This window comes from Streptomyces sp. NPDC048290 (assembly GCF_040652095.1).
Taxonomy (GTDB): domain Bacteria; phylum Actinomycetota; class Actinomycetes; order Streptomycetales; family Streptomycetaceae; genus Streptomyces.
The window spans coordinates 57,672-456,372 of record NZ_JBEZLM010000004.1 but is presented as its reverse complement, the minus strand read 5'-3'; the positions used below and the strand labels follow the sequence as shown (position 1 = coordinate 456,372).

The window sequence follows — 398,701 nt, the reverse complement described above, 5'->3', positions numbered from 1 at the left end:
GCGGCTTCCGCGTCCGCCGGTGTCTGAGCGGCCTCGGCGGCCCTTGCGGCTTCCGCGTCCGCCGGTGTCTGAGCGGCCTCGGCGGCCCTTGCGGCTTCCGCGTCCGCCGGTGTCTGAGCGGCCTCGGCGGCCCTTGCGGCTTCGGCGTCCGCCGGTGTCTGAGCGGCCTCGGCGGCTCTTGCGGAACTGGCAGCGGCAGCCGGCGGCTGGGTATCTCCGGTTGCGCTGGCGACGTGTGGTGCCTGTACGCCCTTCGGTGCCGGAGCGCTCCCGGTAGCCGCCGCAGCCCCGGTACCCCCGGCGGTCTCCTCAGCCCCGGCACCCGCCGACGCCGGGGCAGCACCGTCGGCAACCCCCGTAGCCCCCGCAGCCGCGGCCAGTTTTTCCGCGGTCTTGTGGGCCGTCGTCAGTTCCTTGGGGTCCTCGGCGGCGGGGTCGAGGGCCGGTGGGGCGGGGACGGTCCACATCCACTCGCGGAGTTTGTCGCGCTCGTGGGTGAGTTCGCGGATGTCGGTCTCGGCGTACTCGAACTCCGGGGACCAGAACAGGGCGTCGAACGGGCAGACCTCGATGCAGATACCGCAGTACATGCACAGGGAGAAGTCGATGGCGAAGCGGTCGAGGACGTTGCGGCTGCGTTCCCGGCCGCCGGGGGCCGTCGCCGGGAGGGTCTCCTTGTGGGAGTCGATGTAGATGCACCAGTCCGGGCACTCGCGGGCGCAGAGCATACAGACCGTGCAGTTCTCCTCGAACAGCCCGATCACACCCCGGGTACGGGGCGGGAGGTCGGGCTGGACGTCCGGGTACTGCTCGGTGACGGTCTTCCGCGTCAGCGTGCGCAGGGTGACGGCCAGGCCCTTGGCGAGGCCGCTGCCGGGGAAACGGAGCCGGGAGGGCGGGGAGGACTCGGGCTCGGGCATGGCTACTGGATCACCACCTTGACGACGCCGGTCAGGGCGATCTGGGCGAGGGAGAGGGGGACGAGGAGGGTCCAGGAGAACTTCTGGAGCTGGTCCTCACGCATCCGGGGATAGGTGACACGCAGCCAGATCACGATGAAGGCGAGGACGGCCGTCTTCAGCAGGGTCCACACCCAGCCGAGCCCGTCCTCGCCCCAGGGGCCGTGCCAGCCGCCCAGGAAGAGGACGGTGGTCAGTCCGCACAGGACGACGATCCCGGCGTACTCGGCCAGCAGGAAGAGCGCGAACCGCAAGCCCGTGTACTCGGTGTACGCGCCGAAGATGATCTCGGAGTCGGCCACCGGCATGTCGAACGGCGGGCGTTGCAGTTCGGCAAGGCCCGCCACGAAGAAGACGATCGCGCCGACGATCTGCCAGGGCAGCCACCACCACTCGAACGCGTCCAGGATGCCGGGCAGCGAGACCGTGCCGGCCGCCATGGCGACGGAGGCGGCGGCGAGCAGCATGGGGAGTTCGTAGGCGAGGAGCTGGGCGGCGGTGCGCAGGCCGCCGAGGAGGGAGAACTTGTTGGCGGAGGCCCAGCCGGCCATCAGCGAGCCGAGCACGCCGACGCCCATCACCGCGAGGACGAAGAAGACGCCCGCGTCGATCACCTGGCCGACCGCGCCCTCTCCGGGGCCGATCGGGATCGCGAGCAGCACCAGGAGATAGGGGAGAAGAGCTACGGCCGGGGCCAGCTGGAAGATACGGCGGTCGGCGCCGTTCGGGACGACGTCCTCCTTCTGCGCGAACTTCACCCCGTCGGCGACGAGTTGGGCCCAGCCGTGGAAGCCGCCCGCGTACATGGGTCCCAGGCGGCCCTGCATATGGGCCATCACCTTGTGCTCGGTCTGGCCGACGAGCAGGGGGAGGACGAGGAACGCGACAAAGACGATCAGGAGGCGCAGGGCGACATCCAGCACGTCGTTCACTGACGGCCTCCTTCCGGATCTTCGGGGTCTTCGCGGTCTTCGCGGTCTTCGGGGACTCCGGGGACTCCGGGGACTCCGGGGACTCCGGGGACTCCGGGGACTCCGGGATGTTCCGTGCGGTCGGGGGGCTCGGATGGGGCAGAGGGGGCGGAAGGAGCGGCAGAGGGAGTAGACGGGTCGCGGTGCTCGGCGCCGCCGCCGCTCTTGTCGCCGCCCCCCGTATCCCCGTCTCCGCTGTCGCCACCCCGGGCGTCGTCCCCAGGCCGTTCCTCGAACGCCGGGCGCGCGTGATGCCACGGTGCGTCCGCGCTGCGCGGCGGCGTCGCCGGGCGAGGCGTGTCCGGAGCCTGCTCCGACCCCGACCCCGATCCCGGCCCGAACTCCGACCCCGACCCCGACCCCTCCCCCGGCCCCGACTCCGACCCCGATCCCCCCGCCCCCGGCGGAGCCGCCCGCGGAGCCGCCCGCGGAGCCGCCCGCTGGGAGGCCGAGCCCCCGGACGCGCTCCGGGACCGGCGTGGAGTCGCCGAAGGCCCCGGCGCGGAAGCCGGCGTCCCCGCGGCGGCCGTCTGGCTGGCGGAGCCCTCCGACGCCGTACGGGTCCGCCGTACGGGTCGCTCCCCGGCCGCGCGTCCGGCGCGGCCCGCCGGGCGGGTCGGGGCCGGGGGCAGCTGGCCCTTCAGGGGGCCCCATTCGTTGGGGTCGGGCACGCCCGGGGGCAGCATCTGGCGGCGCTTGGGCCCGCCGTGCTCCGACTCGCCCGGCTCCTTCGCACCGGGCCACGCCTTGGCGACGCGGGCGGCGAGGACGAAGTCCTTGCGCAGGGGGTGGCCCTCGAAGGTGTCGGGCAGGAGCAGGTGGTCGAGGCCGGGGTGGTCGGTGAAGTCCACGCCGAACATCTCGTGGGTCTCGCGCTCGTGCCAGGCGGCGCCCGCGTACACGTCGACGGCGCTGGGGAGAGTGGGGGCCTCGTACGGGACGGTGGTGCGCAGGAGCAGCCGGCGTACCGGGGCGAGGGCGACGACGTGGGCGGCGACGCGGAAGCCGGTGCCGGGCTCGTCGACGGCGCTGAGCCAGTCGAAGTAGTGGCAGCCGAGCCGGTCGCGGGCGGTGCGCAGGGCGTCGGTCCAGGTGTCGGCGGGGACGTCGACGGTGAGCAGGTCGTAGGACTCCTCGGCCGTGGCCTGCGGGCCGAACAGTTCCTCGGCGCCCGCGGGCAGCCAGCCGACGGTGGTCATCGGGTCTCCCCCTCGGCGGCCGGTGGCCGGACCAGGTCGCTCTGGAGGGCGGCGGCGGAGGGACGGCCGCCGCCGGTCGTGGCGGCGTACCGCTCGCCCAGCGACTCGCGGGCGATCTTCTCCTGGAGTTTGAGGATGCCCTGGAGCAGCGCCTCGGGGCGGGGCGGGCAGCCGGGGACATAGACGTCGACGGGGATGATCTGGTCGACGCCCTTGGTGACGGAGTAGGAGTCCCAGTACGGGCCGCCGCAGTTGGAGCAGGCGCCGAAGGAGATGACGTACTTCGGCTCGGGCATCTGCTCGTACAGGCGTTTGATGGCGGGCGCCATCTTGTCGGTGACCGTGCCGGAGACGACCATCAGGTCGGCCTGGCGGGGGCCCGGCGCGAAGGGGATGACACCGAGCCGGATGAAGTCGTGCCGGGCCATGGACGCGGCGATGAACTCGATGGCGCAGCAGGCCAGCCCGAAGTTGAAGACCCAGAGCGAGTAGCGGCGGCCCCAGTTGAGGACGACCTTCATGGGCTCGGGCGCGAGCCGGGCGAGGGTACCGAGACGCCGGGGCTCGGGAAGCGGGACCACGCCAGCACCGGCACCGGCACCAGCACCAGAACCGGCACCCGGAACCGCATCCGCACCGGCCCCCGGAACCGCCGCGGAGTCCTTCTCGTTCGGGGTCACGTCCATGCCAGGACCCCCTTCTTGTAGGCGTAGAGCAGTCCCACGGCGAGGAAGCCGAGGAAGATGAACATCTCGACCAGCGTGGTCGCCCCGTAGCCGGGGTCGGCGAAGACGGTCGCCCAGGGGAACAGGAAGATCGAGTCGACCGCGAAGATGACGTACAGGAACGCGTAGACGTAGTAGCGGACCTGGGTGTGGGCCCAGCCCTCGCCGACCGGGTCGACCCCGCACTCGTACGTCAGCAGCTTCTCGGGGGTCGGTACGACCGGGCGCAGCAGCCGTCCCGCGCCGAAGGCGACGGCGACGAAGAGCACGCCGATCACGGCCAGCAGTCCGACGACCGAGTAGGTCTGGAAGTAGTCCGCCGCGACAACCCCGGTCGCTCCGACGGTCGGTTCGACGGTCGGTTGTCTCACGTCCGCCCCTCGCTCCCTGGCCGCCCCGGCCGTAGCCCGGTCCCGGCCTGTTGTACGAACACCGTGTACGTCACCGTTCGACGATCTGCACGCACGGGAGTCTAGGCCCTGCTAAAGGCGCGGTAAGCAGCCTGTAGGGGGTCGGGGCGCACGGCGCCAGCCGGGGGTGGGGTTTTCCTCAGCCGAAGCGTGCGGTCCACCTCATGGCGCCGCGCCCGCCCGCCAGGCACGCTGGCTGTCATGAGTGAACGCATCCCGTCCACGGGCGGCACGACCAGCGGGGAGACGACCGTGGGTGGCGGCGGCGACAGCGACCGGCTGCCCCCGCCCCGGCTGGGCTACGACCGGCACACCTGGAAGGAGATCGCGTATCTCCTGCTCAACCTGCCGATGTCCCTGATCGGGTTCGTCTACACGATCACCGTGCTGGCCACCGGCGCCCTGCTGACCGTGACCGTGGTCGGTCTGCCGCTGCTCGCCCTCGGGCTGATGGGCGCGCGCCGGCTCGGCCGGCTGGAGCGGGCGCGGGCCAGGGCGCTGCTGGGTGTGCGGGTGGAGGAGCCGAGCCGGCTGCCGTGGCGCGGGCGGCGCGAGGGCGGCTTCCTGACCCAGATGTGGATGATGCTCAAGGACCCGGTGGGCTGGCGGACGTTCCTGTACGACGTCATCCGGCTGCCGTGGGGCGTGCTCACCTTCACCGTGACGCTGGTGTCGCTGTTCGTGCTGTGGCCGGTGCTGCCGTTCATCGCGCGGGGTCTGTCCCAGGTGGACCGGGCGATGGTGCGCGGGCTGCTGTCGCCGTCGGACGAGCTGGAGCGGCGGATCGCGGAGCTGGAGTCGGACCGCGGGATCGTGGTGGACACGGCGGCGGCCGACCTGCGCCGCATCGAACGGGATCTGCACGACGGGGCGCAGGCCCGGCTGGTGAACCTGGCGATGGGCCTGGGGCTGGCGAAGGAGAAGCTGCTGGAGGACCCGGACTCGGCGGCGGAGATGGTCTCGGAGGCGCACGGCGAGGTGAAACTCGCCCTCCAGGAGCTGCGGGACCTGGCCCGGGGCATCCACCCGGCGGTGCTCACCGACCGCGGTCTGGACGCCGCGCTGTCCTCGGTCGCCTCCCGGTGCACGGTCCCGGTGAAGGTGACGGTCGATCTGCCGGCCCGTCCCGCCGAGGCCATCGAGGGCATCGCCTACTTCACGGTCTCCGAGCTGCTCCAGAACGTCAGCAAGCACAGCGCGGCCCGCTCGGCGGGCGTCGAGGTGTGGCGTTCCGGGGAGCGGCTGCTGATCCAGGTCAGCGACGACGGCCGGGGCGGGGCGAGCCTGGACGGCGGTACGGGGATGCGGGGGCTGGCGGAGCGGCTGGGCGCGGTGGACGGCCTGTTCGTCGTCGACTCCCCGCAGGGCGGACCCACGACGATCACGGCGGAGCTGCCGTGGCGGGAACGCACGAGCTGACGGCGGGACGGACGGGCCGGGGACCGGCGTAGGTACGGCCCGGAAGGGCGAGGGACCGGCGTAGGCACGGCCCGGAAGGGCGAGGGACCGGCGTAGGTACGGCCCGGAGCGGCCAGGGAGCGGCGTGAACACGGCCCGCAATACGGTCGGCAATCCCGCCAGACGGCCACCGATACGGCCAAACGGTCGGCCATACGGTCGGCGATACGGCCCGGAAGACGTCCTGGAAGACGGCCCGGAGGACCAGGCCCCCGCCGACGCACCAGGTAGGGAAAACCCCCCTCCCAAGAGGCCGACCCGCTCCATGGTTCCCCCGCCCCCCGCACAGCAAGCTGAGGACACGACAACGGAACGGACAGGGACGCGAGCCCAGGGCCGGCGGCGAGGGAACGGGACGGGACGACACCGATGACCACAACGGAGTACGGGCACGAGCACCACCAGTACGGCGCCGGGTACGGACGCCGGGGCGGCCGGGTGCCCGTCGGGCTGAGGGCGCCGTTCGCGGGGCGGGCCTGGCGGGAGTTCCTCTATGTGCTGCTCAGCCTGCCGATCAGCATCGCGCTGTTCACCTACGCGGTGACGATGTTCGCGCTGGGGGTCGGCCTGCTGGTGACGTTCCTCGGCATTCCGGTGCTGGCGGGGGCGCTGGCCGGGAGCCGGGGTCTGGGCGCGCTGGAGCGGGTGCGGGCGCGCGGGCTGCTCGGTCTCGACGTCGCCGCTCCGGAGCCGCTGCGGGTGCGCAAGGGCGGGGCGATGGCGTGGATGTGGGCCGCGCTGAAGGACGGGGCGTCGTGGCGGGCGCTGCTGTACTCGGTGCTCCATCTGCCGTGGGCGGTCTTCTCGTTCGGTGTGGCGGTCACGGTCTGGGTGACCGGCTGGTCGCTGCTGTCGTATCCGCTGTGGTTCTGGGTGCTGCCGGTGTACGGCGGGCAGGACGGCATCCAGCTGTACGGCGACGCGACCCACCAGATGTATCTGGACAACCCGTTCGAGATCGCGGTGACGGCGGCGGTGGGGCTGCTGTTCGTGCTGGCGGCGCCCTGGATCACCCGGGCGCTGACCACGGTCGACCGGCTGATGGTGCACGGACTGCTCGGCCCGTCGCGGCTGGCGACCCGGGTGGTGGAGCTGGAGTCGGACCGGGGGGTCGTGGTGGACACGGCGGCGGCCGACCTGCGCCGCATCGAACGGGATCTGCACGACGGGGCGCAGGCCCGGCTGGTGAACCTGGCGATGGATCTGGGGCTGGCGAAGGAGAAGCTGGCCGAGGACCCGCAGGCGGCGGCGCGGATGGTGGACGAGGCGCACGGCGAGGTGAAGACCGCGCTCCAGGAGCTGCGGGACCTGGCCCGGGGCATCCACCCGGCGGTGCTGACCGACCGCGGTCTGGACGCCGCGCTGTCCTCGGTCGCCTCGCGCTGCGCGGTCCCGGTGCGGCTGGACGTGGATCTGTCGGAGCGGCCCGCGCCCGCCATCGAGGGGATCGCCTACTTCACCGTCTCCGAGCTGCTCCAGAACATCACCAAGCACTCCCGGGCCAGGTCGGCGTGGGTGGATGTGTGGCGGGTGGAGAACCGGCTGATGCTCCAGGTCACGGACGACGGCGTGGGCGGCGCGGACTCCGGCGCGGGGTCCGGGCTCGCCGGGCTCGCGGGCCGCCTCGACGCGGTGGACGGCATCCTGGTGGTCGACTCCCCCGAGGGCGGACCCACCCGGGTGACGGCGGAGCTGCCCTGGCGCGGCTGACCCCACCCCTCCCCCGGCCCTCACCCCCCTTCCGACCAACTGCTCAACCGGCACCCATACGCATTCAGGTCCGAATACTGGAATGCTGGACTTGTACAAGTCATGGGTCGAAGCCGGTCGCCGGGGAGCGGTGGCGGGGCGGGGTGGGGGCCAAGGATCGTGGAGGACAGGGTGCGGGTGGTCATCGCCGAGGATTCGGTGCTGCTGCGGGAGGGACTGACCCGGCTGCTCACCGACCGGGGGCACGACGTGGTCGCCGGGGTCGGCGACGGCGAGGCGCTGATCAAGACCGTGACCGAGCTGGACGCGGAGGGCGCGCTGCCGGACGTCGTGGTGGCGGACGTCCGGATGCCGCCGACCCACACGGACGAGGGCGTACGGGCCGCGGTGCGGTTGCGCAAGGCGCATCCGGGGCTCGGGGTGCTGGTGCTCTCGCAGTACGTGGAGGAGCGGTACGCGACGGAGCTGCTGGCCGGGTCGAGCCGGGGCGTCGGGTATCTGCTGAAGGACCGGGTGGCGGAGGTCCGGGAGTTCGTGGACGCCGTGGTGCGGGTCGCGCGGGGCGGTACGGCGCTGGATCCCGAGGTGGTCGCCCAGTTGCTCGGCCGGTCCCGGAAGCAGGACGTGCTGGCGGGGCTGACCCCCCGGGAGCGCGAGGTGCTGGGGCTGATGGCGGAGGGCCGTACGAACTCGGCCATCGCACGGCAGCTGGTGGTGAGCGACGGGGCCGTGGAGAAGCACGTCAGCAACATCTTCCTGAAGCTGGGCCTGTCGCCCAGCGACGGGGACCACCGGCGGGTGCTCGCCGTCCTCACCTATCTCAACTCATGAGACACCGGGCGGGGACGGTCAGAAGACACCGGACAGGGCCGGTCATCAAACACCGGACGGGGACGGTCATCGGACACCGGACGGTGACGGCCGGGCGTCCGCCGGTCCGGCCGGTCCGGCGTGTCCGGCGGGTCCGGACGACCCCTGTCACCCGTACGGCCCACACCCCTCGTCCGGGTGGGGAGTGGTCCCTATGGAGTGTTCATCATGCGAATGGCCCCGAGCGGGCGACCCCCGCGGACGTAGGGTTGATCCTGGGTGGGCCTGCGGGAGGGCCCTGTCCCGACAGCAGCCTCGAAGGAGGTCCAGTTCAGTGACCAGCCAGGTCAGTAGCGAGAAGGAACAGGCCGACGGGACCGATGGAACCGACGGGACCGTCGTGGGGGAGCAGCGCAAACCGGCGGGAGGTAAGGACGTCCGCCGGCTGGACCGGGTGATCATCAGGTTCGCGGGGGACTCCGGTGATGGCATGCAGCTCACCGGTGACCGGTTCACCTCCGAGACCGCGTCCTTCGGCAACGACCTGTCGACCCTGCCGAACTTCCCCGCCGAGATCCGCGCCCCCGCCGGGACCCTGCCCGGCGTCTCGTCCTTCCAGCTCCACTTCGCCGACCACGACATCCTCACCCCGGGCGACGCCCCCAACGTCCTGGTCGCCATGAACCCGGCGGCCCTGAAGGCGAATGTGGGCGATCTGCCGCGCGGGGCCGAGATCATCGTCAACACCGACGAATTCACCAAGCGGGCGATGCAGAAGGTGGGCTACGCCGAGAACCCGCTGGAGGACGGCTCGCTGGACGGCTACCACCTGCATCCGGTGCCGCTGACCACGCTGACGGTGGAGGCGCTCAAGGACTTCGAGCTGTCCCGGAAGGAGGCCGAGCGCAGCAAGAACATGTTCGCGCTGGGTCTGCTGTCCTGGATGTACCACCGGCCGACGGAGGGCACCGAGCAGTTCCTGACGTCGAAGTTCGCGAAGAAGCCGCAGATCGCGGCGGCGAACATCGCCGCGTTCCGCGCGGGCTGGAACTTCGGTGAGACCACCGAGGACTTCGCGGTCTCCTACGAGGTCGCCCCGGCGTCCACCGCCTTCCCGGTGGGTACATACCGCAACATCTCGGGCAATCTGGCCCTCGCGTACGGGCTCATCACCGCGTCCCGTCAGGCGGATCTGCCGCTCTACCTGGGCTCGTACCCGATCACCCCGGCCTCGGACGTGCTGCACGAGCTGAGCCGGCACAAGAACTTCGGGGTACGCACCTTCCAGGCCGAGGACGAGATCGCCGGGGTGGGCGCCGCGCTCGGCGCGGCCTTCGGCGGCTCCCTCGCCGTCACCACCACCAGCGGCCCCGGCGTCGCCCTGAAGGCGGAGACCATCGGGCTCGCGGTCTCGATGGAGCTGCCGCTGCTGGTCGTGGACATCCAGCGCGGTGGCCCGTCCACCGGGCTGCCGACCAAGACCGAGCAGGCGGACCTGCTCCAGGCGATGTTCGGGCGCAACGGCGAGGCACCGGTGCCGGTGGTCGCCCCGCGCACCCCGGCCGACTGCTTCGACGCGGCCATCGAGGCCGCCCGGATCGCGCTGACCTACCGCACCCCGGTGCTGCTGCTCAGCGACGGCTACCTGGCCAACGGCTCCGAGCCCTGGCGCATCCCGGAGCTGGAGCAACTGCCCGATCTCACCGTGCAGTTCGCGCAGGGCCCGAACCACACCCTGGACGACGGCACGGACGTCTTCTGGCCGTACAAGCGCGACCCCCAGACACTGGCCCGCCCCTGGGCCGTCCCCGGCACGCCCGGCCTGGAGCACCGCATCGGCGGCATCGAGAAGCAGGACGGCACCGGCAACATCTCGTACGACCCCGCCAACCACGACTTCATGGTCCGCACCCGGCAGGCGAAGATCGACGGGATCGACATCCCGGACGTCGAGGTCGACGACCCGGCCGGAGCCCGCACGCTGGTGCTGGGCTGGGGATCGACGTACGGGCCGATCACCGCGGCGGTCAGACGGCTGCGCGCCGCGGGGCTGCCGATCGCGCAGGCCCATCTGCGCCATCTCAACCCCTTCCCGCGGAATCTGGGCGAGGTCCTTGAGCGGTACGACAAGGTCGTGATCCCCGAGATGAACCTCGGCCAGCTCGCCACCCTGATCCGGGCGAAGTACCTGGTCGACGCGCACAGCTACAACCAGGTGAACGGCATGCCGTTCAAGGCCGAACAGCTCGCCACGGCGCTCAAGGAGGCCATCGATGGCTGAGACGTCCACGGAAGGCACGGGCACGATCGAGGCACTCTCGCTCGTCCCCAAGGCCGAGGCCCGGCAGTCCATGAAGGACTTCAAGTCCGATCAGGAAGTGCGCTGGTGCCCCGGCTGCGGTGACTACGCGATTCTCGCGGCGGTGCAGGGCTTCATGCCCGAACTCGGTCTCGCCAAGGAGAACATCGTCTTCGTCTCCGGCATCGGCTGCTCCTCCCGCTTCCCGTACTACATGAACACCTACGGGATGCACTCCATCCACGGGCGCGCCCCGGCCATCGCCACCGGCCTGGCCACCTCGCGCCGCGATCTGTCGGTCTGGGTGGTCACCGGCGACGGCGACGCCCTGTCCATCGGCGGCAACCACCTCATCCACGCCCTGCGGCGGAACGTCAACCTCAAGATCCTGCTGTTCAACAACCGGATCTATGGGCTGACCAAGGGCCAGTACTCCCCCACCTCCGAGGTCGGGAAGATCACCAAGTCGACGCCGATGGGCTCGCTCGACGCGCCCTTCAACCCGGTGTCGCTGGCCATCGGGGCGGAGGCGTCCTTCGTCGCCCGCACCATCGACTCCGACCGCAAGCACCTCACCCAGGTGCTGCGCGAGGCCGCCGCCCACCCCGGCACGGCCCTCGTGGAGATCTACCAGAACTGCAACATCTTCAACGACGGCGCCTTCGAGGCCCTCAAGGACAAGCAGCGCGCCGAGGAGGCGGTGATCCGGCTGGAGCACGGTATGCCGATCCGGTTCGGCGCCGACGGCGCCCGGGGCGTCGTCCGCGATCCGCGCACCGGCGATCTGGCGATCGTCGACGTCACCGCGGAGAACGAGGCGGACATCCTGGTCCATGACGCGCACGCGGCCTCACCGACCACGGCGTTCGCCCTGTCCCGGCTCGCCGACCCGGACACCCTGCACCACACCCCCATCGGTGTGCTGCGCTCGGTGGACCGGCCGGTGTACGACACCCAGATGGCCGAGCAGCTCGACACCGCGATCGAGCAGCACGGCAAGGGCGATCTCGCGGCGCTGCTGGCGGGCGGGGACACCTGGACCGTCGTGGGGTGACCAGCCCCGGCGACCTACGGGACGTACGGGCGGGGCCCGGATGCGCGATACGGCATCCGGGCCCCGCCCGTAGTGCTTTCCTCCACGCCCCGGCTCACCCAGCGGCGACCCGTGCCGCGTCGTACTTCTCCCGGGCCTGTGTCACCGCGTCCATCCGCTGTTCCGTCCACAGCGCCAGCGTCCGGACCTGTTCGGCGGCCTCGTGGCCCAGCGGGGTCAGGGAGTAGTCGACGCGGGGCGGGATCACCGGCTGGGCGTCCCGGTGGACCAGCCCGTCCCGCTCCAGCGTCTGGAGGGTCTGGGTCAGCATCTTCTCGCTGACCCGGCGCACCCCGTCGATCGCCCGGCGCAGCTCGCTGAACCGGTGCGGGCGCTCCAGCAGCGCGATCAGCACCAGCACGCCCCAGCGGCTGGTGACATGCTCCAGGACCAGCCGGTACGGGCACATCCCCTCGTCGCCCCGTACGGTCCCGTCGCGTCTCGCGTCCTCACTTACCGACATGCCGGTACCTTACTTCAAAGTGGGTACTTTCTCCTGGCTAGTGCCCTACCTAGGGTGAGTGGCACAGACCGTTCGTACGGACCACGGGAGACGCCCCCATGACCATCGTCGTCACCGGAGCCACCGGCCACCTCGGCCGCCATGTCGTCGCACAGCTGCTGGAGAAGGTGCCGGCCGGGCAGATCACCGCCGTGGTGCGCGACCCGGCGAAGGCCGCCGACCTGGCGGAGCGCGGGGTACGGCTGGCGGTCGCCGACTACAACGTGCCCGAGACCTTCGACGGGCTGTTCACCGCCGGTGACAAGGTGCTGCTGATCTCCGGCAACGAGTTCGACAAGGGCCGGGTCGCCCAGCACACGGTGGTCGTGGACGCCGCCCGGGTCGCCGGGGTCGCGCTGCTGGCGTACACCAGCGCCCCCGGGAGCCTGACCGCCGCCCTCGCCGACGACCACCGCGCCACCGAGCGGGTCGTCCGGGCCTCCGGGGTGCCGTACGTGCTGCTGCGCAACGGCTGGTACCACGAGAACTACACCGAGAACCTCGCGCCGGTGCTGGCGCACGGCTCCGTGGTGGCCGCCGCCGGTGACGGCCGGATCACCTCCGCCGCCCGCGCCGACTACGCCGCCGCCGCAGTCGCCGTCCTGACCGGCGAGGGGCATGAGAACACGGTGTACGAGCTCTTCGGGGACACCGCGTGGAGCCTGACCGAGTACGCGGCCGAGGTGGGGCGGCGGAGCGGGCGGGAGATCGGCTACGCGCACGTCTCCCCGGACGCCCTGGTGGCGATGCTGACCGGGGCCGGGGTGCCGGAGCCGTTCGCCGCGATCCTCGCCGGGGTCGACGTGTCCATCGAGAAGGGCGAGCTGGCGGGCGGCGGAACCGACCTCTCCCGGCTCGCGGGGCGTCCGACCACCCCGCTCACCGAGGCGGTCGGGAAGGGCCTCGCGGCGCTCGACGCGCTCAAGGACTGAGCGACGGCACCCAAGGCGCTCAGCCCGCTCAAGGACTGAGCGCCGCCCCGCCGCTACCCCCACCCCGCCTGTCATGACCGTATTCGACTACAGGCATGACAGCGAGCCCCGCGCGGCGCTACCGTCGTCCAGGACCCGGCACCGCCGGGCCGACCGCGGGCCGGACAGACCGGTACGGCACCCGGGGCGAGGTGTGAGGGAGGCGGCCCGTGACCCGGGAGTCGAAGAGCGAGCGGCACATAGGACTGCTGAACGGCTTCGCCGCGTACGGCATGTGGGGGCTGGTCCCCCTCTTCTGGCCGCTCCTCGAACCGTCCGGCGCCCTAGAGATCCTGGCCCATCGGATGGTGTGGTCGCTGGCCGTGGTCGCCGTGGTCCTGCTGGTCGTCCGGCGCTGGGCGTGGGCCGGGCAGCTGATGCGCGACCCGAAGCGGCTCGGTCTTGTCGTGGTCGCCGCCGCCACCATCAGCGTCAACTGGGGCTTCTACATCTGGGCCGTCAACAACGACCGGGTGGTGGAGGCGTCCCTCGGCTACTTCATCAACCCGCTGGTCACCATCGCCATGGGCGTGCTGCTGCTCAAGGAGCGGCTGCGCCCGGTGCAGTGGGCGGCGGTCGGGGTCGGCTTCGCCGCGGTCGTGGTGCTGGCCGTCGGCTACGGCCGACCGCCGTGGATCTCGCTGATCCTCGCCTTCTCCTTCGCCACCTACGGGCTGGTCAAGAAGAAGGTCAATCTCGGCGGCCTGGAGTCGCTGGCCGCCGAGACCGCCGTACAGTTCCTGCCCGCGCTGGCCTTCCTGCTCTGGCTGGGCGCGCGGGGCGAGTCGACGTTCGGTGGGTCGGGCGCCGGGCACGCGGCGCTGCTGGCCGCGACCGGGCTGGTCACCGCCGTACCGCTGATCTGCTTCGGCGCGGCGGCGATCCGGGTGCCCCTGTCGACGCTGGGGCTGCTCCAGTACCTGGCCCCGGTCTTCCAGTTCCTGCTGGGCGTCCTCTACTTCCGTGAGGCGATGCCCGCCGAGCGCTGGGCCGGGTTCACGCTGGTCTGGCTGGCGCTGACCATGCTGACCTGGGACGCGCTGCGCACCTCGCGCCGGGCGGCCCGCACGCTCAGGGCGGCGACCAGCGCGCCGAGCGCCACCATCACCACCGGCACGGCCAGCGCCACCCGGAACGCGGACAGCGTCTCCGCCGGGTCCGCGGGGTCCGCCCCGGCCGACGCCAGGCCGTAGACCGCGGTCACCGCGGAGATGCCGACCGCCGAGCCGAACTGGGTCGCCGTGGTCAGCAGCCCGCCCGCGAGCCCCTGCTCGTGTGCGGCGACCCCGTCCGTCGCCGCGATGGTCAGCGGCCCGTAGGCCAGCGCGAAGGCGACCCCGGCGAGGATCAGCGTCGGGAACATGGCCGCGTACGTCCAGTCCATGCCGACCGGCAGGAACAGCGCGTAGGCGAGCGTGGCCAGCAGGAAGCCGCCGAGGACCACCTTGGCGTTGCCGTAGCGCTCGACCAGGCGCGGGGTCAGGGTCGGGGCGAGGACCGCGTCGACGCCCATCGCGATCAGCGCGACCGCGGTCTGGAGCGAGGACCAGCCGCGCAGTTCCTGGAGGTAGAGCGTGGCCACGAACTGGAAGCCGAAGAACGCCCCGAGGAACAGCAGCGCCCCGAGGTCCGCCCGTACGGTCGCCGCGTTGCGCAGGATGCCGAGCCGCACCAGCGGCGCCCCGGACCGCCGCTCCACGGCGACGAACACCGCCCCGGACAGCAGCGCCCCGAGCGCGGACGCCAGCGTCACCGGCCAGTCCCGCAGCCCGTGCTCCAGCCGTACGACGGTGTAGGCGGCCAGCAGCATGGCGCTCGCGGCGGTGACGGCACCGGCGATGTCGAAGCCTCCCCGGCGGGCCTCGCGCATCGCGGCCGGGTCGCGCGGCACCAGCCGCACCGCCGCCACCAGGATCGCCCCGGCCAGGATGACCGGCGCGAAGAACACCCAGCGCCAGCCGATCTGGGTGAGCAGTCCGCCGATCACCAGACCGAGCGAGAAGCCGCCCGCGCCGGTACCGGCGAAGATCAGCAGCGCCTTGTTGCGCTGCGGGCCCTCCTCGTAGGAGGTGGTGATCAGGGAGAGCGCGGCGGGGGTCATGAAGGCGGCGGCCATCCCGGTCACGAACCGGGAGACGATCAGCATCCAGCCCTCGGTGCCGACGCCGCCGAGTCCGGAGAAGACCAGGAAGACGACCAGCCCGCCGAGGAACATCCGGCGCCGCCCGAGCAGATCGGCGGCCCGGCCGCCGAGCAGGGTGAAACCGGCGTAACCGAGCACATAGGCGCTCATCACCCAGGCCGCGGCACCGGTGGTGAGGCCCAGATCGGCCCGGATCGAGGGGATGGCGATCCCCAGCATGGCGACATCGATGCCCTCCAGAAAGATCGTTCCGCACAGGACGAGCAACAGCGCCCAGGCACGGGTGCCCATGGGGACTCCTTGAGAGTGTGGCGGTTACGGGAGTGAGGGTCGGTTCCCTCTTGTAACCACGGACAGAGTGCGGCATCATCCCCAGACATGGAAGAAGGCACTTCGAAGTCACCGAGTTACTGCCACGGCACCGTGGACTACGGCGATGCCGATCCCTTCCAGTGGGACACCCGCGAGGACTGCGAGGTGCGCCAGATCCTGGACCGGATCGCGGACAAGTGGTCGCTGCTGGTGATCGCCCTGCTGGAGCACCGCAGGCTGCGCTTCACCGAGCTGCGCCGGGAGATCGACGGGGTCAGCCAGCGGATGCTGACCGTCACCCTGCGCCAGTTGGAGCGCGACGGACTGGTCCGGCGGACCGTGCACCCGGTGGTGCCACCGCGCGTCGACTACGAACTGACCTCGCTCGGCCGGACCCTGCACGCCACGATCCAGTCCCTGGTGACCTGGACGGAGGAGCACCGGCCGGAGATCGCGGCGGCACGGGCGGCGTATGACACGCGGGAGGCGGGCGGGGTTTCGGGGGGCGGGATTTCGGGGGGCGCGGCGGCGACGGCTCCGCCTACGGCCGGCGGGGTTTCCGCGGGCGCGGCAGCGACGGCTCCGCCTACGGCCGGCGGGGTTTCCGCGGGCGCGGCGGCGACGGCTCCGCCTACGGCCGGCGGGGTTTCGGCGGGCGCGGCGGCTGCTGCGGACGGCCGTACGGCGGGCGGGATTCCGGCGGCCGGGGCTCCGATGGCGGCCGGGACTCCCATGGCGGCCGGGGCTCCCATGGCCGGGCATAGGGCTGTGGCGGCGCCCGTGCCGGTGGCTACTCCTCGCTGACGGCGTCGTCGTTCCCGCCGACGGCCCGGCGCGCCCGGTGCGCCCGTACCTTCGCCAGATTCCCGCAGTGCTCCATCGCGCACCAGCGGCGGCGCCCCGGCCGTGAGGTGTCGACGAACAGCAGGAAGCAGTCGCCCGCCCCGCATTCGCGGACGCGGTCGGCGTACGGCCCGCTGAACAGCTCGATGGCGTCCCGGGCCACGGTGGAGAGCAGTTGCGTCCCGGTGGCCGGGCCCGGCGCCCAGCTCCGGGAGCCGTCGGCGGTGAGCAGGGGGACGAGGGGCGGCGGGGCGGCGGCGCTGTTGAGCGCGGCGAGCTGCCCGGGGTCCGCCGGACGGCCGTGCGCCCGGTCCACGGCGAGCTGGAAGAGCACGTCCCGCACCGCCCGTACGGTGGTCAACTCGGCCTCGGTGACGGCGAGTTCCAGCCCTTCCGGGAGACGGCTGCGGGCCGCCCAGGCGACCAGGTCGGCGGGTGCGTGCAGCACCTCGAAGCGGGCGAAGACGCCGGGGGCGCCGGTCGTCAGCAGCTCAAGACAGAGCGCGCCCGGATCGAAGCGGTACGGCTTGCCGTCGCGGGAGCGCATGGCGATACCGGGGGGCCGCGCCGCCGGACCCGTCCGCCCTCCGCCTTCCCCCATTCCCTCCCTTTCCGGCATTTCCTTCTTTTCTCGCGCCTCTCTTGCCCGCTCGCTCACGTAACCACTATAGATGGTTACATGAGCGCACCGCAGACCACGAGCCCCGGACCGATCCACTGGAAACTCGTCATCGACTGCGCGGACCCCCAGTCCCAGGCGGACTTCTGGGGCGCGGCCCTGCACTACACCGTGGAGGACAACGACGCCCTGATCCGGCGCCTGCTGGAGCTGGGCGCGCTGCCGCGCGAGGCCACCGTCGCCTTCCACGACCGGCTGGCCTTCCGGGACCTGGTCGCCGTACGGCATCCGGACGATCCGGTGGACGAGGAGTCCGGGACCGGGCTCGGGCGGCGCATCCTGTTCCAGCGGGTACCGGAGGAGAAGTCCGGCAAGAACCGGCTGCACCTCGATCTGCACCCCGGAACCGGGCAGCGGGACGCGGAGGTGGAGCGGCTGACCGGGCTGGGGGCGCGGGCGCTGCACGAGGTGAAGGCGGCGGAGGGGACGTGGGCGGTGATGGCGGACCCGGAGGGGAACGAGTACTGCGTCCACTAGGCCCTGCGGGGCGCGCCCGGTCGCCGCTCCAGCCTTGTTTTCAAACACGTGGCCGAATACGTCCCTTGACGGAGAATCAGCCACAGCTTCACCATCCAGGCACCCCATTCACTGTGGAATCCCTGTGGTCGTCCCACGGGGCTTCCCCACGGAATTCGGAGCCCCCACATGAAGCTCTCCGTTTCCGGGCGGGCGGCCACGGCTGCCGTCGTCGCGGTCGCGACCGTGCTCACCGGTGGATCACTCGCCGGTGCCGCTCCCGCCTCCGGGCCCTCGGTGCTCGCCGCACCGGACATCCCCCTCGCGAACGTCAAGGCCCATCTCAACCAGTTCCAGTCCATAGCGACCGCCAACGGCGGCAACAGAGCCCACGGCCGGACCGGCTACAAGGCGTCCCTGGACTATGTGAAGGCGAAGCTGGACGCGGCCGGCTTCACCACCACGGTCCAGCAGTTCACCGCCTCCAGCCGGATCGGCTACAACCTGATAGCCGACTGGCCCGGCGGCGACCCGGAGCAGGTCGTGATGGCCGGCGCCCATCTGGACAGCGTGACCTCGGGTCCCGGCATCAACGACAACGCCTCCGGCTCGGCCGCCGTCCTGGAGACCGCGCTGGCCGTCTCCCGGGCGAACCTCAAGCCCGTGAAGCATCTGCGTTTCGCCTGGTGGGGCGCCGAGGAACTCGGCCTCATCGGCTCACGCAACTACGTCAACGGGCTGTCCACCGCCGACCGCGGCCGGATCGACGGCTATCTGAACTTCGACATGATCGGCTCCGTGAACCCGGGCTACTTCGTCTACGACGACGACCCCACCATCGAGCAGACCTTCAAGACGTACTTCGCGGGCATCAGTGTCCCGACCGAGATCGAGACCGAGGGCGACGGCCGCTCCGACCACGCCTCGTTCAAGAACGTGGGCATACCGGTCGGCGGTCTGTTCACCGGGGCCAGCCGGGTCAAGTCCGCCGCCCAGGCCGCCAAGTGGGGCGGTACGGCGGGCCGTGCCTTCGACAGCTGCTACCACTCGTCGTGCGACACGACCGCCAGCATCAACGACACGGCACTGGACCGGAACTCCGACGCGGTCGCGTACGCGATCTGGAACCTGTCGGACTGACCCGACCGGTCAGCGCCCCCGCTCGGCGCGGGCGGTGAGCTGTCGCCCCCCGGGGCCTGCCGCCGCCCGCTACCGCGCCCGCGCGGCACGGGCGGTGAGCCGGTCCATCCGGGCCCGCGCCGTGTCCAGCTCCTCCGCGTCCATGGCGGCCGGACCCCCGGGTTCGGCCGCCAGCTCCGTCCATACGGCGATCAGCTCCCGCCCCAGCTCCAGCCCGCGCACGGCGTCCCGCACCGCCCGCCACGCCGTCGCCGCGCTCTGTACGTTGCCGTACGCGGCCTCCGCCTCCCCGGCACCGGCGTAGCCGCGCGCCAGGTCGAGCGAGAGGGTGAACGCCCGCTCGGGCTCCCCGGCGAGATAGGCCACATAGGCGGCGAGTTCGGCGAGCCTGCGGACCTCCGTGTGATCGGCGCCGAGCGTCCGGGACGCCTCGGTCAGCGACCGCGAGGCGAGGATGGCCGCGTCGTTGGTCCGGCCCTCCTTGACCGCCAGCCCGATCAGGGTCATCGGCCCCGCGAGCGGGGTCGGGGCGGGCGGCCGGTCGTCCAGCACCGCTTCCGCGACCGCGTCGAAACCGCGCGGCGGCGTCGGGGTGGGCGCGGGGTCGGGCTCCAGCGCGAGATCGTGCGTGGGGAGGAGGGGGCGGAGGGGTGGGGAGGCGGGGGGTACGGGGGGTGCGGGAGGTGCGGAGGCCGCGGGAGGTGCTTGGGGTGGCTCCGGCGGCGTGGGAGGTGCGGGGGGAGCGGCTGGTGCGGGGGCGTTGTCCGGGTGGTTCTCCGGATGCGTCCGTGCCGTGTCCGGTCCCAGGTCGGTGCCGGGGGCCGCGTCGGGGCCGTCCACGTCCATGACCGGGGGTGGCCCGAACTCGCCGGTCGGCGGTACGACCGTGCCGGGCGCGGCGCGCAGCGGATGGGTCGGGGTGTGCTCGCCGAGGGGCGTCGGCGGCGGGAAGGGCGACGCGGATGCCGGTGCGGCTGGGGGCGGAGGCGTCGTCGGCAGGGGCGTCGGCTCACCGGCGAGGCGGCTGGTGCCGTCGGGGTCGACCCACAGCGGGATGACGTAGCCGGTCCGCTCGTCGTGGACCGTGGCCAGAACCGGGCGTCCGGCGGCGCGGGCGGCACGGTGGAGCTGTTCGAGCACGGCCCGCTTGAGTTCCTGACCGGGCGCCGCGGTGACCGGCACTCCGGCCACGGACGCACCGCCGGTCGCGGAGCCTGACACCCATACCTCGATCGGGGTCGCCGCGAGTGCGGCGGCCGGGTCGTCGGCGGCGCGCTGTGGTTCCTGCTGCTTCTCGCGGCTGAGTCGAGACATCGCTTTCCCTCACTCGGATGTGTCCGCGAGCCTTCCGCGCACACCTGTGTCGAGTGTCCCGCCTGCCCGGAGTACACGCGTCACCGGGGCGTCACAGCCTGGTCCCAACAACCGGCGCGGTGGCGGCGGCAGGTCCGCGCGGTGAGCGGGCGAGCGACGGACTGCGACGGGCTGGACAGACTTCAGGGACCTCGACGGACTTCGACGGACTTCGACGGACTTCGACGGACTTTCAACTGGCTTCATTTGATGCCATGGACGTCATGGATGCCATGAATGCGCTCGCGGGCGGGGGACCGGTACGGGACGTCGAGCCCAGTCCCTGCGCCCACGCCATCGCCGCGGCCGTCCGCTCCGGAGTCACCCGCGCGGTCGACACCGTGACGGCGGCACTGGACCGGATCGAGCGGACCGACCCGGCGCTCGGCGCGTTCTCCGAGGTGTGGGAGGAGGCGGCGCTGCGGCGGGCGGCGGAGGTGGACGCGCGGGTCGCGGCGGGCGGGGCGGGGCCGCTGGCCGGGGTGCCGTTCGCGGTGAAGGGGCGGCGCGGCGGGCTGCGCGCGGCGGACGCGCGGGCGCTGGTGGACGCCGGGTGTGTACCGGTGGGCGCCACGTCCGTGCCCGGACCGGGCACCGCCTGGCAGACCTGGGGGCGCGGACGGCACGGCCGTACGGTCAACCCGTGGCGGGCGGACCGGACGCCGGGCGGTTCCTCGGCGGGGGCCGCGGCGGCGGTGGCGGCGGGGCTGGTACCGCTGGCGACCGGCGCCGACGGGGCGGGTTCGATCCGGCTCCCGGCGGCGTGGTGCGGGGTGCTGGGGCTGAAGATCACCAACGGGCGGCTGCCGGTGGCCGACCGCACGGGGCTGACGGCGCCGGGTGTTCTGGCGCGCTGCGCGGGGGACGCGGCGCTGTACTGGTCGGTGGTGTCCGGGGGCGGGGCGGTGGTGTCCGGGTGGGGGGCGGTGACGCCCGGGTGCGGGTCGGTGACGCCCGGGTGTGGGGCGGTGGTGTCCGGGTGCGGGGCGGTGACGCCCGGGTGCGGGTCGGAGGTGTCCGGCTCCGCCGCGCTGCCGCTCCCTGTCTCGCCGGTTCCTTCGCTCCCTGTTCTCCCCCCGTTGCCCCCGTTGCCCCCGGCGTCCCCGACGCCCCCGCTCCCCCCGTTCACTGCGGTCTGGTCGCCCGACCTGGGGTTCGCCACGCCTGACGCGGAGCCCGTCGCCCTGGCCCTCGCCGCCGTACACCGCCTCACCGACGCGGGTGTCCTACGACCGGCGACACCAGACACCGGGACCACCTCCCTGGCCGCCCCGGTCGCCCGGACAACCCGTACCGCCTCGGCGCCCCCGCCCGCCCCCCTCCGCCTCACCGACCCCGCCCCCGCCTGGCTGGCCCTCCGCGCCCCCGGCACGACCCCCGCATCGGACTCCGGCACGGACCCCGCCCCCGTCCACCCGCTCCGCGCCGCGAACGACCGCCGGCTCGCCGCCCTGTTCGCCGACGCGGAACTGCTCCTCACCCCCGCCGCGCCGACCGGGCCGCATGGCCACGACGGTCCCGGTGACCGCTACTCCACCGAGCTGACCTGGGCGTTCAACCTCAGTGGCCATCCGGCGATCAGTCTCCCCGCCGGGTGGGACAGCGACGGCTGCCCGGCCGGGCTCCAGGTGGTGGCCCCGCACGGCAGGGAGGACCTCCTGCTGGCGGTGGCGGTGGCGGCGGAGGCCGCACTGGACAGGGTTCCATGCATCTGCACATAATGCAGATGCGCTTAATCTCCGTACGCGGGATAAAGCCGCCGTCCGGGCATCACCGTCCGGGCATGACCGCCTCGTACACTCGCCGATCCGGGAGACGCCATGACCCGCCGCTTCCTCTTCGTCCTGGGCAGCAGCCGCAGCGATGGCAACACCGAGCTGCTGGCCCGGGTGGCCGCCGCGCAGTTGCCCGCCGATGTCGAGCAGCAGTGGATCGATCTCGCCGACCTCGATGTGCCCGAATTCCAGGATCTACGGCACGACAGCGACCACCACCGCCCCACCGAGGGCCCGATGGCCACGCTGCTGGACGCCACGCTCGCGGCGACGGACATCGTGATCGCCTCACCGCTGTACTGGTACACCCTGTCCGCGCCCATGAAGCGCTACCTCGACCACTGGTCGGGCTGGCTGCGCACCCCGGGCATCGACTTCCACGACACGATGTCCGGCCGCACCCTGTGGGGCGTGACCGCGCTGGCCCACGAGGAGTCCGAGGTCGCGGACCCGCTGATCGGCGCCCTGCACAACTCGGCCGCGTATATGCGGATGCGCTTCGGCGGGGTCCTGCTGGGCAACGGCAGCAAGCCGGGCGACGTCCGCACCGACACCGAGGCCCTGGCCAGGGCGGAGACCTTCTTCGCGCAGGAGCCCCCGCTCGCCCGCTTCCCCTACGAGCTGGCGCACGCGCCCGCGTAAGGGGCGGCGGGTGCCGTCACCGGGCCCGCCCACCCGCTACGACGTCACGTCCTTCGCCGAGAACCGGGCCCAGGCCGCCGACCCGAACACGGCCGCGTACAGCGCCTGCACCCCGAGGTTCTTGACCAGTTCGTCCCAGTACACCGGCTCCCGCATCAGGTCGGCGAAGGACAGCCAGTAGTGCGAGAAGAAGTACGGCTGGACGGCGCTCAGCTGCGGTATCTGATCGAGGATCTGCACGGTGATCAGCAGCCCGACCGTCGTCGCCATGGCCGCGATCCCGCTCCCGGTGAGCGTGGAGACGAACAGTCCGAGCGCGGCGACGCCGACCAGTGACGCGGCGACCACCAGGGCGATCAGCAGCGCCCGCCCGAGCCCCTCGGTGAAACTGATCCTGGTCCCGGAGATCGTCGTCAGCTCGCCCAGCGGGAACAGCAGCGCCCCGACGGCCAGCGCCGACACCGCGACCGTCAGGGTCGCGGCGACACAGAACACGATCACCGTGGCGTACTTGGTGAGCAGCAGCCGCGTACGCCCCGCCGGGGCGACCAGCAGATAGCGCAGGGTCCCGGCGCTCGCCTCGCCCGCGATGGCATCGCCCGCCACCACCCCCACCGCCATCGGCAGGAAGAACGGCAGGGTGGCGGCGAGGGCGGTGAAGACCAGGAAGAGCCCGTTGTTGGTGATCTGCGCGATGAAGGCGGGCCCTTCGCCGCCTCCTCCCCCGCCGCCGCCCACCGACGACCCGTCCCCGGTCTCGATCTTCACCGCGATCCCGACGAGCACCGGTACGGCGGCCAGGACGCCGAGCAGCGCGAGGGTGCGCCAGCGGCGGAAGGTGACGGCCAGCTCGCTGCGGAGCAGCCCGAACGTCCACAGCGCGCTGGGCTCCCGCCGGGCCACGACAGCGCCCCCGGTCCCCGAGGCGGCTCCCGCTCCGGACCCAGACCCGGACCCGGCGCCAGATCCGGACCCAGGCCCAGACCCGGTGGCCTCCCCCGTCCGCTCCCCGGTCCCGGTCTCAGCCCGCGACATCGAAGCCCTCCCCCGTCAGCGCCACGAACGCGTCCTCCAGCGAGGCCCGCTCCACGGCGAAGCCGCGCACCCGCACCCCGGCCGCGACCAGCGCGGCGTTGAGATCGGCGAGTTCCCCCTCAGAGGGTTCCCCGGAGACCCTGTCGTCCTCCAGGACTACATCCCCTACCCCCTGCTCCTTGAGCACTCGGGCCGCGCTCCCGGTGTCCGGCGTGACCACCACCAGTCGGCCGCGCGCTCCGGCGGCCAGTTCGGCGACCGACCCCTGGGTGATCAGCCGCCCCTGGGCCATCACGGCGGCATGGGTGCAGACCTGCTCGATCTCGTCGAGCAGATGGGAGGAGAGGAAGACCGTGGTGCCGTCGGAGGCCAGCGCGCGGATCAGGGCGCGGATCTCCCGCATACCCTGCGGGTCGAGGCCGTTGGTCGGCTCGTCGAGCACCAGCAGGCGGCGCGGCTGGAGCAGGGCGGCGGCCAGCCCGAGCCGCTGTTTCATACCGAGCGAATACGCCTTGGCCTTCTTCCCGGCCGCCGCCGCGAGCCCGACCCGCTCCAGCGCCGCGCCGACCCGGGTCCGCCGGGTGCGGGGGTCGGCGGTCGGGTCGGCGGCGTCGTAGCGCAGCAGGTTGTCGCGCCCGGAGAGGAAGCCGTAGAGGGCGGGGCCCTCGATCAGCGCGCCGACCTGCGGAAGCACGGCGCGGGACGCCCGGGGCATGGGCTGCCCCAGGACGCGGGCCGTGCCCGAGGTGGGTTCGATCAGCCCCATCAGCATCCGGATGGTGGTGGTCTTGCCGGAGCCGTTGGGGCCGAGGAAGCCGAAGACGCTGCCCGCCGGGACGGTCAGGTCCAGCGCGTCCACGGCGAGCTGACCGCCGCGGTAGCGCTTGGTGAGCGCACGGGTGTGGATGACGGCTCCGTCCGCATGCTCCCGCCGCGACCGCGTGGCGGACGCCTCCTCCATACGGACTTCCCCGATCGTCGTACGGGCCAGGACAGGACATTGAACAGCAGGGCGGAAGGGAACGGGATGGGATGCGACGGGATGGGAGGGCGAGGAAGGGGCCGGGCCCGACTGGGGGGGGTCCGGCCCCGTCCGTCACTGTGCCGAGTCGGCCGCCTTCACCAGCGCGTCCTGTGTGACCGCGCCGACATAGACCGTGCCGTCGTCGGTGATCAGGGCGTTGATCAGCCGGGTCTTGAAGACCGTGCCCTCCCCGAACTTGCCGCTGACCTGGTCGCCGAGGGAGTCCAGGAAGCCGCCGAAGTCGCCGCCGACCTCGGCGCCGGACGGGACGCCCTCGCCGCCGGTCTCCAGGACCGCGATCGCGTTCCAGCCCTCACCCAGCACGGTCGGCTCCCCGGCGCCCTTGGTGAGGTCCTCCTCGGACTTCGGCGGCTGGGCCGCGCCCTCCGGGACGTCGGACTCCTCGGTGACCTTCGCGCCCTTCGGCGGGCTGAAGTCGAAGGTCGAGGCGGCCGGACGGGCGAAGTCGACCTGGGTGAACCCGGCGTCGACCACGGCCGCGCCACCGCTCGCCGGAGTGAGGGTGAACTTCAGCGGGGTGTATGTCTTCGAGTCCACCGCGATGGTGATCTGGCCGACGGTCGAGCCGGACTGCTTCGGCTTGACGACCAGCTTGTAGGCATCGCGCCCGGCGACCTGGGCGGTGCCGTCCACGGTGACCGACGTGGTGTCGTCGACCGCCTTCAGGGCCTGCTCGGCGAAGTCCTTGGGGGTGGCCGGGACGTCCTGCCCGGTGTCCGCGTCCCCGGCGGCGGACGCGTGGTACACCTCGTTGGACTGGCTGTCGTAGCCCCACACGTCGTCGCCGTTGTGGATGAGGTTGTACTCCGCCGCGTTCTGGAGCAGGGAGATCTTCTGCCGGTCGGGGCCGTCCACCGCGACCCGCAGGGTGTGCGTGCCGGTGGCCAGCTCGGTCAGCTTGGTCCCCGGGTCGGCCGAGGAGCCCGAGTCGTCGCCTCCGGCGCCGGCGGCCCCGGAGACCAGACCGCCGCCCAGGCCGCCGAGGTCCGGCAGACCGAGATCGGTGGTGATCTTCACCGTGCCGGACAACTGCTCGGTGTCCGACTCGGCGATGTTCTGGATGAGCTGCTGCGCGCTGATCTCGGGCAGGTCGGGGCTCCCGGAGTCGGCGATCGCGGGCACCAGCCCGATGGTCGCCACCGCCACCCCCGTCACCGCGACCGGGACGACATAGCGCGCTGCCTTCTTGCGCCGGCCCGCACGCGGGTCGTCGCCGCCCGCGCCGCCCGCGCCGGTCGTGCTGCCGTCGGATTCGTACGGTGCCATGTGTGCCTTACCTCCGTGTCGGCGGCGGCCATCCGTCTCTTCGCGTCCGTGCACTGGTCCCACCCTGAGCCGCCATTCTCACCCGAATCGGTGAGCAGTGGTGTGTTTCCGTACGCACCATCTGACCAAATCACCGGCCCGGAAGCGTCAGCCCCCAGAGTCAACTCCGCGTACTGCCCCGGTATGACATCGACCGCCCGCGGCTACCGCCACCCGTAAGGGTCCGGTGCCCTCGGTGGACGCGCGGGCGGGCGAGGGGCGTGGCGACCCGTAGGGGTCCGGTGCCCGCGGCGGCCGTCGTCCCCCGTCCCGTCCGGGGGACCGCCATGCCCGTTCCGCCCCGTGGACCACCGTGTCTGTCCCGCCCGGAGGACCACCACGTCCGTCCCGACTCGTGGACCACCGCGTCTATCGCGACCCGGGGACCACCGTGTCTATCCCGCCCGGTGGACCACCGCGTCGCACAGTTCCTCCAGCGCGGCGCGGGCGTCGCAGTCGCGCAGTGGAACCAGCGCCGCGCGCGCCTCCTCGGCGTAGCGGACGGTGTCCCGCCGGGCCTGCTCCAGGGCCGGGTGGGCGCGCAGGGCGGTGAGCGCCTCGGCGTGCCGGGTGTCGTCGGTGAGGTCGCCGTCGAGCAGCTCGCACAGGGCGAGGTCCTCGGCGAGGCCGAGCCGCTGGGCGCGCTCCCGCAGCCGCAGCACCGGCAGCGTGGCGATGCCCTCGCGCAGATCGGTGCCCGGGGTCTTGCCCGACTCATGGCCGTCGGAGGCGATGTCCAGGACGTCGTCCGCGAGCTGGAAGGCGACACCGAGCCGCTCGCCGTACTGGGTGAGGACGTCGACGACGGACTCGTCGGCGCCGGACATCATCGCGCCGAACCGGCAGGACACCGCGACCAGCGAACCGGTCTTGCCGCCGAGCACATCGAGGTAGTGGTCGACCGGGTCACGGCCGTCGGCGGGTCCCGCGGTCTCCAGGATCTGTCCGGTGACCAGCCGCTCGAACGCCTCGGCCTGCACCCGTACGGCCTCCGGCCCGAGGTCGGCCAGTATGTGCGAGGCGCGGGCGAACAGGAAGTCACCCGTGAGGACGGCGACCGAGTTGCCCCAGCGGGTGTTGGCGCTGGCCACTCCGCGCCGGACGGCGGCCTCGTCCATCACGTCGTCGTGGTAGAGGGTGGCCAGATGGGTCAGCTCGACGACGACGGCGGAGGGCACGACCCCGGGGGCATAGGGGTCGCCGAACTGGGCGGAGAGCATCACCAGCAGTGGCCGGAATCTTTTGCCGCCGGCCCGCACCAGGTGCTGCGCGGCCTCCGTGATGAACGGCACCTCGCTCTTGGTGGCCTCTAGCAGCCCTTCCTCGACAGCCACCAATCCGGCCTGGACATCTGCTTCCAGAACCTGGTCCCGCACGCTCAGCCCGAACGGCCCGACGACGGTCACGAGGGGTCTCCTGTCTGCTGGTGTCTACTGGCGATTACCCGGTATGTCGATAGGTCGCTGCCATCACTCACGTCAGCGTATCCGGTCATGTTTCGATCACGGATGCCGCCCACCGCACAGCACGGGCGGTATCGGATCAGGCCCGGTATGTTTTTGATCACCTGATACGAGCGGGTATTTATTGAATTGCAGCGCAATAGGAAGAAGTGTCGCGGATTGCCTCTCGATACCGAGAGCCGACCGCATCATTTTCAGCCAGTTCGCGGGCGGTGCCTCCCGCGACGCCGTCCACCGGGGGTCAGCCGGAGTCTGGTGACCAGCTCACGTCCGGTGGTCGGTTCCCGTCCCGTGGTCCGTCCTAGCTCGGTGGTCCGTCCGATGCGCATCCGTACCTCCTTCCCCTGTGCGACGACCCACCAGGACGTCCGGGTCCCGCTGAGCGACGGGACGCTGCTCTACGCCCGTGTGTGGCGCCCGGTCACCGATACCCCCGTACCGGCGCTGCTCGAACTCCTTCCGTTCCGGCTGACCGATATGACCGCGTCGCGTGACGCCCAGCGCCACCCCTGGTACGCGGGCCACGGCTATGCGAGCGTCCGGGTCGACGCGCGCGGGCACGGCAACAGCGGGGGCGTGCCCGGAGGCGGTCCGGCGGCGGACGCGGCGGACGCCGCCGAGGTGGTGGAGTGGCTGGCGGCGCGGCCGTGGTGCGACGGCGGGGTCGGCATGATCGGCATCTCGTGGGGAGGCTCCCTCGCACTGCGTACCGCGGCCCTCGCGCCCGGACCGCTCAAGGCGGTCGTCAGTGTCTGCGCCACGGACGACCACTACGACAACGACGGGCAGTACGCGGGAGGTTCCGTCCTCGCGGCGGATCTGCCCGGCTGGTCGGCACGGCTGCTGGCGCTCGCCGCCCGTCCGCCGGACCCCCGCCATGTCGGGGACGGCTGGCGCGACCTGTGGCGGTACCGGCTGGACGCCCTGGAACCGCCCGCGCACGACTGGCTGGACCACCAGGTGCGGGACATGTACTGGAGTTCCGGCGCCGTCCGTGAGGACTATGGCGCGATCCGGGCGGCGGTGCTCACCGTCGGCGGGCTCCACGACCCGTACCGCGACACCGTGCTGCGGCTGGTGGAGCATCTCCCGGCCGGGCGGGTGCGCGGGCTGCTCGGCCCCTGGCCGCACACCTACCCGGACCGGGGCCGTCCGCCGGGACCGGCGATCGGCTTCCTCCAGGAGACCCTGCGCTGGTGGGACCGCTGGCTCAAGGGCCGGGACACGGGCGTGGACACCGATCCGCCGCTGCGCGTCCGTCTGACCACCGCGCACGCCCCGGCGCCCTCCTATGGCAGCCTGCCCGGCCGCTGGACCGGCGAGCCCGGCTGGCCCTCCCCGTACGTCACGCCGGTCGTGTACGCCCTCCAGGGCGCCCCCGTCCTCGTCCGCTCCCCGATGCACACGGGGGTGGACGCGGGCGCCTTCCTGCCGCGCGGGGAGGACGCCGACCTGCCGCCGGACCAGCGGGCGGAGGACGGGCGGTCGGTCTGCTTCGACTTCCCGCTCGGCGCGGGGACGGCGGTGCTGGGGCGGCCCCTGGTGCGGCTGCGGCTGCGCTGCGAGGTGCCGCGCGGGCAGGTGATCGCCCGGCTGTGCGACATCGCCCCGGACGGCTCCTCGACGCTGGTGACCCGGGGCGTGCTGAACCTCTCCGCGCGGACGGGGCGGGAGCGGGCGGTGGGGTGGCCGCCGGGCGCGACCGAAGAGGTCTCCTTCGCGCTGGGCACCCTGGGGCATGTCTTCGCACCGGGCCACCGGGTGCGGCTGGCGGTGTCCTCCGCGTACTGGCCCTGGGTGTGGCCGCAGCCCGGCTCCGAGGCCGGGTTCTTCCTGGACCCGGCGGGCAGCTCCCTGGAGCTGCCGGTACGGCGGGCTCCGGCGGGGACGACGTCTGCGGAGGCGCCGGTGGGGGCGGCGGTGGGGGTGCCTGGGGAGGCGCCGGGCGGGGCACATGTGGAGGCGCCGGGCGACGCGCCGGTGGAGCCGCCGGGCGAGGCACATGGGGACGCCCCCGGCGACACACCGGCCCAGGCACCAGGCGACGCACATGTACAGGCCCCCGGCGACACACCGGCCCAGGCACCGGACGACGTACATGTGGGCGCCCCCGACGACACGCCCGAGCAGGCCGAGCCGCTCGGTGTCGTCTCCGCCGTCACGCTGGACGCGCCGCGTCCCGGGCGGCTGGTGGTGCGGGACGTGGCCAGGGGCGAGTGGCGGCTGGAGATCGCGCCCGGCCCCCGGGGCACCTGGGTGCATCCGGACGGTCTGGAGGTCACCGAGGAGGCCCTGGAGTCGTACACGGTCCGGGACGGTGACGCGCTCTCGGCGCGGAGCCGGTCGGACCGGACGATCCGGCTGCACCGGCCGGACGCGGCCTGGGACACCAGGGTCCGGGTCCGGTCGGAGATGAGCTGCACGGCGACGGAGTTTTTGACCGTTAATGAGGTGATTTGCACCCTCGGTCGCGAGGTCGTCTTCCATCGCACCTGGGAGCATCGGACTCCACGCACCGCTAGTTAATAGGCACTTGGGTGCATTGCCCGATTTGCCACTCTTGCGAACGGGCGTGATGTGGCTCACTCGCCGCCGCCCACAACTCCTCCGCAGCCGCACACCGATTCCCCTTCCCCGTTTCACGAGTTGACCCTTTTCAGCTGCAAAGGATCATGTGCGGCAAAGGGGCGAAGGAAGATCAGAAGCGGTGATCTGTGATTCCGCCACTTGTTTCGGACATCCGCTCTCGCATACGTTCCCGGCCAGTCGGGCGGACGCCGAGTCCTGCCACCGCCCGCACCAACTCACTAGATCCACGGCAGGAGCGGGGGACCCAGGTAAGTCGCCGGGCCGGACACCGCAGAACCGCGTAGTACCGCTTGTACCGCTACGCGACTGCGATCGTCCGGAACGGCTCGGGGTGAAGCCGTGCCGCAAGGCCGGCCGGGCACCTCCCCGCCCGAACCCGACAGCTCACCTCGTAGGCGTAGGAGAGGAACCGTTCCCTATGTCCGTCATGTCTGTCATGTCCGCGCACCGCTCCCCGCGCGTCCGCCGCATCACCCGCAAGCTCGCCGTCGCCGGTACCGGCGCCGCCGTGCTCGCCCTGCCGCTCATCGGCGCCACCAGCGCCACCGCCGCCACCCCGACCGCGGTCTCGGCGGCCACCTCCGCCTACCCGAACAACCTCGACGGCTGGATTCGCCAGGCGCTCGACATCATGTCGCAGAACGGCATCCCCGGCAGCTACGACTCCATCCACCGCAATGTGATGCGCGAGTCGTCCGGCAACCCGGCCGCCGTCAACAACTGGGACTCCAACGCCGCCGCGGGCACCCCGTCCAAGGGCCTGCTCCAGGTGATCGACCCGACCTTCGCCGCGTACCACGTCTCCGGGACGATCTACGACCCGTACGACCCGATCGCGAACATCGTCGCCGCGTGCAACTACGCGGCCGACCGGTACGGCTCGATCGACAACGTGTTCGGCGCGTACTGATCCGTCGCACGGCTCACCGCGCGGGTTGGGGCCCGCCCAGGGAGCGCCGTGCGGTCCGGTGCCGGAGCGCCGTGGGGGCGGCGACTGCCGGAGGGCGGGACTCGCATAGGGCCTGCCTATAGGACCCGCTCATAGGACCCGTTTATCGGGCCTGCCTATGGGGCCGACTCATGGGACCTGCCTATGGGGCCTGCTTATCGGACCTGAGGAAAGAGTCGTTCGAGGACGACGGCGATGCCGTCGTCCTCGTTCGACGTGGTGATCTCGTCGGCCACCGCCTTGAGTTCGGGATGGGCGTTGGCCATCGCCACCCCGTGTCCGGCCCAGTCGAACATCGGGATGTCGTTGGGCATGTCCCCGAACGCGATGGTGTGCTCGGCGCGCACACCGAGCCGCCGGGCCGCGAGCGCGAGCCCGGTCGCCTTGGTCACCCCGCACGGCTGGAGTTCGACCGTCCCCGGCCCCGACATGGTGACCGTCGCCAGCGAGCCGACCACCGCGCGGGCCACCGACGCCAACTCGTCGTCGGTCAGCTCGGGATGGCGCAGCAGCACCTTGCTGATCGGCTCGGTCCACAGCTCGGCCCGGCGTCCGACCCGCACCGCGGGCAGCGTGGGGTGCGGCATCAGATAGCCCGGCTCGATCAGCGTGAGCCCGTCGACCCCGTCCTGGTCGACCGCCGCGTACACCTCTCCGACCTCGGCCTCGATCTTGCCGAGCGCGGTCTCCGCCAGTTCCCGGTCCAGGGTGACCGACCACAGCAGCCGGTCCGCGCCCGCGTCGTAGAGCTGCGCGCCCTGGCCGCACACCGCGAGGCCGGTGCTGCCGAGTTGCTCCAGGAGCGGGCGCACCCGGGGGGCCGGGCGACCGGTCACCACGAGATGCCGGGCACCGGCCTCGGCGGTCCGCGCCAGTGCGGCCAGCGAGCGGTCGGAGAAGGTGTCGTCGCCGCGCAGCAGCGTGCCGTCGAGGTCGGTGGCGACAAGGGCGAACGTGCTGCGCACGGTGCGTGCGGCATATGCGGTGGGTGCGGCCATGATCAGAGAATACGGACATCGCGCGGCCCCGACCCGGCCCTAACCGGACGTCGGACGGGTTCCCTCACGTCCCTCCCGCCCCCATCAACTCCCCTGTACCATGCGGCCTTTCACTTCGGCGGGGATCTGCGCGGCTGCTCGCGCGTGCTGAAAACGGGTCCGCTTTTCACTCAGAGGTGGGTCGCCCGGCGCGCCTCCCGACGGGCCGCCGGGGGGATGGGAGCGGACGGCCGGAGGGAGACCTTCCGGGAGGACCGTGGGCGGTCGCCGGGAGGGCGGCGGGCGGTCGCCGGGAGGGCGGCGGGCGGTCGCCGGGAGGACGGGGAGTGGTCGCCGGGGGCGGCGGAGGGTCGCCGGGAGGCGCGGGCAGCGGTCGCCGGACGGCGGGGAGCGGTCAGGGTCGGGCCGCGGAAGGTCATCGGGAGTACCGCGGGCCGCCACGGACGGGCCTCATGGACGGGCCACCACGGACGAGCCGCCACGAATGGGGCGGCAGGGACGGCCGCCACGGACGAGCCACCAATGGACCAGCCGTCACGGATGGGCCGCCGCGAGATGGCGCGCGAGACGCGGCGAGGCGAACTCCGTACCGCACACGAACCGCATCAGCGGACCGTACGAGGAGGCCGCGGGCAGCCCCGTGAAGTAGAGGCCCGGCAGGGAGGAGCGGAATCCGGCGCCCAGCCGTGGGGTGCCCCGGCTGACCGCGAGCGCGGTGCGCAGCGCCGGGCTCAGGAAGTCCATCGCGGCGAGGTCCACGCGGTAGCCGGTCGCGGCGATGACATGGTCGGCGGTGAGGTGCTCGGCGGCGCCGGTGTGGGTGCGGACGGTCAGCCTCGTACGGTCGCCGTCGGCCGCCGCGCCGAGGACGCGCGCCACCTCCGTGACCCGGACCGTCCCCTCGAAGCGCTCGCGCAGCCACCAGGCGCCGAGCGGGCCGAGCACCCGGCGTACCAACTCGTGGCGCAGAGCCTCCGGAAGGCGGCGGTAGGGGTGCGGGTAGTAGCTGAGCAGATGGAGCGACCAGGCGCGGCCGAACGGGGAGTCCGGACGGAACCGGGGCTGGCGCCAAGGGGGTTCGCCGAAGCCGACGCCGCCCCGGCCACGGGCGACGACCCGGACCGTGGCGCCCGCCTCCGCCGCGAGGACGGCGGTCTCCAGCGCGGACTGGCCCGCGCCGACCACGATCAGCTCCTTGCCCCGGTAGCGACCGAGGTCGTGGTGCTGGGAGCTGTGCGAGACGGGGGCGGCGGGACCGGGACCGCCGGGCACGGCCGCCGCGAGCGCGGGCGGCAGCCGCGCGAGACCGCTGAGGCCGGAGGCGACGACGACCGCGCGGGCGGTGAACACCTCCCCGGAGTCCAGCTTCACCTCGTAGGCGCCCGGCGGACGGGGGTCCACGGAGGAGACCCGGACCCGCTCCAGACCCGGCACCAGATGCTTCTGGAACCAGTCCCCGTACGCGACGAAGGTCTCCACCGGCACGATGTCCTCGTCCGTCACCAGCGGCGGAAGACCGGCCGCCGCGCAGTAGTCGGCGAGGGTGTGGCCCGGCTGCGGGGCGTCGAGGCTGGAGGCGGCCGGGGTGGATTTGAGGAGCATGCCCGCGGGCATCCGGGCCCGCCAGCTCACCATGGGTTCGCCGAAGACCCGGACCGGCAGACCGTAGGCGCGCAGATGCGCGGCGGTGGACAGACCGAAGGGGCCTGCGCCGATCACGGCGACCGGACGGGTGACGGCGGCCGGACGTGTCACGGGGTCCTCCAGGACGGGGCGTCGGAGCGACGGGGGCGGCCGGGGCGGCGGTCTCCGGGCCGGTGGGTGCGCCACAGGTGGTACAGGTGCTTGGCTCCCGGGCGGACGAGACGGGCCAGCATCGTGGCGAACGGCAGCGGGTCGTCCGGTGCCAGCCAGGCGAGTTCCGTACCGGTCGCGCGTGGCGGGGCGTGTGGGGTGGTGTAGCCGCTGCGGCGGTAGGCGAGCAGGGCCGGGAGGTCGATGTTCTCCACCACGTACCGCCGCCCGGCGGGTGGGGCTCCGCCGGGGACCGGGCGGCCGGTCAGGTCGAGATGGAGCGCGCGGACGACATCCACGCCCGGCCCGCTCTCGAAGAGCCGGAACTGCGCGCCCATACGGGGGTTGAAGTCGAGGAGTTTGTACTGTCCGTCACGGCGGTCGAAGCGCAGGTCGAGATCGAAGACACCGGTGAAGCCGATCTGTTGGAGAAAACGCGCGGCGAGGTCGGCAAGTTCCGGATTCGCCACGACATACGCGTGCGCGGTCATTCCTGCGTGCGGTGGCCAGGACCGCACCTTGACACCGGTGAACAGGGCGAGCGGGGTGGCGTCTGCGGCGAGATAGCCGTGCACGATCCAGTCCTCGGCGGACTCGCGGGGCAGGTACTCCTGGAGGACGACGCCGGGGTCGCCACCGAGGGCGCCGCCGGGGCCACCGCCGGGACCGGGGTCCCGGGTGCCGGGGTCGGCCGGGCGGCCGTCGTGCGGGGCGCGGCGGACACCGGGCCGGGACTCGGACGGGTCGGACATATATGACATACCGGGCGGCTGATGATCGGGGGCGCACCAGTCGCGGGCCAGCGCCAGCAGATCCGCGCGGCTCATGATCCTGGTGGTCCCGGGCACCGCGGGCCGCCGGCGCCGGACGAACGCCTCGCGGTTCTTCGCCACCACCGGGAAGACGGCGTGCTCGGCGAACGCGGCGATGTCGTCGTAGCTCGCCGGTACGACGGTGCGCGGGCTGGCCATGCCGTGTTCCCCGCAGAGTTCGTGCAGGGTCTGCTTGCTGGCCAGGCGGCGCGGCAGGTCCGGTGCGACGGGCGGGGCGAGGAAGGGCCCGGCGAGATCGGCGCGGCGCTCGGCGATCAGCACCGCCGCCTCCTCGTCGGTCGGGATCAGCACGGCGGGGCGCCCGATCCGGCGGCCGATCCGCAGCAGCCCCTCGACCAGCCGGTCGGGGTCCTCCGCGCCGGTGGTCGGCCAGACGAACGCCCGGGTGAGATAGCGCGAGGCAGCCGCGGGCGTGTACGGGTCCTCGGTGATCGCGTACATGGGGACGCCCAGCCGTCCCAGACTGCGGATGGCGCCGACGCCCCCGTGGTGCAGCGGGTAGCCGCCGAACTTGACGATCAGGCCCGGGACATCACGGTCGACGTCCACGGGCACACCGAAAGTGCGCTCGGCCACGGGTCCCCCCACGCGTCCCCCGGCGGACCGGATGCGTCCCGTCCGCCCCCGCGAAGGACGCTAAGCCGGAATTCCCCCCTCCGAGCGACGGTTTTCATGACATTGCCGAACTCTTTAGGCGTTCTAGACCATGAGGGACGGGGGCAGAGGGACGTAACGTGACGGGTGGCCGATGAGCGGGCATCACCAGCACCAGCGGCACCGCCGTCATCCGCAGCCCGACCCGCGACCGACCCGCAGACCGACGAGAGTGAGGGAGACCGCATGCCCCCGTTTGACGTCCCCGAGGGCGATCTCTTCGGCGTACACAACCTTCCGTACGGCGTCTTCTCACTGACCGGGGACGGGGGCGCCGGAGACCGGGGTGACGGGACCGGCGATGACGGTCCGGACGGGACCGGTCCGGGCGGGCGGCCCCCCGGAGTCAGGAGCACCGGCGTCAGGACCCCCGGCGCCCGGAGCACCGGCGCCCAAAGCCTCGAGGTCAGGAGCCCCGGCGTCCGGAGCGTCGGAGTCCGGTTCGGTGACCACGTCCTCGACGCGGGTGCCGCCGCCCGCGCCCTGGGCTCCCCCTACGACTCCCTGCTCGACCGCCCCACCCTCGGCCCGCTGCTCGCCGCCGGGCGCACCGCCTGGTCGGACGTGCGACGGGCGCTGACCGCCTGGCTGACCGTGCCCGCGCACCGCGAGGTCGTCGCCCCGCTGCTGTACCCGCTGTCCTCGGTACGGCTGCACCTCCCCTTCGAGGTCGCCGACTACGTCGACTTCTACTCCTCCGAGAACCACGCCCGCACCGTCGGCCGGATCTTCCGCCCCGACGCCCCCGACTCCCTCCCCCCGAACTGGAAGCACCTGCCCATCGGCTACCACGGCCGCGCGGGCACGGTCGTCGTCTCGGACACGGACGTCGTACGCCCCTGCGGGCAGCGCAAGTCCCCCGCCGACCCGGCGCCGGTCTTCGGCCCCACCACCCGGCTCGACATCGAGGCGGAGGTGGGTTTCGTGGTGGGCGTACCGAGCCCGCTGGGCCACCCGGTGCCGCAGAGCGCCTTCCGCGACCACGTCTTCGGACTCTGTCTGCTCAACGATTGGTCGGCACGCGACATCCAGTCCTGGGAGTACGTCCCGCTGGGACCGTTCCTCGGCAAGTCCTTCGCCACCTCCGTATCGGCGTGGATCACTCCGCTGGACGCGCTGGAGGACGCCCGGACCGCCCCGCCGGAACGGACCCACCCACCACTCCCCTATCTCGACGACCGCGACGAGGAGCCCGCCGGGTACGACCTGCGGCTGTCCGTCGCGGTCAACGGCCATGTCGTGTCCGAGCCGCCGTTCGCCACGATGTACTGGACCGCCGCCCAGCAGCTCGCCCACCTCACCGTGAACGGAGCCTCCCTGCGGACCGGCGATCTCTACGCCTCCGGCACGGTCAGCGGACCCGGCGAGCGGGAACGCGGCTCCCTGCTGGAGCTGACCTGGAACGGCCGCGACCCGCTGCCCCTCCCCGACGGCGAACGGACCTTCCTTGAGGACGGCGACGTGGTCACCCTCACCGGCTGGGCACCCGGGCCGGACGGGCTGCGGGTGGGGCTCGGGGACGTGACGGGAACGGTGGTCCACCGGGCCGCCCAGGGGCGGTGATCACGGGGAGGTCATGAGGAGGAGCCGGGTTTCCCTGGTTCCGACGGCTGACTACGGGACCCCGGGGCCGTCATACTGGGCGGCGGCGCGTTTGTGAGCGGCCTGTGCGTGATGCTCCGCACGGACCGTCGCCCGCGCCCGGCCGCCGCCGTGTCCGACCCCGCCGTACCTCTGTCTGTCCAGCCCGATCCGCCCCACGCCACCCGCACCGCCCGCTCTCTCCTTTCCTCCAGCTTTCCCCCCGATTTCTTTCCGAGCCGCCCCTACCGATCAGCATCCGGAGACCCTGGGATGACCGTCACCCTGCTCCTGTTGAGCGTCGTCGGCCTGACGGCCGCCGTGCCGGCACCCCGTGCGCTGACCCGGGCCGAGTGGCCCGAGCGGGAGCCCGTCGTCGGACTCTGGGTGTGGCAGTGCCTGGTCGCCACCGTCCTGCTGTCCTGTCTGACCGCGCTGACCCTGGGCGCGGCGGCCGTCTTCCAGACCGTGCGCCACCATGTCTTCGCCCCGGCGCCCCCGGCCGTGACCGCCGCCTACGACCTGTCGGCCGCTCCGGTCTGGGCCGTGGTCCTCACCGTGCTGCTGGCCTGCGGCGCGGCCTGGACCACCGCCATGCTCGCCCGGGAACTGGTCGAGGTCCGGCGACGCCGCGACACCACCCGCGCCCATCTGCGCGAACGCGCCCCGGAGCTGCCCGCCGGGCTGCCCCGCTCACGCGGCCCGCTGCTGGTGCTGGAGGACGAGTACCCGGACGCCTGGTGGCTGCCGGGCCATCCGCCCCAGCTGGTGGTGACCACCGGCGCCCTGCACAAGCTCACCGACCACCAGCTCGACGCGGTCCTCACCCATGAGCGCGGCCATGCCCGCGCCCACCACGACTGGCTGCTGCATCTGTCCACCGCGCTGGCCACCGGTTTCCCCCGGGTGCCGCTGTTCGCCCACTTCTGTGACCAGACCCGGCGGCTGGTCGAGCTGGCCGCCGACGACACCGCCTCGCGCCGCTGCGGTCATCTGACCACCGCCCTCGCCCTGATCGAGCTGAACCAGCACCGGGGTGTGCTGTCCTGCTCCTCCAGCCACCGGCTGCTGGGCGAACGCGTGGACCGTCTGCTGGAGCCGAAGCCCCGGCTGAACCGGAGACGCCGGGCGCTGACCACCACGGTCGCCGCGCTGGTGCCGCTGCTGCCGCTGATCATCACCTTTCTGCCGGGGCTGAGCGCGCTGGGCTGAGCGCGCCGAGCTCAGCGCGGGCGACCCCGACAGGGACGGGCCCCTGATCACCCCGACAGGGACGCGCCCCTGATCGCCCCGGAGGGACGCGGCCGTGATCACCCCGACAGGGACGGGCCCGTCAGCGCCCCGACCGAGACGCGCCCCTGATCACCCGACAGGGACGGACCCTCGCCCCCCGCCTATCTCCACTCCTCCGGCTCCGGCTCGACGTCCTCCTCGGGCCACAGCTCGTCGCCCCCGAAGCCCCCGGAACCACCCTCGGCCCGTGAGGCGCTCCCCGCACCGGAACCGGTCCCCGACCGCGAAGCCCCGCCGCCGCCCGAACCGCCCCCGACGCCGGACGCCGCCCCGGACCGGGCCTCCGCCCCCGTGGCGGCCCCCGTCGCGGCCCCCGTGGCGGCCCCCGTCGCGGCCCCCGCCGCGGCCACCGCCCCGTCCGCCGCCGCGGGCCGCTCCAGCCCGCCGAGCACCTCCAGCACGCCCTCCCCGTACGTCGTGAGCTTCTTCTCGCCCACGCCGCTGATCCCACCCAGCTCCCGCACGGAGCCGGGCCACACGGTCGCGATCTCTCTCAGCGTGGCGTCATGGAAGATGACATACGCCGGGACGCCCTGCTCCCGGGCCTGCTCGGCGCGCCAGGCGCGCAGCGCCTCGAACGCGGGCACCAGGGACTCCGGCAGCTCGGCCGCCGCCGCCTTCGCCTTGCGCTCGCCGCGGGACCCACCGCTCCCGCCGCTCCCGCCGCCGGACCGGGCCACCACCGGCTTCTTCGGCTCCTTGCGCAGCGGGACGTCCCGCTCCCGCCGCAGTACGGTGCCGCTGGCCTCGGTCAGCACCAACGTGCCGTAGTCGCCCTCGACCGCCAGCAGGCCCTGGGCCAGGAGCTGGCGGACGACCCCGCGCCACTCCCCCTCCTCCAGGTCCTGGCCGATGCCGAACACCGAGAGCTGGTCGTGGTCGAACTGGATCACCTTGGCGGTCCGCTTGCCGAGCAGGATGTCCACGATCTGCACGGCGCCGAACTTCTGTCCGCGCTCCCGCTGCAACCGCACCACCGTGGACAGCGCCTTCTGCGCCGCCACCGTGCCGTCCCAGGTCTCGGGCGGGGTGAGACAGGTGTCGCAGTTGCCGCAGCCGGTCGCGCCCGGCTCCTGGCCGAAGTAGGTGAGGAGCTGTCCGCGGCGGCAGCTCGCGGTCTCGCACAGGGCGAGCATCGCGTCCAGGTGCGCCTGGGCGCGGCGCCGGAACGCCTCGTCGCCCTCACCGGACTGGATCAGCTTGCGCTGCTGGATGACGTCGTTGAGCCCGTACGCCATCCAGGCCGTGGACGGCTGGCCGTCGCGTCCGGCGCGGCCGGTCTCCTGGTAGTAGCCCTCCACGGACTTCGGCAGGTCGAGATGGGCGACGAACCGGACGTCCGGCTTGTCGATGCCCATGCCGAAGGCGATGGTGGCGACCACCACGAGCCCGTCCTCGCGCAGGAAGCGCGACTGGTGGGTCGCGCGTGTCCCCGCGTCCAGCCCCGCGTGGTACGGCACCGCCTCGACGCCGTTGCGGGAGAGGAACTCGGCGGTCTTCTCCACCGAGTTGCGCGACAGGCAGTAGACGATGCCCGCGTCGCCCGCGTGCTCGTCCCGCAGGAAGGCGAGGAGCTGCTTCTTGGGGTCGGCCTTGGACACGATCCGGTACTGGATGTTGGGCCGGTCGAAGCTGGCCTCGAAGTGCCGGGCGTCGGGCATCCCGAGCCGTTGGGTGATCTCCTGGTGCGTGGCGCGGGTCGCCGTGGCCGTGAGCGCGATGCGGGGGACGTCGGGCCAGCGCTCGCCGAGCACCGACAGGGCCAGATAGTCGGGCCGGAAGTCATGGCCCCACTGGGCCACGCAGTGCGCCTCGTCGATGGCGAAGACCGAGATCTTGCCGCGGGAGAGCAGATTCAGCGTGGCGTCCAGCCGCAGCCGCTCCGGGGCCAGATAGAGCAGGTCCAGCTCCCCGGCGAGGAACTCGGCCTCCACCACCCGCCGCTCGTCGAAGTCCTGGGTGGAGTTGATGAATCCGGCGTTCACCCCCAGCGCCCGCAGGGCGTCCACCTGGTCCTGCATGAGCGCGATCAGCGGCGAGACGACAATGCCCGTACCCGCTCTGACCAGGGAGGGGATCTGGTAGCAGAGGGACTTGCCGCCGCCGGTCGGCATCAGCACCACGGCGTCCCCGCCGGACACCACATGCTCGATCACGGCTTCCTGCTCGCCCCGGAACGCTTCGTACCCGAAGACCTTGCGGAGCGTCTCCAACGCCTCGCCGCCGGCTGTCGCCGTCATACCACCGATCCCGCCTGTCCCGCCCATCGCCGTGCCCCCGTACGTCGTGCTTCGACCACTGCCTCCACGATAGGCCCCAGCACTGACACCGCCGGAGTTATCCACAGGCCCTCTCCAGCCATCCGACCACCAGAACAAGACAGAACAAGACAACACAAGAAGGGGGCCCCGGCTCTCCGAGGAGCCGGGGCCCACCACACGCCCGGACGGCCGTCGGACCGGCCACCGGGCACACACTGTCACCGCATCGGCACTGTCACCGCACGAACACCCCGGCCGTTCCCGCCAGATCCAGGAAGTACTGCGGTGCCACACCGAGCACCAGCGTCACCGCGACGCCCACCCCGATCGCCGTCATGGTCAGCGGCGACGGCACGGCGACGGTCGGGCCCTCGGGCCGCGGCTCGCTGAAGAACATCAGCACGATCACCCGGATGTAGAAGAACGCGGCGATGGCCGAGGAGATCACACCGACCACGACCAGCGGGGCGGCCCCGCCCTCCGCCGCCGCCTTGAACACGGCGAACTTCCCCGCGAACCCGGAGGTCAGCGGGATACCGGCGAACGCCAGCAGGAACACCGCGAAGACGGCCGCCACCAGCGGTGATCTCCGGCCCAGGCCCGCCCACTTGGACAGATGGGTGGCCTCGCCGCCCGCGTCCCGCACCAGCGTGACGACCGCGAAGGCGCCGATCGTGACGAAGGAGTACGCGGCCAGATAGAAGAGCACCGAGGAGATGCCGTCGGGGGTGGTCGCGACGACACCGGCGAGGATGAACCCGGCGTGCGCGATCGACGAGTACGCCAGCAGGCGCTTGATGTCGGTCTGGGTGATCGCCACGATGGCGCCGCCCAGCATCGTGATGATCACGACGCCCCACATGACCGGCCGCCAGTCCCAGCGCAGGCCGGGGAGCACGACGTAGAGGACACGCAGCAGGGCGCCGAAGGCGGCGACCTTGGTGGCGGCGGCCATGAAGCCGGTCACGGGGGTCGGTGCGCCCTGGTAGACGTCCGGCGTCCACATGTGGAAGGGCACCGCGCCGACCTTGAAGAGCAGGCCCATGACGAGCAGCGCGGTGCCGACCAGCAGCAGCGCGTCATTGTCCATGGTGTCGGCGAGCGCCGGGGTGACCTCCGGGACCGTGCCGTCGACGACCTGCGCGATCACGGCGTACGACATGGAGCCCGCGTAGCCGTAGAGCAGGGCGATGCCGAACAGGGTGAACGCGGAGGCGAACGCGCCGAGCAGGAAGTACTTCACGGCCGCTTCGAGCGAGATCATCCGCTTGCGGCGGGCGAGCGCGCACATCAGGTACAGCGGCAGCGAGAAGACCTCGAGCGCGACGAACAGCGTCAGCAGGTCGTTGGCCGCCGGGAAGAGCAGCATGCCCGCGACGGCGAACATCAGCAGCGGGTACACCTCGGTGGTGGTGAACCCGGCCTTCACGGCGTCCTTCTCGGCCTCGCTGCCGGGGACCGCCGCCGCCTCCGCGGCGAACGAGTCGACCCGGTTGCCGTGCGCGGCCGGGTCGAGGCGCCGCTCGGCGAAGGTGAACAGGGCGACCAGCGCCGACAGCAGGATGACGCCCTGGAGGAACAGGGCGGGTCCGTCGACGGCGATGGCGCCCATGGCGGCGATGCCGGACTTGGTGGTGGCGTATCCGTCGGCGGCGAGCGCCACCACCCCGGCGAAGGCGGCGGCGAGCGCGACGGCTGCGACGAACGTCTGGACGTGATACCGGGACTTGCGCGGTACGACCGCCTCGATCAGCACCCCGAGGATCGCCGCGCCGACGACGATCAGGATGGGCGAGAGCTGGGCGTACTCGATCTTCGGCGCTTCGATCTTCGAGATCGGGGTCGCCGCGGTTGTCCACAGGCTGTGGACGGCTGCCGCACTCACCTTGCCGCCTCCACCTCGGGCTGGGGGTCCTGCTTCTGCACGTCGGACATGGTCTGCTCGACCGCCGGGTTGACGATGTCGGCGACCGGCTTCGGATAGACGCCCAGCACGATCAGCAACGCGATCAGCGGGGCGACGACGACGAGTTCCCGCACCCTGAGGTCGGGCATCGTGGCGACCTCGGGCTTGACCGGGCCCGTCATCGTCCGCTGGTAGAGCACCAGCGTGTAGAGCGCGGCGAGCACGATGCCGAAGGTGGCGATGATGCCGATCACCGGGTACCGGGAGAACGTGCCGACCAGGACCAGGAACTCACTGACGAACGGGGCGAGTCCGGGCAGCGAGAGCGTCGCCAGACCGCCGATGAGGAACGTCCCGGCGAGCACCGGGGCGACCTTCTGCACCCCGCCGTAGTCCGCGATGAGCCGCGAGCCGCGCCGCGAGATCAGGAACCCGGCCACCAGCATCAGCGCGGCCGTGGAGATCCCGTGGTTGACCATGTAGAGCGTGGCGCCGGACTGGCCCTGGCTGGTCATCGCGAAGATGCCCATGACGATGAAGCCGAAGTGGGAGATCGACGCGTACGCCACCAGCCGCTTCATGTCCCGCTGGCCGACGGCGAGCAGCGCCCCGTAGATGATGCTGATCAGGGCGAGGACCAGGATCACCGGAGTGGCCCACTGGGACGCCTCCGGGAACAGGCCGAGGCAGAAGCGGAGCATCGCGAAGGTGCCGACCTTGTCGACCACCGCGGTGATCAGGACGGCGACCGGCGCGGTGGACTCGCCCATCGCGTTGGGCAGCCAGGTGTGCAGCGGCCACAGCGGCGCCTTCACCGCGAAGGCGAAGAAGAAGCCGAGGAACAGCCACCGTTCGGTGTTGGTCGCCATGGTCAGTTCGCCGCTGGCCCGCGCGGCGGCGATCTCGGTGAGCGAGAAGTTCCCGGCGACCACGTACAGACCGATCACCGCGGCCAGCATGATCAGCCCGCCGACCAGGTTGTAGAGCAGGAACTTCACGGCGGCGTACGACCGCTGGGTGGCGGCCACCTTCTCGCCGTGCTCATGGGCCCGGTCCCCGAAGCCGCCGATGAGGAAGTACATCGGGATCAGCATGGCTTCGAAGAAGATGTAGAACAGGAAGACGTCGGTGGCCTCGAAGGAGATGATCACCATCGCCTCGACCAGCAGGATCAGCGCGAAGAAGCCCTGAGTGGGCCGCCAGCGGCTGCTGCCGGTCTCCAGCGGGTCGGCGTCGTGCCAGCCCGCCACGATGATGAACGGGATCAGCAGCGCGGTCAGCGCGATCAGCACCACCGCGATGCCGTCCACGCCCAGTTCGTAGCGGACCCCGAAGTCGGAGATCCAGGAGCGCGACTCGGTGAGCTGGTAGCGGTCGCCGCCGGGGTCGAAGCGGACCATGATCGTCACGGCGAGCGCGAGGGTGGCGAGCGAGAACACCAGCGCCAGCCATTTGGCGACCGTGCGTTTCGCGGCCGGTACGGCGGCCGTGGCGATGGCCCCGACGGCCGGGAGCACCGCCGTCGCTGTCAGCAGGGGAAAGGACATCGGTATCAGACCGCCCTCATCAGCAGGGTCGCGGCGATCAGGATCGCCACACCGCCGAACATCGAGACCGCGTACGACCGCGCGTAGCCGTTCTGGAGCTTGCGCAGCCGTCCGGAGAGGCCGCCGACCGAGGCCGCCGTGCCGTTGACGACTCCGTCGACCAGGCTGTGGTCGACGTACACCAGGGAGCGTGTGAGGTGTTCGCCGCCGCGGACCAGCACGACATGGTTGAAGTCGTCCTGGAGGAGGTCGCGGCGGGCCGCGCGGGTGAGCAGCGAGCCGCGCGGGGCGACGACCGGGACCGGGCGGCGCCCGTACTGGGCCCAGGCGATGGCCACGCCGATCACCATGACGGCGACGGTGGACAGGGTGACGGTGGTGGCGCTGACCGGCGGGTGTCCGTGGTCATGGCCGGTGATGGGCTCCAGCCAGTGCACGAACCGGTCGCCGATGCTGAAGAAGGCACCGCCCGCGACCGAGCCGACGGCCAGCACGATCATGGGGATCGTCATGGACTTCGGGGACTCGTGGGGATGCGGCTCGTTGCCGTTCGCGTCGGGCTGCCAGCGCTTCTCGCCGAAGAACGTCATCAGCATCACGCGGGTCATGTAGAACGCGGTGATGGCCGCGCCGAGCAGGGCCGCGCCGCCGAGGATCCAGCCCTCGGTGCCGCCCTTGGCGAACGCCGCCTCGATGATCTTGTCCTTGGAAAAGAAGCCGGACAGACCGGGGAACCCGATGATCGCCAGATAGCCGAGCCCGAACGTGACGAACGTGATCGGCATGTACTTCCGCAGGCCGCCGTACTTGCGCATGTCGACCTCGTCGTTCATGCCGTGCATGACCGAACCGGCGCCGAGGAACAGGCCCGCCTTGAAGAAGCCGTGTGTCACCAGGTGCATGATCGCGAAGACATAGCCGATGGGGCCGAGCCCGGCGGCGAGGATCATGTAGCCGATCTGCGACATCGTGGACCCGGCCAGGGCCTTCTTGATGTCGTCCTTGGCGCAACCGACGATCGCACCGAACAGCAGCGTGACCGTGCCGACGATGGTGACCACCAGCTGCGCGTCCGGCGCCGCGTTGAAGATCGCGCCGGAGCGGACGATGAGGTAGACGCCCGCGGTGACCATGGTCGCGGCGTGGATCAGGGCCGAGACCGGGGTCGGGCCCTCCATCGCGTCCCCGAGCCAGGACTGGAGCGGCACCTGGGCCGACTTGCCGCACGCGGCGAGCAGCAGCATCAGACCGATGCCGGTGAGCACCGCCTCGCTGGCCCCGCCGAGCAGGGCGGGCTCCTCGTGGCCGCCGAGCAGCGGGCCGAAGGCGAACGTGCCGAACGTCGTGAACATCAGGAAGATCGCGATCGCCAGGCCCATGTCGCCGACCCGGTTGACCAGGAACGCCTTCTTGGCGGCCGTGGCTGCGCTGGGCTTGTGCTGCCAGAAGCCGATCAGCAGATAGGAGGCGAGACCGACGCCCTCCCAGCCGACGTACAGCAGCAGATAGTTGTCGGCGAGGACCAGGATCAGCATCGCCGCGAGGAAGAGGTTGAGGTAACCGAAGAAGCGGCGGCGGCGCTCGTCGTGCTCCATGTAGCCGATGGAGTACACATGGATGAGGGTGCCGACACCGGTGATCAGCAGGACGAACGTCATCGACAACTGGTCGAGGCGGAAGGCGACGTCCGCCTGGAAGCTCTCGACCGGGATCCAGGTGAACAAGTGCTGGATCAGGGTGCGGTCCTCGGCGCCCCGGCCCAGCAGATCGGCGAAGAGGATCACGCCGAAGACGAACGAGACGAACGACAGCAGCGTGCCGATCCAGTGGCCGACCGCGTCGAGCCGGCGGCCACCGCACAGCAGTACGGCAGCTCCTAGCAAAGGCGCCGCGATCAGCAGCGCAATCAGGTTCTCCACGATTCTTCCGACCCCTTACAGCTTCATCAGGCTGGCGTCGTCGACCGAGGCCGAGTGGCGGGCGCGGAACAGGGACACGATGATCGCGAGTCCGACCACGACCTCGGCGGCGGCGACGACCATCGTGAAGAAGGCGATCACCTGCCCGTCGAGATTGCCGTGCATCCGGGAGAAGGCGACGAACGCGAGGTTGCAGGCGTTGAGCATCAGCTCCACGCACATGAACAGCACGATCGCGTTCCGCCTGATCAGTACGCCGGTGGCGCCGATCGTGAACAGCAGGGCCGCGAGGTAGAGGTAGTTGACCGGGTTCACTTGGACGCCTCCTCGGTCCGCTGGAACTGCGGGGGCTCGATCTCGTCCCGCTCCAGGCGTTCCTCGGAGCGCTGCTCCAGCGCCTTGAGGTCGCTGATGGCCTCGGCCGACACATCGCGGACCTGGCCGCGCTCGCGCAGCGTCCGGTTGACCGTCAGCTCCGAGGGCGTGCCGTCGGGGAGCAGACCGGCGATGTCCACGGCGTTGTGCCGGGCGTACACGCCGGGGGCGGGCAGCGGCGGGAGGTGCTTGCCTTCGCGGACCCGCTGCTCGGCCAGCTCGCGCTGGGTCTTGGCGCGCTCGATGCGCTCCCGGTGGGTGAGCACCATGGCGCCGACGGCGGCCGTGATCAGCAGGGCGCCGGTGATCTCGAAGGCGAAGACGTACTTGGTGAAGATGAGGGCGGCCAGGCCCTGTACGTTGCCGCCCGCGTTGGCCGTCGCCAGACCGTCGAACTGGTTCAGCGAGGCGTTGCCGATCCCGCCGGCCAGCAGCACGCCGAAGCCGAGCCCGCACAGCAGGGCCAGCCAGCGCTGGCCCTTGATGGTCTCCTTCAGCGAGTCCGCGGCCGTGACCCCGACCAGCATCACCACGAACAGGAACAGCATCATGATGGCGCCGGTGTAGACGATGATCTGCACCACGCCGAGGAAGTAGGCCCCGTTGGCGAGGTAGAACACCGCCAGCACGATCATGGTCCCGGCCAGGCACAGCGCGCTGTGCACGGCCCGCTTCATCAGGACGGTGCCCAGGGCGCCGATCACCGCGACCGTGCCGAGGACCCAGAACTGGACGGCCTCGCCGGTGGAGGTGGAGTAGGCGGCGAGCTGCGCGCTCACGCGTCCACCTCCTCGTCCTCGGGCTTCTCGCCCTTCGAGACGGCGGGCTGCTGGACCGTGCCCGGCGCGGCCTCGGTGACCAGGCCGCGGTAGTAGTCCCCTTCGTCCATGCCGGGGTAGATCGCGTGCGGCGAGTCGACCATGCCCTCCTCAAGACCGGCGAGGAGCTGCTCCTTGGTGTAGATGAGGTTGGCGCGGCTGGAGTCGGCCAGCTCGAACTCATTGGTCATGGTCAGCGCGCGGGTGGGGCACGCCTCGATGCACAGACCGCACAGGATGCAGCGGGCGTAGTTGATCTGGTACACCCGCCCGTACCGCTCGCCCGGGGAGTAGCGCTCCTCGTCCGTGTTGTCGGCGCCCTCCACATAGATGGCGTCGGCGGGACAGGCCCAGGCGCACAGCTCGCAGCCGACGCACTTCTCCAGTCCGTCCGGATGGCGGTTGAGCTGGTGCCGTCCGTGGAACCGGGGGGCGGTGGTCTTCTGCTGCTCCGGGTACTGCTCGGTCAGCCGCTTCTTGAACATGGCCTTGAAGGTCACGCCGAAGCCGGCCACGGGGTTCTGGAAACCGGGGTTGGTCTCCTTGGGCTCCTCAGCCATCGGACGCCTCCTTTCCATCCAGCGATCCGTCACTGTGAGTATCGGGCCCGCCACTGACAATCAGCTCCCGCTCGCGGCGCGGGCGGCGCCTGGGCACCGGTGGCAGCTCCTGTCCGGGCAGCGGTGGCACCGGGAATCCACCGGCCGTCGGGTCGAACCCGGGGCTCTGGTCGGACGGTTCGGGGGCCGGTGTGGCCCGGTCGAGGATGAGGCCGGCGATGACGAGGATCAGCTTCAGCACCGCGAGCGCGCCGGCGACGTACAGCACGATGTCGGCGAACTCGTAGTTCTCGTTGCGCAGCGTCCGCACGACCGCGACCAGCATCAGCCAGACCAGCGAGACCGGGATCAGCACCTTCCAGCCGAGCTTCATCAGCTGGTCGTAGCGGACCCGGGGCAGGGTGCCGCGCAGCCAGATGAAGAAGAACAGCAGCAGTTGCACCTTGAGGACGAACCAGAGCATCGGCCACCAGCCGTGGTTCGCGCCCTCCCAGAACGTGGAGATCGGCCAGGGGGCCCGCCAGCCGCCGAGGAACAGCGTCACGGACACCGCGGAGACCGTCACCATGTTCACGTACTCGGCGAGCATGAACATCGCGAACTTGATGGAGGAGTACTCGGTGTTGAAGCCGCCCACGAGGTCGCCCTCGGACTCGGGCATGTCGAACGGCGCCCGGTTGGTCTCACCGACCATGGTGACGATGTAGATCAGGAAGGAGACCGGCAGCAGGATCACGTACCAGCGGTCCGCCTGCGCCTCGACGATGGCCGAGGTGGACATCGAGCCCGAGTACAGGAAGACGGAGGCGAAGGCGGCGCCCATGGCGATCTCGTAGGAGATCATCTGCGCGGCCGAGCGCAACCCGCCCAGCAGCGGATACGTGGAGCCGCTGCTCCAGCCCGCGAGGACGATGCCGTAGATCCCGACCGAGGCGACCGCGAGGATGTAGAGCATCGCGATCGGCAGGTCGGTGAGCTGCATCGTGGTGCGCTGGCCGAAGATCGAGACCTCGTTGCCGGCCGGGCCGAAGGGGATCACCGCGATCGCCATGAACGCCGGGATGGCGGCGACGATCGGCGCGAGGATGTAGACCGCCTTGTCCGCGCGCTTGACGATCAGGTCTTCCTTCAGCATCAGCTTGATGCCGTCGGCCAGCGACTGGAGCATGCCCCAGGGGCCGTGCCGGTTGGGCCCGATGCGCAGCTGCATCCAGGCGACGACCTTGCGCTCCCAGACGATGGAGAACAGCACGGTCACCATCAGGAAGGCGAAGCAGAAGACCGCCTTGATGGCCACCAGCCACCACGGGTCACGGCCGAAGAGCGAGAGGTCCTCGGCGGCGAGGAAGTACGCGCCGCTCATGCCTCCACCTCCTTGGGGGCCTCATCGGCGGGGGCCGCCGGGCCGATACGGACGAGGGAGCCGGGCAGGGCGCCGGTGTCGGAGGCGACCCCGCCGCCGGTGGAGTTCAGCGGGAGCCAGACCACGCGGTCGGGCATCTCGGTGACCTTCAGCGGCAGTTCGACGGTCCCGGCGGGGCCGGTCACCAGCAGCGGATCACCGTCGGCGACGCCCGCCTCCACGGCGGTGGCGGCCGAAACCCGCGCATGTGCGGCGTGTCGCGTGCCCGCCAGCGCGCTGTCGCCCTGCTGGAGGACGCCCTGGTCGAGCAGCAGCCGGTGCCCGGCGAGCACCGCCTCGCCCGCGGCCGGACGGGGCACCTGGGCGCCGCTCTCCTGCGGCTCCCCCGCGCGGGACCCGCTCCAGGGACCGAGCCGGTCGATCTCCGAGCGCGTGGTCCGTACGTCGGGCAGGCCCAGGTGGACGTCCATGGCGTCGGCCAGCATCTGGAGCACCCGCGCGTCGGCCGGGGGCAGCGGACGGGTCATCTGGTCGGGCTTCAGGGCGGCCTCGAAGGACCGCACCCGGCCCTCCCAGTTGAGGAACGTGCCCGCCTTCTCGGCGACCGCGGCGACCGGCAGCACCACATCGGCGTGCCGGGACACCTCACTGGGCCGCAGTTCCAGCGACACCAGGAAGCCGACCGCGTCGAGCGCCTCCCGCGCGCGGGCCGGGTCCGGCAGGTCGGCCACCTCCACGCCCGCGACCAGCAGCGCCTGGAGTTCACCGGAGACGGCGGCCTCCACGATCTGCCCGGTGTCCCGCCCGTAGCGGTGCGGAAGGTCGGCCACGCCCCAGACGGCCGCGACCTCCTCCCGCGCGCGCGGGTCGGTCGCCGGGCGCCCGCCCGGCAGCAGCGACGGCAGCGCACCGGCCTCGACGGCCCCGCGCTCCCCGGCCCGCCGCGGAATCCACACCAGCCGCGCCCCGGTCGCCGCGGCGGCCCGTACGGCGGCCGTCAGCCCACCGGCCACGGCCGCCAGCCGCTCGCCCACGACGATGACCGCGCCCTCGGCGCGCAGCGCCTCGGCGGCCCGCTCACCGGGCGCCTCCAGGCCGACCCCGCCGGCCAGGGCGTCCAGCCACTCGGTCTCGGTGCCGGGCGCGGCGGGCAGCAGGGTGCCGCCCGCCTTCTCCAGTCCGCGGGTGGCATGGGTGGCCAGCGAGAACACCCGCTGCCCATGGGCCCGCCACGCCTTGCGCAGCCGGAGGAAGACGCCGGGCGCCTCCTCCTCGGACTCGAACCCGGCCAGCAGCACCGCCGGGGCCTTCTCCAGCAGGGCGTACGTGACGCCCGTACCGTCGAGGTCCCGGCCGCGGCCCGCGACCCGGGCGGCGAGGAAGTCGGCCTCCTCACCGCTGTGCACGCGGGCGCGGAAGTCGATGTCGTTGGTGTCGAGCGCGACCCGCGTGAACTTGCTGTACGCGTAGGCGTCCTCCACGGTCAGCCGTCCGCCGGTGAGGACACCGGTCCGGCCGCGTGAGGCGAGCAGCCCCTGGGCGGCGATCTGGAGCGCCTCCGGCCAGGACGCCGGTTCGAGGTCGCCCTCGGCGTTGCGCACCAGGGGCGTGTCCAGCCGGTCGCGCTGCTGGGCGTAGCGGAACGCGAAGCGGCCCTTGTCGCAGACCCACTCCTCGTTCACCTGGGGGTCGTTGGCGGCGAGCCGCCGCATGACCTTGCCGCGCCGGTGGTCGGTGCGGGTCGCGCAGCCGCCCGCGCAGTGCTCGCAGACGCTGGGCGAGGAGACCAGGTCGAAGGGGCGGGAGCGGAACCGGTAGGCGGCCGAGGTGAGCGCGCCGACCGGGCAGATCTGGATGGTGTTGCCGGAGAAGTACGACTCGAAGGGGTCGCCCTCGCCGGTGCCGACCTGCTGGAGCGCCCCGCGCTCCAGGAGTTCGATCATGGGGTCGCCGGCGATCTGGTTGGAGAAGCGGGTGCAGCGGGCGCACAGCACACAGCGCTCGCGGTCCAGCAGCACCTGGGTGGAGATCGGCACCGGCTTCTCGAAGGTCCGCTTCTTGCCCTCGAAGCGGGAGTCGGACTGGCCGTGCGAGACGGCCTGGTTCTGGAGCGGGCACTCGCCGCCCTTGTCGCAGACCGGGCAGTCCAGCGGGTGGTTGATGAGCAGCAGCTCCATCACACCCTGCTGGGCCTTCTCCGCGACCGGGGAGGACAGCTGGGTCCTGACGACCATCCCGTCGGTGCAGGTGATGGTGCAGGACGCCATCGGCTTGCGCTGGCCCTCGACCTCCACGATGCACTGGCGGCAGGCGCCGACCGGGGCGAGCAGCGGATGGTCGCAGAACCGGGGGATCTCGATGCCGAGCTGCTCGGCGGCGCGGATGACCAGGGTGCCCTTGGGCACGCTGATCTCGGCGCCGTCGATGGTCAGCGAGACGAGATCCTCCGGCGGGACCGCCGCCTCTCCCCCGCCGGTGGGGGCGCTGGTGGTCACGGTCATGCGTTCACCTCCGGGCGGTCCGCCCAGGCTGTCGACTTGGCCGGGTCGAAGGGGCAGCCCCGGCCGGTGATGTGCTGCTCGTACTCCTCGCGGAAGTACTGCAACGAGGAGAAGATCGGCGCCGCGGCGCCGTCGCCGAGGGCGCAGAAGGACTTGCCGTTGATGTTGTCGGCGATGTCGTTGAGCTTGTCGAGGTCGGCCATGGCGCCCTTGCCCGCCTCGATGTCACGGAGCAACTGGACGAGCCAGTAGGTGCCTTCGCGGCAAGGGGTGCACTTGCCGCAGGACTCATGGGCGTAGAACTCGGTCCAGCGGGTGACGGCCCGCACCACGCAGGTCGTCTCGTCGAAGCACTGGAGCGCCTTGGTGCCGAGCATGGAGCCCGCGGCGCCCACGCCCTCGTAGTCGAGCGGGACGTCGAGGTGGGCGTCGGTGAACATCGGGGTGGAGGAGCCGCCCGGCGTCCAGAACTTCAGCCGGTGGCCGGGGCGCATCCCGCCGCTCATCTCCAGCAGCTGGCGCAGGGTGATGCCGAGGGGGCCCTCGTACTGGCCGGGGGAGGCGACATGGCCGCTGAGCGAGTACAGCGTGAAGCCCGGGGACTTCTCGCTGCCCATCGACCTGAACCATTCCTTGCCCTTGTTCAGGATCGCGGGAACGGAAGCGATGGATTCGACGTTATTCACCACAGTCGGGCAGGCATAGAGGCCCGCGACAGCAGGGAAAGGGGGACGCAGCCGCGGTTGGCCGCGGCGGCCTTCGAGCGAGTCCAGCAGCGCGGTCTCCTCACCGCAGATGTACGCGCCCGCGCCCGCGTGCACGGTGATGTCGAGATCGAGCCCGCTGCCCAGGATGTTCTCGCCGAGCAGGCCGGCCTCGTATGCCTCGGCGACCGCCGAGTGCAGCCGCCGCAGCACAGGGACGACTTCACCGCGGAGATAGATGAAGGCATGCGACGACCTGATGGCGTAACACGCGATGATCATGCCCTCGATGAGGCTGTGCGGGTTCGCGAAGAGGAGCGGGATGTCCTTGCAGGTCCCGGGCTCCGATTCGTCGGCGTTGACAACTAGATAGTGCGGCTTTCCATCGCCCTGCGGGATGAACTGCCACTTCATGCCCGTGGGGAATCCGGCGCCGCCCCGGCCGCGCAGACCGGACTCCTTGACGTAGGCGATCAGATCGTCCGGTGTCATGGCGAGGGCCTTGCGCAGGCCCTCGTAGCCCTCGTGGCGCCGGTACACGTCCAGGGTCCAGGAGCGGTCCTCGTCCCAGAACGCGGACAGTACGGGTGCGAGCAGTTTCTCCGGGCTCGTGCCCTTCAGCTCGGGTGCCAAGGTCATCACTCCCCCTCCTCGGCGACGGGTCCCGCCGGGTGGGCGGGGTCCGACGCCGATGTGTCCTGTGGCGCGTCGTGCGAGCTGAGGTAGCCGGGCGGCACGGCGTCCTGAGGCGCCGCGTCAGGCGCCGCATCGCGCGGGGCGTCCTGGGGGCCGCCCTCGCGGGGGTGGACCACCCGGGCCGGTCCGGTCTCGCCCTTGGCCAGGCGCAGCCCGGTCAGGGAGGCGGGTCCGGCGCTGCCGCCACCGGCGACGGCGCCCTCACGCTCGTCGGGGAAACCGGCCAGGACGCGGGCGGTCTCCTTGAAGGTGCACAGCGGCGCCCCGCGCGTGGGGGTCACCTCACGGCCGGCCCGCAGATCGTCCACCAGCCGCTTGGCGCTCCGCACGGTCTGGTTGTCGAAGAACTCCCAGTTGACCATCACGACCGGCGCGAAGTCGCAGGCCGCGTTGCACTCGATGTGCTCCAGGGTGACCTTGCCGTCGTCGGTGGTCTCGTTGTTGCCGACGGCCAGATGCTCCTGGAGCGCCTCGAAGATGGCGTCGCCGCCCATCACCGCGCACAGCGTGTTGGTGCACACGCCCACCTGGTAGTCGCCGGAGGGGCGGCGCCGGTACATGGTGTAGAAGGTGGCGACGGCGGTGACCTCGGCCGTGGTCAGGTCGAGCACATCCGCGCAGAACTGCATCCCGGTGCGGGTGACATGCCCCTCCTCCGACTGGACGAGGTGCAGCAGCGGCAGCAGGGCGGAGCGGGAGTCGGGGTAGCGGGCGATCACCTCGCGCGCGTCCCGCTCCAGGCGGGTGCGGACGTCGTCCGGGTAGGCGGGCGCGGGCAGTTGGGGCATGCCCAGGCTGACGCCGCGTTCCGAGGAAGAGGTGGTCACCGGTCGACGCCTCCCATCACGGGGTCGATGGACGCGACGGCGACGATGACATCGGCGACCTGGCCGCCCTCGCACATCGCCGCCATGGCCTGAAGGTTGGTGAAGGACGGGTCGCGGAAGTGGACCCGGAAGGGGCGGGTGCCGCCGTCGGAGACGGCATGCACCCCGAGTTCGCCCTTGGGCGACTCGACGGCCGTGTACGCCTGGCCGGGCGGGACCCGGAATCCCTCGGTCACCAGCTTGAAGTGGTGGATCAGGGCCTCCATGGAGGTGCCCATGATGTTCTTGATGTGGTCGAGGGAGTTGCCGAGCCCGTCGGGACCCAGGGCGAGCTGGGCGGGCCAGGCGATCTTCTTGTCGCCGACCATGACCGGGCCGGGCTCCAGCCGGTCCAGGCACTGCTCGACGATCCTGAGCGACTGGCGCATCTCCTCCAGCCGGATCAGGAAGCGGCCGTAGGAGTCGCAGGTGTCGGCGGTCGGGATGTCGAAGTCATAGGTCTCGTAGCCGCAGTAGGGCTGGGTCTTGCGCAGGTCGTGCGGGAGGCCGGTGGAGCGCAGGATCGGGCCGGTGGCACCGAGGGCCATGCAGCCGGCCAGGTCCAGATAGCCGATGTCCTGCATCCGCGCCTTGAAGATGGGGTTCCCGGTGGCGAGCTTGTCGTACTCGGGAAGGTTCTTGCGCATCTTCTTGATGAACTCGCGGATCTGGTCGACCGCGCCGGGCGGCAGGTCCTGGGCGAGTCCGCCGGGGCGGATGTAGGCGTGGTTCATCCGCAGGCCGGTGATCAGCTCGTACAGGTCGAGGATCATCTCGCGGTCGCGGAAGCCGTAGATCATGATCGTGGTCGCGCCCAGCTCCATGCCGCCGGTGGCGATGCACACCAGGTGGGAGGAGAGCCGGTTCAGCTCCATCAGCAGGACGCGGATGATCGTGGCGCGGTCGGGGATCTCGTCCTCGATGCCGAGGAGCTTCTCGACGGCCAGGCAGTAGCCGGTCTCGTTGAAGAACGACGTCAGGTAGTCCATGCGCGTGACGAAGGTGGTGCCCTGCGTCCACGTGCGGTATTCGAGGTTCTTCTCGATGCCGGTGTGGAGGTAGCCGATGCCGCAGCGGGCCTCGGTGACCGTCTCGCCGTCGATCTCCAGGATCAGCCGGAGCACCCCGTGGGTGGAGGGGTGCTGGGGGCCCATGTTGACCACGATGCGCTCGTCGTCGGCGCGGGCCGCGGACTGGACGACCTCGTCCCAGTCGCCGCCGGTGACCGTGTAGACGGTGCCTTCGGTGGTCTCGCGCCCGGTGGCGTGCTGTGTGCTCATGAGTACGACCTCCGCTGGTCCGGAGCCGGGATCTGGGCGCCCTTGTACTCGACGGGGATGCCGCCGAGGGGGTAGTCCTTGCGCTGCGGGTGGCCCTGCCAGTCGTCCGGCATCATGATCCGCGTCAGGGCCGGGTGACCGTCGAAGACGATGCCGAAGAAGTCGTACGTCTCGCGCTCGTGCCAGTCGTTGGTCGGGTAGACCGGGACCAGCGACGGGATGTGCGGGTCGCCGTCGGGGGCGCTGACCTCCAGCCGGATCAGCCGGTTGTGGGTGATCGAGCGCAGGTGGTAGACGGCGTGCAGCTCGCGGCCGGTGTCGTGCGGGTAGTGGACACCGCTGACGCCGGTGCACAGCTCGAAGCGCAGGGCCGGGTCGTCGCGCAGGGTGCGGGCGACGCGGACCAGGTGTTCGCGCTCGATGTGGAAGGTGACTTCGCCGCGGTCGACGACGGTCTTCTCGATCGCGTTCTCGGGCAGCAGGCCCTGTTCCTCCAGGGCGCCTTCCAGTTCGTCGGCGATCTCGTCGAAGAGTCCGTCGGTGTCCGTGCCGCTCGGGCCGCCGTAGGGGCGGCTGGAGGCGCCGGGCAGCCGGACGGAGCGGACGAGTCCGCCGTAGCCGGAGGTGTCGCCGCCGTTGTTGGCGCCGAACATGCCGCGCTGGACGCGGATCTCCTCACCGCCGTCGCCGCGCTGGCCGGGGAGGTTGGAGGCGGCGAGGTCCTTCTCGGGGTTCACCCCGTCCGACGGCTCGCCGGTGCCGTTGGCGTCGCTCATCGCAGCAGCCCCTTCATCTCGATCGTCGGCAGGGCCTTCAGCGCCGCTTCCTCCGCCTCCCGGGCCGCCTCCTGGGCGTTCACCCCGAGCTTGGAGTTCTGGATCTTGTGATGGAGCTTGAGGATCGCGTCCAGCAGCATCTCCGGGCGCGGCGGGCAGCCCGGGAGATAGATGTCGACCGGGACGACATGGTCGACGCCCTGGACGATGGCGTAGTTGTTGAACATGCCGCCCGAGGACGCGCAGACGCCCATGGAGATGACCCACTTGGGGTTCGGCATCTGGTCGTAGACCTGCCGCAGTACCGGCGCCATCTTCTGGCTGACCCGGCCGGCCACGATCATCAGGTCCGCCTGGCGCGGTGAGCCGCGGAAGACCTCCATGCCGAAGCGCGCCAGGTCGTAGCGCCCGGCGCCGGTGGTCATCATCTCGATGGCGCAGCAGGCCAGGCCGAAGGTGGCCGGGAAGACCGACGACTTGCGTACCCAGCCCGCGGCCTGCTCGACGGTGGTCAGCAGGAATCCGCTCGGCAGCTTTTCTTCGAGTCCCATGGCTAAAGGCCCCTCAGTCCCATTCCAGGCCGCCGCGCCGCCATACATACGCGTAGGCGACGAAGACGGTGAGCACGAAGAGCAGCATCTCCACGAGCCCGAACACACCCAGGGCGTCGAAGGTGACGGCCCACGGGTAGAGGAAGACGATCTCGATGTCGAAGACGATGAAGAGCATCGCCGTCAGGTAGTACTTGATGGGGAAGCGCCCGCCGCCGGCCGGCGTGGGGGTCGGCTCGATACCGCACTCGTACGCTTCGAGCTTGGCGCGGTTGTACCGCTTCGGACCGATCAGCGTGGCCATGACCACGGAGAAGATCGCAAAGCCTGCCCCGAGGGCTCCCAGTACGAGGATGGGCGCATACGCGTTCACCGCTCCTCGCTCCTCTCAGTCGGCACTGACTGCTGGCGGTGGTGCATGGGCTCACACCCGCCCCACCAGTCCCACGAGGTCCACTCGTCCCGGCGAAGATCGAGAACATGTGAAGCAGGTCACAAGCCCAACTGCTCCGCATCTTATGCCCGCCGCTCTGTGATCTGCGACACGGGGTATTACACAAGCTTTGTGATCTCCACCACCTGACGAAGGATCATGAAGTCGGATGAGCGGTGATCTTCACACGGGAAGCAGTCGAGCGATCACCAATCGCGACATCCGCGCTCGCCGTCACCGCTCAGCCGCAGCTCAGGGGCTACCCGAAAGGGTCGTCTCCATATCAAGAGAGTTCCGCCGCATGCAAATTGGCGAGGGACGGGACCGCTTGATAGTGGGCCGTATTCACACATCAGGGCGAGACGTCGGGCGGGTGTGGACGTGTGCACGCATTCACGAGCCGAACCGGTCAACCGACCCCTTCAGGACGCAACCGGACCTGGTGACCGTTCCGTGACCTCCGCCACATTGGTCAGGTGCGCGTCAGATCGGGGGTTGGCCATCTTCCGAAACCGATGGTAGGTGCGGGGCAATTCGGACGTAACAATGAAAGCCCGTGATCACAGGTGTATTACAGCCCGTCCACAATGTCCGTTACGGCGTCAATAAGGAGTGACACGGCTGGGATTCATGACGCCGATTGAACAACTGTGGCGCAGCACACGTTTCTTGAAGGTATGGAGGAGCCCCTGATACCGGTTGGTCTCATGTCCCACACCGCTCACATACGCAGCCACCGGAAACCCCGGCCCCGCAGCGCCTCGTCGCTCGCGATGCGGGCCGGCGTGGCCGGTGGCATCCTCAGCACCGTGGCCGTCGGTTCGGCCTCGGCTTCGGCCAACGCCGCCGAGCCGGTGACGCAGACGCTCGAACTGCCCACCCTGACGGCGGACCTGTCCGTCCAGGTGTCCAAGTCGGCCCATGCCACCCAGCTGGCCGCCGCCAACTACGAGCTGAGGGCCGAGCGCGACGCCGCCGCGGCCCAGGCCGCCCAGCAGGCCAAGGCCGACCTCGCGGAGGCGAAGAAGAAGGCCGAGGCCAAGAAGAAGGCCGAGGAGGCCCGCAAGGAGGCCGCGGAGCGCGCGGCGCGCGACGCCGAGCGCACCGCGCTGGCCACCGCGTCCTCGCCCGCCTCGACGTCCTCGTCGTCCTCGTCCGGCAGCGAGTCGCCGTCCACCGCCACCCCGAGCGGCAGCGTCGGCACCGTCATCTCCTTCCTCAAGGCGCAGCTCGGCGACGCCTATGTCATGGGCGCCACCGGTCCCAACGCGTGGGACTGCTCCAGCCTGGTGCAGGCCGCGTTCAAGCAGGTCGGCGTGGACCTCCCGCGCGTCTCGCAGGACCAGTCGATGGTCGGCACCGAGGTCGGCACGTCCAACCTCCAGGTCGGCGACATCCTGTACTGGGGCGGCAAGGGCTCCGCGTACCACGTGGGGGTGTACATCGGCGGCGGCCAGTACCTGGACGCCGCGAACCCCTCCAAGGGCGTCGTCATCCAGGACCTCTCGGGCTACCCGGCGTCGGGCGCGGTCCGCGTGCTCTGACCCTGGGCCTCGACTGCTCCCCGGAGTGACGCCGGGGAGCGCGACGGGGTGCCCTTCCGCTCTACTGAGGGGCGGGAAGCCGGACATCGGCCTCCCGCCCCTCATCGGCGTCCGGCCCGACCGGGCGCCCGCGGCACAAGGAGCGCGCCCATGCCCAGCGTCTTCGTCCAGGGACGTCCCGTCGCCTCGTACCCCCCGCTCGCGCCCGAGGCCCGGCGCGGCACGGTACGGCGGATCACCGAGGTCGGCGAGGAAGTCCTGCACCGGCCGTGCCGGGACGTCACCGAGTTCGGACCCGATCTCGCCGCGCTGATCGACGACATGTTCCGCACCATGTACATCGCCGACGGAGCGGGCCTCGCCGCGAACCAGATCGGCGTCGATCTCCGCCTCTTCGTGTACGACTGCCCCGATGACAACGGTGTCCGGTATGTCGGACACCTCGTCAATCCCGTACTGGACCCGCCCGCTCCGGCCGGGCGTCGGCTGCTGGAGGAGGGCGAGGGCTGTCTGTCGGTGCCGGGGGCGACGATGGACGTACCGCGCCCCGACCGGGCGGTGGTGCGGGGGTACGACCGCGAGGGGCAGCCGCTGGTGATCGAGGGCACCGGCTACTTCGCCCGCTGCCTCGAGCATGAGACGGACCATGTGAACGGGCAGGTGTATCTGGACCGGCTGTCCCGGCGCGACCGCAAGGAGGCCCTGCGGCAGACGGCGGCCCGCCGGGAGGCGGTGTACGCGCGGCGGGCGGAGAAGGCGCGGACGCTGGCGGGTTGACGCCGTAGGGGGCGCCTTCGCCGCCGGGGCGGGGCGACACGGGCGGGGCGGGCCGACGGGGGCGGGGCGAGGTGTCGTACCCGCGCCCCGCGCCGGGGAGCCCCGGGGCGGCCCGCCCCACGGTGCCCGGCGCCGACCCGTCCCAGGGACCGGCACCCGGCACCCGGCACCGGAAGGTGCCCACCCGGGCCGGACAAGGGCGTAACACCCGGGCGGGGTGAGGGCGTCACCCCCTCACCCCGCCCGGAGGCACCTGGGGCACCCGGCGCTCACCGCCCCCTCACGCCTTCGGCGCCACCTTGCTCAGCCCGTTGATGATCCGGTCCATCGCGTCGCCGCCCGTCGGGTCCGTCAGGTTCGCGAGCAGCTTCAGGGTGAACCGCATCAGCATCGGGTGGGTCAGCCCGCGTTCCGCCGCCACCTTCATCACCTTCGGGTTGCCGATCAGCTTCACGAAGGCGCGGCCCATCGTGTAGTAGCCGCCGTAGGTGTCCTTCAGGACCTGCGGATAGCGCTGGAGGGCGATCTCGCGCTGGGCCGGGGTGGCGCGGGCGAACGCCTGGACGGCGATGTCGGCGGCGATCTGCCCGGACTCCATGGCGTAGGCGATGCCCTCACCGTTGAACGGGTTCACCAGCCCGCCCGCGTCACCGACCAGCAGCAGGCCCTTGGTGTAGTGCGGCTGGCGGTTGAAGGCCATCGGGAGGGCGGCGCCGCGGATCGGGCCGGTCATGTTGTCGGGGGTGTAGCCCCAGTCCTCCGGCATGGACGCGCACCACGCCTTGAGGATCTCCCGCCAGTCCAGCTCCTTGAAGGACGACGACGTGTTGAGGACCCCGAGGCCGACATTGGACGTGCCGTCGCCCATGCCGAAGATCCAGCCGTAGCCGGGCAGCAGCCGGTCCTGGGCGCCGCGCCGGTCCCACAGCTCGAGCCAGGACTCCAGATAGTCGTCCTCATGGCGGGGCGAGGTGAAGTACGTGCGTACGGCGACGCCCATCGGGCGGTCCTCGCGGCGGTGCAGGCCCATCGCCAGGGAGAGCCGGGTGGAGTTGCCGTCGGCGGCGACCACCAGCGGGGCGTGGAAGGAGACCTCGCGCTTGTCGGTGGAGTCGGGGTCGCCCAGCTTGGCGCGGACCCCGGTGATCCGGCCGGTGCGGTCGTCCACGATCGGCTCGCCCACGTTGCACCGCTCGTACAGCCGTGCCCCCGCCTTCTGCGCCTGCCGGGCGAGCTGCTCGTCGAAGTCGTCGCGCTTGCGGACGAGTCCGTAGTTCGGGTAGGCCGCCAGGTCGGGCCAGTCCAGCTGGAGGCGGGTGCCGCCGCCGATGATGCGCAGCCCCTTGTTGCGCAGCCAGCCGGCCTCCTCGGAGATGTCGATGCCCATGGCGACCAGTTGCTTCACCGCGCGCGGGGTGAGGCCGTCGCCGCACACCTTCTCGCGCGGGAAGGCGGTCTTCTCCAGCAGCAGGACGTCGAGTCCGGCGCGGGCCAGGTGGTACGCGGTCGTGGAACCGGCCGGTCCCGCGCCCACCACGATCACATCGGCGGTGTTGTCCGACAGAGGCTCGGTCACGACGGGATCTCCCCAAAGCTCGAAATCTGCGTGCCGACGGGCACTGGACATGGGCAGTCTATTCAGCAGAATTGATCAACCGGCCGAAGGGATGCCAAGTGAATCCAGCTCCGCCCGTGGTACGGCTGCGTGTCCCCACCGACGAGGACGCGGTGGCCTGGCACCGGATCTTCGACGACCCGGACGTCATGGAGTTCCACGGCGGTCGCAGCTCCGAGTTGTCCGTCTACGAGGAGCTGACCGCCCGCCAGCGCCGTCATGACGCCGAGCGCGGCTTCTGCCTGTGGACCATGCTGGACGAGCACGAACGGGTGCTCGGCTTCACCGGCGCACAGCCCTGGCCCGCCGACTGGGGTCCCCAGGGGGAGATCGAGATCGGCTGGCGGCTGGGCCGGGAGCACTGGGGCAAGGGGTACGTCACCGCCGCCGCGCGGGAGACCCTGGAACGGCTGCGGGCCGGGCGCACCACGACGGTCGTGGCGATGGTCAACGCCCGCAACACCCGCTCGATCGCGGTGACCCAGCGGCTGGGTATGCGGCTCGCGGAGACCTTCATGACACCGGCGACCCAGCAGCGGGGCCACTGCTATCGGCTGGACCTCTGATCAACAGTCACCCAGCGTAATCATCAGCTACAGAAAGACACTTGGCGCTTCCGATCGGCACCCCCGTGCGGTTACCCTGCCAGTACCGCAGGGGGTGACATCTGTGCGCATACCACCCAACACGCCCGAAGTGCGCGTACCAAAACTTGTCGGACTGATGGCCGTGGACGCCCGCGACACCGCCGAGACACATGGGGTCCTGCTCGCCGCGCCCGACAGACCCGACTTCCACCACACCGTCGTCGACTATGTCGTACGGCAGTACCCGCCGCCGGGGGTCGAGGTGCCGCGCGGCGCGGTGGTCACCGTCTGGTTCGACCTCGGTGAGGGAGAGGGCGGGGGCGGCGCCGGGGTCCGTGAACCACGGGTGCCGAGGCCGCCGAGCGGGGGGATGCAGCGGGAGCTGGGCGCGCCCGGGGACGCGTTCGAGCCGATGCACTGAGCGATGGGCCTCCGGCGGGCACCGGTCCCTCGCGGACGAGCCTCCGGCAGGCACAGGTTCCTCGCACACGGGCCTCCGCCCACGCCGGTCCCCCGCGCACGGGCCTCCGGCAGGCGCAGGTCCCTCACGGACGGTCTCCGGCCGCCACCGGTTCCCCGCGGACGAGCCTCCGGCCGCCACCGGTCCCCCGCGCACGAGCCTCCGGCAAGCACAGGTCCCTCACGCACGGGCCTCCGCCCACGCAGGTCCCCCGCACACGGGCCTCCTGCAAGCACCGGTCCCTCGCACACAAGCCTCCGCCCACGCCGGTCCCTCGCACACGGACCCCGGCCGACACGCCCCCCGAGTCGCACCGACCCACGCCGGAAACCCCCGAGTCGCACCGACCCACGCCGAAGACCCCCAAGTCGCACCGACCGCGCCGAAGACCCCCAGGGTCACCGGCCCGCGTCGGAGACCCCCGGCCTCCGTCAGCTCTCCGCCTTGAAGCCCCGGTGCAGCGCCACCACGCCCCCCGTCAGATTCCGCCACGCCACCTTCGACCAGCCCGCCGCCTGGAGCCGTTCGGCCAGCGCGGGCTGGTCGGGCCAGGCGCGGATGGACTCGGCGAGATAGACGTACGCGTCCGGGTTGGAGCACACCGTCCGGGCCAGCGGCGGCAGCGCCCGCATCAGGTACTCGGAGTAGACGGTCCGGAAGGGCCCCCATGTCGGCTGGGAGAACTCGCAGATCACCACGCGTCCGCCGGGCCGGGTCACCCGGTACATCTCGCGCAGCGCCGCGTCCGTGTCCTGCACATTGCGCAGCCCGAAGGAGATCGTCACCGCGTCGAAGACATCGTCCTTGAACGGCAGCCGGGTCGCGTCCCCCGCCGTGAACGGCATCCAGGAGTGCCGCCCCTTGCCGACCTGGAGCATCCCGAGCGAGAAGTCGCAGGGGACGACGTACGCGCCCGCGCGGGTGAACGGCAGCGAGGAGGTCGCCGTACCGGCGGCCAGGTCCAGCACCTTCTGCGCGGGCCGGGCGTCGACCGCCCTGGCCACCTCCTTGCGCCAGACCCGGTCCTGGCCGAGGGACAGCACGTCGTTGGTGAGGTCGTAGCGTTCGGCCACGTCGTCGAACATCGTGGCGACTTCGTGCGGCTGCTTGTTCAGGGAGGCGCGGGTCACGGACTCATTCTTGCAGCCCGGGTACGCCGGGGAGGCGGCGCCCGGCCCGGGATGCGCCTCGCCGGTCCACCGTCCGGAACCGGGCATTCGACCCCGTCGGCCCCTCCCACCGCCTACCTTGTCCCTCAACTGGCACAACAGGAACAGACGTCGTGGAAACGGGTGGGTGTGCGATGAGGGGTCTGCTGCGGTCTGCGGCCGGACTGGGTGTGGTGCTGGCGTTGGCGGGCTGCTCGGCGGGCGGCGACGACGCCCCGGCGGACACCGCGAAGCCGTCGGTCAGCTCCTCTCCCTCGGCGGGCACCGGCCCGGAGTACGCCCCCTACGTCATCGCCACGACCCCGTCCCTGGTCGACGGGGCGGGGTCGCCGCAGGCGTACAACCTGGCCTTCGTCCTGTCCGACGGCAAGGGGTGCACGCCGATGTGGGACGGGGCGGTGGCGATCGACGACCCGGCGATCCCGACCCGGGTCTCGATGCTCACCTCCTCCGGCGCCGACGTCCGGGTCTCCTTCGGCGGCGCGGACGGGACGGAACTGGCGGCGGTGTGCGACAGCGCGGACGAGCTGGCACAGGCGTACGGGGCCGCGCTGGACGCGGTCGACGCCACCCGGGCCGACTTCGACGTCGAGGGCGACGACCTCGGCGACGCGGCGGCGGTCCAGCGGCGCAACGAGGCCATCGCGCTGCTCCAGAAGGAGCGGACCGGGCTGGAGGTGTCGTACACGCTGCCCGTGCTGCCGTCGGGGCTGGCGGAGGACGGCCTGGAGCTGCTGGGGTCGGCCGCCGACGCGGGCGTCGAGGTGGCCACGGTGAATCTCATGACCATGAACTACGGCGAGTCCTTCGACGGCGACATGGGCGACTACGCGATCGAGGCGGCGGGCGCGGCGCACGGCCAGCTGATGGAGGTGTTCGGCCGCACCGAGGCCGAGGCGTGGGGGTCGCTGGCGCTGACCTCGATGATCGGCGTGAACGATGTGCGGGGCGAGACGTTCACGGTCGAGGACGCGGGGCAGGTGCGGGCGTTCGCCGAGGAGCGGGGCCTCGGGTGGGTGTCGATGTGGGCGGCGTACCGGGACCGGCCGTGCGGGGCGGGGCAGACGACGGAGTGCAGCGGGGTGGAGCAGGAGGAGGGGGCGTTCGGGGAGGCGTTCGGCGGCTGAGCGCGCCGCCGAGCGGCCCGCAGGGCACCGGCTCCCACCCGCCGACGGCGGCACGGCCCACCGGAGTGCACCGGCCACCGCCCCGCACCACCACCGGCCGTCACCACCACCGCCCGCCAGCGGCCCTCACCGGTCACCGGCCCTCACCTCCACCAACCGCCACCGACCGTCACCGCCCCCGCGCCCACCGCCCCGGCCGTCACCGCCCCCTCCCGGGGCTCACCGCCGCCGATACACGATCCGCCCCTCCAGCACCGTCGCCACACACACCCGTGCCCCCCGCTCCCCCAGCTCCGCCTCGTCCCGTACGTCGAAGACGGCGAAGCGGGCCGCCGAGCCCGTCTGGCGCTCCGGCTGGAACTCCGCCGGGACGCCGCAGGCGTAGGGGTCGAGGGCGGCCGGTCCGGTGGGCTCGCCGAGGCGCCCCACCACCCCGATCCCGGACCGCCGTACCGCCGTCACCACCGGCGGGCGCTGCGGAGCGCCCGCCACCGCGACCGTGCCGTGGGCCAGCATCCGCTGGATGCCGCGCCGGGCGCTGGCGCCCCAGCGGGCGTCGTCCGGCCGCAGCCGGTCCAGGGCGGGCCCGGTCAGCGGCTCGGTGCCCAGCTCGTCGGCCTCGCGGGGGTCGGGGTGGTAGGCGTGGTCGAGGAGTTCGGGGCCGTAGAGGTGGAGCAGGCCCGGGGTCAGCAGTCCGGGCCACTCGCGCACCCGCGCGGCGGGGTACGCGGCGGTCAGCGCGGCCAGGTCGCCCACCTCGGCGATCCACGCGCCACGCACCGCGTACGCCCGGCCCCGGGCGTCGGCGTGGAGGGTCAGCACGGCGCTCAGTTGGAGGCGAGGAGCTTCAGCTCGGGGTGCGCGGTGCCGCCCTCGATCGCGGTGGAGGAGATGTGCGACATCACGCGGGCGTCGACGGGGTCGTCGGCCGGGTCGTCGTGCACGACGAGGTGCTCGTAGGTGGTGGAGCGCTGGGCCGGGGTGCGTCCGGCGCCGCGGATCATCTCGATCATCTCCAGCAGGTTGGAGCGGTGCTTGGCACCGGCCGCGGAGACGACGTTCTCCTCCAGCATGATCGAGCCGAGGTCGTCGGCGCCGTAGTGCAGGGTGAGCTGGCCCGCGTCCTTGCCGGTGGTGAGCCAGGAGCCCTGGATGTGCGCCACGTTGTCGAAGAAGAGCCGGGCCACGGCGATCATCCGCAGGTACTCGAAGATGGTGGCCTGCGTCCGGCCCTTCAGGTGGTTGTTCTGGGGCTGGTACAGATACGGGATGAAGGCGCGGAAGCCGCCGGTCCGGTCCTGTACGTCACGGATCATCCGCAGGTGCTCGATGCGCTCGGCGTTGGTCTCGCCGGTCCCCATCAGCATGGTGGAGGTGGACTCGACGCCCATCCGGTGGGCGGTCTCCATGATCTCCAGCCAGCGCTCACCGCTCTCCTTCAGCGGCGCGATGGCCTTGCGGGGCCGCTCGGGCAGCAGCTCGGCACCGGCTCCGGCGAAGGAGTCCAGACCGGCGGTGTGGATACGCCCGATGGCCTCCTCCACCCCGACCTTGCTGATCCGGGCCATGTGCTCGACCTCGCTGGCCCCCAGGCTGTGGATGACGAGCTGCGGGAACTCCTTCTTGATCGCCGCGAAGTGCTCCTCGTAGTACTCCACGCCGTAGTCCGGGTGGTGGCCGCCCTGGAACATGATCTGGGTGCCGCCCAGTTCGACGGTCTCGGCGCAGCGGCGCAGGATGTCGTCCAGATCCCGCGTCCAGCCCTTGTCCTTGGCCTTCGGCGGGGCGTAGAAGGCGCAGAACTTGCAGGCGGTCACACACACATTGGTGTAGTTGATGTTCCGCTCGATGATGTACGTGGCGATGTGCTCGACCCCGGCGTACCGCCGTCGTCGTACGGCGTCGGCGGCGGCGCCCAGCGCGTGCAGCGGGGCGTCGCGGTACAGGACGAGCGCCTCCTCGGGCGTGATCCGCCCCCCTCCGGCGGCACGGTCCAGCACGGACTGAAGGTCGGCCTTCTCGCTCACCGAAGCGCCCCTTTCGTAGAGATGCGCCGGGGGGCCGGGACCACGCCCCGGGTCCTCCCGAACGGACTGAACCAGCCTACGTCAGGCCCTTGGGACGCCGACGTCAGCCTCGTCGGGTGCCGCTGGGCCCGCCCGCCTCCGGTGTGCGTCAGCCGCCCCCCGCCGCCCCCAGCGCCACCCCCGCGAACACCCCCGCCAGCAGGAACGGGCCGAACGGGATCGTCGTGCGGCGGGTGGCGCGGTGACGGGCGAGGAGGGTGAGGCCGTACAGGGCGCCCGTCGCGAAGGCGGTGAACGTGCCGGTGAGGACCGTCGGCCAGCCGTACCAGCCGAGGCAGGCGCCCGCGGTGAGGGAGAGCTTCACATCGCCGAAGCCGAGTCCCGAGGGGTTGAGGAGGTGGAGGAGGAGGTAGGCGGCGGAGAGGGCGAGGGCGGCGAGGAGGGCGGTGGGCCAGTCGCCTTCGTGGGCGGGGTGCAGGGCGGCGACGCCCAGGAGGGCCGGGACCGCGGCGGCGAGGGGCAGGGTGAGGGCGTCCGGGAGGCGCTGGACGCGGAGGTCGACCACGGTGAGCAGGACGGCGGCCGGGGCGGCGAGCAGCCATACGGCCAGCTCCGGGCGGGGGCCGGTCGCCGCGGCGAGGGCCGCGCAGAGCAGGGCCGTCACGGCGGGGAGCAGGAGCGGGCGGGGCGGGCGGGGGGTCCGGCCCAGCCAGGAGCGCAGCGGGCGGCCGTCGGGGTCGGTGTCCCGCCAGGGTTCCTCCGGGGGGACCGCGAGGCGGTACGCGGCCCGGGGCAGCAGCGCGCCCGCCGTCGCGCCCCAGAGCACGCACGGGGCGAGCAGTGCCATGGTCCCCACGGCTACTCGGCCTTCGTCATCCGGGCCGTCGGTTCGCCGGACTCCACGCTGTCGGAGGAATAGGTGAGGTCGTCGCCGGTCGGGGTGAGGGTCACCATGTGCGGGGCCTCAGAGCAGTGGAAGGAGTTGTCGGCCGCGGCCTTGGCCTCCGCCACGACCTCGGTCTCCGAGGCGCTCTTCAGGGTGAGTTCGTCGACGCAGACACCGCCGAGGACATCGTTCTGGCGCACCTCGCCGAGGCTGCCGCCGATCTCCGCCTGCTTCAGGACCACGCGGAACGTGCCGGCCGGGATGCCCTGGGCCGAACCCTGGCCCTCCCAGGTGCCGAGGAAGCTCTCGGGGACGCCGGAACCGTCGCCGGGCGTGGCGGTCGCCGTGTCCGAGGGAGCCGTGTCCGAGGGTGCCGTTTCCGCGGGCGGGGTCACGGACGTGTCGGAGCCTTGGGCCCTGTCCGTGTCCGTGGAGTCCCGCCCCGGGAGGAGGTCGAAGAGGAAGACCGAGCCGACGGTCACCGCGGCCAGCGCCGTGGCCACCCCGAGCACCACCGTGCAGCTCAGCCGCCGCCCCCGGCCGCCGACGGCGGTAGCGGAGCCCGCGGCGACGGAGACCGAGAACCGCCCGGAGCCGGGGGGCTGCTCGGCGTCCCCCTGCACGGCCGTGGCCATCACCGGCGCCGGACCGAACTCCCCGACCGAACCGACCGAACCGACCGAACCGACCGGACCGACCGGACCGACCGACGGGCTGCTGAACCCCACCGGCCCCGAGGGCACCGCGTCCTGCACCGCCTCCGGCGCTGTGTCCTGCGCCGCCTCCGGAGCCGCGTCCAGATTGAGCAGCCGTACGGCCCCCCGGCTGACCTGTTCCACCAGCGGACCCGGCAGCCAGCCGCCCGCGACCAGGCGGGCCGCCCCGTCGGGAGCCAGCCGGGCGGCGATCTCGGCGGGCGTCGGCCGGGCCGCCGGGTCCTTGGTGAGACAGGCGGCGACCAGGTCCCGCAGCGTCCCGTCCAGCCCGGTCAGCTCGGGCTCCTCGTGCACCACCCGGTAGAGCAGCGCCGCCGAGGAGTCGCCGGGGAAGGGGGGCGCGCCGGTCGCCGCGTACGCCAGGACCGCGCCCAGCGAGAAGACGTCCGCGGCGCCCGTGACGCCCTTGCCGAGGATCTGCTCCGGGGACATGTAGCCGGGCGAGCCGACGGAGACGCCGGTGGCGGTGAGGGAGGCGGTGCCGTCGGTGGCGCGGGCGATGCCGAAGTCGATGAGGAGGGGGCCGTCCAGGGTGAGCAGGACGTTGGAGGGCTTCACGTCCCGGTGGACCAGGCCCAGTTCGTGGACGGCGGTCAGCGCCTCGGCGAGGCCCGCGCCGAGCGTGCGTACGGTGTGCGCGGGCAGGGCGCCGCCGTCGGTGACGGCCGCGGTCAGGGAGGGGCCCGCCGCGTAGGCGGTGGCGACCCAGGGGACCGGGGCTTCGGGGTCGGCGTCCAGGACCGGCGCGGTCCACGCCCCGCCGACCCGCCGCGCGGCCTCCACCTCCCGGCGGAAGCGGGCGCGGAACTCCTCGTCCAGCGCGAAGTGCGGATGGACGATCTTCACGGCGACCGTACGGCCGCCCGCGCTGCGGCCGAGATAGACCCGGCCCATGCCGCCCGCCCCCAGCCGGCCGAGCAGCCGGTAGGGACCCATCGCGGTCGGTTCGTCGGCTCCGAGCGGCTGCATGGCGGCCTCTTCCCCCTGGGTGCCCGTACGGACGTGCCGCCCGGAAGCGTATAAGCACCGGACCCGGCACGGCAGGGAGGTCGCTGAGGAGTTACGGGCGCAGCAGTTCCACCTTCACATCGGCCGGGAAGCCGGTGGTGGGGCCGACGCGGCGGGCGAACTCGGCGAGCGCGGCGAGCTGCGGCGGGCCGAAGTGGAAGTCGAGGGTGGTGAAGTAGCGCTCCAGGACCTGCTCGTCGAACGCCTCCCAGCGGGCGGCCTGCTCGGCGACCTTGCCGACCTCCTGCCGGGACAGCTCCAGGGAGGCGAGGAACGCCTCGTGCACCTGGCGGGTCAGCTCCGGCTCGCGCTCCAGATAGTCGCGGCGGGCGGCCCAGATCGCGAAGACGAACGGCAGCCCGGTCCACTCCTTCCACAGCGAACCCAGGTCGTGGACGTCGAGCCCGAAGCGCGGCCCGTCGTGGAGGTTGGCCCGCAGCGCCGCGTCACCGATCAGTACGGCGGCGTCGGCCTCCTGCATCATCAGGCTGAGGTCGGGCGGGCAGGTGTAGTACTCGGGCCGTACGCCGTAGCGCTCCGCCAGCAGGAGCTGGGCGAGCCGGACCGAGGTGCGGGAGGTGGAGCCGAGGGCGACGCGGGCGCCGTCGAGCCGGTCCAGCGGGACCTGGGAGACGATCACGCAGGACATCACGGGGCCGTCGCAGCCGACCGCGATGTCCGGGAAGGCCACCAGGTCGTCGGCGTTCTTGAGGTACTCGACGACGGTGACGGGGCCGATGTCGAGGTCCCCGCGGACCAGCCGCTCGCTGAGCTTCTCCGGCGTGTCCTTGGTCAGCTCGAAGTCCAGGAGGGTGCCGGTTCTCGCGAGCCCCCAGTACAGGGGCAGGCAGTTCAGGAACTGGATGTGGCCGACGCGCGGCCGGGTGCGAGAATTGTCCACATCGGGAGGCTAGACCCTGGGTGGCCGCCCGGCGGGAGCGGGGCGCGCTCGGGCCGGGTGGGGCCGTTCAAACACCCGGGTGGCGTGATCTTGACCTCTATTGCATTCCCGGGCCCGCGTGCTAGGCTCGCCGCAAGTTGCAGTTTGGTTTCCCTTGCAGTACAGAGCCTGCGGAGCATGTGACCGCGGGCTCTCGTCGTTCTTGGACTTATGGCAGTTGTGCAGAAACACATCTTCACACTTGCTGGTTCTGGAGCAGGGCAACCCTTTGGGCCCAAGGAGGGCTTATGGCTACCGGAACCGTGAAGTGGTTCAACGCCGAAAAGGGCTTTGGATTCATCGCCCAGGAAGGCGGCGGCCCCGACGTCTTCGTCCACTACTCCGCGATCAACGCGAGCGGCTTCCGCTCCCTCGAGGAGAACCAGCAGGTGTCCTTCGACGTCACTCAGGGTCCCAAGGGCCCGCAGGCGGAGAACGTCACCCCGGTCTGACCGGTCTGATTCTCTCGGATCTGATCCAGGATCGAATAGCAGTACCCAAGGAGCCCCATGCCGCAAGGCGACGGGGCTCCTGCCCTTTTCCCGGCCATCGCCGTCCCGGGTCGCGGCCCTCTCCCCCGACGTGAATTCTTCGCGAATTCCACCCGGGCAGCCGCTCAAACGTGCTGCATGAGCAGGACGAACTTCGTGCCCGGCTCCAGCGCCCGGTACGAATGGGCGACATCGCCCCGATACGTCATGTAGTCCCCGGCGCCGAGTTCTTCCTCCGCGCCGCGCGGGCCCGCTTTCACCCGGCCGGCCGCCACCACGAGATGTTCCACGGTCCCCGGAATATGGGGCTCCGATTCATGCGCGGCGCCGGGTTCCATCTGGACGTCGTAGAGATCGCGCCGGGCGCCGGGCGGGCTCGCGGAGAGCAGCGCGGCGGAGTAGCCGGTCTGTCCGGAGCGGGTCGCGGGGCCCTGTCCGGCGCGGATCACCCGGACGGCCGGAACGGGCGGTTCGACCAGCGCGCTGAACGGGACGCCGAGGGCGACGGCCAGCGCCCAGATGGTCTCCATGCTGGGGTTGCCGGAGGCCGACTCCAGCTGACTGAGCGTGGACTTGGCGATTCCGGCGCGTTTGGCCAGCTCGGAGAGGGACAGCCCGAGGCGGGTGCGCTCCCGGCGCAGGGCGGCGGCGAGCCAGTCGAGAGGGAGGCGGGGCGGGGGTGCGCTGTCCATGAATGAGACTCCGTTCGCCACATCGGTCCACATGTTCGCCTTGACGAACATGAACGATTCTGTTCATTCTAGAGAACATGCGTTCGCTGCTCCGAACACCCAGGGATCTGGTCCGGGATGCCTCGCTGGTCTGGCTGGCCAGCGGGGTCGTCGGCGTGTCCTTCGGGGCGATCTCGGTGGCGGGCGGACTGCCGCTGTGGGTGCCGGTGGTGCTGTCGCTGCTGGTGTACGCGGGATCGGCGCAGCTCAGCGCGGTCGGGGTGCTGCTGGCGGGCGGGGGCCCGCTGGCGGCGGCGGCCACCGGTCTGCTGCTGAACACCCGCACGGTCGCCTTCGGGCTGGCCGTCGCGGACGTGCTGGGCCGGGGCCGGGTGGCGCGGCTGCTCGGGGCGCATCTGGTGACCGACGAGACGGTCGCCTTCGCGCTGGCCCAGGAGGACCCGGCGCGGCGGCGCGCCGCGTTCTGGATCTCCGGGGTGGGGCTGTTCGCGGTGTGGAACCTCGGGGTCCTGGCCGGGGCGCTGGCGGGCGGCGCGCTGGGCGACACGGCCCGCTACGGCCTCGACGCGGCCTTCCCCGCCGTTCTGGTGGCGCTGGTGCTGCCGACCCTGCGCAAGGACCCGGCGGTGCGGCGGGCCGCGCTGCTCGGGGCGGCGGTGGCGCTGGCGGTGACACCGCTGGTCCCGGCGGGGCTGCCGGTGCTGCTGGCCCTGGCGGGCCTGGCGCTGTACGGACGGCACGGGAAGACGGTGACGGCGTGAACGCGACGGTGGCGATGATCCTGGCGCTGGCGGTGGGTACGTACGCCTTCCGGCTGGTGGGCCCGGTGCTGCACGGCCGGGTGACGGTGCCGGACCGGGTACGGGAGCTGATGGCGGCCGGGGCGGTGGTGCTGCTGGTGGCCCTGCTGACGACGGGCGCGCTGACGGAGGGCGGGGGGTTCGCCGGGTGGGCGCGGCCGACGGGCGTGCTTGTCGGCGGTGTACTGGCGTGGCGCGGGGCGCCGTTCGTGGTGGTGGTGCTGGGGGCGGCGGGGGCGACGGCGCTGCTGCGGCTGGCGGGGGTGGGCTGAGGGCCGTTGTCAGTGCCGGGCGCTACGTTCGACACCATGACCGACGTGCACCGCGAGTCCGAGGCTGAGTCCGAGTCACTGACCCGGGTCTTCTACGACGCCGTGGCCGAGGAGTACACGGAGATGGCCCGGCCCGACCTGCCGGGCAAGCCGCTGGAGCGGGCGCTGCTCGGCGCGTTCGCCGAACTCGTGCGCGGTCAGGGCGAGGTGGCGGACCTGGGCTGCGGGCCGGGGCTGGTGACGGGGTATCTCAGCGGGCTGGGGCTGCCGATGCGGGGGCTGGACCTGTCGGAGTCGATGCTGACGGTGGCCCGGCGGGAGAACCCCGGCCTGCGGTTCGAGCGGGGCTCGATGCTGTCGACGGGGATGGCGGACGGGTCGCTCGCCGGGATCGTGTCGTACTACTCCTCGATCCATACGCCGATGGACCGGCTCCCGGCGCTGTTCGGCGAGTTCCGGCGGATTCTGCGGCCGGGCGGGCATCTCTTCCTCGCCTTCCAGGTCGGCGACCGTCACCGCACCCTGGACCGCCCCTTCGGCCACCCCGTCACCCTCGACTTCCGGCGCCGCCGCCCGGAGCGGATGGCGGCGCTGCTGGAAGAGGCGGGGTTCGTGGGGTGTTCGCGGACGGTCCGGGAGGCGGCACCGGACAGCGACGAGACGACCCCGCACGCGTTCCTCACCGCGCGCCGGGTTCCTTGAGGGAGACCTCGGCCCAGACGGTCTTGCCGACCTGCCGGTCCATGACGCCCCACGCGAGGCTCAGGACCGTGACGATGATCAGGCCGCGCCCGTTCTCGGCGTCCGGGTCGAGGACGTAGCGGAGCTTGCGTTCGCCCCGGGCGTCGCTGACCTCGATCCGGAGGATGTCCTCGGTGGGCAGCAGGAGCCGCAGATGGCATCCTCGGCCCCGAACATGACCGTGAGTGACGGCGTTGGCGGCGAGTTCGGCGACGATCTGCCGGGCGTTCTGGTTGCCCCGACTCCCGCGGGGATGGCCCCAGGCAGCGACCTGACGTTCCGTGATGTCTCGGGCGATGCTTGCGCCGAGCGGGGTGGAGCTGAAGTGCCGGGAAAGTTGGGGGGTGGAGATTTCGGGGTTCATGTGACTGAGCGTGGTCGGTCCTACCTACTCTGAACAGGAGAGGCGGGACGACAGGAAGTTCTGTCGGCTGTCACCACAACGGCGTGAGGACGGTGGGCACATGACCGAGGACAACGATCTGCCCATGGAGGCGGCGGAGTCAACGGCGCTTTTCGGCGCGGTGGGCAAACTGCTCCGGTTGCTCCGTGAGCGAGAGGGGTTAACCCAGAAGGCGTTCGGCGAGCTGGTCGGCTACGGCCCGGACGCGATCGGCGCGATGGAGCGCGGGGTGCGGGTGCCGCGACCGGAGATGCTGGAGAAGGCGGACGAGATCCTGGGCGCGAACGGGATGCTGCTGGAGATGGTGCCGGATGTGAGGCTCGCCATCCAGCAGGCGCAGTTGCGGCATCCGGAGTGGTATCGGAGTTACGCCGCGTTGGAGGCGGAGGCAGTTGAGCTGCACCACTACAGCAATCAGGTGGTGCAAGGGCTGCTCCAGACGGAGGACTATGCACGGGCCGTGTTCACCCAGCGTCGTCCGCTCTACAGCGAGGAGATCATCGAGAAACGCATTACAGACCGGCTCTCCCGCCAGCAGGTGTTCGAGAGCTGGCCCCCGCCGTTCGTCAGTTATGTCCTGGAAGAGGCCATTCTCGACCGGCCGATCGGCGGACGGGCTGTCCTTGCCGGGCAGTTGCGGCGACTCTTGAGTGTCGGCGCCATGCGGAACGTCGAGATTCAGGTGATGCCCTCGCTCGTCGAGGAACACCCCAACCTGGACAGCGCGTTCAACCTGCTGACGCCAAGGGAACACGGGCAAGCGGCATACACCGAGGCACAGGGCTTCCCGCAGTTGATCACTGACCGAAAAGAGGTCCGGAAGATCGCCGACCGCTATGGGATCATGCGGGCGCTAGCTCTGACCCCTCGCGAGTCAAGGGCACTGATCGAGAAAAAGTTGGAGGAGCTGTGAGCACCGAAGGACAGACCTGGTTCAAGTCCAGCTACAGCAGCGGCGAAGGCGGCGACTGCCTCGAAGCGTCGTTCACTTGGCACAAGTCGAGCTACAGCGGCGGCGAAGGCGGCGAGTGCGTAGAGGTCGCCGCCTGCCCCCGCACCATCCACATCCGCGACTCCAAGAACCCCACGGGCCCGCAGCTAGCGCTGACCACAGACGCCTGGGCCCACTTCCTCACGCTCACCGCAAGGCATCACGACCACTGACCACAGAGCAGCCGGAGGAGCCATGAGCACCGAAGGACGGACCTGGTTCAAGTCGAGTTACAGCGGCGGTGAAGGCGGCGATTGCCTCGAAGCCGCTTTCACCTGGCGCAAGTCGAGCTACAGCGATGGCTCGGGGGGCGAATGCGTAGAGATCGCCTATCCCTGGCACAAGTCCAGCTACAGCGAGGGCTCCGGTGGGGATTGCGTAGAGATCGCCTCCTGCCCCCACACCGTCCACATCCGCGACTCCAAGAACCCCACCGGCCCCCAACTCGCTCTCACCGCCACCGCTTGGGACCACTTCCTCAGGCTCTCCGCACAGGAGCGGGAGGAGGCATGAGGGCCGAGGAGCGGGCCTGGTTCAAGTCCAGCTACAGCAGCGGCGAAGGCGGCGACTGCCTTGAAGCCGCCTTCACCTGGCACAAATCCAGCTACAGCGACGGTGAGGGCGGAGACTGCCTGGAGTTCGCCCCCTCCTGGCGCAAGTCGACGCACAGCGACGGTGAAGGTGGCGAATGCCTAGAGGTCGCCACCTGCCCACATGCCGTCCACATCCGCGACTCCAAGATCCCCGCTGGCCCCCAACTCGCCCTCTCTGCCGCCGCCTGGCACGAGTTCCTGGCAACAGCGGCAGAGAACCCGGAGGAGCCATGAGCACGGACGGACGAACCTGGTTCAAGTCCAGCTACAGCAGCGGCGCAGGCGGAGACTGCCTCGAAGCCGCCTTCACCTGGCACAAGTCGTCCTACAGCAGCGGCGAAGGTGGCGAGTGCCTCGAAGTCGGCTACTCCTGGCGTAAGTCCAGCCACAGCAGCGGCGCCGGAGGCGAGTGCGTAGAGATCGCCACCTGCCCCCACACCATCCACATCCGCGACTCCAAGAACCCCACCGGCCCCCAACTCGCCCTCACCGCCACCGCCTGGCAGAACTTCCTGGTGCTAGCGGAGCGCTAACGCGCCACCGTTTCCGCGAACGCTCTTGCCAACGGGGACAGCGACGACCAGCGGCGGACCGCCCAGCCGACCGTCAAGGGGCGGAGTTCTGGGAGGGGGACCAGGCGTAGGGCGCCCGTGGGTGGGGTGGGCGTGCCGTTGAGGTGGAGTCTGGGCAGGGCGGGGACCACCGCTCTGCCCAGGCCCAGCTCCGCCAGCAGCAACGCCGTGTCCCAGTCCGTCACGCTCGTGTCGAACGAGAACCGCACCCCCAGCTCCGCGCAGCACGCGTCCAGGTGCGCGGCCGATGTCGAGTTCGGGGGGAGCCGGATCAGGCGCAGGTCGGCCAGGTCCCGGACGCGGGCGTGCGGGCGGTCGGCCATCGGGTCGTCGGCGCAGACCGCCAGGACCCACGGCAGATCCACCACCGCCCGCTGCTCGATGCCCCGCACTGGTGGGCCCAGCGTCACCCACGCGAGGTCCAGCTCGCTGTCGGTCAGCGCGTCGAAACACGCCCGGCTCGACGGCTCCGTACGGAATTCGAGGCTCGCCTCCGGATAGCGCTGGCGGAAACTCACCATCGCGTCCGCCATGAAGTGCCGCACGGTCGTCGCGCCGGTCGCCACCCGTACCGAACCCGTCTCTCCGTCGGCGAGTTCGCGGAGGTTGCGCAGGGCCAGGTCCAGGCCCGCCAGTCCCTCCGAGGCCGCCGCCTCCAGGATCTGGCCCGCGCGGGTGGGCGCGACCCCGCGCGGCTGGCGTTCCAGAAGGCTGACGCCCGTCTCCCGTTCCAGCCGTTTCACATGCTGGCTCACCGCCGACTGGGTCACCCCGAACTGCCGGGCCACCGCGCTCAGGCTGCCCGCACGGCACACGGCGACGAACACCCGGAGGTCTTCAAGAGTCATAACTCCCAAGCTAGCACTGGGGTGTTGCGAGAAATTTTTAGGATTGACTAAGCGGGAAGTGGCGTAAGACGATCGATCAACGGGGGCCGGGCCGACCGTTCCCTATGAGCCGCGCCGGAAAGGGGACGCCCGTGCCCTCCGTACAGCCGCGCAAAGGGACGGCGACCGCGCCGCCGTCCTCCCACACCCGTGCCATGACGCTGCTGCGCCATCTCGGTGCGGAATCGATTCCGCATCCCGGCGGGAGCCTGCTCGGTCATGTCGACCGGGTGCATCTGAGGCTGGCGCGCTGGCAGGCCCGCCCGGCGCTGCAACTCGCCGGGCTCTGCCACGCGCTGTACGGGACGGACGGGTTCAACAAGGCGCTGCTGCCGCTGGACCGGCGGGGCGCCATCGCCGCGGCGATCGGGGCGGAGGCGGAGGCGCTGGTCTATCTCTACGCGAGCTGCGACCGGGCGGCGACCTACCCGGGGCTGCCGGAGGGGCCGTTCCACGACCGGTTCACGGGCGCGGTGCGGGTGCCGCACGCCGGGCGGCTGCGGGACTTCGCCGAGCTGACGGCCGCGAACGAACTGGATGTCGCGACCCACGACGAGGACTTCCGGGCACGGTACGGGCGGGAGCTGTTCGCGCTGTTCAGCCGGATGCGTCCGCTGCTGGGGGACCCGGCGTGGGCGGACTGCCGGGCGGTGCTGCGGGGGTAGGGGATTCGGGGGTCTCGCTCGGCTGCCGGGGCGCGTTCTCGCGGAACAGGGCGAGGTTGTGGCGGGCGCGGCGGGTGTCCGGGTGGTCGGCGCCGAGAATCCGCTCGTACTCCGACAGCACACGCTCGTTGAGGGCGAGAGCGTCCTCGAACCGGCCGACATCGCCGTAGGACACCGCGAGGTTGCTGCGGGCGTCGAGAGTGCGCGGGTGATCGGCGCCCATGATCCGCTCCACATCGGCCAGCACCCGCTCGCTCAGGGCCAGCGACTCCTCGAACCGTCGCACGGCCGTGTAGAGGACGGCCAGATTGTTGCGGGCGTCCAGCGTGCGCGGATGATCGGCGCCCAGGGTCCGTTCGTACTGGGTCAGCACCGGCTCGACCAGGGCGAGCGCGTCATCGACCCGCCCCACGTCGCTGTAGGAGACGGCGAGATTGTGGCGGGCGACGAGCGTTTCGAGGTGGTCCGGGCCCAGGATTCGTTCCCGGTCGGCGAGCACCCGTCCGCGCAGCTCCAGAGCCTCTTCGACCCGCCCGGCCGCGCGGTAGTGGACGGCCAGGCTGGAACGGGCGTTCAGGGTGCGCGGACTGTCGGGTGCCAGGACCCGCTCGAACGCGGTCAGCACACGCTCATTGAGGGCGAGAGCGTCCTCGACCCGCCCCACATCGCCGTAGGACACCGCGAGGTTATGGCTGACGGTGAGGGTGTGGGGGTGGTCGGGGCCGTGGATGCCGCTGCTGACCTGGACGTTCGCCTCGTCGTTCTCCACCGCCTGGTGATAGAGGCCCGTCGCGGTGAGGCTGCTGCTGACCTCGTAGACACAGGCGTGGGGCTCCGGCAGCCACAGTGCCGGGCGGGTCGTCCGTTCGAGGTGGATCGCGTTGGCCCGCAGCAGGGCGGCCAGCGCGCTTTCCTTGTGTTCCTGGCGGGGCCACAGCCCCATGATCGCGTCGGCCGCGGTGCGCGCGAGGGCGGGCACCGCGTCCGGCGCCACGGACTCCCGGGCGGCCCGCGCGGTCAGGGCGTGCATCCGTACCGACGCCCCGGCCGTGTCCTGGGCTATCAGGGCATAGGTCCGCAGCCGCTCGAGGACGTCGAGCACCTCCGCCCGGGTGACCGCCGGGAGCTGCTTGCGCAGCCAGCGGCGGCGCGGCGGGCGGGCGGTGGTCAGGTAGGCCAGGGCTCCCGGGGTGGTCCACGCGTCGGCGGGATGGCCGAGCGGGTCCATCAGGGAGGCCAGTTGGAGCAGTGGGCGGGCCAGGCCGCTGCGGTCGGCCTCCTCGATCGCCTCCAGGGAGAGCAGCAGGGAGACGGTGACCGGGCGGCCGTAGCCCTCGGTGTCCGCACTCGGCGGCAGCAGGTCGCCGAGGCGGTTCCCGGTGTCGTCCAGAAGGGCCAGGTAGTCCGCCATCGTGGTGCGCTTGTTGATCAGGTAGGCCGCCGCGTGTCCGAGGGCCAGCGGCAGATGGCCGAGCGCCCCCGCCAGCTCCACCGCCCGGCCGGGGTCGTGCAGCGGGGCATGGCCCGCGTCCGCCAGGCGGCGGTGGAAGTACGCCCGTGCCTCCGCCTCCGAGTACAGGCCCAGCCTGATCAACGCGCGGCCCGCCCCGCTGAGTTCCGCGTCGTCCCGCCTGCTCGTCGCCACCGTCCAGCCGCGTCCGCTGCCGCCGTCCGGCCACCACTCCCGTACGTCCGCCGGGTCGTCGATGTCGTCCAGCACCACCAGCCAGCGCCGCTCCGTCGCCGCCAGCCAGCGCAGCAGCAGCCGGGCCGCCGTGTCGTCGTCGTCCGGGGACAGGCCCGGGAGCCGCAGCCGTCCCGCCGCCTCCGCGTACGCGCTGATCACCTGGTCCGTGCTGGTGGCCCGGACCCACACCAGCACATCGAGTCCGGTGCCCTCCGCCCGCTCCTGGTCCCGGGCCTCACGGGCCAGCGAGGCCGCCAACTGGCTCTTGCCCACCCCGCCGGGACCGGACAGCACCACGTCCCCGCCCCTGCCGCGCGCGGCCTCGATCTTCTTGCGGACCGCCGTCCGCGGCTGGAACGCCGCCGCCCGCCGGGGCACGTCCCCCACCCACACCGGCCACTGGACCGAAGGACCCGCCTCCGGTGCCGGATGCACATGGAGGTCCCCGGCCACCTGTGTCACGTCCCGGCCCGCCCGCGCCCCCTGGCGCGCCCGCCGCTCCCCCGAGCCTTCCATCGCCTCAGCCCCGATCCCCGCCGACCTGGTCGATGTCCCCCGGGCCGTCGGAGCGGGCCCGCTGCCGTACGTCCGCCGAGCCGCCCGAACCGGGGCCGGGGACCCCGGCGTTCCCGCCCGTCTGCCGGATACCGCCCCGGCCGCGCGCCGACTGCCGTACCCGCCTCGTTCCGCCGCCCTGGGCCGCCCACCAGCCGAGCGCGGCCAGCGTGCCCGCCGCGACCAGTCCGGCCACCGGGCCGATCACGTCCCAGGGGTCGCTCCCCCCGTCCACCAGCACCGCCCACGGCACCGCCACCACCGCGAACGCCGCCGCCGAGCCCACCACCGCCACCAGCCACCGCACCGCAGCCGTCATCCTCGCCCCCTCCCAGCAACTCCCATGCTGGCACGGCGACTTCACTCCCCGCCGTACATCTCCTCCACCACCGCCTTGAAGTCCCGCAGGATCTGCTCCCGGCGGAGTTTCATCGTGGGGGTGAGATGGCCCGCGTGCTCGGAGAAGTCGACCGGCAGGACGGTGAAGCGGCGGATCGACTCGGGGCGGGAGACCAGCCGGTTGGCCTCGTCGACCGCGCGCTGGAGGACCGCGAGGAGTTCCTCGTCGTCGACCAGGAGTTCCGGGGGGACCGGGTGCTTGCCGTTCATCTGGCGCCAGTGCGTGAGGCCGTCGGCGTCGAGGGTGAGCAGGGCGGTGATGTACGGGCGGCGGTCGCCCAGGACCAGGCACTGGGAGATGAGGGGATGGGTGCGCAGGTAGTGCTCCAGCGGGGCGGGGGCCATGTTCTTGCCGCCCGTCGTGATCAGGATCTCCTTCTTCCGGCCGGTGATGGTCAGATAGCCGTCGTCGTCCAGCCGTCCGAGGTCGCCGGTCGGGAACCAGCCGTCCGGTGAGGCCGGGACCACCCCGCCGGCCGCCGGGTCCCAGTAGCCCCGGAACACCGGGCCGCCGGACAGCAGGATCTCCCCGTCGTCGGCGATCCGGACCCGGACCCCGGGCAGCGGCCAGCCGACCGTGCCCATCCGGGGCCGCAGCGGCGGGGTGCAGGTCGCCGCGCCGGTGGACTCGGTGAGGCCGTAGCCCTCGTAGATCTCCAGGCCGGTGCCCGCGTAGAACGCGGAGATGTCCCGGCCGAGCGGGGAGCCGCCGCAGATCAGCTGGCGGACCCGGCCGCCCAGCGCGGTCCGGATCTTGCGGTAGACCAGCGGGTCGTACACCGCGCGGGCCGCCCTCAGACCGCGCCCGGGGCCGTCCCCGGTGCCGTGCTGGGCGGCCTCCAGGGCTTCGCCGTACCGTCGGGCGACCCGCGCCGCCCGGTCGAACGAGCCGGCCTTGCCCCGGCGTTCGGCGGTGGCACGGGCACTGTGGAAGACCTTCTCCAGCATGTACGGGATGGCCAGCAGGAAGGTCGGGCGGAACGCGGCCAGGTCGGCGAGGAGATCCTCGGACTTCAGGCTCGGCGCGTGGCCGAGGCGGACCCGGGCGCGGACGCACGCCACCGCCACCATCCGCCCGAACACATGCGAGAGGGGGAGGAAGAGCAGCGTCGCCGGTTCGTCGTCGGTGCGGGACTTGAAGACCGGGTAGAGGAGTTCGATCGCGTTGTCGACCTCGGAGAGGAAGTTGCCGTGGGTCAGGGCGCAGCCCTTGGGGCGGCCGGTGGTGCCGGAGGTGTAGACGATGGTGGCGAGCGTGTCGGGGCCGAGCACCCCGCGCCGCACCCCGACCTCCGAGTCCGCCAGCGCCCGCCCGACCTCCGCGAGCCGGTCCACATGTCCCTTGCCGATGGTCCACAGATGCCGCAGATCCGGCAGCAGCCCCAGCTCCGGGCCGAGCGCGGCGGCCTGTTCGGCGGTCTCGGTGAGCAGCGCGACCGCGCCCGAGTCCTGGAGTATCCAGCGGGTCTGGAAGACCGAGGAGGTCGGATAGACCGGCACGGTCACCAGCCCGGCCGCCCACGCGGCGAAGTCCAGCAGCGTCCATTCGTACGACGTCCGGGACATGAACGCGATCCGGTCCCCCGGGTTCAGCCCCTCCGCGATCAGGCCCTTGGCCACCTCCCGGACCTGCGCGGCGAACTCCGCCGCCGTCACATCCGTCCAGCTCCCGTCCTCCGTACGGCGGCTGAGGACCCGGTGCTCCGGCGCGGCGGACGCGTTCTCGAACGGCAGATCGGCCAGCGAGCCGTGCGAGACCGCCGGCATCAGCGGCGGGACGGCGGCCTCCCGCACCTCCCCGTCCAGCCACCGCACCTCCGGCGCCACCAGCACCGGACCGCCGTCGGGGTCGTACTCCAGGGACGCGGCGGCGGGGTCGGGGGGCAGCGGGGAGGCGGACGACGACGAGTACGAGATGGTCATGGCAGCTCCTGGGGCCTACAGCAGCCGTGCACTGCTCTGCGGCATCTGGTACGCGCTGGGCGTACGGAGGCGTTCACCGGCGGAGCCGCGAGTCGGCCGCCGCGCCGGTCGAGTCGTGATCGTACGGCGGGGTCATGGGGAGTACGTGCGGTTTCGGGGACTTTACGGCGGAGGTCTGCGCATATCTTGTTACCCGAAGTAACATTACCCATAAGTAAGTACCCGCAAGTAAGTACCGGAAGCGCCGGGGAGTCGTCAATGCTGTTGCCCATGTCCCGCCGGGCCGGAGCGGATGCCGGTTTCCCCCGGAATCCGATCGTCCGGCCCGTCCCGCCGATCGACCCGGCGCGGCTCGCCCGCTACGAACGGCTCTGCGGCTTCCCGGCGACCGGGACCCTGCCGCTCCCCTACCCCCAGGTCCTCGCCTTCCGGGCGACTCTCCGGCTGATGAGCCGCCGGGACTTCCCCCTGCCGGTCGCGGGACTGGTCCACACCTGGATCGAACTGACCCGGCACGAAAGCCTTCCGGCGGCCGGGACGTACGAACTCTCCGTACGGATCGCCGCGCTGACACCGCACCGGCGGGGGACGGAGGCGACGGTGGTGACCGAACTCCGGGACGGGCGGGGGGCGGTGGTGTGGGAGTCGAGGAGCGGCTATCTGGCCCGACACCGGAGGGGGGCGCCGGGTCCGGCGGAACGGGGGGCTGGGAGGCGGGGGGTGGGCCGGGTGAGGCGGGGGCTCCGGGCGCGGTAGGTGGCTCAGGCTCGGCGGGGGCTCCAGGCGCGGGGGGCCTGGCGGGCGGGCCGGGAACGCCGGGCGCGGTGGGCACGGCGGGCGGTCCAGACACGGCGGGCGGCACGGGCGCGGCACGGGCTCCGGAGGCGGCGGGGACTCCGGGCGCGGCGGATGCTCAGGGGGGCGCGGCGGGCGGTTTGGGAACGCCGGGCGCGGGGGGCGCTCCAGGGGGCGCGGCGGGCGGTTCGGGAATGCCGGGTGCGGGGGGCGCTTCGGGCACGGCGGGCGGGCTGAGCGCGGCGCGGGCTCCGGAGGCTGCGGGTGGGCCGGGCGCGGCGGGGGCTCCTGGGGTGTCGGACGCGTCGGGCGTCGTGGGTGAGCCGGTGGGTGGCGTAGACGCGGGGTCTCTCCCCGTCCGCGCCATGTGGTCGCTCCCCGCCGACCTCGGCCGTCGCTACGGCTCCGTCTCCGGTGATCGCAACCCCATCCACCTCCACCCGCTCACCGCCCGCCTGTTCGGCTTCCCGCGCCCCATCGCGCACGGAATGTGGACGGTCGCCCGCGCGCTCGCCGCCCACGGCGCCCCGGACGCCGTACAGGTCCGGGCGGACTTCCGCCGACCCGTCGCCCTGCCGGGCGTGGTGCGGTACGGGGCCCGGGGCGGGCGGTTCGAGGTGCGGGGCGAGGACGGGGTCGTACGGGTGACGGGGAGCGTCCGGCCGATCGGACCGGGGTGAGGGAGCGGGGCTCAGGGCGCCGGGGCCACCCAGCGTCTGCCCTCCAGCAGATCGCCGAGGCCGGTCCAGGCGAAGTTCATCAACGAGGCGGCGGCCTGCCGGGCGGTGACACCGGGGGTGGTATTGGCCCAGGCCGCGAGGGACTCGGCGGCGCCCACCAGGGCCTCGGCCAGCCCGGCGAGTTCGGGCTCGGACTGGGGCTCGCCCTGTCCCGCCTCGCGCATGGCCGCGGCGATCAGCTCGGCGACCAACGCCACGATCTCCGCGCGCATCGCGTCGGCCACGGCCGCGAACCGGTCCCCATGGGTCCGCGCCCGCAGATGCAGCACCGCCCAGCCGTCGGGGTGCTCGGCGGTGTGGGTGAAGAACGCCAGGAGCCCTTCCCACAGCCGCCGGTCGGCGGGCAGATCGGCGCGGGCCCCGGCGCGCACGGCGTCGGTGAGGGCCTGGGCCTCACGGCGGATGCAGGCGGTGAACAGATCGTCCTTGGAGTTCAGATACAGATACACCAACGGCTTGGAGACCCCCGCGAGTTCCGCGATGTCGTCCATGGAGGCCGCCATGTATCCCCGCCGGCCGAAGATCCGTACGGCGGCGTCCAGCATCTGCTGCTCACGGACCGCGCGCGGCATCCGTTTGCTCTTCACAGCACCCATACGCAGTAGCGTACGGTCCGTTCGACGCGCCGATGACCAGGGGCGGGGCTGCGGAACCTCCGCTACCGCCGCCGCCCGCCGATGCCGTACGACGGCCAGGGGCCGTCCGCGCGGTGTGCGCGCGGACGGCCCCTGGGGAACGGCGGGAACGGCGGGAGCGGGTCAGGCGACGGCCGGGACCGGGGTCTTGTCCGCCACCGGCTCGTCGACCGGCGAACCGCCCGCCTTGTCGTAGGCGTCACGGTCGAGGATGCCCTCGCGGGCCGAGACCAGGACCGGGACCAGCGCCTGACCGGCCACGTTGGTGGCGGTGCGCATCATGTCGAGGATCGGGTCGATGGCGAGCAGCAGACCGACGCCCTCCATGGGCAGGCCCAGCGTGGACAGGGTCAGCGTCAGCATCACCGTGGCACCGGTCAGTCCGGCCGTGGCGGCGGAGCCGACGACGGAGACGAACGCGATCAGCAGGTAGTCGCCGATGCCGAGCTGGATGTCGAAGATCTGGGCGACGAAGATCGCGGCGATGGCCGGGTAGATCGCGGCGCAGCCGTCCATCTTGGTCGTGGCGCCGAACGGCACCGCGAACGACGCGTACTCCTTCGGCACCCCGAGCCGCTCGGTGACCCGCTGGGTGACCGGCATGGTGCCGACCGAGGAGCGGGAGACGAAGGCGAGCTGGATCGCGGGCCAGGCGCCCTTGAAGAACTGGAGCGGGTTGGCCTTGGCGACCGTGGCGAGCAGCACCGGGTAGACGATGAACAGGACGATCGCGCAGCCGACGTAGATGTCGGCGGTGAAGGTGGCGTACTTGCCGAGCAGGTCCCAGCCGTAGGTGGCGATCGCGTTGCCGATCAGACCGACCGTGCCGAGCGGGGCGAGCCGGATGACCCACCACAGGGCCTTCTGGAGCAGTTCGAGGATCGACTCGCTGAGGCTGAGGATCGGCTGCGCCTTCTCGCCGAGCTGAAGGGCGGCGATACCGGCGACGGCGGCCATGAAGACGATCTGGAGGACGTTCAGCTCGGTGAACGGGGTGATGACGTCCGTCGGGATGATGCCGGTCAGGAAGTCCAGCCAGGAGCCGGTGTTCTCAGGTGCGGCGCCGTCGGCCGGGGTGAGGCCGGTGCCCGCGCCGGGGTTGGTGACCAGGCCGATGGTGATGCCGATGGCGACCGCGATCAGCGAGGTGATCATGAACCAGAGCAGGGTGCGGGAGGCCAGCCGGGCGGCGTTGTTGACCTTCCGCAGATTGGTGATGGACACCAGGATCGCGAAGAAGACGAGCGGGGCGACGGCCAGCTTCAGCAGGCCGATGAAGATGTCGCCGATCCTCTCCAGGGTCGTGACCAGCCAGGAGACATCGGCGGACCTGGCGATCCAGCCGAGCGCGACGCCCAGCACGAGACCGATGATGATCTGGGCCCAGAAGGGCACTCTGAGGGCCGACTTGAGAGAGGGCGTGTTCTCGGACACGGGCATGGCTCCGGGGGGATGCGGGGACGCGGGGGACGCGCAGAAGGGGACGGGAAGTGCTGCCGTGGAAACGGGCGTGGGACCTGGCGCTGAACTGGCGGGGCCCGTGGCGGACGGGCCGGGAGAACGTTGTCAGCGGCGACAGCTGGCGGAGGCGCACCGGCAGAGGTCCACATGCAGGCGCTCGACGAGCGGGACGCTCGGAGGCATGACGGACTCGGCTGCGGACTTCATGTCTAGACCGTAACACCAAGGCTTTGAGATCCTCAAAGCCTTTCTTTGAGAGGTACAACACGCCGCATACCCACGCAAAGCAAAGCACCCCGGGCGAACCGGGGTGCTGAGAGGTATGCGAGGGGGGCTGCGGCTACGAGGTCTGCGCCTGCCCCTGTCCCTGTCCCTGGGACTGGGCCTGGGCGCGGGACCTGGCCTGGCCCTTCTGCTTGCCCGGCCCGGGCTCCTGGGCGTCCGTCCGCGCGGCGGCGCGGGCCGCGTCGTCGGCGACGTCCTCCTGGGTGCGGTTGGCCTCCAGGTTGGCCTTCATCCGGTCGACCCGGCCGACGATCCCGATCGAGGCGCGGTCCCGCTCCTTGCGCAGCGCCACGAAACTGATGGGAGCGGAGATCACCAGCGCGAGCAGCACGATCCACATGCCGTTGGACTCGCCGAGTCCGCGCGGGGCGATGCCGGAGTAGACGAGACCCCAGACGGCCAGGAGACAGGCCACGAAGATTCCGAGGCGCATCAGCGTGTAGCGGAGCATCTCACACCACTTCTTCCGTTCCTGTTCCGTTCCTGGGGGACACCGTCCAGTGAAGCACGCCTCCCGGCCCGGCCCGGGAGGGGGGTGCGAGGGGACCTCCTAGGGACCCGGTTCAGCCGAGCGGCAGCAGCATGATGACGTCGTCGCGGTCGTCGCCGGGCGCGACCCGGATCGCGCCGGGTATGCGGCCGACCTCCTGGTAGCCGCAGGAGCCGTAGAACCGCTCCAGGCCGAGGCCGCCGCGGCAGCCGAGCCGGATGGCCTCGACGCCCTCGAACCCGGGCGCGGTACGGGCCGCGTGGGCGGCCTCGGCGAGCAGGGCGCGGCCGTGGCCCCCGCCCTGGTGCCGGGGATGGACCATCACCGTGAACAGCCAGACCCAGTGGGTCATCAGCTGATGGGCGTTGAAGGCGAAGAACGCGGTCGCGGCGACCCGCCCGTCGGTGTCATGGCCGACGAGCAGCCGGGTGCGGCCGTCGGCCATCGCGGCGAGGTGCTTGAGCAGTTCGGGCCGGATGGTCTCCGGGTCCACCGGGGGGACGTAACCGACGGCCCCTCCGGCGTTCGACACCTCGGCCCAGAGGTCGAGGATGCCGTCGCGCAGGGCGGGGTCGACGGAGGGGTCGAGCGTGAAGGTGAGGGTCATGGCGAGCCGGGTTCTCGGATGCCGTACGGGACGCATAGGTGCCGTAGAGGACTCATGGGCGCCGTACGGGACGCATAGGTGCCGTAGGGGACTTGTGGGCGGTCTGGACGTCAGAGTCGCATCGGCTGCGGGGCCTCGCGGCGGGCGGGGTCGGGACCGTCGTGCTCCGCCACCGTCCCGTAGCGGGCGTCCCGTTCCACCGGCCGGAAACCGGCGTCCCGGATGAGCGCGATCAGGTCGTCCCGGGTCAGGTCCTCCGCCGTCAGCGAGCCGTCCAGTTCGTCCGCGCCGTGCTGGAGGGCGAGCTGCGCGGTCTGGAGGCCGTACGCCGTCCACAGGGCCCTGAGGTGCGGGACGTTGTCGAGCAGGAGCCGGGCGACGGCGAAGGTCTTGAGCGCCTCCAGGGGCGTGGCCACCGGCTCCCGGCCGTCCGGCAGCGGCACGAGGACCTGGAAGCCGCCGGTCTCGTCCTGGAGGTCGCGCAGCCGCAGCAGGTGCTCGACGGCGCCGGGACCGTGGCCCACGGTGGCCGCGGTCCGCAGGCCCTTGGCGTGCGCGAGCCGGTGGACGCGGGACCAGTCCGGCCACTCCTCGTCGGTCACGGTGTCGCCGGTGGCGAGGGAGCCGAGGCCCGCCTCGGTCAGCTCGTCCAGGACGGCGGAGGCGTCCCGCGCGGAGAGCGCCTCCAGACGCAGGACATCGGCGGCGGAGAGGACCTGGAGCGAGACCCCGGGGAGGGCGGCGCTCAGCTCGCGCAGACCGGCCGGGACGGACTCCCAGGCGGTGCCTTCCGGGACGGCACCGGTCAGGTGCAGCTCGGTGAGCGGCTCGTCGGCCAGGTCCGCGGCGAGCCGGACCGCGTCCGTGAGGGACGCGTCGGCGTACCGTCCGGCGGTGAAGTACCCCGCCGTGCCTTGGGCACGCGTACGCGCCTCGTGGGCGAGTCCGCCGAGCCAGGCGAGGTCGTCCGCCGCGTACAGCGCGTGGCCGTCCTCGCGCGTCAGCCGCTCACCGGAACGGACCTTCTCCTCCAGCTCGCGCTTGCGCCCGGCGTCCATGCTTGTGCCCCTTCTCCGGCTGCTCTTGACGACTCGCCCCACCGTACGCCTGCGCTCTCAGACCTCTTCGGGCAACTCCCCGACCCGGTTCTCCCACTTGGTGGAGAGCACGACGGTGGTCCGGGTACGGGAGACGCCCTTGGTGCCCGACAGCCGCCGGATGATCTTCTCCAGACCGTCCACGTCGGTGGCGCGCACCTTGAGCATGAACGAGTCGTCCCCGGCGATGAACCAGCAGTCCTCGATCTCCGGCAGGTCCTTCAGCCGGCGGGCCACGTCCTCGTGGTCGGCGGCGTCGGACAGCGAGATGCCGATCAGGGCGATGACGCCGAGCCCGAGCGAGGCGGCGTCCACGGTGGCCCGGTAGCCGGTGATGACCCCGGCCGCCTCCAGCCGGTTGATCCGGTCGGTGACGCTGGGCCCCGACAGTCCGACGAGACGGCCCAGCTCGGCGTACGAGGCCCGGCCGTTCTCCCTCAGGGCCTGGATGAGCTGCCTGTCCACGGCGTCCATGCGATCGAAGCCTTCCACTGATACCGATGAGGTCTGGGGTGAAACGTGCGGGATGGAGAGGTCTGAGGGGGGACGGCGCCGGGTTCGGGTCAGCCGCTGCCGGTGGCGCCGCCGCCGAGTTCGCCGGTCCAGCGGCGGTAGAGGGAGTGGGGGACGCCCGCCGCGTCCAGGACCCGCCCGGCGACGAAGTCCACCAGGTCCTGGATGTGCGTGGCGCCCGCGTAGAAGGCGGGTGAGGTGGGGACGACGGCCGCCCCCGCGTCGTCCAGTGTGACGAGGTGGCGCAGGGTCTGCCCGTTCAGCGGGGTCTCCCGTACGGCGACCACCAGCGGGCGGCGCTCCTTGAGGGTGACGCTCGCGGCACGCTGGAGCAGGTCCTTGGACAGCCCGAGGGCGACCCCGGCGACACAGGCCGTGGAGGCGGGCACGATCACCATGCCCCGCGTGGCGTACGACCCGGAGGACGGTCCGGCGGCCAGGTCACCGGCGTTCCAGTAGCGGACGCCGGCGAGGTCGGTGGTGAAGGTGCCGGGCTTGCCGTCGGCGCCACGGGAGAGCCAGGCACGCAGGTCGTCCTGCCAGTGGGCGTCCCGGAAGGGGAGGCCGGTCTCGTCGAGCAGGGTGAGCCGGGAGGCACGGGACACCACCAGGTCGACCCGCTCCCCCGCGGCGAGCAGCGCGCGCAGCACGGCGGCGGCGTATGGAGTGCCGGAAGCCCCGGAGACCCCCACGATCCAAGGCGGACGGGGCGACTCTCCTGGCTTGACTGGGTTCACGCCTCCGAGCCTATCCGGCCCGCGGGGCTGGGAATGTCCGGCCCGGCGCGACGGGAACCGGCCGAGGGGTCCGGGGCGTTCCCAGAGGGGACGAACCAGTCGGATCAGTCGGGGGGTGCCATGGCGAACTACGGATCAGACCGGGGATCAGGCCGGGGATCAGGCTGGGGACCGGGATACGGGACGGGGTACGGGTCGGGCGGTGCCCGGCAGCGGGCGGCGCGCGGCGGCGGGGCCCGCGCGTGGGCGGCGGCCAAGCTGATGCTGGGCTTCGTGGCGCTGCTGTGGCTGCTGGAAGTGGTCGATGTCCTCACGGGGCATGAGCTGGACGGCTTCGGGATCGTGCCGAGGGTCCCGGCCGAGCTGGTCGATGTGATCCCGGCGTCCTTCATCCACTTCGGCTTCGGCCATCTGGTGGCGAACACGGTCCCGCTGCTGGTCCTCGGCTTCCTCGCGGCGCTCGGTGGGATACGCCGGTTCCTGGCCGTGTGCGCCCTGATCATCGTGGTCGGCGGCCTGGGCGTCTGGCTGGTGGCCCCGTCCGGTACGAACACGGCGGGCGCGTCCGGCCTGATCTTCGGCCTCTTCGGCTATCTGGTGGTGACCGGCTTCGTGGAGCGGCGCCCGCTGGGCATCCTGGTCGGCATCGCCGTCGCCGCGGTCTATGGGGGGACGTTCCTGGCGGGCCTGGCCCCCACCCAGTCCGGCATCAGCTGGCAGGGCCATCTGATCGGGCTGATAGCGGGGGTGGCGGCGGCGTTCGTGGTGCGCGGACGGAGCGGACGGAGCGGACGGAGCGGGCAGAGAGCGGTGCGGGGGCAGGCCGGGGCTCAGGGCGGGTGGCCGGGGCTGGGGCGGGACTGAGACCCCGGCGGCGGTCGCCGGGGCCGCGGGGTCTCGCCCCAGCCCCGGGGCGCGGTGCGCTCAGACCGTCAGTCCGCGCACCAGCAGATCCAGCAGCGCGCACACGAACAGGGCGATCCCGATGAACCCGTTGACGCTGAAGAACGCCCGGTTGAGGCGGGACAGATCGTGGGGGCGCACGATGGAGTGCTCGTACACGAACGCGCCCGCCACGATCAGCAGGCCCAGCCAGAAGAACGCCCCGGCACCGGTGAGCACGGCGTACCAGGCGAACAGCGCCGTGGTGACGGCGTGGCAGCCGCGGGCCGCCCAGATCGCGGCGGGGATGCCGAAGCGGGCGGGGACGGACATCACCCCGACCTCGCGGTCCGTCTCGACGTCCTGACAGGCGTAGATCAGGTCGAAGCCGCCGATCCAGATGCCCACGGCCAGGCCCAGCACGACCGCGTCCCAGGACCAGCTGCCGGTGATCGCCAGCCAGCCGCCGATCGGTCCCATCGTCTGGGCGAGCCCCAGGATGGCCTGCGGGAAGTTCGTGAACCGCTTGCCGTAGGGATAGACCACCATCGGGATCACCGCGATGGGGGCGAGGGCCAGGCACAGCGGGTTGAGCAGCGCCGCCGCGCCCAGGAAGACCACCAGCGCGATCAGCGCGCCGGTCCAGGCGTGGCGGACGGACATCGCGCCGGTGACCAGTTCGCGGTGGGCGGTGCGCGGGTTCCGGGCGTCGATCTCCCGGTCGATGATCCGGTTCACAGCCATCGCGAAGGTGCGCAGGCCCACCATGCAGACGGTGACCAGGAGCAACCGGCCCCAGTGGATGTTCCGGTCCCACTCGTACATCGCGGTCAGCGCGGCGATGTACGCGAAGGGCAGGGCGAAGACCGAGTGCTCGATCATCACCAGCCGGAGGAACGCCTTGGTCCGTCCGGGCTGCGGGATCGCGGCGGAGGCGCTGCTCATCCGGCGTACCCGCGTTCACCCGGGCGGCGGGTCCCCGCAGGGCCGCCGTACACCGCCGGGTCGGCCACGCCGTCCGCGTCCCTCTGTCTGCCGGTCACAGGCCGTACTCCTTCCACCGGCGGTCGACGGTCGCCGCCGTGGCCGGGTCCGACAGCACCATGTCGGGCCAGCCGCCGTCTCGCGTGTAGCCCTCCTCGGGCCACTTCTTCGTCGCGTCGATACCTGCCTTGCCGCCCCAGAACTGCTGGTAGGAGGCATGATCGAGATGATCGACGGGGCCTTCGACGACCGACAGGTCACGGGCGTAGTCGGTGTTGCCGAGGGCCCGCCAGGCGACCTCGTGCAGATCGTGCACATCGCAGTCGCGGTCCACGACCACGATCAGCTTGGTCAGGGACATCATGTGGGCGCCCCAGATCGCGTGCATCACCTTCTGCGCGTGCTTGGGGTACTTCTTGTCGATCGAGACGATCGCGCAGTTGTGGAATCCACCGGCCTCCGGGAGGTGGTAGTCCACGATGTCCGGCACGATGATCTTCAGGAGGGGCAGGAAAAAGCGCTCTGTAGCCCTTCCGAGGGGGCCGTCCTCCGTCGGGGGGCGGCCCACCACGATCGACTGGAGCAGGGGCCGCTTGCGCATCGTCACACAGTCGATGGTCAGCGCGGGGAACGGTTCCTGCGGGGTGTAGAAGCCGGTGTGGTCGCCGAACGGGCCCTCCGGCAGCATCTTCCCCGGCTCCAGCCAGCCCTCCAGTACGACTTCCGCCTGCGCGGGCACCTGGAGCGGCACGGTCTTGCAGTCGACCATCTCGGTCCGCTTGCCCGCGAGGAACCCGGCGAACAGATACTCGTCGATGTCCCCGGGCAGCGGCGCGGTGGACGCGTACGTCACGGCGGGCGGGCAGCCGAAGGCGATGGCGACGGGGAGGCGCTCACCGCGGCGGGCGGCGACCTGGTAGTGGTTGCGGCTGTCCTTGTGGATCTGCCAGTGCATCCCGATCGTGCGCTTGTCGTGCCGCTGGAGGCGGTACAGCCCGAGATTGCGGACGCCGGACTCGGGGTCCTTGGTGTGGGTCAGCCCCAGGTTGAAGAAGGACCCGCCGTCCTGCGGCCAGGTGAACAGCGCGGGCAGCCGCTCCAGGTCCACATCGTCCCCGTGCAGCACGACCTCGTGCACGGGCGCGTCCTTGACCTTCTTCGGCGGTACGTGGGTCATCGCGCCGAGCTTGCCGAACGCCTCGCGGACCCCGACGAAGCCGTGCGGCAGCTCCGGCCGCAGCAGTCCGCCGATCTTCTCGCTGATCTCGCCGTACGACTTCAGGCCCAGCGCCTTCAGCAGCCGCCGGTCGGTCCCGAAGACATTCATGGCGAGGGGCATGGACGAGCCCTTCACGTTCTCGAAGAGCAGCGCCGGACCGCCGGACTTCTGCACCCGGTCGACGATCTCACCGACCTCCAAGTACGGGTCCACCTCGACCTTGACGCGCTTGAGGTCCCCTTCGCGCTCCAGTGCCCTGAGCAGGGAGCGAAGATCGTCGTAAGCCATGGGGTCCAGTATCCCCGAGCGGTTACCCTGGCCCCGTCACGGGGCCGGTCCGAACCGCCCTCCACCGTGTTCAAGGAGGCTGTCGCCCTATGCTCAGGCTGCTGATGTTCCTCGTGCCGCTGGCGCTGAGCATCTACGCGTTCATCGACTGCATCAGCACCAAGGACGAGGACATCCGGCACATGCCGAAGCCGCTGTGGGCGATCCTGGTGCTGCTGTTCCCGCTGGTCGGCTCGTTGTCCTGGCTGATCGCCGGGAAGAAGCGCTCCCCCGCCGCCGACGGCTGGTCCGGCGTACGCCCCGGCTCCGGCCGGGCCCGCTTCGTCGCCCCGGACGACAACCCCGAGTTCCTGAAGTCCCTGTCCGACGACAGCCGTACGCGCGCCGAGGCGGACGAGGAGCCCGGTGACCAGAGTGGTAACCAGGACGACGAGAAGGACGAGGGCCCCAAGGGCGTATGACGCCCCGTACGCGCCTGCGCCCCGTCGATCTCGCCCGGCTCGCGGGCGTCTCCACCCAGCAGATCCGCAACTACGAGGACGCCGGGGTACTGCCTCCGGCCGCCCGTACGGCCAGCGGGTACCGGGCCTTCGAGGACGTCCACCGGCGGGCCCTGCTCACCTTCCGCGCGCTGGCCCGGGGGTACGGCCCGGTCACGGCCGGGGAGGTGATGCGGGCGGTGCACGGGGACGATGTGCCGGGGGCGCTGGCGCTCGTCGACGCCGCGCACGCCGCGCTGCACGGTGAGCGGGTCGCGCTGCGGGCGACGTCCGAGGCGGTCGGGCAACTGGCGGGTCTGCCGTCGCCGACCGGGTCCGGGGGGCGGCTGCGGTTGCGGATCGGTGAGGTGGCGGCGCTGCTGGGGGTGCGTACGTCGGCGCTGCGGGTGTGGGAGGCGGCGGGACTGCTGACCCCGCACCGGGACGCGGTGACCGGGGAGCGGGGGTTCGGGCCTGCGGACGTACGGGACGCCCGGATCGTGCATACGCTGCGCCGGGGTCATCAGCTCTTCGACCAGATCCGCCCGGTGCTGGAGGAGTTGCGGCGGGAGGGCTCCACGGAGGCGCTGCGGGGGGCTCTGCGGGCGCGGGGGGAGGCGTTGACGGCACGGAGCCGGGCGATGCTGGGCGGGGCGGGGGCGTTGAGTGTGTACGTGGACTCCCTTGGCGACCCGGGGTCCGATCGCGCCGGAGGTGAGGGGGCGTAGGGGGCAGTTGGGCGGGTGCGGGTGTGTGGGGGTTGCTCGCGCAGTTCCCCGCGCCCCTAAAAGCCTGCGCGCGACCCGGCGTTTTCAGGGGCAGCGGCTTCCAGCGCGCCTGAAAGCCCCAACGCTGCTTCAAGAACCATCAGCTACCTGCACGTCCAAACCACCTCAGCGCAACCCCCGCTTCTCAGGGCCGCGGGACAACCACCCACTCACCCGCACCATGACCACTACCGTCGCCCCCCCCAGGGGCGCGGGGAACTGCGCGACCAACCCCCACACACCCGCACCATGACCACAACCGTCGCCCCCCCAGGGGCGCGGGGAACTGCGCGGCCAACCCCCACCTACCCGCACCATGACCACAACCGTCACCCCCCAGGGGCGCGGGGAACTGCGCGATCGACCCCCACACACCCGCACCCTGACGACTACCGTCGACCCCCCAGGAGCGCGGGGAACTGCGCGGCCAATCCTCACCCACCCGCGCCTCGACCACTACCGTCGGCGCCGGAGGCTAGCCGGCCGGTTTGATCTCGCCTGCGAAGACCACGATCTGGTCGATCTGACCCCGGCGGAGGTGGACGACGTCCGTCCCGGCCAGCCGGGGCCCGCCCGCCGGGGTCGTGAACACCCACCGGTAGCGCGCCCATTCGCCGGGCAGATCCACCTCCGACGCCCGCACCATCGTGCCGGTCCCCGCCGGATGACTCCGGATGTCCCGCACGAACCGCTCCACGGCCGCGAGGCCCTCGCTGCGGCCGAGCGGCCCGAACAGCACCACGTCGGGGGTCAGCGCCTGGGCGAGCAGAGCGGTCACATAGCTGTCGTCGGAGGCGTTGAAGGCGGAGAGGAACGTGTCGATCGCCGACTCTGCGGTCTCTTCCTGCATTCCCTCAGTATGACCAGCCGCCTCCGGCGACAAGCGGGCCGTCAGAAGCCGACGACCTGGAGCGCGCCGAGGCCGACGTCGGCGTAGGAGTGCTTGCCGGAGACGAAGATGTTGACGCCGTAGTAGTTGAACAGCCAGCAGCCGAAGGCGATCAGGGCGAGGTAGGCGGCCTTGCGGCCCTTCCAGCCGGCCGTGGCGCGGGCGTGCAGATAGCAGGCGTAGGCGACCCAGGTGATGAAGGACCAGGTCTCCTTGGGGTCCCAGCCCCAGTAGCGGCCCCAGGCGTCCCCGGCCCAGATCGCGCCCGCGATGATCGTGAACGTCCACAGCGGGAAGACGGCGGCGTTGACCCGGTAGGCGAACTTGTCGAGGGAGGCGGCGGCGGGCAGCCGGTCCAGGAAGGAGCTGGCGAACCGGCCGGGGGTGCCGCCGGAGGCGAGCTTGGCCTCGTGCGAGTCCCGGAAGAGGTAGAGCAGGGTCGCGACCGCGCCGACGTAGAACACCGCGCCGCACAGGATCGCCGTGGAGACATGGATGTACAGCCAGTACGAGTGCAGGGCGGGAACCAATTGGTCACTGGCGGTGTACAAGACAGTGACGGCGAGTCCGAGATCGAGGAGGACGACGGTGGTCAGGAAGAGACCCAGCCAGCGCACGTTCTGCTTGAGCGCGAGCAGCAGCAGATAGACCCCGACGGCCACGGTGGAGAAGGTGATGTTGAACTCGTACATGTTGCCCCACGGCGCCCGCTGCACCGACAGAGCACGGGTGAGCACACCCCCGGCCTCGACGAGAAACGCGACGACGGTGAGCGAGATGGCGATCCGCCCATACAGATCGCCCTTCTCACTGCCCCCGTGCGCTCCGGGCCCGTCGGGCACGTCCCGCGCTCCGGCCGCCGCCCGTACGACGACCTTGGGCCGCTCCAGCACAGCGGTCCCACCGGCCTTGCGTACGGTCACGGCGGGTGCGGTGGACTTGGCGTCGGCGGTGTCCGTGCCGTCCGCGGTGAGCGCGGAGGCGGTACGGCCCACCTTGCTGCGGCTGCCGAAGATCCACTCGGTGATATAGGCGAAGAAGGCCAGGGTGTAGACGGCCATCGCGGAGTAGATCAGCACATTGCTGATGTTGGCGAGGTTCTCGTTGGTCGCGGCGGCGAGAGTCACTTCTCAGGCCCTTCGGCAGGCACGGCGGGGTCGTGGGATGCGGGATCGTGGGATGCGGTCGCGTCTTTCGGTCCGGCGTCGGGATCGGCGTCGGTGGCACTAGGGGAAACAGGGGAATCCGGGGAGTCAGAGGAATCCGGGGAATCCGGGTCCGCGTCGGCTTCGGGCTTCGGCTCGGGCGCGCCCGGCGCCTTGTCGAACAGCAGTCCCGCCAGCTCGCCCAGTTCCTCCGGCACCTTCGCGGACTCGCTGCGGCCGAGCCCGGCCATCTCGACGACGGTGATCCCGTCGGCGCCCTTGACGGCCCGCACCCACACCCGGCGGCGCTGGACGAACAGGGACGCGGCGAGTCCGAAGATGGCGGCGACGGACCCGGCCAGGGCCCAGCCGCTGGCGGGCTGGGCGGCGATCTGGAAACCGGCCCACTCCTGGACGCCCTCGAAGGTGACCGAACCGGCCCCGTCGGGCAGCGTCATCGTCTCGCCGATCGCCAGCCGCTGCTTGAACAGCTCGCCCTCGGAGTCCTTGAACTCCTTCATGTTGGTCTGGTCGAGCCGGTAGATGCTCTGCGGGATGCCGGAGTTCACGCCGAGGTCGCCGTGGTAGGCGGAGAGCGCGAGCCGCGGGTTCAGCAGCGCGGGGAACTGGGAGACCATCGTGCCCTCCCCCTCCCCGGCGAAGGTGGGCACGAAGAAGGCGTTGAAGCCGAGCTGTTCCCGCTCGCCGTCGGCGTTGCGGTATCCGTCCATGACCTTGATGGCACCGGTGGAGGTGACGAATCCGTCGAGCGGCAGCAGGGCCACGGCCTCCTTGTCCATGACGACCTTGCCCTGTCCGTCGCGGACGGTGACGATCGGGGCGTAGCCATGGCTGACCAGGTAGACCTTGGAGCCGCCGATCTCCAGCGGCTCATTGACCTTGATGGTGGTGGTCCGCTCCTCGCCGTAGGCGCCGACGCTGTAGGTGAGGGTCGCCTCGTAGGTGCGGGGGGTGCCGCGGTTGGGGCCGGTGGGCTCGTAGGTGCCGCGGAAGGCGTCCAGGGTGAAGCTGAAGGGGTCCAGGTCGTCCTGGGAGAAGAGGTTCCCGGACTTGAAGTCGTCGTACTGGGTGAGGGTGTTGGCGAAGCCGTGGCCCTCCAGGATCAGCTTGTTGCCCTCGTACTTGAACAGCTGGCCCCAGGCGAAGGCGACCAGCATCACGACCAGGGCGATATGGAAGGCGAGGTTGCCGACTTCGCGCAGATAGCCCTTCTCGGCGGCGACGGCGTCCCCGGCGGTGTGCGCGCGGAAGCGGTGCCGCTTCAGCAGGGCGAGGGCGGCCTCGCGGACCTGCTCGGGCTCGGCCTCGGTGCGCCAGGTGGTGTAGGCGGGCAGCCGGGTCAGCCGCTTGGGGGCGCCCGGGGGGCGGCTGCGGAGCTGTCCGACGAACTGCCAGGTGCGCGGGACGATACAGCCGATGAGGGAGATGAACAGCAGGATGTAGATCGCGGAGAACCACACCGAGCTGTAGACGTGGAAGAGGCCGAGCTTGTCGTAGATCGGCCCGAGGGTCTCGTGCCGTTGGCGGAAGTCGTCCACCAGGGTGGCGTCGACGCCGCTCTGCGGGATCAGCGAGCCGGGCACGGCGGCGAGCGACAGCAGCAGAAGCAGCAGCAGCGCGATCCGCATGGAGGTCAGATGGCGCCAGAACCAGCGCAGCCAGCCGATGAACCCGAGGGCGGGCAGTTGGGGCGCGTCGTCGCGGGGCGCGGTGGACAGCCGGCTGCCGGCCTCGCCGAGGTCGGTCTCCTCGGCGGTGCGGGACGCCGGGACCGTGGCGGTCGGGTCGGCCGTGGACTCGTCGGCCGTGGGCTCGTCGGGCGCGGACTTGCCCTGGGCGCCGGTGCCGGTCTTGGTGTCGCTCATCGGTCGATCAGATCCCCACAGTGAAGCCGTTGGACCAGGTCTGCATCTGCTGGACGATGGTGTCCCAGATGCCGGTCAGCAGCAGCAGGCCGGTCGCGATCATCATGATGCCGCCGATCCGCATGACCCAGACATAGTGGCGCTTGACCCAGCCGAAGGCGCCGAGGGCCCGGCGGAAGGCGACCGCGGCGAGCACGAAGGGCAGGCCGAGGCCGAGACAGTAGGCGATGGTCAGTATGGCCCCGCGCCCGGCGCTGCCCTGCTCGGAGGAGAGGATCAGGACGGAGGAGAGGGTGGGTCCGATACAGGGCGTCCAGCCGATGCCGAAGAGCGCGCCGAGCAGGGGGGCGCCGACAAGACCGGTCACCGGCCGCCGGTGGAAGCGGAACTCGCGCTGGGTGAGCCAGGGCATCAGCCCCATGAAGAGGACGCCCATCACGATCATGAGGACGCCGAGCACCTTGGTCAGGACGCTCTGGTTCTCCATCAGTGTCTGTCCGAAGTAGCCGAACAGGGCGCCGGTGGAGACGAACACGGCGGTGAAGCCGAGGACGAAGAGGGAGGCTCCGGCGACCATCCGGCCCCGGCGGGCCTCGGCGAGGTCGGTGCCGGTGACTCCGGTGACATAGGAGAGATAGCCCGGGACCAGCGGGAGGACGCAGGGGGAGAAGAAGGAGATGAGCCCGCCGAGCAGCGCGATGGGCAGGGCGACGAGGAGGGCGCCGTTGAGCACGGTGTCGTTGTAGCCGACGGCGGCGAGGTCCAGGGAGCCGCTCGCGGCCAGCGCGGATGCTCCGGACACACCGGAGAGGCCGGTCATCTCACTTCTCCGCGAGCACCGGGTCGAGCATCTTGCGCAGCTTGGCCTCGCTGAGGGCCTGGAGGGTGCGGGCGGCGATCCGGCCGTCCCGGTCGATGATCAGCGTGGAGGGGATCGCCTGCGGGTTGAGCGTGCCCTTCTCGAAGCGGAGCAGCAGCTTGCCGGTCTGGTCGTAGAGGCTCGGGTAGGTGACCCCGAACTCCTCCTCGAAGGCGCGGGCCAGGTCGGTGGAGGCGTCCCGGGTGTTGATGCCGACGAACTGGACGCCCTCGTCCTTGACGTCCTGGTAGACCTTCTCGAAGTTCTTCGCCTCGGCCCGGCAGGGCGGGCACCAGGAGCCCCAGATGTTGAGGACGACGACCTTGCCCCGGTAGTCGGCGACGTCCAGCGACTCGCCGTCGACGGTCGGTCCGGACAGTTCGGGCAGATCGGTCCGCTGGTCGGGGTCGACGGTGGCGATGCCGTCGGCGCCGGTGATGAACCCGGTGCCGCCGCCCCCGCCGGACGTCCCGCCCGAGGTGCACGCGGTGGCGAGCAGCGCGACCACGGCGGCAGCGGCGCCCAGGGCCGCGCGGCGGCGGACGGGGGCGGCGGTGCGGTGGCTGCGGCGGGACGGGTTCGAGCGCAGGGGGGCGCGGCGGGCGGCACTCATGTGAAAAGTTTCGCATGTCCGTTCCGGGGATCTTGGGCACCCCCCTCGGGACCGGAAACGCCCATTTCAGGTGGGGTTCGGGGTCCCCGTGGAGGCGGGCGTGCCGCCGTCGAGGAACTGCTTCCAGCCACCCGTCGGCGCCTGTCCCAGCTCCAGGGTCCGCAGCTGGTCCAGCACCTCGGGCTTCTGGACGTCCAGCCAGTCCACGAACTGCCGGAAGGAGACCATCCGGACGTCTCCGCCCTTCTCCCGCTCCCGTGCGATGTGCTTGATGGTGTCCTCGACGGCGTCCATGTAGATGCCGCCGTTCCACTGCTCGAAGTGGTTGCCGACGAAGAAGGGCGCCCTATTTGTCTCGTATGCCCGCTCGAATCCCTTGATGTAGGCCTTCGTCGCCTGCTCGCGCCAGCCCGGGTAGTTGTGCGCGGGGGCGTTGGTGGAGTTCACGGACTGGTTGGCCAGGATGTTGTAGTCCATGGAGAGCACCTCGAAGCCGTGCCCCGGGAACGGGACGCCCTGCAACGGCAGGTCCCAGATCCCGTTCTGCTTGACCGGCCACACCTGGCGTCCGCCCGGGGAGGAGGCGTCGTAGCGCCAGCCCAGCTCACGGGCGGTGGGCAGCAGCTTGCCCTGGCCGAGCAGACAGGGCGTGCGGGCGCCGACGAGTTCCTTGTCGTAGTCGAAGGGCAGCGACGGCAGATCGGTCCAGCCGGTGTTGGTCCGCCACTCCTTCACGAACCCCTTGGCCTGGTCTATCTCGCTGCGCCACTGCTGGGGCGTCCAGTTGGCGACCGAGCCCGACCCGGCGCAGAAGTGCCCGTTGAAGTGCGTGCCTATCTCATGGCCTTCGAGCCAGGCGCGGCGGACGTTCTTCAGGGTGTCCTTGATGTGCGCGTCGGTGAGGTAGCCGATGTCGGAGGCGCCGCGCTGGTTGTTCGGCGGGTCGTACCTGCGCTTCTTCGACTCGGGGAGCAGATACAGCCCGGAGAGGAAGAAGGTCATGTGCGCCCGGTGCTCCTTGGCGAGATCCAGGAAGCGCGGGAAGAGGCCGTTGCCGACCTCGCCCGCCCCGTCCCAGGAGAACACCACGAACTGCGGCGGTGTCTCGCCGGGCTCCAGCGGCCGGGGCACCTCGGGCTGATGGGGCTGCTTGCCGGTGAAGGACGTGGAACCGTCGCCTATCGGCTTCGCACTCGGAGACGGACGGCCACCGCCGTCACCCCCGGAGCCGTCTCCCCCGCGCCCTCCGGAACCGCCGGACCGCTCCGGCCCGTCGGAACCGGTACCGCACGCCGACAGCCCCACCGCCGCCGCGGCCCCGGCGCCCAGACCTATCGCTCCCCTACGGCTGATGTGAGGCATGGAGTCCCCCGTCCCTGTGTCTCCGCTGTGGTGGTCACCCAGTCAGAGTCGGTCAGGAACGGGGAGGTTCCTTGCAAACGTAAAGGTTTATATACAAATATGACGGCCGTGTCACAGAGGCGGGTTCAGGCCACCCCACCGGACACGTCCCGAGTCACCGCGGACACGGCTGGCACCGCCGCGGGGACGGCCCGCACCGCCGCGGAAAGGGGACCGTGCCGCTACCGGCTCAGGCGCCGAACGCCTTGTCCTTGCCCTTGACCGGTCTGGCCCCCGCCCGCAGATGCGCGGGCACCAGTTCGAGCGCGGGCTCGCTGTACCCCACCGACACGATCTGGTCGCCGTCGTAGGTGAAGGACGTCAGCGAGGCGAGCGTGCACTGTCTGCGGCGCGGATCGTGCCACAGCCGCCGCCGCTCCACGTACGACCGCACGATCCAGATCGGCAGCTGATGGCTGACCAGCACCGCCTCATGCCCGCGCGCCGCGTCCTTGGCGGCGTCCAGCGCCCCCATCATCCGGACGACCTGGTCGACGTACGGCTCCCCCCAGGACGGGCGGAACGGGTTGACGAGATGGCGCCAGTTCTCCGGCCGCTTCAGGGCGCCGTCGCCGACGCCGAAGGTCTTGCCCTGGAAGACATTGCCCGCCTCGACGAGCCGGCCGTCGGTCGCGATGTCCAGCCCGTGCGCCTTGGCGATCGGGGTCGCGGTCTCCTGCGCGCGCTCCAGCGGGGAGGACACGACCCGGGTGATGTCACGGGGGGCGAGGTGCTCGGCGACCCGGTCGGCCATCCGCTGCCCCAGCTCGGAGAGGTGGTAGCCGGGCAGCCGTCCGTACAGGATGCCGTCCGGGTTGGCGACCTCGCCGTGCCGCAGCAGATGGACGACGGTGATGTCCCGCCGACCGCCCCCCGCGGCTCCCTCCCCCTTCTCCGCCTTCTCAGCCTTGTAGGTCATCGCGCCGTGGCCTCCGCCGCCGCTCGGGCCGCCGCCGGGAGGGCGTCGGCGATCCGCTCGACGGCCCGGTCGTCGTGCGCGGTGGACACGAACCAGGACTCGAAGGACGACGGCGGCAGATAGACCCCGCTCGCCAGCATCGAGTGGAAGAAGGCGTTGAAGCGGAACGACTCCTGCCCCCGCGCGTCCTCGTAGTCCCGCACCTCACGGCCGGTGAAGAAGACGGAGAACATGTTGGACGCGGTCTGGATGCGGTGGGCCACGCCCTCCTTGGTCAGCGCCTCGCCGACCAGCGCCTGGATACGGGCGGACACGGCGTCGACGGTGTCGTACGCCGCCTGGTCCAGGAGCCGGAGCTGGGCCAGTCCGGCGGCGGTGGCGACCGGGTTCCCGGAGAGGGTGCCGGCCTGGTAGACCGGCCCGGCGGGGGCGAGGTGGGCCATCACATCGGCCCGCCCGCCGAACGCGGCGGCCGGGAAGCCCCCGCCCATCACCTTCCCGAAGGTCATCAGGTCGGGCACGACCCCGTCGATCCCGAACCATCCGGCGCGGCTGGTGCGGAACCCGGTCATCACCTCGTCGGAGATGTAGAGCGCCCCGTTCTTGGCGCAGGCGTCCTTCAGCCCCTGGTTGAAGCCGGGCAGCGGCGGTACGACGCCCATGTTCCCCGGCGACGCCTCGGTGATCACACAGGCGATCTCGCCGGGGTGCGCGTGGAAGGCGGCCTGGACGGCTTCGAGGTCGTTGTAGGGGAGCACGATGGTGTCCCCGGCCTGGGCACCGGTGACACCCGGGGTGTCGGGCAGCGCGAAGGTGGCGAGGCCGGACCCGGCGGCGGCGAGCAGCGCGTCCACATGCCCGTGGTAACACCCGGCGAACTTGATCACCTTGGTGCGGCCGGTGAAGCCACGGGCGAGCCGGATGGCGGACATGGTGGCCTCGGTGCCGCTGGAGACCAGCCGGACCTGCTCCAGCGGGCCGACCCGCCCGGTCATCTCCTCGGCGAGCGCGACCTCGCCCTCACCGGGCGTACCGAAGGACGTACCACGGGCGACGGCGGCCTGTACGGCGGCGATCACCTCGGGGTGCGCGTGCCCGAGGATCATCGGCCCCCAGGAACAGACGAGGTCGACGTACTCGCGTCCGTCCGCGTCCGTGAGATACGGCCCGGTGCCGGACACCATGAACCGGGGGGTGCCGCCGACCGCGCGGAACGCACGGACCGGCGAGTTCACGCCACCTGGCGTGACGGCCGCGGCACGGTCGAACAGCGCCTGCGAGGCGGGTGCTTCGTATGGATATGGCAGTTCGCTCATGACCTTGCGACTTCTCCGACTTCTCGGACTCCGGGGGCAGTGATGACCTCAGGGTAGGACAGGGGGGTACGGGGACCGGGCCGCCGGGGCGGGCTGAGCACCCGGGAGACGCGCGGGGCGGTGGGGCGGCGGCGGCGAAAGGGGGCGCGGAGACGGACGGGGCACGGGAGAAAGGGATGAGGGGAGGGGTGGGGGGAGGGACGGGAGGGGCGTGGGAAAAGGCGTGAGGAAAGGGGTGGGGAGGGGGGCCGGCGGGGGTATATGGGCGGGCGCGGCACGAACCGGCGGCGCAAACCAGTGATCCTTCCCGGACCATCTGCGAAAATGACCGTTGATACGCACAGCTTCCACGGCCGTATGGGATGGGTGCTGCGAGGAACCTGCGGACAGGTGTTTCACCGCACGTTTCGGCGAGCGGCCGTGGGGGAGGTCACTGACACGATGATCGGGTTGCGCGGCCGGGTCCGCGCGTCCTAGAAAAGCAGTCGGGTGGAGATATGCATCGCGGTGGCGGACTGGGCGAGGGGACTGATGACCTGGGTCCTCGACGTGCCCGGCGGGGAAGGCACCGGCGCGACGCGGAGGAAGCCGCCGAAACACGTCAGGCACAGGGTGCGCCGAACGAGCCCGAGCCGACCGACCGACGGATCGACCGACCGATCGACCGCCGGCTGGACGCGCTGCGGGCCGGAAGCAGGAATGGTGGTCGGGTGGGGGTGACGTACAAGTACTTCGGCGCGCCGGACGGGGCGACCGCGGCCCGGGTCCCGATCTCGATGCGTCCCGAGGAACTCGGCGGCGACGAACTCGGGATGAACGGCATGTTCACCAAGATCAAGCCGGAGACGATGGCCGCGATGGTCCTCACCGGTATCGAGGGCGTCCCCCTGCACAAGGTCCCGCCGCTGGAGCTGGTCGTCCTGCACCCCGACTACGCGGTGGTCAAACTCCCCATGACGGTCGTCGACCCCCTGCGCGGCATCGGCGAGGAGGCGGTCGGCGCGGCGGCGTTCATCTGGTCGACGGTGCCGGATCGGGGGGGACCGCGGGACGCGTTCAATGTCTACCAACTGCTGCACGAGTGGCAGGACTTCTCGCACCGGTTGCATGAGGCGGGGCATCAGCCGTATTGCCTGGTGTGGCCCTGAGGTGGGGGGTCTCTGAGTTCGGGCGGGGTCTTACGACCTCGCCCTTGTCCTGTGCGGACCGGGGTCGTGGGGCCATGAGGGCACAGGGATGAAGTCGCCGGGTCACCGCCCTGTGCCGGGGCACCGGGCCTCCATGGGGTCGGTACCAAAGGGGAACCCGTCGGCCCGGCGGTGATTCGGGGCGGCTTCCCGGCGGCCGTCGCCGCGCGGCAGGATCGTGCCATGCGCATTCTGGTCTTGGGCGGTACGTGGTTCCTGGGAAAATGCATCGCCGAGGGCGCGCTCGCGCGGGGGTGGTCGGTGACCACCTTCAACCGAGGGCGCTCGGGGAGCGACGCCGCGGGCGTCCAGGCGATCCACGGGGATCGCACGGATCGCGATGACCTGGCACGCCTCGCCCGGCAGGGGCCCTGGGACACCGTGATCGACACCTCCAGCTCGGAGTTCGCGCCCCGGACCGTCCTGCTGGCCACGACCGCGCTGCGGGAGGCGGCTCGGCGCTGGGTGCACATCTCCACGGTGTCGGTCTACGCCGACTGGCCCCATCGGCCGCTCACGGACGAGTCACCCCTGCTGGAGGCCCCGGCGGACGCCGACAGCAGTTTCGGCTACACGGGCGCGAACGGGAGTCCGACCGTCTACGGCTTCCAGAAGGCCGGCGGGGAACGAGCGGTCGTCGAGGCGTTCGGGGAGTCGGCGGTGTTCCTCCGGCCCGGGGTCATCCTGGGGCCCGGTGAGTATGTGGGGCGGTTGCCCTGGTGGCTGACCAGGGCCAAGAGGGGCGGTCATGTCCTCGCCCCGGCCCCGAGCGGTCGGATCGTCCAGCCTGTGGATGTACGCGATGTCGCCGAGTTCGCCCTCCGGCAGGCGGCAGGCGGAGCGAGTGGCGGGTACAACGTCACTCACCCTGACGGGATTTCCTTCGCGGACTTCCTCGACGAGTGCCTGGCCGTGACGGGGGGTGTCGGGAAGCCGGTGTGGGTCGAACCCGATGTCCTCACCGCGCACGGTGTCGCCCAGTGGACCGAGCTGCCGTTGTGGCGCACGCACCCGGGTGTGTGGTCCGTCGAATCCGGCCGGGCGGTCACGGACGGGCTGCGGTGCCGTCCGCTGGCGGAGACGATCCGGGACACCTGGGCATGGCTCGCGGCGGACGGGCGACCCGTGGATCATCCGCGGTGGGGCGAGCACGGGCTCGACCGGGAGAAGGAGGCGAGGGTAGTCAAGTCGCGTTAGACACCCCTATGTCTTCCGACGCGTCCATTCAGGTCAGACGGCTAGACAGATGGTCAGGAGTCCGCGTTGCTCGGATACGTCGCCGTATCCGAGTCGGTCGGTGCAGCGACTGTTTCGCGGGTCCGGTCGGCGGGGTGGCCAGCGGGCGGACGGCGCTCAGCGCAACGGCCCCCGACCGCATCAGGGGGCCGACCATGGCGACCGGTCCGGGCGTCCGGGCGAACGAGTACCCGCCCGTGAGCGTGTGCACGGCTACGGCGCGCGGGGGTCGGTCCCGCCCCCTGGAACGACGGAACCCCGTCCGGTATCACGCGACCGGACGGGGCTCTACGGGATCGGTCGGCGCTAGCCGACATCTGCGTTGCGCGCGAACGTCACCAGTCCCGCGAACGCTTTGGGGGAGAGCGTGAAGATCGGGCCGTCAGCCTGCTTGCTGTCCCTCATAGCCACCGTGACGGAGGTGAATCGCACCTCCACACAGTTGCCGTTCCCGTTGCTGTGGCTCGACTTCAACCACTCTGAACTGTGCGGATCTTTCCCATTCATGGCTGTCTATAGCTCCCTGCCACCTCGGAGATCAAACGCTGTGACGCTTGCTCGTCCAGTGCTGCGTCCCATATTCCGGCGAACGCCGCCTCGTACTGCTCTACTTCCCTTGGCTTGTCCAGGTACAAGCCGCCCGTGTACCCGTCGGCGTAGACCGTTGGCGGTTCCGTGTCGACTCCATCGCCGTTCGTCGGAAACCGCAGGATGACGAACGGTCCGCTCAACACACCCGCGTGAGCCCCGGTCGTGAAAGGCACAACCCGGATATCGACGCTCGGTAAGCCGGACACGTACACGAGGTGCGCGAGTTGCGTCGCCATGACGGAGTTCCCGCCGACTGGTCGGCGCAAGACTGTCTCTGCCAGTGCCACGCGAAGCACGGACGGGGCTGTCGCGCGTGTGATGAGTGCCTGTCGCTCGATCCGAAGTTGAACGCGCCCGTCAACCCCTTCGTCATCCATCTTCGGATAGTGGGTTCTGATGATCTCTCGGGCGTATCCGTCAGTCTGGAGCAACCCGGGTACAACGTCGCTCTCGTAAGAGCAGAGACTCGTTGCGGCTTCTTCCAACCCGACGAACACGTCGAATCCCTCTGGGATCACGTCGCCATACGAGTGCCACCACCCGCGCGCTTTCGTCTCCTTCGCAAGACCCATGAGGGCTTGGGTCAGGTCTGACGGAGCACCGTACACGGCACACATCGCCTGAACATCCAGCGCGCGCAGGGGTGTTTGCCCTGTCTCGATGCGCCACATCTTCGCCTCTGACCACTCCAGCGTTGTCGCCGCAGCACGAACGGTCATGCGGGCGCGGTTACGAAGTTCCTTCAGGTGTCGCCCCAACTGTCGGCGCGGAACGGTTGATCCTGTCGGCCCCTCTGCCATCTCCACCCCTTCTTCTCTCTCAGTATGACGGACTTCCACCACTCGAAATGAGAGTGGCCTGACGCTCACCGCGAACCGAAGGGCATCAGTTCGATTCTCTTACAGCGGTACCTCGCTATGAAGTCTTGCACGGCGAGGTACCGGAATGCAGGGTGGAGATCCAGAGACGAGACAACGGCATTGATCAGCTTCATGTCTGACAGTGCATCAGATTGCTTCGGTTGGGGGACCTTGTGGCGCCACGAAGAGGCAACGGCGCACACACCGGGGCGCCCTGGACCCCTGGTCAGAAACCGGTTCCGGTGCCCGGGTGCCGGATCTGTGATGCGGCTGCGAAGGGGCGGGAGCGTTGCCGGGGGAACCCGGGGGCGTTCCGGAACTTCAGCGTGATCATCAGTCAGCATCCGCACCGCCGGGCGACCGACGCGACGGGGGAACCCCCGGAATCGCGGCTCCCAGGTCACCACCCGGCAGCACTCAAATGGCCACCAGTGGACGGGAGTTGAGGACGCAATGAAGCGGTTCGGTCTGTTCTTCGGGTGGCTGTTACGGCTGTAATTGCCCCCTACCGGGCGTCGGCGGGCGGACCGGCCGGTTGCTGCCGGTCGGCACCGCGCGGGAGTGTGCGGGGCGGCTCCGGCGAGCGTTGTCCTGCCGCTCAGGGAGCGTGCGTGGTCGCCCGGGAAAGCGTGTCCCGAGGAGGACGGGATCGTGTTCGACGCTGGTACGGCGGTCCTGGTGCGGCCGTACTACCCGGCGGGTGAGGACGACCGTGCCCGGGAGCGGGAACGGGTCCGTGACTGGCAGGACAGCGAGCGAGAACGGTGGCGTCGGCGCGCCCTCGCGTTCACGCTGCGGCGGGCCGCTGAAGACTCGGTGCGTGCCGTGTGCGCGGACGCGTCCACCCCGCAGACGATGCCAGGGGGTGGCCGGTGGTCTCGCTGATCAAAGAGGGCCGGTCCGTGCCCCCGCCCCGGATGTGCGGCACGGAAACCGTGATGCCCGTCGACCTGATCGCCATCATGTTCGTGTCGGTCAAGGACACCGCCCCGGACACCGTTGCCCGCTCACTGCGCTGCTGTCTCCAGGAGCACTCCGGAGGCCGTCATCACGACCTGGTGTGGGAACTGGACGATCCCAGCGACGGCGAGGTGTGGGCCCAGTGGGCGGACGACTGCCCGCCCGACACGTTCCGGACCGTACCCGACTGCAACACCCCCTCCGAAGTCGCAGCGCAGGACACGGTGTGCACCCTGTTCGACGGTCATCCGGGCTGCCACACCTTCGAATACACCGACCCGTAGCAGAAGCCATCCGCAGCGATCCGGAGTTCCAGCGCGAGGTGCGGCGGTTGCGGAAGCTGATCGACCGGCACATTCCCCGGCAGCCGTCCGGCGACGGCGACGGCGAGGAGGTGACGGCGCGGTGAACGCCGGTACGCCCCCCGCCCCAGGCGCCTCGCACCTGACCATCGAGACCTACCGGGTCCGCCCGGACGGCGAACGCGTCGACCACACCCCGGTGATCGTGTACCGGCCCGGCGAGGTGCCCCCCGGGATCGGCACCCGCCGCTGGCCGCCGTGCCGCTGCCCGCGCTGCCGGACCGGGGACGGTCCACCGGGACCCTGGTAGCGGCACCGCGAACGCCCCTCTGCCCGGTGGACAGGAAGGCCCCTGGCGGATGGTGCACCAACCGGCCGTCCGTCCCATCCCACCGGTCCCCTCGATGGGGCGGCGGACGGCCCCTTATTCAAGCCCGTGAGCGCCCCGTGGACGGCCGTCGAGAGCCGGTGTCCCGCCCGAACCCGGTGCCTCCCGCATGACCATCGAGACGTACCGGGTGCTGGCCGACGGACAGCGCGTCGCTACGGGGCGGGCCAGGGACCGCGCGGGGCCTCGTAGGGCCGCCCACGGTCATTGCCGACCCACAAGAGGCTCCCTCAGCCCGAAACCACAGGGCCCCGCAGAGAACCCACCCCTACCCCTCCCGCCGCAACCCCTCAAACACCAACCGCGCCACCGCCTCCGACACCTCCCGCGCATCCGCCCCCCGCGGAGCGGGCCGGTACCACTCCACGATGGAGTTGACCATGCCGAAGACCAGCCGGGTCGCGAGGCGGACCTCTATGTCGCCCCGTACGTCGCCGTCCGCCGCCGCGGCCTTGAGGAGTTCGGCCACCTGGTGGTCGAACTCCCGGCGCCGCTCCAGCGCCCACCGCTCGGTGTCCGTGTTGCCGCGGACCCGGAGCAGCAAGGTCACGTACGGGAGTTCCGTGATCAGGACCTCCACCATGCGGCGCACCACATGCTCCAGCCGGTCCGCCGCGCGCCCCTCCCGCGCGGGAGGCTCCTCCAGGATGCCGAAGAGCCCGTCCAGAGCGCGGCTCACAGCGCGCCGCAGGAGTTCCTCCTTGCCCGAGACATGGTGGTAGATCGAGGACTTGCTGATCCCCGCCGCGCGGGACAGGTGCTCCATGGACGTGCCGTCGTAGCCGCGTTCGTTGAAGACCTGCACGGCGACCGACAGCAGGGTCTCCGGGGTGTACGTGTCGCGCTTGGCCGTGGTCATGAGGTGCTGCCCTCCCGCTTGTCGGTGGCATAGGCGTGGCGGTACAGCGCGAGCGACGGGGCGTAGCGGCCGGACGGGTCACGCAGATGCAGATCGTCCAGCAGGGCGTACGCCCAGTTCCGGCCCAGTCGGCGGCTCCATTCGAACGGGCCGAGCGGGTAGCTCACGCCCAGCCGCATCGCCGTGTCGATGTCCTCCTCCGTGGCCACGCCCTTGGCGACGGCGTCATGCGCGAGGTCCACGAGCCGGGCGACCGTGCGGGCGACGATCATGCCGGGCACGTCCCCCAGGACGCTGACCTTCTTGCCCAGCGCCTGGAACAGGCCGATCGCCTCGGAGAGGGTCTGCGCGGTGGTGTCCTGGGACGCCGCGAGCGCCACCCGGGTCGCCCTGCGGTAGTCCAGCGCCAGGTCGAAATAGACCACGTCCCGGAACTCCACGGACGTCTGCCCGTCCGCCAGCGCCAGCTGCCCGCCGCCCGGCAGCACCAGCCGCGTCCCGTGGTCCTCGTCCTCCTCCCGCACCGGCACGCCCGACTCGCGGATCATCGCGAGCAGCTCCGAGGCGGGACCGAGATCGCCCTCGGCCACCACATACGCGGGCGGTACGGACGGTTCCGCGGTGTGCGGCTCCGCCGGTTCCGCGTCCGCGCGGTGGTCGTACCAGCCCTGGCCGGTCTTGCGGCCGAGGCGTCCCGACTCGACCAGGCGGCGCTGGGCCAGGGACGGGGTGAAACGGGGGTCCTGGAAGAAGGCCCGCCATACGGAGTGGGTCACCGACTCGTTGACGTCCTGCCCGATCAGGTCGGTCAGTTCGAACGCGCCCATCCGGAACCCGCCGCTCTCCCGCAGCACCGCGTCGATCGTCGCGGGATCGGCGCCTTGTGCCTCGTACACGGCGAACGCCTCCGCGTAGAAGGGGCGCGCGAGGCGGTTGACGATGAAGCCGGGCGTGTCGGCGCAGGCCACCGGCGTCTTGCCCCAGGCGCGGGCCGTTTCGTACGCCCGGGTCGCCGAGGACACGTCGGTGGCGTGTCCGGACACCACCTCGACCAGCGGCAGCACCGGCGCCGGATTGAAGAAGTGCAGGCCGACCAGGCGGCCGGGGGCGCGCAGGGCGGCGCCGATGGCGGTGACGGAGAGCGAGGACGTGTTGGTGGCCAGGAGGCAGTCCTCCGGGACGATGTCCTCCAGCGCCCGCAGCAGCTCCTGCTTGGCCGCCAGGTCCTCCTGGACGGCCTCCACGACCAGCGCGCTGTCCGCCAGCTCCGCGAGGCCCTCGGCGGGCAGCAGACGCGCCCGTGCGGCGTCCCGGTCGGCGCCGCTGAGCCGGTCCTTGGCGACGAGCCGGTCCAGCCGGGCGGTGATCGCGTCGGCCGCGTCCCGCGCCCGTCCCGGTACGGCGTCGTACAGCCGTACGGGATGGCCCGCGACCAGGGCGACCTGGGCGATGCCCTGGCCCATGGTGCCGGTGCCCACGACGGCCACGGGGCCGCTCAGGTCGAGTGCTGTCATGTGCGCGATCCTCCCGCACCGGGTTGTCCACAGATACGCCGGACCCCCTTGTACCGACCGATCGTTCGGTTACTCTAACTCTGTCGTGCTGTTTCTGTCCCTGCTTCGGCCGTCGCATCCCTTCTTGCTCCGGCCCAGGTCATGAACTCGCCGGTGAGTTCTTGAGACGAGGAGTTGGTCCCCCATGGCCGCCGCCGCCCCCTCGGCGAACGAGCTGATCACCCGCCACCGCGCCACCCTCGACCGGGCGCTGGAAGCGATCGGCACCCGCGCGTACTGGTCCCCCCACCCCGAGCACCCGAAGGCGTACGGGGAGAACGGCAGCCTGGACGCCGCCGCCGGGAAGGCCGCGTTCGACGCCCTCCTCGGCACCCGCCTCGACCTCGGCCAGCCCGGCACCGACGACTGGGTCGGCGGCGAGGTCTCCCCGTACGGCATCGAGCTGGGCGTGACGTACCCGCACGCCGACCCGGCCGTCCTGCTGCCCGCCATGAAGGCCGGACAGCGCGCCTGGCGGGACGCGGGCCCCGAGACCCGGGCCCTGGTCTGCCTGGAGATCCTGAAGCGGATCAGCGACCGCACCCATGAGTTCGCCCTCGCGGTCATGCACACCTCCGGGCAGGCGTTCATGATGGCCTTCCAGGCGGGCGGCCCGCACGCCCAGGACCGCGGCCTGGAGGCGGTCGCCTACGCGTACGCCGAGCAGGTCCGCACCCCCGGCACCGCCGACTGGAGCAAGCCCCAGGGCAAGCGCGACCCGCTCGTCCTCACCAAGACCTTCACCGCCGCCCCGCGCGGCATCGCCCTGCTCATCGGCTGCAACACCTTCCCCACCTGGAACGGCTTCCCGGGACTCTTCGCCTCCCTCGCCACCGGCAACGCCGTCCTCGTCAAACCGCACCCCCGCGCGGTGCTGCCGCTCGCCCTGACCGTGGCCGTCGCCCGCGAGGTGCTCACTGAGGCCGGGTTCGACCCCAATCTCGTCGCGCTCGCCGCCGAGCGGCCCGGCGAGGGCATCGCCAAGACGCTCGCCGTCCGCCCCGAGATCCGGATCATCGACTACACCGGCTCCACCGCCTTCGGCGACTGGCTGGAGACCCACGCCCGCCAGGCGCAGGTCTACACCGAGAAGGCCGGCGTCAACACGGTCGTCGTCGAGTCCACCGGCGACTACAAGGGGATGCTCTCCAACCTGGCGTTCTCCCTGTCCCTCTACAGCGGCCAGATGTGCACCACCCCGCAGAACCTGCTCATCCCCCGCGACGGCATCACCACCGACCAGGGCCCCAAGTCCTACGACGAGGTCGTCACCGATCTCGCCGCGGCCGTGTCGGGGCTGCTCGGCGACGACGCCCGCGCGAACGCCCTGCTCGGGGCGATCGTCAACCCCGACGTCCGGACCCGCCTGGAGGCCGCCCCCGGCCTCGGCGAAGTCGCCCTCGCCACCCGCGAGGTAACCAACCCGGACTTCCCCGACGCGGTCGTCCGCACCCCGGTCATCGTCAAGCTGGACGGCGCCAAGCCGGACGACGAGGCCGCCTACCTCAGCGAGTGCTTCGGCCCGGTCTCCTTCGCCGTCGCCGTCGACTCCGCCGCCGACGCCGTGGAACTGCTCCAGCGGACCGTCCGCGACCAAGGCGCGATGACCGTCGGGGCGTACACGGTCGACCCGGAGGTCGAGCGGGCCGTCGAGGAGGTCTGCCTGGAGGAGTCCGCGCAGCTCTCCCTCAACCTCACGGGCGGGGTGTACGTCAACCAGACGGCCGCGTTCTCCGACTTCCACGGCTCCGGCGGCAACCCGGCCGCCAACGCCGCCCTGACGGACGGGGCGTTCGTGGCGGGCCGGTTCCGCATGATCGAGGTACGGCGGGAGGGCTGAGGGAGGGCCATAGGGTCCGTCGATGGCGGCGGGGAGCTGAGGGAGGGCCATAGGACCCGTCGATGGCGGCGGGAGGGCGGTCCAGCTCCGGCCCCAGCCCCCGCCGCCCCACATCAACGGCTCCCGCCGCCCCTCGTCACCAGCCCCCGCCGCCTCCCACCAACGGCCCCCGCCCCGCCCCCAGCGGCGCCCAGCCGCCCCCAAATACCGCCCCACACACACCGCCCCGTCAGCCCCGCCCCGCACTCCAGTGATACAGCGCCATCGCCACACTCGTAGCCAGGTTGTAGCTGCTGACCTGCGGAGCCATCGGCAGCGACAGCAGATGGACCGTCCGCGAGCGCAGCTCAGGCGACAGCCCCGCCCGCTCCGACCCGAACGCGAGCACCGCCTCATCGGGCAGCTTCACGTCCCGCAGATCCTCGCCCTCCGGGTCCAGAGCGAACAGCGGACCCGGCGGCAGCGCGTCGGCCTCCAGACGCTCCACCGCCGTCGCGAAGTGCAGCCCCGCCGCCGCCCGGACCACCGTCGGGTGCCAGGGGTCCAGCGTGCCCGTGGTGACCACGCCGGTCGCGCCGAAGCCCGCCGCCAGCCGGATCACCGCCCCCGCGTTGCCCAGATTGCGCGGGTTGTCCAGCACGACGACCGGCGCCGGACGCGGCAGCCGCGCGAGCGTCTCCCACTGCGTCCCGCGCGCGGGACGGACCGCCAGGGCAGCCACCCCCGTCGGATGCGGACGCGGCACCAAGGTGCCGTACACCGCCGCCGGGACCTCCGTCAGCAGCGCCGCCAGCGACTCCGTCAGATCGGGGGCGAGGTCGGCGGCCAGCGCGAGGGTCGCCGCGCGGTCCGTCGTCACCGCCACCGGGATCTGCGCGCCGAAGCGCAGCGCGTGCTTGACGGCGTGGAAGCCGTCCAGCAGCACCGCGCCGTCGGCCAGCCGGTGCCAGACGCTCAGCGGGTCGTTCATGCCGGAGAGCCTACGGGGGGCGCGGACGGGTCCTGCGCCGCCACAGGACCGCCGGACGCGGCACTCCCGCCACCGTCCCCACCAGCCCCCTCACCCGGCCGCCCCACCGCCCGCCGCACCCCCCGCGACACCAGCGCCCCCACCCGCCGCAGGAACGGCGTAGGCAGGAACACCAGATCCGCCGCGATCATCGCCAGCGAGAAGAACGGCAGCCCCAGCACGACCGCGATCACCGCGTGCTCGGTGATCATCGCGGCCAGCAGCACATTCTTCGCCCGCCGGTTGAGCAGCGCGAACGGGAAGGCGATCTGCACGAAGACCGTCCCATAGGTGATCAGCATCACCAGCGTGCCGCTCGCCGCCAGCGCCGTGCCCAGGGCCGCCCAGGGGGAGAAGTAGTCGAGGTGCAGCGGGTAGTAGACGGCGGTGCCGTCCTGCCAGCGCGAGCCCTGGATCTTGTACCAGCCCGCCGTGGCGTAGATCAGACACGCCTCCGCCATCACGACCAGCAGTCCGCCGTTGTGCAGGATCGTGGCGACGACATCGAGGAGCGTACGCGGCTGTCCGTCCGGCGCCAGCCGCTCGGCGGCCCACCACAGGGCCGTCCCCGCCAGCACCCCCCACAGCAGCAGCGGCACCGTCCACTCGCTGTCCAGCCGCCCCGAGACCGTCACCGCCAGCAGGGCCAGGGCGAACACCGTCCACATGACCGGGCCCGCGCGGTCGACGACCCGCTCGCCGCGCGCCCGCGCCGCCGCCGTACGACACGCCCGGCGGGCGTCCAGCGACCACACCTGGCCGCAGCGTATGAAGACCAGGTAGAGGCACATCAGATGCAGCACGTTGTCGCCGCCGTCCCCGACGAAGACACTGCGGTTCTGGAGCGACAGGACGCCCACCATGAACAGCGCCGACATGGTGCGGGTCCGCCAGCCGAGCAGCAGCAGCAGCGCGGACAGCAGGGCCAGCGCGTAGACCGTCTCGAACCACAGCCCCGCGTCCGACCACAGCAGCGCGGTGAACGCGCCGTTCATGCCGACCAGTTGTTCGGCCAGCTCCCAGCTCCAGGGACCGTCCGGGCCGTACAGCTCCCGGCGGTGCGGGAACTCCCGCAGCAGGAAGACCAGCCAGGTCCCGGCGAAGCCGATCCGGATCACCGCGCTCTGGTACGGGCCGAGCGGCTGCCCGGTGACCTGTCCGATGGCGCGCGAGAGGGCCAGCGAGAAACGGTTCATCCGGTGCCTCCGGCGCGCTCCTCGTCGGGCACCTGCCACCAGGGCAGCACCCGGTACACCGGCTCCAGCGCGATCTTCTCCTCGCTCCAGGCGGGCGGTTCGACATTGGACGTACTGGAGCGCACCTGCACCCGCTCCACGACCCCGCCCTCCCCCGTCACGCCCTCGCGCGTCAGCCGCAGCACCACCAGCCGCCGTACATAGGTCTCGGCGAGGGTGCCGCGCGGGCCGGTGGCGCGGTTGTCGCCGTCGTGGGTGGCCACGTAGTAGTCCCAGGCGCGGCGCAGCGAGTTCTGCTGGGTGTGGCTGGGCACCGGGTTGCCGTCGATGGCCCGGCCGTCGGCGGCGGACAGGTCGTGCCAGCCGGTGGTGCGCTCACCGCCGTCCGGGGTGCGGATCTGGGCGCGGACCTGGACGGCGACGTTCTGCTGGAGCGGGTTGGGGGCGAACAGCTTCCAGTTCTGCTCGAACTCCGGGTAGATCCAGGCGTCGACCGTCGCCGCGTGCCGCTTGCTCACCGTGTTCGCCGGGGCGACGTGCAGGAACACCATCCCGAGGTGGACACAGACGGCGACCGCGACGACGGCCAGCGCGAGCGCGACGCCGACGCGGTAGGGCAGGGACAGCGCGGCTATGCCGGTACGGGGGTCGTCCGGCGGGGGCGGGTCGGTCTCCGGGGGGCGAGGGTCCGTCTCCGGCGGGCGCGGCGGGCCGGTGTCCGGCGGGGGCGGGTCCGTCTCCGACGAGTCCGTCTCCGGTGAGCGCGGAGGGCCGATATCCGGAACGTCCTCGTCCTCCCGGCCCCCGCCAGACACCCGCCCGTCGCTCTCCGTACCGCCCGTACCGCCCGTACTGCCTGTACCGCCCGTACCGCCCGTACCGTCCGTGCGCTCCGTGCCCTGCCCGTCCATCCCGCCCCGATTCCCGCTCGCGTCGTCCGCACCACGCTCCGCCCCGACGGTGCTCGAACGCGAACGGTACTCAGCCCGGCCCCGCCCCGCACACCCCCGCAGGCCAGCCGCCCGGGACCGCCCCGGCCCCGTTCCCTTCTCGTAGAACCTGTTCTATCTTGACGACCCGTCAGAAACGTCGTCACGACAGCCGGCGGCCGAACCCGACACCTGAGACGCCGGACCGGACACCTGGGACGCCGGACCGGACACCGGAAACGGAAGGACGGACACGACCGTGGACTTCACCTTCAGCGAGGAGCAGCAGGCGGCGGCCGAGGCGGCGCGCGGTGTGTTCGCCGACGTGGCCCCGGACGCCGTACCCAGCCCCGCGCTCACCCCCGGCCCGGTGGCCGACGACCTCGACCGCGCGCTCTGGGCGAAACTCGCCGGCGCCGATCTGCTGAGCCTGCTCCTCGCCCCCGAACACGGCGGCGCGGGCCTCGACACGGTCGCCCTCTGTCTCGTCCTGCGCGAGGCGGGCCGCGTCCTGGCCCGCGTCCCGCTCCTGGAGACCAGCGCGGCGGCGGCGACCCTGCACCGCTTCGCAGACGTCCGTACGGCGGACCGCGCGGCGCTGCTCACCGCGGCCGGCCGGGGCGAGCGCGTCCTCACCGTCGCCGCGCACGGCCGCACCGGACACGACCCCGCCGAACGCGCGGTGACCGCCCGCCGGGACGGCGACCACTGGCTGCTGGACGGCACCCAGACCGCGATCCCCTGGGCGTACGAGGCGGACTGGACGCTCGTACCGGCGCACACCGGCGACGACCGGTCCGTGCTCGCGCTGGTACCGCGCGGGCTGGCCGGAAGCACGCTCGCCGAGCAGGTCTCGACGTCCGGGGAGCGGCTCGGGGAGCTGCGGCTGGACGGGGCGCGGGTCCCGGCCGGGGACGTACTGGAGGCCGAGGGGGCGTGGGAGTGGCTGCGGGACGTCCTGGCCACCGGCACCTGCGCGCTGGCGCTCGGGCTGGGGGAGCGGGTGCTGCGGATGACCGGGGAGTACGCGGGGCGGCGGGAGCAGTTCGGGTACCCGATCGCCACGTTCCAGGCGGTCGCCGTCCAGGCCGCCGACCGGTACATCGATCTGCGGGCGATGGAGGCGACCCTCTGGCAGGCCGCCTGGCGACTGGACTCGGGCACGGCGGGCGCGCTGCCCGTCTCCGGCGATGTGGCGGTGGCCAAGATCTGGGCGGCGGACGGGGTACGGCGGGTGGTGCAGACCGCCCAGCATCTGCACGGCGGCTTCGGCGCGGACGTCGAGTACCCGCTGCACCGCTACCACGCCTGGGCCAAGCACCTGGAGCTGTCGCTCGGCCCGGCGGCGGCCCACGAGGAGACCCTCGGCGACCTGCTGGCGTCCCACGCGCTGACGTGAGGGACGTTGAGGTCCCGGTGCCGCTCGGCGCGCCCGGCGTTAGAGCACGAACCCCGGCTCTCCCCCATCCGTCACCACAGGACGCCCCTGCGCCTCCCAGATCTGCATCCCCCCGTGCACGTTCACCGCGTCCAGGCCCTGCTGGGCGAGGTACTGGGTGACCTGGGCGGAGCGGGCGCCGGACCGGCAGATCACATGCACCCGGGCGTCCTGCGGCGCGGCCTCGGTCAGCTCGCCGTACCGGGCGAGGAACTCGCTGATCGGGATGTGCAGCGCCCCGGCGGCGTGCCCGGCCCGCCACTCGTCGTCCTCCCGTACGTCCACCAGGAAGTCGCCGTCCTTGAGGTCCCCGACCTGCACGGTGGGCACACCAGCTCCGAAAGTCATACGCCCGACGCTACCGGACCGGAAATGACAGGCCCTAGGAGCCGGCCTCGGCGGCGAGGTCGGCCTCGCGGCGGGCCACCTCGGCGATCAGCTGGTCGGCGATCTCGTCCAGCAGCCGGTCGGGGTCGTCGGGGGCGAGCTTCAGCATGGAGCCGATGGCGCTCTCCTCCAGCTCCTTGACCACCAGGGTGAGCAGCTCCTTGCGCCGGGCGAGCCATTCGAGCCGGGCGTACAGCTCCTCGCCGCCGATCGGGGCGGACGCCTCGGGGCGCGGCCCGGCGGCCCACTCCTCGGCCAGCTCCTGCAACTCGGCCTCGTCGCCGCGCGCGTACGCCGCGTTCACCCGGGTCAGGAACTCCTCGCGGCGGACGCGCTCGGGCTCGTCCTGGGCCAGATCGGGGTGGGCCTTGCGGACCAGCTCGCGGTAGCGGCGGCGGGCCTCCTCGCTGGGGCGCACCCGCTGCGGCGGCCGGACCGGCTGCTCGGTGAGCATCGCGACGGCCTCGGGGAAGAGTCCCTCGCCGTCCATCCAGCCGTGGAACAGCTCCTCCACGTCCGGCATGGGCATGACCCGGGCACGCAGTTCCCGCGCCTTCGCCAGATCCTCCGGGTCGCCGCTGCGGGCGGCGCGGGCCTCGGCGATCTGGGCGTCCAGCTCCTCCAGGCGGGCGTACATCGGGCCGAGTTTCTGGTGGTGCAGCCGGGAGAAGTTCTCCACCTCGACCCGGAAGGTCTCCACCGCGATCTCGTACTCGATCAGCGCCTGCTCGGCCGCCCGCACGGCCTTCTCCAGCCGCGCCTCGGGCCGCGTGTCCTCAGCTTCCGGGGTCGTCACCCGCCCAGGGTAGGCCACGGGGTCCTGGCCGCGGCGACCACGGGCCGCGAGAACCCCGTGGCCGGACGACGCCCGCCCCCGAGCCCCCCGTCACCTTGACAGGCGCCCGCCCCCGAGCCCCCGTCACACCCCCCGCTCCGCCGCCACCCGCCCCGAGTCCACCGCCTTCACCAGCTCCGCGTGATCCGCCTCCGTACGGTCCGCGTAGGCGACGGCGAACGCGGCCATCGCCTCGTCCAGCTCCTCGTTCTTGCCGCAGTAGCCGGACAGCAGCCGCGGATCGGCGCTGTGGCTGTGGGCGCGGGCCAGCAGCGCGCCGGTCATCCGGGCGTAGTCGTCCAGCTGGTCGGGGGAGAGTTCGTGCGGGTCGACGCTGCCCTTGCGGTTGCGGAACTGCCGGACCTGGAAGGGCCGCCCGTCGACCGTGGTCCAGCCGAGCAGGATGTCGCTGACGACCTGCATCCGCTTCTGCCCGGCCACCACCCGGCGCCCCTCGTGCGCCACCTGGGCCGCGTCGAACCCGGCGGTCAGCAGATGCGGCACCAGCGCCGACGGCCGGGCCTCCTTGACCTGGAGTATCAGCGCCTCCCCACGATGATCGAGAAGCAGCACGACATACGACCGGGTCCCCACGCTGCCGGTGCCGACCACCCGGAACGCCACATCGTGCACCGCGTGCCGGGCCAGCAGCGGATGACGGTCCTCGGCGAGCGAGCCGAGGTAGCCCTCCAGCGACCCGGCGACCGCCGCCGCCTCGGCGTCCGGCACCGGGCGCAGCACCGGCGGCGCCGCCACGAACCGCCGTCCGCCGTCCTCGGTGGGCTCGGTGGAGCGCGCCGCGAACCGTCCGCTGGTGTTCCCCCGCGCCTTCTGCGAGACCCGCTCCAGCGTGCCGAGCAGATCGTGGGCGTCGGTGTGGGAGACGAGTTCCTCGTCGGCGATGGCGTGCCAGGCGTCCAGCACCGGGAGCCGGGCCAGCAGCCGCAGGGTGCGCCGGTACGCGCCGACCGCGTCCCGGGCCGCCGCGTGGCACACGTCCTCGCCCGCGCCCGCCTCCCGCCCGGCCAGCACCAGGGACGCGGCGAGCCGCTTGAGGTCCCACTCCCAGGGGCCGTGCACCGTCTCGTCGAAGTCGTTGAGGTCGATCACCAGCCGGCCGTGCGCGTCCCCGTACAGCCCGAAGTTCGCCGCGTGCGCGTCGCCGCAGATCTGGGCGCGGACCCGGGTCATGGGGGTACGGGCGAGGTCGTACGCCATCAGCCCGGCGGAGCCGCGCAGGAACGCGAACGGCGTGGCCGCCATCCGGCCGACCCGGATCGGCGCCAGCTCCGCGATCCGGCCCCGGTTGGACTCCTCGACCGCCGCCACCGCGTCCGGGCGCCCGGCGTCGATGTCGAGCAGGGCGTGCGCGGCGCGCGGCACCCGCTCGCGCAGCGCCTTGCCCTCGTCCTTGGTCGACCCCGGCCCCCGGGCGGGCCGCTCGGCGAATCCGGCCACCCGTGGAATCCGCGCCTCGGCCTCACCCACGGCCATCGCCTCCCCCGTACGCGTGCGTGGGCGCACACCCGTGCCCACGACGAACATCAACTCGTCCGGAACGGTACAGGCGCCGACGGTTTCCCGTCAGACCCCCACCCCGACCCACCCGGCGTCAGCCTCCGCCCCGCCCGGCGTCAGCCTGTGCCCCACCCGCCCACAGCCCTCGCCACTCCCGCCACTCCCACAGCCCTCGCCACCCTCACTCCCGTACGCCCGCCAGCTCCACCGCCCGCCCGCGCCGCAGCGACCGCCACGCCGGGACCACCGACGACACCACCGCGAGGACCGCGCACACCCCGGTCAGCGCCCCGAGCGTCCCCCAGGGCAGCCGCACCGGCGTCCCCACGGACAGCGCGCCGAGCGCGCCCCACATCCCGAGCAGTTCGACCGCGGCGACCAGCGCGCCCAGCGCCCCGCCCACCGCCACCACCGTCAGCGCCTCCGCGCCGACCAGCCGCAGCACCTGCCCCTCGGTGGCCCCGGCCAGCCGTAGCGCGGCGAGGTCGCGGACCCGGTCGGATCCGGCCATGACCATGGTGTTGGCCAGCGAGAGCCCGGTGTAGAGCAGCGCGATCCCGAGGACGAGCAGAAAGCCGGTGCGGGTGACGCGGTCGGGCCCGGCGGCGACGGAGGCGATCCAGTCGTCCCGGTCCAGCACCCGCGCCCCACCGCCGCCGACCGCGACCCGCAGACCATCGGCCACCGCCCCCGCGTCCGCCCCCGCCACCACCCGTACGTCGACCCGGTCGACCGGCGCCGAACCGGCGTTGCGCGGAGTGACGTACACCCCGTTGTCCCCGGTGCCGGTGGCCATCACCGCGGCGATCCGCAGCGATCTGCGCGTCCCGTCGCCGAGCCAGACGTCGACCCGCTCACCGACGGTGTGCCGCCGCCACTCCTCGTTGACGATGATCGAGCCGTCGTCCAGATCGGCCACCCGCCCGGCGACCAGCGGCAGCGCGGCCGTCGCCGCGAGCGCCCCCGGCGCCACGGCACGGGCGTCCGAGCGGATCAGCGCCACGCCGTCCTCCAGCACGTACACCGCGCCGGACGCCCCGGCGGCGACCTCGGCCCCCGGCACCGCCGCGAGCCGCCGCACGGCCGCCGCGTCGAAGCCGTCGTCGGTGGCCGGGACGACGACGAGGTCGGCGGTGGTCCGCTGACGGACCTCGGTCTCCCTGGCCCCGTCCAGCGTGGCGGTGGCCCCGAGCAGCGAACCCGCCAGCGCGACGGTGATCAGCACCGGCGCCGCCACCGCCGCGGTCCGCCGCGTCCCGGCGGCGGCGTTCTCCCGGACCAGCATCCCGCCCGCGCCGCGCAGCCGGGCCGCGGGCCAGACGACCAGCCGGGTCAGCGGACCCGTCACGACCGGCGCGAGCAGCGCGACCGCCGTGATCAGCAGCATCGGACGGCTCACATACGTCTTGCGCTGCAACAGCCCACCGGGGTCGCCCACCAGCGCCACGGCCAGCGTCACGGCGGCGGTCAGCCCCAGCGCCGCGCCCGCCAGCAGCCGCCCCGGGGTCAGCGCGCGGCTCTCGGCGGACGCCTCCCGCAGTGCCTCCACGGGCCCGGTCCGCCCGGCCCGCCAGGACGCCGCCAGCACCCCGCACACCGCCACACCGAGCCCCGTCCAGAAGCCCAGGTGATACGGCCAGCCGTGGCCGCCGACGCTGAACCAGCCCGGCGCGAGCCCCTCGTCCACCGCCCACCGGGCGAGCACCGGCGCCCCGTACGACCCGAGCACGCACCCGGCGGCCGAGGCGAGCACCCCCACGCCCAGCGCCTCGGCGACGACCATCCGGCGCAGCTGGCCCGGGGTGGCCCCGGCGGTGCGCAGCAGCCCGAACTCCCGGCGCCGCTGGGCGACCGCGAAGGCGAAGGTGGAGGCGACGACGGCGACCGACACGAAGGCGCTGATCCCGCCCGCCGTGCCGAACAGGGCGTTCAGGGCGGTGAGCGCCTCACGGTCGCGGTCCGGATCGGCGTCGGCGAGCCGCCGGTCGTCCCCCGTGAGCACCCGCGCCCCGCTGCCGCCGACCACCGCCCGCACCGCGTCCGGCGCCGCGTCCACGACCAGCTGGACACTGCGGGGCGCCAGCTCGGCGGCCCGCTCGTCGCCGTAGAACACGGCCTGTTCGAACCCGAGCGCCCGTACGGTCCCGACGACCCGCACCTCCCCCCGGTCCGTCCGGACCCGTTCCCCGGGCCGCGCCCAGTCCCCGGCGACCACCACCTCACCGGCGCCCCGGGGCGCCCGCCCCGCGTCCAGCGCGTACGGCGCGAACGCGGCGGTCGACCAGGGGTGGCCCACCAGCTCCGCGGGCCCGCCCTCGGCGCGCACGGCGAAGGACCGGTCCACCACGACCGTGCCCAGCGTCCGCAGCTCCGCGACGACGGCCTCCGGCACGGGCCGCGGCCGGTCGAGATCCTGACGGCGTTCCCCGATCGGCGTGGACACGGTGAGGCTGTGCTGCCCCTGCACCACGACGGGCGCGACGGCGAACCGCTCCGGCCCCCGCGGCGGCGCGTCGGACGTGGCGGCGAGCGCGAGCCCCATGACGGTGATCAGCGCCACACCGAGCACGAGGGCGACAAAGCTGCCCACGAAGGTGACCCGGCGGGCACGCAGGGTACGCAGCGCGGTACTCAACACGAGGCGCCCTCCAGCCGAGTCATCCGAGCGGCGATCGAGTCGGCCCCGACTCCCGCCAGCTCACCGTCGACCCGCCCCAGAGCGACGAAACCGCCCACGAAGAAGACCCGACGGACACGCAGAATGCGCAGCGCGATACTCAACACGAGGCGCCCTCCAGCCGGATCATCCGAGCGGCGACCATCCCGACCCCAACCCCCGCCAACTCACCGTCGACCCACCCCAGGCCGACGAAACCGCCCACGAAGAAGACCCGACGGGCACGCAGAATGCGCAGCGCGGTACTCAACACGAGGCCCCCTCCAGCCGGGCCATCCGAGCGGCGATCATCTCGGCCCCGACCCCCGCCAACTCACCGTCGACCCGCCCGTCGACCAGGAACACCACCCGGTCGGCGACGGCCGCGGCCACCGGATCGTGGGTGACCATGACGACCGTCTGCCCCTCGTCGTCGACCAGGGCGCGCAGCAGCGCGAGCACCACACGGCCGGTGCGGGTGTCGAGCGCGCCGGTCGGCTCGTCGGCGAACAGCACCTCGGGGCGGGTGATCAGGGCGCGGGCCAGCGCGACCCGCTGCTGCTGGCCGCCGGACAGCTCACCGGGCCGGTGCCGGGCCCGGTCGGCGAGCCCGACCCGCGCCAGCGCCTCCCGCACCCGCGCCCGGGGCACCCGCTTCCCGGCCAGCCGCAGCGGCAGCGCGATGTTCTGCTCGGCGGTCAGCGAGGGCAGCAGGTTGAACGCCTGGAACACGAACCCGACCCGCTCCCGGCGCAGCAGCGTCAGCCGCCGCTCGCTCAGCCCGGTCAGCTCGGTGCCGCCCAGCGTCACCGACCCGGAGGTCGGCCGGTCCAGCCCCGCCGCGCACTGCAACAGCGTCGACTTGCCCGACCCCGAGGGCCCCATGACGGCCGTGAACGTCCCTGGGGCGAACCCCAGCGAGACCCCGTCGAGCGCGGCGACCCCGCCGCCCCCGCCCCCGTACCGCCTGCCGACCCCGCACAGCCGCACCGCGTCCTCGCCCACCGTTCCCCGCCCGTCTCCAGCCGATCTCCGCCGTCGGACACGAGCCAACCGCGATCCGGCCCCGCGCACAGTGCGGCGGAACCGACACCCGGGGTAGTGCCTGCCCTACCCCCCGACCTCCCTCCCGCCCCCCTGACCTGCTCCCCCGCACCGCCTACCGTGGCCGCCATGCGCCCTCGTACCGTCTGGCAGGCCCTGTCCGGTCCCGGCTTCGTCGTGTCCGCGTGGCCCTGGCGGGCGGTCGCCTATCTGCTGACCGGCGCGCTGGCCGGACTGCTCACGCTGACCGTGCTCGTGCTCGCGCTGACCCTCGGCGGGCTGCTGGCGCTGGTCCTCGTGGGGCTGCCCCTGCTGGTGCTGACGGCGCTGCTGGGCCTGCCGGTGTCGTGGCTGGAGCGGCACCGGCTGCGCCTGGTCGACCTGGACCCGGCCCCCGCACCGCACCGCCCGCTGCCCGCGCCCGGCCCCTGGCCCTGGCTGCGCTCCCGGCTCCGCGAGCCGTCCACCTGGCGGGAACTGGGCTACGCCCTGCTCCTCGCGGTGCCGCTCTGGCCGCTCGACGCCCTGGTCCTGACCGTCGCGCTGCTCTCCCCGCTCTCCCTGGTCGCCGCGCCGCTCCAGATGGCGGTCATGGGCGGCGGCGAGGAGGCCAAGATCCTCAAGCTGTGGACGGTGACGGGCTGGCCGGCCGCGTCCGCGGTCGCCGTCCTCGGTCTGGCCCTGCTGGCGCTGGGCGCGTACATGCTGGGCGCCGCCGCCGGGGCCCGCGCAGAGCTGACCCGGCTGCTGATCGCCCCGCGCGAGAGCGAGCTGGGCGCCCGGGTGGTCGAACTCTCCCGCTCCCGCCTCCGCTTGGTGGACGCCTTCGAGGCCGAGCGGCGCCGCATCGAGCGCGATCTGCACGACGGCGCCCAGCAGCGCCTGGTGGCCCTGACGATGACGCTGGGCCTGGCCCGGCTCGACGTCCCGCCGGGCCCGCTCGCCGACCGGCTGGCCACGGCGCACGACGAGGCGGGCCGGGCCCTGGCGGAGCTGCGCGAGCTGATCCACGGCATCCACCCGCAGGTGCTGGCCGACTACGGCCTCACGGCCGCGGTCACCGACGCCGCCGACCGCTCGCCGGTCCCGGTGGATATCGATCTCCAACTCCCGCACAGACTCCCCCAGTCGGTCGAGTCGGCCGCGTACTTCGTGGTGTGCGAGGCGCTCGCCAACGTGGCCCGGCACAGCGGCGCCGACCGCGCCACGATCAGCGGCGGCCACCACGACGGCCTGCTGTCCCTCCAGATCCACGACGACGGCCGGGGCGGCGCGCGGCCGGGCGCGGGCAGCGGGCTGACCGGACTGGCCGACCGGGTGTCGGTGCTGGATGGCAGACTCTCGCTGTCCAGCCCACCGGGCGGACCGACCCTGTTGCGTGTGGAGATTCCTTGCGAGCGGACCGAGCGCTGCGCGTAGTACTGGCCGAGGACAGCGTGCTGCTGCGGGACGGGCTGACCGCCCTGCTGGAGCGCTGCGGCCACCAGGTCGTGGCGGCGGTCGGCGACGCCGGGTCCCTGACCGCCGCGGCCGGCGCCCACGACCCGGACATCGTGGTCACGGACGTCCGGATGCCCCCCGGCTTCCAGGACGAGGGCCTGCGCGCGGCGGTCGCCCTGCGCACCGCCCGCCCCGCCCTCCCGGTCCTGGTCCTCAGCCAGTACGTGCAGCGCTCCTACGCCGCCGATCTGCTGGACTCGGGCGACGGCACCGGCGTCGGCTATCTCCTCAAGGACCGGGTCGGCCAGGTCGAGGAGTTCACCGAGGCGCTCGCCGCGGTCGCCGCGGGCGGCACGGTCGTCGACCCGGAGGTGGTCCGCCAACTGCTGCGCCGCCGCCGCGACCCCCTGGAGCGCCTCTCCCCGCGCGAGCGCGAGGTCCTCGCCCTGATCGCCGAGGGCCGGTCCAACAGCGCCATCGCCCGTGAACTGGTGGTCTCCGAGGCCGCCGTCGGCAAACACATCGGCGCCATCCTGACCAAGCTGGACCTGCCCCCGGCCGCGGAGACCCACCGCCGGGTCCTGGCGGTCCTGGCGTTTCTCCGCGCATGACACGGATCACAGCCGACCGGCCCGCCGCTCACCTTGAGAGCTTCCTCACACGCCCCCGGCCTTCCGGGAGCGGTCCGGTGCCGAAAACGACGAAGTGGGCGGCATCGCTGCTGCGATGCCGCCCACTTCATATGGTGGGGCACCGACGAAACTCGCTGGCCAGGCGCTGCATGGGCGCTTGCAGAGATCGTTTCCCACCCATGTGGAGATCGTTTCCCGCCACCCTGGTCAGGGGCCTGTACGCCAAGAACTCGGCGATAACGCAGCCGACCAGCTCACCGAAGCAGGCGACAGCGATGACGGTGGTAACACCGATCATCGAGACAGGGAGAACCGAGAGTAGCCACCAATAAAGGTGCAACCAAGGTCACTATCGGCTATACCGTAGCACAACCACTCTCAGTGCAGATTACACCCATTTGCTGCAACACGCGAATTAGCGACGACGACGGTCGAAATCTCAAGGATGGCCGAAAATGATTCGGTCGACGCTGGTACGACACCGCACTCCCAGCACATGAAGCTGGAACAAGCTTCAATGCATCGCCCCCCATCAGAAGTCACTAGAACGCCTCCGCCTGACTTCGCCTACCAGGGCGTTTATCGCGCGTTTATCGTCGCCCGTGATCCTTTTCTGCTGTACGCACCAAGGGAAGCGCGAGTCACTCGCATCACTCCTGCGCCGCTACGGTCAGGAACCAAATGGGGGCATTCGCGGTCACGAAGGTTGATGATATACAGAAGCGGACCAGGCTGATTCGCACTACATTTTCCGACTGACCGTGATCAACGGCGCTTCCCGAGACATTGACACCTTCGTTCTACGCGTATAGATCATCCCGTTCATCGCCAACCTGCCGACTGCCCCCGGCCGCCTCGCGCGATTGCGGCGGGTGTCAAACAGCGATCCTCTCGCGCTTATGGCGCAAGCTCCGGCCGCATTTCTACCCACTCATAGGAGTGTTATGAAATTTCGGATACTCGGACCCATGGAAGCGAACATCGGCAGCGTGTCGCCAGTTCTGGGGCCGCGCCTGCGCGTTGTCCTGGCTGTGCTGCTCCTCAACCCGAACCGAACTGTTTCGACCGAACGTCTAATAGAAGCCGTTTGGGGTGACACCCCACCCGTGACAGCTAGGTCGCAGATCCAGATAGTCATCTCCATGCTGCGGCGTGAGATATCCAGCCCCGGACAGGAGGGTATAATTCGGACCCAGGATCCGGGGTATTCGATCAGAATCGCTCCCGAAGATCTCGATCTCCATCATTTTGAGCAATGTGTCGCAACAGCCCGATCGCTCAGACGGTCGGGCGAACTGGATCAGGCATCGAACCTGCTGCGCACCGGGCTCAGCCTGTGGCGCGGTGCCCCGCTCGCAGATGTGCAGAGCCTTCGGTTACAGGCCAGCGTGACCCAGTTGACCGAGAGTCGCTTAGCTGCGCTGGAAGACTTATTCGATGTCGATTTGAAGCTCGGACGCCATCACCAGCTGGTCGGTGAGGTGGCTGCGGCGGCGATTGAAAACCCGCATAGGGAACGACTGCTGGCGCAGCAGATGATTGCGCTGTTCCGGACCGGGCGCCAGACAGAGGCTCTCTCGGTATACCGGGACGCACGGCGGACGCTCCTAACCGAGTACGGGCTGACTCCTTCTGATCAGTTGCGCGCTGTGGAGGTAGCCATTCTTCGAAACGATAAGAGTGTGCGTGCCCCAAGCGCCATCGGGCATCCCGTCCCTGCACCCGTTACGCCCACCCTGCTGCCTCAGCCTTTGCCGGCTCCGCCTGTGAAGTTCATCGGCGTCGCAGCGCCGCTGCGACGCCTCCACGACCTACTGCTCAACCCCCCGAACACCGGCTCGGTCGGCTTGGTCGTCGTGTCTGGGCGAGCCGGTACTGGCAAGACGGCGTTGGCCCTCCATGCGGCGCACCAGTTGCGTGACCGGTTCGCGGACGGTCGGCTCTATGCCGATCTTGGTGCGGAGAACGCGTCCGTCTCCCACGTGCTGGGGCAGTTCATCATTGCGCTGGCTGGCCCCGATCACACGCTGCCTGATCGGCAGGCGCATCGTGCCCAGTTGTACCGGACCCTCCTCGCCGGACGTCGTGTCCTCGTGGTGCTGGACGGCGTCGAGGACGAGGCCGACGCTCTGCCGCTCATCCCCGCAGGCAGCGGCTCCGCAGTCATTCTGACCAGCCGTCGCCGACTGCCCGTTCTGGCAGGTGTACACCAGGTCAACCTCAGTATGTGGAACGTCGATGATGGATATGCTCTGCTGGCTTCCATCGTGGGACCACAACGGTTGGCAGCGGAGCGCGAAGAGGCCCACAGACTTGTCAGACTCTGCGACGGACTGCCCCTGGCGCTGAGGGTGGTCGGTGCTCGTCTCGCGGACCGGCCGCACTGGCCAGTCGCCCGTATGGTCGATCGATTGCTGGACGACCGGGACCGCTTGGATGAGCTGACCTACCGCGATATGACCGTACGAGACGGCCTGGCCAGAGAATACGAGGGAGTCAGTCCGACCGCCCAGAGCATGCTCCGTGGTCTTGCGGCCCTGTCGATGGGCGAGTTCCGAAGCAGCGATGCTGGCCAATTGTTCGATATGGCCGAGGGTGAGGCCGAGGACATCCTCGCCTCGCTGGCTGAGGTCAACCTGATTGAGACCGTGAGCAATGAGACTGCACCTGGCCTCTTTCGGATGTGGAAGCTGGTCCGCCTCTTCGTGTGCGAGCGAATGGCCGAAGAGGGCGCCCCGCTGGGTGCACGGATGGCGGAACCGCCACGTCGGTGCGGGACACGCGCTCTGTCCGGCCCCGTCCACGCGGCCATCGCCAAGGGATACGTGGACCGCCGGAGGTCCGCCACGGCGTAGCTCTCTCTGCCCGAGGGGCTGGTTCGCCACAGCTCATGCAGCCGCCCGCCACGTCGGAAGATCCCGGTGCCGGCGCAGCGGGCTCACCAGCACCATCGAGCCAGCGAGAACGAGCAGACCCGTCATGATCCACATCGTCGGACGAAGCCCGATGACTGACCCGAGCAGGCCGCCGAGCAGCGCCCCGAGTGGGATGGTGCCGTGGTTCACGAACATGGATGTCGCCACGACACGACTGAGCAGTTCTGGAGGGGTGTACTTTTGCCGGAAGCTACCGAAGATCACATTGCACACGGTGGCACCGGTGACCAGCACCACGGATCCGAAGACGAACAATGCGAGGCTCGCTCCGTTGGTCGTCATCGGAAGCAGCAGTCCACACGGCGCGGCGATGATCTGGCTGACGAGTGCGCCGCGCGCTGCCCCGAACCGGCGAGCGACCGGCGTTGCCACGACCGCCCCCAGGATGCCGCCAAGCGCTCCGGCAGCAGCCAGCACACCGACAGTGCCTGGCTGCACTCCTACTTCACGAATCAGGAAGGGCACGAGGATCGACTGGTACCCGGCAAGGGCGAAGTTCGCTGTAGCTCCGAAGGAGGTGAGTGCGCGGAGGTAGGGGTCGCGCATGATGAACTTCAGCCCCTCGACCACATCGCCGCGAAGGGACGTAGGCGCCGAAGGGGGCAGTGGGGGCACCTCGCGCCGACCGCGCATCATCAGAAGCATGATCGTGGACACGAGAAAGGTGCCCGCATCGGCGAGCAGTCCGAGAACTGCCCCGAACCACTGGGCTATCAGACCAGCCACTCCAGGGCCGGCCACTTGTGCGGCGGCGGCGCCGCCCTGCAGCTTCGCGTTGCCTTCGACCAGGTCGTCCTGGCCGACCAGTTCGGGTAGATAGACCTGAAAGGCGGTAGTGAAGAAGACCGACGCGGTGCCTGCAACCAGGCCGGTCAGCAGAAGGTGGGTCGTGGTCAGAGCCCCGAGCCAATCGACAAGTGGCACACTGGCGAAGGCCGACAGGGACACGAGGTTGCAGCTGAGCATGACGGCTCGCCGGGGCAGTCGGCCGACCCAGACGCCCACGGGCAGCCCTACAACCACCCAGGGCACCCAGACGGCGGCGGTCAGGAGTCCGACGACGAAGGTGTCAGCGTCAAGCTTGACCACAGCGACCAAGGGGAGCGCCACCGTCGTGATACTGCTGCCCAGTTTACTGACCGTCTCCCCGACCCAGAGAAGGCGGAAATTCCGCTCGGCGAGGAGGCCCCAGCGGGACCGGGGGCGATTCTCCGGACTGGCCGTGGTGGCGTTGGAAGTGGCCGAGGACGAGGGTGTTCCACTCGGCCCGTTCACGGCTTGGCCGGTACTGCGTGCGCAAAGGCGAATACCGGCCTGCGCTGCTGTCCGTCGTCTGGGATCGACCGCGACGCCCATCGATCTAGCAACGTGGTGAGCTCCTCCGCCAGTTGACGAGCCTCGTCGGGAGTAAGGTGCAGCCATGTCTCGGTTGAGACCGAGCACCCGTCGCGCCAGTCGGGTTCCTCCTTCTCCCGTTCCATCAACCAGCTGCGGACGAAGTCCATATGCCGGTCAATTAGAAGTCGTGCCGCAGCATCAGCCACGGCCTCCGCCGCAGGGTCGTACTCGAAGTCGGTGCGCGCCCAGCGCACACTGCTGGATACCAGCCGCCACCACCTCTCGCGCCGGTCGCGGGCCAGTTCCGGGACCTCCTCGACCAGACCGACGTCTGCCAGTACTCGCAGATGGTGGCTCACGTTACCCACGGCCTGGCCCGTCGTCTGGCTAAGCACTGAGGCCGTCGCTGGGCCGTTGAGCTTCATGAGATCCATGAGTTGGCGTCGTAGCGGGTGGGTGAGTGCGGCCAGTGTGCGCGCATCGCGGATCTGCAGCACGTCTACGTCTGTCACGTCACCCATTATACACAAGGACTCTTGTGCAAGAAGTGTTGTGTATAAACTCACGGCTGTTCCCACGACGAGTCACGAGGATCGGGATGACCGCTGAGGGCGGCATCCCGGCTCTTCTGGGGAGGGCCTCCGGGCCGACTTCCGACGGGTCGGCCCGGAGTCTTCGGAAACGCCTTAGCTCGGATCGACGGGGCGGCCGACGACGGCCCACTCCAGTACGGCCATGGCCGAGGTCATCTTGTGGAACGCCTGGCGCCATGCGAGGCTGTCCGGGCTGTCGAGGACCTCGTCGTCCACGTCCTGGCCGCGCATCGCGGGCAGGTCGTGGAGGAAGACGGTGTCGGCGCCGCCGACGGAGCGCATCATCTCCCGAGTGACCTTGAAGCCGTCGAAGGCGGCCAGCCAGTCGTTGCTTCCGTGCTGTACGCCCATGGTCTGCCAGCGAGTAGCGTAGACCGCGTCGACGCCACGGGGCAGATCACCGATGTCGTGGTGTTCCTGGATCAGATCGCTGCCCTGGCTCAACTGTTTCACGGCGTCGGTGACTTCGGGCCGCAACCCGTAGCCGCGCGGGGTGACGAGCGTCAGCCGCAGTCCCGGAACCGCCGCGGCCGCCATGGCAAGCGCGGCGGCGCTGCTGTTGCCCTCGCCGACGTAGAGGATGCTGCGGCCCTTCAGGTCGCCGAAGTGCTCCTGAAGCGTGGCCAGATCGGCAATGGCCTGGGTTGGGTGCTCGTGCTCGCTCAGCGCGTTGATGACGGGCATCCGGCTCGCTTCGGCGATCTCCCGCATCTGTGCCAGCGGGCCGTTGGTCCGCATCACGAGGGCATCGAGATATCCCGACATGACCCGTGCGGTGTCGGCCCAGGTCTCGCCGGTCGTGACCTGGAGGTCACTGGCGCCGTAGGGCATCACATCGGCGCCCAGGCGCAGGGCGGCTGCGGAGAAGGCGGAACGGGTGCGGGTCGACGCCTTGCTGAAGTACACGCCTATGACACAGCCGGCCAGCGGGGTACCGCGCCGGTCTGGGGCAGCCATGTCGACCGCGCGCCCGACGAGTGACCGCACGGTCTGGTGGTCGAGATCCTGAAGAGACAGCACATGCCTCACGGAGTCACCTCGTTAGTCTCGGATTGCCGGATGGTGCGGGGTAGGTCAGGCGGTCAAGTCAGGCGCCACGCGCCGACCCGCCTCCGAGGGCCTCCTGGACCTCGGCGTCAGTCATCGCCGCGATCTCTTCCTCGATCAACGCTTCGATGACAGCCGCCTGTTCGGCCAGAGTCGGCCGCTCGTAGAAGAGGGGCAGAGGTACGTCGAGGCCGAGCTCGGCGCGTATGCGCGCACCGACCCGGGCCAGCGCCAGGGAGTGCCCGCCGACATCGAAGAAGCGGTCGGAAGGTCCGACACTCGTGACAGGCAGCACGCTGAGCCAGATCTCGGCCAGCACCTTTTGCGCGGCAGTCAGTTCCGGTAGCGGTCGCCTGTGGACGGGCTCATCACCAGGTGCTGGCAGCGCCTTCCGGTCGACCTTGCCGCTACGGGTCAGCGGCAGCTCGTTCAGGATCACCACAGCGGCCGGGACGCAGTGCTGGGGCAGCCGCTCCCGCAAAAAGGCCAGGACGGCCGCGGAGTCCGGCTGAAGATCACCAGCGAGGACCAGGTAGCCGACCAGCAGGCGCCCGGACTCCTCATGGGTGTGGACGGCGGCCGCGGCGGAGCACACCCCGGGGAAGGCTGCCAGCGCCCTTTCGACCTCACTCAGTTCGATGCGGAAGCCCCGCACCTTGACCTGGCTGTCGACGCGGCCAAGCAGCTCGAGCAAGCCCCGGGAGTTCAACCGGGCGATATCGCCGGTGCGGTACATGCGGGCGCCCGGCGGGCCCCAGGGATCCGGCAGGAAGCTCTGTGCGGTGAAGGCGGGGGCCTGGAGATAGCCTCGGGCGAGTTGCACTCCTGCCATGTACAGCTCTCCTGCCACTCCGGGCGGAACCGGTCGCAGCGCGTCGTCTAGCACGTAGGCGTGTGTGCCCGGGAGCGGCCGTCCGATCGTCACCTCACGCTCGTCGTCGCGCCGGTCGGCCGGGTCGGTGAGGTCGGCGTGGGTCACGACACTGGTTGCCTCTGTCGGCCCATACGAGTTGATGAGCCGCACACCGCCGCCGACAGCAGCATGCCACTGGGCGAGGTGGCTCGCGTTCGCCTGCTCGCCTCCGATGATGACCAGCCGCAGGTCGCCGGGGATCTTGGCCTCCGGCTCCTCGGCGAGCCAGGCGGACCACTGGTGCCAGAACGCCGTGGGCACGTCGATGACCGTGGTCCGGGTGGTGGCAAGGGCCGTGTGCAGATCGGCCGGCGACAGCACGCGGGTCTTGGAGAGCAGCAGCGTCGCCCCGGCCGCCAGGGTCGTCCAGAGTTCGGAGACGAAAGCGTCGAAGCTGAAGGAGGAGAACTGCAGTACCCGGTCATCAGGGGTCAGCCCGTACTCCCGGGCGGTGACGACCGCGTAGTGGGAGACGCTCCGGTGCTCGACGCCAACGGCCTTGGGGCGCCCGGTCGAACCCGAGGTGTGGATGACATAGGCGAGGTCCCGCTCCTCGCCGTCCGCCACCGGGAGGGCCTGGAGTGGCGGCACGTGTCCGGATTCGGGGTGCAGGCCGATGGCAAGGTGCCGGAAATCCTCGGGCACGCGGTGGACGTCCTGCGTGGTGAGCAGGGCTGCGCACTTCTGGTCGCGAACCATTCCCCAGACGCGCTCGGCCGGGTCGGAGGGTTCCAGTGGCAGGTAGGCGGCGCCCGCTCTGAGGATCGCGAGGATCGCCACGATCGTCTCGGGGCGAGGCTCGGCCCACAGGCCCACCACGCTTCCCCTGCCGACGCCGCGGTCCCTCAGCCTGGCGGCCAGTTCGCCACAGCGGCGGTCCAGGTCCTGGTAGCCGAGGGTCGTCTCCCCGCAGACCACTGCGGGTCCCGTGAGGTTGCGCCGCGCCCAGCGGGCGACTGACTCGTCCAGGCGGACGGGTGCGTCTCCGGGCGGGGTCGGCTCCGTCGAGGACGCATCGGCGAGCGACGCGATCGCCCGGCGGTCCGCGGCGACAAGGACGCCCAGTTCGCCCAGCGGTGAGGTGGGCGCCGCACAGACACGCTCGGCGAGGAGCACGAAACGGTCGGCGAGCAGTCGCACAGTCACCTCGTCGAACAGGTCGGCGTTGCAGAGGATCTGGCCCGCGAGGCCGCCGTCCGGGCGGGGTGTCAGTTCCACTTCGATGTCGAAGTTGCCCGCGAGCACGGCGTGCGGCTCCAGCCGTGTGGAGAGACCTGGGAAGTCCCATGCCGGCGACGCGTCGGCCGAGAGCTGGAACAGCACGTCGAAGAGTGGGGAGCGGTCGGCGTGACGGGCCGGGTTCACGTCCTCCACCACAAGGTCGAAGGGGACGTTCCGATGGGCGTGGGCCTCCAGGGTGGTGTCCTGGACCCTGCCGAGAAGGTCGGCGAAGGTTTCGGCGCCCGCCAGGTCGAGACGCAGCACCACGGTGTTCACCAGGAAGCCGACGAGCCCCTCCAGGTCGGGGTGGTCGCGGAGGTCCATCGGAGAGCCGATGGGAAGGTCGTCCTGCCCGGTATGCCGCCGCATCAGGACGCCGAAGAGGGCGAGGAAGGTCATGAAGGGCGTGGCCCCGTGCTGCCTTCCCAGCTCGGTGAGCGTCTCGTACTGCTCGGCGGTGAAGCCGAAGGCGTGGGAGTGGGAGTGGGAGTGCGACGTACTCGACCGGGTGGCCAGCCTGCGCCGGTCGGCGGGCAGCTCGAGCGTGGGCAGGTCACGCAACTTTTCCCGCCAGTAGGCGAGTCCCGCCGAGTAGTGGCCTTCCACGCGTCGGCGATGTTCCCAGGCGGCGTAGTCGGAGGCGGAGCAGGACGGCGGCGCAACGGCTTCTGCGGCGCCGGAGAGCCCGGCCTGGTACCGCGCGGAGAGATCCGCTGCGATGACCGCCTCCGATGTGACGTCGTAGGCGATGTGATGGAAGGTCAGCAACAGCAGATGCTCATCGGCATTCAGGCGTACCACCGAGCAGCGCAGCAGGGTGTCATGGGCCAGGTCGAATTCGCGGGCCGCCTCAGCGGTCAGCAGCTCCCGCGCGCAGCTCTCCCGCTCAGCCACGGGAAGTCCGGTCAGGTCGTGGACAGTGACCGGTACTTCGGTGGCCGGGGCAGCGAGCTGGACCGGTCCGTCCTCTGTCATCTCGATCCGCATGCGCAGCGCTTCGTGGCGCCGGACGACGTCCGACACAGCGCCGCGCAGCGCGTCGATGTCCAGGGTGCCGTGCTGGCGGAGCCAGACAGGCGAGTTGTAGGAGGCGGTGCCCGGGTTCATCTCCTGGAGCATCCATAGTCGGCGCTGTCCGCTCGACAGCGGAACTGGAACACCGTGCGGCGTCCGCGGGATTGCCTCGTGGACCGGTGCGGTGCCCGCGCAGGCGATCTCGGCGAGCCGGCGCACGGTACGGGCGTCGAACAACTGCCGGACCGTGATCTCGATGCCGAGTTCGCGGGCGAGGGCGACGACGACCCGGACGGCGAGCAGACTGTGTCCGCCGAGATGGAAGAAGTCCTGCGTAACCCCTACCTCGGGCAGACCGAGGAACCGGGCCCAGACGGCGGCGATCGACTGCTCCAACGCAGTCGGTGGGGCGCCGGCTGACTCCGGTCCTGCGTCGGCCAGCTCCGGGGCAGGGAGCCGCGTCCTGTCGACCTTCCCGGTCACCGACAGCGGCAGGCGGTCGAGCGCCACGTAGTGGGTCGGCACCATGTATGCGGGGAGCTGCGCCGCCGCGAACGCCCGCAGTTCCTCCGGGGTTGCCGTGGACACGACGTGAGCAACCAGCAGGGTCCCCCGCTGGGGGTCATGCCGTACGCCAACGACGGCCGCGTCGACATCGCGGTGCTCACGGAGCACGGCCGCGATCTCCCCGGGTTCCACCCGGAAGCCACGGATCTTGACCTGATCGTCGGCTCGTCCCAGGAACTCCAGGCGACCGTCGTGATGCAGCCGTGCCAAATCCCCCGTGCGGTACATCCTTCCGGCGCGGAAGGGGTCGGGCAGGAAGCATTCGGCGGTCCTGGCCGGCTTGCCGTGATAGCCGCGGACCACGCCCTCCCCTCCGATGTAGAGCTCGCCGGGGACTCCGGGAGGCACCGGCCGCAGATCGGCGTCCAGCAGGTACTCGGTTGTCCGGGGCAGGGGCCGCCCCAGGGGCACGAAGTCCTCCGAGTCGTCCCCGACCCGCTGTACGGAGGACCAGACCGTGGTCTCGGTCGGACCGTATACCTGGAGCAAACGCGAGGGGGCGGACAGGGCCTTGACCCGGGCCACGACGAGGGGGTCCGACGCCTGGCCACCGAACAGCAGTACCCGCAAGCCGCGTGCGAAATCCGGTGCGTAGCGCGCCAGTTCCTCGACCAGCGCGGCCGTCAGGTACATCACGTCGACGCGCCAATCGAGCAGGCAATCGCGCAGAGTGGCCGGGTCCAGCAGGACGTCGTGGGGGATGACCCTGAGTGAGGCACCGTGTGCGAGCGCGGTCCAGACCTCGAAGGTGAGCGCGTCGAAGGAGGGCGACGAAGCCATGCCCATGACGTTGCCGGGCGCCAGGTCCAGGTAATCGGCGGTGCTGACGAACCATTCCAGGGCACGGTGCTGAACGCTGACACCCTTCGGCGTCCCTGTGGAGCCCGAGGTGTAGACGATGTAGGCGAGCGACTCCGGGTGAACAGGGGGCAGCTCCACCTCCGGGTGGGGTTCCAAGCGGGTGGAGAGAGTGAGCGGCAATGTGGCGATGCCTTCGTGGCCGCGGAGCCGGGAGAGGTACTCCGGTGCGGCCAGCAGCAGCCGAGTACCGGTATCGGCGAGCATGTCGACGCGTCGCTGACGCGGATGGCCGGGGTCTATCGGCACATACGCGGCGCCCGCACGGAGAACGGCCACCATGGCTACGACCAGTTCGGGGGAGCGGGGGAAACAGATCCCGACCGTGCGGTCCGGTCCGGCACCCCGCGCGACGAGTTCGGTGGCCCAGGCGCTGGCGAGAATGTCCAGCTCCTGGTACGTGAGCTGGTCTTTCTCGCCCCACATGACAGCAGGGGCATGCGGCCGCCATTGGACCTGATCGGCTATCAGGTCGAGGAGCGGACGGGGTTTCGTGTGAGGCGCGGGCGCTCCCAGCGCCTCGTCCAGGAGGGTTTGTTCGGCCCTGGAGATCAGGTTCAGCGCGCCGATGGGTGTACGGGGGTTCTGCCCGGTCTGTTCGAGCAGCCGCGCGAACAGGGTCACCAGGGCCTGCGCGGTGCCCCTGTCGACGGCGTCGGTGCGGCAGACCAGCTCCCCGGTCACGGTGTCCGAGGGCGTGATCACCAGAGCCGTCTGATACCCGGAGTCGACCAGGTTCGCCAGGTGTTCGACCTTTAGGCCGGGCGGGAGTTCGTGGGCCCGGAGCTCCGGGATCGTCTGTACCGTGACGATCGATTCGAACATGAGCTTAGGCCGGGCGATGTCGCTCCAGTCCTGGATGTCGGTCAGTGATGCGTGTTCGTAGGGGCGCTGGTCAAGGAGTTCGCGGTGCAGTGCGGCAAGCCATCCGGCCACGGGTGTTGCAGGATCGACGGCGGCCCGCACGGGCACGGTGTTGACCAGCATACCGACGATCTCGTGCGCCTCTGGCAGGTCGAGCATGCGCCCGCTGCGGACCGCGCCGAACAGCACGTCGTGCTCTCCACTGAACGCCGACAGTGTCAGCGCCCATGCCCCCTCCAGCATGGAGGCGAGGGTGAGTCGGTGGGCGCGGGCGCAGGCACGCAGCTGGTCGGAGGTCTCGCGGTTCAGGTTGAAGGGCACCCGGAGAGGCGCGCCGTCGGCCGATGTCGGCGAGGGGCTCGGCAGGGGGATGGTGGTGGGTGTCTCGCAACCAGCAAGGCGGGCGCGCCAGTACTCCTGCGCCGGTGTGCTGTTGAGGTCGTTCAGCCAGGACAGATAACGGGCCTGGGGAACGGGGGCTGGCAGGGCAGCAAGCGGACCGCCCATCGCCTCGCGGTAGCAGGCCAGGACCTCGCGTAGCACCACGGCCGCGCTCCAGCCGTCGAGGACGATGTGCCGGCTCGTCCACAGCAGTTCCTGCCGGTCGTCGGCCAATGCGATCAGGGTGAGCGCGAAGGGTGCCTCGGCGTCCTCGGGCAGGCCGGCACGGCGTTGCCGTTCGGCCAGCTCAGCCAGGCGTGCCTGCTGCTCCTCCTCGCCGAGGCCGCGCAGGTCGAGTTCTTCCCAGGGCACGGTCACCCGGGCACGGACCACTTGCAGTGGCTCGTCCAGATCCTTCCACACCAGCGTGGTGCGCAGGGCGTCGTGCCGGTCCGTGACGCGCTGCCACGCCGCGCGGAACACGGTGGTGTCCAGCGACCCGGTCAGCCGGTAGTGGTCCTGGTTGAGATACACTGTGTCGCTGCCGTCGAGCAGCCGGTGGAAGAGCATCCCGGCCTGCGCGGGCGACAGCGGTTGCACGCTGGTGATTTCGGTGCGGGAGGAAGAGGACACGCGCGTCACCTGGTCCCGTTGAGTAGCTGGCTGATCGTCTCGTCGTCCCAGGTACGGAGCGACGGGTCCCCTGCGGCGGGTGCCGCAGGGGAAGCTTGCAAGGGGGGCACGGCCTCGGCCAGTTCGGCGAGGGCGGCCAGCGTCTCGCTGCGCAGCACCTGGTGCGCGGTCACCGCGAGTCCCCGCCTGCGGGCGAAGGCGCTGACGCTCATGGCCCGCAGCGAGTCGCCGCCCAGCTCGATGAAGTTGTCCCGGCGTCCCACCGATTCAAGGCCGAGGACCTCGGCGAAGGCGGCAACCAGCACCCTTTCGGCCGTGAGCAGCGGAGGTTCGTGCCCGCCGGTGTCACCCAGCCCGGACGTAGAAGGCATGACGCGGCTCACCGGCCGCCATCAGCGGCCATCGCCGCGCGGAGGCTGGCCGGCCGCATGTCGGTCCACACCTCTTCGATGTACGACAGGCACTCCGCCTTGGTGCCCCTGGAACCGACCGGACGCCAGCCCGGGGGCAGCTCCAGATGGACAGGCCAGACGGAGTACTGCTCCTCGTCGTTGATGACGGCGATGTAGGTCTGTGCTTCGTTCATGGCTGTGGGTTCCTTTACGCGGTGGGAGGGGAGTCAGCCGGAGACCCGGATCAGGCCCATCTGGGTCGCCTTCGCGACCGCCTGCACACGGTCGCCAGCGCCGATGCGCGAGTACAGCCGACGCAGATGGCGCTCGACGGTGCGCGGCGCCTGATAGCGGTGGCGGGCCATGCGCCGGACAGTGGCCCCGGCCGCGAGGTCCTGGAGCAGTTCTCGATCAGCGTCATCGAGGTCGATCCCCGGGTGGGGAGCCGTCGCTGGCGACCGGTGTCCGAGAAGGCCGGGCAGCAGCCGGGCTGGCAATAGAGCGTGCCCCGACCGAGCCAGATGTACCGTCAGCAGCACCTCTCGAGGATCGGTCCGCCGGTCCAGTACGACGGTCGCTCCCTGGCTCAGCACCGCGTGAGCGGTGTCGGCCTCCGCAAGCTCGGTCAGGACCACCACGGTCACACGGCTGTTCACCTTCCGGATCCGCCGTACAGCGTCGGGGCCGTCCACCGCCTCGACGGCCAGCAGCAGAACCCCGTCGTGTTGTGCTGCCCACTGGACCGGATCCCGCGGGTGGACCACGGTGAACCCGGCCCCCGCGCCAGCAGTGGCGAGTCGACGACGGTATGCGGGTTCGGGATCGACAACGGCCAGCGCGGGCCGGTCACCGTCGCGGACGGCGCTGGCCGACAGCGGTGTAGTGGTCACCGTTTCTCCTGAGTGAGTCGGTGTGGTGAGCGAAGAACACGGTTCGCCCTCCAGACTTCGTCGTTTGCCGCAGTCTTTGCGGCCCCGGCATCAGTGCGCCTTCGGCTCGCTATTCACCCGCGAGAGGACCTTTGGTAGCCACTCGATAGCGCCGCCCGGGAGGGTGCCGGTACGGCTCTCCGGTCAATGCCCGGCAGTCGATCTGTCGGAAGTACGACAGATGTCCTGACCCACGCAGACGGTCGGCCAGGGCGGAAGAAGACTGGCCACGTCCCACTCTTGAAGGAACGGAGTGCGCATGCGCCCCATGCCCCTCATATGCCTTCCCTTCGCCGGATCCGGCGCTTCGACCTTCCGGACCTGGACGTCGTTATCGGACGGCGAGCTCGACGTCATCGCCGTCCAATTGCCCGGCCGTGAGCAGTTGATCGACGAAGAGCCCCACCGTGATGCGCGGAAGGCGATTCAGGCTCTGCTTCCAGGCATTCTGGACCGGCTGGGAAAGCGCACCGAGGCCGCCTTGTTCGGCCACAGCATGGGCGCCGTTCTCGCCTGCGAACTGGCGTACCAACTGAGCCTGATTCCGGGCATGACGGTGTCGTTGCTGGTGGCGAGCGGATCGCACAGCCCCTGGAACATGCGCGAGGAGCGAGTCTCCGGACTCTCCGACGCCGAATTCCTCGACAGCGCGCATCACTTCGCTGGCTACAGGCCACCCGCGCTGGAGGACCCGGAGTTCCGTGCGCTGATGCTGCCGGTCCTGCGCGCGGACGCGGAACTCCACGAAAGTTACCGCCCCAGTGCGGACCTGCTGATTCCCGCGCCCGTCCTGACCATCCGCGGCCGCGACGACGCCAAGGTGAGCGCGGAGGAGATTGGCCAGTGGTCCCCCGTGTCCTCTTACCCCCTGCGGTCGGCGGAGCTCCCGGGCGGCCATATGTACCTGGCCGAAGCGGCGGACCAGCTGGTGCGCCTGATCAGTGACGAGCTGTCGCAACTGCGTGGGACCGGCTGACGATGCAGCGGAGGAATCCTGTGACCGTCGACTCCGTGCCACGCCTGGGCCATGACGTGGACCTCACCAACCCTGTCCACCACGCCGAAAGGAACCTGAACGGCCTGTGGCAGTGGCTGCGCAACCATGAACCGGTGGCCTGGCACCCGTACCCCGGCGCACCCGAGGGGTTCTGGGTGGTCACCACCTACCGGGCCGCCACCGAGGTCTACCGTGACAGCGAACGCTTCACCTCCCGGCAGGGCAATGTGCTCGCCACCCTGCTCAACGGGGGCGACTCGGCCGGCGGCCGGATGCTCGCCGTCGCGGACGGGCCCCGGCACCAGACCATCCGGCGCCAGTTGCTGCGCTCCTTCAGCGCTGGTGCGCTCGCCTCCACGCAACAGCGCATCACCACAGCGGCGCGGGAGCTCGTAGGGCGGGTTGCGAACCGGGAGGAGTGTGACTTTGCCAGAGACGTCGCGGCGCGCATCCCGCTCATGGCGATCTGTGACCTGCTCGAGATTCCTGAAGACGACCACGAACTGATGTACCGCCACGGGAGCACATCCCTGGGCGCCTACTCCCCGGACGCGACAGCAGAGGACTCCCGGCTGGCCCGCAACGAGATCCTTCTGTACTTTGCCCAGCTCATCCGCTCCCGCTCCGACCTCCCTGGGGAGAGCATCCTCGGCAGACTGGTCGAGATGATGGACAGCGAAGTCCAGCTGGAGCTGGACGAACTGCTGTTCAACTGCTACAGCCTGCTGCTCGGTGGAGACGAGACCACTCGGCTCGCCATGATCGGCGCGGTCAAGGCTTTCTCGGAGATGCCCGGCGAGTGGGAGCGGCTGCGCCGGGGCGAGGTGCCCGTCTCCCTGGCGGTGGAGGAGATCCTGCGGTGGACGTCCCCGGTCCTGCACGGGGGACGCACCGCCACCGCCGAAACCGTCCTGGAGGGAAAGGAGATCGCAGCCGGCGATGTCGTCGTCGTCTGGAACAAGTCCGCCAACTTCGACGGCGATCAGTTCCCCGACCCCGGCCGGTTCGATCTCTCCCGGACGCCGAACCGGCATCTGTCCTTCGCCTATGGCCCGCACTACTGCCTTGGTGCGGCGCTGGCCAAGATCGAACTCACGGCATTGCTTGAAGCACTCCTTGAGTTTGTGCAGGACATGTCGGTGACGGGCACACCACAACCTGTCTACTCCAACTTCGGGTCCGGGTTCCACAGCCTGCCAGTACGGCTGGAACCCCGGACCGAACCCCTGAGGGGAAACAGCCGATGAACAACTACGACCCGGTAGAGACCGTCTTGGTGCACGAGCGCTTCGACGCGTTCGCCGATCTCGTTCCGGACCGCATCGCGATCGAGGACGCGCAGCGCACGCTCACCTACGGCCAGGCGCGAGCCTGGGCTGAGAGGATCGCCAGCCGACTGAAGGCCGAGGGCGTCGGTCCCGAGCACGTCGTCGGCATCCACCTGCAGCGTTCCGTCGAGGCGGTCGTCGCCATCATCGCCGCCCTGCGCATCGGTGCAGCCTATCTGGCGCTCCCGCCCGATTACCCCATCGAGCGGCTACGCTTCATGGCCGAGGACGCCAACGCGCGGTTTATCGTGACGGATGACGACGGTCTGCCGGCCGGCCTCGACGAGGTCGCCACCGCCCTGCCGGTCGACGGGCTCCCGGAGGCGGGAGAGCGATCCGCCCCAGCACAGGTGGCGCCCACGCATCTCTCCCAACTTGCCTATGTCATCTACACCTCGGGCACCACGGGCCTGCCCAAGGGCGTCGCCGTCACGCACGGCAACATCGCGAACCTGGTGAGCAGAGCCCAGCGGCACATGCGGTTCGCATCCGACGAGACATTTCTCCAGCTCTCCCCTCTCGCCTTCGACCCATCCGCCCCGGAGATCTGGGGGGCGCTCGCCCACGGTGGCCGCCTCGTCATCGCCTCCCCCTCGTACGATGCCATTGACGAACTTCCGTCCGTACTCGCGGGGAAGCACATCACCACGATGGGCCTGACCCCAGCGCTCTTCCACTCCCTGGTCGAGAAACGGCCTGAAGCTCTGGACAGTGTCCGCCGGCTGCTCATCGGCGGCGACATCCTCTCCGCGGCCAAGGCGCGGCTCTTCGTGGAACGTGCCGCGCACCGGGGCTCCGGCAACGTGCTCCTGAACGTCTACGGTCCCACCGAGACAACCACATTCGTCAGCGCCCAGTCGATGGACGAGGTAGCCGGAGACGTCACCCGTGTCCCGGTGGGACCACCTATCGGCGGCGCGCGGCTCTACCTGCTCGACGAGCACCTGAACCAGGTCGCCGCCGGCGAGCACGGCGAGGTGTACATCGGCGGCATCCCTGTCACCCGCGGCTATCTGGGACGGCCCGCCCTGACCGCCGACCGCTTCGTCCCCGATCCCCAAAGCGCCGAGCCGGGGGCCCGCATGTACGCCACCGGTGACGAGGGCGTACTCGACGAGCGGGGTGTCATCGCAGTTCTCGGGCGTCTCGACGATCAGGTAAAGGTCCGCGGACACCGTGTCGAGCTGGGCGAGCTGGAGCACGTGCTGCGACGCCACCCGGACGTGCGGGACGCATGCGTGGTCCTGGTCGATCCTCGCGGTCGGCGTGAACAACTCGTCGCCCACATCGCCACGGACAAGGACGCCGAGGGCCTGCCCGAGCTCCTGGCGAAGCACGTCGCGGAGGTCCTGCCGAGCTACATGTGCCCCGGTGCCTATGCCATCCACGACCGGCTGCCGCTCACTCTCACCGGCAAGATCGACCGTGAGGCGCTCGTACTGAACGGGACGGCGGCCGTCGAGGCCACGCACACCGATGCCCCGGCGGGGCCTGACGGGACCACACGGACCGAGGCTGTACTCGCCGAGATCTGGCGGAAGAACTTCGAGTCCCAGGACATCGGCCTCGACGACGACTTCTCGGCCGTCGGCGGCACATCGATCCTTGCGATCAGCATCGTTGCCGATGCCCAGGACAGAGGGCTGCCGCTCACCCTGACCCTGCACTTCCAGAACCCGACCGTGCGGCGTGCCGCCGCGGCCATGGCGTCGGGAGCATGAGGGAGACGGGACGGGCCGGGGCGGCGCGACGGAAGAAGAAGGACAGCGATGGCGAACCGCACGTCCAGGTGCTGGCACGCATCCTGAGCGAGGTCCGTGCCGGCAGTGACCCTGCCGACCCATTGAACGAAGCACGGATCGCGGCGCTGGAGTCCACCGTGTGTCTGCTTGGTGTCGACGGCCGAGGGCCGGGGGGCACCGGAGCGGAGGCTCCGCCCGACCTTCAACAGGCCCTGGGCTCTGCCCGCGCCTCTGTGGTGGCCATCGGCATCGCGGTCGCCCGCTGGTCCGACTCCCGGCGATGCAGATGAGGCAGGAGAAAGGGATGGAGCAGTCCATGAACGAGTCGGTGCCCGATCTGGTCGCACGGGTGGCGGCCGTCTCCCCCGACCGCCCGGCGGTACGGGACGGCCAAGGGCGGGTCTCCTATCGCGAACTCGTCGAGGGCGCCGCCCGGTGGGAGGCCGCGCTGCGCCGTCGGGGGGTGATGCCCGGCGACACGGTCGCCGTGTGCCTCCCCCGGGCAACCGTGACACTGCAGGCCATCCTCGGAATCTGGCGCATCGGCGCCGTTCTCGTCCCGCTCGACCCCAGCCACCCCATCGTCCGGTGGGAGTTCGTCCTCGCGGACTGCCGGGCACGCGCAATCGTCTGTACCGAGGACCTCGCGCCCAGCCTGCGCAAGGCGTGCGGAGGCACGCCCGAGAGGGGACGGACGGACATCGTGACGGCCGAGAACCTCGGCGTGGACCGTCTTTCTCCCGAGTCGTCGCCAGCGCCCCCGATGGCGCCCGTCGATCCGGACTCGCCCGCCTATGTCCTCTACACCTCCGGCTCGACCGGTGCCCCAAAAGGCGTTCGTGTCCGGCACGGAGCGCTCGCCCACTACGTGAGTTGCGCCGGGCGGCTGTACGAGGGCGCCTCCGGCCCCGCTCCCTGGCACTCACCCCTGGCCTTCGACGCCACAGTGACCTCACTGTGGGTTCCTCTCACCCATGGCGGCGAGGTCTGGCCAGTCCCGGGCTCCGACCCCCTGAGTGGCCTGGAAGGGCTCGCCAAACTGCTGACGGCCCCTGTGGACATCGGCATCTTGAAGATCACCCCGACGCACCTGGAAGCGCTTGCGAACTGGCTCGGCCCCGAAGGGACGCCGACGGCCATCACCTCGCTCGTCATCGGCGGCGAAGCCCTGCGCGCCGACCAGGTTCGTCCGTGGCTGGCCAGGAGCACCCAGATCGTCAACGAGTACGGCCCCACCGAGTCCACCGTTGGCGTGGTCGTGGCCTTCGTGGCACCCGAGCACGTCGCGGACGGTGTCATCCCCATCGGCCGTCCGCTGCCCGGCACCGAGATCCTGCTGTGTGACAGGAACGGCGCTGTCCCCGGCCCCGGAGAACCCGGTGAGTTGTGTGTGGCCGGCCCCCAGCTCGCCGATGGCTACCTCAACCGACCGGAACTTACCGAGGAGCGGTTCCCGCCCCACCCGGTGCGGCTTGGCGAACGCATATACCGCACGGGCGACCTCGCGGTGAGAGGGCGGGACGGTGAACTACACTACGTGGGCCGGATCGACGAGCAGATCAAGTTCCGCGGCCAGCGGATCGAGCCGGGCGAAGTAGAGACGGTGCTGTGCGGCCATCCCGGGATCGCCCAGGCGGCCGTGGTGATCCACGGGGACCGGCTGGTGGCCTATGTCGTCCCGCGCGAGGGCGACACGGCCCTCGAGGTGCAGCAGCTGACTGACCACCTCGCCGACCTGCTGCCGCCCGCTCTGGTGCCGCAGCGGTTCCTGACGGTGCGGGAGCTCCCTGTCACGCCCAACGGCAAGCTGGACCGCAGCGCTCTGCGCGGCAACAAGCCCTGAGCCCGCTCACTGCCGTCTGGTGCCGTCTTCCGGGTTCCGCCGGGCCGGTCCGGAAGGTGGCACCAGGTCCTCCAGCTCGACTTCGAGTACCTCGAGTGCTTTGTCGAGCGCCGCGTCCACCTCAGCGGTGTCGCGACCGTGGGTGATCACTGAGCCCAGCCGGTCGTAGGCATTGCGGGCCAGCCGCACCTCTCGGCCGGGCTGGCCGGTGACCGTCACTCGTGCCACGTGTTCCAGCCGAGCGGCCTCCTGGGCACCGGTGATCCGGCGCAGTACCCCCTCGCGGGGCGGGAGCAGGAAGGCGACGCCCGCGATGCCGTCACGCGTCGGCCGCAGGTCCACGTCGTGACCGAGGGCGGCATGCAGTTGTTGCCGCAGCAGGTCCGCCCCATGGGCCAGCCGGACCAGTTCCGGAATCATGCCGCCCGCGAGCCGGGGGTTGAGCTCGATCAGGGCAGGTCCTTGGGACGTGAGTCTGATTTCCACATGGGTGGGGCCAAGGCGGATGCCAAGGACGTCGAGCGCGTCCACTGCGGCCTTGTGCAGGACCGACTCCGCCGCCTCTTCCAGCGGCGCCGGATAGATGTGCCGGGTCTCCACGAAGTACGGGCTTCCCGTCACGGTCTTACGAGTGATGCCCACACAGCGATGAACGCCGTCGACGCTGAACATCTCGACGCTGAATTCGGGCGCGTCCAGGAACTCCTCCAGCAGGACCGCCCCTGCGGCGCGCTGTCCGCGCACATTGGTGCGCACCGCCATGATCTGCGCGGCGTGTTCCCTCACCTCGTTCCGAGTCCCGCACCACTGGACGAGCTGGGAACCGGAGTCGTCAACGGGCTTGGCCACGCAAGGCAGCCCCACCCGGGTGAGTGCCTCGTCCAGGTCCTCTTCGGCGCGGACCACGGCGAACCGCGGCTGAGGCATTCCGGCCGCCCGCAGAGCGGCGCGGACCTGGCCCTTGTCCCGGCAACGCCGCACCACCTCGGGGGGGTTACCGGGTAGGCCCAGTTCTGCGGCTGCCTCCGCGACAGCCAGCACATAGAACTCGCTGGTCGTGGTAACTCCGGCGAGGCTGCCGGGCAGCGCTCCCAACGTCGCGGTCAGCGTGGCGGGCGCGTTGGTGTCGCAGTCGACGACCTCGGCACCGGTCTCCTCCAGCCCCAGGTAGCGAGTGCGGTCGGAGGTGAGGAACACAGGGACGAAACCGAGGTCGCGAGCGGTTCGCAGAGCGATCATGCCGGTGCCCGTGGTGTTGGCTTCGACGAAGGCCAGATGACGTGTCATGGTGCTCGATTCGATGCGGGGCTGGAGGAGGAGAGGACGGGAAGGATGAAAGTCAAGGAGCATCGAGCCCGAGGAGCTGGTCGACGCGGCGAGCGGCGGCCTCTGGGACCTCCCGGCGCCGGTTCCAGTCCGCTGCCAGCACGCCGATCCGCTTCTTCTGCCGCTGCAGCAGAGCCATGGTGGCGTGCGGCGCCGTGGAGCCGGCCGTGGCCTTGCGCTCCAACTCGGCCTCCGGCCGCAGCAGGCCCTCCAGCGCGGCGGCGGAATGCCCTGCCTCATGACCATGGGCGGCCGCGATACGCAGCAGCAATTCGGGGTTGGGACGACTGGCCGGCCGAGCGTTCCGCTGCGCGGCCAGGACATAGGAACCGGTGATGACCTGTGCCTCGCGCCAGGGGATGCCGTCGGCGAGGGTCAGCTCGTTGGCCAGGGCGAACGCCCCCAGGTAGTCTTCCTCGCAGGCTTCGCGCAGTCGCGTGGTGTCGAAGGAAAGGTGGCCGAAGACCGCGGCCGCTAGGCGCAGCATCGTGCGGAGCACGCTGAGCTGCTGCACCATCTGCGCTCCGCCCTCCTTGGAGACCTCCACGGTGTTACTGAAGGGAGTGGCTCGCTGGGTTGCTGCGGTGTCCACGTACCAGGACAGGGCGTGGCTGCTTTTGCCCCGCAGACGTTCGAGGATGGGGTAGTTCTTCTTCTGGGGCATCGCGGACGAGATCGCCGCCATCTCGTCGGGCAGCGAGACGAAGGCGTGCTGTCCCCCGGCCCAGGTCATGAGGTCCGTCACGAACCGGCTCATGCCGATCCCGAACGTGGCGCATTCCGCGGCCAGTTCGAGCAGCCAGCCCCGTGAGGCGACCGCCGTCAGCGCATGCGGAGCAGGTTTGGCGAAGCCCAGGAGTTCCGCCAGCCGGTCGCGGTCCCAGGGGAGTTGCTGGCCGGCCATGGCCCCGGCGCCAAGGGGCGCGGCGTCCCATCCGTCGTAGCAGACCAGCAGCCGTTCGGCGAAGTGCAGCATGTGCTCGCAGACGGCGCTGAGGAAGAAGGCCGGTGTGATCACCTGGGCTGGCTGCAGGTGGGTGTAGCCGGGCATTGGGTCATACGCGTGGAGAATAGCCAGCTCGTGCACCGCCGTCGCGCAGGCCAGTAGTTCCTCTGCGGTCCTGACAGTCTGTGCACGGCCGAGCTGCAGCTGTCCGCAGGACTGGAAGTCGTTCCTGCTGCGATCTACCCGCCAGGCGGGGACCGGTGCGGGAAGCAGGCGCCCGACGGCAACCTCGATCGCGAAGGATAGATCGGACAGATTGCTCTGCGGATCGGCAGTCAGCGAGGCGGCAGAAACCTTGTGGAGCGCCATGGCGACGGCCCCGGTGTCGTCTGCACTCAGCACGCCGAGCCGCGCGTACTCGAGAAGCAGTGCCTTTTCCATGTGTAGGTAGAATGGCAATAGGTGGGTTACGTCGTAGTCGAACTGCGGTGCGAGTACCTCCTCGTGCAGCAATTCGGTGGGGGCCTGCGAGATCCGGCCCGTAAGTGATCGCATGGCTGGTCGGTTCAATGCTGCCTCCTGGAAGTGACAACGCCGGCGGCCGGTTCCCGGATCTCTTGGTCCTGCCGCTGCGGGTCGTTCTGGGCGCAGAGTCGCTCGCAGAGCGTGGCCAGGTCGGCCGCGTTGCTCGGCGCCACCATGGACATGTGGTCGCCGCCGCTCTCATGAACCTGCAGATCGCCGGCAACCAGTCGCCGCCAGCCCTCGATGTAGCGCCCGGCCGAGTCGTGTAGGACTGTCGAGGGCCGTTCCGGGCTCGCCTCGCGCCCTTCCCGGGACAGCACCAGATGGAGGTCCCCTTCGAACATGCCGGGCCGGAAGGCCTGATAGGCCTCGTGCAGAAGCCCGCACGCACGCAGCGGCAGAGCTGCGGCGAGGCCGGACCGGCCGGGGCCCCAGCCGAAGGAGTCGAAGAAGTCGGCGGATTCGGCCTCCAGACGTGCCCGCTCGGGACTGTTCCCAGGAGCCGACGCGGCCTTCTCCGCCAGGTCCGCCGCGGTCGCGTAGAGCTCGGCTGCGGTCCGGTGGGCCTCTGCCGACGCGGGATCCTGGGGCAGGGTCGGTTCGATCAGGATCAGCGGGTCCACGCGGTGGCCCGCGGCGGTCAGCCTGCGGGCCATCTCGAAGGCGATCAGGCCCCCGTACGACCAGGACATGAGTGCGTAGGGGCCGGTGGGCTGTGTGCGCAGCAGATGAGTGAGGTATTCCTCGGCGAGGGCCTCGATCGTGGCGCGGGGTTCCCCCGTGCCGTAGGCGCTCGGTAGTTCGAAGGCCGTCACGGGCCGGTGGGAGGGCAGGGCGCGGGCCAGGGCCATGTACCAGGAAGCGCTGCCACCGCTGGGGTGGACACAGAACAGGGGGCGGGCGCCGCCGCCGGACAGCCGGACCATGGGGCTGGTACGGGGTTCCCTGCCCTGGTCCGCGCCGCGGTCGACCCGTGCGGCGAGTTCGGCCACCGTCTGGTACTCGTAGTGGTCGCTCACCTCCAGTTCCACGCCCTGCTCGCGCACGAGCGAGGTGGCGTGCACTAGGCGGAGGGAGTCGCCACCCCGCTCGAAGAAGTTGTCGTGGACGCCGAGCTCCCGCAAACCGAGCACCTGCTGCCAGATGTCCACGAGCAGGCTCTCAGTCGGTGTCCGGGGCGGCTGGTGGCGTCTGCCTGACTCGATGCGGGTACGTGGGATCGTGTGCAGCGCGCGGCGGTCGCTCTTGCCGCTGGCTGTGACCGGAATGCGGTTCACCCGGTAGAAGGCGCCGGGGATCAGGTACTCGGGCAGCCGCTCGGCCAGGAACGCGCGCAGGCTGGCGGCGTCGGCCTCGTCGCCCGCCAGGACCACCAAGGCGGCGAACTCGCCTCCCTGGCCCTGCTCGGCCTCCAGCACGGTGACGGCGGCGTCGGCGACGGCCGGGTGCCCGCAGAGGTGGGCCTCGATCTCCCCAGGTTCGATCCTGACCCCGCGCAGCTTGAGCTGGCTGTCGAGGCGGCCGAGCAGCTCGAGCGAGCCGTCGGGCCGGTAGCGGCCTTGGTCGCCGGTGCGGTATAGGACGTCCTGTGGGTCGCCTGTGAACGGGCTCACGAAGAAGCGTCCGTGGTCCTCCTCGGACGCCGTGACATAGCCGAGACTGCGGGCCGGGGTGCGCAGGACGACTTCCCCCGGCTCGCCCACCGAGCACAGTCCGCCCCTGTTGTCGAGTACGAGCGCCTGGCAGCCGGGGAGCGGCTGGCCGACCGCGACGGAGCCATGCACCACTCCCGGCGGGACCCGGTGGGCCAGTTTGGCGAGGGTCGTCTCCGTCGGCCCATACAGATTGACGATCTCCGCGTTTGCGACTCGGCGGCGTACCTCCTCGACCAGGACTCCGGGCAGGGGTTCGCCGGCGAAGAAGACATAGCGCAGCGTGCCGACCGAGCGGTCGGCGTAGGACGCCGACAGCCAGGCTCGGGCCACGGAGGGCACGGCGTGGAGCAAGGTGACACCCTCCGTCCGCAGCCACGCGAAAAGGCGGTCGGGGTCACTGGTGTCCACGTTCGGAATGCACAGTGTTGCCCCGCTGACGAGGGGCGTCAGCACGTCCCGGTAGAGCACATCGAAAGACAGCGCGGTCAGTTGGGCGGCGCGGTCGCCGGGGCCGACCCCGAAGGTCTCACGCTGCCAGCTCACGAACTGGGCCAGTCCCCGTTCCGAACCGGCGACGCACTTGGGGGTCCCAGTGGAACCGGAGGTGAAAGTGAGGTAGGCGATCCGGTCGCCGGGGCGGTACAGCGGCACCGCCGACTCACGGCCGGGGGATCCCAAGGGCCTGGGCACGAGATCGAGGTCTTCTGAGCCGTTCCGCCCACCGCTTCCGCCGATGACGAGTCGGGCTCCGGCCTCGCGCAGTAGCAGTTCCTTTCGCTGTCGCGGCAGCGCGGGGTCGACGACCAGCAGGCGGCGCCTCGCGGCCAGGACGCCCAGCATTCCCACGGCGAGTCCGAAGGAGGAGGGAACAGACAGCGCCACTACGGCGTCCTCGGGCGTCAGACGTGCGACCTCGTTGGCTAGGTCGGCCACGTCGGTGCGAAGTTCGCCGTACGTCCGGGACACCGGCCCGTGGGTGAGGGCCGGGTGTGAACCGTACAGCTGGGCCATCCGCTCGAACTGCTTGATGACCGACGGCTCGCCAGGAGAGGGCAGCGGCTCGTCGGGCTTGGGGAGGGTCCCCTGGAGTTCGGGCGCCCGCAGCGAGTGGGTAGCGACGGGGGCGTCGGGACGCCTGGTGAGCTGCTCAAGCAGATGGGAGAACTGCACCGACATGCTGGTGACTTGACCGGTGCTGAACACATCTGTGCGGAACACCCACTCCAGATGGATCCTGTCGTTCAGCAAGCTGCCGTACAGTGTCAGCCAGAACTTGGGATCGCTGCCCCCCACGTCCCCCTCGACGACGTCGAGACCGCCCAGGCACCGCGTCGGCCTGCCCGCCTGGTTGGCGAAGTTAAACAGAACGTCGACCAGGGGATTCCGGTCGACGTCGCGGGGCGGATTGATTGCTTCCACAAGTCGTTCGAACGGCAGGTCCTGTCTGCTGAGCGCCTCGGTGAGCGACTCGCTCACCCGGCCGAGGAGCGAGCGGAAGGTCGGCCTGCCCCCCAAGTCCGTGCGGACGACCAGAGTATTGAGGAAGAGACCGACGAGTTCGTCGAACTCAGGCCTCCCCCGTCCGGCGAAGGGCACTCCCAGTAGGACGTCCTCCTGTGCTGACAGTCTGCCGAGCAGCAGGTTGAACGCGCTGAAGAGGACGGAGAAGACGGTGGTGCTTTCCGTGTTGGCCAGAGCACGCACCTCTTGTGTCAGTTCCCGGGACAGCACTAGGCTGTGCCGCCCGCCCTGCGCCAGGCCTTCGTCGCCGTAACGGGGAAGCTCGAGGGGCGGCGTGTCGGCGAGCCGCTTCGCCCATTCCTGGAGCTGTTCACGTATCTCGGGGGAGGCGAGCCGGCGCTCCTGGTCCACGACATAGTCCGGATAGCCGACGGCAGGCGGCTGAAGGACACCGGTTCCGCCGCCGACGATGTCCCGGTAGGCCGTGTCCAGATCGGCGAGCAGTACGGCGGTCGACCAGCCGTCGAAGACGATGTGGTGGACCGTCACCAGGAGGGTGTGCTCCTCGGCCGCAGCACGGACGAGGGTCGCCCGCACGAGCGGCGGACGGCCGAGGTCGAACGGCCGCGCCGCCTCCTCGGCGGCCAGCTCGCGCAGGGCGGCCCTCGCCTCCTGAGGGGGGAGACCACCCACGTCGCGGATGCTCCACGGCACAGTGGCTGCCCCGGCGATGTGCTGAACGGGCTGCCCGCCAGCCTCGCCGAAGCTGGCGCGCAGCGCCGCGTGACGGGCCAGGACGCTGTCCAGAGCGCGGTGCAGCGCAGCGCCGTCCAGGGGGCCTTTCAGATGCCAGACGATGGGCATCAGGTAGTCCGTGCGGCCCGGCCGTAGTTTCTCCAGGAACCAGATGCTGCGCTGGCCGGGAGAGAGGGGAAGCCGGTCGGCCGCCGCTGTCACCTGGGTGGAGTGCGCGAGCGGGCTGACGTCCTCGCCGAGCTCGGCGGCGACATCGGCGGCGGTTCGGCTCTTGACCAGTGTGCGCAGTTCGATGTGCCGGCCCAGCCGCTCACGGAGCTGGGCGACGGCTCGGACGGACACCAGCGAGTCGGCGCCCGCGGCACGCAGGTCCTGCGCCGGATCGATGCGGTCGACGCCCAGCAACTCGGCGAAGATCCCTGCCACGAGGAGCTGCAGAGGTGTAGCCTCCCCGGTCGCCTCACCGTCCGGATGAGTGGTGAGAGCCAGGGTCTCGAGATCGACCCGGCCGTCCGCGGTCACCGGAAGGTCGTCCTTCCACAGCCGGAGTTCATACGGGGGGCGCAGGGGAAGGAGCCCATCGAGGTGCTTCCGTATCCGGTCGGATACCGCCTGCGACGGATCGTCGACCACTGCGTGGGCGATCAGCACAGCATCGTCGGCCAGCCCCGCAGCAGCCGCTGCAACGGCCTGGCGTACCGCCGGATGCGCCCCGAGCGCGTGCGCGATCTCCTCGGGATCGAAGAGGCGCCCTCGGTGCCATACCCGGCCGTCGGGACGCCCCCGATGCTGGAGAGTGCCGTCACCCTGTACGCGCGCCCGGTCACCGGTCGCGTAGACGTGGGTCGGCGAGACCGCTTCGCAGGGCGCGGGCAGCAGCTCCGAAGCGGCCCAGTCGGGGCGGGCGCCGGAAGTCGCGACGAGATACAGCTCGCCGATCGCACCCCTGGGGACGGGCCTCAGATGCTCGTCGAGCACGTACGCGCTCGCAGTGGCCGGGGCCGACTGGCCCGGGTCGCTGCCCGCGGCGGCACCAGCAGCGAGCAGAAGGGCGGCGGCCCATGCACCGCAGTCGTCGGTGAGGACAACAGGCTCCGGGCTGGCCGGTGCGTAGGCGTGCAGCGGGCGGTCGGCTCCCGAGGCAATGTCGGCGAGCAGCGCCAGGTAGCTGTCGGCGAAGGCGGTGACGGTGGCCTCGTCGAAGAGCTCTGATGCGTAGTCGAGAACGCAGCGGAGGCCGCCCCCCTCCGCGATCACCGACATGGCGAGATCGCACAACACCGTGCTGTTGGGGACCGGGCACTCGGTCACCTTCAAGCCGGACAGATCGAGTTCATTGCCCGGGGCGGTGTCCAGGCCGAAGACGGACGAGAAGAGCGGGGCGGTGGCCCCCGGGGTCCGGTCGGCGGCGTTGACCGCCTCCGCCACGGCGTCGTAGGAGGCCCCGCTGTGCGCGTAGCCGTCCAGGGCGGTGCTTCGCATCTGATCCAGCAGATCCCCGAAAGTGCCCTCGGCGAGGAGACCGGACAGATCGGAGCGCAGCACGATCACGTTGACGAAGAATCCGATGAGGTCTTCGTGGGCGGGCGTGTCCCGGTTGCCGACCGGGGTTCCCGTGGCCACGTCCGGGCTTCCGGTATAGCGGAAGAGCAGCAGGTGGTAAGCGGCCAGAAGGGCCATGAAGAGGGTGGCGTCATGCTCCGAGGCGAGTGCCTCAAGCCGTTCGACGACCTGCGGGGGGACGCTGATGGCGTGCTCGGCGCAAGCGCCGGTGGGCAGATCCGGACGCTCCCGGTCGGAGGGTATCCCAGCCCTGCTGACACCGGACAGCCTGTCGCGCCAATGATCGACGAGGGCCTTGCTCCGTACGCTGTCCGCGTCTGAGCGCTGCTGCGCGGCGAAGTCTGTGTACTGGGTGACGAGTGCGGGCAGCGGGTCGGGCTCACCGACGGCCAAGACGCTGTAGAGGGCGCCGAGTTCGCGATGCAGGACAGACATCGACCAACCGTCGAAGGCGATGTGATGGACCGCGACGGTCAGGAGCCACCGGTCGGCGTCGGTCCGGTACAGCCGGACGCGCAGGACCGGCCCTGCGGCCAGATCGAAGGGTTCGTTGATCGCCTCAACGGAGAGGTCGAGGGCTCGCCGCTCGGCCTCGCCCGGCTTCGTCCCACGGGTGGAGCCGTCGGTGAGGTCCGCGTGCTCCGTGAGGTCGGTGAGCGTCAGGTCGAGGGACTGGGAGGTAGCGACGATCTGCCGGGCCACATCCTCGCCCTCGTACACGGTCCGCAGGACGTCATGCCGGGCGATGAGAGCTTCGAAGGCCCGCCGGAGGGCACCGACGTCAAGCTGGCCATGGAGCCACCAGCGCAACGGCACGTTGTAGCGGGTCGCAGTCGGATCCAAGAGGTGGTCAAGCCAGAGCCGTTGCTGAGCAAGCGAGAGCAGCGCCTCGGTCCGCCGGGCCCTCGGGACGGAGCGCGGGGCCATGGCTGCCGTGCGGCGGGCGAGCCGACGCCGGAGCAGTTCCTGACGGTCGGACGACGTGACATTCCCGGACTCGGTCATAAGTCCCTTCCGTCGAAGAGTTCCTGGTCCTCTGGGGCGCCTTGACTGTTTACCCCATGGTGCGTGACGGGCAGCCGCCGGAAAGGACGCGCGGCACAGAGTGGCGGGATTCCGCCTCCCTACCGGATAGCCGTTGACTCCGGAGCCGATAGCTCAAGGATAGGACTCCGATAGAAGGGGCCGGGAAGGTGGCGTCAACGAGACGTCAATGCCATTCGTGGAGGGTGCATGACCAGTCCTGTATCCATCGAACGGCCCATTGCGAACGGCAGTTCCTTCGGCACCTTCGGCGAACTGCTGCAGGGGAGGCTGCAGCCGGGAAATCGCGATTTCCTCGTCACTCTCCCAATAGCCCGCTGGTCCACCGCCCGCTTCCACTGGCAACCTGACCAGGAACTCCGGGTCGAGCCGCCGGGCAAACGCAAGTCGCTGGAGCTGGCTGCCCGAATGCTGAGGCATTACGGGTGCCCCGGAGGTGGGACTCTCACATTGAGCGGCGACCTTCCGGAGGGAAAGGGGTTAGCGAGTTCCTCCGCCGATCTGGTGGCCACCGCGCGTGCCGTGGCCCGGGTGCTCGGGGTTGGAATGCCCGCAGCCACGATCGAGGGACTCATCCGGCCGATCGAGCCGACCGACGGGGTGATGCACAACGGCACAACCGCCTTCTACCACCGGGAAGTACGGCTCTGTGCCCGGCTGGGACCCACGCCGCCGATGACGATCGTGGGGGTCGACGAGGGTGGCGAGATCGACACGGTCTCCTTCAACCGTAAAGAGAAATCGTTCACCCGCGAGGAGACGTCCGAATACCGCCGACTGTTGTACAGCCTGAGCGAAGCGGTACGCCACGGCGACGTCACCACGATAGGCCGGGTGGCGACCCAAAGTTCGGAAATGAATCAAAGACTGCAGCACAAGCGGCTCCTGCCGGGACTTCTCGAGATCTGCCGAAAAGCCGGCGCCCTCGGAGTGGCCGTCGCGCACAGCGGCACCAAACTCGGCATCCTGATTTCAGCTGCGGATCCAGACCATGACAAACGACTCGCCCGTGTCGTTGACGAATGTCATGAAATCTCCGAAGAGATCACGATCGATCACACGCTGAATTTCACACCGCCCAGCGAACAGAGCACCCAGCCGGCACCATCTCTTCCTGTGGGGAATTCCCATGCCATATGTTGACGTGGTTGACGCAATCGGACACACTCCGCTGGTCGGTCTCCGGCTCGGCGAATTTACTGGTGTGGAGGTATTCGCCAAACTGGAACTGCAGAATCTCTACGGCATGAAAGACCGGGTCGCACGCCAGGTGGTGCTCCACGCCAGGAAGGTCGGCCAACTCGCCGAGGGCGCGCCCATCGTCGAGAGCTCCTCGGGCACCATGGCCCTCGGGCTCGCCCTGGTCGGCCCACCGCTCGGACACGATGTGCACATCGTCACCGACCCACGGATCGACCCCATCACCCTGGCGAAGCTGAAGACGCTGGGCGCCTCGGTCCACATCGTCGACCGCATGGGAGAAGGGGGCTGGCAGCGCGCCAGGCTGGACCGGCTGGAACAGTTGATGGCTGACCTCCCGGGCGCCTTCTGGCCCCGCCAGTACAGCAACCCGCAGAACCCGCAGGCCTATCAGACCCTCGCTGACGAACTCCTCGAGGACTGCGGGCCGTTCGACATCCTGGTCGGATCCGTCGGCAGTGGCGGATCACTCTGTGGCGCTGCCCGCGCGTTGCGCCGGACACTGCCCGGTCTGCGGGTGGTGGCCGTCGACTGCGCGGGCAGTGTGCTGTTCGGCCAGCCCGACGATCCCACTCGGCTGCAGAGCGGTCTCGGCAACAGCCTGATGCCCTCGAACCTGGACCACTCCCAGATAGACGAGATCCACTGGCTCAACGACCGGGAGGCGTTCGAGGCGACCCGCCGGCTGGTCCGTGAGCAACTGCTCTTCGGAGGCAACACCTCGGGCTCGGTGTACCAGGTCCTGCGTCATCTCAGCGAGAGGGAAAGGGCCGGCACCCGCATCGTCGGCATCCTGCCCGACCGCGGCGACCGCTACTACGACAGCGTCTACAGCGACGATTACTGGGCGGCCCGCGGGCTGGACGAACTCCCGGTCAACGAGCGGCCCGTGACAGTCGCCGAGAGCGACACGGTCGTCGCCTGGTCCCGTCGTGAGCTCTCCGGCCGGAAGTGAACCATGTCCGACGAGTCATGGACAGCGGCGCTGCGCCGCCCGGCCCAGGGCGCGGCCCTGGGCCGGCTGGTCGTCCTGGCGCACAGCGGCGCGGGGCCCAACGCCCTGCTCCCGATGTTGCGGCACCTGCCGGATGCGTACGAGCTGGTGGGGGTCACCTTGCCGGGCCGTGAGCGCAGGCTCTGGGAGGGCGTGTCCGACACACCCCCCGAGTCGGCAGCCGTGGTCAACGCTGTCCTGCGGGAACTGCGCCGACTGCCGCGCCTGCCCACAGTCCACTTCGGGCACAGCATGGGGGCGGCGCTCGCCGCGGCCCTGGCGCTGGCGGCTCCTGAACTGTGCAAGGGAGTGGTGCTCAGTGCCCATCCAGGCAGTCCACGCACCGAGTGGGCGACGGATTGGCCGGAGCGGGATCTGCTCGACATCATCTGGCGCGGGGGTGGCACGCCCGTTGAAATTCTTCAGGAGCCGCTTTTGCGGGAGCACGTTTTCACGGTGCTGCGCCACGACCTAACGTTGGGGCAGCGACTGGCTGAGGACAACGTGGGCCGGAAGATACCCGTCCCAATCTGTGTCCTGGCCGGCGAAGAAGACGAGCTGGTCGACGTGGACCAGTTGACCCGGTGGCAGACCCAAGCCGCTGCCGGGTACCGCCAACGGCTCTTTCCCGGCGGTCATTTCTTCCTTCTGGACGACGAGAACGCGTCTGCGGTCGCCGCCGAGATAGCCGCCGTCCTGCGGCAGCAGAACGGTGAGGCTCCGTCCGTATCCGAGGCCTGCCCGCTCGGCCTGGGCTCCACCGAAACCGAAGCCGTCCGAATCCGCACCGCAGCCTCGGACAACACCCGCTCCGGTGGAGCACCCAACAGGGGTGACGTTGTATGAGGCGGGAGCAGAGCAGACCGAGCGCCACGCTCGCCGGACTCGGCACATGCCTGCCGTCCCGGGTGGTGACCAACGCCGAGCTGGCGCGCTCACTCGACACCAGCGACGAATGGATCGTGGCCCGTACGGGCATCCACGAGCGGCGCGTCGCCTCGCCGGGTACGACCGTGGTCGACCTGGCCGAGGTTGCGGCGCGCAACGCACTGGCCGCCGCAGGAGTCGATGTCCAAGCCCTGGTACTGGCCACCACGACCCCCTACCGGCCGTGCCCGGCCATGGCCCCCGAGCTGGCCACCCGGCTGGGGCTCACGGGGGCGGCGGCGTACGACATCTCCGCGGTCTGCAGCGGTGCCGTTTACGGGATCGCTAACGCCGTGGGGCTGATCACCGCGGGGGTGGCCGACGCGGTACTGGTGGTCTGCGCCGAGACATACTCGAGCATCCTCGACCCGGAGGACCGCTCCACGGCCGTCATCTTCGGCGACGGGGCGGGCGCCTTCGTCCTCCGCCGGGGCGAGGCGGATGAGCCCGGCGCGATCCTCGCGGTCGACCTCGGCAGTGACGGCCGACACGCGGATCTGATCGCCCGGGACGCACCGGACGGGCGGTTCAGGATGGCCGGGACAGCCGTGTATCGCATGGCCGCCCGTACCTTCGCCGACACCGCGCGGCGGGTGCTGAAGGGAACCGGCTGGGCGGTGGAGGACATCGACGCCTATGTTCCCCACCAAGCGAACCGACGCATCACCGAGGCGGTGGTGCGCGAGCTTGGTCTCCCCCCGGCGGCCGCCGTCTCCAACATCGCCCGGGTCGGCAACACCTCCGCCGCCTCCATCCCGCTCGCGCTCGCCGACGGGGTCCGCAGGGGCCGCCCTGCACCTGGCCACCGCACTCTGCTGGCCGCCATGGGGGGCGGGCTCACCTGGGGCGCCACCACTCTCGTCTGGCCTGAAGTCGAGGTGATCTCAAGCGAGTTGTGAAGCGTAGTTCGATAGCACACCGATAGGCCGGCAATGGAGTGAGCACCGATTATCCCTTCAGACCCAGGCTACGACGCGCGCCTCCCAGCAAAGGAATAGAAGTGACTGAAGAGAAGGCAGTAGAGATCCTTTCGTCCCTCATTTGCCGAGGTCGTCCGATTTCCCCTGACAGCATCTCTCCCGACACGAATCTCGTGGACGATCTGGGTTTCGACTCCCTTGACGCGGCCGAATTGCTGGCTGCGGTGCACAAGGAGACGGGCCAGCAGCTCAATGTGAGTTCCGTCAAGGACTTCCATACCGTCGGGAGCCTCGCAAAGAAACTTTCCGATTCGGTCGCGGGAGGTCAGAAGTGATCGCACAGCAGAACATGGCCTACGAAGAGAACGACCCCTTGGCCCTGCTCAATCAATACCGCGCGGCCGAGGTCCATGGGACCGGCGTGATCATGCGGCTCGGCAGGCTCGCGGACAACCTCGAACTGCGAAACAACCTGAGCCGACACATGCGCGACGAGGCCGTGCATGCCTGGCTGTGGACCAAGGCCATCCGCGAGATGGACGGCCACATAGTCGAGGTCGATGAGCCCTACCAAACGCTGCTGGGCCAACACTTCGGCATCCCTCGTACCCTAGACGAGCTACTCGCGCTTACCTGGGTCTCCGAGCGCCGGGGCTGTGAGCAGTACAAGGAGCACCTGGACGTCCAGGACATCCCCGCGGTCATCCGTAGGACACTGCGCGGCATTCTCAAGGACGAAATCTGGCACGTCTCCTACATAAACGAGGAACTGCAGAGCCGGGCCCTGCACGACCCACGGATCCAGGACATCATCGACCGCGCGCTGGTCGCCGACGAGCGCACCATGGCCGAGCTTGCCGAGATCGCGGCCGTCAGGCAGGGAACGGCCTCCGGAGCACAGGCATGACGACGGCGCCGAGTCGCCGAGGTGACACGCAGACAGAGGATGCGGACACCATCCTCCGGGGGCCGAGCAGCCCAAGCGCATATCCGAGCCTGGAGGAGATCGTCCGGCCGTACGACGCCAAGGGATACGGCCTCACGGTCTCCGACGGCTCGTCCACCATCCGGCTGAGTTACCCCGACCTCATGGCCCGCACCGCGGCCACAGCGGTTCGCCTCCGCGAGGCCGGCGTGACCCCGGGCACCTACGTCGCCTGCACCGTCAGTAACGACCTCAGCTCCGTGCTAACGGCCCTCGGAACATGGATGGCCGGCGGCTGCCTGGTCTCCGTACCCCCTATGTCCCGCGACGCCCAAGGGCTCTACGCCGCACGCTTCACGCCGGTACTCGCACGTATGGGCTGCGATCTCTACGTCAGCGACACGGACGCCGGACAGTTGCCGATCCCACCCGGAGCGCGCCTCCTGTCACAGTCGGCGCTCACAGCGCCGACGGAAGACCGGCACGCCGTTCCACAGCTCGCCATACAGGACGCCGCGCTGGTCCAGTTCACCTCCGGCAGCATGGGCACACCCAAGGGCGTGGTCATCAGCCGGGAACAACTCGCCAGCCAGATACAGGCGGGTATCGCGGGGATGGAACTGGAGTACGGACGGGACCGCATTGTCTCCTGGCTGCCGCTGTACCACGACATGGGGCTGATCGCGATGTTTCTGTACGGGCTGGCAGCCCGTATCGACGTCGTGCTCATGCCCCCCGCGTCGTTCGCGACCCAGCCGGCGAGCTGGCTGACCACCCTCTCCCACGAGCGGGCCACCATCAGCGCCGCACCCAACTTCGCGTACCGGCTCGCCGCTGCCGTGCCGTACGAGGAAGGGCTCGACCTGTCCAGGATGCGGGCGTCTCTGAGCGGCGGGGAGCGCATCCACTGGCAGACACTGCTGGACTTCCATAGGACCGCGGGGCCGCTCGGCTTCCCCTGGGAGGCCATCCAGCCGAGCTACGGTCTCGCCGAAGGCGTGGTCGGAACCACCTCCAATCCGCTGGGACGCGGACCTGTGATCGGGCCGGGCGGGCATGTCTCCCTCGGAGTGCCCCTGTCTGGCATCCAGCTGCGCCTGCGCACAGGTCTCGAACCGACGGCGATCCATCTCGCGGGCGAGTCACGGTTCAGCGGCTATCAGACCGCCGACGGCTTCGTCCCCTCCGGCGGGGACTGGCACGACACCAGCGACGCGGGATTCACCCACGACGGAGAGCTGTTCGTGCTGGGGCGCCGCAACGAAGTGATCAGTCTCGCCGGGCACAACGTCTTCGCGGAGGACGCGGAGGCCGTCGCCCAGAACGTCGGCGGCCGTCAGGTCAGGGCCTGCGCGGCTTTCCGGGATCCCGCCGACAAGGACCGCTTCGCCATGTTCGTCGAGGTGGACCGCACCCTGGCCAGGGCACCGGACTCGGCGGCCGATCTGGCCCGGGGCATCCGCTCCTCGGTGAGCCACACAATCGGAACACGACTGACCTCTGTCACGGTGGTCCGCCCCGGAAGCATCCCGAGGACGACGTCCGGCAAAGTGCAGCGCTCCCAGTGCCGCGACGTCGCCGGAAACGAGGGATTCGGACGCCGCATCATCACCGAACTCCGCTAGGGCCCACCTACAAGAGAGGAAGCGCCATGTCCGCGAAGTTCATCTGGCTCGACGGCGAGTTGGTCGAGTGGGGGGACGCGACCGTCCATGTGAGCACCCACGGCCTGCACTACGGCATTGGATTCTTCGAAGGCATTCGCTGCCACGCCACGAACCGCGGGACCGTGGCCTTCCGGCTGTCCAAGCACCTGGACCGCCTCGCATGCTCGGCATCCGTCTACAACTTGGAGCTGCCCTATTCGACCGGACAACTTGCCCAGGCCTGCGTCGACGTTGTACGAGCGAATGGGCTCGGGGACTGCTATCTCCGTCCGATTGCCTTTCTCGGCGAGGGCCCAAATCCGCTCCACGCCCCGCTTCGGACCGCCGTCATACCAAGCGAACACGGCCCCTTGAGCGGTGAGCCGGTGAATCGTGGTGTGACGGCTCAGATATCGAGCTTTCAGCGCATCACCGCAAATTCTCTGCCGCCGGCGGCGAAGGCGACGGGCCAGTATCTCAATGCCTTTCTCGCTCAGTCGGAAGCCATTCGATCGGGCTGCGATGAAGCGATCATGCTCAATGCCGACGGATACGTCGCGGACGGCTGGGTACACAACGTGTTCGTCGTCAGGGGCGGCGTTCTGTCGACCCCGCCGACGATGAGCGGGGCGCTCGGCGGCATCACCAGAGACTCCGTCATGACCCTCGCCGCCGCACGCGGAATCCGGGTGGTGGAGGAGAACCTGGTCCGCAGCGATCTCTATCTGGCTCAGGAGTGCTTCCTCACGGGCACCGCGGCCGGGGTCGTGCCTGTGGTCTCCGTCGATGGACGCCGCATCGGCACGGGCGATCCCGGCGAACTCACCTCGTCGCTGACCGAGGATCTCCACCACGCGATCCACGATGCGGGCTACCCCGACTGGCTGGAGGACATCGCATGACGTGGGCACCGGCGCTGACGCGCCACGAGACCGACCAGGACGTGTACCGGGCCGAGGTCAGCAAGGTGCTGTCCTCCTTCGGAGAGGACACCTTCGCGCTCTGGGAACGGGAGGGCCACACCCCTCGGGAGGCTCCCGCGGCACTCGGCGGAGCCGGTCTGTTCCGGCGCCGGTGGGAGGACGGAGCCGAAGGAGGGCTTCCCCGGCTGGTGGCCATGTGCCAGGAAATCTGCCGCGTCAGTGGCGGACTGGCTCTCGTCGCCATGGGCCACAGCGAGATCTTCATCGGTGCCCTACGCTGGCTCGGCGAGACGCCCTCTCAATTCTCCCTGCTGGAGGACGCGCTCGACGGCCGGGTCATCGGCTGCTTCGGAGCGACCGAGCCTCAGGGCGGGTCGAACCTCCGCGGTGTGCGGACCACCGCTATCGCCGAGGACGGCGGATGGCGACTGAAGGGAACCAAGCGCTACATCTCCAACGTGGGCCGGGCCGACTACGTTCTGGTGCTGGCCAAGCCGGAGAAGCCGGAGCACGTGAGCGACCTAAGCCTCTTCCTTCTGCCGCTGGATCACCCAGGCGTCAGCATCGACGGTTTCTTCGACACAGTCGGCATGCACGGCTGCGACGTGGGACAAATCACCTTCGACGTGATGCTGCCGCACGACGCGTTGTTGGGTCGGCCTGGGATCGGACTGCTGTACGCGACGCATCTGCTGCAGTTCGAGCGGCTGGCGATCTGCGCGCAGCTGACGGCCGCGGCAGACACAGCCCTGCGACTCGCCGTCGCCTATGCGCGACGCAGGACGCTCGGCGACCAACGGATCCTGGACAAACAGGCGATCCGGCATAATCTGGCCAGCTGTCGGGCGGAACTTTGGAACCTGGAGTCCAGGCTCTCGGAACTCGTCTCCCTCGCCCAGCGGAACGGCAAAATGCCCGCCCACGAGATCTCGGCCCTCAAGCTCACAGCTGGCGAGAGTACGGGCCGGATCATCGACACCTGCATGCAGTTCTTCGGCGCCCGCGGCTACTCGAAGAATTTCCCTCTCGAACGCCTCTGGCGGGATACCCGTTTGGCGCGCCTCGGGGGCGGCACGGACGAGGTCCTGTCCGATCTGGTCGCATCTGGCCTTGACCGGCACGATCCGGAGGCCGACGATCTCATTGCACGTCTGGAGGCCCTCGACGCACCTCACAATGGCCCTCTGGTGCGTGACAACTGAGGGGGCCTCGGTCCTTCCGGCATTCAGATCTCACCTGGAGGCTTTCACGGAGGAGGGCGAAGGGGCACCCCCGACACCACCGCGCTTCCAGTCGGTGACCGCCCTGTAATCGGGCGGTCACTGGCCATCGAGTCATCAGACCCTATTGATGCGCTGTGCCGCTTCTGCCGTGACTTCCTCAGGCGTGAACTCGCGGAACAACTCGCGCAGGGCACAAGCCAGTCGCGTACGCCGCGCAGAGCGGTCGCGGGCCAGGGCCTGGGCGATGGCCGTCTGGAGGTACTCCTCCGGGACCTGGCCGGCGTCTGCCGCGAGACCTCGGAGCCGTTGCTCGGTGTCCGGCTCCATCGGGATGCTCATGAGGTACTTGCCGTCGTGGTCGGGGAACACCGCGCAGAGCACATCGACGGGCAGTGCGTATCCCAGCCGCTTCCAGATCTTCCGTACGGCTCTGCGCTCGTCCTTCGCGGACACGAGGACCACCAGGCGCTCACCGTCGTCAGAGGCCGCCAGTGGCAGTCGGCTTTGCTGTTGCGCGGCTCTCAACTCGAGCGCGTCGACCGCGCGGGACAACACGATCTCGATGGCGTGCAGGGGCACTTCGTCTCTCCTCTCTCTCGGCTCATTCAAGGGAGATCACCCCGTCGGGGAGCCATCCCTCCCAGTAGCCGTCGATGAGGTCGAGCAGGGCTTCCGGTTCCACGCGCGCGCCGCCGTCCCGCAGTTCGGCTGTCGTCCACCACCGCGCATCCGGTGCCGGCAGGAGGCATACGTCGCCTGGCCAGGTCCTTGCTGCGGGAGCGACCAGGACGTAGTACTCCTCGTGCCGACGCTGATCGGAGGCGGGGAAGCGTCCGGTGACGGCGGCGATCCGCATTGCGGGCAGCCGCCGTTCGTGCCGCAGGCAGCGTGCCGCGGCGCGGCGGAAGGACTCGCCCGGCCGCATCGGATGCGCGGGAACGCTCCAGGCGACCGGGGCCACGGTGCGGTTGGGCACCAGCAGGAATCGTCGTGCGGCGGGGTCGATGACGACGGGGCGGAGGTGCGCTGCGGGCGTGCAGCCTGGGCTTGTCACATCGGCCACTCTGCCCGCCTGTGATTAGAATAGCATCTCGATGTGTGCCAGACGGGTGGCGCGGGGCAGGATCCGCCGTGGGTCATCCAGTGAACTTGATGCGATGTGCGTGCGGCAGCGCCCGCGCATCAAGTTCACTGGATGACCCAGGCAGGCCTGGCCGGACCCAGCCGTGATGGTCCGGGCTCGTGGGCGGTGTGAACGCGTGCGAGCCCGGCTCGGCACGGTTGGGCCCGGCCAGGTGCGGACGAGCGGGGAGGGGAGGAGCACGGTGTGGCCCGACCGGCTGGTCGTGGGAGACCGGGTCCGGTTCGACGGGCACGAGTGCACGGTGACCGGCGTGTGCGGCGGGCGTGTGGCGCTGCTAGACGGCCTCGGCGCCACCGAACACATCGACGTGCTCACGCTGCTGGCCGCGCAGGACTTTGCATTCGTCGGACGCGGCACCGAACCCGACCGGCAGGAGGCGCCGCCCCTGCCGGAGTCAGTGCTGGCGCAGGCGCGCTGGTGGCGTCGGCACGTTACTGAGGTGCTGGATGGGGTGCCCTATGGTGCACCACCTGGCACGACGCCGCGCTCTGCCTACGATCCGGCCCGCTTCTCCCTGGCCGAGCGGGAGGAGGCCAAAGCCAGGGAGCTGGCCGAGCAGGGGATACGCGGGGCGTCGGCGCGGACGGTGCGGCGTAAACGGCAGCGCTATCAGCAGCAAGGGCTGGCCGGTCTCACCGACGGCCGGGCCGGGCCGCGCACACCCGGCCACGACCCGGTGCACCCCCGAGTGGAGGCGGTCGTGCAGGACCTGCTCGCCAGTCAGCTGCGGGGGCAGCACCTGAGAACCGAGCAGTTGCACGATCAGGTGTTGACTCAGCTTGCCGTGCCCATCGCCGCGGGCGAGGTGCCCCGGCCCTCCCGGGCTGCCGTCCGACTCGTGGCCGCCCGGTTGCTCGCCAATGCGGCAGGGGGCCGGGTCGGTCGGCCGGCCGCCGTGGCTGTGGGCGAGCGCGTTCATCTGGACGTGGTCGAACTGTCCCTGCCCTCCGGGGAGGGCAGGGACGAGCACCTGCGGCTGCTGATCGCTCTCGACGAGGCGACCAGGCTCGTTACGACCGCCGTGGTCCACACCGGGCACCGGCCGCCGCTGCACACGACGCTGCTCGCCCGTATGTGCGCCCCGCCAGGGCGGTGGACCCACGGGGGCGCCCTGGCGTCCGCACCCGCCCGCGGCACACTGTGGCGCGAGGCGCCCTCGCTGACGGTCCGCCCGCACACCCTCGTCGTCGACGGCACGACCGCGGCTGGCCTGCGTGTGCTGCGCGAGGCTTGCGCCCATCTGGGGATCCATCTGGACTTCGCGCGACGCCTGCGGCCGGTGGACCGTCAGGGCGTGGAGCGTACGCTACAGCGCTTCGTATCGCTGTTCACCGACCATCTGCTCTCCGCTGCCGGGCGGGCCGCGCAGGAGGCTGGATGGCCGCCCGAGATGGTGCAGGACCTGCTCGATGCGTGGGTGGCCCACCTCTGGCCGGACACTCCCGTGCCCACCGCGCCCGCGGGCGGAGCGCACACCCCACGGACCCGCCACGAGACACTGACCGCTTCGGCGGGATGGACTCCGATCCCCATCCTTCCCTCACGGCTCACGGCGTTTTTGCCCGCAGCCCGGCGCGCGGTCGGATCCTCGGGACTGCGGCTCGGCGGGCGCCTCTACGACTCCCCGGCCCTGGATCCCCTGCGCCATGCGAAGGCGCCAGGAGGCCGCCGTCGCACGTTCGAGGTGCGGTGGGACCCGTACGACCTCAGGAGGGTGTGGCTGCGTGCCGCTGACGACGAATGGATCGCAGCTCATGCCGAGCCTCCGGTCGACTGGTCCGCTGCTCAACCCACCCTGCATCACGCCCCACTTGAGAGCACCGAGGTCTACGCCCGCACCGGTCGGAGTCAAGGTCAGAGTGGGACAGGGGCAGCCGCTCCCGACCCGGCCGCGCATCACACCGTCACCGTCGGCGGGCAGTCGTTGCAGGACTGGAGGACAGCCTTCTTCCCGCCCCCGCTCCCGCCCCTGGACGACGGCACGCGCACGCTGCCCGAGGATCTCCGCGTGGCCTACCACGCTCAGCTCCCCCTGCGCGTGCCTGGTGTCTCGTCCGCTGTGCGGCGGATCGAGGACGTGCTGGCCGTCAACAGCCGTGCGTCAGGCGCCCGTTACGGGGTGCTGTTGGTAGGGCAGTCCGGTACCGGCAAAACCACGGCCCTGTGGGAAGCGGCCCGCCGTTGCGCCACCCAGGATCCGGACGGCGGGACTGTTCCGATGGTCTACGTCCGGCTGGCTCCGGCCACCTCACCGCGTCTGCTCCTGGCCGAGTTGGTCCGATGCCTCGGCGTCCCGGTGCGCGGCTCGTCCACGACCGCCGACCTGGTGGTCCGGGTCAGCGAGGCGATGGAAACGGCCCGGACCAGACTGGTCCTCATCGACGAGGTCCACAACCTGCGCGGTCCGAGCCGGTTCGGCGCAGCCGTCGCCGACGTCCTGGACTACTTGTGCGATCGCGTTCCGGCGACCTTCGCATTCGCTGGAATCGGTGCCCCCGATGCTCTCTCCGCCGAGGTGACGCATGCTGCGCAGCGCCGACTGGTGTCTGTGCACCTGTCTGCGCTGCCGCTGGGCGCGGACTGGGAGCAGGTTGTCTGCGGAGCCGAGGCTGCACTGCGCCTGTACGCACACGAACCGGGCAGTCTCACCGCACAGGCCGGCCTGCTCCACCGGCGCACCGGCGGCAACGTGGGCCGGCTGGCCTTCCTGCTGCGCACCGCAGCCGTCCGGGCCGTCCGCGAGGGCACGGAACAGCTCACAGCCACGCTGCTGTCCGAGTTGCCCCTCCCCGGCCAGGCAGGCGGAGCCGAGTGCAGCCAGCCAGTGCGGGCTTCCTGAACAACAAAGACCCGGATAAGAGACCCGTTATAGCCCCCGAAATCCCTCACCCAGTCGCACGTAACATCGCAGAGCGAACACGTGGACGAGAAAAAGCCACGATAGAAGGCCCGTCGCCGATAAGACAGCCACCTGGCCACCCAAAAGCCAGACAGCCCCTCTCCGACGGCCCTACCGTGGTGCGCATGACGTACCAGGAGACTTTCCCGAGTCCCCCGGCAGACTTCGGGGACGAAGCGGAGCATGTGGTCCGTCAGTACGACGCACGGATCGAAGTTTCCAAAGCCGCCATCGAAGAACACAAAGCGGCTGCCGAAAAGCACAGAGCAGCCGCGCGTGAGGAAACCGAGAAGTGCGAGCTGCTGATCGCTGACCGTGAGGAGGCTCTGAGCCTGGTGGGGGTGGGGTCGCGGCTGCGAGCCATGCAGGAACGCGCCATGGAGCACGGCATCCTCACCACCGTGCAGACCGCGCCTCCGGTCACACTACGCATTGTCCCGGACCCGCACGAGGGGGAAACCTCCATGCCGGGCGCGGAACCATCCGCTTGCGGCGAGCCCACGCCCCCACCGCCGGCGGATGAGGGACAGCCAGTGCCCGAGATCATCATCCGGAGCCGCAAGCGGCAGCAGGTCCTCAACGTCATTGCCTCCCGCCCCGACCTCCCGTGGGGCAGTGAGGACATCGCCAAAGTCCTCGGCATTCCAAGAAACCCAAGAGACCGTAAGAGCCTGCGCAACTGTCTGCAGGCCCTCACTGTTATCGGCGCCCTGGAACGCGTCACCCGCGAGGACGACCCGCACGTCTACTACCGCCCGCGCATGAACTGGAAATTCGCCTGACCCGTACCACCGACCACACAATGGCCGGGCAGCATCGCTGCCCATAAAAGACCGCCGCCGCTTACGGACCCAGAGGCAACTGTGGTCCGCGGCGGCGGTCATGACCCGCTAAGGCCGCTTCCGACACTACCCGGCTCCGACCGGGCGTGTCCGGCATTCGGCCACATTCTCCTGCCTCTTTCACGAGAGCCAGTTCGAGGGATCCGAATGTCCATGCGAATTCACTCCGGAGGATTGCCCGGCTCCCGGCCGGGCCATAGGTCCACCTCCAGCACCTTCTCCAGGTTCGCGATCGTCAGTAGGTCGCACCACACCACGCCGTCGAGCACCTGCGAGATCGTCATCCGTGACACCCCGGTGCGGCGGGAGACCTCCGCGATCGACCAGCCACGCGCGTCGATCGCCCTGCGCAACCGCGCCGCCACCTCCTGCGCGACCCGCGCCCCGTGGTGGTCATCGAGCACGGCGTGCGGCCACGCGCCATCGATCAGGTACTCGGCAGGGCTCCGGCTTCGCTTGTCTCCTCGTGGCACAGCGAAGAGTGTCGCCCATCCGGACCTCCTGGCATGACAGCGGCCACCTTCTCCACCACATGCTATTCCAAAAACACCCCTCCTGGTGTTCTTTCCTGGTGGAGAATCTCGATGGACGCGATTGACCAGTACCGGCCCAGAATTCCCGGCCCCGTCTGGGAGCACATCGGCCCCGACTGCCGCCGCGCGGTGGCCAAGGCCAAGCCCGCCACGCCGAAGGAAGCACGCGACTGGCTCGGCGCCCTCGCACACGCTGCCGCCCACGCGTACGGCACAGGACGCCCCACTCGGGCTGAGCACCTGGTCACCCCCGAAGCGATCGAGTGGTACCTGGCCACTGGCTGCCTGCACGTGGAGGAGTCCTCCCGCTCCAACCGCCGCTGCCGTCTCAACAAACTGCGCCGCGCCCTGCTCGGCCCCGACCTGGTCACAGGCCAGCCCGCCGCCTACTCCGGCTCGGACTCCTCCCGCCCCTACACACGATCCGAACAGGCCCAGCTGTATGCCCACGCCCGCGCCCAGCCCACCGACGAACTGCGCTACGGCCTGCTCACGCTGCTGGCCCTCGGATTCGGCTGCGGCCTGGACTCACCCGAGGTCATCCCGCTGCGCACGCACGACGTGCGCGAAGCACCCAACGGCGCCGTCGGCGTTGCCGTCCGCGGGACTCGATCCCGGGTGGTGCTGTGCCGCACCGCCTGGGCCCCGGTCCTGACCGAGGCCACCGCCTGGGCCTCCCGCCCCGGTGAAGCCCGCCACCTCTTCCGACCCTCCAGCCACGCCCGCGGCACGAACACCGTCACCAACTTCCTCGCCCGCACCAAGAAACCGCCCGGCAGCCCGCCCCTGGTCATGGGGCGGACCCGAGCCACCTGGCTCGTCGACGCCATTGATGCCCGCATGCACCTGCCCACCCTGATGGCCGCAGCAGGCCTGACCACCCTGCGCTCGATCGACCGAGTACTGCCCTACGTCCGCAACCTCACGCCCGAACAGGCCGCCGCCGCACTGAAGGAGTTCTGACAGGTGAACCGCAGTCTCGCCCGCCACGCCCACATCGCCCGCCTGCGCTCCCAGCGCGTCCCCGTCCCCGACCGCGAGGTCATGAACATCATCAACGAAGTGACCGGCTCCGGTCTGGTCGAGGAGATCGAACCACTCGTTGCCCGCCGGACGGGCAGCCCCTGCACCCTCCCGATCAAGGCCCTCTTCGTCGGCATGTGCCTGACCGCTGCCCGCGATGGCGGCGTCATCCTATTTACCCGTGTCACCAACCTTCTGTACTTCGCGCTCTCCGACGAGATGCGCCAACGGCTCGGCCTGCACCACTACCCCGACCACGACCGCGGCTTCGAGTCCGCCTATGCCGTCGTCCGCCGCCGCATCCACAGCGTCCTCGACGCCATCGACCCCTCACCGCTGCCCAAGAACCACCGCCTGGCACGCCGCCACGCCGAGAAACTCCTCGCCCAGGCCGAGCCGGCCGAGCTCACCCGCAGGCGCACGCTCATGCTCCGTGTGAGCAACATGGTCCTGGACATGTCCCTGCGCGAGGCCCGGCCCCTCCTGGACGGCCACTGGGACGGCTCGGTCTGCGTCGACGCCACCGTCATCGGCACCTACGCCAAGGGTCTCGCCTCCGACAGCCCTGTCACCTCCACCGACCCCGACGCCGCCTGGTACGTCCGCACCGCCAAGCACAAGGACCCCCTCGCGCTCGACGACCTCGCCCCCGCCCAGCAGGACAAGAACGGCGCCAAGCTCCAGAAGAAGACGGACCGCATCAAGAAGCGCCTGTACGGCTACGACGCCTCCCTCGTCATCGCCCGCGACCCCGACCACGACGGCCTCCCCCTGCCCGACGGCTCGGCCAACCCCGACGTCGTCCCCGCCCTGGTCATCGCCTTCTCCGTCGACAAGCCCAGCCACCGCCCCGGCCAGGTGGCCGTCGAAGCCCTCCAGCAGATCGACGACAGCCTGCCGCGTGGTTATCTCGCCGGCGACCGCGCCTACAACGGCCAGAAACCGGAGAACTTCCAGCTGCCCATCCGCGCTATGGGCTACGAGCCCGTCTATGACTACGCCAAGGACCAGCTCGGCGTGCAGGCCGGCTTCGCCGGCGCGCAACTCGTCGAGGGCAACTGGTACTGCCCCTCCATGCCCAACGAACTCAAGAACGCCACCAAGGACCTGGTCGACGAGAAGATCGACAAGCAGACCTGGATCAACCGCATCCGCGCCCGCGCCGCCTACCTCTTCATGCCCAAGCAGCGCCCCGACGCCGAGGGCCACCGCCGCGTGATGTGCCCCGCCGAAGCGAGCCGCACCCAGTGCCCCCTCAAGAAGCACACCCTCGGCCGCGGCATCCACCTGCCTCTCGTCGACCCCGCGCCCAGCCCCGCGGGCTCACCCCCGTGCTGCAAGCAGCGCACCATCACAGTCCCGCCCGAGTCCGGCGCAGACCAGTGGCAGCCCCTCCAATACGGCTCCGAAACCTGGCAGCGCGTCTACTTCCGGCTCCGCAACAGCGTTGAAGGGATCAATGGCTACGCCAAGGACCGCCTCTACGAACGCCTCGAAGACGCTGGCACGCGCCGCATCCGCGGCATCGCCGCACAGACGCTTCTGCTGGCCTTCCAGCTCGCCCATGCCAACCGCCGCAAACTCACCGCCTGGGCGAACGCCATCGCCCTCCACGGCGACCGACCCCACCGTCGGCCCACCCGCCGCCGCAAGACCAAGCCACTGGGCACTTGGACCCCCAAGGGCTACGTCGCCGAGCCAGAAACGACCGAGCCCGATGAGTGAGACTGCCCACACTTCAACAGCCCACTAAAGATCAACAACCACGAAGATCGACTGCCCGGCGGCTCGCCAGCCGCCGGGCAGTCATGCGTGTAAGGACCATCACACCCCGCCCGACCTGCCCAGGCATAGCGAAACGGGCCCATCGTGATCACGATGGGCCCGTTTCGTCGGTGCAACTAGAGCACTTTCGTCGGTGCTCCATGGTGCGCGAGGGGGGAGTTGAACCCCCACGCCCTTGCGGGCACTGGAACCTGAATCCAGCGCGTCTGCCTATTCCGCCACCCGCGCATTGGGTGTGTCTTCCGGTTCCGGCTCTTGCGGGCTGGGGCCTTCCGACATGCTGAACATTAGCACGGGGGGAGGGGTGGCTTCACATCCCTTATCGCCGCCCCGGGGCCCGCCCGAGGCCCGCGTACCGGCCCCGTCCGCCCCACGTATCAACCTCGTACCGGTACCCCCGTCTCCCCCGGAGCCGGGAAGAGCGCACAGCCGGGTGCGGGACACTGGATCGCGTCCGCCTCTACGATCCTTGGGCAGAGCCACGCCCCGGAAGGACCCGGAAGGAGCCGCGAGGACCCTGAAGGAGCCGGAAGGAGCCGCGAGGAGTTCGAAGAGGCGCTCCAGCGGGAACGGTCGCAGGCGTCGAAACCCTTCGACCGGCCCGACAGGGGGAACCAGCCGATTGAGCGGCGCGTGGATACGATCAGTAAGCAGTACCAAGTAAGCAGGAACGGTAAGCGGAGCGCCACACAGCGCAGCGCCCGCGCCACCGGCAGTACCCGCACTACCCGCAGTACCCACAGTGGCAACGACGGAGGAGGTGCCCCATGGGAGTCATGAAGAAGTTCGAGCAGCGGCTCGAAGGTCTGGTCAACGGCACCTTCGCCAAAGTGTTCAAGTCCGAGGTCCAGCCCGTGGAGATCGCCGGCGCGCTCCAGCGCGAGTGCGACAACAACGCCACGATCTGGAACCGGGACCGGACCGTCGTCCCCAACGACTTCATCGTGGAGCTGAGCGCGCCGGACTTCGAGCGGCTCAGCCCCTACTCCGGGCAGCTCGGGGACGAGCTGGCCGGAATGGTGCGCGACTACGCGAAACAGCAGCGTTACACCTTCCTCGGGCCGATCAAGGTCAATCTGGAGAAGGCGGAGGACCTCGACACCGGTCTGTACCGGGTACGCAGCCGTACGCTCGCCTCCTCCACCAGCCAGCCCGGCCCCTCCGGACCGATCACGCCCCCGCCCGGCCCGTCCGCCGCCCGGCCGCGCCCCGGCGGCGCCCCCGGCTACCCGGCCCAGCCCGCGGGCGCGCCCCCCATGCCCGCCGCACCGCCGCCCGGCGGCCCCCGCCCCGCTGGACAAGGCGGACAGGGCGGACAGGGCGGCGGGTACGGCTATCCGCAGCCCGCCGCCGCCGGACAGCGCCCCGGCGCCGGGTCCGGCGCCCGCACCAGACACTGGATCGAGATCAACGGCACCCGCCATCAGATCTCCCGCCCGACGCTCGTGATGGGCCGCAGCACCGAGGCCGACGTGCGGATCGACGACCCCGGCGTCTCCCGCCGGCACTGCGAGATCCGGACCGGAACGCCCTCGACGATCCAGGATCTCGGGTCCACCAACGGCATCGTGGTGGACGGGCAGCACACCACCCGCGCTACGCTCCGCGACGGCTCACGGATCGTCGTGGGCAGTACCACCGTTATCTATAGGCAAGCCGAAGGGTGATCCGGGGGCAATGTCAGAGCTGACCCTCACGGTCATGCGGCTGGGTTTCCTGGCCGTACTGTGGCTGTTCGTCATCGTGGCCGTGCAGGTCATCCGCAGCGATCTGTTCGGTACCCGCGTCACACAGCGCGGGTCCCGGCGGGAGTCGGGGCGGTCGCAGCAGACGGCCCGCCAGACCCCGCCGCCCCAGCGCCAGCAACCGGCCGGCGGCCGGTCCCGGCGCAACGCGCCCACCAAGCTGGTGGTGACGGAGGGCACCCTCACCGGCACCACGGTCGCGCTCCAGGGCCAGACCATCACCCTGGGCCGCGCCCACGACAGCACGATCGTGCTGGACGACGACTACGCCTCCAGCCGCCATGCCAGGATCTACCCGGACCGGGACGGCCAGTGGATCGTGGAGGACCTCGGCTCCACCAACGGCACGTACCTGGACCGCGGGCGGCTGACGACACCCACCCCGGTCCCGCTGGGTGCGCCGATCCGGATCGGCAAGACGGTCATCGAGCTGCGGAAGTAGTACAAGAATGAGCGAGCGGAGCGAGCACGCAGCGGCGGTCCTCACCCGGGACCCTTGCGCGCTCCCGACCGGAGGGTGGGCAGTGTGGCTCGACACGACCGGCTGTACCCGGAGCCGACGGGCGAGGTGGGCATGAGTCTGTCACTGCGCTTCGCCGCCGGATCGCACAAGGGCATGATCCGGGAGGGCAACGAGGACTCCGGTTACGCCGGTCCGCGGCTGCTCGCCATCGCCGACGGCATGGGCGGCGCCGCCGCGGGCGAGGTCGCCTCCTCCGAGGCCATCTCCACCATCGTCGCCCTCGACGAGGACATTCCCGGCTCCGACCTGCTCACCTCGCTCGGCACCGCCGTACAGCGCGCCAACGACCAGCTGCGCGCGATGGTCGAGGTCGATCCCCAGCTCGAGGGCATGGGCACCACGCTCACCGCCCTGCTGTGGACCGGCCAGCGGCTCGGTCTGGTCCATGTCGGCGACTCCCGCGCCTATCTGCTGCGCGACGGCGTCCTCACCCAGATCACCCAGGACCACACCTGGGTGCAGCGGCTGGTGGACGAGGGCCGGATCACCGAGGAGGAGGCCACCACCCATCCGCAGCGCTCCCTGCTGATGCGCGCGCTGGGCAGCGGCGACCATGTGGAGCCGGATCTGTCGATCCGTGAGGTCCGCGCCGGGGACCGGTACCTGATCTGCTCCGACGGTCTGTCCGGGGTGGTCTCGCACCAGACGCTGGAGGACACCCTCGCCAGCTACCAGGGCCCCCAGGAGACCGTGGGCGAGCTGATCCAGCTGGCGCTGCGCGGCGGCGGGCCCGACAACATCACCGTGATCGTCGCGGACGTCCTGGACCTGGACACCACCGACACCCTGGCCGGACAGCTGTCCGACGCCCCGGTCGTGGTCGGCGCGGTGGCCGAGAACCAGAGCCAGCTGAGCGACAACGGGATCATGCAGACCCCGGCCGGGCGCGCCTCCGGGCTCGGCCGCCGCCAGGTGCCGGGCCAGGGCGGCGGCGAGTTCGGCCCGCCCGGCTCCGGCGACACCACCGGCTACATCCCCACCGACGGCTTCGGCTACGGCGACGACGAGTTCGCCAAGCCCCGCAAAGGGCGCCGCTGGCTGAAGCGGTCGGTGTACGGGGTGCTGGCGCTGGCGGTGGTGGGCGGCGGACTGTACGGCGGCTGGCGCTGGACCCAGACGCAGTACTACGTCGGCACCAACGGCGAGCATGTGGCGCTGTACCGGGGCATCAGCCAGGACCTGGCGTGGGTCTCGCTCTCGGAGGTCGAACGCGACCATCCCGAGATCGAACTCAAGTACCTGCCGCCCTACCAGCAGAAGATGGTGGAGGCGACCATCGCCGAGGGCGGGCTGTCGAACGCCCAGTCCAAGATCGACGAGCTGGCCCTCCAGGCGTCCGCCTGCAAGAAGCAGGCGGACCGGCAGGCGGCCGAGAGCGCCAAGAACTCCGCCTCCGGTGAGGGGGAGGCGGGCGGCAGCACGGGAACCACACGCTCCTCCTTCACGTCAAAGGCGACACCGACCCCGACGCCGAACACCTCGACCCCTTCGACCAATCCGTCGGGGCAGGCGTCTCCGAATCCCGACCAGTCCACGTCCCCGACCGCGACCACTCCCAGCCCCGGCCCGAGTCTGTCGGAGGAAGAGCAGAAGGTCGTCTCCAATTGCGGTACGCAGTGAGCACGCCGTGAGAGGCCCTGTCACACGATGAGCAGTACTACCAACCCGTCGACGCAGCACACGTCCACGATCGGCGCCATCGGCGCGCCCAGCCGACGCAACACCGAGCTGGCGCTGCTGGTCTTCGCCGTCGCCATCCCGGTCTTCGCCTACGCCAATGTGGGTCTGGCCATGAACGACCAGGTGCCGGCCGGGCTGCTCGGTTACGGCCTCGGCCTCGGCCTGCTGGCGGGCGTGGCCCATCTCGTCGTCCGCAAGTTCGCGCCCTACGCGGACCCGCTGCTGCTGCCGCTGACCACCCTGCTGAACGGGCTGGGGCTGGTCGCCATCTGGCGCCTTGACCAGTCGCCGCTGCTCCAGGAGATCGGCCAGGCGGGCAGCGCGGCACCGAACCAGCTGATGTACACGGCGCTGGGCATCGCCCTCGCCATCGGCGTGCTGATCCTCCTCAAGGACCACCGGGTCCTCCAGCGCTACACCTATATCTCCATGGTGCTCGCGCTGGTCCTGCTGCTGCTGCCGCTGGTGCCGGGCCTCGGCAAGAACCTCTACGGCGCCAAGATCTGGATCTCGGTCGCCGGGTTCTCCATCCAGCCCGGTGAGTTCGCGAAGATCGTCCTGGCGGTGTTCTTCGCCGGGTATCTGATGGTCAAGCGGGACGCGCTGGCCCTGGCCTCGCGCCGCTTCATGGGCCTGTATCTGCCGCGCGGACGCGACCTCGGCCCGATCCTGGTGGTCTGGGTGGTGTCGATCCTGATCCTGGTCTTCGAGACGGACCTCGGCACCTCGCTGCTGTTCTTCGGAATGTTCGTCATCATGCTGTACGTCGCCACCGAGCGGACCAGCTGGATCGTCTTCGGTCTGCTGATGTCGGCGGTCGGCGCGGTCGGCGTGGCGACCTTCGAGCCCCATATCCAGATGCGGGTGGACGCGTGGCTCGACCCGATGCGTGAGTACACCCTCAGCCAGCAGGGTGTGGACGGCCACTCCGAGCAGGCCATGCAGGCGCTGTGGGCGTTCGGCTCCGGCGGCACGCTGGGCACCGGCTGGGGCCAGGGCCACTCGGACCTGATCCGGTTCGCCTCCAACTCCGACTTCATCCTCGCCACCTTCGGCGAGGAGCTGGGGCTGGCCGGGCTGATGGCCCTTCTGGTGATCTACGCGCTGATCGTGGAGCGGGGGGTGCGCACCGCGCTCGCCGCCCGCGACCCGTTCGGCAAGCTGCTCGCGGTCGGCCTGTCCGGCGCCTTCGCCCTCCAGGTCTTCGTGGTGGCCGGCGGTGTGATGGGCCTGATCCCGCTGACCGGTATGACGATGCCGTTCCTCGCGGCCGGTGGTTCGTCCGTGATCGCCAACTGGGCGCTGATCGCGATCCTCATCCGGATCAGCGACACCGCCCGCCGCCCGGCGCCCGCTCCGGCACCCAACCCCGACGCCGAGATGACCCAGGTGGTCCGCCCGTCATGAACAAGCCCCTGCGCCGTATCGCGATCTTCTGCGGTCTGCTCATCCTGACCCTGCTGCTGCGGGACAACTGGCTCCAGTACGTCAAGGCGGACGAACTGGCGAGCGACCCCAAGAACCGCCGGGTGGCCATCGAGCGGTACGCCACCCCGCGCGGCGACATCATCGTGGACGGCAAGGCGATCACCGGTCACCGCGAGGCCAAGGGCGGCGACTTCCAGTATCTGCGCACCTACACCGACGGCCCGATGTGGGCGCCGGTGACGGGCTACACCTCGCAGGCGTTCGGCGCCAACCAGCTGGAGAGCATCGAGGACGGCATCCTCACCGGCAACGACGACCGGCTGTTCTTCCGCAACACCCTCGGGATGCTGACCGGCAAGGACAAGGAGGGCGGCAACGTCGTCACCACCCTCAGCTCCGCCGCCCAGAAGGCCGCGTACGAGGGGCTGGCCAAGCGGGGCAAGGGCGCGGTGGCCGCGATCGAGCCGTCGACCGGGAAGATCCTGGCGCTGGCCTCGTACCCGTCCTACGACCCGGCCACCATCGCGGGCTACTCGGACGACGACGCCAAGGCGTGGAACGGGCTCCAGAAGAAGCAGAACCCGGACGACCCGATGCTGAACCGGGCGCTGCGCGAGGTCTACCCGCCCGGATCGACGTTCAAGGTGGTCACGGCCGCGGCGGCGCTGGAGCACGGGCTGTACCCGGACGCCGACGAGAAGACGGACTCGCCGGACCCGTGGGTCATGGAGGGCACCACCACGGAGCTGCCCAACGACGGCAACATCCCGTGCAAGAACGCGACCCTGCGGGTGGCGCTCCAGTGGTCCTGCAACACGGTGTTCGGCAAGGCAGGCTCCGACCTCGGCAACGACAAGATGCTGGAGACGGCGAAGGAGTTCGGGTTCACCTCGGAGCAGTTCACCCCGGTGCGCTCCACCGCGTCGGTGTTCTCCGACGACATGAACCCCTCGCAGACCGCGCTGTCCTCGATCGGCCAGTTCAACACCGCGGCCACGCCGCTCCAGATGGCGATGGTGGCCGGCGCGATCGCCAACGACGGCAAGCTGATGAAGCCGTACATGGTCGACAAGCTCCAGGCGCCCAGCCTGGACACCATCGAGCAGACCGACCCGGAGGAGCTGAGCACCCCGCTGTCGGCGGAGAACGCGCAGATCCTCCAGTCGATGATGGAGACCGTCGTCAACGACGGCACCGGCAAGGCGGCCCGGATCGACGGGGTGACGGTCGGCGGCAAGACCGGTACCGCGCAGCACGGTGTGGACAACAGCGAGAAGCCGTACGCCTGGTTCATCTCGTACGCCAAGACCGGTGACGGGTCGCCGGTGGCGGTGGCCGTGGTCGTGGAGGACGAGAACGCCAACCGTGGTGACATCTCCGGTGGCGGTCTGGCCGCGCCGATCGCGAAGAGCGTGATGGAGGCGGTCATCAACGCCAAGCAGTGACGCTGGTCACGATCCCTTCACATCGGTGCACGGTGCGATACCGGTCCGGTATCGGGTCGCGGGCTTGGCCAGGTCACACAATCCCATCCGGGTACGGTAGGGCCCGGACGGCAGCCTCCGGACCGTACACGTGTACGGACCGGGACCGACGGAGAGGGCTGGTAGGAAGCTATGGAAGAGCCGCGTCGCCTCGGCGGCCGGTACGAACTGGGCCAGGTGCTCGGTCGTGGTGGCATGGCGGAGGTCTACCTCGCGCACGACACCCGGCTCGGCCGCACCGTGGCGGTGAAGACGCTGCGCGCGGACCTCGCGCGCGACCCGTCCTTCCAGGCCCGGTTCCGCCGGGAGGCCCAGTCGGCCGCCTCGCTCAACCATCCCGCGATCGTGGCGGTCTACGACACGGGCGAGGACTACATCGACGGGGTCTCGATCCCGTACATCGTGATGGAGTACGTCGACGGCTCCACGCTGCGTGAGCTGCTGCATTCGGGTCGCAAGCTGCTGCCCGAGCGGTCCATGGAGATGACCATCGGCATCCTCCAGGCCCTGGAGTACTCGCACCGCAACCAGATCGTCCACCGGGACATCAAGCCGGCGAACGTCATGCTGACGCGCAACGGCCAGGTCAAGGTCATGGACTTCGGTATCGCCCGTGCGATGGGCGACTCCGGGATGACGATGACCCAGACCTCGGCCGTGATCGGCACCGCCCAGTACCTCTCCCCGGAGCAGGCCAAGGGCGAGCAGGTGGACGCCCGGTCCGACCTCTACTCGACCGGCTGTCTGCTCTATGAGCTGCTGACGGTCCGGCCGCCGTTCGTCGGGGACTCCCCGGTCGCGGTGGCCTACCAGCATGTGCGCGAGGAGCCGCAGGCGCCGAGCGTCTTCGACCCGGAGATCACTCCGGAGATGGACGCGATCGTCCTCAAGGCCCTGGTCAAGGACCCCAACTACCGCTACCAGTCCGCCGACGAGATGCGGCTGGACATCGAGGCGTGTCTCGACGGCCAGCCGGTGGCGGCGACCGCGGCCATGGCCTCGGTCGGCTACGGCGGCTACCCCGACGACCAGCCGACCACGGCGCTGCGCTCGGCGGACGGCGGCGCGACGACGATGCTCCCACCGGTGAACCCGGACGACGGCGGCTACGGCTACGACGAGCGCCCCGACCGCCGCCGCCAGAAGAAGAACAACACCTCCACGATCCTGCTGGCGGTCGCCGCGGTCCTGGTCCTGGTCGGCGCGATCCTGATCGGCCGCTGGGTGTTCGCGGGCGGCGGCGTCGGCAACAACACGGTCCCCGTGCCGAACTTCATCGGCCAGACGGAGGCGGACGCCAGAAAACAGGCGACCAACGCCGAACTGGAGATCTCGGTCAGCAGCAAGCCCTGCGAGAACCAGCCCAAGGGCAATGTCTGCGACCAGGACCCGGCGGGCGGCACGGACGTCGACAAGGGCTCGACGGTCAATCTGGTCGTCTCCACCGGCGCGCCCAAGGTCGTGGTGCCCAGTGTCGTCGGCGACAGCCTGGACGAGGCCAAGTCCAAGCTGGAGGCGGACGAGTTCCAGTTCGAGGTGAAGACCGAGACCCAGGAGTCCACGGAGGAGCCGAACACCGTCCTGGAACAGAACCCGAAGCTCGGGTCCGAGGTGGAGAAGGGGTCCACGGTGACCCTGGTCATCGCCAAGGAGGTCGAGCAGGCGGTCGTGCCGAACGTCGTCGGCCAGTCCTGTGACGACGCGCGGGCCGCGCTGGAGGACAAGAACCTCACCGGCACCTGCACGGAGGTCCCGACCCAGGACCAGAACCAGAACGGCAAGGTCCTCAAGACCACACCCGCGGGCGGTACGCCGGTCGACCCGGGCTCCACGGTGAACATCGAGGTCGGGAAGTTCGAGCAGCAGCAGAAGACACCGGTGCCGCAGGTGACCGGGCTGACGGTCGGCCAGGCCCGGCAGGCGCTCCAGTCGGCGGGCTTCAACAACATCCAGTTCGCCGATGGCAGCGACCAGAGCGACGGGGCGTTCGTGATCAGCCAGGACCCGGGTCCCGGCCAGGAGGTCGACGACCCCGGCGCCACCACCATCACCCTGACGACCGCGGGCTTCGGCCAGAACGGGGGCAACGGGAATGGGAACGGTGGGTTTCTGGGGGGCGGGGACGGGGATTGACCGGGCTGATCCTGATCCAGCCCGGGTCTAGCCCGACTCGACCTGATCTGATCTATCCCGACCTGATCGTCTGAGTGTGAGTGGGCCCCGCCGGGATCGTCCGGCGGGGCCCACTCATGTCCTGGCCGCCGGGGTCCTGGGCGCCGGGGTCCTGGCCGCCGGGGTCCTGGCCGCCGGGGTCCTGGGCGCGGGCCCGGCTCGCGGGACGCGAAGGGCGGCGGGCCGGTGTCGCCGCTCGGCTCTACCGCAGTTCCTCCGGCGGCGTCCGCTTCTCGTCCACCTTCTCCACCCGGTCCAGCTCCCCCCACACGATGTACCGGTACCGGCTGGTGAACACCGGGGTGCAGGTCGTCAGCGTGATGTACTTCCCGGCCTTCTTCCTGCCGGAGTCCTTGGGGACCGGGGCGAGGACGTCCACATTGAACTTCGAGGTCTCCGGGAGCGTCGCGTAGACCTTGTAGACGTACCAGTCGTTCTTCGTCTCGAAGACGATCGCGTCGCCCTTCTCGATCTTGTGGATGTCGTGGAACTTGGCGCCATGGCCGTCGCGGTGCGCGGCGAGCGAGAAGTTGCCGTTCTTGTCGCTGGTCGGGAGGGCGGCCTTGACCGGGTCGGTGTAGTACCCGGCGACCCCGTCGTTGAGCAGCTCGGTGTCGGTGCCCTTCTTGACCAGGATGTCGCCCTCGCCCATCGCGGGGACGTGCAGGAAGCCGACGCCGTCCTTGGTGTCCAGGGCGCCGGGGCCGCCGCTGCCGCCGCCGGAGCCGTCGGCGGCCCAGTTGTCGCGGACCTTGTCGCCCTCCTCGCCGGCCTTGCGGTCGGCCAGGACGTTGGTCCACCACAGGGAGTAGACGACGAAGAGTCCGAGCACCAGCCCGGCCGTGATGAGGAGTTCACCGAAGACACTGACCGCCAGGGCGATCCGGCCCGGTCGGCGCCGCCGCGGGGCTTCCCCATCCCCCGGCCCGTCCCCGGGCGCGCCGGTGTGCTTCTCGGTGTCGTCGGTGGTCGCTGCCACAGTCATCTGCCCTTAACTTCTGCCTTGGCCTCTGCCTAGCCGATGAGCGCGTCCGGCTTCCCCTCGCTGCGCGGCCGTTCCTCGACCATCTTGCCCCACACGATCATCCGGTACTTGCTGGTGAACTCGGGCGTACAGGTCGTCAGCGTGATGTAACGGCCCGGCTCGGTGAAGCCCCCGTCCTTCGGCACCGGGTCGAGGACGCTGGTGTTGCTCGGCGCGGTCACCGGCAGGATCGAGGCCATCTTGTAGACGTAGTAGGTGTCCTGGGTCTCGACCACGATCGGGTCGCCGGGCTGGAGCTTGTTGATGAAGCGGAACGGCTCGCCGTGGGTGTTGCGGTGGCCCGCGAGCCCGAAGTTGCCGCTCTGGTCGCCCGGCATCGCGGTCTTGAGCGGATCCTCGCCGTAGTGGCCGACCATGCCCTTGTCGAGGACCTTCTTGTTGCTGACGCCCTCCGCGATCGGCACCACCACGTCCAGCTTCGGGATGCGCAGGATGGCGAAGCCCTGGCCGGGTTCGAAGGTGCCGGGGTTGCGTTTGCCGCTGGCCCAGTCGTCCTGGAGGTCGTCGGCCTCCTGTCCGGCCTGGGCGTGCGCCCGGACGTTGGTCCACCACAGCTGGTAGGTGACGAACAGCAGCATCAGGACGCCGGTGGTGATGAACACCTCGCCGATGGCCCGGCTGGCGAGCACGGCGGGGCCGGGCTTGCGGGCGCGTGCCTGGCGGCGGGCCTCGACCCGGGAGAGCGGGGCGGCCGGGGCGCTTTCGGCGGGTGCGGGGGGCGGGGCCTGGCCGCCACGGCGCCCGTTACGCCGTTTGGCGGCCTTTCTGCGGGCCGCACGGCCGCCGGGGGCGGGATCGGTGCCGGGTGGGGCGGCTGGGGCGGCAGAGGGGGATATGCGGGGGGCAAGAGGCTCGGGTATCCGCAGCGCGACGGTCTCGTCGTCGAGCGGGAGCGCCGGGGAGGCGGGGGAAACCGGCGATGCGGGGGAAAACGGCGATGCGGGGGCGGGGGAAGCGGGGGAAGCCGGGAAGGCCGGGAGAATCCGTGTGCCGGACGGTGTCTCCTCGTACGGCCGGGTCTCCTCGTACGGCCGCACCGCCTCGGCCTGACCGTGCTGAGCCGGCTGACCCGGATGGCCGGGCCGACCCGGCTGACCTGGCTGTCCCGGTGGCCCCGGCTGACCCGCGTGGCCGTGCTGCACCGGCCCTCCGCCGTAGTCGTACGGCTGCGCCGTCCCGTCGTACGGCTGTGGCGCCCCCTCGTGCGGCTGGGCCGCCCCCTCGTACGTGCCGTACGCGCTCCCGAACGTGCCCTGCTCCCCGTACGGTTGCCGCCCGTACGAGGTGCCCTGGTCGTCGGTGCCGGGACCGGGGGCGTCCCCGGGGCCGGTGCCCGACTCGCGCTCGGGGCGCAGCGCGGTCACGCCGTGGCCCTGCCCACCACCGGGGCCAGCCCCGCCGATCTGGCCACCGCGTCCCGGTCGCCGCACTCCACCAGCCAGTTGGCGAGCATCCGGTGCCCGTGCTCGGTGAGCACCGACTCCGGATGGAACTGCACGCCCTCGACCGGCAGTTCCCGGTGGCGCAGGCCCATGATGATCCCGTCGTGGGTGCGGGCCGTGATCTCCAGCTCGGCCGGGACCGTGGCGGGCTCGGCGGCCAGCGAGTGGTAGCGGGTCGCGGTGAACGGCGACGGCAGCCCGGCGAAGACGCCCTTGCCCTGGTGCTCGACCGGTGAGGTCTTGCCGTGCAGCAGCTCGGGCGCGCGGTCCACGACCCCGCCATAGGCGACCTGCATGGACTGCATCCCGAGGCAGACACCGAAGACGGGGACGCCGGTGGCGGCGCAGTGCCGGACCATGTCGACGCAGATCCCGGCCTGCTCGGGGGTGCCGGGGCCGGGGGAGAGCAGGACGCCGTCGAAACCGTCCTGCGCGTGCGCGGTGGCGACCTCGTCGTTGCGCAGCACCTCGCACTCGGCGCCGAGCTGGTAGAGGTACTGGACCAGGTTGAAGACGAAGCTGTCGTAGTTGTCCACGACGAGAATGCGCGCGCTCACTGGTTGTCCACCGTCACATCGTTGAAGGGAAGCAGCGGTTCCGCCCACGGGAAGACGTACTGGAACAGGACGTAGACCACGGCAACGACCAGCATGAGCGAGACCAGCGTCTTCACCCACGCGTTCCCCGGCAGATGCCGCCAGATCCAGCCGTACATGCCGTCCCTTCCGTCGACCCACGGCACCACCACTCACGCCGTACCCGCACCAGACTAACGGCGTAGGGCCTCCGGTTTCCCGGCCTCCACAGGCTGGGTGGAGTCCAGATGCGCCCAGACGATCAGCCGGTGGCTGTGGCCCCACTCGGGTTCGCAGGTGGTGAGTGTGAGATAGCGCCCTTCCCGGGTGTAGCCGGACTTCCGTGGCACAGGATCGATCACCTGGACATCGCTCGGCAGCGTCTTGTACGGCCCTTTGTCGATCCGGTACGTGAACCAGGTCGTCCCGTCGCTGAGCACCACCGCGTCCCCGGGCCTGAGCCTCGGGAAGTCCTTGAACGGGTCCCCGTACGTCCGCCGGTGCCCCGCCACCGAGAAGTTGCCCTTCTCACCGAGGAGCGCGGTGGAGGCGTAGTGCCCGAGCCCCTTCTTCAGGGTGTCGGTGCCGGTGCCTTCGAGCACCGGCTTGTTCCACGTGAAACCAAGCCGGGGGATATACATGATCGCGAACGGTTCGCCGCTTTTGTACGGTTCCTGCGGTGGCGGGTCGGCCTGGGAGGCGCCGCCCGGTGGTGCCGACTGCGGACGGGCGTCGGCGCGCGCCCACTCCTGCTGGAGCCGGTCGATCTGGTCGCCCATCGCACTGTCGGCCTTCACACCGGTCCAGAACATGACGTACGCCACAAAAAGGACGATCAGGGTGCCGACGGTGATGCACAGCTCACTGAAGGTCCTGACCACGACGCGCACCGGCGGCTCCCGACAGAGACGCTTGCTTCCCGTTCCCGACCCGCGGCTTCCGACCGCCGGCCGCTACTCCACAGGCTGGGCGTGCTGCAGATCCACTGTGCCCGAGTAGCCGGGAAGAGTCACCGTCCCGTTCTCCTCGACTTTCCACCCGAGTCCGTACACATTGACGTAGACCATGTAGTTCTGGATCGCCTCGCTCGCGGTGAGCGCCTCCCGCAGCTTCTCCGGGTCCCCGACAGCCGTGATCTTGTACGGCGGTGAGTAGACCCGGCCCTGGAGGATCAGGGTGTTGCCCACACAGCGCACCGCGCTGGTGGAGATCAGCCGCTGGTCCATCACCTTGATCCCCTCGGCGCCGCCCTGCCAGAGCGCGTTCACCACGGCCTGGAGATCCTGCTGATGGATCACCAGGTAGTCGGGCTGCGGCTCGGGGTAGCCGGGGAGCTTGGCGGTGGCGTCCGGCGGGGCGTCGTTGAGGGTGACCGTGAGGGCGTCGCCGGTCAGCTCCTGGGTTCCGGCGTCGCGCTCCAGGGCGGCGAGGGCGTCGTCCTCCTGGCGGGTGCGGCCGTCGTCCCGCTCGGCCAGCGACTCCACCTGCTCGCGCAGGGCCGCGTTGGACTCGTCCCGCTCGCCGTTCTCCCCGCTGCGCTCATGGATCAGGTCGGAGAGCTTCAGCAAGGAGGCGTCCGTACGGATATCGGTACCTTTGGCAGTATTGAAGCTGGTGAAGAAGATCAGGCCCGCGAGAGCGAAGACGCCCACGGTGAGGACCCGCACCGGCCGGAACCGGCCCCTCGCATCGGCGCCGGAACCGCTCTGGGGGGAGTCGGCGGAATTGCTCAACGTACCCTTATCTCCTTCGGAGCCACGGAAGCACTACGCTAACGGACGCCCGGGGGAGCACTCAGTGTCCCCTTGTACGCTGCCCCGAGCCCGACCCGAGTTCCCTGCGCGGCCACGCAGCGCATCGACAGGAGAGACCCTCGTGCCGAAGTCACGTATCCGCAAGAAGGCCGACTACACGCCGCCGCCGTCCTCGAAGCAGGCGACGTCGATCAAGCTGAACAGCCGGGCCTGGGTCGCGCCGGTCATGCTGGCGATGTTCCTGATCGGATTGGCCTGGATCGTCGTCTTCTATGTCACCGACGGTTCGCTGCCGATCGACCAGCTCGACAACTGGAACATCGTGGTCGGCTTCGGCTTCATCGCGGCGGGGTTCGGCGTCTCCACCCAGTGGAAGTAGCGCCCGCCCGGCTCTGCCACGGCGGCTCCGGCCCAGCTCTGCCCAGGGATATCCACTGAGTTATCCACAGCCCTCGCGGAATTTCCACATCTCCCTTGGGGAAAAGACGAAGATCTGTGGATAACCTCTAGGACGTTGACGCCGGTACGACCGTCACACCGCTTTCCGCAAGCCTGTTCGCCCCCTGCCTGACCTGCGAAGACGCCGGTCGGTGACAGGGGGCACAGCTGTTGCCGCACACTGTGCACAAGATCGGCCACCCGCTGTGGAAAACCGCAGCTCAGCCCAGCTGAACCGTTCTGAGCAGCGTGATCCCGATCACTACGAGCAGCACTGCGGCGCACGTGCCGTACTGCACCAGGGAGCGGCGCTCGCGCGGGGCGTGGACCATCGCGTAGCCGACGATCGCGCCCGCCACCAGGCCGCCGATATGGGCCTGCCAGGCAATGTCCTGCCAGGTGAAGGTGAAGATCAGGTTGATCACGAGCAGGGCCAGGATGGGCCGCATGTCGTAGTTCATCCGGCGCATCAGCACCGCCGTGGCGCCGAAGAGGCCGAAGATCGCGCCGGACGCCCCGAGAGAGGCCGTGCCGGGCGCCTCCAGCAGATACGTCAGGGCGCTGCCCGCGAGGCCGGAGACCAGATAGAGCGTGAGGTAGCGGGCTCTGCCGAGGGCCTGCTCCAGGGGGCCGCCCAGCCACCACAGACTCAGCATGTTGAACGCGATGTGCCAGATCTCCTGGTGGGTGAACATCGCCGTCACCAGGCGGTACCACTGGCCCTCCGCGACGCCCTCCGTGGCCGGCCAGGGGGCCGGGGGCCACTGGCCGATCAGCACCAGGTCGTTCAGCAGCGAGGTGCTGGTCTGCACCGCGATGAAGACGGCGAGGTTGATCCCGATCAGGATCTTGGTGAGCAGCCGGGGGTCGGCCACGATCGTGCCGCCCGCGAGGGTGCGGGGGGTGGAGGCGCCCGGCGTGTGACCCGTACCGGAGCCGTTGCGCACACACTCCGGGCACTGGAAGCCCACCGACGCGCTGACCATGCACTCGGGGCATATCGGCCGCTCGCAGCGGGTGCAGCGCACACCGGTCTCACGGTCCGGGTGCCGGTAGCAGACCGGCGGGCTCTGGGCGGGCTGGGGGGACTGCTCCCCCGGGCCCTGCGGGCTGCCCGGCGCCTGGTCCATGCGATCCCCTCACGTGTGGTCGGCGGGCAATGCGACGCCCCGCTCATCATTACGGATGAGCGGGGCATTTAGTTCCCCGCGGCACGTCCGGCGGCGGGTGCCGCGCGGGCGGTACGAGGGGGCTCGGCCTCATCGCCAGGGGCTCGGCCGCGGCGCTGGAGGGCTCGGCCTCAGCGCTTCTCGATGACGACGGACTCGATGACGACGTCGTTCACCGGACGGTCGGTGCGCGGGTTGGTCTGGGTGGTGGCGATGGCGTCCACGACCTTCTGGCTGGCCGCGTTCGTGACCTCGCCGAAGATGGTGTGCTTGCCGCTCAGCCAGGCCGTCGGCGCGACCGTGATGAAGAACTGCGAGCCGTTGGTGCCCGGACCGGCGTTGGCCATGGCCAGCAGGTAGGGCTTGGTGAACTTCAGCTCCGGGTGGAACTCGTCGGCGAACTGGTATCCGGGACCGCCGGTCCCGTTGCCCAGCGGGTCACCGCCCTGAATCATGAACCCGTCGATCACCCGGTGGAAGACCGTGCCGTCATAGAGCTTGTCCGAGGACTTCTGGCCCGTGGCGGGGTGGGTCCACTCGCGCTCGCCGCTGGCGAGTTCCACGAAGTTCTTGACGGTCTGCGGCGCGTGGTCCGGGAAGAGCCGGATCTCGATGTCGCCGTTGTTCGTCTTCAGGGTGGCGTAAAGCTGCTCGGCCACGATCTGCCTTCCGTTGTCCTCCTGTGACTCACCGATCCTCGCACGGACCGTGCGCCGCGTCGCCCGCCACCCGCGTCCGGAACGGCTCACAGCGCCACGGGAGAGGGCAAAACCCCGGCGAGCCGCCCCCGCACAGGCGCGCTCGACGACGATCCGTGGCATTGTCGACGACAAGCTCCTGTTGCCCCGTATTCATCCGCTATTTCATCCGCTGCTTCATCTGCTGCTTCATCCGCTGCTTGATCTGCGATCGACTTGATCATTCATCCGCTATCGCACCCGATCGGTTGCCGACCGGCCGATCGACCGACGCTCCGGAGCGGTGTACGGCGTCCGACAGCGTCCCACCGGCGTCCGTACGCGTGACCCGGATGCCCGCCCGCACATGCCGCGTGCCCGCCCAGCAGGCATGATCCGTAAAAGGGTGGAAAGTCGAAATACCGTACGCCACCGAGGAGGAGGATTCCCGTGACCCGCATCGACAGCGTGCGCGCCGCGACCGGTTCGGCGAAGGACAGCGTGCTGCACGCCGCGGAAGTGGTGGCGCCCTACGCCGACACGGCCAAGGACCGGGCCGCCCACTACGCGCACGAGGCCCGCGTACGGCTCGCGCCCAAGGTGTCGCAGGCCGCCGACCAGGCCCGCGTCCAGTACGAGGCCCATCTCGCACCGCGCCTGGAGCAGGCCCTCACCCATGTGCCGCCGAAGGTCGACCACGCCGCCCATGAGGCGGCCCTGAAGGCCCGGGTCGCCGCCCGGCAGGCCGCGGAGTACTCCCGGCCGCGGATCGAGCAGGCCGTTGCCGCGGCCGTGCCCGTCAGGGACGAGGCCGCGGTGCGCGGCTCCGCCGCCCTGGCGGCGCTGCGCGGCGGGGTGACCGCCCATGAGATCGAGAAACTGGTCCGCAAGCACGAGCGGCGCTCCAAGGCCGGGCACGCGGTCAAGGTGCTCGCACTGGTGGGCCTGGTGGCGGGCGGCGCCTTCGCCGCCTGGAAGTGGTGGGACAAGCAGGCCAACCCGGACTGGCTGGTCGAGCCCCCGGCCGCCACCGAGGTCCCCGAGTCCGGCCGGCTCACCTCGGTCGACGGCAGCGGCCAGTCCGCCCTCGACCCCGAGGTGCAGGCGAAGGAGGCCGAGGAGGAAGCGGCCAAGCGGGACCGGGACGAGGACCAGTGACCCGATCGACCGCCAACTGACTGCGCGGGCGGGAGACTTGACCGTCTCCCGCCCTTCGTCATCGTTCACCCCGACCGGGCGTTTTGCCTGCACGCTCCTGATGACTTTTGCAACGTCTGACATGTGCAGGTTCCGTACAGACTTATTGACGCACTGCATCACACCGATTACACAAACGCCCCTGGCCTGGTGATATAAGCGCGCCGCCACACCACGACAGGACCGCTCACCCGAGCGCGCCTCCTCGCGCCTTCACCCCCACCCCCACACCTGCAAACATTTGCGCAAAGCATCGCAACGGTTCCGGAGCCTGTCCCTCCAGCCTCGGAAGCATCCCCTGCGCACTCCGGGCACACCCCGGCGGATCCGCGCGCGCCCGGAAAACAGAACCGGCCGGACACCCTCGAAGGGTGTCCGGCCGGTCGGACGATGTGGAGCCTAGGGGAGTCGAACCCCTGACATCTGCCATGCAAAGTCACGTGCACCGTGACTCTGGTTTCGCCGAGTTTCGCCGCGACGCTCCGAGTGCAGGTCAGCGACAGTGCGACCTACCGAGCGCTTGTTTCGCCGAGTCGCGCCGAGGGTCGCCGAGGGGGCTTTGTGGAACGGATGTGGATTCCCTCCCCCGCCCGGCTCATGACACGGCCCGCAGGTGACGGCCACCGGCCAGGACCTCGCGGGCGTTGTCCAGGGCCTGCTCGCCGCGGTGCGTGTACAGCCAGGTGACCTTGCCGCCCCGCTCGTGCCCAAGGATGTACTGCACGTCGATCTCAGACATGCCCCCCTCGTGCAGCCGGGACGCGAAGCGGTCCCGGTAGTCCGAGACACGCGGCCACCACTCCTTGCGGCCTGTTTCCGGGTTCCGCACCTCCCGCGCGATCCCGGCCGCCTGGATAGCCGGAATCCAGTACCGGCGGAAGTTGTTCCTGCTCAGAGCACCCTCCACGGTCACCAGCTTCCCACCGACGCGCCGCTGCTCCCCTCCGAGGGGGGAGCGGAAGATCAGCTCCTCGGCATGCATCCCGTCCCCTACCGCAGTCACGGTCTGGGCGGGGTCCAACCGCAGCACCATGGTGTCCACCGCAGCGCGGGCCTTCGCGGTCAGCGGTACCGTGCGGAAGCCCGCAGTCGTCTTAGGGATGCCCTGGCGACGCAACGTCCCGCGGTCGTCGATGACCACTTCCCTGACCTTGACCGTGTCGGCCTCCAGGTCCAGGAACACCCGGCGGGAGCCAGCCATCTCACCCCACCGCAGACCGGTTTCCTCCAGGAAGTCGGCCAGGGGCTGCCACCATACGGGAAGCTGTGCACGCACCAAGGCGTACTGCTCCGTGGTGGGCGGGGTCAAGTCGTCGGGATGCTTCACGGGCGCGCTCGCCGTCTTGGTGACGTCCTGGGCCGGGTTGAACGGAATCCGCTGGTCTCGTACGGCGTCCCGGAGGAGCATCCTCAGCAGCTCCAGCACTTTCGTCTGCGTCGCGTGCCCCTTCAGCTCCTTGGCCACCCAGGTCTGAAGTTCCAGGTAGGTCAGCGAGTTGAGCTTGCGCTTCCCCCACTTCGGGCGGATGTGGACCGTCCACGCAGACAGCTTCCTGTTGCGAGTGGTCGGCCGCTTCGGCTCGTTGGCCGGCCACCAGACCTCCCACCACGTCTCCATGAGAATGTCGCCACGCTTGGGGTCCAGGTAGGTACCCTGTCGGACGGCGCTGCGGACCTCGTCCAGGAAAGCGGTGGCGTCCTTCGCCTTGGGGAAGTTCTTGGCCTTCTGGTCGCCGTTGGCATCCCGGTAGCGGGCCTGCCAGGAGCCCATGCAGTCGCGTCGACGCCGACGTTCGTCGCCCTCGAAAGCCGGGAAGGCCTCGAAGCACTTGGGGCAGCCGCAGGACTTCGAGCGGAGTTGTCGAGGATTGTTGGCAGCCCTACGAGGCACGGTTCACCTCCCCCGGGCGAACCGTCGCAAGGAAATCGACAGCGTCGCGACGCGCGCTGAAGTTCTTCGTCCGCTGCTTCCCGTCCGCGCGGTAGCGGACCCGCCAGGGCCCCCGACACACGTCCTGAGGGGGACGGTACCCGTACAAGGCGGGTGGGAGATCGATCAGGCAGTCTGGGCAGCCGCACGTGCGGCTGGGGATCTGCTCGGGGTTAGGCGCCAAGGTGGATCACCTCGTCACTGCTCCTTCGCTGCGTTGGGATCGCGGGGCGGAGTTCTATTTCCTCCCCGCACCAGCAGCGTGCACCGAAGTGGTCCTGAGATATGCCGAGTTGGAGAAGAACGGCGCGGACTCCCCGGAGTGTGTAGAGGACGGTGGCGCTCAACTCGTCCGGGATGATGATGATCTGGCGGTGGGCGTCCCACGGATCATGGATCTCGTGGCGCGGCGCGAATCGGATGCGGATGCACATGGGCGCACGTCCCCCCCGGGTTGCACGTGTGGGTGGTGGTGACCGAGGGGGAGAACATCGGTCACACGGACGACCGTACCCCTCCGGGAGTGAATATGCAGCCACTCTGTGCAAGATTGGACGTGTGACATAACAGCGAGTAGTTGAGGCCAGGTGAGGCGGGTGCGGCGGCCTGGGCGCCCGGCCCTCAAGCCAACGGCCGCCCGGCTATTCGTTGCTGTCAGCGACAGCCCTGGCCTGGATCAGCAGCAGCCGTCGCTGTTCAACCGTCAGCCGGTCGAGGATCTTCAGGGTCTCTTGCCGCTCGTCGTCGGTCTGCGGGGCCGGCGGCCTCTTCCCGAGAGCCGCGAAGAGACGGGTCTCGGGGAACTTCGGGTACGCCTCAGCGAGGGCTCGGACGTACTTCGCCCGCGGTTCGGCCTTGGCGTTTGCCCAGTTGTTGACGGTGGAGACGTGCACTCCGATCACGTCGGCGATCTTGGGCTCACTGACGCCGTACTCGTCCTTGAGCGCGGCGAGGGCCTGCGCGAAGGTTTCTTCGGCAGGTTCGGGCCGCTCCGTGTTCTCCACGCTCGCAAGGGTGCCCTTACCTTCTACTTTTCGCAAGTAAAAGTAGAAGCAGTGGCGTGAATCTGACGGCGCGCAATCTCCCCGATACGCGCCGTTGAGCATGTCATATGCCACCACAATAGAACACGCGTTCTAAAAGCGCACCCGCCACGACTGGACTCGGCGAACCTCGGCGAACCTGTTGACTATCTTCGATTTCGAAAGTAGAAATATCGAAGACGCCCCAGTCGGGGCGATCCAGCCAAAGGCACGAGGTCCGTTCATGCCCAAACTCCACCGCAAGAACGACGGCAAGCCGATCAGAGACGCCATGACCCGGGCGGGCCTCTCCATCCCCGCACTCGCTGAGGCGACCAAGTGGGTGGACCCGGCCGGCAAGGGCGTCAGTGCGGCTGCCGTCGGGCGACTCGTAGGCCGCGGCAAGACGGCCCGCGACCGCTGCGAGTGGACTACGGCCTGGTTCGTCGCCGAGGCGCTGCACCGGAAGACGAACGCCCCCCTCCAGGACCTCTTCACCATGCCCACAGGTTCGACTTCGATTATCGAAAGGTCAAGTCTCGATGCCGAGGAAGAGTGACCGGGTCGTCCCCCTCCCGGCCGGTCTCGTCCCGCTCCTGACCCAGGCCCAGTTGGAGACGTACTACGCGGTCTCCGACTGGCAGGTCCTCAGGTGGGTCGACGCCGGCATGCCCGAGGAGCCGTACGAGGGCCGCGGGCGCCGCTTCGACCTGGACAAGGTCCGCGCCTGGCACGCCGAGCAGAACCAGCTCGCCGCGACCGCCTGACCCCATCGCACGCCGAAGGGCCGCTCCGACTTCCCGGCCTGAGCAGCCCCCGACTCGGCGGCCCCAGCAATCGACAGAAAGAGAGGCCACCGTGGCCACATCATTGCAGACCAGCAGCGGGGTTATGCCGCTGCATGAGTCCCGGCTTGCGCGGCCGACGACCGTCCCGGCGGTGTTCCGGGCGGCGGCCCGACTGCTCTCCGCGAACGGGCTGCACCAGGGCGACCTCGTGCCCGACTACCGGACCCGGACGTCGTTCAGCGCGCACTCGACGCGCCCTCTCTCGATCGTGGCCGCGCTGATGTGCGCTGCGACGGGTGATCCGCATCTGTCGTCGCGACTGGCCGGTGAGGCGATTGCGGTGCTGGCGCAGCGTCTGGAGGTGGATGACGAGGCGATGGAGTCGGATCTCGGTCATCCGTGGATGGCGATGCACGTCGACGCGTGGGGTGACGTGGAGGGCCGGACCGTCGAGGCCGCTGTTGCGGTGTTGGCGGCGGCTGCGGACGACAGCGAGGTGTCGCTGTGAGCGCCCCGCTGGTGGTGAACACACGGCGTGGCGTGTGTTGGACGCGTCGGACGGTGACGGAGGGCGGGATCGCTCTGTACGCGCCGGTGGCGGTGCGGACGTGCCCGGAGTTCGTGATGGCGACGCTGGCCGAGTTGGCGGCGCAGGGGATCACGGGGTCGGCGGATGTCCTGCCGGTGCCGGTGGACCCGGTTGCTGCTGGTCGGGGCCTGGATCTGCTGGCGTTGATGGACGAGAGGGCGGCATCGCGGGTGTCGCCGGTGCTGGCTGGGGTGCTGGACAAGGCGGAGAAGCTGCGTGTCGAGAACGGGCGTCTCCGGGACCGGATCGCCGAGTTGGAGGCGTTGACGCCTGCCGAGATCCAGACGTGCCGGGTGTGCGGGGCGGGCTACACGTACGGCCAGCCGTGCGCGACGTGCGTGTTCCGGAAGCGGATGGCTGCCGAGCGCGGGGCGGGTGGTGCGTGATGCATACGCACACGCCCGCCGAGTGGACGGGGTTCCTGCTGCTGGGTGCCGCTGGCAGTGCCGTCTGGTCGGGCTTGTTCCTGCTTGTGGTGGACGCGGAGGTCACGGACTTCGACCCGCGCCCCGCCGTACGCCGCGCCATCGCCGTGGTCGGTCCGCCGGTCCGGCGCGCGGTCGCCGTCACGCACCAGGAGGCGGTCCACGCGGGCCACGCCGTGAACCGTTCCATCGGCGCCTGTGTTCTCGCGGCTCGTCATGCGCGGCGGGATGCAGCGTGGACCGCTGCCGCGCTCCTCATGCTCCTCACCGCCCCCTCCGGAGGCATCCGATGACCGACATGCAGCCGTTCGAGCGGCTCGCCACTCTCACCACCCGGTTCAGCACCGAGGTCAGCCTTGACGCGTGGACATGGTCCTCGCTGTACGAGTACGCCGACACTGCCGCGCCCGAGCCGGGGCAGATCGTCGAGGTCACGGACCTGTGGGCGGTCTCCCCGGAGGGTTATGGGTCCACCGACATCGCGGTCGTCGGCCGACTGCTGGGCGGCCAGTGGTTCACCTGCGTCGCCTGGTCGGACACGTCCGGGTTCGGCTGCCAGCAGGGCGTGGACTGGCGGATCAACGACACCCGCGAACTGGCGATCAGCCAGGGGCTCGACAAGGAGTCCCGTGTGCACCTCGGGCTGGCACTGCCCGGAGAGGACGGCACCCGATGAAGCGCCGCATCGACGGGCCGATCCCCGTCTACTTCACCCAGACCGAGACCGGTCTCCCCGCGATCGACGTGTCCCGCTGGCTCGCCCGTGCGGTGCTCGCCGAGGTGTTCCAGGCGGCCGACGCCGAGCCCGAGGGCCTCGGCGAGGAGTTCGCCGACATGCACGCGCTCGGCGTGTCCGCGCAGCACCAGGGCGACGACTCGCACGCCCGGCACGAGTACGACGCGCGTGTCGAGCGGTACGTGGACGAGTTCGCGGACGGCGGTCTGATCCCTCTGTCTGTGGGCGGGCTCCGGCAACTCCGGGACGCGTGCGACGAGATGCTGCGGCTGCGTTCGGCCGACCGTGAGGCGGGTGCCGCATGAGCACTGTCTGCCTGATCAATCCCCCCGGCCATGACTGGGCGAACGCCCTCGCCTGCCGTTGGTGCGCGTCGACGCGTTCTGCGGGTGAGGCGATCGTGTCGGGGCTGTCGAGCCGCCGCGGCGGCGACGAGAACTCGGCCCGTGCGCTGCTCGACGCCCACCGCGCCGAGGTGCTAGCGGCCGACGGGCAGGCGTACGTCGGGGAGCTGGCCATGCTGTCCGGTCTCGTCGCCACCCTGACCGCGGTAGTCGAGCACGGCGACCTGGACGACGTGCGGAAGCTCCTCGCCGAGCATCGGGCCGACGACGCACAAGCCCGTGCCGAGGCCAGCGGCGCCCCGGCGCCAGTCGCACCGTGGTCCATGGGGCTGACGGCCGCCGACCGGCAGACGGCGCTACTCGACGCGATCCGCCGGGACCCGGACGGCCGGTGGAAGTCGGGGCGGGCGCGGGATGTGCTGCGGGCGCTCGGCTGGCCGGTCGGCAAGGGCGCGGCGGGAAGCGACCTCAGCCGCCTCGCGGATGCCGGGCATCTCGTCCGGCACGAGAAGCCGAACGCCCGCTGGTACAGCCTCGCCCTCCCGGGCGGTGCGTCATGAGGCCCGAGAAACCGGTCGTACCCGCCGTCCGCCTCGGGGGCGAGGTCGCTTACCTCGTCGCCCGCCAGCGGGAACAGCGTCTCGCCGAGGGTGTCGCTGCCGAATCGCGCCACCTGATGAACCCCGACGAGGGGCCGATCGAGGCCGCGTTCGCGCAGATGGCCTGCGACTACCCCGAAGCCTGCACCTGCACCCCTGAGGAGAGCACCCGATGACCGGGCCCGAGCACTACCGCGAGGCCCAGAGCCTCCTCGACAGCTGCAAGACCTCCGACGGCGCGGTCGTCATCGAGGACGGCAACGAACAGCTGCTCGCCGCCGCGCAGGTGCACGCCACTCTCGCGCTCGCCGCCGCGACCGCGCTCATCGACACCACCCGGGCCGCACCACGCTCCGACATGCAGGACCGTGCTGCTTGGCGGCGTGTCGCCGGGGTGCCCGTCCCGGAGGACGACGACTGATGACGACATCTCCCACGGCCGGGTCCACCACCGACCCGGCCGCGGGGCCCCTCGGGCTCCGCAAGCACACCAACGGCCGCGGCCACTGGTACACCCTCGACGGCCGCAAGGTCGACGGCGTCACCACCCTCCTCAAGGACGGCATCCCGAAGCCGGCGCTCGTCGGCTGGGCCGCCAAATCGGTCGCCGAGTACGTCGTCGACAACCGCGGTGCTGTTGCTGACATGTGGGACCAGCTCACCCGAGACGCCATGGTGCACGAGCTGAAGGGCACCCCGTACGCCCAGCGCGACGCCGCAGCCGCCCGCGGCACCGACATCCACACGTACGCCGAGCAGCTCGCCGCCGGCGTCGAGGTGGAGGTCCCCGGAGAGATCGCTCCGTACGTCGAGGCCGCAGCCCGCTGGTTCGACGACTGGCAGCCGACGACGCTGCTTGTCGAGCGGCCGGTCGCGTCCCGCCGCTGGTGGTACGCGGGCACCTTCGACAACGTCTGCGAGACCCCGGACGGGGTGCGGTGGATGGTCGACTGGAAGTCCGGCCGCTCCGGGATCTGGGGCGAGGCCGCGTTGCAGGCCGCCGCGTACACACACGCCGAGTTCTACGTCGACGCCGACGGCGCCGAGCAGCCGATGGCCGACCTGCGGATCACCCGCGGGCTCGGCGTCCACCTCAAGGCCGACGGCACCTACGCCGCGCACGAGATCGACGTGTCCGAGGCGGCGTTCCAGCACTTCAACCGGGCCGCGTGGATGGCCCGCAACAACAAGGACCTCAAGGAGCGGCTCGTGTCCGCCGAGCTGCCCACACCGTCCTGGGGGGACAACGCATGACCGAGATCCAGCAGTACGAAGCACTCGCGGCGCCCGCCGTGATGGAGCAGGCGCCGGACGGGGCGGCCCGGCCACGGACCCGTGACCTGGTGGCGTGGGCGGACGAAGCCCGCGCCGCGAATGCGATCGCGCAGTCGCTGGCGCAGACCTCGTTCGTGCCGCAGCAGTTCCGCGGCAAGCCGGGCGAGGTGACGGCGGCGATCCTCACGGGCAACGAGATGGGCCTGTCGCCGATGGCGTCGCTGCGGGCGTTCGACCTGATCCAGGGCACCCCTGCGATGCGGGCGAACGCGATGCGGGGCGTGGTCCAGTCCCGCGGCCACGAGATCTGGGAGGAGAAGGTCACCCCGACCGAAGCGATCGTGTGCGGCCAACGCCACGGCTCGGACAAGATCCACCGCTCGAAGTGGACGATCGAGCGGGCCCGTGGTCTGAACCTCCTGGGCAAGGACAACTGGAAGAAGCAGCCGCAGGCGATGCTCCTCGCTCGGGCGACCGCCGAAGCCTGCCGGATGACCGCGTCCGACGTGCTGTACGGCGTGCCCTACTCGACCGAGGAACTCACCGACCTCTCACCGGAGAAGGCCACCAGTACCCGGAAGGTGAAACGGCGCGTGCTGGAACCCGTGCCGACGCCGGAGCCGGAGTTCCCCGAGCCGTCCGCAGGAGAGCCTGCGGCCGACGAGCCGCCCGCTGCCGACGCCTCCCAGGACGAGGGCGCGTCCGGTGACGCGGACGCATGGGGCGAGGAGCAGGGCTGGCCCGCCGTCACTCGGCCCGGAACGGCGGCGACCTCATGAGCACCGTGCCCGCCGCCCTCATCTCCTTCGCCTTCGTGGCCGTGGCCCTGTGGCTGGCTGCGCTCTGGATGTCCCGCCGTGAGGCCCGACGCGAGTCGACGCGGGACCGGCTGGTCCGTGAGGCCCACGAGCGAGCCGACAGCGCGGCCCGCACGGACGAGGCGACGCTCGCCGCCGCCAGCTCGGCCGACCCGTGGCAGTCCGGTCGGGACCGCCTCCACCACGCCGTCCACACCACCACTGAGGGGGACTGACATGGGCTACATCACCCGCGTCGACGGCGAGTTCGCCATCACGCCGCCGCTCACCTGGAACGAGATCAAGAGCAGCCCGTTCACCCAGCCGGGCCGTGAAGGACTCTGGGGCGCACTGAAGATCGACCTCGGGCTGCGTGTCGACGAGACCAGCACCGACACGGACGACGGTCCGCTCCTTCGCCGTAGTGCGAGCGCGCTCGTCATGCCGCACATCGACGAGTACCGCGACCGCGGTCTCGTCGAGCAGGTACAGCGCTGCATCGACCTGTTCCCCGGCCACACGTTCACCGGGCGCCTGGACTGCGAGGGCGAGGAGAACACGGACCTGTGGCGGGTCGTGATCCGGGACGGCCGCGCGGTGAGGGTCGAGCCCCGCATCGTCTGGCCCGATGAGGACGGTGCCGAGTGACTGCCCCGACCCTGCCCGAAGCCCCGGCCGCCACCACGGCGGCCGGGCCCCGGCCCCTCGTCGTCGCCCTCGACATCTCCCTCCGCTCCACCGGCATCGCCGGAGACGGCTGGACCGATCACATCCGCACCACCCTGCGCGGAGACGCCCGCCTCGACTACCTCGAATCCACCATCAAGACCTTCATCCGCAGCGCCGACATGATCGCCATGGAGGGCCCCTCGTACGGCCACGGAGCCCTCGCCGGACACGAGGACCTCGCAGGGCTCCGCGTCGCTGTCCGCATGTACTGCCACCGCCACCGCATCCCCTACGCGGTGATCCCGCCCTCCAGCCTGAAGCTGTACGTCGCCGACCGGGGAAACGCCACAAAGGGCGAAGTCCGGTCCGGCGTCGCGGACAAGTTCGGTGTCCACACAGAGGGCACGGCACGCTACGACGAAGCCGACGCGTACGGCGTGCTGGCGGCTGCCTACGACTGGCTCGGACACCCGCTGGCCACGCTCCCGGAACGGAACCGCGAGGCGGTGACTGTCCGATGAAGGTCCGCCAGGACATCGCCGAACTCCTGCGCGCTGGCACTCCCCAGTCCCGCATCTGCCGCCAGCTCCACGTCGCCCCGCGCACCGTCCAGCGCACCCGCGAAGTGCTCGGTATGCCCGCGCCACGGTGCGGACCGCCCGACACCTACGCCTCGGTCGAGGACGCCTACCGCTCGAACAGCCACCCGATCGACGGCGGTCACATGCGGTGGACGGGGCCCGCCGACACGACGGGTCATCCCCGCCTGAACTTCCGTCAGCGGCGTCTCTCCGTCCGCCAGGTCGCCTTCCGGCTGCATCACGGACGCGAGCCGCAGGGGCGCCTTTCCGTGGGTTGCGACATGCCCCACTGCGTCGCAGGCGGGCACCTGGAGGACCAGCAGATCCGTGAGGCGAACCGGCGCGCGGACGCCGCCTTCACATCGATCTTTGGAGGCGTGTCGTGAGCCACTACACCGGCGCTGTCCCCGACACCCGCCGCGCCCCCGACTGGCGGACGCAGGCGCTGTGTGCCGGACCCGAGTACGACGGTCGCCGCGACGTGTGGTTCCCCACCTCCGGCGACCAGCAAACCAAGGCCGACGCGAAAGCAGTCTGCGCCGTCTGCCCGGTCCAGCTGGCATGCCTGGCCGTTGCCCTCCGGGAGGAAGGCGGACGCGGACACCTGCACCGGCACGGGATTCGCGGGGGCCTCACGCCGAAGCAGCGGCGCACGCTGTACGACCGGGCACGCAAGGGCCGCCAGCAGCAGGCGGCGGCGTGATGCCCGGCCCGCAGGCGTACCGGGCCGAGCGGGCCGCCGTCCACCACACCACCTGACCGAGCAACCCCGCCGAGGCGAATTCGGCGGGGTCTCCCACCAGATAGCCACACCAGAAGGGACGCCTCATGTCGACCAGGGGATTCCTCGGCTTCCTCGCCGACGGCCGCGAAACGATCACCTACGTCCACCACGACGCCTACCCGTCCGGGCTCGGCGCCGACGCCCTCGCCTGGGCCCGCGGCGTCACCGACTGGGACACCGTCCGCAAGCAGGCTGCCGAGCTCGTTCACATCGACGCCGACGTCAGGCCCACCCCGGAGCAGTACACGGCCCTCGCCCAGTACGCCGACCCCACGGTCGGCGCGAAGGACAAGCCGGAGCCGGAGGAGGAGTGGTACCGGCTGCTGCGCCGGACGCTCGGGGACCCGGCCGCGTCTCTCGCAGGCGGTCACGCCGCCCACAATCCGGACTGGCCGGGTGACTCGCTGTGGTGCGAGTGGGGCTACCTCATCGACTGCGACGAGCGGCGGTTCGAGGTCTACGCGGGCCTCCAGACGGCCCCGCGCGCGGGCCGCTTCGCCGGGCGGGCGACGAACCCCCGCAGCGGATACCACGCGGTGAAGCTGCTCGTCTCCTGGCCGCTGGACGGCCTGCCGGACGACGACGAGTTCGGCCGCCTCGGCGACGGCGATTTGACCCTCTGACCGGCGGCCGGACCCCCACGGCCGCCACCCGGGCCCCCGCGCACCCTCCCCCCAGTGCGGGGGCCCGGACCCCAGCACCCCGAGAGGAGACCCAGATGACCGCCATACAACCCGCGCTCGACGGCACCCTCCCCACGCCCGACACCGGCCTCAGCTACGCCGAGTGGGCCGACCAGGTGCGCCCCGCATTCGTCGCCGCCGCGCAGTCCGGGCGGCGCTTCACCTCGTACGAGATCGCCGCGGAGAACAACCTCCCCGAGCCAGCCAACGCGAAGGCCGACTGGGGCAACTTCGTGCAGTCCCTGGCCAGGGAGGGGCTGATCGAGGACGCGGGGACCGACCGCAGTGCCCGCCGCACAAGCGAGCGATCCCGAGTCGCTGTCTGGCGCGGCACCCGCGCCGCTCAGGCCGGACGGATCGCGTAGCCGGACACGACAAAGGCCCCGCCGTAGCAGGGCCGGACGAGAGGAGGAGCGGTGTCAGGAGTCGGTGGGCTGCTCGACGGGCACGCGTTGCTCGCCCAGAGCCGCCAGCGCGCGCTCGTAGAAGTCCATGCCCACCAGGACGGCAACCCGCTTCCCTCTGCTGGTGAGCACGGTCGTCTGGTCGAAGTAGCGGGCCCGCTCGATCGCGTCGGCGAGCGAGTTGCGGAAGTCCGCGATCTTCTCCTGATGCTCCTTCTTGGGCGCGGTCATGTGCGGAGTGTACCTCACGAGCATTGCGTACATGAGCGCGTTAAGCGCTATGATGTACATGAACTTCGGTGGGGGAACGCAAGCGCTGCCGGAATGTGCCGCGCAATTCAACGCAGCCCCCGAATTTGGGAATTCGATGGGAAATTCATGGCCGTCTCAAAGCGTCTCCGGTACGAAATCCTCCGGCGCGACAACCACACCTGCCGGTACTGCGGTGCGTCCGCCCCGGATGCGCCACTGCGCGTCGATCACGTCATCCCTGTCGCGCTCGGCGGCACCGACACTCCGGCCAACCTCGTCACCGCCTGCGAACCCTGCAACAGCGGCAAGTCCTCCGCCGCGCCGGACGCTGCACTCGTCGCCGACCTGGAGGCGGACGCCTTCCGCTGGTCCGCCGCCATGAAGCAGGCCGCCGCCGAGTTCGAGCAGCGTGATGCCGGACGCGACGCGTATCACCAAGCGTTCACTGACGCCTGGAACTCGTGGCACTACGAGCACGACGGCGAGCGGCGCACCTATGAGCTGCCGTCGGACTGGCAGCCGACCATGGACCGCTTCCGCGCCGCTGGACTCCCCGCCACCGCGTGGCCCGGAATCGTCGATGCGGCCATGGGCAGCACGGGCGTCAAGTTCTCGAATCTCTTCCGCTACGCGTGCGGCATCGCATGGCGCCACGTCGCCGAACTCCAGCAACGCGCCCGCGAAATCCTCGCGGACCCTGCCGACGGCTGAACCCGGCCCTTCGCACGACCGCAGTTCCCGAACCAAGGAGCACCATCCGTGGCCAGAATCCGCACCATCAAGCCGGAGTTCTTCACCAGCCTCACCGTTGCCGACCTCCCCTTGACGGCGCGGCTGACGTTCATCGGCCTGTGGACTCACGTCGACGATGCCGGGCGCTGCGTCGATGACGCCCGCCTCATCAAGGCGGCGGTCTGGCCGCTCGACGACCGCACCTCGGCCGACGTCGAGAGCGACCTGAAGGCACTCACTGAGTCCTCACTGATTACTCGCTACACGCTCAATCAGAAGCGCTACATCGCCGTCACGGGCTGGGATGAGCACCAAAGGATCAACCGGCCGACTCCGAGCAGGCTTCCGGCCCCTGAACAGGGCGAACCGACGCCTCCTGAGCCTGTGACCAGGGACAACGGCGACTCACTGAGTCCTCACACACAACTCACTGAGGACTCACCACAGGAAAGGAAAGGAAAGGAAAGGAACAGGGAAGGGAAGGGAACCCCCCCTACCCCCCGCGAGTCGTCCGGCAACCCCTCGGTGGGGCAGACGGGCGAGCGGCACATCGCCGACCGCATGACCGACGCCTTCCTCGACCGCTATCGCCTCGGCAACGCCTACGGCCGACGCCAGGTCCGCTCCGTGATCGCGGATGCCCTCACCAACGGCACCGAACCCGGCGACCTGTGGAGCGCCCTCGAACGCCTCGGAGACACCAGCAAGCCCGTCACCGCGAACACCCTTCAGTTCGCGTTCTCCGACATCCGCAGGCACCAGAACACCGGGAACGTCATCGCTCTCCCCTCCGGCCAGCTCCTCACCGGCACCGACGAGCGCGTCGCCGGATGGGCCGCCCTCGCCACCCCACCCCGATCGGAGGACACCGCATGAACGAATACGAGGCCGCCGAACTCCTCGGCCACTGCGCCGCCTTCGACAACCGCAAGCCGTCGATCGCCGCCCGCACCGCCTGGGCCGCCGCCCTCCACGACGTGCCTCTCGACGCCGACACCAAGGCCGCCGTCGCCGCCTACTACACGATCCCGCCGAAGGACCCCGACACGAGGCTGTGGATACTCCCGCACCACGTCCGCACCCTGCGTACGAAGATCCGTTCCGCCCGGCTGGTCAACTTCCAGTACGAGCCCGTCGGCGACGAGACCACCGGCGAGTACCTCGTCCGCTACCGCGGCCAGGTCCAGGCCATCGCCTCCGGCCGCATCCCCCCGCCCGTCGGCCGCCTCGCGCTCGACGGCGGCCCGCCCAAGGCGTTCATGGACGAGCTGACGGCTCGCGGCTGGGAGGGCAACCGGACTGTCCCCGACTCCGACGAGCAGGCCCTCGCCGACACCGTCCGCCGTGCCGGGCCCCTCGGCGTGATCTGCCCCGCCTGCAACGCCCCCATCGGCCGCCCCTGCCACGCCCCCGGCGCCACCACCAAGCAGCCCCTCGGCAAAGCCCGCTCCAAGCCCCACAGCGCCCGCATCCGCACCGCCCGCGGTCAGCCGGACCTCACCCCGCAGCAGCGCGCCGCAGCCGAGCAGTGTATCCGCGACGCCTCCGCCCGCCACCTCGCCGAACAGGAGACCGCCCAGTGACCCGCCCCCGCTACACCGCCCCGATGCCGGACGCCATCCGCCACCAGCTCCGCGCAGGACACCACCCGGCCCGCGCCGTCCCCTGCCCCCACTGCCGCGCCGCCGCCCACAAGCCGTGCGTGCTCCGCAAGTCCGGCCGCCGCCTCCCGCAGCCGCACCCCCACCGCGTCACCGCCTGGGTCCTCGCCACCGCCTGCTGCCCCGCCTGCCAGGTCACCCCCGGCGTGCCCTGCCACCACGACGTCCACCCGCGCCGCCGCCAGGAAGCCGAGGAAACCGCATGACCGCCCCGCTCACCGAGCAGCAACTCGCCGCCGCCGAGACCGCGCTCGCCACCTACCAGCAGCACCCGCCGACCGGTTTCGCCTGCTGCTCCGCACACGCCGTCGCCGACCACGCGCCCGCCCTGCTCGCCGAGGTCCGCCGCCTCCACGCCGAACTTGCCGACGCGACCGAGCAGCGCGACCACGCCCGCGACGACGTCCTGCCCGAGTCCGGTACCCGCCAGTGCGGCCACGACGACTACCACGACGGCCACCCCTGGCACGACAACCCCGACCTGTGGTGCCCCGGCCACGGCTACGACGAGGAGGACGCGTGACCACGACCGACGCCGCCGAAGACATTGCCGCCGTCGTCCACGACCGCCTCCCCGACTGGGGCCTCACTCCCGCCGCCCGCCGCACCGCCACCCGCCAACTCACCACCCGAGGAGTCGGCGCCGAGGAGATCGCCGGACTCCTCGGCGTCACCCCACGCACCGTCTGGCGCTGGCGGGCCGAAGACCGGAAGGCGACCGCGTGAGCCAGGAGACCCCTGTGCGATGCCCCTGCGGCCGTCTCCTGCACGATCCCGCCTCCCGCGCCCGTGGAGTCGGCCCCGTCTGTTTCAGGCGCCTCAGCGGCCACACAGCGCCTCGCATCCACATACCGGCACCGAACATGGCATCACCCCATATACCGGGCCAACTTGCTATCCCCATCCAGCCGCGACTGCCAGACGCCTGACTGCTCATCCGGATACCACCCCACCCACCCGACCGAACGCCCCGGCGCCGACCGGCCGTGCATCCGGATGCAGACCGCACCGCGCAAAAGCACCCCACCCACGGAGGACCCATGGCAGCCCGACAGGCGACCCTCGACCGCCCCCACCGCATCCAGCGCCGCCGCCTCAAGGGCTGGCGCGCGCCGGTCGGCGCCGTCTACATCGGCCGCGGCTCCGCCTGGGGCAACCCCTACCGGCTCACCGTCTGCGGGCCCAACCACGTCGTCATCGACTCCCGCACCGAGGCAGTGATCTTCGGCAGCACGAGTGACCACGACGCCCGCCGGGTCGCCGTCGACTGGTACCGGGCGTGGGCGGTGAGCCAGCCCGATCTGGCGGCTGCGGCGCGGCGGCAGTTGCGGGGGCGGGACCTCATGTGCTGGTGCCCGACCGAACTGCCGTGCCACGGGGATGTGCTGCTGGAGCTGGCGAACGCTGCCTGACTGGCACATCCCATCCCCACACCGGCCCAACAAACCCAAACCAGACACACGACTGGAGTACCGAATGGCCGCCCGCACGCTGCCTCACGACCCGTACATCACCGCCGTCTGTGACGCCCTCACCGAAGACGGCCTAGACCTCACCGACCACTGCTGGACGGACGACAGCGAGACCCGCGGTACCTACTGCTACCTCAACGCCGTCATCAGCCTCGACCCGTCCGGCACGGTCGGCGCGACAGCGGAGGACATCCCTGCGGGCACCGAGTGGCCGCACGGTCTGCTGCTGATCTGGGAGTGGCACACCGGCGTCGAGGCCGAGCAGGGCGAGCCCGACAAGGGGCCGATCTGGCTGTTCGCCGCGCTGAAGGCCGACGGCAGCAACGAGTACCCCACCGCGCTGCCGGTCCACGGGGACGCCGACCCCGCCGCCGTCATCGACGCCACCCGCAAGGTGATCGGCCGCGAGATCGGCGCTGGTGACTTCTTCAACTTCGGCCAGTGCCGCTGGAGCGGCGGGATCATCGGCGGCTCCTGGGAGACCGCCGACGAGCTGCACGCCGCGTGCCAGGCGTGGGGGACGGCCGAGGAGAGCACCGGCCAGTGACCCGCAGACGGCCGCCCGCCGCTGGTATCGGCGGGCGGCCTGCCCCGACCCTACCGACCCGACTTGGAGCCGAGATGACCCAGCCCGACCCGACCGAGACCGCCCGCTACCGTCACCGCACCGCCGAGGTCGAAGCCGTCCAGTGGACCGGTAGCAACGCCGCGGCCCTGCGCGCCTTCTGCGGGCCCGACTTCGACGAGATCGACCTCGACGACCGCGTCGAGGACCCCGACGAGTCCGCCGCCGTCCGCGAGGGGAAACACGGGACGTGGCGCGGCCTGAAGCCCGGAGACTGGGTCGTGAAGCTGGATGAGGGCCTGTACGAGTTCAGCGCCGACGACTTCGCTGGGCAGTACGAGCCTGCCGGGGTGGCGCCCGCCACCGACCGGGCCGCCCTCCGCCAGCGCATCGCCGTGGCGATCGCACGCTACGACTGGAATGCCGGGCTGTCCGGCAGGGTGCCCCCGAGCGAGCACCACTACGGCGAGGCCGAGGCAGTGCTGCCGGTGCTGCCCGCGCCCGCCGACCGGGCCGCCGCGCTCCGGGACGTGGAGCAGCACGTTTGGGAACTCGCCCGCGCCACCTTCCAGCCGTACTACCGCAGCGCCTACGCCACGCTCGCCGAAGGCATCGGCCGGATGGCCGCCGAGGCCCAGCAGCCGGAGCCGGACGACACCGGCCTCACGGAGACAGGCATCGACCGCATGACGGCCACCGGGACCCCGGCACAGATCGTCACCACACCGCCGGACACGCCCGCCGCCGGGGCGCAGCAGCAGCCCGACGCCGAGACGCTGGCCGCCGCCCTCGACGGAATGCACACCCTCATCGCGACAAGCAGCCGCGACTGGGGCACCTACCGGGTCGACGCCTGGCTGTGGGCCGTCCTGTGCGGCTGGGACTGCGAAGAGACCGAGCACGACGACACCTGCACCCACGGCACGCTGGAGGAGATGGCTGCCCGGCACGGCTGGGACACAGCGACCGTGGCGAAGGCCCGCCGGTACAGGTCCGCCGTCCGGGCGCTCACCGCGCCCGGTGCTGCCGCGCCCGCGACTGAAAGGCCGAGCCGCTACGAGGCGCTGAAGAACTGCATCTGCACCCCAACCGCCTGCCCGCCACACTGCCCCTGCCACGCCGATGCTGCGCCCGCGAAGGAGGCGTGACCGTGGCCGCGGCTCTGCCTGCCCCGCTGATCGCCTACCTTGCCGAGCGCGACCGCCAACACGCCGATGCCGTGACCGCGTTCCTCGAACGCCTCACCGACTACGAGCGCGGCCTCGTCCACGACGCCGCCGTCATGGGCTACGTCCAGGGCCTCATGCGCGACCGTTCGGAAGGTTGCCCCAAGGACTCGCAGGTAATCCGGCTGGTGGTCGACGCCTGCCTCGCCCACCCCGATCTCTACCCGACCGTGAACGCGGAGGCCCCGCAGTGATCGACGTCGGCTTGTTCGCGGTCTCGGTGCTCGCGGTCTCCGGACTCGTGTGCGGGCATCAAGGCCAGCCGTGGCCGCTACGCCCTCAACGCGGGGCGCGGCGGCGGCTCCCAGCGCCCCACAGGCGCCCACGCGCCTCCCGCACCACCCGAGGGGCCACTCACTCCACAGGAGGGCGTACAGCCGTTCGCACCCCCGCATGGGCGGCCGCCGACCACCACACCACCCAGGAGCAGCCGTGACCCACCGCATCGAACCCGGACAGACCTACCGCGCCTGCAACGGCAGCGGACTCCGTATCCGCGTGGTGCGCCGCGGCCCCGGCTTCCCCGCGTGGGGATGGTCAAAGACCACCGTGGAAACCGTCCTCCCCACCGGGGAGGGCACACGCCAGCGCGCCATCGAGACGACCCAACTCCACGCCACGCCCACCACCCGCGACGGGCAGCCCCGCCGGACCGGATACGCCCTGGAGCAGCAGTGACCAGCCCGTCGTACGCGCCCCGGGGCGAGCACACGCCTGCCCCGGGTGTCACCTGGGAGCAGTACCTCGTCCGCGGCGAGCAGCTGGTGGACGACGCCGCCCCCGACCCCTGGCCCAACCGCGCCACCCGACGCGCCCTACAGCGCACACCCCAAGGAGCCGCCATGCACTGCCGAGTGGTCGCCGCGGTCATCGCCCGCACCCTCACCGCTCAAGGCCACACCAACGCTCTGACCGGCCCCTCCTGGCAACCCGGCCACCGCGCCACCCAGGCCAGCCCCACCACGGCCCGCGTCTGGCACGACGGCCCCGACGAAACCGACCACCTCGACCAGTACGCCAACGCTCTACGAGCGGCGGGCTACACCGTCACCACCGAACGGGCAGCAGGACGACGGCCGTCGCTCCGGATCAGCCGACAGAAGGAGAAATGACCATGCGGACCGTGTTGGTGCCCCGCTGGTTCCTCGTAGCGAACGCCGCCCTCTGGCTGGTCACGGTCGTCTGCTGGCTGATCGTCCTCGCCGCCTGAGCACGACGACGGGGCGTGCCACAGACCTCCAGGCCCTGCTTGACAGCGGTGGCATCCTGCTCGTAGCCCGCTCGTCTGCCGCGCGAAATCGTGGCCCCCGAGCACCAGCCGGCGAGATAGCCGAGCGGGCAGCCGGCGCCCCGGCTACTTCTTCGCCCCCACTTTCAGGATCTGGTCCACGAGGCTGGTCGTTCCGCCGATCATCTCCGCGACCTGCGCGAGGGTGCGGCCCTGTTTCAGTTCGGCGACTGTGGCGGAGCGGTGCGCTTTGACGGCGCGCTGGAGTTCGGGCAGCAGCGCTTGCGCTTCGGCGGCGAGTGCCTGCCGGGCGACGGGGTCTTCGACGCTGTCGAGTTCGGCGGTGATCGCGGCGGCGGCGTCCGTGATGTGCTGCTGAATGCGGGCGAGTGTGGCTGTGTGGGTGTCTGTCATATCCCCAGGTTAGAGGCTTGCCTGCATGAATTTCTAGAGGGGGGGTTGAAATTTCCAGACCCCCTCTATAAACTGGAGTCACAAGCCAAGGGGGAAACCCCAAGGCAAACAACTCAAGAGAGGGGGGTGAATGACCCCAGGGGAGATCAGCGTGATCCTCGGCTCCATCTCCGCGACCATCTCGGCCACAGCACTACTCGTGACCGTACGACGCGGAGGAAAGCCGAAGCGGAAGAGCCGCAAGGCCCGACACCGCAGGCGCTGAAAAAGGGGCCCGGAGATGCTAACGACAACTCCGGGCCCCGCCCCCCAGAATCGCGCACCCCCCTGCCACAGCACAACCAACGCGAGAGGAGAACGATGACCACCCCGTACCGGATCACACTCACCGGACTCGCCGTGACCGCCGCCCTGCTGGCCTACGCCACCGTCCAGCGCGACGACGCCTCATGGATTCCGGCAGCCCTCTGGGCCTGCTGGCCCCTCTGGGCGGCCACCGCCGCCGGGACCGTCTGGGCGACCCGCACCCGCCGGGCCGGCTGACCCGGACCGCAGCAGCCGGCGCCCGCCCCGCGACCCTGCGGGGCGGGCGCTGCGCGTTCAGCGCCCCCACACGTCCGGACCGCCGCCCCGCCAGGTGATCCACGGCAGATCCGGCACATCATCCGGGTCGACCTTCAGCCCGGCCCGCCGCAGGAACTCCGCCACATCCCGCAGGCTGTGCGCGAGGCCGAGGATCTCGCCGCCCACCCGCACCATCCGGCCACCCGTCGGCGACGGCGGCTGGACGATCACCCGGATCGCGGCCATACCCCCAGGGTCATCCCGACCCCGTTGGCGCGCACGCGGGCGCGTCAGTCCATGATCCCCAGCTCGGTGTCCGGACGGCAGTGCGTACACGCGGGGACGCCTTCAGCGAGCGCCCGGCGGGCCACGTCGACCGGCACCCCCTTCGAGCGGGGCCCGGCCATGTGACACGCGCCAGCGTGCACGGCGACAGGCGCAGCGGCCCGGTTGATGCCGTGCTCCAGGAGCCAGTCCGGCGGCTCCGGCCGGGCCGCGGCACCACGCTGCTCCTCCGCCTCCCGTCGCTCCTCGTCCGCGATCCACCGCCGGGTACGTGCGAGGTCCCTCTCCTGGACGCGCAGCAGGAAGCGCAGCAGGTCCAGCCGGGTCGGTTCGCTCACATGTTCGATCCTATGCCCGGTCAGTCCGGCATGCGTGATCAGGTACTCCGGGAGACGCTGGCCAGGTGGACCCCGGCCGCTACCACCTGCTCCTCACGGTCGACGGCCGCCCGGCGCGGCACGGCTGGTGGGACAGCGAGGCGACCGCCCGGCGGAAGGCCATCGACTGGATCGGCGAGTACGGCGGACGGCCTGGCGTGAAGATCACACTCGTGGACGAGACGACCGGCGCCCTGTTGACGGAGTGGCCGGACGGGGCATGATCCGCACCGGCTCAAGGGTGTACGGGGTCCGGCTCGTCCGGGTGGGATGCCGTGTAGAAGGCGCGGCGCCGGCGGTCCAGGTCCGCGTCCACACGGCGCAGATCCTCCGCCAGCGCGGTCCACACCTCGCTCCGGTCCTGGGCGCCCGGGTCGGCGGACCGCTCCGCGGTCTCGTACTCGGCCTCAGCCCGGCTGCGGGCGACCTCCCGCACCTCGGCCAGGACCTGACGCAGCGCCTTCAGCGTGTCCAGAGCGTCGGTGACGGACCGCTCGCGCTCCTCGGCCGGGCTGTCCTTGTCGAAGGCGAGCGTCATGTCCACCCGCAGCGGGCTCAGCACGTCGGTGAGCGGCAGGCGGATGTCGGCCAGGAGCCCGGCGCGGGGCCGGGTGGCGCCCTCGACCCGCACGGTGTCCGCCAGCCACAGCGGGGTGCGCCCCTCGTGCCGCCAGGGCTTGGGGGCCTGGTCGCGGGCGACGTATCCGTGCCATGTCCTGAGAGCGATGCCCCAGTTGTCGGCGCACTGCTGGGCGGTCCAGTACTCCGTCTGCTCGGTCATCCGATGCTCCTGAGGTTCGCGGCCCGGCGGCGGGCGGATTCGAGGGATGCCATGGCGTGGAGGCGCAGCTCGGCGGCGAGCCACCGGGTGCGCTCGGTGGCGGGCTGCTCGGCGGCCTGGGCGGCGGCGTCCTCGAAGCCCATCGCGGCGCGCCTGGCGGCGCCGCGGGCCCGGTGCTTGCCGCTGGCGCGGTCGCGCTGCCCCCCCTCGCGGTCGGCGGGGTGGCAGCCGGGCGGCGGCGTGAGGCTGGCGGCCAGGGCGCGGGCCTCGGCCGCGAGGGCGGCGTAGTCCGGTGTGTCGTCCACGGTGGTCCTCCTGGCGGCGCGCATGGCGCCGATGGCGATACGGCGGGCGAGGGAAGCGGCGTCGATGACCCGCCGGCGGCCGGCCGTCTTGGTGGCGGCGACGGCGCCCGATCGGCACCAGGTGCGGATGGTCGGGACGGTGACTCCGGCCTGGACGGCGGCTGCGGTGGTGTTCATCGGACCTCCCTCGGTCAACTAAGACTGTACAGTCTCGAACTGTACAGTTCAACCCCTGAGGGCGGTCCGCTACCGCACCCCTGCGGCCCGTGCCACACTGGCCACCTTCGGCCCCGCATACGCGGGGGTGCCCTGGTCCCCGCATCCGCGGGGTGCTCCCCATCCGCGCCCCCAAAGGGCAGTTGCCCAGGAATGCGACATGCCGACCAGAACCCACCCCCTCGCGGACTACGCAGACCGCATCGACCCCGCCCGGCCCTACACCGTCCGGCAACTCGCCGAGCTGATGGAAATGGCCGTCTCCAGCGTGACCGGCATGGCCGACTACGGCTGGCTCCCCGGCAGCCGTGTGACCCCTCACAGCCGGGGTGGCCGCGTCCGCACATGGACCGGCGCGCAGCTGCTGCGCCTCGCCCGACGGCCGATCCGGGTGACGTACGACCACAGCCGTTTCACGCCCGTCACGCTGTACCGGGTCGGCTGCCGGTGCAAGGGCTGCGTCAGCGCGCACACCGCGGACAGCCGGGAGCGGCGAAGGGCGCTCGCCGAGGAGGCGTTCCCGGCGGACAAGCGGATACTGCTCGTGGCCCTGATCAGAGGCGCCACGCCCGTCGCCGAAGCCGCCGCCGAGGTGGGGGTGACGCCGGGCCAGGTCCACGGCCGGGCGGCGTGGGACGCGGCGTTCGCCGACCGGATGGACGAGGCAGGGTGGGCCCTGTGCGTGCTGGGCCAGGGCGACCCGCGGTGCGGCACGGGCGGCGGCTACCGGGGGGACTCCCGCACGGAGGTGCCGAGGCCCGGCTGCCGAGGGACCGGGTGCCGGGAGTGGCGGCGTGATCGCGCTCAGCAGGAACGGGCCGGGGCGCCGGGTTGACGTAGGGGAGGCAGGGGGCGTTGCCGCCGTGGCATCCTGCCGATCATGGCCCACCGCCCCTACCCGAATGCCCGGCGCGCACTCAACCAGCTCGACCGCCACTACCCCGGACCGCCCCTCATGCGCGTCGGCCGCATCGACATCGCCATGCGCCCCGCATCCAGCCGCATCGCCTCGCCCACCGGCGCCTACGTACTGTCGACACGGCGCACTCCTGACTACCCTGCCGGAAGCCGCTGACCGCTCCACCCTGGACCGCTACGATGGGCGACCGGAAAGTCACCCAGCGCCCGGAGGCTCCCATGGGAACACCGGACACCGACACTCCCAACCCGCGCCCCGACTACCCGCCGAAGACCCCCCCGCCGCCGAAGCGCCCGCTATCCCCGCCACGGCCGCAAACCCGGATGGAGTCGGCACTGCCCGCCCATCGGGGGGCAGGTAGGGGCGGGCGGCCGGTCATGAAGAACAGGCGCGGCGCCAACTGGACCCTCGACGCACAGCCCTGGGCCGCCCGCTCGGCCCCCGGCAATGCCGTCGCTACGGTCACCGGTCAGCTGACCGCTTGGGGACTTCCGGCACCGGCCGCCCTGGAGAGCCTCGTCCGCCACCTCGTCACCACGGTCGTAGCCGACGGCGGCCGACGCGTCAGCCTCCACCTCGCCGAGCAGGCCCACCAGCTCCTCGTCCTCGCCCTCAGCCACCAGCCGCACCCGCCCGCCCTGGACGACGGTGCACTGCCGCGCCTGCGCGAGCTGGGGGCGGTCAGCTGCGGCACGGAGTCCACGGTGGAGGGCCGTCAAGTGTGGGCGGTCGTGGATCTCATTCCGCTGCGACAGCCGATTGTCAGTGGCGGACGGTAGCTTCGCGGCATCCGACAACGACTAGACAGTCGGGTTGCTGCTGGTGCCCCGTCCCGGCGTGATGCACCGGGACGGGCCCGCTCCCCGGAACCCCGCCCGCGCCCGGCGCTGACCCGGTAGCGTCCCGGTCGTGCCGTACCGCTACCGCTGCCACGCGTGCGCCGCCGACGGTCGCCGCCACGGCTCCCGCGCCGACGCCAAGACCGACCGCGCCGAGCATCGCGACCGGGCGCACCATGGGCTCACCCCGGACGACGAGATCCTCCATGAGCCGGGACTGCTGGCGGTGGGTGCGCGCTGGATGCTTGCCCGACTGGCCGCCCGGCGCTGAACCTGCGCTACGGCCGCATCAACCGTCCGACGAGCCCTCCTTCTTCGCTGGCCGCTTCGTGCCCCGCAGCCCTTTCGCGATCTGCTGCGCGCGCGTCTGATGCACGCCGAGGGCATCGCCGATCTGCTGCCACGTCATCCCGGAGTCCTTCATCCGCTGGACCCGCGCTTGGCGCAGCTCTCGGAGGCGCGCGTGATGGTCGGGCCAGGTATCGAGTACCTGCGTGACCGCCTTGGCGCACGCCTCGTCGTCCTGCATCTGCTCCAGACGCTCGATCGCCTCCAAGAGTCGACGCACCTCCTCGACCTGCTCGTCCACTGACGCTCCCTCCGTGCCGTGGAGCGCGACAACCCGACTTTAGACCCTAGGGTCTTGCATCGCATAGACCCTAGGGTCTAACGTGCTGAGCCGGAGGGAGCCGCACCCGGTTCCCGCTGATGCACAAAGCCCCCGGTCCGCTGATTTGGCGATCCCGGACCGGGGGCCGGACCCACCCCAAAGCGATCAAAGGAGCAGGCCCGCCATGGAGCGTACCGACCAGCCCAGCCCCCAGCCCAGCCCACCGCCCGAGCCCCGCACCAACGAGATCCTCCGAGAGCCCGCCACCGTCGACGCCTGCCAAGCCGACTACCGAAACGGCGCCGACATCCGCGCCCGCCTCGGCTGGACCAGCCACTGATGGGCCGCCTCCGCGACGTGCTCCGCAGCCTCACCCCCGGGAACGACGCCCAGCTCGCCGCCGACCTCGCCGCGCAGCGCCGCGCCAACCACCGCGCCCGCGTCCACCGCGACGGCGACAAAGCCGGTGCCAAGATGCCGCGCCGCTACCGCCAGCACAACGGCTGACCACCCCAGACCGGCCGCCCCCGTGACAACCCCCGCACGGGGGCGGCCACCGCTCCCGGAGGAGCACGTGAAAACCCTGAGCCGCCCCCACGCGCGCCGCACGCCCCGCGCGGGACGCCCGTCTCACCCACCGTCCCACCCCGCCCCCTGGTGGGTCCGCTGGTTCACCAACGCCGGCCGCCCCATCGTCGCCGTCGTCGTCCTCATCATGTGCGCACCCGGCGAACACCACCTCGCCGTCCTCGCCGGATGGGACGGGCGTCTCGCCTGGGGCATGGCCGCCGTCCTCGCCGCCTACGCAGGCATCGCAGCCTCCGTCGCCTCCAACCGGCCCGCCGGATCGCCCGGAAAGACCTCGGCGGTGGTCGGCGCGTTCGTCTCACTCGGCGCAGCCATGGCCGCCCAGCCCGTCTCACACGCCTTCGTCACCGGGCATCTGTCCAGCTCACCTCGCACACCCCTGTGGCTCGTCGTCATCGTCTCGTGCGTCCCGCCTCTGGTCTTCGGGCACCTGCTGCACCTCGCCGCCACCCCGGTCCCGCGCACTGGCGAGACGCCCGTCCCAGCACCCGCACCCCACGCCGCACCGGCCTTCGCACCCTCCCTGCCCTGGGAGCGCGCCGTACCTCCCGGCGCCCGGCTCCTGCCGATCGTCCCGCACGCCGCCGAGACGGACCGGGACAGCCGTGAGACGCACCGGTTCCTCACCACCCGCGAGGTCGCCGACCGCTACAAGGTCAGCGTCTCAACCGTCCGCACGTGGAAGGACCGCGCCAAGATCCGTCCCGCGTTCGTGGACCCCTCACGCGGAGCCATGTACGACCCCGAGACGCTGCCCAACGCAGCAGCGGTCGGGTGAGACGCATGAACGACAAGCCCGTCACCCCGACCCGGATCATCCCCGCCGGTGCAGCGCTCCCCGCACGGCCGCCCGCACCCCGCGAAGCCCCGCCCTGGCGACCACCGCCACCGGCCGTCCCACCGCCACCCGACCCGCCGCCCGTCGCCCAGGTCCACCACACGCACGAGATCGTGCTGACCTGGACGCCCCCCGAACCCGAACCCTCCCGCTGGGAACGCCTCACCGCCTGGCTCGGCCGCTACATCCGCCCCTGGCACGCCGCCATCGGCCTCACCACCGCAGTCCTCCCGATCCCCGGCACCGGCTACTCGGCCGCCACCACGTGGCACTACACGGTCGGTCTCGCCCGCGACTCCTTCGGCGCGGGCTGGGGATACAGCCTCGGCGCCGTCCCGCTCGCCCTCGCCGTGTCCGTCATCGTCCGCCGCGGCGGCAGCCCCCTGCGCCTCTTCGCCCTCACCGTCACCGGCATCGGCGCGCTCGGCGCCCTGTCCTGGTGGGACCCCATCCAGATGATCACCGGAGTCCAGAAATGAACGTCGCCCTGTCTCTAGGAGGCGTCGCCATCGCCCTCGCCATCCTCTGGCTGAACCTGCGCCCCTGGTGGAAGGGCGGCAAGGACCCCAAAGCGCTCCTGCCGTACGCGTCCGGTGCCGGGCTCGGCTCCCTCGCCACCATCTGCGCAGGCGGCGCCCTCGGCTGGGGAGCCTCCGGCATCGCCGCACTCGCCACCAGCGGCGGCACCACCAGCGTCGAAAAGGTGACCGGCACCTCGGGCGCCGCGACCATGCCCACCGGCAGCATGGGCACCCTCACCCCCGAAGGCGGGGTCGTCGTGTGCCTCCTCCTCGTCGGCGTCGCCCTCCTCCACAAGACCTCCGGCAAACCGGACAAGAGGAGGATCGTCGGCGGGTTCGTCACCTTCGCGATCCTCGGATTCCTCCCCGGCGTAGCCGAACTGCTCAGCTGGTGGCCCGAAGCCGTGAACACCGTCGGCGCACGCGGCTACCAGCTGCTCTCCACCGGAAACCTGTGATGCGGCGGCGCCTCGCCCTCTGGGCCGCCCGCACCACCACCGCCGACCGCCTCGGCCGCGGCAGCAGCATCGTCTGGCAGACCCGCGCCGACGCCGTCACCGCATGGGTACGCGCCGGCCGCCGTACCGACCTCACCGGCTGGCGTGCCGCGCTCGGCCCCCTCGTCCGTCTCGCCTTGCTGGGGGTGCTGGCCTACACGGTGTGGGCGGTGCTGCGGGCGCTGCCGTGGCTGATGTGGCTGGTCGTCGGGTGGTGGCTCCGCGCCGCCTGGCGAGCCGGAAGACCCTCGACCTCGGCCGCCGAAGAACCCGCGGAGGGCGCCCTGCTGCCCGCCTCCGGGGAGACGATCCGGCAACTCCTCGACATCCTCATCGGGGCCGACTCCGCGGTCCACCTCTCCACCGTCCTGGACCACCTCCGCAAGCGGCCCGACACCGCCGCGCTGACCGCCTCCTGGACGGTCACCGATCTGCGCGCCTGCCTGGAGGGTCTGAGCATCCCCGTCCACCTCAAGGTCAAAGCGGGCGGGAAGGGGCCGACGAGGGGCGTCCGGCGCGTCGATCTGGCCCCTGCCCCGGCTGCGGCGCCCAGGCCGGGCGAATCGCCGTCTACCGCCGCGTGACCTGCACGTCTACCACGTCATCTACCACCGTCTGCCGCCGGATCTACCGGCCATCTACCCCTGGAGGACACCGTGAAGCGATACGACCTCATGTCGAGCGCCGATATCAAGGCCGAGATCCAACGGCTGCGTGCCGAGATCGACCGCCCCGAACTGTCTGCTGCAGCGCGGGATGCCGCGCACTGGGGGATCGATACCGGCCTGGACGAACTGCGCAAGCGCGGCGAACTCTGACGCAGCGGCCCCCGGGGCGCCAGTCCCACCCGTCACGCCAGCCTCAACTTTCGACAACAACGCGCAGTAGAAGGCAACTCCGCACCCAGCGGATATAGGTAGAGGCGCCCGCCCCACCACCAACCCCTGACCAGCACACCGCCGAAGGAAGGCCACCTCATGTATGACGACATCGACGACACAGACCCCAACGCCTGCCCCGACTGCGGCGCCGGGGGCGGCGGCGACCCCTACGGCGAATGCGTCTGCGAGGACGACGAGTGACCTCTGACGACCGGTTCGGCCAGGCCGCGGCGCTCATCGCCCGCGGCCTGGCCGTCGTCCCGCTCCCACCGGGCGGGCGGGTGCCCGAGCCCGGATGGCAGCGACTCGCCACCCGCAACCCGGAGGTGCTGCCCGAGCTGCTCGCGGGCGACCGCAACATCGGCGTCGGCTGCCGCGCGTCGGGCGCCGTCGTTCTGGATCTCGACGTCAAGGGCGCCGTCGAAGGCCGCGCCGTGCTCGCCGCTCTGGCCGATCGGCTCGGTGAGCCGTGGCCTGAGACGCTGACCGTGGACACGCCGAGCGGCGGCTGCCACCTGTACTTCCGGGTACCGGCGGACTGCACGATCGGCAGCAGCTCCGGAGGAACGACCGCACTCGGGCACGGCATCGACGTGCGCGGGCCCGGCCGGCGCGGCGGGGGTTACGTCGTTGGGCCCGGCTCGATCGTCGGGGGCATCCCCTACGTGATCAGCCATGACGTCCCGCTGGCCCGGCTGCCCGGATGGATCGCCGACCGGCTCACCACCGCGTAGCTCCCGGCGTCCGTGTGGAGGAAGCCCCGGCCACGCCGATCACCCGCTCAGGTGGCCGGGAGCTGGTACGACAGGACGTAGACAGCCGCCACTCCACCAGGCCCCGGTTGCGCGCGCCGTTACCATCAAGCCAGATCAACCAGTAACGCTCGCGCTGCACGAGGGGACCCTGTGGCCACCAACCACCCAGAACTCGGCGCTGAACCTAGCGACGAGGAAATGCAGAACTGCCGTTCGGAAGAGGGAATTACCGTTGGCCTGGTGGATGCCGTCATCGGCATCGTGCGGGTCCTCGCTCCGCGCGACCTGAGGGCGGTGAATGTGCAGGAGGCGTTGGCGGACCTGTTTGAAGATCGCGATTTCCAAACAATCCAGAACGCGAATGAGCGAACTGGGGTAACGGATCGATGACGCCTGTGGCTACCAACCCCGCCAACCCAGAACCTGCTGAGCCGCCCAACGGCTACCAATGGCCCACCTGCCCATGTGGCCGCCCCCTCCACCACCACGAACTCGGCCGCATCGCCTGCCGCCCCTGCCAGGACCACACAGATAGCGCCCTCAGGCAACTTGCCGGACGCGACGGCCTGTACGCGCGCCTTGCTCACGTCCTCGCGCCCGGCCGCAGCGGAGACGTAGCCCACATCTCCGGCTCCCGCACCGCACCACTCCCCATCCGCCTCGAACCCCTTTCCCTCATGGCTCGCGGCGGCGTCGTCACCGTTCTTCAGAGCTGGCTGACCGACTGGCATGAGCACCTCGGATGGCGGCACCCCCGGTGGCAGGGCGGACTCCAGCAGCAGCTCGACCAGGTCGTCCGTGCTCTGCGAACCAACCTTGAATGGGCCGCCAGCACGCACCCTGCTTTCGGTGAGTTCGCTGACGAAGTTCACGCCCTTGTCCGGCAGTGCGAGCGGCAGATCACCGGGGAGCGCCGAGAGCGCCCCATCTCCGTCAACTGCCCGTGCGGTGCCGTACTCCGCGTCACTGTGTCCACGCCCGGCGCCCGCTGCCGCGGCTGCGACACCCAGTACGCCCGCACCGAAGTCCTCGACCTGCCGCTCGCTGCCAGGGCCGCGTAGAGCCCGCTTGCGAACGAGATCGCACGTATGTCACAGTGCCCTCAACGGAACACTCCTGTGTCCGCAGCTACTTCAGCCCCCAGCTTCCGGCCGGGGGCTCTCTGCATTTTCGGGGGGAGGCTGTCATGGACCCGCGCGAGCTGTACCCCGACGATCTCGTCTTCGAGCACGAAGCGACCGAAGCGACCGGGGTACCGGGACAGGTCATCCGGCAGTGGGCCAGGCGCGGCAAGATCCACCGCTTCCAGGGCGACGGCAGGCTCACCGGCCAGGGCCACGAGTACAAGACCATGTACGCCCTCCCCGAAGTCCGCGAACGGGCCCGTAGCTACCGCCCCGCTCCCCAGCGCGCACCCCGCGCGGCCTGATCTCCCGCCGTCCGTCGACCTCCCCCGTTACGGACGGCGGGACCCCACGCAGCGCCCACGACGAAGGAGGCCGCGTGGCCGACAATCTCACCAACACCGCCGAAAACCTGATGCTGGACTGGATCAACGGCGTCGGAACCCCAACCCGGCCGACCACCCCCCTCAAGGTCGCCCTCGTCACCGTCAATGGCACCGACACCACCGCAGGCACCGAAGCGACCGGCGGCTCCTACGCCCGGCAGAACCTCGCCGTCGCCGCCGCCGTCGGCGGAGCCACGTCCAACTCCGCGGATCTCTCCTTCACCGGGATGCCCGCGGCGACCGTCGTCGGCGTAGAAGTCTGGGACTCCGCAGGCGGTCCCGTCCGCCTCTGGTACGGGCCGCTGTCCGTTCCCCGCACTGTCGATGCCGGGGACGAACTCCGCCTCACCGCCGGATCGCTCACCCTTTCCCTCGCGTAGGGAGGATCGCATGCCGTCTCTCAGTGACCTGGTCGACAACTTCAACGACGGCACGATCGGGCCGGACTGGGGCAACTCCTACGGCGGCGTATCCGAAAGCGGCGGCGTGGCCCACGTCCCCTGCACCACGGGCTTCGCCGGACTCCAGACCGCCTACGCCTGGACATTCGCAGGATCATCCTTCTTCGTGAAGATCACCTCCGTCCCCGACGGGACCGGCGCCACCGAGGCGTACTGCGGCGTCCTCGTCAACGGCGACGGCGCCGGAACCCGAATCGGCTTCACCATCAAAGCCGTCGGCGACCTGCTCCGCATGCAGAGCGATTCCGGATACTTCGACCCCGACGCCGTAGAGATCGCCCACGACCCCGTCGCCCACGCCTTCCTCCGGCTGCACGAAGACGGCACCAACGTCTACTGGGACACCAGCCCCGACGGGTCGACGTGGACCAACCGCCGCACCGCCACAAGCCCCGCCTGGATCGCCGCCGCCGTCGACACCTGCGCCCTCGACCTCTCCGCCCACCGCGACGCAGGCACCCCCGACGACGCCCAGTACGACCTCTTCAACACCCTCAGCAACGGGGACGTCATACCCGCCGCAGCAACCCTGTCGGCACAAACCAGCCTCACCGCCACCCCCTCGGCCGCCGCCCACGCGACAGCCCCCCTCAGCGCGACCAGCACCCTGAGCGCGCCGACCGCACTCTCCGCCCGTGCCGGTGCCCTCCTTACCGGACAGGCGACGCTCACCGCGGACGCCACCGACACGGACCTCCCGGAGGTGGCCTCCTTGACCGCCGGAGACTGGGACCTGTACATCGAGCAAGGCTCGACGTTCGTTCAGACGTACACCGTCGTCGACGATCCCGATTTCACCTGGGTGGGCTGGGGTGCCCGCGCGCAGATCCGGTCCGCGCCAGCGGACAGCGGCGAACTGCTCCTCGACCTCACCCCGCACTTGGCGATCATCGGTGCGGCCATCAGGCTCGCGCTCCCCGCCACGGTGACGCAGACCCTCACCCGCAACGGCGTGTGGGACCTGGAGGTCTACCAAGGCGGCACCGTTGTCCGGCTCCTCAACGGGCGCGCCGTCGTCTCCCCGGAGGTGACCCGGTGAGGATTCAGGTCACCAGAGAACAGGCAGTCGACAAGATCGAAGTCACTGGCGGCCAGCCCTCGCGTGTCGTTGACGTCACTGCCGGATTCGTCACCTCTGTCAATGGGCGCGCCGGAAACGTCACCGGCCTTGCCGAAGCCGACGACGTTCCGGACCTCAACCTGGCCAACGTCCGCGACTACGGGGCCGTCGGCGATGGCACGACCGACGACACCGCCGCGGTCCAGTCAGCCATCGATGCGGGCGGCGTCACGTACTTCCCGCCCGGCATCTACGCGGTCGGTACGCTCCATGCCCGGCTGGGCATGGTGCTGCGAGGGCTCACCCGCTCCGCCTACGCCTACCCGGTGCCCGCCACCCAATCCAGCACGCTGAAGCTGAGGACCGGTACCAACGGGCATCTGATCGTCGGCGCGGACGGCATCAACAATGTCCAGATCAGTGACCTGGCGTTCGACGGGAACAAGGCGAACAACACCAGCGGCGACATCGTCCACATCGATGCCGCCAGTGCGCAGGACACGTCCTGGCACCTGTACGACTGCTACCTCGACAACTCGCCGCACGACGGGATCTTCATCGGTTCCGGCCGCCAGGCGGTCAAGATCACCCGGACCTGGGTGATGCGGTCCGGCAACAACGGAGTCACCCTCTCCGGTGCCGACGGGGGCCTCGATGCTGTCCTCATCGGCTTGTCGGGCAGCAACGGCGTCTACATCGGCGGCTCGGTCGAGCACCTCAGCAACTGCGACATCTGGTCATCCGACGGAAACGGCATCATCTGCGACAACGTCAACCAGGTCTCCCTCGTCAACTGCGGCATCGACCGGCACAAACAGGCCGGTCTCGTAGTGCAGGGCGGCGGAGCCGTGACCGTCGTCGGCTGCATGTTCCACTCGAACTCGCAGCAGACGAACAACACCTATCCGCACATCTCGGCAACGGGCGGAGCCGTGACCGTCCTCGCCACACAGTTCGGCTACGACGGGCTCCCCAACAACCCGGACTGGGCCATCAAACCCGTCGGCTCCGCTGCGGTGCTGGACTGGGGCAACCGGGTACTCGCCAGCTCAACCGTGCAGGGCTACATCTCCAACCCCGCTGCGGTGCAGAATGCGTCGGGCGGCAGCATCTCTCTGCCCACCGGAACACAGGTGAACATCGGCGGGTCCGGCTCTTCAGCCGCAGTAGCCATGCGGGGCTCCGCCACAGGCGATTTCGCTTTCTCCACCCGCGTCGGATCGGACACCAGCTCCAGATTCACCCTCAACGCGGCAGGCACCCACACGTGGGGAAGCGGCACCGCTGCTACCGACATCACACTCGCGCGAGACATCGCCAACCGCCTCACCCTCTCCACCGCCGACCTCCGCATCGCAACCTCAGGCCGCGGCCTCCTCGTCGCCGAAGGAACCAACGCCAAGATGGGCACCGCCACCCTGAACGGCACCACCAGCGTGACCGTCACCACGACGGCCGTCACGGCGACCAGCCGGATCTACCTGACGACACAGGCGCCCGGAGGAACCCCGGGCAGCCCCTACGTGTTCTCGCGTACCGCGGGCACGTCCTTCACCATCAGATCGACCAGCGCGTCCGATACGGGGTCGGTCGCCTGGCTGATCGTCGAGCCCGCCTAAGGAGCCCCGATGCCCCGCACGAACATCGCCGCCGTTCAGGCGTCCCGCGCTGGAACCGTCCTCCCGGCCGCGACTGCAGGTGACGTCGCCAACGGCAACAGCACCGCGAACGACGGTCGCGTCGTGCTCATCGTGAAGAACACCAACGCCTCGTCGACCGCGCGCACCATCAGCTTCCAGACCACAGTGTCCGTCGACGGGCTCACCGCGCCCGTGCGCTCGGAAACCATCCCGGCGGGCGAGACGCAGATCTTCGGTCCGTTCTCCCCGAACGACTACGGCAAGACCCTCGCCTACAACGCCGACAACGCCGAGCTGACGATCAACGCCATCCGCGTCTGATGAGCGCCTTCCACGTCTACCCGGTCGCCGACCTCGTTGAGCACGACGTGGAGAACGGCGAAAACTGCGTATGCGGGCCGACACCGAGGCCCGTGAAGCGCGACGACGGATCGATCGGGTGGGTGATCACTCACCACTCGCTCGACGGACGCGAACTCACCGAGTAGCACCCAACCCGCAGAGGAACCCGCAATGGCCCGCATCCAGATCCTCGAACTCCCCGAAGGCACCGGCGACGACCGGCCACCCTTCGTCCTCGTCGTGGACGAGTACACCCCCGCCCGCTACGTCCTCGGCCCCGACGCCCCAGTGCCGACGCCCCTGCCACTTCTCGAAGGCGTGGCCGAGAAGATCGGCGCCCGCGCTGTCCTCGTCTTCGAGGACACCATCGACATCCCCGCCAACGAGGTGCCGCTCGATGAGGACGGGAAGCCGCTCTTCCTCAAGGTCCACATCGAGGGCGAGTTCGAGAGATTCCGTGAGCAGGTTCAGGACGAGATCCGCAAGGCGCAAGCGGCCCTCGGGAACGAGCGCCTACAGCGGCCCGCCTAGTCCTGGAACGACCCGTCCCTGCGGCGCTGATGGCGGCCCATCATGTGCTTGCACTGCGGACAGCACTTCAGGAACACCGGCTTCACCAGCCACGACAACGTGAACAGATACAGCAAGTGGCGCCCCTGACGAGCGATCCACGACATCGTGCACGTCCGACAATCACGGCAACCACTGGCCATGCCATCCCCCAACTCACGCCCCGATCCGGGAAGCGATCACACCACCGATCGCGCCACCATCGGGGCGATGTGACACAGCCGTGACCGATCAGGAGGAGCACCGTGGCACGCGGCCGAGAACTCCGCATCTGCTCCACACCAGGCTGCCCCGAGTACACAACCGGAGGCCGCTGCCCCGACTGCCGCGCCAAGGCCGACAAGCAACGAGGCACCAGCGCCCAGCGCGGCTACGGCACAGAGCACCGGCGACGCTTCCGCGCCGCAGTCCTCGCCCGCGATCCGGTCTGCGTGGCCTGCCACCAAGCACCCAGCAAGCACGCAGACCACCACCCCCGCAGCAGACGGGAACTCCAGGCTGCGGGGCTCGACCCCAACGATCCCCAGCACGGGCGCGGTCTCTGTGCGGCATGCCACTCGCAGGAGACGGCGAGACACCAGCCGGGCGGCTGGAACGCCCGCGAAGACTGAAAGCACACAAAACCGCAGGTCAGAGACATGTGGCGGGTGAAAGTGCAGGTCAGGGGTGGGGGAGGACCCTCCGGGCTGATCACGGCCTGACCGCCGGGGAGGGCTCTGTCTGGTCGGTCAAGATCAAAATGTCCAAATTGATCTTGAGGTGGCCTCCGCCGGTCGCGCAAGGCGCCGGTGTGCTCGCCGCGCAACGCGGCAGTTGGAGTGATCAATATGGCGAGTGGTGGAGCACGTGCACGGTCCGGTCCTGCCCCCGACCCGAACGCACTGCGCCGGGACAGGGATGTCGGCGAGTGGACGGTGCTGCCTGCGGAGGGCCGCCAGGGCGCGACGCCCGGCTGGCCGCTGACGGAGCAGAGCACCCGCGAGGCGGAGCTGTGGGCGGACCTGTGGCGGAAGCCGCAAGCCCTCATGTGGGAGCGGTACGGCCAGGACGTCGAGGTCGCGCTGTATGTGCGGCGCCTGACAGAGGCGGAGCTGATGGACTCGCGGGTGAACCTGTCGACGCTCGTGCGGCAGATGGGCGACTCGCTCGGACTGACGACGCCGGGGATGCGGGCAAACCGGTGGCGGATCACAGCTGAGGAGGCTGCCCCGGCTGGGCGTTCCGGGCGGGCGCCGGCGGCGAAGCCGTCGTCGAGGTCTCGCCTGAAGGTCGTCCCGGGCGATGGAGAATGAGTTCGTCGTCGACTTCCCGACGCTGTGGGTGGCCTGCGATTGGATCGAGCACCACTGCGTCGTGCCGGACGGGTTCCGCAAGGGCGACCCGTTCGAGATGTACGACTGGCAGCTGTGGTGCACGGCGAACTTCTACCGCATCAAGCCGGATGCCAAGCGGGGCCAACTGGCGCCCGCCTTCCACTATCGGCGTTCGCAGTGCGTGGCGCCGCAGAAGACCGGCAAGGGGCCGTGGACGGCCGCGGTCTGCGCGAATGAAGCTGTCGGTCCTGCCGTGTTCGACGGGTGGGCTCGCGGGGGCGAGGCGTACGACTGCCGGGACTGGGGTTGCGGCTGCGGATGGCTGTACGAGTACGAGCCGGGTGAGCCGATGGCGCGGCCGTGGCCGACGCCGCTGGTGCAGATCACGGCGTTCAGCGAGGAGCAGACGGACAACGTCTACCGCCCGCTCCAGTCGATGATCCGCAACGGTCCGCTTGGTGAGCTGATGAGGGTCGGGGAACAGTTCATCCGGCTGCCGAACGACGGTCGGATCGACGTCGTCACGTCTTCCGCCCAGTCCCGGCTGGGTAACCCAGTGACGTTCGTGCTGCAGGACGAGACGCAGCTGTGGACGGTCACGAACAAGATGGACCGGGTGGCGACGACGCAGCGCCGCGGTGCGGCCGGTATGGGCGGCCGGACGATGGAGACGACGAACGCGTTCAATCCGGCGGAGGACTCGGTGGCGCAGCGGACCGCCGAGTCGAAGGTGGCGGACATCTTCCGCTTCCATCGGGTGCCGCCGGCGTCGCTGTCGTACAAGAACAAGGCGGAGCGCCGGAAGATCCATCGGCACGTCTACGCGGGATCGATGCATGTCGACCTGGACGCGATCGAGGCCGAGGCTGCGGAACTGATGGAGAAGGACCCGGAGCAGGCGGAGCGGTTCTTCGGGAACCGCATCGTGTACGGCTCGGGTTCGTGGATGAACGGCGACGCCTGGGACGCGTTGGTGGAGTTGCGCGAGGTTCCGGACGGTACGGATGTGGTGGCCGGTTTCGACGGCTCGGATATCGACGACCACACGGCGCTGCGGCTGGAGACGCTGGACGGCTACCAGTTCACGCCAGGGTTCGGGCCGGACGGGCTGCCGACGATCTGGAATCCGGCGGACTACGGCGGGCAGGTTCCTCGGCTTGAGGTCGCTGCGGCCATCGACGAGGTGTTCACGCGCTTCAACGTGCTGCGGTTCTACGCGGACCCGCCGTACTGGGAGTCGGAGATCGATGCGGCTGCCGAGAAGTACGGGGAGAAGCGCGTGGTGCGCTGGTACACGTATCGGGTCGTGCAGATGCACGCGGCGGCGGAACGGCTGCTGACGGACGTTACGAAGGCGGACTCGCCGTTCCGGCACGACGGCTGTCCGATCACCGCCGTGCATGTGCGCAACGCGCGTAAGGCGGCGCGGACGGGCGGCCGGTATGTCCTCGCGAAGGCGAGCCCGGCGCAGAAGATCGACGCCGCGATTCCGAGCATCCTCGCCCACGAGGCCGCCGGTGATGCGGTAGCCGCAGGGCTGGCCCGGCCGAAGAAGAAGTCGAAGATGCTGATTCTGCGGTGAAGCGAGGTGAGCTGTGGAGCGCACCGACCTTGAGTGGCTGAAGCATCTGGTCTCCTGCCACGACCAGGAGAAGCGGGAGCTGGAGCTGCTGAATGCCTACTACGAGGGCCGTCAGCCGCTTTCGTACATGGCGCCTGAGCTGGAGCGGGAGCTGCGGGATCAGGTCCGCCAGGTCGTCATCAACTGGCCGCGCTTGGTGGTCGACAGCATTGAGGAGCGCCTGGATGTCGTCGGCTTCCGCCTCCCTGGCGAGGCGGAGGCCGACGAGGAGCTGTGGCGGATCTGGCAGGCCAACGATCTCGACGAGCAGTCGCAGCAGGGGCATCTCGACGCGCTGGTGATGCGCCGCGCGTACGTGCTGGTGGGCGCGAACGCGGACGATCCGAACACCCCGCTGGTGACGGTGGAATCCGCGCTCGACATGTTCGCGGAGTTCGATCCGCGTACCGGCAAGGTGAATGCGGCGGTCAAGCGGTGGCGTGAAGATGGCGAGAACGGCGCCAAGATCGACCACGCCGCGCTGTATCTGCCGGACGTGACGGTCTGGTGGGTGAAGGATGCCGGGGAATGGCAGGAGGACCCGGACCATGAGCGGGACCAGCACGACCTGGGCGAGCCGCCTGTCGAGGTGCTCGCGAACCGTCCTCGCCTGAAGTGCCGCGGCGGCGTGTCGGAACTGCAGGATGTCATCCCGCTATCGGACGCCGCATGCAAGATCGCCACGGACATGATGGTGTCGGCCGAGTACCACGCCACTCCGAGGCGGGTCGCCTTCGGGTTCGGCGAAGAGGATTTCGTCGACGAGCACGGCAGGAAGGTCTCCGCCTTCAGCCGCATCATCGGCCGGATGTGGGCCACCGAGCGAAATCGCAAGGAGGACGGGGCGGACGTCGTCCAGTTCCCTGAGGCGTCGCTGTCGAACTTCCACGAGACGATCAGCCAACTGGCGAGGCTGGTGGCGTCCCTGTCCGGGCTGCCGCCGCATTTCCTGGGCTACGCCACGGAGAATCCGGCGTCGGCGGACGCTATCCGGTCCTCGGAGTCTCGGCTGGTCAAGAGAGCGGAGCGCAAGCAGAGGTCGTGGGGCGGGACGTGGGAGCGGGTCATGCGGCTTGTCATGCGGGTCCGTGACGGTGTCTGGTCCGACGAGGCCCGGTCGCTGGAGACGATGTGGCGGGACGCGTCGACCCCGACCGTGGCGCAGGCCGCCGACGCCGCGGTGAAGAAGTTCCAGGCGAAGATCGTGCCGCTGCGGCAGACCCGTGAGGACCTCGGCTACACCCAGGCGCAGATCGAGCGCATGGAGGAAGAGGACGAGCGGACCGCGCAGGACGCGCTGCGGCGCCTGGCTGCCGGTGACGTGACCCCGCTGTTCGGGCCGAAACCGGGCCAGGAGGAGCCACCGCCGGAGGGCGAGGAGCCGCCGGAGACTGCCAGTGGCGACGCCGCCTGAGCTGGCCCGCTCTCACTACGAGCAGGTCACCTCCACGATCCGGGCGATCATCGCGCAGATTCAGGCGCTATGGCGCACACTGTCGCCGGACCGGATCGAGGATGACCTCCTCGGCGAGGCGGGAGCGACGATCGCCGCCGCCACGATCGCCGGGCAGATCAGCGTCGCGGACGCCGCCGCGGTGTACATCGCTGCCCAGATGATCGCCCAGGGGGCCAGCCCGGCGGCCGATGGGCGTTTGGACGCCCGCGCTTTCAGCGGGCTCGCGCCCGGCGGGGGCCCGCTGGAGTCGCTGCTGTTCCTGCCCGCGATCGGCGTACGGCGCCGTCTGGCGGCCGGGCTGCCGCCCGCCGAGGCCATGATCGGTGGCCTGGCCGACATGAGCATGTACGTGTCGACGGCGATCGCGGACACGGCCCGTGCCGCCGACCAGGCCGCGATGACGGCGACGCCGTCGTGCGTAGCGTATGTGCGGGTCGTGCGGCTGCCTGCGTGCAGCAGGTGCATCGTCCTGTCCGGGCAGATGTACAGCCAGAGCGAGGGGTTCCTGCGGCATCCTCGCTGCGACTGCCAGACCCTGCCGCTGGCCGAGCGCGAGTGGCCCGATGTGCCGACGCCGCAGCAGCTGTTCGACCGGCTCGATGCGAGGCAGCAGCAGCGCGTCTTCACGGTCGCCGGCGCGCGGGCGATCCGCGAGGGCGGTGACGTCGGCCAGGTCGTGAACGCCCGCCGGGGCATGAGCACCGCGAGTGTCCACGGCCGTGAGGTCCAGGCGACGAGCGAGGGTACGACGCGCCGCGGATTGTACGGCCGCCGCCGGGCGCGCGCGGGCGATCAGTTTGCCCGGTTCGCCGGTCAGAGGCACGGGACGGCGACTTCGGCTCGCTACCTCCGTACCGTCACGACACCGCGGCTGATGCCTGAGGAGATCTTCCGCCTGGCAGATGGCGACCGGGCGCACGCAATCCGGCTGCTGGCCCGCAACGGCTACCTCCGCGACGGCCCCAGCGGTACGGCGTCCCCGCCGCCCGCAGGCCGCTCCCGCAATGCGCCCCCGCCCGCAGGCGCGGGCGGTGCGGGCGGGGCGCCGCCGGTACCGCCCGGCTCTGCCCCGGGGCCCGCGGCGGGCGGGGACGAGGTTCCGCTGATGGGCGATCTGCTGCCCGTGGCGGGCGGCAGTACGGACGTCGCCCGGCTGGAGGACGGTCTGCGGGCCCTGTTCGCGGGGGACTTCGCCGGGTTCACCGTGGAGGTCACGCGGGTCCGCCCTGCGGCGAACCGGGTCATGGTGACTGCGAACGTGATGCGGGACGGGGAGCTGGCCGGGGAGATCTGGCGGACGTTCCGCCGCGACGAGCAGGGCAGGCTCTACGCCAAGCACGACCTCTTGGAGCTTGGGGCGCCGTTTCGTCGGCGGGGGTTCTCCAACGCGGTCAACGCCCATCTGGAGGACTGGTACCGCCGTTCCGGCGCCCACCGGATCGAGCTGAACGCGGGCATGGACAACGGCGGCTACGTCTGGGCGGCCAAGGGTTACCTGTTCGCTTCCGCCGAGGAGGCCGAGAACATCGCCGAGCGGCTGGAGCGCCAGCTGGACGCGCTGGAGTCCTGGCTGGAGGAGCACAAGGACGACGACGGCACGCCCGACGACGAGTACGAGTCGGCGGAGGACGCGTACTCTGACGGGGAGGCGCTGCTGCGCCGGATGCACGATGAGCCTTTCGGGTCCCCGGGGTTCCCGGCGCCTGGCGAGATCGCGGATCTGGGGCGCCTGCCGCATCACACGGCCGCCGACTCCTGGCTGGGCAAGCGGGTGCTGATGGGATCGTCATGGAACGGGGTGAAGTACCTGTGAGCGAGCACAGCGAGGAGGTCGTCGCGCTGAACCGCGCGATCGGCGCGTACCGGCGGCAGTGGATCGCTGATCATGACGGGCGCGAACCCGAGGACGACGACACTCCGGCCGACGAGTCGTGGGCCTACGTCCAGGAGGTGCGCCGGATGTCCGGGCTGGACCCGGACCGCGGGCATCCCGTCGGGCAGCCGCCGCCCGTGCGCCGTCGGCGGCGCGAGCGCCGCGACACCTGACCCCACGCCCCGCCACGCCTCAGTTTTCAGGCCCGTACCGGCCCCCCGGTCCGGGCCTTTCTCATGCCCGCGCGCAACGCGCGGATGCCTACCCCCGCAATGGGAGACCGCTGATGCACACGAACCGCACCCGCTGGCCCGCTCGCGCGGACTGGTTCCAGCTCGACCGCCACGACGACCCCGATCCTGCCGACCCCCAGCCGGACCCCGAGCCCACTCCGCCGGACCCCGACCCGGCGCCGGGCCCGGACGCCGCCGATCCGGAGGGCGCCGAGCACCTCGGCGACGCGGGCAAGAAGGCCCTCGACACGATGAAGCGCGAGCGCGCCGACGCCCGCCGTCTGGCCGCAGCGGAAAAGAAGCGCGCCGACGAACTGGCCCGCAAGGTGCAGGACTTCGAGGACGCCCAGAAAACCGAGGTGGAAAGGGCTACGGCGAAGGCCGAAAGGCTCGCCGAGCAGGTGGCGAAGGCCACCAAGCGCGCTGTCCTCGCCGAGGTGAAGGCTGCTGCGGCCGAGTTCGCCGACCCCGAGGACGCCGCCGCGTTCCTGGACCTGTCGGCCTACACCGGCGGCGACGGGGAGATCGACACCGGGGCCATCTCGGCTGACCTCGACGCGCTGCTGGACCGCAAGCCGCACCTGCGCCGGGCTGCTGGGGAGCCCGTGAAGAAGACCCCGAAGCCCGACCCGGGCCAGGGCGCACGGCCGCCCGAGCCGCCCGCCGACTTCCGCACGGCCAGCCGTGAGGACCTGGAGGCCGAGCTGGCCAGGTCGATTCCCGGTTTCCGTCTGCGCCCGTGATCCGAGTCCGCGCCCGGCTGGGCGAGGGCCTCACCTCGATCGAGGTGGACGGTCACGAGGAGCACGCCGAGGACGGCCGGGTCTGTGCCGCGATAACGGCCATCACCCAAACAGCCCTGCTGGGCATGGAGCAGTACGCCCTGCAGTACCCGGACCTCGTGTCCGTCGAGATCACACAGGAGTAGACATGACCACACTGACGGCTGCCAAGCCGTGGTTCCGGCTCGACCGCCACGATGTGCGGTCGACCGTCCCGGCCGCGATCCGCGCGATGATGCAGAACGGCATCCTGGACCGCGTGTTCCAGGAGGCTCTGCGGCCGGAGTTCATCTTCCCGGCCATCGCCGACTCCGAGCCGTGGCAGGGCGGTCTCGGCGACACCAAGACGATGACCCGCAAGGGCCTGCTGACCCCGTCGACGACGCCGATCACCGGCAGCGACACGTCTGCGGCCACCTACGGCATCGAGCAGTGGTCGGTCACGATGGACCAGTACGGTCTCGCGGTCGACACGAACATGCTGACCAGCAGCATGGCGCTGGCGTCCAAGTTCCTCGCGGACGTGCAGACCCTCGGGATCAACGCCGGGCAGTCGCTGAACCAGATCGCCCGCAACAAGCTGTACAGCGCCTACTCCGGCGGTCGGACCTGGGTGACCACCGCGGGCTCCTCCGACACGTCGATGATCGTGAACTCCGTTGCCGGATTCACGCATGTCCTCGTCAACGGCGTCCCCACTGCGGTGTCGGCGTCGAACCCGCTGGGCGTCACGATCGAGGGCGTCGCCAACACCGTGACCGGGGTGAACGCTGGCACGAACACGCTGACCTTGGGCACGGCCCGCGTCGACGCGGCTGGCGACTATGTGGTCGCCGCCAATGCCCCGACCACGATCCGTCCGACCGGTGACACGGCCTACGACCTGACCGTTTCGAACGTCGCGACGTTCGCGATGTTCCGGGCGGCCGTCACCCGGCTGCGGAAGATGAACGTCCCCACGGTCGGCGGCTACTACGTCGCGCACATCGACCCGGACACCGAGGCCCAGCTGTTCTCCGACGCAGACTTCAAGCAGGCCCTGCAGGGACGCGTCGACTCCCCGATCTACCGGGACCTGTCCATCGGCCGGTTCGGCGGTATCGACTGGGTCCGCAACAACGAGTGCCCGACCCTGCTGGGCGGCAGTTCGGGCACGGTGACGGTGCACCGGCCGATCGTCCTGGGCGGGGGCGCGCTGGTGGCGGCTCCCTTCGAGGGCATCGGCGCCCTGCTGAGCGGTACGGGCGTCGAGGACGTCCCTGATATCTCCATGATCGGTGTCGCGCCGGGGGTCGAGGTCGCGCGGATCGTGAGGCCGCCGCAGGACCGCCTGCAGCAGACCCTCTCCACCTCGTGGTCGTGGGTCGGCGACTACGGCGTCCCGTCCGATTCACTCGCCAACAGCGACGCCGCCCTGTTCAAGCGCGCCGTGGTCCTGGAGCACGCCTGATCCTGCCTACCCGGGGAGAAGCCCCCTTCTTCCCGGCGGCACGAAGGAGGAATTCATGCGTGTGAAGGTGCTGGAGACATGCAGCCCCTACTACAACTACGGGCTCGTTGACCTGGCGAAGGACCAGGTGGTGTCTGGTGGGCTCGCGCTCTTCCTGCTGGAGGCCGGGTCGGCCGTAGAGCCAGTAGACGACGCGGCAGCCGTGTGGCTGGCCGCCAGGGAAGCCCCGGACGGGGAGCTCGCTCCCGACGACGAGCTGGACATCGACGGCACCGCTGCCGACGTTCTGGCCTGGGTCGGCGAGAACCAAGAACGAGCCGCACGAGCGCTCACGGAGGAGCAGGCGCGGGACAAGCCCCGCTCGACGCTGGTGAAGCAGCTGGAGAAGCTCGCCGACCAGGCCGATTGAGGGGAGGCCGCCATGGCACTCCCTGCGCTGGCCACGGTGGACGACCTGGAGGCCGCGGGAGTGTCCAGCTCCCCGGCGGCGATGGAGCTGGCCCTTCGACGGGCATCCGCACGCGTCCGGGCTCACACGCGGCAGGACTTCACCTTCGAAGCAGGCGACACCGTCCTGCTGCGGGGAGGCGAGCGGGTGCTCGTCCTTCCACAGCGGCCGGTCGTCGTCGACGATGCCCATCCGCTGGCGGTTGTCGAACTCATCGACATGGCCGGCGTCGAGGTCCCGGCCGTCGAGGGACGGGACTTCACCAGGGTGGGCTGTGAGCTGACCCGCGGCTACCCGTTCGAGGCGCCGGGCCGGAGCATGGGCTGGCCGTGGTCCCGCACGCTCGGCGTGTGGGCTGACCGGGTACGGGTCGTCTACAGCCATGGCTACGCCGAGGTCCCCGACGACATCGCCGACATCGTGCTCGATCTGGCGACGACGAATCTGACCAACCCGAATGGGCTGCGGTCGGAGACTGTCGGCGGTGAATCGGTGACGTACGCGTCGGAGACGATCGGCAACGCCAAGCTGACCCGCCAGCACAAGGAGGACCTGCGCCTCTACCGCCGTGCCGCGTTCTCGGTGGTCGCGTCATGAGCCTGCTCTACACACAGACGATCGTGATCGTCCGGCCGGGCATCCTCGCCGACGAGTACGGCAACAACAAGCCGGACTGGGCTGGCGCGGCACGTACGACCGTGTCGGGAGTGAACGCCCAGCCACACGGCGGCTCGGCCGAGGACACAGAGGACAAGCAAGTCACGGTCACCGGCTGGCGCCTGTTCACCCCTCGCGGCATGGATCTCGATCTGCGGGAGACGGACCGAGTGGAGATGGCCGGGATGACGCTGCAGGTGACGGGCAAGGTGGCCCGCTGGCCCGCGCCCGGCGGTGGAGTCCATCACATCGAAGCCGATCTACAGGAGGTGTCCTGATGCCGCTTGCGAGCGGACGGGTGCGCTACGTGCCGAACCCCCGGATGTTCCAGGAACTGGCAAGCAGCGAGGAGATGCACACCCTGCTGCTGGGAATCGCCCAGCAGGGCGCCGCCGCTGCACGCGCGGTTGCGCCGTCGTACAGCGGTCCCACGTGGAAGCCGTCGGTGTCCCGGCACGGCGAGTACAGGAACAGCATCTACGCCGGGGCCCACGCGGGGCCGAGCGGCTGGCGTGCCGAGTTCGGTGCTGCTGCGCCGTGGGCGCTGCAGGTCGAGTTCGGGACGGGATCGTCGCCGAGCAGGGCCCGTGACAGCCGTGGCCGGTTCGCGTCGCGGCGGCGCAGGCCGCAGCGCGGATTCTCCCCGAAGCACCGTCCGCTCGGGCGTGCCCTGGATGCGTTGAGGAGTACCTGATGCCCCGGATCAAGCTCGCCACCTGGTACGGGGACAAGGCCCCCGGCGAGGAACTCGACGTCGACGGCGCTGCTCTGAAGGCGATGCGCCGGGACGGCCTCGTCGCCGAAGTCCTCGGCTCCACGGTCGGCGGCACCGTGCAAGCCGACAGGGCTGCGGCCGTCGATGACGCGAGCGAGCCGGAGGCCGTTCATCCTGTTCCGTCCGCCCGGCGGAAGCGGTGAGCGGGCTGCAGGCGGTGGCGATGCCCGATGTCGAACTGGCCGCCACCGTCTATCTGCGATCCGTTCTGGCGGCGGGGACGAATGTTGGCACCGAGTGGCCTGAAGCTCTGGAGAGCCATCTTGCGGCGGGTGTCGTGGCGGTGTCGCTCGGTGGCGGCGGCTCACGGCAGAAGCCGGTCACCGCCGACCGCACTCTCGACATCGACGTCCTCGCCGCGACGAAGGTGCAGGCCCGCGATCTGGCGGCTCAGGTCTCCGCGCAGCTGATCGCCGCGCAGGGCACGGTGCAGGGCTCGGCCCGCATCTACGGCGTCGACGAGACATCGCTGATCTGGCTCCCCTACCAGCCGTCGAGCGAGACGGACCCGATTCCCCGCTACGTGCTCGTGATGAACATGGTGGTCCGTCCCGCCTAGCAGCACCCAACCCGCACCCCCGTCAGCTTTCACCCGTCGGCGTCCGGCCGTGCGGGTCCTCGCTATGCCTGGAGGCATCCCGTGGCGAACGACGCCGACAACGTAAGGGTCGGTCTCAACGGATCGATCTACATCGCCCCGAAGGGCACGACCGCCCCCGCCGACCTCGACGCCGCGTGGGCGGCGGGCTGGACGGATCTCGGCTACCTGTCCGACGACGGCGTTGAGATGTCGTACTCGACGGAGACCGAGGACATCAACGCCTGGCAGAGCCTGTCTCCGGTGCGGAAGGTGCTGACGGGGGTCGACATGACCTTGGCCTTCACCGCGATCGAGCTGAAGACCGCCACCGTCACCCTGTACTTCCCCTCCGCGACGATGACCGACGTGTCGGGCACCGTGCACAAGCTCGCCATCCCGGCAGCGCCGGAGCCCGACGAGCGTGCGATCGGCCTGGAGTGGATCGACGGCGACATCAAGAACCGCCTGGTCATCGCCCGGGGTGAGGTCACCGACCGTGAGGCGATCACCCTGGCCCGCTCCAGTGCCGCCGGACTCGGTATGACCGTCTCCGCCTACGCCGACAGCGCCCCGGAGATCGCCGTGTGGCTGTCCAACGACCCTGCCTGGGGCGCGGCGTAACCCACCGTCTCCCGGCAGGCGTGCCATGCGGGTCGCGCCTGCCGGGCCCCAACCCGCTACACCCGCGAGGAGACTCAGGATGCCCAGCAAGACCACGGTTGGCACGGAGGTCGTCGACCTCAACTCGCTCGCCAAGCAGCGCCGCGACGCCCTGCCGAAGGCGACCACCTACAACCTGTTCGACGTCACCTTCACCCTCCCGCCGATCAAAGCCCTACCGTTCGAGCTGCAAGAACGCGTCGGCGACCTCGACAACACTGTCGCCGTCCTCAAGGACCTCCTCGGCGCCGAGAAGGTCAAGGAGATGTACGCCGCCGGGTTTACGTTCGGCGACTTGGAGCTGATCGCGCAGGAGTGGCAGAAGCGCTCCGGAGTCGAGCCGGGGGAATCTCCGGCCTCCGCCGATTCCTAGAGGAGCACGGGGAGGCCGTCGAGTGGGACATCGCCCGGTACTGGCCGGGCCGGTCCCTGCTGGAGCTGTACCGGGGGGAGATGTCCTGGCGCGAGCTGCGGGTCTTCCTCCGCTATCTGCCCACCGATTCGGCGACCGCGCGCGCAGTCCGCGGCTCCACTGCGGAAGAGGACGCCTGGTCGCTGGACCGGCTGCTGCTGGCCAGTGCGGTGGACGCCATCCGTGAGAACACCTTCGTCACGATGAAGGTGGGGGGCGACCCGAAGAAGACGGGCCGCATGAAGCCGCCGAAACCGATTCCCCGGCCGGGGGTCGAGGAGCCGAAGCACGGCAACGTCATCCGCTTCGGCGGTCGCCACGGCTCGGGTGCGAAACAACTGGCGCAGGTCTTCGGGAGGCCCGCCGCGAACCAGTGACGGGGGTGCGCGGTGCCCGGTGCTGGTGTGCTTGTCGGACGCGGATACGTCAGTATCCGGCCGGAGTTCGAGGGCGACTGGACCCAGTCCGTCAACTCCCGAGCCTCCCGGGCGGGGAAGTCGGGCGCGGGCACGTTCGCGAAGGCGTTCGGTGCCGGTGTCAAAGGCGTCGGAGTGCTGGCCGGGGTCGCGATCGGGGCGAACCTGTCGTCGGCAGCGGCGGGCGCAGCGGCCCTCGCGCCCGCGCTGTCGACAGCCGCGGCTGCGGCGGGAGCCCTGAAGCTCGGCCTGTCCGGGGTCGGCGACGCGTTCAAGGCGGCGTTCGCGGACGGCACTGCGCAGGCCGCCTCGGCGGCGTCGGCGACCAGGGCCGTCGAGTCCGCTCAGCGCGGGCTGGCGAACGCCCAGCGCGGGCTGGCCGATGCCCGCGTGCAGGCTGCGGAGCGGGTGCAGGAGGCGCAGCGGGCCGTCGCAGACGCCGAACGGGCGCTGGCGCGGACGGTGGAGGACTCCGCGCAGCGGCAGCGGGATGCGGCTCAGGACGTCCGCGACGCCGAGCGTGATCTGCGGGACGCGCAGGTCGACGCCCGTCAGGCGCAGGAGTCCCTCACGGATGCCCGCGACGACGCGACGCGGGCCCTGAAGGACATGAACCAGCAGCTCGCCGAGTCCCGGCTCGACGAGCGCGAGGCGGTCCTGCGGCTGAAGGAGGCGGAGGACGAACTCCGCGCAGCCCAGCAGAACCCGGGCGTGACCGGTCAGCAGCTGGAGAAGCTGCAGATCGCGCGGGACCGGGCCAAGCTCAACCTGCAGGAGCAGCGGGAGGAGACGAAGCGTCTCGCCGACGAGACGGCGAAGGCGAACAAGGCGGGCGTCGAAGGCTCCGAGCAGATGCAGCGGGCCCGCGAGCAGGTCGCGTCGGCCAACCAGACCGTCGCGGACCGCGAGCGTGCTCTCACCAAGGCACAGGAAGAGGCGCGGCGTACCGGTGTCGACGCCGCGCGTGACATCGCCGACGCGCAGCGGGCGCTCGGCGAGGCGCAGGCGGGCGCCGACAAGGCCCGTGCCGACGGGCAGCGGCAGGTCGAGGACGCCCAGCGCGCCGTGGCCGAGGCCGCAGCGGCGGTGGCCGACGCCCAGGCCGCCGCGGCGGCGCAGACCTCCCAGCTCGACCAGGCCATGGCGAAGCTCGCCCCGAACGCGCAGTCGTTCGTGCGGGCGGTGCAGGGGCTGGCTCCCGCTTGGAAGGACATGCGCCTCGGCGTCCAGGACGCCCTCTTCCAGGGCCTGGACGACACGGTCACCACACTCGGCCGGGCCACCATCCCGGTGCTGCAGCGGCAGCTCACGGCCACGGCCGGAGTCTGGAACTCCATCGCGAAGAACGCGGCCGGCGCCATCACGGAGATGGCCCGTACCGGGCTCCTGGACAAGGTCCTCGCTGGTGCGACGGACAACCTGAAAGCGCTGGAGAAGGTACCCGGCCAGCTGATCACTGTCTGGGGTCAGCTCGCGGTCGCCGCTCAGCCCGCGTTCAACGCCGTGCTCACACAGTTCGCCGGGGCTGTCACCTCGTTCTCCGACGGCATCGCGGCCTCTTTCGAATCTGGCGGCCTGGAAGAAGCCATCAGCTCGGCGTTCGCGGTGTTGTCCCAGTTCGGGACGCTGATCGGGAACATCTTCGGCACCGTCTCCCAGATCTTCAAGGCCGCGTCCGACGCAGGCGCGCAGATCGTGGGCGCACTCGGCGCCGTGTTCGGCGAGCTGGAGAAGATCCTCGCCGCACCGCAGATGCAGGCCCAACTGCGCAGCCTGTTCTCATCAGTCGCACAGATCGTCGGCGCGATCGCCCCCGTCATCGGGGCTGTCGTGCAGGCCGTGGTGCCGCTGCTCGCGGCCATCGCGGAACCGATCGCCCTGCTCTCCACCGCGCTCGGCCCGGTCCTGCAGCAGCTCGCCGCCAGCCTCGGCGCGGCGCTGCTGCCCATCGTCCAGGCCCTCGCGCCGGCCCTGGTCACCATCGGCACGGCGATCGTGCAGCTGGTCCAGGCGGTGATGCCGCTGCTGCAGCCGATCGCCGCACTGATCGGTCAGGTGATCGCGGTGCTCGCCCCCGCGCTGCAGCCGGTCGTCGCGGTCGCAACCCAGCTGATCAACCTGCTGGTGGGGCCGCTGCTGCAGGCGGTGGCGGCGCTGACGCCTGCACTGGTGCAGATCGGCACGCTGGTGGCCGGGGTGTTCCAGGCGCTGCAGCCGATGCTGCAGCCGTTGATCGGCCTGCTCGCGCAGGTCGCGCAGCTCGTCGCGGACGTGTTCGCGACTGCCCTGGCGCAGTTGCTGCCGGTGATCGGGCCGCTCGTCGACATCGGCGTCCAACTCGTCGGCGTCGTGTTCGCGGCGCTGGAGCCGCTGCTGCCGGTGATCAGGCAGGCCCTCGAAGCGGTCGGTGCCGCGCTCCTGCTGATGACGGAGCCACTGATCGGCGTCGCGTACGCCGCCATGCTTCTCGTCGAGGGGCTGCAGCCGCTGATCCCGGTCGGCGTGCAGCTGGTCACCGCAGTGCTGGAGGCGCTCCTTCCGATCCTGCCAGCCGTCGCGGAGTTCTTCGTCGCGATCTCCGAGGCGGTCCTCGGGATCGCAGGGCCGCTGGTCGAGCTGGTGACCGTCCTGGTGCAGTCGCTGGCCCCGACGCTCGCCGATATCGCCCCTGTCCTGAGGGAGTTCGCCGGGCTGCTCGCGGGCACGCTGGCGGAGGTTCTGCCGCCGTTGTCGAGCGCGCTGCTGTCGCTAGTGGAGGCGTTCGGGCCGCTGCTGCCGGTGATCGGCGAGTTGGTGGGAATGGTGCTGGAGATGGCGGGCGGCGTCCTGATGGAGCTGCTGCCGTCGCTCCTGGAGCTGGTGCAGGCCGGGGTGGATCTGGCGCTGGCGCTGCTGCCGATCGTGCCGCCGCTCACGGAGCTGGTCACGCTGGTGGTCGCGCTGGCGGTGAACGTGCTGTCGTGGCTGCTGCCGCCGCTCCTCGGTCTCGTCGGTACCCTTGTCGGCCCGCTGACGGGCGCGATCACCACGGTGATCGGGTGGTTGACGTCGTTCGTCTCCTTCATCACCGACATCGTCGGGCCGGTCGTCGAGGGCTTGGCGTGGGTCGTCGACGGCGCGGTGAAGCTGATCGTCGCCGTGTTCGAGTGGTTCTACGACATCCTGATCGGGCACAGCATCCTGCCGGACATCATCGCCTTCATCAGCGGTCCGTTCGCCGGTGTCTTCACCTGGATCTACGAGAAGGTCATCCAGCCCGTCTGGCGCGGTATCCGAGAGACGATCCGGTTCTCCTGGGAGACCGTGATCAAGCCGCTGTTCCGTCTCCTCATCGATGGTGTGACCGGTGTGGGTGACTATTTCCGCTGGCTCCGAGACAAGATCATCCGGCCGGTGTGGGACTACATCAGCGGCCGGATCTCCAGCGTGTGGACCGACCGGATCAGACCCGTCTTCGAGGCGCTGAAGGAAGCGGTCCGCCGAATCGGGGGCAGCTTCGAGGATGCGCGGAAACTCATCAAGACCGCGTGGGACAAGATCAAGGTCATCGCCCGGGAGCCCGTCCAGTACGTCGTCGACGTGGTGTACAACCGTGGCATCCGAGGCGTCTGGAACGCCGTGGCCAGCGCTTTCGGCGCTCCGAAGCTGGACCGGTTCGTGTTCGCCCAAGGCGGCATCCTGCCCGGCTACACCCCGGGCCGCGACCCGCACCGCTTCTACAGCCCGTCTGGAATGGCGCTCGAAATGAGCGGCGGCGAAGCCATCATGCGCCCCGAGTTCACCCGCGGTGCGGGCGCCGGGTTCGTCGGCACCATGAACCGCATCGCCCGCTCCTCAGGCGCGGCTGGCGTCCGCCGCGCCCTCGCGCCTCTCCTGGGAGGCGACCCCGACACCCCTGTCGACAGGTCACTGCGATACGCCCGCGGCGGCGTCGTGCAGCGGTTCGCCGACGGAGGTATCTTCGGCTGGATCAAGGACACTGCCAAGACCGCAGTCGGCGCCGGGTCGACCGCCTGGAATAGCATCAAAGCGGGCGCGGGCTGGCTCACCGACACCCTGGAGGCCTCGGCGCGGGCGGGCGTCAAGAACGTCGTCGACCCGCTGCTGAGGGTGTTCCCAGGCGCGTCGACGGAGCTGGGGCAGATGCTGCGCCGCATTCCCGATTCGATGATCGACGCTCTGTTCGGGTATTCGAAGGAGGCGGACAAACGCGGTGCGGGCGGCATCGGCGGCCCCCGCATCCAGGCGGCCCTCACCTGGGCGAAATCCCAGAACGGCCTGCCCTATCAGTGGGGAGGCAACGGCAACCCGTCCTGGGACTGCTCGGGGTTCATGTCGGCGATCGAGTCGGTGATCCGCGGTCAGAAGCCGCACCGTCGCTGGTCGACTCACGCCTTCCAGGGCGGGAGCACCCCGCCTGGCTGGGTGCAGAACGGGCAGTCCGCTTTCCGCGTCGGCATCACCCATGCCGGGGTCGGCCACACCGCGGGCACGCTCGGCAAGACCAAGGTCGAGTCTCGCGGCGGAGACGGGGTCATCGTCGGGCCCCGCGCCCGCGGTTACAACGACCGTCTGTTCACCAGCTGGTACGGCTTCCAGCCCGGCACGTACGACTCGGGCGGATTTCTCCAACCCGGCTTCAATCTCGCCTACAACGGCACCGGGCGGCCGGAGCCGGTGCTGACAGGGGCGCAGTTCAACGCGCTCGCCGCCCGCCCGGACGCCCCGATCACGGTAGAGATCCACACCCAGGACCAGGCGCTGGCGGACTTCATCGACGTGCGCGTCCACCGCAACAACGAGGAACTGATCTCCGTCATCAACGCGAGCTGAGGAGGCACCCTTGCCGATCCCCGGGAACCTCCTCAGCTCGACCACCGAATCCATCGACCCGAACACCTCCGGCTGGCTCGCAAGGCTCAACTCCACCCTGGCGAAAGGCGTCGGAGGCCGGAACGGTGACGGCTGCCTCGTCGTCAAGTCCGTCGCAGCGGGCGAGACGCAGGCCATCACTCTCTCGTCCTACACGGTCACACCGGGGACGGTGTACTACGCGTTCGCGGATGCGGCCGGCGTGGTCCCGGAGCGGATCGGAATCCGGTGGAAGAACTGGCGCAACACCGAGATCGCCGTGACCTGGTCGGTCACCACCATGGGCTCCTCGCCAAACTGGCACCGCGTGTCCGTCGCCGGTGCGGCCCCTGCCGGGTCGATGTTCGCGCAGGTGGTCCTCTCGTCCACCGAGGTCGGCGCCGCGGTCAACCACTACTGGGAGAACGTCTACCTCGGCCTGCCGATTCGTACGACCGGCAATTTGTTGCCGTTCGGCACCGAGTCCACAGAGATCGACGCCTCGGGCTGGACTCCCGTCGTGAACGCGACGGTGTCCCGGCAGGTGCCCGTCCTGAACTGGTCCGTGACCAACTACCTTGCGGGTGGCCACACCCTGGCCATGACGGCCATCGCGGCAGGCAATGCGGCCGTCCTGTCCGTCGACAGGCCGACCGTCACCGCAGGCGCCGAGTATCTGGCCTACTGCTATCTCCAGCCACCGGTACTGTCGGCGACAGCGTGGATAGAGCTGCGGTTCTACGACGTCAACGGCAACCAGCTGGCCGCGACGAGGTCGACGCTGGCACCGCCGGACACGGGTATCTACCGGCAGCGGGTATCGGCGACCGCACCGGCGGCGGCAGCCACGTGCGGATTTGCGGCCGGACTGGACGGAGCGGGCGCGGGACAGATCCTGCGCCTGGAAACCGTCGCGATCATCGCCGCACCGGACCTGATCGCCGGGAATGTCCTGCCGTACGCGTCCGCGTCGTTCGAGCAGGGCCTCGCAGGCTGGAGCGTCGTGTCCGGCCCGGCAACGGCTGCCCGAAGCGCGCCCTGGGGGGCGGACGCCTTCGACGGTGCCTACTCCCTCACCCTGTCCTCCTCCACCGCAGCAGCCTCCACCATCCGCAGTGGCCGCTTCCCGGTCGCGGCCGGGGTGAACTGGCGGGCCCAGGCCTACGTCCATCCGGATGCCGGGGCGTGGTCCGGCGTCCGCGTGCGGGTGCGCTGGTACGACGCCGAGAACACCGACCTCGGCGCCTCGACCGGCACCTCGTACACACTTCCCGGCACGGCCTGGTACGCGCTCCCCTCGGACGCGGTCGCGCCGGTTGAGGCTACGCAGGGCGCGGTGGAAGTCGTGGCGACGGCGTCGGCGACGAACAGCGTGCTGAACGTGGACGCGGTGGCCCTGTGGCAGGTGCTGCCGCTGATCGCTGTCGCCGCGGACTCGGACGCCAGCTACGTCACCCTCACCCTGCGCGAGCTGACCCCGGGCCAGCTCGTCAGTGTGTACCGGATTGTCGCCGACGGCTCCAGGACGCTGGTGCGGGGACCCGGCGGACTGCTGGACCGGGTGCCTACCGCCTCTGACCTGATGATCATCGAAGATCATGAGGCGCCGATCGGGGCGCCGTTCAGCTACCGGGTCCAGATCCGTGAAGGCGACGGGACGCTGGTCTCGGACCGTTCGTCCGAGGCGGTCGCGCTCACCCTCGCCGACACGAGCGAGGCGTGGCTGAAGGACCCGGGCAACCCGCAGCGCAACCTGCGCGTGCTGATAGGGAAGGCGCCGGACTGGCAGCGGCCGATCGAACAGGCCGCCTATGTCGTACGGGGGCGGCGCAACAAGGTCGTCTTGTCCGGTGTGCGGCAGGGCCTGGAGGGCGACCTTGCCATCTGGACCCGCAGCGACGACGAGCGTCAGGCGCTGCATCTGCTGCTCGGCTCCGGCAACACGCTGCTGTGGCAGAGCGTCCCCGGTATGGGCGTGAGCGACATGTACGTCAACATCGCCCAGATCACGGAGGCCCGTCTGCCCACGACGGCCCGGGAGTCGTGGCGGGCCTGGACGTTGCCGCTGACCGAAGCGGACATGCCGACCACGACCGGCGTGAACGGGCCTGCGGGCCGTACCTGGCAGGACGTACTGACCGAGTTCGCCATCTGGGACGACGTGCTCTCCACGTATGCCACGTGGGAGGACGTGCTCCTCGACCGCAGGGGGTGACCTGAGGTGTATCCCGTCAGCGACCGGTTCCTGGCGCGCCTTGCCGACAGCCACATCCCGGCCAGCACTGTGCACCTGTTCCTCACGGACGGGACGGTTCTCGACATCGCCCACACGGGCGGTTCGGTGACGGTGGACCGCGCGCAGGCCGTCCGGCGCACCTGCACCGTCACCGCCGACGACCCGGGCCTGATCCCCCGGACGCCGGATGATCAGCTCGCTGTCTACGGGGCTCGGCTGCGGATCGCCTGCGGAGTCGACTACGGCGACGGGACCAGCGAACTGGTACCGCTCGGCGTGTTCCGGCTCGATTCTGTGGGCGGCGATGTCTCCGAGGGTCCCGCGACGCTGCAGGGCAAAGACCTGTCGGCGGTGATCGCGGACGACCGGTTCACGACCCCGTACACCGCCACCGGCACGGTCGTCAGCGCAGTGACCGCGCTCATCCAGCGGAGCCTCCCGGGCACTGCCGTCACCAGTCTGATCACGGACGCCCCCATTGGAGCACGCACCTTCGACGTGGAGGCCGACCCGTGGGCGGGCGTGCAGGAGATCGCGGCGGCAGCCGGAGCCGAGGTCTATCCGAACGCCGACGGCGTGTTCGTGATCAGCACGCTGCCCGATCTCGCCACCGCGACCCCCGTGTGGGCGGTGGAGGCCACCGAGGGCGGCGTCTATGTCTCCGCCAACCGGGCCATGACCAGCGACAACGTGTGCAACGGCGTACTGGCCAGGGGCGAGAACACGTCCGGCAACGTCGCTCCGGTCTCGTTCCTGGCCACCGACAACGACCCGAACTCGCCGACCTACTGGGGCGGGCCCTTCGGTCGGCGCCCCATGTTCTACGGCTCCTCCACCCTGACGACGATCGCGGCCTGCCAGCAGGCGGCCCTGTTGAAGCTGGCTGAGGCCAGGGCGCCGAACGCGACCGGCGACATCAGCTCACTGCCGAACCCTGCCCTCGAACCGGGGGACGTGCTGCGTGTGATGCACGAGGACGGCACACGGGAACTCCACCAGGTCGCCGCGTTCACTGTGCCGCTCGACATCGGCGGCGCCTTCCCGATCTCCACGATCTCCGCGAAGGAGGACGCGTGAGCGTGCACCGCGATCTCGCCTGGGCCCTGAAGCAGCAGGCGCAGCGAGCAGGCGAGCGGGCGCCGTCGGTGCGCGGCGCGGACTGGAGGCTGGCAACGGTTAGCGCCGTCAACGCGGGTGGCACCGTCACCGCGGACGGCATCACGGTGCGCCGCCTCGCCTTCTACACCAGCCCGTCGGTCGGGCAGGTCATCGTCATCAGCCAGTCCAGCAGCGGCAACTGGATCGCCTTCGGCCCGCTCGCCAGCTAAGGAGCCACACCACATGCCCACCACGGACGACTTCGGGCAGGGCGTCAGTATCGCCTCCCTCACGGATGCCCCGGACGCGGCCAAGCTGGCCCGGGACATCGTCAACGGCATCGCGGCCCGCTCGGTCATGAGGTTCGCGTCTGCTTCCGCCCGCAGTGCCGCGCTCACCGCCCCCGCGGAGGGCATGACGACATGGCTGGTGGCGGAGGGCCGACTGGAGATCTACCACATCGGGTCCTGGTTGGCGTGGCCGCCGCCCGCCGTGCAGACGTTCCAGGTGTCGGATGCTCCCTACAACCAGACACAGGTGACCGTCGACTATTCGGTGTCGGCGTGGCCGCGTGCGGTGTTCGTGGCGCCGCCGTCCGGACGCGCGTACGTCACCGTCAGTGCCGGGATCTCGAACACGAACACCGACACGTCGACGATCTGGGCGGCCTGGCGAGCCACCGGCAACCTCGGCTTCGCGTACACCAACCTCACCCGAACCGGCCTGTCCGCCCAGGGACGGCGGGTCGTGGGGTCACGTCGGCTGATGCTGACGGGGATGACCGCCGGAGAGACGATCACGGTCATCCCGCAGTGGAATATCAGCTCCGGCGGAGCGAGCACGTCGGAGACGTTCGGCGGAGCGCTGCTGGTCGAACCTGCCCCCTGACGCCCTCCAACCCTCACGCCCCGAGCCGTCGGCCGGGGCGTTCTTCATGTCCTGGAGACACCCGTGCAGCTCATCACCCGCTCCGCTTTGGGATGGCCCGCCTCGGCCGCCCCCGCCCAGCCCGCCACCAAGGGCGTCAAGGTCCACTACACCGGCACCGCAGTGTCCACCGCACTGGCCTCGGACCACGCCCGATGCATCGCCCTATGGAAGGACATCCGCCGCGCTCACCTGGCGAACAAGGCCGAGGGATACTCGGACGTCGCCTACAACTACGCCGCCTGCCCGCACGGCTTCCTCCTCGAAGGCCGCGGCATCGGCAAGCGGACCGGCGCCAACGGCAACCAGGCCCTCAACCGCACGCACTACGCAATCGTCGGCCTCGTCGGCTCCTCCGGCCTGACGGAACCGACAGACGCCATGCTCGGCGCGATCCGCGACGGGATCGAACTGCTGCGGAAGCACGGAGCAGGCACAGAGATCAAGGGCCACCGGGACGGCTACCCCACCGCCTGCCCCGGCGGCCCCCTCTACGCGTGGGTGCAGGGGGGCGCACCCCGCCCCGGCGGTCCCACCGCGCCACCGAAGCCCGCCACGCCGAAGTACGAGCCGTATCCCGGCGAGTCCTTCTTCATGAAGAGCGGCAAGCCCGCCCTCGGAAAGGTCTCGCCCGTCTTCACCGCGATGGGCAAGCGGCTCGTCGCCGTCGGCTGCGGACGGTACAAGGTCGGCCCCGGCCCCACCCTCGGGCAGGCCGACGTCGACTCCTACGAGGCATGGCAGCGCAAGTGCGGCTACACCGGCACGGCCGCGAAGTGGCCGCCCGGCCCGACTACCTGGACCAAGCTCCAGGTTCCCAACGTCTGAGAAGAGAACTCCATGTCCCAGATCAACCTGCCCAATTCCGGCACCTTCGGGAAGACCGCGGCCACCTATGCCAAGGATCTCGCCGAGCGCGTCATCTGGACGTTCCTCGTCGCCGCCGGGGGCGTCGCGCTCGCCGCCGGGCCCGCCGACATGATCAGCGTATCCTTCTGGGAGACCGTTGGCGCGGCCGGGCTCGCCGCTGTCGGCTCCCTTGTCAAGGGCGTCCTCGCCCAGTTCGTCGGCGCCAGGAACAGCGCGTCCACCGCCTCAGGTGTCTAGTGAAGTGCCGTGCGATGCGGCGCCTGGCCCGCATGCTGGGCCGCCGCGGCGCGATCCTCCTCTCCTACGGCAGCGTGTGGGCCCTGTACGGGTACGGGCAACTCATCTCCCCGCAGCCGGACCAGCGCGGACTGAAGCTGGCCATGCAACTGCTGCCGCTGGAGGTGTGGGGCTGGCTGTGGATGGCCTCCGGGATCATCGCGGTCGTGTCGGCGTGGATGCCGCAGGGTGTGGACGGGCCCGGCTTCCTCGCCCTGCCGTTGATCGTGCTGCCCTGGATGGCCAGCTATCTCGCGTCCTGGCTGCAAGGCGACTTCCTGCGCGGCTGGGTCGCTGCCGCCGTGTGGGCGGCGATCGCGGTACCGGTGCTGGTAGTGGCGGGATGGCGCGAGCCGCCCCGCATGAAGAGAGTGAGCGGCCCATGACGGCTGTGGACACGTGGGTGCAGGCCGGGCTGGCCGCGGTGGGCGCGATCGGCGGTGTCGTGGCGGCCCGTTCCGCCCGCCGTACCAAGCGGCAGGAGCGGCGGGACGACTTCACGACGGTCACCGACCGGATGGACAAGGAGATCAAGCGCCTGGAGACCCGGCAGACGGAGCAGCAGGAGCAGATGACCGGGCAGGGCGCGGCGATCGCCTGGCTCGTCGATGACCGGCGCAGCCTGGTCGGCTACATCCGCAGTGCCGGCCTGGAACCGCCGGCGCCGCGCCCGATCCCGGATCGCGCCCGCCCCTACCTCGACCACATGGACGTGTAGAACTGGAGCGCGACATGCCTGAACCTCCCGTCGCGCGGGAGCCGCGCCGTGACGAGTCCGCGGCGGACATGCGGAGCTTGGAGCGTCTGGGCCACGTCGGCCCGCAGCCGGTTCCGGCTCCGTCGAACCATCCCTTCGTAGAGCCCGACTGGCCTTCGCCCGACGAGGGCGAATGATCTACGCCCCCTCCTTCGGGAGGGGGCGCTTCGTCGTGTGGTCAACCGGTGATCTCGCCGGTGAACTCCGGGTAGTCGAGGGAGAAGTCGTCACTGGTGCGCTGCACGGTGACAACGATCTTCTTGCCGTACATCGTCTCCAGCACGCTGTCGTCGGTCTTGGTCGCCGTCACTCCTGGGGCCAGTCGCCCCTCCAGGGGCTGTGACCCGTTGTGGAAGATGGTGCTGGCCGCCGAGCCGCCGTTCGTCGCCCCGTCGATGATGGTCGATAGCTCCTCGAGGTCCACAGCTGCTTTGCCGGTGTTCTCCAGTTTCAGGAGCAGCCGGAACTCGGTGGCGGCCGGGTCGGCTGACTCGAACATGTCGGCGTTGTAGTCGGTGAAGATCTTCGCTTCGGTGACGGTGACTTTGAGGCCGTCGGGCCATGTGTATGTCTCGCCGAACTTGAACTCGGTGGGCTGGTCCTCGGTGCCATCTCCACCGGTGCCGACCTCGTCGGAGCAGTGTTCGGTCCACTCGGCCTGGTCGATGGTCTGGCTGGTGCAGTCGACGGACTCGGCCGGGTCGGCTGCGGCGGCGTCACTTTCGTCGCCCTTGCCGCCGCCTCCGCAAGCGGTGAGGGTCGCGAGGAGCAGGGCCGCCGTGGCGGCGGCGGTGTGTATGCGCATGGGTCCCCCCAGGGATGAATGTCGGCCCAACGTAGGGGAGTTGTGAAGGAAGTGTGCGGTAGTGATCGAGTCGTGACATACGCGCAGAGGGCGCTACTTCTTTGCCTGTGAGGCGAGGTGGAAGCCGTAGCACTTGTCGCAGCGGTACACGCGCTTCTCGTCCCGCCCGGCCCGCATGGTCGAGGCGAGCGCGAGCTTGGCAGCAATCCGGTCCGGGTACCGGATCTTGCCGGTGGGGCAGGTCGAGGGCGCGCGGCGCTTGGCGGGCACGGCTGCTCCTTTGGGGCTCGGTGCTCCGGTGCGACGATTCCACTGACGCGGGGTGCATGGCCATACCCTCTGGGTAGCCTGACGCCTGTCAGATAGTCAGTTCTGCAAGGAGATCCGTTCATGGCCTCGTCCGACCGTCCCGATGACCGCGAGCAGCTCATCGCGGAGCTGCGTCTCGCCCTTGAGAAGTCCGTGCGGCTGCTGAGTTTCGCGGCTGGGCGGGAGGCTGCGGGCGATCCGGATGAGGCCGCGAAAATGCTGGGTGAGGTGGATCGCCTGAAGGCGGTCCTGGAGCGCACAGCCCCGTAGTTCCGGTATGACGAATGCACTCACACGGGGGGCGCGAGCGGCGATCGCTGAGTGTGCGCCTCCCGTGCGCCGCTATCAACGACCCATGATCAAGAACATACTGCGCGGCCTCGCCGCTGTCGCCATCGCTGCTACGTCCCTCGTCGCTCTCCCCGCACCTGCTCAGGCCGCCGATACTGCCCGTCTCGGGGTGGCGGTCGGCATGCTGCCGGTCGCTGTGGAGGATCGGACCGGTTACGAGCGCCCGATGTTTAAGCACTGGAACGCGGGCGCGAACCCATCCGACGGCTGCAACACCCGGGCGGAGGTGCTGATCTCGGAGGCGGTGGCGGCTCCGGCGGTGGGCGCCAGGTGCAGTCTCACGGGGGGCGAGTGGACGTCGTACTACGACGAGAAGCTTGTGACGGCGGCGGGTTCGCTGGACATCGATCACATGGTGCCGCTGGCGGAGGCGTGGGATTCGGGTGCGGATGAGTGGACGGCGGCGCGTCGGGAGGCGTACGCGAACGACCAGGGCGCGGCGGCGAGTCTGGTGGCGGTGACGGCGGCGTCGAACCGGAGCAAGGCGGATCAGGACCCGGCTGAGTGGCTGCCTCCGGCCGCGAGTGCGCTGTGTCGGTACACGTCGGAGTGGGTCGCGACGAAGCTGCGGTGGAGCTTGGCCGTGGACGAGACCGAGCTGGACCGGCTGTTCCACCTCGCGGCCGGGTGCACTGACTCCGTGGTGACGTGGGAGGTCGCTCGGTAGGGTGGCCGCAGTCCCCGCGCGAGCGGGGTTGCGCTGCCGCGCCCCCTGCCACGGTCACACGGCCGTGACAGGGGGCGCTTTGGCGTGTCTGCGCTCGGGATGCGGCTACCCAGCATTGCCCGTCAGCCTGCCCAGCAACAGCACTACGGCCCCCCTACGAGGGGGGCCGCAAGGCGTACCGTTCTGAGTGTCTAGGTCAGAACGGAGTCCAGTATGCCCGAGCACACCGACACCGCACCCACACACCCCGGAGACCGCCTTCGCGATCTGCGCCTGCGCCGGGGCCTCACACAGGAACGCCTGGCCGAACGAGCAGGGCTCAGTCTGGGAGTCGTGAAGAAACTGGAAGCTGGCGGGACGGCCCGCCTCGACACCTACCACGCACTCGCCCGCGCCCTGGGCGTGCGCACCAGCACGCTGTTCGACTCGTCCGGACCTCACGCGACGACTCGGAGCGACGACGACAACCTCAACCTGATGCCATTGCGGCAAGCCATCGCACCCCCGATCACCTTCTCGGGCCGGATGGCAGCCGATCCGGACGGGGCCGAACCCGACCTCCCCGCGCTCCAGTCCGCAGCCCGGGAGGTCGGCGCCGCCTACCACCGCGACCGATACGACGAGGTAGCGGAACTCCTCCCCGGCCTGGTCCACGCCGCACACGCGGCCGTGAACCACTTCAGTAGCGGCCCCCTCCAGACCACATCGCTGCGCGTCCGATCCGACGTCCTTCAGATGGCAGGCCGGTACCTCACCCAGGTCCGCGCTTACGATCTCGCGCACATCGCACTGCGCGACGCAATCGCGGATGCCGTCCAGGTGGACGACCTGGGCGCCGTGGCCGCCGCCGTGTACCAGCAGGGATGGCTGCTGATGCGGCAGGGCAGGCTGGACGAGGCGGAACGGGTCTCCATCGCCACGGCGGAGGCGATTGAGCCCCGCATCTCGCGTGCGACACGCCTGTCTCTGGGCGCCTGGGGGAAGTTGCTGGTTCATGCGAGCGCCGCAGCCGCGCGGAACAACCGGCCGAGGGAGGCGCGGGAGATCCTGCGGCTCGGCCGTACTGCGGGTGCTGCGTTGGGCGGCGGGCAGGCCCTGGCCGAGTCGTCTTGGGGACGGTTCGATTGGCGAACCGTGGCTTTCCAGGGCATTGAGAACCAGCTCGTGGCGGACCGCCCGGACCGTGTACTGCGCCTGTCGGAACGTCTCCCCGTGCCGAATGAGCGGGCGGGCAAACTGTTCATGCGGCGGCATATGTTGGACGTGGCGCAGGCCAACGCGATGATGCGCCGCCCCAGCGAGGCCACGGACATCTTGTGGTCGCTGATGGACGACACCCCAGAGTGGTTGCGGCACCAGAGGATGGCCGAGGACACGTTCCATAGCACCCTGGCTTCCGGGAAGCGTCGCCGACTGACGGCACGGCAGCGGGACTTGGCGGAGTTCTTCGGAGCAGGCTGACGGGCTCTCAAAGGGACACGTTCCGTGTCTGTTCCGGTGCGGTCGGTATAGGTACGGCCACGGAACGTGTCTGTTCCCTCTCTCTGCGCGCGCCTACGGTCGGTGTTGTTGTGATCGCCGTGACCACGGAGGCGTAGCGATGTCCACCCAGACCGCCATCCCGCCCGAGGTACTCGACCTCCTCGCGCTCCCGCTACTCGGGTCCCTGAGGCCCGACCAGGCGCGCGGCGCGGTCTGCGTCTGGGGCCCCACCGAGAACCCCCTCACCGCCGAAACCGCTGTTGACCTCGGCGAGCAACACGACGACGGCCGCCACTGGTTCCCCCGCGCCTGCCGCAAGCACACCGGCGCCCACGCTTGGCGGGCACTCCAGGACCACGCCCCCCAGTGCCAGCCCTGCGTCCACGACGCGGGCGGCTGCACCACCGGCGCGGCACTCCGCTACCTCATGCGCGGATGGCGGCCATGAACCCCCGCAGATTCCAGGAGCCGCCGATCACACTCGGCCTGCCCCTACCCCCGGTCGACCCGCCCGCCGACTGCCAGGAGTGCGCGCAGCGGGCCGCCGCACGGGACGAGGCGAAGAACGCCGGGGATCTGACCCGCGCGATCGACATGACCGTCCTCATCAAACGCCACCACCCACAGGCGCCGGCATGAGCCCCGCCGTCTGGGAATGGCGCGAAGGCAGCGGGGGCGCCGGCTACCTGCAACGCGTCGGGGCGGACATCGAGTACACCGCCACCCAGCGGGCGTACCTCGCCTACGGCGACCACGTCCGGGACTGCCCCGTCTGCGCCGTGGACGGCGAGGTGTGCGTCACGGCCGACCAGCTGTGGGAGGCGTACCGGGCTGCGAAGGACCCGACCGCCGCCCCATAGACGCCGTCCGCCCCTCAGGTCGGCGAGGGGCGGACGGTACCCGGACACCGCCTAACCAGATCGGTCAGCCCACCAAATCTGCAAGCGGCACGCCGATTGCGGACGCGATGGCCAGCAGGGTATCAAGCGTCGGATTGCCAAGGCCGGCCTCGATGTCCTGGTAGTAACTACGGTTCATCGGAACAGCAAGGAAGACATCCTCCTGGGTGAGGTTGCGTTCCATGCGGGTGTCCCGGATGACGCTGCCGATGCGCTGTCGATGCTCTAGCCAGCGGTCGCCGGTGGGGTCTTGAGGCACTCGACAAACGCTCTGACCTGCGTGAATATAAGTCAGCCTGCTGTCAGCAGGCTTTTTGTGATCTCGGCATTCGAGGTCCGCTTGTGGCCGTCGCGTGATCGTCATGTGCGCTTCACGCAAAGACCGCAGTCGACACCGTCCGGGACACCCCCCTCGAACTGGCTGGATGCACTCCAAAAGAAATGTGCACCAGCGAATGACGGATGACGTGCGGCGTACCTCTGTCCGCCGGAACGCGTCATCCTGCGCTCTGACTCGGTCAGAGCAAGCCGCCCCACCCCGGGCCTGGGGTGGGGCGGTCTACGTTTGTTTCGAACACCCCCCGCCGACGGATGCGGCGGGGGGTGTCGCCTGCGGACCGGGTCTCCCCACCCGGGTTCCGCAGGTAACGACGAGCCTCGTCTGACGCGCGAGAGGGAGCCGCGCCGTCCTCGCTCCGCTCAGTGGCTTATGGGACCGGCCACAGCGATCAAGTCCCCCGATTCGATATAGGGCAAACCATGATCGTTGGGGGTTGTGGATACTATGCGGACTTCGATCATGAAAATGCCCTCCGAGGACACACCTCGGAGGGCATCTGACCTGCGGTGGAGCCTAGGGGAGTCGAACCCCTGACATCTGCCATGCAAAGACAGCGCTCTACCAACTGAGCTAAGGCCCCGGAAGAGAGGCGTCACACCGGTTCGAACCGCACCCGGCAGGCGCCGCTGACCAGAGTACCGGGTCGCCCCCGGATTCTCGCAAAAAGATTGGGGGGTCCCCGCAGGCGACCACTCTCCGTAAGATGCCTGTCGTGGTTCGCGACAGCGAACCGCCGTTTTGGGGAAAGCGATGGGGAGACGCAATGGACGCCGCACAGCAGGAAGCCACCGCAAGAGCGCGGGAACTGCAGCGGAACTGGTACGGGGAGCCGCTGGGGGCGCTCTTCCGTAAGCTCATCGACGACCTGGGACTCAACCAGGCTCGTCTCGCGGGGGTCCTCGGACTCTCCGCGCCGATGCTGTCCCAGCTGATGAGCGGTCAGCGGGCGAAGATCGGAAATCCGGCCGTGGTCCAGCGAGTACAGCTGCTTCAGGAGCTGGCGGGCCAGGTCGCGGACGGCAGCGTGAGTGCCGCCGAGGCCACCGACCGCATGGACGAGATCAAGAAATCCCAAGGGGGCTCCGTGCTGAGCAACACCACACAGACCACGAGTAGTTCAGGTGCTCCGACGGTCAAGCGTGTGGTCCGCGAGATCCAGTCCCTGCTGCGGTCGGTGGCCGCCGCGGGTGACATCATCGACGCCGCGGACACCCTGGCACCCAGCCACCCGGAACTCGCCGAGTTCCTCCGTGTCTACGGTGCCGGCCGCACCTCGGACGCGGTCGCCCACTACCAGTCCCACCAGAGCTGACACCCCTCGCGGGGCGAGCCTCTCGACGGGCTCACATCGCGGACGGCTTCGAGCGCCCTGTGGTGCGCGGTACGCGGACTGTGCGGTACACGGACACGGGCGGTACGCGGACTGTGCGGTACACGGACACGGGCGGTACGCGGACTGTGCGGTACGCGGACACGGGCGGTACGCGGACTGTGCGGTACGCGGACACGGGCGGTACGCGGACACGGGCGGTTTCTGACACGGGGGTCGGGAATCTGGGGGTCCGGGAACGTGGCTTTCGGGAGCGCGGAGTTGGAAGCGTGGGGTTGGAAGCGTGAGGTTTCGCAGCGCGGGGGCGCGGGGTTCAGGAACGCGGGACTCGGGAGCGCAGGGTCCTGGAGCCTGGAACTCGGGAGCGCAGGGTTCGGCGGCACGGAACTCGGGAGCGCGGGGTTCGGAATGGTCTGCGTAGTCCGGGGTGCGGGGGCACTCCGTCGTACGTGGCACGGGGGATGGGCACCAGGGCGAAGTCGTGGGCAAGGTCGCAGAGCAGAGTCACGGACACGGGGGTCCGGGGCAAGGCGGCTGGGCATTGCTGAGCTGGACTGGACTGGACCGGTCGGGATCATACGGCGTGGGATTCCTGGGAAGACGGTCACGGGGGATCGCGGATCAGTCGGCGGGGATCGGTCACGCGGTGAAGGTTCGTTCGGGGTTGGCCACGGGGTGAAGATTCGTACGGGATTGGCCACGGGGGATCGGTCGAGGGGGATCGGTCGAGGGGGGTCGGCCACGGGGGGGATCGGTCGATGGAATCTGTCGCGCAGGCGGGATCGTGTGGACAGGGTCACTGAGACGGATCACGGATACGGGGTCCCGTACACGGGATCGTGGGGCAGGATCGCGGGGTATCGGGCTGCGAGGGCGGCCCACGCGGGGCGGGCGTCGCGGAACAGGGACAGAGGCTTGAGGACAGAGGCTTGGGACACCGGACGTAGAGGCGAGTCGCTGGACGACGGACCCGGGGCGCAATCGTGCGGGCGAGAGATCCTCGCGGGACCCGACCGCCCGACCACGCCCACCCGGCAGGCGCCCCAGCACTGAGGAACAGCTCAAGCACAGAATCCCAGGGGTCATCACACCCCTGATGGGGAAGCAGAGGGAACAAGACGTTCCGCCCGAGGGGAGGAGCAACGCACAGCCATGGGTGAGGTCTTCGCCGCACGGTACGAACTCGTCGACCCGATCGGACGCGGAGGCGTCGGCGCGGTCTGGCGGGCGTGGGACCACCGCCGTCGCCGCTATGTCGCCGCCAAGGTGCTTCAGCAGAGCGACGCCCACTCCTTGCTGCGCTTCGTGCGTGAACAGGCCCTGCGGATCGATCACCCCCATGTGCTCGCCCCAGCCAGCTGGGCCGCCGACGACGACAAGGTCCTGTTCACCATGGACCTGGTGTCCGGCGGATCGCTGGTCCATCTCGTCGGGGACTACGGTCCCCTGCCCCCCGTCTTCGTCTGCACCCTGCTGGACCAACTGCTGTCCGGACTCGCTGCCGTGCACGCCGAGGGTGTGGTGCACCGGGACATCAAGCCGGCCAACATCCTGCTGGAAGCCACCGGCACCGGCCGCCCCCGACTACGGCTCTCCGACTTCGGCATCGCCATGCGCTTCGGCGAGCCCCGGCTCACCGAGACCAACCTCGTCGTCGGCACCCCCGGCTATCTCGCGCCCGAGCAGATGATGGGCGCGGAACCGGACTTCCCGGCCGACCTTTTCGCCGTAGGGCTGGTCGCCCTCTATCTGCTGGAGGGTGCCAAGCCGGATGCCAAGGCGCTCATCCAGTACTTCGCCGCGCACGGCACCCCCAGCGCGCCCCAGGGGATTCCCGAGCCGCTCTGGCAGGTGGTCGCCGGTCTGCTCCAGCCAGATCCCCAGTCCCGTTTCCGGACAGCGACAGGGGCCCGCAAGGCACTGGCCTCTGCGATCGAGCTGCTGCCCGAGCCCGGCCCGGACGACGAGCAGATCGAGATCTTCGACCAACTCGGGCCACTGCCCGGCGGGTTCGCACCGCAGGGGCCGCTGAAACCGGCGTCGGGGATCGAGCCCGGGACCGGAACGGAGAGTCGGACCGGGGCAGGGACAGGGGCGGCAGCCGGAGCCGGCGGAGGGTCAGCGGCCGGAAGCGGGGCGGGGTTCGGCGCTGAGCTGGGCGGAGGCAGTGGGTCTCTCGGGGTATGGCCCGGGACGGGTTCGGTGTCTGTCGATCCTCGGGCGGGTGGCGCGGGCAGGGGCACGGGTGCCGGAAGCGGCGGAAGCGGCGGTCACTTTGCGGGTCCGGGCGGTGCTTCCGGGCCCGATCCTCGCCGGAACACCTCTTCGCCGTCGGCCGAGCCCCACACTCCCGGCCCGCACGACCCCCACACCCCGGACCAGCCCCCCATCGCTCCGCCGGTCAGCATGTCGGACACGGGGAGCTTCCATCTCCCACCACCGCAGCCGACCACGTCCCAGCGGCTCCAGGCTCAGCCGCAACCACAGCCCCAGCCGCAGGCCCCGCCCGAGCGGCCTCCGACGCCCCTGGCTCCCCCGCACTTGCCGCCACAGCCACACCACACGCCAAGCAACCAGTCCCACGACCTGTCGCAGCCCCCGTCGACGCCGCACGCCCAGCCTCAGCACACTCCCGCGCCTCACCCCCTCGAATCCACCCACGCGCTGACCCCCCGCCCTCGTATCGAAGCCTCTACTGCTTCATACACCGCCCAAGACCCGCAGGTTCCCACTCCCGCGCAGGCAATTCCCCGGCACCGTGCCGACCGTCGGCGCAAGAGCCGTACCGGTCCCCCGGCCAAGGTCGCGATCCCGGTGCTGCTCCTGGCGCTGGCCTGCTACGCCGTGGGTTTCTGGGCGCTGACCCAGATCTGAGCGACGCGCCCCTGACGGCCGGACACCACCGCATCGGTCCCGTCGGTCCCGTCGGTCCCGTCGGCTCTCTCGGCTCTGTCAGCCCCGTGAGCCCCGTCAGCACTCTCAGCACCCTCAGCGCCCTCAGCGCCCTCAGCGCCCTCAGCGCCCTCAGCGCCAGGAAACCGGGAGCACCGCCCTCAGCGGACGCGAAGCCAGACACCCGCCCCCTCAGACGGCGGTCCGGCGCCCCGCTCCCCGAGCCCCCGAGCCCCGCGTACCGCCTCCCCGTCCGCCCGTCACCCGCCGTCGCCCGAGCAGCGACCACGCCGCGAGCCATGCCAGCAGAACCGTCCCCGCGCTGATGCCGCCCACGGCGAGCGCGGTCATGGTCCCGGAGTCGCCGCCGCTCCCGGACACCCCGCCCGTCAGCGGTCCGGCGCCCTCCTGGCCGAGCTCCCCGGCCTCGGAGCCGTCGTCCGCGTCCTCCGCCGTGAAGACATCGCCCGGCACCGGCTTCCCCGCGTAGTCGGGCCCAGCCTGGGCGGCTCCCTCGACGCCCACCCGCAGGGTCAGCCCGAAGGGCCCGGCACCGAGTCGTTCGCCCACTTGTTCGGAGAGATGGACGACGAGGTAGTACGAGCCCGCGAACCGCATCCCGTTCACCCGCCCCGCCGTGGCGTGCCGGTTGTCGTAGGTGACCGGCGGCAGCGGCTGGAGCGTGGCGGCCGCCTGGCGTCCGCTGTAACCGGCGCCCGCGTCCTCGACGGGAGCGCGCACCGGGTTGTGCAGGGCCAGGTCGAGCGCCCCGGAGGTGTAGGAGCCCTGCTCGCCCGAGCCGCTCAGTTCGGCAGACGCCGACAGTTGTGTGCCCCAGTCGAGCGGGACCTCGTAGAAGAGGGTCTGACCTGGGACGATCTCGTCCGCCCAGACGCCCTCGCCGACCCGTGCCGCCGATGCGAAGCCCGCGCCGCCCGCCCGGCGGACCGGCTCGCCGGTCGCCGCCTTGGGTGTCGCGGAGTTCCAGCTTCGGGGCGCCTCCGTCGCACCCGGCTCCGTGAGCCCCGGCTCGGTGACGACCTCCAGTTCCAGATCCCACTCGTCAGACTCGGACGTGGCCGTGGCGACCCGCTCCACGACGACGTAGTACGTGCCCGCGCCCGCGCAGCGATTGCTGCCCGCACCCGCCTCGCGCGCGCCCCAGGCCACGACCGGGTGCGGGCTGCGGGTGGCGCCGATGGTCTCCGTGTCGTACGAGCACGAGCCGCCGTCGGTGTCCTCCACGGTGACCTTGACGCCATCGCCGCTGGCCGGCTTGGCGTCGTCGGAGGGTACGGCGGTGGCGGCGACATACGTGGTGGAGTCCGCGTCGAGTTCCAGCCGGAAGTAGATCTTGCCCTCGGACGGCAGCGTGCTGCGGTAGGGAACGCCGGGCTCCAGTCGCTCCGCGCCCGCGGTGGACTCCGCGGGTCGGACGGCCTGGGCGTCCTCGGCGAAGCCGTATCCGTCCTCCGCGCGGAAAGAAGTGACAGCGGACTGCGCCGGATGGGGAGCCAGGAGTACGAGGGCCGTTCCCAGCGCCGCCGTCGCGCCCGTCCACGCCGTACGCCGCCGCCGTATCACGCGCCACCCCTAGTCACCAGTCGGCCGAGTCTCCGTACCCCGGCCATCCTGCCGCGCCACAAGGCCCCGTACACACAAAACCCCGACCGCGTGGGCGGCCGGGGTCTTTCGGGACCGGTCGTCGGTGTGTCGCCACCGAACGCCGATCGCTCAGAACTGAGTGTCGATGCTCACGAACCCGTGGGCACGGAGTCAGTCGCCTCCGTCCACAGATCCTGCTCGGCGCGATCCGCCTGGATCTGGCGGTACACGAGGAGCCCGCCGATAGCGGCCAGTGCGACCAGGAGAAGCTTCTTCACCGCGCGACCTCGTCTTTCCTTGACGTAGGGGACCTCTGGCGCCCGACTATACACACCGGCCGATATCGGTACGTGACCTGCGGTGGCCCTCAACTCCCCCGCCTCGAAGCCCCTATAAGACCTCTATAGGACCTCAATAGGACGTCCGGGGAGGGGACACCGACATTCCGGCCGGAGGGTGATCACACCCCTACGACCAGTCACTCCACGCGCGATTTCGGCGCCGTCCCTCACCTTCCTGGACCTCTCCTCGGCCCCTTGCGCCCATCCGAGTGGTGTTCATCAGACGATCGACGCGCCACGAGCGTCGGTCCACCACTCCACGGCCGCCATACACATCATGAGGAAAGTACGCAAATCGCCCAACCTGAAAGTGAGGGGCCATGACCAGGAACAAGGTCATGACGCTGTGGACCGCCATCGTCACCGCCTTCCTCGCGCTGTGCACGGCGCTCGGACTCGTCACCACCACCGCCACCGCCGCGGCTGCGACCACCCCGCAGACCGAGGCCGCCCACACCAGCGCCGAGGCCGACACCACCGCGCTGCCGGCGGCGACCCCCTGGGCCTGGGCGCACGCCAGATCGCTACCACCCACGATGAAGCAGCGGATCGGAGCGGAGGCCCATGGCAAGACGCCCAGTTGCCGCCACCGCGCCCTCAATGACAGCGCCGCCGACACCACAAGCGGCGGCTCCGGGACACCAGGCGATGCCAACGCCCCCGCGGACCACTGCGACGACGGACCACATTCCTCCTCCGCCTCGCGCACCTCGGGGACGAGTTCCCACGACGGCACCACGACCGGACGACGCGACGGAGACACCCGAACACAGCAGGGCGAACGGCCCCGGCAGACCGACCACGCGCACCAGAGCGGGCGTTCCCACGAAGGCGGCCGGTCGGAGCAGGGCAGTCGGGGACGGCAGGGCAATGGGGCGCGGCAGACCGCTGGTGTCCACCGCGGCGACAGCGCTCACCGGGTCCACGGGACCCACCGGGCGTCCGAAGGCGTCGACGACACCGCGCTCACGACCGCCCACCACCGGTGAACAGCCCAAGCCCTTCGCCTCCCGCGCTTCCTGCCACGTCACCCGCTCCAGTCCCGCTCAGCCCGAATGACCCGCTCAGTCCGAATGACCCGCTCAGTCCGAATGACCCGGATGACCCGGATGACCCGGACGACCTAGACGACCTAGACGGCCCAGAGGGCGTAGGCGGCCCAGACGGCCCGGCCAACCCGAACTGGCTCCACTTGGCCCTTCTCGGACCCAGCAGATCTCCCCTCTGGCTCCCCTTGATCCCTCTCCGCTCCTCCCGATTGCTGATCTTCTGCTCACCTGTTGCTTTGTTCCTTGCCCTCTTCCTTGCCCTCTTCCTTGCCCTCTTCCTTGCCTTCTTCCTTGCCTTCTTCCTTGCCTTCTTCCTTGCCTTCTTCCTTGCCTTCCGTCTGCGCTGGCCCCGCCCGCAGGCGATCTTGGTTACCTCTGAATCCTGAGCATGTGCAGGTCCGGCCGCGTGTGGCGACCGGGCCATAGCCTCGTTGTTTCACGTGAAACAACAGGCATCTGGCATCGGGCATCACACGCGGGACGTTTCACGTGAAACACCGGAGCCGTCCGAGGCGAGGGCCTACCCGCCCCCTGCGCGGCACAGCAGGCAGCCCCGTTCCACGAACCGCACCAGCGACCCGTTCAGCGAAGCGCCCCCAGCCTCCACGCGCGGTACTCCTCGCGCACATACTCACGGCAGTCCGCGCCGGTGGCGATGTCCGCGCCCCTGGTACTGAGACCGAAGTGCACACCGTCGTACGCGACGAGCCGACGCGCCGCGCCCTCGGCCGTCAGCACCGCCACGGGCACCGCCTCACCCACCGTCCACGCCCCGCCCTCCGCCTCCTCGGCGAGCGCCATGCGGTCCAGCAGTGCCGCCCTGCGGAGCCAGAACTCCCGGTCGGACTCGACGGCCCCGAGACGGTCGGCGATCAGCGCCACCCAGGAGGACTCCACAGAGATCGCCGGGGCATCGGCGTAGTCGGAGACGGCACCGGCACCGGCACCGGTGGCGGTGGCGGTGGCGGAACCAGCAGGCAACTTGGTCACGGGGACTCCTCGGCGGTGGTCGTCGTCCGGTAGCTGATGAGCACGTGGTGCAGTGCGGTCTCCGCCAGCTCGCCATACGCGTACGCGCTGTCGGCGAGGCCCGCGGCGAGCGCGGCGGCCTCGGTGGTCTCGGCGCTCTCGTAGTCCGCCAGGTCTGCGAAGAAGGACAGTTCCCTGACCGTCACCGCCGCCCGCTCGCGCTCGGTGAGGCGCTGCCGCAGGGACGCGAGCCGGGCGCTCCTGGCCCAGTGGCCCAGGTGCTCGCGCAGGTCGGGGAGGGAGGCGGCCGGCCGCTCGTACAGGCCGTCCCGGCGTCCTAGCGCGAGATGCGACGGGCGCCCGCCCTGGACGACCGCCAGTACGGCGGACGACGTGCCGTACGCGTACGCCAGCGCGGCATCCTCGTACAGCTTCTCGATGCGGGTCTCCATCTCCTTCGAGAGGTCGCCGAGTCTCAGCAGGGCGTCGTCGTGGGGACGGATGTGATCGCGGCCGAGGACACGCACGGTGCCCTCGGCGGAGAGCACGCGGAGCGGATGGATGTGCCAGGAGGTGACGCGGGCCGCCGCGTGGGCGGCCCGGTACTCGCGGACCGCCGCGCCGAGGGCGGAGACGCTCTCCGCCAGGCTGTGGAACCACGCGCGAGTGGGGATGGACATGGTCGTCCCTTCGTTGCGGGAGACCGTCAGCCCAGACCCGGCTGTACGCCCGTACGCTCGACGGCGCTCAGGAGAAGCCCCCGCAGATCACGCCCGATGAGCGGTGAGAGGCGCTGCTCGATGGCCCGCCAGGAGGTGGCGTCGATGGCCATCAAGGCGGCGACGGCCGCGGGCCCCTTGCCGTGCTCGATGGCGGTGAGGGCGTCGCGCAGTTCGCTGGAGGCCATCAGGGAGATGCGCGGTGGGGTGGTGGGGGTCGGCTCGGACATGGACGTACTCCCTTTCGGTAGAGGTCGAGAAGGCTCAGCCATTTCAGCCACTTCGAATACCTCACGTGCTTCGAGTACCTCGGATACTTCAAGCGCCTCAGACGCCTCCAGCACCTCAGGAACCTCAGTTACGACGGCACGTCCCGGCGCCGTGGCATCGACGACAGCGCTGGCGACCGCGCCCCGGCTGAGGCACAGGGCGGACAGTCGCCCCCCGCAGGGCACGCACCCCACTGGCCAGCCATTCCTCAGGAGGTCTTGTCCTCAAGTCCTCTTAAGGAGTTGCTTTGGACTATGGCGCAGATCTTGCCCACTCGTCAAGACCTCTTAAGGAGTCGTAGGCTGGTGCCGAGGCTGTCGGCTGGCCATATGTCCGCCTTCCGCCAGCGCGACCAGGAACAACGGATCGGTGAGCACCAGTGCCAAAGGCCTACGAAGTGATCGCGGACGACATCCGCCGGTCCATCCGGGAGGGCGACCGCAAGCCGGGTGAACGGCTCCCCTCGGAGGAGGACCTCGCCAGGCTCTACAAGCGCAGCGTGCCGACGGTCCAGAACGCTCTCCGCCTGCTGAACTCAGAGGGCCTGATCGACAAGCAGCACGGACGGGGCACGTTCGTCCGCCGCCCCCGCACCGCCGCCGTTCGCGACAACGCGCGGCACCAGTGGGAGAAGGACCGGGCGTCCGAGCCACTGGAGCAGCGGGCCGAGACGGGCTCCACCGAGCACGACACCGGACTGGAGCTGAACGACCTCGTCTTCTACGCGAAGTACGAGGAGATCGAGGCACCGAAGGAACTGGCGGACGCCCTCGGCGTCCCGGAAGGCGCGCCCCTGGTGCGCCGTACGTACCGGACCCGGTACGCCGCGGAGACCGCGCCCTTCAACCTCGTGACCTCGTACCTCGTCCGCGAGCATGTGGCCGCCAACCCTGATCTCCTCGACGCGGCCAACGAACCGTGGCCGGGCGGCACACAGAACCAGCTCTCCACCGTCGGCATCGAACTGGACCGCATCGAGGAACGCTTCACCGCCCGCCCGCCGACACCGGAAGAGGCCGAGGAACTGGAACTGCCCCCCGGCACCGCCGTGATCCTGCTCCGCAAGATCTCCTACGACACCGACAACCGGATCGTGGACATCTCGGATGTCACACTGCCCGGCGACCGCACCGAACTCGTCTTCACCACCCCCCTGGAAAGGTGGTAAGTACGGCCATGAGCCGACGCGTCACCATCGTCACCGCAGTCCACGCACCGTCGGCCCCCTTCCTGGCGGACGCCCACAGATCGCTGTGCGAGCAGAAACTCCCCGACGGCTGGGAGTGGCACTGGCTCATCCAGGAGGACGGGAGGACGGACGACGTCCGGCCCCACGTCCCCGCCGACGACCGTGTGACCTTCCGGCAAGGGCGCCCCGGCGGCCCCGGAGTGGCACGCACGATCGCGCTGGCGCACGCCGACGGCGAGTACGTGAAGGTGCTGGACGCCGACGACCAGCTCCCCCCGGGGGCGCTCGCCCGGGACGTGGCCGCCCTGGAAGCGGACCCCACCGTCGGCTGGACCACCTCGCGCGTCCTGGACCTTCTGCCGGACGGCTCCACCGCGGGCTTTCCCGGCGACCCGGACCCCGGCCCGATCGAGCGCGGAGCGGTCCTCGACTTCTGGACGGCGAACAGCTTCCGCGCCCAGGTCCACCCGGCCACGCTCTGCGTACGCCGGGACCTCCTGGTCGCGCTGGGGGGATGGATGGCGCTGCCCGCGTCCGAGGACACCGGTCTCCTCCTGGCCCTGAACGCCGTGAGCCGTGGCTGGTTCTCGCCGGAGGTGGGTCTCCTGTACCGGAAGTGGGAGGGACAGGCCACGGGCCAGGCGTCCCACGTCGACCCGGCGGAGCGGGAGGCGCGCATGGCGGTGGTGGCGGCCAGGGCACGCGCCTTGGCGTCCTTCCAGTGGCGCTATCCGGTCACGGACTGACCGGATGGACCGGCTGTCGGACCCATGTTCGACAGCCGGTCCGGCAGCGCCATTCGACGGCTGACCCGGCAGCGCTCTTCACCAGCCCGTCCGGCAGCGCCGTTCGACAGCCGGTCTGGCAGGCAGCCCGGGTCGCCAGCCGGCCCGGCAGCCCTCGTCGCCGACCGACCCGGCAGCCCCCTTCGACCGCCGGTCCAGCGACACCGCCCGCCCCGACCATCACCCACCATCACCACTGACCTGCGCCACACAGCCTCCCCCTGAGGACGGCTCCGCCCCTCCCGTCAAAGAAGCGCCCCGGCATCGACCCTGGAGAAGATCAGGTCCATCTCCCCCTCGACGGGCCCGTCCCAGCGCAGCGGCACCACGGAAGAAGCACCACCCAGAGAACCACCCCCCAGAGCCGCCGGATAACTCTCCGGGGCATAGTCATTGACCAGCCGATACACATGAAATCCCGCGGCGGTCATCGTCCCCAGCAGTTCGTCGACGGACTCCCCGAGCTGCGCCATGCGCTCAGGGGTCACCTCGACGCTGATCTCCGCGTCGGGTCGCAGCCGGTCCAGGACGGGCGCCATGCCACGGACGACACTCCCCTCCGCCCCTTCGACATCGATCTTGATCACCCGCGCCTTGGTGATCTCCGCCGAGGTGAGGATGTCCGGCAACGGCGAGGCGTCGATCTCGAAACTGGATTCCGCCGGACCGTCGTACGGCACGATGCTGTTCGCCCCCATGTTGTGGGAACTGGCGAGCACAAAGGTCAATTTCTCGTGCCGGTCGGAGACCGCTCCATTGACGGCCCGGACGTTCCGGCACTCATTGAGCCGGAATTGCTGCCCGGCACGGCGATGGAATTCCGGGGACGCCTCGATCGCGACGACCTGCCCCGTCTCACCGACGAGCCGCGAGGCCAGCACGCTGAAGACGCCGATGTTGGACCCGACATCGACGAACCCGTCGCCCGGCTTCAACCGGCCCTGAAGCCACCAGGTCATATGGGGTTCCCAGATACCGAAAAGGTACAGATACCGCTGGATGAGATCCTGCGTATCGACCGCGAACCGCGCACCGGAGAGCGTCTCCACGACCCTTCTCCGCGGGTGTTCACGCAGATACGGATTCAGAAATCGACCGGCCAGAGTCGCTTTGCCGAGCGCGCCCGGAGCATCCCGTACATACCGACGGCCGAGTGTGACCAGAACCTCCGACATGCCAGAACCCATCCGACCATCACCCTCCTCGGCGCACCTCCAACCTACGCGCCGCTTCCGGAACGGCGGCGCGCGGAGCCCGACAGCACGGCACACCGTCAGGGGGCTCACCCGATTCCCCGTTCACCTTCTCCGAGCCCCACGCCGCTGCGAAGATAAGCGCAGGATCGGCCGGGGGGAGATTCCATGCTGGAGCAGATCGGCCTGTACTACCCGTATGTCCGTATACGCGATGAGCGGTGGCTCAAAACAGCCGCGCTGTACATGCCCAGACTGGCCCGTCTGGTGCCCGACGGCTACCGCGTCACCGACTCGCCCACCCTGCGCGCCCTCCGCGACGAACTCGACTTCGTGGTACCGGTCGACCCGGCGCTATCCGCCCAGCGACTGGCCCCCGTCTTCCTGGACCTCCTCCACCACCACGGGCCGGCCCTGCGCCGCTGGTACCAGGTGACCGACGACATCCAGAACCCCCCACACCAGTCACGACCCCACCAACCGTGGTCGCTCCGCGCGAACGTGCCCTGGCAGCGGGCCGACGGCGACCGGACGCTGGCCGAACTCCACCGGGGTGAGGTCACCGACAGTCTCCGCGAGGCCCTCCTCGACTCGGGGCTCGCCGTTCAGACCCTCCCCTCGTGGATCACGATGGACGCCGCCCTCGCGTGGGTGTACAAGCGCGCGCTCGTAGAGGAGACCGCCCATGCCGGTCGCTTCAGCCCCGCCACGGACCAGTTGGTGGCCCACCTCGCGTCCGGAGGCCAGGACACGGACGGCATCGCTTCGGTCCTCCTCGACGGTTTCGACACCGCGCCGAGCGACGGCGACACCGACGCCGTAGGTCTCCTGGCGCTCCGCATCGTCGCCCCGGACGACCTCACGGACGTACCCGTCCAGAAGATCATCCGCATCCGGCGCAGAAACCAGGACCTGTTCGACCGCTTCAGCGCCGAGGTCACGCGCACGGTCACCGAACTGACCGAGGAAATCGCCGACGTCACCCTGCCGGAATCCCGGAAGCTGCTCATCGCCACCACCGTCGACCAGCGCTTCGCCCAGCCCCTGGACGAACTCCGCCGCGCCATGAAGGGACTGCGCGTCGACACCGCCTTCAGCGCCGCCAGCCTGAAGTTCGAACTGCCCGCCGCGGCAGGCGCCGGCGCCCTCGGCGTGCTGGGCAACCAACCCGTCCTCGGCGCCGCGGTGGGAGCGGCCTTCGCCCTCGGCACACTCACCCGCCTGGCGAGCGGGCAACGGAGCGCTCTCCTCAGGGAGTCACCGACCGCCTACCTGCTCTCCGTCGAACGCGGCCTCGAACCGGCCACACTCCTCCACCGCCTCACCCACCGCGCCTGACCCACCCGCAGCCCGCCCTCCCTACCGACCAGGCGATGCTCGTAAGATCGTCCCGTCATCCTTGGGACGTGGCTGGAGGACGGGTGGGGACCGGCGAGCAACTCTTGACCATTGGCGCGGTGCTGCTCGGCGCCCTGACCACACACGCGACCAATTACCTGATGGAACGCAGCAAGAACCGCTACCTGCTGCTGACCCGATGGGACGACAAGAAGATCGACGCCTACTCGGAGTACGTGGACGCGTCCAAGGCGCGCATCGCGTCGTCGGTCCGGCTGTACGAGGCCAAGGAGGGCCTCCGGGACGAACACCGACCCGAGGAAGAACTCTGCGAGGACCTGTCGGACGCCACCCGGCGCTGGGGCTCGGCCTTCGAACGCGTGATGCTCCTCGGCGGCGACGACGCCATCGAAGCCGGGCACGATCTGAACCAGCTGCTCTCCCAGATCGACTGGCAGGCCAACGGGAAGATCACGGGAACCCTGAGCGAATGGCGGGAACGCCACCGGGCCGCCTTCCGCGCCATCAACGTCTTCCACGAGGCCGCCCGCGGCGACCTGGGCATCCAGGGCAACGTCACCGGCGAGAAACACCCGGAACGCGACCTTCTGCTTCCGCCCGCGCGACAGAACTCGGACAGCGCCTGAGACCGGACGACCATCCACCTGGTCGGCACCCGACCATCCACCTGATCGGCACCGGTCCGCAACGGAACGCGAAGAGGGCGCCCCCCACCTGGGGAGACGCCCTCTTCGTGATGCTGTGAAATGTGGGGCTAACAGGATTTGAACCTGTGGCCTCATCCTTATCAGGGATGCGCTCTAACCAACTGAGCTATAGCCCCGCCGCGCTCTGCGGTGTATGTCCCGCGCGCTGACCCCTGAAGATTAGCGCACGACCGGGGCAGTCCCAAAATCGATAGTCACAGGGCCCCCGGCACAGGTCCGAGGGGCGGAAGACCCGTCCCTCACCACCGCCGAGAAGTCCCGCGGCCACCGCCAGGCAGATCCCTCACCGCCCGCCGGGCCGCCGGTCAGCCACCGCCAGGCGGGCGACTCGGCCCCGCCCCCACCCCGTCACTCGTCCTCCGCCAGCGTCAGCTCCACGCCGCCCACGAACCCGGCCGACAGGTTGTAGATGAAGGCGCCCAGGGTCGCCAGCGCCGTCGCCAGGACCACGTCGATCACCGCGATGATCGAGGTGAACATCAGCACGTTGGGGAGGGACAGGAAGGACTGGAGGTCGAAGCCGTTCGACTCGTTCGAACCGGTCGCCTCCGAGATCGTGCCGCCGACTGTCGAGAAGACGCCCATCGCGTCCATGACCATCCACAGCACCGCGGAGGCGATGATCGTGCAGATGCCCAGCGCGATGGAGAGCAGGAAGCTGACCTTCATCACGGACCACGGGTCGGCCTTCGCCACCCGCAGCCGGGCCTTGCGCACCCGGGGTGTGGTGCGCGCCCCGGTCCGCGGTCGCCGTACCCCGGCACCGGTCTGCCCCTGCTGCTGCCCGCCCGCGAGCGCCTGCCCCTGACCGCCCTGGGTCTGGTACGCGGCCGGCGGGTGGTACGGCGTCTCCGGCTGCTGGGTCTGCCGCTCGCCCGGCAGCGGCGAGGTGCCCTGCGCGGCGGGCTGGGCACCGGCCTGAGTGGCGGCACCGGCCGCCGCGTACTGCTGGGCCTGTGGGCCCTGGGTGTCCGTCACAGTTCCCCCCTGGGTTCCATGAGTCTGAGATCCATGTGCGGATGATCCTTGTGTGGGAGATCCGTGTGCGGGAGTTCCATGTGCCGACGATCCGTGTGCGGGAGATCCATGGGTGTCCGGAGTGTGTGAGCCGGCCTTGGCCGGTTTGATCGCTTGCAGATTGGTCGTGTGCGGGTCGGTGATCTGCTGATGCGTGGGCTGCGGCTGGGGGGTCTGCGGGTCGGTGATCTGTGGAGGGGGCATCCCTTGGCCGTTCGTCCCCGGGCCGTGCGCTGCTCGCGCGGTTGATCCCTGAGGGGTCGCGCCCTGAGCGTTCAGGTCCTGGCCGTTCGACGCCTGGCCCGCCTGACCCCGTCGGCCGTCGTCGGATGCCTGGCCGCCCGCCTGCTGCTGCGCACCCATCCGCTGACTGCCCGTCTGCATACCGCCGAGCGGCACCTCACCGCCGGACGGGACACCACCGGCCGGTACGCCACCGGTGGGAACGCCACCAGCCGGGACACCGCCGGTCGGCATACCACCCGGCTGCCCACCGCTCACCGGCACACCGCCCACGGGAACGCCGCTCACCGGACCACCGCCCACCGGAACGCCACTCACCGGGCCACCGCCCACCGGCATACCGCCCACCGATGAGCCGCCGCCAGGCACCCCGTTCGTCCGCGCGGCGGAGCCACGACCGCCGCCGCCCTGTATCGCACCGGTGGAGTTACCGGCCGGGAAACCGGCCGACGACCCGGCGCCCGTGGCTCCGCTCACGCTGACTCACTCCTCGTGCTACTCGGCCGAGGGAGTGTCGCCCTCGTCCGTGCCGGTGGTCCCGGCACCCTCGGCGGCTTCGCCGACGGTACCGCTCGGGGCGGCACCCGCCACGGACGCGTCGCCGTCGGTGCCGTGTGCGACGGCACCCTCCGCGGACTCGTCGCCGGCCGCGTCGCCGTCGACCTCCTCCGCCTCGCGTCCCGCCTCGGCGTTGCGTGCGATACCGACCACGGCATCGCGCTTGCCCAGATTGATCAGTTGGACGCCCATGGTGTCACGGCCCGTCTCCCTGACCCCGCTGACTCGCGTACGAATTACACCGCCCGAGAGGGTGATGGCGAGGATCTCGTCGTTCTCCTCGACCACCAGCGCGCCCACGAGCGATCCACGGTCCTCCACGATCTTGGCCGCCTTGATGCCCAGGCCACCGCGGCCCTGGACGCGGTACTCGTCGACGGGGGTCCGCTTGGCGTACCCGCCGTCAGTGGCAGTGAACACGAACGTACCGGGTCGAACAACATTCATCGAGAGCAGCTCGTCGCCCTCGCGGAAGCTCATGCCCTTGACACCCGAGGTCGCCCGGCCCATGGGGCGCAGCGAGTCGTCCGTCGCGGTGAAGCGGATCGACTGGGCCTTCTTGCTGATCAGCAGCAGATCGTCGTCGGACGAGACGAGTTCGGCTCCGATCAGTTCATCGTCGGACCCGTCCTCCCGCTCGCGCAGATTGATCGCGATGACCCCGCCGGAGCGCGGCGAGTCGTAATCCTTCAGAGATGTCTTCTTGACCAGACCCGCCTTGGTCGCGAGGACCAGATAGGGCGCGGCGTCGTAGTCGCGGATGGCGAGGATCTCGGCGATGGCCTCGTCCGGCTGGAAGGCGAGGAGGTTGGCCACGTGCTGGCCGCGGGCGTCGCGGCCGGCGTCGGGCAGTTCGTACGCCTTGGCGCGGTAGACCCGGCCCTTGTTGGTGAAGAAGAGCAGCCAGTGGTGGGTGGTGGAGACGAAGAAGTGGTCGACGATGTCGTCTTCCTTGAGCTTCGTACCCCGTACGCCCTTGCCGCCGCGCTTCTGGGCGCGGTAGTCGTCCGTCTTGGTGCGCTTGACGTAGCCGCCGCGCGAGACGGTGACGACGATGTCCTCCTCGGCGATCAGGTCCTCGATGGACATGTCACCGTCGTAGGGGATCAGCTGGGTCTTGCGGTCGTCGCCGTACTTCTCGACGATCGCGGCCAGCTCCTCGCTGACGATGCCGCGCTGACGGACCGGGGAGGCGAGGATCGCGTTGTACTCGGTGATCTTGGCCTGGAGTTCGTCGTGCTCCTGGACGATCTTCTGGCGTTCCAGCGCGGCCAGTCGGCGGAGCTGCATCTCCAGGATGGCGTTGGCCTGGATGTCGTCGATCTCCAGCAGGTCCATCAGGCCCGTGCGGGCGATCTCGACCGTGTCGCTGGCCCGGATCAGGGCGATGACCTCGTCGATCGCGTCCAGCGCCTTGAGCAGACCGCGCAGGATGTGGGCGCGCTCCTCGGCCTTGCGCAGCCGGAACTTCGTCCGGCGGACGATGACCTCGATCTGATGGGTGACCCAGTGCCGGATGAAGGCGTCCAGCGAGAGGGTGCGCGGGACGCCGTCGACCAGGGCCAGCATGTTGGCGCCGAAGTTGGTCTGGAGGTCCGTGTGCTTGTAGAGGTTGTTGAGGACGACCTTGGCGACCGCGTCCCGCTTCAGGACGATGACCAGCCGCTGGCCGGTACGTGACGATGTCTCGTCACGGACGTCGGCGATGCCGCCGACCTTGCCGTCCTTGACCAGGTCGGCAATCTTCTGTGCGAGGTTGTCCGGGTTGGTCTGGTAGGGCAGCTCGGTGACCACCAGGCACTGGCGGTTCTGGATCTCCTCGACCTCGACGACCGCGCGCATGGTGATGGAGCCGCGGCCGGTGCGGTACGCCTCCTCGATGCCCTTGCGGCCGACGACCAGGGCGCCGGTCGGGAAGTCGGGGCCCTTGATCCGCTCCACGAGGGCGTCCAGCAGCTCCTCATGACCGGCCTCGGGGTTCTCCAGGTACCACTGGGCACCGGCCGCGACCTCGCGCAGATTGTGCGGCGGGATGTTGGTGGCCATACCGACCGCGATGCCCGCCGAGCCGTTGATCAGCAGGTTCGGGAAGCGGGCGGGCAGGACGGTGGGCTCCTGGGAGCGGCCGTCGTAGTTGTCCGTGAAGTCGACGGTCTCCTCGTCGATGTCGCGGACCATCTCCATCGACAGCGGCGCCATCTTGCACTCGGTGTAGCGCATGGCGGCGGCCGGGTCGTTGCCCGGGGAGCCGAAGTTGCCGTTGGAGTCGACCAGCGGCATCCGCATCGCCCAGGGCTGGGCCAGCCGGACGAGGGCGTCGTAGATGGAGGAGTCGCCGTGCGGGTGGTAGTTGCCCATGACGTCGCCGACGACACGGGCGCACTTGTAGAAGCCGCGCTCGGGGCGGTATCCGCCGTCGTACATCGCGTACAGCACCCGGCGGTGGACGGGCTTGAGGCCGTCACGGACGTCCGGGAGGGCGCGGGAGACGATGACGGACATCGCGTAGTCGAGATACGAGCGCTGCATCTCGGTCTCGAGCCCGACAGGTTCGACGCGCAGGGTCGGGCCCTCGGTCTCGGGCGTGACAGGCGGCACAGGTGTCACAGGGGTGTTCTCGTCGGCCATAGCTGGTGAAGATCCTTCCTGGTGCGGTCAGCTGAGACCGACTCAGATGTCGAGGAAGCGGACGTCCTTGGCGTTGCGCTGGATGAACTGGCGGCGGGCCTCCACGTCCTCGCCCATCAGGACCGAGAACAGCTCGTCGGCCTGGGCGGCGTCGTCCAGGGTGACCTGGCCGAGGACGCGGTGCTCCTGGTCCATGGTGGTCACGCGCAGCTCCTCGGCGTTCATCTCGCCGAGGCCCTTGAAGCGCTGGATGGAGTCCTCGCGGATGCGCTTGCCGCGCTGGCGGCCCATCTCCAGGAGCGCGTCGCGCTCACGGTCGGAGTAGGCGTACTCGACGTCCTCCCGGCCCCACTTGATCTTGTAGAGCGGGGGGCGGGAGAGGAACACATGCCCGGCCTCGACCAGCGGGCGCATGAAGCGGAACAGGAAGGTCAGCAGCAGGGTGTTGATGTGCTGGCCGTCGACGTCGGCGTCCGCCATCAGGATGATCTTGTGATACCGGAGCTTCTCGATGTCGAAGTCCTCGTGCACACCGGTGCCGAAGGCGGAGATCAGGGCCTGGATCTCCTGGTTCTGGAGGATCTTGTCGATCCGGGCCTTCTCGACGTTCAGGATCTTGCCGCGGATCGGCAGGATCGCCTGGACCTCCGGGTTGCGGCCGGACTTGGCCGAGCCGCCGGCGGAGTCGCCCTCGACGATGAAGATCTCGCACTTGGTGGGGTCGTTCGACTGGCAGTCGGAGAGCTTGCCCGGCAGCGAGGCGCTCTCCAGGAGCCCCTTGCGCCGGGTCAGGTCACGCGCCTTGCGGGCGGCGACCCGCGCGGTGGCGGCCTGGATGCCCTTGCGGACGATGTCGGCGGCTTCGTTGGGGTTGCGGTCGAGCCAGTCGTTGAGGTGCTCGTAGACCGCCTTCTGGACGAAGGTCTTGGCCTCGGTGTTGCCCAGCTTGGTCTTGGTCTGGCCCTCGAACTGGGGTTCGCTCAGCTTGACGCTGATGATGGCCGTGAGGCCCTCGCGGATGTCGTCGCCCGTGAGGTTGTCGTCCTTCTCGCGGAGCAGCTTCTTGTCGCGCGCGTACTTGTTGATCAGGTTGGTCAGCGCCGCGCGGAAGCCCTCCTCGTGGGTGCCGCCCTCATGGGTGTGGATGATGTTGGCGAAGGAGTAGACCCCCTCGCTGTAGCCGCTGTTCCACTGCATGGCGACTTCGAGGGAGAGGGCCTTGTCCTTGTCCTCGGCCTCCAGGTCGATCACGGTGGGGTGCACCGTCTCGCCCTTGCGGGAGTTGAGGTACTTCACGAAGTCGACGATGCCGCCCTCGTAGTGGTACGTGACCGTCTTGGCCTCGGCCTTGTCGTCGCCGCCCGCCTCGTCCGCCCCGGTGACCGCCTTCGCCGACTCGCGCTCGTCGGTGAGCCGGATCGTCAGGCCCTTGTTGAGGAACGCCATCTCCTGGAAGCGCCGCGAGAGCGTCTCGAAGGAGTACTCGGTGGTCTCGAAGATGTCCGCGTCCGCCCAGAACGTGACCGACGTGCCCGTCTCCTCGATGGCCTCGTGCTGGGCCAGCGGGGCGGTGGGGACGCCCATCTTGTAGTCCTGCGTCCAGCGGTGGCCGTCGGTGCGCACCTCGACGGCGACCTTCGAGGACAGGGCGTTGACCACGGAGACGCCCACGCCGTGCAGACCGCCGGAGACCGCGTAGCCGCCGCCGCCGAACTTGCCGCCCGCGTGCAGCACGGTCAGCACGACCTCCAGGGCCGGCTTGCCCTCGGAGGGGACGATGCCGACCGGGATGCCCCGGCCGTTGTCCACGACCCGCACACCGCCGTCCGGGAGGATCGTGATGTCGATGGTGTCCGCGTGACCGGCCAGCGCCTCGTCGACGGAGTTGTCGACCACCTCGTACACCAGGTGGTGGAGCCCGCGCTCACCGGTCGAGCCGATGTACATGCCGGGGCGCTTGCGGACCGCGTCCAGCCCTTCCAGGACGGTGATCGCACTGGCGTCGTACGAGGCGGTGACCTCGCCGTTCGCGGCGTGGGCCGTGTCGCTCACGCCTGCGTCGGTGGACGGGATGTTCTCGTTGGGGTTGCCGGAATCGGCCACGAAGCGCCCTTTCTGGCACAGCACGAGCCAGGCTCCTCGGCAGGTTGCCGGAGCGGCTGCGGCATGTTGCGTTGGTAAGCCTTGATCAGCGTTGCTCAGCTTTTCCCGGGCGGTCCCCACGGGCGGGGCGGGATTACCTCTCAGTCTACCGGTAGCACTGACACTGATGGGCGTTTGCCGGTACCTGAGTCCGCATGTGCCGCCCTGAACCGTCCTCTCTCGGGTCCCGATATACGGATGGGGGCTCCAAGAGGCTCACGGAGCCACTCAGCGCTTCCAGATGTCAACCCTTCGCTACTCCGGGGTCAGGTCGAGATTCGCAACTGTGTGCGCTCAAAGGAGGGGGTTGTGGGCGATTCGTGCGACATTCGGTCCACAGCCTGTGGACAACCGCCCGCGCACGGGCGGCGCGGGAGCCGTGCAAGGGCCGCCGACGTGACCTGACTCTCAGATCACCTACGCGGCGGAGGGGGCGTCGGCGGACACTGTCGGGACGCTGTGAGGTCGCTCACTCCCGGCCTCGGAGGTCATGATCGGCGGTGCTTCGGCGGGTGTACGGGGTTCATGTGGGGCGTGTCGGGTGATCGGCGGGGGCCGGTCCATGGGGCCCGCTCGGACCGGACGCGGCTGACGCACGCGGTCCCGGTGACGGTCGCCCGCCTGCGGCGTGGGCCCCGCGTATGTGCCCGGTCCGGCGTGGTCCGCTCACCCGGCTCGGTCACCCGGCTCGGTCACCCGTAGGTGTCGCCGGGCCCGGTGCTCCCGGGGGCGCGCAGCGGTCCGTACCGGCGCGCGGGGCCGCCCGGATTGAGCACCTTGATCATCCGGACGGTGCCGTGTCCGAGGTCCTGGTTGAGGCGGGCGACCAGCGCGGGCGCGAGATGGCGCAGCTGGGTCGCCCAGGCCGTGGAGTCGCACTGCACGACCAGCACCCGTTCGTCCTCGTCGTAGCGCTGCGGCACACAGTGCTTGGCGAGGTCCTCCCCGACGATCTCCGGCCAGCGGCCCACCACCCCGCCCACCGCGGCGGGCGTCTCCCAGCCGCGCTCGGTGATCAGCCGGTTGATGGCCGCGCCCAGCGCCATGGGGTCGCGCCCGTCGGCGCGCGCGCCGGAGCGCAGACCACCGCCCCGGCGCGCCTGCTTCTTCTGCTGGGCCGCGTCCCCCCGCGCGCGGGCCGCCTCCTTGGCGGCGCGCAGCGCGACACGCGCGAGATCCACCCCGGACGGGGTCCCTTGTGCCGCCTCCCCCGGGGAGCCGGAGCCGGGCCGCGAAGCCCCGGACAGAGGTCCGTCGCCGCTCATACCCGCTCCACCGCCCCGTCCGACACGCCGTACCGCGCCCCGGCCAGCACATGCGGGACGTCGTCTTCGACCGCGGCCGTGACCAGGACCTGTTCCCCGGGCGCCACCAGCTCGGCGAGCCGCTCCCGGCGCCGGGTGTCCAGCTCGGCGAAGACATCGTCCAGGACCAGGACCGGCTCATTGCCCTCGGCCCGCAGCAGGTCGTACGAGGCGAGTCGCAGCGCCAGCGCGTAGGACCAGGACTCGCCGTGGGAGGCGTACCCCTTGGCGGGCAGTTCGCCCAGCTTGAGCTGGAGGTCGTCGCGGTGCGGTCCGACGAGGGTGACGCCCCGCTCGATCTCCTGCTTGCGCACCTCCGCGAGCGCGCCGAGGACCTGCTCGTACAGCGCCTCGCGCGTATGTGCCTCGCCCGGCGCGGACGGCTTGTACTCCAGGGCCAGCGGACCGCCGCCGGGCGCCAGCTGCTCGTATGCCTTGTCCGCCAGCGGCATGAGCGTGGCGATCAGATCGAGCCGGTGGGCGAGCAGTTCGGCGCCCGCGCGAGCGAGGTGCTGGTCCCAGACGTCGAGCGTGGACAGGTCCATGGACCGTCCTCCGTGCCGCCGCGCCAGCGCGGCCGACTTCAGCAGGGTGTTGCGCTGCTTGAGGACCCGGTCGTAGTCGGAGCGGACGCCCGCCATCCGCGGGGCGCGGGCGGTGATCAGCTCGTCCAGGAACCGCCGCCGCTCCCCGGGATCGCCCTTGACCAGCGCGAGATCCTCCGGCGCGAACAGCACGGTCCGGACGATGCCCAGAATGTCACGGGGTCTGACCTGCGACGATCGATTGATCCTGGCGCGGTTGGCACGACCGGGGTTCAGCTCCAGCTCGATCAGCTGCTGCCGCTCGCCCTGGCGGATCTGGGCCCGGACGACGGCCCGCTCGGCGCCCATCCGGACCAGCGGGGCATCGGAGGAGACCCGGTGGCTGCCGAGGGTGGCGAGATAGCCGACGGCCTCCACCAGATTCGTCTTGCCCTGTCCATTGGGCCCGACGAACGCGGTGACGCCCGGATCGAGCGGGACCTCGACCCGGGCGTACGAGCGGAAGTCGGCGAGCGACAGATGCGTGACGTGCATGGTGGTGCGCCGACCTCCCCCGAGGCTGTGGATCAATGACTGCCGTACTGGTGCTGCCTGTGCTGGTGGCGTGTCCGTTCTGTCGCCGCCGGGGCGGGCTACTGCTTGCCGGGCTTCTTCTCGACCGCGTGGCCGCCGAACTGGTTGCGCAGCGCGGCGATCATCTTCATCTGGGGCGAGTCCTCCTGGCGGGAGGAGAACCGCGCGAACAGCGAGGCGGTGATCGCCGGGAGCGGCACCGCGTGGTCGATGGCGGCCTCCACCGTCCACCGGCCCTCGCCGGAGTCCTGGGCGTAGCCACGCAGCTCGTCCAGGTGCTCGTCCTCGTCGAGGGCGTTGACCGCGAGGTCGAGCAGCCAGGACCGGATCACCGTGCCCTCCTGCCAGGAGCGGAAGATCTCCCGGACGTCGGTCACGGAGTCGGCCTTCTCCAGCAGCTCCCAGCCCTCGGCGTAGGCCTGCATCATGGCGTACTCGATGCCGTTGTGGACCATCTTGGCGAAGTGTCCCGCGCCGACCTTGCCCGCGTGCACCGCGCCGAAGTCGCCCTCCGGCTTCAGCGCCTCGAAGACCGGCCGCACCCGCTCGACATGCTCCGGGGCGCCGCCGTACATCAGCGCGTAGCCGTTCTCCAGGCCCCAGACGCCGCCGGAGACACCGCAGTCGACGAAGCCTATGCCTTCGGCGGCCAGCTCGGCGGCGTGCTTCTCGTCGTCCGTCCAGCGGGAGTTGCCGCCGTCCACGACGATGTCGCCGGGCTCCAGCAGCTTGGCCAGTTCATCGACGGTGGACTGGGTGGCGGCGCCCGCCGGGACCATGACCCAGACGACCCGCGGAGCCTGGAGCGTGTCCACAAGCTCCTTGAGGCTGTGGACATCGGCGAGGTCCGGGTTGCGGTCGTATCCGACGACGGTGTGGCCCGCGCGGCGGATCCGCTCGCGCATGTTGCCGCCCATCTTGCCGAGGCCGACGAGACCGAGCTCCATCAAGTGATCCTTAGGTTGCGATGTGGCAGGAGGCACTTTCGTACCTGCGTCCGAGCCTAAACCCGGACGCTTGTCCACATCTGTGGGCATAGCCGCTCAAACGCGTATGCCCCGACCTGGGCCGCGGTTCCGGCCGGATCAGCCGCTGAGCCGTACCGGCATGATCAGGTACTTGTACGCCTCGTCCGCCTCGGCGTCGAGCGCGGGCTTGCCGCTGAGCAGCGCCGGCTTGGTGGACGTGGTGAACGAGAGCTGGGCCACCGGGGAGTCGATCGCGCTCAGGCCGTCCAGCAGGAAGGTCGGGTTGAAGGCGATCGAGATGTCGTCGCCCTCCAGCTGGGCGTCGACCCTTTCCACAGCCTGTGCGTCGTCGCTGGAACCGGCCTCCAGGATCAGCACCCCCTGCTCGAAGCTGAGCCGCACCGGCGTGTTGCGCTCGGCGACCAGCGCCACACGCTTGACGGCCTCCACGAAGGGGGCCGTCTCGATCACCGCGATGGAGTTGAACTCGGTCGGGAAGAGCGTGCGGTACTTCGGGAGGTCGCCCTCCAGGAGGCGGGTGGTCGTCCGGCGACCGGCGCCCTCGAAGCCGATCAGGCCCTCACCGGCGCCCGAGCCGGACAGCGCCAGGATCACGCTGTCGCCGCTGGTCAGCGCCTTGGCGGTGTCCAGGAGCGTCTTGGCGGGCACCAGGGCGACCGCGGACGCCTCCGGGTTCTCCGGCTTCCACAGGAACTCACGGACCGCGAAGCGGTAGCGGTCGGTGGACGCCAGCGTGACCCGGTCGCCCTCGATCTCGATCCGCACACCGGTGAGCACCGGCAGCGTGTCGTCACGACCGGCGGCGATGGCGACCTGGGCGGCGGCCGAGGCGAAGACCTCGCCAGGGACCGTGCCGGTCGCGGAGGGCATCTGGGGCAGCGACGGGTACTCCTCCACCGGGAGGGTGTGGAGGGTGAAGCGGGAGGAGCCGCAGACCACCGTCGCCCGTACACCGTCTGTGGAGATCTCCACCGGGCGGTTGGGGAGGGCGCGGCAGATGTCGGCGAGGAGGCGGCCGGAGACCAGGACCGTGCCCTCCTCCTCGACCTCGGTGTCGACGGAGACCCGCGCGGAGACCTCGTAGTCGAAGCTGGACAGGCTCAGCTGGCCGTCCTCGGCCTTCAGCAGCAGTCCGGCGAGGACAGGGGCCGGCGGACGGGCCGGGAGGCTGCGCGCCGCCCAGGCCACTGCCTCCGCGAGTACGTCGCGTTCCACCCGGATCTTCACTGTTGCCGCCTCCTGCTGTTGCCGGCCTGCTCGCCCTGCCTGGCCCGTCTGTCTGTCGCGGTGTCGTCGGCCCCTGTGACGGGAAGGACACCGGGGAACAGTCTGACGCACGCCACTGACAGTAGGTGCCCCTCGGGGTCAAGTCGTGACGCGGGGCAGCCGGACGTCCCAGGGCGAGTTGTGCACAGGGCCCCCTTCGAAACGGATTCCCAGCTCTCTCTAGTCGGGAGTAGTAGTAGGGCCTGTGGATACCGTGGATAACCTCGTTTTCCCAGCTCAGAGTGGAAATTTTGTCCACGGGGCCTGTGGGTGGAGGCGGTGGACAACCCGGGTCCGCTGTGGAGAACGGAAAGTTCTGCACACTGCGTGCACAGGGAGAGGCGACTTCTCCCCAGAGCCGTCCCCAGCTTTACCCGGCTTTCCCACAGCCCAACCCGGCACCTTTGTGTGACGCCTTTCACTCGACCTGGTGATCAGGCGCGTCGCGTTGCCGAACAGTGGACAGAGGTGTGGAGAAGCGGCTGATCATTGGGGACAACGGCGCCCAGCCTGTGGGTCGCCGGTGGACAACTTTGTGCACAGGGTGTGGATCGCCGAGTTGTCCACAGTCTGTGGAGATCGTTTGTCCACCAATCCACAGGCGGTTGACCTGGTCTGATGGTCTTTCAACAGACCGCGCTGTGGATGCGATCTGGACAACTTGGCGGTCCCCAGGATGTGGACGGCAAAAAGTCACTGAATCTGTGGAGGGCGGCCGTAACTCGGCCCGGATTCGAACAAGGGGTGGCTTGAGGGCGGCGGGGGCGGCGTGGAGGGGGTGGGGAGGGGGATGGGGTGAGGGGCCGTGGGATATGGCGTTCTGGGCGGGCGGAGGTCGGGTGGGAGGGCGTGGAGAAGGGCCGAGAGGGGCGTGGGAGGAGAGCGAGGAGGCGCCAGAGGGAGCGGCGGGTCTCTGTGCCCGGCGAGGGGCGGCAGGGCCTGTTAGGGGTGCTGAGGGCTTGGTGGAGGGTGATTCCCTGCCGCCGGGAGCGAGGGCGAGGGCGAGGGTGCGCCGGGCGGACTGAGGCCGGGCATGAGCGTGCGAGGTCGGCGAGGTCGGCGGCGACCGGCTCCGAGCCGGGCAGGAGCCGGGCGGGCGGCAGCAAGGCGGGCGCGTGTCAGGCGGGCGGAAGCGCGGCAGGTGGGCCGAAGCCCATCAGAGTCCAGTGGGCCGAAGTGCATCAGCCGGGCAGGAGCCGGGCGACCGGCGATCAGGCGTGAGCCGAAGGCGCCGCTGATCGCGGTGGCGTCGATCAGCGCGGTGGCGTCGATCAGCGCGGTGGCGTCGATCAGCGCGGTGGCGTCGATCAGCGCGGTGGCGTCGATCAGCGCGGCGGCGTCGATCAGCGCGGCGGCGTCGATCAGCGCGGCGGCGTCGATCAGCGCGGCGGCGTCGATCAGCGCGGCGGCTCACCCGCCCCCGCCCCGCCCCGCCCCCCGACGCCGCTCAGCCGTTCTTGATGCGGTTGGTCAGCTCCGTGACCTGGTTGTAGATCGAGCGCCGCTCGGCCATCAGATTGCGGATCTTGCGGTCCGCGTGCATCACGGTCGTATGGTCACGGCCGCCGAACAGCGCGCCGATCTTCGGCAGCGACAGGTCCGTCAGCTCACGGCACAGGTACATGGCGATCTGGCGGGCGGTGACGAGCGCCCGCCCGCGCGAGGTGCCGCACAGGTCCTCCACCGTCAGCCCGAAGTAGTCGGCGGTGGCGCTCATGATGGCCGTGGAGGTGATCTCGGGCGCCGAGTCCTCGCCGCCGGGGATCAGATCCTTGAGGACGATCTCCGTGAGGCCCAGATCCACCGGCTGCCGGTTGAGCGAGGCGAACGCGGTGACCCGGATCAGCGCGCCCTCCAGCTCACGGATGTTGCGCGAGATCCGGGAGGCGATGAACTCCAGCACCTCGGGCGGCGCGCTGAGCTGGTCCTGGACCGCCTTCTTGCGCAGGATCGCGATCCGGGTCTCCAGCTCGGGCGGCTGGACGTCGGTGATCAGACCCCACTCGAAACGGTTCCGCAGCCGGTCCTCCAGGGTGACCAGCTGCCGGGGCGGCCGGTCGGAGGAGAGCACGATCTGCTTGTTGGCGTTGTGCAGGGTGTTGAACGTGTGGAAGAACTCCTCCTGCGTCGACTCCTTGTCCGCGAGGAACTGGATGTCGTCGACGAGCAGGATGTCCATCTCGCGGTAGCGCTTGCGGAAGCTGTCGCCCTTGCCGTCGCGGATGGAGTTGATGAACTCGTTGGTGAACTCCTCCGAGCTGACGTACCGCACCCGGGTGCCCGGGTAGAGGCTGCGCGCGTAGTGCCCGATCGCGTGCAGCAGATGCGTCTTGCCGAGCCCCGACTCCCCATAGATGAACAGGGGGTTGTACGCCTTCGCGGGTGCCTCGGCGACCGCCACCGCGGCGGCGTGCGCGAACCGGTTCGAGGCGCCGATGACGAAGGTGTCGAAGAGGTACTTAGGGTTCAGCCGCGCGGTGGGTTCACCGGGTCCGGCGGCCGGCGCGGGCTGGGCGGCGAGCGGACCGGGGGTGCCGCCGGACGAGGGCAGCCCAGGGCCGCCGGGCCCGCCTCGATGACCACCGGGTCCACCGGACGGTTCCGGCAGCTCGCGGCGGGCGTCGCGCTGGTCGTAGCCGCCCCGGCCGGACTCGTACTCGGAGCGTGACGGGTCGTACTCGCCGCGCTGCTGCTCGTAGGGCGGGCGTTCCCGCTCGTAGCCGCCGCGCTCCGGCTGGCCGTACGCCGGGCGCTCGCGGCCGGGGCCGCGGTAGTCCGGTCCGCCGCCGTAGGAGTCGTGGGAGGCGTACGGGTCGCGGTCGGGGAAGCCGAGGCGCTGCTGCTGCCAGCCGTAGTCGTCCGGGGCGGACGGGCGCGGCCAGGCGCCGGGCTGGGGGCGCTGGTACTCCGACGGGTAGGCGGGACGGGCCGTGGGCAGCTGGTCGCCGGGGGAACCGGGGTGCTGGTCGGGGCGCGGACGGCCGTACCCGTCGTAGTCGGCGTCCCGCGCGGGGCCGTCGTACGAAGGGGGCTCATAGGAGCCGCCTTCGTAGGGAGCGCCCTCATAGGGGGCGGTCTCGCGGGGCGTCTCCTTGTACGCGTCGTTGTACGGCTCCTTGTAGGAGCCGCCCTCGTAGGGGGCGGACGGCAGCTCGGGCTCGTCGTAGCGCTGGGGGGTGGGCGGGGGCTCGCCCGCGGTGTCGTCGACGGTGATCGCGATCCGGATGGGACGGCCGCACTCGCGGCTCAGGGTCTCGCTGACGATCGGCGCGAGACGGCCCTCCAGTACGCCCTTCGCGAATTCGTTCGGTACGGCGAGCAGGGCGGTGTCCGCGACCAGCGCCAGCGGCTGGCAGCGGCGGATCCAGTGCTCGTCCTTGGACTCGACCCCCTGGCCGCGGCCCTCACCGAGGAGCTGATCGAGTACTCGTGGCCACACCGCGGCAAGATCGGCAGGTACGTCAGCCACAGGGCACGCTCTCTCATGGGTCCCACGAACGTGTGGTTCGCGGACGGGTCGGGACCGGGTGGACCGGAGGGGCCGGGCGGGGCGATCCCGCGCGGGCAGGGACAAGGGAACGAATCGGAGTCCAGTCACGGTAGTCAGGGCGACCCGTGCGGTTCAAGTTGTTGTCCCCAGGCTGTGGACAGTGTCTCCCAATGGCCGCTGGTTTGACCGGATGGCGTAGCCGCGCGTACCGTAACCAGGTCGAGTTGTCGATGGCTGCTGCCGCCTGCCTCCGATGGGCACAGGTCACGTCAGGTGATCGGAAAGCGGTGCACTCGGGCGTAACGCGAGCTACTCGTGGGCGCACGGTGACAGCCAGGACGGCACCCGCAAACCCCGATTTTTTTCTGGAGCCCCCGAGTGAGCAAGCGCACCTTCCAGCCGAACAACCGTCGTCGCGCGAAGACCCACGGCTTCCGGCTGCGTATGCGGACCCGCGCCGGCCGCGCGATTCTCGCGTCCCGCCGTAGCAAGGGTCGCGCCCGTCTGTCCGCCTGATCCCGATCAGGTCATGACGTCGTGCTGCCCACCGAGAACCGGCTGAGGCGGCGCGAGGACTTCGCGACCGCGGTACGACGAGGTCGCCGGGCAGGCCGCCCGACGCTCGTCGTCCACTTTCGTAGCGGTGCCACGGACCCGCACGCGCCTGGGGAGAGCGCTCCTCCGCCGCGTGCGGGTTTCGTCGTGAGCAAGGCTGTGGGAGGTGCGGTCGTACGCAACGCTGTCAAGCGCAGACTGCGTCATCTCATGCGCGACAGAGTGGCCCTGTTGCCCCCCGGTAGCCTGGTAGTGGTACGCGCGCTGCCCGGTGCGGGTGACGCCGACCATGCACAGCTGGCCCGAGACCTGGATGCCGCCCTGGAGCGGCTGCTGGGAGGGGGCGCCCGATGAAGTACCCGCTGCTGGCACTGATCAAGCTGTACCAGTGGACCATCAGTCCGTTGCTCGGGCCGGTGTGCAAGTACTACCCGTCGTGTTCCCACTACGGCTACACGGCCATCGACCGGCACGGAGCGATCAAGGGCACGGCACTGACCGCCTGGCGCATCCTCCGATGCAATCCGTGGTCGCTGGGCGGTGTGGACCATGTCCCGCCGCGCAAGCGTCCACGGTGGCACGAGATGCTGCGCGACGCGTGGCGAACACGCAAGGGCGGGTCCTCCGCCGCCGAACCGGCCACCGAAGAGACCTCTGCTTCGAGCCCGGCCGCAGAGACCTCGTCCCATGTCCAAGGAGCATGATTAGTGGACACGATTGCCAGCTTCTTCAGCTTCATCACCACACCCGTCTCATGGGTCATCGTCCAGTTCCACTCGCTGTACGGGGCGATCTTCGGACCCGACACGGGCTGGGCCTGGGGCCTGTCCATCGTGTCCCTGGTGATCCTCATCCGGATCTGTCTGATCCCGCTCTTCGTGAAGCAGATCAAGGCGACCCGGGCGATGCAGACGCTCCAGCCCGAGATGAAGAAGATCCAGGAGCGCTACAAGAACGACAAGCAGCGTCAGTCCGAAGAGATGATGAAGCTGTACAAGGAGACGGGCACCAACCCGCTCTCCTCGTGCCTTCCCATCCTGGCGCAGTCACCGTTCTTCTTCGCCCTGTACCACGTGCTGAACAGCATCGCGAACAACGACACCATCGGTGTGATCAACGAGCGGCTGCTGGCCAGTGCCCAGAAGGCGCACATCTTCGGTGCCCCGCTGGCGTCGAAGTTCACCGACGGTTCCGCCGAGGTGGAGGCGCTCGGCTCCTCGATCACCGATGTGCGGGTCGTCACCGCCATCATGATCATCCTGATGTCGCTGTCGCAGTTCTACACCCAGCGTCAGCTGATGACGAAGAACGTCGACACCACGGTGAAGACGCCGTTCATGCAGCAGCAGAAGATGCTGATGTACGTCTTCCCGGTCATCTTCGCCGTCTTCGGCATCAACTTCCCCGTCGGTGTCCTTGTCTACTGGCTGACCACCAACGTGTGGACCATGGGCCAGCAGATGTATGTGATCCACAACAACCCGACGCCGGGTTCCAAGGCCCAGGCCGCCTACCTGGACCGTCTGTACAAGCACGTCACCCACCACGGCAAGACCCGCAGTCGGCGTGAGCGCGCCATCGTCAAGGCGATCGTGGCCAAGGGCCGTGACCGCAATGACTACGAGCGGAAGTTCGTCACCGGGCTGGGCAAGGCCGGTCTCGCCCCCCAGACGGACGGCACCGTGATCAAGAGTGACAATGCCGTCACCGTGGAGCACGAGGACGGTACGACGACCACCACCGCGGCGACCCCCAAGCGCCAGCAGCCCAAGCGGCAGTCGAAGGCGCAGCGCCAGCACGGCGGTGCCAAGCCCGCGGGCGCCGGTGAGGAGACCTCTTCGCCGTCGCTCAGCAAGTCCGACGAGTCCGGCGACACCAAGCCGGGCGGTTCCGGTTCCGCCGGGAAGCAGTCCGCCAAGTCCGGCAACGGCTCCTCACGCAGCCGGGCCCAGTCCGGGCAGCGCAAGGGCGGCCCTCAGCGGCCCAAGTCCCCGACCAAGAAGTAAGAAGGAGTCCATCCCGTGACGGAAGGCACCACCTCCGCTGCTGCCGAGGGTGCAGACACCCTGACCCGCCTGGAGCAGGAGGGCGAGATCGCGGCGGACTACCTGGAGGGTCTGCTGGACATCGCCGATCTCGACGGCGACATCGACATGGACGTCGAGGGCGACCGAGCCTCTGTCTCGATCATCAGCGACGCGGGCGGCCGTGACCTGAACAAGCTCGTCGGCCGTGACGGTGAGGTGCTGGAGGCGCTCCAGGAGCTGACCCGTCTGGCCGTGCACCGGGAGACCGGGGACCGCAGCCGGCTGATGCTGGACATCGGCGGTTTCCGGGCCAAGAAGCGGGCCGAGCTGGCAGAGCTGGGCGCCAAGGCCGCGGCCGAGGTCAAGAGCAGCGGTTCCCCTGTGAAGCTGGATCCGATGACACCGTTCGAGCGCAAGGTCGTGCACGACGCGGTCAAGGCCGCCGGGCTGCGCAGCGAGTCCGAGGGCGAGGAGCCGCAGCGGTTCGTCGTCGTGCTGCCCGCCTGAGCGGTCCTTGGTTCCACGGCCCCGTCTGTAGCGCAGACGGGGCCGTACTTTGTCAGCCTGGAACCGAGCAGCCCGTTGCTGACGGCTGGCGGTCTCCGGTACATCCCGAGCACTGGTGGTCGGCGCCCGGCGCGCCGAAGCGGTATGGAAGGACGGTCCCCGTGACGGAGACAGCGGAGCTTCCCCCTGCGCCCGAGGAGGCGCGGGCGGTGTTTGGCGATCGCTTCACGGATGCGGTCCGCTATGCGGAGCTGCTCGCCGAGGCGGGTGTGCAGCGTGGTCTGATCGGGCCCCGGGAGGTTCCCCGGCTGTGGGCGCGGCATCTGCTGAACTGCGCGGTGCTCTCGGAGGTCGTCCCGGAGGGGGTCACGGTCTGCGATGTGGGCTCCGGGGCCGGGCTGCCGGGCATTCCGCTGGCGCTGGTCCGGGAGGACCTCAAGATCACCCTGCTGGAGCCGCTGCTGCGCCGCACCAACTTCCTCACCGAGGTCGTGGAGCTGCTCGGCCTGGACCATGTGACCGTGGTGCGTGGCCGGGCCGAGGAGGTCATGGGCACGCTGCCCCCGGTCCATGTGGTGACGGCTCGGGCGGTCGCTCCGCTGGACCGGCTGGCCACCTGGGGCATCCCTCTGCTGCGGCCCTACGGCGAGATGCTCGCCCTCAAGGGAGACACCGCGGAGGAGGAGCTGAAGGCGGCGTCCACCGCTCTGACCAAGCTCGGTGCGGTGGGGACCTCCATCCTCCATGTGGGTGAGGGCGTGGTCGATCCGCAGTCCACGGTGGTGCGGGTCGAGGTCGGGGAGAGCCCTGGGGGTGTCCGGTTCGCGGCCAAGCGGGCCAAGGCGGCCAGGACGGGACGGGCGCGTCGGCGGCGCTGAGACGGCATGGGACGGCATGGGGGCGGCTCTGGGAGGGCTCCGAGCCGGCTGTCCCGCAGGGGGCGGCGGATGAATGCCGCTGAAGAGTGTCGTACTCCACACAAGGTGCCAAAGTCTGGCAAGACGGAGTGTCGCGACAGTTCGACCCTCCGGCGCTGTGCATCGTGTTTCACGTGAAACGTCGCTCACTGCTGCACGGCATCATCAGTCGTGGCCGCGCCGCGGCCGAACCTCGCGACCGTAAGCCCCTCGGAGCCCTGCGCGAGTCGACCAACTCCGCCAAGGAGCGCGGTCAGTCCCTCCGTAGGGGCATGAAGTTGTCCACAGAGGTGGATTTCTCCACAGAAGAACAGGCCTCACTGGTTCACCACCCCGAAGGCATGGGAGGCTCTGTTCATTGCGAGCCTGAAGTCGAGGAGAGTGAATCCTTGCGGTCCGACGCCAACATCGCGGGACCGATGACCGATCCGGTCCCCGGTCCCCGCACCGAATCGACGGGAGCGGATGTTTCACGTGAAACACCGCCCCCGATGGACGACACTCCCATCGGTCGTGCTGCCCAGTTGGCAGTGGAGGCTCTGGGTCGCGCCGGCGAGGGCCTCCCACGTCCCGAGCAGACCCGCATCATCGTCGTCGCCAACCAGAAGGGCGGGGTGGGCAAGACGACGACAACCGTCAACCTCGCCGCTTCACTGGCCCTGCACGGCGGCCGTGTCCTGGTGGTCGACCTCGACCCCCAGGGGAACGCGTCCACCGCGCTCGGTATCGACCACCACGCCGAAGTGCCGTCCATCTACGACGTGTTGGTCGAGAGCAAGCCGCTCGCGGAGGTCGTCCAGCCGGTCCCCGATGTCGAGGGTCTCTTCTGCGCACCTGCCACGATCGATCTCGCCGGTGCGGAGATCGAGCTGGTCTCCCTGGTGGCACGAGAGAGCCGCCTCGAGCGGGCGATCCAGGCCTACGAGCAGCCGCTGGACTATGTCCTGATCGACTGCCCGCCCTCGCTCGGCCTGCTGACGGTCAACGCGCTCGTCGCCGGCCAGGAGGTCCTCATCCCGATCCAGTGCGAGTACTACGCACTGGAGGGACTGGGCCAACTGCTGCGCAATGTCGACCTGGTGCGGGGGCACCTCAACCCCGCCCTGCATGTCTCGACCATCCTGCTCACCATGTACGACGGCCGGACCCGACTGGCGTCCCAGGTCGCGGACGAGGTGCGCACCCACTTCGGCGACGAGGTGCTGCGGACGAGCATTCCCCGCTCCGTCCGTATCTCCGAGGCGCCGAGCTATGGGCAGACGGTGCTGACCTACGATCCGGGATCGAGCGGCGCCCTCTCCTATCTTGAGGCGGCCCGAGAAATCGCGCTGAGGGGTGTGGGCGTCTCCTATGACGCCACCCACGCCCATATCGGCGCCCAGAGTGATCCGAGCATGGTGGAGGGGATGCAGTGAGCGAGCGACGGAGGGGGCTGGGCCGAGGACTGGGTGCGCTGATCCCCGCTGCCCCGACCGAGAGGAACCCGGCACCGACCGGGACGGGAGGCGCCGCATCCGCGTCCCCGACATCCGTGCCGGTGCTGAACGACCGTGGCGTGGCCGCGGCGAAGGTGGCGACACTGCCGCCTGTTTCACGTGAAACAACGGAGCCGTCGGTCTTCGGAGGCCCTCAGCTTCCGGCGCCGCCGGTAGGCGCCCACTTCGCCGAGATCCCGCTGCACGCGATCGCACCGAACCCGCGCCAGCCGCGTGACTACTTCGACGAGGACGCTCTCAACGAGCTGGTCACCTCCATCAAGGAGGTGGGCCTCCTCCAGCCCGTCGTCGTCCGTCAGGTGGGCTCCGGCCGCTATGAGCTGATCATGGGTGAGCGGCGGCTGCGGGCCTGCCGCGAGGCCGAGCTGGAGGCGATCCCGGCGATCGTCCGGGCCACCGACGACGAGAAGCTGCTCCTGGACGCGCTGCTGGAGAACCTGCACCGCGCGCAGCTGAACCCGATCGAAGAGGCGGCGGCCTACGACCAGCTCCTCAAGGACTTCAACTGCACCCACGATCAGCTGGCCGACCGGATCGGCCGGTCCCGGCCGCAGGTCTCCAACACGCTGCGGCTGCTGCGGCTCTCCCCGAAGGTGCAGAGCCGGGTCGCCGCCGGGGTGCTCTCCGCCGGACACGCTCGGGCGCTGCTCTCCGTGGACGACCCGGAGGAGCAGGAGCGGCTCGCGCGCCGGGCGGTGGCGGAGGGGCTGTCGGTCCGGTCCGTCGAGGAGATCGTGAGCCTGATGGGCTCGCGTCCCCAGAAGGCCCAGAAGGGCAAGGGGCCGCGTGCCGGTGCCCGGGTCTCACCGGCCCTCAGCGATCTCGCCACCCGGCTCTCGGACCGCTTCGAGACACGGGTGAAGGTCGAGCTGGGGCAGAAGAAAGGCAAGATCACCGTCGAGTTCGCCTCCCCGGACGATCTGGAGCGCATCCTCAGCACCTTCGCCCCCGGCGAGCGGCTGCTCCTCCAGAAGAGCCTGCTGGAGAGCGACGACGACACTGACGACGAGGCCATGGAGGACTGAGTCGTGCGTCGGCCGGGGCGTGGAACAGCGCGTCCGGCCGACGGTCTGGCCGGGCCGGAAGCGGTCCGGACGGGCGTGGGGCGGGTGGTGTCCGGTGTGTACCGGGACGCGACCCGCTCTTTGCTTTCTGGCGGTATCCGGTGGAATCGCATCGTGGATACCATGCGGTCGGGTATGGCGCGCCCACCTGGTGGAACCGCTGAACGGCAGGCGCTGGCCGTGCGCATGATGAGTCGGGCCGGACTGGTGAGCGCGGGGCTGGCGCTGGCGGCGGTCGGTGCAGTCGTCGGCGTTCTGCTCAGGGAAGCGCTCTGACAGCCGCCCGCGATGACGCGGGCGAAGGAAGCGAGGAACAGCCTTCATGGGGCGCCGGCTCGTACCGCTCACGCTGGACAACCTTCAGGATCTGCCCAGGCGCTGCCGCTCCTGTGTCTTCTGGGAACTGGACCCGGTCAGCGGAGAAGCCGCGGTGAAGGACGGTACGGCCGCGATGGAGAAGGAGTCCTGGATCTCCGCCGTGCTGCTGGACTGGGGGTCCTGCGGACGGGTCGTCTATGTGGACGACACCCCCGTGGGCTTCGTCCTCTACGCGCCGCCCGCCTATGTCCCCCGCTCCGCCGCCTTCCCCACGAGCCCGGTGTCGTCCGACGCCGTCCAACTGATGACGGCCTTCATCATGCCGGGATATCAGGGGCAGGGGCTGGGCCGGGTGATGGTCCAGACGGTCGCCAAGGACCTGCTGCGGCGGGGCTTCAGGGCGATCGAGGCGTTCGGTGACACGCGCTGGAGGGAACCGGCGTGTGTGCTCCCCGCCGATCATCTGCTGGCGGTGGGCTTCAAGACGGTCCGCCCGCACCCCACCTCTCCCCGGCTGCGACTGGAGCTGCGGACCACGCTGTCCTGGCGGGAGGACGTGGAGATGGCCATCGACCGGCTCTTGGGCGGGGCCCGGAAGGAACCGGTGCTCCGGCCCCTGTGAGGGCCGCGCATGGACGAAGGGGCCGACCCTCTCGGATCGGCCCCTTCATGTTTCACGTGAAACATCGCCACGGCGATGTCACGACCGCCTAGGCAATGACATCACTCGGCGATGAAGTCCTCGAGGTCGCGCAGGATCGCGGCCTTCGGCTTGGCACCGACGATGGTCTTGGCGACCTCGCCGCCCACATAGACGTTCAGGGTCGGGATGGACATGACGCCGTACTTGGCGGCCGTCCCCGGGTTCTCGTCGATGTTCAGCTTGACGATCTCGATCTTCTCGCCGTGCTCCTTGGCGATCGCCTCCAGCGACGGCGCGATCTGGCGGCACGGACCGCACCAGGCGGCCCAGAAGTCCACCAGAACAGGCTTGTCGCTCTTGAGGACGTCCTGCTCGAAGGAATCGTCGGTCACATGCTTCAGATCGGCCACAGCGGGCTCCTTACGTGAGGTGGGGGAGGAAGAGGGTCGGGTCAGACCGCGACGGTCTTCTCGGGCTCGGCCTGCTCCTGGTCGGCGAGCGCGGCGAGATGACGCTCGGCGTCCAGGGCGGCGGAACAACCCGTACCGGCCGCCGTGATCGCCTGGCGGTAGGTGTGGTCGACGACGTCGCCCGCGGCGAAGACACCCGTCAGGTTGGTCCGGGTCGAGGGGGACTCGACCTTCAGATAGCCCTCTCCGTCGAGGTCGAGCTGTCCCTTGAACAGCTCGGTACGCGGGTCGTGGCCGATCGCGATGAACAGACCCGTGGCCGGCAGCTCCGACAGCTCACCGGTCTTGACGTTCCGCAGCTTCAGCCCCGTGAGCTTCTGGTCGCCCTGGATCTCCGCGACCTCGCTGTCCCAGATGAACTTGATCTTCGGGTCGGCGAAGGCACGGTCCTGCATCGCCTTGGAGGCACGCAGGCTGTTCCGGCGGTGGACGATCGTGACCGACTTGGCGAACCGCGACAGGAAGGTGGCCTCCTCCATCGCGGTGTCACCGCCGCCGATCACGGCGATGTCGTGGTCCTTGAAGAAGAACCCGTCACAGGTGGCGCACCAGGAGACGCCCCGGCCGGAGAGCGCGTCCTCGTTCGGCAGACCCAGCTTGCGGTGCTGCGAGCCCGTGGCGACGATGACGGCCTTCGCCCGGTGCACGGTACCGGCGGTGTCCGTGACGGTCTTGATCTCACCGGAGAGGTCGACGGACACGATGTCGTCGGGGATCAGCTCGGCCCCGAAACGCTCGGCCTGGGCGCGCATGTTGTCCATCAGCTCGGGACCCATGACGCCGTCCTGGAAGCCGGGGAAGTTCTCCACCTCCGTGGTGGTCATCAGCGCTCCGCCCGCGGTGACCGCACCCTCGAACACCAGGGGCTTCAGCGACGCGCGTGCGGTGTACAGGGCCGCCGTGTATCCGGCGGGCCCGGAGCCGATGATGATCACGTTACGAACGTCGCTCACGGCTGGATTCCTCGTCTCTGGGACTCGTCGGTTGCCCGTGGGGGTCCTTCTCAGGACTCTCTTCCCACCCAACGGATACTAAGGGTCCAGCATTCCCGCTGTGTCCGGGCACACGGAGGACCGCCCCGGACTCTGCTCAGGGATGCGCGTACGAGCTCTGGAAGAGGATCTTCGCGATCTCGGCGGAGGCCCGCTTGATACAGCTGGAATCCATGATGTACGCCGTGACCCGGCTGATGTCATTGGCGTCGGGCAGCACCACGAGCATCGCGTCGGTGCCCTTGTAGACGCCCTCGTCGACGGCCAGTGCGGTGTCCCGGCGGCCGATGCCACTACGGACACAGTCGGGCACCGAGGGTGTCTGGAGGACCCGGGGAGGGTCCAGCTGGCCCTCCGCCTCCAGGCTGCCCTTCGGGGTCCGGGGGTCCCCGCCACCGTCCGTCGTCTGCCCCTCGACGCGATCGGTGGCGAGCAGATCGGACACCTGGCGCTCCAGGTTCTCCGTGGAGAAGGTGTCGGTCGTCGTCGCCGCGGGATCGCCGTTCGCCTGCGGTCCGGAGGCGCCGCCGCTCATGAGTGAGGACAGCAGGACCGAGCCGAGCCCTAGGGCAGCTGCCGCGAAGGCGGCACCGATCACGGTCGTCCGGCGGCGCCTCGTGCGGTCCTGCTGCTTGCGGCCGGGGCCGGTGGTGGCGGGACGGGCGTGTCCGGCGGGGCGGTCGGAGGGCGTCGATGTTTCACGTGAAACATGCGGTGGGCTGCCGTCGGGACGGGAGGGTGCGTCGGCGGAGTGCGATGTTTCACGTGAAACAGTGGCGGCGGACGGTGTTTCACGTGAAACGGTCACGGTGCCCGGTGTTTCACGTGAAACGTGAATGCCGTCGCCGACCGATGGCTGAAGCGCCTCGGCCGCGAGCGCCGCGTCGATCCGTGCGGCGACCTCGGCGGGCATGGGCAGGGGCTCCGGACTCTCGCCCAGGAGTCCGCGGATCTCCTCCAGTGAGGCGTACACGTCCGCGCACAGCTCACAGATGTCCAGGTGCCGCTGGAGGTCCGCGCTCTGTGACGGAGGCAGCAGGCCCTCGGTGAGGTCGGAGATCTCGCCGACGTCCGGGTGTTCCGTCATGTCCGTCGTCGATGTCACGCTCGCCCACCTCCGCCCTTCACAGCAGCTGAATCACTTGGTCCGACCTGACGGGACTCGGCTTCGGGGGGTCCCGCTGCCGGTGGGACGGATGCCCCCGGCGTCCGGTTCCGTTCTGCGCCGCCCACGTCGTCGCCGGTGCTGTCCGGCCGTAGATGGGTGAGCAGGGGGAGGAGTCTGGCTCTGCCCCGGGCGCAACGGCTCTTCACCGTGCCGACGGGGACATCGAGAATCCGGGCGGCCTCGGCCACGGGATAGCCCTGCATGTCCACCAGGACCAGAGCCGCCCGCTGATCGGCGGGCAGGGTCACCATCGCCTCGATCAGCTGACGGTGCAGATCCTTGCGCTCGGCCGGAGCGGACGCGGACTCGTGGGGCTCCAGGAGCTGTTCCAGCCGTTCGGTGTCGTCCACCGGCGCGGTCCTGCGGGAGGCGGCCTTGCGGGCCCGGTCCAGACAGGCGTTCACCGTGATCCGGTGCAGCCAGGTCGTGACGGCCGCCTTGCCCTGGAAGGTGTGGGCGGCCCGGTAGGCGGAGACCAGGGCGTCCTGCACGGCGTCGGCGGCCTCCTCGCGGTCCCCGAGAGTGCGCAGGGCGACCGCCCAGAGACGGTCGCGGTGACGCCGGACGATCTCACCGAAGGCATGTGGATCGCCCTCGACATGACGGGCGAGGAGGTCCCGGTCGTCCACGCCGCCGAAGCCGACGTCGTCCGCCATCCGACCTCCCCCTCCGTGATGTCGTCAGCCGGTGAACTTCAGATCGGTGATGGCCTGCTTGTACCCCGGATCACTGAACTGGTCCCCCGGGGCATGGGGCAGCGCCGTGAACCACACGAGGACGTACCGGCTCGCCACGGGCTTGTCGATCTGCACCTGCGCCGAGGTGTCGCTGGTGGTGACCGAGCCCAGCTCGGTCATCGACGAGATCGGCACCGAGGAACTCAGCGAGTCCGTCGCGTACAGCGAGACCTTGGTGTGGTCGCCGCCGAAGAGCAGACCGATGTCCGCCGCCTTGACCTCGCGCTCGGTGCCGAGGTCGTAGACGATGCCGACGCCGGGCTTGAAGCCCGGGTTCATCTCCGGTCCGTCGACGAAGCTCTTCGTGCGCCAGTAGGTGGACGTGTCGCCGTCGTAGGTGTGCGACACCTCGTCCGCCGCCTGGGCGGAGCCCTTGGCCACATACTCCTGCGCGCTGGCGATCTCTATCGGGGGCGCGGGCTTCGGGGACTCCCCGTTGGTCTTGTCCTCGCCGTCCGTCGTCTGGGTCTGGTTGGCGTCGCCGGACTTGCCCTGGTCCAGCAGCGCGTCCGCGAGCTGCCAGCTGCCCAGGCCCAGCGCGGCCAGCAGCAGCGCCGAGACGGCCCACTTCAGGGCCTTGCCGGTACGGCTCTGGAGCGGGGGCGGCGGCGGGGTGACCGGCTGGGTCTCCCTGGGGTGCGGCGTCTGACGGCCGTACGAGCCCTGCTGGTACGTGGTGCGCTGATAGTCCGGCGGGGCGGTGAAGGACGGCTCCGGGGGGCGGATGCGGGGCATCTCGCCGATCGCCTTGACCAGTTCCTCCGGGGTCGTGCACGCCGCCTCGTGCCGGGAGGCGGTGGCGCCGTCGTTGGCCAGGGCGCGCATCGCCAGCTCCGACAGCCCGCGGTGCACTCCGGCCCGGACCTGGTCCGGGGCGATCAGACCGACGCCCTTCGGCAGCCCGGACAGCCCGTGGGCGTCGCTCTCGTACGGCCAGCGCTGGGTCAGTGAGGCGTACAGCAGGGCGCCGATCGCCTCGGTGTCGGTGCGCTGCGGGGAGCCGGAGGCGATGCCGCGCAGGGCGGCGTTGACCGCGAGACCGCGCAGGCGCCACTGACCGGTGGAGGTGCGCAGTACGGCGTTGGGGTTGAGCCGCAGATGGGCGAGGCCCTCGCGGTGCGCGGCGGCCATGGCGGCGGAGACCTGACTGACCATCTGGTAGGCGTCGTGCGGCTCCAGCGGGCCCGCGGCGAGCAACGCGGTCAGCTCGGTGGCGTCGGGCAGCCACTCATGGACGACGTAGACGAGGTCGTTCTCCTCGACGGCGTCGAGGACTTGGACGAACCGGGGGTCGCCCAGCAGCGCGGAGGAACGGGCCGCCGCGAGGACGGACCGGGCCCGGGTGTGCTGCGCGGGCAGGATGTGCACACCGACGGCCCGGCGGAGTTTCTCGTCCACCGCTCGCCAACTGCTGAATCCGTCCAGACGGGTGACGCACTCCTCCAGGCGGTAGCGTCTGGCGAGTTTGTGACCGCTGTGCAGTTCCGTTGGTGAGGCCGACCCGGGCTGCTCGCTCCCGCCACTCCCCTGTGCCTCGTCGTGCTCCGTGGCCTGCTCCTTCTGGTCCACCCCGTCGGCCGTGGACTGGTCCGCCTGGTCCGGCTGGTCCGGCTCGGCGGTCGGCGGCTGGTCTCCGCCGTTGTCTGCCACGTCGACGGCAGCCCTGCTCCGTTCCGCCACCGTCGTCCCTGCCTCCCCATCCGTTGCGTCTCGTACGACGCCGAAACCAATTGTGCCCACAGTCCGCCGTTATGCACGACACACGATGGCGGATGAAGGTTGTGCGGCTGTCCCTCTCAACGCCCCAGACGCCCGCGGACCATGCCCACCATCGAGTTCAGCTCCTCGATGCGCATCCGGCGGGACGCGACGTAGAAGATGCCGAGGAGCACTGCCCCGCCGCCGAGCAGTGCGGCGAACGAACCGAGGACGCCCTGACCGAGGCTCCGGGTGATGGCGTAGCAGGCCGCGCCGCCGAGCAGCGCTCCCGGGACGGCCGCGATGCTGAGCCGGGCGTAGGTGCGCAGCACCCGGGAGCCGTCGAGGTCGCCGCCGAGCCGCTTGCGCAGCCGGCTCCAGGCGACGCCGACCCCGATGACATAGGCGAGCCCGTAGGAGGCGGCCATGCCGATCACGGCCCAGCGGGCGGGCAGGAGCAGGAAGCACAGCGCGGACGCCCCGGCGTTGACGGCGGCCACGATGACGGTGTTGTAGAAGGGCGTCCGGGTGTCCTCGTACGCGTAGAAGGCGCGCAGGACGACGTACTGCACGGAGTACGGGATGAGGCCGATGCCGAAGGCCATCAGCATGTAGCCCATGTTGGTGGCGGCGCCGGTGCCGGAGGAGCCGAAGATCAGGGTGCACATCGGGACGCCGAGGGCCACGAACCCGAAGGAGATCGGGACGATGGCGACGGCCGTGGTGCGCAGGCCCTGGGAGATGTCGTCGCGGACGGCTCCGGCGTCGTCCTCGTGGGCCGAGCGGGAGATCCGCGGGAGCAGGGCGGCCATCAGGGAGACGGTGATGATGGCCTGCGGGAGGCCCCAGATCAGCTGGGCGTTGGCGTAGGCGCTGAAGCCCGTACCGGCGATGTCGGTGTCGGAGACGGCGGCGGTGGCCAGCTGGGTGACGACCAGGGCGCCCGCCTGGTTGGCGAGCACGAACAGGATGGTCCACTTGGCGAGCATCGCGGCCTTGCCCAGGCCGTGGCCCTTCCAGTCGAAGCGCAGCCGCATCCGGAAGCCGGTCTCACGCAGATACGGGATCATCGCGAGGGACTGCACGACCAGGCCGAGCAGGACGCCGATGCCGAGGAGGCGCTCGCCCTGCGGCGGGATGTTGTCGACGGTCATCCCGGAGTCGGCGGCGCTGCCGTAGACCCACAGGAACATGCCGAGGGTGGCGATGATGACGACGTTGTTGAGGACCGGCGTCCACATCATCGCGCCGAACCGGCCGCGGGCGTTGAGGATCTGGCCCATCACCACATGGACGCCCATGAAGAAGATCGTGGGCAGGAAGTAGCGGGTGAAGGTGATCGCGGCCTCGTTGGCCGCCGGGTTGGTCGCGACCGGGTTCGACAGGGCCCGCACCAGGAACGGCGCGCCGAGCACGGCGAGCACGGTCAGCAGCCCGAGGACGACCATGACGAGGGTCAGCAGCCGGTTGGCGTACGCCTCGCCGCCGTCCTCGTCGTCCTTCATGGCCCGTACCAGCTGCGGGACGAAGACCGAGTTGAGACCGCCGCCGACGGTCAGGATGTAGATCATGGTGGGCAGCTGGTAGGCGACCTGGAAGGTGTCGCCGAGCAGGCCCACGCCCAGCGCGGAGACGATCAGCGCCGAGCGGATGAAGCCGGTGAGCCGCGACACCATGGTGCCCGCGGCCATCACCGCGCTGGACTTCAGCAGCCCGCCCGCCCGGCCGGTCTTCTTCGGCGCGGCGGTCGTGGTGGCGGCGGGCGCGGGCGCCTCCTGCGGCTCAGAAGACGGGCTCTCGGGCTGCTGGTACGGGCCCGGCGAGCCGCCGTACGGGGTCTGCGGGGCGGTCTGCCGCACCTCGGCGTAGTGCTGCGGCGCCTGCTGGTACTGCGGGGCGGCGTACTGCGCCTGCTGCTGGGCGGCGGCCTCCGGATACGCGGTCTGGCCGTATCCGGCGTGCGGGCCCGCGGTGTTCTGGGCCGGTGCGTAGGACGCGTTCTGGTAGCCGTCGGCCTGTGCGTGAGGGGGCCCCGGCGGGGCGTGGGCCGGGCCGGGCACCGCCGGGTGGTCCGTCCGTACCCCGCTGTGCTGCTGGTCGCGGAAGAGATGGGCGAAGGCGTCGTGCTCCGGGCGCTGGTCGCCGGCCTGGGTGACGAGGTCGTCGACGCCCACGTACTGGGTGGTGCGCGGATCGTCGCCGTGCGGCAGATACGGGGTGGGACCCTCCGGCTCCGGGGCGGGCGTCTGCGCCCACACCCGCGGATCGGGGGCGTACGGCGACTGCTGCGGCTGTCCGTACATCGGCTGCGGGGGGTAGGTGCCGGGGGGCGGCGGCGGGTGCGCGGCGCGGTCGTAGAGCGCCTCGGCGACCGGGTCCTGCGCGGTGAGGTCCTGTGCCCGGTAGGGGTCCTGGTCGTAGGCGTCCTGGAGGTACATGTCCGGCGCGGGCTGCGGCGGGACCTGGCCGGGCTCGGGCGGCGGACCCTCGGGGTGGCCCGAGCTGCCCGCGGCCTGGCCGCGGTCACCCTCGTACGGCGCGTTCATCGTTACCCCACCTCATCGTCCCGGGCCGACGGGCCACGACATTCAACGGTCCACTCTCTCACCCGTCCGGGACGGGTCGGTGCTTTCCGCTGCGGTGTCCGGCGCCGGGTCACTCGGCTGCTGAGGGTCGTGTGCCCCCGGCCGGGTGCCGGACTCCTCCGTGTGAGGGTCCTGGGAGTCCTGGGAGTCAGGACGGTGCTCGGGGGGTGCGGAGTTCTCGGTGGGGGCGGCGGGTGCCGGGGACCCCGGGTCGGTGCCGGAGGGGTCGGCGGCCTGGGGGGCGTCCGGGTCGGGCGGGCTCTCCTGGGCGTCGCCGTCGCCGTCGGTGTCGGTGTCGTCCCGACCGTCCCGACCGTCCTGGCCGTCCGGACCGTCGCCGGACGGCTCCCGGGCCGCCCGCTTGCGCTGGGTGTACATCCTGAACCCGGCCAGCACCAGGAGCAGGACCCCGCCGCCGATCACCAGCATCACCGTGGCGGTGATCTCGGTGACCTTCACATCGAACGTGACCGGGTCGCCGTACGCCTGGCCGTCCTCGGTGAACAGCTGGGCGATCACCGTGACCCGGCCGTTGGCGTTGGCCGAGGTGTCGAACTTGACCGACTGGCTGTGTCCGCCGGAGACGGAGACCGGCTGCTCGGCGTAGGTGTTGCCGCCGATCTCCAGCCGGGTGGGGCTGGTGGAGGTGAGCCGCAGCACCAGATGGTCGACGCCCTGCACCAGGTTGTTCTGCACGGTCACCGGGATGGTGGCGCTGCGGCCGGAGAGCTTGGTCTCCGACTTCTGGATCAGGCTGACCTGGCCCGCGAGGGCGTTGAGATAGTTCTCCACGCCGTTGCGGAACCCGGCGGCCTCGGTGGCGCGGCCCCGCCAGGAGGTCGACATCTCACGGTTCATGGCCCGCCCGAACGGGGTCACCACACGGGACTCGTCGGTGAGGATCACCTTGAAGTTGTCCAGCTTGTCCTGCGTGGTGGCGATCTCCTCGAACGCCGTGCCCGGCAGTTCCTGCTTGCGCAGCGAGGACGGGTACTGGGAGGCGGACGGCACCTTCGTGGTGGCGCCCGGGTCGGGCCGGGCCTCGGCGGTCGCGGTGAGGCTCTGCGCCTCGGACCAGCCGCTGCTCTGGAGCGTGGTCACCGCCTGGGCCATGGCACGGGCCTGGCTCGCGGTCGGCATCCGGTCGGGGGCGACGAGGATGCTGCGCTGCTGGTCCGACTGGAGGTTCAGCATCAGGCTCTGCGACAGGAAGGTCTGCACGGCGAGCGAGTCCGCCGACGCGGTCGTCAGATCGCCCTCGAAGGCGGTGGACAGCCGGGCGTCCGCCACCACGGCCGTGGTCCCGCCGCCGATCGGCCGGGCCGACGAGGGGGTGTACGGCAGCTCGCCGGTCTCCTCCAGGCTGTCGCTGCGGGCGATCACCGTGTCCGCCCCGGCCGAGGTGGCGACCTTCACGATCGACGGGTCGACCGCGCCGTCCACGGGCCAGGCGAAGTCGGTGACCGGCTGGACGTGCAGGATCGTGTGGACGGTGTTGGCGATGACGTCCGTGGCCTCCTTGAGGCGGCTGAGGGAACCGGTGACGTTCGTGCCGTTGTGCGCGAGGGAGGCGAGATCCGGGTCGCCGAACGGGAGCGCGACGACCTCCTTGCCCGCCACCGCGCCCTGGAGGTCGGCCAGCCACTGCTTGGCGACCGCCTGGTGGGTGCCCGGGGTCGTGGTGCCTCCCGGGCCGCGCACCTCGTAGGTGCGGGTCATGGCGTCCACGGAGGCGAGCAGATCGGGGTCGATCACCCAGGTGACGTCGAGGTCCTTGCCGAGCGCCACCATCTGCTCGAGACGGCCGCCGGGGGCGATCTCCTTGGCGAGGTCGTCGTCGAGGAAGACCGGCGTCTGCTGTTCGTTGGAATCGGTCTGCGCGGTCATGTGGACGGTGGAGATCAGCGGCCACAGGAACGTGGTCCTCGTCCGCGTGTCGGTGCCGTCCGGCTGCCACGGCAGGAACGTGCGCTGGAAGCCCAGTACCTGCTCCCACGGCTGCGCGGAGGTCTGGCCGGACAGCGCCACGCCCAGCTGGTAGACGCCTGCGCTGCCGAGGTCCAGGTCGTCGACCGGGACGGAGAGGGTGAAGGGCTGGGCGACGCCGGGGGCGAGCCGCTCGAAGTCCATGGAGTGGTCGTCACCGACCGGGGTGCCGTCCGCGCCCGAGGTGTACCCGGTGCGCTCGGCGGCGTCGTCGATGTCGGACCGGGTGTTCAGCTTCGGGCCGATCCGCAGATCCACGGTGGCGTCCGTGACGGTCTGCTTGCCGTTGTTGGTGACCGTCCCGGAGACCGTCACGGTGTCCCCGCCGCCCGGGATGCTCGGTGTGACCGAGTCCACCGAGACGCCGACGGTACGGGAGCCCGTGGCGGCCTGTGCGGAGGTCTCCGCGGCGGTCCGACCGGCCGCCTGGGCGGACGGCGCTGCGGGCAGCTGGAGCAGGCCCGTCAGCAGCGGCACGCCCGTGAGCAGGACTCCTGTGCGCCGTAGCCAACGGCGGGCACGCGCGGGACGCGTCCCTGGGATGTCTGCCGCATCGGCCACGCGCTCGCCCGTCCCTCGTCGTCGTCAGTGCTCGTCGGAATGTGCGTCCACGCATGGTAACGATGCCCGCTGAGGGGAAGTGCCGCGGACTGCTCCACAAGATCGGGAAAGCGTTGCGGGGCGCTTCTATGTGCACGTATTGAGGCGCCTCTATGTGCACGTATTAAGGGGAGGGCGGCAAATAGGGGGGATAAGGAGGAGGTGAAGAGGAGGAGGGAGAGCGGGAGGGTGTCGGCCTCCCAGGCGTGCCCGAGCCCGGCCCCGGGTCCCGCCCCCGCTGGCCCCGGGTTCCGCCCCCGCTGGCCCCGGGTCCCGCCCCCCATTTAATGGAGGCGCCCGGTGTCCCTGGGGCCACGTACCCTTTTCTGTTGTGCCGAACGCCAACGAAGACAACCTCACCGCCCCGGGCCAGGTGGCCGACCGCGAGCCCGACGACCTGCTGCGGATCACCCCTGTCGCCGATGATCTCGCCCGCCGCTTCCAGGCGGCCGGCTTCCGGCTCGCCCTCGTCGGCGGCTCGGTCAGGGACGCGCTGCTCGGTCGGCTCGGCAACGATCTGGACTTCACGACGGACGCCCGCCCCGAGGCCGTGCTGAAGATTGTGCGGCCCTGGGCCGACGCCGTCTGGGAGGTCGGGATCGCCTTCGGCACGGTCGGTGCGCAGAAGGACGGCTACCAGATCGAGGTCACGACCTACCGTTCGGAGTCCTACGACCGGACCTCGCGCAAGCCCGAGGTGTCCTACGGCGACTCCATCGAGGAGGACCTGGTCCGCCGGGACTTCACCGTGAACGCCATGGCGGTGGCCCTTCCGGAGCGTACGTTCATCGATCCGCACGGCGGCCGGGACGATCTGCGCGCCCGGGTGCTGCGGACGCCGGGCACTCCGGAGGCGTCCTTCTCCGACGACCCCCTGCGGATGATGAGGGCCGCCCGCTTCGCCGCCCAGCTGGACTTCGAGGTGGCCCCCGAGGTCGTCACGGCGATGAAGGAGATGAACGCCCGGCTGGAGATCGTGTCCGCCGAGCGTGTCCGGGACGAGCTGAACAAGCTGCTGCTCTCCGCCCATCCGCGCAAGGGCCTCAGGCTCCTGGTCGACAGTGGCCTCGCGGACCATGTGCTGCCCGAGCTGCCCGCACTGCGCCTGGAGAGCGACGAGCACCACCGGCACAAGGATGTCTACGACCACTCGCTGATCGTCCTGGAGCAGGCCATCGCGCTGGAGCAGGACGGTCCCGACCTCACCCTGCGGCTGGCCGCCCTGCTGCACGACATCGGCAAGCCCCGCACCCGCCGCTTCGAGCAGGACGGCCGGGTCTCCTTCCACCACCATGAGGTCGTCGGCGCCAAGATGACCAAGAAGCGGATGACGGCGCTGAAGTACTCCAACGAGCTGGTGAAGGACGTCTCCCGGCTGGTGGAGCTGCATCTGCGGTTCCACGGCTACGGCACCGGCGAGTGGACCGACTCCGCGGTCCGCCGCTATGTCCGTGACGCCGGGCCGCTCCTGGACCGGCTGCACAAGCTGACCCGCTCCGACTGCACCACCCGGAACAAGCGCAAGGCCGCCGCGCTCTCCCGGGCCTATGACGGTCTGGAGGAGCGGATCGCCCAGCTGAAGGAGCAGGAGGAGCTGGACTCGATCCGTCCCGACCTCGACGGCAACGAGATCATGCAGCTTCTGGGCATCAAGCCCGGCCCCGCCGTCGGTGACGCCTACCAGCACATGCTGGAGCTGCGGCTGGAGAACGGGCCGATGGAGCGGGACGAGGCGGTGGCGGCGCTCAAGGAGTGGTGGGCGGCGCAGCCGCAGGAATGACGAGCAGCCGCAGCAGTGACGAGCAGCCGCGGGAATCGCGAGCGGTCGCGGGGATGACGACATGAGGGTGGGCCATGTTTCACGTGAAACATGGCCCACCCTCATGTGTGTCCGGGCCGGACGGCCTCAGTCGAGTCCTGTGCGGACGGCTCGATGTTTCACGTGAAACATCGACTCCCCGGGATCGGTTTCCGTGGGGTCGGTCCGCCCGGGGCCGGTCTCCCTAGGACCGGTCACCCCGGGGTCGATCTTCCTGAGGCCGGTCTCCCCGGGAGCCGCTCTCATCAGGGGTCGATCTCAGCGGATCAGACGTCCTTCAGGCACAGCAGGAACTCGGCACCGTCGCCCGTCTGCGCGTAGAAGCTCGTCGCTTCCTCGACCTTGCGGCACTCGGTCTCGGCCGTGAGCGAGGTGAAGTTGCCGTCGACCTTCTTCAGCACCTCCACCTCGGCGTCCGCCGAGGAGCACTCCACGATCTCCATCTCGTCCGAGGACGACGACGCGGACTTCAGACAGTCGCCCACGGCCGCCTGGTCGGCGTCGTCACGGCTGGCTATGAACGCGCCGATGGCCACGCTGACGACCACGACGCCGATGACGATGTTCTTGATGGTCTTGAAGCTGAGCTTGCGGCGGGGCTGCTCCGGCGGCACGGCGCCACCGGCGAAGGGGTTGCCCTGCTGCGGGAAGCCGGGCTGCTGGGGGATGCCGGCCTGCGGAGGAGTCTGAGCCTGACCCTGGGCGAAGGGGTTCTGCCCGTGCGGCTGGGCCGGGGGCTGGTTCTGCGCGAACGGGTTGCCCTGGGGCGGCGGAGTTGTCACGTGGGAATCCCCCTGAACATAAAGAGTGGACGAGCAGCACGATTTGACCGCGCCTAAGACCCACGTAAGTTATCGGCCCCCACTGACAACGCAGCCTTTTGAGCCCTCTCTGTGGCCTTCATGTGACACTTACCCGCCGATCAAAGCGGGCCATAGCCGCCGCAACCCCGGCATAGATCGCGGCGACGGTGAGCACCAGCGGGACGGACCGGCCGTCCGGCGGCAGCATCAGCGCGGCGACCCCGGCGGCGCTCACGAAGGCGACGTTGAACAGCACGTCGTAGAGGGCGAAGATCCGGCCGCGGAAGCCGTCGTCCACCGTGGACTGCACGACGGTGTCCGTGGCGATCTTCGCGCCCTGGGTGGTCAGTCCCAGCACGAAGGCCGCGGCCAGCAGCGGCACGGTCGTGAACGGCAGTCCCAGCGCGGGTTCCAGGACGGCCGCAGACGCCGAGCACACGGCGATCCAGCCGATGGGCCCGAAGCGGCCGACCGCCCAGGGCGTCACCACGGCCGCCACGAAGAATCCGGCGCCGGAGACGGCCAGCGCGACCCCCAGCAGGGCGAGGCCCTTCTCCGTGGTCGAGGTCAGGGCGTAGCGGCAGAGCATCAGCACGGTCACCGTCAGGGCGCCGTAGCAGAAGCGCATCAGGGTCATCGCGCCGAGCGCCCAGGCCGCCTCCCGGCGGGCGGGGGCGGCGAGATGGCGTACTCCGGCGAGCAGATCGCGTGCGGTGCCCGTGAGCGCGGCGCCCAGCCGGGGCTGGATCAATCCCGGGTCGGGGCCGAGGAGTTCGCGGGGGATGCGCAGCGAGGCGAGCGCTCCGCACAGATAGAGCCCGGCGCCGACCAGGACCACGGCGGCGTCGGAGTCGGAGACCAGCAGCCGTACGACGAAGGCGGCGCCGCCGCCCGCGGTCGCGGCGAGCGTGCCGGCCGTCGGGGAGAGGGAGTTGGCGACCACCAGCCGGTCGTCGTCGACGACCCTGGGCAGGGCGGCGGACAGGCCCGCGAGGACGAAGCGGTTGACGGCGGTGACACACAGCGCGGAGGCGTAGAACAGCCAGTCGGGGACGGAGCTGATCATCAGCAGCGCGGTCCCGGTGGCGAGCACGGTGCGCAGCAGATTGCCGTACAGGAAGACCTGGCGGCGGCGCCAGCGGTCGAGGAGGACCCCGGCGAAGGGGCCGACCAGGGAGTACGGGAGCAGCAGGACCGCCATCGCGGAGGCGATCTCGGCAGGGGTGGCCTGGCGCTCCGGTGAGAAGACGACGTAGGTGGCGAGGCCGACCTGATAGGCGCCGTCGGCGCCCTGGGAGAGCAGCCGTACGGTGAGCAGCCGCCGGAAGTCCCGCAGGCGCAGCAGAACGCGCAGATCACGTACGACGGCCATGAGGCACAGCCTCACATACGGGGAGGGTCCCCGGGTGCAATGCCCCCGGGGACCCTTGGTGGACCGTCGGGACGGGGAGCGTCCGGCGCTCCCCGTCCGGCTGACGCGGTCGGCTGACGCGGTCGGGTCAGCGCTCGACTTCGCCCTTGATGAACTTCTCCACGTTCTCCCGGGCCTGGTCGTCGAAGTACTGGACCGGCGGGGACTTCATGAAGTAGCTCGACGCGGAGAGGATCGGGCCGCCGATCCCGCGGTCCTTGGCGATCTTCGCGGCGCGCAGGGCGTCGATGATGACACCGGCGGAGTTCGGGGAGTCCCAGACCTCCAGCTTGTACTCCAGGTTCAGCGGGACGTCACCGAACGCGCGGCCCTCCAGGCGGACATAGGCCCACTTGCGGTCGTCCAGCCATGCCACATAGTCGGACGGGCCGATGTGGACGTTCTTCTCGCCCAGCTCCCGGTCGGGGATCTGGGAGGTGACGGCCTGCGTCTTGGAGATCTTCTTGGACTCCAGGCGGTCGCGCTCCAGCATGTTCTTGAAGTCCATGTTGCCGCCGACGTTCAGCTGCATCGTGCGGTCCAGGATGACCCCGCGGTCCTCGAACAGCTTCGCCATCACACGGTGCGTGATGGTGGCGCCGACCTGGGACTTGATGTCGTCGCCGACGATCGGGACGCCCGCCTCGGTGAACTTGTCCGCCCACTCCTTGGTACCGGCGATGAAGACCGGCAGGGCGTTGACGAAGCCGACCTTGGCGTCGATGGCGCACTGGGCGTAGAACTTCGCCGCGTCCTCGGAGCCGACGGGCAGGTAGCAGACGAGGACGTCGACCTGGCGGTCCTTGAGGATCTGGACGACGTCGACCGGCTCCTCGGCGGACTCCTCGATGGTCTCGCGATAGTACTTGCCGAGACCGTCGAGGGTGTGGCCGCGCTGGACGGTCACGCCCGTGGAGGGCACGTCGCAGATCTTGATGGTGTTGTTCTCGGAGGCGCCGATGGCGTCCGCGAGGTCGAGACCGACCTTCTTCGCGTCGACATCGAACGCGGCGACGAACTCCACGTCACGGACGTGGTACTCGCCGAACTGCACATGCATCAGGCCCGGCACCTTGGACGCCGGGTCGGCGTCCTTGTAGTACTCGACGCCCTGCACCAGCGACGCGGCGCAGTTGCCCACGCCGACGACGGCTACGCGAACCGAACCCATTGCGGTTGCTCCCTGTGTGTACTCGGTGTTTTTGTACTTGGTGAGGCCCTGACGGGCGTCACGTGGCGGTGTCACCGGGCGTATCCGGCCGGAGGACGTCCCCCGGCCGGGGCAGGACGCCCGGCGCTCCAGTCGTGTCCTGTGTGTTCTGTGGGGCGGCGCCGTCCGTGCCGGGGCTTCTGAGGTCCCGGCCGGCCCGCTCGCTCTCGATCAGCTCGTTCAGCCAGCGCACCTCGCGCTCCACGGACTCCATCCCGTGGCGCTGGAGCTCCAGCGTGTAGTCGTCGAGGCGCTCCCGGGTGCGGGCCAGAGAGGCGCGCATCTTCTCCAGGCGCTCCTCCAGCCGACTGCGGCGGCCCTCCAGCACGCGCATCCGGACATCGCGCGAGGTCTGCCCGAAGAAGGCGAACCGGGCGGCGAAGGTCTCGTCCTCGTACGCGTCGGGACCGGTCTGCGAGAGCAGCTGCTCGAAGTGCTCCTTGCCCTCCGCGGTCAGCCGGTAGACGATCTTCGCCCGGCGGCCCGTGAGCGGGGCGGCGTGCGCCTCCTCGGCCGTGTTCCCCGGCTCCTCGATCAACCAGCCGTTGGCGACCAGCGTCTTGAGGCAGGGATACAGCGTGCCGTAGCTGAACGCGCGGAACACTCCCAGTGACGTGTTGAGCCGTTTGCGCAGCTCATAGCCGTGCATCGGGGATTCGCGGAGCAGGCCGAGTACGGCGAACTCAAGAATCCCGGAACGCCGGCTCATGTCGCCTCCCCTCTGCTGCGGCCCGTCTGACGGGCGCCGTCACGGTCTTTATGTCGTGCTGATGTATCGACTCGATACATCAGCACGATAGAACGGCCTTCCGGATGGGACAAGAGGGAGAACGGTGAACGGCGTCACATCACTGATTCGTAGGCAGCAAGTTGCCTGATTTGGGGTGAACTTCGGGGCTAGGCGGGTTTTGACGGTGCGTAGTCTGTCCGCCATGCAGAACACCGGGAACCACGGGGCGCATGGGGACGTCCTGGTCCTCGGTGCGGTACGGACTGAATGCGGGACACACCGCGTCCGTACTTCGGGGGGACCGGAAGCCAGCCGCTTTTTCCAGGCGCGCACGGGTGCGCCTGCCCGAGGAGAAATCGTTCGATGAGCGAGCACCGTCGCAAACCGCCGCAGCCGCAGGGAGGCGGACGTGCCGCGGCCCGACGCGGCCCGAATGCCTCGTCCTCCGGCCGCCGTGCGGCACCGCGAGGCGCCACCGGGTCTCCCTCCGACGCCTATGGCTCGGGTCATGGGTCGGAAGGCGAGGAGCGGCCCTACGGCGGCCGGGCCGAGGCCCGTCGCGCCGCACAGAGGAGTACCGGAGGCAGCCGTCGCAGGGCGGCCGACCCGGGCCGGGGAGGCGCGCGGCGGTCCGCCGCGGCCAGAACGCGCGGTGGCGCGCCCAGAAAGAAGCGGATCATCGACTATCCGCGGTACGACAAGGACGGCTGGCGCCGCTGGGTGCCGTCCTGGAAGCTGGTGTCCGGCCTGGGCCTGGCCTTCACGGGCAGCCTCGTCGCCATCGCGGGCGTGGGCTACGCGCTGGTCAGCGTGCCGGACGTGGCGCTGACCGCGACCGCGCAGAACAACGTCTACTACTGGAGCGACAAGACCGAGATGGTCTCGACCGGTGGGGAGACCAACCGGCAGATCGTCAATCTCTCGCAGATCCCCAAGGCCATGCAGAACGCGGTGATCTCGCAGGAGAACAAGACCTTCGAGACCGACAAGGGCATCGACCCGAAGGGCATCGCCCGTGCCTTGTTCAACATGGCCAAGGGCGGCGACACGCAGGGTGGCTCCACGATCACCCAGCAGTATGTGAAGAACGCGATGCTGGACGACCGGTCCCAGACGGTCACCCGTAAGTTCAAGGAGCTGTTCGTCTCGATCAAGGTGGGTACCTCCGAACCCAAGGACAAGATCATGGAGGGGTACCTGAACTCGGCGTACTACGGCCGCAACGCCTATGGCATCCAGGCCGCCGCGCGGGCCTACTTCAACAAGGACGCCCTCAAACTGAACGAGGGCGAGTGCGCGTTCCTGGCGGCCACCCTCAAGGGCGCCACGTACTACGACCCCGCGGGCTCGGTGAACATCGACACCTCCGCGACCGCCGAGGCGAACAAGAAGCGGGCCCTGGGCCAGATGCAGGACACGCTCGACAAGATGGTCGAGTACGGTCGGCTGGACCCCGCCACCCGGGACAAGTACCGCGCGCTCCCCAAGGTCCAGAACCCGCGCTTCAACACCGCGCTGAGCGGACAGATCGGTTACCTCGTCGACCTGGCCAACGGCTATCTGGTCAACAACGAGGAGAAGACCGGGGTGTCCGAGCAGACGCTGCGCGAGGGCGGCCTTTCCATCTACACGACCTTCGACAAGAAGAAGGTCGACCAGTTGGAGAAGGCGGTCCAGAAGGTCCAGAAGGCGAACATCGACCCCAAGAAGCGCCCCAAGACCGACACCCACGTCCAGTTCGGCGGCGCCTCCGTCGACCCGGACACCGGTGCCATCGTCGCCATCTACGGCGGTGAGGACGCCACCACGCACTTCACCAACAACGCCGACCAGACCGGTGCCCAGGTCGGCTCGACCTTCAAGCCCTTCGTGCTGGCCGCGGCGATGAACTGGGGCGCCAGAGACCCGGAACTGGGCCAGGTGCAGGCCCAGGACGAGCGCGCCAAGGTCTCCCCCAAGAGCCTGTACAACGGCAAGAACAAGCTCAAGATCGAGAACTACGACGGCTCCATCTGGCACAACGAGGAGGGCGAGGAGTGGCTCCAGGTCAACGACGGTGACGAGACCTACGGCGATCCGCCCAACTTCGAGATCGATCTGCGCACCGCCATGCAGTTCTCGGTGAACTCCGCGTATGTGCAGCTCGGCATGGACGTCGGCCTGGACAAGGTCAAGGAGGCGGCCGTCGACGCGGGCGTGCTGGAGAGCAGCCTGGCCGGTATCGACTTCCCGTCCTTCTCCCTCGGCATCTCCGACCCCAGCGCGATCCGGATGGCGGGTTCCTACGCCACCTTCGCCGACAGCGGCAAGCAGAACGATCCGTTCTCCGTCACCCAGGTGACCAGCAAGGACGGCGAGATCTTCAAGCACGAGAAGGAGCCGAACCAGGCGTTCAGCTCGCTCGTCGCCGACAACGTCACCGATGTGCTGAAGACCGTGGTCGAGGAAGGCACGGGCACCAACGCCCAGCTGGAAGGGCGCGAGGTGGCCGGCAAGACCGGTACCACCGACGACAACCTGTCCGCCTGGTTCGTCGGATACACCCCGCAGCTGTCGACCGCGATCAGCATGTTCCGCTACCCGGACGACGAGACGGTGAAGAACCGTACGTTCCTCTCCATGTACGGCACGGGTGACCAGGAGTCGATCCACGGTGCCTCGTTCCCGTCGGAGATCTGGCACGACTACATGGCCGAGGCGCTGAAGGGCACCAAGGCGGAGAAGTTCCCGAAGCCCGAGCCCATCGGCGATGTCACCAACGACACCCCGTCGCCGACGCCCACTCCGACCGCCACGGAGACCGAGGAGGAAGAGGAGAGCCCCTCGCCCACCCCCACCCCGACCCCGACGCCCACCCCGTCGCCGACCCCGACCGCGACCTGCACCGACTTCCTGGGCTGCGGGGACGACGGCGGCACGGACAACGGAGGCACCGACAACGGTGGCACGGACAACGGCGGCACCGACGGCGGAGTGCCGGGCTCGCCCGATCCATCGAGCAGTGCCACGACGAACGGCGGGAACAACGGCAACGGGAACGGGAACGGCAACGGAACCATCTTCGGAGGTACCGGCTAGCCGCATTCCGCGCCTCGCGGATGTTTCACGTGAAACGTGGCGCTGTCCCGTCTCCTTGTTTCACGTGAAACAGGGCCCGCGTTTCACGTGAAACACGCTCCATCGCAGCCAGCAGGGCCGTCGCGTCGACCGGATGCGGCGGCCCTCACCGTTCCCCCGGCGACGTACGGCAGGATGTGCCCATGCCCAGTGCAGAAACGACGCAAGCGAGCGTGCGCGAGCCGGACACCGTGCGTCCCACCAAGGCGGACAAGATCGCCGCGAGCGGCAGTGAGCTGATCGGCGGCCCCATCGGCCGGCGCGCCCTGCTCGGGACGTCCTGGTGGACCCCGGTACGAGTGATCGCGCTCGTGGCGATCGGCATGTTCGCCCTCGGTCTGGTCCAGAAGGCGCCCTGCTACAACGGGGCCTGGTTCTTCGGCGCCAGCTCGCAGTACACGCACGCCTGCTACTCCGACATCCCGCACCTCTTCCAGGGGCGCGGGTTCGCCGACGGGCTGGTGCCGTACTTCGACCGGCTCCCCGGGGACATGCAGTATCTGGAGTACCCGGTGCTCACCGGGGTCTTCATGGAGGCCGCCTCCTGGCTCACCACCGGCAGCGGCAGCATCCAGCACCAGGAGCAGTGGTACTGGATGGTCAACGCCGGGATGCTGATGGTGTGCGCGGCGATCATCGCCGTGTGCGTCACCCGCACCCACGCCCGCCGTCCCTGGGACGGTCTGCTGGTCGCCCTGGCGCCCGCGCTGGCGCTGACCGCCACCATCAACTGGGACCTGCTGGCGGTCGCCCTGACGGCCGCGGCGATGCTGATGTGGTCGCGGGGCCGCCCGGTGGCCTTCGGTGTGCTCCTGGGGCTCGCCACGGCCGCCAAGCTGTATCCCTTCCTGCTGCTGGGACCGCTGCTCGTGCTGTGCTGGCGGGCGGGGAAGTGGCGCGACTTCGGCAAGGGCCTGGCGGGCGCGGTCGTCGCCTGGGTCGTGGTGAACCTTCCGGTGATGCTCTTCGCCTTCGAGGGCTGGTCGAAGTTCTACACCTTCAGCCAGGAGCGCGGAGTCGACTTCGGTTCGTTCTGGCTGATCCTCGCCCAGAACTCCAGCGACCCGCTGAGCACCGAGACCGTGAACACCCTGGCCACCCTGCTGATGCTGCTGAGCTGCGCGGGGGTTGCCGCCCTCACCCTGACCGCGCCCCGGCGGCCCCGGTTCGCCCAACTGGCGTTCCTGATCGTCGCGGCCTTCATCCTCACCAACAAGGTCTACTCGCCGCAGTACGTGCTCTGGCTGATCCCGCTGGCGGTGCTGGCCCGGCCCAAGTGGCGGGACTTCCTGATCTGGCAGGCGTGCGAGGTGGCGTACTTCCTGGGCATCTGGATGTACCTCGCGTACACGACCAGCGGCGACGCCCACAAGGGCCTGCCGACCGACGGCTACCACTGGGCCATCGCCGCCCATCTGGCCGGGACGCTCTATCTGTGCCTGATGGTCGTCCGGGACATCCTGCTGCCCGAGCGGGACGTGGTCCGGCTGGCGGGGGACGACGACCCGTCCGGCGGGGTGCTCGACAGGGCGCGGGACGTCTTCGTCATCGGACCGGCGGCACGGGCGGCTGCGCGGCGCGCCGAGCAGGACGCGGTGGGGGACGGTCCGGCGGTGGCATGGGGGTCGCGTTCGCTCTGAGCGAACAAGGCGCCGGGTGCGGGGCGGACACCGGCCCGCGGCACGGGCCGGACGGTATGCGGAAGGGCCGTACGCGGGGTGCGCGTACGGCCCTTGCGGCTGTCCGGGGTCGGCCCGGGGTCAGCGGTCCATGATGCGGTCGAACTGGGTGGTGGTGTGCCGCAGATGGGCCACCAGTTCGTCACCGACCTTGGGCTCGGGAGCGTCCGAGGGCACGAACAGGATCGACACCTGCATGTGCGGCGGCTCCGCGAACCAGCGCTGCTTGCCGCCCCATACGAACGGCGACAGATTCCGGTTGACCGTGGCGAGACCGGCGCGGGCGACGCCCTTGGCGCGCGGCATGACGCCGTGCAGCGCCTTCGGGGCCTCCAGACCCACCCCGTGCGACGTTCCGCCCGCGACGACCACCAGATAGCCGTCCGACGCCGTCTTCTGCTGGCGGTAGCCGAAGCGGTCGCCCTTGGCGACCCGTGTCACGTCCAGGACGGCGCCGCAGTACTCGGTGGCGTCGTGGTCGCCGAGCCACAGCCGGGTGCCGATCCGGGCGCGGAAGCGGGTCTGCGGGAACTGCTGCTGGAGCCGGATGAGTTCGTCCGACTTGAGATGGCTGACGAACATGGTGTGCAGCGGCAGCCGGGCCGCGCGCAGCCGGTCCATCCAGCCGATGACCTCCTCGACGGCGTCGGAGCCGTCCGTGCGGTCCAGCGGCAGATGGATGGCGAAGCCCTCCAGGCGCACGTTCTCTATGGCGGCGTGCAGCTGGGGCAGGTCCTGCTCGCTGATGCCGTGCCGCTTCATCGAGGACATCACCTCGATGACGACCCGCGCGCCCACGAGGCCGTAGACGCCGTCCACAGAGGACACCGAGCGGATCACCCGGTCCGGCAGCGGTACCGGCTCCTCACCGCGCCGGTAGGGCGTCAGTACCAGCAGGTCGCCCCCGAAGAAGTCCTTGATGCGCGCCGCCTCGTACGTGGTGCCGACGGCGAGGACCTCGGAGCCCATCCGGGTGGCCTCCTCCGCCAGCCGTTCGTGCCCGAAGCCGTAGCCGTTGCCCTTGCACACCGGGACCAGTCCCGGGAACTGCTCCGTCACGTGCTTCTGGTGCGCCCGCCAGCGCGCGGTGTCGACGTACAGCGTGAGCGCCATGGCCGGACCTGGAACCTTTCTCGTGGCTGCGGTGTATCAGAGGTATGAACCTGCGGTGTAGCAGAGGTGTGAGTGCTATGGAAACAGATGTTCCGGACTCAGCGGCGCGACATGTAGATGTCGAGCGCCTTGTGCAGCAGCTTGTTGAGCGGGAAGTCCCACTCGCCGAGATACTCGGCCGCCTGCCCGCCCGTGCCCACCTTGAACTGGATCAGACCGAAGAGATGGTCGGACTCGTCCAGCGAGTCGGAGATGCCCCGCAGGTCATAGACGGTCGCGCCGAGCGCGTACGCGTCGCGCAGCATCCGCCACTGCATCGCGTTCGAGGGCCGGACCTCCCGGCCGATGTTGTCGGAGGCCCCGTAGGAGTACCAGACATGGCCGCCCACGATCAGCATCGTCGCGGCGGAGAGGTTCACACCGTTGTGCCGGGCGAAGTAGAGCCGCATCCGGTTGGGGTCCTCGGAGTTGAGGGCCTTCCACATGCGCTCGAAGTACGACAGCGGGCGGGGCCTGAAGTGGTCGCGCACGGCCGTGATCTCATACAGCCGCTGCCACTCCGCGAGGTCCTGGAACCCGCCCTGGACGACCTCGACCCCGGCCTTCTCGGCCTTCTTGATGTTCCGCCGCCACAACTGGTTGAAGTTCTTGTGCACCTCTTCCAGCGACCGGTTCGCCAGCGGCACCTGGTACACATAACGGGGCTGTACGTCGCCGAAGCCGGCCCCGCCGTCCTCGCCCTGCTGCCAGCCCATCCGGCGCAGCTTGTCGGCGACCTCGAAGGCGCGCGGCTCGATGAAGTCGGCCTCGATGTCCCGCAGCCGCTTCACATCCGGGTCCTGGATGCCCCTCTTGATGGACGCGGCCTCCCAGCGCCGGATGATCACCGGCGGGCCCATCTTCACGGAGAAGGCGCCCTGCTGCTTCAGATGGGCCAGCATCGGCTGAATCCAGTCGTCCAGATTCGGCGCGAACCAGTTGATGACCGGGCCCTCGGGGAGATACGCGAGATAGCGCTTGATCTTGGGCAACTGCCGGTACAGCACCATCCCCACGCCCACGAGTTCACCGGTGCGGTCGTCGAACCAGCCCAGATTCTCCGCCCGCCACTCCGCCTTGACGTCCGCCCAGGCCGGGACCTGCATGTGACTCGCCGCGGGCAGGCTCTGGATGTACGCCAGATGGTGCTCGCGGCTGATGGTCCTCAGGGTCAGACTCATGTCGGGGCGCTCCTCGGGCTGGTGTGTCCCCATGGGTACAGGGGCTCCGGCTCTCGCGCCGAAGCCTACTGCGCCCAGCCTTCGGCCCGACCGGGCGTGCGACACCCGCGCCCCGACCGGCGGAGTGGCGGGGCGCGCGGTGGTGTGACGAGGGGTGTTGTAAGGGGGTGCTCGGGGTCGTTCGGTGCCGTGCGGGGCTGTTCGGGTCAGAAGACCCCGCCGAAGAGACCGCCGTGCGCCATGCCCAGGAAGAACCCGAAGCCGGAGAGACCCAGGCCCAGGATCAGCCCGAAGCGCTCACGTGTAGTAACCGATACCCACTGTCCGTAGGCGCCGGTCATGATCCCGATCAGCCCGGTCCAGGAGCTGATCAGATGCAGGCTGTGGAACTGGGCCGTGACGAAGGAGAGGACTCCCAGCGTCAGCGTCACCGCGAGCAGTGTGTCCTGGAGGGGGTGGGACTTGCCGTCGGTGGCGAAGAGGGAACCGGCGGTGTTGGGTCGCAATGCCTGTGCCATGGGGCACCTCCTGCGAGAGGGCGGCGCATCGTAGCGCCATACACACCCGTTGTGTACAGATTGTGGGCCCTCCCGGCCGGATTTCAACCGGACGCGGGTGTGCGGGTAGTCTGTACCGTCTGCAACCGGTGTCTGCCCAGTCCGGGGCCGGAGCACACTGCCCGGACCGGAGCGGGGACGCCCCGACGACCCACTCGATTGTCAGTGGCGCCCGATACCGTTGCGTACGCATCACAACCCTCCTGCCACGGAACGACCGTGGCCGCTGAGTCCAAAGGAGGTGGGTTCCACATGCGTCACTACGAGGTGATGGTCATCCTCGACCCCGATCTCGAGGAGCGTTCTGTCTCCCCGCTGATCGAGAACTTCCTCTCTGTCGTCCGTGACGGCGGCGGAAAGGTCGAGAAGGTCGACACCTGGGGCCGTCGTCGTCTCTCGTACGAGATCAAGAAGAAGCCCGAGGGCATCTACTCGGTCATCGACCTCCAGGCCGAGCCTGGGGTCGTCAAGGAGCTCGACCGCCAGATGAACCTGAACGAGTCGGTCCTCCGGACCAAGGTCCTCCGCCCCGAGACCCACTGAGCCTCGGCTCAGCTGATCCCGGGATTCGAGTAGCAGCAAGCAGCCAGCAGCAAACCCGCCGAGAGGTTCACCCATGGCAGGCGAGACCGTCATCACGGTCGTCGGCAATCTTGTCGACGACCCCGAGCTGCGCTTCACCCCGTCCGGTGCGGCCGTCGCGAAGTTCCGTGTCGCGTCCACTCCCCGCACCTTCGACCGCCAGACCAATGAGTGGAAGGACGGCGAGAGCCTGTTCCTGACCTGCTCGGTATGGCGCCAGGCGGCTGAGAACGTCGCCGAGTCGCTCCAGCGAGGCATGCGCGTCATCGTGCAGGGCCGGCTGAAGCAGCGGTCCTACGAGGACCGTGAGGGCGTGAAGCGCACGGTCTACGAGCTGGATGTCGAAGAAGTCGGGCCCAGCCTGCGCAACGCCACGTCCAAGGTCACCAAGACCAGCGGTCGGGGTGGCCAGGGCGGTGGCGGCGGCTTCGGCGGCGGCGGCCAGCAGGGCGGCGGCTGGGGCGGTGGCTCCGGTGGCGGCCAGCAGGGCGGCGGCGCTCCGGCTGACGACCCCTGGGCGACCGGCGCTCCCGCCGGTGGCAACCAGGGCGGCGGCGGTGGCTGGGGCGGTGGCTCCAGCTCCGGCTCCGGCGGCAGTGGCGGCGGCTACTCGGACGAACCCCCCTTCTAATAGCGACGGGCCCCGTGCCCGTGGTCGAAGGCGGGTCGTACCCACACTTCTTGATCACACAGGAGAAACACCATGGCGAAGCCGCCTGTGCGCAAGCCGAAGAAGAAGGTCTGCGCATTCTGCAAGGACAAGGTCCAGTACGTGGACTACAAGGACACGAACATGCTGCGGAAGTTCATTTCCGACCGCGGCAAGATCCGTGCCCGCCGCGTGACCGGCAACTGCACGCAGCACCAGCGTGACGTCGCCACGGCCGTCAAGAACAGCCGTGAGATGGCGCTGCTGCCCTACACCTCCACCGCGCGCTAAGGGAAGGGTGACCGACACATGAAGATCATCCTGACCCATGAGGTCACCGGCCTCGGTGCCGCGGGCGACGTCGTCGACGTCAAGGACGGTTACGCTCGCAACTACCTGATCCCGCGGAAGTTCGCTATCCGCTGGACCAAGGGTGGCGAGAAGGACGTCGCGCAGATCCGTCGTGCGCGCAAGATCCACGAGATCCAGACCATCGAGCAGGCCAACACCGTGAAGGCCCAGCTGGAGGGCGTGAAGGTCCGTCTGGCCGTCCGCTCCGGCGACGCCGGTCGGCTCTTCGGTTCCGTCACCCCGGCCGACATCGCCTCGGCGATCAAGGCCGCTGGTGGTCCCGAGGTCGACAAGCGCCGGATCGAGCTGGGCTCGCCCATCAAGACCCTGGGCGCCCACGAGACGTCCGTGCGACTGCACCCCGAGGTGGCCGCCAAGGTCAACATCGAGGTCGTCGCGGCGTGACGCTGCGTTCGGTCTGACCGGGCGTGACACCACGCGTGGTCTGAGCGGTTCCCCGGCGTGAGCGGATCCTCGATCTGAGGAGCCGCGATCGACGGAGCCGCTGTGGCTGAGAGAAGGGCCGTACCCCTCGGGGTGCGGCCCTTCTGCGTGGGCGGGCGGAAGCGGCCGGGGAAGCGGTCGGGTCCGTGTCTTGGCTGGCTGACTGCCGCTATGCGTGGCCGTCTGCGGCCTCACGTGGCTACCGTGTTGCGCGGCTGTCCACGGCTGCTGGGGGCGTCCGGGCGTGTTCACGTGATGTTTCACGTGAAACACGGCGGGACGTGGGGGCGGCGTCAGCGGGCCGCGCCGGTGACGAGCCAGCGGCCGGAGCGGGTGCGCCACCACAGGGTCAGCAGCCGCATGGTCATCATCAGTGTCATGGCCAGCCACAGCGCGGTCAGCGCGCCACCGAGGGCCGGTACCAGCAGGGCGACCGGGGCGAAGACGGCCAGGGTGAGGATCATGGCCCAGGCCAGATAGCGTCCGTCGCCCGCGCCCATCAGGACGCCGTCCAGCACGAAGACCACACCGCACAGGGGCTGGGCCAGCGCGACGACGACCAGTGCGGGCAGGGCCGCGTCGATGACCGCGCTGTCGCTGGTGAACAGGGGCAGGAAGAGCGGTCGGGCGGCGACCACCAGAAATCCGAGGGCGATTCCCACGGTGATCCCCCACTCGACCATCCGGCGGCAGACCTGCCGGGCGCCCTCGATGTCCCCGGCACCGAGATGACGTCCGATGATGGCCTGTCCCGCGATGGCGATGGCGTCGAGGGCGAAGGCGAGCAGGTTCCAGAGGGACAGCACGATCTGGTGGGCGGCGATCTCGGCGTCCCCGAGCCCGGCGGCGACGGCGGTGGCGATCATCAGGATCGCGCGCAGCGACAGCGTACGGACCAGGAGCGGGACGCCCGCCTGCGCGGAGGCGCGTATCCCGGCGGTGTCGGGGCGCAGGGAGGCGCCGTGGCGACGGGCGCCCCGGACCACCACGAAGAGGTAGGCGGCGGCCATGCCCCACTGGGCGATGACGGTGCCCCAGGCGGAGCCGGCGACACCGAGTCCGGCGCCGTAGACGAGGGCGAGGTTGAGGACGGCGTTGGCTATGAAGCCCGCGAGGGCGACATAGAGGGGCGTTCTGGTGTCCTGGAGGCCGCGTAGTACGCCGGTCGCGGCGAAGACGATGAGCATCGCCGGGATGCCGAGCGCGGAGATACGCAGATAGGTGAGGGCGTAGGGGGCGGCCGTGTCGGAGGTGCCGAAGAGGTCGATCAGGGCCGGGGCGGTGGGCAGGACGGCCGCGACGACGACGGCGCCCAGCAGCAGGGCCAGCCAGATGCCGTCCATGCCCTGGCGTATGGCGGCCTGGAGGTCACCGGCGCCGACCCGGCGGGCGACGGCGGCGGTGGTGGCGTAGGCGAGGAAGACGAAGACGCTCACGGCGGTCAGCAGCAGGGCGGAGGCGACGCCCAGTCCGGCGAGTTGGGCGGTGCCGAGGTGGCCCACGATGGCGCTGTCCGCCAGGACGAAGAGGGGCTCGGCGACGAGTGCGCCGAAGGCCGGGACGGCCAGCGCGACGATCTCACGGTCGTGCCGGCGCCGGGCAGCCTTGGGTGTCGCGGGAGCCTGTGTCATGAGCACAAATGTAATCGTCCACAGGTAAGAGATGCAAAGCGATTGAGACCCTTACTTGTGGTTGCGGTGTGTGTGTTCTTCCGCACGGCTCGAAGTGATCTTGGGCCGACTGGGGAAGTTTTTCTTCTGCACAGCCGGTGGATGGTGAAGGTGCAGGTCAAGGAGGCTGTGCTGGGGGATGGTCAGGCTTGTTCACAGCGCTGTCCACCGGGTCGTGCACAGGTTTCGAGGGGTTCTCCACAGCATCCGGGCCGTCGTCCACATGGCCTGTGGATAACCAGATTGGCTGACGGTGCCGAGGGGCCTAACGTGGTCCGGCGCCCTCTCCCTTCGACGGCTGACGAACCGTCATAAAACCGACGCGCCACAACCGGAGCCGGGCCTCTTATTTGTCAGTGCCGTGCCGTAGAAATGAAGGGCACGGCGAGGTCCGCTCGGCGGACGGGAGGAGGTGGCTCGGTGAGTATTTCCGAGCCCTTGGACGACCCGTGGGCCGACAGTGGTCCAAGTGATCGTCTGCCCTCCCGGCGGCGTGGCGAGGGCGGGCGGGGCCGCGACGACCAGCACGACCGGGGGCGGGACAACGGGGAGTGGGACGGCGCGGGACCGGCCTTCGAGCGGGTCCCGCCGCAGGACCTCAACGCCGAGCAGTCCGTGCTCGGCGGCATGCTGCTCTCCAAGGACGCCATCGCCGACGTCGTGGAGATCCTCAAGGGCCATGACTTCTACAAGCCCGCGCACGAGACGATCTACCAGGCGATCCTCGACATCTACGCCAAGGGCGAACCGGCCGACCCGATCACCATCGCAGCGGAGCTGACCAAGCGCGGCGAGATCAACAAGGTCGGCGGGGCGTCCTATCTGCACACCCTGGTGCAGACGGTGCCGACGGCGGCCAACGCCGAGTACTACGCGGAGATCGTGCACGAACGGGCGGTCCTGCGCCGCCTGGTGGAGGCCGGAACCCGCATCACCCAGATGGGATACGCCGCCGACGACGACGTCGACGAGATCGTCAACCGCGCCCAGGCGGAGATCTACGCCGTCACCGAGCAGCGCACCAGCGAGGACTATCTGCCGCTCGGCGACATCATGGAGGGCGCGCTCGACGAGATCGAGGCGATCGGCTCGCGCACGGGCGAGATGACCGGTGTGCCGACCGGCTTCACCGACTTCGACTCCCTCACCAACGGGCTGCACCCCGGCCAGATGATCGTCATCGCCGCCCGTCCCGCCATGGGCAAGTCCACGCTGGCGCTGGACTTCGCACGGGCCGCCTCGATCAAGAACAATCTGCCGAGCGTCATCTTCTCGCTCGAAATGGGCCGCAATGAGATCGCGATGCGTCTGCTGTCGGCGGAGGCGCGGGTGGCGCTGCACCATATGCGCTCGGGCACGATGACCGACGAGGACTGGACACGGCTGGCCCGCCGTATGCCGGATGTCTCGGCGGCCCCGCTCTACATCGACGACTCACCGAACCTGTCGATGATGGAGATCCGTGCCAAGTGCCGCCGCCTCAAGCAGCGCAACGATCTGCGGCTGGTCGTCATCGACTATCTCCAGCTGATGCAGGCGGGTGGCTCCAAGCGGTCCGAGAGCCGTCAGCAGGAGGTCTCGGACATGTCCCGTAACCTCAAGCTCCTCGCCAAGGAGCTGGAGGTCCCGGTGATCGCGCTCTCCCAGCTCAACCGAGGCCCCGAGCAGCGTACGGACAAGAAGCCGATGGTCTCCGACCTGCGTGAGTCCGGCTCCATCGAGCAGGACGCCGACATGGTCATCCTGCTCCACCGCGAGGACGCCTATGAGAAGGAGTCCCCCCGGGCGGGCGAGGCGGACCTGATCGTCGCCAAGCACCGAAACGGTCCTACGGCCACGATCACGGTGGCCTTCCAGGGGCATTACTCGCGGTTCGTGGATATGGCGCAGACCTGATTCGAGCGGGTGTGGGCGGGCTTGCGGACGGCGGACATTCCGGTGGCTGTCCCGCTGCCGTAGCCGTACGCGGAGGGAACCGGCGGGCGGTGGGCGGGGTCGGCGACACCGCTGTCGGGCCCGTCGAGCGGTGCGGCGTACGCGCGGCGGTCGATGGGGCCGCGTGCACGCGGCGGTCGATGGGGCCGCGTGCGGGCGCGGCGTCACCGGGCCGGCTCCTCCGGGGTCACCCGTGGAGCGGCCCGCCCGTGGCGCCCGGCCGGGTGCTCAGCGCCGTGTCTCGTACCTGGTGAGGACCACGCCGCCGGGAAGCGTCCGTGTCTCCACCAGGTCCAGGTTCACCCAGTTGTCCAGCGCGGTGAAGAACGGTGTGCCGCCGCCCACCAGGACCGGTGCGGTGGCCAGCACGTACTCGTCGATCAGCCCCGCTCGCATGGCCGCCGCGGCGAGAGTCGCGCCGCCGATGGTCATCGGGCCGCCGTCCTCGGTCTTGAGCCGGGTGATCTCGGCGATCGCGTCGCCGGTGACCAGGCGGGTGTTCCAGTCGACCTTCTCGATGGTCGAGGAGAACACCACCTTCGGCATATCCCGCCAGTTCCGGGCGAACTCGATCTCCGCCGGGGTGGCGCCCGGCAGTTGGTCGCCGGTCGGCCAGTAGGAGCTCATCGTCTGCCACAGCTTGCGCCCGTACAGCGTCAGGCCGCTCGACTGCTCGTAGTCGAGCCACCACTGGAACAGCTCCTGGCTAGGCGGTCCGCCCCAGCTGATGTCGTCGCCGGGTGCGGCGATATAGCCGTCCAGGGACAGGTTCATGCCGTAGATCAGTTTCCGCATGGCGTCAGCTTCCCGTGAGTCGGTCTCGCGCGTACAGACCGGCGCGGCGCGGGAAACTCATCGGTGCGTGCTTTCAGGTGCGGTCTTTAGATGTCCGTCGGCGCCGTGACCTGCGTCTGTGTGTGCGTGCGGTAGCGGGCGAGTGCCTCTCTGGCGTCCGGGACGAAGTCCTCATGGCGGGACAGGGCGTGGACCTCGGACTCCGGTAGCCAGTCGTACCAGGCCACCTCCGCCGGGTGCGGGCGGAGCGGTGTGTCGATCACGACCTCGTGCAGGGCCAGCCAGTAGGGGCTGATCACGCCCTCGCACAGGAACTTGAGCACAAACCGTGGGCGCGTCTCGACCCCTGTCTCCTCCGCCAGTTCACGGGCGGCGGCCGTCTCGTAGGACTCGCCCACCCGCACCGCGCCGCCCAGCATCCAGTTGAGCAGGCCCGGGAACAGGGCCGCGTCGGCCGGTCGTCGATGGACGAGGACCCGTCCGGCGGGGTCGCGGCAGACGACGGTCGCGATGCGGTGCAGCCATCCGCGCTCGATGGCCTCCGCCCTGTCCACGACGGACACGATCTCGTCGCGCTCGTTCACCCGCTCGACCGGTTCGCTCCGCTCGGTCCGGTCCGTCGGTTCGGTGGCTCTGTCCATGAGGACACGGTGACATGGGGGAGGGGCCGCCTTCTGGGGGACCGTCGGGGGAACCTGGCGGCTACCGGGGGAAATGCGGTCGACGCCGGGCGGGCGGGAAGGTGGACTTGGCCCATGACGACACCTCACGAAGAACTGCTTCCCCAGACGCGCCGCGCGCTGCTGCACCGTATCGCCGTCGGGCAGGTCGAGGGGCGGGCGCCCTCGCTGGTCGCGGCCGTGGTGCGGGGCGGGCGGACGGTGTGGACCGGGGCGCGCAGTTCCGTGGACGGACCGGTACCGGACGAGAACACGCAGTTCAGAATCGGGTCCATCTCCAAGACCTTCACGGCCGTCCTCGTGCTGCGGCTGCGGGACGAGGGGCTGCTCGATCTGTCGGATCCCGTGGAGAAGCACCTTCCGGGCCTCGGACTCGCCGATGTCACCGTCGCCCAACTCCTCGCCCACACCGGCGGACTGGCCGCCGAGTCACCCGCGCCCTGGTGGGAGCGGACACCCGGCACGCTCCGCCCGGAACTGGGTGACGTACTCGGCGAGCAGCCCTTCCGGCATCCCGTGGGCCGACGGTTCCACTACTCCAATCCCGGTTACAGCGTCCTCGGCGCCCTGGTCGAGAAGGTGCGCGGAGTGTCCTGGGAGGACGCGCTCAGGGCGGAGGTGCTGGAGCCGCTCGGGCTGGACCGTACGAGCGGGCTGCCCCGGGCGCCGTACGCCGACGGCTGGGCCGTCCATCCCTGGGCCGATGTGCTGCTGCGCGAACCCGCTGAGGACCTCGGTGTCATGGCGTCCGCCGGGCAGCTCTGGTCGACCGCCGCCGACCTGGCCCGCTTCGCCGTCTTCCTGGCGCGGGGCGACGGGCGGGTGCTGAGCGCCGAGACGGTACGGGAGATGCGGGTCCCGGCGACGCCCGGGGAGGCCGCCGATGTCGTCGACGGATCCAGCTACGGGCTCGGCCTCCAGCTCCAGCGGTACGACGGGCGGCTGCTCGTGGGCCACTCGGGCTCGCTGCCGGGTTTCCTGGCGAACCTCAGCATCAGCGTGGACGACGATGTCGCCGCGGTCGTCCTCACCAACTGCACCTCCGGCCCGATGCCGTCCCTCATCGGCGCCGACCTCGTGCGGATCGTCGCCGAGGCCGAACCGCGGATTCCCGAGCCCTGGCGGCCCCTGCGGGAGGTCGATCCGGCAGTTCTGGAACTGGCCGGACAGTGGTACTGGGGGACGAGCGGGTTCGCCCTGCGGGTGACCACCGACGGGACGCTCTCGCTCGGGCCGTTCAGCGGCGGTGGCCGCCGTTCCCGGTTCCGTGCCAACGGCGACGGCACCTGGACCGGGCTGGAGGGCTACTACGCGGGGGAGCTGCTGACCGCCGTACGCCGTCCCGACGGCTCCGTGAGCCATCTCGACCTCGGCTCGTTCGTCTTCACCCGGCAGCCGTACGACGACACCGCTCCGGTGCCGGGCGGAGTGGACCCGGAAGGCTGGCGGGGGGTCGGATAGCGGATCGGAGGGTGGGAGATCGGACAGCGGATCGGCGGGCTGGGGGCGGACAGCGGATCGGAGGGTGAGGGGATCGGTTGGCGGCTCGTGGGCGGACTGGAGCCAGCCCTCCCCGATGTCCGTTCTCTCGCGTGGTGCGGTGTTTCACGTGAAACTGCGCTGTTTCACGTGAAACACCGTGCTCGGTCGCCCGGCGCCGCGCCATGCGGGGTCGGCAGGCGGACGGCTCGGCGCCCGGCGCGTCACCGGGTGGCGTTTCGCCTACCGCCTCACAGTTGGAGCTTGAACCCCACATGGGACGCCGTGAACCCCAGCCGCTCATAGAAGCGGTGTGCGTCCGTGCGGGTCGCGTCCGAGGTCAACTGGACCAGGTGGCAGCCCCGCTGCCGTGACTCCGCCACCGCCCACTCGATCAGCCGCGAGCCGAGCCCGCTGCCGCGCTCGTCCGCGTGGACGCGGACGGCCTCGATGATCGAGCGGGTGGCGCCCCGGCGGGAGAGCCCGGGGACGATCGTGAGCTGGAGTGTGCCGATCACCCGCTGGTCGCGGACGGCGACCACCAGATGCTGGTTCGGATCGGCGGCGATGCGCTCGTACGCCGCCAGGTACGGGGCCGGGTCGTCCGGCGATTCGCGCCGGGCGCCGAGTGGATCGTCGGCGAACATGCCGACGATCGCCGGGATGTCCGCCGCCGTGGCACGGCGTATTTCAAGATCTCCCATGCTCCGCACCCTACGCGGGCACCTTCAGCGACTCGACGACCCGCACCAGCGGTGTCAGCTCCGGGTTCAGGGCCGCTTGGTCGAGGGCTTCACGCAGCGCGCTGTCGTTGGTGGGCCGGGCCTCGGTCAGCAGGGCGAGGCCCGCTTCGGTGACATTGGTGTAGATGCCCCGGCGGTCGGTCGGGCACAGGTAGCGCTCCAGCAGACCCCGGTCCTCCAGCCGGGTCACCAGCCGGGTGGTGGCGCTCTGGCTGAGGACCACCGCGTCCGCGACCTGCTTCATCTGGAGATGCCCACCGTCGCCGTCGTGCTGGCGGCTGAGCACATCCAGCAGGGAGTACTCGCGCACGCTCAGATCGTGACCGGCCTGGAGCGCGCGCTCGATGTGCGCCTCGATCCTGCCGTGCAGCAGGGAGAGGGCGCACCAGCCCTGGGCGAGGGCGGTGAGCGCGGGGTCCGTCGCTGTCATGGGTTCCTCCTCCGTCCTGGAGCCGCTGACGACCAGGATAGAGCAGCGTTGCAATATCCCGCTCTTGCGGATATACCGCGTGTGCAATTAATGTGAGAGCTGGCAAAGCGCATACGCAATCGTTGGAAGGTCCCTCCCTCTCATGCCTCTCGCGCTCCTGGCCCTCGCGATCGGGGCCTTCGGAATCGGCACGACCGAGTTCGTGATCATGGGCCTGCTGCCCGAGGTCGCGGCCGACTTCGGGGTCTCCATCCCCACGGCCGGTTTCCTGGTGACGGGCTACGCCCTGGGCGTGGTGCTGGGCGCCCCGCTGATGACCGTCCTCGGCACCCGGATCTCCCGCAAGCGGATGCTGATGGTGCTGATGGGGCTGTTCGTGCTCGGCAATCTGCTGTCCGCCCTGGCCCCCGCCTTCGGCGTCATGCTGGCCGGCCGTGTGGTCGCCTCACTCGCCCATGGCGCCTTCTTCGGCATCGGCGCGGTCGTCGCGGCCGAACTGGTCGCCCCGACGAAGAAGGCCGGTGCCATCGCCATGATGTTCACCGGACTCACGGTCGCCAATGTCGTCGGGGTGCCGCTGGGCACCCTCGTCGGACAGTCCGCGGGATGGCGTGTCACCTTCGCCGGCGTCGCCGCGCTGGGCGTGCTCGGCCTCGCGGGCATCGCCCTGCTCGTCCCCGATCTGCCCAGGCCGGACGGCGTCCGTCTACGCCATGAACTGGCCGCCTTCAAGAACGCCCAGGTTCTGCTGGCCATGGCGATGACCGTCCTGGGCTTCGGCGGGGTCTTCGCCGCCATCACCTACATCGCGCCGATGATGACCCAGGTCGCCGGGTACGCCGACGGCTCCGTCACCTGGCTGCTGGTCCTGTTCGGCCTGGGCATGGTCGGCGGCAATCTCGTCGGCGGCCGTCTCGCCGACCGCGCCCTGATGCCCCTCCTCTATGTCTCGCTGGGCGCCCTCGCCGTCGTCCTCGCCCTCTTCACGCTCACCGCGCACGACAAGGTCCTCTCGGCGGTCACCGTCTTCCTGGTCGGCGCCCTCGGTTTCGCCACCGTGCCGCCGCTCCAGAAGCGGGTCCTCGACCAGGCGCACGGCGCCCCGACGCTCGCCTCGGCGGTCAACATCGGCGCCTTCAACCTCGGCAACGCCCTCGCCGCCTGGCTCGGCGGGATCGTCATCTCCGCGGGCCTGGGCTATACCGCGCCCAACTGGGTCGGCGGGCTGCTCGCCGCCGCGGCACTGGTCCTCGCGGTGGTGTCGGCCGCGCTGGAGCGGCGCACGGGCCCGACCGGCGAGGTGGTCGCGGGCTCGGGCACCGGCGCCGCAGCGGTGACGGAGGGGTCAGAGGGGGCGGGTGAGCGGGCCGCGGTCACGAGTACGGGCACGCGTTCCTAATAGGGGACGTCACTGACCAGGGACGTCCCTGGCCGAGCAGTCCCTGCCCACGTCCCCCGGTCCGTCCGCCCGTCTCCCCGCTGCCGCCTCAGCCCGCCGCGACCGACAGCGGAGCGAACCGCCGACTCCAGTCCCCCGGCAGCTCACCCATCCCGTACGTCATCACCGTGTTGAACGCCACGGACTCGAGCCCCCGCTCCTTCGCCCAGGTGAGCAGCTCGGTGTGCCGTACGTCGATATCGGTGCGCAGCGGGCGGTCGGTGTGGGCGGCGAGGGAGGTCACGAGTGCCTTCGCCGTCTCCGTGTCGCGGGCGATCAGCGGGCCGACGACCTGGGTGTCCATATTGGGCCAGGCACCGGCGTAGCCGATGATCCGGCCGTCCTCCTCGGCGACCCGCAACTGGTCGGCGAAGGCGGGGAGCCGCGTGATCAGGTGCGTACGGTCGCTGCCGAACACCGCGCCGTCCAGGCGGAGCAGTGCCGCGATGTCCTCGGCGGTGGCGGCCCGGGTGGTGACGCGGGGCGCCGGCCCGCCGGGGATGAAGTGCCCGAGCACCATCTCGGCCCGCCCGGTGGCCTTGAAGCCCAGTTCCTCGTAGAGGGGGCGCCCGTACGGTGTCGCGTGGAGGGTCAGCGGGGTGGTGCTCATCTCGGCGACGACATGGCGCATCAACCGTCGTGCGACGCCCTTGCGGGCATGTCGCGCGGCGACGAGCACCATGCCGATGGCCGCCAGATCGGGGCGGCCGTGAGGACCGTACTCGGTGACGACACAGGCGCTGACGAGTCCGCCGTCGGGGTCGTCGATGCCGTAGCCCTGTCCGGCGGAGAGGAGCAGGCCCCACTTGTGCTCCTCGCGTGGCCACCCCCTGTCCTCGGACAAGTCGGCGCAGTCCCGAAGATCGCGGCGGGTCAGACGGCGGATGGGCAGATCGGCGAGCGAAGAGGTGGGCACGCAGGTCAGGCTGTCCGACGGGCGGCCCCGCCGTCCACCTGTTTCGACGGACACGTGCTGCCATTTGGCCACGCCGGGGCTCGACGGACACCACGGTCATGGGCAGGGGGTGTTTCACGTGAAACACCGGCGAACGGACGGCATCGTCGCGGCTGTCGGGTCGGCGGGGGCGACAGGGATGAGCGGTAGGGATGAGCGGCTGGGATCGGGGATGGGGCGGGAGATGAGTGGAGGTGGGCGGAGCGGGGCGGGATGGAGTGGGCCTCAAGGGAGTGGGGGCGGGCGGAGTGGAGGGGGCGGGGTGGAAGCGGGCGGAGGCGGATAGCCTGCGGTGCCATGCCGAGACTGCATCTGTTCGACCTCGACGGCACCCTGCTGTACGGAACCTCCGCGCCGCTGGAGATCTCACGCCAACTCGGTCTGGAGGCCGAGACACTGACGCTGGAGCAGGAGATCGCGGCGGGACTCATCGGCCCGCCGCAGTACGCGGAGCGGATCTACGCGCTGTGGGCCGGACTGACCGACCCGCAGGTCACGGCGGCGTTCGAGGGCGCTCCTTGGCTCGCCGGGATTCGCGAGGTCTGGGCCGAGATCAGGCGAGCCGGTGACTACTGTGCCGTCATATCGCTGTCACCGTCCTTCTTCGTGGAGCGGCTGACCGGCTGGGGAGCGCACGCGGCCTTCGGATCTCGGTTTCCCGCCGTGCCGTTCACCGAGCCGCTCGATCTCACGGGAGTGCTCAGCGCGGCGGCGAAGGTACGGATCGCGGATCGGCTGTGCGCACGGTTCGGCGTGACCCGGGCCGAGTGTGTGGCGTACGGGGATTCGGGGTCGGACAGGGATCTCTTCGGTGCGGTGCCGGTGTCCGTCGCGGTCAACGCGAGCCGTCGGCTGGCCGGGCTCGCGACCCATTCCTACACCGGGAGGGATCTGTGGGATGCCTATGAATTGGTCCGGCGCGCCCGGTAATTGAGGGAACGGATGGTTCGCACCCGCTCTGCCCGTCCGGGCCCCGATGCCGGGGCCAGTGGGGACTTGTGCGCCGGGCGGTGGCCGGTATGGTCGACTCCGGTTCCTCTGTGGGCGGCCGGTGCCGACCTGGTGCGGGGCTGAAAACAGGGCGGATGAGCATACTGCGGCCAATGTCACACTCTGGCCCTTTCCTATCCGTGCGGACTGCATATACGGGTTGAATGTGCTGAGTTGGCCGGGCAGTCGACACGGCAAGCCGTCTTCCAGGGAAAGCAGGCATCTTCCGAGCGAGGAAGTGCACCGACCGACCGAAAGATGTTCGAGGCGATACACGGCATGGACGCTCCGACCACCACATCGGCCGACAACGGCACTTCCGGGGGCGGAGGCGGTTGGTTCACGCCACGCAAACAGCCCGCTCCGGGGCAGGGCAGCAGTGAGCAGGGGGCGACGGACGGGCGCCGCTTGGCGGGAATGCGGACGGTACGGAAGCCGTCCGGGGGTTCTCCCGGGGCGCCGGGGGGCGCGGCGGGCCCCCCGGAGGGGCAGGGCGATTCCGCGTCCGACGCGGTGGCTGTTCCGGTGTCCGATCCCGCGCCCGGCGTGGCGTCCCACGCGGTGTCCGGCACGCCGACCCACACCGACATGGACACCGGGACCGGCGCGGGGGAGCCGGGCCTTATGCCCGAACCCGAGCGAATACCGGCGGCATCGACGACTTCAGCGGCACCCATGCCGCCGGCGGGCCCCATGCCACCGGCGGACCCCGCAGCACCGATGGCGCCAGCCGCGCCGATTGCACCGACCGCACCGATCACATCGACCGCACCGGCGACAACTCCGCCGACCGCCTCACCGGCCCGCCCGCAGCCGGCGCCCCAGAGGACGCCCCAGAGGGCCGGCTCGCTCACCCAGACCCCTCCGGTCACCGCCCCCTTGTTGCCCGGCCTCGCGCACCGCGTCCCCGCTCAGCGGCCCGCCCGCGCCGACACCGCCGTACGGCCGTCCCAGCACCTCCCGCCCGAACAGGCGCCGGACCCCGCGCCGGGGCAGCCTTCTCTCCGGCCCAGGGCTCCCGAACGCTCCGCTGCCGCGCTCCCTGCCGCCGAGCCCCGTGCCGCCGCGCTTCCCGCCGCCGAGCCCCACGCCGCCGAGCCCCCTGCTGCCGAGCTGCTCGCTCCCGAGCCCGCTGCTGCTGGGCAACTCGCTCCCGAACCCTCCGCTCCCGAGCTGCCGCTTCCTCAGCTCCGCGCCGCCGAGCCCGCTGCTGCTAGGCAACTCGCTCCCGAGCTGCCCGCTCCCGAGCCGCCGCTTCCTCAGCTCGCCGCCCCCCAGCCGTCCGCCACGGAGCCCACCACTCCCCGGCTCGTCGCCCCCCAGCCCTCGACTCCCCAGCTCGCCGCCCCCCAGCCCCCCGTCCCCGAGTCCGCCGCACCTCCAGAAACGTTCACTCGGCTCACCGAGCAGCCCGGGTCGCCCGATGCCCTGCTGATCCGGCGGACCATGGCCGAGATAGGCCCGGTCGCCGACAAGGTCACCTCGTACTTCTACGCCCTGCTCTTCGTCCGCCACCCCGATCTGCGGTCGCTGTTCCCCGCCGCGATGGACGCCCAGCGCGACCGGCTGCTGAAGGCGCTGCTCACCGCCGCGGAGCACCTGGACGACCGGACGGTCCTGGTCGACTACCTCCAGAACCTGGGGCGCGGCCACCGCAAGTACGGCACCAAGGCGGAGCACTATCCGGCCGTCGGTGAATGTCTGATCGGCTCCTTGAGCCGCTTCGCGGCGGCCGTCTGGGACCCGGAGACCGAGGCGGCCTGGGTCCGGGCGTACACCACGATCTCCCAGGTGATGATCGATGCCGCCGCCGCGGACGAACTGCGCGCCCCGGCCTGGTGGCAGGCGGAGGTCGTCACACACGAGACGCGCACGCCCGACATCGCCGTCCTCACCGTCCGCCCCGACCAGCCCTACCCCTTTCTCGCGGGCCAGTACGCCAGTCTCGAGACCCCGTGGTGGCCCCGGGTGTGGCGGCACTACTCCTTCGCCTCGGCGCCCCGCTCCGACGGTCTGCTCACCTTCCACGTCAAGGCGATCCCGGCAGGCTGGGTCTCCAACGCGCTGGTGCACCGCGCCCGTCCCGGCGACGTCGTACGCCTTGGCCCGCCCGCCGGTTCCATGACGGTGGACCACACCTCGGACAGCGGGCTGCTGTGCCTGGGCGGCGGCACCGGTATCGCGCCGATCAAGGCCCTGGTCGAGGATGTCGCCGAGCACGGCGAGCGCCGCTCCGTGGAGGTGTTCTACGGCGCCCGGACCGATCACGACCTCTATGACATCGACACCATGCTCCGGCTCCAGCAGGCGCACCCCTGGCTCTCGGTACGGGCGATCATCGACGGGCAGCCACGACTCCAACTGCTGGACGCCCTGCGCGAGTACGGTCCCTGGACGGAGTACGACGCCTATCTCTCGGGTCCGCCCGGCATGATCCGCAGCGGTGTGACCACCTTGCGGGACATCGGCGTCCCCTCGGACCGCATACGCCACGACTCCGTGGAGGAACTGGTGGCGGCAGGTACCTGACCCGGCCCCTGCCGCTGACCCGGCCCGCGTCAGCCCAGATCAGGCGCGTGCATCGCCCGTACGCCCTCGATGTTCCCGTCGAGATAGTGCCGCAGCGACAGCGGCACGAGGTGCACGGACGCGATGCCGACCCGGGTGAACGGCACCCGTACGATCTCGTACTCGCCCGCGGGCTGGTCCACTTCGGGTCCATGGCGCAGGGACGGGTCCATGGAGGCGAGGTGGCACACGAAGAAGTGCTGCACCTTCACCCCGGTCGCGCCGCCGTCCGCGCCGATGTGCTCGACGGTGTCGACGAAGCACGGCACCACATCGGTGATCTTGGCGCCGAGTTCCTCGTAGACCTCGCGGTGCAGGGCGTCGACCACCGTCGTGTCGTCCGGCTCGACCCCGCCGCCGGGCGTGAGCCAGTACGGATCTACGCCCGGTTTGGTGCGCTTGATCAGGATCAGGTCTTCTCCGTCCAGGAGAACGGCACGCGCGGTGCGCTTGACCACGGGTCGGACGGTCATGGGAGAAATGTGGCCCGGCTGGTTCCACGTGAAACATCGCGAGGCGTCACGTGGCCTGCGCGTACCGTAAACCGCGGGGTAATCCGGCGTTCACGCCGGGGCGAGGGGGAGGGAGGGGCATAGAGGGGACAGCTCGCCATCGTGAGGCTGGACGCGACTGGACGCGACTGGACGCGGCTGGCGCGGCTGGCGCGGCTGGACCTGGTCGGATCTGGCTGGACGTGGAGGCGACTGCTCGCCAACCCGCAGCTTCCCGCAACTCCCCGGCGGCTTTCCGCTGCTTCCCCCGCCCGCCGAGCCCACCGCCCCAGGAGTCCTCGTCACCCCCACTCCGCCGCCGCCCGCTGCAACCACTCATGGGCCCGCGCGATGTGCGGCATCGCGAGCGTCCCGGTGCGTACGACGAGGAAGTACGTCCGCAGGGGAGGCACCGCCGGTTCATGCAGCGCGACCACCTCGCCGCGCTCCAGCGCCGCCACGCACAGATAGCGCGGCAGGACGGCCAGCCCCGCCCCGGCGGCGGCGCACGCGAGCACGGCTCGTAGATCCGGCACGATCACCGTGCCGGAGGCGGACGGCCGGGAGTTGAAGACGGCCGCCCAGTAGCGGGAGACCAGCGGCAGCGACTCGTGCACCTCGACCACCGGCAGGCTTTTGAACGCGGGCGCGCCGCCGCGCCGCAGGTTCCCGGGGTCGATCCGCTCGGCCCAGCGCGGCGCGGCGACCAGGACGTGCTCCTCGTCGCAGAGCGTGGTCGCGGTGAGCAGCGCGCCGCGCGGACGGGCGGTGCTGATGGCCAGATCGTGATGCCCGGCGGCGAGCCGTTCGAGGGTCTCCTCGGCGGTTCCGAAGGAGGTCCGCAGGGCGAAGCCCTGGCCGTCGTCGCCGGTCAGCTCCACGAGCGCGGGCAGCGCCCGTTCGGCGGTGAACTCCGGGGGACCGGCGAGGTGCAGGGTGCGCAGCAGGAAGCTGTCGTCGAGACCGGACTCGGGGGATCTCCACCAGGGCGTCGAGGTGCGGGGCGGCCTTTGTGGGCCGCCGAGAGCCCGCCCCGGATACGCCGATCACAGCAGCCGATCACAGCAGGGGCCCCGCCAGACACCGGCTAGCCCGCCGACTCCTCCAGCGCCCGGAGTACATCCGCGATCAGGTCCTCCGGGTCCTCCACACCGACCGACAGCCGGATGAAGCCCTCCGGTACGGCGTCCCCGCCCCAGCGGCCCCGGCGCTCGGCGGTGGACCGTACGCCCCCGAAGCTCGTGGCGTCGTCGACCAGCTGTAGCGCGTCGAGGAACCGCTCGGCGCGCTCCCGCGTGGGCAGGGTGAACGACACGACGCACCCATAGCGCCGCATCTGCCGCGAGGCCACCTCGTGCGACGGGTCGGTCGGCAGTCCCGGATGGCGCACGGCGAGATCCTCGGGCCCGTCGCGCAGCGCCTCGGCGAGGGCCAGCGCGGTCACGCTCTGCCGGTCGACGCGCAGCGGGAGGGTCGCGAGCGACCGGTGCGCGAGCCATGCCTCCATGGGGCCGGTGATGGCACCGGCGATTTTCCGCCACCGCCGTACGGCCGCCATGGCCTCGGGATCGCGTCCGGTGACATAGCCGAGCAGCAGATCGCCGTGGCCGGTCAGCTGCTTGGTGCCGCTGGCGACCGAGAAGTCGGCGCCCAGGGCCAGCGGGTGCTGGCCGAGCGGGGTGGCGAGCGTGTTGTCGACGGCGACCCGGGCGCCGCGCGTATGTGCCGCGTCGGCGAGCCGCCGGATGTCGCAGACGTCGAGCCCGGGGTTGGACGGCGTCTCGATCCACAGCAGCTTGGCGCCGTCCAGGACGTCGAGCTGGGCGTCGCCGCCGGTCGGCGCCGTGCGCACCTCGATGCCGTACGCCGTCAGCTGGGCGCGCACCAGAGGCAGCGCCTGGTAGCCGTCGTCCGGCAGGACGGCCGTGTCGCCCGCCCGGAGCTGGGAGAACAGCACCGCCGAGATCGCGGCCATGCCGGACGGGAAGACGAGCGTCTCCACGCCCTCCTCGCCGGGGGCCTCCAGCTCGCTGATGGCACGTTCCAGCAGCGTCCAGGTGGGGTTCTCGTCCCGGCCGTAGGTGTACGGCCCCGAGGGCTCGCCCGGGAGGTGGTAGTGGGCGGCGAAGACGGGTCCAGGGAGGGCCGGTTCGTACGGCACCGGCTCAGGGAGCCCGGCCCGCACCGCGCGGGTGCCGTCCCCCACCGGCGTGTCTCGGCGTGTCGTACCGGAACCACTGCTGCCGGAATCACTCATACCGTTTGCCCTCCGCATGTTCTCTCACCGCCGCGAGCAGCCCTTCGCTCGCCGCCTCCACCATCTCAAGGCACTCCTCGAAGCCCTCCATGCCCCCGTAGTACGGGTCGGGGACGTCCAGGTCGTCGCCCGCGGCGGGGTCGTACGCGCGCAGCAGCCGCACCTTCGCCGCGTCCCGCTCGCTCGGCGCCAGGCCGCGCAGCACCTTCAGATGACCGCTGTCGAGCGCGATGACCAGATCGAGATCGGCGAACCAGGACGCCTGGAACTGGCGGGCTATGTGATCGCCGTCATAGCCGTGCTCCTCCAGGACCGCCACCGTGCGCGGATCGGCCGGGTCGCCCTGGTGCCAGCCGCCGGTGCCCGCGCTGTCGACCGCCACCAGGTCCTCCAGCCCCGCCTCCGCGACGCGGGCGCGGAAGACGGATTCGGCCATCAGCGAGCGGCAGATGTTGCCGGTGCAGACGAAGCAGACGCGGTAGGTCATGCCGTACGGCTCTCTCTCGGTTCGATCGACTGCGGATCGATCGACTGCGGTTCGGTCGCGGATCGGGTGAGGAATCGGATACGGGTCGGAGGTGGACGGGCTCTGGATGGGCTCCGGATCGGATTCGGATGTGGAGTGGCCATGGATCGGACGCGGCCCCATGTTCCGTCGTCCGGGTCCGGGTCCGGGTCCGGGTCCGGGGTCCGTGCCCGTCGCTCGGGTCGGCGTCCGTCGCCCGGTCAGTCGCCGTCAGGAAGGATCATGTTCAGCGCCCAGGACACGATCGAGATGATCAGGCCGCCCAGGATGGCCGTCCAGAAGCCCTCCACATGGAAACTCAGGTCGAGACCGTCGGCCACCCAGGAGGTCAGCAGCAGCATCAGGGCGTTCACGATCAGTGTGAACAGTCCGAGGGTCAGGACCAGCAGCGGCAGGCTCAACAGCTGAACGATCGGCTTCACGATGAAGTTCACGACGCCGAAGATCAGCGCGACCACCAGCAGCGTGCCGACCTTCTTGCCGGTGCCGTCGCCGGTGAGCGTGATCTTGTCGAGCAGCCACACGGCGACGGCGAGGGCGCCCGCGTTGGCGATCGTCTTGACTACGAAATTCTTCATGTGTCTGATCGTGGCAGACGAGATCGACGACGAGTACGGGCGTGAGGCGACAAAACGATGAAGGCATTTCGGCTGGATGAGCTGGAGGCGGAGCGCGCCGCCAACGACGGCGCCTACCTGCAGTTCCTGCGGGAGCGGAACATGTCGGCCGGACTGTACGCGCTCGACGCCGGTGAGCAGGACCCACAGCAGCCGCACCGTCAGGACGAGGTCTACTTCGTGGTCAGCGGCCGGGCCGCGATCACCGTCGGCATGGAGACCACACAGGTCGCACGCGGCAGTGTGGTGTACGTCCCGGCGGGTGTGGCCCACAAGTTCCATCACATCAGCGAGGACCTGCGGGTGCTGGTGATCTTCTCGCCGCCGGAGGGCTGAGCCCGCCGTCTCCGGCCCGTGCCGTGGCCACCTCCTATGTCACCCGTCCCGTGTCCCGGCCCTATGTCCGGCCTCCGGGACCCGGCACCAGGCAGGTGGCCGCCGGCACCTGTCCACAAGGCTGAGTCGCCGCCCCGGATTCCCTAGGGGACCGGTCAGGGGAGGACAAGGGGCACGAGGGCTCCGTGCGACCCTCTCGCCGTCCTAGCATCGAAGGCGGAACATCACATGACCCGTCGGACCGGGCCCGGCCCCACAGACGTGGGCCCGGCGGCCGACGGGTGGAGAGAGAAGGACAAGAGCGATGCAAGAGATCTTCACGGGACTGCCGTGGTGGGTGAAGTGGATCGCGGTGCCGGTCATCGCTCTGGTCGTGTTCGGCGGCCTGATAGCGAGCGTCGTCGGCTTTGTGATCGGCCTGCTGTTCAAGGTGCTGGTCTTCGTGGCACTGGTCGGCGGACTGGTCTACGTCGTACGGAAGTTCACCTCCAAGTCCTCCTCCGACGGCGACTGGTGAGCGCGCAGGGGTCACGGGTGCCCCGGTGACGGGGCGCACCTGATCCGGTGACGTGTTTCACCGGGTCCCTCGGGCGAGGGAAGTTTCCCTGAGGAGCCGACTTCCGGCCAGGACGGAGAGTTAGAGTCCGGAACCCGCTGCGGGGCAGCCCCGTGAGCGGCCGACCCCCTCCCCCTCCCGTGTCCCCGCACGGGACGCCCCTTCGCGCTCCGGGAGCCACTCTTGGCCACGGTAGACACCGCCTCCGCAGGAACCGGCGCGGCATCCCCCGCACCACGTACCCCGACCGCACCGGCCCGGACCGTCCCACCACCGGCCCTGCGGGTACGACCCCCCGAGCAGTCCGCGCCCTCCGGCACCCGCCCACCGCGGCCCGGCGCCCGGACACCCGCGGTACGCCAGCCACCGCCACGCCAGCCTCAGCGGCCACCGACGGACCCGGGCCCGGCGACCAGCGGCCCACAACCCCTCCCCTATCCACACCAGCCCCGACCCCGCCCCCAGACCCAGCACACCCACCCTCAGCCGTACCCACCTCCCCGTCCATACCCGTCCACCCGGTCCACCCCGTCCACCCCGACCGTCCCGACTGCCCCGCCCCCGCAGCCGCGTCCGGAGCCACAGACCCGGCAGCCCTCGCCCCACCACTCCCCGCAGGAACCACAGCGCCAGCAGTCCCCGACCCTCATCGGGTCCGTGCAGCGGGCGATGCGGCTCCTGGAGTGCGTGGCCGATCACGAGCACGGGGCCCCGGCCAAGCAACTGGCCCGTGAGACGGGTCTCGCCCTGCCCACGGCGTACCACCTGCTGCGCACCCTGGCGCACGAGGGATATCTGCGCCGCGACAGGGGCCTGTTCTTCCTCGGTGGGGCCGCGGAACGGCTGAGCGGCAGCGCCGCCCAGCAGAAACGTCGCAGCACCATCGTCGACGCCCTCGCACATTGGCGGGATTCGGTCGGTGCCCCCGTGTACTACGCCGTGTATCGCGAAGGCGAGATCGAGATCAACTGTGTCTCCGACACCCCCGGAAACCCGGCGGTGCAGGAGTGGGCCGACTTCCGTGAGACCGGTCACGCCCACGCGGTCGGCAAGTGTCTGCTCTCCCAACTCGACGAGGACGCCCGGCGCGACCACCTCGCCCGCTATCCGGTCCGCACGATCACTCCCTACACCGTGCGTGACGACGGAGCCCTACTGCGCCGCCTGGAACGGACGCGACGCATGGAACCGGTGGTGGAGCGGCAGGAATACGCGCTGGGGGTGGCGTGCGCCGCGATCCCGATCACCGTGGGCGCCACGGCGGCGACCATCGCGATCTCCCTGCCCGCACGCCAGGCAGACCGTCTGCTGCCCGCCACACGTCAACTCCAGGGGGAGATCGGTCGCCTGCTCGGGTCACTGGCCATCTCTATCAGTATCTGAAAACTCACTCCTTGTGATCTGCTGTGTACGTTCAGCAAGATGCCAAGAAATGTCGGGGTCCATTCCCGGCCAGTACACCGGTACAGGACGAGGTAGACGATGCGCGAGTCCGCACAGACCGTTCAGGCAGAGGTCATGATGAGCTTTCTCGTCTCCGAGGAACTGTCCTTCCGTATCCCGGTGGAGCTGCGCTACGCGGCCAACGATCCCTATGCCGTGCGGCTGACCTTCCACCTGCCCGGGGACGCCCCCGTGACCTGGGCCTTCGGCCGTGAGCTGCTGGTCGACGGGATGGCCGGGCCGTGCGGTGAGGGCGATGTGCATGTGGCCCCGGCCGAGGCGGACACCCTCGGTGAGACCCTGATCCGCCTTCAGGTCGGCAGCGACCAGGCCCTGTTCCGCTCCTCGGCGGCACCGCTGGTGGCCTTCCTGGACCGCACCGACAAGCTGGTCCCGCTCGGCCAGGAGGGCGCGCTCGCCGACTTCGACGCCCATCTCGACCAGGCCCTCGACCGCATCCTGGCGGAAGAACAGAGCACGGGCTGAGCCGTACGGCGACCGGGGCGCCGGAACGCTTCCTCAGCCGCCGGGTGCTGGATCGGGCGGAGCCGGGGCGGGGTGAGACGGGGTTCGGGGGGTGGGCAGGAACGGTTCTCCGCGGGGAGCGCGGGCGGCGGGCGGCGGGCGGCGGGCAGCGGGCAGCCCGGCAGCAGTCAGCGGGCAACGGTCAGTCGACAGGGGACTGCCGACAGGGGACTGCCGACAGGGGACTGCCGACGGGGGACTGCGGACAGGGAGCTGCCGTCAGGGGACTGCCGTCAGGGGGCTGCCGTCAGGGGACAGTCGGCATCGAGGCGCTTCCGTCCCCGCCCTACCGCTTGCGCCGTCGCCCCCGTCCGCCCCGGCCGATTACGGCGGATGAGCGGACGGAACCGGACGCGGCACCCTCCCCGGCCGTACTCGGCACACCGGCCGGACCCCTCGGCGGTGCGGGCACTGTCCGGCCCACCGGCAGCGACCCCGTCGCCGGGCGGTCGGCCGAGACGACGAGGGCGGCGAGCGCCGTGGTCACCGGCACCGAGGCGACCAGGCCGATCGAGCCGACCAGGGTGCGGACGATCTCCTCGGCGACCAGCTCACTGTTGGCGACGGTTCCCACACTGCTCTGCGCGATCGAGAAGAGCAGCAGCAGAGGGAGCGCGGCGCCCGCGTAGGCGAGGACGAGGGTGTTGACGACGGAGGCGATGTGGTCGCGGCCGATCCGGATACCGGCCCGGTACAGCCCCCGCCAACCCATCGTGGGGTTGGCCTCGTGGAGCTCCCAGACCGCCGAGGTCTGGGTGACCGTCACATCGTCGAGCACACCGAGCGAACCGATGATGATGCCGGCCAGCAGCAGACCGCTCATGTCGATCGTGGGATAGAGCCCGTGGATCAGCCCGGTGTTGTCGTCGGTGTTGCCGGTGAGCGCGGCCCAGTCGATGAACAGTGAGCCGAGCACCCCGATCAGCAGCAGCGAGATCAGCGTGCCGAGCACCGCGACCGAGGTTCTCGCGGACAGCCCATGGCACAGATAGAGCGCGACCAGCATGATCGCGCTGGCCCCGACCACGGCGACGACCAGCGGATTCGAGCCCTGAAGGATGGCGGGCAGGATGAAGAAGTTGAGGATCAGGAAGCTGATGGTGAGCGCGACCAGCGCCATCACCCCGCGCAGCCGTCCGACCACCACCACGGCCAGCGCGAAGATCCCGGCGAGCAGCGCCATCGGGACCCGTCGGTTGACGTCGGCCACCGAGTACTGGAGATCCTGCGGCGCGGACGGCTCGTACGCGACCACGACCTTCTGGTCCTGCTCCAGCTGACGGGACTGGTCGGGCTGCACGATCTCGGTGAACGTACGGCCCTTGTCGTCGCCCGTGTCGACCCGGATCGTCGCCCGCTTGCAGGTGCCGTTCGCCTGCTGCACGGCGGAGGACCCCTCGGCGGTGGAGGTGTCGCCGGTGGGTGTGCCTCCGGAGGCGTTCACGGAGGCGCAGTCGACCTGTTCGACCCGGGTGACCGTGGCCTGCTGGGTCTGCCGGTCGAAGCCGACCCCGGTCCGCTCGTGCGCCGGTGCCCCACCGGGCCACAGCACCGCGAGCCCGACCAGCACGGCCGCGCCGAAGGGTACGAGGATGGCGGCGATGATCTTCCGCAGATGAGCGGAGACGGGGCTGGCCGGGCCGTGGCTGTGGCTGTGGGAGTGACCGTGCCCACCGCCTGATCCGCCGTCCGATCCACCGCCGGACCCGTCACCATGGCCATGTCCGCCGCCGTGACCTGATCCGTCACCGTGGCCGTGCCCATGTCCGTCGCCCCGGCCGTCGCCGCCGTAGCCGTAGTCCTCGGCGTGGTGACCGTGGTCGCCACCGGGCCCGTTCCCGGTGCCATGTCCGGCGCCTGGGTTCGGCCCGTAGGACCCCTGTGCGTGCCCCGGCCCGAAGCCCTGCCCGTAGGAGCCGTCGAAGTCCTGTGGCCGGGCCGAGCCGCCGAAGCCGGACCCTTGACCGCCGGGACCGACCCCCTGCGGCCCGGGACCGTACCCCTGCGGCCCCCGACCGACCCCTTCCCGCCCCATACCGGACCCTTGTCGCCCCGGACCGGGCACCTGCCCCCCGGGCCCCGTCATCCGCCCCCCAGGCTGAGCCACCTGCCCCCCGGACGAAGGCACTTGCCCACCCGGCCGAGGCACCTGCCCCCCAGGAGGCCGCCCCTGGCCCCCGGGCCCACCGGGCACACCGCCAGGCTCCCCCGGCCCGGACCGCGCCCCGAGCCGACGCACGGAACCGGTCTCATAGTCCGGCCCGGAACCAGACCCACGCCCAGACCCCGGCCCCTGCCCGGACCCAGAACCAAGCCCCGGCCCCGACCCGGCACCCAAACCAGCACCCGGCCCCGACCCGACACCCAGACCGGCATCCGACCCGGCACTCGAACCAAAAGAAGAACCGTCCGGCGAACCGGAAGGCGAACCCGGCGAAGGGCCATGCGGCGATCCGGGCGGAGGAAACGGCGGCTCCTGCGGTGTGGTCACCGACCGATCATCGCAAGAACGGCAGGGGCCCTCTGTTCACCGCGCCCGAATTGACGCTAGCGTGGAGTCACCTTTGTACACGCGGGAGCTCGGAGCACCGGGCTGAGAGGGCGCTGACCTTCGTCTTCGCGATGTTTCACGTGGAACATCAGCCATCACGAGTGATGAATCCCATGGAACACCGACGGACGGACATCGCTGCGTCGACCGCTGAACCTGTTACCGGGTAATGCCGGCGTAGGGAGTAGGTCTCATGACCATCAAGGACACAGGCACGCCTGCCTCCACCCAGACCCCCGGCACCGACGGGGTGTCCGGCGCGGAGGCCAGGAAGTCCATCGGCTGGCACAAGGCGTATGTCGAGGGCAGCCGCCCCGACCTGCGGGTGCCGGTCCGCCAGGTGCACCTCACCAACGGCCGCTCGGTCACGCTGTACGACACGTCCGGCCCGTACACCGATCCGCTCGCCGAGACCGATGTCCGCAGGGGGCTCGCCCCGCTCCGGGAGAACTGGATCATCGCCCGCGGCGACACCGAGGAGTACGCGGGCCGTCCCGTCCGTCCCGAGGACGACGGTGTCAAGCACACCTCGCCGCGCGGTGGACTGCGCAACCTCGACGCGGTCTTCCCCGGCCGTCCCCGCCAGCCGCGCCGCAGCCGGGACGGCGGCGCGGTGACCCAGCTCGCCTACGCCCGGCGCGGCGAGATCACCCCCGAGATGGAGTTCGTGGCGATCCGGGAGAACGTGGCGCCGGAGGTCGTCCGCGCGGAGATCGCCGCGGGCCGGGCCGTGTTGCCCGCCAACGTCAACCATCCCGAGATCGAGCCGATGATCATCGGCAAGCGGTTCCTGGTGAAGGTCAACGCCAACATCGGGAACTCGGCGGTGACGTCCTCCATCGAGGAGGAGGTGGAGAAGATGACCTGGGCGACCCGTTGGGGCGCCGACACGGTCATGGACCTGTCCACCGGCCGCAATATCCACACCACCCGTGAATGGGTGCTGCGCAACTCCCCCGTCCCGATCGGCACCGTCCCGCTCTACCAGGCGCTGGAGAAGGTCGACGGCCGAGCGGAGGAACTGACCTGGGAGATCTACAAGGACACGGTGATCGAACAGGCCGAGCAGGGCGTGGACTACATGACCGTCCACGCGGGTGTCCGGCTGCCGTTCGTCCCGCTCACCGCCCGCCGCAAGACCGGGATCGTCTCGCGCGGCGGCTCGATCATGGCCGCCTGGTGTCTGGCGCACCACACAGAATCGTTCCTCTACGAGAACTTCGAGGAACTCTGCGAGATCCTCGCCGCGTATGACATCACCTACTCGCTGGGAGACGGTCTGCGGCCGGGCTCCATCGCGGACGCCAACGACGAGGCACAGTTCGCGGAGTTGCGCACGCTCGGGGAACTCAACCAGATCGCCAAGCGTTTCAACGTACAGACCATGATCGAAGGCCCGGGGCATGTCCCGATGCACAAGATCAAGGAGAACATCGACCTTCAGCAGGAGATCTGCGATGAAGCTCCGTTCTATACGCTCGGCCCGCTGACGACCGACATCGCCCCGGCGTACGACCACATCACCTCGGGCATCGGTGCCGCGATGATCGCCTGGTGGGGTACGGCGATGCTCTGCTACGTCACCCCCAAGGAACACCTGGGCCTGCCCAACCGTGACGACGTCAAGACCGGCGTCATCACCTACAAGATCGCCGCCCATGCCGCCGACCTCGCCAAGGGTCACCCCGGGGCGCAGGACTGGGACGACGCGCTGTCCGACGCGCGCTTCGAGTTCCGCTGGGAGGACCAGTTCAATCTGGCCCTCGACCCGGACACGGCCCGTGAGTTCCACGACGAGACCCTCCCGGCGGAGCCCGCCAAGACGGCCCACTTCTGCTCCATGTGCGGCCCGAAGTTCTGCTCCATGAAGATCAGCCAGAGCATCAACGAGCAGTTCGGTGGCGCGGTGGCCGAGGGGGCTTCGGCGGAGGAGATCGCGGAGGGGATGCTCCAGAAGTCCAAGGAGTTCGCGGCGAGCGGCAACCGGGTGTACCTGCCGCTCGCGGACTGACCCGACTCAGGGCGCTGCCTCTGGGAGGGGGCAGCGCCGGGTGTCCTGCTCGGGGCGGGGTGCGCTGTGCCTTCCCCAGCGGGCGCATGGCTCTGGGGCGGTTCCAGCATCCGGCGAACGCACCGAACAGCACGGATCACCCCGAGAACGAGGCTCCGCGCAGGGCATCGCCTCGCCATCGGGGGTCTTCAGCAGCTTGACCAAGGAGGCGCCAACATCGTCGACGACAGGAAAGAGGTACCTCCCGTACCGGCCCGAGGGGCGTCGGGGGGCGGGGCGGTCGGCAGACTGGGGGAATGACATCGAGTTCGCTGAGCAAGGGTGCCAACCTTCCGGTCTCCTCCGCCGAGGTGAGGGTCGAGCTGTGCTGGTCCGCGGGGCCCGGCGTGCCCGATGTGGACGCCTCCGCGCTGCTGCTCACGGCGGTGGGCCGGGTCAGGGACGACGCCGACTTCGTGTTCTACAACCAGCCGCAGCACGCCTCCGGAGCCGTCGTCCATCACGGCAAGCGGCCGTCGGGGGGTGGCATGACGGACACGGTCGGGGTGCGTCTCGGTGCGCTGGAGCCCGCCGTCGAGCGGGTGGTGCTGTGCGCCTCGGCCGACGGTGGCACATTCGGGCAGGTGCCAGGGTTGACGCTGCGGCTGCTGGACGCCGGTACCTCGGCGGAGCTGGCCCGGTTCGACATGGCGGCGACGACCGAGACCGCGTTCATCGGAGGTGAGTTGTACCGGAGGCAAGGGGCGTGGAAGTTCCGTGCCGTGGGGCAGGGATATGCCTCCGGGCTCGCCGGGCTGGCGACGGACTTCGGTATCACCGTCGATGAGGAGGCAGAGGACCAGGCAGGAAACACGGGAGGAAACATGGGAGGGAATCCGGCAGGAGGGCCGCCGCAGCCTCCACTTACGGCTCCTGCTCCCGCGCTCCCGCCCAGTGGGCCCACTCCGTCCACACCGGCCTGGCCCGCCCCGACCCCGCCCACCTCGACCTGGCCCGACCAGACCCGGCCCGCCCAGACCCCGCCGACACCGACACCGGCACCGACCGTGCCGTCCATGCCGTACCCGCCCACGCCCCCGATACCCCCGGCGGCACCCGGCGCGCCCCAGTCCGGCGGACCCCGTCTGGTCAAGGGCGAGGAGCAGCTCCCCGTCGATATGCGTAAACGGCTGTCGCTGCGCAAGGAGCAGGTGGCGGTCAGTCTGCGCAAGCACGGCGCGGAAGGTGTCGTCGCCCGGGTCGTGCTCGTGCTCGATGCCTCGGGATCGATGTCCGCTCTGTACACCCGGGGCGTGGTCGCCGATGTCGTGGAGCGTATGGCGGCGGTGGCGGCGCAGCTGGACGACGACGGGGAGATGCAGGCATGGACATTCGCGTCGCACCCGGCCCGGCTGCCCGATCTGAGGCTGGGGGAGCTGCCCGAGTGGCTGCGGCTGCATGTCCGGGTCGGACAGCTCAGTCTCTTCGGACGCAAGAAACCACAGCGCGGGCTCCAGCCGGGGCAGGTGGACATGCGCGCGGTGGGCATCCAGAACGAGGAACAGAAGGTGATCGCCGAAGTACGTGACTATGTGCGGCGGTATCCGGCGGCGGCACCCACCCTGGTGCTGTTCTTCTCCGACGGCGGTGTCTACCGCAACGAGCAGATCGAGCGGGAGCTGCGGGCGGCGGTGGACGAGCCTGTCTTCTGGCAGTTCGTGGGGCTGGGCCGGTCCAACTACGGGGTGCTGGAGCGCTTCGACACCCTGTCCGGCCGCCGGGTCGACAACGTGGGCTTCTTCGCGGTGGACGACATCGGCTCGCTCCCCGACGCGGAGCTGTACGACCGGCTGCTGTCGGAATTCCCGAGCTGGATCACGGCGGCCCGCCGGGAGGGGATCATCTGAGTGAGGCTCACATCAGCGGGCACCATCGGAGATGAACTCGCACGATCTGAGAAGAACCCGCGCCATCGGAGATGAACCCGCGCCATCTGAGAAGCACCCCCGGACCCCCGGACGCACACGCCCCCGCCACGGCGCCGTGAGGACCGTCACCGGTCGGTGGCCGTCCTCTCGGACGGTGTACCGGCTCGGTTCCGATCCGTCGGCGTCCGTGCGGGAGCGCGGAGGGACGCGGGGCGGGACCCCTACTCGGGCTTGTGGTCCGGCCCCCCGAAGTCCGGGCTGGTGTAGTCCGGACTGCTGAACCTCGGGCGGGAGCCCGAGGAGCCGTCGCCGGGGCTGGTGAAGCCGGGGCGGTCGTAGCCGAGGTGCGGCATGCGGCCGGTCGGGGCCGACCGTGCCGTACCGTGCAGCGCGGCCGGACTGGGAGCGGTGGCGAGCTTGTCGCGTAGGAACGGCATGATGCCGCGCTCCAGCAGCGCTTCTCGCCAGGCTTCCCTGGCCTGTGCCACCTCCCCGTTCGGCTCGCCGTCGGGACCGCTCTCCCGGGACGGCCGGTTGCGCAGGGCGGTGATCAGCAGTCCGACGCCGGCCACCAGGATCGCCACGGCGGTCACCCCGCCGAACACCCAGCCCGTGGTGAGCAGGGTCTCGCCGAAGGTGAGATCGGGCGCGACCATCCTGAGGAGGTAGCCGACCAGCAGAAAGATCGCCGCTGCCGTACCGGCGAGGACAGGAGCCAGCACCGCGACGACGGCGACGACTCCGGCGCCGGCGGTCTCGGAGACCTCTCCCATGGTGGCGGCGAGCCCCACCGACCCCGGACCTGACTCGGTGGAGCCTGAGTCCCGGATGGACGACGGGGTGGACGGCGCCGGACGGCGCAGTTCCTCGCGGACCTTCACATAGTGCTGGTACTCGGTTGCCGCGGCGGCCGTTATCAGAGCCGTGGCGTTGAGTGCCATGGTGCGCAGTTGTTCCGGGTTGAGCCGCTGGCCGACCGATGCCAGCTCCGGACGGTGTGGTGCGGAGCGCAGCGCCTCATCGAGGATCCGCTCGTACTCTTGGCGGTCCTCACTCAGCAGGTGCTGCGGAACGCTGTTCATGTGCATCCCCCGATGCTCCGTAGGGCTTGGGGCTCGCATGCGGACGAGCCGTCGGGCAGAAACGGAGGGGAGCCTGCTACGGATAAGCCGATGGTAGAGCGGCGACGGCACACGGTGACAGGGGGTTTACCGAAATTGCCCTGTGTTCCGCGCGGTCGTACGCCGTTTCGGTGTGACGGTTGGGAGGGGTCGTCTGCCCCGGAAACCGTCAGTTATGCAAGGGAAGTTGCTGGACCAGCAGCTTTCCGGCCATGGTGACTCCGCCGTCCATGGCGATGGCGAGTCCGTCGGCGTACAGGTGCGGCCCGTCGACCGCCGGCCGGGGCTCCTCCTCGCCCTCCTCCGACCCGACTTCGCCGAGCAGATAGGGAATCGGGCTGTGGCCATGAACGATCCGGGTGCCGCCGTACGTATCGAGGAGCGCGCGGACGGCGTCGGCGCCGCCCTCGTCGCGGAAGGAGAACCGCTTGGTGAACTTGCGGAACAGGTCCCAGACTTCGTCCGGATCGTTGCGGGTGAGGGTCTCGCGGACGGTGTCGTTGACTTCTTCGATGGATTGGCCGTAATCGAGGTAGGCGGTGGTGTCCGAGTGGACGAGAAGGTGACTGTCGACCTCCTCCACGGCGTCGAGCCGGGCCATCCACTGGAGATGGTGGTCCTGGAGGCGGTCCATGTCGGCCTTCTGCCCGCCGTTGAGCAGCCAGGCGGCCTGGAAGGTGGCGGTCCCGGCACCGGAGTTGACCGGGGTGTCGCCGAACCGCTTCGCGCCGATGAGCAGCAGTTCGTGATTGCCCATCAGGGCCTTGCAGTAGCCGCCCGCCGCGGCGGCCTCGGCGGACAGCCGCATCACCAGGTCGATGACGCCGATGCCGTCGGGGCCGCGGTCGGTGAAGTCGCCGAGGAACCACAGCCGGGCGGTGCCCGCGGACCACTGTCCGGTGTCGTCGATCAGCCCCTGCTCGTGGAGCGCGGCGACGAGTTCGTCGTAGTAGCCATGGACATCGCCGACGACATACAGCGGACCGGGTCCGGTGTCGGGCTGCTCGTCGGTAGCGGGGTCGGTGACCGGTGCCACGGTCACCTGGAGGGTGTCGCCGCGGTTGATCACCGGCAGGTCGCGCTGGGTCGGTGTGTAGCCCTCGGGCTCCTCGACCGGCTGGGCGGCGGTGCCCGGGACGGCCGTCGCCGGGGCTTCACCGGGGTGCGCGCTGGCAGCGTACGGGCCGGCCTCATGGACGTACGCGGGCACCCGGAAGTCGCGCAACGTCGCCGTCCGCTCCACCTCGGGTCCCTGACCGGCCCCCTGAGTCATCGACCCCTCCACCATCGCCGCCGCTGCACCGCATCGGACTGCCTGGTCGCAGCGGCCCGCGGTGTCGTGGGCCCATCATAGGAATGCGGGTCGTGCCATGTGATGACCCAGGGGTGGTGAATCGAAGCAAGACTGCTGTTCACCGCGGCTTTCGCCCCGATTGGGCAGGGCTTTGCCCGTGCTCCGCACGGTGTCCCACTCCTCGACGGAACCACGCCGCCGGGTGACCACCGCGCGCCGCCGACTGACGGCGGCCCCCATGGGCCCGGGGCCGGGCTGCCGTGGCCCTGTCACGCCCCGCCCCCCCTCGTGCCATGGCCCCGTAGGGGAAGACACGCCGGGGACGTGCCAAAGGAGGGGAACCGACCCGGCCCCCTCCCCGGCTACCGGTTCTCCGGTGACCTCGGCGGGCTGACCGTGGTGCGCGGCGACCGCCGCTGGGACGACGTCCGCACGATCAGTTCCGTCGGTATCACCTGCTCGACCGGCTGGTCGGCGTCGACGCCCTCGATGGCGTCGATGAGCAACTGGACGACGGCCGTGCCGATCCGGCGCGGCTTCAGGGAGAGCGTGCTGATGGGCGGCTCGGTGTTGGCGTACACCGTGGACTCGCTACAGCACACCAGCAGCAGATCCTCCGGGACCCGCAGTCCATAGCGCCGGGCGGCGGCCAGCAGATCGGTGCCGTTGGGGTCGAAGAGTCCGTACACGGCATCGGGCCGGTCCGGGCGGGCGAGCAGCCGGTCGGCGGCGACGGCGCCCGCGCACGGGTCGTGGGCGGGGTACGCCTCGTAGACCGGGTCCTGCCCCACACGTTCGCACCAGTGAAGGTAGGCGGTGGTGGAGAGATGGGTGTACGTGTCGGTCGTGGTGCCGGTGAGGAGGCCGATCCGGCGGGCGCCGGCGTCGGCGAGATGGTCGAGGATGCCGAGGACGGCGGCCTCGTGGTCGTTGTCCACCCACGCGGTCACCGGCAGCGCGCCGCCCGGACGGCCGTCGGAGACGACGGGTAAGCCCTGCCGTACGAGTTCGCTGACCACCGGGTCCTGGTCGGACGGGTCGATGACGACCGTGCCGTCGAGGGCGACGTTGGACCAGACGTCATGGCGGGAGGTCGCGGGGAGGATGACGAGGGCGTAGCCGCGGGCGAGCGCGGCGGAGGTGGCGGCTCTGGCCATCTCCGCGAAGTACGCGAACTCGGTGAAGGTGAAAGGTTCATCCCCGTAGGTCGTGACCGTCAGGCCGATCAGTCCTGACTTGCCGGTACGGAGGGTTCGGGCCGCCGCCGAGGGGCGGTATCCGAGCCGGTCGGCGACTTCGCGGACATGGCGTCGGGTGGCATCGGGGAGTCTGCCCTTGCCGTTCAGGGCATCGGAGACGGTCGTGATGGACACTCCGGCGGCGGCGGCCACGTCTCTGATGCCCGCTCGGCTCGGCCGGCTGCCTCGACGTGAGGTTTCCGCGCGGCTCACCTGGTGCTTCCCTGCTGCTGTCATGGCGAGCCGATAGTAGGGCTCAGGCGACGGGGTAGGGCGGGCGCATATGCACCCGTTGACAGGCACGTTTCTGCATGGTTGACAGGCAGTAAATGCCTTGGAATGCAAGGGAGTTGGCGTCTTGTAGTGCAGTACGTGACTTGTCGGCGAGCACCCACCTGCCGAGGGTCCGATGTTTCGAAGAGGTCTCAACTCACCTTCACGGGGGACGCGCGCCACGGCGCGAGCCACCGGCGCATAGATATATGTGAGGCGCCCCCCTGATTCGTACATGTTCGTATGGTGTTGCCCCTGATGCCCGTGTGCCGGGTGGGACTGGTTCGAACGAAGGGGGGAGAGCCGGTGAATCCCTGGGGCGGGGTGGCCGGGCGGTGCGGGTGGAGCGTCGCGCGGTGCGGAGGGGGAGGTCATGACAGGACCGTCGCTGGATCTTTCGGCCGGGTCCGGACAGGGCCCCCGCGGGGCTTTCCGGTCGGGTCCGGGCAGGACTTCTGATGGATCTCCCGGCCGGGTCCGGACACGACCTCCGCCGGACCTCCCGGGTGGGTCCGGACGGGACCTTCCCCGGGCCTTCCGGTCGGGTCCGGTTCGGTGTCCGGGCAGGACCTGTCCGCCGACCGCTACGCAGCGCGGCCGAATCCTCATAAGGTGTGCAGTATTGGATGGATGCCGGGGGCAGTGACGGGCCGCCGGTGGTCGCGAGGAGGACTGCGGTGACCGAGACGAGCCCCAGGCTGCGCGCCGTGCTGGAGGGGATTCCCACCTACAAGCCGGGCAAGCCGGCCGCCTCCGGAGGGCCGGAGGCGTACAAGCTGTCCTCCAACGAGAACCCCTATCCCCCGCTGCCTGGTGTGCTGGAGCGGGTCACCGCCGCCGCCTCGTCCTTCAACCGCTACCCGGACATGGCGTGCACGGGGCTGATGAATGAGCTGGCGGACCGTTTCGGCGTGCCGCTCACCCATATCGCCACCGGCACCGGCTCGGTGGGCGTCGCCCAGCAGCTGATCCAGGCCACCGCGGGCCCCGGCGACGAGGTGCTCTACGCCTGGCGGTCCTTCGAGGCGTACCCGATCATCACGCAGGTCAGCGGAGCCCGGTCGGTGCAGGTGCCGCTGACCGACGGCGATGTGCACGACCTGGACGCGATGGCGGACGCGATCACCGAGCGGACCCGGCTGATTTTCGTCTGCAACCCCAACAACCCCACCGGCACGGTGGTGCGCCGGGCCGAGCTGGAGCGGTTCCTCGACCGGGTGCCCGGCGATGTCCTGGTGGTGCTGGACGAGGCGTACCGGGAGTTCATCCGTGACCCCGAGGTGCCCGACGGCATCGAGCTGTACCGGAACCGGCCGAACGTGTGTGTCCTGCGGACCTTCTCCAAGGCGTACGGGCTGGCCGGGCTGCGGGTCGGTTTCGCCGTCGGGCACGAGCCGGTGGCGGCGGCGCTGCGCAAGACGGCGGTGCCGTTCGGGGTGAGCCAGCTCGCGCAGGAGGCGGCGATCGCCTCACTGCGGGCGGAGGACGAACTGCTCGGCCGGGTCGGCTCGCTGGTCTGTGAGCGGACCCGGGTGGTCGACGGGCTGCGCGCCCAGGGCTGGACGGTGCCGGAGACCCAGGCCAACTTCGTCTGGCTGCGGCTGGGGGAGCGGACGGTGGCGTTCGCCGAGGTGTGCGAGCAGGCGGGGGTCGTGGTGCGGTCGTTCCCGGGCGAGGGGGTCCGGGTGACGATCGGCGAGACCGAGGGCAACGACATCTTCCTGAAGGTCGCGGAGGCGTTCCGGAAGGAGCTGTGACGCTCCGGGAGCGGCTCTTGGGCTGACCAGGTGGTCGAGTGACAGGGCACGGTGTGCGGTGGCACGCCGTGCCCTGTCGTTTTCGTTGTGCGTCAGCCTCTTGTCGCGGGGGCGCAGGCCCTCCTGCCGGCTGGGCGCAGGCCCCCTCTGTCGCCTCGCGTGGATCCCGCTACTGCCTTGCGGCGACCCCGCGACCACCCCGCGCAGGCTCCCTCGACCGCCATGCGCCGCCCCCGCGACCGCCCCGCGCCACCCCTCCCCACCGTTACGCACCAGCCCCCCGACCGTTACGCACCGTCCCCTTGACGCCCCCTGCGCCGACAGGGGACCCCCCTGTCAAGAGTCGAAAATCGGTACGTCATAATGGCTTGTGAATGTGAACGCGTTCACAAGCGTGTCCCGGTTGCTCCCCTGTTGGGTGTGACATAAGGGGCAGACTGCCACTGTGTCCACGGCTGTAAGGAGACTGACGACGTGGAAATGGCTCTGGCGCCAGAGACCCTGGCGCGATGGCAGTTCGGCATCACCACCGTCTACCACTTCCTGTTCGTCCCGCTGACGATCTCGCTCGCCGCGCTCACGGCCGGGCTCCAGACCGCCTGGGTGCGCACGGAGAAGGAGAAGTACCTCAGAGCCACCAAGTTCTGGGGCAAGCTCTTCCTGATCAATATCGCGATGGGTGTCGTCACCGGCATCGTGCAGGAGTTCCAGTTCGGGATGAACTGGTCCGACTACTCCCGCTTCGTCGGAGACATCTTCGGCGCGCCGCTCGCCTTCGAGGCGCTGATCGCCTTCTTCTTCGAGTCGACGTTCATCGGGCTGTGGATCTTCGGTTGGGACAAGCTGCCGAAGAAGATCCATCTGGCCTGTATCTGGATGGTGTCGATCGGCACGATCCTGTCGGCGTACTTCATCCTCGCGGCCAACTCCTGGATGCAGCACCCGGTCGGCTACAAGATCAACGGCGAGCGCGGACGGGCCGAACTGACCGACTTCTGGCTGGTGCTGAGCCAGAACACCGCGGTGGCCCAGGCGTTCCACACGCTGTCGGCTGCCTTCCTGACCGGCGGTGCGTTCATGGTCGGCATCGCCGCCTTCCATCTGGTGCGCAAGCGGCACATCAGCGAGATGCGCACCTCGCTGCGGCTCGGCCTGGTCACCGTCGCCGTCGGCGGGCTGCTCACCGCGATCAGCGGTGACCACCTCGGCAAGATCATGTTCGAGCAGCAGCCGATGAAGATGGCGGCGGCCGAGGCCCTCTGGGACGGCGAGGCACCGGCGCCCTTCTCGATCTTCGCCTACGGCGATGTCGACGAGGGCCACAACAAGGTCGCCATAGAGATCCCCGGACTGCTGTCCTTCCTGGCCAACGGCGACTTCAGCTCGTACGTCCCCGGTATCAACGATGTGAACGCGGCCGAGCAGGAGAAGTACGGGCCCGGCGACTACCGGCCGAACATCCCGGTCGCCTACTGGGGCTTCCGCTGGATGATCGGGTTCGGGATGACCTCCCTGGCCATCGGGCTGCTCGGGCTGTGGCTGACCCGCAAGAGGTTCCTGCTCGCACGGCAGTACCGGACCGGTGAGGACGAGGTGCCGCATCTGGTGCTGTTCCGCGCCCCGCTCGGTGCCCGGCTCAGCACCTGGTACTGGCGGCTGGCCATCTGGACCCTGGCCTTCCCGCTGATCGCCAACTCGTGGGGCTGGATCTTCACCGAGATGGGCCGCCAGCCGTGGGTCGTGTACGGGCTCTTCCAGACCCGGGACGCGGTGTCCCCGGGTGTCTCCCAGGGCGAGGTCCTCACCTCGATGATCGTCTTCACCTCGCTGTACGCGATCCTCGCCGTCATCGAGGTCAAGCTGCTCGCCAAGTACATCAAGGCCGGGCCGCCGGAGCTGACCGAGTCCGACCTGAACCCGCCCACGAAGATCGGCGGCGACTCCCGTGACGCCGACAAGCCGATGGCCTTCTCCTACTAGGCCGAGGGAGCCGCGAAGTCATGGAACTGTACGACGTCTGGTTCGTCCTGATCGCCGTCCTGTGGATCGGCTACTTCTTCCTGGAGGGGTTCGACTTCGGGGTCGGGGTGCTCACCAAGCTGCTGGCCCGGAACCGGCCCGAGAAGCGGGTGCTGATCAATACGATCGGCCCGGTCTGGGACGGCAACGAGGTGTGGCTGCTCAGCGCGGGCGGCGCGACCTTCGCCGCCTTCCCCGAGTGGTACGCCACGCTGTTCTCCGGGTTCTATCTGCCGCTGCTGATCATCCTGGTCTGTCTGATCGTCCGGGGTGTGGCCTTCGAGTACCGGGCCAAGCGGCCCGAGGAGAAGTGGCAGCGCAACTGGGAGACCGCGATCTTCTGGACCTCGCTGATCCCGGCGTTCCTGTGGGGTGTGGCCTTCGGCAACATCGTGCGCGGAGTGAAGATCGACCAGAACTTCGAGTACGTGGGCAACTTCTGGGATCTGCTCAACCCGTACGCCCTGCTGGGCGGAGTGGTGACCCTGACGCTGTTCACCTTCCACGGTGCGGTGTTCACGGCGCTGAAGACGGTCGGTGACATCCGGGAGCGGGCGCGGGGGCTGGCGCTGAAGGTCGGACTGGTCACCGCCGTGGCGGCGCTGGGCTTCCTGCTCTGGACGCAGGTCCGGGACGGCAACACCCAGAGTCTGGTCGCGATGATCATCGCGGTCGTGGCGCTGGTCGCGGCGCTCGGGGCCAACCAGGTGGGGCGTGAGGGCTGGTCGTTCACCTTCTCCGGGGTGACCATCGTCGCCGCCGTGGCGATGCTGTTCCTCTCGCTCTTCCCGGACGTCATGCCCTCCTCGCTCAACCCGGACTGGAGCCTCACGGTCTCCAACGCCTCGTCGAGCCCCTACACCCTGAAGATCATGACCTGGTGCGCGGCGATCGCCACACCGATCGTGCTGCTCTACCAGTCCTGGACCTACTGGGTGTTCCGCAAGCGGATCGGCACACAGCACATCGCCGACGCCGCGCACTGAGTCCGGCACCGGGGGTGTTTCACGTGAAACCGTGCGGCACGGTGAAGCAGCGTGAAACACCCCCTGTTCCCACCGGATCGGACCGAAGGGCCTGTTTCACGTGAAACCAATCGATCCCCGTCTGCTGCGCTACGCCCGAGCCACCCGGCTCTTCCTGGTGGCGATCGTCGGTCTCGGTGTGCTCGGGGCCGGTCTGGTGATCGCGCAGGCCATGCTGATCGCCGAAGTGGTGGTCGGCGCCTTCCAGGACGGTCTGACGGCCTCCGCCCTGCGCACTCCGCTGCTGTTGCTGGTGGCCGTCGCGGTCGGCCGGGCGCTGGTGTCCTGGCTCACCGAACTCGCCGCGCACCGGGCGGGCGCGGCCGTCAAGTCGGAGCTGCGGGGCAGGCTGCTGGAGCGGGCCGCCGCGCTCGGCCCCGGCTGGCTGAGCGGACAGCGCACCGGCTCGCTGGTCGCGCTGGCCACCCGTGGGATCGACGCCCTGGACGACTACTTCGCCCGCTATCTGCCGCAACTGGGTCTCGCGGTGACCGTCCCCGTGGCGGTGCTGGCGCGGATCGTCACCGAGGACTGGGTGTCGGCCGCGATCATCGTGGGCACCCTGCCGCTCATCCCGGTCTTCATGGTGCTGATCGGCTGGGCGACGCAGAGCCGGATGGACCGTCAGTGGCGGCTGCTGTCCCGGCTGTCCGGGCACTTCCTGGACGTGGTGGCGGGGCTGCCGACGCTCAAGGTCTTCGGCCGGGCCAAGGCACAGGCCGACTCCATCAAGCGGATCACGGGCGAGTACCGCCAGGCGACCATGCGGACGCTGCGGATCGCCTTCATCTCCTCCTTCGCGCTGGAACTGCTCGCCACCATCGCGGTCGCCCTGGTCGCGGTCACCATCGGGATGCAGTTGGTGCACGGCGAGAACGAGCTGTACGTCGGTCTGGTGATCCTGATCCTGGCGCCGGAGGCGTATCTGCCGCTGCGGCAGGTGGGCGCGCAGTACCACGCGGCGGCCGAGGGGCTGGCGGCGGCCGAGGAGATCTTCGCGGTGCTGGAGACACCGCTCCCGGAGCCGGGCACCGGGGCGGTCCCGGTGGGCGTCGAGGGCGATCTCGCCTTCGATGGAGACGCTGTTGATGGAGACGTTGTTGATGGAGCCACCTTCGATGGAGACACCAGCGACAAAGTCGCCGTCGGCGGAGTCGTCTTCGAGGGAGTCACCGTCCGCTACCCGGGTCGGGACACCGACGCCGTGTCCGAGGCGTCCTTCACCGTGGCGCCCGGTGAGACGGTCGCGCTGGTCGGGCCGAGCGGCGTCGGCAAGTCCACCCTGCTGAATGTGCTCCTCGGGTTCGTACGGCCCAGCGCGGGTCAGGTACGGATCGGCGGCGCCGATCTCACCGGCCTCGACCTGGAGCAGTGGCGGTCCCGGATCGCCTGGGTGCCGCAGCGCCCGCATCTTTACGCCGCGAGCATCGCCGAGAACGTACGGCTCGCCCGGCCCGACGCCGACGACACCGCCGTACGGCGGGCGCTCGCGGACGCGGGGGCGCTGGAGTTCGTGGACGCGCTGCCCGACGGGGCGGCCACCGTGCTGGGGGAGGACGGGGCGGGGCTGTCGGCGGGGCAGCGGCAGCGGCTCGCGCTGGCCCGCGCGTTCCTCGCCGACCGGCCGGTGCTGCTGCTGGACGAACCGACGGCCGCGCTGGACGGGGAGACCGAGGCGGAGGTCGTGCGGGCGGTCGGGCGGCTGGCCGCCGGGCGGACCGTGCTGCTGGTGGTGCACCGGCCGGCGCTGCTGGCGGTCGCGGACCGGGTGGTGCGGCTGGCGGGACCGGCGGAGGAGCGCGCGGAGGCGGTGTCGGCTCCGGTGGCGGTGTCGCCCGCTGCCGTGCTGAAGCCGGCCGATGTGGTCGAGGTGGTCGATGAGGCCGAGGCGTGGCCGTTCGACGGGGTGTCCCGCCGGGGCGCGGAGCGGGACGCCGGTGCGGACCTCCCGGTGACGGGGCGTACGGCCCATGTGCTGGCCCGGGTGCGGGCCATGTCCGGGGCCCGGCGCGGGCGGCTCGGTCTGGCGCTGCTGCTGGGCAGCCTGGCGCTCGGCAGCGCCGTCGGGCTGATGGCGACCTCCGGCTGGCTGATCTCCCGGGCCTCGCAGCAGCCGCCGGTGCTGTATCTGATGGTGGCGGTCACCGCGACCCGCACCTTCGGCATCGGCCGGGCGGTGTTCCGGTACGCGGAGCGGCTGGTGTCGCACGACGCCGTGCTGCGGATGCTCGCCGACACCCGGGTCGCCGTCTACCGGCGTCTTGAGCGGCTGGCGCCCGCCGGGCTGCGCCGCACCCGCCGGGGCGATCTGCTGTCCCGGCTGGTCTCCGACGTGGACACGCTCCAGGACTACTGGCTGCGCTGGCTGCTCCCGGCCGGTGCCGCCGTGACGGTGTCGGCCGCGTCCGTCGGTTTCACGGCCTGGCTGCTGCCCGAGGCGGGCGCGGTGCTCGCGGTGGGGCTGCTGCTGGCCGGTGCCGGGGTGCCGCTGATCACCGGGGCGGTGTCCCGGCGCGCGGAACGCCGGCTCGCCCCCGCCCGGGGCGAACTCGCCACCCGGGTCACCGAACTGCTCACCGGCACGGCCGAACTCACCGTCGCGGGCGCCCTGCCCGCCCGGACCGCGAAGGCCCGGGAGGCCGACGCGGTACTGACCCGGATCACCTCGCGGGCCGCCACCGCGACCGCCCTCGGCGATGGACTGACCGCGCTGATCACCGGGCTGACGGTGGCCGGGGCCGCGCTGGTCGGCGTCCAGGCGGTGGCCGCCGGACGGCTGGACGGACTGCTGCTGGCCGTCGTCGTGCTCACTCCGCTCGCCGCGTTCGAGGCCGTCCTCGGTATGCCGATCGCGGTCCGCTTCCGCCAGCGCGTCCACAAGAGCGCCGAGCGGGTGTACGAGGTGCTGGACGCGCCGGAGCCGGTACGGGAGCCGGAGCGGCCCCGGCAGGCACCGGCCTCGCCGTTCCCCGTCGTCCTCAAGGGGGTCGGCGCCCGGTACGCCGGGCAGGACCGGGACGCGCTCGCCGGGGTCGACCTCACCCTCGGCGAGGGCCGCCGGATCGCGGTCGTCGGCGCGTCCGGCGCCGGGAAGACCACGCTGGCGCAGGTGCTGCTGCGGTTCCTCGACGCGGACGCGGGCACGTACACGCTGGCCGGGGTCGACGCGTACGCCGTCGACGGGGACGACGTACGGCGGCTGGTCGGGCTGTGCGCCCAGGACGCGCATCTCTTCGACAGCTCGGTACGGGAGAACCTGCTGCTGGCGCGGCGGGACGCGACCGAGGCGGAGTTGCGGGACGTGCTCGGCCGGGCCCGGCTGCTGGAGTGGGCCGACGGGCTGCCCGAGGGGCTGGACACGCTGGTCGGTGAGCACGGGGCGCGGTTGTCGGGCGGTCAGCGGCAGCGGCTCGCGCTGGCCCGCGCACTGCTCGCGGACTTCCCGGTGCTGATCCTGGACGAGCCCGCCGAGCATCTCGATCTGCCGACCGCGGACGCGCTCACCGCGGATCTGCTGGCCGCGACGGAGGGCCGGACGACGCTGCTGATCACGCACCGGCTGGCCGGTCTCGCGGGCGTGGACGAGGTGGTCGTGCTGAGTGACGGACGGGTGGTGCAGCGGGGTCCGTACGCGGAGCTGGTGGCGGTGGAGGGGCCGGTGCGGGAGCTGGCGGCACGGGAGGCGGAGACGGAGGGGCTGGTGGGGGCGGGGGCGTAGGCGGGACGGGTCCCTGGTGGGCCGGGGCGGGGTCCACGGTGGGTTGGGGCGGGCCCTGGTAAGCCGGGCTGGGCCCATGGTGGGCTAGGGCGGAGCCCGCAGTGGGTCGGGGCGGGCCCTGGTAAGCCGGGGTGGGCCCCTATGGCGGGCCAGGGCTGGGCCCATGGTGGGCCGGAGAGGCGTGCTCGACTTTCCTGTGTAAATGGGACTAATTACCCTCGGGTCATGGCAGATGTCGCACGTTCCCCCGGCTCCTCCGAGCCGGACCCGTCCGGCTGGGACCTTCCCAGCAGACCGGGCGGGCGGGTCGCGCGGCTGCTGGAGGCGATGCGGGCGGTCGGCAGCGGGCTGGAACTGCACTCGACCCTGGACCGTATCTGCGCCACCGCCGCCTCCCTCACCGACGCCCGCTACGCCGCGATCGGGGTGGTCGCCGAGGACGGTGACGGACTGGTCGACTTCGTCTACCACGGCATCGACGAGGAGACCGCCCGCCGGATCGGGCGGCTTCCGGACGGTCACCGCGGGCTGCTCGGGGCGCTCATCCAGGACCCGGAACCGGTGCTTCTCACCGACCTCGGCTCCGACCCGCGCTCCTGCGGTTTCCCGCCGCACCATCCGGCGATGCGCGGCTTCCTCGGCGTCCCCATCCGGGTGCAGGGCGAGATCTTCGGCAATCTGTATCTGACCGAGAAACGCGGCGGCGGCCCCTTCCGCGCCGACGACCTCGGCATGGTGCGGGTGCTGGCCACCGAGGCGGGCATCGCGATCGGCAACGCCCGGCTGTACGAGGCGGCCAAGCAGCGCGAGCGCTGGATCGACGGGTCCGTCGCCGTCACCACCGCGCTGCTGTCGGGGCAGGACGCGGACGACGCCCTCCAGGTCGTGGCCGAGCAGGCCCGCAGACTGTCCGGGTCGGCGGCCGGGTTCGTGCTGCTGCCCGCGGAGGAGGGCGGTCTGGAGATCGTCGCCGTGGCCGCCGCCGACCGGTCCGCCGGGGCGCTCGGTCGGGTCATCCCGCCGGACAGCCGGATCGTCGCCGACCTCCTCGACGGACAGGCGGTGTTCCTGGACGACGCCGCCACCGACCGGCGCATCGTCACCGACCTCGCCCGGCCGTACGGTCCGACGATGATGCTGCCGCTGCGCAGCGGCGGCCGGGTGCTCGGCACTCTGGTGATGCCCCGGGCGCGCGGCGAGCGGCCCTTCACCGAGGCCGAGCGGACCCTCGCGGTCCAGTTCGCCTCCCAGGCGGCGCTGGCGCTGATGATGGCGGAGGCCCAGCGCGACCGGGAGCGGCTCGCGGTGTACGAGGACCGCGATCGGATCGCCCGTGACCTGCACGATCTGGTGATCCAGCGGCTGTTCGCGACCGGCATGATGCTGGAGAGCGCACAACGCCGTTCGGTGGTGCCGGAGGTGCGGGACGGTGTGGGCAAGGCGGTGGACGAACTCGATGTCACCATCCAGGAGATCCGGACCGCCATCTTCGCGCTCCAGCAGGGCCCGGCCGAGGTGCCGTCCGGGCTGCGCACCCGGGTGCTGCGGGAGATCAACACGGCCGCCGTGCCACTGGGCTTCAAGCCCGGCCACCGGTTCATCGGCGCGCTGGACGCCCTGGTCGGCGAGCTGACCGCGAAGAACCTGATCGCGGCGGTGCGCGAGGCGCTCTCCAACGCCTTCCGGCACGCGGGCGCCACCCGCATCGAGGTCGTGGTCGACGCGACGGTACGGCTGCCGGACGGCCGGGAGGGCGTGCGCCTCACCGTTGCCGACGACGGGGTCGGGATCCGCGAGGGCGGCCGGCGCAGCGGTCTGCGCAACCTCAAGCTCCGCGCGGAATCCCTCGGCGGCGACAGCTGGTACGGGCCCGGGATCGGACCGGAGGGCGGCGGGGCGACGGTGGTGTGGGAGGCCCCGCTGTAGCGGTCCTGCGGGGGTTGTCTCACACCGGGGCGCTGTAGCCGCCCCGCCGACGCCCGCCGTACGCCGACCCGCCGACCCGCCGTACGCCGACCCGCCGTACGCCGACCCGCCGTACGCCGACCCGCCGACCGCCGACCGGCCGTACGCCGACGTCGGCCGCCCCCCGGCGACCTGGCCCCCCCGGCTCTCCCCGGCGTCGCACCCCACCCCCCCTCCCCGGCACCCCGATCCCACCCGTCCGCAGCAACGCGTCCCCCAGCCGTACGACGTGAACATGCCCCCTCCGGCGCGGCGGGCCACGATCGCTGACATGCGCTCACTTCGCCGTCACCCCCTGCTCGTCACGGTGCTGCTGTGTGCCGCCGCCGTGCTCGCGGCCCGGCCGACCGGCCCGTCGGCGGTCGGCGGCGACGGCACGGCCGCCGCCCGGGTGGCCCGGCTCTACGCGGACGCGGCGACAGCCACGGCCACGCGCCAGGACGAGGAGAAGCAGGACATCGAGGCGAAACTGGAGCGGGCTCGCGCCCAGTTGCAGGGCGAGGCCGACGCGTCCGCCGCGTCCGGCAACTGCCGGGGCGCGGTACGGCTGCACCAGCCGCCGCGGCGGTTCACGCCGGACTGGGTGGCGCCGGTGGAGACATACGAACTGTCGGCCGGGTTCGGCGGCGGCGGCGCGCGCTGGGCGAATCGGCACACCGGACAGGACTTCGCGGTGCCGATCGGGACGCCCGTGCGGGCGGTCGGGGAGGGCCGGGTGGTGCGGGTGAGCTGCGGCGGCGCCTTCGGTATCCAACTGGTGCTCCAGCACCCCGGCGGCCACTACACGCAGTACGCGCATCTCGCGTCCGTGGCCGTCGACCAGGGGGAGCGGGTGGCGGCGGGCCAGTGGATCGGCCAGTCCGGCACGACCGGCAACTCCACCGGCCCGCATCTGCACTTCGAGGTACGGGTCACCCCGGAGCTGGGCTCGGGGGTGGACCCCCTGGGCTGGCTGCGGGGCCACGGCGTGGACCTATGAACGGCCCCACGACCACCACACCGCTCCCCGGCTGCCCCGGCTACCCGACCCGTCCGCTCAGCATCCGCTCGATCACCACGGCCACCCCGTCCTCGTTGTTGGCGACCGTGCGCCCCGAGGCGGCGGCGATCACCTCCGGGTGGGCGTTGCCCATGGCGTACGACTGGCCCGCCCAGGTCAGCATCTCGACATCGTTGGGCATGTCCCCGAAGGCCGCGACCTCCTCGGGCGAGATCCCGCGCTCGGCACAGCACAGGGCGAGCGTGCTGGCCTTGGAGACACCGGGGCCGCTGATCTCCAGCAACGCGCTGGGGCTGGACCGGGTGACATTGGCACGGTCGCCGAGGGCGAGCCGGGCGAGGGTGAGGAACGCGTCGGGGTCCAGCGTGGGGTGGTACGCGAGGATCTTGAGCACCGGCTCGGAGGCGCCCGGCGCGTTGCCGCGCAGCAGTTCCTCGGCGGGCGCCAGCACGTCCGGTATCTCCATGTGCAGCTTGGGATAGTCGGGTTCCTGGTTGAAGCCGTACGTCTGCTCCACCGCGTACACCGTCCCGGGCGCCGCGTCCCGCAGCAGCCGTACGGCGTCCAGGGCGTTGTCCCGGGCCAGGTCGCGCACCGTGACGAAGCGGTGGGCGCCGGGGCCGCCGTGGAGGTCGACGACGGCGGCGCCGTTTCCGCAGATGGCGAGGCCGTGACCGTGCACATGGTCGCTCACGACGTCCATCCAGCGGGCCGGGCGGCCGGTGACGAAGAAGACCTCGATACCCGCCTCCTCGGCCGCCGCGAGGGCGGCGACGGTCCGCGGGGAGACCGATTTGTCGTCGCGCAGCAGGGTGCCGTCGAGGTCGGTGGCGATCAGGCGGGGCGGCGCGGCGGCGGCCGGGATGTCGGGCTGTCGAGTCGCTGAGGTCACCGGGCCATTGTCGCGCATATGCCCGTACGGCCGGGTGGGGGTCCGGCCGACGGGGAACGCGACGGCGACGGACCGACCGACGGACCGACCGACGGACTGAGCGACGGACCGACCGACGGACCGAACGACGGACCGGCCCCCTGGGGCCGACCTAGGAGAGCTGTGCCACCGCTTCCATCGCGATCTGCTCGAAGACCTTCTGGTCCGCCGCGAAGTCCGTGTCCGGGATCGGCCAGTGGATCACGATCTCGGTGAAGCCGATCTCCTTGTGCCGCCCGGCGAAGTCCACGAACGCGTCCAGCGACTCCAGGGGCCGCGACCGGTCCGGGGTGAACCCGGTGAGCAGGATCTTGTCCAGCCCGTTCACGTCCCGGCCCAGCTCGGCACAGGCGTCCGCGAGCCGCTCGGCCTGGCCGCGCAGGGCACGGACCGACTGCTCGGGGGTGCCGGTCTCGAAGAGCTGGGGGTCGCCGGTGGTCACCCACGCCTGTCCATGGCGGGCGGCGAGCCGCAGCCCGCGCGGTCCGGTCGCGGCGACGGCGAACGGCAGCCGGGGGCGCCGGACACACCCCGGGATGTTGCGGGCCTCGTGCGCCGAGTAGTAGTTGCCCTCGTACGAGACGGCGTCCTCGCTGAGCAACCGGTCGAGCAGCGGAACGAACTCACCGAACCGGTCGGCGCGCTCCCGGGGCGTCCAGGGCTCCTGGCCGAGCGCGGTGGCGTCGAAACCGGTGCCTCCGGCGCCGATGCCGAGCGTGATCCGTCCGCCGGAGATGTCGTCCAGCGAGATCAGTTCCTTGGCGAGGGTCACCGGATGCCGGAAGTTCGGCGAGCCCAACCCATGCTCATACCATCGGTCCCATGCCCCGCCCCAAGCCCTCAGAACTGGCCATCACCCCAGGTGAACCGGCTGCCCTGTACTGCCGGATATCCCAGGCCGACGATGACGACCAGACCGGCGTGGACCGGCAGGAACGTATTTGCCGGGAGGTCGCCGAACGGCGCGGCCTGGCCATCGACCCCGCCCACGTCTTCGTCGACAACAGCCGCTCCGCCTGGCGCCGGAACCGCAAGCGCCCCGGCTGGGACGAGCTCCTCGAACGCGCTCGGCGCCGAGAGTTCCGGCACGTCATCGCCTACCACCCCGACCGGCTCATGCGGCAGCCGCGCGACCTGGAGGAGCTTCTCCAGGTCTCCGACGAGCACGCGATCGTGCTGCACGGCGAGGCGAACCGCCGGAACCTGTCCGACCCCGACGACCGCTTCATCCTCCGCATCGAGGTCGCCCACGCCTGCCGCTCCTCCGACGACACCTCCCGCCGTCTGAAGTCCGCGCTGGCGGAGCGCGCCGAGACCGGAATGCCGCACTCGGGCAAGCGCCGATTCGGGTACGAGCCCGACGGCATGACCGTCAAGGAGGACGAGGCCGAGATCGTCCGGGAGGTCTTCGACCGCTACCTCAAGGGCCAGAGCCCGGTGGCCATCGCCCTCGTCCTCCACAAGCGCAGCGTCAAGACCGTCTACGGCAAGGAGTGGACCCAGGGCACCGTCCGGGCCCTGCTCGACTCCCGCCACGTCGCCGGCATCCGCATGCACCGGGGCGAGGAGGTCGGCCCCGGGAAGTGGCCCGCCATCATCGACGCCGGCACCTGGGCCGAGACCCGCGCCCGCCGCGAGTACCGGTCCGCCGTCCACCGGACCAACCTGGAGCTGCGCCGCTTCTACCTGCTGCGCGGCCTGGTCATGTGCAAGCGCTGCGGCACCCTCATGTCGGGCACGAAGGTCGGCGCCGTGCCCTCGTACCTGTGCACGCGCAAGAGCCGCAACGACGAGAAGAAGTGCGTCCGCCGCATCGCCGCCGTGAAGCTGGAGGGGTTCGTCACCGAGGCCGCGATCGATCTGCTCGGCCGACTCACGGTCTCCGGCCGACTCGCCTCCGCCACACCGGCGAACGCCCTGACGGAGGCGGTGGAGGCCGACCAGTCGCAGCTCGCCGACCTCAACCAGATGTGGACCGCCAAGGAGATCTCCACGGCGGAGTACCGGACGATGCGCAAGGAGATCACCGACCGGATCGCCAAAGCCCAGCGCCGCATGGTCGTGCGCCCGGTGAAGCTGCTCGACGGGCTGACGGGACCGGGTGCCCGAGCGGCCTGGGAGGCCGAGGAGATGACGGACGAGCGGCGCAACGCCATACTCCGCTTCCTCTTCTCCGGTGTGGTCATCGACGCCTCGGGCAAGCCGAGCGGCGTCTTCGACTGGGACCGCATCGACATCGAGCAGAACCAGCTCTAAGGGCCGGTGCCGGGGCGGCCGATGCCTCTACCACGGATGTCCCGGTTGGTGAAAACGGGGATCCTCCGGATTCTGAGGGCATCGCCGATGGACGACCCGCCAGGTCAGCCGTCGGCGGCATGCGCGTACCCGGGTGTTGGAGCACTCGGAGACGCGCGATCCACCGACCGCCCGACGACCCGCGCGGTGCGGGAACTGCCATCCCCGCACCGTCCACGAGGAGCTGCCCGTGCGCCTGCTGCCCGAGGCGAGCACAGCACCGACCACCCCGACGACCCGAGCCGAACAGCACGAGGAAGCCCGAGCTCAGGCCCTGCGCCGCGTCTGCGCCGGATTCACCACGGCGATCAGCCCGCACAGCGCCGCGCGGCTGGCCGACCTGATGACCGGGTCGCGGTTCGAGAAGGCCGCATAGCCCGCGTACGAGAAGCGGCCCTGGTGTTGGAGCACCAAGGCCGCTGGGACTCCCAAGACGACCGCCCAAACGATCTACCCGGGCCGGGACCTGCCAGTCCGTATCGGCCCGAGACAAGGAAGCTCTGTGCCCCAGGGTACGACCCGGCAGTGGCAAGCGCCCTTCACTCCCGCCGGCCACGGCCAGCAGGACGCGATCGACGTCACGGCCACCCGCCGCACGACGCGGAGGCCGAGGCCGCCGTGCTCGGCGCCTGCATGTTCCAGAGCACGGTCGTCGACGACGTCCGGAAGATACTGGAGCCGGGTGACTTCTACCGGCCCGCGCACACCACCATCTGGCACGCCCTCCTGGAACTGCGCAGGCGGGAAGCACCGACCGACGCGATCGCGCTCTGCCATCAGCTGAAATCCACAGGCGACCTCACCCGCGTCGGCGGCCCCCCGTACCTGCACTCGCTGGCGACCTCGGCGGCCGTGGGGTCCGGAGCCCCGTACTACGCGGACATCGTCCGAAGCCACGCCGACCTACGAGTCCTCCAGGCCACGGCGGTCCGCGTGCTCCAGAGCGCCACCGCGCAGGGAGCAGACCCGGCCGAGGTACGAAGCCTGCTGGCGGCATCACTGAGCGAGGCCGACGACCGCGCCCGCCACAGCTCAGGGGGACGACTCCAGCGGTACGCCGTGGACGGCTGGTCCTTCGTCACCGACACCCCCACCACCACCGAGCCCTTGTGGGGCACACCAGGGAAAGCGGCCTGGGCCTCGGGGGAAAGCCTGATGCTCGTCGGACCACCCGGCGTCGGCAAGTCGACGATCGCCCAGCAGATCGTCCTCGCCCGCCTCGGCCTGATCGCCCAGGTCCTGGACATGCCGGTACGGGAGGGCGAGAAGGTCCTCTACATCGCCGCGGACCGGCCCAGCCAGCTCGCCCGCGCCTTCACCCGGGTCGTACACTGGGTCGACCGGGACATCCTGCGCCGACGCCTGGTCTTCTGGTCGGGACCACTGCCCGCGTCGCTCAACACGGAGCCCCAGCTTCTCACCGAGCTGGCCGCCGAACACGGAGCGGACACCGTGGTGATCGACAGCCTTAAGGACGTGGTCGGCAAACTCACCGACGACGAGGCCGGACTCGCGTACAACAACGCCCGCCAGCAGCTCCTGCGCGACGGCGTGGAACTCCTCGAACTGCACCACCAGCGCAAACAGGGCCCCGATGCCTCGCGTACCCAGCGCCCCGTCCTCGACCAGGTATACGGCTCCGCCTGGTTCACGGCGGGCGCGGGAAGCGTCCTGTTCCTCAGCGGGGCGGGCGGAGACCCGGTGGTCCACCTCCACCATCTCAAGACCATCGACGACGAGATCGGTCCACTGCCCATCATCCACGACCACCCCCGTGGCCTCTCTCGCGTCGACACCAGCCTTGACCCGCTGACCCTCCTGCGTCAGGCGGGAGCCAACGGGCTCACCGCCCGCCAGCTCGCGTCCCAGATCACCGGCGAGCACAAACCCACCACTGCGGACATCGCCAAGGCCCGGCGCCGCTTGGAGAACCTCGCCAAGAGCGGACACGCCAGCCAGGAGACCGGTGCGGGCGGCGGCACTGGCGGCGGTCAGGCCACCCGCTGGAAGGCGATCACGCCTCACCACATCTCCGCAGTGTCCTGACCGGGCGGACCCGTACACGGTGCCGTATGCGCCCCGGACCACCGAAGGCGCGTACGCACGGCTTCCACCGCGTACGAAACCCAGGAAGCCGCAGGTCACACGCCTACGCCCCACTGAACGGCGCTTCCACGCCCTGGCGCCTACGCGCTGCCCCCTCCTTGGAGAGGGGGCAGCGTAAGCGCCCCGCCTTCACAGTCCCTGGAGAACCCCGCTTGACCGTGCACCATCCCGCCCCGTCGTCGGCTCACCAGGAGTCCCAGCATCGGCCGGACCCATCGGCGCAGTCGACGGGCACGCCGCAGCAGAGGGCGGAACGGTACGTCCTCGCCGCCGCAGGCATCGTCATCGTGGCCCTGACCGCCGGAGCGTTCTGGCTCTCGTACGCGCACCTCGCCGAGGTCGCCGGGCGCCACGGCCTCGGCGGCTCGCCCGCCCGCCAATGGGCCTGGCCCGCCACCCTGGACGCCTTCATCGTCGCGGGCGAACTCCTCATGCTCCGAGCCGGACTGCGCCGGGTCACCGACGGATGGGCCATCGCCCTCACCGCCACCGGATCGATCGGCTCCATCGCACTCAACGTGGCCGGCGTCAACGGCACAGCCCCCGTCGGCACCGTCCCCGTGCTCGACTACATCGTCGCCGCCGTCCCCCCGACCGCCGCACTCCTCGCCTTCGGCGTCCTGATGCGGCAGATCCACCAACTCGTCGACCAACCCCCACGCCACCCGGACACCCCGCCCCCGGCCAACCCCGACGCCCTGGCCATACCCGGCCAGTCACAGGAGCCGCCAGCCCAGGTTCCGGAGGTCGCCCGCAGGGGTGGGCGGCCCGCGGACGCCACCCTCGACGAGCTGGTGGAGATCGGCAGTATCGCCGTCGCCGAATGCGGTCGGGTCTCCCGCACCGTCGTCCTGAAAGCGATCCGGGACAAGGGTCTCAAGGTCGGCGGCGAACGACTGACCGAGGTCATGAACACCCTCCGCGCCGAAGCTGAAGCCAGCCCCACCGGCGGCTGACCACACCCCCACCGGAACAGACGGGGGTGGTCGGAACCCTTCCGACCACCCCCGTCACCGGCGGTCCTCACCGTCTCGGCTTCCCGTCCACACCTGTGGGTCAGCCGGAGCAAACGGCCCACAAGCCCCGAACTCCGCTGCCCGCCACCGTCCCCGTTCTGGATGTCCACCGTGAAACACGACCCGCACGGCCCGCACGTCACCGATGTCCCTGTCCCACCGCTGGCGAAGCCGCGTAGGCTGCTGGCCCGTCTGCGGCAGGCGTTCACGACCAGTGCCCCGGGCGGAGCCAGTAGTACCCCGAGTCCGACTCAAGGCCGGTCTTCGGGGTTCTCCGCCCCGGGGGTGGCGGAGACGGCCCAGCGCCAGGGGGCGCCGGACCAAGGGTTCGGGGCCGAGGGCGGCCCCGAACCGGACGAGCTTCACGCCGTACAGCAGCAGATCCTCCACCCCGTCGCCGACACCGCGCCCGTTTCCGACGAGCCGGCCGTGCCGAGCGTCCGGCCCGCGATCCGCCGGTTCACCGGCACCAAGCGCACCGACCGTGTCGGCCCCCTGCGCTTCACCGATGCCGAGCGCCTGCTCCTCCAGGAGGCCGCTGCCGAGCACGGCTACAAGGGCGAATCCGGTTTCGCCGCCGACATCGTCCTGGCGTTCGTATCCGGCCGGTTCACCGCGAACCTCCCGTTGTCCGAGGACCGGCGCCGTACCCACATGTTCCGCGCCCAGGTCCTGCGTCAGCTCAACCGAATCGGCCACAACGTCAACCAGATCGCCCGCGCCCTCAACAGCGACCTCACACCGCCCGACATCCGACAGCGTCTCGCCGAACTCCACGATCTACTGGAGCTGATCGCCGAAGCCCTCCACCGGCCGGCCGATACCGGAACGGATCTCGCCGCGTGATCGCCGCCATCAAACCGGCCGGGTCCAACACCCGCGGACTCCTCGCCTACCTCTACAGCCTCGGCACCCACGACCAGCACTTCGACCCCCACATCGTCGCCGCGTTCGCCACCCTCGGCATGCCCGACCCCGGCCGCGACGAGAACGCCACCCTCACCCAGCTCGCCCGCCACCTCGACGAACCCGTCCGCCTCCGCAACAGCGAGTTCGGCAGGAAGGTCACCGACCACGTCTGGCACTGCCCCGTCCGCGCCGCACCCGAGGACCGCCACCTCACCGACACCGAATGGGGAGAGATCGCCCAGCGAATCGTCGAAGCCGCCAGCATCGCCCCGCCCGGGGACGACCTCGCCTGCCGCTGGATCGCCGTCCGCCACGCCGACGACCACATCCACATCCTCGCCACCACAGTCCGCGAAGACGGCCGCCGCCCCAAACTCCACGACAGCGGTATCCGCGTCGGCGACGCATGCCGCCGGATCGAGAAGGACTACGGGCTGCGCCGGCTGAAGAAGGGCGACCGCACTGGCACCCGCGCCCCCACTCAGGCCGAGATGCACAAAGCCTCCCGCCTCGGCTGGGAACAGACCAGCCGCCAATGGCTCGAAGACCGCGTCCGCGCCGCCATCCCCCACGTCACCGACACCGAGGAACTCCTCGCCTACCTCGCCGCCGACGACATCACCGTCAAGCCTCGCCGCGGACCCTCCGGAGACCTCCTCGGCTACGCCCTCGGCCGTCCCGGCGACCTCAACAAAGACGGCGAACAGATCTTCCACCCCGGCGGGAAACTCGCCCCCGACCTCACCCTCCCCAAACTCCGGGCCCGCCTTGAAACCACCCGCCCCGAGGAACACCCCACCGCCCGCCGCACCCACCCCGCCACCGCCTGGCACCGCGCCACCAGCGCCCTCGACACCCTCCACACGGAGATCACCAACGGCGAGGACAGCGCCCGCGCCCAGGCCCACATCGCCGCCCTCGGCGAACTCCTCGAAGCCACCGCTCAGCAAGCCCCCGCCCAGCTCCAAGCCGAACTACGGGCAGCGTCCAGGGCATTCGCCCGCGCCCAGCGCTCCCAGATCCGCGCCGAGAACCGGGCCGCTCACACCCTGCGTACGGCCGCCCGCGACATCGCCCACACCGCCACCGGCCCCGACGGCAGCACCCTCGCCGCCTTGGTCGCCGCACTCGTCTGGGCCGCGATCATCGCCGGACGCTGGCACGAAGCCCGAGGCCACGCCCACCAGGCCGACGCCGCCCACCAAGCCGTCCAGCACCTCCAGGCCGCCACCGATCAGGCACTCTCGCCCCAGCTCACCGCCCTCGAACACCGCAGCTCCGGCGACAAGACACGCTCCACCCTGGCCCGCGACGTCCGCGCCGTCGTCCCTGACCACGCCGACCGCATCCTCACCGACCCCGCCTGGCCCGCCCTCACCACCCTCCTCACCGACGCCGAAGCCCGAGGCCACCACCCCCACCAACTCCTCAAAGAAGCCGCAGCCCAGCGCGAACTCGCCACCGCCCGCCAACCCGCCCGCGTCCTCATCACCCGCATCCAGCACACCGCACGCAACCCCATCACCAACCATCGCGCCGAAGCCGCCCGCAGCCGCACGACCCAGGCCATGCCTCCGCCGCGTTCCCCGCAGCCCGATGGCCTGCCGTCCACCAGGGCAAGTCTTCCTACCGACCTCGGCCGGAGGTCCCGGCGTTAGAGAGCACCAGCGGCAGGGGGATCACCTCCCTGGTGATCCCCCTGCCGTACGGTGACTCCGGTCAGCGACTGACCAGCACGTCTCCGAAGGCTTCGTGGGCTGAGCCGGGCAGCGTTCGGTGCAGGGATTCCGCCCGCGAGCGGACGAGGCCTTGGCGGTACGCATCCGGAAGCCTCGTCCAGACGTCCGAGGCGAGATCCACCGCCGCTGTGTGATCACCGTCCGCCGACAGGCACAGGGCGGTGTCGATGGACAGGAGGGCGCGCGTCATCACCGACGGCGACCGGGTGAGAGCCAGCGCCACCTCCTGCTCCTCGTACGCCTCACGGGTCCGGCCCATCAGGGTGAACGCCTGGGAGAGGTGGACGTGGTGCTTCTGGAGCGGATAGCCGAACCAGGTGTCGGCGGCCTGGGAGGTGTCCAGCCGGTCGGCGATGGAACGGGCGTCGGCGACCGCGCGCAGAGCGGCCTGGTGATCACCGGTCGAGGCGAGAGCCCGCGCGGTGACGGCGGCGGCGAGCGCGGCGGCAGCGGTCGGTGTCTTCCCTGCTTCCGTACGGGCGCGCATGGCCAGAGCCGCCGCGGTCTTCGGCGCTCCGTAGTTGAGCGGGACCATGGCATGCCGGGCCAGGACCCACGCCAGCATGTGCCGGTCCCCGGACTCCCGGGCCGCCTGTTCGGCGGTCGCGAACCACCCGTAGGCGTCCCGCTGATCTCCCCGGTCGTGCTGGATGATCGCCACCAGACCCGTGATCCCCGCCGCCGTACGGGCCAGCTCCGCCCGGGTGGCCGCCGGATGCGGGCGGCCGAGGACCTCGCGCAGCAGGCCGAGATCGGCGGTCATCTCGTCGAGGACGAGGCTCGGTGGCCGACCGTGGTATCCGCCTCGGTGCCTCTCGAAAGCGCCTGCCAGGTAAGCCAGATCACCGGCGTCGGAGCCGGAGAGGCCGGCGTCGATGCCCTGCCGGGCCTCGGCGATACCCGGCAGCGCGGCCGTTCCCGCCGTCACCGCCGCCACACCGAAGAATCGTCGTCGTTCCACCGCCGTCTCCTCCTTCCCCTCGCCGTCCGGGGCCGGGGCCGCTCGGCGCTGCTGCCTACGCCAGCGCCTGCTCGCGGCCACAGCGTGGACGATCTCCTCGACCGAACGCCCGTAGCCCTTCGCCAGCAGTTCGTGCCACACCGGTGTCGGCAGACGGCGTTCGGTCTCCCAGCGTTTGAGGTTCTCCGGGTCGAACCACTTTCCCCCTTGGGCCTCCTGCAGCACCAGAGCCTGTTCCTCGCGGGAACGTCCTTCGGCTTCCCGGATTTCCCTCAGTAAGGCCCCGATGCCCTCTGGTGCCATCATGCCCATCCCCCAAGCGTCTGAAAGTCCCGTCTCTCATCCTGGCCCCCTGAACCGGTCCCCCACGCGGAAACGCACCCCTTCCTGGCACCGGTGGCCGGACCGGTCACGGAGTTGACTGGATAGCAGCCGGTCGGCAGGCGGAAGACAACACATACCTTCCTGCGCCGCGGCCCACCTCACCGCCCAGGTCCGTCGGCCACCGAAGGGGTCCGTCATGCGCGTACGCGGCAGAAGCTTCTTCCTGGTCCGTGACCCGTCCTCCGTGCCACTGAGCCGCCGACGACTCCGCGACCTCATCACCCAGTGGGATCTGCACCTGGACGAGGACTCCGAGACCGCGCTGATCACCACCACCTCGGAACTGGTGACCAACGGAGTAGTGCACGGCACCGGAACCGTACTCACCGTCGGAGTACACGCCGACCTCGGACGCCGCCGGGTGCTGATCGAGGTGTACGACGACTCGCTCGCCCTGCCGCACCGCCGTGCAGCGGGCCTCTACGCCGAGAGCGGGCGTGGCCTGTTGCTCATCGACCAGTTGGCCATCCGCCACGGCGCCGAGCGGGCCGGCCTGGGCAAGCGGGTCTGGGCCGAGATCGCGATCCCCCGGCAGCCCCGGACCCGGCACCGGCTGGGTTTCCGACCATGCCAGGCGGCCCGATCGGTCGCCCGCCGCCTGTCCGCACCCCTCCGTCCGCCGACGTACCCGCCGGGCAAGGCCGCCTGACGGCCCCGACCGGCCACTGATCGTCCGGTCCGCGACGGCATCGCCGAGCGGGCCGGGCCGCACCACCGCACCTCCCATCACCCAGAAGAAGGGAACGCGCCATGAACGAACCGTTGAACACCACCGTGAACATCGAGGACGACCTGCTGCCCGTCGAGATCGGTGAGATCGCCGAGCTGACCGAGGGCCAGGGCGGCACCGGCAGCGAGGACAAGCGCCGCATGTACAACTGACGCCCGCGAGGTGGTGCGGCCCTGTGCGGGGCCGCACCACCTCTTTCCGTTCGCCCCCCTCGGCCCCTTGTGAGGAAGACATGATCTTCGGAGGTTGCTGTACGACCCGCTCCGGCGGTCCCCGTCCGGTGGGCTCGGAATCCATCGCCGCCGGATCGGCAATCTGGCGGCTCGGCCCGGGGCCGGTACGGGTTTCCTCGGCCGACGACGTCCGCCGTCGAGTCGTAGTCCTGGGCTGGTCCGGCTGCTCGGACCAGGAGGTCGCCCGTCTGGTGGACGCCCCGATCCCGTCCGACATCACGTGGCGATGGCCCGGCACGTACACCGTGGTGGACGAGTACGAGGACCGGATGGTGCTGTACACCGACCCGGCCGCCGCCCAGCCCGTCTATCTGACCCGGCACGAGAACGACTGGGTGTGGTGCAGCTCCGCCCGCGCCCTGGCCTCGCTCACCGGCGCCGGCATCGACACCCAGCGTCTGGCCTGCACCGTCTTCCTGCCCTCGGTCCCCGCGCTCACCAACGGGCGGACCTTCTTCACCAGGGTGGAACAGCTTCCGCCCGGCAGCCGGATCGAGCTACCGAAGGATGGCGGCACCCCGCGCCGTGTCACCCTCTGGCGGCCCATCGAACTGTCCGACGGCCCGCCGGACCGACGTCTCCGCAAGGCCCTCGACGAAGCCGTAGTCCTGCGGGCGGCGGCCGACCCGGGTCTCGCCTGTGACATGTCCGGTGGACTGGACTCCACGTCGCTGGCGGTTCTGGCGGGGCGGGCCCTTCCGCCGGGCGCCCGGCTGAACGCCGTCACCATCCACCCCGAGGGCGACGAGACCGGGGCGGACCTGCGGTACGCCCGCCTCACCGCCGCCGCGCACACGAACCGCATCACCCACCACCTGCTGCCGCTGACCGCCGAGCACCGCCCGTACACCCGGATCACCGCCGTCCCCGCGACCGACGAGCCAGCGCCCTCGACCTTGACCCAGGCCCGTCTGACCGGACAGTTCCGCTGGATGAAGGAACGACTGGGCACCCGTACCCATCTGACCGGCGACGGAGGCGACAGCGTCCTGTTCCAGCCACCGATCCGACTCGCCGACCTGTTCCGGCACCGCAGAATCGAACGCGCGGTGGGCGAAGCCTTCGGATGGGCCCGGCTGCGGAGGAGGCCGACGCTTCCCCTGCTTCGGGACGCCGCCAAGGTCGCCAGGACCAGCCGCCAAGCGGCGCTCATCGGTCTCGCCCGTACGGTGGGCACTCCCGGCCGGCACGATCACGGGCTGGTGCGCTGGTTCCCCCTGGTGCCCTTCCCCGGCTGGGCAGAACCGGCGGCCCGGGAGAAGCTGGTCGCCGCTGCGCACGAGGCCGCAGCGGCGCCTGATCAACTTCCGGACCTCGACTTCTCCGTGCGGACCCTGGTGGACGAGATCCGCGAGATCGCCCGCACCGCGACTGCCGATGCCGTCCTGGCGCGAAGCTGCGGCATCGACCTCCACAACCCGTTCCTCGATGCCGTTGTGGTGGACGCCGTACTGCGAACACCGCTCGACCGGCGCCCGGCCATCCACGAGTACAAGCCGCTGCTACGACGTGCCATGGCGGACCTCCTGCCTCCGGAGGTCTCGGCCCGGACCACCAAGGGCAGCTTCGAGGCCGACCACTACACAGGAATGCGCGCCAACCTCCCCGAGCTGATTCCCCTCGCGGACGGCTACCTCGCCTCCTACGGGCTCCTCGCCCCGGACCGGTTCCGCCGCTGCCTGCGGGAGGCGGCAGCCGGCGTGCCGATGCCGCTGGCGACGGTGGAACAGGCGCTCATGGCCGAGGCCTGGCTCGTCGCCCACCACCGCGAACCCGCCCCGAATTGGACCCGCGAACCCGCCGGGAGCCTCCGTGACTGACCTGCCCGGCTTCGCCACCGCGCCCCGCAACGTCCGCTCGGTGGACTTCGGACACGTCCTGGTCCTCCTCGACTACCAGACTGGTCGTGTCCAGTGCCTTCTCCCCGCTGCCGCTGCCCAGTGGCGCGAGACCGCCACCACGGGACGCGTGGCCTCGATGGCACCTGCCCTCGCTACACAGCTCATCGGCGCCGAACTCCTGGTGCCAGCCCTCACGCCAGCCCCGTGGCCCGCGCCCGTAACCGCCCTGGCACCTGTCGCGAGCTGGGGCGGCACCGAACACACGGCGGGCACGACCCGTCCGGGCGCTGTCTGCTCCCCCATGGCCATGGCCGCCCTCGGAACCGTCTTCGGGATCAAGCGCGCCGGTGCCCCGCACACCGCCATGCACCGGCTCACCGCCGTGATCAAGCACACCACAGCCACCACCCGCCGCCCGGCCACCCCCACCGAGGCGGCCTCGGCCGTCAACTCCGTACGCCGGGCTGGCTGGTATTCACCGGCACGGACCGCATGCCTGGAGGAATCAGCCGCCGCCGTGCTACTTCTGGCCTCCCGCCGTCTCTCGGTCACCTGGTGTCACGGCGTCGCGCCCGACCCCGTCCGGCTGCACGCCTGGGTCCAGACCGCAGACGGAGCCCCGGCCGCCGAACCGCCCTCGACCCTGGCCTTCACCCCCGCCCTCACCCTCGGAGCCCGCCATCAGCGCCAGCACTGACCCCATCCTGTGGATCTCCAACGACACCTGCGCCCTCGGCCCCTACCGCGCCGACCTCGTCGAGACCTACTGGCGCTGGGAACAGGACCCCGCCCTCCTCGTCGGCTACGGCCGCCAGACCCCCGAATCCCTGGAAGCCCGCACCGAGGGCATGGCCCACCAGCTCCGCGGCGGCAACCCCCGCTTCACCGTCTACGACCTCACCAGCGGCGAACCCGTCCCCGCCGGAGTCACCACCCTGCTCCCCGACGATGCCGTCCGCACCGCCGAGTACGTCATCATGCTCGCCCCCGAAGCCCGCGGACACGGCCTCGGCACCCAGGCCACCCGCCTCACCCTCGACTACGCCTTCCACATCACCAACCTCCGCATGGTCTGGCTCAAGGTCCTCGCCCCCAACAAGCCCGGCATCCGCGCCTACGAAAAGGCCGGCTTCCGCACCGTGGGCGCCATGCGCCAGGCCGGCTACTGGCTCGGCCAGGTCTGCGACGAGATCGTCATGGACGCCACCGCCGACGACTTCACTGGGCCCTCGGTGGTCACACCACTACTGCCCAGGTGAGCTAATCCGGTCTGATCCGGGCCCAGCCAGCGGAAGTTCGCAGATGCGTGAAGCCTCCGCGCCGCCGCCTGCATACTCCCTCAAGCCCGACGGGAAACGAATCGGAATGACACAGAGCACAGCCAGCCAAGTAGGGCGCTTCCATGCTGGGCGCATTTCCGAGGGACTGCCGCGGGCTCTCGATGCCTGGTGCGTAACCACTGACGACGTCGCTACAGCCACCCGGATCGCTGACCTCCTGGGTGGCGAGGTCCAACCGAACGAAGCCGACGGCGGTCTCGCTTACGAAGTGCTCACGACTCATGAGAGCGTTCGTGTGCTCGTGGACGGCCCTGACGCACTCGCGTCTGACCTGATCCTCTGGCGCGGCCACGATGTCGTCCACCACTGCGACGGTGTGGATTTCCTGTCACCGGAAGAAAAGAAGGGCCAGCCCTGCGGATGCCCTCGACTGCTTGAGGACAGGAAGACCGAGGCCAAGAGAGGGAGCGGCCCGTCGCCGTCCATCGACCTCATATTCCGGATCGCGGCAGCGCCAACCCTCGGCGAGTTCCGCTTCAGATCGGGTTCATGGAAGCTGGCCGAGCAGCTCGGCAAGCTGGATGAGGCACTGCGACACGTCGACGGCCCGGCCATGTGCGAGCTCACCCTGGAGCTTGTGCTGTACACCACCAAAATGGGCAGACACGTCGGCTACCGAAAGCCGGTGCTCACCGTACTCGGCAGTCCGGACACCGTCCCAGCAGAACCCCCGCCGACAGCTGAACCCACACCTCCGCCAGCGTCATCCGGCCCCAGCCGCAGGACCAACCGATCCCCTGGGTCCACCGCCCCGGCTCTGACAGCCCCGCCCCTCTCAGCCAGCGTGGATGTGGATACCGTCCTGCTCCGCCGTGCCGCCGAACTGCTCGGCACCAGCGGGCACCAGGAAACAGTTACAGCCGCGCTGTCCACGGTCCTGGAAAGCAAGCACCACTCGCTGGAGCTGGAGCGGCTGCGCAAACAGGTCGGCCATATCGCTTCGATCGCGGATCAAGCACTTCGAGGCGAAAGCTCGCCCGCGTACCGGAGCGAAGACACCATCTCGTGATCGGTAAGGTTGACGCCCCGACGCCACAGGCGCATCAAGAGCCCTCTGAGTCCGACGTAGGCTCGGTGACATGAGTCTGCGCCTGAGCACCGTGATCCTTCCCATCGACCGCTGGCACGAGGGAGGGCGCACGAAGTGGCAGCGTGCCGAGGAGCTCGGCTTCCACACGGCGTACACCTATGACCATCTCTCCTGGCGCACCTTCCGCGACGGTCCGTGGTTCGGAGCTCTCCCCACCCTCACCGCTGCCGCCACGGCGACCGAGCGTCTCCGCTTGGGCACCCTTGTTACCTCTCCAAATTTCCGGCATCCCGTCCCGCTCGCCAAAGAGCTGATGTCGCTCGACGACATCTCCAACGGTCGGATCACCCTGGGGATCGGCGCGGGAGGCAAGGGCTTCGACGGGGCCGCACTCGGCCAGGATCCATGGACGCCCCGCGAGCGTGCCGACCGATTCGGGGAGTTCCTGCCGCTGCTGGACCGGCTGCTCACCGAGTGGGAGACGGACGCCGGGGGCTCCTTCTACTCGGCGGCGGAGTACCGCAACGTCCCCGGCTGCGTACAGGGGCCCCGGCTGCCGTTCGCGGTGGCGGCGACCGGGCCGCGCGGGATGCGACTGGCAGCGCAGTATGGGCAGGCGTGGGTGACGACCGGCGACCCGAAGCTGTACGACGAGGGCACCCCCGAGCAGTCGGTGGCGGCACTGCGTGACCAGATCGATAAGCTCGGCAAGGCGTGCGCGGAGCTCGGCCGGGATGAGGTCGAGCTCGACAAGATCCTGCTCCACGGCTTCACCCCGGACCGGAACCGCCCACTGGAGTCGGTCGACGCCTTCGTCGACTTCGCCGGCCGCCACCGCGAGCTCGGCTTCACCGAGATCGTGATCCACTGGCCGATCGCCGACTCGGACTTCGCGACCGCCCCAGCAGTCTTCGAGGCCATCGCCACCGAGGCCATCAGCCGCTTGGGTTGAGTGATCTTCTTTCTCTGTAACTGACGTTTTCTCAGCGAAATGACCTACGTGAAGCCGTACAGATCAGGCCATGTGTGTTGCAGGTCCGGCGAAGGCGAACCGCACCCGGCTACGGGCAGACGTAAAGCCCCTGGTAGGACAGGTCTCACCACAAGATCGTGTCCGAACCACCAGAGGCTTCACGTTGGTCACCTATGTTGCCACGCTCGATGTCCCGCGCCATGTCGTGGATCACCTGTCCCGCCTGCTGGCCGCGCACCGACGGCGCGTCGGCACTCCGCGCGGCAGTCGGGCACTCGGCCCGTTCCGCCAGGCATTGCTCGTCCTGCGCTGGTTCCGCGAGCGCGGCTGCGTGCACTGCCTGGCCCGTGACGCCGGCGTCTCCCAGGCCACCGGCTACCGCTACCTCCACGAAGCCATCGACGTCCTCGCCGACCAGGCCCCCGACCTGCACGAGGTCCTGGACCACTGCCGACGCGAGGGCATGACCCACGTCATCCTCGACGGCACGCTGATCGAATCCGACCGCCTCGCCGGAGTCCGCGACAACGGCAACGACCTGTGGTTCAGCCAGAAGCACAAGGCATTCGGCGGCAACATCCAGTTCCTGTCCGCCCCGGACGGCACCCCGCTGTGGGTCTCCGACGTCGAGCCCGGCAGCGTCCCCGACATCACCGCCGCCCGCATCCACGCACTGCCCGCGTTGTACAAAGCCGCGGCAGACGACCTCCCGACGCTGGCCGACAAGGGCTACATCGGCGCCGGGATCGGCATCCTCATCCCCGTCCGGCGCCCGAAGGGCCACTCCGAGCAGGCCCTGCACACAGACAGGCGAACCACGAACAGCCTGATCAGAGGCATCCGCGCCCTCGGCGAACGCGCCGCCGCCGAACTCAAGCAACGCTGGCGCACCCTGCAACACGTCACCATCAGCCCCAGCCGGATCGGCGACATCGCCCGCGCCGCCCTCGCCCTCAACAGAATCTGGAAATGATCACCGTTGAGAAAACGTCACTCAGTTGCACAGAGCATGGGCAACGTTTCACCCTGTGCCCAGAAGGCTGAAATGCGAACTGGGTGGGGAATACTGGCCTCCTTCCGGTCAGGCCACGACCACACATACGGCCAGCAGCGACAGTCCGTAGAGCCCGGTGGCTAGATGCAGGAATACCCATAGACGATGAAGCCGGATGCGATGCATCCGAGGAAATGCGCGATAATGATCCGCTCGCGCCTGCACCAGCCTCTCATCGGTGGCCAACACCCCTAGTTCTGCGAGATCTCTGGTCAGAGCACGGGCTTGAGACAGGTGGTAAGAGGCGCGCTCATAATATTTAGACACGACCACTGCACCGTACAGACCAATTAGCGAAACAAAGATACACAAGGGCATCACGTAGAGCGAGAAGCGCTGCTGGACAATCAGAGCGCTAAAAGCGGCTGTGATGACAAGCAGGATGTTGGTCAGAGTCGAGCGTTGCGTCTCAGACTGACGCAGTTGCTCCCGATGCTCCTTCCAGTAACCACGTAGTGCCTCCTCCGAGATCTCAGCCATCAGCCCCCGCCCCCAACCACAGCCGGATACCATGTGCCGTACGGACCGCCCTGGTTCGCAGGCGGACCTCTAGCAGTGGGGACACCGTAGCGTGAGAGTCTTCATCAGCAGTGTTCGGAAGGGCTTGGAGGGCGAGCGCGACTCCCTCCCCGGTTTGATCACTGCGCTGGGCTACACGCCAGTGCGCTTCGAGGACTTCTCAGCCCAGTCCACACCCAGCAGGGAAGCATGCTTGGCGGCACTGGACTCTGCAGATGTCTGTCTGCTTCTCCTAGGACCCAACTATGGTCACGTTTTCCCCGAGACTGGGCAGTCGGCCACTCATGACGAATGGGTGCACGCACAGAAGAAGGGAATTCCGCGGCTCGTTTACCGCAAGACTGGGATAACCTTCGAACCTGACCAGCACGAGTTCACACGCATCGTGGAGAAGTACGCCACAGGCGTTTTTCGAGATTCCTTTCAAGATAGCTTGGACCTTCAAGCCAAGGTCGCCCGAGGATTACGCGAACTGGCCTCAAAGCCATCCCCTCTAGAATTCGCAAGATTGACCCAGGCTCCCGCTCTAAGCTGGATCGCTGACGACAACAGGGTGAATTCACATTTCCGCAACCAAACCTCTACACTTGAGCTCCATGCGCTATCTATAGATCACCCGGGATACTCTGTCCGTGAGATGGAGCGGTACATCGATTCGCTGGCGAATCGGGTACGCGGGACCGGGCACATCGAGAATGACGTCGCGCTCACCCTCTCTCGCACTAAGGATCATGCGGTCGTCAGTATCGATACCGATCGACGTCGCAATCGAGATAAGCCACAAATTGGAGAGTTCGTAGAGGTTCGACTCTACAAAACTGGACAGATTTCTATTGGCGCTACGCTGCCAAGGGACCAGATGGGATCAATTCTGGACCCTGATCTGCTACCTAAGCAGCTTGCCGAGATGCTCCGGCTGATGGGCGCGTTGGACATTATCCAGCAAGGGCACATTGCCCTAGCGGTTGGCGTCTCTCTGGACGGGATCACGAGCATCGATACCTTTGATCCGCATCGCTCGCGGAACAGCGCTCAGCCACTGGGGTTTGGCCGTTCGATTGGCAATCTGAGAACTGAACCGGACGAATCTGTCAGCCTTGCAGCTTTGCATAATGGAGCCACTGAAGTCGCTGGCGACCTCTCCCGAGCGCTATTCGCCCAACTGGCGAGGTAACGGCGCCGCAATCGCACCAAACCACGGCCTGTCGCGGAAACCCTGCCAGGAGAGATGGTCTTAGGTGTACGCGACGTCGAAACCGAATTGTTCGGCGTGCCGCCGCAGCCTCCATCCGTGGCTCCATCGGTGGATCGGCAGGATCACAGCGCTCAGACGCGCACCTCGGCGATAGGCGAGACGGCCTGCGGCGCACCGGCGGCTGCGGTAACGCGGTCATGGGATGCGGGCCAACTCACTAGCCTCGGCGAAGCAGTTGGAGCGAGGCTGGATCTTGCGAAGCTAGCTTCGAGGTGTAGTGTCCTCTGTGTCACCGAGGATCGGGCGAGGCCCGGACTCGGTGTGTGGTGCCGTACACACAGCGCCGCGCCACCCTGCATGGTTTGGACGCCCGGCAGGGTGGCGCGGTTCGACCATCCCCGCACAGAGTGCGAAGACAGAAAGGCCATCCTCGTGAGGATTCCCAATACCCATCATGCATGGTCCCTCCCGCCTTGGGCCATCAAGGCTGGGGCGCCGCTTGTGCTGATCATCGTTCTGGTTGTGTCCGGCGCCTTCGCCCTGGGGCACGGTCCGGCGGCGCTGACCGTGGCCGTCATGGCTCTGCTGGCCGCTGCCATCGAGGAACTGATGCGCGGCGCCATGCAGTGCTGGAGGAGGGTCGCCTGACCAGGGGGGGGGCCGGTGCAGGTGTGCACCCGCACCGGCACCCCCCACCACCCACAAGCGGGACCACGGCAGATCGAGGAGTGCCGGGAAGAGGACGGAAGAACTGTGAAAGGAGACGACGTATCCATGAGCTGGGACCACGAGATCCCGCTCGGGACCCTGTGCGAGGTGAAGGCAGGCCCTTCCGGTTCCTTGCTGGACATCCTCCATGACGGCCCCGACGGAGTGCCGGTGATCTCGCCGCCGGATCTCACCGACGGCCACAGAGTGGACACCCGGCGGCTACGGCGGGTTCCGTGGGACGAAGTGAAACGCCTCTCCCGGTTCTCGCTGCAGGAGGGCGACATCCTCGTCGTACGGCAGGGGACGCTCGGCCGGCTGGCGCTGATCGAGGCGGAACATGCCACCTGGTTCTATGGTTCGTCCTGTCTGCGCATCAGGCCCCAGCGGGACCGTGTCCTGCCCGAGTACCTCGTGTCGTATTTGTCGTATCCGCCCGTGCAACGGTACATGCTGGGCCAGTCCATCCCGGGTACAGTGCCTTCGCTCAATTCGGCGATGCTGAACGAGTTGCCGGTCAGTGTGCCGCCCTTGGACCGGCAGCACGCTGTCGTCGAAGCGCTGGCGGATGTCGACACACGGATCAGGATTCAGCGGCAGATGGCTGATCGCCTGGAGGCACTACGGCCGGCCATCTTCGGAGAACTGATCCAGGGAGTGAGGCTCACGTGAGTCTGTTGAAGCTCGACCAACTGGAACGAGCCCTCGCCGACGCTGGTGACATCCTCCGCGGCAGGATGGACGCGTCGCAGTACCGTGAGGTCATCTCCGCGATGCTGCTTCTCAAGCGGGTCTCGGATCAGCCGGGCATCCTGCAGGTGCCTGACCGTGCGCGTTGGTCCGAGATCGTCGGCTACGAGGGCAAGGCACCGGGGCGGGTACTCAACGAGGCTTTGTGGGCACTTGAGCAGAGCAACCCGGAAGCCCTTAAGGGCGTGTTCGAGGCCGTCGACTTCGACGTAAGACTGAGCCGTGGCGAATTGAAGGCACTGGTCGATCACTTCGACCGTGTTCCGCTGAACGACGGCGACCTGGAGTTCGGCGACGTGGTCGGCCGCGCCTACGACTACCTCCTGGGCGTGTTCGCCGACAGCGCCGGGAAAACGGGCGGAGAGTTCTTCACGCCTCGTTCTGTGGTCAGCCTGATGGTGCGCCTGGTTCGGCCGCGGGAAGGACAGTCGGTCTACGATCCGTTCGCCGGCTCAGGGGGCATGCTCGTCCAGGCTGGGCAGTACGTCGACGAGCAGGATGGGGAGGGCGCGGACCTCACCCTCTTCGGGCAGGAGATGAATGCCGCGACGTGCTCCACAGCTCGGCTGAACCTTCTGCTGCACGGCTTCAAGGGCAGTTCCGTGCTCTGCGGGGACACACTGACCGATCCACTTCACTCACTGGAGGACGGGCACCTCAGGCGCTTCGACCGTGTACTGACCAACCCTCCCTTCTCGATGAACTACTCCGAGAAGGAGATCAGGCATCCGGAGCGGATGAAGTACGGCTGGACCCCCGGGCAGGGTAAGAAGGCCGATCTGATGAACGTCCAGCACGTGCTGGCCACACTCCTTCCGGACGGGATCGGAGCGGTCGTCACCCCGCACGGTGTGTTGTTCCGGGGTGGGGCGGAGGAGCAAATCCGCCGGGGAATCGTCGAAGACGGCCGACTCGAAGCAGTAATCGGTATCGGACCGAATGTCTTCCACGGCACGTCCATCCCTGCCTGCATTCTGGTTCTGCGGGGCACAGGCGGAACATCGGCGGATCAGCGCGGCCAGGTTTTGTTCGTCAACGCAGAGCGCGAAGTGGTCACGGGGCGGTCACGGAACCGCTTGGAGCCGCAGAACGTGGAAAAGATCGTGGGTGCCTTCCACGAATGGGCGGACATCCCCGGCTTCTCGCGGGTGGTCTCTCTGGACGAGATCGAGGCCAACGGCTTCAACCTCAACATCCGGCGTTATGTCGACCCGGGTCCAACCGCCGAGCCCTCTCTGGACGTCCGTGCCGCACTGTTCGGCGGGGTACCGAGAAGTGAGGTCGCCGCAGGGATGAAGACATTCCAGGTCTTCGGTATTGGCCTCACCGACCTGTTCATGACGAAGGATTCCGGCTACTTCGATTTCCCGGCCCGCGGGTGCGAGGCGACGGCAGCGCGGATCTCAAACCTAGCCGCTGCCCGAGAAGGAGACTTCGTCGACCACTGCCGCTCATGGTGGCAGGCTACGGCATCACGCATTGCCGAACTCGTCGGCACCGGAAATCTGTTGACGTCGCGTTCCCGGCTCATGGCCTCTTTCCGTGATGAGCTCCTGCCAGCCGGGATCCTGGACCGGTACCAGTTGACCGGTGCGTTCGCGGCATGGTGGGCCGTCCGGCAGGACGACCTCAGAAGCCTGGACCTCCGGAGCTTTCCCGGGGTGATCGACCGGTGGGCTGTGGCCGACGGCCAGCCTTCGTGTCTCCCTGAGGGCCTGGCACGCGAGCGCGTCCTTGAGGTCCTTGGCAACGACCTTTGCTCTCACGTGGAGAGGCTTGCTGCCGCAGAGCGACAGGGAATGGTCGACGTCTACCGCTCATGGGGGGACCGGTACGAGACTTCCATCATGGATTTGGAGAAGCAGAGTGAGGCGGCTGCAGCACGGCTCAGAGTCCGCCTGGAGGATCTCGGTTACACCTGACCGGTCTGTTCTACATGGCCCGGCTGTGCGCTGACCACGTCAGGCTCATCGGTATCTGAGTTGGCGACAGCGAATATGACCAGGTCACACCGCGATAGGTGAAAGAGGCTTGACCGAGGTGACCAGCGTGCCCAGCCGCATCTGCTCGGTGACGGTCGCGGCGGCCGTCAGGGTCGGCAGGGCACCGAACCACGGTCCGTCCCGGAAGCTGCGCCACGAGAGATGGTCGTAGGTGTATCCGGTGTGGAACCCGAGCTGCTCCGCCCGCTCCCAGGACTCCCGGCTCCCCTCCTGCCAGCGGCGATACGGAAGGATCACGGTGCTCAGGCGGAGGTTCATGCTTTCGAGCCTATGCCGCCGCGGCTGTTTCACGTGAAACACTCACCGCACGCGTCCGCTCAGCCACGGGGTGAGACCGGCTGTCGGGATCAGCTCCTTGTACGTCCGATCTCGGCGCCGATGTCATGACCGACCTCGATCTCCCGCGCGTACTCCACGGCGATGGCTCGCAGCGCGGCGACGGCGGCTTCGGTGGTGGGCAGATGCTCCATGGAGACGATCATGCGATGCCGGGTGCGGTGGGCGCGAGGACGGGGTGGGCCCTCGGGTCGGCGCCGGGCGGGGAACGTGCCGCCGTCTGCCCATGTCCCGCAGGGGAACGTGCCGCCCCGCTGCCCCCGCTCGACGCCCGCAGGGGAACGTGCTTCCCCCTCCCCCCGGGGCAACGCCCCCAGGGGAACGCGCCGCCCCCCTACCCCCCCGCTCACCGCCCCGCAGGGAACCGCAGGTACCCCACCGGCACCGCCCCCGTCAGCCACACCCCGTTCGCGCTGACCTGGAACACATGGCCGTCCCGGTGCATGGCGCCGGAGTCGACGGCCAGCACCACGGGTCGGCCGCGCCGGGCGCCGACCCGGGTCGCGGTCTCCCGGTCGGCGGACAGATGCACGGCGTGCCGGTTCATCGGCCGCAGCCCCTGCGCGCGGATCGCGTCGAGATGGCGGGCCACGGTGCCGTGGTAGAGGTACGGCGGTGGGGTGGCCGGGGGGAGGCCGAGGTCCACGTCGATGGTGTGGCCCTGGCTGGCGCGGATACGGGTGCCCTCGACCGCGAACCGCTGTTTGTCGTTGGTGGCGACCACCTGGTCCAGTTCCTCGCGGGTGAACCGGAATCCGTGGGCCGCCGCGGCGGCGATGAGGGTGTCGATCTCGACCCAGCCGCCCGTGTCCGGCTCCAGCCCGATCCGCTCGGGCTGGTGGCGAAGGTGCTTGGAGAGATACTTCGACACCTTCACCGTACGTCTTTCGTCCATCTTGTCAGGGTGCCGGGCGAGACCCGGATCACGCATATGATTTTCGCGCTCCAGGTTTGATCCACAACCAACAGTAGTTATCCACAGGTGAATTGGCGATTCTGTGGACAACACCCCTTCCTTTTCAGCCTTTTCGCGAAGAAGGCTGTTGTGTAGGGGATTTGGGGAACCCCGGTGCCTGGGAGCGGAGTTCCCCAACCAGCCCTCCTAGAGCCGTGGTTCCACCCGGGCCAGGGCCCGTAGCGCGCCGGGTGTGAACCGGGACATCAGCCGGGACACACGCGCCTCGGGCGTCACCGGCACCACCGCCTCATTGCGCACCACGGCCCGCAGAATCGCGTCCGCGACCTTCTCCGGCGGATAGTTGCGCAGTCCGTACAGCCGCGCGGAACGCTTCTGGAGGCGCTTCTCCTCCGCCGCGTCGACCCCCGCGAAATGCGCGGTGGCGGTGATGTTGGTGTTGACCAGACCGGGGCACACGGCCGTGACTCCGATGCCCCGACCGGCGAGTTCGGCGCGCAGGCACTCGCTGAGCATCAGCACGGCCGCCTTGGTGGTGCTGTAGGCGGGCAGTACCCGGGACGGCTGGAAGGCCGCCGCCGAGGCGATGTTGACGATGTGGCCGCCCTGACCGCGCTCGGCCATCTGCCGTCCGAACAGCCGGCAGCCGTGGATCACTCCCCAGAGGTTGACGTCCAGCACCTTGCGCCAGTCGTCGGCGGTGGTGTCGAGGAACGAACCGGACACCGCTATCCCGGCGTTGTTGATCAGCACGTCCACCACGCCGTACGTGGCGGCGACCTTCTCCGCGAGCTTCTCCATGGCCTCCTCGTCGGCCACGTCGACGGTCTCGGCCCAGGCGTCCGGGGCGCCGATGAGCCGGGCCATCTCGGCGGTCCTGGCGGCCGTTTCCCCGTCCCGGTCGACCGCGATCACCCGCGCCCCGGACTCCGCGAACGCGAACGCCGTGGCCCGCCCTATGCCGCTGCCCGCGCCGGTGACCAGGACCAACTGCCCGCCGAACCGGTCGGCATGGCGGCCGGTGGCGGTGCGCGGCTCGGGACGGCCGCCCTCGACGCTGATGACGAACTCCTCGATCCAGGCGGACAGTTGTTCGGGCCGGGTGCGCGGAATCCAGTGCCGCGCGGGCAGGGTCCGCCGGGTCAGCTGCGGAACCCACCGCTCCAGATCGTCGTAGAGCCGCTCGGAGAGAAAGGCGTCGCCGAGCGGGGTGATGAGCTGGACCGGGGCGTGCGCGTACGGGTCCGGGCGGGGCCGGGCGAGGCGCCGCCGGACGTTGTCGCGGTAGAGCCAGGCGCCGTGCGCGGCGTCCTCGGGCAGCGACGCGGTGGGATAGCCGTCGCCGGAGACCCGCTCCATGCGGCGCAGTACGGCGGGCCAGCGCTTGCCGAGCGGGCCGCGCCAGGCCAGTTCCGGCAGGGCGGGCGTGTGCAGGGCGTACACGTACCAGGACCGGGCGCCCTGGCCGAGGAGTTGGGCGGCGCGGCGCGGGGTGGGGCGCTTGAGACGGCTGTTGATCCAGTGGCCGAAGTGGTCGAGGGACGGGCCCGACATGGAGGTGAAGGACGCGATCCGGCCCTCCGTGCGCGGCACGGTCACGAACTCCCAGGACTGCACCGAGCCCCAGTCGTGCCCCACCAGATGCACCGGCCGGTCCGGACTGACCGCGTCCAGTACGGCGAGGAAGTCGTCGGTGAGCTTCTCCAGGGTGAAGCCGCCGCGCAGCGGGCGCGGGGCGCTCGACCGGCCATGGCCGCGGACGTCGTACAGCACCACATGGAAGCGGTCGGCGAGCCGGACGGCGATCTTCGACCAGACCTCCTTGCTGTCCGGGTATCCGTGCACCAGGACGACGGTCGGCGCCACGGGATCGCCCAGCTCCAGCACGCACAGCTCGACGCCGCCGGTCGCCACCCGGCGCTCCCGCGCGCCCTCCGGCCAGCCGTCCGCACGCCTCCGCGGCCAGGCGCCCGGCACCCGCTCCGGTCCCCCGTCCCGCCCGCTTCCCTCTCCGCCGTCCCGTCCGCTCATGTCCCGCTCGTCGCGGCTCATTTCTCCTCCGCCCAGCGCCGCACGTGCGGCAGATCGTCGTCCAGCCAGAAGGCGCTCTCCTCGGGGTCCGCCGAGTCGGTGACCACGAGGATCTCCTCGAACTTGGCGCCCGTGCCACGGAACCCGAGATGCGGCTCCACCGCCCACAGCCCCGGCCGCGGCGGATGGTCGGAGAAGCGGTACGGCGACCAGAGCGGCGACCAGCCCTCGCGGTGACCGTGCAGCGCGTCGGCGGCCAGCCCCTTGAGGGACTGGGTCCCGAACCCGAACAGCTGCGGTGACCAGCGGCGTTCCTTCACCCGGTCCACCTTGTGGGCGATCACCCCGAACGGATAGGCCCGGTGTCGGTTGGCATGACCCTGGCGGACCATGAGCCGGTCCACGTCCTCGTAGATCTCCCGCAGCGGGCGCCGCTCCCGGACCTCGCGCAGGATCAGCTCCCGGTGCGCCTCCAGGTCGGCCATCAGCCGGTCCTGCACGGGGTTCGGCCCGAGCGAGCCGGAGTAGCCGATGTCGGCCGTGTATCCCTCGAACACCGGTGCCATGTCCAGGATGAACGGCATCCCGGGCTCCAGCGCGCGATGGGTCGGGAAGAACTGGAGGGGAATCCTGAAGCCCGCGAACGCCGTGCGGTCGCCGAACCAGGCGAACGGCAGATGGAACCAGTCCCGCACACCCCGCTCGCGCAGCCAGGCGCGCTGCATCCGGGCCGCCTCACGCTCCGTCACTCCGGGCGCGAGCTGGGCGGCGACCGCCTCGGCGCACTCGTACGCCAGTCGCTGCACGGTGCGGAAGCCGCGCAGTGGAGCCGTGCGCCCGCTGATCACTGCCGTCGTCGCCGTCGTCATGGCATCCCCGCCCCACCGGTCGCGGTACGTGGTCGTAACTTGACGTCGCCGAATCTCGCACTTGTTAGAGCCCGCGTCAATAAGGCGGGCGCCGACCGGCACCCCGGGGGGTTGTCAGGGCCATCCGTCCCCCTCTCCCGGGGGACCCTCGGGGTCCCGTACGACTCCAGAGTGAGGTGAAGACGGCTCTCTGGTCTGACGACTCACGTGGCGCGCGTCACTACCGTTCTCCTTGTGACTGTGATCGCGACCGAAAGCCTGAGCAAGCGGTTCCCGAGGGTGACCGCGCTTGACCGGCTCTCCATGGACGTCGGACCCGGTGTGACCGGACTCGTCGGAGCCAACGGGGCCGGCAAGTCCACACTGATCAAGATCCTCCTGGGTCTGTCCCCCGCCACGGAAGGCCGCGCCGACGTGCTCGGTCTCGACGTCGCGACCAAGGGCGCCGCCATCCGCGAGCGCGTCGGCTACATGCCGGAGCACGACTGCCTGCCGCCCGACGTCTCGGCCACCGAGTTCGTCGTGCACATGGCGCGGATGTCCGGCCTCCCGCCGACCGCCGCCCGCGAGCGCACCGCCGACACCCTGCGCCATGTCGGGCTGTACGAGGAGCGCTACCGCCCCATAGGCGGCTACTCCACGGGCATGAAGCAGCGCGTCAAGCTGGCCCAGGCGCTGGTCCACGACCCGAAGCTGGTCTTCCTCGACGAGCCGACCAACGGCCTGGACCCGGTCGGCCGGGACGAGATGCTCGGCCTCATCCGCCGTATCCACACCGACTTCGGCATCTCGGTCCTGGTCACCTCCCACCTCCTGGGCGAACTGGAACGCACCTGCGACCACGTGGTGGTGATCGACGGCGGCAAGCTGCTGCGCTCCAGCTCCACCACCGACTTCACCCAGACCACCACGACCCTGGCGATCGAGGTCACCGACACCGACACCCACCCCGACGGCACCCGCGCCCTGCGTGAGGCGCTCGCCGCCCGTGGCCAGGAGGTGCAGGCCGGCAGCGGACTGCCCGGCGCCGGTCACACCCTGCTGCTCACCGCCAGCGGCGAGGAGACCTACGACCTGGTCCGCGACCTGGTCGCCGACATGGGCCTCGGCCTGGTCCGCATGGAGCAGCGCCGCCACCACATCGCCGAGGTCTTCACCGACGAACCGGCGGGCGAGAGCGCCGACCGACCCGCCAGCGAGCCCCACAGCGAGCCCAAGGAGGCGGTCGGCCATGGCCGTTGAGCAGCCCGTCGCCCCCCTGCCCGGCGACCAGACCCGTATCCACAACATCGGATACCGCACCTACGACGGCCCCCGCCTCGGCCGCGGCTACGCCCGCCGGTCGCTGTTCTCCCAGTCCCTGCGCGGCGCCTACGGCCTCGGCCGCTCGGTCAAGTCCAAGATCCTGCCGATGCTGCTGCTGGTGGTGATGTGCGTGCCCGCGATCATCATGGTCGCCGTCGCCGTCGCCACCAAGGCGAACGAACTGCCCCTGGACTACACCCGCTACGCGATCGTGATGCAGGGCGTGCTCAGCCTGTACGTGGCCTCGCAGGCCCCCCAGTCCGTCTCGCGCGACCTGCGCTTCAAGACCGTCCCGCTGTACTTCTCCCGGCCGATCGAGACCGCCGACTACGTCCGCGCCAAGTTCGCCGCGATGTCCTGCGCGCTGTTCATCCTGACCGCCGCCCCGCTGCTGGTGCTCTACATCGGCGCGCTGCTGGCCAAGCTGGACTTCGCCGACCAGACCAAGGGATTCGCCCAGGGACTCGTCTCCGTGGCTCTGCTCTCGCTGCTCTTCGCCGGTCTCGGCCTGGTCATCGCGGCGGTCACCCCGCGCCGCGGCTTCGGTATCGCCGCCGTCATCGCCGTGCTGACCATCTCCTTCGGCGCGGTCTCCACGCTCCAGTCGATCGCCGAGGTCCAGGGCAGCGAGAGCGCCGTCCCCTGGATCGGCCTGTTCTCCCCGATCACCCTCATCGACGGAGTCCAGACCGCCTTCCTCGGCGCCGAGTCGGCGTTCCCCGGCGGCAACGGCCCCTCGGCCGCCGAAGGGGTCGTCTACCTCCTCGTCGCGCTGGGCGCGATCGCCGCCTGCTACGGCCTTCTCATGCGCCGCTACCGAAAGGTCGGACTGTGACCACCCTCTCCCTCGACCATGTCTCCCGCTGGTTCGGCAACGTGGTCGCCGTCAACGACATCACCATGACCATCGGGCCCGGCGTCACCGGCCTGCTCGGCCCCAACGGCGCCGGGAAGTCCACCCTCATCAACATGATGGGCGGCTTCCTCGCCCCCTCCACCGGCACGGTCGCCCTCGACGGCGAGCAGGTCTGGCGCAACGAGCAGATCTACCGGCACATCGGCATCGTCCCCGAGCGCGAGGCGATGTACGACTTCCTCACCGGCCGGGAGTTCGTCGTCGCCAACGCCGAACTCCAGGGCCTCGGCGACCGGGAGGCGCAGAAGGCGCTGGCCACGGTCGAGATGGAGTACGCCCAGGACCGCAAGATCGCCACCTACTCCAAGGGTATGCGCCAGCGCGTGAAGATGGCGTCCGCCCTGGTCCACGAGCCGTCGCTGCTGCTGCTCGACGAACCCTTCAACGGTATGGACCCCCGCCAGCGGATGCAGCTGATGGACCTGCTGCGCAGGATGGGCGACGAGGGGCGCACGGTGCTGTTCTCCTCCCACATACTCGAAGAGGTCGAGCAACTGGCCTGGCACATCGAGGTCGTGGTCGCCGGACGGCACGCCGCCAGCGGCGACTTCCGCAAGATCCGCCGTCTGATGACCGACCGCCCGCACCGCTACCTGGTGCGCTCCAGCGACGACCGCGCCCTGGCCGCCGCACTGATCGCCGACCCGTCGACAGCCGGTATCGAGGTGGACCACGCCGAGGGCGCGCTGCGCATCCAGGCCGTCGACTTCGGCCGGTTCACCGCCCTGCTGCCGAAGGTGGCCCGTGACCACGGCATCCGGCTGCTCACGGTCTCGCCGTCCGATGAGTCCCTAGAGTCCGTCTTCTCGTATCTGGTCGCGGCGTAGGAGGCCGAAAGATGTACGACCCCACAGTCGCCCGGCTCACCTACCGGGCCCTGCTCGGCCGACGCCGCGCCCTGATCCTCGGCGCCCTGCCGATGCTGCTGATCGTGGTCTCGGTGATCGTGCGCGCCCTGGTCGGCGCCGACGACCAGACCGCGGCCGATCTCCTCGGCGGACTGGCGCTGGCCACGATGGTGCCGATCATCGGCGTCATCGCCGGTACGGGCGCGATCGGCCCGGAGATCGACGACGGATCGGTGGTGTATCTGCTGTCCAAGCCCGTCAAGCGGCCGACGATCATCGTCACCAAGCTGACCGTGGCCATCGCCGTCACCATGGTGTTCTCGGCGCTGCCGACCCTGATCGCCGGATTCATCCTCAACGGCAACGGACAGCAGATCGCCGTCGCCTACACGGTGGCCGCACTGATCGCCTCCATCGCCTACGCGGCGATGTTCCTCCTGCTGGGCACGGTCTCGCGGCACGCCGTGGTGTTCGGACTGGTCTACGCGCTGGTCTGGGAGGCGCTGTTCGGCTCCCTGGTGCCCGGCGCGCGCACCCTGAGCGTCCAGCAGTGGTCGCTGGCGGTGGCCCAGAAGGTCTCCGGCAATGAACTGGTCACCTCGGACGTGGGCCTGGCCACGGGGACGATCCTGCTGGTCGCTGTGACCGTGCTGGCCACCTGGTACGCCGGGCAGAAGCTGCGCACACTGACGCTGGCCGGGGAGGAGTGAGACGGCCCCGGGCGGGTGCGGCCCCCTGCTCTTGACGGGGGCTTCACCCGCCGCGGGGCACACTGGCGGCACGGGACATCGCGAGATGTCCCGAAAAGTACGCCGCACAGCAGCCTGGAACCGCGGGGGAGTCGGAAGGGAACGGGGATGGCAGACAAGACACCGGCCGCCGATGACCGTGACGAGGGGGACTGGGAGGGCGACCTGGTCCTGGACGAGGAGTTCATACGCTCCGCCGGGACGTCCGAGCCGTCCGCCCGAGCCCGGATGCTGGCCGCCCGCTGGCGCCGCGAGGCACCTGAGCCCCAGCCGTGGCGCTCGGACGAGCCGCCCGCGGGCTGGTTCTTCAGCAAGGCCCGCCGCCGCAGGTGGCGCCGCCCGTAGCCGCCGGGACCCGGCCCCTGGCCGACGGAAAATTCGGTGGCGGCCCACTCCCTGGAACCGGCACAGTGGAACTGTCCACGACGCCGGATCGACCGGCGCGATGAGCGGGGAAGGGAGCGCGGCGATGTCGATGCACGACAGTACGACCGGCTCCCGTACGGGCGGCCCGCGACGGGCTCCGGAGTAGTTACCCCTCCGTGAAGTCCGGATCGCAGGGAGCCGCCTGGGGCGGTCGCTTCGAGCACGCGAGGTCCGGGCACTTCGCGTGGACCGCCCTCCTGGAGGATTGGCCGAGTGGGAAGGCACCGGCTTGCTATGCCGTGGTCGGGTTGACGCCCGCGCACGTTCGAATCGTGCATCCTCCGCGTGGTGATGATGATGTGTTCGCGAATCCGAGTCCGAATCCGAGTCCGAGTCCGCCGCTGATCCTGAGCCTCAGTCCGAGTACGGCGGTTGTCGTGACCGGGATGTGGTGCGTCCGTTCGCCCAGCCGATAAGCCGCCTACGCTGCCCGCGGAGATCGTTCAGCGCTCCCGGCGAGACCGCCGCGTGCGGTGTCAGACTCCGCTCCCGTTCCCCCTGTGGGACTCCGCCTCCGGCGAGACCTCCGCTCCCGGCGAGACATCCCGCCCCCGACGGCCAACGGGACACCTCGCCTGCCCCGACGAACAAGACAGACAACCGGCGCACCCCGAACAGGGGACGCGCCGGTCATGGTCCAGCCGTGCGTTCAGCCCAGCAGACGTTCCAGCACCACCGCGATGCCGTCCTCGTCGTTGCCGGTGGTCACCTCGTTGGCGACGGCCTTCAGTTCGGCATGGGCGTTGGCCATGGCCACGCCGTGGGCCGCCCAGCCGAACATGGGCACATCGTTGGGCATGTCGCCGAACGCGATGGTGTCGGCGGACGTGAGGCCGAGCCGACGGGCCGCGAGCGAGAGCCCCGTGGCCTTGGACAGCCCGAGGGGAAGCAGCTCCACGATCCCCTCACCGGCCATCGCGACGCTGACGAACCCACCGGCGGCCTGACGCGCGGCCTCGGCGAGATCGTCGTCGGACAGCGTCGGGTGCTGTATGTAGATCTTGTTCAGCGGGGCGGTCCAGAGGTCGGACACATCCGTGAAGGGGATGGCGGGCAGGGTGCCCTGAAGCGCGTAACCGGGGCCGATCAGCACATCGCCGTCCAGACCGTCACGGCTCGCCGCCAGGAACAGCGGGCCGACCTCCGCCTCGATCTTCGCGAGGGCGAGGGCCGCGAGCTGCCGGTCCAGGGTCACGGAGGTCAGCAGCCGCTGCTCCCCGGCGTCGTAGACCTGGGCGCCCTGGCCGCAGACGGCGAGGCCCTGGTAGTCGAGGTCGTCCAGGATGTCCTTGGTCCAGGGGACCGCGCGGCCGGTGACGACGATGTGCGCGGCGCCCGCCTTGGTGATGGCGGTGAGCGCGTCACGGGTGCGCCGGGAGACCGACCCGTCGGAGCGCAGAAGCGTTCCGTCCAGGTCGGTCGCGATCAGTCGGTAGGTCAGGTCCCCGGCGCTCACTTGGCCACCGGTTCCAGGACGTCCCGGCCGCCCAGGTAGGGGCGCAGCACCTCGGGGACGCGGACGGAGCCGTCGGCCTGCTGGTGGTTCTCCAGGATCGCCACGATCGTGCGCGGCACGGCGCACAGGGTGCCGTTGAGGGTGGCCAGCGGGCGGACGGTCTTGCCCTCCCGCATCCGGATGGAGAGCCGGCGGGACTGGAACTCGGTGCAGTCGGAGGTCGAGGTCAGCTCGCGGTACTTGCCCTGGGTCGGGACCCACGCCTCGCAGTCGAACTTGCGCGAGGCGGACGAGCCGAGGTCGGCGGAGGCCACGTCGATCACCCGGAACGGCAGCTCCAGGGAGGTCAGCCACTGCTTCTCCCACTCCAGCAGCCGCTGGTGCTCGGCCTGGGAGTCCTCGGGAGCGACGTACGAGAACATCTCGACCTTGTCGAACTGGTGCACCCGGAAGATGCCCCGGGTGTCCTTGCCGTGCGAACCGGCCTCGCGGCGGAAGCACGGGGAGAACCCGGCGTAGCGCAGCGGGAGGCGGTCGGCGTCGAGGATCTCGTCCATGTGGTATGCGGCGAGGGGGACCTCGGAGGTGCCGACCAGATACAGGTCGTCCTTGTCGAGGTGGTAGACGTCCTGCGCGGCCTGGCCGAGGAAGCCGGTGCCCGCCATGGACTGGGGGCGGACCAGGGCCGGGGTCAGCATCGGGGTGAAGCCCGCCGCGGTGGCCTGGCCGATGGCGGCGTTGACCAGCGCCAGCTCCAGCAGGGCGCCGACGCCGGTGAGGAAGTAGAAGCGGGAGCCGGAGACCTTGGCGCCGCGCTCGACGTCGATCGCGCCGAGGAGCGTGCCCAGCTCCAGATGGTCCTTGGGGGCGAAGCCCTCGGCGTCGAAGTCGCGGATCGTGCCGTGCGTCTCCAGCGTGACGAAGTCCTCCTCGCCGCCGACGGGGACGTCGGGGTGGACGAGGTTGCCCAGCTGGGCCAGCAGCTCCTGGGTCTCGGCGTCGGCCGCGTCGCGCTCGGCGTCGGCGGCCTTGACGTCGGCGGCGAGCTGGGCCGCCTGCTTCAGCAGCTCGGTCCTCTCGTCGCCGGACGCCTGGGAGATCTGCCTGCCGAACTGCTTCTGCGTGGCACGCAGCTCGTCGAAGCGCACGCCGGAGGACCTGCGCCGCTCATCGGCGGAGAGGAGGGAGTCGACGAGGGCGACATCCTCTCCACGGGCGCGCTGGGAGGCGCGCACACGGTCGGGGTCCTCACGGAGCAGACGAAGGTCAATCACGCGCCCCAGGCTACCGGTGCCCGAGGAGCGGTCACGACTCATAAAAGGGCGGTGCGGCTTACATAGGGTTATGAGGGAATTGCGGCTTGTGTCAAGAAAGATCTGCCCGATCCCTGGAACGGGGGAGCGGTACGGCGTGCGGTTGACTGGATTTCCTTGTGGAGAACGGGACTTGGGGGTTCGGTTGTCCACAGCGATCCACATCCCCCGAAGAGTTATCCACAGGCTGTGCGGAAGATCTGTGGACATCGGAATGGATCACTCCGAAGGTTGTGATCGACATCGGGGATTCCCGGTTGAAACCTCCCTTAAGCCCACGTTCGAGTGGAAATGAGTAACTCTGAAGAGTTGCCCGAGGGAAAACAGTGGACGACGGGTGATGTGCGCGTCGGTGGACGCGGCGAGGGCGAGTGAGCCGATTTGTCGACCGACTCGGTGGGTGGTGTCGACTTGTCCCCAGGTCGAGATGCGGACCTGTGGATAACTCCTGTGGATAACGAAAATCAGCAGGTAGGACCGGTGTGGTGGGCGTGCCGGGTGGGGCAGGAGTGGCGGGTGATGTGGGTGATGCGGGTGATGTGGGTGTGGCGAGTGTGATGGGTGTGACGCCTGGGACGGGCGTGCGGGACGGGCGGGCGGGACGAGTGGGCGGGACGAGTGGGCGGCACGGGCGGGCAGGGCAGACGGGCGTGCGGGGCGAGCGGACGGGCAGGACAGACCGGCGAGGCGAGGAAGCCGCGACCCGCCCCCTAGAACCGCCCGTCCTGGCAGCGCGCCACCCAGTCCGCCGCCGTCACGAACTCCTCGTCCGACGTCCCCACCAGCGGCGCCCGCACATCCGCCGCCGTGATGTCCGCCCGCGGATACGAGCCCAGGAACCGCACCTGGAGACAGATCCGCTTCAGCCCCATCAGCGCCTCCGCCACCCGCCGGTCGGAGATATGGCCCTCGGCGTCGACACAGAAGCAGTAGTTGCCGATCCCGGCGCCGGTCGGGCGGGACTGGAGCAGCATCAGGTTGATGCCCCGGGTGGCGAACTCGCCGAGCAGATCACGCAGCCCGCCCGGATGGTCGTCCCGCTGCCACAGCACCACCGACGTCTTGTCCGCGCCGGTCGGCGCCGCGGGCCGGGCCGGACGGCCCACCAGGACGAAACGGGTCTGCGCGTTCTCCGCGTCGTGGATACCGGTCTCCAGCGCCTCCAGCCCATAGCGGGCGGCGGCGAACTCACCGGCGAAGGCGGCGTCGTACTGTCCGTCCTGGACCAGGCGGGCCGCGTCCGCGTTGGACGCGGCGGACTCCCAGTGGACGTCCGGAAGGTTCCGCTTCAGCCAGTTCCGCACCTGCGGCTGGGCGGCCGGGTGGGCGGAGACCGTCTTGATGTCCGACAGCTGGGTGCCGGGCCGGACCAGCAGCGCGAAGGTGATCGACAGCAGCACCTCGCGGTAGATCATCAGCGGGGCGCCCGCGACCAGCTCGTCCAGCGTGGTGGTGATACCGCCCTCGACGGAGTTCTCGATCGGCACGAACGCGGCCTCGGCCTCGCCCGCGCGCACCGCGTCCAGCGCGGACTGGACGGACACGTAAGGGATCAGCTCCCGGGTGGCGGTCTCCGGAAGGGTGCGCAGGGCGACTTCGGTGAAGGTGCCCTCGGGACCGAGATACGCGTAGCTCGCTGGCATGTCTTCACCCTAATGGGCCTGGGGAACCAGGTTTGACCCTTCTCACAGCAGGCCACCCGCAAGGACGACCCGCACCGCGTTCCCGGCACGGCAGGTCGCCACCTGCCCCGCACTCAGGCTCCCGCGAAGCCGCCGGAAGCGCCCGTCACCCCTCCAGCAACCCCTGCCCCACATACCCCCCCTCCACCGCTCCCCCCGGCACCGCGAACAGCCCACTCGCCTCGTGCCGGACGAACGCCGACAGCGCGTCCCCCCGGTCCAGCTTCCGCTGCACCGGGACGAAGCCGCGCAGCGGATCGGCCTGGAAGCACACGAACAGCAGTCCCGCGTCCGCGACTCCGTCCGCACCGAAGCCGTCGTGGTACGAGAACGGCCGCCGCAGCATCGCCGCGCCCCCGTTCTGGTCGGGCCGGGTGATCCGGGCGTGCGCGTTGATCGGCACCACCAGGTCGCCCCCGGCGCCGACCTTGTCCAACTCCATCTCCGTGGTCTCGCCGCCGCCGCTCAGCGGGGCGCCGTCGGACTTGCGCCGCCCGATGACCGCCTCCTGGTCGCCCAGGGACAGCCCCTCCCAGTCGTCCAGGAGCATCCGGATACGGCGGACGACGGCGTACGTCCCCCCGGCCATCCACTCCGGGTCCTTCACGGAGGCGGACGCGGAGTCGGACGCGGACGTGGGCTCGGCCGGCACCCAGATCCGCGCCTCGAAGTCCGGCTCGGAAGGCAGCGGATTGCGCGTCCCGTCGATCTGCCCCATGAGGTTGCGCGTGGTCATCGGACGGGAGGTGGCGCCCGGCGAGCGGTTGAAACCGTTCATCTGCCAGCGCACCCGGGCCGCGCCGCCCGCGTCCTTCTGGATCGCCCGTAGCGCGTGGAAGGCGACCAGGGCGTCGTTCGCCCCGATCTGCACCCACAGATCGCCGTTGCTGCGGGCCTTGTCGAGCTGGTCGGAGGAGAAGTCCGGCAGTGGGTCGAGGGCCACCGGACGCCGTGCCTCCAGCCCCGTACGGGCGAAGAAGCTATGGCCGAAGCCGAAGGTCACGGTGAGGGAGGAGGGCCCGGCGTCGAGCGCCACGGCCGTGTCGCCCTGGGTCGCCGGTTCGCCCGCCATCAGTCGCCGGGCGGTCTGCGACCAGCGGCGCAGCAGCGCGGCGGCCTCCGTGCGGCCCGCGCCCGCCGCCAGGTCGAAGGCGATGAGATGGCCACGGGCGTGCATGGCCGTGGTGATGCCGGGCTGATGTTTCCCGTGAAACATCGCCCGCTCGGCGCCGACGGAGGTCAGCGGGGTGGCCCCGGCGGGGGCGGCGGTGTAGCCGACGGCCGCGCCCGCCGCGCCGAGCACGAGCCCGCTGGCCCCGGCGGTACCGAGAAGGGCCCGCCGGGAGATCCCGGGGGTTCCAAGGTTTCCGGGGTCTCCGGAGGAGGAGTCGTGGTCGGCCGGGTCGTCGGCCGCCGTCGTCGTCTGGTCGGACATGTCCGTGCTAGCCGATCTGCGCGTTCTTGGAGACGGTCACCTGGTCGATGTCGGAGGTCCGTACGGTGACTTCGACCTGCCATTCGCCCGCCATGGGGATCTGGACACCGGCGGCCGACCAGTGTCCGGTGGTGATGTGGTCCGGTACGACGGGCAGCGGCCCGATGTCCTGGGACTTGAGCGTGAAGGCGAGCTTGACCTCGGGGAGGTCGAAGACGCGTCCGTTGGGCCGCTCGCCGTACACATGCACCTCGTTGGCGCCGACCCGCGCGGGATCGATGTCGACCCGGACGAGGCCCTTGCCGTCCTCGCCGCCCGTGTCGAACGGCAGATCCAGCGTCACCGCCCCGGTGGAGGGGGCGGAGGGATCGACGGCGGCGCGGTCGGCGGCGGCCTTCGCGTCCAGCTCGGTACGGCCCGGCTCGGTCGAGGTCAGCACGGTGGTCACGGCGAGCAGGACGACCGCGACCCCGGCCTCGGCCAGCACCGAGCGGCGCAGCCCGAACCGGTCCGGGTCGGCGTCCCGCAGCCGCTTGCGGGCGGCGGTGTCGGCGGCGGCCCGCTGCCGGGCGAGCTGCGCGGCACGGCGGGCGTCACCGGAGCCGGAGCCGGAGCCGGAACGGGAGCCGGATCCGGCCCCGGAGCTGGAGCCCTTCCCCGCGCCACCGCCACCGCCCGCACCCGCCTGAGCAGTCACCCTCTCCTTCGGCTTCTCCTTCGGCTTGGCGCCTACGGCGACCGGCACCTCCGCCAGCCGGGCCGTCCACCGCCGGGACAGCCAGGCGATCCCGACGAGCACCGCCACCAGCCCCAGCTTGACCAGCAGCAACTGGCCGTAGCGGGTGTCGGTGAAGGCGGCCCAGGAGCCGAGCTGGCGCCAGGACTGGTAGACACCGGTCACCACCAGGGCGACCACACTCCCGAAGGCGACCTGGGAGAAACGGCGTACGGCGGTGGCGTCCAGCGGTGTCCCGGCGGGCGCCCGGTACAGCGCGACCAGCAGCGTGCACAGCCCGCCGAGCCAGGCGGCGACGGCGAGCAGATGCAGGACGTCCACGGGCATCGCGATCCCGGTCTGGATACCGGTGGAGGCGTGCTCGGCCATCGCCCAGCTCGCCGCGAGCCCGGCGGCGACCACGACCCCGCCGACCGCGAGCCCGAACGTCAGATCCCGCTTCTCGGCGTCCTCGCGCTTGTCGTACGCGCCGAAGAGCACGGCGATGAAGAGCGCGGCGGCGGCGAGCAGCAGCAGCCGGGAGACCAGCGCCGCACCGGTCTTGGTCTGGAGGACATCGCCGAGCAGATCGAGGTCGACGACGTCCCCGATCTTCCCGGAGGTGGTGTACGCGCCGCGCAACAGCAGCAGCCACAGCGTGGCCGCGGTCAGCGCGACCCAGCCGGACACCACCAGCCGCTGCACGGCCCGCACCCCGGACCCGCGCTGCCAGCAGACGAGCACGAAGGCGGCGCCCCCGGCCAGCACGATGAACCCGGCGTACGACACATACCGCCCGATGTCGTAGAGCGTGCCCACGACCCCGCCGCCGTTGTTCTGGTCGTCCACGGTGACCGAGGTCGCGGAGGGGGCGCCGATGGAGAAGGTGTAGGCCCCGGCGACCGGATGACTGTCGGCGGAGACGACCTGATAGGTGACGGTGTACGTGCCGTCGGCCAGCCCCGAGTGCAGCTTCACGGTGTACGTGGTGCCGCCGGGGTTGGCCGGGGCGCCGGTGTCGGCTCGCTCGCCCTTGGGGCCGAGGACGCGCAGGCTGCCCTCGGGCGCGGAGACCGGTTCGGAGAAGGTCAGCGAGATCTGTGCCGGGGCCTGCTCGACCACCGCCCCCTGCTGGGGGTCGCTGCCGGTCAGCGCGGCATGGGCCCAGGCCGGTGCGGCGCCCAGGAAGAGCGCCCCGGTCACCGCCATGAGCAGCAGCACCAGGCTGCGCAGCCGGGGGGCGATGGACTGCGTCAAGGGTGTTCCCTCCCTCAGTGGCCGGACGAGTGGACCGACGACGACGTACCGGACGACGTACCGGATGACGTGCCGGACGAATGATCCGAGGACTGATCCGACGACTGGTCCGCCGCCGGGGTGTACGTCGCGGCCTTCACCGGAATCTCGACGTCGACCGGTGAGATACCCGCGAAGTGCAGTTTCACGGCGACCTTCTCGCCTTCCAGCGGTTTGCGCGTCAGCTTCTCGAACATCAGATGGTTGCCGCCGCTGGCCAGCTCCAGTTCGCCGTCCGCCGGGACGGGCAGGGACTCGACCGCGCGCATGGCCCCGTCGACGGTCTCGTGCATGGTGACCTCGCCGATGTCACTCGTCACGGAGACCAGGTCGGCCTGCTCGCCGCCCTTGTTGGAGACGGTCAGGAACCCGGCCGCCATGGAGTCGGAGACGGGCTGCGGCATATAGGCGCCGCTCACCGACAGCTCGGGCCCCGTTGCACCGGAATCCGACCCGGAACCGGAACCGCAGCCGGCCAGCGTCAGCGCCCCGGCCAGCAGCACGGCCCCCGCGCCGACGCCCCGCCGCCACTGCCGCCCGGACCTCACGGGTTCTCCCCCTTGATCAGCTTGGGCAGATCCTTGGTGTAGTCGTCGACGGTGGCGTCCTCGCCGTACAGCACATAGCCGCCGTCGGTCTTCGGGGAGAACGCCACGACCTGGGTGCCGTGGGTGGAGACGACCTTGCCGTCCTCGTCCTTGGTGGGCGGCTCGATGGAGATGCCGAGGGTGCGGGCGCCCGCCTGGATGGTGGCGAAGTCGCCGGTCAGCCCGACCACCTGGGAGTCGATGCCCTTGAGCCACGAGCCGAGCGCCTCGGCGGTGTCCCGCTCGGGGTCGGTGGTGACGAACACGACGGTCAGCTCGTCCTGTTCGGCCTGCGGCAGCTGCTTCTTGGCGACTGCGATGTTGTTCATGGTCAGCGGGCAGACGTCGGGGCAGTTGGTGTAGCCGAAGTAGATCAGCGTCGGCTTGCCCGCGGTCTCGGCCCGCAGGTCGTACGGCTTGCCCTGGGTGTCGGTCAGCACCAGGTCCGGCTTCTCGAACGGCTTGTCGAGCACGGTCGCCGCCTGGTCCGAGGGGGCCTCCTCGGAGACCACGGAGACCGGCGAACCGGAATCGTCGCCGCTGCCGCAGGCGGAGAGGGTGAAGGCGGCGGCAGCGAGCAGGGCCGCCGCGGCGAGAGTCTTCTTGCGCATGGAGAGACTTTCCTCTGGATGGAGTTCCGGGCGGGCGGGGGGCCGTACGACCGCCCCGCCCGCCCCAGGACGGACGTCAGGCGGAACTACCCGCCCCGGCACCGGTACCGGCATCGCGGCGACGCCCCGCGAGCACCCCGTACGCCACTCCCGCGGCGCCGACGACGATCCCGACCAGGCCGAGCACCCGGGCGGTGGTGTCGGTGGAGTCGCCGGACTCCTCGGAGGCGGCGGAGGCGGCGGCAGCGTCGGCGGCGGGCTCCGCGCTCGCCCCGTCAGAACCGGAACCGGAACCGGAACCGGCGCCGGAACCGGAACCGGAACCGTGGTGATCGCCGGTCGCGGGGGACAGCGCGAGCACCGGAGCCGGATAGTCCGGCTCCTCCTGACCCTCCTGAGGCACCTCGATCCACCGCACGACCTCGTCGTTGGAATACGTCTGGAGGGCCTTGAAGACCAGTTCGTCGGTGGTGTCGGGCAGGGCGCCGACGGAGACCGGGAACTTCTGGAAGAAGCCCGGCTCTATGCCCTTGCCGGTGGCGGTCCACGTCACCTTGGTGACCGCCTCGGTGATCTGCTGGCCATGCGCGTCGATCGGCTTGTCCAGCGTGGACTTGGTGACCTTCGCCGTCCAGCCCGGTACCGGCTGCGGGAGCACCGAGGACAGCGGGTGCTCCGCCGGGAAGTTGACCTCCAGCTTGGTGGTCGAGGCGTCGTCGCGCTCATTGGGGACCTTGAAGTCGACCACCGCGTAGCCGCCCTGGGCGGCGGTGCCGTCCGGCTGCACGCTGACGTGCGCGAGGGCGGGGGAGGCGAGGACGACGACGGCCGCGGCGGCGACGGCCCCGGCGGCGGCGATACGGGAAGCCTTCATGAGGTGAGGCACTCCACTCCGAGTGAGTGATCCGGTTGAAGAACCGGTTGACGATCCGGTTGAAGATCCGGTTGAAGATCGGGTCGATGATCCGGCTGATCCGTGGAGACGGAACCGAAACGGAACCGAAAGGGAAGAGGCGTACGCGCCCGGACCGGTGCCGCGACCCACCGGCTCTTGAGCGGGAGGACGGCGGCCAGGACCGTTTCCGGCGCACGCACGGACCGCGCGACGGCGGCGGCCCTCCCGCTCCTCAGCAGGACCTGGGCGGAGTCGTCGGCGTCGCGTCAGACGGCGAGAGCGAACGCCCCGGCGGGCGGCCCACGCCGGATCACGGAGTGCTGGAGTGCCGCGGTGCACGGCTCGACGGCCCCGACGTCGGGGGCGCGCACGGCGCGCGGACCGTGCTCCGGCGCCACCGGAAGCCCCGCGCACAGGGCACGCGCCAGGGCGAGGGCGACCCGCAGCGCCGGCAGAGCCGCAGGCCCGGCCATCCCCTGGGCGGACAGCTCCACCAGCCGCAGCAGCGCCAGATCCCCGCGCCGCAGCAGCCAGCCCGCGGCGAGCGCCGCCAGGACATGGCCGAGCAGCATCGGCAGGGACGGCAGCAGCACGGCGGCGGACCCGGCGGACCCGGACAGCGCCTCGGCGGCATGGTGAGCGTCGCTCTGCGCGCCCCCCGCCCCCGGCACCAGCCGCGCCTCGGTCAGAATGCGCTGCGCCTCGGCGGGGCTGAGGGCAGCCGCCGTGGTCCCGCAGACCAGCCGCGCGGCCCGCTCGACCAGCGAGGCGTCGGCCGCGGCACGGGCCGCCTCAGCGGTGCCGACCGCCGTACGGTGCTGGCCGAGGCCGAACAGACCGTGCAGCGCGATCTGCCCGACGGCCAGCAGTCCCACGATCCCACCCAGGGACCGCGGGCGCCCGGCGAGCGGCGCGGCGAGGGCGAGCACCCCGGCGAAACCGGTGGCCAGCGCCCACAGCGGCACGCTCGCGCGGGACGCGAGGACATGCCCGGCCGCGGACAGCACGACACAGACCGCGGCGAACACCGCGGCCCGCAGCATCCGGAGGTCTCTCCCGGCGCGCACCGTGCGCGGGTGGGGGGCAGTCATGGCGGGGTCATCATCGCACCGGCCTCACCCGCCCCTTACGGCAGGCCCCCGGACCAGGCCCCCGGACCGCCCCGCCGGAACCGGCACGGAAGCCCGGCCCACCGCCCGAAACGCCTGATACGCGAGGTTCTCGCGATACCACTCCCGCCCCACATACACCGCCCGCCACCCCCCTCGCATCCGCTGTATGGGCGGAGTCACCGAGAAATCGCGATTGCGTACGGGCGGGAACGGCAATACGTAACGGTATGTCGAGCCGCGGCCAGGAGGCTGGAGCATGAGCATCTGGTGGTCACTCCATCTGCGGCGCGAGGCTGCGAGCGTCCCGCTCGCCCGGCGCCTGCTGCTCGGCACCATGGAGACCGCGGGCGTCGACCCCGACGTCTCGTACGACCTCTCCGTGGCACTGAGCGAAGCGTGTGCGAACGCCGTCGAGCACGGCGGGGGCAGTGTCCCCGGCGCGTTCTCGGGGGCGTATCGCGTCACGGCGTATCTCGACGGCGAGATGTGCCGTATCGAGGTCACGGATTCGGGACCCGGCTTCACGGCCGACCGTCCGCCCCGCCCCCCGGCCCTGCCGGTGGCCACGGATGACGCCGAGAACGGCCGGGGCCTCTACCTCATCCGTGAACTCGCCGACCATGTCCACATCGCCAACAAACCGGGCCGGGGCGGAGCGGTGGTCAGCTTCGACAAACTCCTGAAGTGGCGCAAGGACCCTTCGCCGATGGCCGTATAGCCGGAGAGCGGGCCTCAGGCGGTGGCGTCCAGGAACAGGGCGCCCGCCAGGAGGCCCGCGCTGCCCCGGGGGCTCAGGGCGCGGGCCGTGAGGTCGGTGTCCAGGGCGGCCAGGGCCGTTCGGCCGGCCGGGGTCGAGGTGGAGCCGGTCTCGAGGACCGCCCGCGCTCCCGACTGGACGTGGCGCAGGCCCCGGGGTCCGGCGGTGTGCAGGAGTTCCGTGTCCTGGAGGGTGGACATCACCGTCAGGAGGGCGTCCAGCCGGGCGTGGTCCTCGGGGACGCCGGACGCACGGGCCACCGTGAGCGCGGTCAGCGCCCGGCGCACATGAGGGAAACCGGCGCGCGCCTCGCCCCGCGCGCCCGCCGCCCCGTAGGTCGCCGAGACGGTCGATCCCCGGGACGGGCGGCGCGGGGCGCGGCGGTCGGTGTGCGCGACGATC

At 70.3% G+C, this 398,701-nt stretch carries 382 protein-coding genes, 4 tRNA genes, 11 pseudogenes and 2 riboswitches (1 of these 399 running past the window's edge); of the genes and pseudogenes, 224 read left to right on the top strand and 173 right to left on the bottom strand.

Translation table 11 applies throughout. From position 1 onward, the window contains the following. Window positions 1–368 precede the first annotated feature (368 nt). The 5 genes and pseudogenes from AB0D49_RS09385 to AB0D49_RS09365 all read right to left on the bottom strand — a co-directional run. A pseudogene (locus tag AB0D49_RS09385) lies at window positions 369–920 on the bottom strand (NADH-quinone oxidoreductase subunit I); the annotation flags it as partial. A 2-nt stretch (window positions 921–922) separates the two neighbouring features. Beyond that, the gene (locus tag AB0D49_RS09380; protein WP_362753358.1) at window positions 923–1,891 is read right to left on the bottom strand and encodes a complex I subunit 1 family protein; all 969 of its coding nucleotides are present in this window, start codon (window positions 1,889–1,891) and stop codon (window positions 923–925) included. Beyond that, entirely contained in the window at window positions 1,888–3,129 is a 1,242-nt protein-coding gene (locus tag AB0D49_RS09375) for an NADH-quinone oxidoreductase subunit C (RefSeq protein ID WP_362753355.1), read from the bottom strand. Before AB0D49_RS09375 ends, AB0D49_RS09380 begins: the two co-directional genes overlap by 4 nt. Beyond that, complete coding sequence (locus AB0D49_RS09370) at window positions 3,126–3,815, bottom strand: NADH-quinone oxidoreductase subunit B family protein (protein WP_362753352.1); 690 nt, start codon at window positions 3,813–3,815, stop codon at window positions 3,126–3,128. Before AB0D49_RS09370 ends, AB0D49_RS09375 begins: the two co-directional genes overlap by 4 nt. After that, the gene (locus tag AB0D49_RS09365; protein WP_362753349.1) at window positions 3,806–4,225 is read right to left on the bottom strand and encodes an NADH-quinone oxidoreductase subunit A; all 420 of its coding nucleotides are present in this window, start codon (window positions 4,223–4,225) and stop codon (window positions 3,806–3,808) included. Before AB0D49_RS09365 ends, AB0D49_RS09370 begins: the two co-directional genes overlap by 10 nt. Window positions 4,226–4,465: 240 nt before the next feature. On the opposite strand from AB0D49_RS09365, the gene AB0D49_RS09360 reads away from it, so the two are divergent. The 5 genes from AB0D49_RS09360 (at window position 4,466) to AB0D49_RS09340 (ending at window position 11,595) form a co-directional block, all read left to right on the top strand. Continuing rightward, entirely contained in the window at window positions 4,466–5,683 is a 1,218-nt protein-coding gene (locus tag AB0D49_RS09360; RefSeq protein WP_362753346.1) for a sensor domain-containing protein, read from the top strand. 408 nt (window positions 5,684–6,091) lie between these two features. Then, window positions 6,092–7,432: a sensor domain-containing protein gene (locus tag AB0D49_RS09355; protein ID WP_362753343.1), complete on the top strand. Its 1,341-nt coding sequence runs from the start codon at window positions 6,092–6,094 to the stop codon at window positions 7,430–7,432. Window positions 7,433–7,603: 171 nt separating this feature from the next. After that, window positions 7,604–8,263, top strand: a complete 660-nt coding sequence (locus AB0D49_RS09350; RefSeq protein WP_362753446.1) for a response regulator transcription factor — start codon at window positions 7,604–7,606, stop codon at window positions 8,261–8,263. A 313-nt stretch (window positions 8,264–8,576) separates the two neighbouring features. Continuing rightward, window positions 8,577–10,523, top strand: coding sequence for a 2-oxoacid:acceptor oxidoreductase subunit alpha (locus AB0D49_RS09345; protein ID WP_362753340.1), 1,947 nt, complete (start codon window positions 8,577–8,579; stop codon window positions 10,521–10,523). Then, complete coding sequence (locus tag AB0D49_RS09340) at window positions 10,516–11,595, top strand: 2-oxoacid:ferredoxin oxidoreductase subunit beta (protein ID WP_362753336.1); 1,080 nt, start codon at window positions 10,516–10,518, stop codon at window positions 11,593–11,595. Before AB0D49_RS09345 ends, AB0D49_RS09340 begins: the two co-directional genes overlap by 8 nt. Before the next feature lie 94 nt (window positions 11,596–11,689). Here AB0D49_RS09340 and AB0D49_RS09335 read toward each other — a convergent pair whose 3' ends face one another. Beyond that, a complete protein-coding gene (locus tag AB0D49_RS09335; protein WP_362753333.1) occupies window positions 11,690–12,097 on the bottom strand; it encodes a helix-turn-helix domain-containing protein in 408 nt (135 codons plus the stop codon). Window positions 12,098–12,195: 98 nt separating this feature from the next. Here AB0D49_RS09335 and AB0D49_RS09330 point away from each other — a divergent pair, with 98 nt between their 5' ends. Together AB0D49_RS09330 and rarD are read left to right on the top strand one after the other, a co-directional pair. Then, on the top strand, window positions 12,196–13,068 hold the full coding sequence (locus tag AB0D49_RS09330) for an SDR family oxidoreductase (protein WP_362753330.1): 873 nt from the start codon (window positions 12,196–12,198) through the stop codon (window positions 13,066–13,068). Between the two features lie 209 nt (window positions 13,069–13,277). Continuing rightward, window positions 13,278–14,078, top strand: a pseudogene (gene rarD / locus AB0D49_RS09325) (EamA family transporter RarD); the annotation flags it as partial. Here the strand turns inward: rarD and AB0D49_RS09320 are convergent. Beyond that, complete coding sequence (locus tag AB0D49_RS09320) at window positions 14,063–15,541, bottom strand: MFS transporter (RefSeq protein WP_362753327.1); 1,479 nt, start codon at window positions 15,539–15,541, stop codon at window positions 14,063–14,065. The pseudogene rarD and the gene AB0D49_RS09320 overlap by 16 nt on opposite strands. An 87-nt stretch (window positions 15,542–15,628) precedes the next feature. On the opposite strand from AB0D49_RS09320, the pseudogene AB0D49_RS09315 reads away from it, so the two are divergent. Further along, window positions 15,629–16,048, top strand: a pseudogene (locus tag AB0D49_RS09315) (helix-turn-helix domain-containing protein); the annotation flags it as partial. 304 nt (window positions 16,049–16,352) lie between these two features. Here AB0D49_RS09315 and AB0D49_RS09310 read toward each other — a convergent pair. Continuing rightward, window positions 16,353–16,952, bottom strand: a complete 600-nt coding sequence (locus tag AB0D49_RS09310) for an ABATE domain-containing protein (protein WP_362753324.1) — start codon at window positions 16,950–16,952, stop codon at window positions 16,353–16,355. 132 nt (window positions 16,953–17,084) lie between these two features. Here AB0D49_RS09310 and AB0D49_RS09305 point away from each other — a divergent pair, with 132 nt between their 5' ends. Together AB0D49_RS09305 and AB0D49_RS09300 are read left to right on the top strand one after the other, a co-directional pair. Continuing rightward, window positions 17,085–17,561: a VOC family protein gene (locus tag AB0D49_RS09305; protein WP_362753320.1), complete on the top strand. Its 477-nt coding sequence runs from the start codon at window positions 17,085–17,087 to the stop codon at window positions 17,559–17,561. A 168-nt stretch (window positions 17,562–17,729) separates the two neighbouring features. After that, the gene (locus tag AB0D49_RS09300) at window positions 17,730–18,680 is read left to right on the top strand and encodes a M28 family metallopeptidase (RefSeq protein ID WP_362753317.1); all 951 of its coding nucleotides are present in this window, start codon (window positions 17,730–17,732) and stop codon (window positions 18,678–18,680) included. A 69-nt stretch (window positions 18,681–18,749) separates the two neighbouring features. On the opposite strand, the gene AB0D49_RS09295 is transcribed toward AB0D49_RS09300, so the two are convergent. Further along, window positions 18,750–19,994, bottom strand: a complete 1,245-nt coding sequence (locus tag AB0D49_RS09295; protein WP_362753314.1) for a tetratricopeptide repeat protein — start codon at window positions 19,992–19,994, stop codon at window positions 18,750–18,752. A gap of 263 nt (window positions 19,995–20,257) precedes the next feature. Between AB0D49_RS09295 and AB0D49_RS09290 the strand changes: the two genes are divergently transcribed. Then, window positions 20,258–21,754 carry an amidase family protein gene (locus tag AB0D49_RS09290; protein WP_362753312.1) on the top strand — a complete coding sequence of 499 codons (1,497 nt, stop codon included), beginning with the start codon at window positions 20,258–20,260 and terminating at the stop codon, window positions 21,752–21,754. A 99-nt stretch (window positions 21,755–21,853) separates the two neighbouring features. After that, the gene (locus AB0D49_RS09285) at window positions 21,854–22,450 is read left to right on the top strand and encodes an NAD(P)H-dependent oxidoreductase (protein WP_362753310.1); all 597 of its coding nucleotides are present in this window, start codon (window positions 21,854–21,856) and stop codon (window positions 22,448–22,450) included. Window positions 22,451–22,486: 36 nt separating this feature from the next. Here the strand turns inward: AB0D49_RS09285 and AB0D49_RS09280 are convergent, their stop codons facing one another. From AB0D49_RS09280 to AB0D49_RS09265, 4 genes are all read right to left on the bottom strand, one after another. Beyond that, window positions 22,487–23,485, bottom strand: a complete 999-nt coding sequence (locus tag AB0D49_RS09280; protein WP_362753307.1) for an ABC transporter permease — start codon at window positions 23,483–23,485, stop codon at window positions 22,487–22,489. After that, the gene (locus tag AB0D49_RS09275; protein WP_362753304.1) at window positions 23,472–24,446 is read right to left on the bottom strand and encodes an ABC transporter ATP-binding protein; all 975 of its coding nucleotides are present in this window, start codon (window positions 24,444–24,446) and stop codon (window positions 23,472–23,474) included. Before AB0D49_RS09275 ends, AB0D49_RS09280 begins: the two co-directional genes overlap by 14 nt. 135 nt (window positions 24,447–24,581) lie before the next feature. Beyond that, entirely contained in the window at window positions 24,582–25,796 is a 1,215-nt protein-coding gene (locus AB0D49_RS09270; RefSeq protein ID WP_362753301.1) for a DUF2092 domain-containing protein, read from the bottom strand. 434 nt (window positions 25,797–26,230) lie between these two features. Then, complete coding sequence (locus tag AB0D49_RS09265) at window positions 26,231–27,241, bottom strand: polyprenyl synthetase family protein (RefSeq protein WP_362753298.1); 1,011 nt, start codon at window positions 27,239–27,241, stop codon at window positions 26,231–26,233. Window positions 27,242–27,619: 378 nt separating this feature from the next. Between AB0D49_RS09265 and AB0D49_RS09260 the strand changes: the two genes are divergently transcribed. Together AB0D49_RS09260 and AB0D49_RS09255 are read left to right on the top strand one after the other, a co-directional pair. Continuing rightward, a complete protein-coding gene (locus AB0D49_RS09260; protein ID WP_362753295.1) occupies window positions 27,620–29,824 on the top strand; it encodes a CocE/NonD family hydrolase in 2,205 nt (734 codons plus the stop codon). Window positions 29,825–30,093: 269 nt separating this feature from the next. After that, window positions 30,094–30,300: riboswitch (cyclic di-AMP (ydaO/yuaA leader) on the top strand. Between the two features lie 14 nt (window positions 30,301–30,314). After that, window positions 30,315–30,797 carry a transglycosylase SLT domain-containing protein gene (locus AB0D49_RS09255; RefSeq protein WP_362753442.1) on the top strand — a complete coding sequence of 161 codons (483 nt, stop codon included), beginning with the start codon at window positions 30,315–30,317 and terminating at the stop codon, window positions 30,795–30,797. 194 nt (window positions 30,798–30,991) lie between these two features. Here AB0D49_RS09255 and AB0D49_RS09250 read toward each other — a convergent pair whose 3' ends face one another. The 3 genes from AB0D49_RS09250 to AB0D49_RS09240 all read right to left on the bottom strand — a co-directional run bounded on the left by AB0D49_RS09250 (window position 30,992) and on the right by AB0D49_RS09240 (window position 35,037). After that, a complete protein-coding gene (locus AB0D49_RS09250) occupies window positions 30,992–31,834 on the bottom strand; it encodes an HAD family hydrolase (RefSeq protein WP_362753292.1) in 843 nt (280 codons plus the stop codon). Window positions 31,835–32,368: 534 nt separating this feature from the next. Continuing rightward, on the bottom strand, window positions 32,369–33,589 hold the full coding sequence (locus AB0D49_RS09245; RefSeq protein WP_362753289.1) for an FAD-dependent oxidoreductase: 1,221 nt from the start codon (window positions 33,587–33,589) through the stop codon (window positions 32,369–32,371). Then, on the bottom strand, window positions 33,586–35,037 hold the full coding sequence (locus AB0D49_RS09240; protein WP_362753286.1) for an ATP-grasp domain-containing protein: 1,452 nt from the start codon (window positions 35,035–35,037) through the stop codon (window positions 33,586–33,588). The genes AB0D49_RS09245 and AB0D49_RS09240 overlap by 4 nt, the downstream gene beginning before the upstream one ends. Window positions 35,038–35,301: 264 nt before the next feature. Between AB0D49_RS09240 and fahA the strand changes: the two genes are divergently transcribed. Beyond that, window positions 35,302–36,678, top strand: a complete 1,377-nt coding sequence (gene fahA / locus AB0D49_RS09235; RefSeq protein WP_362753283.1) for a fumarylacetoacetase — start codon at window positions 35,302–35,304, stop codon at window positions 36,676–36,678. Window positions 36,679–36,969: 291 nt separating this feature from the next. Beyond that, window positions 36,970–37,908, top strand: a complete 939-nt coding sequence (locus AB0D49_RS09230; RefSeq protein ID WP_362753280.1) for a M56 family metallopeptidase — start codon at window positions 36,970–36,972, stop codon at window positions 37,906–37,908. 182 nt (window positions 37,909–38,090) lie between these two features. Here the strand turns inward: AB0D49_RS09230 and recQ are convergent, their stop codons facing one another. From recQ to AB0D49_RS09155, 15 genes are all read right to left on the bottom strand, one after another. Then, a complete protein-coding gene (recQ, locus tag AB0D49_RS09225; RefSeq protein WP_362753276.1) occupies window positions 38,091–40,256 on the bottom strand; it encodes a DNA helicase RecQ in 2,166 nt (721 codons plus the stop codon). A 229-nt stretch (window positions 40,257–40,485) separates the two neighbouring features. Next, a complete protein-coding gene (nuoN, locus tag AB0D49_RS09220) occupies window positions 40,486–42,135 on the bottom strand; it encodes an NADH-quinone oxidoreductase subunit NuoN (RefSeq protein ID WP_362753274.1) in 1,650 nt (549 codons plus the stop codon). Then, the gene (locus AB0D49_RS09215; RefSeq protein WP_362753271.1) at window positions 42,132–43,703 is read right to left on the bottom strand and encodes an NADH-quinone oxidoreductase subunit M; all 1,572 of its coding nucleotides are present in this window, start codon (window positions 43,701–43,703) and stop codon (window positions 42,132–42,134) included. Before AB0D49_RS09215 ends, nuoN begins: the two co-directional genes overlap by 4 nt. A gap of 5 nt (window positions 43,704–43,708) precedes the next feature. After that, window positions 43,709–45,622 (bottom strand): NADH-quinone oxidoreductase subunit L, encoded by a 1,914-nt coding sequence (gene nuoL, locus AB0D49_RS09210; protein ID WP_362753268.1) that lies wholly within the window; start codon window positions 45,620–45,622, stop codon window positions 43,709–43,711. Window positions 45,623–45,637: 15 nt separating this feature from the next. Further along, on the bottom strand, window positions 45,638–45,937 hold the full coding sequence (gene nuoK, locus AB0D49_RS09205; RefSeq protein WP_351837913.1) for an NADH-quinone oxidoreductase subunit NuoK: 300 nt from the start codon (window positions 45,935–45,937) through the stop codon (window positions 45,638–45,640). Then, complete coding sequence (locus tag AB0D49_RS09200) at window positions 45,934–46,776, bottom strand: NADH-quinone oxidoreductase subunit J (protein ID WP_362753264.1); 843 nt, start codon at window positions 46,774–46,776, stop codon at window positions 45,934–45,936. Before AB0D49_RS09200 ends, nuoK begins: the two co-directional genes overlap by 4 nt. Further along, entirely contained in the window at window positions 46,773–47,375 is a 603-nt protein-coding gene (nuoI, locus tag AB0D49_RS09195) for an NADH-quinone oxidoreductase subunit NuoI (RefSeq protein ID WP_362753262.1), read from the bottom strand. The genes AB0D49_RS09200 and nuoI overlap by 4 nt, the downstream gene beginning before the upstream one ends. Next, a complete protein-coding gene (gene nuoH, locus AB0D49_RS09190) occupies window positions 47,368–48,738 on the bottom strand; it encodes an NADH-quinone oxidoreductase subunit NuoH (protein ID WP_362753259.1) in 1,371 nt (456 codons plus the stop codon). The genes nuoI and nuoH overlap by 8 nt, the downstream gene beginning before the upstream one ends. Next, window positions 48,735–51,239, bottom strand: coding sequence for an NADH-quinone oxidoreductase subunit G (locus tag AB0D49_RS09185; RefSeq protein ID WP_362753256.1), 2,505 nt, complete (start codon window positions 51,237–51,239; stop codon window positions 48,735–48,737). Before AB0D49_RS09185 ends, nuoH begins: the two co-directional genes overlap by 4 nt. After that, window positions 51,236–52,585: an NADH-quinone oxidoreductase subunit NuoF gene (gene nuoF, locus AB0D49_RS09180; protein WP_362753253.1), complete on the bottom strand. Its 1,350-nt coding sequence runs from the start codon at window positions 52,583–52,585 to the stop codon at window positions 51,236–51,238. Before nuoF ends, AB0D49_RS09185 begins: the two co-directional genes overlap by 4 nt. Beyond that, window positions 52,582–53,466 carry an NADH-quinone oxidoreductase subunit NuoE gene (gene nuoE, locus AB0D49_RS09175; RefSeq protein ID WP_362753250.1) on the bottom strand — a complete coding sequence of 295 codons (885 nt, stop codon included), beginning with the start codon at window positions 53,464–53,466 and terminating at the stop codon, window positions 52,582–52,584. Before nuoE ends, nuoF begins: the two co-directional genes overlap by 4 nt. After that, window positions 53,463–54,785 carry an NADH-quinone oxidoreductase subunit D gene (locus tag AB0D49_RS09170; RefSeq protein WP_362753247.1) on the bottom strand — a complete coding sequence of 441 codons (1,323 nt, stop codon included), beginning with the start codon at window positions 54,783–54,785 and terminating at the stop codon, window positions 53,463–53,465. The genes nuoE and AB0D49_RS09170 overlap by 4 nt, the downstream gene beginning before the upstream one ends. After that, window positions 54,782–55,561, bottom strand: coding sequence for an NADH-quinone oxidoreductase subunit C (locus AB0D49_RS09165; RefSeq protein WP_362753244.1), 780 nt, complete (start codon window positions 55,559–55,561; stop codon window positions 54,782–54,784). Before AB0D49_RS09165 ends, AB0D49_RS09170 begins: the two co-directional genes overlap by 4 nt. After that, on the bottom strand, window positions 55,558–56,112 hold the full coding sequence (locus tag AB0D49_RS09160) for an NADH-quinone oxidoreductase subunit B family protein (protein WP_362753241.1): 555 nt from the start codon (window positions 56,110–56,112) through the stop codon (window positions 55,558–55,560). The genes AB0D49_RS09165 and AB0D49_RS09160 overlap by 4 nt, the downstream gene beginning before the upstream one ends. Before the next feature lie 13 nt (window positions 56,113–56,125). Further along, window positions 56,126–56,485: an NADH-quinone oxidoreductase subunit A gene (locus tag AB0D49_RS09155; RefSeq protein ID WP_007383963.1), complete on the bottom strand. Its 360-nt coding sequence runs from the start codon at window positions 56,483–56,485 to the stop codon at window positions 56,126–56,128. 737 nt (window positions 56,486–57,222) lie between these two features. Here AB0D49_RS09155 and AB0D49_RS09150 point away from each other — a divergent pair. Both AB0D49_RS09150 and def read left to right on the top strand, forming a co-directional pair. Next, window positions 57,223–58,089, top strand: a complete 867-nt coding sequence (locus AB0D49_RS09150) for a C40 family peptidase (RefSeq protein ID WP_362753238.1) — start codon at window positions 57,223–57,225, stop codon at window positions 58,087–58,089. A gap of 150 nt (window positions 58,090–58,239) precedes the next feature. Further along, entirely contained in the window at window positions 58,240–58,866 is a 627-nt protein-coding gene (gene def / locus AB0D49_RS09145; protein WP_362753235.1) for a peptide deformylase, read from the top strand. A 280-nt stretch (window positions 58,867–59,146) separates the two neighbouring features. On the opposite strand, the gene AB0D49_RS09140 is transcribed toward def, so the two are convergent. After that, a complete protein-coding gene (locus tag AB0D49_RS09140) occupies window positions 59,147–60,493 on the bottom strand; it encodes a geranylgeranyl reductase family protein (protein ID WP_362753232.1) in 1,347 nt (448 codons plus the stop codon). 47 nt (window positions 60,494–60,540) lie between these two features. On the opposite strand from AB0D49_RS09140, the gene AB0D49_RS09135 reads away from it, so the two are divergent. Next, complete coding sequence (locus AB0D49_RS09135; protein ID WP_362753229.1) at window positions 60,541–61,047, top strand: GNAT family N-acetyltransferase; 507 nt, start codon at window positions 60,541–60,543, stop codon at window positions 61,045–61,047. 103 nt (window positions 61,048–61,150) lie between these two features. After that, the gene (locus tag AB0D49_RS09130; RefSeq protein ID WP_362753226.1) at window positions 61,151–61,489 is read left to right on the top strand and encodes a PASTA domain-containing protein; all 339 of its coding nucleotides are present in this window, start codon (window positions 61,151–61,153) and stop codon (window positions 61,487–61,489) included. 470 nt (window positions 61,490–61,959) lie between these two features. On the opposite strand, the gene AB0D49_RS09125 is transcribed toward AB0D49_RS09130, so the two are convergent. Next, window positions 61,960–62,658, bottom strand: coding sequence for a demethylmenaquinone methyltransferase (locus AB0D49_RS09125; protein WP_362753223.1), 699 nt, complete (start codon window positions 62,656–62,658; stop codon window positions 61,960–61,962). A 173-nt stretch (window positions 62,659–62,831) separates the two neighbouring features. Here AB0D49_RS09125 and AB0D49_RS09120 point away from each other — a divergent pair, with 173 nt between their 5' ends. Continuing rightward, window positions 62,832–63,824, top strand: coding sequence for a chitinase (locus AB0D49_RS09120; protein WP_362753220.1), 993 nt, complete (start codon window positions 62,832–62,834; stop codon window positions 63,822–63,824). 219 nt (window positions 63,825–64,043) lie between these two features. Here the strand turns inward: AB0D49_RS09120 and AB0D49_RS09115 are convergent, their stop codons facing one another. The 5 genes from AB0D49_RS09115 to AB0D49_RS09095 all read right to left on the bottom strand — a co-directional run bounded on the left by AB0D49_RS09115 (window position 64,044) and on the right by AB0D49_RS09095 (window position 69,362). After that, complete coding sequence (locus tag AB0D49_RS09115; RefSeq protein WP_362753217.1) at window positions 64,044–64,646, bottom strand: hypothetical protein; 603 nt, start codon at window positions 64,644–64,646, stop codon at window positions 64,044–64,046. A gap of 5 nt (window positions 64,647–64,651) precedes the next feature. After that, the gene (mqnC, locus tag AB0D49_RS09110; RefSeq protein ID WP_362753213.1) at window positions 64,652–65,851 is read right to left on the bottom strand and encodes a cyclic dehypoxanthinyl futalosine synthase; all 1,200 of its coding nucleotides are present in this window, start codon (window positions 65,849–65,851) and stop codon (window positions 64,652–64,654) included. Window positions 65,852–65,999: 148 nt separating this feature from the next. After that, entirely contained in the window at window positions 66,000–66,698 is a 699-nt protein-coding gene (locus AB0D49_RS09105) for an A24 family peptidase (protein WP_362753210.1), read from the bottom strand. An 11-nt stretch (window positions 66,699–66,709) separates the two neighbouring features. Further along, complete coding sequence (locus AB0D49_RS09100) at window positions 66,710–68,422, bottom strand: serine/threonine-protein kinase (protein WP_362753207.1); 1,713 nt, start codon at window positions 68,420–68,422, stop codon at window positions 66,710–66,712. Between the two features lie 91 nt (window positions 68,423–68,513). After that, entirely contained in the window at window positions 68,514–69,362 is an 849-nt protein-coding gene (locus tag AB0D49_RS09095; protein ID WP_362753204.1) for a menaquinone biosynthesis protein, read from the bottom strand. Between the two features lie 287 nt (window positions 69,363–69,649). Between AB0D49_RS09095 and AB0D49_RS09090 the strand changes: the two genes are divergently transcribed. Next, entirely contained in the window at window positions 69,650–69,853 is a 204-nt protein-coding gene (locus AB0D49_RS09090) for a cold-shock protein (protein WP_003992177.1), read from the top strand. A 164-nt stretch (window positions 69,854–70,017) separates the two neighbouring features. Here the strand turns inward: AB0D49_RS09090 and AB0D49_RS09085 are convergent, their stop codons facing one another. Then, entirely contained in the window at window positions 70,018–70,584 is a 567-nt protein-coding gene (locus AB0D49_RS09085; protein WP_362753201.1) for an XRE family transcriptional regulator, read from the bottom strand. Between the two features lie 77 nt (window positions 70,585–70,661). Between AB0D49_RS09085 and AB0D49_RS09080 the strand changes: the two genes are divergently transcribed. From AB0D49_RS09080 to AB0D49_RS09070, 3 genes are read left to right on the top strand one after another with little or no spacing between them, the layout of a single operon-like run. Next, entirely contained in the window at window positions 70,662–71,345 is a 684-nt protein-coding gene (locus tag AB0D49_RS09080) for an AzlC family ABC transporter permease (RefSeq protein ID WP_362753198.1), read from the top strand. Continuing rightward, on the top strand, window positions 71,342–71,656 hold the full coding sequence (locus AB0D49_RS09075; RefSeq protein WP_362753195.1) for an AzlD domain-containing protein: 315 nt from the start codon (window positions 71,342–71,344) through the stop codon (window positions 71,654–71,656). Before AB0D49_RS09080 ends, AB0D49_RS09075 begins: the two co-directional genes overlap by 4 nt. 36 nt (window positions 71,657–71,692) lie before the next feature. Further along, window positions 71,693–72,358: a class I SAM-dependent methyltransferase gene (locus AB0D49_RS09070; protein WP_362753192.1), complete on the top strand. Its 666-nt coding sequence runs from the start codon at window positions 71,693–71,695 to the stop codon at window positions 72,356–72,358. On the opposite strand, the gene AB0D49_RS09065 is transcribed toward AB0D49_RS09070, so the two are convergent. Next, window positions 72,336–72,761 (bottom strand): ATP-binding protein, encoded by a 426-nt coding sequence (locus AB0D49_RS09065; protein WP_362753189.1) that lies wholly within the window; start codon window positions 72,759–72,761, stop codon window positions 72,336–72,338. The two genes, AB0D49_RS09070 and AB0D49_RS09065, sit on opposite strands and share 23 nt — an antisense overlap. Window positions 72,762–72,861: 100 nt before the next feature. Here AB0D49_RS09065 and AB0D49_RS09060 point away from each other — a divergent pair, with 100 nt between their 5' ends. The 5 genes from AB0D49_RS09060 to AB0D49_RS09040 are packed head-to-tail and all read left to right on the top strand — an operon-like array spanning window position 72,862 to window position 74,917. Beyond that, entirely contained in the window at window positions 72,862–73,713 is an 852-nt protein-coding gene (locus AB0D49_RS09060) for a helix-turn-helix transcriptional regulator (protein ID WP_362753186.1), read from the top strand. Then, window positions 73,710–73,964 (top strand): DUF397 domain-containing protein, encoded by a 255-nt coding sequence (locus AB0D49_RS09055; RefSeq protein WP_362753183.1) that lies wholly within the window; start codon window positions 73,710–73,712, stop codon window positions 73,962–73,964. The genes AB0D49_RS09060 and AB0D49_RS09055 overlap by 4 nt, the downstream gene beginning before the upstream one ends. 22 nt (window positions 73,965–73,986) lie before the next feature. Continuing rightward, on the top strand, window positions 73,987–74,304 hold the full coding sequence (locus AB0D49_RS09050) for a DUF397 domain-containing protein (protein ID WP_362753180.1): 318 nt from the start codon (window positions 73,987–73,989) through the stop codon (window positions 74,302–74,304). Then, a complete protein-coding gene (locus AB0D49_RS09045; protein WP_362753176.1) occupies window positions 74,301–74,618 on the top strand; it encodes a DUF397 domain-containing protein in 318 nt (105 codons plus the stop codon). The genes AB0D49_RS09050 and AB0D49_RS09045 overlap by 4 nt, the downstream gene beginning before the upstream one ends. Beyond that, entirely contained in the window at window positions 74,615–74,917 is a 303-nt protein-coding gene (locus AB0D49_RS09040) for a DUF397 domain-containing protein (protein ID WP_362753173.1), read from the top strand. Before AB0D49_RS09045 ends, AB0D49_RS09040 begins: the two co-directional genes overlap by 4 nt. Here the strand turns inward: AB0D49_RS09040 and AB0D49_RS09035 are convergent. Then, entirely contained in the window at window positions 74,914–75,804 is an 891-nt protein-coding gene (locus tag AB0D49_RS09035; protein WP_362753170.1) for a LysR family transcriptional regulator, read from the bottom strand. The genes AB0D49_RS09040 and AB0D49_RS09035 overlap by 4 nt on opposite strands. 194 nt (window positions 75,805–75,998) lie before the next feature. Here AB0D49_RS09035 and AB0D49_RS09030 point away from each other — a divergent pair, with 194 nt between their 5' ends. Further along, window positions 75,999–76,508 (top strand): DUF6817 domain-containing protein, encoded by a 510-nt coding sequence (locus tag AB0D49_RS09030; RefSeq protein WP_362753439.1) that lies wholly within the window; start codon window positions 75,999–76,001, stop codon window positions 76,506–76,508. Here the strand turns inward: AB0D49_RS09030 and AB0D49_RS09025 are convergent. From AB0D49_RS09025 to AB0D49_RS09015, 3 genes are read right to left on the bottom strand one after another with little or no spacing between them, the layout of a single operon-like run. Then, window positions 76,441–78,711, bottom strand: a complete 2,271-nt coding sequence (locus AB0D49_RS09025; protein WP_362753167.1) for a tetratricopeptide repeat protein — start codon at window positions 78,709–78,711, stop codon at window positions 76,441–76,443. The two genes, AB0D49_RS09030 and AB0D49_RS09025, sit on opposite strands and share 68 nt — an antisense overlap. A gap of 4 nt (window positions 78,712–78,715) precedes the next feature. Then, on the bottom strand, window positions 78,716–79,069 hold the full coding sequence (locus AB0D49_RS09020; RefSeq protein ID WP_362753164.1) for a hypothetical protein: 354 nt from the start codon (window positions 79,067–79,069) through the stop codon (window positions 78,716–78,718). A 41-nt stretch (window positions 79,070–79,110) separates the two neighbouring features. Next, complete coding sequence (locus tag AB0D49_RS09015) at window positions 79,111–81,072, bottom strand: AMP-binding protein (protein WP_362753161.1); 1,962 nt, start codon at window positions 81,070–81,072, stop codon at window positions 79,111–79,113. 258 nt (window positions 81,073–81,330) lie between these two features. Between AB0D49_RS09015 and AB0D49_RS09010 the strand changes: the two are divergent. Both AB0D49_RS09010 and AB0D49_RS09005 read left to right on the top strand, forming a co-directional pair. Further along, a pseudogene (locus tag AB0D49_RS09010) lies at window positions 81,331–81,747 on the top strand (hypothetical protein); the annotation flags it as partial. Window positions 81,748–82,241: 494 nt separating this feature from the next. Further along, window positions 82,242–82,547, top strand: a pseudogene (locus AB0D49_RS09005) (MaoC/PaaZ C-terminal domain-containing protein); the annotation flags it as partial. An 11-nt stretch (window positions 82,548–82,558) separates the two neighbouring features. On the opposite strand, the gene AB0D49_RS09000 reads toward AB0D49_RS09005, so the two are convergent. The 7 genes and pseudogenes from AB0D49_RS09000 to AB0D49_RS08970 form a co-directional block, all read right to left on the bottom strand. After that, complete coding sequence (locus AB0D49_RS09000) at window positions 82,559–83,203, bottom strand: TetR/AcrR family transcriptional regulator (RefSeq protein ID WP_362753158.1); 645 nt, start codon at window positions 83,201–83,203, stop codon at window positions 82,559–82,561. A 162-nt stretch (window positions 83,204–83,365) separates the two neighbouring features. After that, a complete protein-coding gene (locus tag AB0D49_RS08995) occupies window positions 83,366–84,682 on the bottom strand; it encodes a dicarboxylate/amino acid:cation symporter (RefSeq protein WP_362753155.1) in 1,317 nt (438 codons plus the stop codon). A 475-nt stretch (window positions 84,683–85,157) separates the two neighbouring features. Next, window positions 85,158–85,439: pseudogene (locus AB0D49_RS08990) on the bottom strand (DUF4229 domain-containing protein); the annotation flags it as partial. 112 nt (window positions 85,440–85,551) lie between these two features. After that, window positions 85,552–86,085: a GNAT family N-acetyltransferase gene (locus tag AB0D49_RS08985; protein ID WP_362753151.1), complete on the bottom strand. Its 534-nt coding sequence runs from the start codon at window positions 86,083–86,085 to the stop codon at window positions 85,552–85,554. Between the two features lie 110 nt (window positions 86,086–86,195). Continuing rightward, window positions 86,196–87,143, bottom strand: coding sequence for an aminofutalosine synthase MqnE (locus AB0D49_RS08980; protein WP_362753148.1), 948 nt, complete (start codon window positions 87,141–87,143; stop codon window positions 86,196–86,198). A 57-nt stretch (window positions 87,144–87,200) separates the two neighbouring features. Next, window positions 87,201–87,656: an Lrp/AsnC family transcriptional regulator gene (locus AB0D49_RS08975; protein ID WP_362753145.1), complete on the bottom strand. Its 456-nt coding sequence runs from the start codon at window positions 87,654–87,656 to the stop codon at window positions 87,201–87,203. Window positions 87,657–87,745: 89 nt separating this feature from the next. Continuing rightward, entirely contained in the window at window positions 87,746–88,432 is a 687-nt protein-coding gene (locus AB0D49_RS08970) for a UbiX family flavin prenyltransferase (RefSeq protein WP_362753142.1), read from the bottom strand. A gap of 261 nt (window positions 88,433–88,693) precedes the next feature. Between AB0D49_RS08970 and AB0D49_RS08965 the strand changes: the two genes are divergently transcribed. Continuing rightward, on the top strand, window positions 88,694–89,296 hold the full coding sequence (locus AB0D49_RS08965) for a rhomboid family intramembrane serine protease (protein ID WP_362753435.1): 603 nt from the start codon (window positions 88,694–88,696) through the stop codon (window positions 89,294–89,296). Between the two features lie 60 nt (window positions 89,297–89,356). On the opposite strand, the gene mqnP is transcribed toward AB0D49_RS08965, so the two are convergent. Together mqnP and AB0D49_RS08955 are read right to left on the bottom strand one after the other, a co-directional pair. Beyond that, complete coding sequence (gene mqnP, locus AB0D49_RS08960; RefSeq protein ID WP_362753139.1) at window positions 89,357–90,259, bottom strand: menaquinone biosynthesis prenyltransferase MqnP; 903 nt, start codon at window positions 90,257–90,259, stop codon at window positions 89,357–89,359. Window positions 90,260–90,353: 94 nt separating this feature from the next. Continuing rightward, window positions 90,354–91,805 carry a menaquinone biosynthesis decarboxylase gene (locus AB0D49_RS08955; protein ID WP_362753136.1) on the bottom strand — a complete coding sequence of 484 codons (1,452 nt, stop codon included), beginning with the start codon at window positions 91,803–91,805 and terminating at the stop codon, window positions 90,354–90,356. An 89-nt stretch (window positions 91,806–91,894) separates the two neighbouring features. Between AB0D49_RS08955 and AB0D49_RS08950 the strand changes: the two genes are divergently transcribed. Further along, complete coding sequence (locus AB0D49_RS08950) at window positions 91,895–92,266, top strand: PLD nuclease N-terminal domain-containing protein (RefSeq protein ID WP_362753133.1); 372 nt, start codon at window positions 91,895–91,897, stop codon at window positions 92,264–92,266. Further along, a complete protein-coding gene (locus AB0D49_RS08945; RefSeq protein WP_362753130.1) occupies window positions 92,263–93,012 on the top strand; it encodes a MerR family DNA-binding transcriptional regulator in 750 nt (249 codons plus the stop codon). The genes AB0D49_RS08950 and AB0D49_RS08945 overlap by 4 nt, the downstream gene beginning before the upstream one ends. A gap of 514 nt (window positions 93,013–93,526) precedes the next feature. On the opposite strand, the gene AB0D49_RS08940 is transcribed toward AB0D49_RS08945, so the two are convergent. From AB0D49_RS08940 to hemL, 8 genes are all read right to left on the bottom strand, one after another. Further along, window positions 93,527–93,901, bottom strand: coding sequence for a nuclear transport factor 2 family protein (locus AB0D49_RS08940; protein WP_362753127.1), 375 nt, complete (start codon window positions 93,899–93,901; stop codon window positions 93,527–93,529). Between the two features lie 41 nt (window positions 93,902–93,942). Then, window positions 93,943–95,067 (bottom strand): c-type cytochrome biogenesis protein CcsB, encoded by a 1,125-nt coding sequence (gene ccsB, locus AB0D49_RS08935; protein ID WP_362753124.1) that lies wholly within the window; start codon window positions 95,065–95,067, stop codon window positions 93,943–93,945. Continuing rightward, the gene (locus AB0D49_RS08930) at window positions 95,064–96,971 is read right to left on the bottom strand and encodes a cytochrome c biogenesis protein ResB (protein ID WP_362753121.1); all 1,908 of its coding nucleotides are present in this window, start codon (window positions 96,969–96,971) and stop codon (window positions 95,064–95,066) included. Before AB0D49_RS08930 ends, ccsB begins: the two co-directional genes overlap by 4 nt. Before the next feature lie 7 nt (window positions 96,972–96,978). Then, the gene (locus tag AB0D49_RS08925) at window positions 96,979–97,791 is read right to left on the bottom strand and encodes a cytochrome c biogenesis protein CcdA (RefSeq protein ID WP_362753117.1); all 813 of its coding nucleotides are present in this window, start codon (window positions 97,789–97,791) and stop codon (window positions 96,979–96,981) included. Window position 97,792: 1 nt separating this feature from the next. Beyond that, a complete protein-coding gene (locus AB0D49_RS08920) occupies window positions 97,793–98,443 on the bottom strand; it encodes a TlpA disulfide reductase family protein (RefSeq protein ID WP_362753114.1) in 651 nt (216 codons plus the stop codon). A gap of 66 nt (window positions 98,444–98,509) precedes the next feature. Beyond that, complete coding sequence (locus AB0D49_RS08915) at window positions 98,510–99,805, bottom strand: polysaccharide deacetylase family protein (protein ID WP_362753111.1); 1,296 nt, start codon at window positions 99,803–99,805, stop codon at window positions 98,510–98,512. A 229-nt stretch (window positions 99,806–100,034) separates the two neighbouring features. Next, window positions 100,035–100,763, bottom strand: a complete 729-nt coding sequence (locus AB0D49_RS08910) for a histidine phosphatase family protein (protein WP_362753108.1) — start codon at window positions 100,761–100,763, stop codon at window positions 100,035–100,037. Beyond that, the gene (gene hemL, locus AB0D49_RS08905) at window positions 100,760–102,079 is read right to left on the bottom strand and encodes a glutamate-1-semialdehyde 2,1-aminomutase (protein WP_362753105.1); all 1,320 of its coding nucleotides are present in this window, start codon (window positions 102,077–102,079) and stop codon (window positions 100,760–100,762) included. Before hemL ends, AB0D49_RS08910 begins: the two co-directional genes overlap by 4 nt. Window positions 102,080–102,789: 710 nt before the next feature. On the opposite strand from hemL, the gene AB0D49_RS08900 reads away from it, so the two are divergent. Further along, complete coding sequence (locus AB0D49_RS08900) at window positions 102,790–103,227, top strand: hypothetical protein (protein ID WP_003974483.1); 438 nt, start codon at window positions 102,790–102,792, stop codon at window positions 103,225–103,227. Window positions 103,228–103,449: 222 nt separating this feature from the next. Continuing rightward, entirely contained in the window at window positions 103,450–104,463 is a 1,014-nt protein-coding gene (locus AB0D49_RS08895; protein ID WP_362753102.1) for an NAD-dependent epimerase/dehydratase family protein, read from the top strand. Between the two features lie 345 nt (window positions 104,464–104,808). Here AB0D49_RS08895 and AB0D49_RS08890 read toward each other — a convergent pair whose 3' ends face one another. Together AB0D49_RS08890 and AB0D49_RS08885 are read right to left on the bottom strand one after the other, a co-directional pair. After that, on the bottom strand, window positions 104,809–105,009 hold the full coding sequence (locus tag AB0D49_RS08890) for a DUF397 domain-containing protein (RefSeq protein WP_362753099.1): 201 nt from the start codon (window positions 105,007–105,009) through the stop codon (window positions 104,809–104,811). Beyond that, window positions 105,006–105,893 carry a helix-turn-helix transcriptional regulator gene (locus tag AB0D49_RS08885; RefSeq protein ID WP_362753431.1) on the bottom strand — a complete coding sequence of 296 codons (888 nt, stop codon included), beginning with the start codon at window positions 105,891–105,893 and terminating at the stop codon, window positions 105,006–105,008. The genes AB0D49_RS08890 and AB0D49_RS08885 overlap by 4 nt, the downstream gene beginning before the upstream one ends. Window positions 105,894–106,604: 711 nt before the next feature. Here AB0D49_RS08885 and AB0D49_RS08880 point away from each other — a divergent pair. The 3 genes from AB0D49_RS08880 (at window position 106,605) to AB0D49_RS08870 (ending at window position 107,525) form a co-directional block, all read left to right on the top strand. Beyond that, a complete protein-coding gene (locus tag AB0D49_RS08880) occupies window positions 106,605–106,838 on the top strand; it encodes a hypothetical protein (protein WP_362753096.1) in 234 nt (77 codons plus the stop codon). Between the two features lie 53 nt (window positions 106,839–106,891). After that, entirely contained in the window at window positions 106,892–107,197 is a 306-nt protein-coding gene (locus AB0D49_RS08875; RefSeq protein ID WP_362753093.1) for a hypothetical protein, read from the top strand. Between the two features lie 121 nt (window positions 107,198–107,318). Continuing rightward, window positions 107,319–107,525, top strand: coding sequence for a hypothetical protein (locus AB0D49_RS08870; RefSeq protein WP_362753090.1), 207 nt, complete (start codon window positions 107,319–107,321; stop codon window positions 107,523–107,525). A gap of 346 nt (window positions 107,526–107,871) precedes the next feature. Here AB0D49_RS08870 and AB0D49_RS08865 read toward each other — a convergent pair whose 3' ends face one another. Further along, window positions 107,872–108,462: a TetR/AcrR family transcriptional regulator gene (locus AB0D49_RS08865; RefSeq protein ID WP_362753087.1), complete on the bottom strand. Its 591-nt coding sequence runs from the start codon at window positions 108,460–108,462 to the stop codon at window positions 107,872–107,874. Then, window positions 108,459–109,976: a 3-hydroxyacyl-CoA dehydrogenase gene (locus AB0D49_RS08860; RefSeq protein WP_362753085.1), complete on the bottom strand. Its 1,518-nt coding sequence runs from the start codon at window positions 109,974–109,976 to the stop codon at window positions 108,459–108,461. Before AB0D49_RS08860 ends, AB0D49_RS08865 begins: the two co-directional genes overlap by 4 nt. A gap of 184 nt (window positions 109,977–110,160) precedes the next feature. Here AB0D49_RS08860 and paaN point away from each other — a divergent pair, with 184 nt between their 5' ends. Beyond that, the gene (gene paaN / locus AB0D49_RS08855; protein ID WP_362753082.1) at window positions 110,161–111,855 is read left to right on the top strand and encodes a phenylacetic acid degradation protein PaaN; all 1,695 of its coding nucleotides are present in this window, start codon (window positions 110,161–110,163) and stop codon (window positions 111,853–111,855) included. Window positions 111,856–112,084: 229 nt separating this feature from the next. On the opposite strand, the gene AB0D49_RS08850 is transcribed toward paaN, so the two are convergent. From AB0D49_RS08850 to AB0D49_RS08840, 3 genes are read right to left on the bottom strand one after another with little or no spacing between them, the layout of a single operon-like run. Beyond that, the gene (locus tag AB0D49_RS08850) at window positions 112,085–112,825 is read right to left on the bottom strand and encodes a TrmH family RNA methyltransferase (RefSeq protein ID WP_362753079.1); all 741 of its coding nucleotides are present in this window, start codon (window positions 112,823–112,825) and stop codon (window positions 112,085–112,087) included. Then, window positions 112,822–114,060, bottom strand: coding sequence for an HTTM domain-containing protein (locus AB0D49_RS08845; RefSeq protein ID WP_362753076.1), 1,239 nt, complete (start codon window positions 114,058–114,060; stop codon window positions 112,822–112,824). The genes AB0D49_RS08850 and AB0D49_RS08845 overlap by 4 nt, the downstream gene beginning before the upstream one ends. After that, complete coding sequence (locus tag AB0D49_RS08840) at window positions 114,057–114,971, bottom strand: DUF5819 family protein (RefSeq protein ID WP_362753073.1); 915 nt, start codon at window positions 114,969–114,971, stop codon at window positions 114,057–114,059. The genes AB0D49_RS08845 and AB0D49_RS08840 overlap by 4 nt, the downstream gene beginning before the upstream one ends. Before the next feature lie 277 nt (window positions 114,972–115,248). Here AB0D49_RS08840 and AB0D49_RS08835 point away from each other — a divergent pair, with 277 nt between their 5' ends. Beyond that, entirely contained in the window at window positions 115,249–116,388 is a 1,140-nt protein-coding gene (locus tag AB0D49_RS08835; protein WP_362753070.1) for an acyl-CoA dehydrogenase family protein, read from the top strand. Window positions 116,389–116,427: 39 nt separating this feature from the next. Here the strand turns inward: AB0D49_RS08835 and AB0D49_RS08830 are convergent, their stop codons facing one another. The 5 genes from AB0D49_RS08830 to AB0D49_RS08810 all read right to left on the bottom strand — a co-directional run bounded on the left by AB0D49_RS08830 (window position 116,428) and on the right by AB0D49_RS08810 (window position 122,828). After that, complete coding sequence (locus AB0D49_RS08830) at window positions 116,428–116,757, bottom strand: rhodanese-like domain-containing protein (RefSeq protein WP_362753428.1); 330 nt, start codon at window positions 116,755–116,757, stop codon at window positions 116,428–116,430. A 52-nt stretch (window positions 116,758–116,809) separates the two neighbouring features. Next, the gene (locus AB0D49_RS08825; RefSeq protein ID WP_362753067.1) at window positions 116,810–117,610 is read right to left on the bottom strand and encodes a J domain-containing protein; all 801 of its coding nucleotides are present in this window, start codon (window positions 117,608–117,610) and stop codon (window positions 116,810–116,812) included. 123 nt (window positions 117,611–117,733) lie between these two features. Then, window positions 117,734–119,143, bottom strand: coding sequence for a DUF2252 domain-containing protein (locus AB0D49_RS08820; RefSeq protein WP_362753064.1), 1,410 nt, complete (start codon window positions 119,141–119,143; stop codon window positions 117,734–117,736). Window positions 119,144–119,348: 205 nt separating this feature from the next. After that, the gene (locus tag AB0D49_RS08815; protein ID WP_362753061.1) at window positions 119,349–121,805 is read right to left on the bottom strand and encodes an ABC transporter permease; all 2,457 of its coding nucleotides are present in this window, start codon (window positions 121,803–121,805) and stop codon (window positions 119,349–119,351) included. A 285-nt stretch (window positions 121,806–122,090) separates the two neighbouring features. Then, complete coding sequence (locus tag AB0D49_RS08810) at window positions 122,091–122,828, bottom strand: ABC transporter ATP-binding protein (RefSeq protein WP_362753058.1); 738 nt, start codon at window positions 122,826–122,828, stop codon at window positions 122,091–122,093. A 168-nt stretch (window positions 122,829–122,996) separates the two neighbouring features. Here AB0D49_RS08810 and AB0D49_RS08805 point away from each other — a divergent pair, with 168 nt between their 5' ends. The 3 genes from AB0D49_RS08805 (at window position 122,997) to AB0D49_RS08795 (ending at window position 127,794) form a co-directional block, all read left to right on the top strand. Further along, the gene (locus AB0D49_RS08805) at window positions 122,997–124,286 is read left to right on the top strand and encodes a sensor domain-containing protein (RefSeq protein ID WP_362753055.1); all 1,290 of its coding nucleotides are present in this window, start codon (window positions 122,997–122,999) and stop codon (window positions 124,284–124,286) included. Beyond that, on the top strand, window positions 124,259–124,918 hold the full coding sequence (locus tag AB0D49_RS08800) for a response regulator transcription factor (RefSeq protein ID WP_362753052.1): 660 nt from the start codon (window positions 124,259–124,261) through the stop codon (window positions 124,916–124,918). The genes AB0D49_RS08805 and AB0D49_RS08800 overlap by 28 nt, the downstream gene beginning before the upstream one ends. 989 nt (window positions 124,919–125,907) lie before the next feature. Beyond that, the gene (locus AB0D49_RS08795) at window positions 125,908–127,794 is read left to right on the top strand and encodes a BTAD domain-containing putative transcriptional regulator (RefSeq protein ID WP_362753049.1); all 1,887 of its coding nucleotides are present in this window, start codon (window positions 125,908–125,910) and stop codon (window positions 127,792–127,794) included. Window positions 127,795–127,827: 33 nt separating this feature from the next. Here the strand turns inward: AB0D49_RS08795 and AB0D49_RS08790 are convergent, their stop codons facing one another. From AB0D49_RS08790 to AB0D49_RS08760, 7 genes are all read right to left on the bottom strand, one after another. Next, window positions 127,828–129,231 carry an MFS transporter gene (locus AB0D49_RS08790; protein WP_362753046.1) on the bottom strand — a complete coding sequence of 468 codons (1,404 nt, stop codon included), beginning with the start codon at window positions 129,229–129,231 and terminating at the stop codon, window positions 127,828–127,830. Then, the gene (locus AB0D49_RS08785) at window positions 129,147–129,725 is read right to left on the bottom strand and encodes a helix-turn-helix domain-containing protein (protein WP_362753043.1); all 579 of its coding nucleotides are present in this window, start codon (window positions 129,723–129,725) and stop codon (window positions 129,147–129,149) included. The genes AB0D49_RS08790 and AB0D49_RS08785 overlap by 85 nt, the downstream gene beginning before the upstream one ends. 174 nt (window positions 129,726–129,899) lie before the next feature. Beyond that, entirely contained in the window at window positions 129,900–130,835 is a 936-nt protein-coding gene (locus tag AB0D49_RS08780) for an ornithine carbamoyltransferase (RefSeq protein ID WP_362753040.1), read from the bottom strand. A gap of 58 nt (window positions 130,836–130,893) precedes the next feature. Then, entirely contained in the window at window positions 130,894–137,304 is a 6,411-nt protein-coding gene (locus AB0D49_RS08775; protein ID WP_362753037.1) for an amino acid adenylation domain-containing protein, read from the bottom strand. 5 nt (window positions 137,305–137,309) lie between these two features. Then, entirely contained in the window at window positions 137,310–137,675 is a 366-nt protein-coding gene (locus AB0D49_RS08770; protein ID WP_362753034.1) for a phosphopantetheine-binding protein, read from the bottom strand. A gap of 8 nt (window positions 137,676–137,683) precedes the next feature. After that, window positions 137,684–137,890, bottom strand: coding sequence for an MbtH family NRPS accessory protein (locus tag AB0D49_RS08765; protein ID WP_362753031.1), 207 nt, complete (start codon window positions 137,888–137,890; stop codon window positions 137,684–137,686). 33 nt (window positions 137,891–137,923) lie between these two features. Beyond that, complete coding sequence (locus AB0D49_RS08760) at window positions 137,924–138,586, bottom strand: response regulator transcription factor (RefSeq protein ID WP_362753028.1); 663 nt, start codon at window positions 138,584–138,586, stop codon at window positions 137,924–137,926. Between the two features lie 298 nt (window positions 138,587–138,884). On the opposite strand from AB0D49_RS08760, the gene AB0D49_RS08755 reads away from it, so the two are divergent. From AB0D49_RS08755 to AB0D49_RS08740, 4 genes are all read left to right on the top strand, one after another. After that, complete coding sequence (locus tag AB0D49_RS08755; RefSeq protein WP_362753025.1) at window positions 138,885–139,601, top strand: alpha/beta fold hydrolase; 717 nt, start codon at window positions 138,885–138,887, stop codon at window positions 139,599–139,601. 20 nt (window positions 139,602–139,621) lie between these two features. Further along, window positions 139,622–140,869: a cytochrome P450 gene (locus AB0D49_RS08750; RefSeq protein WP_362753022.1), complete on the top strand. Its 1,248-nt coding sequence runs from the start codon at window positions 139,622–139,624 to the stop codon at window positions 140,867–140,869. Continuing rightward, window positions 140,866–142,671 carry a non-ribosomal peptide synthetase gene (locus AB0D49_RS08745; protein WP_362753019.1) on the top strand — a complete coding sequence of 602 codons (1,806 nt, stop codon included), beginning with the start codon at window positions 140,866–140,868 and terminating at the stop codon, window positions 142,669–142,671. Before AB0D49_RS08750 ends, AB0D49_RS08745 begins: the two co-directional genes overlap by 4 nt. A gap of 325 nt (window positions 142,672–142,996) precedes the next feature. Further along, window positions 142,997–144,535: an amino acid adenylation domain-containing protein gene (locus tag AB0D49_RS08740; RefSeq protein WP_362753016.1), complete on the top strand. Its 1,539-nt coding sequence runs from the start codon at window positions 142,997–142,999 to the stop codon at window positions 144,533–144,535. A gap of 6 nt (window positions 144,536–144,541) precedes the next feature. On the opposite strand, the gene AB0D49_RS08735 is transcribed toward AB0D49_RS08740, so the two are convergent. The 3 genes from AB0D49_RS08735 to AB0D49_RS08725 form a co-directional block, all read right to left on the bottom strand. After that, the gene (locus AB0D49_RS08735; RefSeq protein WP_362753013.1) at window positions 144,542–145,822 is read right to left on the bottom strand and encodes an ATP-grasp domain-containing protein; all 1,281 of its coding nucleotides are present in this window, start codon (window positions 145,820–145,822) and stop codon (window positions 144,542–144,544) included. Between the two features lie 52 nt (window positions 145,823–145,874). Further along, entirely contained in the window at window positions 145,875–147,248 is a 1,374-nt protein-coding gene (locus AB0D49_RS08730) for a lyase family protein (protein ID WP_362753010.1), read from the bottom strand. Window positions 147,249–147,373: 125 nt separating this feature from the next. After that, window positions 147,374–153,772: an amino acid adenylation domain-containing protein gene (locus tag AB0D49_RS08725; protein ID WP_362753007.1), complete on the bottom strand. Its 6,399-nt coding sequence runs from the start codon at window positions 153,770–153,772 to the stop codon at window positions 147,374–147,376. A 228-nt stretch (window positions 153,773–154,000) separates the two neighbouring features. On the opposite strand from AB0D49_RS08725, the gene AB0D49_RS08720 reads away from it, so the two are divergent. The 9 genes from AB0D49_RS08720 to AB0D49_RS08680 all read left to right on the top strand — a co-directional run bounded on the left by AB0D49_RS08720 (window position 154,001) and on the right by AB0D49_RS08680 (window position 162,548). Further along, window positions 154,001–154,954 carry a kinase gene (locus tag AB0D49_RS08720; protein ID WP_362753004.1) on the top strand — a complete coding sequence of 318 codons (954 nt, stop codon included), beginning with the start codon at window positions 154,001–154,003 and terminating at the stop codon, window positions 154,952–154,954. A 1-nt stretch (window position 154,955) separates the two neighbouring features. Next, window positions 154,956–155,966: a cysteine synthase family protein gene (locus AB0D49_RS08715; RefSeq protein ID WP_362753001.1), complete on the top strand. Its 1,011-nt coding sequence runs from the start codon at window positions 154,956–154,958 to the stop codon at window positions 155,964–155,966. Between the two features lie 3 nt (window positions 155,967–155,969). After that, window positions 155,970–156,851, top strand: coding sequence for an alpha/beta fold hydrolase (locus AB0D49_RS08710; protein ID WP_362752998.1), 882 nt, complete (start codon window positions 155,970–155,972; stop codon window positions 156,849–156,851). Next, a complete protein-coding gene (locus tag AB0D49_RS08705; RefSeq protein ID WP_362752995.1) occupies window positions 156,848–157,831 on the top strand; it encodes a beta-ketoacyl-ACP synthase III in 984 nt (327 codons plus the stop codon). The genes AB0D49_RS08710 and AB0D49_RS08705 overlap by 4 nt, the downstream gene beginning before the upstream one ends. A 101-nt stretch (window positions 157,832–157,932) precedes the next feature. Further along, on the top strand, window positions 157,933–158,187 hold the full coding sequence (locus AB0D49_RS08700; protein WP_362752992.1) for an acyl carrier protein: 255 nt from the start codon (window positions 157,933–157,935) through the stop codon (window positions 158,185–158,187). Next, window positions 158,184–158,759, top strand: coding sequence for a ferritin-like domain-containing protein (locus AB0D49_RS08695; protein ID WP_362752989.1), 576 nt, complete (start codon window positions 158,184–158,186; stop codon window positions 158,757–158,759). The genes AB0D49_RS08700 and AB0D49_RS08695 overlap by 4 nt, the downstream gene beginning before the upstream one ends. Further along, window positions 158,756–160,402 (top strand): AMP-binding protein, encoded by a 1,647-nt coding sequence (locus AB0D49_RS08690; RefSeq protein WP_362752985.1) that lies wholly within the window; start codon window positions 158,756–158,758, stop codon window positions 160,400–160,402. The genes AB0D49_RS08695 and AB0D49_RS08690 overlap by 4 nt, the downstream gene beginning before the upstream one ends. 26 nt (window positions 160,403–160,428) lie before the next feature. Beyond that, window positions 160,429–161,325, top strand: a complete 897-nt coding sequence (locus tag AB0D49_RS08685; protein ID WP_362752982.1) for a branched-chain amino acid transaminase — start codon at window positions 160,429–160,431, stop codon at window positions 161,323–161,325. After that, complete coding sequence (locus tag AB0D49_RS08680; protein WP_362752979.1) at window positions 161,322–162,548, top strand: acyl-CoA dehydrogenase family protein; 1,227 nt, start codon at window positions 161,322–161,324, stop codon at window positions 162,546–162,548. The genes AB0D49_RS08685 and AB0D49_RS08680 overlap by 4 nt, the downstream gene beginning before the upstream one ends. Window positions 162,549–162,683: 135 nt before the next feature. Here the strand turns inward: AB0D49_RS08680 and AB0D49_RS08675 are convergent, their stop codons facing one another. Together AB0D49_RS08675 and AB0D49_RS08670 are read right to left on the bottom strand one after the other, a co-directional pair. Further along, complete coding sequence (locus AB0D49_RS08675; RefSeq protein ID WP_362752976.1) at window positions 162,684–163,148, bottom strand: hypothetical protein; 465 nt, start codon at window positions 163,146–163,148, stop codon at window positions 162,684–162,686. 22 nt (window positions 163,149–163,170) lie between these two features. Next, complete coding sequence (locus AB0D49_RS08670) at window positions 163,171–163,623, bottom strand: NUDIX domain-containing protein (RefSeq protein WP_362752973.1); 453 nt, start codon at window positions 163,621–163,623, stop codon at window positions 163,171–163,173. 271 nt (window positions 163,624–163,894) lie between these two features. Between AB0D49_RS08670 and AB0D49_RS08665 the strand changes: the two genes are divergently transcribed. Together AB0D49_RS08665 and AB0D49_RS08660 are read left to right on the top strand one after the other, a co-directional pair. Next, window positions 163,895–166,552, top strand: coding sequence for a TniB family NTP-binding protein (locus AB0D49_RS08665; RefSeq protein WP_362752970.1), 2,658 nt, complete (start codon window positions 163,895–163,897; stop codon window positions 166,550–166,552). Between the two features lie 185 nt (window positions 166,553–166,737). Next, window positions 166,738–167,394, top strand: a complete 657-nt coding sequence (locus AB0D49_RS08660; RefSeq protein WP_362752966.1) for a hypothetical protein — start codon at window positions 166,738–166,740, stop codon at window positions 167,392–167,394. Between the two features lie 221 nt (window positions 167,395–167,615). Here the strand turns inward: AB0D49_RS08660 and AB0D49_RS08655 are convergent, their stop codons facing one another. Beyond that, a complete protein-coding gene (locus AB0D49_RS08655; protein WP_362752964.1) occupies window positions 167,616–167,858 on the bottom strand; it encodes a helix-turn-helix transcriptional regulator in 243 nt (80 codons plus the stop codon). A gap of 180 nt (window positions 167,859–168,038) precedes the next feature. Between AB0D49_RS08655 and AB0D49_RS08650 the strand changes: the two genes are divergently transcribed. Both AB0D49_RS08650 and AB0D49_RS08645 read left to right on the top strand, forming a co-directional pair. Continuing rightward, window positions 168,039–168,950 carry a hypothetical protein gene (locus tag AB0D49_RS08650; RefSeq protein WP_362752961.1) on the top strand — a complete coding sequence of 304 codons (912 nt, stop codon included), beginning with the start codon at window positions 168,039–168,041 and terminating at the stop codon, window positions 168,948–168,950. A gap of 3 nt (window positions 168,951–168,953) precedes the next feature. Beyond that, entirely contained in the window at window positions 168,954–170,735 is a 1,782-nt protein-coding gene (locus AB0D49_RS08645; RefSeq protein ID WP_362752958.1) for a hypothetical protein, read from the top strand. Window positions 170,736–170,936: 201 nt separating this feature from the next. Here AB0D49_RS08645 and AB0D49_RS08640 read toward each other — a convergent pair. Next, window positions 170,937–171,023: transfer RNA gene (locus AB0D49_RS08640), tRNA-Leu, on the bottom strand. A 539-nt stretch (window positions 171,024–171,562) separates the two neighbouring features. On the opposite strand from AB0D49_RS08640, the gene AB0D49_RS08635 reads away from it, so the two are divergent. From AB0D49_RS08635 to pknB, 6 genes are all read left to right on the top strand, one after another. Then, the gene (locus tag AB0D49_RS08635) at window positions 171,563–172,462 is read left to right on the top strand and encodes a DUF3662 and FHA domain-containing protein (protein WP_362752955.1); all 900 of its coding nucleotides are present in this window, start codon (window positions 171,563–171,565) and stop codon (window positions 172,460–172,462) included. 10 nt (window positions 172,463–172,472) lie between these two features. Beyond that, window positions 172,473–172,982 (top strand): FHA domain-containing protein, encoded by a 510-nt coding sequence (locus AB0D49_RS08630; protein WP_362752951.1) that lies wholly within the window; start codon window positions 172,473–172,475, stop codon window positions 172,980–172,982. A 132-nt stretch (window positions 172,983–173,114) separates the two neighbouring features. Further along, window positions 173,115–174,683, top strand: a complete 1,569-nt coding sequence (locus tag AB0D49_RS08625) for a protein phosphatase 2C domain-containing protein (RefSeq protein WP_362753425.1) — start codon at window positions 173,115–173,117, stop codon at window positions 174,681–174,683. Between the two features lie 27 nt (window positions 174,684–174,710). Then, a complete protein-coding gene (locus AB0D49_RS08620; RefSeq protein ID WP_362752948.1) occupies window positions 174,711–176,150 on the top strand; it encodes an FtsW/RodA/SpoVE family cell cycle protein in 1,440 nt (479 codons plus the stop codon). Beyond that, window positions 176,147–177,616, top strand: a complete 1,470-nt coding sequence (locus AB0D49_RS08615; RefSeq protein WP_362752945.1) for a penicillin-binding protein 2 — start codon at window positions 176,147–176,149, stop codon at window positions 177,614–177,616. The genes AB0D49_RS08620 and AB0D49_RS08615 overlap by 4 nt, the downstream gene beginning before the upstream one ends. 171 nt (window positions 177,617–177,787) lie before the next feature. Further along, window positions 177,788–179,788 carry a Stk1 family PASTA domain-containing Ser/Thr kinase gene (pknB, locus tag AB0D49_RS08610; RefSeq protein WP_362752941.1) on the top strand — a complete coding sequence of 667 codons (2,001 nt, stop codon included), beginning with the start codon at window positions 177,788–177,790 and terminating at the stop codon, window positions 179,786–179,788. Window positions 179,789–180,029: 241 nt separating this feature from the next. Here pknB and AB0D49_RS08605 read toward each other — a convergent pair whose 3' ends face one another. The 6 genes from AB0D49_RS08605 to AB0D49_RS08580 form a co-directional block, all read right to left on the bottom strand. Beyond that, window positions 180,030–180,806, bottom strand: a complete 777-nt coding sequence (locus AB0D49_RS08605; RefSeq protein WP_362753422.1) for a class E sortase — start codon at window positions 180,804–180,806, stop codon at window positions 180,030–180,032. Between the two features lie 35 nt (window positions 180,807–180,841). After that, a complete protein-coding gene (locus tag AB0D49_RS08600) occupies window positions 180,842–182,236 on the bottom strand; it encodes a class E sortase (RefSeq protein WP_362752938.1) in 1,395 nt (464 codons plus the stop codon). Next, entirely contained in the window at window positions 182,233–182,871 is a 639-nt protein-coding gene (locus tag AB0D49_RS08595; RefSeq protein WP_362752935.1) for an aminodeoxychorismate/anthranilate synthase component II, read from the bottom strand. Before AB0D49_RS08595 ends, AB0D49_RS08600 begins: the two co-directional genes overlap by 4 nt. Next, window positions 182,868–183,029, bottom strand: a complete 162-nt coding sequence (locus AB0D49_RS08590) for a hypothetical protein (RefSeq protein WP_362752932.1) — start codon at window positions 183,027–183,029, stop codon at window positions 182,868–182,870. Before AB0D49_RS08590 ends, AB0D49_RS08595 begins: the two co-directional genes overlap by 4 nt. A 54-nt stretch (window positions 183,030–183,083) precedes the next feature. After that, entirely contained in the window at window positions 183,084–183,779 is a 696-nt protein-coding gene (locus tag AB0D49_RS08585) for a class E sortase (RefSeq protein WP_362752929.1), read from the bottom strand. Window positions 183,780–183,842: 63 nt separating this feature from the next. Continuing rightward, complete coding sequence (locus AB0D49_RS08580; RefSeq protein WP_362752926.1) at window positions 183,843–184,622, bottom strand: DUF881 domain-containing protein; 780 nt, start codon at window positions 184,620–184,622, stop codon at window positions 183,843–183,845. Between the two features lie 142 nt (window positions 184,623–184,764). On the opposite strand from AB0D49_RS08580, the gene crgA reads away from it, so the two are divergent. Continuing rightward, entirely contained in the window at window positions 184,765–185,022 is a 258-nt protein-coding gene (crgA, locus tag AB0D49_RS08575; protein ID WP_362752923.1) for a cell division protein CrgA, read from the top strand. Window positions 185,023–185,302: 280 nt separating this feature from the next. Here crgA and AB0D49_RS08570 read toward each other — a convergent pair whose 3' ends face one another. Then, window positions 185,303–186,211, bottom strand: a complete 909-nt coding sequence (locus AB0D49_RS08570) for a rhomboid family intramembrane serine protease (RefSeq protein WP_362752919.1) — start codon at window positions 186,209–186,211, stop codon at window positions 185,303–185,305. Window positions 186,212–186,381: 170 nt separating this feature from the next. Beyond that, window positions 186,382–186,909: a peptidylprolyl isomerase gene (locus AB0D49_RS08565; protein WP_362752916.1), complete on the bottom strand. Its 528-nt coding sequence runs from the start codon at window positions 186,907–186,909 to the stop codon at window positions 186,382–186,384. A gap of 468 nt (window positions 186,910–187,377) precedes the next feature. On the opposite strand from AB0D49_RS08565, the gene AB0D49_RS08560 reads away from it, so the two are divergent. Further along, a complete protein-coding gene (locus AB0D49_RS08560; RefSeq protein WP_362752913.1) occupies window positions 187,378–188,085 on the top strand; it encodes a DUF5324 family protein in 708 nt (235 codons plus the stop codon). 634 nt (window positions 188,086–188,719) lie between these two features. On the opposite strand, the gene AB0D49_RS08555 is transcribed toward AB0D49_RS08560, so the two are convergent. Together AB0D49_RS08555 and AB0D49_RS08550 are read right to left on the bottom strand one after the other, a co-directional pair. Then, entirely contained in the window at window positions 188,720–190,015 is a 1,296-nt protein-coding gene (locus AB0D49_RS08555) for a tyrosine-type recombinase/integrase (RefSeq protein WP_362752910.1), read from the bottom strand. Window positions 190,016–190,695: 680 nt separating this feature from the next. After that, window positions 190,696–191,058: a helix-turn-helix domain-containing protein gene (locus AB0D49_RS08550; protein ID WP_362752907.1), complete on the bottom strand. Its 363-nt coding sequence runs from the start codon at window positions 191,056–191,058 to the stop codon at window positions 190,696–190,698. 262 nt (window positions 191,059–191,320) lie between these two features. Here AB0D49_RS08550 and AB0D49_RS08545 point away from each other — a divergent pair, with 262 nt between their 5' ends. The 19 genes from AB0D49_RS08545 (at window position 191,321) to AB0D49_RS08455 (ending at window position 199,711) form a co-directional block, all read left to right on the top strand. Beyond that, window positions 191,321–191,635 (top strand): XRE family transcriptional regulator, encoded by a 315-nt coding sequence (locus AB0D49_RS08545; protein WP_362752904.1) that lies wholly within the window; start codon window positions 191,321–191,323, stop codon window positions 191,633–191,635. Beyond that, window positions 191,619–191,843, top strand: a complete 225-nt coding sequence (locus tag AB0D49_RS08540) for a hypothetical protein (protein WP_362752901.1) — start codon at window positions 191,619–191,621, stop codon at window positions 191,841–191,843. The genes AB0D49_RS08545 and AB0D49_RS08540 overlap by 17 nt, the downstream gene beginning before the upstream one ends. Window positions 191,844–191,934: 91 nt before the next feature. Further along, window positions 191,935–192,372: a hypothetical protein gene (locus AB0D49_RS08535; RefSeq protein WP_362752898.1), complete on the top strand. Its 438-nt coding sequence runs from the start codon at window positions 191,935–191,937 to the stop codon at window positions 192,370–192,372. Continuing rightward, window positions 192,369–192,839, top strand: a complete 471-nt coding sequence (locus AB0D49_RS08530; RefSeq protein WP_362752895.1) for a hypothetical protein — start codon at window positions 192,369–192,371, stop codon at window positions 192,837–192,839. The genes AB0D49_RS08535 and AB0D49_RS08530 overlap by 4 nt, the downstream gene beginning before the upstream one ends. After that, the gene (locus AB0D49_RS08525; protein ID WP_362752892.1) at window positions 192,839–193,171 is read left to right on the top strand and encodes a hypothetical protein; all 333 of its coding nucleotides are present in this window, start codon (window positions 192,839–192,841) and stop codon (window positions 193,169–193,171) included. Before AB0D49_RS08530 ends, AB0D49_RS08525 begins: the two co-directional genes overlap by 1 nt. After that, a complete protein-coding gene (locus AB0D49_RS08520; protein WP_362752889.1) occupies window positions 193,168–193,554 on the top strand; it encodes a hypothetical protein in 387 nt (128 codons plus the stop codon). Before AB0D49_RS08525 ends, AB0D49_RS08520 begins: the two co-directional genes overlap by 4 nt. After that, window positions 193,551–193,919: a hypothetical protein gene (locus tag AB0D49_RS08515; RefSeq protein ID WP_362752887.1), complete on the top strand. Its 369-nt coding sequence runs from the start codon at window positions 193,551–193,553 to the stop codon at window positions 193,917–193,919. The genes AB0D49_RS08520 and AB0D49_RS08515 overlap by 4 nt, the downstream gene beginning before the upstream one ends. Beyond that, the gene (locus AB0D49_RS08510) at window positions 193,916–194,518 is read left to right on the top strand and encodes a hypothetical protein (RefSeq protein WP_362752885.1); all 603 of its coding nucleotides are present in this window, start codon (window positions 193,916–193,918) and stop codon (window positions 194,516–194,518) included. The genes AB0D49_RS08515 and AB0D49_RS08510 overlap by 4 nt, the downstream gene beginning before the upstream one ends. Further along, window positions 194,515–194,733 (top strand): hypothetical protein, encoded by a 219-nt coding sequence (locus AB0D49_RS08505; RefSeq protein WP_362752882.1) that lies wholly within the window; start codon window positions 194,515–194,517, stop codon window positions 194,731–194,733. Before AB0D49_RS08510 ends, AB0D49_RS08505 begins: the two co-directional genes overlap by 4 nt. After that, window positions 194,730–194,978, top strand: coding sequence for a hypothetical protein (locus AB0D49_RS08500; RefSeq protein WP_362752879.1), 249 nt, complete (start codon window positions 194,730–194,732; stop codon window positions 194,976–194,978). The genes AB0D49_RS08505 and AB0D49_RS08500 overlap by 4 nt, the downstream gene beginning before the upstream one ends. Next, window positions 194,978–195,811, top strand: a complete 834-nt coding sequence (locus AB0D49_RS08495) for a hypothetical protein (protein ID WP_362752876.1) — start codon at window positions 194,978–194,980, stop codon at window positions 195,809–195,811. Before AB0D49_RS08500 ends, AB0D49_RS08495 begins: the two co-directional genes overlap by 1 nt. Then, the gene (locus tag AB0D49_RS08490; RefSeq protein ID WP_362752873.1) at window positions 195,808–196,611 is read left to right on the top strand and encodes a hypothetical protein; all 804 of its coding nucleotides are present in this window, start codon (window positions 195,808–195,810) and stop codon (window positions 196,609–196,611) included. Before AB0D49_RS08495 ends, AB0D49_RS08490 begins: the two co-directional genes overlap by 4 nt. Next, window positions 196,608–196,865 carry a hypothetical protein gene (locus AB0D49_RS08485; protein WP_362752870.1) on the top strand — a complete coding sequence of 86 codons (258 nt, stop codon included), beginning with the start codon at window positions 196,608–196,610 and terminating at the stop codon, window positions 196,863–196,865. The genes AB0D49_RS08490 and AB0D49_RS08485 overlap by 4 nt, the downstream gene beginning before the upstream one ends. A 1-nt stretch (window position 196,866) precedes the next feature. Next, window positions 196,867–197,277: a DUF6205 family protein gene (locus AB0D49_RS08480; protein ID WP_362752866.1), complete on the top strand. Its 411-nt coding sequence runs from the start codon at window positions 196,867–196,869 to the stop codon at window positions 197,275–197,277. After that, on the top strand, window positions 197,274–197,819 hold the full coding sequence (locus AB0D49_RS08475) for a hypothetical protein (RefSeq protein ID WP_362752863.1): 546 nt from the start codon (window positions 197,274–197,276) through the stop codon (window positions 197,817–197,819). Before AB0D49_RS08480 ends, AB0D49_RS08475 begins: the two co-directional genes overlap by 4 nt. Then, window positions 197,816–198,265 carry a hypothetical protein gene (locus AB0D49_RS08470; RefSeq protein WP_362752860.1) on the top strand — a complete coding sequence of 150 codons (450 nt, stop codon included), beginning with the start codon at window positions 197,816–197,818 and terminating at the stop codon, window positions 198,263–198,265. The genes AB0D49_RS08475 and AB0D49_RS08470 overlap by 4 nt, the downstream gene beginning before the upstream one ends. Continuing rightward, window positions 198,262–198,582, top strand: a complete 321-nt coding sequence (locus tag AB0D49_RS08465) for a WhiB family transcriptional regulator (protein ID WP_362752857.1) — start codon at window positions 198,262–198,264, stop codon at window positions 198,580–198,582. The genes AB0D49_RS08470 and AB0D49_RS08465 overlap by 4 nt, the downstream gene beginning before the upstream one ends. A gap of 125 nt (window positions 198,583–198,707) precedes the next feature. Beyond that, on the top strand, window positions 198,708–199,286 hold the full coding sequence (locus AB0D49_RS08460) for a hypothetical protein (protein WP_362752854.1): 579 nt from the start codon (window positions 198,708–198,710) through the stop codon (window positions 199,284–199,286). 95 nt (window positions 199,287–199,381) lie between these two features. Next, entirely contained in the window at window positions 199,382–199,711 is a 330-nt protein-coding gene (locus AB0D49_RS08455) for a hypothetical protein (RefSeq protein WP_362752851.1), read from the top strand. Between the two features lie 54 nt (window positions 199,712–199,765). Here the strand turns inward: AB0D49_RS08455 and AB0D49_RS08450 are convergent, their stop codons facing one another. Further along, window positions 199,766–199,981, bottom strand: a complete 216-nt coding sequence (locus AB0D49_RS08450; protein ID WP_362752849.1) for a type II toxin-antitoxin system prevent-host-death family antitoxin — start codon at window positions 199,979–199,981, stop codon at window positions 199,766–199,768. Between the two features lie 147 nt (window positions 199,982–200,128). Here AB0D49_RS08450 and AB0D49_RS08445 point away from each other — a divergent pair, with 147 nt between their 5' ends. The 13 genes from AB0D49_RS08445 to AB0D49_RS08385 all read left to right on the top strand — a co-directional run bounded on the left by AB0D49_RS08445 (window position 200,129) and on the right by AB0D49_RS08385 (window position 206,770). Next, a complete protein-coding gene (locus tag AB0D49_RS08445) occupies window positions 200,129–200,713 on the top strand; it encodes an HNH endonuclease (RefSeq protein WP_362752846.1) in 585 nt (194 codons plus the stop codon). Between the two features lie 48 nt (window positions 200,714–200,761). Further along, a complete protein-coding gene (locus AB0D49_RS08440) occupies window positions 200,762–201,610 on the top strand; it encodes a hypothetical protein (protein WP_362752844.1) in 849 nt (282 codons plus the stop codon). Then, entirely contained in the window at window positions 201,607–202,317 is a 711-nt protein-coding gene (locus AB0D49_RS08435; protein ID WP_362752841.1) for a hypothetical protein, read from the top strand. Before AB0D49_RS08440 ends, AB0D49_RS08435 begins: the two co-directional genes overlap by 4 nt. Further along, window positions 202,314–202,601, top strand: coding sequence for a hypothetical protein (locus AB0D49_RS08430; protein ID WP_362752838.1), 288 nt, complete (start codon window positions 202,314–202,316; stop codon window positions 202,599–202,601). The genes AB0D49_RS08435 and AB0D49_RS08430 overlap by 4 nt, the downstream gene beginning before the upstream one ends. Then, window positions 202,598–202,918, top strand: coding sequence for a hypothetical protein (locus AB0D49_RS08425; RefSeq protein WP_362752834.1), 321 nt, complete (start codon window positions 202,598–202,600; stop codon window positions 202,916–202,918). Before AB0D49_RS08430 ends, AB0D49_RS08425 begins: the two co-directional genes overlap by 4 nt. Continuing rightward, complete coding sequence (locus AB0D49_RS08420; RefSeq protein WP_362752831.1) at window positions 202,915–203,121, top strand: helix-turn-helix domain-containing protein; 207 nt, start codon at window positions 202,915–202,917, stop codon at window positions 203,119–203,121. The genes AB0D49_RS08425 and AB0D49_RS08420 overlap by 4 nt, the downstream gene beginning before the upstream one ends. Then, window positions 203,118–203,324 (top strand): DUF6011 domain-containing protein, encoded by a 207-nt coding sequence (locus tag AB0D49_RS08415; protein WP_362752828.1) that lies wholly within the window; start codon window positions 203,118–203,120, stop codon window positions 203,322–203,324. The genes AB0D49_RS08420 and AB0D49_RS08415 overlap by 4 nt, the downstream gene beginning before the upstream one ends. Before the next feature lie 111 nt (window positions 203,325–203,435). Continuing rightward, window positions 203,436–203,807, top strand: coding sequence for a DUF4326 domain-containing protein (locus AB0D49_RS08410; protein ID WP_362752825.1), 372 nt, complete (start codon window positions 203,436–203,438; stop codon window positions 203,805–203,807). Window positions 203,808–203,871: 64 nt separating this feature from the next. Further along, window positions 203,872–204,414, top strand: coding sequence for a hypothetical protein (locus AB0D49_RS08405; RefSeq protein WP_362752823.1), 543 nt, complete (start codon window positions 203,872–203,874; stop codon window positions 204,412–204,414). A gap of 74 nt (window positions 204,415–204,488) precedes the next feature. Further along, on the top strand, window positions 204,489–205,580 hold the full coding sequence (locus AB0D49_RS08400) for a hypothetical protein (protein WP_362752820.1): 1,092 nt from the start codon (window positions 204,489–204,491) through the stop codon (window positions 205,578–205,580). Beyond that, entirely contained in the window at window positions 205,577–205,852 is a 276-nt protein-coding gene (locus AB0D49_RS08395) for a hypothetical protein (protein ID WP_362752817.1), read from the top strand. Before AB0D49_RS08400 ends, AB0D49_RS08395 begins: the two co-directional genes overlap by 4 nt. 238 nt (window positions 205,853–206,090) lie before the next feature. After that, window positions 206,091–206,336 (top strand): hypothetical protein, encoded by a 246-nt coding sequence (locus AB0D49_RS08390; RefSeq protein ID WP_362752814.1) that lies wholly within the window; start codon window positions 206,091–206,093, stop codon window positions 206,334–206,336. Beyond that, entirely contained in the window at window positions 206,333–206,770 is a 438-nt protein-coding gene (locus tag AB0D49_RS08385) for a hypothetical protein (protein ID WP_362752811.1), read from the top strand. The genes AB0D49_RS08390 and AB0D49_RS08385 overlap by 4 nt, the downstream gene beginning before the upstream one ends. A gap of 242 nt (window positions 206,771–207,012) precedes the next feature. Here AB0D49_RS08385 and AB0D49_RS08380 read toward each other — a convergent pair whose 3' ends face one another. After that, window positions 207,013–207,300, bottom strand: coding sequence for a hypothetical protein (locus AB0D49_RS08380; protein WP_362752808.1), 288 nt, complete (start codon window positions 207,298–207,300; stop codon window positions 207,013–207,015). A 360-nt stretch (window positions 207,301–207,660) separates the two neighbouring features. On the opposite strand from AB0D49_RS08380, the gene AB0D49_RS08375 reads away from it, so the two are divergent. After that, window positions 207,661–207,843 carry a hypothetical protein gene (locus AB0D49_RS08375; protein ID WP_362752806.1) on the top strand — a complete coding sequence of 61 codons (183 nt, stop codon included), beginning with the start codon at window positions 207,661–207,663 and terminating at the stop codon, window positions 207,841–207,843. Between the two features lie 57 nt (window positions 207,844–207,900). Here AB0D49_RS08375 and AB0D49_RS08370 read toward each other — a convergent pair whose 3' ends face one another. Then, window positions 207,901–208,110 carry a hypothetical protein gene (locus AB0D49_RS08370; RefSeq protein ID WP_362752803.1) on the bottom strand — a complete coding sequence of 70 codons (210 nt, stop codon included), beginning with the start codon at window positions 208,108–208,110 and terminating at the stop codon, window positions 207,901–207,903. Window positions 208,111–208,154: 44 nt separating this feature from the next. Then, a complete protein-coding gene (locus AB0D49_RS08365) occupies window positions 208,155–208,487 on the bottom strand; it encodes a DUF6233 domain-containing protein (RefSeq protein WP_362752800.1) in 333 nt (110 codons plus the stop codon). A 65-nt stretch (window positions 208,488–208,552) separates the two neighbouring features. Between AB0D49_RS08365 and AB0D49_RS08360 the strand changes: the two genes are divergently transcribed. After that, window positions 208,553–208,750, top strand: coding sequence for a hypothetical protein (locus AB0D49_RS08360; protein WP_362752797.1), 198 nt, complete (start codon window positions 208,553–208,555; stop codon window positions 208,748–208,750). Between the two features lie 11 nt (window positions 208,751–208,761). Here AB0D49_RS08360 and AB0D49_RS08355 read toward each other — a convergent pair whose 3' ends face one another. Together AB0D49_RS08355 and AB0D49_RS08350 are read right to left on the bottom strand one after the other, a co-directional pair. Continuing rightward, the gene (locus AB0D49_RS08355; protein ID WP_362752794.1) at window positions 208,762–209,307 is read right to left on the bottom strand and encodes a hypothetical protein; all 546 of its coding nucleotides are present in this window, start codon (window positions 209,305–209,307) and stop codon (window positions 208,762–208,764) included. Then, on the bottom strand, window positions 209,304–209,789 hold the full coding sequence (locus AB0D49_RS08350; protein ID WP_362752791.1) for a hypothetical protein: 486 nt from the start codon (window positions 209,787–209,789) through the stop codon (window positions 209,304–209,306). Before AB0D49_RS08350 ends, AB0D49_RS08355 begins: the two co-directional genes overlap by 4 nt. 199 nt (window positions 209,790–209,988) lie before the next feature. Here AB0D49_RS08350 and AB0D49_RS08345 point away from each other — a divergent pair, with 199 nt between their 5' ends. The 4 genes from AB0D49_RS08345 (at window position 209,989) to AB0D49_RS08330 (ending at window position 211,857) form a co-directional block, all read left to right on the top strand. Further along, window positions 209,989–210,663 carry a hypothetical protein gene (locus tag AB0D49_RS08345; protein WP_362752789.1) on the top strand — a complete coding sequence of 225 codons (675 nt, stop codon included), beginning with the start codon at window positions 209,989–209,991 and terminating at the stop codon, window positions 210,661–210,663. Window positions 210,664–210,708: 45 nt separating this feature from the next. Next, the gene (locus AB0D49_RS08340; RefSeq protein WP_362752786.1) at window positions 210,709–210,903 is read left to right on the top strand and encodes a hypothetical protein; all 195 of its coding nucleotides are present in this window, start codon (window positions 210,709–210,711) and stop codon (window positions 210,901–210,903) included. A gap of 221 nt (window positions 210,904–211,124) precedes the next feature. Then, window positions 211,125–211,526, top strand: a complete 402-nt coding sequence (locus tag AB0D49_RS08335; RefSeq protein WP_362752783.1) for a hypothetical protein — start codon at window positions 211,125–211,127, stop codon at window positions 211,524–211,526. A 130-nt stretch (window positions 211,527–211,656) separates the two neighbouring features. Next, a complete protein-coding gene (locus AB0D49_RS08330; protein ID WP_362752780.1) occupies window positions 211,657–211,857 on the top strand; it encodes a hypothetical protein in 201 nt (66 codons plus the stop codon). An 18-nt stretch (window positions 211,858–211,875) separates the two neighbouring features. Here AB0D49_RS08330 and AB0D49_RS08325 read toward each other — a convergent pair whose 3' ends face one another. Next, window positions 211,876–212,175 carry a hypothetical protein gene (locus AB0D49_RS08325; RefSeq protein WP_362752777.1) on the bottom strand — a complete coding sequence of 100 codons (300 nt, stop codon included), beginning with the start codon at window positions 212,173–212,175 and terminating at the stop codon, window positions 211,876–211,878. A 205-nt stretch (window positions 212,176–212,380) separates the two neighbouring features. Here AB0D49_RS08325 and AB0D49_RS08320 point away from each other — a divergent pair, with 205 nt between their 5' ends. The 44 genes from AB0D49_RS08320 to AB0D49_RS08105 all read left to right on the top strand — a co-directional run bounded on the left by AB0D49_RS08320 (window position 212,381) and on the right by AB0D49_RS08105 (window position 245,511). Continuing rightward, window positions 212,381–212,536 carry a hypothetical protein gene (locus AB0D49_RS08320; protein WP_362752774.1) on the top strand — a complete coding sequence of 52 codons (156 nt, stop codon included), beginning with the start codon at window positions 212,381–212,383 and terminating at the stop codon, window positions 212,534–212,536. Then, entirely contained in the window at window positions 212,536–212,703 is a 168-nt protein-coding gene (locus tag AB0D49_RS08315) for a hypothetical protein (protein ID WP_362752771.1), read from the top strand. The genes AB0D49_RS08320 and AB0D49_RS08315 overlap by 1 nt, the downstream gene beginning before the upstream one ends. A gap of 67 nt (window positions 212,704–212,770) precedes the next feature. After that, window positions 212,771–213,562, top strand: coding sequence for a hypothetical protein (locus tag AB0D49_RS08310; RefSeq protein WP_362752767.1), 792 nt, complete (start codon window positions 212,771–212,773; stop codon window positions 213,560–213,562). 5 nt (window positions 213,563–213,567) lie between these two features. Further along, window positions 213,568–214,101, top strand: coding sequence for a hypothetical protein (locus AB0D49_RS08305; RefSeq protein ID WP_362752764.1), 534 nt, complete (start codon window positions 213,568–213,570; stop codon window positions 214,099–214,101). After that, window positions 214,098–214,601, top strand: a complete 504-nt coding sequence (locus tag AB0D49_RS08300; RefSeq protein ID WP_362752761.1) for a hypothetical protein — start codon at window positions 214,098–214,100, stop codon at window positions 214,599–214,601. The genes AB0D49_RS08305 and AB0D49_RS08300 overlap by 4 nt, the downstream gene beginning before the upstream one ends. Then, on the top strand, window positions 214,601–215,224 hold the full coding sequence (locus AB0D49_RS08295; protein ID WP_362752758.1) for a hypothetical protein: 624 nt from the start codon (window positions 214,601–214,603) through the stop codon (window positions 215,222–215,224). The genes AB0D49_RS08300 and AB0D49_RS08295 overlap by 1 nt, the downstream gene beginning before the upstream one ends. 72 nt (window positions 215,225–215,296) lie before the next feature. Beyond that, window positions 215,297–215,458, top strand: coding sequence for a hypothetical protein (locus AB0D49_RS08290; RefSeq protein WP_362752755.1), 162 nt, complete (start codon window positions 215,297–215,299; stop codon window positions 215,456–215,458). A 260-nt stretch (window positions 215,459–215,718) separates the two neighbouring features. Continuing rightward, window positions 215,719–216,255 (top strand): bifunctional DNA primase/polymerase, encoded by a 537-nt coding sequence (locus AB0D49_RS08285; RefSeq protein WP_362752752.1) that lies wholly within the window; start codon window positions 215,719–215,721, stop codon window positions 216,253–216,255. 171 nt (window positions 216,256–216,426) lie between these two features. After that, window positions 216,427–216,666 (top strand): hypothetical protein, encoded by a 240-nt coding sequence (locus AB0D49_RS08280; protein ID WP_362752750.1) that lies wholly within the window; start codon window positions 216,427–216,429, stop codon window positions 216,664–216,666. 287 nt (window positions 216,667–216,953) lie between these two features. Continuing rightward, window positions 216,954–217,337, top strand: a complete 384-nt coding sequence (locus tag AB0D49_RS08275; protein WP_362752747.1) for a hypothetical protein — start codon at window positions 216,954–216,956, stop codon at window positions 217,335–217,337. Window positions 217,338–217,462: 125 nt separating this feature from the next. Then, entirely contained in the window at window positions 217,463–217,705 is a 243-nt protein-coding gene (locus AB0D49_RS08270) for a hypothetical protein (protein ID WP_362752744.1), read from the top strand. Window positions 217,706–217,779: 74 nt separating this feature from the next. Beyond that, window positions 217,780–218,166, top strand: coding sequence for a hypothetical protein (locus AB0D49_RS08265; protein WP_362752741.1), 387 nt, complete (start codon window positions 217,780–217,782; stop codon window positions 218,164–218,166). A gap of 10 nt (window positions 218,167–218,176) precedes the next feature. After that, window positions 218,177–219,286 (top strand): hypothetical protein, encoded by a 1,110-nt coding sequence (locus AB0D49_RS08260; protein ID WP_362752738.1) that lies wholly within the window; start codon window positions 218,177–218,179, stop codon window positions 219,284–219,286. Next, window positions 219,283–220,926 (top strand): glycosyl hydrolase family 28-related protein, encoded by a 1,644-nt coding sequence (locus AB0D49_RS08255; protein ID WP_362752735.1) that lies wholly within the window; start codon window positions 219,283–219,285, stop codon window positions 220,924–220,926. The genes AB0D49_RS08260 and AB0D49_RS08255 overlap by 4 nt, the downstream gene beginning before the upstream one ends. Window positions 220,927–220,935: 9 nt before the next feature. After that, window positions 220,936–221,268, top strand: a complete 333-nt coding sequence (locus AB0D49_RS08250; protein ID WP_362752732.1) for a hypothetical protein — start codon at window positions 220,936–220,938, stop codon at window positions 221,266–221,268. After that, window positions 221,268–221,435, top strand: coding sequence for a hypothetical protein (locus tag AB0D49_RS08245; protein WP_362752730.1), 168 nt, complete (start codon window positions 221,268–221,270; stop codon window positions 221,433–221,435). The genes AB0D49_RS08250 and AB0D49_RS08245 overlap by 1 nt, the downstream gene beginning before the upstream one ends. A 25-nt stretch (window positions 221,436–221,460) precedes the next feature. After that, window positions 221,461–221,820 carry a hypothetical protein gene (locus AB0D49_RS08240; RefSeq protein WP_362752727.1) on the top strand — a complete coding sequence of 120 codons (360 nt, stop codon included), beginning with the start codon at window positions 221,461–221,463 and terminating at the stop codon, window positions 221,818–221,820. A gap of 284 nt (window positions 221,821–222,104) precedes the next feature. Beyond that, window positions 222,105–222,470, top strand: a complete 366-nt coding sequence (locus AB0D49_RS08235; RefSeq protein ID WP_362752724.1) for a holin — start codon at window positions 222,105–222,107, stop codon at window positions 222,468–222,470. Between the two features lie 216 nt (window positions 222,471–222,686). After that, window positions 222,687–223,151, top strand: a complete 465-nt coding sequence (locus AB0D49_RS08230) for a hypothetical protein (RefSeq protein WP_362752721.1) — start codon at window positions 222,687–222,689, stop codon at window positions 223,149–223,151. Further along, window positions 223,141–224,754, top strand: a complete 1,614-nt coding sequence (locus AB0D49_RS08225) for a hypothetical protein (protein ID WP_362752719.1) — start codon at window positions 223,141–223,143, stop codon at window positions 224,752–224,754. Before AB0D49_RS08230 ends, AB0D49_RS08225 begins: the two co-directional genes overlap by 11 nt. Window positions 224,755–224,767: 13 nt before the next feature. Continuing rightward, the gene (locus AB0D49_RS08220; protein WP_362752716.1) at window positions 224,768–226,207 is read left to right on the top strand and encodes a phage portal protein; all 1,440 of its coding nucleotides are present in this window, start codon (window positions 224,768–224,770) and stop codon (window positions 226,205–226,207) included. Beyond that, window positions 226,191–228,062 carry a hypothetical protein gene (locus AB0D49_RS08215; protein ID WP_362752712.1) on the top strand — a complete coding sequence of 624 codons (1,872 nt, stop codon included), beginning with the start codon at window positions 226,191–226,193 and terminating at the stop codon, window positions 228,060–228,062. Before AB0D49_RS08220 ends, AB0D49_RS08215 begins: the two co-directional genes overlap by 17 nt. After that, window positions 228,059–228,295 (top strand): hypothetical protein, encoded by a 237-nt coding sequence (locus tag AB0D49_RS08210; RefSeq protein ID WP_362752709.1) that lies wholly within the window; start codon window positions 228,059–228,061, stop codon window positions 228,293–228,295. Before AB0D49_RS08215 ends, AB0D49_RS08210 begins: the two co-directional genes overlap by 4 nt. A 113-nt stretch (window positions 228,296–228,408) precedes the next feature. Beyond that, window positions 228,409–229,098, top strand: a complete 690-nt coding sequence (locus AB0D49_RS08205; protein ID WP_362752706.1) for a hypothetical protein — start codon at window positions 228,409–228,411, stop codon at window positions 229,096–229,098. After that, window positions 229,095–229,283 carry a ribosomal-processing cysteine protease Prp gene (locus AB0D49_RS08200; RefSeq protein WP_362752703.1) on the top strand — a complete coding sequence of 63 codons (189 nt, stop codon included), beginning with the start codon at window positions 229,095–229,097 and terminating at the stop codon, window positions 229,281–229,283. The genes AB0D49_RS08205 and AB0D49_RS08200 overlap by 4 nt, the downstream gene beginning before the upstream one ends. Window positions 229,284–229,285: 2 nt before the next feature. Further along, a complete protein-coding gene (locus AB0D49_RS08195) occupies window positions 229,286–230,587 on the top strand; it encodes a hypothetical protein (RefSeq protein WP_362752700.1) in 1,302 nt (433 codons plus the stop codon). A 55-nt stretch (window positions 230,588–230,642) separates the two neighbouring features. Next, window positions 230,643–230,996 carry a hypothetical protein gene (locus AB0D49_RS08190; protein ID WP_362752697.1) on the top strand — a complete coding sequence of 118 codons (354 nt, stop codon included), beginning with the start codon at window positions 230,643–230,645 and terminating at the stop codon, window positions 230,994–230,996. A gap of 12 nt (window positions 230,997–231,008) precedes the next feature. Continuing rightward, entirely contained in the window at window positions 231,009–231,632 is a 624-nt protein-coding gene (locus AB0D49_RS08185) for a hypothetical protein (protein ID WP_362752694.1), read from the top strand. Further along, on the top strand, window positions 231,629–231,970 hold the full coding sequence (locus AB0D49_RS08180; protein ID WP_362752691.1) for a hypothetical protein: 342 nt from the start codon (window positions 231,629–231,631) through the stop codon (window positions 231,968–231,970). Before AB0D49_RS08185 ends, AB0D49_RS08180 begins: the two co-directional genes overlap by 4 nt. Further along, on the top strand, window positions 231,970–232,386 hold the full coding sequence (locus tag AB0D49_RS08175) for a hypothetical protein (RefSeq protein WP_362752688.1): 417 nt from the start codon (window positions 231,970–231,972) through the stop codon (window positions 232,384–232,386). The genes AB0D49_RS08180 and AB0D49_RS08175 overlap by 1 nt, the downstream gene beginning before the upstream one ends. Continuing rightward, window positions 232,386–232,610: a hypothetical protein gene (locus AB0D49_RS08170; protein WP_362752685.1), complete on the top strand. Its 225-nt coding sequence runs from the start codon at window positions 232,386–232,388 to the stop codon at window positions 232,608–232,610. The genes AB0D49_RS08175 and AB0D49_RS08170 overlap by 1 nt, the downstream gene beginning before the upstream one ends. Next, entirely contained in the window at window positions 232,607–233,026 is a 420-nt protein-coding gene (locus AB0D49_RS08165; protein ID WP_362752683.1) for a hypothetical protein, read from the top strand. The genes AB0D49_RS08170 and AB0D49_RS08165 overlap by 4 nt, the downstream gene beginning before the upstream one ends. An 81-nt stretch (window positions 233,027–233,107) precedes the next feature. Next, window positions 233,108–233,668, top strand: coding sequence for a phage tail protein (locus AB0D49_RS08160; protein ID WP_362752680.1), 561 nt, complete (start codon window positions 233,108–233,110; stop codon window positions 233,666–233,668). 79 nt (window positions 233,669–233,747) lie between these two features. After that, a complete protein-coding gene (locus AB0D49_RS08155; RefSeq protein ID WP_362752677.1) occupies window positions 233,748–234,080 on the top strand; it encodes a hypothetical protein in 333 nt (110 codons plus the stop codon). An 80-nt stretch (window positions 234,081–234,160) separates the two neighbouring features. Then, window positions 234,161–234,496 carry a hypothetical protein gene (locus AB0D49_RS08150; RefSeq protein ID WP_362752674.1) on the top strand — a complete coding sequence of 112 codons (336 nt, stop codon included), beginning with the start codon at window positions 234,161–234,163 and terminating at the stop codon, window positions 234,494–234,496. 27 nt (window positions 234,497–234,523) lie between these two features. Then, window positions 234,524–239,368 carry a hypothetical protein gene (locus AB0D49_RS08145; protein WP_362752671.1) on the top strand — a complete coding sequence of 1,615 codons (4,845 nt, stop codon included), beginning with the start codon at window positions 234,524–234,526 and terminating at the stop codon, window positions 239,366–239,368. A 10-nt stretch (window positions 239,369–239,378) separates the two neighbouring features. Further along, window positions 239,379–241,601 carry a hypothetical protein gene (locus AB0D49_RS08140; RefSeq protein WP_362752668.1) on the top strand — a complete coding sequence of 741 codons (2,223 nt, stop codon included), beginning with the start codon at window positions 239,379–239,381 and terminating at the stop codon, window positions 241,599–241,601. 6 nt (window positions 241,602–241,607) lie between these two features. Continuing rightward, on the top strand, window positions 241,608–242,699 hold the full coding sequence (locus AB0D49_RS08135; protein WP_362752665.1) for a DUF5047 domain-containing protein: 1,092 nt from the start codon (window positions 241,608–241,610) through the stop codon (window positions 242,697–242,699). Continuing rightward, window positions 242,696–242,950, top strand: a complete 255-nt coding sequence (locus tag AB0D49_RS08130; RefSeq protein ID WP_362752662.1) for a hypothetical protein — start codon at window positions 242,696–242,698, stop codon at window positions 242,948–242,950. Before AB0D49_RS08135 ends, AB0D49_RS08130 begins: the two co-directional genes overlap by 4 nt. A gap of 13 nt (window positions 242,951–242,963) precedes the next feature. Next, on the top strand, window positions 242,964–243,608 hold the full coding sequence (locus tag AB0D49_RS08125; RefSeq protein ID WP_362752659.1) for a hypothetical protein: 645 nt from the start codon (window positions 242,964–242,966) through the stop codon (window positions 243,606–243,608). Between the two features lie 63 nt (window positions 243,609–243,671). Beyond that, window positions 243,672–244,475, top strand: coding sequence for a peptidoglycan-binding protein (locus tag AB0D49_RS08120; protein ID WP_362752656.1), 804 nt, complete (start codon window positions 243,672–243,674; stop codon window positions 244,473–244,475). 12 nt (window positions 244,476–244,487) lie between these two features. Further along, window positions 244,488–244,754, top strand: a complete 267-nt coding sequence (locus AB0D49_RS08115; protein WP_362752653.1) for a hypothetical protein — start codon at window positions 244,488–244,490, stop codon at window positions 244,752–244,754. Between the two features lie 14 nt (window positions 244,755–244,768). Further along, window positions 244,769–245,179: a hypothetical protein gene (locus AB0D49_RS08110; RefSeq protein WP_362752650.1), complete on the top strand. Its 411-nt coding sequence runs from the start codon at window positions 244,769–244,771 to the stop codon at window positions 245,177–245,179. Continuing rightward, window positions 245,176–245,511 (top strand): hypothetical protein, encoded by a 336-nt coding sequence (locus AB0D49_RS08105; RefSeq protein ID WP_362752647.1) that lies wholly within the window; start codon window positions 245,176–245,178, stop codon window positions 245,509–245,511. The genes AB0D49_RS08110 and AB0D49_RS08105 overlap by 4 nt, the downstream gene beginning before the upstream one ends. 217 nt (window positions 245,512–245,728) lie before the next feature. Here AB0D49_RS08105 and AB0D49_RS08100 read toward each other — a convergent pair whose 3' ends face one another. Both AB0D49_RS08100 and AB0D49_RS08095 read right to left on the bottom strand, forming a co-directional pair. Beyond that, window positions 245,729–246,355 carry a hypothetical protein gene (locus AB0D49_RS08100; RefSeq protein ID WP_362752644.1) on the bottom strand — a complete coding sequence of 209 codons (627 nt, stop codon included), beginning with the start codon at window positions 246,353–246,355 and terminating at the stop codon, window positions 245,729–245,731. Window positions 246,356–246,448: 93 nt separating this feature from the next. Continuing rightward, window positions 246,449–246,625 carry a hypothetical protein gene (locus AB0D49_RS08095; RefSeq protein ID WP_362752641.1) on the bottom strand — a complete coding sequence of 59 codons (177 nt, stop codon included), beginning with the start codon at window positions 246,623–246,625 and terminating at the stop codon, window positions 246,449–246,451. A gap of 120 nt (window positions 246,626–246,745) precedes the next feature. Here AB0D49_RS08095 and AB0D49_RS08090 point away from each other — a divergent pair, with 120 nt between their 5' ends. The 6 genes from AB0D49_RS08090 to AB0D49_RS08065 all read left to right on the top strand — a co-directional run bounded on the left by AB0D49_RS08090 (window position 246,746) and on the right by AB0D49_RS08065 (window position 250,024). Next, the gene (locus AB0D49_RS08090) at window positions 246,746–246,934 is read left to right on the top strand and encodes a hypothetical protein (protein WP_362752639.1); all 189 of its coding nucleotides are present in this window, start codon (window positions 246,746–246,748) and stop codon (window positions 246,932–246,934) included. Between the two features lie 85 nt (window positions 246,935–247,019). Beyond that, on the top strand, window positions 247,020–247,682 hold the full coding sequence (locus tag AB0D49_RS08085; protein WP_362752636.1) for an HNH endonuclease family protein: 663 nt from the start codon (window positions 247,020–247,022) through the stop codon (window positions 247,680–247,682). A gap of 213 nt (window positions 247,683–247,895) precedes the next feature. Further along, window positions 247,896–249,143 (top strand): helix-turn-helix transcriptional regulator, encoded by a 1,248-nt coding sequence (locus AB0D49_RS08080; protein ID WP_362752633.1) that lies wholly within the window; start codon window positions 247,896–247,898, stop codon window positions 249,141–249,143. Window positions 249,144–249,282: 139 nt separating this feature from the next. Next, on the top strand, window positions 249,283–249,612 hold the full coding sequence (locus AB0D49_RS08075; protein WP_362752630.1) for a hypothetical protein: 330 nt from the start codon (window positions 249,283–249,285) through the stop codon (window positions 249,610–249,612). Then, window positions 249,609–249,803 carry a hypothetical protein gene (locus tag AB0D49_RS08070; protein WP_362752627.1) on the top strand — a complete coding sequence of 65 codons (195 nt, stop codon included), beginning with the start codon at window positions 249,609–249,611 and terminating at the stop codon, window positions 249,801–249,803. Before AB0D49_RS08075 ends, AB0D49_RS08070 begins: the two co-directional genes overlap by 4 nt. After that, window positions 249,800–250,024 (top strand): hypothetical protein, encoded by a 225-nt coding sequence (locus AB0D49_RS08065; protein ID WP_362752624.1) that lies wholly within the window; start codon window positions 249,800–249,802, stop codon window positions 250,022–250,024. Before AB0D49_RS08070 ends, AB0D49_RS08065 begins: the two co-directional genes overlap by 4 nt. Window positions 250,025–250,088: 64 nt before the next feature. Here AB0D49_RS08065 and AB0D49_RS08060 read toward each other — a convergent pair whose 3' ends face one another. Beyond that, window positions 250,089–250,427, bottom strand: coding sequence for a helix-turn-helix transcriptional regulator (locus AB0D49_RS08060; protein WP_362752620.1), 339 nt, complete (start codon window positions 250,425–250,427; stop codon window positions 250,089–250,091). Window positions 250,428–250,910: 483 nt separating this feature from the next. Continuing rightward, window positions 250,911–250,983, bottom strand: a tRNA-Ala gene (locus AB0D49_RS08055). A gap of 183 nt (window positions 250,984–251,166) precedes the next feature. Between AB0D49_RS08055 and AB0D49_RS08050 the strand changes: the two genes are divergently transcribed. Together AB0D49_RS08050 and AB0D49_RS08045 are read left to right on the top strand one after the other, a co-directional pair. Next, window positions 251,167–251,715 carry a DNA-binding protein gene (locus tag AB0D49_RS08050; protein ID WP_362752617.1) on the top strand — a complete coding sequence of 183 codons (549 nt, stop codon included), beginning with the start codon at window positions 251,167–251,169 and terminating at the stop codon, window positions 251,713–251,715. A 1,170-nt stretch (window positions 251,716–252,885) separates the two neighbouring features. Continuing rightward, window positions 252,886–254,607 carry a protein kinase gene (locus AB0D49_RS08045; protein WP_362752614.1) on the top strand — a complete coding sequence of 574 codons (1,722 nt, stop codon included), beginning with the start codon at window positions 252,886–252,888 and terminating at the stop codon, window positions 254,605–254,607. A gap of 210 nt (window positions 254,608–254,817) precedes the next feature. Here AB0D49_RS08045 and AB0D49_RS08040 read toward each other — a convergent pair whose 3' ends face one another. Both AB0D49_RS08040 and AB0D49_RS08035 read right to left on the bottom strand, forming a co-directional pair. After that, window positions 254,818–256,209 (bottom strand): hypothetical protein, encoded by a 1,392-nt coding sequence (locus tag AB0D49_RS08040; protein ID WP_362752611.1) that lies wholly within the window; start codon window positions 256,207–256,209, stop codon window positions 254,818–254,820. A 170-nt stretch (window positions 256,210–256,379) separates the two neighbouring features. Continuing rightward, window positions 256,380–256,508: a DLW-39 family protein gene (locus AB0D49_RS08035; protein ID WP_003999697.1), complete on the bottom strand. Its 129-nt coding sequence runs from the start codon at window positions 256,506–256,508 to the stop codon at window positions 256,380–256,382. 383 nt (window positions 256,509–256,891) lie between these two features. Between AB0D49_RS08035 and AB0D49_RS08030 the strand changes: the two are divergent. Continuing rightward, window positions 256,892–257,185: pseudogene (locus tag AB0D49_RS08030) on the top strand (DUF6344 domain-containing protein); the annotation flags it as partial. A gap of 659 nt (window positions 257,186–257,844) precedes the next feature. Here the strand turns inward: AB0D49_RS08030 and AB0D49_RS08025 are convergent. The 4 genes from AB0D49_RS08025 to AB0D49_RS08010 all read right to left on the bottom strand — a co-directional run bounded on the left by AB0D49_RS08025 (window position 257,845) and on the right by AB0D49_RS08010 (window position 259,538). Then, a complete protein-coding gene (locus AB0D49_RS08025; protein ID WP_362752608.1) occupies window positions 257,845–258,093 on the bottom strand; it encodes a hypothetical protein in 249 nt (82 codons plus the stop codon). A gap of 109 nt (window positions 258,094–258,202) precedes the next feature. Beyond that, window positions 258,203–258,610, bottom strand: a complete 408-nt coding sequence (locus AB0D49_RS08020) for a hypothetical protein (protein ID WP_362752605.1) — start codon at window positions 258,608–258,610, stop codon at window positions 258,203–258,205. Beyond that, window positions 258,607–259,269 (bottom strand): hypothetical protein, encoded by a 663-nt coding sequence (locus tag AB0D49_RS08015; protein ID WP_362752602.1) that lies wholly within the window; start codon window positions 259,267–259,269, stop codon window positions 258,607–258,609. The genes AB0D49_RS08020 and AB0D49_RS08015 overlap by 4 nt, the downstream gene beginning before the upstream one ends. Before the next feature lie 26 nt (window positions 259,270–259,295). After that, a complete protein-coding gene (locus AB0D49_RS08010; protein WP_362752599.1) occupies window positions 259,296–259,538 on the bottom strand; it encodes a hypothetical protein in 243 nt (80 codons plus the stop codon). A 419-nt stretch (window positions 259,539–259,957) separates the two neighbouring features. Between AB0D49_RS08010 and AB0D49_RS08005 the strand changes: the two genes are divergently transcribed. Then, window positions 259,958–260,746: a GntR family transcriptional regulator gene (locus AB0D49_RS08005; RefSeq protein WP_362752596.1), complete on the top strand. Its 789-nt coding sequence runs from the start codon at window positions 259,958–259,960 to the stop codon at window positions 260,744–260,746. Window positions 260,747–260,754: 8 nt separating this feature from the next. Further along, on the top strand, window positions 260,755–261,513 hold the full coding sequence (locus AB0D49_RS08000; protein ID WP_362752593.1) for a glycosyltransferase family 2 protein: 759 nt from the start codon (window positions 260,755–260,757) through the stop codon (window positions 261,511–261,513). Window positions 261,514–261,797: 284 nt separating this feature from the next. Here the strand turns inward: AB0D49_RS08000 and AB0D49_RS07995 are convergent, their stop codons facing one another. After that, entirely contained in the window at window positions 261,798–262,739 is a 942-nt protein-coding gene (locus tag AB0D49_RS07995; protein WP_362752590.1) for an FkbM family methyltransferase, read from the bottom strand. Window positions 262,740–262,913: 174 nt separating this feature from the next. Between AB0D49_RS07995 and AB0D49_RS07990 the strand changes: the two genes are divergently transcribed. Beyond that, window positions 262,914–264,083: a DUF6236 family protein gene (locus tag AB0D49_RS07990; RefSeq protein WP_362752587.1), complete on the top strand. Its 1,170-nt coding sequence runs from the start codon at window positions 262,914–262,916 to the stop codon at window positions 264,081–264,083. A 104-nt stretch (window positions 264,084–264,187) separates the two neighbouring features. Continuing rightward, window positions 264,188–264,730, top strand: a complete 543-nt coding sequence (locus AB0D49_RS07985) for a hypothetical protein (RefSeq protein ID WP_362753419.1) — start codon at window positions 264,188–264,190, stop codon at window positions 264,728–264,730. Window positions 264,731–264,853: 123 nt separating this feature from the next. On the opposite strand, the gene AB0D49_RS07980 is transcribed toward AB0D49_RS07985, so the two are convergent. The 9 genes from AB0D49_RS07980 to dnaA form a co-directional block, all read right to left on the bottom strand. Then, window positions 264,854–264,927, bottom strand: a tRNA-Ile gene (locus AB0D49_RS07980). 232 nt (window positions 264,928–265,159) lie between these two features. Continuing rightward, the gene (locus AB0D49_RS07975; protein ID WP_362752584.1) at window positions 265,160–266,032 is read right to left on the bottom strand and encodes a DUF3566 domain-containing protein; all 873 of its coding nucleotides are present in this window, start codon (window positions 266,030–266,032) and stop codon (window positions 265,160–265,162) included. A gap of 534 nt (window positions 266,033–266,566) precedes the next feature. Beyond that, window positions 266,567–269,257, bottom strand: coding sequence for a DNA gyrase subunit A (gene gyrA / locus AB0D49_RS07970; RefSeq protein WP_362752581.1), 2,691 nt, complete (start codon window positions 269,255–269,257; stop codon window positions 266,567–266,569). Between the two features lie 42 nt (window positions 269,258–269,299). After that, a complete protein-coding gene (gene gyrB, locus AB0D49_RS07965) occupies window positions 269,300–271,384 on the bottom strand; it encodes a DNA topoisomerase (ATP-hydrolyzing) subunit B (RefSeq protein ID WP_362752577.1) in 2,085 nt (694 codons plus the stop codon). A 707-nt stretch (window positions 271,385–272,091) separates the two neighbouring features. After that, window positions 272,092–272,664: a DciA family protein gene (locus AB0D49_RS07960; protein ID WP_362752574.1), complete on the bottom strand. Its 573-nt coding sequence runs from the start codon at window positions 272,662–272,664 to the stop codon at window positions 272,092–272,094. Further along, on the bottom strand, window positions 272,661–273,782 hold the full coding sequence (gene recF / locus AB0D49_RS07955; protein ID WP_362752571.1) for a DNA replication/repair protein RecF: 1,122 nt from the start codon (window positions 273,780–273,782) through the stop codon (window positions 272,661–272,663). The genes AB0D49_RS07960 and recF overlap by 4 nt, the downstream gene beginning before the upstream one ends. Window positions 273,783–273,880: 98 nt before the next feature. Then, the gene (gene gnd, locus AB0D49_RS07950; protein WP_362752568.1) at window positions 273,881–274,768 is read right to left on the bottom strand and encodes a phosphogluconate dehydrogenase (NAD(+)-dependent, decarboxylating); all 888 of its coding nucleotides are present in this window, start codon (window positions 274,766–274,768) and stop codon (window positions 273,881–273,883) included. A 138-nt stretch (window positions 274,769–274,906) separates the two neighbouring features. Continuing rightward, complete coding sequence (gene dnaN, locus AB0D49_RS07945; protein WP_362752565.1) at window positions 274,907–276,037, bottom strand: DNA polymerase III subunit beta; 1,131 nt, start codon at window positions 276,035–276,037, stop codon at window positions 274,907–274,909. 1,486 nt (window positions 276,038–277,523) lie between these two features. Next, window positions 277,524–279,545 (bottom strand): chromosomal replication initiator protein DnaA, encoded by a 2,022-nt coding sequence (dnaA, locus tag AB0D49_RS07940; RefSeq protein WP_362752563.1) that lies wholly within the window; start codon window positions 279,543–279,545, stop codon window positions 277,524–277,526. Between the two features lie 399 nt (window positions 279,546–279,944). Between dnaA and rpmH the strand changes: the two genes are divergently transcribed. The 9 genes from rpmH to AB0D49_RS07895 all read left to right on the top strand — a co-directional run bounded on the left by rpmH (window position 279,945) and on the right by AB0D49_RS07895 (window position 287,072). Beyond that, window positions 279,945–280,082 carry a 50S ribosomal protein L34 gene (gene rpmH, locus AB0D49_RS07935; protein WP_003956500.1) on the top strand — a complete coding sequence of 46 codons (138 nt, stop codon included), beginning with the start codon at window positions 279,945–279,947 and terminating at the stop codon, window positions 280,080–280,082. Between the two features lie 21 nt (window positions 280,083–280,103). Then, a complete protein-coding gene (gene rnpA / locus AB0D49_RS07930; protein WP_362752560.1) occupies window positions 280,104–280,475 on the top strand; it encodes a ribonuclease P protein component in 372 nt (123 codons plus the stop codon). Beyond that, window positions 280,472–280,825, top strand: coding sequence for a membrane protein insertion efficiency factor YidD (gene yidD / locus AB0D49_RS07925; RefSeq protein ID WP_362752557.1), 354 nt, complete (start codon window positions 280,472–280,474; stop codon window positions 280,823–280,825). Before rnpA ends, yidD begins: the two co-directional genes overlap by 4 nt. Before the next feature lie 3 nt (window positions 280,826–280,828). Further along, window positions 280,829–282,127 carry a membrane protein insertase YidC gene (yidC, locus tag AB0D49_RS07920; protein ID WP_362752553.1) on the top strand — a complete coding sequence of 433 codons (1,299 nt, stop codon included), beginning with the start codon at window positions 280,829–280,831 and terminating at the stop codon, window positions 282,125–282,127. A 15-nt stretch (window positions 282,128–282,142) separates the two neighbouring features. After that, window positions 282,143–282,655, top strand: coding sequence for a R3H domain-containing nucleic acid-binding protein (locus AB0D49_RS07915; protein ID WP_362752550.1), 513 nt, complete (start codon window positions 282,143–282,145; stop codon window positions 282,653–282,655). Between the two features lie 161 nt (window positions 282,656–282,816). Then, entirely contained in the window at window positions 282,817–283,533 is a 717-nt protein-coding gene (rsmG, locus tag AB0D49_RS07910; RefSeq protein WP_362752547.1) for a 16S rRNA (guanine(527)-N(7))-methyltransferase RsmG, read from the top strand. 380 nt (window positions 283,534–283,913) lie between these two features. After that, the gene (locus tag AB0D49_RS07905) at window positions 283,914–284,987 is read left to right on the top strand and encodes a ParA family protein (protein ID WP_362753416.1); all 1,074 of its coding nucleotides are present in this window, start codon (window positions 283,914–283,916) and stop codon (window positions 284,985–284,987) included. Next, window positions 284,984–286,093 (top strand): ParB/RepB/Spo0J family partition protein, encoded by a 1,110-nt coding sequence (locus AB0D49_RS07900; protein ID WP_362752544.1) that lies wholly within the window; start codon window positions 284,984–284,986, stop codon window positions 286,091–286,093. The genes AB0D49_RS07905 and AB0D49_RS07900 overlap by 4 nt, the downstream gene beginning before the upstream one ends. A gap of 361 nt (window positions 286,094–286,454) precedes the next feature. Then, window positions 286,455–287,072 (top strand): GNAT family N-acetyltransferase, encoded by a 618-nt coding sequence (locus AB0D49_RS07895; RefSeq protein WP_362752541.1) that lies wholly within the window; start codon window positions 286,455–286,457, stop codon window positions 287,070–287,072. A gap of 101 nt (window positions 287,073–287,173) precedes the next feature. Here AB0D49_RS07895 and trxA read toward each other — a convergent pair whose 3' ends face one another. The 7 genes from trxA to AB0D49_RS07860 form a co-directional block, all read right to left on the bottom strand. Then, entirely contained in the window at window positions 287,174–287,503 is a 330-nt protein-coding gene (trxA, locus tag AB0D49_RS07890) for a thioredoxin (protein ID WP_362752538.1), read from the bottom strand. A 41-nt stretch (window positions 287,504–287,544) separates the two neighbouring features. Beyond that, on the bottom strand, window positions 287,545–288,516 hold the full coding sequence (gene trxB / locus AB0D49_RS07885) for a thioredoxin-disulfide reductase (RefSeq protein ID WP_362752534.1): 972 nt from the start codon (window positions 288,514–288,516) through the stop codon (window positions 287,545–287,547). A gap of 136 nt (window positions 288,517–288,652) precedes the next feature. After that, entirely contained in the window at window positions 288,653–289,660 is a 1,008-nt protein-coding gene (locus tag AB0D49_RS07880; RefSeq protein WP_362752531.1) for a hypothetical protein, read from the bottom strand. Beyond that, window positions 289,657–290,379 carry an RNA polymerase sigma factor SigM gene (sigM, locus tag AB0D49_RS07875; RefSeq protein ID WP_362752528.1) on the bottom strand — a complete coding sequence of 241 codons (723 nt, stop codon included), beginning with the start codon at window positions 290,377–290,379 and terminating at the stop codon, window positions 289,657–289,659. Before sigM ends, AB0D49_RS07880 begins: the two co-directional genes overlap by 4 nt. Window positions 290,380–290,403: 24 nt before the next feature. Beyond that, entirely contained in the window at window positions 290,404–292,140 is a 1,737-nt protein-coding gene (locus AB0D49_RS07870) for a protein kinase family protein (RefSeq protein WP_362752525.1), read from the bottom strand. Window positions 292,141–292,256: 116 nt separating this feature from the next. Next, window positions 292,257–294,704 carry a murein biosynthesis integral membrane protein MurJ gene (gene murJ, locus AB0D49_RS07865; RefSeq protein WP_362752522.1) on the bottom strand — a complete coding sequence of 816 codons (2,448 nt, stop codon included), beginning with the start codon at window positions 294,702–294,704 and terminating at the stop codon, window positions 292,257–292,259. Between the two features lie 42 nt (window positions 294,705–294,746). Next, complete coding sequence (locus AB0D49_RS07860) at window positions 294,747–297,290, bottom strand: DUF6049 family protein (protein WP_362752519.1); 2,544 nt, start codon at window positions 297,288–297,290, stop codon at window positions 294,747–294,749. 370 nt (window positions 297,291–297,660) lie between these two features. On the opposite strand from AB0D49_RS07860, the gene AB0D49_RS07855 reads away from it, so the two are divergent. Then, the gene (locus tag AB0D49_RS07855; RefSeq protein ID WP_362752516.1) at window positions 297,661–299,109 is read left to right on the top strand and encodes a CCA tRNA nucleotidyltransferase; all 1,449 of its coding nucleotides are present in this window, start codon (window positions 297,661–297,663) and stop codon (window positions 299,107–299,109) included. Window positions 299,110–299,414: 305 nt separating this feature from the next. On the opposite strand, the gene AB0D49_RS07850 is transcribed toward AB0D49_RS07855, so the two are convergent. From AB0D49_RS07850 to AB0D49_RS07835, 4 genes are all read right to left on the bottom strand, one after another. Further along, on the bottom strand, window positions 299,415–299,930 hold the full coding sequence (locus AB0D49_RS07850) for a hypothetical protein (protein WP_362752513.1): 516 nt from the start codon (window positions 299,928–299,930) through the stop codon (window positions 299,415–299,417). Window positions 299,931–300,048: 118 nt separating this feature from the next. After that, on the bottom strand, window positions 300,049–301,323 hold the full coding sequence (locus AB0D49_RS07845; protein ID WP_362752510.1) for an MFS transporter: 1,275 nt from the start codon (window positions 301,321–301,323) through the stop codon (window positions 300,049–300,051). Between the two features lie 127 nt (window positions 301,324–301,450). Next, window positions 301,451–302,533: an inositol-3-phosphate synthase gene (locus AB0D49_RS07840; RefSeq protein WP_362752507.1), complete on the bottom strand. Its 1,083-nt coding sequence runs from the start codon at window positions 302,531–302,533 to the stop codon at window positions 301,451–301,453. A 58-nt stretch (window positions 302,534–302,591) separates the two neighbouring features. After that, a complete protein-coding gene (locus tag AB0D49_RS07835; protein WP_362752504.1) occupies window positions 302,592–303,281 on the bottom strand; it encodes a helix-turn-helix transcriptional regulator in 690 nt (229 codons plus the stop codon). Between the two features lie 384 nt (window positions 303,282–303,665). On the opposite strand from AB0D49_RS07835, the gene AB0D49_RS07830 reads away from it, so the two are divergent. Both AB0D49_RS07830 and AB0D49_RS07825 read left to right on the top strand, forming a co-directional pair. After that, window positions 303,666–306,380 (top strand): transglycosylase domain-containing protein, encoded by a 2,715-nt coding sequence (locus AB0D49_RS07830; RefSeq protein WP_362752502.1) that lies wholly within the window; start codon window positions 303,666–303,668, stop codon window positions 306,378–306,380. Window positions 306,381–306,562: 182 nt separating this feature from the next. Next, on the top strand, window positions 306,563–308,059 hold the full coding sequence (locus AB0D49_RS07825) for a glycosyltransferase 87 family protein (RefSeq protein ID WP_362752500.1): 1,497 nt from the start codon (window positions 306,563–306,565) through the stop codon (window positions 308,057–308,059). A 120-nt stretch (window positions 308,060–308,179) separates the two neighbouring features. On the opposite strand, the gene AB0D49_RS07820 is transcribed toward AB0D49_RS07825, so the two are convergent. From AB0D49_RS07820 to AB0D49_RS07810, 3 genes are all read right to left on the bottom strand, one after another. After that, window positions 308,180–309,211, bottom strand: coding sequence for an alanine racemase (locus AB0D49_RS07820; RefSeq protein WP_362752497.1), 1,032 nt, complete (start codon window positions 309,209–309,211; stop codon window positions 308,180–308,182). Between the two features lie 98 nt (window positions 309,212–309,309). Next, window positions 309,310–310,431 carry a peptidoglycan bridge formation glycyltransferase FemX gene (femX, locus tag AB0D49_RS07815; RefSeq protein WP_362752494.1) on the bottom strand — a complete coding sequence of 374 codons (1,122 nt, stop codon included), beginning with the start codon at window positions 310,429–310,431 and terminating at the stop codon, window positions 309,310–309,312. 206 nt (window positions 310,432–310,637) lie between these two features. Further along, complete coding sequence (locus AB0D49_RS07810; RefSeq protein ID WP_362752490.1) at window positions 310,638–310,949, bottom strand: hypothetical protein; 312 nt, start codon at window positions 310,947–310,949, stop codon at window positions 310,638–310,640. Between the two features lie 291 nt (window positions 310,950–311,240). On the opposite strand from AB0D49_RS07810, the gene rpsF reads away from it, so the two are divergent. The 4 genes from rpsF to rplI all read left to right on the top strand — a co-directional run bounded on the left by rpsF (window position 311,241) and on the right by rplI (window position 312,975). Beyond that, window positions 311,241–311,531, top strand: a complete 291-nt coding sequence (gene rpsF, locus AB0D49_RS07805) for a 30S ribosomal protein S6 (protein ID WP_362752487.1) — start codon at window positions 311,241–311,243, stop codon at window positions 311,529–311,531. Between the two features lie 73 nt (window positions 311,532–311,604). After that, window positions 311,605–312,201, top strand: a complete 597-nt coding sequence (locus AB0D49_RS07800; protein WP_362752484.1) for a single-stranded DNA-binding protein — start codon at window positions 311,605–311,607, stop codon at window positions 312,199–312,201. Between the two features lie 72 nt (window positions 312,202–312,273). Beyond that, window positions 312,274–312,510, top strand: coding sequence for a 30S ribosomal protein S18 (rpsR, locus tag AB0D49_RS07795; RefSeq protein ID WP_006381652.1), 237 nt, complete (start codon window positions 312,274–312,276; stop codon window positions 312,508–312,510). 18 nt (window positions 312,511–312,528) lie between these two features. Then, window positions 312,529–312,975 carry a 50S ribosomal protein L9 gene (gene rplI, locus AB0D49_RS07790; protein WP_355739065.1) on the top strand — a complete coding sequence of 149 codons (447 nt, stop codon included), beginning with the start codon at window positions 312,529–312,531 and terminating at the stop codon, window positions 312,973–312,975. A 332-nt stretch (window positions 312,976–313,307) separates the two neighbouring features. On the opposite strand, the gene AB0D49_RS07785 is transcribed toward rplI, so the two are convergent. Further along, window positions 313,308–314,645, bottom strand: a complete 1,338-nt coding sequence (locus tag AB0D49_RS07785) for an MATE family efflux transporter (RefSeq protein WP_362752479.1) — start codon at window positions 314,643–314,645, stop codon at window positions 313,308–313,310. Window positions 314,646–315,104: 459 nt separating this feature from the next. Between AB0D49_RS07785 and dnaB the strand changes: the two genes are divergently transcribed. Continuing rightward, window positions 315,105–316,580 (top strand): replicative DNA helicase, encoded by a 1,476-nt coding sequence (gene dnaB, locus AB0D49_RS07780; RefSeq protein WP_362752476.1) that lies wholly within the window; start codon window positions 315,105–315,107, stop codon window positions 316,578–316,580. A gap of 267 nt (window positions 316,581–316,847) precedes the next feature. Here dnaB and AB0D49_RS07775 read toward each other — a convergent pair whose 3' ends face one another. Then, entirely contained in the window at window positions 316,848–317,414 is a 567-nt protein-coding gene (locus tag AB0D49_RS07775; RefSeq protein ID WP_362752473.1) for a dihydrofolate reductase family protein, read from the bottom strand. Window positions 317,415–317,500: 86 nt separating this feature from the next. Beyond that, entirely contained in the window at window positions 317,501–318,055 is a 555-nt protein-coding gene (locus AB0D49_RS07770; protein WP_362752470.1) for an NUDIX domain-containing protein, read from the bottom strand. Between the two features lie 114 nt (window positions 318,056–318,169). Between AB0D49_RS07770 and AB0D49_RS07765 the strand changes: the two genes are divergently transcribed. Beyond that, window positions 318,170–319,555 (top strand): serine hydrolase domain-containing protein, encoded by a 1,386-nt coding sequence (locus AB0D49_RS07765; protein ID WP_362752467.1) that lies wholly within the window; start codon window positions 318,170–318,172, stop codon window positions 319,553–319,555. A 269-nt stretch (window positions 319,556–319,824) separates the two neighbouring features. Here the strand turns inward: AB0D49_RS07765 and AB0D49_RS07760 are convergent, their stop codons facing one another. Together AB0D49_RS07760 and AB0D49_RS07755 are read right to left on the bottom strand one after the other, a co-directional pair. Continuing rightward, a complete protein-coding gene (locus AB0D49_RS07760; protein WP_362752464.1) occupies window positions 319,825–320,277 on the bottom strand; it encodes a GNAT family N-acetyltransferase in 453 nt (150 codons plus the stop codon). A gap of 10 nt (window positions 320,278–320,287) precedes the next feature. Then, window positions 320,288–320,746 (bottom strand): MarR family transcriptional regulator, encoded by a 459-nt coding sequence (locus AB0D49_RS07755; protein ID WP_362752461.1) that lies wholly within the window; start codon window positions 320,744–320,746, stop codon window positions 320,288–320,290. Between the two features lie 142 nt (window positions 320,747–320,888). Between AB0D49_RS07755 and AB0D49_RS07750 the strand changes: the two genes are divergently transcribed. Then, complete coding sequence (locus AB0D49_RS07750) at window positions 320,889–322,145, top strand: MFS transporter (protein ID WP_362752458.1); 1,257 nt, start codon at window positions 320,889–320,891, stop codon at window positions 322,143–322,145. A gap of 88 nt (window positions 322,146–322,233) precedes the next feature. Here AB0D49_RS07750 and AB0D49_RS07745 read toward each other — a convergent pair whose 3' ends face one another. Further along, a complete protein-coding gene (locus AB0D49_RS07745; RefSeq protein ID WP_362752455.1) occupies window positions 322,234–323,100 on the bottom strand; it encodes a GNAT family N-acetyltransferase in 867 nt (288 codons plus the stop codon). A gap of 336 nt (window positions 323,101–323,436) precedes the next feature. On the opposite strand from AB0D49_RS07745, the gene AB0D49_RS07740 reads away from it, so the two are divergent. Then, on the top strand, window positions 323,437–324,069 hold the full coding sequence (locus AB0D49_RS07740; protein WP_362752452.1) for an HAD-IB family phosphatase: 633 nt from the start codon (window positions 323,437–323,439) through the stop codon (window positions 324,067–324,069). A gap of 942 nt (window positions 324,070–325,011) precedes the next feature. Further along, window positions 325,012–326,658: a globin domain-containing protein gene (locus AB0D49_RS07735; protein WP_362752449.1), complete on the top strand. Its 1,647-nt coding sequence runs from the start codon at window positions 325,012–325,014 to the stop codon at window positions 326,656–326,658. 29 nt (window positions 326,659–326,687) lie between these two features. On the opposite strand, the gene AB0D49_RS07730 is transcribed toward AB0D49_RS07735, so the two are convergent. The 5 genes and pseudogenes from AB0D49_RS07730 to AB0D49_RS07710 form a co-directional block, all read right to left on the bottom strand. Continuing rightward, the gene (locus AB0D49_RS07730; RefSeq protein ID WP_362752446.1) at window positions 326,688–327,170 is read right to left on the bottom strand and encodes an NUDIX hydrolase; all 483 of its coding nucleotides are present in this window, start codon (window positions 327,168–327,170) and stop codon (window positions 326,688–326,690) included. Window positions 327,171–327,490: 320 nt separating this feature from the next. Further along, window positions 327,491–328,199 (bottom strand): annotated as a pseudogene (locus tag AB0D49_RS07725) (LysR substrate-binding domain-containing protein); the annotation flags it as partial. 76 nt (window positions 328,200–328,275) lie between these two features. Then, window positions 328,276–329,445: a cystathionine gamma-lyase gene (locus AB0D49_RS07720; protein WP_362752443.1), complete on the bottom strand. Its 1,170-nt coding sequence runs from the start codon at window positions 329,443–329,445 to the stop codon at window positions 328,276–328,278. After that, the gene (locus AB0D49_RS07715) at window positions 329,438–329,932 is read right to left on the bottom strand and encodes a low molecular weight protein-tyrosine-phosphatase (RefSeq protein ID WP_362752440.1); all 495 of its coding nucleotides are present in this window, start codon (window positions 329,930–329,932) and stop codon (window positions 329,438–329,440) included. The genes AB0D49_RS07720 and AB0D49_RS07715 overlap by 8 nt, the downstream gene beginning before the upstream one ends. 239 nt (window positions 329,933–330,171) lie before the next feature. Continuing rightward, window positions 330,172–330,549 (bottom strand): phage holin family protein, encoded by a 378-nt coding sequence (locus tag AB0D49_RS07710; RefSeq protein ID WP_362752435.1) that lies wholly within the window; start codon window positions 330,547–330,549, stop codon window positions 330,172–330,174. 57 nt (window positions 330,550–330,606) lie between these two features. Here AB0D49_RS07710 and AB0D49_RS07705 point away from each other — a divergent pair, with 57 nt between their 5' ends. From AB0D49_RS07705 to AB0D49_RS07690, 4 genes are all read left to right on the top strand, one after another. After that, the gene (locus AB0D49_RS07705) at window positions 330,607–330,924 is read left to right on the top strand and encodes a cupin domain-containing protein (RefSeq protein WP_362752431.1); all 318 of its coding nucleotides are present in this window, start codon (window positions 330,607–330,609) and stop codon (window positions 330,922–330,924) included. Between the two features lie 304 nt (window positions 330,925–331,228). Continuing rightward, complete coding sequence (locus tag AB0D49_RS07700) at window positions 331,229–331,441, top strand: DUF5326 family protein (protein WP_362752428.1); 213 nt, start codon at window positions 331,229–331,231, stop codon at window positions 331,439–331,441. A gap of 687 nt (window positions 331,442–332,128) precedes the next feature. Then, window positions 332,129–332,863, top strand: a complete 735-nt coding sequence (locus AB0D49_RS07695; RefSeq protein ID WP_362753413.1) for an IclR family transcriptional regulator C-terminal domain-containing protein — start codon at window positions 332,129–332,131, stop codon at window positions 332,861–332,863. A gap of 99 nt (window positions 332,864–332,962) precedes the next feature. Further along, window positions 332,963–333,409 (top strand): SsgA family sporulation/cell division regulator, encoded by a 447-nt coding sequence (locus AB0D49_RS07690; RefSeq protein WP_362752425.1) that lies wholly within the window; start codon window positions 332,963–332,965, stop codon window positions 333,407–333,409. A gap of 325 nt (window positions 333,410–333,734) precedes the next feature. On the opposite strand, the gene AB0D49_RS07685 is transcribed toward AB0D49_RS07690, so the two are convergent. Further along, window positions 333,735–335,483, bottom strand: coding sequence for a YibE/F family protein (locus AB0D49_RS07685; RefSeq protein WP_362752422.1), 1,749 nt, complete (start codon window positions 335,481–335,483; stop codon window positions 333,735–333,737). A 527-nt stretch (window positions 335,484–336,010) separates the two neighbouring features. Then, a riboswitch (TPP riboswitch) is annotated at window positions 336,011–336,200 on the top strand. On the opposite strand from AB0D49_RS07685, the gene thiC reads away from it, so the two are divergent. Together thiC and AB0D49_RS07675 are read left to right on the top strand one after the other, a co-directional pair. Continuing rightward, entirely contained in the window at window positions 336,193–338,010 is a 1,818-nt protein-coding gene (thiC, locus tag AB0D49_RS07680) for a phosphomethylpyrimidine synthase ThiC (RefSeq protein ID WP_362752419.1), read from the top strand. It overlaps the preceding riboswitch by 8 nt. A gap of 296 nt (window positions 338,011–338,306) precedes the next feature. Continuing rightward, window positions 338,307–339,896 (top strand): VWA domain-containing protein, encoded by a 1,590-nt coding sequence (locus AB0D49_RS07675; protein ID WP_362752416.1) that lies wholly within the window; start codon window positions 338,307–338,309, stop codon window positions 339,894–339,896. 242 nt (window positions 339,897–340,138) lie between these two features. On the opposite strand, the gene AB0D49_RS07670 is transcribed toward AB0D49_RS07675, so the two are convergent. The 3 genes from AB0D49_RS07670 to AB0D49_RS07660 all read right to left on the bottom strand — a co-directional run bounded on the left by AB0D49_RS07670 (window position 340,139) and on the right by AB0D49_RS07660 (window position 343,807). Next, complete coding sequence (locus AB0D49_RS07670) at window positions 340,139–341,005, bottom strand: hypothetical protein (protein WP_362752413.1); 867 nt, start codon at window positions 341,003–341,005, stop codon at window positions 340,139–340,141. 202 nt (window positions 341,006–341,207) lie between these two features. Further along, window positions 341,208–342,326, bottom strand: a complete 1,119-nt coding sequence (locus tag AB0D49_RS07665) for a metallophosphoesterase family protein (protein WP_362752410.1) — start codon at window positions 342,324–342,326, stop codon at window positions 341,208–341,210. Window positions 342,327–342,694: 368 nt separating this feature from the next. Then, window positions 342,695–343,807 (bottom strand): LacI family DNA-binding transcriptional regulator, encoded by a 1,113-nt coding sequence (locus AB0D49_RS07660; RefSeq protein ID WP_362752407.1) that lies wholly within the window; start codon window positions 343,805–343,807, stop codon window positions 342,695–342,697. 713 nt (window positions 343,808–344,520) lie between these two features. Between AB0D49_RS07660 and hisC the strand changes: the two genes are divergently transcribed. The 6 genes from hisC to AB0D49_RS07630 all read left to right on the top strand — a co-directional run bounded on the left by hisC (window position 344,521) and on the right by AB0D49_RS07630 (window position 355,306). Further along, window positions 344,521–345,600 carry a histidinol-phosphate transaminase gene (hisC, locus tag AB0D49_RS07655; protein ID WP_362752404.1) on the top strand — a complete coding sequence of 360 codons (1,080 nt, stop codon included), beginning with the start codon at window positions 344,521–344,523 and terminating at the stop codon, window positions 345,598–345,600. A gap of 474 nt (window positions 345,601–346,074) precedes the next feature. Next, window positions 346,075–347,580 (top strand): cytochrome ubiquinol oxidase subunit I, encoded by a 1,506-nt coding sequence (locus AB0D49_RS07650; RefSeq protein WP_362752401.1) that lies wholly within the window; start codon window positions 346,075–346,077, stop codon window positions 347,578–347,580. A 20-nt stretch (window positions 347,581–347,600) separates the two neighbouring features. Beyond that, window positions 347,601–348,605: a cytochrome d ubiquinol oxidase subunit II gene (cydB, locus tag AB0D49_RS07645; RefSeq protein ID WP_362752397.1), complete on the top strand. Its 1,005-nt coding sequence runs from the start codon at window positions 347,601–347,603 to the stop codon at window positions 348,603–348,605. A gap of 100 nt (window positions 348,606–348,705) precedes the next feature. Beyond that, complete coding sequence (gene cydD / locus AB0D49_RS07640) at window positions 348,706–352,362, top strand: thiol reductant ABC exporter subunit CydD (protein ID WP_362752394.1); 3,657 nt, start codon at window positions 348,706–348,708, stop codon at window positions 352,360–352,362. A gap of 327 nt (window positions 352,363–352,689) precedes the next feature. Further along, entirely contained in the window at window positions 352,690–354,288 is a 1,599-nt protein-coding gene (locus tag AB0D49_RS07635) for a GAF domain-containing protein (protein ID WP_362753410.1), read from the top strand. A gap of 310 nt (window positions 354,289–354,598) precedes the next feature. Continuing rightward, window positions 354,599–355,306, top strand: coding sequence for a M23 family metallopeptidase (locus AB0D49_RS07630; RefSeq protein ID WP_362752391.1), 708 nt, complete (start codon window positions 354,599–354,601; stop codon window positions 355,304–355,306). Between the two features lie 40 nt (window positions 355,307–355,346). Here the strand turns inward: AB0D49_RS07630 and AB0D49_RS07625 are convergent, their stop codons facing one another. Beyond that, entirely contained in the window at window positions 355,347–356,237 is an 891-nt protein-coding gene (locus AB0D49_RS07625; protein ID WP_362752388.1) for a Cof-type HAD-IIB family hydrolase, read from the bottom strand. A 133-nt stretch (window positions 356,238–356,370) separates the two neighbouring features. After that, window positions 356,371–357,051 (bottom strand): annotated as a pseudogene (locus AB0D49_RS07620) (LLM class flavin-dependent oxidoreductase); the annotation flags it as partial. Between the two features lie 29 nt (window positions 357,052–357,080). Between AB0D49_RS07620 and AB0D49_RS07615 the strand changes: the two are divergent. The 6 genes from AB0D49_RS07615 (at window position 357,081) to AB0D49_RS07590 (ending at window position 364,242) form a co-directional block, all read left to right on the top strand. Beyond that, window positions 357,081–358,514: a recombinase family protein gene (locus AB0D49_RS07615; protein ID WP_362752385.1), complete on the top strand. Its 1,434-nt coding sequence runs from the start codon at window positions 357,081–357,083 to the stop codon at window positions 358,512–358,514. 229 nt (window positions 358,515–358,743) lie between these two features. Next, complete coding sequence (locus tag AB0D49_RS07610; protein WP_362752382.1) at window positions 358,744–358,929, top strand: hypothetical protein; 186 nt, start codon at window positions 358,744–358,746, stop codon at window positions 358,927–358,929. A 149-nt stretch (window positions 358,930–359,078) separates the two neighbouring features. Continuing rightward, complete coding sequence (locus AB0D49_RS07605) at window positions 359,079–360,599, top strand: DnaB-like helicase N-terminal domain-containing protein (protein WP_362752379.1); 1,521 nt, start codon at window positions 359,079–359,081, stop codon at window positions 360,597–360,599. A gap of 338 nt (window positions 360,600–360,937) precedes the next feature. Next, the gene (locus tag AB0D49_RS07600; protein WP_362753407.1) at window positions 360,938–361,615 is read left to right on the top strand and encodes a DUF2637 domain-containing protein; all 678 of its coding nucleotides are present in this window, start codon (window positions 360,938–360,940) and stop codon (window positions 361,613–361,615) included. A 345-nt stretch (window positions 361,616–361,960) separates the two neighbouring features. Then, a complete protein-coding gene (locus tag AB0D49_RS07595; protein WP_362752376.1) occupies window positions 361,961–362,521 on the top strand; it encodes a MobC family plasmid mobilization relaxosome protein in 561 nt (186 codons plus the stop codon). Then, a complete protein-coding gene (locus AB0D49_RS07590) occupies window positions 362,518–364,242 on the top strand; it encodes a mobilization protein (RefSeq protein ID WP_362752373.1) in 1,725 nt (574 codons plus the stop codon). The genes AB0D49_RS07595 and AB0D49_RS07590 overlap by 4 nt, the downstream gene beginning before the upstream one ends. Before the next feature lie 61 nt (window positions 364,243–364,303). On the opposite strand, the gene AB0D49_RS07585 is transcribed toward AB0D49_RS07590, so the two are convergent. Continuing rightward, a complete protein-coding gene (locus AB0D49_RS07585; protein ID WP_362752370.1) occupies window positions 364,304–365,509 on the bottom strand; it encodes a transcriptional regulator in 1,206 nt (401 codons plus the stop codon). Window positions 365,510–365,804: 295 nt separating this feature from the next. On the opposite strand from AB0D49_RS07585, the gene AB0D49_RS07580 reads away from it, so the two are divergent. The 8 genes from AB0D49_RS07580 (at window position 365,805) to AB0D49_RS07545 (ending at window position 372,788) form a co-directional block, all read left to right on the top strand. Beyond that, entirely contained in the window at window positions 365,805–366,317 is a 513-nt protein-coding gene (locus AB0D49_RS07580) for an ATP-binding protein (protein ID WP_362752367.1), read from the top strand. Window positions 366,318–366,418: 101 nt separating this feature from the next. Beyond that, window positions 366,419–366,550 (top strand): albusnodin family lasso peptide, encoded by a 132-nt coding sequence (locus tag AB0D49_RS07575; protein ID WP_362752364.1) that lies wholly within the window; start codon window positions 366,419–366,421, stop codon window positions 366,548–366,550. A gap of 80 nt (window positions 366,551–366,630) precedes the next feature. Next, a complete protein-coding gene (locus AB0D49_RS07570; protein ID WP_362752361.1) occupies window positions 366,631–368,451 on the top strand; it encodes an albusnodin/ikarugamycin family macrolactam cyclase in 1,821 nt (606 codons plus the stop codon). Further along, window positions 368,444–369,169, top strand: a complete 726-nt coding sequence (locus AB0D49_RS07565) for a lasso peptide biosynthesis B2 protein (protein WP_362752358.1) — start codon at window positions 368,444–368,446, stop codon at window positions 369,167–369,169. Before AB0D49_RS07570 ends, AB0D49_RS07565 begins: the two co-directional genes overlap by 8 nt. 7 nt (window positions 369,170–369,176) lie before the next feature. After that, window positions 369,177–369,731, top strand: coding sequence for a GNAT family protein (locus tag AB0D49_RS07560; protein ID WP_362753404.1), 555 nt, complete (start codon window positions 369,177–369,179; stop codon window positions 369,729–369,731). 43 nt (window positions 369,732–369,774) lie between these two features. Further along, window positions 369,775–370,821, top strand: coding sequence for a hypothetical protein (locus AB0D49_RS07555; RefSeq protein WP_362752355.1), 1,047 nt, complete (start codon window positions 369,775–369,777; stop codon window positions 370,819–370,821). Between the two features lie 70 nt (window positions 370,822–370,891). Further along, window positions 370,892–371,794 carry an LLM class flavin-dependent oxidoreductase gene (locus tag AB0D49_RS07550; RefSeq protein ID WP_362752352.1) on the top strand — a complete coding sequence of 301 codons (903 nt, stop codon included), beginning with the start codon at window positions 370,892–370,894 and terminating at the stop codon, window positions 371,792–371,794. A 184-nt stretch (window positions 371,795–371,978) separates the two neighbouring features. Beyond that, complete coding sequence (locus tag AB0D49_RS07545; RefSeq protein ID WP_362752349.1) at window positions 371,979–372,788, top strand: transposase family protein; 810 nt, start codon at window positions 371,979–371,981, stop codon at window positions 372,786–372,788. A 108-nt stretch (window positions 372,789–372,896) separates the two neighbouring features. Here AB0D49_RS07545 and AB0D49_RS07540 read toward each other — a convergent pair whose 3' ends face one another. Then, window positions 372,897–373,349, bottom strand: coding sequence for a hypothetical protein (locus AB0D49_RS07540; RefSeq protein ID WP_362752346.1), 453 nt, complete (start codon window positions 373,347–373,349; stop codon window positions 372,897–372,899). A 91-nt stretch (window positions 373,350–373,440) separates the two neighbouring features. Here AB0D49_RS07540 and AB0D49_RS07535 point away from each other — a divergent pair, with 91 nt between their 5' ends. Further along, the gene (locus AB0D49_RS07535; RefSeq protein WP_362752343.1) at window positions 373,441–374,562 is read left to right on the top strand and encodes a DUF4062 domain-containing protein; all 1,122 of its coding nucleotides are present in this window, start codon (window positions 373,441–373,443) and stop codon (window positions 374,560–374,562) included. A 63-nt stretch (window positions 374,563–374,625) separates the two neighbouring features. Here the strand turns inward: AB0D49_RS07535 and AB0D49_RS07530 are convergent. Then, window positions 374,626–374,718, bottom strand: a pseudogene (locus AB0D49_RS07530) (LLM class flavin-dependent oxidoreductase); the annotation flags it as partial. A gap of 387 nt (window positions 374,719–375,105) precedes the next feature. Here AB0D49_RS07530 and AB0D49_RS07525 point away from each other — a divergent pair. The 3 genes from AB0D49_RS07525 (at window position 375,106) to AB0D49_RS07515 (ending at window position 377,963) form a co-directional block, all read left to right on the top strand. Then, window positions 375,106–375,231 (top strand): hypothetical protein, encoded by a 126-nt coding sequence (locus tag AB0D49_RS07525; RefSeq protein ID WP_362752340.1) that lies wholly within the window; start codon window positions 375,106–375,108, stop codon window positions 375,229–375,231. 126 nt (window positions 375,232–375,357) lie between these two features. Further along, the gene (locus AB0D49_RS07520; RefSeq protein WP_362752337.1) at window positions 375,358–375,963 is read left to right on the top strand and encodes a restriction endonuclease subunit S; all 606 of its coding nucleotides are present in this window, start codon (window positions 375,358–375,360) and stop codon (window positions 375,961–375,963) included. After that, the gene (locus AB0D49_RS07515) at window positions 375,960–377,963 is read left to right on the top strand and encodes an N-6 DNA methylase (protein WP_362752334.1); all 2,004 of its coding nucleotides are present in this window, start codon (window positions 375,960–375,962) and stop codon (window positions 377,961–377,963) included. The genes AB0D49_RS07520 and AB0D49_RS07515 overlap by 4 nt, the downstream gene beginning before the upstream one ends. A 114-nt stretch (window positions 377,964–378,077) precedes the next feature. On the opposite strand, the pseudogene AB0D49_RS07510 reads toward AB0D49_RS07515, so the two are convergent. From AB0D49_RS07510 to AB0D49_RS07490, 5 genes and pseudogenes are all read right to left on the bottom strand, one after another. Continuing rightward, window positions 378,078–378,302: pseudogene (locus tag AB0D49_RS07510) on the bottom strand (LLM class flavin-dependent oxidoreductase); the annotation flags it as partial. 89 nt (window positions 378,303–378,391) lie between these two features. Further along, on the bottom strand, window positions 378,392–378,514 hold the full coding sequence (locus tag AB0D49_RS07505; RefSeq protein ID WP_362753454.1) for a hypothetical protein: 123 nt from the start codon (window positions 378,512–378,514) through the stop codon (window positions 378,392–378,394). A gap of 212 nt (window positions 378,515–378,726) precedes the next feature. After that, window positions 378,727–379,275: an RNA 2'-phosphotransferase gene (locus AB0D49_RS07500; protein WP_362752331.1), complete on the bottom strand. Its 549-nt coding sequence runs from the start codon at window positions 379,273–379,275 to the stop codon at window positions 378,727–378,729. A 207-nt stretch (window positions 379,276–379,482) separates the two neighbouring features. Further along, complete coding sequence (locus AB0D49_RS07495) at window positions 379,483–381,348, bottom strand: SDR family oxidoreductase (protein WP_362752328.1); 1,866 nt, start codon at window positions 381,346–381,348, stop codon at window positions 379,483–379,485. Continuing rightward, entirely contained in the window at window positions 381,345–382,196 is an 852-nt protein-coding gene (locus AB0D49_RS07490) for a M24 family metallopeptidase (RefSeq protein ID WP_362752325.1), read from the bottom strand. The genes AB0D49_RS07495 and AB0D49_RS07490 overlap by 4 nt, the downstream gene beginning before the upstream one ends. A 240-nt stretch (window positions 382,197–382,436) precedes the next feature. Here AB0D49_RS07490 and AB0D49_RS07485 point away from each other — a divergent pair, with 240 nt between their 5' ends. From AB0D49_RS07485 to AB0D49_RS07460, 6 genes are all read left to right on the top strand, one after another. Continuing rightward, window positions 382,437–383,438 carry an ATP-binding cassette domain-containing protein gene (locus AB0D49_RS07485; protein WP_362753401.1) on the top strand — a complete coding sequence of 334 codons (1,002 nt, stop codon included), beginning with the start codon at window positions 382,437–382,439 and terminating at the stop codon, window positions 383,436–383,438. Beyond that, window positions 383,428–384,336: an ABC transporter permease gene (locus AB0D49_RS07480; protein WP_362752322.1), complete on the top strand. Its 909-nt coding sequence runs from the start codon at window positions 383,428–383,430 to the stop codon at window positions 384,334–384,336. Before AB0D49_RS07485 ends, AB0D49_RS07480 begins: the two co-directional genes overlap by 11 nt. Then, on the top strand, window positions 384,333–385,244 hold the full coding sequence (locus tag AB0D49_RS07475; RefSeq protein ID WP_362752319.1) for an ABC transporter ATP-binding protein: 912 nt from the start codon (window positions 384,333–384,335) through the stop codon (window positions 385,242–385,244). Before AB0D49_RS07480 ends, AB0D49_RS07475 begins: the two co-directional genes overlap by 4 nt. 11 nt (window positions 385,245–385,255) lie before the next feature. Beyond that, window positions 385,256–385,975, top strand: coding sequence for an ABC transporter permease (locus tag AB0D49_RS07470; protein ID WP_362752316.1), 720 nt, complete (start codon window positions 385,256–385,258; stop codon window positions 385,973–385,975). Window positions 385,976–386,122: 147 nt separating this feature from the next. Beyond that, window positions 386,123–386,359, top strand: coding sequence for a hypothetical protein (locus AB0D49_RS07465; RefSeq protein WP_362752313.1), 237 nt, complete (start codon window positions 386,123–386,125; stop codon window positions 386,357–386,359). Between the two features lie 280 nt (window positions 386,360–386,639). Further along, a tRNA-Ser gene (locus AB0D49_RS07460) sits at window positions 386,640–386,724 on the top strand. Window positions 386,725–387,089: 365 nt separating this feature from the next. Here AB0D49_RS07460 and AB0D49_RS07455 read toward each other — a convergent pair. From AB0D49_RS07455 to AB0D49_RS07415, 9 genes are all read right to left on the bottom strand, one after another. Next, the gene (locus AB0D49_RS07455; RefSeq protein WP_362752310.1) at window positions 387,090–387,896 is read right to left on the bottom strand and encodes an HAD family hydrolase; all 807 of its coding nucleotides are present in this window, start codon (window positions 387,894–387,896) and stop codon (window positions 387,090–387,092) included. After that, window positions 387,893–389,170: a serine--tRNA ligase gene (serS, locus tag AB0D49_RS07450; RefSeq protein WP_362752307.1), complete on the bottom strand. Its 1,278-nt coding sequence runs from the start codon at window positions 389,168–389,170 to the stop codon at window positions 387,893–387,895. Before serS ends, AB0D49_RS07455 begins: the two co-directional genes overlap by 4 nt. Window positions 389,171–389,919: 749 nt before the next feature. Then, the gene (gene pheA, locus AB0D49_RS07445; protein WP_362752303.1) at window positions 389,920–390,852 is read right to left on the bottom strand and encodes a prephenate dehydratase; all 933 of its coding nucleotides are present in this window, start codon (window positions 390,850–390,852) and stop codon (window positions 389,920–389,922) included. A gap of 145 nt (window positions 390,853–390,997) precedes the next feature. Then, a complete protein-coding gene (gene efeB, locus AB0D49_RS07440) occupies window positions 390,998–392,326 on the bottom strand; it encodes an iron uptake transporter deferrochelatase/peroxidase subunit (protein WP_362752300.1) in 1,329 nt (442 codons plus the stop codon). 7 nt (window positions 392,327–392,333) lie between these two features. Further along, window positions 392,334–394,298, bottom strand: coding sequence for a copper resistance protein CopC (locus AB0D49_RS07435; RefSeq protein ID WP_362752297.1), 1,965 nt, complete (start codon window positions 394,296–394,298; stop codon window positions 392,334–392,336). Between the two features lie 14 nt (window positions 394,299–394,312). Beyond that, window positions 394,313–394,885 (bottom strand): copper chaperone PCu(A)C, encoded by a 573-nt coding sequence (locus AB0D49_RS07430; RefSeq protein WP_362752294.1) that lies wholly within the window; start codon window positions 394,883–394,885, stop codon window positions 394,313–394,315. Then, the gene (locus AB0D49_RS07425) at window positions 394,882–395,535 is read right to left on the bottom strand and encodes an SCO family protein (protein ID WP_362752291.1); all 654 of its coding nucleotides are present in this window, start codon (window positions 395,533–395,535) and stop codon (window positions 394,882–394,884) included. Before AB0D49_RS07425 ends, AB0D49_RS07430 begins: the two co-directional genes overlap by 4 nt. A 76-nt stretch (window positions 395,536–395,611) precedes the next feature. Next, on the bottom strand, window positions 395,612–396,409 hold the full coding sequence (locus AB0D49_RS07420) for a YcnI family protein (protein ID WP_362752288.1): 798 nt from the start codon (window positions 396,407–396,409) through the stop codon (window positions 395,612–395,614). Between the two features lie 287 nt (window positions 396,410–396,696). Beyond that, window positions 396,697–397,521 (bottom strand): hypothetical protein, encoded by an 825-nt coding sequence (locus AB0D49_RS07415; RefSeq protein ID WP_362752285.1) that lies wholly within the window; start codon window positions 397,519–397,521, stop codon window positions 396,697–396,699. Between the two features lie 277 nt (window positions 397,522–397,798). Between AB0D49_RS07415 and AB0D49_RS07410 the strand changes: the two genes are divergently transcribed. After that, on the top strand, window positions 397,799–398,260 hold the full coding sequence (locus tag AB0D49_RS07410; RefSeq protein WP_362752282.1) for an ATP-binding protein: 462 nt from the start codon (window positions 397,799–397,801) through the stop codon (window positions 398,258–398,260). 14 nt (window positions 398,261–398,274) lie between these two features. Here AB0D49_RS07410 and AB0D49_RS07405 read toward each other — a convergent pair whose 3' ends face one another. Further along, window positions 398,275–398,701 carry the 3' portion of a triphosphoribosyl-dephospho-CoA synthase gene (locus AB0D49_RS07405; protein ID WP_362752280.1) on the bottom strand. Its footprint extends 380 nt past the window's final position, so the window shows 427 of its 807 coding nt (coding positions 381–807); its start codon lies beyond the right edge, outside the window — the gene reads right to left on this strand; its stop codon occupies window positions 398,275–398,277.

What these genes read in the sequence shown, in the direction of transcription:
- AB0D49_RS09375 (WP_362753355.1), bottom strand. Translation starts at nt 3,129, where the DNA reads ATGACCACCGTCGGCTGGCTGCCCGCGGGCGCCGAGGAACTGTTCGGC.
- AB0D49_RS09370 (WP_362753352.1), bottom strand. Translation starts at nt 3,815, where the DNA reads ATGGACGTGACCCCGAACGAGAAGGACTCCGCGGCGGTTCCGGGGGCC.
- AB0D49_RS09360 (WP_362753346.1), top strand. Translation starts at nt 4,466, where the DNA reads ATGAGTGAACGCATCCCGTCCACGGGCGGCACGACCAGCGGGGAGACG.
- AB0D49_RS09355 (WP_362753343.1), top strand. Translation starts at nt 6,092, where the DNA reads ATGACCACAACGGAGTACGGGCACGAGCACCACCAGTACGGCGCCGGG.
- AB0D49_RS09340 (WP_362753336.1), top strand. Translation starts at nt 10,516, where the DNA reads ATGGCTGAGACGTCCACGGAAGGCACGGGCACGATCGAGGCACTCTCG.
- AB0D49_RS09335 (WP_362753333.1), bottom strand. Translation starts at nt 12,097, where the DNA reads ATGTCGGTAAGTGAGGACGCGAGACGCGACGGGACCGTACGGGGCGAC.
- AB0D49_RS09330 (WP_362753330.1), top strand. Translation starts at nt 12,196, where the DNA reads ATGACCATCGTCGTCACCGGAGCCACCGGCCACCTCGGCCGCCATGTC.
- AB0D49_RS09320 (WP_362753327.1), bottom strand. Translation starts at nt 15,541, where the DNA reads ATGGGCACCCGTGCCTGGGCGCTGTTGCTCGTCCTGTGCGGAACGATC.
- AB0D49_RS09310 (WP_362753324.1), bottom strand. Translation starts at nt 16,952, where the DNA reads ATGCGCTCCCGCGACGGCAAGCCGTACCGCTTCGATCCGGGCGCGCTC.
- AB0D49_RS09305 (WP_362753320.1), top strand. Translation starts at nt 17,085, where the DNA reads ATGAGCGCACCGCAGACCACGAGCCCCGGACCGATCCACTGGAAACTC.
- AB0D49_RS09300 (WP_362753317.1), top strand. Translation starts at nt 17,730, where the DNA reads ATGAAGCTCTCCGTTTCCGGGCGGGCGGCCACGGCTGCCGTCGTCGCG.
- AB0D49_RS09295 (WP_362753314.1), bottom strand. Translation starts at nt 19,994, where the DNA reads ATGTCTCGACTCAGCCGCGAGAAGCAGCAGGAACCACAGCGCGCCGCC.
- AB0D49_RS09290 (WP_362753312.1), top strand. Translation starts at nt 20,258, where the DNA reads ATGGATGCCATGAATGCGCTCGCGGGCGGGGGACCGGTACGGGACGTC.
- AB0D49_RS09285 (WP_362753310.1), top strand. Translation starts at nt 21,854, where the DNA reads ATGACCCGCCGCTTCCTCTTCGTCCTGGGCAGCAGCCGCAGCGATGGC.
- AB0D49_RS09280 (WP_362753307.1), bottom strand. Translation starts at nt 23,485, where the DNA reads ATGTCGCGGGCTGAGACCGGGACCGGGGAGCGGACGGGGGAGGCCACC.
- AB0D49_RS09275 (WP_362753304.1), bottom strand. Translation starts at nt 24,446, where the DNA reads ATGGAGGAGGCGTCCGCCACGCGGTCGCGGCGGGAGCATGCGGACGGA.
- AB0D49_RS09270 (WP_362753301.1), bottom strand. Translation starts at nt 25,796, where the DNA reads ATGGCACCGTACGAATCCGACGGCAGCACGACCGGCGCGGGCGGCGCG.
- AB0D49_RS09260 (WP_362753295.1), top strand. Translation starts at nt 27,620, where the DNA reads ATGCGCATCCGTACCTCCTTCCCCTGTGCGACGACCCACCAGGACGTC.
- AB0D49_RS09255 (WP_362753442.1), top strand. Translation starts at nt 30,315, where the DNA reads ATGTCTGTCATGTCCGCGCACCGCTCCCCGCGCGTCCGCCGCATCACC.
- AB0D49_RS09250 (WP_362753292.1), bottom strand. Translation starts at nt 31,834, where the DNA reads ATGGCCGCACCCACCGCATATGCCGCACGCACCGTGCGCAGCACGTTC.
- fahA (WP_362753283.1), top strand. Translation starts at nt 35,302, where the DNA reads ATGCCCCCGTTTGACGTCCCCGAGGGCGATCTCTTCGGCGTACACAAC.
- AB0D49_RS09230 (WP_362753280.1), top strand. Translation starts at nt 36,970, where the DNA reads ATGACCGTCACCCTGCTCCTGTTGAGCGTCGTCGGCCTGACGGCCGCC.
- recQ (WP_362753276.1), bottom strand. Translation starts at nt 40,256, where the DNA reads ATGGGCGGGACAGGCGGGATCGGTGGTATGACGGCGACAGCCGGCGGC.
- AB0D49_RS09215 (WP_362753271.1), bottom strand. Translation starts at nt 43,703, where the DNA reads ATGTCCTTTCCCCTGCTGACAGCGACGGCGGTGCTCCCGGCCGTCGGG.
- nuoI (WP_362753262.1), bottom strand. Translation starts at nt 47,375, where the DNA reads ATGGCTGAGGAGCCCAAGGAGACCAACCCCGGTTTCCAGAACCCCGTG.
- nuoH (WP_362753259.1), bottom strand. Translation starts at nt 48,738, where the DNA reads ATGAGCGGCGCGTACTTCCTCGCCGCCGAGGACCTCTCGCTCTTCGGC.
- AB0D49_RS09185 (WP_362753256.1), bottom strand. Translation starts at nt 51,239, where the DNA reads ATGACCGTGACCACCAGCGCCCCCACCGGCGGGGGAGAGGCGGCGGTC.
- AB0D49_RS09170 (WP_362753247.1), bottom strand. Translation starts at nt 54,785, where the DNA reads ATGAGCACACAGCACGCCACCGGGCGCGAGACCACCGAAGGCACCGTC.
- AB0D49_RS09165 (WP_362753244.1), bottom strand. Translation starts at nt 55,561, where the DNA reads ATGAGCGACGCCAACGGCACCGGCGAGCCGTCGGACGGGGTGAACCCC.
- AB0D49_RS09160 (WP_362753241.1), bottom strand. Translation starts at nt 56,112, where the DNA reads ATGGGACTCGAAGAAAAGCTGCCGAGCGGATTCCTGCTGACCACCGTC.
- AB0D49_RS09150 (WP_362753238.1), top strand. Translation starts at nt 57,223, where the DNA reads ATGGAGGAGCCCCTGATACCGGTTGGTCTCATGTCCCACACCGCTCAC.
- def (WP_362753235.1), top strand. Translation starts at nt 58,240, where the DNA reads ATGCCCAGCGTCTTCGTCCAGGGACGTCCCGTCGCCTCGTACCCCCCG.
- AB0D49_RS09140 (WP_362753232.1), bottom strand. Translation starts at nt 60,493, where the DNA reads ATGTCCAGTGCCCGTCGGCACGCAGATTTCGAGCTTTGGGGAGATCCC.
- AB0D49_RS09120 (WP_362753220.1), top strand. Translation starts at nt 62,832, where the DNA reads ATGAGGGGTCTGCTGCGGTCTGCGGCCGGACTGGGTGTGGTGCTGGCG.
- AB0D49_RS09105 (WP_362753210.1), bottom strand. Translation starts at nt 66,698, where the DNA reads ATGGCACTGCTCGCCCCGTGCGTGCTCTGGGGCGCGACGGCGGGCGCG.
- AB0D49_RS09100 (WP_362753207.1), bottom strand. Translation starts at nt 68,422, where the DNA reads ATGCAGCCGCTCGGAGCCGACGAACCGACCGCGATGGGTCCCTACCGG.
- AB0D49_RS09090 (WP_003992177.1), top strand. Translation starts at nt 69,650, where the DNA reads ATGGCTACCGGAACCGTGAAGTGGTTCAACGCCGAAAAGGGCTTTGGA.
- AB0D49_RS09085 (WP_362753201.1), bottom strand. Translation starts at nt 70,584, where the DNA reads ATGGACAGCGCACCCCCGCCCCGCCTCCCTCTCGACTGGCTCGCCGCC.
- AB0D49_RS09080 (WP_362753198.1), top strand. Translation starts at nt 70,662, where the DNA reads ATGCGTTCGCTGCTCCGAACACCCAGGGATCTGGTCCGGGATGCCTCG.
- AB0D49_RS09070 (WP_362753192.1), top strand. Translation starts at nt 71,693, where the DNA reads ATGACCGACGTGCACCGCGAGTCCGAGGCTGAGTCCGAGTCACTGACC.
- AB0D49_RS09065 (WP_362753189.1), bottom strand. Translation starts at nt 72,761, where the DNA reads ATGAACCCCGAAATCTCCACCCCCCAACTTTCCCGGCACTTCAGCTCC.
- AB0D49_RS09060 (WP_362753186.1), top strand. Translation starts at nt 72,862, where the DNA reads ATGACCGAGGACAACGATCTGCCCATGGAGGCGGCGGAGTCAACGGCG.
- AB0D49_RS09050 (WP_362753180.1), top strand. Translation starts at nt 73,987, where the DNA reads ATGAGCACCGAAGGACGGACCTGGTTCAAGTCGAGTTACAGCGGCGGT.
- AB0D49_RS09045 (WP_362753176.1), top strand. Translation starts at nt 74,301, where the DNA reads ATGAGGGCCGAGGAGCGGGCCTGGTTCAAGTCCAGCTACAGCAGCGGC.
- AB0D49_RS09040 (WP_362753173.1), top strand. Translation starts at nt 74,615, where the DNA reads ATGAGCACGGACGGACGAACCTGGTTCAAGTCCAGCTACAGCAGCGGC.
- AB0D49_RS09035 (WP_362753170.1), bottom strand. Translation starts at nt 75,804, where the DNA reads ATGACTCTTGAAGACCTCCGGGTGTTCGTCGCCGTGTGCCGTGCGGGC.
- AB0D49_RS09030 (WP_362753439.1), top strand. Translation starts at nt 75,999, where the DNA reads ATGACGCTGCTGCGCCATCTCGGTGCGGAATCGATTCCGCATCCCGGC.
- AB0D49_RS09025 (WP_362753167.1), bottom strand. Translation starts at nt 78,711, where the DNA reads ATGGAAGGCTCGGGGGAGCGGCGGGCGCGCCAGGGGGCGCGGGCGGGC.
- AB0D49_RS09020 (WP_362753164.1), bottom strand. Translation starts at nt 79,069, where the DNA reads ATGACGGCTGCGGTGCGGTGGCTGGTGGCGGTGGTGGGCTCGGCGGCG.
- AB0D49_RS09015 (WP_362753161.1), bottom strand. Translation starts at nt 81,072, where the DNA reads ATGACCATCTCGTACTCGTCGTCGTCCGCCTCCCCGCTGCCCCCCGAC.
- AB0D49_RS09000 (WP_362753158.1), bottom strand. Translation starts at nt 83,203, where the DNA reads ATGGGTGCTGTGAAGAGCAAACGGATGCCGCGCGCGGTCCGTGAGCAG.
- AB0D49_RS08995 (WP_362753155.1), bottom strand. Translation starts at nt 84,682, where the DNA reads ATGCCCGTGTCCGAGAACACGCCCTCTCTCAAGTCGGCCCTCAGAGTG.
- AB0D49_RS08985 (WP_362753151.1), bottom strand. Translation starts at nt 86,085, where the DNA reads ATGACCCTCACCTTCACGCTCGACCCCTCCGTCGACCCCGCCCTGCGC.
- AB0D49_RS08980 (WP_362753148.1), bottom strand. Translation starts at nt 87,143, where the DNA reads ATGGACGCCGGGCGCAAGCGCGAGCTGGAGGAGAAGGTCCGTTCCGGT.
- AB0D49_RS08975 (WP_362753145.1), bottom strand. Translation starts at nt 87,656, where the DNA reads ATGGACGCCGTGGACAGGCAGCTCATCCAGGCCCTGAGGGAGAACGGC.
- AB0D49_RS08965 (WP_362753435.1), top strand. Translation starts at nt 88,694, where the DNA reads ATGCTGGGCTTCGTGGCGCTGCTGTGGCTGCTGGAAGTGGTCGATGTC.
- mqnP (WP_362753139.1), bottom strand. Translation starts at nt 90,259, where the DNA reads ATGAGCAGCGCCTCCGCCGCGATCCCGCAGCCCGGACGGACCAAGGCG.
- AB0D49_RS08955 (WP_362753136.1), bottom strand. Translation starts at nt 91,805, where the DNA reads ATGGCTTACGACGATCTTCGCTCCCTGCTCAGGGCACTGGAGCGCGAA.
- AB0D49_RS08950 (WP_362753133.1), top strand. Translation starts at nt 91,895, where the DNA reads ATGCTCAGGCTGCTGATGTTCCTCGTGCCGCTGGCGCTGAGCATCTAC.
- AB0D49_RS08945 (WP_362753130.1), top strand. Translation starts at nt 92,263, where the DNA reads ATGACGCCCCGTACGCGCCTGCGCCCCGTCGATCTCGCCCGGCTCGCG.
- AB0D49_RS08940 (WP_362753127.1), bottom strand. Translation starts at nt 93,901, where the DNA reads ATGCAGGAAGAGACCGCAGAGTCGGCGATCGACACGTTCCTCTCCGCC.
- AB0D49_RS08930 (WP_362753121.1), bottom strand. Translation starts at nt 96,971, where the DNA reads ATGAGCGACACCAAGACCGGCACCGGCGCCCAGGGCAAGTCCGCGCCC.
- AB0D49_RS08925 (WP_362753117.1), bottom strand. Translation starts at nt 97,791, where the DNA reads ATGACCGGCCTCTCCGGTGTGTCCGGAGCATCCGCGCTGGCCGCGAGC.
- AB0D49_RS08920 (WP_362753114.1), bottom strand. Translation starts at nt 98,443, where the DNA reads ATGAGTGCCGCCCGCCGCGCCCCCCTGCGCTCGAACCCGTCCCGCCGC.
- AB0D49_RS08915 (WP_362753111.1), bottom strand. Translation starts at nt 99,805, where the DNA reads ATGCCTCACATCAGCCGTAGGGGAGCGATAGGTCTGGGCGCCGGGGCC.
- AB0D49_RS08910 (WP_362753108.1), bottom strand. Translation starts at nt 100,763, where the DNA reads ATGACCTACAAGGCTGAGAAGGCGGAGAAGGGGGAGGGAGCCGCGGGG.
- hemL (WP_362753105.1), bottom strand. Translation starts at nt 102,079, where the DNA reads ATGAGCGAACTGCCATATCCATACGAAGCACCCGCCTCGCAGGCGCTG.
- AB0D49_RS08895 (WP_362753102.1), top strand. Translation starts at nt 103,450, where the DNA reads ATGCGCATTCTGGTCTTGGGCGGTACGTGGTTCCTGGGAAAATGCATC.
- AB0D49_RS08890 (WP_362753099.1), bottom strand. Translation starts at nt 105,009, where the DNA reads ATGAATGGGAAAGATCCGCACAGTTCAGAGTGGTTGAAGTCGAGCCAC.
- AB0D49_RS08885 (WP_362753431.1), bottom strand. Translation starts at nt 105,893, where the DNA reads ATGGCAGAGGGGCCGACAGGATCAACCGTTCCGCGCCGACAGTTGGGG.
- AB0D49_RS08875 (WP_362753093.1), top strand. Translation starts at nt 106,892, where the DNA reads ATGCCCGTCGACCTGATCGCCATCATGTTCGTGTCGGTCAAGGACACC.
- AB0D49_RS08865 (WP_362753087.1), bottom strand. Translation starts at nt 108,462, where the DNA reads ATGACCACGGCCAAGCGCGACACGTACACCCCGGAGACCCTGCTGTCG.
- AB0D49_RS08860 (WP_362753085.1), bottom strand. Translation starts at nt 109,976, where the DNA reads ATGACAGCACTCGACCTGAGCGGCCCCGTGGCCGTCGTGGGCACCGGC.
- paaN (WP_362753082.1), top strand. Translation starts at nt 110,161, where the DNA reads ATGGCCGCCGCCGCCCCCTCGGCGAACGAGCTGATCACCCGCCACCGC.
- AB0D49_RS08850 (WP_362753079.1), bottom strand. Translation starts at nt 112,825, where the DNA reads ATGAACGACCCGCTGAGCGTCTGGCACCGGCTGGCCGACGGCGCGGTG.
- AB0D49_RS08845 (WP_362753076.1), bottom strand. Translation starts at nt 114,060, where the DNA reads ATGAACCGTTTCTCGCTGGCCCTCTCGCGCGCCATCGGACAGGTCACC.
- AB0D49_RS08840 (WP_362753073.1), bottom strand. Translation starts at nt 114,971, where the DNA reads ATGGACGGGCAGGGCACGGAGCGCACGGACGGTACGGGCGGTACGGGC.
- AB0D49_RS08820 (WP_362753064.1), bottom strand. Translation starts at nt 119,143, where the DNA reads ATGGCCGTGGGTGAGGCCGAGGCGCGGATTCCACGGGTGGCCGGATTC.
- AB0D49_RS08805 (WP_362753055.1), top strand. Translation starts at nt 122,997, where the DNA reads ATGCGCCCTCGTACCGTCTGGCAGGCCCTGTCCGGTCCCGGCTTCGTC.
- AB0D49_RS08795 (WP_362753049.1), top strand. Translation starts at nt 125,908, where the DNA reads ATGGAAGCGAACATCGGCAGCGTGTCGCCAGTTCTGGGGCCGCGCCTG.
- AB0D49_RS08790 (WP_362753046.1), bottom strand. Translation starts at nt 129,231, where the DNA reads ATGGGCGTCGCGGTCGATCCCAGACGACGGACAGCAGCGCAGGCCGGT.
- AB0D49_RS08770 (WP_362753034.1), bottom strand. Translation starts at nt 137,675, where the DNA reads ATGCCTTCTACGTCCGGGCTGGGTGACACCGGCGGGCACGAACCTCCG.
- AB0D49_RS08765 (WP_362753031.1), bottom strand. Translation starts at nt 137,890, where the DNA reads ATGAACGAAGCACAGACCTACATCGCCGTCATCAACGACGAGGAGCAG.
- AB0D49_RS08755 (WP_362753025.1), top strand. Translation starts at nt 138,885, where the DNA reads ATGCGCCCCATGCCCCTCATATGCCTTCCCTTCGCCGGATCCGGCGCT.
- AB0D49_RS08745 (WP_362753019.1), top strand. Translation starts at nt 140,866, where the DNA reads ATGAACAACTACGACCCGGTAGAGACCGTCTTGGTGCACGAGCGCTTC.
- AB0D49_RS08740 (WP_362753016.1), top strand. Translation starts at nt 142,997, where the DNA reads ATGGAGCAGTCCATGAACGAGTCGGTGCCCGATCTGGTCGCACGGGTG.
- AB0D49_RS08735 (WP_362753013.1), bottom strand. Translation starts at nt 145,822, where the DNA reads ATGACACGTCATCTGGCCTTCGTCGAAGCCAACACCACGGGCACCGGC.
- AB0D49_RS08730 (WP_362753010.1), bottom strand. Translation starts at nt 147,248, where the DNA reads ATGGAAAAGGCACTGCTTCTCGAGTACGCGCGGCTCGGCGTGCTGAGT.
- AB0D49_RS08725 (WP_362753007.1), bottom strand. Translation starts at nt 153,772, where the DNA reads ATGACCGAGTCCGGGAATGTCACGTCGTCCGACCGTCAGGAACTGCTC.
- AB0D49_RS08720 (WP_362753004.1), top strand. Translation starts at nt 154,001, where the DNA reads ATGACCAGTCCTGTATCCATCGAACGGCCCATTGCGAACGGCAGTTCC.
- AB0D49_RS08710 (WP_362752998.1), top strand. Translation starts at nt 155,970, where the DNA reads ATGTCCGACGAGTCATGGACAGCGGCGCTGCGCCGCCCGGCCCAGGGC.
- AB0D49_RS08705 (WP_362752995.1), top strand. Translation starts at nt 156,848, where the DNA reads ATGAGGCGGGAGCAGAGCAGACCGAGCGCCACGCTCGCCGGACTCGGC.
- AB0D49_RS08690 (WP_362752985.1), top strand. Translation starts at nt 158,756, where the DNA reads ATGACGACGGCGCCGAGTCGCCGAGGTGACACGCAGACAGAGGATGCG.
- AB0D49_RS08685 (WP_362752982.1), top strand. Translation starts at nt 160,429, where the DNA reads ATGTCCGCGAAGTTCATCTGGCTCGACGGCGAGTTGGTCGAGTGGGGG.
- AB0D49_RS08680 (WP_362752979.1), top strand. Translation starts at nt 161,322, where the DNA reads ATGACGTGGGCACCGGCGCTGACGCGCCACGAGACCGACCAGGACGTG.
- AB0D49_RS08660 (WP_362752966.1), top strand. Translation starts at nt 166,738, where the DNA reads ATGACGTACCAGGAGACTTTCCCGAGTCCCCCGGCAGACTTCGGGGAC.
- AB0D49_RS08650 (WP_362752961.1), top strand. Translation starts at nt 168,039, where the DNA reads ATGGACGCGATTGACCAGTACCGGCCCAGAATTCCCGGCCCCGTCTGG.
- AB0D49_RS08635 (WP_362752955.1), top strand. Translation starts at nt 171,563, where the DNA reads ATGGGAGTCATGAAGAAGTTCGAGCAGCGGCTCGAAGGTCTGGTCAAC.
- AB0D49_RS08630 (WP_362752951.1), top strand. Translation starts at nt 172,473, where the DNA reads ATGTCAGAGCTGACCCTCACGGTCATGCGGCTGGGTTTCCTGGCCGTA.
- AB0D49_RS08625 (WP_362753425.1), top strand. Translation starts at nt 173,115, where the DNA reads ATGAGTCTGTCACTGCGCTTCGCCGCCGGATCGCACAAGGGCATGATC.
- AB0D49_RS08620 (WP_362752948.1), top strand. Translation starts at nt 174,711, where the DNA reads ATGAGCAGTACTACCAACCCGTCGACGCAGCACACGTCCACGATCGGC.
- AB0D49_RS08615 (WP_362752945.1), top strand. Translation starts at nt 176,147, where the DNA reads ATGAACAAGCCCCTGCGCCGTATCGCGATCTTCTGCGGTCTGCTCATC.
- pknB (WP_362752941.1), top strand. Translation starts at nt 177,788, where the DNA reads ATGGAAGAGCCGCGTCGCCTCGGCGGCCGGTACGAACTGGGCCAGGTG.
- AB0D49_RS08590 (WP_362752932.1), bottom strand. Translation starts at nt 183,029, where the DNA reads ATGTACGGCTGGATCTGGCGGCATCTGCCGGGGAACGCGTGGGTGAAG.
- AB0D49_RS08570 (WP_362752919.1), bottom strand. Translation starts at nt 186,211, where the DNA reads ATGGACCAGGCGCCGGGCAGCCCGCAGGGCCCGGGGGAGCAGTCCCCC.
- AB0D49_RS08545 (WP_362752904.1), top strand. Translation starts at nt 191,321, where the DNA reads ATGCCCAAACTCCACCGCAAGAACGACGGCAAGCCGATCAGAGACGCC.
- AB0D49_RS08540 (WP_362752901.1), top strand. Translation starts at nt 191,619, where the DNA reads ATGCCGAGGAAGAGTGACCGGGTCGTCCCCCTCCCGGCCGGTCTCGTC.
- AB0D49_RS08525 (WP_362752892.1), top strand. Translation starts at nt 192,839, where the DNA reads ATGCATACGCACACGCCCGCCGAGTGGACGGGGTTCCTGCTGCTGGGT.
- AB0D49_RS08520 (WP_362752889.1), top strand. Translation starts at nt 193,168, where the DNA reads ATGACCGACATGCAGCCGTTCGAGCGGCTCGCCACTCTCACCACCCGG.
- AB0D49_RS08515 (WP_362752887.1), top strand. Translation starts at nt 193,551, where the DNA reads ATGAAGCGCCGCATCGACGGGCCGATCCCCGTCTACTTCACCCAGACC.
- AB0D49_RS08510 (WP_362752885.1), top strand. Translation starts at nt 193,916, where the DNA reads ATGAGCACTGTCTGCCTGATCAATCCCCCCGGCCATGACTGGGCGAAC.
- AB0D49_RS08505 (WP_362752882.1), top strand. Translation starts at nt 194,515, where the DNA reads ATGAGGCCCGAGAAACCGGTCGTACCCGCCGTCCGCCTCGGGGGCGAG.
- AB0D49_RS08500 (WP_362752879.1), top strand. Translation starts at nt 194,730, where the DNA reads ATGACCGGGCCCGAGCACTACCGCGAGGCCCAGAGCCTCCTCGACAGC.
- AB0D49_RS08495 (WP_362752876.1), top strand. Translation starts at nt 194,978, where the DNA reads ATGACGACATCTCCCACGGCCGGGTCCACCACCGACCCGGCCGCGGGG.
- AB0D49_RS08490 (WP_362752873.1), top strand. Translation starts at nt 195,808, where the DNA reads ATGACCGAGATCCAGCAGTACGAAGCACTCGCGGCGCCCGCCGTGATG.
- AB0D49_RS08485 (WP_362752870.1), top strand. Translation starts at nt 196,608, where the DNA reads ATGAGCACCGTGCCCGCCGCCCTCATCTCCTTCGCCTTCGTGGCCGTG.
- AB0D49_RS08480 (WP_362752866.1), top strand. Translation starts at nt 196,867, where the DNA reads ATGGGCTACATCACCCGCGTCGACGGCGAGTTCGCCATCACGCCGCCG.
- AB0D49_RS08470 (WP_362752860.1), top strand. Translation starts at nt 197,816, where the DNA reads ATGAAGGTCCGCCAGGACATCGCCGAACTCCTGCGCGCTGGCACTCCC.
- AB0D49_RS08460 (WP_362752854.1), top strand. Translation starts at nt 198,708, where the DNA reads ATGTCGACCAGGGGATTCCTCGGCTTCCTCGCCGACGGCCGCGAAACG.
- AB0D49_RS08455 (WP_362752851.1), top strand. Translation starts at nt 199,382, where the DNA reads ATGACCGCCATACAACCCGCGCTCGACGGCACCCTCCCCACGCCCGAC.
- AB0D49_RS08450 (WP_362752849.1), bottom strand. Translation starts at nt 199,981, where the DNA reads ATGACCGCGCCCAAGAAGGAGCATCAGGAGAAGATCGCGGACTTCCGC.
- AB0D49_RS08445 (WP_362752846.1), top strand. Translation starts at nt 200,129, where the DNA reads ATGGCCGTCTCAAAGCGTCTCCGGTACGAAATCCTCCGGCGCGACAAC.
- AB0D49_RS08435 (WP_362752841.1), top strand. Translation starts at nt 201,607, where the DNA reads ATGAACGAATACGAGGCCGCCGAACTCCTCGGCCACTGCGCCGCCTTC.
- AB0D49_RS08425 (WP_362752834.1), top strand. Translation starts at nt 202,598, where the DNA reads ATGACCGCCCCGCTCACCGAGCAGCAACTCGCCGCCGCCGAGACCGCG.
- AB0D49_RS08410 (WP_362752825.1), top strand. Translation starts at nt 203,436, where the DNA reads ATGGCAGCCCGACAGGCGACCCTCGACCGCCCCCACCGCATCCAGCGC.
- AB0D49_RS08405 (WP_362752823.1), top strand. Translation starts at nt 203,872, where the DNA reads ATGGCCGCCCGCACGCTGCCTCACGACCCGTACATCACCGCCGTCTGT.
- AB0D49_RS08400 (WP_362752820.1), top strand. Translation starts at nt 204,489, where the DNA reads ATGACCCAGCCCGACCCGACCGAGACCGCCCGCTACCGTCACCGCACC.
- AB0D49_RS08380 (WP_362752808.1), bottom strand. Translation starts at nt 207,300, where the DNA reads ATGACAGACACCCACACAGCCACACTCGCCCGCATTCAGCAGCACATC.
- AB0D49_RS08375 (WP_362752806.1), top strand. Translation starts at nt 207,661, where the DNA reads ATGACCACCCCGTACCGGATCACACTCACCGGACTCGCCGTGACCGCC.
- AB0D49_RS08370 (WP_362752803.1), bottom strand. Translation starts at nt 208,110, where the DNA reads ATGGCCGCGATCCGGGTGATCGTCCAGCCGCCGTCGCCGACGGGTGGC.
- AB0D49_RS08355 (WP_362752794.1), bottom strand. Translation starts at nt 209,307, where the DNA reads ATGACCGAGCAGACGGAGTACTGGACCGCCCAGCAGTGCGCCGACAAC.
- AB0D49_RS08350 (WP_362752791.1), bottom strand. Translation starts at nt 209,789, where the DNA reads ATGAACACCACCGCAGCCGCCGTCCAGGCCGGAGTCACCGTCCCGACC.
- AB0D49_RS08345 (WP_362752789.1), top strand. Translation starts at nt 209,989, where the DNA reads ATGCCGACCAGAACCCACCCCCTCGCGGACTACGCAGACCGCATCGAC.
- AB0D49_RS08340 (WP_362752786.1), top strand. Translation starts at nt 210,709, where the DNA reads ATGGCCCACCGCCCCTACCCGAATGCCCGGCGCGCACTCAACCAGCTC.
- AB0D49_RS08335 (WP_362752783.1), top strand. Translation starts at nt 211,125, where the DNA reads ATGAAGAACAGGCGCGGCGCCAACTGGACCCTCGACGCACAGCCCTGG.
- AB0D49_RS08320 (WP_362752774.1), top strand. Translation starts at nt 212,381, where the DNA reads ATGGAGCGTACCGACCAGCCCAGCCCCCAGCCCAGCCCACCGCCCGAG.
- AB0D49_RS08315 (WP_362752771.1), top strand. Translation starts at nt 212,536, where the DNA reads ATGGGCCGCCTCCGCGACGTGCTCCGCAGCCTCACCCCCGGGAACGAC.
- AB0D49_RS08305 (WP_362752764.1), top strand. Translation starts at nt 213,568, where the DNA reads ATGAACGACAAGCCCGTCACCCCGACCCGGATCATCCCCGCCGGTGCA.
- AB0D49_RS08300 (WP_362752761.1), top strand. Translation starts at nt 214,098, where the DNA reads ATGAACGTCGCCCTGTCTCTAGGAGGCGTCGCCATCGCCCTCGCCATC.
- AB0D49_RS08295 (WP_362752758.1), top strand. Translation starts at nt 214,601, where the DNA reads ATGCGGCGGCGCCTCGCCCTCTGGGCCGCCCGCACCACCACCGCCGAC.
- AB0D49_RS08275 (WP_362752747.1), top strand. Translation starts at nt 216,954, where the DNA reads ATGGCTCGCGGCGGCGTCGTCACCGTTCTTCAGAGCTGGCTGACCGAC.
- AB0D49_RS08270 (WP_362752744.1), top strand. Translation starts at nt 217,463, where the DNA reads ATGGACCCGCGCGAGCTGTACCCCGACGATCTCGTCTTCGAGCACGAA.
- AB0D49_RS08260 (WP_362752738.1), top strand. Translation starts at nt 218,177, where the DNA reads ATGCCGTCTCTCAGTGACCTGGTCGACAACTTCAACGACGGCACGATC.
- AB0D49_RS08250 (WP_362752732.1), top strand. Translation starts at nt 220,936, where the DNA reads ATGCCCCGCACGAACATCGCCGCCGTTCAGGCGTCCCGCGCTGGAACC.
- AB0D49_RS08245 (WP_362752730.1), top strand. Translation starts at nt 221,268, where the DNA reads ATGAGCGCCTTCCACGTCTACCCGGTCGCCGACCTCGTTGAGCACGAC.
- AB0D49_RS08240 (WP_362752727.1), top strand. Translation starts at nt 221,461, where the DNA reads ATGGCCCGCATCCAGATCCTCGAACTCCCCGAAGGCACCGGCGACGAC.
- AB0D49_RS08230 (WP_362752721.1), top strand. Translation starts at nt 222,687, where the DNA reads ATGGCGAGTGGTGGAGCACGTGCACGGTCCGGTCCTGCCCCCGACCCG.
- AB0D49_RS08225 (WP_362752719.1), top strand. Translation starts at nt 223,141, where the DNA reads ATGGAGAATGAGTTCGTCGTCGACTTCCCGACGCTGTGGGTGGCCTGC.
- AB0D49_RS08205 (WP_362752706.1), top strand. Translation starts at nt 228,409, where the DNA reads ATGCACACGAACCGCACCCGCTGGCCCGCTCGCGCGGACTGGTTCCAG.
- AB0D49_RS08195 (WP_362752700.1), top strand. Translation starts at nt 229,286, where the DNA reads ATGACCACACTGACGGCTGCCAAGCCGTGGTTCCGGCTCGACCGCCAC.
- AB0D49_RS08190 (WP_362752697.1), top strand. Translation starts at nt 230,643, where the DNA reads ATGCGTGTGAAGGTGCTGGAGACATGCAGCCCCTACTACAACTACGGG.
- AB0D49_RS08185 (WP_362752694.1), top strand. Translation starts at nt 231,009, where the DNA reads ATGGCACTCCCTGCGCTGGCCACGGTGGACGACCTGGAGGCCGCGGGA.
- AB0D49_RS08180 (WP_362752691.1), top strand. Translation starts at nt 231,629, where the DNA reads ATGAGCCTGCTCTACACACAGACGATCGTGATCGTCCGGCCGGGCATC.
- AB0D49_RS08175 (WP_362752688.1), top strand. Translation starts at nt 231,970, where the DNA reads ATGCCGCTTGCGAGCGGACGGGTGCGCTACGTGCCGAACCCCCGGATG.
- AB0D49_RS08170 (WP_362752685.1), top strand. Translation starts at nt 232,386, where the DNA reads ATGCCCCGGATCAAGCTCGCCACCTGGTACGGGGACAAGGCCCCCGGC.
- AB0D49_RS08155 (WP_362752677.1), top strand. Translation starts at nt 233,748, where the DNA reads ATGCCCAGCAAGACCACGGTTGGCACGGAGGTCGTCGACCTCAACTCG.
- AB0D49_RS08150 (WP_362752674.1), top strand. Translation starts at nt 234,161, where the DNA reads ATGTCCTGGCGCGAGCTGCGGGTCTTCCTCCGCTATCTGCCCACCGAT.
- AB0D49_RS08125 (WP_362752659.1), top strand. Translation starts at nt 242,964, where the DNA reads ATGCCCACCACGGACGACTTCGGGCAGGGCGTCAGTATCGCCTCCCTC.
- AB0D49_RS08115 (WP_362752653.1), top strand. Translation starts at nt 244,488, where the DNA reads ATGTCCCAGATCAACCTGCCCAATTCCGGCACCTTCGGGAAGACCGCG.
- AB0D49_RS08110 (WP_362752650.1), top strand. Translation starts at nt 244,769, where the DNA reads ATGCGGCGCCTGGCCCGCATGCTGGGCCGCCGCGGCGCGATCCTCCTC.
- AB0D49_RS08105 (WP_362752647.1), top strand. Translation starts at nt 245,176, where the DNA reads ATGACGGCTGTGGACACGTGGGTGCAGGCCGGGCTGGCCGCGGTGGGC.
- AB0D49_RS08100 (WP_362752644.1), bottom strand. Translation starts at nt 246,355, where the DNA reads ATGCGCATACACACCGCCGCCGCCACGGCGGCCCTGCTCCTCGCGACC.
- AB0D49_RS08090 (WP_362752639.1), top strand. Translation starts at nt 246,746, where the DNA reads ATGGCCTCGTCCGACCGTCCCGATGACCGCGAGCAGCTCATCGCGGAG.
- AB0D49_RS08085 (WP_362752636.1), top strand. Translation starts at nt 247,020, where the DNA reads ATGATCAAGAACATACTGCGCGGCCTCGCCGCTGTCGCCATCGCTGCT.
- AB0D49_RS08080 (WP_362752633.1), top strand. Translation starts at nt 247,896, where the DNA reads ATGCCCGAGCACACCGACACCGCACCCACACACCCCGGAGACCGCCTT.
- AB0D49_RS08075 (WP_362752630.1), top strand. Translation starts at nt 249,283, where the DNA reads ATGTCCACCCAGACCGCCATCCCGCCCGAGGTACTCGACCTCCTCGCG.
- AB0D49_RS08070 (WP_362752627.1), top strand. Translation starts at nt 249,609, where the DNA reads ATGAACCCCCGCAGATTCCAGGAGCCGCCGATCACACTCGGCCTGCCC.
- AB0D49_RS08065 (WP_362752624.1), top strand. Translation starts at nt 249,800, where the DNA reads ATGAGCCCCGCCGTCTGGGAATGGCGCGAAGGCAGCGGGGGCGCCGGC.
- AB0D49_RS08060 (WP_362752620.1), bottom strand. Translation starts at nt 250,427, where the DNA reads ATGACGATCACGCGACGGCCACAAGCGGACCTCGAATGCCGAGATCAC.
- AB0D49_RS08050 (WP_362752617.1), top strand. Translation starts at nt 251,167, where the DNA reads ATGGACGCCGCACAGCAGGAAGCCACCGCAAGAGCGCGGGAACTGCAG.
- AB0D49_RS08045 (WP_362752614.1), top strand. Translation starts at nt 252,886, where the DNA reads ATGGGTGAGGTCTTCGCCGCACGGTACGAACTCGTCGACCCGATCGGA.
- AB0D49_RS08015 (WP_362752602.1), bottom strand. Translation starts at nt 259,269, where the DNA reads ATGTCCATCCCCACTCGCGCGTGGTTCCACAGCCTGGCGGAGAGCGTC.
- AB0D49_RS08010 (WP_362752599.1), bottom strand. Translation starts at nt 259,538, where the DNA reads ATGTCCGAGCCGACCCCCACCACCCCACCGCGCATCTCCCTGATGGCC.
- AB0D49_RS08000 (WP_362752593.1), top strand. Translation starts at nt 260,755, where the DNA reads ATGAGCCGACGCGTCACCATCGTCACCGCAGTCCACGCACCGTCGGCC.
- AB0D49_RS07995 (WP_362752590.1), bottom strand. Translation starts at nt 262,739, where the DNA reads ATGGGTTCTGGCATGTCGGAGGTTCTGGTCACACTCGGCCGTCGGTAT.
- AB0D49_RS07990 (WP_362752587.1), top strand. Translation starts at nt 262,914, where the DNA reads ATGCTGGAGCAGATCGGCCTGTACTACCCGTATGTCCGTATACGCGAT.
- AB0D49_RS07975 (WP_362752584.1), bottom strand. Translation starts at nt 266,032, where the DNA reads ATGCCCCCTCCACAGATCACCGACCCGCAGACCCCCCAGCCGCAGCCC.
- gyrA (WP_362752581.1), bottom strand. Translation starts at nt 269,257, where the DNA reads ATGGCCGACGAGAACACCCCTGTGACACCTGTGCCGCCTGTCACGCCC.
- AB0D49_RS07960 (WP_362752574.1), bottom strand. Translation starts at nt 272,664, where the DNA reads ATGAGCGGCGACGGACCTCTGTCCGGGGCTTCGCGGCCCGGCTCCGGC.
- recF (WP_362752571.1), bottom strand. Translation starts at nt 273,782, where the DNA reads ATGCACGTCACGCATCTGTCGCTCGCCGACTTCCGCTCGTACGCCCGG.
- gnd (WP_362752568.1), bottom strand. Translation starts at nt 274,768, where the DNA reads ATGGAGCTCGGTCTCGTCGGCCTCGGCAAGATGGGCGGCAACATGCGC.
- yidD (WP_362752557.1), top strand. Translation starts at nt 280,472, where the DNA reads ATGAAGTACCCGCTGCTGGCACTGATCAAGCTGTACCAGTGGACCATC.
- AB0D49_RS07905 (WP_362753416.1), top strand. Translation starts at nt 283,914, where the DNA reads ATGGGAGGCTCTGTTCATTGCGAGCCTGAAGTCGAGGAGAGTGAATCC.
- AB0D49_RS07895 (WP_362752541.1), top strand. Translation starts at nt 286,455, where the DNA reads ATGGGGCGCCGGCTCGTACCGCTCACGCTGGACAACCTTCAGGATCTG.
- sigM (WP_362752528.1), bottom strand. Translation starts at nt 290,379, where the DNA reads ATGGCGGACGACGTCGGCTTCGGCGGCGTGGACGACCGGGACCTCCTC.
- murJ (WP_362752522.1), bottom strand. Translation starts at nt 294,704, where the DNA reads ATGAACGCGCCGTACGAGGGTGACCGCGGCCAGGCCGCGGGCAGCTCG.
- AB0D49_RS07845 (WP_362752510.1), bottom strand. Translation starts at nt 301,323, where the DNA reads ATGGCCGTCGTACGTGATCTGCGCGTTCTGCTGCGCCTGCGGGACTTC.
- AB0D49_RS07840 (WP_362752507.1), bottom strand. Translation starts at nt 302,533, where the DNA reads ATGGGTTCGGTTCGCGTAGCCGTCGTCGGCGTGGGCAACTGCGCCGCG.
- AB0D49_RS07835 (WP_362752504.1), bottom strand. Translation starts at nt 303,281, where the DNA reads ATGAGCCGGCGTTCCGGGATTCTTGAGTTCGCCGTACTCGGCCTGCTC.
- AB0D49_RS07830 (WP_362752502.1), top strand. Translation starts at nt 303,666, where the DNA reads ATGAGCGAGCACCGTCGCAAACCGCCGCAGCCGCAGGGAGGCGGACGT.
- AB0D49_RS07825 (WP_362752500.1), top strand. Translation starts at nt 306,563, where the DNA reads ATGCCCAGTGCAGAAACGACGCAAGCGAGCGTGCGCGAGCCGGACACC.
- AB0D49_RS07820 (WP_362752497.1), bottom strand. Translation starts at nt 309,211, where the DNA reads ATGGCGCTCACGCTGTACGTCGACACCGCGCGCTGGCGGGCGCACCAG.
- femX (WP_362752494.1), bottom strand. Translation starts at nt 310,431, where the DNA reads ATGAGTCTGACCCTGAGGACCATCAGCCGCGAGCACCATCTGGCGTAC.
- AB0D49_RS07810 (WP_362752490.1), bottom strand. Translation starts at nt 310,949, where the DNA reads ATGGCACAGGCATTGCGACCCAACACCGCCGGTTCCCTCTTCGCCACC.
- rpsF (WP_362752487.1), top strand. Translation starts at nt 311,241, where the DNA reads ATGCGTCACTACGAGGTGATGGTCATCCTCGACCCCGATCTCGAGGAG.
- AB0D49_RS07800 (WP_362752484.1), top strand. Translation starts at nt 311,605, where the DNA reads ATGGCAGGCGAGACCGTCATCACGGTCGTCGGCAATCTTGTCGACGAC.
- rpsR (WP_006381652.1), top strand. Translation starts at nt 312,274, where the DNA reads ATGGCGAAGCCGCCTGTGCGCAAGCCGAAGAAGAAGGTCTGCGCATTC.
- rplI (WP_355739065.1), top strand. Translation starts at nt 312,529, where the DNA reads ATGAAGATCATCCTGACCCATGAGGTCACCGGCCTCGGTGCCGCGGGC.
- AB0D49_RS07785 (WP_362752479.1), bottom strand. Translation starts at nt 314,645, where the DNA reads ATGACACAGGCTCCCGCGACACCCAAGGCTGCCCGGCGCCGGCACGAC.
- AB0D49_RS07775 (WP_362752473.1), bottom strand. Translation starts at nt 317,414, where the DNA reads ATGCGGAAACTGATCTACGGCATGAACCTGTCCCTGGACGGCTATATC.
- AB0D49_RS07770 (WP_362752470.1), bottom strand. Translation starts at nt 318,055, where the DNA reads ATGGACAGAGCCACCGAACCGACGGACCGGACCGAGCGGAGCGAACCG.
- AB0D49_RS07765 (WP_362752467.1), top strand. Translation starts at nt 318,170, where the DNA reads ATGACGACACCTCACGAAGAACTGCTTCCCCAGACGCGCCGCGCGCTG.
- AB0D49_RS07760 (WP_362752464.1), bottom strand. Translation starts at nt 320,277, where the DNA reads ATGGGAGATCTTGAAATACGCCGTGCCACGGCGGCGGACATCCCGGCG.
- AB0D49_RS07755 (WP_362752461.1), bottom strand. Translation starts at nt 320,746, where the DNA reads ATGACAGCGACGGACCCCGCGCTCACCGCCCTCGCCCAGGGCTGGTGC.
- AB0D49_RS07750 (WP_362752458.1), top strand. Translation starts at nt 320,889, where the DNA reads ATGCCTCTCGCGCTCCTGGCCCTCGCGATCGGGGCCTTCGGAATCGGC.
- AB0D49_RS07740 (WP_362752452.1), top strand. Translation starts at nt 323,437, where the DNA reads ATGCCGAGACTGCATCTGTTCGACCTCGACGGCACCCTGCTGTACGGA.
- AB0D49_RS07730 (WP_362752446.1), bottom strand. Translation starts at nt 327,170, where the DNA reads ATGACCGTCCGACCCGTGGTCAAGCGCACCGCGCGTGCCGTTCTCCTG.
- AB0D49_RS07720 (WP_362752443.1), bottom strand. Translation starts at nt 329,445, where the DNA reads ATGAGTGATTCCGGCAGCAGTGGTTCCGGTACGACACGCCGAGACACG.
- AB0D49_RS07715 (WP_362752440.1), bottom strand. Translation starts at nt 329,932, where the DNA reads ATGACCTACCGCGTCTGCTTCGTCTGCACCGGCAACATCTGCCGCTCG.
- AB0D49_RS07710 (WP_362752435.1), bottom strand. Translation starts at nt 330,549, where the DNA reads ATGAAGAATTTCGTAGTCAAGACGATCGCCAACGCGGGCGCCCTCGCC.
- AB0D49_RS07705 (WP_362752431.1), top strand. Translation starts at nt 330,607, where the DNA reads ATGAAGGCATTTCGGCTGGATGAGCTGGAGGCGGAGCGCGCCGCCAAC.
- AB0D49_RS07700 (WP_362752428.1), top strand. Translation starts at nt 331,229, where the DNA reads ATGCAAGAGATCTTCACGGGACTGCCGTGGTGGGTGAAGTGGATCGCG.
- AB0D49_RS07690 (WP_362752425.1), top strand. Translation starts at nt 332,963, where the DNA reads ATGCGCGAGTCCGCACAGACCGTTCAGGCAGAGGTCATGATGAGCTTT.
- AB0D49_RS07685 (WP_362752422.1), bottom strand. Translation starts at nt 335,483, where the DNA reads ATGGGGCGGGAAGGGGTCGGTCGGGGGCCGCAGGGGTACGGTCCCGGG.
- thiC (WP_362752419.1), top strand. Translation starts at nt 336,193, where the DNA reads ATGACCATCAAGGACACAGGCACGCCTGCCTCCACCCAGACCCCCGGC.
- AB0D49_RS07675 (WP_362752416.1), top strand. Translation starts at nt 338,307, where the DNA reads ATGACATCGAGTTCGCTGAGCAAGGGTGCCAACCTTCCGGTCTCCTCC.
- AB0D49_RS07670 (WP_362752413.1), bottom strand. Translation starts at nt 341,005, where the DNA reads ATGCACATGAACAGCGTTCCGCAGCACCTGCTGAGTGAGGACCGCCAA.
- AB0D49_RS07665 (WP_362752410.1), bottom strand. Translation starts at nt 342,326, where the DNA reads ATGGTGGAGGGGTCGATGACTCAGGGGGCCGGTCAGGGACCCGAGGTG.
- AB0D49_RS07660 (WP_362752407.1), bottom strand. Translation starts at nt 343,807, where the DNA reads ATGACAGCAGCAGGGAAGCACCAGGTGAGCCGCGCGGAAACCTCACGT.
- cydB (WP_362752397.1), top strand. Translation starts at nt 347,601, where the DNA reads ATGGAACTGTACGACGTCTGGTTCGTCCTGATCGCCGTCCTGTGGATC.
- AB0D49_RS07635 (WP_362753410.1), top strand. Translation starts at nt 352,690, where the DNA reads ATGCGGGCGGTCGGCAGCGGGCTGGAACTGCACTCGACCCTGGACCGT.
- AB0D49_RS07630 (WP_362752391.1), top strand. Translation starts at nt 354,599, where the DNA reads ATGCGCTCACTTCGCCGTCACCCCCTGCTCGTCACGGTGCTGCTGTGT.
- AB0D49_RS07625 (WP_362752388.1), bottom strand. Translation starts at nt 356,237, where the DNA reads ATGCGCGACAATGGCCCGGTGACCTCAGCGACTCGACAGCCCGACATC.
- AB0D49_RS07615 (WP_362752385.1), top strand. Translation starts at nt 357,081, where the DNA reads ATGCCCCGCCCCAAGCCCTCAGAACTGGCCATCACCCCAGGTGAACCG.
- AB0D49_RS07580 (WP_362752367.1), top strand. Translation starts at nt 365,805, where the DNA reads ATGCGCGTACGCGGCAGAAGCTTCTTCCTGGTCCGTGACCCGTCCTCC.
- AB0D49_RS07575 (WP_362752364.1), top strand. Translation starts at nt 366,419, where the DNA reads ATGAACGAACCGTTGAACACCACCGTGAACATCGAGGACGACCTGCTG.
- AB0D49_RS07570 (WP_362752361.1), top strand. Translation starts at nt 366,631, where the DNA reads ATGATCTTCGGAGGTTGCTGTACGACCCGCTCCGGCGGTCCCCGTCCG.
- AB0D49_RS07555 (WP_362752355.1), top strand. Translation starts at nt 369,775, where the DNA reads ATGCGTGAAGCCTCCGCGCCGCCGCCTGCATACTCCCTCAAGCCCGAC.
- AB0D49_RS07550 (WP_362752352.1), top strand. Translation starts at nt 370,892, where the DNA reads ATGAGTCTGCGCCTGAGCACCGTGATCCTTCCCATCGACCGCTGGCAC.
- AB0D49_RS07540 (WP_362752346.1), bottom strand. Translation starts at nt 373,349, where the DNA reads ATGGCTGAGATCTCGGAGGAGGCACTACGTGGTTACTGGAAGGAGCAT.
- AB0D49_RS07520 (WP_362752337.1), top strand. Translation starts at nt 375,358, where the DNA reads ATGAGCTGGGACCACGAGATCCCGCTCGGGACCCTGTGCGAGGTGAAG.
- AB0D49_RS07505 (WP_362753454.1), bottom strand. Translation starts at nt 378,514, where the DNA reads ATGGAGCATCTGCCCACCACCGAAGCCGCCGTCGCCGCGCTGCGAGCC.
- AB0D49_RS07500 (WP_362752331.1), bottom strand. Translation starts at nt 379,275, where the DNA reads ATGGACGAAAGACGTACGGTGAAGGTGTCGAAGTATCTCTCCAAGCAC.
- AB0D49_RS07495 (WP_362752328.1), bottom strand. Translation starts at nt 381,348, where the DNA reads ATGAGCCGCGACGAGCGGGACATGAGCGGACGGGACGGCGGAGAGGGA.
- AB0D49_RS07490 (WP_362752325.1), bottom strand. Translation starts at nt 382,196, where the DNA reads ATGACGACGGCGACGACGGCAGTGATCAGCGGGCGCACGGCTCCACTG.
- AB0D49_RS07480 (WP_362752322.1), top strand. Translation starts at nt 383,428, where the DNA reads ATGGCCGTTGAGCAGCCCGTCGCCCCCCTGCCCGGCGACCAGACCCGT.
- AB0D49_RS07470 (WP_362752316.1), top strand. Translation starts at nt 385,256, where the DNA reads ATGTACGACCCCACAGTCGCCCGGCTCACCTACCGGGCCCTGCTCGGC.
- AB0D49_RS07465 (WP_362752313.1), top strand. Translation starts at nt 386,123, where the DNA reads ATGGCAGACAAGACACCGGCCGCCGATGACCGTGACGAGGGGGACTGG.
- pheA (WP_362752303.1), bottom strand. Translation starts at nt 390,852, where the DNA reads ATGCCAGCGAGCTACGCGTATCTCGGTCCCGAGGGCACCTTCACCGAA.
- efeB (WP_362752300.1), bottom strand. Translation starts at nt 392,326, where the DNA reads ATGTCCGACCAGACGACGACGGCGGCCGACGACCCGGCCGACCACGAC.
- AB0D49_RS07425 (WP_362752291.1), bottom strand. Translation starts at nt 395,535, where the DNA reads ATGCGCAAGAAGACTCTCGCCGCGGCGGCCCTGCTCGCTGCCGCCGCC.
- AB0D49_RS07420 (WP_362752288.1), bottom strand. Translation starts at nt 396,409, where the DNA reads ATGAAGGCTTCCCGTATCGCCGCCGCCGGGGCCGTCGCCGCCGCGGCC.
- AB0D49_RS07415 (WP_362752285.1), bottom strand. Translation starts at nt 397,521, where the DNA reads ATGACTGCCCCCCACCCGCGCACGGTGCGCGCCGGGAGAGACCTCCGG.
- AB0D49_RS07410 (WP_362752282.1), top strand. Translation starts at nt 397,799, where the DNA reads ATGAGCATCTGGTGGTCACTCCATCTGCGGCGCGAGGCTGCGAGCGTC.